Below are 461,373 nucleotides of genomic sequence, written 5' to 3' on the forward strand. Positions count from 1 at the left end.
GTTCACTTCGAACTGCGCCGGGGCACTTTCCTTGACGATCGCGTCGGCAGGGATGCCTTGCTCTTTCGCACCTTCCAGAATGTCCTGGAGGCAGTCGACGTATTCGTCGAGGTCGTCGATCAGGTAAACCTGTGTCGAATGCGGGCGTTTGCCGGAGATTGGCGAGCGAGGCGGTTGTGGGCGACCGTTCACGTTCTCCTGGTCGATCAGGTAGAACTCCAGTTCGAACGCGGCGCAGATGGTCAGACCCATCTCGTCGAACTTGGCAACAACTTGACGCAGTACTTCACGGGGATCCGCGAAGAAAGGTTCACCTTCGAGTTCGTGCATGGTCATTAACAGTTGCGCGGTAGGGCGCTTCTGCCAAGGCTCGTTGCACAGGGTGTCAGGGATTGGATAGCAGATTCGGTCAGCATCGCCGATGTCCAGGCCCAGGCCGGTGCTTTCCACCGTCGAGCCATTGATATCCAGAGCAAATAGAGAGGCCGGCAGGTTGATGCCTTTCTCGTAAACCTTGTGGAGGCTGGTGCGTTCAATGCGCTTGCCGCGCACCACACCATTCATATCCGCAATCAGAAGGTCAACGTACAGAACCTCAGGATGTTCCTTAAGGAACGCGTTCGCTTCGTTAAGCTGAACGGCACGCGGGGGTACCGACATGATGCAACACCTTTGTTGTTAAAAATATCAATCATTGATCTCTTCGGATTCCAGTCAACCCGAACGGCATGCCGAAGTCAAGCGAGGCCTTTTTTGCCCTAAAAAAGCACCCATGGGGCTTTTTTGAGGCACTTTGGGGCGTTTTTATGCCTTTGAGCGATTTAGCGCCTGCGGGCTTGAGCGGGCCGTGTTGTATTTTTTACGGGGGTGTTGTGTAAAAAAATGAACAAGGCTAAGCTCGATTCAAACCCATAACACCAATAATACCGGGGTGCTTCATGTCTCGCCTGCCGTTAATCGGCGTCACCGCCTGCTCTAAGCAGATCGGTCTGCATGCTTATCACATCAGTGGCGACAAGTACGTCCGCGCCGTGGCTTCGGCGGCCAAGGGCCTGCCAGTGATTCTTCCGTCCCTGGCCGATTTGCTGGCACCGTCCGATATTCTGGACGGTCTGGATGGCATTCTCTTTACGGGCTCTCCTTCCAATATAGAACCGTTTCACTATAACGGCCCAGCCAGCGCGCCGGGCACTGCTCATGATTCTGCACGCGATGCCACCACCCTCCCGTTGATCCGCGCCGCTGTCGAGGCCGGTATTCCCGTGCTCGGTATTTGCCGCGGCTTCCAGGAAATGAATGTGGCGTTCGGCGGTAGCCTGCATCAAAAAGTCCACGAAGCCGGTCCATTCATGGATCACCGTGAAGACGATAGCCTACCGCTTGAAGGACAGTATGCGCCAAGTCACCCGGTGCACATCCAACCGGGTGGTGTACTCGCAGGTCTGGGCCTGGCGAGCGAGATACACGTCAATTCGATTCATGGTCAGGGCGTTGAACGTCTGGCGCCGGGCCTTTGCGTTGAGGCCCTGGCTCCCGATGGGTTGATCGAGGCCGTCTCGGTCCCGCAGGGCAAGGGTTTTGCTTTGGGGGTGCAATGGCATCCCGAATGGCAGGTATGCTCAAACCCGGATTACCTTGCGATCTTCCAGGCATTTGGCGATGCCTGCCGTAAGCACGCATTACAACGCGACGCCGATGCGTCAAACAACGCCTGACTTATAAGAGTCAGGAAACCAAGCCTAAGAGGCATTTATGAGTAACAACCTCGACCAGCTCACCGATTGGTTGAAAGACCACAAGATCACAGAAGTCGAATGCATGGTTGGCGACTTGACGGGTATCACCCGGGGCAAGATCTCGCCGACCAACAAGTTCATTGCCGAAAAAGGCATGCGCCTGCCCGAGAGCGTTCTGTTGCAGACCGTGACCGGCGACTATGTCGAAGACGACATCTATTACGAACTGCTCGACCCGGCTGATATCGACATGATCTGCCGCCCGGACTCGAATGCTGTGTTTCTGGTGCCGTGGGCCATCGAGCCCACCGCTCAGGTGATTCACGACACCTACGACAAGCAAGGCAACCCGATCGAGCTGTCGCCGCGCAACGTGCTCAAGAAGGTACTGAAACTCTATTCCGACAAGGGCTGGCAGCCGATCGTGGCGCCAGAAATGGAGTTCTACCTGACCAAGCGCTGCGAAGACCCGGACTTCCCGCTGCAACCGCCGGTTGGCCGTTCCGGTCGCCCGGAAACCGGTCGTCAGTCTTTCTCGATCGAAGCGGCGAACGAATTCGATCCGCTGTTCGAAGACGTCTACGACTGGTGCGAATTGCAGGAGCTGGACCTCGACACGCTGATCCACGAGGACGGCACGGCGCAGATGGAAATCAACTTCCGTCACGGCGACGCCCTGTCCCTGGCCGACCAGATCCTGGTGTTCAAGCGCACCATGCGCGAAGCCGCGCTCAAGCACAACGTGGCAGCCACCTTCATGGCCAAACCCATGACCGGCGAGCCGGGCAGTGCGATGCACTTGCACCAGAGCATCATCGACATCGAGACCGGCAAGAACGTCTTCTCCAATGAAGACGGGTCCATGAGCCAGTTGTTCCTGAATCACATCGGTGGTTTGCAGAAATTGATCCCCGAGCTGTTGCCGCTGTTCGCGCCGAACGTCAACTCGTTCCGCCGCTTCCTGCCGGACACCTCGGCACCGGTGAACGTGGAGTGGGGCGAAGAGAACCGCACCGTGGGCCTGCGGGTTCCGGATGCCGGGCCGCAAAACCGTCGGGTGGAAAACCGCCTGCCGGGCGCCGACGCCAACCCGTACCTGGCGATTGCCGCGAGCCTGCTCTGCGGTTACATCGGCATGGTCGAAGGCATCAACCCGAGTGCGCCGGTGGTGGGCCGTGGCTATGAACGCCGCAACCTGCGCCTGCCACTGACCATCGAAGACGCGCTGGAACGCATGGAACACAGCGCGACGATCGAGAAATACCTGGGCAAGAAATTCATCACTGGCTACGTCGCGGTCAAGCGGGCCGAGCATGAAAACTTCAAGCGCGTGATCAGTTCGTGGGAGCGGGAGTTCCTGCTCTTCGCCGTCTGATGCGCCGGGCGCCGCCGTTGTCGGGCGGCGCTTTCACCTGATTTTTTTAAGGAGATTCGTATGACCAGCAACAATCCGCAAACCCGTGAGTGGCAAACCCTGAGCAACGATCACCACCTGGCCCCGTTCAGCGATTTCAAGCAGCTGAAAGAGAAAGGCCCGCGGATCATCACCAACGCCAAGGGCGTTTACCTCTGGGACAGCGAAGGCAACAAGATCCTCGACGGTATGGCCGGCCTGTGGTGCGTGGCGATCGGCTACGGTCGCGATGAGCTGGCCGATGCCGCCAGTAAACAAATGCGTGAACTGCCTTACTACAACCTGTTTTTCCAGACGGCTCACCCGCCGGTGCTGGAGCTGGCCAAGGCCATCTCCGACATCGCGCCAGAAGGCATGAACCACGTGTTCTTCACCGGTTCCGGTTCAGAAGGCAACGACACCATGCTGCGTATGGTTCGTCACTACTGGGCGATCAAGGGCCAGCCGAAGAAGAAAGTCATCATCAGCCGCAAGAACGGCTATCACGGTTCCACCGTGGCCGGCGCTAGCCTGGGTGGCATGACGTACATGCACGAACAAGGCGACTTGCCGATCCCGGGCATCGTCCACATCGCGCAGCCGTACTGGTTTGCTGAAGGCGGCAAGATGACGCCGGAAGAGTTCGGTATCTGGGCGGCCAATCAGCTCGAAGAGAAAATTCTGGAAGTCGGCGTGGACAACGTCGGTGCCTTTATTGCCGAGCCGATCCAGGGTGCCGGCGGCGTGATCATTCCGCCAGACACCTACTGGCCGCGCATCAAGGAAATCCTCGCCAAGTACGACATCCTGTTCGTGGCTGACGAAGTGATCTGTGGTTTCGGCCGTACCGGTGAGTGGTTCGGTACCGATTTCTACGACCTCAAACCCGACATGATGACCATCGCCAAAGGCCTGACGTCCGGCTACATCCCTATGGGTGGCTTGATCGTGCGTGACGAAGTGGTTGCGGTGCTCAACGAAGGTGGCGATTTCAACCACGGTTTCACCTATTCCGGGCACCCGGTGGCTGCTGCGGTGGCACTGGAGAACATCCGCATCCTGCGCGAAGAAAAAATTATCGAGCGCGTTCATGCAGAAACGGCACCCTATTTGCAAAAGCGTCTACGGGAACTGAGCGATCACCCGTTGGTAGGGGAAGTGCGTGGGGTGGGTCTGCTGGGGGCGATCGAGCTGGTGCAGGACAAAGCCACTCGCAAGCGTTACGAAGGCAAGGGCGCTGGCATGATTTGCCGCACCTTCTGCTTCGAGAACGGCCTGATCATGCGCGCCGTGGGCGACACCATGATCATTGCTCCGCCACTGGTGATTACACCGGCTGAAATCGATGAGTTGGTGACAAAGGCTCGCAAGTGCCTGGACCTGACCCTGAGTGCATTACAGGGCTAAGTGCTAGGCTCTGAGCGGGGCTCATGAAACTTTCGCTCAGAGCAGTCCTGAAGGGCGGCCTTTCCTTGAAAGACCGCCTCGGATCTTGCCAGACTAGCCGCGGTTCCAGTTGTCCGGGTTCGGCCGCTGAACAAAGTGGTTCAAAAAAGAAAAATTTGGAGCATTACGCATGAAGGCATTAGGAAAAAAGTTTGCTGGCAAGACTCTCCTCGCCATGTCCCTGATGGGAATGATGGCGGGTGCGGTACAGGCGGACGACAAGGTGTTGCACGTCTATAACTGGTCCGATTACATCGCGCCGGACACCATCGCGAACTTCGAGAAAGAGTCCGGGATCAAGGTGGTGTACGACGTTTTTGACAGCAACGAAACGCTGGAAGCCAAGTTGCTGGCAGGCAAGTCCGGTTACGACATCGTCGTGCCGTCGAACAACTTCCTGGCCAAGCAAATCAAGGCCGGTGTTTACCAGAAGCTGGACAAGTCCAAGCTGCCGAACTGGAAAAACCTGAACCCCGACCTGCTCAAAGCGGTATCGGTGAGCGACCCGGGCAACGAGCACGCTTTCCCGTACATGTGGGGTTCGATCGGTATCGGTTTCAACGCCGAGAAGGTCAAGGCTGCACTGGGCGCCGATGCACCTACCGATTCCTGGGACCTGATCTTCAAGCCTGAAAACGCCGCCAAGCTGAAGTCGTGCGGTATCAGCCTGCTCGATTCGCCAACCGAAATGATCCCGGTGGCACTGCATTACCTGGGCCTGCCGACCGACAGCCAGAAGAAAGAAGACATCGACAAGGCTGAAGCCTTGATCATGAAAGTTCGTCCTTCGATCGCCTACTTCCACTCGTCCAAGTACATCTCCGACCTGGCCAACGGCAACATCTGCGTGGCCGTCGGTTACTCGGGCGACATCTACCAGGCCAAGTCCCGTGCGGCTGAAGCCGGTGACAAGGTGAAAGTCAGCTACAACATTCCGAAAGAAGGTGCGGGCAGCTTCTACGACATGGTCGCCATCCCTAAAGATGCCGAAAACGTCGAAGGCGCCTATAAGTTCATGACCTACCTGCAAAAGCCGGAAGTCATGGCCGCCATCACCAACGCTGTGCGTTTCCCGAACGGTAACGCGGCCGCTACTGCACTGGTTGATAAAGACATCACCGCCGACCCAGGCATCTACCCGCCGGCTGACGTGCTGGCCAAGCTGTACGCGATTGCCGACTTGCCGGCCGCGACCCAGCGGATCCTGACTCGCAGCTGGACCAAGATCAAATCCGGTAAGTAAGTAAAACCCTGTAGCAGCTGCCGCAGGCTGCGTCCAACTGCGAAGCAGTTGTGCTGTTGAAAACGCGGGAAGGTCCTTCGGACCTTAACGCAGCCTTCGGCAGCTGCTACAGGGATCTTCATAAAGTTTGCTGGAACGGTTTTTCGAGGGTAAGTTGCGCGCCGGTTTTGTTGCCAGGCAGCCATGGCTGTCATGTAACGCTGGGCAACTTGGGCCCAACTAATTTTAGAGGACCTCCACGTGCCTGTTTTTTCTTTGTTGCGCAATGCACTGCTGGTCGGCGCCGGACTGACGCTTGCCGTTAGTGTCCAGGCCGCTGGCACTGTGCATATTTATAACTGGTCAGATTACATCGGCGAGAGCACCTTGGCCGACTTCCAGAAAGAGACCGGCATCAAACCGGTTTATGACGTCTTCGACTCCAACGAAACCCTGGAAGGCAAGTTGCTGGCCGGGCGTACCGGTTATGACGTGGTCGTGCCGTCCAACCACTTCCTTGGCAAGCAGATCAAGGCCGGAGCTTTCCAGAAACTCGACAAGTCGAAGTTGCCGAACTACTCGAACCTCGACCCCGTATTGCTCAAGCGTCTGGAACAGAACGATCCCGGTAATCTGTACGCGGTACCGTACCTGTGGGGCACCAACGGCATCGGTTACAACGTCGACAAGATCAAGGCTGTGCTGGGTGTCGACAAGATCGATTCCTGGGCTGCGGTATTCGAGCCGGAGAACATCAAGAAGCTGCACAGTTGCGGCGTGGCGTTCCTCGACTCCGCCGATGAAATGATGCCGACGGTCCTCAACTACATGGGCCTGAACGCCAACAGCACCAACCCCGAAGACTACAAAAAGGCCGAAGCCAAGTTGCTGGCGGTGCGGCCTTATGTGACGTACTTCCACTCGTCCAAATACATCGCCGATCTGGCTAACGGCGATATCTGTGTCGCGATCGGTTTCTCCGGCGACATGTTCCAGGCCAGAAACCGTGCGGCTGAAGCGAAGAAAGGCGTCAACATCGCTTACTCGATTCCAAAGGAAGGCGGTGCGCTGTGGTTCGACATGCTGGCGATTCCGAAGGATTCGGCCAACGTCAAAGAAGCCCACGCCTTCATCAACTATTTGCTGAAACCTGAGGTGATCGCCCAGGTCAGTGATTACGTCGGCTATGCCAACCCTAACCCCGGGTCGGACAAACTGATGGAACAGTCCATTCGCACCGACGAAGCGGTTTACCCACCGCAAGCAGTCCTCGACAAGACTTACGTGTCGATCGAGTTACCGCCAAACATTCAACGTTTGATGACCCGCAGCTGGACCAAGGTCAAGTCGGGTAAATAGCTTCAAGGCTCAAACTATCCAAGGTTGGCTCACCTTGAGCGAACTGCACTCTTTTTTCTGGGAGTTTCGTAAATGGCAGTTGCCTCCGGCGCCTATAAGAAAGCCCTCGAGGGCGACCAATCACCTAAACAGGTGTTGGTCAAAATCGACCGGGTCACGAAGAAGTTCGACGAGACGATTGCCGTGGACGATGTGTCCCTGGAAATCAAGAAAGGCGAGATTTTCGCCCTGCTCGGCGGTTCGGGATCGGGCAAATCCACGTTGCTGCGCATGCTCGCAGGCTTCGAACGGCCCACGGAGGGGCGCATTTTCCTCGATGGCGTAGACATCACCGACATGCCGCCGTACGAGCGGCCGATCAACATGATGTTCCAGTCCTACGCCCTGTTCCCGCACATGACCGTGGCGCAGAACATCGCCTTCGGCCTCAAGCAGGACAAGATCCCCGCCGCTGAAGTCGATGCCCGTGTCGCGGACATGCTCAAGCTGGTTCAGATGACCCAATACGCCAAGCGCAAGCCGCATCAGTTGTCCGGCGGCCAGCGTCAGCGTGTGGCCCTGGCGCGTTCCCTGGCCAAGCGACCGAAGCTGTTGCTGCTCGACGAACCGATGGGTGCTCTGGACAAGAAGCTGCGTTCGCAAATGCAGCTTGAGCTTGTCGAGATCATCGAGCGGGTCGGCGTAACCTGCGTCATGGTGACCCACGATCAGGAAGAGGCCATGACCATGGCCGAACGCATCGCGATCATGCACCTGGGCTGGATCGCCCAGATCGGCAGCCCGATCGACATCTACGAAACCCCGACCAGTCGCCTGGTCTGCGAGTTCATCGGCAACGTCAACATCTTCGACGGTGAAGTGATCGACGACGCCGAAGGCCACGCGACCATCACCTGCAAGGACCTGGACCGCCAGATTTACGTGGGCCACGGCATCAGCACCTCAGTGCAGGACAAATCCGTGACCTACGCGATCCGTCCGGAAAAACTGCTGGTGACGCCGATCATGCCGACCTGCGAATACAACTGGTCCAGCGGCAAGGTGCACGACATCGCCTACCTCGGTGGTCACTCGGTGTTCTACGTCGAACTGCCAAGCGGCAAAATCGTCCAGTCTTTCGTCGCCAACGCCGAGCGCCGTGGCCAGCGCCCAACCTGGGGTGACCAGGTTTACGTGTATTGGGAAGACGACAGCGGCGTGGTACTTCGCTCATGAACATGCGCAAATTCAAACGCCGCCTCAATCGAATAATTCCCGGTGGCCGTCAGCTGGTCATCGGGGTTCCGTTCATCTGGCTGTTCCTGTTCTTCATGTTGCCGTTCTTCATCGTCCTGAAGATCAGCTTCGCCGAAGCCGACGTGGCCATTCCGCCGTACACCGAGATCTACAGCTACCTCGACCAAAAAGTGCAGTTGCTGCTTAACCTGAGCAACTACGCGATGCTGGCCGGCGACGAGTTGTACATTGCCGCCTACCTCGGCTCGTTGAAGATGGCGCTGATCAGCACCGTCCTCTGTTTGCTGATCGGCTACCCGATGGCCTACGCCATTGCCAGTGCCCGCAAAGAGATGCAAACGGTACTCGTGCTGCTGATCATGATGCCGACCTGGACCGCGATCCTGATCCGCGTTTACGCGTGGATGGGCATCCTCAGCAACAACGGTCTGCTCAATGGTTTCCTGATGAGCATGGGCTGGATCGACGAACCGCTGCAGATCCTCAACACCAACCTCGCGGTGTACATCGGCGTTGTTTATTCGTACCTGCCGTTCATGATCCTGCCGCTCTACGCCAACCTGGTGAAACACGACAACAGCCTGCTGGAAGCCGCGTCCGACCTGGGTTCGAGCACGTTCAACAGCTTCTGGAAGATCACCATTCCACTGTCCAAGAACGGCATCGTCGCCGGTTGCATGCTGGTGTTCATTCCGGTGGTGGGCGAGTTCGTGATCCCGGAACTGCTCGGCGGTCCGGAAACCCTGATGATCGGTAAAGTGTTGTGGCAAGAGTTCTTCAACAACCGTGACTGGCCGGTGGCGTCTGCCCTGGCGGTGGTGATGCTGGCGATCCTGATTGTGCCGATCATCCTGTTCAACCGTAGCCAGGCCAAAGAAATGGAGGGCAAAGAATGAAACGCTTCCGTTTCTCAAGCTTCATGCTGATAGCAGGTTTGCTGTTCATCTACGCGCCGATGCTGATCCTGGTGATCTACTCGTTCAACGCCTCGAAACTGGTGACGGTGTGGGGCGGCTGGTCGATCAAGTGGTACGTCGGTCTGATGGACAACACCCAACTGATGGGCTCGGTGGTGCGCTCGCTGGAAATCGCCTGCTACACGGCGGTAGCGGCGGTGGTGCTGGGTACGTTGGCGGCGTTTGTGCTGACCCGTATCACCCACTTCAAGGGTCGTACGCTGTTCGGTGGCCTGGTCACCGCGCCGCTGGTGATGCCCGAAGTGATCACTGGTCTGTCGCTGTTGCTGCTGTTCGTGGCGATGGCGCAGATGATCGGCTGGCCACAGGAACGCGGCATCTTCACCATCTGGATCGCCCACACCACGTTCTGTGCGGCGTATGTGGCGGTGGTGGTCTCGGCGCGTTTGCGTGAGCTGGACCTGTCCATCGAAGAAGCGGCCATGGACCTTGGTGCGCGGCCGTGGAAGGTGTTCTTCCTGATCACCATTCCGATGATCGCGCCATCGTTGGGGGCCGGCGGCATGATGTCGTTTGCCCTGTCGCTGGATGACCTGGTGCTGGCGAGCTTCGTGTCCGGTCCGGGTTCCACGACCCTGCCGATGGAAGTGTTCTCGGCGGTGCGCCTGGGCGTGAAACCCGAGATCAACGCCGTGGCCAGTCTGATTTTGCTGGCGGTATCGCTGATGACGTTCCTGGTCTGGTTCTTCAGCCGTCGTGCCGAAGAAAGTCGCAAGCGTGCGATTCAGCAGGCGATCGAAGAAGGCGCTGCCGACTCCTGGAAACAACCGGACGTGCGTCGCGCGCAGCAGGCGCCGGAAGCGGCTTGATCCTGATGCCGGGTTGACCACAAATCCGTGGCCAACCCGAATCTAATGTGGGAGCGGGCAAGCTCGCTTGTATGTTTAGACTTGAAGGGGTGGGCGTGACTAAAAGCTCGATTCCGACTCTAGCCAGTACGGACCGTGGGAGACTTCTCGTCCCGCCCTTTCTACCCAAAGCGCCGATAAGGAATTCATCGGTAAAACCGACGATAGAGGCAAGCCAGCGCAACGGTAGACCCCGACAAGCTCTTAAACCCTAGCTCCGAGGATTCGTCATGACAATCCTTACTTCGCAGACGGTTGTTGGCATCGATATCGCCAAGGCTGAAATAGTTGTCTATCGCTCCGACCTGCAATCCACTGACGCCATCAAGAACGATCGAACAGCCCTTAAACGCTGGCTTAAAACATTGCCCGCCCAAAGCGCTATCGCCGTTGAAGCCACCAACATCTACCACCTGGACACTGTCGAGCTGGCCCATGCGATGGGTCACCAGGTCTATGTCGTGGATGCTTATCGGGTAAGCAACTATCGCCGCGGCATCGGCCAGCGCGCCAAGAACGATCCCTGCGATGCCCGTCTGCTGGCGCGCTATTTGACGAACGAACAAGACGGACTACGGATCTGGAGCCCGCCACCCAAGGCCTACACCTCGCTGAAAAGCCTGCTCCACAGACGTGCAACGCTGATCCAGAACCATGCTGGCCTGATGCTGAGCTGGGCCAATGAACCCTTGTTGAAGAAAGTGCAGGCCGCCCAGCAAAAGGCCTTCAAGCAAGCGGATCAGGCCATTCAGAAACTGCTGCGCAAGGTCAGCAAAGAGGCGGGAATTGAAGAGAATATCGACCGCTGCAAAGCCATCGAAGGTGTTGGCGAACTGACTGCAACCGGGTTGGCGACGACCTTTATGCGCGGTGATTTTGCCAATAGTGATGCGTTCATCGCGTTTCTAGGGATGGACCTTACGGTCGATGACTCCGGGAAGAAGAACGGCCCCCGGCACCTGAGCAAAAAAGGGGATCCGGAAGTACGCCGGTTGGCTTACAACGCCGCAATGGCAGCCTGTCGCTCAGCTAAATGGAAACCGTTTTACGAGTCGTATTTGGCAAGAGGCTTCTCGAAAACCCAGGCATTGGTGGCCCTTGCCCGGAAACTCTGTCGGGTGGCATTTGCCCTGATGAAAAATCAGAGCGAATACCAGCCGGCCTGAAGTTGCAGGGTTGCCCTGCAACATAGAATCTCCCACATTTTGCTTATGCCACCCAAGGCGACTTGCGGATAATCTCGACGAAGTTCATCGGTTTGAAGCCTGGCTCGCTATCCACCAGTACATCCGCGTTTACGGTGCCAAAAGTGGTGTCCGGTTTGTGCTTGAAGCCATTGGCAAACGCACACAGGATGCACTCCTTGAACCCTTCGCCACGCGGGTGGGCATGCACCACTTCTTCGCGTTGCGCGCGGGGGAACGCGGCGTAGTCGATGCCCAGCACATCCATTTCAACGCCAGCAGTCACCAGCGCCACGTTAGGCCGTAGGTGTTGCGGCACGCCCGGTGTGGTGTGCAGAGCAATCGACAGCCACACTTGCTCGATATCATCCTCGGACAAGCCGTAAGGCTTGAGGAACGCTTTGGCAGCGTTGGCGCTATCGACTTCGAAGCGCTCGTCATCAGTGCGATGACCTTCCACCAGACCCAAGTCATGGAACATCGCGCCGACGTACAACAGCTCGGGGTTGTAGGCCAGTTGCTTGCGTTCACCGCTCAAGGCGCCGAACAGAAACACCCGACGCGAGTGGTGATACAGCAGGTCTGATTCGACGTCGCGAATGTATTCCGTGGTGGCCTTGGCCAACGCGCTGTCGGGGATTTTGATACCGGCGATGGTGCTGCTCATGGTGCTGTCCTCATGGGGAACGCCGTGGCGGCGCTGATGGGATCAGTCTGTCCGCGCACCCGAAACCGGACAATCGATCCATGGCTGCGATCCTTGCCAATGAGCATGCATATCGCGCCAACCTCGCTTGTTGCGCGCGGATTGGCTAGGGTGAATAAGCTTTTGTGGCGAGGGAGCTTGCTCCCGCTGGGCTGCGCAGCGGCCCCAAAACCTGCCACACAATTACACCGGGCAAACAGTGGCGACAGGAATGGGAGTGCTGCGCACTCCAACGGGAGCAAGCTCCCTCGCCACAGGAAAGTGTGATCCATAGAGGCAATCGAGCCATGAGTAAAACCGTTGCCATCGTGGTGTTCTCAGGCGTCCAGTCCCTGGACGTCACCGGTCCCATGGATGTGTTTTGCGAAGCCAATCGTTTCCTTGAGCCGCCAGATCACTATCGACTGGAGGTGATCGGCGTCGAGCGCGGGGCGATGGCGTGTTCCAACGGTTTGTCACTCAATGCCCATCGGCATTTCAGCGAAGCGCTGGAAGCTTTCGACTTGCTGCTGGTGGCCGGTGGGCCGCAGTTGCCGTTCATGGATTTTGGTGCGGCATTCGATGCCTGGTTGCGCGATGCCTGCGCGCAGGCGCAACGCTTTGGCTCGATCTGCAACGGCGCGTTCATGCTCGCCCGGGCCGGATTGCTGGAAGGGCGAACGGTCACCACCCACTGGGGCGACGCCGCGGCGCTGGCGCAGTTGTGCCCGTCGACTCAGGTCGAGGCCGATCGCCTTTACGTGGAGGACGGCGAGCTCTACACCTCGGCGGGTGTCACAGCGGGGATTGATCTGTCGCTGTACTTGCTGGCCAGGGATCACGGGCCGGAAGTAGCGCTGAGTGTGGCAAAACGGCTGGTGGTGTTCACTCAACGCTCGGGCGGGCAGTCACAGTTCAGCCCATTCCTCACGCCACACGCCGAACCCACTTCTGCCGTGGCGTTGGTGCAGCTCTACGTGTTGGCCAACCTGACAGGCGACCTGACGATTGCCGACCTGGCCAACGCCGCCAACATGAGCGCCCGCAACTTTTCCCGAGTGTTTGCCAAAGAGGCGAAAGTCACCCCGGCGGAGTTCGTCGAACGGGCCAGGGTGGATGCGGCGCGGGTGCTGCTTGAAAGCACCCAATCGCCGCTGAAGACCGTGGCTTATCAGTGCGGATTTCGCGATGCCCAGCACATGCGCAGTGTGTTCAACCGCAGGCTGGGGGTGACGCCGCAGCAGTTCAGGCTGAACTTTGCAGCGATGGTTTAGAGGCTGATCGATCGTTCCCACGCAGAGTGGGAATGATCATTTATTGCGCAGCCCGCGCCGGCAATAGCTTCAACGTACTGCGCGTGTTGGCCGTGACTTCTTCGTCGTTGAGATGCGCCTGGTAGTAGATCCCTTCGATATACGCCTCAGCCTGATCGTCATAGTGGCTGTCGAACGGTACGCCACTCTGGCCGACCGGGTTGACGGTCAGGCTGTGGGTCGGGTCGGCGAAGTCGATCAGGCGGCGGGTCGAGGGGCCATAAGTGACTGGCCACGGTGCCGGGCCGATTTTGGCCGAGAGGTTGTTCGGCACTTCGTGTGTGCCGGGTGCCGCGAACGGGCCGACATTGAAAATCCGGTCCAGCGGCTTTTGCTGCCCCAGCGGATGGCCATGGGTCAGCGTGTGCGCCTTGCCCCACTGCCATTGCGCGAAATCGGCGCCGAGGGTGGTCTTGAGATGAGCAATGCTCGCCTGCCATGCAACCTTGACCGTATCGGCGCGGGTTTCCTTGCCGAGGGTGTTGCGGTTGTCCCACCACGGTGAATCGGCAGTCGCAGCCAGGCGAGGCAGTGCGGAATCAATCACCCGGGTCGACAGCAACGTCTCGAAGAAATCATTGCCCAGCTCATCGTGCATCGTCGCGTCAGCCAGGTTGAACAGGAACTGGTTGAACAGCGTGGCGCTGGTGGAGTCGAGCGGGTAGTCGCCTTTCCACTGGGCCAATTGCTCAACCAGTTTGAGTTCAGCGGGATCGCTCACCACTTCACGCAGTACGGGCAACAACGGCGCCAACAGGCGCGGCCCGTAAGCGGTGATGGTGCCCAGTTGCAGCTGCTGGCTGGCGTCCAGATCCCACTTGATGGTTTTGTCGCTGAGCTGGCGATTGAGCTGCTGACCTCGGTCGGCCAGGTTGTAGTAACCGGGAATCTCCATGCCGGTCGGTGACACCGGCTGGAAGTTGGCCGAGACGATATAGCCGCGAGCCGGGTTCTCTTCCTGTGGGTTGGCGCTGAACGGGTAAAAACCTTCCTTGTCCGCGTCGGCGGTGCTGCCATCGAGGATGAATCCCGGACGCACACCCGCCGGACGTTTTGGCAGTTGCGCCGCTGCCCACCAGCCGATGTCGCCCTTGGCGTTGGCCCAGACGATGTTCAGGCCCGGTGCCTGGACCTTTGCGGAGGCACTGCGCGCCTTGGCCAGGGTGTCGGCGCGGTTGAGCTGATAGAAGCCTTCAAGGATCGGATTCTGGCTTTCGAGAAAACCCCACCACATGGCGATCGGGGTTTTACCGACGCCGCTGCCCAGCGCATCGTTGACGATCGGGCCGTGCGGCGACTGGCGCAGCACCAGTGTCACCGGTGCCTGCCCCTTGACCGTGATCTGCTGTTCGCTGGTCACCATGTCCACCCACTTGCCGCGATACCAGACCTGATTGGGGTTGTCCGGGTTGACCTTCTCGGCGATCAGGTCCAGGTCGTCGTTCTGGAACATGGTGATGCTCCAGCCGAAGTCGCGGTTCATCCCGAGGGAGGCAAACGGCATCAATGCCTGATAGTGGCCGTAGAGTTCGAAACCCGGCGCCGAGAGCTGCGCTTCATACCACACCGACGGCGCGGAAAAGCGGATATGCGGGTCGCCGGCCAACAGCGGTTTGCCGCTTTTGGTCCGACTGCCGGAGACAGCCCAGGCGTTACTGCCCTCGAACTGCGGCAAGCCGTTGTCGGCCAGTGCCTGCTCGCTGAGGCGGGCGAGGGCGTTGAGGTCTTTCCAGTCGGTACTGGCGAGGGGTGGCATGGCACCGCTGCGGTTTTTCGCCAGCACGCCCTTGGGCTGCCAGTCGAGATCGAAGACGTTCAGGTAGTTGGCGCCCAACTGATCGCGCACGTAGGTCAGCAACGGTTCGGTGCGAAACGCTGCAGCAAAACTGTAGGCCATGTAACCGGCGATGCTGATGGTGTCCTGGGCGGTGAATGGGCGCTTGGGAATGCCCAGTACATCAAACTCCGCAGGTTTTGAATGACTGTCCTGATACTGGTTGATGCCATCCAGATAGGCTTGCATGGCGATAAAGGCCGGCGACTGTTTATCCATGTTCGCCAGGTAGGTGTCGGCGCGTTCGCGAATGCGCAGGCTGCGCATCAGCTTGTCGGTGTCGAGCAGTTTCGGGCCCAGTACCTCGGCCAGTTCACCACGGGCGAGGCGGCGCAGGACTTCCATCTGAAACAGCCGATCCTGGGCGTGCACGTACCCGAGGGCGCGGTACAGGTCGGTTTCGTTCTCGGCGCGGATGTGCGGGATACCGCGCTCGTCGTAGCGCACGGTGACCGAACCTTGCAGGTGTTGCAGCTCCACCATGCCCTCGCGTGTCGGCTGTTTGCTGTAGACGTACCCGCCTGCACCTGCGGCGAGCGCAACAATCAGCAGGGCGAGAACAGTCAGGCTACGTTTCATGGTGATTCCTTGTTGTTATCAGTGGCTGCAGTTCCCTGGCGCCCCTGTTTAACATGGCTTGCCGCCATGGCCATCGCACTTAGGAGGGATTCGCGTCTCCTGTCAGCCTTGCTTCACTGCGTCGACGGGCCACGGACAGTAACAACCCACGGCCAGTGTGTGCGTGGCATTCACCGTGCGGCCTTCGTTCAACGCTTGCAGAATCGGTTCGATAAAGCTGTTACTCGAATTGCAGGTCAGGCCTTCGCTGTACGGGCCGAAATACGCCAGTTTGCCGCTGCGATCCCAGATCGCCACGGCCGGGCTGGCGGGGATCTGTTCGGAGCCTGGCAGGACGGCGATGCTTTTCAGGCTGCTTAAGGTGCTCGGTAATTGGCCGTGGCTGCCAGGCTTTTGTACCGCATAAAACTCCACGCCTTGCGGTGCATAGTGCTCAACCAGTTCGCTCAGGTGTTGTTGGTTGCCGACGTTGCACGGGCAGGCCGGGTCCCAGAAGTGCACGAGGCGGATGGCACCGGGGCCGGCGAGGTTGTCGGGCAGGCGCAGCGGGTCGCCGGAGAACACCGCGGTGTGTTCGCTGAACGCTCGCAGGTAGCGCCCCTGAAACCAGTCGTAGGCAGCCCACAGCACGCCAGCGCACACGAGGGCGAGGAGGCTGGCAAGCAGAGTGGCGCGGTAGGGCGAGCGCATGGATTTCAGTCCTCGAAGGTGCGCTAGCTTGCCATGCTTGCCTCAACAGATGAATATCGCAGGCCCATAAAGTCCGTTTCGCGTTCTGGAATTGCTCATGTCTGCCACTTTCGACTCCGATCATCTGCGTGCCAGCCTGCGACCGCTGGCCGACTGGCAGCCGCTGTCGGTGGAAGCGCTGGCTTACCAGCGTTTCTACGGGCTGGATTTTGCGGGGCGTAATGTGCGCAGTGGCCTTGGACGTTTCGCGGTCGATGGTTATGACGTGGTCAGCCAGGTCTGGTGGCCGGAGCAGGCGAAGGCGACGCTGTTTTTGTTCCACGGTTTTTACGATCACACCGGGCTTTACCGGCATGTGATCGAATGGGCGCTGGATCAGGATTTTGCGGTGATTGCCTGCGACCTGCCGGGGCACGGGTTGTCCAGTGGCGAGCGGGCCAGCATCAAGGATTTCACCGAGTATCAGGACACGCTGCAAGGGTTGTTCAGCGAAGCGCAATCCCTCGATCTGCCGCAGCCGTGGCACCTGTGCGGGCAAAGCACGGGCGGCGCGATCGTGATTGATCATGTACTCAATCAGGGCGCCAGCAGTCCGGCCCAGGGCCAGGTCATCTTGCTGTCGCCGTTGGTAAGGCCGCGGGCCTGGGGCTGGTCCCAGCTCAGCTATTACCTGCTCAAGCCTTTCGTCAAAGCGATTGCCCGGCGCTTCAGCGAGAACTCCAACGACCCGGATTTTCTGCCCTTCCTGCAAGCGGACCCGTTGCAGCCGCTCCGTTTACCGACCGCCTGGGTCGGTGCGCTGGCGCGCTGGATCAAACGTATCGAAGCCGCACCGTACAGCATGCGGCGACCGCTGATTGTGCAGGGGCAGGCGGACATGACTGTGGATTGGGAGCATAACCTTGAAGTGTTGCGGGGCAAGTTCGATCGGCCACAGGTGCTGATGTTGCCTGAGGCGCGGCATCACCTGGCGAATGAGACGCTGGCGTTGCGGCGGGAGTATTTCGGGTTTTTGACCAAGCGGATCAAGGGCAGGAATCTTTAGCGACCGTTAGGGCCTCTTCGCGGGCAAGCCTCGCTCCTACAAATTTAAGGTGGATCACCCTTTTGTGAACGACTCAAATCCGTAGGAGCGAGGCTTGCCCGCGAAAGCAATTTTCCAGGCGCCGAATATCACTGGCGAAGCGTTGAAGTATCCTGCCCCACCGCCAGCCCCGCGCGAATCGCCGCCAGTGCTGCCTGGTAATAAGCCTTGCCCTCGGTGGACTCGGCAAAGGTCGCGAACTCTTCCAGTTCTTCATCCGACAGGTCGCGATAGACATACAGCAGCGTGTTGTTCAGGTCGTTGCCGATCTGGTCCATCAAGCGCTGACGCTGACCGTTCAACATGCCTTGAGCCTGACCACCACCAAGCAGGCCGGGGATCATCGAACTAAGGCTGTCGGCCGCGACGCCGGCAATCGCGAGGCTGACTTCCGCGCCAGCCTCGCGAGCGGGCAGGGCCTGGGCCAGATGGCCGATGATCAGCATGCGGCTGTCGCTGGCCTGGATCTTCGGCAAGCCCTTGGCGTTTTTTGCCAACTGATCGCGACGGGTCGCCAGCAACTCGGCGGCTACGATTTTCTTGCCCAAGGGTGATTGAAAGAACGTCAGCGCGGGTTTCGGGTCGGCGAGGGTCTTGCGCAATTGCGCTTCGGCGCGCTGGTCCACGGCCTGGGGGGCAAATCGCTGATTGCTGTTATTCACCAGTGCCTGGAACACGGCCGGCGGCAGGCTGTTCTGGTACCGCTGCTGAGCGGCCGAGAGAGCGTCGTTGAAATGCGCGCGTTGTTCTGGCCAACCGGCGACCTTGTACAACTGGTCGTGGCCGTCTGCCCAAGCGGGCAATACACAGAACATCAACAGTGAAAAAAGCAAACGGCGCATAGGGACTCCTGTCAGCAGGCGACTATTCTCCGTGTGGCATTCGTCCTTGTCGAGAATTCGTATCAACCCGCTGCGCGGCTCTGTCGGATTTTCAGGCACAGGAATACTATGCGCGGCATGCCAATACCCTCTGATCACCCGCTGCTGTTACGTATCGTCGATGACCTGGCCGAACACGGTTGGTCGCAGCAGAATATTTTCCTTCCTCTGGGTCTGACCCGGGAACTGGCGGCTGAGTGCCGTAAACGTGCTGCCGAGGGCGAATTGGCCCCGGCCGCCGTGGGTCGAGGGGCAACCTCCGAGATTCGCGAGGGGATTCGCGGCGACCATATCCAGTGGATCGAGCCCGGCCAGGCGCTGGCGTGCGACGGTTATCTGGATTTGATGGACAGCCTGCGCGAGGCGATGAATCGCGGTTTGTTTCTGGGCCTGGAAGATTTCGAAAGCCATTTCGCGCTGTACCCGCCCGGCGCGTTCTACCTTAAACATGTTGACCGTTTCCGCGACGACGACCGGCGTATGGTGTCGGCGGTGGTCTATCTCAATGACGCCTGGCTGCCTGAGCACGGCGGGCAGTTGCGCATGTACCTGGATGAAAGCGTCGAACATGATGTGGTGCCCACCGGTGGATGCCTGGTGGTGTTCCTGTCCGGTGAAGTGCCCCACGAAGTCCTGCCCGCGACCCGCGATCGCCTGTCGTTGACCGGCTGGTTCCGGCGCCGTGGTAACGAGCCGTTCTGATCATGCAAAAAATTCTGGTAAGCCGCTGTCTGCTGGGGCACCGCGTACGTTACGACGGCGGGGCGAGCGGGCCGTTCGATCAGCTTCAGCAGTGGCTTGATGAAGGTCGAGTGGTGCCGTTGTGTCCGGAGGTTGCCGGTGGCTTGCCAACGCCAAGGGCGGCGGCGGAAATTCCGGGTGGGCAGGGTGGTGAAGTGCTTGATGGACACGCCTCAGTGATCACCACCGAGGGCGAGGACGTCAGCGCCGAGTTTCTCTCGGGGGCTTATCAAGCGTTGGAACTGGTGCAAAAGCACGGCATCCGCATTGCCGTACTCAAGGCCAACAGCCCGTCTTGCGGGAATCTGTTGACCTACGACGGGACGTTCAGGGGTGTGAAGGTGAGTGGTGAAGGGGTTACTGCGGCGTTGCTCAGGCGCCATGGCGTTCAAGTCTTCAGTGAACTGGAGTTGGTTGAGGCAGCGGTGGTTTTGGGGGCTTTGGGCTGATCCAGAATCCTTCCCCTCACCCTAACCCTCTCCCCAGGGGGGCGAGGGGACTGATCGTGGGGATCTGTAGAAATTTTGCGACTTGAAAGTCTTTGTGTTGAATCCATAGTCGGCTCCATCTTTCAGGTCGATGGATAGCGTCTGACACCTCGGTCAGTCCCCTCGCCCCCCTGGGGAGAGGGTTAGGGTGAGGGGCGGGATCTAAAGAGCGACAAAATTCTTAAGGCTTGGGCGCCACACTCGCATCCGCCCCGAACCATTTCTGCTCCAGTGCCTGGAGTCGCCCATCCGACTTGATCCGCTGCAGCGCGTTTTCCAGGCTGGCATGAAACGCCGGGTTACCTTTCTGAAACGGAATCGCCAGATTCACTGCCGGGGCAGCCTTCGGCTTCTCTTCCGTCAGTGACTGCACCAGTAGCATCGAGCGTGGTTGCTCTTCCTTCTGCGCGATCAATTGCGCATCGGTGTGAATGTAAGGTTCGCTGAAGTCGAAACGATCCTTGAGGTCCGGGGTCACTGCTATGTGGTTGATGGCGACGTCGTACTTGCCGGTTTCAACGCCTTGCATCAGATCGCTGGAATCGGTAACGACGAAGTCGGCCCGTACGTCTAGTTCGTTGGCCAGCAGTTGCCCCAGTTCGACTTCAAAGCCGGTGAGTTTGCCGTCTTCCTTGAAATTGAAGGGCGGTGTATTAGCCTCAAGGGCAATACGCAATTCGCCTCGGTCGTTCACATCGTCAATCAGTTCGGCATGAGCCAACGGGCTAAGAAGGGGTAGCAGGCAGATCAGGCCAGGCAAAAAGCGCATGGTCACTCCTTTGAATTCATTTTTGCGATGCTCTGATTCAGGCTCGCTTTGCTATGGTTGTCGAGTGCCTTCGACAACGAATGGCCGTGAAGTTGTCATGGCCACACGGATTTTACGAAAAAACTGGAGAAGAGAATGAAAACCTTTATGTCACGAGCAGCATTGGCTGGCCTGTTGATGGGAGCTTCGATGCTGGCAACGGCGGCTACACCGGCTCCCAAAGGTGCAGAAGTGTCCATCGTTTCTCCTGCGGACGGTGCCACGATTCCGCAAACCGTCGTCGTCAAGTTCGCTGTCGAGAACATTTCGCTGGCGCCAGCGGGTGACGCCACCAAGAACACCGGCCATCACCACTTGCTGATCGATGTCGATCAACTGCCGGCCGCCGGTGCGCCAATCCCCAACGATGCCAACCACGTGCATTTCGGCAAGGCGCAGACCCAGGCTGAAATAAAGCTGACGCCAGGCAAACACACCTTGCAACTCGAACTGGGCGATAGCGGCCACATGCCGTTTGATCCGCCGATCGTGTCGGAGAAGATCACCGTCAACGTTAAGTAACCTGCTCGGAATAAAGAACCGCGCCCATGAAAAAGGAGCCCCTAAGGGCTCCTTTTTTTGTCGCTCAAATCGCTATCAGAACAACACGCGGCAACGAATGGTGCCGTTGATGTGCTGCAGCTTCTCTTGCGCCATTTCCGAGTAATCGGCGTCGACGTCGATCACGACGTAGCCGACTTTCTCGTTGGTCTGCAGGAACTGACCGGAAATGTTGATACCGTTTTCGGCGAAGACCTTGTTGATCTCGCTCATCACACCCGGAATGTTCTCGTGGATGTGCAGCAAACGGTGCTTGCCAGGGTGAGCCGGCAGGGCCACTTCCGGGAAGTTGACCGAGGACACCGACGTACCGTTGTCGCTGTACTTGACCAGCTTCTCAGCTACTTCCAGACCGATGTTGGCTTGCGCTTCAGCGGTAGAGCCGCCGATGTGCGGGGTCAGGATCACGTTGTCCAGGCCACGCAGCGGGCTTTCGAACTCTTCTTCGTTGGAGCGCGGCTCCACCGGGAAGACGTCGATGGCCGCGCCGATCAGGTGCTTGTCCTTGATCGCGTCCGCCAGAGCGTCCAGTTCGACCACGGTGCCGCGAGCCGCGTTGATCAGGATGCCGCCCTTCTTGATCGCACGGATTTCTTTCTCGCCGATCATCCACTGGGTCGCAGCGGTTTCCGGAACGTGCAGGGTGACGATGTCGGACATGCCCAGCAGCTCGGTAAGGTTACCGACCTGAGTCGCGTTGCCCAATGGCAGCTTGGTCACGGTGTCGTAGAAGTACACCTGCATGCCCAGGCCTTCAGCCAGGACGGACAGTTGAGTACCGATCGAGCCGTAACCGACGATGCCGAGCTTCTTGCCACGGATTTCGAAGGAGTTGGCTGCGCTCTTGATCCAGCCGCCACGGTGGCAGGAAGCGTTCTTCTCAGGGATGCCGCGCAGCAACAGGATCGCTTCGGCCAGCACCAGTTCGGCTACGGAGCGAGTGTTGGAGTACGGAGCGTTGAACACTGCGATGCCGCGTTCGCGGGCAGCATTGAGGTCAACTTGGTTGGTGCCGATGCAGAAACAGCCGACAGCGACCAGTTTCTTCGCGTGATCGAAGATCTCTTCGGTCAGTTGAGTGCGCGAGCGAATGCCGATGAAGTGCGCATCAGCGATCTTTTCCTTCAGCTGGGCTTCCGGCAGAGAACCTGTGAGGTACTCGATGCTGGTGTAGCCCGCCGACTTGAGGACGTCGACAGCCGATTGGTGGACGCCTTCGAGAAGAAGGAACTTGATCTTGCTCTTATCGAGAGAAGTCTTGCTCATCTGCGTAAACCTGTATCCCGGAGAAAAATGGCAGGAAATAGCCAGCAGACGCTGACCCGGACGGCAGGAAAGCCGTCGCCACAGAATAGCCGTTGGGCACTATCCTGCGGGGTCGGTATGCTAGCATATGCACCCCGCTAAACACTCATTCCTGCGACGTGAAGCGTTCTCAGGATGACCATGAATTGTTCGAGAGTTCTGTCGATGACCAATCCTGCCCTGATTGAAGAGCTGAAGACCCTGGTTGAGCCTGGCAAGGTGCTGACCGATGCCGACTCCCTGAATGCTTACGGTAAGGATTGGACCAAGCATTTCGCCCCGGCCCCGACCGCCATCGTGTTCCCCAAGACCACCGAGCAGGTCCAGGCCATTGTTCGTTGGGCCAATGAGCACAACATTGCGCTGGTACCGTCCGGCGGTCGCACCGGGCTGTCCGCCGCTGCCGTGGCCGCCAATGGCGAAGTCGTCGTGTCCTTCGACTACATGAACCAGATCCTCGACGTGAACATGACCGACCGCACTGCGGTCTGCCAGCCGGGCGTGGTCACCGAACACCTGCAGAACGTCGCCGAAGAAAAAGGCCTGTACTACCCGGTGGACTTCGCTTCGGCAGGTTCCAGCCAGATTGGCGGCAATATCGGCACCAATGCCGGCGGGATCAAGGTGATTCGCTACGGCATGACCCGTAACTGGGTGGCCGGCATGAAAGTCGTCACCGGCAAGGGCGACCTGCTGGAACTGAACAAAGACCTGATCAAGAACGCCACCGGCTACGATTTGCGTCAGCTGTTCATCGGCGCTGAAGGCACCCTCGGTTTTGTGGTCGAAGCCACCATGCGTCTGGACCGTGCCCCGAAAAACCTCACCGCCATGGTCCTCGGCACTGCCGATTTTGACTCGATCATGCCGGTGCTGCACGCGTTCCAGAGCAAGCTTGACCTGACCGCGTTCGAATTTTTCTCCGACAAAGCCTTGGCCAAGGTCATGGGCCGGGGCGACGTACCCGCGCCATTCGAAACCGATTGCCCGTTCTACGCGCTGCTGGAATTCGAAGCGACCACCGAAGAAGTGGCCAACCACGCCCTGGAAACCTTTGAACACTGCGTTGAGCAGGGCTGGGTGCTGGACGGCGTGATGAGCCAGAGCGAAACCCAGTTGCAGAACCTGTGGAAGCTGCGCGAATACATCTCCGAAACCATTTCCCACTGGACGCCGTACAAGAACGACATTTCGGTCACTGTGTCGAAAGTCCCGGCGTTCCTGAAGGAAATCGACGCGATCGTCGGCGAACACTACCCGGATTTCGAAATCGTCTGGTTCGGCCACATCGGCGACGGCAACTTGCACTTGAACATCCTCAAGCCGGAAAACCTGAGCAAGGATGAGTTCTTCGCCAAGTGCGCGACCGTCAACAAGTGGGTGTTCGAAACCGTTGAGAAGTACAACGGCTCGATTTCTGCCGAACATGGCGTGGGCATGACCAAGCGTGATTACTTGACCTACAGCCGTTCGCCGGTCGAGATCGAGTACATGAAAGCCGTCAAAGCGGTGTTCGATCCGAACGGCATCATGAACCCGGGCAAAATTTTCGCTGTTTGACTTTTGAATTTAAGAGCTACGAAACAGGAGTCGGTAATGAGCTATCAGCACCAGTATGTCGACGGTACGCGTATTCACTTCCCGCTGGGAAAAGTGGTGTGCATTGGCCGTAACTACGCCGAACACGCCAAGGAGCTGGACAACCCGGTGCCGACCGAGCCGCTGCTGTTCATCAAGCCGGGCAGTTGCGTGGTGCCGCTGGAAGGCAGTTTCAGCATTCCGACTGAACGTGGCTCGGTGCATTACGAAGCGGAAATCGCGGTGTTGATCGGCAAGCCTTTGTCGACCAAACCGAGCCGTGAAGAAGTGCTCGATGCTATCTCCGGTTTCGCCCCGGCCCTGGACCTGACCCTGCGCGACAAGCAGGCCGAGCTGAAAGCCAAGGGCCTGCCGTGGGAAATCGCCAAGTCCTTCGACGGAGCGGCGGTGATTGCACCATTCGTGTCCGGCAGCACGTTCGCTGATCTGACCGACATCGGCATCCGCCTGACCATCAACGGCGAAGTGCGCCAGGACGGTAACAGCAGCGCAATGCTCAACCCGATCGTGCCGATGATCCAGCACATGGCCGGGTGCTTCTCGCTGCAGGCCGGTGACGTGATCCTGACAGGGACGCCGGTGGGTGTTGGTCCGCTGAATGTCGGCGATGAACTGGTGATTGAATTGCCAGGCGCCAGCAGCTTCACCAGCAGCGTCCGCTAACCGAAACACCGCAAAACCCTTGTAGGAGCGAGCCTGCTCGCGATAGCGGTGTGTCAGCCGACATCTTTATTGGCTGACACAGCCTCATCGCGAGCAGGCTCACTCCTACATTTTTTTGTGGGTGCCGAAAGGGCTTTCCCGCCATTTCCCGTTTTTTTCACATCCTGTCTGGATAATTCCGGGGTTCCTGGCGTCTGAGCCTGCCCGTTTGTGCTATTACCCTTAGCCTGAATTTCTGGAACGCATCCCCTGATGGCAACGCAACCGCTCCCGACTCTGCAAACTTCTCGTCGTCCACGTTTTCTCCTGCGCTGGTACTACTGGCTGTTGCTGGTTGTTGTGGCGGGCTATGGCCTCGCGTTCGCGATGCATTGGGATGATCGTGGCGTGCTCTGGTTGCGTGAGCGTTTCGAAAGCCCGGCCGAGCGTCAGGCCAGTGTCTGGTTGCCGGATTACCGGGCAGTGATCGACGCCAAGCTGCTGCCGGGCATGGAGAAGGATGAAGCGTCCGACCTGGCCTACAACCCTCAAACCAAAACCCTGTTCTCGGTCATGGGCAAGAACCCGTTCCTGGTCGAGCTGACCCTGCAGGGCGACGTGCTGCGCAAGATGCCGCTGGTGGGCTGGAGCAACCCGGAAGGGGTGACGGTGATGGGCAACGGTCTGCTGGCCATCGTCGATGAGCGCGAACACATGCTCTCCATCGTCAAGGTCGATGCCGATACCCGCGAGCTGAACATCGCCAACTTCCCGAAATACGACCTCGGCCCTTCGAAAGACCAGAACAAGGCGTTCGAAGCCGTCGTCTGGGACTCGCGCCATCAGCAAATCCTGCTGGGCGAAGAGCGTCCGCCAGCACTGTTTAGCTGGAAAAGCGATGGCAGCCAGATCCTGAAGGGCGACAAGCAAAAACTCACCAGTAATGCACTGGACATGCGCAACCTCTCGGCCCTGGCCATCGACCCGCGCACTGGCCACACCCTGGTGTTGTCTGCCGACTCCCACTTGTTGCTGGAGCTGGACGAGAAGGGCGAGCAGGTCAGCTTCATGACCTTGCTGGGCGGCTTCAATGGTTTGAAGAAAACCATTCCTCGCGCCGAAGGCGTGACCATGGACGAGGCGGGCACGCTGTACATGGTGAGCGAGCCGAACCTGTTCTACCGCTTCGAAAAGCAGAAATAAGGCCTGAATGCATCGACTTGTCCGCCCCAAGCCTCTGCTTTTGATCCTGTCGGTCATTGCGTTGATCGCCCTGGTCGCGGTTGGCCAGTACCAGCGCCTGTTCGAGCGTGCCAGGTTCAACCTGCACACCTTTTGGCAGCCCGTGAACGGTCAGTCCATCGCTCTGGATCAGTACCAGGTAGCGGTTGAGGCGCAAGTCATCGAAGGGCTGGACGACGATGTTTCGGCGCTGACCTTCGATCCGGTGCGCAAAAGCCTGTTCACCGTCACCAACAAAAACTCAGAGCTGATCGAACTGTCGCTGGACGGCCAGATTGTTCGACGCGTTTCGCTGGTAGGGTTTGGCGATCCAGAAGCCGTGGAATTCATCACTACCGACACTTACGTGATCACTGACGAGCGTCAGCAGCGGCTGATCAAGATTCATCTGGAGAGCGACACAACGTTCCTCGACGCAGCGGATGCCGAGCAGATGACCCTTGGCGTGCACATGAGCGGCAACAAGGGCTTCGAAGGCCTGGCTTACGACTCGGTGGGCAAGCGATTGTTTGTCGCCAAGGAACGCGACCCGATGCTGATCTACGAAGTGCACGGCTTTCCGCATTACAACCCGGAAAAATCCTACGCGGTGCACGTAGTGAACAACCCCAAGCGCGATGCCGGGATGTTCGTGACGGACCTGTCGAGCCTGCAATACGACGAGCGCAGCGGCCATTTGCTGGCGTTGTCGGATGAGTCGCGGCTGATTCTGGAACTCGATGTGGATGGGCGGCCGCTGAGCACCCTGTCACTGAGCAAGGGGCGTCAGGGGTTGCAGAAGACAGTGCCACAAGCGGAAGGGATCGCCATGGATGACGACGGTACGATGTACCTGGTGAGCGAGCCGAATCTGTACTACGTCTTCAAAAAACCTGCACAGAACTAACAAACGCCCCAAAACCCTGTAGGAGCGAAGCTTGCTCGCGAAGAGGCCGTAACATTCAACATCTCTGTCGACTGTTACGGCCTCTTCGCGAGCAAGCTTCGCTCCTACGGGGGAGTGCGGGGTGTCAGGCCTTGAGGGTTTTCACGCCTTCGCTGGTGCCCAGCAGCAGCAAATCCGCCGGACGTGCCGCGAACAACCCATTGGTGACCACGCCGACGATGGCGTTGATCTGGGTCTCCAGCTCCACCGGGTTGGTGATCTGCATGTTGAACACGTCGAGGATGATGTTGCCGTTGTCGGTCAACACGCCTTCACGGTAGACCGGGTCGCCGCCCAGCTTCACCAGCTCGCGGGCCACGTGGCTGCGGGCCATCGGGATCACTTCCACCGGCAGTGGGAACTCACCGAGCACCGGCACCAGTTTGCTGGCGTCGGCGATGCAGATGAAGGTTTTGGCTACGGCCGCCACGATCTTCTCGCGGGTCAGGGCTGCGCCGCCGCCCTTGATCAGGTTCAGGTGCTCGTCGCTTTCATCGGCGCCGTCGACGTAGAACTCCAGGTCGCTGACCGTATTCAACTCATACACCGGAATGCCGTGGCCCTTGAGGCGGGCAGCGGTGGCTTCGGAACTGGCGACCGCGCCGTCGAACGCGCCTTTGTGCTTGGCCAGCGCATCGATGAAGCAGTTGGCGGTGGAGCCGGTGCCGACCCCGACGATGCTCTTGTCGTCGAGTTTCGGGAGGATGAAGTCGACGGCGGCCTGAGCCACTGCCTGTTTGAGTTGATCCTGGGTCATGCGGGCTCCGAGGTGCCGAAGGAGGGAACGAAAGGGCGGCATTATAGGCTTCGGGGCAGGGAAGGTCATTGCCCGATTGGCGGGTTGCTTTTGTGGCGAGGGAGCTTGCTCCCGCTGGAGCGCGAAGCGGTCCCCCGCAATTCCAGTCACGAAGCCAATCTGGAGAATTCCGCGCGCCGGTTTACGACTGCTTCGCAGCCGAGCGGGAGCAAGCTCCCTCGCCACAATGGTTCTGTGGTGTCTAAAACCATCTGTTTAGTGTGGTCGCCCGCCCGAAAGCCGGGTTAGACTCCTTGGCCCTGCCCAACCCGCTCAGTGATGCTTTCCGATGCTCGAACAGTACGTCAAAAAGATCCTCACCTCGCGCGTTTATGACGTTGCCGTAGAAACCCCATTGCAGACTGCCCGCCAGCTCTCCGAGCGGCTGGGCAACAGTATTTGGCTCAAGCGCGAAGACTTGCAGCCGGTGTTCTCGTTCAAGATTCGGGGCGCCTACAACAAGCTCACGCAGCTTTCCGATGAAGAGCGCGCTCGCGGCGTGGTCACCGCTTCGGCGGGTAACCACGCGCAAGGCCTGGCCCTGGCGGCGAAAGTGTTGGGCGTGAAAGCGACCATCGTGATGCCCAAGACCACCCCGGAAATTAAAGTCGAAGGCGTGCGTTCGCGTGGCGGCAAAGTGGTGCTGCACGGGGATTCGTTCCCGGAAGCCCTGGCCTACTCGCTGAAACTGGTCGACGAAAAAGGCTACGTCTACATTCACCCTTACGACGATCCCCACACCATTGCCGGGCAGGGCACGGTGGCGATGGAGATTCTGCGTCAGCACCCTGGCCGTCTGGATGCGATTTTTGTCCCGGTGGGCGGTGGCGGGTTGATCGCCGGGATCGCGGCGTACGTGAAGTACTTGCGACCTGAAATCAAAATCATCGGCGTCGAGCCGGACGACTCCAACTGCCTGCAAGCCGCCATGGCCGCTGGCGAACGCGTGATCCTGCCGACCGTGGGCCTCTTCGCCGACGGCGTCGCAGTGGCGCAGATCGGTCAGCACACCTTTGATATCTGCAAAGACTATGTCGATGAAGTGATCACCGTCAGCACCGATGAAATCTGCGCGGCGATCAAGGACATCTACGACGATACCCGCTCGATCACCGAACCTGCTGGCGCATTGGGCGTCGCCGGGATCAAGAAATACGTCGAGCAACGCGGCGTCACCGGTCACACCTTTGTGGCCATCGATTCTGGCGCCAACGTCAACTTCGACCGCCTGCGCCACGTCGCCGAGCGCGCTGAGCTGGGCGAGGGTCGAGAAGCGATTATCGCCGTGACGATTCCCGAGAAGCCGGGCAGCTTCAAGGCGTTCTGTGAAGCCATCGGCAAGCGCCAGATCACCGAATTCAACTACCGCTACAACACCGGCAGCGAGGCGCACATCTTTGTTGGCGTGCAGACGCACCCGGAAAACGATCCGCGCAGTGCGCTGCTTGCCAGTCTGACCGAGCAGGGTTTCCCGGTGCTGGACCTGACCGACAACGAATTGGCCAAGTTGCACATCCGCCACATGGTCGGCGGCCGTGCGGCTCATGTGGTTGATGAAGTGATTCTGCGCTTCGAATTCCCGGAGCGTCCGGGTGCGCTGTTCAACTTCCTCAACAAGCTCGGTGGGCGCTGGAACATCTCGATGTTCCACTACCGCAACCATGGCGCGGCGGATGGTCGTGTGGTCGCGGGCCTGCAAGTGCCTCACGATGAACGCCACCTGGTGCCCGCAGCGCTGGAAGAAATCGGCTACCCGTACTGGGACGAAAGCGACAACCCGGCCTATCAGCTGTTTCTCGGCTGAGCGGCTACGCTGATGGCCAGGCCATAAGGAAATCGAACAATGGAAACGTTAACCGCCCTGAAAGTCGCTCATATGGTGGCGACGGTGTTGCTGCTGGTCAGCGCACTGGGTCTGGCGATCTGGGTCTGGCGTACGCGCCGTAGCGGTGACGCAACGGCTCACGCGCGGACGTTGCAGCGACCACGGGTGTTTATCTGGCTGGTGATGGGGCTGGCGCTGCTGAGCATGCCGTTTACCGGCTGGTGGATGGTGCATCTGGTGGGCTGGCCGCTGGGGCAGATCTGGTTGTTGGCTTCCAGTGTGCTTTACACCGTCGCGGCGTTGGGCTGGTTCTGGTTGCTGGTGCGGCTGAATCGGCTGCGTAAGGCACCGGCAGCGGGCAATGGGAAATTTACCTTTACCTTGGCGTTGTTCAGTTTTGTCTGCTTTATCGCCATTGCCGGGTTGATGGGTGCCAAGCCTGTTTAAGGCTTGAGACCGGGTTGACCCCATCGCGAGCAGGCTCACTCCTACAGGGGACCGCATTCTTCTGTAGGAGTGAGCCTGCTCGCGATGGCGGTATTAGTCGCGCAGACTAATCACCGGCCAGCCACGCTTCTCGGCTTCAGCGCGCAGGTTTGGATCAGGATCGACCGCAACCGGATTGGCCACTTGCTCAAGCAGCGCCAAATCATTCATCGAGTCGCTGTAGAAATAGCTGTCCTCCAGCGAATACCCGGTTTCTTCCAGCCAACGATTCAACCGCGTCACCTTGCCTTCACGGAAGCACGGCACGTCGGTGCTGCGCCCGGTGTAGCGACCATCAACCATTTCACATTCCGTGGCGATCAGGGTTTCGACGCCCAGACGCTGGGCAATCGGCCCGGTAACAAAACGGTTGGTGGCGGTGATGATCACCAGTTTGTCACCTGCCTCGCGGTGCTTGGCCAGCAGTTCGAGACCCTTGGGCAACACAATCGGCTCAATGCAATCGCGCATGTAATCCAGGTGCCATTGATCCAGTGTGGCCATCTCGGTGCGGCCGAGGACTTCCAGGCAGAAGTTTAGATAAGCGTCGTTATCCAGCTTGCCGGCCAGGTAATCCTGATAGAACTCATCGTTGCGCGCCTTGTAGGCAACGGCGTCGAGGAAGCCGCGTTCGCACAGGTAATCGCCCCAGGCGTGGTCACTGTCACCGCCCAAGAGCGTGTTGTCCAAGTCGAATAAAGCCAGCCGCATTGCAGTTACTCGCTGAAAAGTCTGTAGAAAGGCGTCCAGAATACGGACTTTTCACAAGAGTGCACATAAGGTAGGCCGGCTCGTTGCTGCTATCACAACCTTTGTGGAACAATGCGGCGACATGCGTTTGCGAGGTTGTTGCCGTGATCGACCCCGATGGTTTCCGCCCCAATGTCGGGATCATTCTCACGAATGATGCCGGACAGGTGCTATGGGCTCGCCGTATCAATCAAGATGCCTGGCAGTTTCCACAGGGCGGGATCAACCCCCAGGAGACGCCGGAAGACGCCTTGTACCGCGAGTTGAACGAAGAAGTGGGGCTTGAGCGCGAAGATGTTGAAATTCTCGCCTGCACCCGGGGCTGGTTGCGCTATCGTTTGCCGCAACGTCTGGTCAGGACGCACAGCCAACCGCTGTGCATCGGCCAGAAACAGAAATGGTTTCTCCTGCGCCTGGTCTCCAACGAGCAACGGGTGCGGATGGATTTGACCGGTAAACCGGAATTCGATGGCTGGCGCTGGGTCAGTTATTGGTATCCGTTGGGCCAGGTGGTGACATTCAAGCGCGAGGTGTATCGACGCGCTCTCAAAGAGCTTGCCCCGCGCCTTTTATCGCGCGACTGACGACGGAGTTCGACCCCGAGCCATGCTCAATACGCTGCGCAAGATCGTCCAGGAAGTTAACTCCGCCAAGGATCTCAAGGCGGCGTTGGGCATTATTGTATTGCGCGTCAAAGAGGCCATGGGCAGCCAGGTCTGCTCGGTCTACCTGCTTGACCCTGAAACCAACCGCTTCGTGCTGATGGCCACCGAGGGCTTGAACAAGCGCTCGATCGGCAAAGTCAGCATGGCACCCAACGAAGGTCTGGTTGGCCTGGTCGGCACGCGTGAAGAACCCCTGAACCTCGAAAACGCCGCGGATCACCCGCGCTACCGCTACTTCGCCGAGACCGGTGAAGAGCGCTACGCTTCATTCCTCGGGGCGCCGATCATTCACCACCGCCGCGTCGTCGGCGTGTTGGTCATTCAGCAAAAAGAACGTCGCCAGTTCGACGAAGGTGAAGAAGCCTTCCTCGTGACCATGAGCGCGCAGCTCGCCGGCGTTATCGCCCACGCCGAAGCCACCGGTTCGATCCGGGGGCTGGGTCGTCAGGGCAAGGGCATCCAGGAAGCCAAGTTCATCGGCGTACCGGGTTCGCCGGGTGCGGCGGTCGGTACCGCGGTAGTCATGCTGCCGCCGGCCGATCTGGACGTGGTGCCGGACAAGACCATCACCGACATCGCCGCCGAACTCGGGCTGTTCAAGACCGCCATCGAAGGCGTGCGGGCCGACATGCGCGCCTTGTCCGCCAAGCTGGCGAACCAGTTGCGCCCGGAAGAGCGCGCGCTGTTCGATGTCTACCTGATGATGCTCGACGATGCCTCTCTGGGCAGCGAAATCACCACCGTGATCAAGACCGGTCAGTGGGCCCAGGGCGCGTTGCGTCAGGTGGTCACTGAACACGTCAACCGTTTTGAATTGATGGACGACGCCTACCTGCGTGAGCGCGCGTCGGACGTCAAAGACCTCGGCCGGCGCTTGCTGGCTTATCTGCAGGAAGAGCGTCAGCAGACCCTGGTCTACCCCGACAACACCATCCTGATCAGCGAAGAATTGACGCCGGCAATGCTCGGCGAGGTACCGGAAGGCAAGCTGGTCGGTCTGGTCTCGGTACTCGGTTCCGGCAACTCCCACGTGGCGATCCTGGCGCGCGCCATGGGTATCCCGACGGTGATGGGCCTGGTCGACTTGCCGTATTCCAAGGTCGACGGCATCCAGATGATCGTCGACGGCTACCACGGCGAGGTCTACACCAACCCCAGCGAAGTGCTGCGCAAGCAGTTCGCCGAAGTGGTCGAGGAAGAGAAGCAACTGGCCCTCGGGCTGGATGCACTGCGGGATTTGCCGTGCGTGACCCTCGATGGTCACCGGATGCCGTTGTGGGTCAATACCGGCCTGCTGGCGGACGTGGCGCGGGCGCAGAAGCGTGGCGCTGAAGGCGTCGGTCTGTACCGCACCGAAGTGCCGTTCATGATCAACCAGCGCTTCCCGAGCGAAAAAGAGCAACTGGCGATTTATCGCGAGCAACTCGCCGCGTTCCATCCGCAACCAGTGACCATGCGCAGCCTGGACATCGGTGGCGACAAATCGCTGTCGTACTTCCCGATCAAGGAAGACAACCCGTTCCTCGGCTGGCGCGGCATTCGCGTTACGCTCGACCACCCGGAAATTTTCCTGGTCCAGACCCGCGCCATGCTCAAGGCCAGCGAAGGCTTGAACAACCTGCGGATTCTGCTGCCGATGATCTCCGGCACCCACGAGCTGGAAGAAGCCCTGCACCTGATTCACCGGGCCTGGGGCGAAGTCCGCGACGAAGGTTGCGACGTGCCTATGCCGCCGATCGGCGTGATGATCGAAATTCCGGCAGCGGTTTATCAGACCAAGGAACTGGCGCGGCAAGTGGACTTCCTGTCGGTCGGCTCCAACGACCTGACCCAGTACCTGCTGGCCGTGGATCGAAACAACCCGCGGGTAGCCGACCTCTACGACTACCTGCACCCTGCGGTGCTGCAAGCCCTTCAGAGCGTGGTGCGGGACGCCCATGCCGAAGGCAAGCCAGTAAGTATCTGCGGTGAGATGGCTGGCGATCCGGCGGCGGCGGTGCTGTTGATGGCGATGGGCTTCGACAGCCTGTCGATGAACGCCACCAACTTGCCGAAAGTGAAGTGGATGCTGCGTCAGATCAACCTGAGCAAGGCCAAGGAATTGCTCGCCGAGCTGATGACCATCGACAACCCGCAAGTTATCCACAGCTCGCTGCAATTGGCGCTGAAGAACCTTGGGTTGGCGCGGATGATTAATCCGGCTTCGGCCAAGACCCTCTAAGCCTGCGGCGACTCTAAAATCGACCCCTCACCCCAACCCTCCCGAAACGTCGGACCGCCCCAAGGGGGAGAGGGGGAAAGGGAGCAGATATTCAAGCTTTTCAAAACCTGAGTTCGACTCGATATCTCAGGTCGATGTAGCTCGAAAAAACACCTCGGTCAGTTCCCTCGCCCCCTTGGGGAGAGGGTTAGGGTGAGGGGTGGTTCCATCTGACACCCCGCATAGTTAAACCCGCACCTCAACCTCCCCCAAATGCCCGCCATACGGCCCAAAACTCCGCTCCACCATCCACCGCGTCCCATCCGCCTGAACAATCAACGCCGTACTCGCTCGCGTTCCATAAGTCGGACTGGCAATAAACACACTCGACAGCAACGTCTCGGTGGCCAACCCGACCCCGGTATCCGGCAATTCGGCAAAAGGCGCCGTCTGCGGATCATTCAGCAACGCCAATAAAGCCTGGGGTTGCGGATCGTCCAGCACTTCCTCCAGCGCCGCCCGCGCCTTGAGCAGTTTCGGCCACGGCGTATCCAGCCCGGCGTTCGACAACCCATAAACCCCCGGAGGCAGCATCACTGCCTCAGTCTCCCGGGCATTGAAGTGCCACAACTCGTTGGTATTGCCGACCAGCAGGTTAAATCCGGCATATTCCAGCGAACGTCCGACAACGTCGCTTAAGTAATCATCAATCGACATGTTGCCTAAAAGAAAACCTGCCACCAGTTCACCTCGCGATTTGCGCGATGGAGGCTGATGCGGATCGCGGATATTGGTCAGTGCGGCGAAGCGTCCATTGGCGCCAACACCGAGCCAGGTGCCCCCGGCCTCCAGATCGCGACCGGCATGCACGTGCGGTGCTTCGGGCCATTGCGCCAGGGGCAGGCTGGGCCGGGCATAGAATTCGTCGCGGTTGGCCGCCACGATCAGCGGCTGGGCATGACCCGGTCGCCAAGCGAAAACAATCAGGCACATAAGGCAGTCCTTGTGTGTTTTCTGCCCACTCTACTCAGTCATCGAGTGGGTATCCATCGCCATCCAGTGGAGCTTGAGGCCATGCATCCGTTACCATGCCGCTCTCATTTGGGGATGCGCATGGAATTTCTGCTCTATCTGGCGCTCGGCGCCTGTGCAGGTGTGCTGGCCGGGCTGTTCGGGGTCGGCGGCGGGATCATTATCGTTCCGGTGCTGGTTTACAGTTTCAAGCTGCAAGGGTTCGATCCGTCGATCCTCACGCACCTGGCGGTCGGCACGTCCCTGGCGACGATCATATTTACCTCGGTCAATGCGATCCGCGAACATCACCGTCGCGGTGCCGTGCGTTGGCCGATTTTTGTCTGGATGACCCTCGGCATTCTCATCGGCGCCGGTTTCGGCGCGCTGACGGCGGAAGCGATCTCCGGGCCCAACTTGCAGAAAATCATTGGCGTCTTCGCGCTGGTCATCGCTGCGCAATTGGCGCTGGATTTCAAACCCAAGGCCAGCCGAACGGTGCCGGGTAAAGTCGGTCTGACCGTGGCCGGCAGTGTGATTGGCTGGGCCTCGGCGATTTTCGGGATTGGTGGCGGCTCGCTGACGGTGCCGTTCCTGACCTGGCGCAGCGTACCGATGCAGCAAGCGGTGGCGACTTCATCCGCCTGCGGTCTGCCGATTGCCTTGTCCAGTGCATTATTTTTCATGATTCTGGGCTGGCACGATCCATTGCTGCCGGCCCATAGTCTCGGTTTTGTTTATTTACCGGCGCTGCTGGGGATCGCCCTGACCAGCATGTTCTTCGCTCGCCTCGGCGCACGACTGGCCCACAGCCTGTCGCCGAAGTTGCTGAAAAGACTGTTCGCCGCTTTGCTGTTCTGCGTGGGCCTGAATTTCCTGCTCTGACGCAGCGCAATCCTGACTTAATCCTGGCGTGACAGCGTCGCCCGGGAATTTTGAAAGTTTCAACTCTAACGAGGAGTCGCAATGCTGCCTTACCCGCAGATCGACCCGGTGGCATTGGCCATCGGTCCGCTGAAAATCCACTGGTACGGCTTGATGTACCTGATCGGCATCGGCGGCGCCTGGCTGCTGGCGTCGCGTCGGTTGAACCGCTTCGACCCCACCTGGAGTAAAGAGAAACTCTCCGACATGGTGTTCTGGATGTCGATGGGGGTCATTGTCGGCGGCCGGTTAGGCTATGTGCTGTTCTACGATCTGAGCGCTTACCTCGCCAACCCGCTGTTGATCTTTGAAGTGTGGAAGGGCGGCATGTCGTTCCACGGCGGGTTCATCGGCGTGATGCTGGCCGCGTTGTGGTTCGGTAAAAAGAACGGCAAGTCGTTCTTCCAGCTGATGGATTTCGTCGCGCCGATGGTACCGATCGGTCTGGGCGCCGGACGTATCGGTAACTTCATCAACGCCGAGTTGTGGGGCAAGGCCACCGATGTGCCGTGGGCGATGGTCTTCCCGACCGATCCCGCGCAACTGGCGCGTCACCCGTCGCAGCTGTATCAGTTCGCCCTCGAAGGCGTCGCGCTGTTCGCCATTCTCTGGTTGTTCTCGCGCAAGACGCGGCCGACCATGGCGGTGTCCGGGATGTTCGCGCTGTTCTATGGCATCTTCCGTTTCATCGTCGAATTCGTCCGCGTACCGGACGCGCAACTGGGCTATCTGGCCTGGAACTGGCTGACCATGGGTCAGGTACTGTGCGTACCGATGATCGTCGGCGGTCTGTACCTGATCTGGCTGGCGTATCACCGTGCACCGGCGGCTCCAGCGGCGGCCGTATAAATTCGAACCCCGGGGCTTTGGTCCCGGGTTCAAGGACACAGGTAACTCATGAAGCAATATCTCGAACTGGTCGCCCACGTCATCAAGAACGGCACCAAGCAAGCCAACCGCACTGGCGTGAACACCATCAGCTTCCCTGGCGCGATGCTGCGTTATGACCTGAAGGAAGGTTTCCCGGCGATCACCACGCGCAAGATGGCCTTCAAATCGGCCATCGGCGAGATGTGTGGTTTTCTGCGCGGAGTGAACAACGCCGCCGAATTCCGTGCACTGGGCTGCAAAGTCTGGGATCAGAACGCCAACGAAAACGCCCAGTGGCTGGCCAACCCGTTCCGTCAGGGCGAAGACGACCTCGGCGAGATCTACGGCGTGCAATGGCGCAAATGGCCAGCGTACAAGCAGATCCCGGTCAGCAACCAGGCCGCCATCGAGCAGACCCTGAGTCAAGGTTATCGCCAGATCGCCGAAGGCGAAGAAGACGGTCAGGCTTACGTGGTGCTGTACAAGGCGATCGACCAGATCCGCCAGTGCGTCGACACCATCATCAAAGACCCGGGCAGCCGCCGCATCCTGTTCCACGGCTGGAACGTCGCCCAGCTCGATGAAATGGCTTTGCCGCCGTGCCATCTGCTGTACCAGTTCCACCCGAACGTCGAGACGAAGGAAATCTCCCTGACCCTCTACATCCGTTCGAATGACCTAGGCCTGGGCACGCCGTTCAACCTCACCGAAGGCGCCGCGCTGCTGAGCCTGATCGGTCGCCTGACCGGTTACACGCCGCGCTGGTTCACCTATTTCATCGGTGATGCCCACGTCTACGAAAACCACTTGGACATGCTGAACGAACAGCTCAAGCGCGAGCCGTTCCCGATGCCGAAACTGGTGATTAGTGATCGTGTGCCGGAGTTTGCCAAGACGGGTGTGTATCAGCCGGAGTGGCTGGAGTTGATTGAGCCGAGCGATTTTTCGCTTGAGGGTTATGAACACCACGCCCCAATGACCGCGCCAATGGCGGTCTGAAGGCTTGCCACTAAACCTGTGGGAGCGGGCTTGCCCGCGATAGCGGTTTGTCAGTCACATCAATGTTGGATGTGCCGCCGTCATCGCGGGCAAGCCCGCTCCCACAGGTTTTATGGTGGCCTTAGTGGCCGTGACTACGGCCAACATGGGAATGCTCAACCTCCGTCGCCACAACCCCGCCACTCACCTCCAACCGCTGCAAAATCCCGCACTGATCAATCTCCGGCCCTTCGCCACAACGTTGGCGCAGGTCGAGCAGTTGTGTCTGCAACGCCAGTAACCCATCGATCCGCGCTTTGACGTGATGAATGTGTTCGTCGATCAACGCATTCACGCTTTCACATTGATCCTGCGGACTGTCGCGCAGGGCCAGCAGGCTGCGGATTTCTTCCAGGGTCATGTCGAGGGTGCGGCAATTACGGATGAAGGTCAGGCGCTCAGCATGAGCCTGGGTGTAGACGCGGTAGTTGCCGTCGCTGCGGGCCGGCTCCGGCAGCAGGTTTTCGCGCTCGTAGTAGCGGATGGTTTCCACGGCGCAGTCGGTGAGTTTGGCCAGTTCTCCGATTTTCATGACGGCAATCTCCAAATGGGTGCTTGACCCTATAGTGGCTACAGGGTCTTTACTTGGCAACAGGCACCTTTCCGGACGCGACCCAATGAGCGATTCCCTTCACACGCACAAACCCGAGGATGAGCACGAGCACAGCCACAAGCTGCAGCCTGTGCAGAAGCATGACCATGGTGGTCACGGGGATTCCTGCTGTTCGTCCAAAGTGGCGGCACCGTCGCTGATCAAATTCAGCGAAACGCCGACTGCTGGCGCGCGACTGAGCATTTTCCGCATCGACGCCATGGACTGTCCGACCGAGCAGACGCTGATCGAGAACAAACTCGGCAAGCTCGTGGGCGTGCAGCAACTGGAATTCAACCTGATCAACCGCGTGCTGGGCGTCACCCATGACTTGCCGAGCACTGCACCGATCATCGACGCGATCAAATCTCTCGGCATGCAGGCCGAGCCGCTGGAGCAGGGCGTCGAGCCGCCAGCGCCGGCCCCCGAGAAAAAGCCCTGGTGGCCCTTGGCGCTGTCGGGTGTTGGTGCATTGACCGCCGAAGTGATCCACTTCACCAACGCTGCGCCGAACTGGGTGGTGGCGGTCATTGCGTTGATCTCGATCCTCAGCGGCGGCCTCGGCACCTATAAAAAGGGCTGGATCGCACTTAAAAACCTCAACCTGAACATCAACGCGCTGATGAGCATCGCGGTGACTGGCGCGATCCTGATCGGTCAGTGGCCGGAAGCGGCGATGGTGATGTTCCTGTTCACCGTGGCCGAGTTGATCGAAGCCAAATCCCTCGACCGGGCGCGCAATGCCATTGGCGGCTTGATGCAGATGACCCCGGAACAGGCCACGGTGCAGCAGGCCGACGGCAGTTGGGTCTTGCAGCCTGTCAAATCCATTGAGTTGGGTGCGCGAGTGCGGGTGCGTCCCGGTGAGCGGATTGGTCTGGACGGTGAAGTGGTGGCGGGCAGTTCGACCATCGATCAGGCGCCGATCACCGGTGAAAGCCTGCCGGTGGAGAAGACCCTCGGCGATAAAGTCTTCGCCGGCACCATCAACCAGGCCGGTTCCCTGGAGTACTCGGTAACCGCAGCGGCCAACAACTCGACCCTGGCGCGAATCATCCACGCCGTGGAACAAGCCCAGGGCGCACGGGCACCGACCCAGCGTTTCGTCGACAGCTTCTCGAAAATCTACACCCCGGCGGTGTTCATTCTGGCGCTCGCCGTTGCTGTGATTCCGCCACTGTTCATGGGCGCCGTATGGTTCGACTGGATCTACCGGGCGTTGGTGTTGCTGGTGGTTGCGTGCCCATGTGCGCTGGTGATTTCTACGCCAGTGACCATCGTCAGCGGCCTCGCGGCGGCGGCGCGCAAAGGCATTCTGGTGAAGGGCGGCGTCTATCTGGAGGGCGGTTACAAGCTCGATTACCTGGCGCTAGACAAGACCGGCACGATCACGCACGGCAAACCGGTGCAGACCGATTACCTGTCGCTTGATCCAACCGCTGACGCATCAACTCTGGCGATTGCGGCGGCGTTGGCCGGTCGTTCGGATCACCCGGTGTCCTTGGCCATCGCCAACGCGGCTGTGGATAAACAACTCGCACCGCTGATTGTGGATAACTTCGAGGCGCTGGCCGGTCGTGGTGTACGCGGCGAAATCAATGGTCAGGTTTACCACTTGGGTAATCACCGTTTGGTGGAAGACCTGAACCTGTGCTCGCCCGAACTGGAAGAAAAGCTGTTCGCGTTGGAGAAACAGGGCAAGTCCGTGGTGCTGCTGCTCGACAAATCCGGCCCATTGGCGCTGTTCGCAGTGGCCGACACCGTGAAAGAGTCCAGCCGCGAAGCAATCCAGCAACTGCACGACCTGGGCATCAAAACCCTGATGCTGACCGGCGATAACGTCCACACCGCTCAGGCGATTGCCGCGCAAGTCGGCATCGACGAGGCCAAGGGCGATCTGCTGCCGACCGACAAGCTGCAAGCCATCGAAGCCCTTTATGCACAGGGCCATAACGTCGGCATGGTCGGCGACGGCATCAACGACGCTCCGGCGCTGGCGCGGGCCGAGATCGGTTTTGCCATGGCGGCGGCGGGCACCGATACCGCCATCGAAACCGCCGATGTCGCCCTGATGGACGACGATCTGCGCAAGATCCCGACCTTCATCCGGCTGTCACGGCAAACCTCAAACATCCTCAAACAGAACATCGCCTTGGCATTGGTCATCAAAGCGATCTTTCTTGGGGTAACCTTCGCCGGGATCGCCACCATGTGGATGGCGGTGTTCGCCGACATGGGCGTGAGCCTGTTGGTGGTGTTCAACGGTTTGCGCCTGTTGCGCAAATAAGCGATGAGGGAAGGGTGTGCTGAGTGCCGAGCTGAAGGCGTTTTACATGGTTGCCCGCCTGGGCAGCATTACCCTGGCGGCGAAAAAGCTCGGTCTGAGCCAACCCACGGTGACCACGCAGATTCGCAATCTGGAAAGCCAGTACTCGGTTGAGCTGTTCTACCGTGGCGGCCGCCGCCTCAGCGTCAGCGATGAAGGCGCGCGGTTGCTGCCGATGGTCAAGGCGCTGTTGCAGCAGGAAGCCGACATCGAGTTTTTCCTGCGCAACAGCGGTCAGGTCCAGGGCACGTTGCGCATCGCTGCGACCGCGCCGTATTACATCCTCGATCTAGTGAAGACCTTTCGCGAGCGCTTGCCGCAGGTGGAGGTGTCGGTGGAGATCGGCAACTCCCAGCAGGTGCTTGAAGCGCTGGAGGATTACCGGGTGGATGTCGCGGCGTCGTCGCAATTACTCGACGATGCACGGCTGATTCGCCGGGTGCTCGGCAGCGATCCGCTGGTGCTGGCGGTGCATCGCAATCATCCGCTGGCGGTCCACGACCATGTGCCGCTCAGTGCGTTGGCCGGGCATACGTTATTGATGCGCGAATCGGGTTCGACCACTCGACGCCTGACCGAGGAATTGCTGGCCAGCGCCGGGGTGAGTTTCGGGCCGCTGCTGGAGATTGGCAGCCGTGAGTCGATCCGTGAGGCGGTGTTGCGCAACATCGGCATCAGCATCATTGCCCGGCAGGAAGTGCCGCATGATCCGCAACTGCGCGTACTGACCATCGAGAATTCGCCGCAGATTCCTGAGTATTTGTATTGCCTCAAGGAACGCAAAGGCGCGCGGCTGCCGGCGGCGTTTCTCGGCCTGGCGCAGGAAATGGCCCCCGCGTAGATCCCTGTGGCGAGGGAGCTTGCTCCCGCTGGACTGCGCAGCAGGCTCATTTTTTGGGGCCGCTTCGCAGCCCAGCGGGAGCAAGCTCCCTCGCCACAGGTTACTCATCGCTCGTTCTACCCAACCCAAATCCTCGAATACCACTATCAGCCGTTTTTGCCTCACTGCCACATGACGGACGCATTACAAACCTAGGATGGCCTTCATCTGCTTGATGAGGCCTGTCCATGAACCACTCGATCGCAACTGCCCTGACCAACCCCGGCGCCCCGATGAAAGTGCGCGGCGTGCAGAAACGCTTTGGCGCCTTCACCGCGCTGGATAACGTTTCCCTCGACGTGGCGGCTGGTGAGCTGGTGTGTCTGCTCGGTCCGTCGGGCTGTGGCAAAACCACCTTGCTGCGCTGCATCGCCGGTCTTGAGAAGCAGGACAGCGGCGAGTTGTACCTCGGCGATCGCGACGTTTCCCACCTTGCGCCCCAGGCTCGGGACTACGGCATTCTGTTTCAGTCCTACGCGCTGTTCCCCAATCTCACCGTCGAAGCGAACATCGCCTACGGCCTCGCCGGCAGTGGTCGCGATGAAGTGCGCAAGCGTGTCGGTCAGATGCTGGAGCTGGTCGGCCTGATCGGCAGTGAGAAAAAGTACCCCGGCCAATTGTCCGGCGGCCAACAGCAACGTGTCGCACTGGCTCGGGCCCTGGCGCCGGCGCCTTCCTTGTTGTTGCTGGACGAACCGATGTCGGCCCTCGACGCCCGAGTCCGCGAGCATCTGTGCACCGAACTGCGCCAACTGCAGCGCAACCTCGGCGTCACCACCCTGATGGTCACCCACAATCAGGACGAGGCCATGCTGATGGCCGACCGCATCGCCGTGATGAACAACGGCAAGGTCGAGCAGTACGCCACACCGCAGGAAATCTACAACCGCCCGGCCACACCGTTTGTGGCGGAGTTCGTCGGCCAGGGTAACTGGCTGCCATTCCAGCGCAGCAGCGACAGCCATGCGCAAGTTGGCGGGATGAACATGCGCCTTGCCGAAGGCAGCGCCAAAACCGCGTCGGGCCGTTTGTTCTGCCGCCCGGAAGCCATCAACGTCAACCCGCCGGTGCATGAAGAAAACCTGTTCCCGGCCAAGGTTCGCGAAATCACCTTCCTCGGCAACCGCTGCCGCATGAGTTTCGAACTCGATCAACTGCCGGGCCACGCATTGCTCGCGGAACTGGCGCCGGAAGCCATGCCACGCCTCGGCGCGCAGCAAATCATGGTCGCCTTGCCGCCGCGCAGCCTGCAGGTGTTTGCCTGATGAGCGCGAACCTCGCGCTGCCGATACCGCACAAGCAGGTTCGGCAGACCTCCCGTGCCGAGATCGGCGACCGGGTATTCGTGGTCGGCGGCAAAGTCCTTTTGCTGGTGTTGCTCGGCGTTGCGGTACTGATGCCGTTGCTGGCGATCTTCTGGCGCGGTTTCAGTTCGGAAGCCGGGCAGGGCGGCGGTCTGGTGGCTGCCCGTGAATTGGTGACCAGTGCCAATTTCCACTGGTTGCTCGGCAATAGCCTGAAAGTGTCCCTCAGCGTGGCGGCGATTGTCGTACCGCTGGCGTACCTGTTTGCTTACGCCCTGCAACGCACGTTGATACCGGGCAAAGGCATCTGGCGCGGCATGTCGTTGTTGCCGCTGATGGCGCCGTCGATGTTGCCAGGCATTGCGCTGGTCTATCTGTTCGGCAACCAAGGCATGCTGCGCGGTTTGCTCTCGGACAACATCTACGGCTTCTGGGGCATTGTTCTGGGCGAGGTCATCTACACCTTCCCACACGCGCTGATGATTCTGCTGTCGGCGCTGTCCCTGGCGGATGCGCGATTGTTCGATGCTGCGTCGAGCATGGGCGCCAGTCCGGCGAAAGCCTTTCGCAGCATCACTTGGCCGGCAACCCGTCAGGCTGTGTTCGCGGCGTTCTGTCTGGTGTTCACCCTGACCATCACCGACTTCGGCGTGCCCGTGGTGGTCGGTGGCGATTATCAGGTGCTGGCGCTGGAAGCCTATAAAGCCGTGGTCGGCCAACAACAGTTCGGTCGCGGCGCGTTGATCGGCATGGTCCTGCTGTTGCCGGCGCTGTTCAGCTTCGGTGTCGACGCCTGGCTGCGTCGGCGACACGGCGATTCCATGAGCGGTCGGGCGCAGGTCTTTCAACCGGCGCCGTCGAAACTGCGGGACGGCTGCTACCTAGCGATCGTGCTACTGATCTGCGCGGTGTTGCTGCTGGTGTTCGGCATGGCGGTGTACTCGTCGCTGGTGAAGTTCTGGCCGTACAACCTGTCGCTGTCGCTCAATCATTACCAGTTCAACGACACCGCGGGCGGTGGCTGGCTGGCCTATGGCAACAGCGTGAAGATGGCGCTGTGTACGGCATTGATCGGCAGCGTGCTGATCTTCACCGGCGCCTACCTGATGGAAAAAACCAAGGGCCAGCGCGGACTGAATCTGATCCTGCGCATGCTCAGTTTCGTACCGATGGCGGTGCCGGGTCTGGTGCTGGGCCTGGGTTATGTCTTCTTCTTCAACCTCACCGGCAACCCGTTGCATGTGCTCTACGGGACCATGACCCTGCTGGTGGTCTGCACCATTGCTCACTATTTGACCACCGCGCAAATGACCGCGACCACGGCGCTGCGCCAACTCGACGCCGAGTTCGAAGCCGCCGCGCTCTCGCTCAAGGCGCCGCTCTATCGGCATTACCTGCGCGTCACCGTGCCGATCTGCCTGCCGGCGCTGCTGGACATCGTGCGCTACCTGTTCGTCTCGGCCATGACCACGGTCTCGGCGGCGATCTTCCTCTACAGCCCCGACACCATCCTCGCGGCGGTGGCGGTGCTGAATATGGATGACGCCGGCAATGTCGGCGGCGCGGCGGCGATGTCGACTTTGATTCTGTTCACCTCGGCGGGCGTGTCCCTGCTGCTGGCCTGGGCTTCGCGCGGTTTGCTGCGCCGCTCCCAGGCCTGGCGGCAGACCGCGCCCGGCAACTGACTCACACCCTCAACTCAAACAGGAAAAGATCATGTTCAAGCCCCTGGCCCTGGCCGCTGCTGTCCTCACCGCTTTCAGCCTGAACGCCTTCGCGGCGAAAACCGAGTTGACGGTGTATACCGCCCTCGAAGCCGAACAACTGAAGACCTATAAAGAGGCCTTCGAAAAGGCCAATCCGGACGTCGAGATCAAGTGGGTGCGCGACTCCACCGGCATCATCACCGCCAAGCTGCTGGCCGAAAAAGCCCGCCCGCAGGCTGATGCGGTGTGGGGCCTGGCCGCTTCGAGCCTGGCGATCCTCGATCAGCAAGGCATGCTGCAAAGCTACGCGCCGAAGGACCTGGGCAAGATCGGCGGCAACTACCGCGACGCTGCCAACCCACCGGCCTGGGTCGGCATGGACGTGTGGGCGGCGACCATTTGCTTCAACACTGTCGAAGCCGAAAAGCAGGGTTTGAGCAAACCCGTGAGCTGGCAGGACCTGACCAAGCCTGAGTACAAAGGCAAGATCGTCATGCCCAACCCGGCCTCGTCCGGCACCGGTTTCCTCGACGTCAGCGCCTGGCTGCAAACCTTCGGCGAGAAGCAGGGCTGGGCGTACATGGACGGTCTGCACCAGAACATCGGCCAGTACGTTCACTCCGGTTCCAAGCCTTGCAAACTGGCGGCGGCGGGTGAATTCCCGATCGGTATTTCCTTTGAATACCCGGCCGTTCAGTTGAAGCGCCAAGGCGCGCCGCTGGACATCATCCTGCCGAAAGAAGGCCTGGGCTGGGAGATCGAAGCCACCGCCGTGATCAAGGGCACACCGCATGAAGACGCGGCGAAGAAACTGGCCGACTTCTCGGCAAGCCCGGCAGCGATGGAGCTTTATAAAGAGAACTTTGCGGTGCTCGCGCAGCCAGGTATTGCCAAGCCGCAGACCGAGTTGCCGGCGGATTATGAGCAGCGTTTGATCAAGAACGACTTCGCCTGGGCCTCGAAGAATCGCGACGAAATCCTGACCGAGTGGCGCAAGCGCTATGACGGCAAGTCCGAGAAAGTGGTTGCCAAGTAAACAATGCACAACCTTTGGTGAGGGGATAAATCCCCTCGCCACAGAGCTCAGGACAAAACCCCATGACACAACACAACGACATGCTGATCGTCGGCGCCGGCATCCTCGGTCTGTCCCACGCCTACGCCGCCGCCAAGCGCGGTCTGAAAGTCACCGTTTTCGAACGCAGCGAAACGCCCTTAGGCGCCTCGGTACGCAATTTCGGCCAGGCACTGGTCACCGGCCAACCACCGGGCCCGATGCTCGAACTGGCCAAGGCAAGCCGCGAAATATGGGGCCAATGGGCGCAACTCGCCGGCCTGCAACTCAAGCGCAACGGCTCGTACCTGTTTGCCCGCACCGAAGCCGAAGAACATCTACTGGAAGCCTTCTGCGCCGGTCGCGCCGTGGAGCACGGTTACCGCGTAGACCTGTTGCGCGGCGCTGCATTGCACGATTTGTACGGCGGTCAGTTCAGCCATCATCGCGCGGCGTTACACGGGATGGACGATCAGCAACTGTATTCCCGTGAAGCGATTCCAGCGCTGATCGACTACCTGCACCGCGAACTCGGCGTCGAGTTTCACTTCTCCACCCTGGTGCGCGACATCGAGCCCGGCCGCTTGCACAGCACCGCCGGATCCTTCAGCGCCGAGCAGATCATCGTTTGTTCCGGCCACGATTATCAGACGTTGCTGGCCGAGCCAATCGCCGAGCTCAACCCGCAAATCTGCCGCCTGCAAATGCTCCGCGCTCGACCGCAAATCAACCTCAACCTGCAACACGCGTTGCTCACCGGTTTGAGTTGCGTGCACTACGGCGCCTTCGCCGATCTGCCGGAAGCGGCGGCGGTGCAGGCGCAAATCCTGCGAGAGGAACCGCACCTGCATGAAAACGGCATTCACCTGCTGATCAGTCCGACGCCTTATGGTGAGTTGATCATCGGCGACTCCCACCATTACGGCAGCGACCCGTCGCCGTTCAATGCCGAGCAAGTGGACAACTGGATGATTGAGCTGGCCGAGCAGACGTTGGGTTGCAAGGTGCAAGTGGTCGAACGCTGGCAGGGTGTCTATGGTTCACGGGGACCGCGGCCGTTCTCGTTTCTGCGTCCGATGCCGGGCGTGAGCGTGGCACTGATGCACACGGGTGTCGGCATGAGCGTCGGGCCGGCGATGGCTGAACGTAACGTAGCGACGTTGTTGGGAGAGCGTTGATGGGCCGCAATGAGCAAGTGATCGCCGAGGTGTTCGGTCTGTACGAGCGCTTTGGCGACAGCGATTACATCGGCGAACCGGTGTCGCAGATCGAGCACATGTCACAGGCGGCGGAACTGGCCATGGCCGAGGGCTTCGATGACGAAGTGGTGCTGGCCGCGTTCTTCCACGACATCGGGCATATCTGCGCCGAGAGCGCCGAGAACATGGGCGGTTTCGGCGTGGTCAGTCACGAGCGGTTGGGCGCGGATTATTTACGCCGCGCAGGTTTCAGCGAGCGCATGGCGCGGCTTGTGGAATACCACGTTCAGGCCAAGCGTTATCTGACACTCAAAGAGCCTGGGTACTACGAACGCTTGAGTGAAGCCAGTCGCCGCACTCTGGAATACCAGGGCGGAGTGATGACCACTGAAGAGGCTGAAGCTTTCGAACAGGACCCATTGTGTGCGGTGAGTTTGCGAATGCGGCAGTGGGATGAGCAGGCCAAGGAAATGGCGGTGCCGCTGATTGATCTTGAGGTGTTGAAGCGCAAGGCCGCGAAGGTCTTGTCCGGCGAGGCGCGTTGAGTTGTCTCACAGGCAATAGGGAAACGGTGGATGGATTGCCTTGCGGTATTGGGCCAGTCTGGGCTTTTCCCAAGGAAGCGCACGGATGCGTTATTTGAAAGTGATTGCACAGGATCGAAGCGGTCAGGGTGTGGCAGATACCGTTCATTTTGAGTTCTATGAAGATGATCAGTTGCAGCGCAAGGCGACGGAGGCGGATCGACAGCGGCTCAAGTCTTTCAGCAAAACGTATTTGAAATGCGCCTGGTACAACAGCGGGGAGGGTGAGGACCGTCACTTGCGAATCTTCTCGCAGAATCCATCCACTGACGGCACGCCTGAAACGGTAGGCCTGCATTTTCATGAAGGGCCGATGATTGCCTACAAGGCAGCGGCTCGCGATCTTGATAACGATGGGGTTTTCGAGCTGATATTGAGTTCGGATGTGGACAACGACGGGCGGGCGAATCGCACGGATCGCAATCGTGTCCGGTCGTTGACGCAGAGCTTTTTGAAGATCGACCGGGACCTGTAATTGGATGGACTCGCCCAAGCCGAGGCGTCAATGCGCCACGGTGGCAGTCTAAGCAGCCAACGACAGCGAGGGCGAGTCCATGAAAAATCATAGTTCGATTGATCAATCCCTGTCTTCTTCCGATTTGTCGGTCTGCACAACCTTGGCGGTCGATCTGGCCAAGCAGGTCTTTCAGGTCGCCGGTGAAGATGTCCTCGGCCAAGTGCGCTACGAGCAGCGGATCAAGTCGCGTGAGGCGTTTTATGAGTTTCTCCAACAGTTGCCACCTCATGTCGTGGTTTTGATGGAGACCGGTCCGGGTGCTCAAGCCTGGGCCCGGCAGCTGCAAGACCAAGGCAATCCGGTGCGGATTCTTCCAGCCGGTTTGGTGGCTACACATCGCAGCGGACCTAAAAATGATCGTAACGATGCGCTGGCGATTCTGCGGGCTGATCGCGATGAAAAAATCTGCGCAGTACCGGTCAAAAGCGTTGCAGCGCTGGCAATGCAGGCGTTGCATCGCACCCGTCAGGGCTATGTGCGTCGACGCACGGCAGTCAGTAATCAGATGCGCGGCCTGCTGCTCGAACACGGCGTGGCCCTGGCGCAGGGCGATGTTGCAATCAGCCAGAAAATTCCGCGGGTACTGGAAGATGCTACCCAGCCGGTGCCGGGGCTGCTGCGTGAACTGATCGACGAACTGTTGGCCGAGTGGCGCCATTTGGGCGAGCGCATCAGCGTGCTGACGGGACGCCTGGAAGTGGCCGCCAACGCCGACATGACGGCGAAGCGACTGATGACGGTGCGCGGCATCGGCCCAGTCACTGCCACTGCACTGGTGGCCAAGGAAACCAAGCCTGAACGATTTCCCAATGCCCGCAAGTTTGCCGCGTACTTTGGCATGGTGCCTGACCAGCACAGCAGCGGGAACACGGTCCGGCTGGGGGACATGACCAAGCGAGGTGATGTTTATTTACGCAGCCTGATGATCCAGGGAGCCCATGCGGTGCTGCAACAACTACGACCTGATTCCCAGCAACCCGATGACCGTCGCTTGTTGCGCTGGATGAGCCGGCTGGGCCGTAAGGAGGCGGCGATCAGGCTAGCCAACCGCAACCTGCGAATCGTCTGGGTGCTTTTACAGAATGACCAGACTTATCGTCGCCACGCGGGTGATGGCCAGCAAGCGACGATGAGCCACTGAGCGACAGAGTTCTGCCACCGAGGTACTAACTGTCCGACCCTTTGCTGAAAAAAAATTGACCCCAGGTAAGACCGGCGTGGATTGATGCCTAAGCTGCTACTGGCCTTCGAGGCCTGACTGTAATCGGCATACCACGAGCTTTTCCAATTTTGGCCAGAGGCCGAAGACGGCTTCCACGAATAGGCCTGATACATAGATGCAACGGGGCGACGGTTTTTCAGAAGCGGGTAGACAGTGGGGGCGAGTCCATACATAGCAGCTGCCGAGCCTGCGAGGCTGCGTTCGAGCCGGGGGCGCGTTCGACCGAAGTCCTCGCAAATCCTGTGTATGCGGTTTGCCTGACCGAATGAGTTGGCTGATTTTACGACTGCTGCGCAGCCGAACGCAGCCTCGCAGGCTCGGCAGCTGCTACAAGTCAGCGCAGTATGCTGCCGGATTAAAGCTCCCCCACCTTGCCGGCCAACACCTCAACTTGCTCTTGCCTTTCCGCCTGGCTCAACTTCGGATGCGGATTAAGCGACGACCACTGCGGATGCGCCCGAGCCTTGTTCAGTGCTTCGGGCAGTTTGCCTTCGCGCCAGGTTTTGTCCTGGGGCGTGGCCACTTGAATGCTGTCCATCGCTGCATGCCCACGCGCATTGAGCGCGTGCAGCAGTTGCCGCTGACGCAACGCCAAGAGCCGGAGCACGCCGTCATCGACGGTCAGCTCTCGCTGGCCTTTGATCTTGCCCAGCAGGCGGCTGCCATAACTGCGGGCCGTTTGCAGCGCGCCACCGGCAATCGCCCCGGCCAAAGCCGCTGCGCCAAGGGTCAGCCCGCCCACCAGCAGATCGACCCCGGCCCCGGCTGCCGCGCCGGCCGCGATGCCACCACCGACCCGAACGCCCAGTTGCTTCAGTGTTTCCGGGTTGAACAGGTCGTCACCCCAGCGGCCATCGAGCAGTGGCAGATCACTGGCCGCCGCATCCTGTGGACGAAAGGCGTACAGCTTGAGCAACGCTTCGACGCAGCGTTGTTCCCGTTGTCGAACCGCTTTGCGCAACTCGCTGATGGCCTGCTGTTCTTGCTCGGCTTCGCTGACCACGCTGCGTCGGCACGCGGCGCAGTCGATCAATAATTCAGCAATCAGCCGTGCCGCACTCTGTTGCCGGGCCTGGCGTTGGGCTTGCTGATCGGCGATCAAGCGTTCCAGTTGCGGGCGGGCGTTTTCCAGCAGCAGCGCGAGGCTTTCATACAGTCGACGTTCGCCGTCCTCCGGTGGTGCGACGCTGTCGAAACGCACCAAGGCGTGCAAGCCCAGACGTGCCAACGCTTCGCGCCAATCCGGCTCGCGGTGGTTGGCGCTGCTGACAAAGTTCAGCACCGGCAGCAGCGGTTTTCCGCAGCTGGCCAACACTTCCAGTTCGTCACGGTATTTGGCCAGCACCGGTTCCCGGGCGTCGATCACGTAGAGACCGGCGTCGCAGGTCAGCAGTTGCCGCAGCACCTTGGCTTCCTGTTCAAACCGTTGTCGCGCTTCGCTGCCGTCAAGAAATCGCGCTAACCGTGCCGGGCCGTCGAGGCGTTCACCCGGTCGTTCCAGACGTTCGAGGTAGTCGAGCAGGGCGATGGCGTCTTCCAGGCCCGGCGTGTCGAAGAGATCGAGCAACGGCTCGCCGTCTACCGACAACCGCGCGCCCTCGACGTGTCGAGTGGTGCTGGGGCGATGAGAGACTTCACCAAAGCCGACATCCCGGGTCAGCGTTCGCAGTAATGAGGTTTTGCCGACGTTGGTGTGGCCGACTACCGCGAGCTTCAAGGGCGCTTTCCAGGGGTTAGTCATGACCGCTCTCCAGCCAGTTCAACGGCGCGCAATCGGCGAACGGCAGGTCCAGCTGTTGCAGCGCCACGTGCCAGTCACCCAGCCTTTCGGCATCCAGCGCTTCGCCCGGTGGAGCTTGCAGCAACCAGACGCGGGTGGCGCTGGCGTTGCGCGCCAGTTCGGCGATCAGTGCCAGACTGCCGCGGTCCGGCGAACGTCGCGGATCGCAAGCGATGGCCAGACGGGCCGGGGGAAAGCGGCTCAGCTGTTCGAGGAGTTTGTGCCGCGATTCGCGACTGTCGAGGATGCCGGCGTTGCCCACGGTTTTCGGCAGTGGCGGCGGCCAGGGGCGTTGATCGTCCAGCTCGATGGCCACCAACAGCGCGCCATCACTTGGCAGATCGCTGACACCGTTTTCGATTCGGTGCAGTTGCTCTGGCGCCGCGTCGCTGATGCCAAGGCGTTCACTGGTGGGCATCAGCCGTTCACGCAGTTGGGCGTAACCGGGCAGGTTCAAATCCAGACGCAATGCCGCTTGCCCGGTTTTCCAGCGCCACAGGCAGAACAGCGCCAGCAACAGTCGCGGCAACACACCGTAGACCACCAGCACGCCGACCAGCCATGTTGCCCAGGCCTGACGGGCGCTTTCGATGTTCAGCGCGGCATCGCCGCTGGCGCGGATCATTTCCACGGTCGGAACGTTGAAACCCAGCAGGGCCGGCAGGGCGCCGAGGGCCTGGGTCATGGCGACGAAAGTGTCGCCACCCAGGAGCGTGGTTTCCCAGACGAAGCCGTAACGCCGGGTCGCCATCAGCATCAACAGCATCACCAGCGCGCTGAGCATCGCCAGCAACCACAAACCGTTGACCAGTACGCCGACCGCCCAGCGATTGAGTTTGTGTCGTTGCAGCAAGAGCAGCAGGGCCGGGGCCAGTTGCGCGGCTTTGGCATCGCGGGCGAGTTTTTCGCTGAGCCATAACCATAAGCGACCAAGGGTGGCGCCGTGATCGCCAGCGAAGACCAGGCCCAACGCCCAGCTCAGCAATAGAATCAGGTTCAGTCCGAGTAGGCTGCCCAAGGCCCAGAACACATTGACCGGCGTCTGTCCGTCGCCCATTGCGGCAAACGCCAGGCCGGCGCCGCTGACAACGGCCAGCACCGCCATCACGATCAGCGCCAGACGCGCGCCTAGAAGCCAATGCTGGAGGGCGTCGGTCAGTCCGTCGCGCTCGGCGAGCCACAACGCGCGGCGTTGAATCCGTGTCGGCAGGTCACCACCGGCGCTGCGGGCCAGTCGGTTGGCTTCCAGATCATCCAGGGGGCCTGCGTGCTCTTCACGCAGGCGAATGGTTTCCGTCAACCAGAGGTTTTTCAGTTCAGTCACGCGCCATCCCGTCGCTCAATTGAGCTGTGAGCATAACCGCTGTGGCGCTTATCGGGTTACGGATGGCTCTGGTATCCTCGCGGCATGACTAAATCACTCCCCCTCAGCCTGATTGCAGCCCTCGGTGAAAACCGTGTGATCGGCGTCGACAACAGCATGCCCTGGCACTTGCCGGGGGACTTCAAATACTTCAAGGCCACCACCCTCGGCAAGCCGATCATCATGGGTCGCAAGACCTGGGATTCCCTCGGTCGTCCGTTGCCGGGCCGGTTGAACATCGTGGTCAGCCGCCAGACGGATCTGGTGTTGGAGGGCGCGGAGGTTTATCCGTCGCTGGAGGCCGCCGTTGTTCGGGCCGAAGCATGGGCGAAAGAACAGGGCGTCGATGAGCTGATGCTGATTGGCGGCGCGCAGTTGTATGCGCAAGGGTTGGCGCAGGCTGATCGGCTGTATTTGACGCGTGTAGCGCTGAGCCCGGAAGGGGATGCGTGGTTTCCGGAGTTTGATTTGAACCAGTGGAAGCTGGTATCGAACGTGCCGAATCCGGCGGAAGGCGACAAGCCAGCGTACAACTTCGAGGTTTGGGAGAAGGCTTAAAAACTGTGGCGAGGGAGCTTGCTCCCGCTGGGCTGCGCAGCAGCCCTGAAACCCGGCGCTGCGTTCTTCCCGAAAGACCGCGTTAGCCTTATTGGGGCCGCTTCGCGACCCAGCGGGAGCAAGCTCCCTCGCCACAAGGTTGTTCTAGGGTTAAGCCTGAGCCAACTCCGCATGCTCATCCGCATCCAGCAACTCTTTATCCGTCTGCTGCATGATCTGGCTGGTGATCGCACCGGCGGTAATCGAACCACTCACGTTCAACGCCGTACGACCCATGTCGATCAGCGGCTCAACCGAAATCAGCAACGCCACCAGTGACACCGGCAAGCCCATCGCCGGCAACACGATCAACGCGGCAAACGTCGCGCCACCGCCCACGCCAGCCACACCGGCCGAACTCAGCGTCACAATCGCCACCAGCGTCGCGATCCACAGCGGGTCCAGCGGGTTGATGCCCACGGTCGGCGCAACCATCACCGCCAGCATCGCCGGGTACAGACCGGCACAACCGTTCTGGCCAATGGTCGCGCCGAACGACGCGGCGAAACTGGCGATGGATTGTGGAATACCCAAACGGCTGGTCTGCGCTTCGATACTCAGCGGGATAGTCGCAGCACTGGAGCGGCTGGTGAAGGCAAACGTCAGCACCGGCCAGATCTTGCGGAAAAAGCGCAGCGGGTTGATCCCGGCGGCCGACACCAGCAAGCCATGGACCACGAACATCAGGCCCAGCCCGATGTAGGAAACCACCACGAAGCTGCCGAGCTTGATGATGTCCTGCAGATTGGAGCCGGCGACCACTTTGGTCATCAGCGCCAATACGCCGTACGGGGTCAGCTTCATCACCAGACGCACCAGACGCATCACCCAGGCTTGCAGGGTGTCGATGGCGTTGATCACTTTCTGACCTTTCTCGACGTCATCTTTCAGCAGTTGCAGCGCCGCGACCCCAAGGAATGCAGCAAAAATCACTACGCTGATGATCGAGGTCGGCTTCGCGCGAGCGAGGTCGGCGAACGGGTTTTGCGGAATGAACGACAGCAACAGCTGCGGCACATTCAGGTCGGCGACCTTGCCCGCGTAATCGGTCTGGATGGTTTGCAGACGGGCCATTTCCTGAGTGCCGGCCACCAGGCCTTCGGCGGTCAGACCAAACAGGTTGGTCAAACCGATACCGATCAGTGCCGCGATGGCTGTGGTGAACAACAGCGTGCCGATGGTCAGGAAGCTGATCTTGCCCAGCGACGAGGCGTTGTGCAGACGGGCCACGGCGCTGAGGATCGAGGCAAACACCAGCGGGATCACGATCATTTGCAGCAACTGCACGTAACCGTTGCCCACCAGATCGAACCAGCCGATCGAGGCTTTCAGTACCGGGTTGCCGGCACCGTAAACGGTATGCAAAGCCACACCGAACACCACGCCCAGCACCAATGCGAGCAGGACTTTTTTAGCTAAGCTCCACGTCGTGTTTCGGGTTTGCGCCAAGCCGAAGAGCAGGGCGAGGAACACCAGCAGATTGAGGATCAGCGGCAGATTCATGTGAACTCCGAGAGAGACTTGTGCCAGCCACCTTCCGGGGCAGCTGCGAACCGGCAAGCCTAACAGCTTGAAAACTAATGATTTAATATCAAAAAGGTCTGTTAACTGTCGTTTTTGGAATAAGAGGGTGTCGTTGTTGGAGATGCAGCTGACGCGAAAGGGACGCGGGCGGTCGCAGGCAGACGAGGACTGTCACACTAATTTGTTAGCGTCGATATCTTTGACTCAGGGAGAAATGTTGATGAAGCTCGCACCGAAATTTCTGGCCGCAGCACTCTGCCTAGGCCTTGCCGGCCAGGTATTCGCCACGGATTTGAAGCATTGGCCAGCCGATCAGGCCAAGGCGCTGGACGCAATGATTGCCGCCAACGCCAACAAAGGTAACTACGCGGTGTTCGACATGGACAACACCAGTTACCGCTACGACCTCGAAGAGTCGTTGCTGCCGTTCATGGAAAACAAGGGCCTGATCACCCGCGAGAAACTCGACCCCTCCCTGAAACTGATGCCGTTCAAAGACACTGCCGACCACAAGGAAAGCCTGTTCAGCTACTACTATCGCCTCTGCGAAGTCGACGACATGGTCTGCTATCCATGGGTCGCCCAAGTGTTCTCCGGCTTCACCCTCCAGGAACTCAAAGGCTACGTCGATGAGTTGATGGCGTCCGGTAAACCGGTGCCGGCGACGTATTACGAAGGCGACGTGGTCAAGAACCTCGACGTCAATCCGCCGAAAATCTTCACTGGCCAGAAAGAGCTCTACAACAAGCTGATGGAGAACGGTATCGAGGTCTACGTGATGACCGCTGCCTCCGAAGAACTGGTGCGCATGGTCGCTGCCGATCCGAAGTACGGCTACAACGTCAAACCGCAGAACGTGATCGGGGTGAGCTTGTTGCTCAAGGACCCGAAGACCGGCGAGCTGACCACGGCGCGCAAGCAGATCACCGCGGGCAAGTATGACGAGAACGCTAACCTCGGCCTCGAACTGACCCCGTACCTGTGGACCCCGGCGACCTGGATGGCGGGTAAGCAAGCGGCAATTCTGACCTACATCGATGAGTGGAAAAAACCGGTGCTGGTCGGCGGCGACACCCCAAGCAGCGACGGTTACATGCTGTTCCACAGCGTCGACGTGGCCAAGGGCGGCATCCACTTGTGGGTCAACCGCAAAGACAAATACATGACCCAGATTAACGGCATGATGGCCAAGCACGCCGCCGCTCAGGCCAAGGAAGGGTTGCAGGTTACGGCTGACAAGAACTGGGTGGTGGTGACGCCGGCAGAAATCCAGTAAGCACCGAAAATCCAGTGTAGGAGTGAGCCTGCTCGCGATAGCGGAGTGCCTGTCACCCTAGATTTTGCCTGGTAGTCCGCTATCGCGAGCAGGCTCGCTCCTACAGTTGATCTCCAGTGTTTGGAGGATTTTGGTCAAAAAAATGCCCCGCACTTGGCGGGGCATTTTTTTGTTCAACGGTTAAGCATCACAGCCCGTCGAGCATCGCCTTGTTACGCACCGCACCCTTGTCGGCGCTGGTCGCCAACAGGGCATAGGCCTTCAGAGCGGTGGTCACCTTGCGTGGACGTTTTTCCACAGGCTTCCAGCCTTTCTGATCCTGCTCGGCACGACGGCCGGCCATTTCTTCGTCGCTGATCAACAGGTTGATCGAGCGGTTCGGAATGTCGATCAGCACTTTGTCGCCATCCTGCACCAGACCAATCGCGCCACCCGCAGCAGCTTCTGGCGAAGCGTGGCCGATGGACAGGCCCGAGGTGCCGCCGGAGAAGCGACCATCGGTGAGCAGGGCGCAAGCTTTGCCCAGGCCTTTGGATTTCAGGTAGGACGTCGGGTACAGCATTTCCTGCATGCCCGGGCCGCCTTTCGGGCCTTCGTAACGAATGATCACGATGTCGCCGGCTTTCACTTCGTCAGCGAGGATGCCGCGTACGGCGCTGTCCTGGCTTTCGAAGATCTTCGCGTTGCCTTCGAACACGTGAATCGACTCGTCGACGCCGGCGGTTTTCACCACGCAGCCGTCCAGCGCGATGTTGCCGTACAGAACGGCCAGGCCGCCTTCTTTCGAGTAGGCGTGTTCGACGCTACGGATGCAGCCGTTTTCACGGTCGTCGTCCAGGGTTTCCCAACGGGTCGACTGGCTGAACGCGGTTTGCGTCGGGATGCCCGCAGGGCCGGCCTTGAAGAAGTGATGCACCGCTTCGTCGTCGGTCTGGGTGATGTCCCACTTGGCGATGCCTTCGGCCAGGGTTTTGCTGTGCACGGTCGGCAGGTCGGTGTGCAGCAGGCCGCCACGGGCCAGCGAGCCGAGGATGCTGAAGATCCCGCCGGCACGGTGCACGTCTTCCATGTGGTACTTCTGGATGTTCGGCGCAACTTTGCACAGTTGCGGCACGTGACGGGAGAGACGGTCGATGTCGCGCAGGTCGAAATCGATCTCGGCTTCCTGGGCCGCGGCCAGCAAGTGCAGGATGGTGTTGGTGGAACCGCCCATGGCGATGTCCAGGGTCATGGCGTTTTCGAACGCCTTGAAGTTGGCGATGTTGCGCGGCAAGACCGACTCATCGTTGTCGTTGTAGTAACGCTTGCACAGCTCGACGATGGTGCGGCCGGCCTGCAGGAACAGCTGTTCGCGGTCGCTGTGGGTGGCGAGGGTCGAACCGTTGCCCGGCAATGCCAGGCCCAGTGCTTCAACCAGGCAGTTCATCGAGTTGGCGGTGAACATGCCGGAGCACGAACCGCAGGTCGGACAGGCACTGCGCTCGTACTCAGCGACTTTCTCGTCAGAAGCGCTGGAGTCGGCGGCGATCACCATGGCGTCGACGAGGTCGAGACCGTGGCTGGCCAGTTTGGTCTTGCCGGCTTCCATCGGGCCGCCGGAAACGAAGATCACCGGGATGTTCAGGCGCAGGGCAGCCATCAGCATGCCTGGGGTGATCTTGTCGCAGTTGGAGATGCAGACGATGGCGTCGGCGCAGTGGGCGTTGACCATGTATTCGACGGAGTCGGCGATGATCTCGCGGCTCGGCAGCGAATACAGCATGCCGTCGTGGCCCATGGCGATGCCGTCATCCACGGCAATGGTGTTGAATTCTTTGGCGACACCGCCGGCGCGTTCGATTTCGCGGGCGACCAGTTGGCCCAGGTCCTTGAGGTGGACGTGGCCCGGTACGAACTGGGTGAAGGAGTTGGAAATGGCGATGATCGGCTTTTTGAAGTCGTCATCTTTCATCCCCGTTGCGCGCCACAGTGCGCGGGCGCCGGCCATGTTGCGGCCATGGGTGGATGTTTTCGAGCGGTAATCAGGCATGAAGCACTCCGGGCGGCTAATCAGGTATCAAAAGGGAAGTGAGCTTCTATTGACGTCTGGAACACTCAGAAATGGCCGTGTGTCCGGAAGTTGCCGATAACTTTGCGGGATCGCCGCGCGCTTCAGCTTGAGCTCATAAACCCGCCGGGGGATGACTGGCGATGAATGTCGCGATTCTACACGGCTGGCGTCAGGAGGGAATGCTGGAAGAGGGTGATCCAGCGTTGACGGGGCGTGTGGGATGACGATCGGCAGGAATCACCCGCTATTCAGCGCGAGCTGCCGACGTGTGATCAGTGCATTGAAGGAAACGCCGACGGTGCTCAAGGCGAGGAAACTCAGTGCGAGAGTCGTTTGCAGATGAGCTCCACTCAGATTGATCAGGGCGCTGATCAGCCCGCCGAAGATGAAGACCAACGTGTTCCCGGCCGACGCCGAGGTCCCCGCATTGTCCGGGAACACTTCCATGGCTTTGGAGGTGGCGACAGGGCGGGTGATGGTCGTGCCAGCGGTGCAGATGATCATCGGGATCAGCACGGTCAGGGCTGAAAGCCCCAGCAGGTTTGAGAGCAAGAGCATCACCAGTCCAGAAATGAAGATCAGGCCCAGGCCGACGACTATCTGTGTATTGGCCGCGACCCGCCCAGCGAGGACTCGAGCGACAATGCCGCCGATGATGTAGGCCACGCCATACAGCAGCAGTGTCAGGGAAAACTCGTAGGCCGACAGCTGCAACTGCTCCATGAAGATCAGGGGCGAGATGACAATGAAGGAAAAGTGGCAGGTGAAGGCGATTGCAGCGATCAGCCAATAGCCGAGGAAACCCGCATCGCGACAGACGCGCCGGTAGGACTGAAGAATGCTTCGGCGCGGGGTTGTGGCGGTGTGCCGGTTTTCAAGAAAGAAGCAGGCCTTGAGGAACACGGCAGCGGCAAGGGCAATAAACACAATGAAGCTTGCGGGCCAGTCGAGTGCCTGTTGCAACAGGGTGCCCGCCAGTGGCGAGACGGAAATGAAGATCCCGCTGGCGGTGACCATCAGAATCCGCAGCTGATCCCGTTCCTTGCCGTCGAACAGGTCCTGGACCAGCGCCTGTGAAAGTACGAAGCAACCGCAGCCGATGGCCTGCACCACCCGGAACATCAGGAACCAGGCGTAGTCGGTGGACAGCACGCAACCCGTCGCACCGACAATCGAGACCGCCATTCCCGCCAGCAGCAGACTTTTGCGCCCGATGACATCCGAGAGCGGCCCGACCAGTAGTTGGGAAAGGGCGATGCCGATGGCAAACAGGCTGATGGAAAAAGCGATGTCGGCCGGCGTGGTCCGAAAGTGTTCGGCCAGCGCCGGGAACGATGGCAGCAGAACATCCAGTGGGAAGACCCCAAGCATCACCATGGTCATTAACAGGGTGATCGCAGAGCGGCGGTGTTTGGCACTGACCGCAGATTTTCTTTCATTCATCGACAAGTCCTGCCTGTGCGAAGAGCTGCTGGTTAAAAGGCAGGTCGAAAAAACCTGCCTTTTCCATTGCCTGTAGCGTCGCGCCTGCACCTGATCGGGCGCGCTGAAGGCAGGCTTGCGGGCCGGTCAGGGCACTGAGGATTTCTGCGATGCAATTCTCCCTGAAGCCCACGCTGTTCAGGCTTTCCTTCAGCCATCGCTCATCGACCTCAAAGAAAATCAGGAGGATGTCCACCAGCAGCTTCGCGGCGAACGTGCGTTGGCTGCTGTTCAGGGTCAGCCACAGATAATGGAACACTTCGCAAAAGTAACGACTGTGTCGGGCCTCGTCGGTGAGGTGGTCCCTGAGCATTTCCTGGACGCTGGACACCAGCTCGTTGCGGCAAACCTCGAGCAGTTCCCTGGCGATGATGGTTTCGGACACGAAGCCAACGAGAAACCAGGCCAATGCCTTATGCCTGTCAGGTGCGTGGTCAAGCAGGGCGTTCAGTCGGGTAATGCGGTGCGGCATCACCGGGCGTTGGGTCATGCCGTAGAGGTCGGCTATTTGCTCGGCGAGACTATTGGAGAACAGCGCGTGAAAACCCTCATCGGTATAGAGCTGGAGGGCGGCCGCTTTCATCCGTCGGGGGATAGATGCACCGAGCTCATCGTGGACAATGGTTTCCACGGAGCGGTTGACGATCCGATGTTCGAGCCGGGTGGTGTAGTCGAGGAAATACACCAGATGGTTGGCTGATAATCGATGGGTGATCGCACTGCCGGCTGCTTTGATTTTCGGGTGATTCAGATAGGGCAGGAAGGCCGGCGGGAACCAGTGTCGTGTTTCCAGTTGCCGTTCCAGATCTGATGGCAATTGATAGGTGTGCTCGCTGGTTCGTACCGAGGCTCGGGTGTTCCAGTCACCGAGGGTGAAGCGCTGGGCCCAGGCGTCGGGCAGTGACAGCTCGTCTGTGCGGGGCCCGGTCATTGTTGGGAGTCTCGGCTGCTTAGCAGCGCTTTCAATTCCTTGCACATCACTTGCCCGTCACTCTGGCCGCAGCCCACAAAAAACAACGCTTGTTCGGCGCTGTCCTCGATCCCCAGCAACGTTTCGACCTGATCGTCCGCCAACGCACCGGTCAGCCAGGTGCTTAACCCAAGTGCGGTGGCCACCAGTTGAAAGGTCTGGGAAATATGGCCTGCCTCGACGTACGCCATTCGGTAGGCCCGCGAGTGTTCATATTTCCACCACAGTTTGTCGAAGCGAGCGGTGATGAACAGGCCGACTGGCAGGTTGTTGATGAAATGCTGTCCACACAACAACTGGCCCAAGGGCGAGTCGGGCAGCGGATTGACGAAGCTCAACGCATGTTCATTGGGGTGGTAGGCGTAGAGCCCGGGATTCAGGCCGCTGACGTTCTGAACATGAAGAAAACCTTCGCAGGCATTCAGCCCGCCACCGGATGGACTGCTGCGCCGGGCGCCGAGACCTTCGGCGATGGTTTCGTCGATGTCGTTGTCGCGCTCTCGCAGATAGCCAAGGGACAAATACAAAAGAGTGCCCACATCGTCGAGAGAAACCCCTTCACCCGTGTAGGAGCGACAGGTCTTTCGGTCGATCAAGGTCTTTGCAAGTGCGCTTTGCGGCAGACCGGAAGGTTGGGGCAGGGCAATCCGCTCGCTTGTCGGGCGTTCTGTGAGTCTGGCCTCCGGGGCAGGAGTGGCCAGTACTTCGGTGCAATGGTCCAGATAGTGTCTCGACCATTCATTAATATCTTGGGGGATATAGTCACAAGGAATGTTCTTGGTGCCGATATGAAATATCTTCGACAGTTCATCCCAACCCCATTCAAGGGTGTCGTGTATTGAAGTTGTGAGTATTCCCGCGCTCAGGAGTTGCGTGTCTATTATGTTGTTGTCATCAAACTTTTCAGGGTTGTCGATTAGGTGGGCGAGACGGGTTGAGTATTCAAGGTTCAATTCGAACTGTTTATGGTTCTTGTAATCCCAGACTATTTGGTCGGGCGAGCGAGGAAGTATGAATATATAGGGGTTTATCTGCATGGTTGGCGATTCACTCTGGTCTTTGCCATAGAAAACGCTGGGTAGCCGGCACTCCCCAGCGTTTCATTTACTTAGCGGACTTTTGGTGCAACCAGAAAAGCCAGGTTAGCGATTTTGTTGGTTTCCAGAGTAATTGCTTTCATGTTTTGAACTCCTTGTAATAGATAGTGAGTGTCACTCCTTTGTGACGACTTAATCATAGTTTGTAATGAGTTCTTATCAAGGGGAGATCGGGTAGGAATGTTCCAGTAATTTTGTCGGATCGATCTGAGGGTTGGATGAATTTTGTAAGTTCTGTCCGATAAAATAAAAGACATAGCGAAACGTCCTGCAAGTCATTAAGACTGCTGGAGTAGGAAGTTGGAGAGTTCAATAACAGAAAACAGAACGGGGAGCCGACTGGCTCCCCGTCAAACCGGCGAAATCAGCTGTTTGGCAGCAGACGGCAGGTGATGCTCTTGATGTAGCGGGTTTCGGCGATGGCCGGGTGAACCGGGTGATCCGGGCCCTGACCGCCGCGCTCCAGCATCTGGATGTTGCGGTCCAGGTGACGGGCGCTGGTCAGCAGGATGTTCTGCAGATCGTCTTCCGGCAGGTGCATCGAGCACGAAGCGCTGACCAGGATGCCGTCCTTGCTGAGCAGGCGCATGGCTTGCTCGTTCAGGCGACGGTAGGCGCCTTCACCGTTTTTCATGTCTTTCTTGCGTTTGATGAACGCCGGAGGATCGGCAACGATCACGTCGAAGCGCTCTTCGCTGGCTTTCAGCTCTTTCAGGGCTTCGAACACGTCACCTTCAATGCAGGTCATCTTGTCGGCGAAACCGTTCAGCGCGGCGTTGCGCTCGACGCCGTCGAGGGCGAAGGCCGATGCGTCGACGCAGAACACTTCACTGGCGCCGAACGCAGCCGCTTGCACGCCCCAGCCACCGATGTAGCTGTACAGGTCCAGCACGCGTTTGCCTTTGGCATAAGGTGCCAGGCGTGCGCGGTTCATGCGGTGGTCGTAGAACCACCCGGTTTTCTGGCCCTGGATGACCGGTGCTTCGAATTTCACGCCGTTCTCTTCCAGCGCAACCCACTCCGGCACCAGGCCGAACACGGTTTCGACGTAGCGGTTGAGGCCTTCGGCATCACGGGCGGCGGAGTCGTTCTTGAACAGAATGCCGCTAGGCTTGATCACTTGGGTCAGCGCGGCGATCACGTCTTCTTTATGGGCTTCCATGGTGGCCGAAGCGATCTGTACCACCAGGATGTCGCCGAAACGGTCGACTACCAGACCTGGCAGCAGGTCGGAATCGCCGTAGACCAGCCGATAGAACGGCTTGTCGAACAGGCGATCGCGCAGGGACAGCGCGACGTTCAGGCGATGCACCAGCAGCGACTTGTCCAGCGGCAACTTGATGTCGCGCGACAAGAGGCGGGCGCAGATCAGGTTGTTCGGGCTCATGGCAACGATGCCCAGCGGCTTGCCGCTGGCTGCTTCGAGGATCGCCTGGTCGCCGGCCTTGAAACCGTGCAAAGGAGTAGCGGCTACATCGATTTCGTTGCTGTAGACCCACAAATGGCCGTTCCGCAGGCGACGGTCGGCGTTGGCTTTGAGGCGCAGGCTAGGCAGGGACATGACGTCGCTCCGGAAAAAAGAGCGGGAGTATAGCGTGTTGCGCAAGGCCACGGTTTGGCGGATGGACATGCGGTGTGGCAGGCCCAGGCATTTGATGAAACATCAGGCGATGGATTGGCCAGGGTGTCGGATCCAACTTTATAAGGGTTAGAATCGCCGCCTGTCCCAGAGTGTGTACTTATGTCCCCAGAGCTGACTACCGAACAGATTCAACAGTCCCTGCAAGGCATCAGCGTGCCGGCCCAGCCGCAGATCATGGTGGATTTGCAGATGGAACAGTACATGCCCGATCCGGATCTGGAGGTGATCGCGAAGCTGATCTCCCAGGACCCGGGCCTCTCTGGCGCCTTGTTGAAAATCGTCAACTCGCCGTATTACGGCTTGAGCAACAAGATCGCCTCGATTCAGCGTGCGGTGAATCTGCTGGGCAGCCGCTCGGTCATCAACCTGATCAACGCGCAGTCGATCAAAGGCCAGATGAATGACGACACCATCGTTACCTTGAATCGTTTCTGGGATACCGCTCAGGACGTGGCGATGACCTGCCTGACCCTGGCCAAGCGCATTGGCGTCCAGGCCGGCGATGAAGCGTACGCGTTGGGCCTGTTCCATGACTGCGGCGTGCCGTTGATGCTCCAGCGCTTCCCCAACTACATGACCGTTCTGGAAGAGGCCTACGCCAGTGCCAGCGCCGAATGTCGGGTGGTGGACACCGAGAATCGGGTGTTCAATACCAACCACGCGGTGGTGGGTTATTACACCGCCAAATCCTGGCGCCTGCCGGAGCATGTGACTGCCGCCATCGCCAATCACCACAATGCGTTGGCGATCTTCAGCGATGAGTCGTCGCGCAACAGCCAGCTGAAAAACCTGCTGGCGATCCTGAAGATGGCCGAGCACATTTGTGCGTCTTTCCGGGTGCTGGGCAACCAGCGTGATGACCACGAGTGGGACAGCATTGCACCGCTGGTTCTCGATTATGTCGGTGTCTCGGACTATGACTTCGAGACCCTCAAACAAACGATTCGTGACCTTGGCGCTCATCGCTGAGCGTTGCACCGCCTGATTCGAGAGCACCATGCCGGAACTGCCTGAAGTCGAAACCACCCGCCGCGGGATTGCGCCGCACCTGGAAGGCCAGCGCGTCAGCCGGGTGATCGTGCGTGAGCGGCGCTTGCGCTGGCCCATTCCCGAAGACCTGGATGTGCGGCTGTCTGGCCAGCGCATCGTGTTGGTGGAACGACGCGCGAAGTACCTGCTGATCAATGCCGAAGTCGGCACGCTGATCAGCCATTTGGGGATGTCGGGAAATCTGCGCCTGGTGGAAATCGGCACGCCGGTGGCCAAGCATGAGCATGTGGACATCGAGCTGGAATCCGGCCTGGCCCTGCGTTACACCGACCCGCGACGGTTTGGTGCGATGCTCTGGAGCCTTGACCCACTTAACCATGAATTGTTGATTCGCCTGGGGCCGGAGCCGTTGACCGACCTGTTTGACGGCGAGCGCTTGTTCCAGCAGTCCCGCGGGCGATCCATGGCGGTCAAACCGTTCATCATGGACAACGCGGTGGTGGTCGGCGTGGGCAATATCTACGCCACCGAAGCGTTGTTCGCCGCCGGTATCGACCCGCGTCGTGAGGCCAAAAGCATCTCTCGGGCGCGTTATCTGAAACTGGCGATCGAGATCAAACGCATCCTGGCGGCCGCTATCGAGCGCGGCGGTACCACATTGCGCGACTTTATCGGCGGTGACGGTCAGCCGGGTTATTTCCAGCAGGAACTGTTCGTGTACGGCCGTGGCGGTGCGCCCTGCAAGGTCTGCGGCACGGAGTTGCGAGAAGTGAAGCTCGGGCAGCGCGCCAGCGTCTTTTGCCCGCGTTGTCAGAGCTGAAACGCCCAGGGTCTATAGTCAGTGTTCTGACTGCCTAACCCAAGGACCGTGCCATGAACCTGTTTCGAACCGTTGTCGTCGTTTTGCTGCTGACCGTCGGTGCGCCAGCGCTGGCAGCAAACACGGCCAGCGGTGACCCGCGCTACACCATCCAGAACCCCCCGGCCTACGCCATGCTCGGCGATTTGCTGATTGCCCGACCTTTGCTGGTCGTGGCGACCGTGCTCGGTGCAGGGGCGTTTGTGGTGTCGCTGCCGTTTACCGCGTTGGGGGGCGGCGTCGGCGATGCGGGGCAGGCGTTGGTGGTCGACCCGGCGAAAGCAGCGTTCGTGCGGTGCCTGGGGTGTATCGGAGAAGGGTTTGAGCAGCGGGAGTGACCTTCGCCCGCGAAGGCGCCCTCACGGGCGCCAACCGAATCAAGCCTTGCCGGTAAGCTTCCGGTACTTCTCCATCAACTGCTCTTCAGTCTCCGGATGCGCCTCGTCCAGCGGAATGCAATCCACCGGGCACACTTGCTGGCACTGAGGTTCGTCGTAGTGGCCGACGCACTGGGTGCACAGGTTCGGGTCGATCACGTAGATCTCTTCGCCCTGGGAGATGGCGGCGTTCGGGCACTCGGGTTCGCAGACGTCGCAGTTGATGCAATCGTCGGTGATGATCAGGGACATGCTAACTCCAGCCAGGGCGGAAGGCCCGGGCGCAATAAACCAATGCGCACAATTGTGCCGCATTGGCGCCCGCAGTGCACGCGGGCGCCGCTTGAGCGGTTGTTACTTCTTGAAGCGCTCGTTCAGGGCGTCCGCCACCACAGGGTGGACGAACTTGGTGATATCGCCGCCCAGGGCTGCGATTTCACGGACCAGCGTCGAGGAAATGTACGAATAACGCTCGGACGGGGTAAGAAACAGACTTTCCACATCCGGTGCCAGCTGACGGTTCATGTTGGCCAGTTGGAATTCGTATTCGAAGTCCGACACCGCACGCAAACCACGCAGGAACACGTTGGCGTTCTTCTCTTTGGCGAAATGCGCCAGCAACGTCGAGAAGCCGACGACTTCAACGTTGGGCAGATGTTTAGTGACCTCGCGGGCCAGCGCCACACGCTGTTCCAGGGGAAACAACGGGTTTTTCTTCGGGCTGGCGGCGACGGCGATGATCACATGATCGAACAGGCGCGAGGCGCGTTCGACCAGATCGCCATGGCCCTTGGTAATAGGGTCGAAGGTACCTGGGTACAACACTCGGTTCATCGCGTCGTCCTGGCGGGAGTCCGTTGGGGAGTCGGATGGTATCGCAGCCTTCCCGGTCGGCCAAGTCGCCTTTTGGGTAAGAAAGCACTATAGGCCATTGGAATATTCTCCATTTTCATGGGTTTTTCAAACGTTCGGCCAAAGAAGTTGCCAGCTGCGCCGTCAGCCCATAGACCGACAATTGCGGGTTTGCGCCAATACTGGTGGGGAACAGCGAGCCGTCATGAATCGACAGATTGCCTAACTGATGATGCCTGCCGAGGCTGTCGGTCACGGCGTTTTTCGGCTCTTCACCCATGGCACAACCGCCCATCACATGGGCGCTGCCCAGACGTGTGCGATACAGCTCAAGGCTCAGGCCGTCGATCAGCGTGCGCGCTTCGGTGAGGGTTTTCACGTAGCGAGCGTCGGCGTGCATTGGCATCACCGCGTGGGCACCGCCCGCGAACTGGATCTCGGCCATGCTGTGGAACGCTCGACGCAACCCGTCCCACGCATAAGGTGAAACCTGATAGTCGAGCACCGGCGTGCCGTCACCGCGCAACTCGACGCTACCGCCGGGGCTGTCCGGGTGGAAACCGTCCCGCAGCAACGCCAGCATTGCGTGGGTGTGGGGCAGGTTTTCCATGTGTTGGGCGTTTTCCTTGCCGAAACCGCCGAGCAAAGTCGTGGCCAGTGCCGGGTGCAGCGGCGGCACTTCGAGTTTGTAAGACATTTTTCCGGTGGTGCCGTCCTGCCATTGGAAATGGTCGGAATAGATCGACTGTGGCGCACCATAAAACGGGTTGATCACTTCGTCGAACAGCCCTGCAGACATGTTCACCAAGTGTAGAAAAGTCCGTTTACCCAGCCGTTTGTGCGGGTCCGGTGCCTCGGAGCGCATGAGCAGCGCCGGGCTGTTGATCCCGCCACCGGCCAGCACGTAATGCCGCGCCTTGACCGTGATCGTGTGTCCGGTAGGCGCGACGCAGCGGTCGTCCATCGCTACACAATGCAAGCCCGTGACCTTGTCGCCGCTGATCAAGAGCTTTTCGGCGCGAGCCAGATAGAGCAACTCCCCACCTTTTTCCAGGGTCGCCGGGATGGTCGTGACCAGCATCGATTGCTTGGCGTTGGTCGGGCAGCCCATGCCGCAGTAGCCAAGGTTCCAGCAGCCACGCACGTTGCGCGGGATCACATGCCAGGCGTAGCCGAGTTTTTCGCAGCCTTTGCGGATCACGTCGTTGTTGGCGTTGGGCGGGATCATCCAGGGGGCGACGCCCAGGCGTTGCTCCATTTTCTCGAACCACGGCGCCATCTCGGCCGGCGCGTGGCCTTTGACGTCGTGTTCCTTGGCCCAGTGATCGAGGGTCGGGTCCGGCGTGCGAAAGCTTGAGGTCCAATTGATCAGTGTGGTCCCGCCCACCGCCCGGCCCTGAAGGATGGTGATCGCGCCGTCCTTGCTCATGCGGCCGATACCCTCCTGATAGAGGCTGGTGTAGGCCTGGTCTTCGAGCATCTTGAAGTCGCTGCTGGTCTTGAGCGGGCCTTCCTCGATCAGCAATACCTTGTAGCCCGCGGCGCTGAGGATTTCGGCGGTGGTGCCGCCGCCTGCGCCGCTGCCGATAATCGCCACGTCCACTTCGAGGGTCAGGTCCTGGGTCAGTTGTGAACCGTTATAGGTTTTCCAGCCACGGGCCAGGCCTTCGCGGAACGGATCGGGTACGGGCATCTTCAGGTTCTCTTTTTATTATTGGAGGTGTGGGCGGGCCGATCTCAAACGGTAGGCGGCCCGGGATACCCGCAATGCGCCCACGATTCCGCCCGGCTGTACCACGCCATCATCACCAGTTGCAGCAGCGAGCTATGGCCCATGCGCAGCAGGCTTAACGAGCTGTTTTCCCAGCGATCGAGAAAGTGCCGGATCTCGTCGGCACTGGCGTTTTCCCAGCTGCCCCAGATCCCGGTCAGTGGCCCGCGAGTCACGGCCATTCCCAGCACATCGAATAACTGCCGGGTCAGCTTGAGCATTTCCGGCGACAGGTGATTCAGGCCGTTATCCAGGCAGTGCAGGGTTTCACTGACAGCCGCCGGTGTTTTTTGGACGGCCACAGCGCCGTCGAGCATCACCGGAATCAGTGCCCGCAAAAACAGCAAGTCACCGCTGCGCAGAATCGCGAAACCGCTGGCCGGCACGCTCGATGAGCAGCCGCTGAGAGTCGCTCCCAAACCGGCGGTGGCGAGAAAAGCGCTGGCCCCCAGGCTGAATTTAAGCAAGCCGCGCCGTGACAGCGCGGGTGTATCGGACAGGCTTGGGCTCATTATTGTTATTACCCGAAGGGGATGATCGTTAGCGGATAAACAGCTTCTGAATCAGCTTCTGAATGGATTTGCCGTACGGCGGGTAGATCAATTTCGCCGCATTGAACCGCTGTTTGATCAGCACGCCTTTGGCTTTGCTGAAGGTCAGGAAACCTTCGTGGCCGTGGTAATGGCCCATGCCCGACGCGCCGATCCCGCCGAATGGCATGTCGTCCTGAGCGACGTGCAGCAGGGTGTCGTTCAGGCACACGCCACCGGAATGGGTTTCGTGAAGTACGCGGTGTTGCTCACGCTTGTCGTAGCCGAAGTAATACAGGGCCAGCGGGCGGGGTCGTTCATTGATGTAGGCAAAGGCCTGATCCAGATCCTTGTAGGGAACAATCGGCAACAGCGGGCCGAAGATTTCGTCCTGCATCACCATCATGTCGTTGCTGACGTTGAGCAGCAGGCTGTGACTCATGCGGCGCCCCTGGCCCTTGTCGAACAGTGGAATTAGCAGCGCGCCCTTGCTGGTGGCGTCGCTGATGTAGCCATTGAGGCGCGCCAATTGCCGGTCATTGATGATCGCGGTGTAGTCCGGGTTGTCGGTCAAGGTCGGATAAAACCCGCGAACTGCCTGACGATAGGCTTCGACGAAAGCGCCTACGCGATCTTCCGGCACCAGCACATAGTCCGGGGCCACGCAGGTCTGTCCGGCGTTGAGCGTCTTGCCGAAGGCGATGCGTTCGGCAGCGTCCTTGAGCGGCACGTCGCGGGACACGATGGCCGGGGATTTGCCGCCGAGTTCGAGGGTCACCGGGGTCAGGTTTTCGGCCGCCGCACGCATCACGTGTTTGCCGATGCTGGTGGCGCCAGTGAACAGCAGGTGATCGAACCGCAATCTGGAGAACGCCACACCGATATCGGCTTCGCCCAGCACCACGCAGACCAGGTCTTGCGGGAAAATTCGGCCCAGCAGCTCCTTGAGCAACAAACCGGTGGCGGGAGTCGATTCGCTGAGCTTGAGCATCACCCGATTGCCTGCCGACAACGCGCCTACCAATGGCCCGATGGCCAGATACAGCGGGTAGTTCCACGGCACGATCACCCCGACCACACCCAACGGTTGATAAACGACTTTGGCCGCTGCGGGTTGAAAGGCGATCCCGACCTTGCGCTTCGACGGCTTCATCCAGCCTTTGAGGTGCTGACTGGCGTAGTGAATGCCGTGCAGGCTGGGCATCAGTTCGGCGAGCAGGGTTTCATCGGCGCTGCGATGGCTGAAATCCTGGCTGATGGCATCGATCAATGCCTGACGCTCATTGCTCAACAGATCGCGCAGGGCTTTTAGCCATTGCTGGCGCTGGCCGGTGGGTGGCATCGGGTTGGCTGCATACGCCGCGCGTTGGGCGTCGAACAGGGTCTGGAGCTCTTCCAGAGGCTGCTGCAGGTTCTGCAAGTAGGCGATGTCAGCAGTCATGGTCGGCTCCGGATTTATTGTAATGAGTGACTTTTTAGAGTCCATGCTCTAGAAAGTCAAATGACATCCTGGCGCAGCTTTGTTTTATCCACTCGCAGTTAGGTCGTAAGATGCCGGTCAACGCACTTTGAATTAAAGCCCAAGCCATGGCCCCTCGGATCAAAACCAGCGAGCGCATCGTGCAGAACAGCCTGGAGCTGTTCAATCAGCAGGGTGAGCGCAGCATCAGCACCAACCACATTGCTGCCCATATGGAAATTTCCCCGGGCAATCTGTACTACCACTTCCCCAACAAGCAGGCGATCATCGCCGTGCTGTTCAGTGAGTACGAAAGCCTGGTGGACAGCTTCCTGCGCCCGCCCCAGGGGCGTGCCGCCACGGTCGAAGACAAGCGCTTCTACCTTCAGGAGTTGCTGGCCGCCATGTGGCGCTACCGGTTTTTGCACCGCGATCTGGAGCACCTGCTCGACAGTGATCCGGAGCTGGCCGCCCGTTATCGGCGCTTTTCCCAACGCTGTCTGATCCATGGTACGCACATCTACGCGGGCTTCGTCGAGGCCGGCATCCTGCAAATGGACAAGGTTCAGATCGAATCCCTGACGCTCAATGCCTGGATCATCCTGACGTCCTGGGTGCGTTTTCTCTGCACCACGCGTGAAAATTCCAATCACCTGAGCGAACAGGCCATTAAACGTGGGGTGTATCAGGTGCTGGTGCTGGAGGCCGGTTTTGTCACGGATCAGTCTCGCGATGAAGTGAATGCGCTGTTCGAGGAGTTTTACGTGCCGCTGGCCCAAGCGCTGGAGGAAGTGGGATAAAAAGTGCAGTAGGATCAAACATCGCCTAATCACAGGAGCCCGTTATGCCCATTGCGCAATTGATCAGCCCGCAAGCGTTGGACCTGAAAAAGGAGCTGCCGGGGCTGGTGATTCTGGATTGTCGTTTTGCCCTCGAAGACCCGGATTACGGTCAGCGCAGCTATGCCGAAGGGCATATTGCCGAGTCGAGCTTCGCCGATCTTGAGCGTGATTTGAGCGGGACAGTGATCAAGGGTGTGACCGGGCGTCATCCGTTGCCTGAACCTGAAGACTTGATCGAACGTCTGCAAGCCTGGGGCATTAACGCCGACAGCGATGTGGTTTTGTATGACGACGGTCCGGGTGCTTACGCGGCGCGGGCCTGGTGGTTGCTGGCCTGGCTGGGCAAACGTGACGGCGTATTCATCCTGGATGGCGGACTCAAGGCCTGGCACGCGGCCGGTTTGCCCCTGAGTCTGGATGCGCCGCAGATTGAGCGTGGCACCTTCACGGGGTCGCCGGACAACGCGCTGATCTTGAGCGCCGAACAGCTCCAGCAACGTCTCGGCCAGCCCGCGCTGACCCTGCTCGATGCCCGCGGCTTGCCGCGTTTCAAGGGCGAAGTAGAGCCGATCGACCCGATTGCCGGGCACATCCCCGGCGCGCAATGTGCGGCGTTCACCGACAACCTGGGCAGCGACGGGCGTTTTCTGCCGGCCGATCAGCTCAAACAGCGTTTTGCCGAGAAGCTCGGTGATCGTTCGCCGACCGATCTGGTGGCGTACTGCGGTTCTGGCGTGACGGCCTGTCACAACCTGTTCGCACTGTGCCTGGCGGGTTATCCGTTGGGCTCGTTGTATGCCGGTTCATGGAGCGAGTGGATCAACGATCCTGCGCATGGCATCGCCATCGGCGAATAACCCCAACCCCCCCTGTAGGAGTGAGCCTGCTCGCGATAGCGGAGTGTCTGTCAGTATCGATGTCGACTGACCCACCGCTATCGCGAGCAGGCTCACTCCTACAGTAATGTTCATTTTCTGAACGATTGCCGCGCACTTCGATACGCGCTCGGCCCAACGCCGTAAACCTGCTTGAACTGTCGACTCAGATGACTCTGATCAGCAAACCCCAGCTGCGTCGCCACTTCCAGCGGCAAACAACCGTTCTGTAACAGCGCTCGCGCCCGGGCGATGCGCTGCTGCATCAGCCAGGTGTGCGGCGGCATGCCCGTGGCGCGGCGGAACACCCGGGCGAAGTGGAAGGGCGAAAGGTTGACCGCCGCTGCCAGTTCTTCCAGCGAAGGCGGCGTCGCCAATTGTGCCTGCAGCAGATCCTTGGCCAGTGTCACCGCCCGATGTTCCTTGCCCGGCTTGCCGGCAACCGGCACGGCCGCGTGCCGTTGCAGCAGCGACAGCATCATTTCCCGCCAGACCGTTTGTTGTTGCAGGGCAGTGGACGGACTTTCCAGTAGACGGTGCAGTTGGCAGAAACCCTTTACCAGGTCCGGATCGCGATACAGCGTCGCGCCAAACGCCGGCAAGTTGTTGGTCGGCAGTTCCAGTTCATCGAGTAGCGACAGAATCTGCCCGCTGTCCGGATAAAACGCCCGATACAACCAACCATCCTCCGTGCCTTTATGGCCGGTGTGCAGTTCGTCTGGATTGATCAGCACCAGCGTGCCGCTCCCGGCCAGGTGTTCGGCACCGCGATAGCGATAACGCTGGGCGCCGGCCATGATCATGCCGATCACGTAACCGTCATGCACATGGGGCGCGAAACGGTGTTCGATGTAGCGTGCGGACAATAACTCGACGCCGGCCAACGGCGCTGTTTGCCAGAATCGGATCGACTCGCCCTGATCGACGTCCATGGCCTTACTGACGGCCCATGGAGGTCAGCCATTGCGGGATACGGCGTTCCAGGTAGTAACCCGGTTGTTTGAACGAACCATCGACGAAGCCGACATGCCCCCCCTTGGCCTGTAACTCGAATTGAGTGCAGGCAGACAATTCGTCGGCTTGCGGCAGGCTGTGAGGAAAGACAAACGGGTCATCGGCCGCTTGAATGATCAGGGTTGGCGTACGAATCTCGCCAAGGAAATAGCGACTCGAGGCGCGGCGATAGTAATCCTCGGCATCGGCAAAACCGTTCAGCGGGGCGGTGACCCGGCCATCGAAATCCCAGAACGTGCGCATGTTCTCCAGCGAGCCCAGTGCGGCCAATGCCGCCAGTCCATCCTCGTGGCCGTCATGCTGGAACTTGCGTTGTTTGTTCTTGATGTAGGCCACCATCTCCCGCATGAAATGCGCCTGATAGACCTTCGAGAAACCCTGGCCGATACGGTCGGCGCATTGATCGAGGCGAAACGGCACCGACACCGCCACCGCACCGACCACGCCACTGTTGCTGCCGGATTCGCCCAAATGTTTGAGCAGCACATTGCCGCCCATGGAATAGCCGACGGCATACAACGGCGCGAGCGGTCGTTGGGCCTTCAGGTGCTTGATGGTTTCGGCCAGGTCTTCACTGGCGCCGGAATGGTAACTGCGCGGCAACAGATTCGGCTCGCCCGAACAGCCGCGCCAGTTCAGTGCGACGCTGGCCCAGCCTTGGGCGCCCAGTGCTTTCTGCACCCCGGCCACGTAAGGCGAGTTTGAAGAACCGGTCAGGCCGTGCAATACCAGCACCAGTGGCGCATCGGCGCTGTGGGGGCCGTGCCAGTCGAGATCGAGAAAATCGCCATCCTCAAGCCACAAGCGTTCGCGCTGGCGTTCGATGTGCGTGGTTTTGCGCCACAGCGGCCCCCACAAGGTTTGCAAGTGCGGGTTGCCGAGGCCGAAGGCGGGGGTGAAACGTTCTGTCGGATGGGACACGATGGTTCTCGATGCAGCGGTGCGAGCCTCGCTTGAGGCGCGCACCTTTTTCAGGCCGGTTGATTAACCGGCAATCTCTGCCATACGTTGCCACAACGCGTAATACACCCGCCCGGATTTCTGCTCCCGGTGCAGGCGCCAGTTGCCTGGTAAGCCAAGGCTCGATGGCGCATTCTCGCTTTCAGTGTAGATCCAGGCTTCGTCGGCCAGCCACTGACGCTCTTCAAGCAATGCGCAAACGCCCGGCAACAGGTTTTGGTTGAAGGGAGGGTCGAGGAACACCAGGTCGTAAGCGGTCGCTGTCTGGGTTTCCAGGTAGCGCAGGGCATCGGCGGTCTGAATCTGGCCGGTGGTGCAGCGCAGCGTGCCCAGATGTTCCTTGATGCTGGCGACCGCGATGTTGCTGGCGTCCAGCGCCTGACCCATGGCCGCGCCACGGGACAAGGCTTCGAGGAACAACGCGCCGCTGCCGGCGAACGGGTCCAGAACCTTGGCGCCAGCGACATAAGGCGCGAGCCAGTTGAACAGGGTTTCACGCACTCGGTCCGGGGTCGGACGCAGGCCCGGTGCATCCGGGAAGCTCAGTTTTCGGCTGCCCCATTCACCGCCGATGATGCGCAGTTGGTTCACACCGTTGTGTACGTTGTGAACGGGTTTTTTAGGACGAGTGGCCATTAATGCTCCGGAACCCCGAGCGGTTGCTCGGCAGGTTTATCAGTTGGGGCCGGTAACGGCTTTTGCGGCACGGTCGGGCCAGCGCTGACGATGACCATTTTATCCGTGCTCAAGTGTTTGTTCAGTGCGGTTTTGACCTGCTCGACCGTCAGGCTCTGGGACTCGCGCATGAAGTCATCCAGATAGCTCAGCGGCAGGTTGTAGAAACCCATGGCGCCGAGTTGGCCGACGATATCGGCGTTGCTGGCGGTGGACAGCGGGAAGCTGCCGGCCAGTTCACGCTTGGCGTCGTCGAGTTCTTTCTGGGTCGGGCCGGTTTTAAGGTAGTCGGCGAGTACGTCCTGCACCAGTTTCAGCGTGCCTTCGCTCATCTCGGCGCGGGTTTGCAGGTTGATCATGAACGGGCCGCGCGCCTGCATCGGGGTGAAACCCGAATACACGCCATACGTCAGGCCGCGCTTCTCGCGCACTTCGCTCATCAATCGCGTGCCGAAGCCACCGCCGCCAAGAATCTGGTTACCCAAGGACAGGGCCGCGTAGTCCGGGTCGTCACGGTCGATGCCCAATTGCGCGAGCATCAGGTTGGTCTGCTTGGACGGAAACTCGATGTGACCGATACTGGCTTTCGGCTCTTCCGGTTGCGGGATTTTCGCCAGCTCCGGGCCTTTTGGCAGCGCACTGGAGACTTGCGCAGCAATCGCCTCCGCCTCGGCACGAGACAGGTCGCCCACCAGCGCAATCACCACGTTGCCAGCCGCGTAGGCCTTCTCATGGAACGCCTTCAGCTGAGCCAGTGTGATCGCTGGAACGGTTTTCGCCGTGCCGTCGCTGGAGTGCGCGTACGGGTGATCGCCGTACAGACGGTTCATCAGCTCCAGGCTCGCGAGTTTGCCGGGGTTCTGCTTCTGGTACTCGAAACCGGCGAGCATCTGGTTCTTGATGCGCGCAAAGGAATCGGCCGGGAAGGTCGGTTTGCCGACGACTTCGGAGAACAATTTCAGGGCCGGTTCGCGTTTGTCCGCGGCGCTGAGGCTGCGCAGGGATGCAAGGGCCATGTCCTTGAACGCGCCGTTGCTAAAGTCTGCGCCCAGGCCTTCGAAGCCCTGAGCGATGGCGCCGACATCTTTGCCGGCCACACCTTCATTGAGCATGGCGTTGGTCAGTACGGAGAGGCCAGGTGCGTCGCCGTCCTGGCTGCTGCCGGCGGCGAAGATCAGGCGCATGTCGAACATCGGCAGCTCCCGGGCTTCAACGAACAGCACCTTGGCGCCCTCGGCGGTTTTCCAGGTCTGCACGTCCAGCGCGCGGTGGCTTGGCGCCTTGCCGTCGAGTTCAGCCAGCGATTGAAGCTTCTGGCTGGACTTGGCCTTGTCGAGGGCTTCGCTGGCCTTGGAATCGTCGGTCTTTGAAAAGTAAAACGCGGCAGACCCGATCAATGCGACAGCGATCAGGCCCATCAGGGCCAGGCGCGGTTTTTTACGCTCACTCATGAGTCGTCTCCTCCGGCAATACATGGGCGACGCTGAGACGTTCGCGGGTGAAATACAGCTTGGCGGCTTTCTGGATGTCTTCCGGGGTCACGCTTTCCAGTTCGGCGAGTTCGGTGTCCATCAGCTTCCACGACAGGCCGACAGTTTCCAGTTGGCCTATGGCAGTGGCCTGGCTGGTGATCGAGTCACGCTCGTAGACCAGGCCAGCGATGACCTGTGCCCGCACTCGTTCCAGTTCTTCAGCGGACGGCGCGGTGGTTTTCAGCTGCTCGAGCAGCCTCCACAGGCCGGCTTCGGCCTGGGCCATGGTTTTGTTTTTCTGGGTATTGGGTGTTGCGGACAAGGTGAACAGGCTGTCGCCACGGGTATAGGCGTCGTAACTCGACGAACCGCCGGACACCAGCTCTTCGCCGCGCTCCAGTTGTGTCGGGATACGTCCGCTGTAGCCGCCGTCGAGCAGGGCGGAGATCAGGCGCAAGGCGTTGACCGAGCGTTTGTCTTCAGCGGTGGCGATGCTTGGCACGTTGAAACCCAGCATCAGGCTCGGCAATTGAGTCTTCACATGCAGGGTGATCTGCCGTTCGCCGGGTTCGGCCAGTTCCAGCGGGATTTTCGCCGATGGCACATCACGTTTGGCGATCGGGCCGAAATAGCGCTGGGCCAGGGTTTTGACCTCATCCGGGGTCACGTCGCCCACCACCACCAACGTGGCGTTGTTCGGCACGTACCAGGATTCGTACCAGTGGCGCAGCTCTTCGACTTTCATCCGGTCCAGGTCCGCCATCCAGCCGATGGTCGGCGTGTGGTAACCGCTGCCCGGGTAAGCCATGGCCTTGAAGCGTTCGTAGGCCTTGGACATTGGCTTGTCGTCAGTGCGCAGGCGACGTTCTTCTTTTATGACTTCGATCTCGCGGGCGAACTCGTCGGCCGGCAGACGCAGGCTGGCCATGCGATCGGCTTCCAGCTCGAAGGCCACGCCCAGACGGTCGCGGGCCAGTACCTGGTAATACGCCGTGAAGTCATCGCTGGTGAACGCGTTCTCTTCGGCGCCGAGGTCGCGCAGGATCAGCGAGGCTTCGCCAGGGCCGACTTTCTCGCTGCCCTTGAACATCATGTGTTCCAGAGCGTGGGACAAACCGGTCTGACCCGGGGTCTCATAACTGGAGCCGACCTTGTACCAGACTTGGGAAACCACCACCGGCGCGCGATGGTCTTCGCGCACGACGACCTTCAGGCCGTTATCGAGGGTGAATTCGTGAGTGGGTTGTGGATCGGCGGCCAGGGCCGAGAGGGGCAGACAAACTGTGCTGAGCAGCAGGCCTGCAGCGCGGCGGGCTAGAGCATTCATTCGTTTTTAAACCTTTGGGGCTGCCCGCTTGGTCTTAGCGTCGGCGGGCGAGAGGGTGCTAGGATACTGATCCGTTTTGCTGGCGGCCACGCCTATCAGGCCTTCGGGTTTGATCAGGTTGTATGGGTTTGCGGCAGAAGGCTGTGGTTTATCAACTAAACTCTGCTTTTTCGCCGATTTTGCCGCTCCAGTCCTTCGTGAAATCGTTTTTGTAAGGTGCCGTTTGCACCTCGACAAAATGTTGCGCGTGAACAAGCTGGGTCAATCGCAGTCTGTTCTGCATCGAATATTTATTTGCCGAGGCGCCCTTTGGCGCGTCGCTACTGTGAGATAGCCGTCCTCCATGTTTGGTTCCAACGACGACAAGAAAGCCCCAGCTGCGGCTGGTGAGAAGAAAAGCCTGTTCGGATGGCTGCGCAAAAAGCCGCAGGAACCCGTCGTCGAACAGCCACAACCACTGCCTGAGCCCACGCCTGCGCCGGTAATAGATGAAGAGCCCGCGCCGATTGTCCCGCCAATCGCCGAGCCGGTGCTGCAACCGGTCGCCGAGCCTGAGCCTGATGTCGTCGCCGAAGTTGTGGCCCAGGTGCCGCTCACGCCCGTTGCCGAGCCATGGCTGACGTTGCCAGTGGCGGAAGAGCCGGTGGCATTGGTTGTAGATGATCGGGCGCCGCACGTTACACCCCCCATTCCAGCCCCGACTGCCTTTGCTCCTGAGCCCGTTCAAGCACCAGTGGTTGAGCCGGTTGTCGCACCAGTGCTGGTGGCCGAGCCTGAACCGGTTGTTCCAGAACCTGTGGTGCCCGCATTCGTTGCTCCGGTTGCTCCGGTTGCTCCAGTTGTTCAAGCGCCGACACCGGTCGTCGCTCCCGTTGCCGCCGCACCTGTCATTCCCGTCGAAGCGCCTGCCGAGCCCGCGCGTACCGAAGAAACCAAAGCCGGGTTCTTCGCTCGCCTGAAACAAGGCCTGTCCAAGACCAGCGCCAGCATTGGCGAAGGCATGGCCAGCCTGTTCCTGGGCAAGAAGATCATTGATGACGAGCTGCTCGAAGACATCGAAACCCGCCTGCTGACCGCCGACGTTGGCGTCGAAGCGACTTCGGTGATCATCCAGCGCCTGACCCAGAAGGTCGCTCGCAAAGAACTGGCCGATGCCGATGCGCTGTACAAATCCCTGCAAGCGGAACTGGCGGCGATGCTCAAACCCGTCGAGCAACCGCTGAAAATCACTTCGCAGAACAAGCCGTTCGTGATTCTGGTCGTCGGCGTCAACGGTGCCGGCAAGACCACCACCATCGGCAAACTGGCGAAGAAGCTGCAGCTTGAAGGCAAGAAAGTCATGCTCGCGGCCGGCGATACCTTCCGCGCCGCCGCCGTCGAACAATTGCAGGTCTGGGGCGAGCGCAACAAGATCCCGGTCATCGCCCAGCACACCGGCGCTGACTCGGCTTCGGTTATCTTCGACGCCGTGCAAGCCGCCAAGGCCCGTGGCATCGACGTGCTGATCGCCGACACCGCCGGTCGCCTGCACACCAAAGACAATTTGATGGAAGAGCTGAAAAAGGTTCGCCGGGTTATCAGCAAACTCGATGCCGATGCACCGCACGAAGTGCTGCTGGTGCTCGATGCCGGCACCGGTCAGAACGCCATCAATCAGGCCAAACAATTCAACCAGACCGTCGAACTGACCGGCCTGGCGCTGACCAAGCTCGATGGCACCGCCAAAGGCGGGGTGATTTTCGCTCTCGCCAAGCAGTTTGGCTTGCCGATTCGCTACATCGGCGTCGGTGAAGGCATCGATGATTTGCGTACTTTTGAAGCAGAACCCTTTGTCCAGGCATTGTTTGCCGAGCGGGAGCGTTCATGATTCGTTTCGAACAGGTCGGTAAGCGCTACCCGAACGGTCACGTCGGCTTGCATGAGCTGAGCTTTCGAGTCCGTCGGGGCGAGTTTTTGTTTGTGACCGGCCACTCTGGTGCCGGTAAAAGCACCTTGTTGCGCCTGCTGCTGGCGATGGAGCGTCCGACCACTGGCAAATTGCTGCTGGCCGGGCAAGACCTCAGCACCATCAGCAACGCACAGATTCCGTACCTGCGGCGCCAGATCGGCGTGGTGTTCCAGAATCACCAGCTGCTGTTCGATCGCACGGTGTTCAACAACATCGCGCTGCCGTTGCAGATCCTTGGGCTGTCCAAGGCCGAGATCGCCAAGCGCGTGGATTCGGCGCTGGAGCGCGTGGCGCTGTCGGACAAGACCGATTTGTACCCCGGCGACCTGTCCACCGGTCAGCAACAGCGCGTAGGCATCGCCCGCGCCATCGTTCACCGTCCGGCCTTGCTGCTGGCAGATGAGCCGACCGGTAACCTCGATCCACGTCTGGCGGCAGAAATCATGGGCGTGTTCGAAGACATCAACCGTCTGGGCACCAGCGTGCTGATTGCCAGTCACGACCTGGCACTGATCGCCCGCATGCGCCACCGCATGCTGACCCTGCAACGCGGCCGATTGATCGGTGACGGGGAGGCCGGCGTATGAGTGCGACCCGCAGCCCCAAGGTTTCCGAGCGCGTGGCCCCGAAGGCCGCCGACCAGCAACCGCAGAAGAAAAAACGCGACGATGATGACGGCCCGGATTTCGCCACACTGTTCCGTGCCTGGGTCGAGAGTCATCGCGCCAGCCTGCTCGATAGCTTGCGTCGTTTGGGCAAGCAGCCCATCGGTAGCTTCTTCACCTGCATGGTGATGGCGGTTGCCCTGAGTTTGCCGATGGGCCTGTCACTTTTGCTAAGTAACGTCGAGCGTCTCGGCGGATCCTGGCAGCGTGCGGCGCAGATTTCCCTGTATTTGCAAATCGAGGCCAGCCCCGCTGAAGGCGAGTCGTTACGCGAGCAGATCAAGGGGATGCCTGGCGTATCTGATGCTGAATATGTCGGTCGCGATCAGGCGCTGGAAGAGTTCCAGCAGCAGTCCGGTCTGGGCGAGGCGCTCAAGGAGCTGCCCGAAAACCCGCTGCCGGGCGTGGTTCTGGTGACGCCGAACGAAGTCGACAAACCGGCCCTTGAAGCATTACGACAAAAACTTTCCGAGTTGCCCAAGGTACAACAGGCGCAACTTGATCTAGTCTGGGTCGAGCGTCTGGCAGCCATCCTCAAGCTGGGTGACCGTTTTGTCTTCGGTCTGACCGTGCTTCTGGTTTCTGCATTACTTTTGGTGATAGGCAATACCATTCGTCTTCATATTGAAAACCGCCGCACAGAGATAGAAGTGATTAAACTCGTCGGCGGCACTGACAGCTATGTGCGCAGGCCCTTTCTGTATATGGGTGCGCTTTATGGCTTTGGTGCGGGGCTTCTTTCCTGGGGCGTATTGGCGTTCGGCCTTGATTGGCTGAACGACGCGGTGGTGGGGCTGGCCGGTTTGTACGGCAGTGATTTCGCGCTGGCCGGAGTGCCAGTTGCCGATGGTCTGTCTCTCTTGCTTGGCGCGGTGCTGTTGGGGTATATCGGTGCATGGATTGCAGTCGCACGCCACCTGAGGGAGCTTGCGCCTAAGTAGTATCATTTTGCTCGTATTGACCTTTCAGCGTTTATGGGAACTTGTCTTTTGGTTTCCGGTCAATTTTCGCAGTGCTGAACTGCACGAGTTATGTAAGTCGGAGGTTTTTTCGTATGACCAATTCTTTGCAACCTGCATATGCTCTGGTCCCGGGTGCGAACCTGGAGGCCTATGTGCACACCGTGAACAGCATTCCATTGCTGACGCCGGAGCAGGAGCGTGAACTGGCCGAGAGTCTCTATTATGAGCAGGATTTGGGGGCGGCTCGGCAGATGGTGCTCGCCCACCTGCGTTTTGTCGTACATATCGCCCGTAGCTATTCCGGCTACGGTCTGGCTCAGGCTGACCTGATCCAGGAAGGCAACGTCGGCCTGATGAAGGCCGTGAAGCGCTTCAACCCGGAAATGGGTGTGCGCCTGGTTTCGTTCGCTGTGCACTGGATCAAGGCGGAAATCCACGAGTTCATCCTGCGCAACTGGCGCATTGTGAAAGTCGCGACCACCAAGGCCCAGCGCAAGCTGTTCTTCAACCTGCGCAGCCAGAAAAAACGTCTGGCGTGGCTGAACAACGAGGAAGTCCATCGTGTGGCGGAAAGCCTCGGTGTAGAGCCTCGGGAAGTGCGTGAGATGGAAAGTCGCCTGACCGGCCATGACATGGCCTTCGACCCGGCCGCGGAAGCGGACGACGACAGCGCTTTCCAATCGCCGGCCAACTATCTGGAAGACCACCGGTACGACCCGGCCCGTCAACTGGAAGATGCTGACTGGAGTGACAACTCGAACCACAACCTGCACGAAGCGCTTGAAGTGCTGGACGACCGCAGCCGTGACATCCTCTACCAGCGCTGGCTGGCAGAAGAAAAAGCCACGCTGCACGACCTGGCGCAGAAGTACAACGTGTCGGCCGAGCGTATTCGTCAGCTCGAGAAGAGCGCGATGAACAAGCTCAAGTTGTCGATTGCCGCATAACCTGCGCGCAGGCATAAAAAAACGCCCCGATCATTGATCGGGGCGTTTTTGTTTGTGCATCAAAAGGTCACTCGGCCCAAGGTGCGCGGCGTGAATCATTGATCCCTACAAGGTAGCTATCACCGCCGAGCTGACTCATTTGCTGTCGAATCCATCCCGCTCGCCGTGCGACGTAGTTAGTCGGATGACTGGCACTCCACACTCGCGGGTTAGGCAGCACCGCCGCCAGCAAACTGGCCTGCTGCCGGGACAGCGAACGAGCGCCGACGCCAAAGTGATGCCTGGCGGCTGCTTCAGCGCCAAACACACCGTCATCCCACTCGACACTGTTGAGGTACACCTCAAGAATTCGCTGCTTGGGCCAAAACACCTCGATCAGCCCGGTAAACCACGCTTCCAGGCCTTTGCGCAGCCAGCTGCGGCCGGACCACAGAAACAGATTCTTCGAGACCTGCTGGCTCAGGGTGCTGGCGCCGCGAATCGTTCCACCGAGTTCGTTGTGAGCCAGTGCGGCCTGGATCGCGCCAAAGTCAAAACCCCAATGCTCCGGGAATTTCTGATCCTCGCCGGCAATCACCGCGACTTTCAGGTCGTCGGAGATTTCATCCCAGGGTTTCCAGGTGCGTTGCAGATCGATGGGCTCGCCGTCGAACCAGGATTCGACCTTGCGCTCGACCATCAACGCCGTTCCAGGTGGTGGTACCACGCGAAAGATCAGCACCAGCAATACGCTGCCACCCGCGAACCAGAGCAGGGACTTCGTCAATCGTCGCAAAAATATACGCAGCATAGAGATGGCTTGGCCGAACCCGTTGAGCGGGCCATTATACAGACCCTGTGGATCGAGTCTGACTGGAGTTCTTCATGCTGCGTGGCTTTCTGATGCTGGCTGCTTTTTTCGGCTTCACCGGCGTTGCCCTTGGCGCGTTCGCCGCCCATGGCTTGAAAAGCCGTCTGACGCCCGAGTACCTGGCGATTTTCCACACCGGCGTGACCTACCAATTGGTGCACACCTTGGCGTTGCTGGGCGTTGCGCTGCTGGCCACGCAGATTCCCGGTCGTCTGATCACGTGGGCGGGTGCATCGTTTGTCGTCGGCATCCTGCTGTTTTCCGGCAGTCTGTACCTGTTGACCATGACCGGCGTGAGCAAGCTCGGGATCATCACCCCCTTCGGCGGCCTGGCATTTCTGGTCGGCTGGTTCTGCCTGGGGCTTGCCGCCTGGCGGTTGAGCTGACCGGGTGGTCCATTTCATGACGAATGGCTTGGGTCGCCAAGACTGATCGGGCTAGAATGCCAGCCCCTAAAAATGATGGCGGCATTCGGCATGCGCATTCAGTTGAACGGCGAATCCCTTGAACTGCCCGACGGTGAAACCGTTGCGGCCCTGCTGACCCGTCTGGAACTGACCGGACGCCGGGTGGCGGTCGAACTCAATCTGGATATCGTCCCGCGCAGCCAGCACGCAGAAACCACGCTGAACGACGGCGACAGTGTCGAAGTCGTGCACGCCATCGGCGGCGGCTAGTCGCCCGGCCCGCAAGGGCACAGAATTCTGCAAGAACCTCACCCCTACAGAGGATTTCCCATGAGCATCGTTCGTAGCGACAAGCCCTTCGTCCTGGCCGGTCGTACTTACCAGTCGCGTTTGCTGGTAGGTACTGGCAAGTACCGCGACATGGAAGAAACCCGCCTGGCCATCGAAGCCTCGGGTGCCGAGATCGTCACCTTCGCGGTGCGCCGCACCAACCTCGGCCAGAACCCGGGCGAACCGAACCTGCTCGAAGTCCTGTCGCCGGATCGCTACACCTTCCTGCCTAACACCGCCGGTTGCTTCGACGCTACCGAGGCTGTGCGCACCTGCCGTCTGGCCCGTGAGCTGCTCGGTGGCCACAACCTGGTGAAGCTGGAAGTGCTGGCGGATCAGAAAACCCTGTTCCCCAATGTGATCGAAACCCTCAAGGCCGCCGAAGTGCTGGTCAAGGAAGGTTTCGACGTGATGGTCTACACCAGTGATGACCCGATCATTGCCCGTCAACTGGCGGAAATCGGCGTTATTGCGGTGATGCCGCTGGCCGGCCTGATCGGCACGGGCCTGGGGATCTGCAACCCGTACAACCTGCAGATCATCCTTGAAGAAGCCAAGATCCCGGTGTTGGTGGATGCCGGTGTCGGTACTGCCTCCGACGCCACCATCGCCATGGAACTGGGTTGCGAAGCGGTGCTGATGAACTCGGCCATCGCCCATGCCCAGCAGCCGATCATGATGGCTGAAGCCATGAAACACGCCATCGTGGCAGGTCGCTTGGCCTACCTCGCCGGTCGCATGCCGAAAAAACTCTATGCCAGCGCCTCCTCGCCGCTGGATGGTCTGATCAAGTAAGAGCCATTGATGACTGAATCAAACGAAACGCCTATCCAGCCGGAAGAAGGCGAAGAGCGCCAACACCGCCGCATCAAGAGTTTTGTGATGCGCGCCGGGCGCATGACCGAAGGCCAGCAAAAAGGTCTGGAGCAGGGCACGCCGCTGTTCGTGTTGCCTCTGGCCGATGCGCCGGTGGACTTCGATCAGGTGTTCGGTCGTTCGGCGCCGCGCTCGCTGGAAATCGGTTTCGGCATGGGCCATTCGCTGCTGGAAATGGCCGCGGCCTCGCCGGAGCAGGACTTCATCGGCGTGGAAGTGCACCGTCCGGGTGTTGGCGCGCTGCTCAATGGCGTGCTGACTCAGGGCCTGACCAACCTGCGGGTCTACGATTGCGACGCGATCGAAGTGCTCAACCGTTGCATTGCTGACAACAGCCTCGATCGCCTGATGCTGTTTTTCCCGGACCCATGGCACAAGAGCCGTCACCACAAGCGCCGTATCGTTCAGGCGTCGTTTGCTGAACTGGTGCGCAGTAAGTTGAAGGTCGGCGGTGTGCTGCACATGGCCACCGACTGGGAACCGTACGTCGAGTACATGCTGGAAGTGATGAACGTCGCGCCGGGTTATCGCAACCTGGCCGAAGACGGCAAATGCGTCCCGCGCCCGACCGAGCGCCCGATCACCAAGTTCGAACGCCGCGGCGAACGTCTTGGGCATGGCGTGTGGGACCTGAAGTTCGAAAAACAGTCCTGAGCATCACGCGGTAAAAAATGTAGGAGTGAGCCTGCTCGCGATAACGGTCTGACAGTCACCTAAGAGGTTGAATGTCATGACGCTATCGCGAGCAGGCTCACTCCTACAGTTATTTTTGGGTGTGTTCGAAAGTCAGCGGCGGTCTGCTACGACGCCAATCAACACCAGCACCACCAACAACACCGGCGCCAGGCTGTAGTTGTTGAACTGGCTCAGGCCTTTGATGATCCACGGCGTGGCGTAGATCAGCGCGACGCCGCTGCCGACCATGCACAGCAGGGCCATCAGCGGGACGCGCAAGGCGCCGGCGATGCTGCCCAGGCGTGCATCGACCCAGCCTTTGATATCGGCACCAAACAACACCAGCAGGCAGCCCACCAGTGCCAGCGCGATTTCAGACAAGTTGCTACGGCTCCAGCGGGACGCGGTGGCGAGCAGGTCGAGTATCAAATCCATTCGTTTTCCCTTAAGGCTGAAATCAGCTCAGAAATGTCTGCAGCAAGTCATTGAGGAAGAGTTGTCCGCGCTCGGTGGCCGCCAGACGTGACGGTTCGACCTGCAACAAGCCACTTTGTTCTGCGACCCGGCGGCCTTCGGCGAGGCTTTCCAGGCTCATCCCGGTGCGTTCCGGGTACAGTCGCGATTCCACGCCCTCGGTCAGGCGCAAGGCGTTCATCAGGAACTCGAACGGCATTTCTTCATTGGTCAGGGCTTTCTCCCCAGCCTTGAAGCTTTTCGCCGGGTTGAGGTAGTCCTTCGGCAGACGGGTCTTCCAGGTACGGACGATGCGCCCGTCCGGGTGACTGAGTTTGCCGTGAGCCCCGGCACCGATGCCGATGAAGTCGCCGAAACTCCAGTAATTGAGGTTATGCCGCGCCGGACGACCGGGCTGGGCATACGCCGAGACTTCGTATTGAGCGTAACCGTGCTCGGCCAACAGCGCCTGACCGGCCTCCTGAATGTCCCACAACGTGTCGTCTTCTGGCAGCGTCGGCGGCTGGTTCCAGAACACTGTGTTCGGCTCCAGGGTCAGCTGATACCAGGACAAGTGGGTCGGTTTCAGGGCGATGGCCTGGCGCAGGTCGTTCAGGGCGTCGTCCAGGGACTGATCGGGCAAACCGTGCATCAGGTCCAGATTGAAGTTGTCGAACCCTGCCTGACGGGCCATGCCGGCGGCACGTACCGCTTCGTCACCGTTGTGAATCCGCCCCAGCGCTTTGAGTTTCTCTTCCTGAAAGCTCTGGATGCCGATCGACAGGCGATTGATGCCCAGCGCCCGGTAGGCGACGAACTTCTCTTGTTCGAACGTCCCGGGATTCGCTTCCAGGGTAATTTCGATGTCGCTGGCGAACGGAATGCGTTGCTCGACGCCTTTGAGCAAGCGGCCCAAAGCCTCGGCGCTGAACAGGCTTGGCGTGCCACCACCAAAGAAGATCGAACTCAGCTCACGGCCGTAAACCGCATGCAGGTCCTGATCGAGGTCGGCCAGCAGCGCGTCCACATATTCTTCTTCCGGCAACACCGGGCTGGCGGTGTGGGAATTGAAGTCGCAATAAGGGCATTTGCGCACACACCACGGAATGTGGATGTACAACGCCAGCGGCGGCAGCACAGGCAGGGCGGCGCGAGGCGATTGGGCGGCGCCGCCGAAGATCAGCGGCGACGCGGATGAGTCAGGGGTCATATCAGGCCCAGACGCTGGCGCAGCAGATCCATTGCACGGGCGCGGTGGCTGATGAGGTTCTTTTCGTTCGGGCTCAGCTCGGCGCTGGAGCAATCGCGCGACGGCACCCAGAACAGCGGGTCGTAGCCAAACCCATGTTCGCCACTGGCTTGGGTCAGGATGCGGCCGTGCCACAGACCTTCGCAAAGGATCGGCAACGGATCATCGGCGTGACGCACCAGCGCCAGCACGCAAACGAATTGCGCACCGCGTTCGGCTTCCGGCACGTCTTTCAAGGCATCGAGCAGTTTGGCGTTGTTCGCCGCATCGTCCTGACCATCGGCGTAACGAGCCGAGTAGATACCCGGCGCACCGCCGAGGAAATCCACGGCCAACCCCGAATCGTCCGCCAGTGCAGGCAGGCCGGAGATGCGCGCGGCATTGCGGGCCTTGAGGATGGCGTTTTCGACGAACGACAGGCCGGTTTCTTCAGGTTCGACGCTGCTGAACTCGCCGATCGAGCGCAGTTGCACCGATTCGCCGAGCATGGCCTGAAGTTCCTTGAGTTTGCCGGCGTTGTGGCTGGCCAGTACGAGTTGCGTGAAATTGATCATTCGCCGGGGAAGAGCTCTTGGTTGAAATTGATGGTGTTGATTTTATCGCCGTTCTGCACCTTGATGTCGAAGGTACGGACTTCCTGCTGATCGACCGGGAACTGGGCGATGTAGTAGATCGCGCCTTGTTCAGTGATCTGTTTGAACTTCAACGGCACGGTCTGGCTGGTCAAGTCCTTCACCGATCCACTGACATCAGCGGTCAATGGCTTGCCATCCTTGATCACGGCGACGTTTATCACGCCCTGGTTCTTGCTTCGAGTCAGCCCGGCTGCTTTGGCGATATCCGGTGTCAGGAAGGTGGAGTTGAAGGTGTTGTAGTGCACCGTGACATCGCCAAAGGTTTCTTTGCGCTCGCCTTTGATGACGTCGGCGGCCATGGCGGTGACGCTCAGGCAGGCAGTAAGTACAAACAGCGCTAGACGACCCATGATCGTTCTCCTCGAAATGTCGTGACTCAGACCGCGACCTTGTGGTCTTGCAGCCCGGGGCTGCTGACGCGGTAAATACCGATCTCACCTAACAGATTAGGCCATAGCTTACTGGCCCACCCGTGTCGGTGTTGTTGATCCACGGCAAGCCGATCAATGACCCTGGCTTCACGTTCGCGACACAACGCTTCAAAGTCTTCGAAGGTGCAAAAGTGGATGTTCGGCGTGTTGTACCAGGTGTACGGCAGAAAATCGGACACCGGCATCCGGCCCTTGCTCGCCAGGTACCAGCGGCAGCGCCAGTGACCGAAGTTGGGGAAGGTGATGATGCACTGGCGACCGACGCGCAGCATTTCGTCGAGGATCTTGTCCGGGTAGTGCACGGCTTGCAGCGCCTGGGTCATGACCACGACGTCGAAGCTGTTGCTGGCAAAGTTGCCCAGGCCCTTGTCCAGGTCCTGTTCAATGACGTTGATGCCCTTGGCCACGCACTCGGCGATGTTCTCCGGGTCGTTTTCCAGGCCATAGCCGGTCACTTGCTTGTTATCGCGCAGCCAGGTCAGCAATTCGCCATCGCCGCAACCGAGGTCGAGTACGCGGCTGCCGGCGGGGATCCATTCCTGGATGATTTCCAGATCAGCTCTCATGGCTTTCTCACAACGTAATGCGGTTCATGTAATTGCTGAATGCCTGCAAGTAGCGCGGGATCGGAATCAGGAAGGCGTCGTGGCCTTGCGGAGCGTCGATCTCGAGGTAGCAGACGTCTTTCTTGGCCGCCATCAGCGCGTCCACCAGTTCCCGCGAGCGGGCAGGGGAGAAGCGCCAGTCTGTGGTGAAAGACATCACGCAGAACTTGGCTTGGGCGTTGGCGAAGGTTTTCGCCAGGTCATCGTCGAAGTTCGCCGCCGGATCGAAGTAGTCCAGCGCCTTGGTCATCAGCAAGTACGTGTTGGCATCGAAGCGCCCGGAAAACTCTTCGCCTTGATAGCGCAGGTAGCTTTCGACCTGGAATTCGACGCTGTGGAAGTCGTAGTTGAGCTTTTCGCTCTTCAGGCCACGACCGAATTTCTCGCCCATCGAGTCGTCGGACAGGTACGTGATGTGCCCGACCATCCGCGCCAGCATCAGGCCACGCTTGGGGATCACGCCCGCTTCCTGGAACGAACCGCCGTGGAACTCGGGGTCGGTGAGGATTGCCTGGCGCGCCACTTCGTTGAAGGCAATGTTCTGCGCCGACAGCTTGGGCGCCGAGGCGATGGCCAGGCAGTGGCGAATGCGATCCGGGTAAGTGATGCTCCACTGCATCGCCTGCATGCCACCGAGACTGCCGCCAATCACGGCGGCCCATTGGCCGATGCCGAGCAGGTCTGCCAGGCGCGCCTGGCTATGAACCCAGTCTTCCACGGTCAGCACCGGGAAGTCGGCGCCGAATGGCTTGCCGGTTTCCGGGTTGGTGCTGCTCGGGCCGGTAGAGCCGTTGCAACCGCCGAGGTTGTTCAGGCTGACCACGAAGAATTTGTTGGTGTCGATCGGCTTGCCGGGGCCGATGCAGCTGTCCCACCAACCGGGTTTGCGGTCGTCGGGGCTGTGGAAGCCGGCAGCGTGATGGTGACCGGACAAGGCGTGGCAGATCAGCACGGCGTTGCTCGCCGCGGCGTTCAACGTGCCGTAGGTTTCGTAGATCAGGTCATAAGCTGGGAGCGAACGGCCGCAGGCCAAGGCCAGGGGTTCACTGAAGTGCGCCACTTGCGGCGTCACCAGACCAACAGAATCGGGGGGGAAGGCAGCTGGCATCGACCCTGCTCTCGTTGAAATGAGGCGTAAGTCTAAAGACCGCTGCCTTTAGCAGCAAGCTAAGGCCGAGGTGTTTGGGAAATGGGTGCTCGGCGTTGGATCGACCCCTCACCCTAACCCTCTCCCCAGAGGGTAGAGGGGACTGACTGAGGTGTTTGGCCAAGCTACATCGACCTGAAAGTCTGAGTCGAACTCAGGTTCTGAAAAGTCCCCGATCTGCTCCCTTTCCCCCTCTCCCCACTGGGGCGGTCCGACGTTTCGGGAGGGCTGGGGTGGCTTTATGCCGCAACCCACAATCAAAGCGAACGCTGCACCAACCCCGGCAAATCCGGTAGCTTCTTCGGCGAACAAATCCGCACCCGCTTCTGCCGGTTCAGCTCGCCGCTAATCAAACTGACCTGACTCTTGGAAACCCCAAACGCCTTGGCCAGAAACGCCATCAGATACGCGTTGGCCTTGCCTTCAACCGGCGGCGCCGTCAGGCGAATCTTCAATCGATCACCATGCAGCCCGCAGAAATCATCGCTGCGGGCTGCCGGTTGCAGGTGACATTCCAGAATCAGGTCGTCACCGTCCCAGCGAAAGTAGCTCACCGGGTCAGATCAGCAGACGCAGGATTTCCGGCATCATCGTCATGGCGGCGAGGTTGTTGATCACCAGCATGTCGATCAGCTTGAGCACCATGAACGCCAGGATCGGCGAGATATCCAGGCCGCCGAGACTCGGCAGGATCTTGCGGAACGGCGCCAGGGCTGGCTCGCAAATCTGGTTCACCAGCTCGGCGCCAGGGTTATGGCTGCCCGGTGCGACCCAGGACAGGATCACGCTGATGATCAGGGCAAAGAAGAAAATCTTCAGGAACAGCGCGGTCACGCCAATCAGCGACCAGATCAGCAATTGCAGCGGGTTGCCGGTGGTGCCGTAAGTCAGCAGCAGGGTCAGGGCCATCAGCGCCAGTTGTACCAGGATCGCCAGCACCAGCGAGGACATGTCCAGGCCGAACATGCTCGGGATGATCCGGCGCAATGGCTTGAGCAGCGGCTGAGTGGCTTTCACGGCGAACTGGCAGAGCGGGTTGTAGAAGTTTGCGCGTACCAGTTGCAGCACGAAGCGCAGCAGCACGATCAGCAGGTACAGGCTGCCGAGGGTTTGCAGCACGTAGACCGCTGCAGTGTTCAATCCAATCATGTAAGGCTCCTTATTGACCCAATTGTTCGGCCATCTCGGCCGAGCGGTGCGCCGCGGCGCCGAGTGCTTTTTCTACCAGGGCTTCGAAGCCACCGGCCTGGAACGACTTGATCGCCGCTTCCGTCGTGCCCGCAGGAGACGTCACGCGGCGACGCAGTTCCGCAGCGTCGACGTCACTGGCCACGGCCATGTGAGCAGCGCCCAAAGCGGTTTGCAGGGTCAGTTGTGCAGCGATGTCTGCTGGCAGGCCGAGCTTCACGCCAGCGGCGGTCATGGCTTCGATCAGCAGGAAGAAGTACGCAGGGCCCGAGCCGGAAACGGCGGTGACCGCGTCCAGTTGCTGCTCTTCATCCAGCCACAATGCGATGCCGACGGCGGACAGCAGTTCCTGCGCCTGTTGGCGTTGCTCGGTGCTCACTTCAGCCGTGGCGAACAAGCCGCTGACGCCCTGACGCAGCAGCGCCGGGGTGTTGGGCATGCAACGCACGATCGGTTGGGCACCGAGCCAGTTGTTCATGCTGGCGCAGGTGATGCCGGCCGCAATCGAAACCACCAGTTGATTCGGCTTGAGGCTTGGGCGAAGCGCTTCGCAGACGGCTTTCATCGCTTGAGGTTTGACCGCCAGTACGACGACTTCGGCGCCCTGGATGGCGTCGGCGTTGTCGGCGAACACTTCGATACCGTGTTCAGCGTTCACGCGAGCGCGGGTTTCAGCACCCGGATCGCTGGCGCGGATCTGCGCGGCGTCCAGACCTTTGGCGCGCAGGCCGCCGATCAGGCTGGCCGCCATGTTGCCGGCACCGATAAAGGCAATACGAGTCTTGCTCATGTCAGGTCCTTATAGAGAGAGGAGTCAGCCATTGTTCACGGTTGACTGTAATCACGGGCGCCAAACAGGGCCGTACCGATGCGGACCCAGGTGGCGCCTTGGGCGATGGCCGACTCGAGGTCGTGGCTCATGCCCATGGAAAGTGTGTCGAGCGGCAGGTTCAGGCTGGCTTGCAGGCTTTGTACGGCAGCAAAAGCGGCATCCTGGGCGGCGCGATCTTCAGTCGGCTCGGGGATTGCCATCAATCCGCGCAGCTTGATGCGCGGCAGTTCGCTGATGGCATTGGCCAAGGCCGGCAGGTCGGCCGGGGTGCAGCCGGACTTGCTGGCTTCACCGCTGACGTTGACCTGGATGCAGATGTTCAGTGGCGGCAGATCGGCGGGACGTTGTTCGGACAGGCGTTGTGCGATTTTCAAACGATCCACGGAATGCACCCAGGCGAAGTGCTCGGCGATAGCGCGAGTCTTGTTCGATTGAATGGGGCCGATGAAGTGCCAGATCAAGGGCAGGTCGGCCAATTCGAGCTGTTTGCTCAGGGCTTCCTGCAGGTAGTTCTCGCCAAAGTCGCGCAACCCCGCGGCATATGCTTCGCGCAGGGCGTCGGCGGGCTTGGTCTTGCTCACGGCCAGCAGCTGGACGCTGTCTTCGTCGCGCTTTGCGGCAAGGGCGGCTGCGTGGATGCGTGAACTAACCTGAGCAATGTTGTCTGCTATCGTGGACATCAAATCCTGCCTGAAAAGTGCCTGCACTCGATCATGCGGCGTTAAAAGTCGACTCAAAATGCTCATTGACTGACGTCAACTCCGCTTTTTCGCCGACTTTTGCCTTGCCTGATCATCGCTCGGCGACTTTATCAGGCGAGGATTAGGCGCCGGCGGCTGAAGGTTCGCGGCATTCTACTGGAATTGAGGAACGCTATGGATATCACTGAGCTGCTGGCTTTCAGCGCGAAACAGGGCGCGTCCGACTTGCACCTGTCTGCCGGCCTGCCACCGATGATTCGTGTCGACGGCGATGTGCGGCGCATTAACCTGCCGGCCCTGGACCACAAACAGGTGCAGGCGCTGATCTACGACATCATGAACGACACCCAGCGGGTGGACTTCGAGAAGCACCTGGAAACCGACTTCTCCTTTGATGTGCCCGGCGTGGCGCGTTTTCGGGTTAACGCGTTCAACCACAATCGTGGTGCTGGCGCGGTGTTCCGGACCATTCCGTCCAAGGTCCTGAGCATGGACGACCTTGGTATGGGGGAAGTGTTTCGCAAGATTACCGAAGCGCCGCGGGGGCTGGTGCTGGTGACCGGTCCGACCGGTTCCGGCAAATCCACCACCCTGGCGGCGATGATCGATCACCTGAACAGCCATCGTCATCAGCACATCCTCACGATCGAAGACCCGATCGAGTTCGTCCACGAGTCACGCAAATGCTTGATCAATCAGCGTGAAGTCCACCGTGATACGCGCAGCTTCGCCACGGCTCTACGCTCGGCCCTGCGGGAGGACCCGGACGTGATTCTGGTGGGGGAGATGCGGGATCTCGAGACCATTCGCCTGGCATTGACCGCTGCCGAAACCGGTCACCTGGTGTTTGGCACGCTGCACACGACATCGGCGGCGAAAACCATCGATCGGGTGGTGGACGTGTTTCCGGGGGACGAGAAGTCGATGGTTCGTTCGATGCTGTCCGAGTCGTTACTGGCGGTGGTGTCGCAGACGTTGGTCAAGAAGATCGGCGGCGGGCGGATCGCGGCCCACGAAATCATGCTTGGCACGTCAGCAATCCGTAACCTGATTCGCGAAGACAAGGTGGCGCAGATGTACTCGTCGATTCAGACCGGGGGGAACCTGGGGATGCAAACGCTGGATATGTGCTTGAAGGAACTGGTGAGCAAGGGCTTGATCAGCCGCGAGCATGCACGGGAGAAGGCGCGCACGCCGGATGGTTTTTGAGGGATCCAGAAACGCCTTCGCGGGCAAGCCTCGCTCCTACAGGGAATTACATAGATCCTGTAGGAGCGAGGCTTGCCCGCGAAGGGGGCTGCATGATCAAAGTAAGTCCCGGGTCAGCCTCAGGATTTCATATCAGCGCTGAACAACCTGCAGGGTGTTCTTCTCTTTCGGCATAACCCGCTTGGCAACCACGTAGTGGCTTTCCCAGTAGGGTTTCTTCAGCGTGTCGATGGTCACCGACTTGCCACGACGTGGTGCGTGGATGAAGCGGTCGTTGCCCAGGTAGATGGCAACGTGATTGACCCGACGGCTCTTGATGTTGAAGAAAATCAGGTCGCCAGGTTTCAGATCCTTGCGATCGACTTTCTCCCCATGACCACTGGCCATGGCGTTGGAGGTGCGCGGCAGGTCAAACGTGGCGTCGTTGAACGCGTATTTCACCAGGCCACTGCAGTCGAAGCCTTTACTTGGGCTGCTGCCGCCCCAACGGTAGGGTGTACCGAGGACGTTGACGGCGCGGCTCAGCACGTTGCTGCTTTCCTTGCTCGCCATTGGCGGAACCAGGCCACTTTTGCTGCTCAGTTGGGGAGCGCGATTTACGGTCTGTTTGTTTTTGCTCGAAGGAGCAGAAACGTGGGATTTTGGGGTGTAACCATTAACGTTAGGAAGACGTTGCTCACGATTGGTGGCGTGGGCGGCCAGTGGCATCAAAAGGCAAATGGTTAGCCATGTCTTGAAAAATGGACGCATTAGGCAGGGCTCATATAAGTTAGCGCGCAACTTTATAACAGCTTTTTTGCCCCTTCCGAGGCCGTTGGTCGATTCAACCTTGGGGTTAACGGAACCAAATAAGCGGAAAATGGACGCGATTGTCGGACAGACGTCAGGTGGTATAAGGCTTTGACGGGAGAGACAGTACCATTTGCCATACGTCGGCAACTCGTAAAAAAGTCACAAAGATTTAAAGAATATTTATCTATCGTGTGAATCGAGGTCCTTCATGAACACCTATCAACAGCCCGTTCCGCATCAAGACACGCACAGCAAAGTGATCGGTTACCTGCTGTGGATTTTCGGTTTTACCGGCGCTCACCGCTTTTATTACGGCAAGCCGGTGACGGGGACGATCTGGTTCTTAACCTTCGGTTTGTTGGGTATCGGCTGGCTGATCGACCTGTTTCTGATCCCGGCAATGGACCGTGAAGCAGACCTGCGGTTCACCGCGGGGCCTATCGAATACAACGTTGCATGGATTCTGCTGACGTTTCTTGGGGTGTTCGGCGTACACCGGATGTATCAGGGGAAGTGGATCAGCGGATTGCTGTATCTGTTAACGGGCGGGTTGTTCTTTCTGGGGGTGTTGTATGACTTCTGGACGCTGAATGACCAGGTGTCGATTCGCAATGCCCAGAATAGGGGCGCCTTCCAGTAAGCCATCGCGGGCAAGCCCGCTCCCACAGGTTCGGCGTATAGCCATCGATTTGTGAATTAACACAAACCCCCTGTGGGAGCGGGCTTGCCCGCGATTGGGGGCGGCGCGGGCTTACGCCTGGTGGCTGATGCGTCCATCCACCAGGGTGTAACGCACCACGCCCGGCAGGCTGTGGCCAATGAACGGGCAGTTTTCGCCTTTGGACAGCCAGGTCTCGCCGGCCACGGTCGAAGCCGCCGGATCGAACAGCACGATGTCCGCCGGTCCACCTACCGCCAGTTTGCCCGCCGGCAGGCGCAACGCCTCAGCCGGGCCGGTGCTCAAACGCGCCAACAGCGTTGGCAAGTCCAGCAAACCGTCTTCCACCAATGTCATCGCCAACGGCAGCAGCAGTTCAACACTGCTGATGCCCGGCTCGGTGGCCCCGAACGGCGCCAGTTTGGCGTCCCGCTCGTGGGGTTGGTGATGGCTGGAGATGGCTGAGACCACACCTGATTTCACCGCTTCGCGCAGGCCATCGCGGTCAGCGCGGGTGCGCAGCGGCGGCTGGACGTGATAGAGGCTGCTGAAGTCGATCAGCGCTTCGTCGGTCAGGATCAGCTGATACAGGGCGACATCGGCCGTCACCGGCAGGCCGCGAGCCTGGGCCTGAGCGATCAGGGCCACACCACGGGCGCTGGTGAGCTGGCTGAAGTGTGCGCGCACGCCACTTTGCTCGACCAGCAGCAGATCCCTGGCCAGAGCCACGGTTTCCGCGGTTTCCGGAATGCCCGGTAAACCGAGGAAACTGGCGGTCGGGCCTTCGTGGGCCAAGCCACCTTCGGCCAGGTCATGGTCCTGAGAGTTGAAAATCACCGTCAGATCGAATGTTGCGGCGTATTCCAGCGCCCGGCACAGCGTGCGGGTGTTGCGGAAGCTGTCCAGGCCGTTGCCGAAGGCCACGCAACCGGCATCGCGCAGGGCAACCAGTTCGGCCAGCTGTTCGCCGTCCAGGCCTTTGCTCAGGGCGCCGATCGGGAAGACCTTGGTGTTGCCGGCCTCGCGGGCGCGGTCGAGGATCAGTTCGGCCACGGCCGAGGTGTCCAGCACCGGTTTGGTTTTCGGCGGGCAGCACAGGCTGGTGACGCCACCGGCCGCGGCGGCGCGGGTTTCACTGACGATTGAACCTTTACGGCTGTAGCCCGGTTCGCGCAGGGCGACGTTCAGGTCAACCAGCCCGGGGGCGGCGACCAGGCCTTTGGCGTCGAGCGTGTCGACGGCGACAAAACCGGCTGGCGCGGCGCCAAGGGCAATGATCTTGCAGGCTTCAATATGGATATCGGTAACTTGATCCAGGCCGCTGGCTGGATCGATGACGCGGGCGCCGAGAATGCTGAGCTTCACTGGGCGTTCTCCTGCTCGAATTGGCGCTGGGCAGTCTGCCCGCTCATGGCCATGGACAACACAGCCATACGAATCGCAATACCGTAGGTGACCTGGTTGAGGATCACCGAGTGCGGGCCGTCGGCCACTGCCGACTCAATCTCCACGCCACGGTTGATCGGCCCCGGGTGCATGACGATGCAATCCGGTTTGGCTCCGGCCAGGCGCGCGGTGGTCAGGCCGAACAGGCGGTAGAACTCGCCTTCGCTCGGCAGCAGGCCGCCGGTCATGCGTTCACGCTGCAGGCGCAGCATGATCACCACGTCGACGTCTTTCAGGCCTTCGGTCATGTCGGTGTAGACCTTCACGCCATATTGCTCGACGCCGATAGGCAGCAGGGTTTTCGGCGCGATCACGCGGATGTCCGGGCAGCCGAGGGTTTTCAGCGCGAGCATGTTCGAGCGCGCCACCCGCGAGTGCAGGATGTCGCCGACGATGGCTACGGAAAGGTTTTCGAAACCGCCCTTGTGCCGACGGATGGTGAGCATGTCGAGCATGCCCTGGGTCGGGTGGGCGTGACGGCCGTCGCCGCCGTTGATGATTGCCACTTGCGGGCAGACATGTTCGGCGATGAAGTGCGCCGCGCCGGAATCACCGTGGCGCACGACGAACATGTCGGCGGCCATGGCTTCCAGGTTGCGCAGGGTGTCGAGCAGGGTTTCGCCCTTGCTCGCCGACGACGTGGACACGTTCAGGGTGATCACGTCCGCCGACAGCCGCTGGGCCGCCAGCTCGAAGGTGGTGCGGGTGCGGGTGGAGTTCTCGAAGAACACGTTGCACACGGTCTTGCCGCGCAGCAACGGGACTTTCTTCACTGCCCGGGCGCCGACTTCGAGGAACGAGTCGGCGGTGTCGAGGATTTCCGTCAGCAGCTCGCGGCGCAAACCGTCGAGCGAGAGGAAGTGGCGCAGCTGGCCCTGATCATTGAGCTGCAGCGGGCGCTTGGTTTCTAGAGGCGTCATCGCGAGGGGGACTCTCAATAGGGCGAATTAAAGGGCGAGGTCTTGCAGTTCGAGCTTGAGTTCCGGGCCGGACAGTTTCACCCGTTCGTGGGCGGCCAGCGACAGGGTCGCGCCGACCACATTCGGGCGGATCGGCAGCTCGCCGGCGTCCAGGTCCAGCAGGCATACCAATGTCACGCTGGCCGGGCGGCCGTAGTCGAACAGCTCATTGAGGGCGGCGCGGATGGTCCGGCCGCTCATCAGTACGTCATCGATCAGCACCAGGTGTTGGCCTTCGATTTCGAACGGCAGGGCAGACGGGCGCACTTGCGGGTGCAGGCCGTTCTGGCTGAAGTCGTCGCGGTAAAAGGAAACGTCCAGGGTGCCGAGGGGCGAGTCGCTGCCCAGTTCATCGAGCAACGCCTGGGCGACCCAGACACCACCGGTACGAATGCCGATGTAGCGCGGTTCGCTGATGCCACGTTTGGCCAGATAGGCGTCAAGCCGGGTCGCCATCTGGCTGATCAGTTCAACGGGATTGGGCAGGCTCATGGTTGCTCCTTCTTGGGCCCGAGCCGGGTTCTGCTGGAGAGGTGGCTCGGGTTGTCGCTAAGTAGAGACGCTTGTTGCGGCTCTTCAGGATTCGAACAGTGCGGTGTTTTCGTCGAGCCAGCCTTGCAGCAGCAGGGCGGCAGCGATGGCGTCCACCGGGTTGTCGCGGTAGCTGCCCTTTTGTCCGCCACGATCACGCCGCTCGCCCTTGGCTTCGAAGGTGGTCAGGCGTTCATCGTGGGTATAGAAGGGCAGGTTGTAGCGGCCATTCAGGCGGCGGGCGAATTTCTCGGCGCGCAGGCACATGTCGCTCGGCGTGCCGTCCATGTTCAAGGGCAGGCCCACCACCACGGCATCGGGTTTCCACTCTTTAATCAGGGCTTCGACCTGATTCCAGTCGGGAATACCGTTTTGTGCTTTCAAGGTGCACAGCTCGCGGGCCTGGCCGGTAATCACCTGGCCGACCGCCACGCCGATCTGTTTGGTGCCGTAGTCGAAACCCAAAATCAGGCGCAGGGCCATCAGGCGTGTCCCGCCTGGCTGGTCAGCAGGCTGAGATTGACGCCCAGGTGCTTGGCCGCTGCTTCCAGGCGCAGCTCGCTGCTGGTGTTGAACAAGATTTCGGCATCGAACGGGCAGGTCAGCCAGGCGTTCTGGGCCAGTTCGGCTTCCAGCTGCCCGGCTTCCCAGCCAGCGTATCCGAGGGCGATCAGGCTTTTCGCCGGACCGACGCCGTCGGCGATGGCGAACAGCACATCCTGGGAGGTCGACAGGGCCAGTTTCTCATCAAGCTCAACGGTGGCCTGATAACTCTGCCCCGAGGGGTGCAGGACAAAACCGCGATCAGTCTGCACCGGGCCGCCGATGAAGATCGGCACATGCTGGCAGAGCATCGGCGGTTCGATGTCGGGGCGCAGTTGCTCGAGGATATCGGCCAGGTTGAGGTCTTGCGGACGATTGACCACCAGGCCCATGGCACCATTGGCCGTGTGCTCGACGATGTAGGTCAAGGTGTGCGCAAAGTTCGGGTCGACCATGTGAGGCATGGCGATCAGGAATTGATGCTTGAGGTAGCTGGGGCTGACGTTCTTCATGAGCGCTAGTGTGGCGTTGGAGGGGCGAACTGACAAGCTGAGGATGCGCAGGAAATGGTGATTGAAGCCACCGCAGAACCCTGTGGCGAGGGAGCTTGCTCCCGTTCGGCTGCGCAGCAGTCGTATTCCGATCGTTGCGGTGTGTCAGGAAATACAAGGCCTGCAGGTTTTGGGGCTGCTTCGCTGCCCAGCGGGAGCAAGCTCCCTCGCCACAGGGGTAACATTTGGCAGGAAATCTCCAATCAATTACTGGACAACCGATCCCCGCGGGCAAACTTCCAGGTCCGGATGATTTCCAGACGATCGATATCCGACAAGTCCCCGGTAAACGGTGAAAACGGCGCCGCCAGCCGCACGATGCGCTGCGCTGCCTGATCCAGCAGCGGTTGCCCGGACGACTCCAGCACCAGCACTTCAAAGAGCGAACCGTCACGGTTGATCGAAACCATCAGGCGCAAATTGCCGTAGATCTGCTTGCGTCGCGCTTCGTCGGGGTAATTCAGGTTGCCGATGCGCTCGACCTTCTTGCGCCACTCGTCCTTATACCAGGCACCCTTGTCGCGCATGGTCGACGCGGCGCTCAGGCGGTGGATACGCGGGCGCTTGGCATACAACTGTTGTTCGTTGGCCAGTTCCGCTTCCAGGCTGGCAATGTCGGTGGACAGCTGTTCACTGTCAAACGTCGGCGCGGCGACGGCGGGTTTGGTGACGGGCTTGGGTTCTTCGGTTTTGGTGGGAGCCTTTTTCGGCTTGGGCGCGACGGTCGTCACGGCTGCCTTCGGTGCGGCTTCCGGCACTTGAGGCTTGGCCGCCGGCGGTGGCGTGACTTTCTGCACCTTGTTGTCCTGGAAAGGCGCGACCTCGGTGGTCTTGGGAATTGCCTTTTTATCCAGGGTGCCGCTGCCTTGCTGATTCTCTTGAGCGAGGAAATCGGCTTTCTCTGGCTTCTTTTCGCTTTTGAAGGTGGCGAGGGTGATTTCCAGGGTTTTGCTGATTTGCTTGGGTTCGACCATCGTAAAGCCGACGCCCAACAGCACGGCCAGGTGAATCAGCGCCGCGAGAAACAGGGTAAAACCGAGGCGATCAGCCGGGCGCACGCCACGATGGGCGAGTTCAGCGGGCAGATCGGACGGGAGCGTCATGACAAAAAAACCAACATCGCGTTTTTCACAGGCCGCGGATGATAACGCAATGTTGGTCGTTTCTTGGCTGTTCTATATCAACGGGCCTTGAGCTTCTGATCGATGGCATCCATCAGCAGGCCACCGATGTCGGTGCCGAACGCGTTATCAATCTCGCGAATGCAGGTCGGGCTGGTGACGTTGATTTCCGTCAGATGCTCGCCGATCACGTCCAGACCGACGAACAACAGGCCTTTTTCACGCAGGGTCGGGCCGACTTGTGCGGCGATCCAGCGATCTTTCTCGGTCAGCGGTCGGGCTTCGCCACGGCCACCGGCGGCGAGGTTGCCACGGGTTTCGCCAGCGGCCGGAATTCGTGCCAGGCAGTAATCCACTGGTTCGCCGTCGATCATCAGGATGCGCTTGTCACCGTCTTTGATTGCCGGCAGGTAACCCTGAATCATGATTTGCTGCTTGCCGTGCAAGGTCAGGGTTTCGAGGATCACCGACAGGTTCGGGTGGCCAGCGGTGTGACGGAAGATCGACGAACCGCCCATGCCGTCCAGCGGCTTGAGGATCACATCGCCGTGATGATCGGCGAATTCACGCAGTACGTCCGGGCGACGGCTGACGATGGTCGGCGGCGTGCACTGCGGGAACAGCGTGGCGAACAGTTTCTCGTTGCAGTCACGCAGGCTTTGCGGCTTGTTGACCACCAGCACGCCTGCGCGTTCGGCTTGCTCCAGCAGGTAGGTGGAGTAGACGAATTCCATGTCGAACGGCGGATCCTTGCGCATCAGGATCACGTCCAGATCGCTCAGCAGCGCGTCGGTCTCAGCCTCGAGCTCGAACCATTTTTCCGGGTTGGCGAAGACTTTCAACGGACGCATCCGCGCCCGCGCTTCGCCTTCGGCCTGGTACAAATCGGCCTGTTCCATATAGAACAGTTCCCAGCCGCGCTTCTGTGCGGCCAGCAGCATGGCCAGCGAGCTATCCTTTTTATAGGAGATGCTGGCAATAGGATCCATGACAATCCCGACGCGAACGCTCATGGGTTTTTCCTCGAAATTTGGGTGGCCGGTGCGGCACGAAAAAGTGGCGTCAGATTGGCGCTCACAGTGTTCCCGGTCAAGGAAAAACCACTGTGCCAGTCCCCCGATAGATTGCACTTGGAGACTGTGCTAAAAAGGCTGCCATATCGTTCTGGCCCTTGAACATCAAGGGTTTCGAGCCTCCGGTTATCGGAAATGGACAATTTGATTCGCAAAGGCGACGGCAGAGCATTTATGGAACAGCATTCCAGCGCCTTGAAGGTCATGGTGATCGACGATTCGAAAACGATTCGCCGCACCGCCGAAACGCTTTTGAAAAACGTGGGTTGTGAAGTGATCACGGCCATCGATGGTTTCGATGCCCTGGCCAAGATTGCCGACAATCACCCCGGCATCATCTTTGTCGACATCATGATGCCGCGTCTGGATGGTTATCAGACCTGCGCTTTAATCAAGAACAACAGTGCGTTCAAGTCCACGCCAGTGATTATGCTGTCGTCCAAGGACGGGCTGTTCGACAAGGCCAAGGGGCGCATCGTCGGCTCCGACCAGTTTTTGACCAAGCCTTTCAGCAAGGAAGAACTGCTGAACGCGATCCAGGCCCATGTACCGGGCTTCGCCGCCGTTTTGCCGCAGTAGGACACGCACAGTGACGCTCGGCCAGCGGGCCCGGCGTCGACAAGAATGGGGAAGACCATGGCACGTATTCTGATCGTCGATGATTCGCCGACCGAAATGTACAAACTGACCGGCATGCTGGAAAAGAACGGTCATGAAGTGTTGAAAGCCGAAAACGGCGCCGACGGCGTGGCCCTGGCCCGTCAGGAAAAACCCGACGCCGTGCTGATGGACATCGTCATGCCTGGCCTCAATGGTTTCCAGGCGACCCGTCAGCTGACCAAAGACCCGGAAACCGGGCACATCCCGGTGATCATCATCACCACCAAGGATCAGGAAACCGACAAGGTCTGGGGCACGCGCCAGGGCGCCAAGGACTACCTGACCAAACCGGTCGACGAAGAGACCCTGATCAAGACCCTGAACAACGTGCTGGCCGGTTGATCGTCCGGCCATGACCGAGTCGCTGACGGCTTTCGAACTGCTGCTGCAGATCGACCAGCGTTGTCGTCTGCTGGCGGCGGACTTGCCGTCCCAGCCGACCCGACAAGACAGTTGGAGCGGCATCGGCTTCCGTCTGGGCGAGCACTGGTACGTCGCGCCGATGGGCGAGGTCAGCGAAGTGTTGCACGAACCTCGGTTCACCCAGCTGCCGGGGGTCAGACCCTGGGTCAAAGGCGTGGCCAACCTGCGCGGGCGTCTGTTGCCGATCATCGACTTGTGCGGCTTCTTCGGGCATGAGCTGTCGACCGTGCGCAAGCAGCGCCGGGTACTGGTGATCGAGCATAACGAGGTGTTTGCCGGGTTGATGGTCGATGAAGTCTTTGGCCTCCAGCACTTTGCCCAGGACAGTCTTGAGCCGGTAGATACCTTGAGCGGCGCGATTGCACCCTTCATCCAGGGCCAGTTTCAGCGCGAGCAGACCTGGCAGGTGTTCAGCCCGTTTGCGTTGGTGCAGTCTCAAAGCTTCATGCACGTCGCGCTGTAAACGCGGCGACGCCGATCCTGTAGGAGCGAGGCTTGCCCGCGAAGAACGAAAACGCGGTGTTTCTGTAAGACCGCAGCGCCTGCTTCGCGGGCAAGCCTCGCTCCTACAAGGGCATAGAGTGAATTGGGCAGGACAGGCGAGGACCGATGATAAAAGCAAAAACAGGCAAGCCAGAAGGGTCGCGCAGCCGGTCACAGATCATCGCGCTATTCATGGCGCTGATCGTCTTCATCATGCTGCTGTTCGCCAACTTCGCGTACCTCAACACCCAGGCCACGTACGACAAACAGTACATCGGCCACGCCGGTGAGCTGCGCGTGCTGTCCCAGCGCATTGCCAAGAACGCCACCGAAGCCGCTGCCGGCAAGGCTGCGGCGTTCAAACTGCTGAGCGATGCGCGCAACGACTTTGCCCAACGCTGGGGCTATCTGAAGAAAGGCGATCCTTCCACCGGCCTGCCGCCGGCACCGTCCACCGTGCGCCCGGAAATGCGTGCCGTGCAACTGGACTGGGAACGCCTGCTGAAAAACACCGACGCGATCCTCTCCAGCGAACAGACCGTGCTGTCGCTGCACCAAGTCGCCGCGACCCTGGCCGAAACCGTGCCGCAGTTGCAGGTCGAGTACGAAAAAGTCGTCGAAACGCTTCTCCAGCGCGGCGCCCCGGCCGCGCAGGTGGCCATGGCGCAGCGCCAGTCGCTATTGGCTGAGCGGATTCTCGGTGCGGTGAACACCGTGTTGTCCGGTGATGAAAATTCGCAGCAGGCCGCCGACGCCTTCGGTCGCGATGCGGCGCGATTCGGCCAGGTGCTCAATGGCATGCTTCAGGGCAATCCGTCACTGAAAGTCAGCCAGGTTGAAGACCGCGACGCGCGCGCGCGGTTGATCGAGATTTCCGAGCTGTTCGAATTCGTCTCGGGTTCGGTGGATGAAATCCTCGAAACTTCCCCGGAGCTGTTCAAGGTCCGTGAATCGGCGACCAATATTTTCACCCTGTCGCAGACCCTGCTCGAAGAAGCCTCGCACCTGGCCGGCGGTTTCGAAAACCTGGCCGGCGGGCGCAACACCGACACCATTGGCGGCTACGTGCTGGGGCTGTTGGCGCTGATGTCGATCATCCTCATTGGTCTGGTGATGGTCCGTGAAACCAACCGTCAGCTGCGCGAAACGGCCGAGAAGAACGAGCGTAACCAGAACGCGATCATGCGCCTGCTCGACGAGATCGAAGACCTGGCGGACGGCGACCTGACCGTGACCGCGTCGGTGACCGAAGACTTCACCGGGACCATCGCCGACTCGATCAACTATTCCGTGGACCAACTGCGCGATCTGGTGGCGACCATCAACCTCACCGCTGGCCAGGTCGCTGCCGCCGTGCAGGAAACCCAGGCCACCGCCATGCACCTGGCCCAGGCGTCGGAGCATCAGGCGCAGCAGATTGCCGAAGCCTCCACGGCGATCAACGACATGGCCGAGTCTATCGATCAGGTCTCGGCCAACGCTGCGGAATCCTCAGCGGTGGCCGAACGCTCGGTGGAAATCGCCAACAAGGGCAACGAGGTGGTGCACAACACCATCCACGGCATGGACAATATTCGCGAGCAGATTCAGGACACCGCCAAGCGCATCAAACGCCTCGGCGAGTCTTCTCAGGAAATCGGCGACATTGTCAGCCTGATCGATGACATTGCCGACCAGACCAACATCCTTGCGCTCAACGCGGCGATTCAGGCTTCCATGGCCGGTGATGCCGGGCGCGGTTTTGCGGTGGTCGCCGATGAAGTGCAGCGGCTGGCCGAGCGCTCGTCCGCCGCCACCCGCCAGATCGAAACCCTGGTGCGGGCGATTCAGACCGACACCAACGAAGCGGTGATTTCCATGGAGCAGACCACCACCGAAGTGGTGCGTGGCGCTCGTCTGGCGCAGGATGCCGGGGTGGCCCTGGAAGAAATCGAAGGCGTGTCGAAGACCCTCGCTGCATTGATCCAGAGTATTTCCAACGCAGCCCAGCAACAGACGTCTTCGGCCGGTCAGATTTCCCTGACGATGAACGTGATCCAGCAGATCACCACGCAGACCTCGTCCGGCTCCACCGCCACCGCCGAGAGCATTGGCAACCTGGCGAAAATGGCCAGCCAACTGCGGCGTTCGGTGTCCGGTTTCACCTTGCCGGCCGCAAAGGCTGCGGCTGCGGATAAAGTGTGATGCGCCTTGAGGCGCGCGAATGATGAGTGGAGTGGTTATGGGTGATCGGCACGACTATGTGGCCCTCGAGTGGGTCAAAGGCGAGATTGCCGAAACGCTGAAAGTGGCTCACCAGGCGATTGAAACGTTGCTTGATGACCCGCAGGCGACGCATGCGCTCAGTGAATGCCTGGCGTGCATCCATCAGGTTCACGGCAGTTTGCAGATGGTCGAGTTCTACGGCGCGGCGCTGCTCGCCGAAGAGATGGAGCATCTGACCAGCGCCTTGCAACAGAACCGCGTCAGTCATCGCGATGAGACGCTCCACCTGTTGCTGCAAGCCATTGGGCGGCTGCCGACTTACCTCGACCGGGTGCAAGGTGCGCGCCGTGACCTGCCGCTGGTGGTGTTGCCACTGATCAACGATCTGCGCAGCGCCCGTGGCGAAAGCCTGTTGTCGGAAACCAGCCTGTTCAGCCCGCAATTGCCGGACCTGCCGCCGCTGGACGATGAGTCGCTGGCACTGCTGGAGCCGGCAGATTTACCAAATGTGCTGCGCAAGTTGCGGCAGATGTTGCAGATGGCCCTGGTCGGATTGCTGCGTGAACAGGACGGCGAAACCAACCTCGGTTACCTGACCAAGGTTTTTGCGCGCCTCGAAGGGCTGTGCGGCAACGCCCCCCTGAGCCCGTTGTGGCAAGTCGCCTCGGCGCTGGTCGAAGGCATGCGCGGCGGCTCGATTGCTAACAGTCCGGCGTTGCGCAGCCTGTTCAAGGAGGCTGACAAAGAACTGAAGCGCCTGCTCGAACAGGGCATGCCTGGAATCAATCAGCCAGCGCCGCTGGAGTTGCTCAAGAGTTTGCTGTTCTACATTGCCAAGGCCGAACATCCCACCGGGCAGATGCTGACCATGAAAGATCGCTACGGACTGGACGACGCGCTGCCTGACAGCGCAATGGTCGACGAAGAACGAGCACGGCTGGCCGGTCCCGACCGCGATGCCATGCGCTCGGTGTTGGCCGCATTGTGTGAAGAGCTGGTGCGGGTCAAGGAACGCCTGGACCTGTTCGTGCGCAGTGACCGCCAACACACCTCGGACCTCGAAAGCCTGCTGGCGCCCCTGCGGCAAATCGCCGACACCCTGGCGGTGCTCGGTTTCGGCCAGCCACGCAAGGTCATCATCGATCAACTGGCGGTGGTATTAAGCCTCGCCCAGGGCCAGCGTGAGCCCAACGACGCGATCCTGATGGACGTCGCCGGTGCCTTGCTCTACGTCGAAGCGACGCTGGCCGGCATGGTCGGCACCGTCGAGCCGGAAAGCCAGGAAGACAGCCGCCTGCCGACCACCGACCTGACCCAGATCCATCAGATTGTGATCAAGGAAGCGCGCATCTGCCTGCAACAGGCCAAGGACATGATCGTCGACTACATCGACGCCGACTGGGACCGCCAGCACTTGCAGCCACTGCCGGCCTTGCTGACCCAGGTGCGCGGTGCGCTGGCGATGATTCCGTTGAGCCGTGCGGCGAGCCTGATCGAAACCTGCAACCACTTCATCCGCGAGCACCTGCTGCTGGACCCGGATCATCCTGGCTGGCAGGAACTGGACAGCCTGGCCGACGTCATCACCAGCATCGAGTATTACCTGGAGCGCCTCAGCGACGACCCCGAAGCGCCGGGTGAACAGTTGCTCGACGTCGCGGAAAAAAGCCTGGCCGCACTCGGCTTTTTCCCCAGCGAGCAGCAGGTGCCGGTGCTTGAAGATGTGCTCAGCCCGAGTGAAGCGCAGGTCATGCAGGATCTGCAGGAACTGGATGACCCTGAGACCGTCAAGTCACTGGCCGATGTCTTGGCCAGCCCCGTGTCTTCCGTCAACCCGCCCGCCCTGACGACCCCGGGAAGCTTGTTGCCGCCGCCCGCTGGTGAAGAGCCGGTGGACGATGAGCTGCGGGAAGTGTTCCTCGAAGAGACCGATGAAGTCCTCGAAATCCTCCGGGAGTACCTGCCGCGCTGGTCGGCCGATCCCGAGAGCGAGTCGGCCCTGAGCGAACTGCGCCGGGCCTTCCATACGCTCAAGGGCAGTGGCCGGATGGTCCGCGCTTTGGTCCTGGGCGAACTGGCCTGGGCGATGGAAAACCTGCTCAACCGCGTACTGGAACGCAGCGTTCCGCCGGGGCCGGCGGTGCAGCAACTGCTGGGCGAAGCGCTGAATCTGCTGCCGGAACTGGTGGCCGAGTTTGCGGCCAATGCCCAGCGCCAGCGCAACGACGTTGACCAATTGGCCGCACGCGCCCACGCCTTGGCCAAGGGCAATGAGCCGATCCCCGACGAGGATGCGCAGGACGTCGCAGCCCTCGATCCGCTGCTGCTCGAGATCTTCCGCAACGAAGCCGAAACCCATTTGGGCAGCCTCAACCGTTTCCTCGATAAAGCCGCCGAGCATCTGCCATTGCAGGCCAGCGACGAGTTGCAGCGGGCGCTGCACACGCTCAAGGGCAGCGCCTCCATGGCTGGCGTATTGCCGATCGCCGAACTGGCAACACCGCTGGATCATCTGGCCCGGGAGTACAAGGCGCACCTGCTCGCCCTCGACCTGGACGAAGTCGAACTGTTACTCGAAGCCGAAGGCTTGTTCCGTCTCGGGTTGCGACAGCTCAAGACTGATCCGCTGGCAGAAATTCCTGGCGCCCGCTCGTTGATCGAGCGAACCCAGGCGTTGCTGGCCGAGCGTCTGGAAACACTCCTGAGTGCACCGAATACCGGGTTGCGCATCAAGCGTGATCCGCAACTGATCAACAACTTCCTCGCACAAGGCATGGACATCCTGCTCGACGCCGAAAGCCTGTTGCAGCGCTGGCAGCAACATCCCGGCGAGCGTCAGGAACTCAGCGCACTGCTGGATGAATTGACCACCCTAGGCGAAGGCGCACACCTGGCGGATCTGCATCCGGTGGATGAACTCTGCGAAGCCTTGCTCGATCTCTACGGCGCGGTGGAAGAAAGCAGCCTGGCGGTCAGCGAGGCGTTTTTCCACGAGGCGCAAAGTGCCCACGAAGCGCTGATCAACATGCTCGACGAACTGGCCGCCGGCCAGGAAGTCAGCCCGCAACCGGAACGCATCCGGGCCTTGCGCGGTTTGCTCGATGAGAGCCTGGATCCGTCGGCGATGGGGCTGATTCGCAGCGACGGCAGCCGCACGTTGAGCATTCGCGAACTGGGCAGCGCCACGGCTGAGCTGGAACAGACCGCGACCCAGGTTGAGCTGGACGATGAAATCGTTTCGATCTTCCTCGAAGAGGCGGTGGATATCCTCGAGAGCGCCGGCCAGGCCTTGCAGCGCTGGCTGAGCGACCCGGACAACGCCGCGCCGTTGCTGTCGTTGCAGCGAGATTTGCACACCCTCAAGGGGGGCGCGCGGATGGCCGAGGTCGAGCCGGTCGGCGATCTGGCCCATGAACTGGAAAGTCTTTACGAAGGGCTGGTGGACCGCCGTTACGCCTACAGCGAAGCCTTGGCGCACTTGCTGCAACACAGTCACGACCGGCTCGCGCAGTTGCTTGATCAGTTGCAGAACCAGCGGCCATTGGGCGATCCGGGTGAGCTGATCGAGGCCATTCGCGAGTTTCGCCAGGGCAACGCCAGTGCTGTTGAAACGGTCGAACCGGCACGGGCCGAGGATTCGCCGGGCCATGATCCGGAGCTTCTGGAGATCTTCCTCGAGGAAGGTTTCGACATCATCGAAAACTCCGGCGCGGCGCTGGTGCGCTGGCAGGCCGAGCCGTCGAATCGCCAGGAAGTGGAAACCCTGCTGCGTGATTTGCACACCCTCAAGGGTAGCGCGCGGATGGTGGAAATCGCGCCGATTGGCGACCTCGCCCATGAGCTGGAATTCCTCTACGAAGGCCTGTCGGCTGGCGTGCTGCAACCCACCGCCGCGTTGTTCGGCCTGTTGCAAAGCAGCCACGACCGACTGGCGCAGATGCTTGACGCGGCCCGTGCCGGTCAGCCATTGCCGCCCGCCGATCAACTGATCGACGCGATCAAGAATTTCAGTCATCCGGCCGTGCCAGAAGCACCGGCACCGGTCGTGGTGTCCGCTACGCCGAAAGTCGAGACGCCGGCACTGCAACCCGATGCCGGCGCGGACATGGTCAAGGTCTCGGCGGAACTGCTCGACGATCTGGTGAACCTGGCCGGCGAAACGTCGATCTTCCGTGGCCGGATCGAACAACAGGTCAACGATGCGCGCGTGACCCTGAGCGAGATGGAAACCACCATCGAGCGCATGCGCGACCAGTTGCGTCGTCTCGACACGGAAACCCAAGGGCGGATTCTCAGCCGCCAGCAAGTCGATGCCGAACGCTTGGGCTACGAAGAATTCGATCCGCTGGAAATGGACCGCCACTCACAGTTGCAGCAACTGTCGCGCGCGCTGTTCGAATCCGCCTCGGACTTGCTCGACCTCAAGGAAACCCTCGACCGACGCAATCAGGACGCAGAAAACCTGCTGCAACAGCAGGGCCGCATCAACACCGAATTGCAGGAAGGCCTGATGCGTACGCGCATGGTGCCGTTCGAACGGATGTTGCCGCGCTTGAAGCGGATCGTTCGTCAGGTGTCCGGCGAGTTGGGGAAAGATGTGGAATTCATCGTCGGCAATGCCGAAGGCGAGATGGACCGCAACGTTCTCGAACGCATGGCCGCGCCGTTGGAACACATGCTGCGCAACGCCGTGGATCATGGGCTGGAATCCGCCGAGGTGCGTATCGCGGCGGGTAAACCGGCGCAGGGTCGTATCACGCTCGACCTGTCGCGAGAGGGCGGCGACATCATTTTCGACATCCGCGACGATGGGGCCGGCGTGCCGCTGGACGCGGTGCGGCGCAAGGCGATCAAACGCGGGTTGCTGGCCCCGGACAGCGACATCAGCGACCGCGATGTACTGCAATTCATCCTGCAACCGGGGTTCTCCACCGCCGAGAAAATCACCCAGATTTCCGGGCGCGGCGTCGGCATGGACGTGGTGCACGAAGAGGTCCGGCAGCTCGGCGGCAGCATGAGCATCGACTCTGTGGCCGGGCAGGGCGTGCACTTCCGGATTCGCCTGCCGTTCACCGTGTCGGTCAACCGGGCGCTGATGGTGCAGTGTTTTGATGATCAGTACGCGATCCCGCTGAACACCATCGATGGCATCGTTCGCGTGCTGCCCAACGAGCTTGAAGGGCATTACCGGCTCGATCCGCCGACCTACAAATACGCCGGGCAACACTATGAACTGTGTTACCTGGGCGAACTGCTGAAAACCAGCCATCGCCCCAAACTACTCGGCCAGAGCCTGCCGCTGCCGGTGTTGCTGGTGCAGTGCAACGAGCGGCACATCGCGGTGCAAGTCGACTCCATGGCTGGCACTCGCGAGATCGTGGTCAAAAGCCTCGGCCCGCAATTTGCGGCGGTGCAGGGTCTGTCCGGGGCCACGATTCTCGGCGATGGGCGGGTGGTGCTGATTCTCGATTTGCTGGCACCAATCCGCGCGATGCAGGCCCGCGTGCCGCAACAGCCAGTGGCTCAGGAGGCGGAGGTCGAGCCGCACAAGCCATTGCTGGTGTTGGTGGTCGACGATTCGGTGACGGTGCGCAAGGTCACCAGCCGTCTGCTGGAACGCCACGGCATGAACGTGCTGACCGCCAAGGACGGTGTTGACGCCATGCTGCTGCTGGAAGAACACCTGCCTGACCTGATGCTGCTCGACATCGAAATGCCACGCATGGACGGCTTCGAAGTCGCGACCCAGGTACGCGCCGACGCACGTCTGCAGCACCTGCCGATCATCATGATCACCTCCCGCACCGGCCAGAAACACCGCGACCGCGCCATGGCCATCGGCGTCAACGACTACCTTGGCAAGCCGTACCAGGAATCGGTGCTGCTCGAAAGCATCGCGTTGTGGAGCAAAACCCATGCTTGATGACCATTTTTACCAGCGCACCAACAACCTGACGGGGCTGTTGTTGCCCTTGGCCGACCGCAACCTGATCCTGCCCAACGTCGCTGTTGCGGAGCTTATTGATTACCAACCCAGCGCCTTCGACCTCGACACGCCGCCGTGGTACCTCGGGCGGGTCATGTGGCGGAACCGGCAGATTCCGTTGTTGAGTTTTGAGTCGGCGTGTGGACAGAAAATCGTGATCGGTGAGCGGGCGCGGATTGTCATCCTCAATGCCCTCGGTGGGCGGCCTGATTTGAAATTCATCGCCCTGCTGGTGCAGGGGATTCCGCGGTCTTACAAGCTTGATAGCCAGTTGAGCTATGTGGATGTGCCGTTGTGTTCGCTGGAAAAGGCGGCGGTGCAGGTGGGGGAGCAGGTGGCGAAGGTGCCGGATTTGTTGGCACTGGAAGAACTGCTAGTGAGTGCGGGTCTGGTCTAACCGGATCCCTGTGGCGAGGGAGCTTGCTCCCGCTGGGTCGCGAAGCGGCCCCAAAACCTGTAACCGAGGTGTATCAGGTACACCGCATGCAATGGTTTTACGACTGCTTCGCAGCCGAACGGGAGCAAGCTCCCTCGCCACAAGGTTTCTGCGCTAAACCCCGGTCCGAGTCTTCATCTGCGCCGACTCGTGATGATCCAGAGCCCGCTCCACCAACAACTGCACCCCATCCGCCATGCGGCTGAGCGCCAAGGCTACAGAGCGGCGTGAGCCTTCCACATCGTCCGCCAGATCGGCAGCAATGGCGCTGATGGACAGCAGGTCTTCGGATGCATTGGCCAGCAGGGCTTCGGTGTCGATATCAGGGGAGACGCTGAAGAGATGATGCTTGCGGCGCTTGCCCGGTTTTTCATGGGGGGGGAAGTAGTAGGAAAAGACGCGGTCGGCGGCTTCCTTGAGTTTTTCAGCTTCGAGGGATGCTTCGGAACCGGTGTCGGTTTCCGGCGGGTTGGGAGTGGGTTTGAACATGGCAAAGATCCTTGTAGTGATGGAGCTGCCATTTTTCGTTTTCCAGACGAAAAGGGTGGCAGCTGTACGCGGACTGGAAAAACCGAGATAGGATCAAACCCGGCAGACCCGAAGGTCTCCCACGCACAGCCGCCATAACTTAGAGCTACGGAGCAAAAAAGCGCCGCATTATGTCATGTGCATTGATCCTGTCCTTCGGGTTTTCCAGACCCGGTCGCTGAATTGGCAGCGACCCGGAAACGATAAAGATCAACGCAAAACCGCACCAGTCGGCGGGTTCCGGCATTGCTGTAGGCAGCGACGCCAGACTGCGTAGCCTCTCACCCGTCCTGCGAAGAAACTTTTAAACACAAATCCCCATTCGGCTCGCGACAGGTTGAAGATTCCCAAAAAGGGACCTATCGTTCCCTTTTTGGGACTTATCGGTTGCCACTGTGAAAAACCTTTCCCTCAGCGAAGCCCTGTTCACGACTACTCAGCAAAAAGTGCTGGGCTTGTTGTTCGGCAAACCCGACCGCAGTTTTTACGCCAACGAGATCGCTCGCTGGGCTCAAGTGGGTAAAGGCAGCCTCATGCGCGAGCTGGATCGGTTGCAGCGGGCAGGCGTGCTGACCATGGCTCGTCAGGGCAACCAGACCCACTATCAAGCCAATCCCGACTGCCCGATCTATGCCGAACTGCTGGGCATCGCCCGCAAAACCTTTGGTATTGCCGAGCCTCTGCGCCAAGCGCTCCAACCCTTTGCCGAACAGATCATCTGGGCATTTGTGTACGGCTCTATCGCCAAGGATCAGGCAAACGCATCCAGTGACATTGATCTCATGCTGATCGGCGAGGGCCTGCACTACAGTGAAGTGATGGAGCGGCTTATACCGACGGAGGAGCAGTTGGGTCGCGTCCTCAACCCGACGCTCTACACCCCCGACGACTGGGCCGAAAAACTGGCGGCTGAAAATAGCTTCGTCGTGCGGGTAGCGCAGCAGGACAAGATCAACCTGATGGGGGGAAACCCTTTGGAGTCCAAGGATGGGCAGCAACGAGAACCTGGAAAACCTGTTACGTAGCGGTGGACTGAAAGCTGAACCGCCGGATCGCAAGGAATGCGAAGGGCTGATGCGTTCGGCGGTAGACCGATTGAAAGACGCGCAAACGTCTTCGCTTTCCTTCGCGAGTCGTTTCGACCTGGCTTACAACGCTGCCCATGCCCTTGCACTGACGGCTCTTCGCTTGTGCGGCTACCGTTCAGACAAGCGATATCTGGTGTTTCAGTGCCTGGTACATACCGCTGATATTGGCAAAGTACAGGTTCGGCTATTCGCCCTGTGTCATGAGCGACGAAATCTGGCGGAGTACGAAGGCTATATGGATGAAGATCCGGCGTTGTTGGCGCAGTTGTTGAAAAGTGCTGAACAGCTTCTGATTCGAGTGCAGGAGCAGATGGCGTCCTTCAGTTCATCGTGGACCTGATCGCTCCCACGCAGAGTGTCCCAAAAAAGGGACTGATTGGTCCTTTTTTGGGACTTGTCGATGATTGCTGTGGAGCTTTCTCAGGACATATGTTTCAACACAAAAACCAGGTGTGTTCGAAATCCACCCCTCACCCCAACCCTCTCCCCAGAGGGGCGGGGGGGAAAAGGGAGCAGATCTTCATGCTTTTCAGGTCCTGAATTCGACTCAGGAATTTCAGGTCGCAGCATTCAGCACAAACACCTCGGTCAGTCCCCTCTACCCTCTGGGGAGAGGGTTAGGGTGAGGGGTGAATCTAACTGACACAAAAGAAAACCAGACCAACCATTACCCTGACCGTAACGATCCGTCTCTCTGCTTGATTGATGCCCCCCACCCAACACTCCTAAGGTGACTCCCACGACAGCGAACCCGTGGAGTGGTCATGACAACAACAATATCCCCCGACTCGCGATGGACGCGGCGGCGCAGCGAAAAGCAGCGGCGTCTCGAGCTGGTACGGGGTTTCGCCGACGGTGTGGTCCTGCCCACCGACAAAATCGTTGCGGCGCTGGAGGCCTTGATCCTGCCTGGCGACCGTGTGGTGCTGGAGGGCAATAACCAGAAGCAGGCGGATTTCCTGTCCCGCTCCCTGGCCAAGGCTGATCCGGCGAAGCTGCATGACCTGCACATGATCATGCCCAGCGTCGGTCGCTCCGAGCACCTGGACCTGTTTGAACGTGGCATCGCCCGTAAGCTCGACTTCTCTTTCGCCGGCACCCAGAGCCTGCGCATCAGCCAGTTGCTGGAAGACGGCCTGCTGGAAATCGGCGCGATCCACACCTACATCGAGCTCTATGCGCGACTGGTGGTCGACCTGATTCCCAACGTCGTGCTCTCGGCCGGTTTCATGGCTGACCGCGCCGGCAACATCTACACCGGCCCGAGCACCGAAGACACACCCGCCTTGATCGAACCGGCCGCCTTCAGCGACGGCATCGTCATCGTTCAGGTCAATCAACTGGTGGACGACGTCAGCGAGTTGCCTCGCGTCGACATCCCGGCCTCCTGGGTCGATTTCGTGGTGGTGGCCGACAAGCCGTTCTACATCGAGCCACTGTTCACCCGCGACCCGCGCCACATCAAGCCTGTGCATGTGCTGATGGCAATGATGGCGATCCGCGGGATCTACGAAAAACACAACGTCCAGTCCCTGAACCACGGCATCGGATTCAACACCGCCGCCATCGAACTGATCCTGCCAACCTACGGCGAATCCCTCGGCCTGAAGGGCAAAATCTGCCGCAACTGGACGCTCAATCCGCATCCAACTTTGATTCCGGCCATCGAAAGCGGTTGGGTCGAAAGCGTGCATTGCTTCGGCACCGAACTGGGCATGGAAAACTACATCGCCGCTCGGCCCGACGTGTTCTTCACCGGCCGCGATGGCTCTCTGCGTTCCAATCGAATGTTCTGCCAACTGGCCGGGCAATACGCGGTGGACCTGTTCATCGGTGCGACGCTGCAAGTCGACGGCGACGGCCATTCCTCCACTGTGACGCGCGGACGCCTGGCCGGTTTCGGTGGTGCGCCGAACATGGGCCATGACCCGCGCGGTCGCCGCCACGGCACACCGGCCTGGCTCGACATGCGTCACGACGATGCGCCCGAAGCGTTGCTGGAGCGAGGCAAGAAACTCGTGGTGCAAATGGTCGAGACCTTCCAGGAGGGCGGCAAACCGACCTTTGTCGAAACCCTCGACGCGGTGGAAGTGGCGAAGAAAAGTGGCATGCCGCTGGCACCGATCATGATCTACGGCGATGACGTCACTCACTTGCTGACCGAAGAAGGCATCGCCTATCTCTACAAGGCGCGTTCGCTGGAAGAACGTCAGGCGATGATCGCGGCCGTGGCCGGAGTCACCGTGATCGGCCTGCGCCACAACCCGAAAGACACCGCGCGCATGCGCCGCGAAGGTCTGATCGCCTTGCCCGAAGACCTCGGCATCCGCCGCACCGACGCCACCCGCGAATTGCTCGCCGCCAAAAGCGTGGCTGATCTGGTGGAGTGGTCCGGTGGCCTCTACAACCCGCCCGCCAAGTTCAGGAGCTGGTAATGCACGCATTTAACCTGCAACCGAAAACCCTGTCGTTGGCCGAGCGCCTGGCGGATCTGGCCGTGGACGCGCTGATCGACGAAGCGGACCTGTCGCCGAAACCGGCGCTGGTTGACCGTCGCGGCAATGGCGCGCACATTGATTTGCACCTCGGGCTGATGCACGCCTCGGCACTGTCCCTGTGGCCGGCGTTCAAGGAAATGGCGGAGGCCGCCATTGAATTCGGCGAGGTCTGTTTGCCGCTGCGCGAAGCCATTGGCCTGATCGGTCGTGAAGGCGAGGAAGTGATGCTCGCCACCACGGGTGGGGTGAATGCCCATCGCGGCGCCATCTGGGCCTTGGGTTTGTTGGTCGCGGCGGCTGCATTGGAACCTGAATCCACTGGCGCAGGCTCCATCACTTTGCGCGCTGCACGTCTGGCTTTGCTCGACGACCGTTACGCGCCGCGTCCTCTGAGCCACGGCGCGCAAGTCGCCCAGCGTTACGGCGCTCGTGGTGCCCGTGAAGAAGCCCAGCTTGGTTTCCCGGCAGTGATTCAACGGGCGTTGCCGCAACTCAAACGCAGCCGCGCTGCCGGCGATGGCGAGCAGAACGCCCGGCTCGATGCCTTGCTGGCGATCATGACGGATCTGGCCGACACCTGCGTGCTGTACCGCGCAGGCGAACAAGGCCTGCAGACCATGCAGCTCGGCGCCCAAGCCGTGCTCGATGCGGGCGGCAGCGCCAGCCTCGCCGGTCGCCGCCGTTTGCACGAATTGGACGAACAATTAATCGCATTGAATGCGTCGCCCGGTGGTGCAGCGGATTTGCTCGCCGCCTGCCTGTTTATCGACCGCATCGAGTCCGGAGCTTTCTGATGGAAACCTTATCTTTTGAATTCCCCGCCGGGCAGCCACCACGCGGCCGAACGCTGGTGGGTTGTGTCGGCTCGGGCGACCTGGAAGTGCTGATCGAACCGGGTCAGGCCGGCAAACTGACGATCAAGGTGCAGACCTCGGTCAACGGCGCCGAACAACGCTGGCAGCATCTGTTCGCGCGGATGTTCGACGGTCAGACACCGCCGGCGATGGCGATCGATATCCACGATTTCGGCGCGACGCCGGGCGTGGTGCGCTTGCGTCTGGAACAAGGCTTTGAGGAGATCGGCCATGACTGATCTCCTCCAGAAGCACAGCTTCGTCGAACTCGGCGCCCGGCAACGGGCAAAAGCCTTGCTCGACGCCGGCACCTTCCGCGAATTGCTCGACCCGTTTCAACGCGTCATGTCGCCGTGGCTGTCGCGCCAGGGTGTGGTGCCGCAAGCGGATGACGGCGTGGTGATCGCCAAGGGCAGCATCGACGGTTTGCCGGTGGTGATCGCCGCCATCGAAGGTGCATTTCAGGGCGGCAGCCTCGGTGAGGTCGGCGGGGCGAAAATTGCCGGTGCGCTGGAGCTGGCCGCCGAAGACAACCGCAAGGGCATTCCCACTCGCGCCGTATTGCTGCTGGAAACTGGTGGCGTGCGCTTGCAGGAAGCCAACCTCGGGCTGGCGGCGATTGCCGATATTCATGCGGCGATTGTCGATCTGCGCCAATACCAGCCAGTGGTTGGCGTGGTGGCGGGCAGCGTGGGTTGCTTTGGCGGGATGTCGATTGCTGCCGGGTTGTGCAGTTATTTGCTGGTGACTCAGGAAGCGCGGCTTGGCCTCAACGGTCCGCAAGTGATCGAACAGGAAGCCGGGCTTGAGGAATATGACTCCCGTGATCGTCCCTTCATCTGGAGCCTGACCGGTGGAGAGCAACGTTTCGCCAGCGGTTTGGTGGATCGTTTTGTCGCTGACGACGTGGCGCAGGTTCAGCAGCAGGTCAGCGAATTGCTTAAGCAAGGTTTGCCGGAACAGCAACGCAGCCGTCAGGCCGAATTGTTCCTGCAACGCTTGGCCCGTCTGGACGCCGAGCCGCAAATCGAGCCGTCAACGGTTCGCGATCTGTATCAAGGAGAGCGCTCATGAGTTCGTATTCCCTGAGAGGTTTGAACTGGTTCAACGCCTTGAGTGCGGGCGCGAAACCGGTGGATGGTTTGCCCGCTTCATTGAAGGTTGCCGACGGTGTATTGGGTGACCGACCCGTTCGCTTTATCGCGGTGGTGGCTGATCCTGACAACCGTTTCGTCCGCGCCCGCAATGGCGAGGTCGGTTTGCTGGAAGGTTGGGGCTTGGCGAAGGCTGTGGATGAAGTCATCGCAGCCGATCTGGATAAACCGCAGAAACGCGCCTTGATCGCCATCGTCGATGTGCCGAGCCAGGCCTACGGTCGGCGCGAAGAAGCGCTCGGCATTCATCAGGCCTTGGCCGGTGCCGCCGACAGTTATGCCCGTGCCCGACTGGCCGGCCATGCAGTGATTGGTTTGCTGGTGGGTAAGGCGATGTCCGGGGCGTTTCTGGCTCATGGGTACCAGGCCAATCGGCTGATTGCGCTGCGCGATCCTGGCGTGATGGTGCATGCGATGGGCAAGGCGTCGGCGGCGCGGGTGACCTTGCGCAGTGTTGAAGAACTCGAAGCCTTGGCCGCCAGCGTGCCGCCGATGGCGTATGACATCGACAGCTACGCGAGCCTTGGGTTGCTCTGGGAAACTTTGTCGGTGGAACAGATCGAGCAGCCGACGGCGGCGGATCTCACGCGGGTGACTGAATGCCTGAGCCAGGCGATTGGCGATGTCGCCACCAGTGGCCGAGACCTGAGCAGCCGCTTGGGCGCGAGCAACCGTGCGGCGTCGAGCCAGGTTCGCCAATTGCTGAGAGCGCAGTGGTGAACACGCTTCTGGCCCACGACCTGCTCTGGGGGATGACCCCGGAGCAGTTGCCTGCGGATGCACCTTCGTGGGTGATCGAGTCGATCAGTGCGGGTCAACCGGTTGTGGTTCGGCGTGCGTTGAGCGCGGCGGATCACATCGCGGTCGGCGTGCGTGGGCGTTTGCGTGAACAGCGGTACGCAACGGTGATGTCGGTCGATGCAATCCAGCGTCACGTACGGCCGGAAGCGCTTTGTCATGTCTCGATTGATCGGGATTTGCCGGCAGTGCGCGCCCTCAAACAACTGCGGCCGATGCTCGATTCCTGTGAGTGGGTGTGGGGTGTCAGCGGCAGCGCCGGGTTTGAATTGGCCAGCGGTTTTCAGGCGTTGCATGAGGGCAGTGATCTCGACTTGATTCTGCGTACACCGCAGCCGTTGGGTCGTGTACAGGCGCAGGAACTGGTGAAGATTCTTGATGCTGCTGTCTGCCAGGTGGACATGCAGTTGCAGACTCCATTCGGCGCCGTCGCCTTGCGCGAATGGGCCAGCTCTGCACGTCGGGTTTTGCTGAAAAATGCGAGCCAAGCTGTTCTGGTGATTGATCCGTGGAATCCACAGGAGCAAGCAGCGTGAGCAGTTTGCTGGTGTTCCCCGGCCAGGGCGCGCAGCAGCCGGGCATGCTCCATCGTTTGCCTCGGGAAACAGTGAGCGAGGCGAGTGACGTGCTTGGCGAAGATACATTGCTGCTGGATTCTGCCGAGTCGTTGAAGTCGACAAGGGCTGTTCAGCTCTGCCTGTTGATCGCCGGCGTTGCGGCTTCACGCCAGTTGTTAATGACGGCGGATTACGTGGCCGGGCTTTCCATCGGCGCCTACCCGGCAGCGGTGGTCGCGGGCGCCTTGAACTTCAGCGATGCGCTGCATCTGGTCAGCCTGCGCGGTGAGTTGATGCAACAGGCTTATCCACAAGGCTATGGAATGACGGCAATCATCGGTCTGGACCTGGCCACGGTGGAAGGTTTGCTGACGCAGGTTCACAGCGACGAAACGCCGGTTTACCTGGCCAACATCAACGCCGATAACCAGGTGGTGATTGCCGGCAGCGATGGCGCGATGAAAGCCGTCGCCGAGTTGGCGAAAGGTCGCGGTGCAGGCCTGGCCAAACGTCTGGCCGTCAGCGTGCCGTCCCACTGCCCGCTGCTGGAAACACCTGCGAAAACCCTGGCCGAAGCCTTCGCCAAGGTGCAGCTGAAAACACCGACGCTGGGCTACCTGAGCGGCAGTCGCGCCCGGCCCGTTATCAACACTGAAGCCTTGCGCGACGACCTGGCGTTCAACATGTGCCGCGTGGTGGATTGGCGCGGCACGGTACAAAGCGCCTACGAGCGCGGCGTACGTCTACAGATCGAACTGCCGCCCGGTGCGGTGCTGACCGGGCTGGCGCGCCGGGTGTTCGAGCAGGGCACCGTGATTGCCTTCGACGGTGCGCGGCTCGATACCTTGCAGGCGCTGTTGCGTGAGGAGGGAAGCCGCCAACCCTAGACCACTCAGGCCTTCGAACAACAAAAACAACATTCGACGATGCACTTTGAGGACAACAACAATGATTATTTACGGTGTGGCGCTGTTGGCGATTTGTACGCTGGCAGGGGTGATCGTGGGCGACATGCTCGGCGTGTTGCTGGGCGTGAAATCCAACGTTGGCGGTGTCGGGATCGCGATGATCCTGCTGATCTGCGCACGTTTGTGGATGCATAAACACGGCGGCATGACCAAGGATTGCGAGATGGGCGTCGGCTTCTGGGGCGCCATGTACATTCCCGTCGTGGTCGCGATGGCTGCGCAACAAAACGTCGTCACCGCCCTGCACGGTGGCCCGGTGGCGGTGCTGGCGGCGATCGGTTCGGTGGTGATCTGCGGTTGCACCATTGCGCTGATCAGCCGGACTCACAAAGGCGAACCGTTGCCCGATGAACCGGCGGACATAACGCCGGTCGGCACACCAGTAGGAGGCCGCTGATATGTGGGATCTCATCGAGAAAGGCCTGGAACATAACGGTCTGGTCACGGCGTTCGCATTCGTTGGCGTGATCATGTGGGTGTCGGTGGTGCTGTCCAAGCGCCTGACGTACGGACGGATTCACGGCTCGGCGATTGCCATCGTCATCGGGCTTGTTCTGGCCTGGGTTGGCGGCACCATGACCGGCGGGCAAAAAGGCCTGGCGGACTTGTCGTTGTTCTCCGGCATCGGGTTGATGGGCGGCGCCATGCTGCGGGATTTTGCGATCGTCGCCACGGCGTTTGAAGTGCAAGCCACCGAAGCGAAGAAGGCCGGTTTGATCGGTGTGATTGCGCTGCTGCTGGGCACCATCCTGCCGTTCATTGTCGGCGCGAGCATGGCCTGGGTGTTCGGTTATCGCGATGCGATCAGCATGACCACCATCGGCGCGGGCGCGGTGACTTATATCGTCGGGCCGGTGACCGGTGCGGCGATTGGCGCGAGTTCGGATGTGGTGGCGTTGTCGATTGCCACCGGGTTGATCAAGGCAATTTTCGTAATGGTCGGCACGCCGATGGCCGCGAAATGGATGGGGCTGGATAACCCGCGCTCGGCGATGGTGTTTGGTGGGTTGGCCGGGACGGTGAGCGGTGTGACGGCCGGGTTGGCGGCGACGGATCGGCGGTTGGTGCCTTATGGCGCATTGACCGCGACGTTCCACACTGGGCTTGGGTGCTTGCTGGGGCCTTCGCTGTTGTACTTCATTGTTCGCGGGATTGTGGGCTAGGACTCGAAAACCACCCCTCACTGTAGCCCTCTCCCCACGGGGGAGAGGGGGAAAGGGAGCAGATTGGGGGCCTTTCAAAACCTGAGTTCGACTCGATATTTCAGGTCGATGTAGCTTGAAAGAACAACTCGGTCGGCTCCCTCTCCCCTCTGGGGAGAGGGCTGGGGTGGTTCTTCGTCACACCACAGCATTGCGATTGGCATACATCCGACACTCAGCCAGCAACGCCAGCAGATTCGGATCCCGCTCCTTGGCCTTCAAGAACACCACCCCAATGTGCTGCTGCAACCGATACTTTTCCTGCAACGGAATCAGCTTCACCCGGTTCTCATACACCGCCGCAATCCGTCCCGGCAGCAACGCATAACCCACCCCTGAGCTGACCATGCTCAGCAGGGTGAAGATGTCGTTGACCTGCATCGCCACCTTCGGTTCGAACCCCGCCTGCTTGAACACCCGATTACCGTCCTGGTGCGTGGCAAAGCCCTGGGTCAGCGTAATGAATGTCTCGTCGCGCACTTCGGCAAGGTCGACTTCGGTCCGTTGGGCAAACTTTGAATCCGCCGGTGTGGCGAGAAAGATGTCGTCGGAAAACAGCGGAATCTGCTCGCAGTCCGGGTCGTTGACGCTCTCGTCCAGCGACACCAGGATCGCGTCGACTTCCATGTTCTTGAGCTTGTAGAGCAAGTCGAAGTTCGAGCCGAGGATCAGGTCGATGTTGAGTTCGCTGCGGCGGATCTTCAGGCCCATGATCAGTTGCGGCACCGTTTTCACCGTCAGCGAATACAGCGAGCCGAGCTTGAAACGCTCGGCGGAGAACCCGGCCGCTTCGCGGGTCAGGCGCACGGTTTCGACCACGTCCTGAATCAGCTTCTGCGCGCGTTCTTCCAGCACATAAGCGCTTTCCAGCGGCGTGAGATTGCGGCCTTCGTGCTTGAACAGCGGGCAGCGCAGGGCGCTTTCCAGGGAATGGATTGCCCGGTGCACGCTGACATTGCTGGTCTGCAATTCGGCGGCGGCCCGGGCCAGGTTGCCGGTGCGCATGAAGGCCAGGAACACCTCGAGTTTTTTCAGGGTCAACTCTTCATCGATCAGCATGGTGCAGACTCTTATTCGAATGGATCGATTGTGCACTCATGCGATCTTTTGTAGCAGCTGTCGAGTGAAACGAGGCTGCGATCTTTTGATCTTTTTACAAGCAAGATCAAAAGATCGCAGCCTCGTTTCACTCGACAGCGCCTACAGTTTGCGCAATGTTGCAGTGAATTTTGAGGTGAGCAACACATGTATCACGGGGAAAGATTGAACGCCTGGACGCATCTGGTCGGGGCAGTGGCAGCGGTGGTCGGGGTGGTGTGGATGCTGGTAATCGCCAGCATGGACGGCAGTCCGTGGAAGATCGTCAGTGTGGCGATTTACGGGTTCACCTTGCTGGTGCTTTACAGCGCGTCGACCGTTTACCACAGCGTGCGCGGGCGCAAGAAAGCGATCATGCAGAAGGTCGATCACTTTTCGATCTATCTGCTGATTGCCGGCAGCTACACGCCGTTCTGTCTTGTGACGCTACGTGGGCCGTGGGGCTGGACGCTGTTCGGGATTGTCTGGGGGCTGGCGCTGATCGGCATCCTGCAAGAGATCAAACCGCGTTCCGAAGCGCGGATTTTGTCGATCGTCATCTATGCGGTGATGGGCTGGATCGTGCTGGTGGCGGTCAAGCCGTTGCTGGCGGCGTTGGGCAGCACAGGTTTCGCCTGGCTGGCGTCGGGCGGCGTGTTGTACACCGTGGGCATTATCTTTTTTGCGCTGGACAGTCGTTTGCGCCATGCCCACGGGATCTGGCACCTGTTCGTGATCGCCGGGAGTTTGCTGCACTTCGTGGCGATTCTGTTTTATGTCCTTTGAAGCCTCTAAGGGATCAAGCGATCCAGTTGCGCCTGCGCCCGTCGGCTGAACACCTGCAACAAGTCGCTCAAGGTGTGGGGCGGCGGTTCGTCGGCGCGGGTGACCGCGTACAGGGTAATCGGTAGTGCTGGCGCCAGAGGTCGAATCACCGTGGCAGCGGGGGACGCGCCGAGTGCGGTAAACGGATCGATCACCGCCAGCCCGGCACCGGATTCAACCATCGCCCGCGCCAGCGAATAGGTCTGCACGGCGATGCGAACCCGTGGCGGCGGATCGACCGCCTCAAGGTAGCTGTCGAGCCGGGCTGCCAGCGGGTCGGCGCTGGACAGGCCGATCAGCGGCGCGCCCGCCAGTTCACTCAACGGCAACGGTTGGCCCAAGGCGTCGTCGGCCCAATAACCCAGCGGCGCCAGCGCCACCAAAACCCCGCAGGCCAGGGCTTGCGCCTTCAGGCCCGGATGATCCGGCGGCTGCAAGGTCAGGGCGACATCCACTTCGCGCATCAACAAATTCTGCATCAGCTCACGGCTGTGGGCGCTGGACAGTTCGCAGACGATGTCCGGGTAACGTTGCGTCCACTCGTTGATGGCCGGCGGCAGCAGCGACAGGGCCAGCGCCGGGATCGCGCCGATCCGTACGCTGCGACCGGGTTCGCGACGCAGGCTCTGGGCCAGACGTCGCACGCCTTGCAGGCTTTCGGTGACCTTGTCGACTTCGCGCTCAAGCTCCAGCGCTTCAGGCGTGGCCTGCAATTTACCGCGCACCCGCAGGAACAACGGAAAGCCCAGCTGCTGTTCGGCGTGTTGCAGCACTTTGCTCACCGCCGGCTGCGACACGTGCAGTAACTGTGCGGCGCCACTGACCGAACCGGTCTGGCGAATGGCCTGGAAAATCTCGATGTGTCGCAGTCGCATGGCAAGTCCATAACCTTTGTTTATGGGTCAATCATCTTTAAGCATTGTTCAACGCCTGTCACCTGGTCCTAACCTGAAGCCTGTTTCAACAACGGTTAAGGACAGACATGGCTCAGCGGGTTTGCATTATCGGTGGCGGCGTCATCGGGCTGACGACGGCATACGCTTTGGTTCGCGACGGCATCGACGTAACGTTGATCGAGGCCCGGGACTCGCTGGGCAGCGAGACCAGTTTCGCCAACGGCGGCCAGTTGTCCTACCGATACGTCGCGCCGCTGGCCGATGCCGGCGTACCGTTGCAGGCGCTTGGCTGGATGCTGCGCGGTGACTCGCCGTTGAAGCTGCGCCCGCGTCTGGACCCGGCGCAATGGCGCTGGATGGCGTCCTTCCTGGCGGCCTGCCGCCGTTCGGTGAATCAGCGCAACGGCTCGCACCTGCTGCGTCTGGCGCTGCTGAGCCAGACCACGCTGCAAGGCTGGCGCGACGAAGACCGCCTCGACGGTTTCGACTGGCGGCGCAACGGCAAACTGGTGACGTTTCGTGAAGCCGCGAGTTTCGAACATGCTCGCCATGGTCTCGCCGATCCGCAACAGCAGCACGTGTTGTCGCGGGCCGAATGCGCGCAGCTGGAGCCTGCACTCGCCGAGGCGCCGTTTGTGGGCGCGATTTATACCCCTGACGAAGAAGTCGCCGATTGCCATGCTTTCTGCCAGCTACTGCTGGCTCGGCTCCAGGCGTCGGGGCGTTGCGAGTTTTTGCTCGGTCGCAAGGTCACCGGCATTCGCCACGCGGACGGCGCGGTGCAGGCCGTCGAAATGGGTTCGCAGGTGCTGCCGGTCGAACAACTGGTGATTGCCGCCGGACATCGCAGTCCGGCGCTGGCGCTGCCGGGCATGAACCTGCCGCTGTATCCGCTCAAGGGCTATAGCCTGACTTTGCCGATCCGCGCCGAACATCGTGCGCCGGAGCTGAGCATCACCGATTACAACCGCAAGATCGTTTACGCCCGCATCGGTGAACAACTGCGCGTGGCGGCGATGGTCGACATTGTCGGCTTCGACCCGGCGATCGACCCCAAACGCCTGGCGCTGATCAAGCGCCAGGCGCAGGAAACCTTGCCCAATGCCGGCGATTACGACGCCGCCATCGAATGGGCCGGCATGCGCCCGGCCACCCCCAGCGGCGTGCCGTTGATCGGGGCCACGGCGTACCGCAATCTCTGGCTCAACCTCGGCCATGGCGCCCTGGGTTTTACCTTGGCCTGTGGCAGCGCCCGGTTGCTCAGCGAATTGATCGCCCGGCGCGCACCTTCAATCGAAATGCAGGGCCTCGCCCCCCGCGTCGCCTGACTTGAAAAGGAAAAACCGATGAACATCAACCGAATCAACAGCAACAGCCGCCTCTCTGGCGCGGTGACCTTTGGCGATCTGGTGTTTCTCTCGGGACAGGTTCCGGGTAACAGCACCGACGTCACCGGCCAGACCGCCGAAGTGCTGGCGAAGATCGATGCGTTGTTGGCTGAAGCTGGCAGCGACAAGGATCATCTGCTCAACGCAACCATTTACCTGAACGACATTGGCCGCGACTTCGCCGCCATGAACGAGGTTTGGTCGCAGTGGCTGTCACCGGGCAAAGCGCCGACCCGCACTACGTTGCAGGCGCAACTGGCCCGTCCAGAGGTGCTGGTGGAAATCACCGTAATCGCCGCGCGACGCTAATTAACTGACCCACAACGGAGAATAACAATGCAAAAAATCACGTTGATCGGCTGCACCCTCGGCCTGCTGCTCGCCAGTCAGGTCCAGGCCAACGAAGCGCCACTGACCGGCACGCTGAACAAGGTCGCCAATGCCAAAAGCATCACCCTGGGCTATCGAGACGCGTCGGTGCCGTTCTCCTACGTGGGTGATCACACGGGGCAGCCGATGGGCTATTCGGTGGACCTGGCGAGCAAGATTGTCGAGCGCATCAAGCAAAAGCTCGAGCTGCCGGATCTGCAGGTGAAGTACAACCTGGTGACCTCGCAAACGCGCATTCCGCTGGTGCAGAACGGCACGGTCGACCTTGAATGCGGCTCCACCGGCGTGACCGCCGAGCGCATGCAGCAAGTGGCGTTTTCTTATGGGTTCATCTACGTGAAGGGGCAGTTGCTCACGGCGAAGGACAGTGGCATCAAAAGCTTCGCCGACCTGCGCGGCAAGAACGTCGTGACCACCGCGGGCACCACCAACGAACGGTTTCTGAAGAGCTACAACATCGATCACAAGATCGATATGTTCGTGATCAGCGCCAAGGACCACGGCGAAGCCTTCCAGATGCTGCAGTCAGGTCGGGCAGCGGCGTTCTATATGGATGACGCGCTGCTTTACGGCGAACGCGCCAAGGCCCGTGATCCACATAACTGGGTTGTGGTGGGGGAGGAGCAGTCGCGGGAAATCTACAGCTGCATGGTGCGCAAGGATGATCCGCAGTTTCTTCAGTTGGTGAACTCGACCCTTGCCGATCTGTACAGTTCGGGCGAGATCAACGGCATCTATCAGCGCTGGTTCCAGCAACCGATTCCGCCTAAAGGCTTGAACCTGGAATTCCCGATGACCAGCGAGCTGAAAGCAATCATCGCCAAACCGGTGAGTGATCCGGTGCAGTAATCACCTCTTGATCCTTGCACGCTCCCACTTTGGAATGCATACCCCTGTGGGAGCGAGCTTGCTCCGGGCGGCGTTCCGACGATAGGGTCCTAGAAGTCCCCCCACAACTGTTGGGCAACCGAAAGCGCAACCACCGGCGCGGTCTCTGTCCGCAATACCCGAGGCCCAAGGCGAGCAGCATGGAACCCGGTACTCTTGGCCTGATCAACCTCAGCGTCGGACAACCCGCCTTCCGGGCCGATCAAAAACGCCAGCGTCGCTGGTTTTGCATGACTTACCAGCGGCTCGGCCACCGGATGCAGCACCAACTTCAATTCTGCTTGAGTCTGCTTCAACCAATCCGCCAACAGCAGCGGCGGATGAATCACCGGCACCCGTGAACGCCCGCATTGCTCGCACGCGCTGATCGCCACCTGGCGCCAGTGCATCAGGCGTTTGTCGGCGCGTTCGTCCTTGAGTCGGACTTCACAGCGGTCGCTGAAGATCGGGGTGATTTCAGTAACGCCTAATTCAGTGGCTTTCTGAATCGCCCAATCCATCCGCTCGCCACGGGACAAGCCCTGGCCGAGATGGATCGACAAGGACGACTCGACCTGCCCGGCGAAGCTTTCATCGATCTGCACGACGACGCGCTTCTTGCCGACCTCCACCAGCGTGGCGCGAAACTCATGACCCGAACCGTCGAACAGTTGCAGCGCATCACCTTCGTCCATGCGCAACACGCGGCTGATGTAATGGGCCTGGGCCTCGGGCAACTCGTGTTCGCCAGTGCTCAAGGGGGCGTCGATAAAGAAGCGGGACAGTCTCATGCTGGGTCTCTGAAAAATTGGATCGGAACCGCTTTTGTGGCGAGGGAGCTTGCTCCCGCTGGGTCGCGGAGCGGCCCCGTTTATACCTGGAAAGAAGGGGACTGCTGCGCAGTCTCCAGCGGGAGCAAGCTCCCTCGCCACAGGGGATTTAGTGACTTTTAGCCCGGATCGCGGAAGCCCGGGTGGAAGTCCTTCGGCACCGAAACACTGACGCTATCGCGAGTAGCGATGTCGATGCCTTCGCTGGCCACTTCGGCCAGAAAGTCGATCTGCTCAGGCGTGATCACGTACGGCGGCAGGAAGTACACCACGCTGCCCAACGGACGAAGTAAAGCACCACGCTCCAACGCATGCTGGAACACTTTCAAACCGCGGCGTTCCTGCCACGGATAAGCTTCCTTGGTGGCCTTGTCCTTGACCATCTCGATGGCCAGCACCATGCCGGTCTGGCGCACTTCCGAAACGTTCGGGTGATCGGCCAGATGCGCGGTGGCGCTGGCCATGCGCTGGGCCAAGGCCTTGTTGTTCTCGATGACGTTGTCTTCTTCGAAGATATCCAACGTCGCCAATGCCGCCGCGCACGCCAGCGGATTGCCGGTATAGCTGTGGGAATGCAGGAAGGCGCGCAGGGTCGGGTAGTCGTCGTAGAACGCGCTGTAGACATCTTCGGTGGTGACGCAGGCCGCCAACGGCAGGTAGCCGCCAGTCAGGGCTTTGGACAGGCAGAGGAAGTCCGGGCGGATGCCGGCCTGTTCGCAGGCGAACATCGTCCCGGTGCGGCCGAAGCCGACGGCGATTTCGTCGTGGATCAGGTGCACGCCATAGCGGTCGCAGGCTTCGCGCAGCAATTTCAGATAAACCGGGTGGTACATGCGCATGCCGCCGGCGCCCTGGATCAGCGGCTCGACGATCACTGCGGCGACGGTGTCGTGGTTCTCGGCCAGGGTTTGTTCCATGGCAGCAAACATGTTGCGCGAATGTTCTTCCCAGCTCATGCCTTCCGGGCGCAGGTAGCAATCGGGGCTCGGCACCTTGATGGTGTCCAGCAGCAGGGCCTTGTAGGTTTCGGTGAACAGCGGCACGTCGCCCACCGACATCGCCGCCATGGTTTCGCCGTGGTAGCTGTTGGTCAGGGTGACAAAGCGCTTCTTGTTCGGCTGGCCGCGGTTGAGCCAGTAGTGAAAGCTCATTTTCAGCGCGACTTCGATGCAGGACGAACCGTTATCGGCGTAGAAGCACCGTGTCAGGCCTTCTGGCGTCATCTTCACCAGACGCTCGGACAACTCGATCACTGGCTGATGGCTGAAACCAGCGAGGATCACGTGTTCCAGCTGATCGACCTGATCCTTGATGCGCTGGTTGATCCGCGGGTTGGCGTGGCCGAACACGTTGACCCACCAGGAACTGACGGCGTCGAGGTAGCGTTTGCCTTCGAAGTCTTCCAGCCAGACGCCTTCACCGCGTTTGATCGGGATCAGCGGCAGCTGTTCGTGGTCTTTCATCTGGGTGCAGGGATGCCACAACACCGCGAGATCGCGTTGCATCCACTGATTATTCAGGCCCATTTTCAGTCTCCTCGAGGCGGCTCGCGACGTGCGCGGGCAAACAATCGCGCAAGCCTATGCAATGCGTGACGTGGGGACAACCTATTGTGTGGATTGAGCTACTTTGTATAGGTGGATAGACGTCGCTGGCGGCCTTTTGATGGCTGACGTATTCTTCGCGGTTCTTTGAGCCGTCTGGCTCGTAAAACCGTTATTTCCTACGTGTATTTCCGGAGTTCTCTGAATGTCTGCTGGTTGGCTGCGCGCCTGTGCGCTGGTGATGTTGGGGCTGTTCAGCGTGTCTGCGCTGGCCAAGGATAAAACGGCGATCGTGATCGGCGGAGGGCTGTCTGGCCTCACGGCGGCTTACGAACTGCAAAACAAAGGCTGGCAGGTCACCCTGCTGGAAGCCAAACCGAGCCTGGGCGGTCGCTCCGGCATGGCCACCAGTGAGTGGATCGGCAACGACAAGACTCAACCGGTTCTGAACAAGTACGTATCGACCTTCAAGCTGAGCACCACACCGGCCCCTGAATTCGTGCGGACCCCGGGTTACCTGATTGACGGTGAGTATTTCACCGCTGCCGATCTGGCCACCAAGCAACCGGCCACCAGCGACGCGCTCAAGCGCTACGAAAAGACCCTGGACAATCTGGCGCGCTCGATCGAAGACCCGCAGAACCCGGCAGCCAACAGCACACTGTTCGCCCTGGACCAGATCAACGTGGCCAACTGGCTCGACCGTCTGAATCTACCGGCCACGGCACGTCAGTTGGTGAATCAGCAGATTCGTACCCGTTATGACGAACCGTCGCGCCTGTCGTTGCTGTACTTCGCACAGCAAAACCGCGTTTACCTTGGCGTTGCCGACCGTGACCTGCGCGCTTCGCGTCTGCTCGGTGGCAGCCCGGTGTTGGCTCAGGCTTTCGTCAAGCAACTGAAAACCATCAAGACCAGCTCCCCGGTCTCGGCGATCACCCAGGAAAAGGACGGTGTGACCGTCAAAGTCGGCAGCGTTAGCTATCAGGCTGACTACGTCGTCGTGGCCGTGCCATTGCGTGCACTGAACAAGATCCAGATGACTCCATCGCTGGATACCCAGCACATGGGCGCGATCAAGGGCACCAACTACGGTTGGCGCGACCAGATCATGCTGAAGTTCAAGACGCCAGTGTGGGAAAGCAAGGCGCGGATGACCGGCGAGATCTACAGCAACGCCGGTCTGGGCATGTTGTGGGTTGAGCCGGCACTGAAGGGCGGCGCCAACGTGGTGATCAACCTGTCCGGCGACAACGCGCGTGTGATGCAGGCCTTCGGCGACAAGCAGATGGTCGATCAGGTGCTGATCCGTCTGCACGCCTTTTATCCAGAGGCGCGCGGTTCGTTCACCGGTTATGAAATCCGTCGCTACAGCACCGACCCTTCCATGGGTGGCGCTTACCTGGCATTCGGCCCTGGCCAGATCAGCAAGTACTGGCGCCTGTGGGAGCGTCCGCTGCAACGCGTAGCGTTCGCTGGCGAACACACCGACACCTTGTACCCGGGGACGCTGGAAGGCGCGTTGCGCACCGGTCAGCGTGCAGCCGGTCAGGTAGAAGACTTGGCAGCCGGCAAGTCGTTTGAACCGGCGAAAGTTGTACCGGCAGCGACCGCTGCGGCGGCCGGCGCAGTGGCGGCGAAGAAAGGTAACTTCTTCACCAACCTGTTCGGTGGTTCGGACGACAAACCCGAACTGGCCAAGGCGGCAGAGCCAGTGGCTCCGGTTGCTCCGGCACCGGCAGTGGCTCCAACACCTGCGCCGGCCCCAGCGGCCGCGCCGGTCGAAGCACCGAAACCAGCGACACCGGTGAAAGCCGAACCGGCCAAAAAAGCCCCGGCCAAAGCTGCAGCGAAAAAACCTGCGGCCAAAACCCAGGCCAAAGCCGAGGCCAAAAAAGCCGCGGCGAAGAAGGTTGAACCAGCGAAGAAAGTAGCGGCCAAGCCCGCTGCGACTCCGGTGGCGGATGCCAAAGCGCAATAAGCTTTGGGACTAAAAGAACGCGGCAGAAATGCCGCGTTTTTTTATGCCCGAAGAGAACCAATATCAAGAATCGAATAAACCTAATGGCGCAGGTGTTCTTTAGTTGGACTTCATTTTTTATTACACATTGGTCTTTAATCTTTCCTTAACTCACCCATTTCAGACTCTTGATCGTATTTCTCGATATTTCAAAGCGAAATTTTCCGCTTTAACTCGATAGATAACTCGATAGTCTTGGTCGCAGTTCTCACAGGATTTGGGCAATGCAGCTACGTAATTCTTCTTCGCGCTACGGTTGGGTCAGCATTTTCATGCACTGGGGCGTGGCGTTGGCGGTCTTCGGTCTGTTTGCGTTGGGCTTGTGGATGGTCGGTCTCGACTACTACAGCGTCTGGCGCAAAGACGCGCCCGACTTGCACAAGAGCATTGGCCTGGTGTTGTTAGCCGTCATGGTTCTGCGGGTGCTGTGGCGTTTCATCAGCCCGCCACCACCCGCACTTGAAAGCTATAGCCGCATGACGCGCCTTGGCGCCAAGTTCGGCCATTCGTTCCTGTATCTCAGTCTGTTTGCTGTGATGATTGCCGGTTACCTGATTTCCACCGCAGAAGGTGTCGGGATTCCGGTGTTTGGCCTGTTTGAAGTCCCTGCATTGATTTCCGGACTACCGGATCAGGCAGACACCGCCGGTGTGATTCATCTGTATCTGGCGTGGGTGCTGGTCATTTTTTCCGGTCTCCATGCGTTGGCAGCACTGAAGCACCATTTTATCGATCGTGATGCGACCCTCACTCGAATGCTGGGGCGCAAAGCTTGACGTTCAACCTCGACTCCAAAGGAATAGAAAGCATGTTGAAAAAGACTCTCGCCGCTCTGGCAATCGGTTCTGCTCTGCTGTCCGCCAACGTGATGGCGGCCGACTACGTCGTCGACAAGGAAGGCCAGCACGCCTTCGTTGACTTCAAGATCAGCCACCTGGGCTACAGCTTCATCACCGGTACCTTCAAGGATATCGACGGCAAGTTCAGCTTCGATGCTGCCAAGCCAGAAGACAGCAAGATCGAGTTCAATGTGAACACCGCCAGCGTGTTCACCAACAACGCCGAGCGCGACAAGCACATCGCCAGCGGTGATTTCCTGAACGCTAGCAAATTCGCTAAAGCGACGTTTGTTTCCACCAGCGTCAAATCCACCGGCAAAAACGCCGCTGGCAAAGACACTGCTGACGTGAGCGGTAACCTGACTATCGCGGGCGTGACCAAGCCGATCGTGGTCAAGGCCACTTTCCTGGGTGAAGGCAAGGATCCATGGGGCGGCTACCGTGCTGGCTTCGAAGGCACCACCAACCTCAAGCGCTCCGATTTCGGCAAGCAGAAAGACCTGGGCCCACAGTCCGATGCGGTCGAGCTGTACGTGACGTTTGAAGGTGTGAAAGCGAAGTAACTTTCGCCGCGGATAAAAAAATGCCCCTGATCTCGCGATCAGGGGCATTTTTTATGGCTGCGTTAAATCAGCGATTGCGGGTCAGCAAGGCTGGTTTCTCGCCGCGTGGACGACCTGGCAGTTGATCAAGTTGCTCAGGAGTCGGGAAACGATCGGTTTTCGACTCCTTGTGAATGATCTTCGGTGCCGGGCCGCGCGGGTTTTGCACGGCCGGTTCCGAACGTGGCTGATCGTCACGAGCCGGGCGGCGGTTGCGGGACTCTTCGCGACGGGCCTGGCCGTCACGTGGAGCACCATTGCGTGGACCGCTGCGCTTGGCCGGCGGAGTACCGGTGGTGGCGCCATCGCTGCTGCGTGGGCCGCTTTGACGACCCTGAGGCTTGCCGCCGCCAGTGCGCGGAGCACCTGCGCCAGCTGTCGTGCCTTGTGCCGGAGCACCTGGACGGCGACCACGGCCCTGAGCCGGTTTGGCTTGAGGAACGTAGTCGACGCGGTTACCGAAGTTATCGATATCGTCGTCCAGGAACTCGTCCGGAGCACGGTCTGCAGCAGCAGCGCGTGGCGCTGGACGCTGTTGCTCGCGAGCCGGAGTGCCTTCGCGTGGCTTGTGTTCACGCGCCGGGCGATCACCACGGCCAGTGGCAGCAGGTGCTTTTTCCTTGCCGCCCTTGTCCTTGCCCTTGTCTTTACGACCGCCGCCACCGCCAGTGCCGTTCGGACCGTCGCCGCGCGGGCCACGTGGGTTGCGCGGGTTACGCACATCCGGACGCTCGCGGACTTCTGGTTTTTCGGCTTCTACAGCGCTGGAATCGAAGCCCATCAGGTTGCCGTCGGCAATCTTCTGCTTGGTCATGCGCTCGATGCTTTTCAGCAGCTTTTCTTCGTCCGGAGCGACCAGCGAGATCGCCTCGCCCGAACGACCGGCACGGCCGGTACGACCGATACGGTGAACGTAATCTTCGTCGACGTTTGGCAGTTCGAAGTTGACCACGTGTGGCAACTGATCGATGTCCAGGCCGCGAGCGGCGATGTCGGTGGCGACCAGGATGCGCACTTCGCCAGCCTTGAAGTCGGCCAGGGCTTTGGTGCGAGCGTTCTGGCTCTTGTTACCGTGGATCGCAACGGCGCTGAGGCCGTGTTTGTCCAGGTACTCGGCCAGACGGTTGGCGCCGTGCTTGGTGCGGGTGAACACCAGCACCTGTTCCCAGGCGCCAGCGGTGATCAGGTGCGCCAGCAACGAGCGCTTGTGGCTGGCAGCCAGACGGAATACGCGCTGTTCGATACGCTCGACCGTGGTGTTCGGCGGCGTGACTTCGATGCGTTCCGGGTTGTGCAGCAGCTTGCCGGCGAGGTCGGTGATGTCTTTGGAGAACGTCGCCGAGAACAGCAGGTTCTGGCGTTTGCTCGGCAGACGGGCGAGGACCTTTTTCACGTCATGGACGAAGCCCATGTCGAGCATGCGGTCGGCTTCGTCCAGCACGAGGATTTCCACGTGGGACAAATCGACGCTGCCTTGACCGGCGAGGTCGAGCAGGCGGCCGGGGCAGGCCACCAGCACGTCAACACCGCGGGACATGGCCTGAACCTGTGGGTTCATGCCGACGCCGCCGAAGATGCAGGCGCTGACGAACTTCAGGTCACGAGCATAGACCTTGAAGCTCTCGTGTACTTGAGCCGCGAGTTCGCGGGTAGGGGTCAGGACCAGTACGCGCGGTTGGCGCGGGCCGTGACGCTGGGATTTGTCCGGGTGACCGTTGGGGAACAACCGCTCCAGAATCGGAAGGGCGAAGCCGCCGGTTTTACCAGTACCTGTCTGAGCCGCGACCATCAGGTCGCGACCTTGCAACACGGCGGGAATGGCCCGCTGTTGCACCGGAGTAGGCTCGGTATAGCCCGCTGCCTCGATGGCGCGGACTAAAGCCTCGGAGAGACCGAGGGAAGCAAAGGACATGAGTAATCCTGTTTTAGTTAGGGCTTGGCCCAATGGGAGTCTTGCCTGGCGCGAATGGCGTTTAAGAGGAACGCAATCCCGTCCGGTCCTGCTGGGCCTTGAAAGCTCGTCTGGAGTGCTCGCGCGGGCTGAAAAGCTGCGCTGTAGCGGGGTCGAGATGCCTTGAACAAGTCCGAGCGTCCGGGCGTGAGCCTGGCGGGAAGGCCGGAGTATAACAGAGCAATCACTGCGCGCCGCTTTCCTGCTGCTCAACGGTTTTTCCGCTGGCGGCGGTGGCTCTGGTGGCTTTGACCTCGGCCGCCCGATCGGCGCCATATCGGGCGCTCAATTCAGCGTACGCAGGCTCGCGCTTGAAGCGTTTGAGTTCGGCGCCGAAGCGCTGCACCAACAAGTCCATGCCGGCGTTGCGGCGTACTGCCAGGTACTGGCTCTGGTGACTGATGACGGTCGGGTTCTCGGTAATCTTGTCGCGGATGCCCAATTCGTCGAGCAAGTGCTGACCCACCCTGCGATCAGTGATCAGCAGATCGATCCGCCCGCGCACCAGTTTGCCGAAGTTGGCTTCATGGGTCGGCGCCGGTTCGTGAGTGAACAGGGTCGATTCACGAAAGTCCTGGCTGTACAGATAGCCCGGGGAAGTGCCGATGGTCAGCCCTTTCAGGTCGTCCAGGGTGCGAAAAGGGTGGGGCCGCTCATTGGCGTAGAACATCACGAACTCCACTTCCGAGAGCGGCTCGCCGGGGTAGAGCAGGGTGGCGTCGCGCTCATCGCTGTGAAAGATGTCCAGCGCCCCGTCTGCCTGACCCGTTTCGAGCATCGACAGGCAGCGTTTCCACGGCAGGAACTGCCATTCCACTTCGATGCCCAGGCGCTTGAAGACGATGGCGGTGGTTTCGTAGTCCAGTCCCAGGGATTTGCCGTTTTCCTCATACACATACGGCGCCCAGGGTTCGGTGACAATGCGCAGCTTCTCGCCCCGAGCGGCGAAGCTCAGGCAAGTAAAAAGAAACACGGTCAGTAACTGCGCGATCAAAGGCATGGCTTGAGATTACGACGAGAAACCGGAAAGAGCCAGAAACGGGATCCAGAAGCTCTAACTCAGTGTGTGCTGCACAATAAAAGGGCGTTGAATGTAAAAGATCGCAGCCTCGTTTCACTCGACAGCTCCTACAGGGGATTGCGTACTCTGTAGGAGCTGTCGAGTGAAACGAGGCTGCGATCTTTTGATCGTGCTTTTAGCGCGGCAACTTCAGATTGTTCCACACCGCCAGGCTCGGTTCGGCCTGGTTCAGCGTGTAGAAGTGCAGCCCTGGAGCGCCACCTTGCAGCAGGCGTTCGCACATCTCGGTGATGACTTGCTCACCAAAGCCTTGAATGCTCTGGGTGTCGTCGCCGTAGGCTTCCAGCTGCTTGCGGATCCAGCGCGGAATTTCCGCACCGCAGGCATCGGAGAAGCGCGCCAGCTTGCTGTAGTTGGTGATCGGCATGATCCCCGGAACGATCGGGATGTTCACGCCCTTTGCCCGTACACGCTCGACGAAGTAGAAGTAGCTGTCGGCGTTGAAGAAGTACTGGGTGATCGCACTGTTGGCGCCAGCGTTGGCCTTGCGTACGAAGTTGTTCAGATCGTCTTCGAAATTACGCGCTTGCGGATGCATTTCCGGGTAAGCGGCGACTTCGATGTGGAAATGATCACCGGTTTCTTCACGAATGAATTCAACCAGGTCGTTCGCGTGGCGCATTTCACCACTGGCCATGCCCATGCCGGAAGGCAGGTCACCGCGCAGGGCAACAATACGGGTGATGCCGGCCGCCTTGTATTGGGCCAACAGGCCGCGCAAGTCGTTTTTGCTGTCGCCAACGCAGGACAAATGCGGTGCGGCAGGGACTTTGACTTCGCTTTCGAGCTGCAACACGGTGTTGAGGGTGCGATCACGAGTCGAACCACCAGCGCCGTAGGTGCAGGAGAAGAAGTCAGGATTGTAGGTCGCCAGATGACGGGCCGTAGCAATCAGTTTTTCATGCCCAGCATCGGTCTTCGTAGGGAAGAACTCGAAGCTGTAGCGACGTTCTTGGGACATGGTCATATCCTTGAAAACATGTAAGCCGGACGCTGGCCCACTGTAGGAGCGAGCCTGCTCGCGAAGAACGAGAGAGCAATGCGTTTATCCAGCCAGTACGCATTATCGTTAACGTCCATCGCGAGCAGGCTCGCTCCTACAGGGGAGCAGGCGACGCGGTGTATCAGAACACCGCGCAGCCGGTCAGCAGATCAGTAGCGGTAAGCGTGCGGCTTGAACGGACCTTCAACGGTCACGCCGATGTAGTCGGCCTGAGTCTTGGTCAGTTGAGTCACAACGCCGCCGAAACCGCGAACCATTTCCAGGGCGACTTCTTCGTCGAGTTTCTTCGGCAGTACTTCAACGGTCAGGCGCTCGGCTTTCTGGGCTGGCGACAGGTCGGCGTACTTCTGGCCGAACAGGAAGATCTGCGCCAGAACCTGGTTGGCGAACGAACCGTCCATGATGCGGCTTGGGTGACCGGTAGCGTTACCCAGGTTAACCAGACGGCCTTCGGCCAGCAGGATCAGGTAGTCGTCGTTCTGAGCGTCGAACGCGCCAGGGCCGGTACGGTGGATTTTGTGAACCTGTGGCTTCACTTCTTCCCATGCCCAGTTCTTGCGCATGAAAGCGGTGTCGATTTCGTTGTCGAAGTGGCCGATGTTGCAGACAACAGCGCGCTTCTTCAGGGCTTTGAGCATGTTTGCGTCGCAAACGTTGACGTTACCGGTGGTGGTCACGATCAGGTCGATCTTGCCCAGCAGCGCTTTGTCGATGCTTGCTTCAGTGCCGTTGTTGATACCGTCGATGAACGGCGAAACCAGCTCGTAACCGTCCATGCAGGCTTGCATGGCGCAGATCGGGTCGACTTCGGAGACTTTAACGATCATGCCTTCCTGACGCAGGGACTGGGCCGAGCCCTTGCCCACGTCACCGTAACCGATGACCAGTGCTTGCTTGCCGGACAACAGGTGGTCGGTACCGCGCTTGATCGCATCGTTCAGGCTGTGACGGCAGCCGTACTTGTTGTCGTTCTTGCTCTTGGTGACCGAGTCGTTGACGTTGATCGCCGGGATTTTCAGCTCGCCCTTGGCCAGCATGTCCAGCAGGCGGTGAACGCCCGTGGTGGTTTCTTCGGTAACGCCGTGGACGCGGTCCAGGATCGCAGGGTATTTCTTGTGCAGCAGCTCGGTCAGGTCGCCGCCGTCGTCGAGGATCATGTTGGCATCCCAAGGCGCGCCATCTTTGAGGATGGTTTGCTCCAGGCACCACTCGTACTCTGCTTCGGTTTCGCCTTTCCAGGCGAAAACCGGGATACCGGCAGCGGCGATAGCGGCAGCGGCCTGGTCCTGAGTCGAGAAAATGTTGCAGGACGACCAGCGTACTTCGGCACCCAGGGCAACCAGGGTTTCGATCAGCACGGCAGTCTGAATGGTCATGTGGATGCAGCCGAGGATCTTCGCGCCTTTGAGCGGCTGCTCACCGGCATACTTGCGGCGCAGACCCATCAGGGCTGGCATTTCGGATTCGGCGATGATGGTTTCGCGACGGCCCCAGGCAGCCAGGGACATGTCGGCAACTTTGTAATCGTTAAAATCTGCAGGCGTGATAACAGCGCTCATGATGAGCCTCCATTCGTAATGTATGCGAATGGGCGCCGTTGTGCGTTTAGTGTCTGACCGATAACGGTCAAGCAACGCCCCATCCGAGCCTGACAGGTCGAACCTGCTGCAGCGCCCCTCGGACAGGTGGCGGGAAAACGGTATCAACCGAAGATGACCGTTTTGAAACGGTGGCGATTATAGCCGTGTGAGCGATACTTCCAAAGCGTTTCTGTTGGTCAATCTCTGAACGGTAATCGAGACCATAGTCGATGCTTGATAGAGCTCTAGGTCGGGCTCTGCCATGATGCCCACCATCATTCGGCAAGACGCTCAGGAGTGAATATGAATTTCCACACCCGCAAATGGGTAAAACCCGAAGACCTCAACCCCAACGGCACGCTGTTCGGCGGCAGCCTGTTGCGCTGGCTCGACGAAGAAGCAGCGATCTACGCCATCGTCCAATTGGGCAATCAGCGGGTGGTTACCAAGTACATTTCCGAAATCAACTTCGTCAGCGCCTCGCGCCAGGGCGACATCATCGAGCTGGGCATCACCGCCACCGAGTTCGGTCGCACCTCCATCACCCTGAAGTGCGAAGTGCGTAACAAGATCACCCGCAAAAGCATCCTGACGGTGGAGAAGATTGTTTTCGTCAATCTGGGCGAAGACGGCTTGCCTGCACCGCACGGCCGGACCGAGATCACGTACGTCAAGGACCAGTTCAAGGATGACGTAGCCAGCGAATAAACGAGTCATCTGTGGCGAGGGAGCTTGCTCCCGCTGGGGCGCGAAGCGGCCCTAAAACCTGCCGGGAGCAAGCTCCCTCGCCACAAGGTTTTGATTCGTTTTCGTGGTCAGTGAACAGCTCCGAACCCTGCGTGTCGTACCTACATGACACACCACTGGTTCCGGAGCTCTATGGACACGCAAAAAGACGGCAAGACCCCGAACCTCTCCCCTGAAGAACAGCACGACGTCGACAAGAGCCAGCCGCCGCGGGCGGCGGTGCTGCACGAAATCATCCGCACCCAGGGCGATCAGGAACTCGAGCGCAGTGTCGCCGCCTTGTGGTGGTCGGCGCTGGCCGCCGGCCTGACCATGGGCCTGTCGCTGATGGCCATGGGGCTGCTCAATTCCCGTCTGGCGGACGGCGAAGGCTTCAAGGTGATCGCCAGTTTCGGTTACTGCGCAGGCTTTCTCGCGGTGATTCTCGCCCGTCAGCAGCTGTTCACCGAGAACACCCTGACGGCGGTGCTGCCGATCATGACCAAACCCACACTGAACAATTTCGGTCGGTTGCTACGCCTGTGGTCGGTGGTGCTGGTGGGCAACCTCTGCGGCACGTTGCTGGTGGCGTATGTGATGCTGAATCTGCCGATTTTCGACAGTAAGACCGACCTGGCCTTCCTCGATATCGGGCGCAAGATCATGGAGAACGACGCCAGCCAGATGTTCGCCAAAGGCATTGTGTCGGGCTGGATGATCGCCACCATGGTCTGGATGATTCCGTCCATGGAGAGCGCGAAGATGTGGATCATCATCCTCATCACCTACCTCATGGCGCTGGGGGATTTCACCCACATCGTGGTCGGGTCCGCCGAGGTCTCGTATCTGGTGTTTGCCGGCGAGTTGCCGTGGAAGGATTTCTGGCTGGTGTTCGCCGGGCCGACGCTGGCGGGGAACATCATCGGCGGCAGCTTCATTTTCGCGCTGATCAGTCATGCGCAGATCCGTAGCGAAAGCGGCCCGCCGAAGAAGTCTACGGGTCAAGGCCTGAAGCCTGACCCGCAGAAGACCAAAAAGTAATCAGTGATGATCGGCCTGTGCCGCTGGCGCAGGCTCATCCTTGGTCACGTGCTTGACCAGTTTGCCAATGCTCAAACCCTGCAACAGGATCGACGACAGCACCACGATGTAGGTGATGCTCAGCAACAAGTCGCGCTCCGGACCTAGCGGCAAGGCCAGGGCCAGGGCCACCGAAACACCCCCGCGCAAACCACCCCAGGTCAGAATCCGGATCGTCCCGCGAGGGACCGTACGCCAGCGCCGCAACAGCACGATGGCCGGCGCCACCGTCAGCAGGCGCGAAAGCAGAATCGCCAGCGCCAGCAAACTCGCCGCCAGCACGTGCAACCAGTTGAACGGCAGCAGCAACAACTCCATGCCGATCAGCGCGAATAGCAGCGCGTTGAGCATGTCATCGAGCAATTCCCAGAAACCGTCCAGGTACTTGCGGGTCATGTCGTTCATCGCCAGATTGCGGCCCAGATTGCCGATGATCAGGCCGGCGACCACCATCGCGATCGGAGCGGAGACGTGCAATTCCGACGCCATGGCCGAGCCGCCGATCACCAGTGCCAGAGTCAGCATCACCTCGATCTGATGCTGTTCGATGCTCTTGATCATCAGGTACACCAGGTAACCGATCAGCCCACCAAACAGCACGCCGCCAATCGCCTCGTGGGCGAACAGCATGGCCGTGGCGCCAAGGGTCGGGGTTTCGCCGAGCTGCACGATGCCCAACAGCACGGTGAACACCACTACAGCGGTGCCATCGTTGAACAGCGATTCGCCGACGATGGTGGTTTTCAGTGGCTTGGACGCGTTGGCGGTCCGCAGCACACCGAGCACCGCGATCGGGTCTGTCGGGGAGATCAGTGCGCCGAACAGCAGGCAATACAAGAAGCTCACGTGCCAGCCGAACAGGGCAAAAATGTAATAGGCGAGGCTGCCGATCACGGCGGTGGCGATCAACACGCCGAAGGTCGCCAACAACCCGATGGGCCAGCGATAGTTGCGCAGGTCATTCAGGTTGACGTGCAGGGCGCCGGCGAACAGCAGGAAGGACAGCATCCAGTTCATTAGCAAGTCGCCGAAGTCGATCTGGCCGATCAGCTGTTGCACACGTTCTTCGAGACCGGGATAGCCGATGAAACTCAAGCCTTGCAGCAGCAGGGAAAACATCAGCGCGGTGACCATGACGCCGATGGTCGGGGGCAGGCCGATGAAGCGAAAGTTCACGTAGGTGAGGAGCGTGGTGAGGCAGATAAACGCAGCGACAAGTTCAAGCATCCGGGGTCCTTTGGATGGGGAAGGTAGAAAGAATGCGCGACGTTGACCGCGCAAGGGAATCAGGGTTGTTTAGCCGGACACATTGACCGCAGCAACACCGCGACGTTGCAGATAGATGTAGAAAAGCGCCGTCAGCACCGTCAAGCCACTGACCAGCGCGCCGGTCCACGGCAAGTCCGCCAGATCCGCACCACTGGCGACGACCAGGCCACCAATCCACGCACCGGCTGCGTTCCCGAGGTTGAACGCGCTCTGGTTCAACGTTGAACCCAGATTCGGAGCCTCATGCGCCTGGTCAATGATCAGCAGTTGCAAAATCGGGCACAGGGCAAAGGCGAAGATGCCCCACAACACCAGCGTAATTGCTGCCGGGATCACCGAGTGACTGGTCTGTGAGAACGCGGCCAGCACCACCAGCACCGCCAGCGCCATGCCCACCAGCGACGGCAGCAATCGACTGTCAGCCAGGCGACCGCCGAGCATGCTGCCCGCAGTCAATCCAACCCCGAATAGCAGCAACATGATGGTCACGCCATGCGGGCTGACACCGGTGATGTCTTGCAGGATGGGGGCAATGTAAGTGAAGACACTGAACAGGCTGGTCGACGCCAGCGCGCTCATGCCCAGCGCCAACAACACGTTGACCTTGCCCAGCACTTTGAACTCGCTGGCGAGGTTGGCCTTGTCCATGGCGATGTCCTTCGGTAACCAGACCCACTGCGCAATCGCGGCAATCACGCCGATTACCGACACCGCCCAGAACGTCGAGCGCCAGCCGGCGTATTGCCCGAGCGCAGTGCCCAATGGCACGCCCAGCACATTGGCCAGGGTCAGGCCGGTGAACATCATGGCAATCGCCTGGGCGCGTTTGTTCGGGGCCACCAAACCGGCGGCGACCACTGAACCGATGCCGAAGAACGCACCATGGCAGAGCGCGGTGACCACGCGTGCGGCCATCAGCGTGGCGTAGTTCGGCGCCAATGCGCAGAGGATGTTGCCGAGGATGAACATCAGCGTCATGCCCAGCAGCGTGGCTTTGCGCGGCATGTTAGCGGTGCCGATCGCAAGGATCGGCGCACCGAACACCACGCCCAGGGCGTAGCCGGTGATCAGCAAGCCCGCGTGGGGGATGCTCACCGCGAGGTCGCGGGCGACATCGGGCAGCAAGCCCATGATGACGAATTCAGTGGTGCCGATGCCGAACGCGGCAACAGCGAGGGCAAGCAAGGCGAGTGGCATGCGCAAGGTCTCTGTCGGTAGTCTTGACGCTCTGATCAGGCATACGCATGCCGACGCCCGTTCTCGACGAGAGCGGGCGGTGGCAGAAATTATTGGAATTAGTCTGTGCGCAACTGAGTGCGGCGTGGTCGCTTGCAGTATAAACAGCTGCTGACATATGGCGAATCAATTCTCCGCCCCGCTTCATGTGGGGGGCGGTCAACAAAAGGAGTGTGCCGTGCTTGCAACAGCACTGGTGTTAGTGGCAGCGCTGTTGCACGCGGCGTGGAATACCCTGATCAAATTCAGTGCGGAGCGGCTGCTGGTGGTGGCCTGCATGGACAGCGTTGCAATGCTGTTTGTCGCACTGATGTTGCCGTTCGTGGCATTGCCACCCCTGGACATCTGGCCGTGGATTCTGGCGTCGGCGGCGTTTGAATTGCTCTATCGCTATTTGCTGATCCAGGCCTATCGGGTTGGTGATCTCGGGCTGGTCTATCCGCTGATGCGTGGCTTGTCGCCGCTGGTAGTGCTGGCACTGACGCTGATTTTTGCCGGCGAAGTGCTGACGAACCAGCAGATCTTCGGGATTCTGCTGATCCCGTTCGGCATGTTGTGCCTGCTCTGGCAGGGCGGTGGCGGTGCGCGATTGCCGTGGTCGATGCTGCCAGTGGTGGCGTTGATCGGCCTGTGCATCGGCTGCTACACCTTCATCGATGGCCAGGCGTTGCGGCGCTGGTCGCATCCGCTGGATTACCTGGTGTGGGTCACGTTGCTCAGCGCCTGGCCGTTCCCGTTACTGGCGCTGGTGCGTAAGCGACCGGCCTTCATGCTGTTCTGGCGGGAACAGTGGCGACTGGGGTTGGCGGTCGGGTTTTGCGTGTTGTTCAGCTACGCTCTGGTGCTGTGGGCCATGCAACTGGGCTCGATTGCCGAGGCGGCAGCCTTGCGCGAGATCAGCGTGATTCTGGTGGTGCTGTTCGGCATGCGTTACCTGAAAGAACCTTTCGGCAGGCCGCGGCTCTTAGCCTGCGGGCTGGTGCTGATCGGCATGCTGGTGATGAAGTTTTGACTGGAACTCGACTCTTGAAACTTGAAGAAGGGATTGCGTTATGACGGTTGCTCTGTGGTGCATTTTGATCGCGATTTTCCTGCCCTATGTCTGCACGACCATCGCCAGGGTCAGTGGCGGGTTCAGGCCGAAAGACAACCATGACCCCCGTGACTTTCTCGAGTCACTGAATGGTTTTGGCCGACGCGCGTATGCGGCACATCTGAACGGTCTTGAAGTGACGCCCGCGTTCGCGGCGGCGGTGATCGTTGCGCACCTGGCCGGCAATGCCGAACTGGTGACGATCAATGTGCTGGCGGTGTTGTTCATCACCAGTCGGCTGCTGTACATCATTTGCTACTTGGCGGATTGGGCGATTTTGCGGTCGCTGATGTGGTTGGTAGGGCTTGGGTTGATCGTCAGTTTCTTTGTGGTTTCTGTTTAAGAGCAAGATCAAGAGATCGCAGGCTCATCCGCGATTTGCGGCGAGCCTGCGGTCTTTTGACTTTAAAGCTTGTCGGCCACCTGCGGCACTTGAGGCAGGGCTGCGCCTTTAGGCCAGAGCATCCAGATCTGCCCCTGCTGTTTCATGTCGCCGGCCAATTGCCCGGCCGCCTCACCTGTGCCCCAGAACAGGTCTGCACGGACTTCGCCGGCAATTGCGCCGCCGGTGTCCTGAGCGGCAACCGGGCGTACCAGTGCGGTACCGTCAGGTTTAGTGGTCGATAACCACAGCAGACTGCCCAGCGGAATCACTTTGCGATCCACCGCCGCGCTGTAGCCGGTGGTCAGCGGTACGTTCAGTGAGCCGCGAGGTCCTTCGTTGCTGTCCGGATTGCGAGTGAAGAATACGTAGCTGGGGTTGCTGCCCAGCAGTTCCGGAATGCGCGTCGGATTGGCCTTGGCCCAAGTGCTGATGGCGCCCATGGTCACTTCTTCTTTTTTCAGCTCGCCCTGGTCCACCAGCCAGCGGCCGATCGGTCGATACGGGTGACCGTTCTGGTCGGCATACGCAATGCGCAGCTGGCGGCCATCATCGAGCTGGATACGACCCGAGCCCTGGATTTGCAGGAATTGCAGGTTCATCGGGTCGGTCAGCCAGGCAACTACCGGTGCCTTGACCCCTTTGGTTTCAATCGTGGCCGCATCGTCGTAAGGCTTGAGCACACGACCTTCGAGTCGTCCGCGCAGGCGTTTGCCTTTGAGTTCCGGGTAGATGCTGTCCAGAGAGACGATGATCATGTCCTCGGGCACGCCGTACACCGGGATGTTCGCCACTTCGGTCTGGGTCAGGCTGCCGGGGTAGACCGGCTCGTAATAGCCGGTGATCAAGCCGTTGGGATTGTCATTGGCGGCGCGCAGGCCGTAGACGTCGAGGTTCTGCTTGAGGAACCCACGAATATCGTTGGCGGTTTGTGGCACGTTGGCGGCAGCCGCGCAGGTCGAGCCCCACACCGGGTCGGCTTTGAGTCGGGTGCAGGCGCTGCGCCACGAGCCGAAGCCGGCGACCAGGTCGTTGTCGGACACCGTCGGAAGTGCTTCCCATGTGGCGCTGGAGTAGGTCGCCAGGGCGTGGGTTTGCGGTTTGTTGTTGTCGCCACCGGTGCAGCCCGCAAGCACGGCCACCATCGGAAGGGTCCAGGCGATGTTGTGACGCCATGCCTTGAAACGGCTGTTCATGGAGTAATTCCTTTGTCGGTTGCATGAGTGCTCCCTGCGCTCAAACAACCCGTATTGATAATAGGGCTATTGGTCTTTGCCGATGACGCGAGGATACTGGCCGCCGTTTCCCGTGACCTGAAGCCACCATGACTCTTAAAAGACTTTCTGTTGTATTGCTGGCCTGCCTGGCGTTGTCCGCCTGCGGTGGTGTCGATCCCAACTCGCCGCTGGGCCAGCGCAAGGCAATCTTCAAGCAAATGCTCAAGACCGGCGAAGACCTGGGCGGCATGTTGCGTGGTCGCATCCCGTTTGACGGCCCGAAATTCGCTGACGGTGCGGTGAAGCTCGATGCGTTGTCCCGTGAGCCCTGGAAACATTTTCCGCAAGTGCGCGAAGAAGATCACACCAGCGCCAAGAGCGATGTCTGGCAGAAACAGGAACACTTCCAGGACATGGCCCGCACCCTTGAAGCCGCCACCGGTGAATTGGTGACGGCCAGCAAGGTTCAGCCTTACAAGGCCAGTAACCTGGGGCCGGCGGTGCAGAAAGTCGAAGATGCCTGCAGTGCTTGCCATAAAGAGTTTCGGGATCATTGAGTCCTGAACTGATCCTTATTTGTCCAGCTCATCAAGTGCGTCCTGCAGTTCCTTGCGCGACTCGGCGAGTTTGTCTTTGCGCTTGTTGATCTTCTCGGCGTCGCCTTTCTTCATGGCCTTGTCCAGATCAGCCTGACGCTTGCTGACTTCGTGCTTGGCGTCGAGCACCTTGTTTTCCCGCTCTTTCTTCAGGGAAGCATCGGTGCAATGAGCAGTGACTTCACTCAGGGCCGTTTCAAGGCCTGCCTGTTGATCGGCGTTGCCGTGAGACTTGGCCAGTTCAATCTGATTGATGATGCCCTGCTTCTTTGCGGCGCAGCCGGTCAGGCCCGGAGCTTCTTCGGCGGCCATCAGCGGAGCGGCCAGCACGCCGCAAAGGGTCAGCAGGGCGAGTGGTGAAAGAAGTTTCATAAAAGCTCCATGTGGAAAAGCGGTCGGGTCGATGTGGCGACGGGGTGTTTGAGCCCGGCGGCACCATTGGGTTCCCGGGTTGGCGGGCATCGCCGGCCGCTAAAAACCGTCAATCCCCGCAACACGTAATGTTTCACTCAAGGCCAGGACCTGCGGGTCGCGGAAAAATGCGCTCAATTGCGCTGCGCGTCCCGGGCCGATGCCGGCTTCTGCCTGCCATTGTTCGGTGTTTCGTTGTGCCAGTTCCTGCCATGAATCGGCAAGCCGTGCGTGGCCGGTCGGCGGTAAACCCAGGGCTTTGAGCCAGCGAGCGAAAGGGCGTTGTCGGGCACTGTTGAAACTGTTTAAAAGACGAGCGCTGCTGCGTTCGCCGAAGCCGTTAATGTTAGCAAGCTCTTGAGCATCGAGGGTCAACCAATCCAGCAGGCTATTCAGACGGCCTGTTTCGAAAAGTTTCTCCCAAGTGCCTGGACCGACATGCGGCAACGCCAGTCCCTGCTTGCCGCTGAGCCAGGTCAGTCGAGCGAGGAATTGGCTTTCGCACCCCGGAGTCGGCTGCCAACAACTCAAATGATGAAAGTCCTCCGCCAGCGGTACGCTCAATTCAGCGCGTTGGGTGCTGCGCAGCATGACACCGTCAAGCCTGGGAATGGTCAGACCTGCCAGGCTGATGGCGACCTGATCTCCGGGCCGGATATCCAGTGCTTCCCAGCGTTGCAGTGAGCTCACACTGACTCGCTTGATCTGCCGGTCATCGAGCATCACTGGTGTCAATTCCAGTACAGGGGTGATCCGTCCGGTCCGTCCAATCTTGAAGTGGACCTTGCGCACCTCGGCCAAGGCCTGGGCAAAAGGGTATTTCCAGGCGACGCTCCAATAAGGCGGTTTAGCCTGCCAGCGCTTGGCGGCTGGGCGCTGATCCTGGCGCAGGACGATGCCATCACTGGTGAAGGGCAGGGGCGAGCGATACCAGTGATCGCGCCAGCGTTCAGCGTCGGCAAATACCTTGATCGAATGACTGTATGGTGCGGTGCTCGGGAAGCCCAGCTCATCCAGGGCCGCAACGCGGGCGGGCAAACTTGCCGGGCCCAGAGGCCAGTCCCAGACAAACAGGCCAACCCCGGCGGCTTGCTCAGTGCTCAGCTTTTTGCGGGCCATCAAACCGGCCACTGTGGCGCGTGCATTGAGGCTGCCGGCACGGGCCTGTACGTGATCGGTCAGGCGCCAATAGAGTTCACCTTGCAGCAGCAGGTCCAGTGGCTGCGGTAATTGTTGGGGGATGGCGGTGATCTGCCGCGCCGAAGCCGTCCAGTCCTGGCCATTTATTCCGTCGCCGCGGCTGATTGCCTGAGTCAGCAGGCCTTTGCGGTAGATCAGCGTCACCGCCACGCCGTCGATCTTGGGCTGAATCCAGACATCGCTCCGTCCTTTTAGCCAGGCTTCGACGGCGCGACTATCGCGGAGTTTTTCCAGGCCCGTGTGGGCAATGGGATGAGGCATCGTGCCGCCCGCGGTACGTAGCGGTTCCGCGGATTGGGCCAGGTCGAAACACGTGCGCCATTCGGTCAGTCGTGCACGAGACTGATCATAGAGCTCATCGGCGACCAATGAGCGGCCGCCCCTGTGATAGCTGTCGTCCCAGAGGTCGATTTGTTTCTGCAGTGACGTGATTTCGTCCAGGGCGCGTGTGGGCGGCCAGTCGGGGCACTCCCCAGCCTTAGTGGTCAGACAGAAAATGATCAGTAGAAAACCGAAAAACACGCGCAGGTGGAGCGGCATTGTGAGCGTCCTTGCTCAAGTGGAATGCTTGAAGGCTAGGACGGATTTTCAGGATCAGAAGGCCGGCTGTTTTTCAGCGTGTGTCGACCTCTGGAAAGCAGGCAATAAAAAGCCCCGCACGGCGAACCGTGCAGGGCTTTTGGTACCGCCGGGGAAGTCTTACAGGCCGGCAGCAGCGCGCAAGGAATCGGCGCGGTCGGTCTTTTCCCAGGTGAAAGTGGTGAAAGTGTCATCGCCCACAGTCTTGGTTGCCGGGGTACGACCGAAGTGGCCGTACGCAGCGGTTTCCTGGTACATCGGGTGCAGCAGGTCGAGCATGGTGGTGATTGCGTATGGACGCAGGTCGAACACTTCGCGAACCAGTTTGACGATTTTGTCGTCGCTGATCTTGCCGGTGCCGAAGGTGTTCAGCGAGATGGATGTAGGCTGAGCAACACCGATCGCGTAGGAAACCTGAATCTCGCAACGCTCGGCCAGGCCGGCCGCCACGATGTTTTTAGCCACGTAACGACCCGCGTAGGCGGCCGAGCGGTCAACCTTCGATGGATCTTTACCGGAGAATGCGCCGCCGCCGTGACGTGCCATGCCGCCGTAGCTGTCAACGATGATCTTGCGGCCGGTCAGACCGCAGTCGCCAACGGGACCGCCGATGATGAACTGGCCAGTCGGGTTGATGTGGAACTGGGTGTCTTTGGAGAGCAGTTCGGCAGGCAGTACGTGCTTGACGATCAGCTCCATCACGCCTTCGCGCAAGTCTTTGTAGGACACGTCAGGGTTGTGCTGAGTCGACAGTACAACGGCGTCGATACCGACAACCTTGCCGCCTTCGTAACGGCAAGTCACTTGCGACTTGGCGTCCGGGCGCAGCCAAGGCAGCAGGCCGGATTTACGGGCTTCGGCCTGACGCTGAACCAGCTGGTGCGAGAAGGTGATCGGTGCTGGCATCAGCACGTCGGTTTCGTTGCTGGCATAGCCGAACATCAGGCCCTGATCGCCGGCGCCTTGATCTTCAGGCTTGGCACGGTCGACACCCTGGTTGATGTCAGGGGACTGCTTGCCAATGATGTTCATCACGCCGCACGTGGCGCCGTCGAAGCCGACATCGGAGCTGTTGTAGCCGATGTCCAGAATCACGTTACGCACGATCTCTTCCAGGTCGACCCAGGCCGACGTGGTGACTTCACCTGCGATGATTGCAACGCCGGTTTTTACCAGGGTCTCGACCGCTACACGGGCGAACTTGTCTTCAGCAATGATGGCGTCCAGCACAGCATCGGAAATCTGGTCGGCGATTTTGTCCGGATGCCCTTCGGACACGGACTCGGAGGTGAAGAGGGAGTATTCGCTCATCTCGATTTTTTCCTGAATTTACCGATGGTGAGTGTCGCCAGCCGGTCGCTGAAAATGGCGGACCTGGATCTGGAAACCATTACGTAAGCCTACATAGAGGCTTTCCCCGGGAGCGAGTCCCGCAGCGGTGGCCCAACGGGCCAAATCGTCCTGTTCAAACCCCAACCATAGATCACCGCAGGCCTCCCTGGCCCAACTCTGGTTGTGGCTACATAACTCTGTCACGAGCAGGCTACCGCCCGGTTGCAGCAAATTGGCCATGTGCTTGAGTGCTTCGGCCGGCGCGGCGAAATGGTGCAGCACCATGTTCAGTACAACGCAGTCAGCCTTGAGGCGGACGCCGTTCAATGCATCGGCCAATTGCAGGCTGACGTTAGCCAGCGTTTCGCGTTCGCAAACCTGGCGCGCCAGTTCGAGCATCGCCGGGCTGTTGTCCAGCGCCGTGACCTGTGTAAAGCGGCGCGCCAGTTCTGGCAGAAATGCGCCATCTCCGGGGCCGACTTCGATGGCCGTGGCGCCTTCGCTGAAACTCAGCTTGTCGAGCAATGCCACCACGCTTTCGCGGTATTGCGGCAGGCCCGCGATCAAGTCTTGCTGGGCGCGAAACTTCTCTGCGACCCGTGAGAAAAAGTCCTGGCTGGCCGCCGCTCGTTGCCCATGGACCTGACCGATCCGCGACTGCACATCGGCAGGCAGGGTCAGGTTGTCCACTTCTTCCAGTAGCGCGGCATGCAGCTTGCCACCCGGCAGGTCGGTGTGGGGCAGGGCGCGACGGTAGAAAATCGCGTTGCCTTCACGGCGCGTCGCCACCAGGTCGGCCTGGGCCAATACCTTGAGGTGATGACTCATGCCGGACTGGCCGATGCCAAAGATCTGCGCCAGCTCCAGTACGCCAAACGAATCGTTGGCCAACGCGCGCAATACATTCAGCCGCAGAGGATCGCCGCCGGCCTTGCACAGGGCCGCCAGCTCATCGCAATCGTCATGTCGAATGGAAGGTGCGCGTAAGTTCATAAGGCCAGCAGTCTAGTGACGGTCCGAAAACACCGCAAGAGCAATATCAAAAAGTTTTGATATTGCTCGATAGATGGCACTTCTCGGGGAAAGGGTCACTCTACAAATCGTCAGCGGAAAGGTTTCATCAGTTAAATGCGACTTTATCCGCCGGAAAAACGCCTTCAGATGACTATCTGTCATTGCCCCGAGGCGGGTGGGTGAGGGAAAATGCTCGCCTTTTTTCCGTTTCGTTTTATTCACTCTCGATTCAATATCCGCAGGAGAACAGCGATGCCCAGCCGTCGTGAGCGTGCCAACGCCATTCGTGCCCTCAGCATGGATGCCGTGCAAAAAGCCAACAGCGGCCATCCCGGTGCCCCTATGGGTATGGCGGATATCGCCGAAGTACTTTGGCGTGACTACCTGAAGCACAACCCGAGCAATCCATCGTTCGCCGACCGTGACCGCTTCGTGCTGTCCAACGGTCACGGCTCGATGTTGATCTACTCGCTGCTGCACCTGACCGGCTATGACCTGTCGATCGATGACCTGAAGAACTTCCGCCAGCTGCACAGCCGCACCCCGGGTCACCCGGAATTGGGCTACACCCCAGGCGTTGAAACCACCACCGGTCCACTGGGCCAAGGCCTGGCCAACGCCGTTGGTTTTGCCCTGGCAGAGAAAGTCCTGGCGGCGCAGTTCAACCGTCCGGGCCACAACATTGTCGACCACCACACCTACGTGTTCCTGGGTGATGGCTGCATGATGGAAGGCATTTCCCACGAAGTCGGCTCCCTGGCCGGTACTTTGGGCCTGAGCAAACTGATCGCCTTCTACGACGACAACGGCATCTCCATCGACGGCGAAGTCGAAGGCTGGTTCACCGACGACACCCCTAAGCGTTTCGAAGCCTACAACTGGCTGGTGATCCGCAACGTCGACGGTCACGACCCTGAAGAGATCAAGATTGCGATCGAAACCGCGCGCAAAAGCGAGCAACCGACGCTGATCTGCTGCAAGACCACCATCGGTTTCGGTTCGCCGAACAAGCAAGGTAAAGAAGACTGCCACGGCGCCCCATTGGGTGACGCGGAAATCGCTCTGACCCGCGCTGCGCTTAAATGGAACCACGGTCCGTTCGAAATCCCGGCCAACATTTACGCCGAGTGGGACGCCAAGGAAGCCGGTCGCGCGGCCGAAGCCGAATGGGATCAGCGTTTCGCTGCCTACTCCGCTGCCTTCCCTGAGTTGGCCAACGAACTGATTCGTCGTCTGAGCGGCGACCTGCCGGAAGACTTCGCTGAAAACGCCTCTGCTTATATTGCTGAAGTCGCTGCCAAAGGCGAAACCATCGCCAGCCGTAAAGCCAGCCAGAACGCATTGAATGCCTACGGCCCGCTGCTGCCTGAACTGCTGGGCGGCTCCGCTGACCTGGCCGGTTCCAACCTGACCCTGTGGAAAGGTTGCAAAGGTGTGACGGCTGAAGACGCCAGCGGCAACTACATGTACTACGGCGTTCGCGAGTTCGGCATGAGTGCGATCATGAACGGCGTGGCCTTGCATGGCGGTCTGGTGCCTTACGGCGCGACCTTCCTGATGTTCATGGAATATGCCCGCAACGCCGTGCGCATGGCCTCGCTGATGAAGCAGCGGGTCGTGTTCGTCTACACCCACGACTCCATCGGTCTGGGCGAAGACGGTCCGACTCACCAGCCGATCGAGCAACTGACCAGCTTGCGCAGCACGCCGAACCTCGACACCTGGCGCCCAGCCGATGCCGTTGAATCGGCGGTGTGCTGGAAACTGGCTCTGGAACGCAAGGACGGCCCTTCGGCGCTGATCTTCTCGCGTCAGAACCTGCAGCACCAAACCCGCAATGCGTTCCAGATCGCCGACATCGCTCGTGGCGGTTACGTGTTGAAGGACTGCGACGGCGAGCCTGAGCTGATCCTGATCTCCACCGGTTCTGAAGTTGGCCTGGCGGTTCAGGCTTACGACAAGCTGACCGAACAAGGTCGCAAGGTGCGTGTTGTTTCGATGCCTTGCACCAGCGTGTTCGATGCTCAGGACGCTGGTTACAAGCAAGCGGTTCTGCCGTTGCAGGTCAGCGCCCGTATCGCCATCGAAGCCGCGCACGCAGACTATTGGTACAAGTACGTGGGCCTGGAAGGCCGCGTGATCGGCATGACCACCTATGGCGAGTCGGCGCCTGCGCCTGCCTTGTTCGAAGAGTTCGGCTTCACCCTGGAAAACATCCTGGGTCAGGCTGAAGAGCTGCTGGAAGACTAAATCCGACAGTTGCGTTGTCCGTGCTGACGTCTTCGCGAGCAAGCCCGCTCCCACAGGGAAATGCATTCCAATGTGGGAGCGGGCTTGCTCGCGAAAGCGATAGCCCGGGCAACACTGCAATAACGGATTCACCACGGTAATCGAGAACCCCATGCCTCAACCGCGTCCTTACAAAGTTGCACTCAACGGCTACGGCCGGATTGGTCGTTGCGTCTTGCGTGCGTTGTTTGAGCGAGGCGATAAGGCCGGGTTTGAAATTGTTGCGATCAACGATCTGGCGGACATGGCCAGCATCGAATACCTGACACGCTTCGACTCCACTCACGGGCGTTTTCCCGGGGAAGTGAAGGTCGACGGCGATTGTCTGCATATTAATGGCGACTGCGTGAAGGTCCTGCGCAGTGCCACCCCCGAAGGCATCGATTGGGCGTCGCTGGGCGTCGATCTGGTGCTGGAGTGCTCCGGCGCTTACCACACCCGTGAAGATGGCCAGCGTTTCCTCGATGCTGGCGCGCCGCGCGTGCTGTTTTCCCAGCCGATGGCCAGCGAAGCGGATGTCGACGCCACTATCGTCTACGGCGTGAACCAGGATTGCCTGACCGGTGATGAGTTGCTGGTGTCCAACGCGTCCTGCACCACCAATTGCGGCGTGCCGCTGTTGCGCCTGCTGGATCAGGCCATTGGTCTGGAATACGTATCGATCACCACCATTCACTCGGCGATGAACGATCAGCCGGTGATCGATGCCTATCATCACGAAGACTTGCGGCGCACCCGTTCGGCGTTTCAGTCGGTGATTCCGGTGTCCACTGGTCTGGCGCGCGGCATCGAACGTCTGTTACCGGAACTTGCCGGGAGAATTCAGGCCAAAGCCGTGCGGGTGCCGACGGTTAACGTGTCTTGCCTCGACATTACGATGCAGACCGTGAGCGACACCGACGCCACCGAGGTCAACCGGATTTTGCGCGAGGCTGCCACTGCTGGCCCGCTCAAGGGCCTTCTGGCTTACACCGAGTTGCCTCACGCCAGTTGTGATTTCAACCATGACCCACATTCGGCCATCGTCGATGCCAGTCAGACCCGAGTTTCCGGCCCACGGCTGGTGAACATCCTGGCCTGGTTCGACAACGAATGGGGGTTTGCCAACCGAATGCTGGACGTTGCAGAACATTATCTGCAAGCAGCTGCCTCTCCAAAACAGTAGGAAATGCGACCCATGACCGTGTTGAAGATGACCGACCTCGATCTGCAAGGTAAGCGCGTACTGATCCGCGAAGACCTCAACGTCCCAGTCAAGGACGGTGTTGTCACCAGCGATGCGCGAATCCTGGCCTCGCTGCCGACCATCAAGCTGGCCCTGGAAAAAGGCGCGGCCGTGATGGTCTGCTCGCACCTTGGCCGTCCGACCGAAGGCGAGTTCTCGGCCGAGAACAGCCTCAAGCCAGTTGCTGATTACCTGAGCAAGGCTCTGGGTCGCGAAGTGCCGCTGGTGGCCGATTACCTGGGCGGCGTTGACGTGAAGGCCGGCGACATCGTGCTGTTCGAAAACGTGCGCTTCAACAAAGGCGAGAAAAAGAACGCTGACGAACTGGCCCAGCAATACGCCGCCCTGTGCGACGTGTTTGTGATGGACGCCTTCGGCACCGCTCACCGCGCCGAGGGTTCGACCCATGGCGTGGCCAAGTTCGCCAAAGTCGCCGCCGCTGGCCCGTTGCTGGCTGCCGAACTGGACGCTCTGGGCAAAGCCCTCGGTGCCCCGGCCCAGCCAATGGCTGCGATTGTTGCCGGCTCCAAGGTGTCGACCAAACTCGACGTGCTGAACAGCCTGAGCCAGATCTGCAATCAGCTGATCGTCGGCGGCGGCATTGCCAACACCTTCCTGGCTGCTGCCGGTCACCCGGTCGGCAAGTCCCTGTACGAGCCGGACCTGCTGGACACCGCTCGCGCCATCGCCGCCAAGGTCAGCGTGCCGCTGCCGGTCGACGTCGTGGTTGCCAAGGAGTTCGCTGAAAGCGCGACCGCTACCGTCAAGCTGATCGCTGACGTGGCCGCAGACGACATGATCCTGGACATCGGCCCACAGACCGCGGCGAATTTCGCCGAACTGCTGAAGTCGTCCAAGACCATCTTGTGGAACGGCCCGGTAGGCGTGTTCGAATTCGACCAGTTCGGTAACGGCACCAAAGTCCTGGCCCAGGCCATCGCAGAAAGCTCGGCATTCTCCATCGCTGGCGGCGGCGACACCCTGGCCGCCATCGATAAATATGGCGTTGCCGATCAGATCTCCTACATTTCTACCGGTGGCGGCGCGTTCCTCGAATTCGTCGAAGGCAAGGTTCTGCCAGCCGTTGAGGTCCTGGAAAGCCGGGCCAAGGCCTGAGGCCGCCCATTTGGCCAGGCAAAGGAGTGTTCCGATGGTCAAAACATTAGCGCTGTTGATTATCGCGGGGTCGCTGGCAGCTTGCGGGAGTAACCCCAAAGCCACGCCGGTCCCCGAGACGCCTGAACAGGACAAAGGCTGCTACCAGGCCGACTGGCAGGCCGAAACCAACCCGGTGATCAACAAGCGTTCCGGGCCTGATGGCCTGGATAAATATGAGACACAGACCCCGGCCAAGGAACATGGTTGCCCTTGACGGGTCTGACACTTTACTCAGGGCTGGCGGCGTGCGTCGTCAGTCGAGGAACATGGATGAAAGGTTTTATCGCCGTTGCGGCGCTGGCTCTGCTGGCAGGTTGCGCTAATTTGAACCTGTTCAAACCGGCCGAATCGACGGACAACTGGACCACCTGGACCTGCGACAGTCAGGCCAGAGTGCTCTGGCGCTACATCGACGAAAGCCGCAAGGAAGTCGACGTTCGCCTGGGCGGTGCCGATCAGGTCTACCGCTTGAAGCATGAGCCGGGCGCCGAAGGTTCGCTGTACAGCAACGACATGCTGGCGTTTCACATAAAAGGTGAGGAAGGCCTGGTGTACTGGGTCGCCACCAATGATTTGATCGGCCGCGGTTGTAAAGCGCAGTAATTGACACACCACGGACCCAATGTGGGAGCGGGCTTGCTCGCGAAGGCGGTGGGTCAGCTTGCATAAACGTTGAATGTTAATCCGCATTCGCGAGCAAGCCCGCTCCCACAGTGGATCTGTGTAGGTTCTCAAGATTTAGGCAACACCGAATTCGCAGGCCGGGGCTGACCCCCGATCTGCAATAACTTGAATAGCCGCCGCCGCTACGGCAGGCTGGCACGATTAACGACCCAAACCGGGAGAGACATACACAATGGCACTTATCAGCATGCGCCAGATGCTGGACCACGCAGCCGAGTTCGGCTACGGCGTTCCAGCCTTCAACGTCAACAACCTTGAGCAGATGCGCGCCATCATGGAAGCCGCTGACAAGACTGACTCCCCGGTGATCGTCCAGGCTTCGGCCGGTGCTCGCAAATACGCCGGCGCCCCGTTCCTGCGTCACCTGATCCTGGCGGCAATCGAAGAGTTCCCGCACATCCCGGTGTGCATGCACCAGGACCACGGCACCAGCCCTGACGTCTGCCAGCGCTCCATCCAACTGGGCTTCAGCTCGGTGATGATGGACGGTTCCCTGGGCGAAGACGGCAAGACCCCGACCGACTACGACTACAACATCCGCGTCACCCAACAAACTGTAGCCCTGGCTCACGCCTGCGGCGTATCGGTAGAAGGCGAGCTGGGCTGCCTGGGTTCGCTGGAAACCGGCATGGCCGGTGAAGAAGACGGCATCGGCGCCGAAGGCGTTCTGGATCACAGCCAAATGCTGACCGACCCGGAAGAAGCCGCTGACTTCGTCAAGCGCACTCAGGTCGACGCCCTGGCCATCGCCATCGGCACCAGTCACGGCGCGTACAAGTTCACCAAGCCGCCTACCGGCGACGTGCTGGCCATCGACCGCATCAAGGAAATCCACAAACGCATCCCGAACACCCACCTGGTGATGCACGGCTCGTCTTCGGTTCCGCAAGACTGGCTGGCGATCATCAACCAGTACGGCGGCGACATCAAAGAAACCTACGGCGTACCGGTTGAAGAAATCGTCGAAGGCATCAAGCACGGCGTGCGCAAGGTCAACATCGACACCGACCTGCGCCTGGCGTCCACCGGTGCGATGCGTCGCCTGATGGCTACCAACCCGAGCGAGTTTGATCCACGTAAATTCTTTGGCGCGACCGTGACGGCGATGCGTGATGTGTGTATCGCACGTTATGAAGCGTTTGGTACGGCGGGTAATGCTTCGAAGATCAAACCGATCTCTCTGGAAGCGATGTACCAGCGTTACCTGAAAGGTGAGTTGAACGCCAAGGTCAACTAAGCCTTCAGCGTTATTACCGGCATTAAAAAACCCGCAGCGATGCGGGTTTTTTAATGCCTGAAAATTGACTACTGACTCTTGGCTATAAGCGGTGACTTTGGTGGCTGCAACCGCGGTGTAGGAGCGCGCACGGTCATTGTGGCGAGGGGGCTACTTATCATGATCAATATCCAGCTTGCTGAACGTCACTTGCCCGCCTTCGCTGGTGTACCCGGTGTGGTCCTGCACATAAACACCGGCCTTGAAGTACAGCGGCTTGACGCTCCAGGTCTTACTGATGTCGGTGTCCCATTGGTAGCCTGCAGCGCTAATGCCCAATGCCCCCCTGGGGCTCAGGTGGATGAGGTAGGAAAACTCTCGATCCAGTTTCACCCCGGTGGCGATAGTGATGATCCGCGCTTCACTGTCATCCGGGCGCATACGCACCTTGGCGACGAGGATGCCTGACTTCGTACTGGTCGAGTACTGATACTCGAGCTTCACCAGGGGCTTCTGGCTTTCATAGGCGTGGATCTGGCCGATGACGATCTTCCCCGAACTCGGTACCTGGTTCACCGCCAGGGTAGCGCGCAGGGTGTTGTCGGCGTCCGGGTAGAGCCAGTTTTTCAGGGTGCCATTGCTGTAGGTTTCGCGAAGTTCGGTGCGGGGATACTTTGCGTTTTCAGTTGTGGAGCCGGTGACCGGGGTCCAGAAAAACAAGGTGCCGGTGTTGGAGTGGAAGTATTGATCCTTGAAGCCATCCACCAGTTTTGACGTTTCAACGGTGTACGGCGGATTGCCGACGGGAACGCTGAGGTTCCAGGTTGCGAGATCAATCATAGACAAAAGCTTCCACGGTTTTTTTATTGCACGCACGTTCCAGAAGCTCTGGCGCGCGCCTTGGGGGTAGTCCTTATAATCGTAGAAGTTCAATTTGTTAATGCGTAAATGACAAACGGGTGACGTCAAAATCCTGTTAAAAGGCCATCTTTCCCGGTTTTAGGGGGCTGTGGCGCTGACCGTTAGTCGGCAAATGAACGCTTTGGTTAAATGATGGCGTACTGATAGCTTCTGCTTTTGCGGAACCCGGTCTAGAGTGAAGGCTTAGTATTTGTCCGGTTTTCACGAGAAACCGGCCTGACGTCCCGCATAAGAGAAGCAGCATGGAATGCGCGCAACCCACGCCAGCTGAAGGCAACTCAATCCTTTTAATCGTCGATGATTATCCTGAAAACCTGATCAGCATGCGGGCGTTGTTGCAGCGCGAGGACTGGCAGGTCATGACCGCCGCCTCGGGCTTCGAGGCGCTCAGTCTGTTACTCGAACACGATATCGACCTGGTGCTGCTGGATGTGCAGATGCCGGGCATGGACGGTTTTGAAGTGGCACGCCTGATGCGCGGCAGCCAACGAACCCGCCTCACGCCGATCATTTTCCTTACCGCCAACGAACAATCCCAGGACGCCGTCATCAAGGGCTATGCCAGTGGTGCGGTGGATTACCTGTTCAAACCGTTCGACCCGCAAATTCTCAAGCCCAAAGTCCAGGCGCTGCTCGAGCATCAGCGCAATCGCCGTGCGTTGCAGCGCCTGAGCCACGATCTGGAGGTCGCACGCGCGTTTAATGCCTCGGTGCTCGACAATGCCGCCGAAGGCATCCTGGTGGTCGGTGAGGACGGTCTGATCCGCTTTGCCAATCCGGCGATGTCGCGGCTGCTCAATGCCACGCTGCAAGACCTGCAAGGCAAAGAGTTCCTGGATTTCCTGCAAAAGCCGCACATCCCGGTCTGGGCCGACTCTGAGTTGTTCGCCGGTTACAAACGCGGCGAAATCCTGCGTCTGCACGATGCATTGCTGCGTACGGCGCCCGGCCAGCAGGTGCCCGTGGCACTGTCCTGCGCACCGTTGCCCAGCGAACAACATGCGATGGTGGTGACGGTGCTGGACATGTCGGTGGTGCGCCATCTGCATCAGCAACTGGAGTTCCAGGCGGTCACTGACCCCTTGACCGGTCTGCTCAATCGTCGCGGTTTTTACCAGACGGCGGAAAACCTGCTGTTGCGTGGCGACCGCTCCGACAGCGCCTGGGTGCTGCTGTATCTGGATCTCGACGGCTTCAAACGGGTCAACGATTCCCTCGGTCACGATGCCGGCGATCGGGCGCTGCGTTGGGTGTCCGAGCAGTTGAAGGCCTGTCTGCGGCCCTTCGACATTCTGGCGCGCATGGGCGGTGATGAATTCACCGCGTTGCTGGACCTGGAATTCCCCGAGCAAGCGGCGAAGATTGCCGAGAAGCTGATTGAGCGGGTGTCGATCTGTCAGCAGATCGATGGTCTGGATATCGCGCTGGGCGCCAGCATTGGCATTGCGACGTACCCGGATTGCGGTTCCAATCTTGACGGTTTGCTGCGCGCATCTGACATCGCCATGTACGAAGCCAAGCGCGCCGGCCGTCAGCAATATCGTTTCTACGATCACGAAATGAACGGCCGGGCGCGCTCGCGACTGATGCTCGAAGAAAGTGTGCGCGCGGCGATCGAGAACCGTGATTTCAATTTGGTGTATCAACCTCAGGTGGCCATTGCCAGCGGGCAGATTCGCGGGTTCGAAGCGCTGATCCGCTGGCAGCACCCGAGCGTCGGCGATGTACCGCCGGGGCTGTTTTTGCCATTGCTGGAAGAGGCGCGGTTGATCAGTCACCTGGGCAGCTGGATCTATCAACAAGGGGCGAGCCAGCGAAAAGCCTGGGAAACCTTGTTTGCCGACGACCTGGTGTTGGGCGTCAGTTTGAGCAGCACGCAGTTCGGCATGCCCAATCTGGTCACCGAGTTGCGCCAGGTGCTGGAGCGCCATGGTTTGCAGGCGGGCCATCTGGAAGTCGAGGTCACCGAAGAGGCCTTGATGCAAAACGCCGAGGAAACCCGCAAACAGCTGCGCCTGCTGCGTAACCTGGGGGTGCGGGTGGCCCTGGATGACTTTGGTTCCGGGCTGTGTTCGCTGTCTCATCTGCGTGATCTGGAGTTGGATACGCTCAAATTCGACCGGCATTTGATTGCCCGACTTCCGGAGTCCTCACGCGATGCGGCGCTGGTGCGCAATGTGATCGAGCTGTGCAAGGAGTACGGGATGCTGGTGATTGCCGAAGGGGTTGAAACTGTTGCGCAATATCGGTGGCTGAAAGCCAATGGTTGCGAGTACGTGCAAGGGTTTCTGGTCGCACGGCCGATGATGGCCGAGGACGTCGGCGACTTTGTGCGGCCATTCGACTGGAACACGCTGACCGCCTGAATTCGCTACACTGGCGACCTTTTCGTGAATCGTGTTGCCGCCCCAATGACCGCGTTGAAATACCTCCAGGCCTATCCTGCAGCACTGCAGGACCAAGTGCGCCAGCTGATCGCCGACGGTCGGCTGGGCGACTACCTGAGCCAGCGTTACCCGGAAAAACACCGGGTACAGAGCGACAAGGCGTTGTACACCTATACGCTGGACCTCAAGCAGGAATACCTGCGTAACGCCCCGGCCATCGACAAGGTGTTGTTCGACAACCGTTTGGACCTGACCCACCGCGCCCTCGGATTGCACACCGCGATATCCCGGGTGCAGGGCGGCAAGCTCAAGGCCAAGAAAGAAATTCGTGTGGCTTCATTGTTCAAGGAGGCGCCGGCCGAGTTTCTGAAAATGATCGTGGTGCATGAACTGGCGCACTTCAAAGAGTCGGATCACAACAAGGCGTTCTACAAGCTGTGCGAACACATGTTGCCGGGGTATCACCAGGTGGAGTTCGATGTGCGGGTTTACCTGACGTGGCGGGACATGCAATAGCGATCAAAATATCGCAGCCGGGAGTGTTTAGATGGATGTAAGCAAGACCAAGAGCAGCTTCTATCGCCGGTTGTACGTGGCGTACCTGATTGATAGCGGGCTGGCCAGTAGCGTTCCGGCGTTGACCGAAGTCACCGGCATGCCCCGGCGCACGGCGCAGGACACCATCGCAGCGTTGGCGGATCTGGATATTGTTTGCGAGTTCGAGCAGGAAGAAGGGGCGCGCAATCATGCCGGGCGTTATCGGATTCGCGAGTGGGGGGCGATTGATCGGGGGTGGATCGAGCGCAATCTTCGGCAGATCAAAGCGGTGCTGGAGTATCCCTAGTTCCTGCGCTGACTGAGCTGACGCCATCGTCGGATCGCCGCCCGGAGCAAGCTCGCTCCCACAGGATTGAGGTGATCCCTGTGGGAGCGAGCTTGCTCGCGATAGGGCCTTCAGGGACGACGCATCCCGATATGCGGAATGTCATCCTCGAGAAATTCCTCACCCGCCACCACAAACCCATACCGCCCGTAATACCCCTGCAAATGCGCCTGGGCCGAGAGATAGATCGGTACTTCGGGCCAGCGCTTTTCAGCCTGTTTCAACGCCTGCGCCATCAGCTCATGCCCAAGCCCTGCACCGCGCGCTTGAGGGGCAATGATCACCCGCCCGATGACCACGTCGCCACCCTGTAACTCCGGGTCGAGCAACCGCAGGTACGCCACCAGCCGATCCCCGTCCCAAGCCATCAAATGGCAGGTGTCACCTTCCAGGTCCTGGCCATCGACGTCCTGATAGGCACATTTCTGCTCAACGATAAACACCTCTACGCGCAGCTGCAGAATGGCGTACAGCTGCTCTTTGCCCAGATCGCTGTGGTGTTTGCAGACCCAATCGATTGTCATCTTCACGCTCCTTGAACATCGTCGCTCCGATACTAAGCGCCCAAGCGAAAGATGTCTTTATTGCATAGAAATCTGTGACAAAGGCCAAAATGCCATCATTCATTTCGCGCGGCCTTGTCTTGTTTGTGTAATCTGAGATGAAGCGCTGTGCGTTGGCTTCGATGAGCTAGTGTTAGTACTTGGGTTTGGCAGTACGGGGGCCTTGGAGTTTTGGCTGAAAACACGTCGGGCGTCCCGCCCGCTAAGGATTTTCTAGCATGCCGCGATTGCATCGAGCCTTTGCTTTGATTGGGTTGCTGTTGCTGACTCAAAGTGCGGCAGCGGAAAAGCTGCGATTGGTAGCCGATGCCTGGCCGCCCTTTACCGATGCCACGCTGGTCAACGGTGGGTTGGCCACGGACATCGTCAGCACAGCACTGGCCCGGGCCGGTTATGCCAGTGACTTTGAACAAGTGCCTTGGGCGCGGGCCTTGCTGGGGGTTGGCGAGGGTCGATACGACGTGTTGGTCAACGCCTGGTACACCGATGATCGTACGAAACTTGGCCAGTTTTCCGGCGAATACCTGCTCAACCGGGTGCGCTTTCTCAAGCGCAAAGACACACCGATCGAATACAACAACCTGCAACAACTGCATACCTACCCGATAGCGGTGGTGCGCGGTTACGCCTATTCGTCGGAGTTCGATGACGACGTGTCACTGCAGAAAGTCCCGGTGCACAGCTTCTCCATGGCGGTGCGCATGGTCGCCGCCGACCGGGTCAAATTGACGCTGGAAGACGAATACGTCGCGCGTTACTTCCTGGCCCGGGAATCAACCAAAGTGCGCAATGCCGTGGAGTTTTTGCCCAAGCCATTGAGCGAGAACAGCCTGCACATCCTGGTCAGCCTGAAGAACCCCGGGCATGAACAGATCGTCGCCGGTTTTGACCGCGAGATCGCGGCAATGAAAGTGGATGGGAGTTATCAGCGGTTGATAAAACAACACGGGATGTGAGCGCCGGTCCCACGCTCAATCCTCACTCGTTTCCTTGATGAGGTGCGCTGCCAACGTGCGCAATGGCCCAAGCTGACGGCAGATCAACCCCAACTGCGTCTGCACCAGCCGTTGGCCTTCATCGATTTCGTCCGGCATCTGTTCAAGCGTATTGGCCAGCGCCTCTTCCTCATCGCTTTGAATCGCAATCGGCTGTTTGCTCGCCAACCCCTGGGCAATCTCATCGATGCTGGCGGCCAGTTTCACCCCGGCACCGTCGATCAAATGCTCGCGCACGTCGGGCGGTAGCTGGGTTTCCCGGTGTGCGCCCAGTCCGGACAAATAACTGAGCAAGGTGTGCGACAGCACCAGGAAGCGGAACCCGACATCTGCTTCCTTACGGAAATGCCCCGGTTCCATCAGCATGTTGGCGAGCGTCGTCGACAGTGCGGCGTCAGCGTTGTGCGCATTGCGTCGGGCCAGGCGATACGCGAGGTCGTCGCTTTTGCCGGCGGCGTATTGCTGCATGATCTGGCGCAGGTAAATGCTGTTGCACGTCAGGGTGTTGGCCAGCACTTTATTCAGGCGACGGCCCTGCCAGTCCGGCAGGAACAGGAACACCGCCAGCCCGGCGATCAGGCTGCCCAGCAAGGTATCGAACAACCGCGGCAGGAACAGCCCGTAACCATCCCCGACCTGGTTGAAGCAGAACAGCACCATCAAGGTGATCGCGGCCGTCGCCAAGGTGTAGCGGGTGGTGCGGTAGATAAAGAACACCACCCCGGCGGCGATCGCGAAGCACGACTGGACCAAGGGATTCGGAAACAGATCGAACAGCGCCCAGGCCACGGTCAGGCCGATGGCGGTGCCGATGATCCGCTGGCCGAGTTTGCGGCGGGTGGCGCCGTAGTTTGGCTGGCAGACAAACAGCGTGGTGAGGATGATCCAGTAACCCTGGGACGGGTGGATCAAATGCACCATCCCGTAGCCGATGCTCAAGGCCAGGGGCAAACGCAGTGCGTGACGGAACAATAACGAGGTTGGCGTCAGCTGCGTGCGTAACCGAATCCACACATCCTTGAGGCTACGGGGCGAACGGTCGAGCAGGCTGCTGTCGGTAGCGTCGGCCAGGGCGTCGGGGTTGCTGGCGTCGCTGAGCAAACGATCGAGGGTGCCAAGGTTGGCCGCCAGTGCCCGCAACGACCGCAACAATCCGCGCCACGCCGGGTTGCTCTGAATGCGCAGGTGTTCGAGGGAGGCGTGCAGGTCGCTCAGGGCTTCGGCGAAGCTGGCGTCATAGATGAACGGCTGGCGCATCTGGATCGACTCGGCCAGCGCCCGGCAGGCTTTGCCTTGCTGACGCAGCAGGCGCTGACAGCGGAACATCACGTCGCTGTGAAAGAAGGCATCGGCCAGGGCGTTGTAAGGGTAGTGCGAGGAACTGGCCCGCTCGTGGATGTCCTGAGCGAGGAAGTACAGCTTCAGGTAACGGCTGAGTTTCGAGCCCGGCCGACCGTTGCCGACCCGGTGCAGGATGATTTCCTTGGCGGCGTTCAGTGCGGCCACGACACGGCCGTTTTGCTGCGCCAGTTCCAGTCGACGCGCTTCCACGTCCATCTGCCGGATCGGCTCGAACAGCGACGATTTCAGCTTCAGGTAAAAACCCAGTTCACGGAACAACCGCGCCAGGCTTTGCTGCACCGGCTGATTGGAAAACATCGCCTGCCACAGCACCGAGAGCAAACCGTACCAGGCCGCACCGGCCACCAGCAGCACCGGCTCGTGCCAGAAGTCGGTGACTGCACCGCCGCGCTGGTCCACGCCGATCATGGTGTAGACCGAGAGAATCAACGTTGCCGAGGCAATCGCGCCATAGCGTTCACCCAAGGCGCCGAGCATGGTCAGGCCGAAACTGGCCAGGGCCAGGGCGATGACAAAAACGACGGGATAGGGGAAGAGCAGTTCGACGGAGAGGGCGGCGACGCTGAAACACACCAGCGTCACAGCCAGTGCGTTAAGGCGGCCCTGCCAACTGTCGTCGGTCTCGGCCAGGGCGCTGGCGATGATCCCGAGGAACAGCGGGATCAGCAGCCCCATTTCATCCTTGTACCAACACAGCGCCATGCTGCCGGTCAGGGCGATGAACACCCGCACGCTGTAGCTGAATTTATCCAGCGCCCAGAGGCGACGCAGAGACTGACTTAAGGGGGTCGATGACATGAAGTGCGAGGGCCTTCCGAGGCAATGACGCTAAATTGAGCCAGTAATGACGTCGACGCAATGGCGCCGATCACATCTGACAGCAAAATCTGTTCCTTCTTGGAGGAGATGTCAGGTCTGCATTGAACCTGTGGCGAGGGAGCTTGCTCCCGCTCGGCGGCGCAGCCGTCGTAAATCCTGTGCATGGGATGTGTCAGACAAACGGTGATGGCAGGTTTTGGGCCTGCTGCGCAGGCCAGCGGGAGCAAGCTCCCTCGCCACAAAAGCGCCATCCCATTTTGATGCGGGTCAGACGTACTGCGCGGCGGCGTAACCCGAGGCCCAGGCCCACTGGAAGTTGAAGCCGCCCAAATGCCCGGTCACGTCGAGCACTTCGCCGATGAAATACAGCCCTGGGCTTTTCAGCGATTCCATGGTCTTGGACGACACCTCGTTGGTATCGACGCCGCCCAATGTCACTTCAGCGGTGCGATAGCCTTCAGTGCCGGCCGGAACCACTTTCCAGCTCGCCAGTTTTTCGGCGATGTCGGCAATTTCCGCGTGGGTGTATTGCTTCATCGGTTTGGAGACGAACCAGTTGTCTGCCAGCAGGTTGGCCATCTTCTTGGTGAAGATTTCCCCCAACAGGGTTTTCAGCTCGCTGTTAGGACGTTCGGCTTGCTGCTGTTGCAGCCAGGTCGGCACGTCATGGTCGGGCATGAGGTTGATCTCTACCGTGTCGCCGGATTCCCAGAACGATGAAATCTGCAAAATCGCCGGACCACTGAGGCCGCGGTGGGTGAACAGGATGTTCTCGCGGAAACTCTGCTCATTGCAGCTCACCAGGCAATCCACCGACGTGCCGGACAGTTCGGTGCAAAGCTCCTTTAGCTGATCGGTGATGGTGAACGGCACCAGCCCGGCGCGGGTCGGCAGCAAGTCGTGACCGAATTGCTTGGCCACCTGATAACCGAAACCGGTCGCACCCAGTGTCGGGATCGACAAGCCGCCAGTGGCGATTACTAACGATTCGCAGGTGATCTGATCGAGGGTGGTTTGCAGCAGGTAGCCGCTTTCCATTTTCTCGATGTGCTGGATCGAGGTGTCCAGGTGCAGGCTGACGCCGACCTGATCGCACTCGTTGAGCAGCATTTCAAGGATGTCGCTGGATTTGTTATCGCAGAACAGCTGGCCGAGTTTCTTCTCGTGGTACGGCACGCCGTGTTTGGCGACCATGCCGATGAAATCCCACTGGGTGTAGCGCGCCAGGGCGGATTTGCAGAAGTGCTCGTTCTGCGAGAGGAAATTGCCCGGTTCGGTGTACATGTTGGTGAAATTACAGCGTCCACCGCCCGACATCAGGATTTTCTTGCCGGCCTTGTTCGCATGGTCGAGCAACATCACCTTGCGCCCGCGCCCGGCGGCGGTCAGCGCACACATCAAACCTGCGGCGCCAGCGCCAATGATCACGACTTCGGTAGAGCGCAAAACGGTGTCCTCACAAATCTCAAAGCTGACCCGCCACCTGTAGGAGCGAGGCTTGCCCGCGAAGAACGATAACTTGGTCTATCTGATTCACCGTGTAATCGTTTTTCGCGGGCAAGCCTCGCTCCTACAGGGGCGGTGGCGGTTTTACAGGATACGCACGCGCAGCGAACGGCCTTTGATCTTGCCGTCATTCAGACGCTGCAAGGCTTGCTTGGCGATCCCGCGTTCCACAGCCACATAGGCCTGGAAGTCGAAAATCGCGATCTTGCCGACCTGAGCGCCTGGAATACCGGCATCGCCCGTCAGTGCGCCAAGAATGTCGCCCGGACGCACCTTGTCTTTACGGCCAGCGCCGATGACCAGCGTGCTCATCACCGGCAGCAGCGGTGTGCCGCCCTGGGATTTGAGGTTATCCAGCTGGTCCCAGCTCAACGGCGACTTCTGCAGTAGCTCGATGGCTTGGGCGCGGTGCGCTTCGGACGGTGCGACCAGGCTGATCGCAATCCCTTTCTCACCAGCACGACCGGTACGGCCAACACGGTGGATGTGGATTTCCGAATCACGGGCCAGTTCGACGTTGATCACCATGTCCAGCGCATCGATGTCCAGACCGCGAGCGGCGACGTCGGTGGCGACCAGTACCGAAGTACTGCGGTTGGCGAACATGGCCAATACCTGGTCACGGTCACGCTGTTCCAGATCGCCATGCAGGCCGACGGCGGAGATGCCTTTGGAGGTCAGGTGATCAACGGTTTCCTGAACCTGCTGCTTGGTGAAGCAGAACGCGACACAGGAGGCCGGACGGTGATGCGCGAGGACTTTGACCACGGCGTCCATGCGCTCTTCCGGGGAAATCTCGTAGAAACGCTGCTCGATCTGCGTGTCGTCGTGGAACGCCTCGGCCTTCACGATCTGCGGGTTGCGCATGAACTTCGCAGCCAGTTGCTTGATGCCCGTCGGATAGGTGGCGGAGAACAGCAGGGTCTGGCGGCGCTCCGGGGTCTGGGCAATGATTTCTTCGATGGAGTCGTAGAAACCCATGTCGAGCATGCGGTCGGCTTCGTCGAGGATCAGCGTGTTCAGGCCATGAAGGACCAGCGAACCTTTGCGCAAATGCTGCTGGATGCGGCCCGGGGTACCGACGATGATGTGCGCGCCGTGCTCCAGCGAGCCGATCTGCGGGCCGAAGGAAACGCCGCCACACAGGGTCAGGACCTTGATGTTGTCTTCGGAACGGGCCAGGCGACGGATTTCCTTGGCAACCTGGTCAGCCAGTTCGCGAGTCGGGCAAATGACCAGCGCCTGACAACCGAAGAAGCGCGGATTGATCGGGTTCAGCAGGCCGATACCGAAGGCGGCGGTCTTGCCGCTGCCGGTCTTGGCCTGGGCGATCAGGTCCATCCCCTTGAGGATCACCGGCAAGCTTTGCGCCTGGATCGGCGTCATCTGGGCATAACCGAGGGAGTCGAGGTTAGCCAGCATGGCGGCGGACAGCGGCAAAGTATTAAAAGCGGTGGCGATGGTGGTCACGGGACTGGCCTGCAAAACAAAATGTCGCGCAGTGTACCAGCCCGGTGGCCATTCGCCCTAAGGCTCTATGTGTTCTTCCGGACGCTTGACGCGCCGTCCGTCTTCCTTTGAGAGCTGGGAGAAGATGGTTGCAGCGAGCATCGCCATGATCCCGACCGTCACAAAAGTCAGCTGGAACGCGCCCAGAACGGTGTCCACGCCGTCGTTGCCGATCTCCGCCGTGAAGCCGCCGAGCAGCGCACCGGCACAGGCAACACCCAGGCTCAGGGACAATTGCGCGACCACCGACAGCAGGCTGTTGCCGCTGCTGGCGCTGGCATCGTCGAGGTCGATCAGGGTTACGGTGTTCATGGCGGTGAACTGCAGCGAATTGATCGCCCCCAGAATCGATAGCATCACCAACAGCAACCAATACGGCGTTTGCTCGCTGACCAGGCCCATGCTCGCCAGCATGAGTCCCAGTGCCAACGTGTTACCGGTGAGGACGATGCGATAGCCCAAACGCTCGATCAGCGGTCGCGCCACCGACTTGGCAACCATCGCTGCCGCCGCCAGCGGCAACATGCTCATCCCGGCCTGGGACGGCGAATAACCCAGCGCCACTTGCAGCAGCAACGGTACGAGAAACGGCAGGGCGCCGCTGCCCAGTCGGGCGAACAGGTTGCCAAGGATGCCCACGGCAAACGTCCGGGTCTTGAACAACGACGGTGCGAACAGCGGATTTTCGATGTGCCCGGCCCGCAACCAGTACGCCGCCAGACACGCCATGCCGGCGAACAGCAGCAACATCACGCGCAAGTGCGGCAGGTGCAATTCGCCGAGGCCTTCCATGGCGATGGTGATCAGCACCATCGCCGCGCCGAACAGTAAAAAGCCCAGGCTATCGAAGCGGGTGCGTTCGGTGCCGCGCAGGTCGGGGATGAATTTCCACACCGCGTAACAACCGACAGCGCCCACCGGCAGGTTGATCAGGAAGATCCAGTGCCACGTCAGGTATTCCACCATCCAACCGCCCATGGTCGGGCCGATCAACGGGCCGAGCAGGCCGGGAATGGTGATGAAACCCATGATCCGCACCAGATCCGAGCGCGGGTAGGCACGCAGTACCACCAACCGTCCGACCGGCAACATCAGCGCACCGCCCAGGCCCTGAATCACCCGCGCGCCATTCAACATGCTCAGGGTGCTCGACAGTGCGCAGAGCAATGAGCCGAGGCTGAATAGCAGGATCGCGCTGAAGAAGATTTTCTTGGTGCCGAAACGGTCGGCAATCCAGCCCGAGGCGGGGATCAGCAAGGCGACGGTGAGCATGTAGGCGATGATCACGCCCTGCATGCGCAACGGGTCTTCGGCGAGGTCGCGGGCCATGGCGGGCAGGGCGGTGTTGAGGATGGTCCCGTCGAGGGATTGCATGAAAAACGCGATGGCGACGACCCACGGCACCCAACGGGCGGTGACAGCGTCGAGAGGCGGGCGGTTGGGCATGGGACCTCTTGTGGGTTGAAATTAATGCAAGGTCAAGGCTGGCACTGACTCTGTGGCGAGGGAGCTTGCTCCCGCTCGGCTGCGAAGCAGTCGTAAATCCTGAGAATGCGGTTTAACTGGTAAACCGCATATACCGGTTTGGGGCTGCGTCGCAGCCCAGCGGGAGCAAGCTCCCTCGCCACAGGGTTTTGTGTTTACAACGTAAGGGTTAGTCGGCTGACTAACGCACCTGGCAACAATGCCGACGCCGTAGCCCGCTGGCTGTAGGTACTGGCCGACAGCAACAATTCGCGCTCTTCGGTCAACGCTTCCAGCTGCGAGCCCAGCAAACTGTAGGCACTGTCATCAAACCGCATGGTACTGACCGGCGCCTGAATCTCGCCGTTCTCGACCCAGAAGGTCGCAAACCGCGTCATGCCGGTCAGGCGTGCCGCCGGTTGGTCCGAATAGTTCAGGTACCAGAGGTTGCTGATGTACAAGCCCGTGCCCAGTTGCTTGAGAATCTCTGCATCTGGCAACGTGCCGGCGGCCATGTTCACTGCGCTCGGCATTTCACCGCCGCTGGCGCCGTTGGCGGTCAGGCCGTACTCGGCGGCACTGCGTGAACTGACCATCTGCGCGCCGGCCTTGCCGTCGACGATCAACCCAAGATCGCTGCGCGGATAACCTTCGCCGGAGAATGCCGGGCTCAACGAACCGCTGACCTTTTCATCGACCGACACCAATGGGCTGAACGTACTGTCGCCCGCGTAAAGTTTCTGCAGCGGACTGTTTTTGCTGGCAATCGACTGCGCCGAGAAACCGCCCCAGCCCAGCATGTCCATGATTTCTCCCAAGGCTGCCGGCGCCAGATAGGCGCGGTACTGACCGGGCGCCAGGGTATGTTGCGGTCTGCCGAGAAACGCCAACTGCTCGCGCGCCTGCGCAAAGCGCTTGGCAAACCCTTCGCTGTTCCAGTCGTGCCCGGCGTAACTGGCTTTCACCGCCTGACCGTTGTCATGGAACAGGCTGAAATCGAAGTTGAAGCTGTTGGCCTGATGCCAGCCGAACGCGCCCGAAGAACTGGCAAAGCCGCGACTGATCGGGCCGGCGGCGTAGAAACCGACCAGGTCCAGCCCTTCGGCCGCCTGGGTTATTTCAGCGACCACCTGCTCGGTCTCCGGTAGCGGATGCGCCTGAACGTTCTTGCTCTGCCAGCCGTTGTGGTTGAGCAGCAGGTACGGATCCTGCGGCAGCAGCGGCAAGGTTTCGCGCAACTGTTGCAGACCTTCGGCCAGACGCTGAACGTCGACTTGCGCATCACCGGAAAGGGTGATGTTCAGGTCGGCATGCCGACCGTCGTTGATCAGTTTGAAACCGACGCTCGCCTGCTGCACCTGACCGGCCTGACGAACCTTGGCGTGGTTGAAACGCACGAAGGCCGAGGATTCGGCGGCGTAACTGAGGGTGAACTGTTCCGGCTCGCGAATCGCATCGCGCAGCCAATTGACCAAGGCCTTGAACGCATCGGCCTGACTTTTTGAAGTACTCATCAGGCATCCCCCCCAAACACATCAACGTTGCTGAACACACAGGCCGGCGAGGCATGGCCGACGCGGATCACCTGATTCGGTTCGCCCTTGCCACAGTTCGGCGTGCCCAGGACCTTGAAGGTGCTGGCGTCGCCGACGGCGCTGAGGCTTTTCCAGAACTGAGCGGAAATCGCCCGGTAGTTGGGGTTTTTCACCACGCTTTTGAGTTCGCCGTTTTCGATCAACTGAGCCCACTCGCAACCGAACTGGAATTTGTTGCGCGCATCGTCGATGGACCACGAGCGATTGGTCGACATCATGATCCCGTGTTCGATGTTGCCGATCAGTTGCTCCAGCGGTTGATCGCCGGGCTCGATGTTCAGGTTGGCCATGCGGTCGATAGGCGGACGGTTCCAGCCGCAGGCGCGGCTGTTGGCGACGCCTTCCATACCGGCACGGAATTGCGACAGCGCGCCGCCCAATGGGCGCAGCAGCAAACCTTCTTTGATCAGAAACTGTTTGCTCGCCGCAGTGCCGTCGTCGTCATGCCCGTAGCTGGCAAGTTGTTCGGGAATGTCCGGGTCGAAGGTTACGTTCAGCAGTTTGGAACCGTATTGCAGGCTGCCGAAGTCTTCTGCCTTGACGAAACTGGTGCCGGCGTAATTGCGCTCGTCACCGAGGATGCGATCCAGCTCCAACGGGTGACCGATGGATTCGTGGATCTGCAGCATCATTTGGTCCGGCATCAACAGCAGGTCGCGCGGACCTTCCGGGGTGTTCGGCGCCAGCAGCAATTGCAGCGCCTGATCGGCGACTTTCGGGCCTGCACCGACCAGGCCGCAGCGACTGATCACATCAAAGCCGCCTTGTTGGCCGAAATTTTCGCGACCCAGGGTACGGGTCTGGCTGTCATTGCCGTCGTAGGCGGTGACGTCCACGCTCGGGTAGACGAAACGCTGGGCCTGGCGCAGTTCGGCGCCGGCGCTGTTGAGGTAGATCTGCTCGACGTTGGTGATGCCGATGCTCACCTGCCAGTTCACCAGTCGCTCGTCCTTGGGCACGGACGCGGATTCGGCGCCGAGCAGTTGGTAGCAATCGCTCAGGGACGGGAAGGGCTGGTCCAGGTTCGGCGAAAAGTAATCGGCGCGATCGCTGGAGACGGCTTGCTCGCGCAGGTCGAGCAGGGCGTGGGGCTTGAGTCGGCGGGCTTGCTGCTCGGCTCGCTCCAGCGCGGCTTGCAGGCCGGATTGCGACAGGTCGTTGGTCGCGGCATAGGCTTCGACGCCGTTGACCCGAACGGTCAGCATCGCGCCTTCGTCACGGCTCAGGCTGGGAGGTTCAGCGACGTTTTTGCGCACCGACAGGTACTGGCCGGACTCGCGCACGTAACGCAGCGAAAAGAATTCAGCGCCCGTGCGCAAGGCAGCGAAGCGCTGCTTGAGCTGGGGGTGGAAATCGAACATTCGGGAACCTCCTTGGTATGGAGTGGCGGTGTATCGATGTTGCGAAGGGGGGGGTGAAACGTTTGCGTGGCGCTAGATTAGGCCTGTGCGGGGGGTAGGATCAAGCTTGGATCGGTGTAGGAAAGGATTACTTCGGGAGGTGTGGTGCTTGGTCGGGCGTCTTCGCGGGCAAGCCTCGCTCCTACAGGGAATCGCGTTCTCCTGTAGGAGCGAGGCTTGCCCGCGAAGGGCGCGCCTCGTTGTGATGACTTACTGCGCAGTCAGGCTCACATCCCGCAACGGCTTGCCACGCACCGGCGCATCGCCGGCCACGAAGTAGGCGGCCTTGCTACGCGGCAATGGCTTGCGACCACGGATCTTGTCGGCGATTTTCTCGGCGATCATGATCGTTGGCGCGTTCAGGTTGCCGGTGGTGATGATCGGCATGATCGAGGCATCGACCACACGCAGGCTCTGCATGCCGTGCACACGACCTTCAGCGTCAACCACCGCCATTTCGTCGGTGCCCATCTTGCACGAGCAGGATGGGTGGAACGCGGTTTCGGCGTGTTCGCGGATGAACTTGTCGAGCTGCTCATCGGTTTGCACCTCGATGCCCGGGCTGATTTCGCGGCCACGGAAAGCATCCAGTGCAGGCTGTTGCATGATTTCACGGGTCAGGCGGATGCCGTCGCGGAATTCCTGCCAGTCCTGCTCGGTGGCCATGTAGTTGAACAGGATGCTCGGGTACTCGCGCGGATCCTTGGACTTGGCCTGGACGCGACCGCGGCTCGGCGAACGCATGGAACCCATGTGCGCCTGGAAACCGTGCTCTTTCACACCGTTGCTGCCGTTGTAGTTAATCGCGACCGGCAGGAAGTGGTACTGGATGTTCGGCCAATCGAATTCCGGACGGGTACGGATGAAACCGCCGGCTTCGAACTGGTTGCTGGCGCCGATACCGGTGCCTTTGAACAGCCACTCGGCACCGATGGCCGGCTGGTTGTGCAGCAGCAGCGACGGGTACAACGAGACCGGTTGGGTGCACGCGTATTGCAGGTACAACTCGAGGTGATCCTGCAGGTTTTCACCCACGCCTGGCAGGTCGTGGACCACCGGGATGTCGAGTTTTTTCAGCAGTTCGGCCGGGCCGACGCCGGAGCGCTGCAGAATCTGCGGCGAAGCGATGGCGCCGGAGCACAGCAGCACTTCTTTGCGGGCGCGGGCTTCAACGCGCTCTTCAGCGGCGCCGATCAGGTAACGCACGCCGACTGCACGCTTGCCTTCGAACAGGATCTTGTCGGTCAGGGCGTGGGTGACGATGGTCAGGGTCGAGCGCTTCTTGGCGATGTCCAGGTAACCGCGAGCGGTGCTGGCGCGTCGGCCGTTCGGCGTCACGGTGCGGTCCATCGGACCGAAACCTTCCTGCTGGTAACCGTTGAGGTCTTCGGTACGCGGGTAACCGGCTTGCACGCCGGCTTCAACCATTGCGTTGAACAGCGGGTTATTGCCGGCTTTCGGCGTGGTCACGCTGACCGGACCGTCACCACCGTGGTAGTCGTTCGGGCCGATGTCACGGGTTTCAGCCTTGCGGAAATACGGCAGGCAGTTCAGGTAGTCCCAGTCTTCCAGGCCTGGCAGTTTTGCCCAGTTGTCGTAGTCCATCGCGTTGCCACGGATGTAGCACATGCCGTTGATCAGCGAAGAACCACCCAGGCCCTTGCCGCGACCGCATTCCATCCGGCGACCGTCCATGTGTGGCTCTGGATCGGTTTCGTAGGCCCAGTTGTAGCGACGACCTTGCAGCGGGAACGCCAGGGCGGCCGGCATTTGCGTGCGGAAATCCATCCGGTAGTCCGGGCCGCCTGCTTCGAGCAGCAGGACGGTGACGCCTTCGTCTTCAGTCAGACGGGTCGCCAGGGTGTTACCGGCCGAGCCGGCACCGATGATGATGTAATCGAATTCTTGGGACATTGAATGCACCCTCTTTGAAGTTGGTTCAGGTCGCCTGTAGCAGCTGCCGAGGTACGAGGCTGCGTTGGGTCGCGCAGCGGCCCTGAGGGCGGTCCTGCGGACGCGCAACGCAGCCTCGTGCCTCGGCAGCTGCTACAGGGTTTTCAGCCGGGGCTTAGAACACCGAGGCGTAATCGCCCAGTTCGACCTGTACCGATTTGATGCGTGTGAAGTTGTTCAGCGAGCTGATACCGTTCTCACGGCCCACGCCCGACTGCTTGTAGCCGCCGACCGGCATCTTCGCGTCGGATTCGCCCCAGGCGTTGATCCAGCAGATACCGGCTTCCAGTTGATGAATCACGCGGTGGGCGCGGTTCAGGTCCTTGGTGACGACACCGGCGGCCAGGCCGAACTCGGTGTCGTTGGCGCGACGGATCACTTCTTCTTCGGTTTCGTAAGTCAGGATGCTCATCACCGGGCCGAAGATTTCTTCGCGGACGATGGTCATCTCGTCGGTGCAGTCGGTGAACACGGTCGGTGCTACGAATGCGCCTTTGGCGAATTCGCCTTCGGTCAGACGGCTGCCGCCGCACAGAACGCGAGCGCCTTCTTCCTTACCTTTGGCGATGTAACCCAGCACGCTTTCCATGTGGGCGAAGCTGACCAGAGGGCCGAAGTTGGTGTTCTCGTCTTCCGGGTTGCCGACGCGAATGCGCGCAACGCGCTCAACGATCTTGGCTTCGAACGCAGCCTTCAGGTGGCTCGGCACGAACACGCGAGTGCCGTTGGTGCAGACCTGACCGGAGCTGTAGAAGTTGGCCATCATCGCGGTATCAGCAGCGCGATCGAGGTCGGCGTCGTCGAAAATGATCAGCGGGGATTTGCCGCCCAGTTCCATGGTCACGTCTTTCAACGACGAGGCAGAAGCGCTGGCCATGACCTTTTTACCGGTGTCGGTGCCACCGGTGAAGGAGATTTTTTCGATGCGTGGGTGTTCGGTCAGCCAGGTGCCGACTTCACGGCCGCTGCCGGTCAGCACGTTGAACACGCCAGCCGGAACGCCTGCTTCGGTGTAGATCTCGGCCAGTTTCAGCGTGGTCAGGGAAGTGACTTCGCTTGGCTTGAAGATCATCGCGTTACCGGCCGCCAGGGCAGGTGCGGATTTCCACAGGGCGATCTGGATCGGGTAGTTCCACGCGCCGATACCGGCCACGACGCCCAGCGGCTCGCGACGGGTGTAGACGAACGAAGTGGTGCGCAGCGGGATTTGCTCGCCTTCGATGGCCGGAACCAGGCCTGCGTAGTACTCCAGCACGTCAGCACCGGTGACGATGTCGACGTACTTGGTTTCGGAGAACGACTTGCCGGTGTCCAGTGTTTCCAGGGCGGCGAGTTCATCGTTGCGCTCGCGCAGGATGTCGACGGCACGACGCAGGATGCGCGAACGCTCCATGGCGGTCATTGCAGCCCAGATTTTCTGGCCCTTTTCGGCGCTGACTACAGCGCGCTCAACGTCTTCTTTGGTCGCACGTTGTACGGTTGCGAGGACTTCACCGTTAGCCGGGTTGATGGCTTCGAAGGTGGCGTCGCTGCTGGCGTCGGAGTAGCCGCCATCGATGTAGAGTTTTTGCAGTTCGAAACGGGCCATATAGTCCTCGCAAGAGCATAAGTGGGTTGGCGGTAACCACTGGGCGTGCCTTATAGCTTGGGCAACGCTGGTCAGTGGCGGTTCAGGTGCTGAGCGGTTCTGTGTGCTCTAACTCACCTGCTTGGCCAGTTGGAAATCCATGTATTCGTAAGCGATCTGGTGCGCTTGCCCGGTGTCGAAAGCATCTCCCGACAGCGCGCCGCGCAACCACAAACCGTCAATGAGGGCTGCCAGGCCGCGGGCTGCACTGCGCGCGTCATCGAGCGGCAATACACGGCGGAACTGGCAGCACAGGTTGGAATACAGACGGTGATCGTTGATCCGCTGCAACCTGTGCAAAGACGGGTGGTGCATGCTGGTGGCCCAGAAGGCCAGCCAGGTTTTCATTGCCGGGCCATTGACCTGGCTGGCGTCGAAGTTGCCTTCGATAATCACCTGGAGGTGCGCCCGCGGGCTGCTGTCCTCCAGCGCCTGACGGCGCGCGGTGACGTTCTCGCTGAGGACACTCATCAGGTACTGCGCCGTGGCAGCAATCAGGCCGTTCTTGTCCTGAAAATAGTGACTGATGATGCCATTCGAGACACCGGCCAAGCGGGCGATCAGCGCAATGCTGGCGTCCCCCATGCCGACCTGATCGACCGCCTGCAATGTGGCTTCGATCAATTGCTGGCGGCGGATGGGTTGCATACCGACCTTGGGCATCTTGCACATCTCCTTAGGCCTTCCGGTGGACGTGAAACGTCTATCGGATTGAAGGCCAGTCTATTTTGTTTTGATTGAACGTTCAATCAACAAAGAATAAGATCTGCGACAATTCGTCGCTGCCTACAGGTTTTTCCTACATGTAGTGGGCGGAAAAACGACATCCCAAAACGCTCGAAACCCATGCGCACTGGCGCTCCCGGGCTTCGGGCTTTTTTCGGGCTGTCTTTATATCACCCGCTGGTCGGCTGCCAACTAAGCGATTGGTCGGGTAACGCGTTGCCTTGTGTTTTTCTCTCGCACTGCCTGGAGCATCTGTGCCATGAGTTCTGCCTCTCTTATAAAGACCCCACCCGAGAAGGTGACGGTCAACGGTTGGGTGTTCTACACCTCTACCGCGTTGATCCTGTTGTTGACCGCCATTCTGATCATCGCCCCGCAAGAGGCCGGCAGATTGCTCGGTATTGCCCAGGCCTGGTTGTCCCGCAGCTTCGGCTGGTATTACATGGTGGTGATCGCCGCTTACCTGGTCTTCGTGGTCGGCCTGGCGTTTTCGTCGTACGGCAAGCTCAAGCTGGGCAGCAAGGACGATACTCCGGACTTCAGCTACGGCGCCTGGGCGGGGATGCTGTTCTCGTCGGGTATCGGCATCTCGCTGCTGTACTTCGGTGCATCCGAGCCGCTGGACCACTATTTCAATCCGCCGGAAGGCGTGGCTGCCAGCAACATGGCCGCCCGTCAGGCCGTTCAGCTGACGTTCCTGCACTGGGGCCTGCATGGCTGGGCGATCTATGCATTGGTCGGCCTGGCCGTGGCGTACTTTGCTTACCGTCATAACCAGCCGCTGGCGTTGCGTTCGGCGCTGTATCCGCTGGTGGGCGAGCGTTGGGTCAAAGGCGCGGCCGGTCATGCGGTGGACGGCTTTGGCATGTTCGTGACCCTGCTGGGTCTGGTGACGAACCTGGGGATTGGTTCGCTGCAAGTGTCGTCGGGCCTTGAAAACCTGTTCGGCATGGAACACAGCAACACCAACCTGCTGATCGTGATCATCGTAATGAGCACCGTGGCGACCATCGCGGCTGTGTCGGGTGTGGAAAACGGCATCCGCCGTCTGTCCAACCTGAACATCGTGCTGTTCAGCGGCCTGCTCATTTTTGTGTTGCTGTTCGGCCCAACCTTGCACCTGCTGAACGGCTTCGTGCAAAACATCGGCGACTACCTGAACGGCGTGGTGCTGAAGACCTTCGACCTCTATGTGTACGAAGGCGACACTGAGAAGTCTGATCGCTGGTTGGGCCTGTGGACCCTGTTCTACTGGGCCTGGTGGATTTCCTGGGCCCCATTCGTGGGTATGTTCATCGCGCGTATCTCCCGTGGTCGCACGGTGCGTGAACTGGTGGCCGGCGTGCTGCTGATTCCACTGGGTTTCACCCTGGCGTGGTTGTCGATCTTCGGTAACTCGGCCCTGGACCTGGTGATGAACCATGGGGCGGTGGAACTCGGCAAGACGGCGCTGGAACAGCCGTCCATGGCGATCTACCAACTGCTTGAGCATTACCCAGCGTCGAAAATCGTGATCGGCGTGTCGATCTTTGTCGGTTTCGTGCTGTTCCTGACCCCGGCGGATTCCGGCGCGGTGATGATGGCCAACCTTTCCTGCAAGGGCGGTAACGTCGACGAAGACGCCCCGCACTGGCTGCGGATCTTCTGGTCGGCGGTGATCACGCTGGTGACCATCGGCCTGCTGTTCGCCGGTAACTTCGAAGCCATGCAAACCATGGTGGTGCTGGCCGGTCTGCCGTTCTCGGTGGTGCTGGTGTTCTTCATGTTTGGCCTGCACAAGGCGATGCGCCAGGACGTGCAGATCGAACAGGAACAAGCGGAGCTCGCAGCCCGCGGTCGTCGTGGTTTCAGCGAGCGTTTGACGCAACTGGACTTGCAGCCGAATCAGTCGATTGTTCAGCGTTTCATGGACAAGCAAGTCAGCCCGGCGCTGGAAGATGCGGCGGTGCAATTGCGTGGTCAGGGTCTGGATGTACAGACGTTGCTGGGCAAGTCGAAACGCTGCATGGGCCTGCGGATCGAGATGGAAGAGGGCAACCCTTTTGTCTACGAAGTCAGCCTGGACGGCTATCTGGCGGCGGCGAGCGACACGGTGTCGGCTGAAAGTGCTGATGAACCGCGCGCACGTTACTACCGCGCCGAGGTGTACCTGCACAACGGTAGCCAGGACTACGACTTGATGGGCTTCACTCAGGATCAGATCACCCGTGACGTGCTCGACCAGTTTGAAAGCCATCGGCAGCTCCTTGGCCGGGTTTATAGCTGAGAACAGAAGTGATGCGGTAAAGCTGTTGTGGCGAGGGAGCTTGCTCCCGCTGGGTTGCGAAGCGACCCCAAGAAATTGCGAGTGCTGCGCACTCAAGCGGGAGCAAGCTCCCTCGCCACAGTTGTAAGCATTCCAAGCTGAATATCTGCACAAACAAAAACGCCGCGATCCTCTCGCGGCGTTTTTGTGTGTGTTGCCTTACCCCAGGTTCTTGCCGAGCAGTGCGTGATACAGCTCGCTATCACCCAGAATCCCGACAACTTTGTTGTTGTCGTGCAGCACCAGCTTATTACCCGTCTGATAGCGAATCTGCAGCGCGTCGCGCATGCCGATGTTCGAATCCACCAGCGTTGGACGACGACCCAGGCCTTCAACCGCTTGCCCTGGAATCCAGTTCTGCAGGTCCAGGATCGCGCCGTTCTGGCGGGCGCCTTTAATGGTGTTGCCTTCGGCCAGGTCCAGCCACGAATCGCCGCCCGGATCGAGGCAGACGGAGCCGTTGATGCGTTTGCAATTGTCCAGGGTGCGCATCAGGCTGCGACCGCAGAGAACGTTCAGCGGGTTGGTGTGGGCCACGAAGGTCCGTACGTAGTCGTCCGCCGGGTTCAGCACGATCTCTTCAGGTTTGCTGTACTGAATGATCCGACCGTCTTTCATGATCGCAATACGGCTGCCGAGCTTCAGGGCTTCATCGAGGTCGTGGCTCACGAAAACGATGGTCTTGCTCAGCTTGCGTTGCAGTTCCAGCAGTTCGTCTTGCAGGCCTTGGCGGATCAGCGGGTCGAGTGCCGAGAACGGTTCGTCCATCAGCAGGATGTCGGCGTCCATCGCCAAAGCACGGGCCAGGCCCACGCGTTGTTGCATACCACCGGACAGCTCGTTGGGTTTCTTGTTGCGCCATTGGGTCAGGCCCACCAGCTCAAGCTTCTCATCCACCAGTTTGCGGCGTTCTTTCTCAGGGCGACCCTGCATTTCCAGACCGAAACTGATGTTCTCGCGCACCGTCAACCAAGGCATCAGGGCGAACTTCTGGAACACCATCGCAATGCGCTTGGTGCGCATCATTTTCAGTTCTGCCGGGGTGCAGGAGGCGATGTCGATCTGCTTGCCTTCGTGCTCGACGAACAGCTTGCCGCGGCTGACAGTGTTGAGGCCGTTGATGCAGCGCAGCAGACTGGACTTGCCGGAGCCGGACAGGCCCATCAGTACGCAGATTTCACCTTTTTCGACGTCCAGGCTGGCCTTTTCAACGCCAACGATCTGCCCGGTCTTTTTCAGGATCTCGTTACGGGTCATGCCTTGATCCAGCAGCTTGAGTGCCTCGCGTGGATCCTTGGAGAAGATTACGTCGACGTTTTCGAAGCGAATAATGCTCATGCGTCACCCCCTACTTTAGCTTCGGGTTGTTTGCAGATACGGTCGAGCATGATCGCCAGCAGTACGATCGCCAGGCCTGCTTCGAAGCCCAGGGCGATATCAGCAGTGTTCAGTGCGTTGACCACGGGTTTGCCCAGGCCATCGGCGCCCACCAGTGCCGCGATCACCACCATCGACAACGACAGCATGATGCACTGGGTGATACCGGCCGCGATGCTTGGCATGGCGTGGGGCAGTTCGATTCGCGAGAGCAGCTGACGTCGCGAGCAGCCAAAGGCCTTGCCAGCGTCCATCAATTCTTCCGGGACATCGCGAATACCCAGGTAGGTCAGGCGGATAGGCGCGGCAATCGCGAACACCACCGTCGAGATCAAGCCCGGGACCACACCGAGACCGAAGAGGGTCAGGGTAGGAATGAGGTACACGAAGGTCGGTACGGTCTGCATCAGATCGAGCACCGGACGCATCAGTGTGTAGAACATCGGTTTGTGCGCGGCGACGATACCCAACGGCACGCCGATGACCACGCAGACCAGGGTTGCGAACAGCACCTGGGCGAGGGTTTCCATGGTTTCCTGCCAGTACCCCAGGTTGAGGATCAGCAGGAAGGAGGCGATGACAAAAACGGTCAGCCCCCACTTTCGTTGAATGAAGTGAGCCAGTAGCGCGATGAGGCCGATCAATGCCAGCGGGTTGAACCAGGTCAGCGCAAAAGTCACGCCGTGGATCATCGTTTCCAGTGACACGGCGATTGCGTCGAAGGTGCTGGCGCCGTGTTGCGTCAACCATTCAACGAAGCCCGCGATGTACTGGCCTAAAGGTATTTTCTGATCAATCAGCATGGTAGTGAACGTCCGCATGCAAGGAAATAAACAGCCCGGGCGAGCGAACTCGCCCGGCGTAAGCGATTACTGCGCGAGCTTGGCTTTCACGGCCTCCAGGCCTGGTTTACCGTCAATGGTGGTCACGCCAGCGAGCCAGGTATCGAGGACCTGTGGATTCTTTTTCAGCCAGGCCTTGGCGGCCGCGTCAGGCTTCATTTTGTCGTCCAGGACGTTGCCCATCAGGGTGCTTTCCATGTTCAGCGTGAACTGCAGGTTTTTCAGCAACTGGCCGACGTTGCTGCATTCCTGCGCATAGCCCTTGCGGGTGTTCGTGTAGATGGTTGCCTGGCCGAAGTTCGGGCCGAAATACTCGTCGCCGCCGGTCAGGTACTTCATCTTGAAACGTGTGTTCATCGGGTGTGGTTCCCAGCCCAGGAACACCACGGCGGTGTTGCGGCGCTGGGCGCGATCGACTTGCGAGAGCATGCCTGCCTCGCTGGACTCGACCACCTTGAAGCCGGCGTCTTTCAAGCCGAAGGCGTTCTTGTCGATCATGCTCTGGATCAGGCGGTTGCCGTCGTTGCCTGGTTCGATACCGTAGATCTTGCCGTCGAGTTCTTTCTTGAACTTGGCGATGTCGGCGAAATCTTTCAGACCTTTGTTATACAACTCTTCGGGGACGGCGAGTGTGTATTTTGCGTTTTCCAGGTTGGCGCGCAGGGTGTCCACGGTGCCGGCATCTCGGTAGGCCTTGATGTCGTTTTCCATGGTTGGCATCCAGTTACCCAGGAATACGTCCATGTTCTTGCCGTCGGCCAGGGACTTGTAGGTCACCGGTACGGAAATCATCGTGGTTTTGGTCTTGTAGCCGAGGGCATCGAGGACGACGCTGGTGGTGGCGGTGGTGACGGTAATGTCAGTCCAGCCGACATCGGAGAAGTTTACGGTGCTGCATTGAGCCGGTTCGGCGGCTTGAGCCAGAAACGGCAGACTCAGCATGGCGGCCAACAACAACGACGGGGAACCTTTCATGGATGGACTCCTTGGTGTTTTTTTTGGCAGTGTTCCGACTGGACCACCGCACTTATAGGTTGCGGTTGGATGGCGTTTTGGAGACATCTCTACCACGGCGCCTTGCAATCGAGTCGATACGATCATGTACCAGTGAAAATCTGACGCCTACAGGGTGCGTCGTAACCAGTACAGGGATGGTCGCATCCAGTGTCGGTGACGTCGTTTACAGCTTTTTTCAGCCCCCTTTGCCCCTCTGATCCGCAAAAAAACGGCGAAAACGCAGCGTCAAAGCCTCGCGGCGTTGGTGAGCATGAGTGCGTCGGTGTGAGACGTCGAACGACATGACAAAAGCCTGATGATGCGGCCATCTCGGCGGATTGCAGCTTGAGCGTAGCAGCTCCGTCACTGGGCGCTTTTGCGTCTGGAGTTGGCACATCCAGGAGTTCGGCAGTAATGGCTATCAGTGTTTTCGACCTGTTCAAAATCGGCATCGGCCCTTCCAGTTCGCACACCGTGGGGCCTATGCGGGCCGCGGCGTTGTTCGTGCAAGGTTTGCGTGAGCAGGGGCTTTTGGAACAAGTACGGCGCGTCGAAGTTCAGCTTTATGGGTCGTTGTCGGCCACCGGCATCGGTCACGGCAGCGACAACGCGGTGATCATGGGCCTGATGGGTGAATGGCCGGACGCGATCGATCCGTCGCAAATCGGCATCCGCATCGAAACCCTGCGCGAAACCCACACGTTGCTGCTCGACGGCCGCTTGTCGGTCCCGTTCATCTGGGCCCGGGACATGCGCCTGATCGACGAGAACCTGCCGTTCCACCCCAACGCCATGACGCTGATCGTCGAAGGCGATGACGGTGAGCTGCATCGCGACACCTACTATTCCATCGGCGGCGGTTTTGTCGTTGATGAGGCACAGGCTTCAAGTGGCGTGGTCGATCTGGACGGCACCGTGCTGCCGTACGATTTCTCCAGCGCTGCCGAACTGCTCAGCCTCTGCAAGCAGCACAACTTGCGCGTTGCAGAGTTGATGATGGCCAACGAGAAAGTCTGGCGCAGCGAAGAGGAAATTCGCGCTGGCCTGATGACACTCTGGCGCGCCATGCAGGATTGCGTCGAGCAAGGCCTCAAGCACGAAGGCATCTTGCCCGGCGGCCTGAATGTGCGCCGTCGCGCGGCCAAGTTGCACCGCAGCCTGCAAGAACTGAACAAGCCCAACGTGATCGGCTCGACCTTGAGCGCCATGGAGTGGGTCAACCTGTTCGCCCTGGCGGTCAACGAAGAAAACGCCGCTGGCGGGCGCATGGTGACGGCGCCGACCAATGGCGCGGCAGGGATCATTCCGGCGGTGTTGCACTACTTTATGAAGTTCAGTGAGGTGGTGACCGACGCCAACGTGGTCGACTATTTCCTCAGTGCGGCGGCGGTAGGGATTCTGTGCAAGAAGAACGCTTCGATTTCCGGTGCCGAAGTCGGTTGCCAGGGCGAAGTCGGTTCGGCCTGCGCCATGGCGGCGGCCGGGCTGGCGGAGATTCTGGGGGCGACGCCGGAGCAGCTGTGTAACGCGGCGGAAATCGGTCTGGAACACAACCTCGGCCTGACCTGCGACCCGGTGGGCGGGTTGGTGCAAGTGCCGTGTATCGAGCGCAATGCGATTGCCGCGGTGAAAGCCATCAACGCGGCGCAGATGGCGCTACGTGGCGACGGTCAGCACTTTATCTCGCTGGATCGGGTGATCCGCACGATGCGTGATACCGGCGCTGATATGCATGACAAATACAAAGAGACATCGCGGGGTGGGTTGGCGGTTAGCGCGGTGGAATGCTGACCTGTGGCGAGGGAGCTTGCTCCCGTTCGGCTGCGCAGCAGTCGTAAAGATTTTAGGGCCGCTTCGCGCCCCAGCGGGAGCAAGCTCCCTCGCCACAACAGGTCACACAGCTGCACACCAGACCAGTCAAAACTGCGCGCTAAGTGAACACCGGAATCTAAACGCGCCACGTTTTGGAGCGTCGCTTACAGATAAGCGACGTGTCCGTGATCCAGGATCCAGGTTGGCCATTACCGCCTGTCACCTGTGCCTTCGGTGACACTCTCCCTCAAGTCGCTGTAGCCCTGTTCCCACAAGTGCTACCGATTTGCTCACGCCCAACGGGGCAGAGCGCCTCCCGCCGATAATGGCACTTATAACCCCTACTCCCCGCGCGTCACATTTAGACACATCGCGACGTCGTTTTCAGGAGTTATTGAACGGGTATTCAACTTTAGGCATGGCATTTGCTCTGTCATTACAAAGCCCGTCTCCCACGCGAGAACGATGGCAATAACAAGAGCCTCCGCCTGAGGCCATCACCCGCTTTGTGTGAGGAGATACCGCGATGACGACGTTCAACTCCGGGGCCCAACCCCAGAACCGTGCGCCTCAATCCATCGGCTTTCTGCTGCTGGACAATTTCACGCTTATTTCTTTGGCCTCCGCAGTAGAGCCCCTGCGTATGGCCAACCAGTTGTCCGGTCGCGAGCTGTATCGTTGGAGCACGCTTACCGTCGACGGCGGTCAGGTCTGGGCCAGTGACGGTCTGCAGATCACTCCCGATTGCTCCATGCACAAAGCGCCACCCCTGGACACCGTGATTGTCTGTGGCGGTATCGGCATCCAGCGTACTGTTACCCGGGAACACGTTTCGTGGCTGCAAAGCCAGGCGCGTCAGTCCCGTCGTCTCGGTGCGGTCTGCACCGGCAGCTGGGCCCTGGCGTGCGCCGGCCTGCTGGATGGTTTCGATTGCAGCGTGCACTGGGAATGCCTGGCCTCGATGCAGGAAGCTTTCCCGCGTGTGGCCATGAGTACCCGTCTGTTCACCCTCGACCGTAACCGTTTCACCAGCTCCGGTGGCACCGCGCCGCTGGACATGATGCTGCACCTGATCAGCCGCGATCACGGCCGTGAACTGTCCGCTGCGATTTCGGAGATGTTTGTCTACGAGCGTATCCGCAACGAGCAGGATCACCAGCGTGTGCCGCTCAAGCACATGCTCGGCACCAACCAGCCGAAGTTGCAGGAAATTGTCGCGCTGATGGAGGCCAACCTCGAAGAGCCGATCGACCTCGACGAACTGGCGGTGTACGTCGCCGTGTCGCGTCGTCAGCTGGAGCGGCTGTTCCAGAAATACCTGCACTGCTCGCCGTCGCGTTACTACCTGAAACTGCGCTTGATCCGCGCCCGGCAGCTGCTCAAGCAAACGCCGATGTCGATCATCGAAGTGGCGTCTGTTTGTGGTTTCGTGTCTACGCCGCACTTCTCCAAGTGCTACCGCGAATACTTCGGCATTCCGCCGCGTGACGAACGCGTAGGTTCCAACACCACGCAACAAGTGGCGATGATGCCGCTGCCGCAAGCATTGGTGCTGTCGCCGTTGTCCGGGCCGTTGTCGGCGTTGAGTCAGGCGCGTAACGAGTCGACGTTCGCCAGCGTAAGGCTTTAAACCGAGGCGCCTTCATCGCGAGCAAGCTCGCTCCCACATTGACCGAGTTCTCTCAGAAGAATGCGGTCAACTGTGGGAGCGAGCTTGCTCCGGGCGGCGATCCGACGATTGGATCTATCAGGCGCTACGGCTCTGCTGATACTCCGCCAACGCTGGCAGCAGTTGCTTGTCGATGGCCTGGCGCACGGCCGGCTGGATGGACGCGCTGCTGGTGTACATCTGCTTGACCATGGTTCGCAGTTCCATTGCCCGGTCGTTGTTCAAGCCCCGTACTGCGCATTCGCAGGCCTGCTCGGCGGTTGCGCCAGGGGGCACTGAAAATCCCAACGCCTTCAGCTGGCTCAACAGGTCTTCCTGGTCTATCAAATCGGCGTACATCATGACGCAATCCTTCTTCAGGGAACGGTGTCGTGGATCGATTCTCGTAGGGGTGCGGGGTGGCGGCAAGGACGATTTGTCGCAATGGCCGCAATACCTATGAACAGGTCGTTTTCGACTAACTTACGCAGGATGAGAGTGGGCACACTGAGGTCAGCTGGCTTCACGAAGGTTTGGTCACCCTCGCGCAACGGCTCCTCAACAGTACCCACCTCTGCCCCGATCCTGTCACGGCTTGATCGGGGTTTTTTTTGCCTGAGGTTTAACGCTGCAGGACTAGGATGCGCGACAACAACTCATCACGGTCGACATAGCAACCCTGAAAATGCCGGGCACCGGTGGCGGGGTCGAAGGCGTTGCGGGCGTGGAGGGTGCGGCGGTTGTCGAAGCACCACATTTCGCCGGGATTCAGCCGCGACATCACCCGGAATCGCGTTTCCCTGGTCATCGCAATAAAGCGGCGGTAGGCGTGATAGAGCGCGGGCATCTGCTCGGCCGACGCATCGAACGGCCCGCGCAGAAAATTTGCCATGCGGATTTCCGACACCTGCCCAAAGGCATCCAGCGCGATGATCGGTGCGAGACGGCGGTAGTCGCTGTGGCGGTCTTTGTTGCGGAACTCCACAGGGATTTCGCAAAGGCTTTTGAACGCCTCGGGATCTTCATGGCGCAAGGCGTCGGCAATGGCAAAACCGTCGACGAAAATACTCTCGCCACCCTCGGCGTCATTCACCAGGCAATGCAGGAATTGCAGCCCCGGTTGCAACTCCCGGGTCGGCAAATCGCTGTGCAGCGGCAGGTTGAAAGCGGTGTAGGCATTGCTGTCGGCATCGGCCTTGGATTGCACGTTGAACAGCACGCCAAAATTGCTCTCGCGGATGAAGGAAATCCGCTGGGCGATCAGTTTCAACGAGCCCGATTCGGTGGGCACACCGCGGACCTGAGTCAGGCCAGTATCGCGCACGGCCAGCAGCCATTGCAGCAAGGCGTCGTTGTCGTTCATCAACGCCTGGTATTCGAACACCGGCAGCGTCAGGTCGCTGTTCCAGAGCTGGCTTTTTGGCTTGGCGGCCCGACGTTCAGCGCGGGACTCATCGTCGTAGGCGTGGGCCCGTAACCAGCCAGGATCGAAGCGGCTGAGATGGCCGTCTTGCCAGTCGACACGCAGGCAGCCTTCGGCATCAATGCTGACGTGCGAGGGCTTCAGGTTTTCGGCGACGTCGACGATTTCCAGCACTTGCTCACGGGTCACGGTGTAGACGCACAGCGGGCACGGACAGTTGTCGCGCAACCACTGATGATGAAAAGGGCTGACCCTGTTGTCGGCCCATGTCACTTGAATACGGTCCGCCTGGGTTTGCACGGCGGTCAACGCGCTGATCAACGGGTAGGTACGGAAGTCGGCAAAAGCGGCGGCGGTGTTCAATGGCGATCTCCTTGTTATTTTTTAGGGGGTAACGCGATCACTCGGCCCATGTAGGCCGGGGCGGGCAGGTCGGCTTGCTCGGCGACGATGGCTTGCAGCTTGCGCAAGGTGTCTTCGCTGAACGGTGCGGAGCGCGGCCCGGCGAGGTCGACGTGCAGCAGCATTTGCTCGTTGCCCGCCAGCTCCTTGTCATCTCCGACCAGATGCAGGCTGTGGTAGAGGTGCAGGCGTTTGCTGTCGTGGCCGATGATTTGGGTGTGCACTTCGACGTCGGCGTCGAGCTTCACTTCGTGCAGGTAATTGAGGTGCAGTTCGAGGGTGAACAGTGAGTTGCCGCTGGCTTCGCGGTTGTTGCTGTCCATGCCCAGGCGATCCATCAGCGCGTCGGTGGCGTAGCTGAAGATGAGCAGGTAGAAGGCGTCGCGCAGGTGGCCGTTGTAATCGACCCAGTCGGGGATGATTTTGGTTTGGTAGGTGGTGAGGGTGGGCATGATGGGTGTCCGCTTGAGGATTTGGTTGTAATTCAAGATCCACCCCTCACCCCAGCCCTCTCCCCATAGGGGCGAGGGGGAAAGGGGGCCGATCGGGGGCTTTTCAGAACCTGAGTTCGACTCGGACTTTCAGGTCGATGGAGCTCCAAGAACACCTCGGTCAGTCCCCTCTACCCCTTGGGGAGAGGGTTAGGGTGAGGGGTGGATCTCAAACCAAGTGCAATCATTCGCTGAAGGCCATCCCATGCTTCTCTTTGGTGGTCTTCACCGCCTCCAGCACCGCCAGCAAGCAATCATCACGATAGCGCTCCAGCGCCGAAATGCTGTGTTTGCCCAACTGATCACTGGTGCCATCCACCACATCATCAATCAACTTGTCCGTCAGTTCCGGCGCCGGCAGATACGTCCACGGCAGCTGCAATGCTGGCCCGAATTGCGCCATGAAGTGCCGCATGCCCGCATCGCCACCCGCCAGGGTGTAGGTCAAGAATGTGCCCATGAACGACCAGCGCAGGCCCGCGCCAAAGCGAATCGCATCGTCGATTTCACCGGTGGTCGCCACACCGTCGTTGACCAGGTGCAGCGCTTCACGCCACAACGCTTCGAGCAAGCGGTCGGCGATAAAACCGGGTACTTCCTTGCGCACATGCAGCGGACGCATGCCCAAGGATTCGTAGACTTTCATTGCCGCTTGAACAGCTTCCGGGGCGGTGTTTTTGCCGCCAACCACTTCCACCAGCGGCAGCAGGTAAACCGGGTTGAACGGGTGCCCGACCACGCAGCGTTCCGGGTGCGTCGAACTCTCGTAGAACTCGCTCGGCAACAGGCCGGAAGTACTGGAGCCGATCAAGGCATTGGGCTTGGCCGCCGCGCTGATTTTGCTGTGCAGTTCCAGTTTCAGGTCCAGACGCTCAGGGGCGCTTTCCTGAATGAAATCCGCGTCGCGAACGCATTCTTCAATGGTTGCGACAAAGCGCAGCCGATCCTGCGATGCGCCTGGCGCAAGGCCCTGTTTCTCCAACGCGCCCCAGGCATTGGCGACGCGTTTGCGCAGCGCGGCTTCGGCACCGGGCGCCGGGTCCCAGGCTACAACGTCGAGGCCGTGGGCGAGGGCGCGGGACACCCAACCGCTGCCGATGACACCGCTGCCCAAGGCTGCGAAGGTTTTGATTTCGGTGATAAAGCTCATGGCGACGTCCTAAAGAGTTCGGTGATCCCTGTGGGAGCTGGCTTGCCTGCGATGACGGTATTCCTGCCGAAGAATATGTATCGGTAGTACCGGCACTATCGCGGGCAAGCCCGCTCCCACAGGGTTAGGTGTAGGTGCGGGTCAACCGCGCTTGGTCAGGCCCATTTTTGCCCGGCCTTCTCCGCCGGCGTCAGAACACGGGCGCCGAGACGGCTGAGGATTTCCGTGGCGCGTTCGACCAGTTGGCCGTTGGTCGCCAGTACGCCCTTGTCCAGCCAGATGTTGTCTTCCAGACCGACCCGCACGTTGCCGCCGAGCAGTACCGCTTGCGCGGCCATCGGCATTTGCATGCGACCGATGCCGAAGCCGGCCCAGACCGCATTGGCAGGCAGGTTGTCGACCATGGCTTTCATGGTGGTGGTGTCGGCCGGCGCGCCCCACGGGATGCCCAGGCACAGTTGGAACAGCGGGTCGTCGAGCAGGCCTTCCTTGATCATCTGCTTGGCGAACCACAGGTGACCGGTGTCGAAAATTTCCAGCTCGGCCTTCACGCCCAGCTCTTGAATGCGTTTGGCGCCAGCGCGCAGCTGGGCCGGGGTGGACACGTAAATGGTGTCGCCGTCGCCGAAGTTCAGGGTGCCGCAATCGAGGGTGCAGATTTCTGGCAGCAGCTCTTCAACGTGGGCCAGACGGGTCAGCGGGCCGACCAGGTCGGTGTTCGGGCCGAACTCCATCGGGTTCTCGCCAGCGCCGATTTCCAGGTCGCCGCCCATGCCGGCGGTGAGGTTGACGATGATGTCGACGTCCGCCTCGCGGATGCGCTCCATCACTTCGCGATACAGGGCTACATCACGGCTGAATTTGCCGGTTTCGGGGTTACGCACGTGGCAGTGGACCACGGTGGCGCCGGCCTTGGCGGCTTCCACGGCGGCCGCGGCGATTTGTTTCGGGGTGACCGGCACGTGTGGGCTCTTGCTGGTCGTGTCGCCAGCACCGGTGAGTGCGCAGGTGATGATGACGTCGTGGTTCATGAGGCGGTTCCTTACAGACGTGATTAGTCGATTCGCAGCCCTGTCGGGCTGCGAGTCGGTGGTTCAATCGGGTTTATTTGGTGGTCAGTTGCAGGTTTTCAGCGGCGGGCTTGCCATCGAAAGTGGTCACGCCTTCGAGCCAGCGTTGCTTGTCTTGCGGGTGATCTTTCAGCCATTGCTTAGCCGATTCGAAGGCGTCCTTGTGATCCAGCAGAGGCTGCATCATCCGGCTCTCGTCTTCGGCGGTGTAGGTCAGGTTGCTCAGCAAACGACCGATGTTCGGGCATTGCTCTGCGTATTTAGGCGCGGTGACGGTCCAGACCGTGGCCATGCCTTCGTCCGGGCCCAGAGCGTCTTCACTGCCAGTGAGATAGGTCATCTGCACGTTGACGTTCATCGGGTGCGGCGCCCAGCCGAAGAACACCACGGCCTCTTTGCGGCGCACGGCGCGATCCACCGCCGCGAGCATGCCGGCCTCACTGGACTCGACCAACTGGAACTTGCCGAGGCCAAACTGGTTCTTGGCGATCATCGCCTTGATCTGGGTGTTGGCGCCGGAACCTGGCTCGATGCCGTAGATCTTGCCGCCCAGTTCTTTCTCGAACTTGGCGATGTCGGCGAAGGTTTTCAGGCCCTTGTCGGCGAGATACGTCGGTACGGCGAGGGTGGCGCGGGCGTCCTTGAGGCTTGGCGCTTCAAGCACTTTGACCTGCTTGCCATCGACGAACGGCGTGATGGTCTGGGTCATCAGCGGGTTCCAGTAGCCCAGGAACAAGTCCAGGCGCTGGTCGCGGATCCCGGCGAAGATGATTTGCTGGGAAGCGCTGGTTTGTTTGGTGTTGTAGCCGAGGCCATCGAGCAGGACTTGGGTCATGGCACTGGTGGCGATCACATCGGTCCAGTTCACGACGCCCATGCGTACGTTCTGGCATGAAGCAGGTTCGGCCGCCATGACGCTGGCGCTCAGGAAAGCGGTACCGCTGAGTGCAAGAACACAGCTGCTGATCAGTCGTTTCATCTCAGGTTCCTCGGCAGTTCGTTATTGTGGGTCCGGTCGTCTTTGTGCGCCGGTGATGCCAAGTTACGCAGCTAAGGCCCGGTGAAAGCGCACTGCGGCGACCAGCTCTTGCACTGCAGCGACCTGCGCTCTTGAATGCCATCGACAAGTGGCGTATCAACGTCCACACGCTACCCGCCCTCTCGTTACCTGCCAGTCGAGTGCGCTCCATGTCCCAGGATTTCTACTTCTTGTTGATGCCGGGTTTCTCGGCGATTGGATTTATCTCGGCCATCGAGCCGTTGCGGGTCGCCAATCGCTTTCGTGGCGAGCTCTACCGCTGGCACGTGCTCAGCGCGGACGGCGGGGCGGTATTGGCCAGCAACGGCATGTCGGTCAACGCCGATGCGGCGCTGGAACCACTGAAGAAAGGCGCAACGCTATTGGTGGTCGCCGGCTTCGAACCGCTGAAATTCGCTACTCCGGCGCTGGAACACTGGCTGCGCCGCCTGGACAACGAAGGCGTGACCCTCGGCGCCATCGATACCGGCAGCTTCATCCTCGCCGAGGCCGGCCTGCTCGACGGCCATCGCTTGACCCTACACTGGGAAGCCATCGACGCGTTCAAGGAATCTTATCCACAGCTCAGCGTTACCCAGGAGCTGTTCGAGATCGACCGTCGCCGCATTACCTCCGCCGGCGGCACTGCGTCCATCGACCTGATGCTCGACCTCATCAGCCAGGCCCACGGCCCGCAGCTGGCGATCCAGGTCAGCGAGCAATTCGTGCTCGGCCGCATCCGCCCGCGCAAAGACCACCAGCGCATGGAAGTCGCCACGCGTTATGGCATCAGCAACAAGAAACTGGTGCAGGTGATTGGCGAGATGGAGCAGCACAGCGAACCGCCGCTGAGCACGCTTGAGTTGGCTGAGTCGATCAAGGTGACGCGGCGGCAACTGGAGCGATTGTTTCGCCTGCATTTGAACGACACGCCGAGCAATTTCTACCTGCGCCTGCGGCTGGAAAAAGCCCGGCAGTTGTTGCGGCAGACGGACATGAGCGTGTTGGAAGTGAGTATCGCGTGCGGGTTTGAATCGCCGTCGTATTTCACCCGAAGCTATCGGGCGAAGTTTGCGCGGTGTCCGCGGGAAGATCGGCGGCGGTTGGGAGATGGCCGGGAACTGGTCTAAGCGCCGATTTCGACAGCAACAGAAAACCCTGTGGGAGCGAGCTTGCTCGCGATGGCGGTGGATCAGTAGACATCAACTTGTATGACAGACCGCCATCGCGAGCAGGCTCGCTCCCACAGTTTTGATCTGCTTTGGGCGTTACTTCTTCATTAAGGCCGAACAGGCCGCCTTGTAGGCTTCATGCTGATACTTGTTCAACGTACCCGGCAGTTCAAAGTCAAACTTCTTGTTCTGCGCATTAATCGTCTGTGGCGATAGCAGCGTGACCTCGCAATTTTCCAGCAACTGGAAAACGCCTTCGATCTTGAACGTGGTCGGCCCGCCGGCGAATTCGCCTTTCTTACTGCGCTTCTTGATCACGATCCGGTCGATGGAGTTCTCGCGCACGAACGAGGCGACTTGAGCGGCAAAGACTTTGACGTTGGCGGCTTCGTCGTCATCGTCGAGGGCGATTTTCTTGGTGACCAGGGCGACGTGGTTCAGCGCATGACCGTCGAGAGAGGCCACGGCGATGATGGCTTCGCTGCCTTTGATTTCGATGCCGCAGATTTTCATGTAAATCCCTTTCCTTGTTGGTGGAGTGCAGCTTACAGCTCGAGTTGATTGGGCTTGATGCCAAAAGCTGCGGCGATTTTTTCGCGAGTGGCCTTGCGGGGCTTGGCAACAGTCTCCTGCTGGGCGAAGGCCGGTTGGGAGATGCCCATGCGTTTGGCCACTTCATCCTGAGTAAGGTTCAGATGTTCGCGCCAGGCCCTGATGGGTAGGGCACCGTTAACGATGCGGCTGACTACTTCGTGTGGGATCAAGTAATTCTCCATGTTTATGTTTTTACTCCTGCCCAATCGACTCCAAAAACTCCGACCGCTCATCACTCATCCGCGCCACGCAATCATTCTGCGCAATGGTGAATGCCTTGCTACCGCTCGTCGCCGGGAACGCTTCAACCGCGCAGTCCGCATCCCGGGTCTTCAGCCATTGCTGCTGAGAGGCCTTGAGTTTGGCGGTGATGTCGGTCAGTTGCGCCGGGTTCTTGCCGTAGAGCGTTTGCATGCGCTCGGTCAGGCTTTTGAGGTTTTCGCTCAGCAGGTCTTCGGCGGTGGTTCTGCTGTAGGTCGAGCATTCCAGGGTCTGGACTTCGTTTTCGACTTTGTCGCAGGGGTTATCGTCGGCTTCTTCAGCCGCGTGTACGCCGGTCGCTATCAGTGCCAATGCCAGGAAGATCGATTTCATTGCGCCGCCGCCCCTTATTCCAGTAAAGCATCCAGTGAAACATCCAGTAGTGGCGCGAATTCTGGCCCATGCGCAGGCCCTTGAACAGGTGGCTCATGACGTCCGACGACGACCCTTTGTCGCGGATTGACGCTTTCGGCAAACCCCCTGTCGTTTTTGCACCCGGCTGCCCCCTCCCTCAGGCATATGCTGGCCCCAAAGCGCCGGCACACGATTCGGCGCATGAATCGCTAATAGGGGACAGCCTGATGAGCCCAGCCGAATTACACGCCGACAGCATCGTTATCGACGGCCTGATTATTGCCAAGTGGAACCGTGAGCTGTTCGAAGACATGCGCAAGGGCGGTCTGACCGCGGCCAACTGCACCGTGTCGGTGTGGGAGGGCTTTCAGGCCACTGTGAACAATATCGCCGCCAGCCAGAAGCTGATCCGCGAAAACAGCGACCTGGTGATTCCAGTGCGCACCACCGCTGATATCCGCAAAGCCAAAGAGCAGGGCAAGACCGGCATCCTGTTCGGCTTCCAGAATGCTCACGCCTTTGAAGACCAGATCGGTTACGTCGAGGTGTTCAAGCAGCTGGGCGTCGGTATCGTGCAGATGTGCTACAACACCCAGAACCTGGTCGGTACCGGTTGCTACGAGCGCGATGGCGGCCTGTCGGGCTTCGGTCGTGAAATCGTCGCCGAAATGAACCGCGTCGGCATCATGTGCGACCTGTCCCACGTCGGTTCGAAGACTTCCGAAGAAGTCATCCTCGAATCCAAGAAGCCGGTCTGCTACTCCCATTGCCTGCCGTCGGGTCTGAAAGTCCACCCGCGCAACAAATCCGATGAAGAACTGAAGTTCATCGCCGATCACGGCGGTTTCGTCGGCGTAACCATGTTCGCGCCATTCCTGGCCAAGGGTATCGATTCGACCATCGACGATTACGCCGAAGCCATTGAATACACCATGAATATCGTCGGTGAAGACGCCATCGGTATCGGCACCGACTTCACCCAGGGCCATGGCCAGGACTTTTTCGAATACCTGACCCATGACAAGGGCTACGCCCGCCGCCTGACCAGCTTCGGCAAGATCATCAACCCGCTGGGCATCCGCACCGTCGGCGAGTTCCCGAACCTGACCGAAACCCTGCTCAAGCGCGGTCATTCCGAGCGCGTGGTTCGCAAGATCATGGGCGAGAACTGGGTCAACGTCCTCAAGGACGTCTGGGGCGAGTAAGCCACAGCACCTCTGAATCCTTTCCCCCGGCCATTCGTGCCGGGGGCAACACCAAAATTTTTCTGGAGTTAAGTTTCCATGGCCAAGATCGCCCCGCAATTGCCAATCGAAGTCGACAGCGAAACCGGTGTCTGGACCTCCGACGCCCTGCCAATGCTGTACGTACCGCGTCATTTCTTCGTCAACAACCACATGGGCATCGAGGAAGTGCTGGGCGCCGACGCCTACGCCGAAATCCTCTACAAGGCCGGCTACAAATCCGCCTGGCACTGGTGTGAAAAAGAAGCTGAGTGCCACGGTCTGGAAGGCGTCGCGGTGTTCGAGCACTACATGAAGCGCCTGTCGCAGCGCGGCTGGGGCTTGTTCAAGATCCAGGACATCGACCTCGACAAAGGCACTGCCAGCGTCAAGCTCGAACACTCTGCGTTTGTTTATGTGTACGGCAAGGTCGGCCGCAAAGTCGACTACATGTTCACGGGCTGGTTTGCCGGCGCGATGGATCAGATTCTGCAAGCTCGCGGCAGCAAGATCCGCACGGTTGCCGAACAAGTTTACGGTGGCTCCGAAGAAGGCCACGACGACGGTTTGTTCACCGTCAAGCCGTTGTAAGTCGAGGAACCCGCCATGGCTTTCGAAGCAATGTTTCAGCCGATCCAGATCGGCAAACTGACCATCCGTAACCGCGTGCTCAGCACCGCGCACGCTGAGGTCTATGCCACCGACGGCGGCATGACCACCGACCGGTACGTCAAGTATTACGAAGAGAAAGCCAAGGGCGGGATCGGCCTGGCGATTTGCGGCGGTTCCTCCAGTGTGGCCATCGACAGCCCGCAAGGCTGGTGGAAGTCGGTCAACCTGGCCGACGACCGGATCATTCCGCACTTCCAGAACCTGGCCGATGCCATGCACAAGCATGGCGCCAAGATCATGATCCAGATTACTCACATGGGTCGTCGTTCCCGTTGGGACGGCGAGCATTGGCCAACCCTGCTGTCGCCGTCGGGTATCCGTGAGCCGGTGCACCGTGCGACCTGCAAAACCATCGAGCCGGAAGAAATCTGGCGGGTGATCGGCAACTACGCCAGCGCCGCCGCGCGGGCCAAGGCCGGTGGCCTGGACGGCGTCGAGCTGTCCGCCGTGCACCAGCACATGATCGACCAGTTCTGGAGCCCGCGCGTCAACAAGCGTACCGACGAATGGGGCGGCAGTTTCGAGAACCGCATGCGTTTCGGCCTGGAAGTGATCAAGGCTGTGCGCAAGGAAGTGGGTCCGGATTTCTGCGTCGGCATCCGTCTGTGCGGTGATGAATTCCACCCGGATGGCTTGTCCCACGAGGACATGAAGCAGATCGCCAAGTATTACGACGACACCGGCATGATCGACTTCATCGGCGTGGTCGGATCGGGTTGTGACACCCACAACACCCTGGCCAACGTTATTCCGAACATGAGTTATCCACCGGAGCCATTCCTGCACTTGGCCGCCGGTATCAAGGAAGTGGTGAAGGCCCCGGTACTGCACGCGCAGAACATCAAGGACCCGAACCAGGCGACCCGTATCCTGGAAGGTGGCTATGTGGACATGGTCGGCATGACCCGCGCCCACATCGCCGACCCGCACCTGATCGCCAAGATCAAAATGGGTCAGGTCGACCAGATCAAACAATGCGTCGGTGCCAACTACTGCATCGACCGTCAATATCAGGGTCTGGACGTGTTGTGCATCCAGAACGCTGCGACCTCCCGTGAATACATGGGCGTGCCGCACATCATCGAGAAATCGGCTGGTGTGAAGCGCAAAGTTGTGGTGGTCGGTGCCGGCCCTGCCGGGATGGAAGCTGCACGTGTGTCCGCCGAACGTGGCCACGACGTGACCCTGTTCGAGAAGAAAGAATTCATCGGCGGCCAGATCACGACCGCCTCGAAAGCCCCGCAACGGGACCAGATCGCCGGTATCACTCGCTGGTTCCAACTGGAATTGGCGCGTTTGAAAGTCGACCTGCGCCTGGGCGTGGCGGCCGATGCGGCAACCATTCTCGACCTGCGTCCGGACGTGGTGGTACTCGCCGTCGGCGGCCATCCATTCCTGGAGCAGAACGAACACTGGGGCGCGGCTGAAGGCCTGGTCGTCAGCAGCTGGGACATCCTCGACGGCAAGGTTGCACCGGGCAAAAACGTGCTGGTCTACGACACCATTTGCGAGTTCACCGGGATGTCGACCGCCGACTTCCTCGCCGACAAGGGCAGCCAGGTCGAGATCGTCACTGACGACATCAAGCCGGGCGTAGCGATTGGCGGCACTTCGTTCCCGACGTACTACCGCAGCATGTACCCCAAAGAAGTGATCATGACCGGGGACATGATGCTGGAGAAGGTCTACCGCGAAGGCGACAAGCTGGTGGCGGTGCTGGAAAACGAATACACCGGCGCCAAAGAGGAGCGGGTGGTGGACCAGGTCGTCGTCGAAAACGGCGTGCGTCCGGACGAAGAAATCTACTACGCCCTGAAGGAAGGCTCGCGCAACAAAGGCCAGATGGACATCGAAGCCTTGTTCGCGATCAAGCCGCAACCTTCGCTGAGCCAGGCGGGCGACGGCTACTTGCTGTTCCGCATCGGCGACTGCGTGGCGCAGCGCAACACCCACGCGGCGATCTACGACGCGCTGCGGTTGTGCAAGGATTTCTAAGAGCTTGTGGATAACCCTGTAGGAGCGAGGCTTGCCCGCGAAGGCGTCCTGACATTCAACATTGATGTCGGCTGATCCATCGCCTTCGCGGGCAAGCCTCGCTCCTACAGGAATCGGGCAAGGCATCCAGGTAGTTTGGCCTGCAAGACCCTGCGGTCTTTGGGAGCTCCACCATGTTGAACACCCTTCTTCCAATCCTGTTGTTCGCCGCCCTGGGCCTTGCGGTTCTGGGCGCGTTGCGGCGGGTGGCTATGTGGCGCCGAGGCCGGGCTTCGAAAGTCGACCTGATCGGCGGCCTGTTCGCCATGCCCAAGCGCTACATGGTCGATTTGCACCATGTGGTCGCGCGGGACAAATACATCGCCAACACCCACGTTGCCACGGCCGGTGGTGCGGTGGCGTCTATCGTGCTGGCGATTCTGGTGCACGGTTTTGGCCTGCATAACCGCATCCTCGGCTATGCCCTGTTGTTGATGACGGCGGTGATGTTCGTCGGTGCGATCTTTGTGTACCTGCGTCGTCGCAACCCGCCGGCCCGTTTGTCCAAAGGCCCATGGATGCGCCTGCCGAAAAGCCTGTTGGCGTTCTCGGTAAGCTTTTTCCTGTTGACCCTGCCGGTCGCCGGCATCCTCCCGGAAAACTTCGGTGGTTGGGTGGTCGCGGTAATCCTCGGTGTAGGTGTGCTGTGGGGCGTATCGGAATTGTTCTTCGGCATGACCTGGGGCGGGCCGATGAAGCACGCCTTCGCCGGTGCTTTGCACCTGGCCTGGCACCGTCGCGCCGAACGCTTTGGTGGCGGCCGCTCCACCGGTTTGAAACCGCTGGACCTGAACGATCCAAACGCACCACTGGGTGTGGAAAAACCCAAGGATTTCACCTGGAACCAACTGCTCGGCTTCGATGCCTGCGTGCAGTGCGGTAAGTGCGAAGCCGCGTGCCCGGCGTTCGCCGCCGGCCAGCCGCTGAACCCGAAAAAACTGATTCAAGACATGGTCGTTGGCCTGGCCGGTGGCACCGACGCCAAATTCGCCGGCAGCCCGTATCCGGGCAAGGCCATCGGCGAGCACGCCGGTAATCCGCATCAACCGATCGTCAACGGTCTGGTGGATGCTGAAACATTGTGGTCCTGCACTACCTGCCGTGCCTGCGTCGAGGAGTGCCCGATGATGATCGAGCACGTCGATGCCATCGTCGACATGCGCCGTCACCTGACCCTGGAAAAAGGTGCGACCCCGAACAAGGGCGCCGAAGTCCTGGAAAACCTGATCGCCACCGACAACCCTGGCGGTTTCGCCCCGGGCGGGCGGATGAACTGGGCGGCGGACTTGAACCTCAATCTGATGAGCGAGAAGAAGTCGGTCGACGTGCTGTTCTGGGTCGGCGACGGTGCCTTCGACATGCGCAACCAGCGCACCCTGCGCGCCTTCGTCAAAGTGCTGAAAGCGGCCAAGGTCGACTTCGCCGTGCTGGGCCTTGAAGAACGCGACAGCGGTGACGTGGCTCGACGTCTGGGCGACGAAGCCACCTTCCAGTTGCTGGCCAAACGCAACATCCAGACCCTGGCCAAGTACAGCTTCAATCGCATCGTCACCTGCGACCCGCACAGCTTCCACGTGCTGAAAAACGAGTACGGCGCCTTCGACGGTAACTACGTCGTGCAGCACCACAGCACTTACATGGCAGAAATCATCGGCGCTGGCGCCCTGAACCTCGGTCAGCACAAAGGCAGCAGCGTGACTTATCACGATCCGTGCTACCTCGGCCGCTACAACGGCGAGTACGAGGCACCGCGTGAAGTGCTGCGCGCCCTGGGTATCGAGATCAAGGAAATGCAACGCTCCGGTTTCCGCTCGCGCTGCTGCGGTGGTGGTGGCGGTGCGCCGATCACTGACATCCCGGGCAAGCAACGGATCCCCGACATGCGCATGGAAGACATCCGCGAAACCGGCGCCGAACTGGTGGCCGTGGGTTGTCCACAGTGCACCGCGATGCTCGAAGGCGTGGTCGAACCCCGGCCGCTGATCAAGGACATCGCCGAACTGGTGGCGGACGCGTTGCTCGAAGACGCTGCCCCGAGCAAGCCGACCAAACCGGCCCAACGTGAACCTGCGGAGGCCCACTGATGAGCGACATTATCCGCCGCGACCCACGCGCCGAATGGATCGCCCGTAACCGCTTGCACCCGCTGCACGCGGCCATGCAACCGGCGCAACACAGCTGGATGGGGCCTAACGGCGTCATCCGCAAGAATCCCCATGGCATCGGTTTTATCGGTCCCAACGGGATCAAGCGGATCGACCGCAGCGGCGCTCAACAGGGCGGGGCGACTAAACGCTCGGCCGCGGTTGAAGTCCAGTTGCCACTGCATCAAGTGCCTGCACCTGCGTTTTACATCAGCGTGGTGCCGGACATGGTCGGCGGCCGCTTGAGCAGCCACGACCGCGACTTGCTGGGTCTGGCTCATCAGTTGGCCGGTAATGATGGCGCGGTGTTGGCCGTGGTCTTCGGTGAACATAAAGAAAATGCCTTCGCCACCGCTGGCGTCGATCGCTTGCTGGTGCTGGATGGCGACGAATTCAGCGGTTATGCACCGGAACAGCGGGTCCAGGGCCTGCGGGCTGTGGATAACCAGTTCAGCCCGCGTCACTGGTTGCTGCCGGACAGCCGCAGCGGTGGTGGTGAATTGGGTCGACGCTTTGCCGCCGCACTGGGCGAACGCCCGGCCACGCGGGTCTGGCAGGTCAAGGATCAGGAGTGTATCGGTCGCGCCGGTGCCGGTTTGCAAGACCTTGCGCGCCCGGTGGCACGCTTGATTCTGGCTGCCGTCGAATGCGCCGAACCGGTCAGCGAAACCCGTCACGAAGCCTTGCCGGTGGAGTTATCCACAGACGTGGCGCGCAGCTTGTCGCGGATTGAGGATTTGGGTGCGGTGGCGGTCGATCCGGCGGCGATTCCGATGGCCGAAGCCGAGTTCATCTTCTCCGGTGGTAACGGGGTCAAGGACTGGGGACTTTTCCACAGGACCGCCGAAGCGCTGGGCGCTACCGAAGGCGCGTCCCGTGTGGCAGTGGACGATGGCTTCATGGCGCGCGACCGTCAGGTCGGTGCGTCCGGCACCTGGGTCACCGCGCGGGTTTACGTGGCGGTGGGGATTTCCGGGGCGATCCAGCACCTGCAAGGCATCGGTGCCTGCGACAAGGTGGTGGCGATCAACCTCGATCCTGGCTGCGACATGATCAAACGGGCCGACCTGTCGGTGATCGGCGAAAGTGCAGAGATTCTTCAAGCCTTGATTGATGCGGTAGAGGCTTACCGCAATGAAGCCAAGCGCGATGCGGCTTAAGGAAAGGAAAGGGTTATGAGCACGAAAATCATCAGCCTGGTGTCCATCGGCGCCCACCCGACCTCCGGCCGGCCACGTCGTGCGGAGCAAGATGCGCGGGCGGTGGAGCTGGGCCTGCAACTGGCTGGGGATAACCTGCAAGTGCTGCATGCCGGCGACGTCGCGGAACCTGCACTACGCGCCTATCTGGGCATGGGCCTGGAACAGCTGCATGTGCTTGAGCAACCGGAAGGCGCCGATGCATTGCCGGCATTGACCGCGTATTTGCGTGACGCCGGGGCTCAGGTCGTGCTGACCGGCAGCCAGGCAGAAACCGGTGAAGGTTCGGGCATGTTGCCGTTCCTGCTGGCGGAAAATCTGGGCTGGCCGCTGGTGGTAGGGCTGGCTCAAGTTGAATCCATCGACGGTCATTCAGCGTTGGTGCTGCAAGCCTTGCCGCGCGGTCAGCGCCGTCGCCTGAAAGTACGGCTGCCGTTTCTCGCGACTGTGGATAACGCCGCGCCGAAGCCTCGGCAGAGCGCTTATGGCCCGGCCCGACGCGGTGTGCTGCAGGCGGATGAAGTCGAAGTGATCGACGATGAACTGCTGGCGGTTGCCACCCTGCAACCGGCCAAGCCACGGCCTAAACGCTTGAAGGTGATCAAGGCCAAGAGCGGCGCAGACCGGATGAAAGCCGCGACGGCCAAGGCCAGCGGTGGCGGCGGGCAAGTGCTTAAAGGGTTGAGTGCCGAGGCGGGGGCCGAGGCGATTCTCAAGTTACTGATCGAAGAAGGCGTGGTCCGCTAGCGGTCCTGTGGGGGGCGGTAAATGGCAGTAGAGTTTCGTTCGGCTCTGCGCAGTGATGCGCGGGAGATTGCTCGCTTGTTCCAGATTTCGTCAGAGGGTGCTGCGGATTACATCTGGAGCCAACTGGCGCAACCCGGTCAGGATTTACTGGACGTGGGCGCCAGTCGATATGCCCGTGACGACGTGGATTTTTCGTATCAGAACTGCCTCATCGCCGAGGCACAGGGAAACGTCATTGGCATGATGCACAGCTACGTGATGCGTCACGATCCACTGGCGCCTCCAGTGACCGATCCTGTCCTGGCTCCGTACGCCAAGATGGAAATTCCCGACACCCTCTATATTTCCAGCCTGGCGCTCCATGAAGGCTGGCGAAACCAGGGCCTGGGCAAGCAATTCCTCGCCTACGCTTACGACCGTGCCAACCAGCTGGGGCTCAATGGCTTGAGTCTGATCGACTACGCCGTGAACACCGGCGCCCGTCGGTTTTACGAGCGGCATGGGTTTCGTGTCGTCGATACCTGCCTGATTACTCCCCATCCGATGATTCGGGTCACGGGTGAGGCCTATCTGATGTATCGGCCCTAGTGAGCTACATTCCTCTATGAGCTGCTCAGGGGGCCGCAGCGCTAGTTCATAAAACTCGTTTTCAGAATGGGTTGAACATGAAAGCGGTCAGTCGGCGTGAGACATGTCTGATCGGCGGGGTGTATTCAAAGTCGTCTCTGGTGCTGCTTGCATTTTTTATCTGTGCAGCCACCAGTGCGATAGCTGATACCCGGCCGGCAGCTCCGGATTTCTACACATGGTTAGAGACCGAACAGGGACAAAAGGCGTCCTTGGCGCAGCTGAAACAGCAATGCGCCAAGGTGTTGGATGCTGAAAAAAACCTGAATTGTTCAGTGTCTGTTCTCGCCCGAATGTTCGAGGCCAAAACCGCAAACCAGATTCCCGAATACTATCTGGCGATCAAGCGACGTCACGCTCAGGCAATCGCGAATGATCCTGAACTCAACGCAATGTTTTCCATGTTCGGCAACGAATCCCTCGCGACCCTCAGATCGCTCGCCGATTTCTCGGTGAAAAGAACGACGCGGCACGAAGTGCTCGAGATCCATCCCTATGCCAGTGACGGTCACGTGACAGACGAGGTGCTGCCCTACCTCGATGTCAAAGCGGCCAATGGTGTCTCGTCACGCTTCATTCTGGACACCGGCGCGCCACAAACCCGGGTCAACCACGACACCGCGAAGCTGATGGGAATCAGGTTATTAACCGACTCTCACTATGGCTACAGCACGTTTTATGGTGAACGTGACCTGTCTGCCAAACTCGGGATCTTTGAGTCTTTAAAGATAGGCTCAAGCGAGTTCAGAAACGTCCTGGTGTTTGTCAGCGACCGGGAAAACTTATTGGGGCTCGATTTACTCGGTAAGTTGGGGCGTTTGAAGGTCACCAAAAAGACCCTGGCGCTTAACGCCGAACCTCCCGCGCGATGTGATTCGCGAATCACCTATGCGCGCATCGACATCAATCAACGGCTGACTATTGCCGCACGCCTGGATCGTCGGGCCACGCCGGCGATAATCGACACCGGCAATGTTGATTACCTAACGTCTTCCGCGCCGGGCAACTCACCCATTCATGTCACCGATAAGCCGCGTTCCCAAACCTTCAAGGGTGAATTGAGCCTGGCGGGCCATATCCAATCGATCACCTACAACTACTACCCGGACTTTACGATTCCTCCGTCGTTGTTGCTGGGTCAGTACGTGCCTTCGCTTTTGCTTGGGTGGGGGGCATTCAATGACTATGAGTTGAATCTGGATATCGACTCAGGCTGGTCGTGTTTCAACAGGAACTGAGCGTGGTTACCCACAATCCCTGTTAGCGCTTCTGTGGATAACATGTTCGCCCTTCGCTACACCCCATACAGATCAAGCCCTGCAACCCTTCGTACAAAAAACAACCAGCCTAACTTGCGGTTTTTTCAGGCTTTTTCCAGAGGATAACTTTGTGCGCGAGCCAATACTTGCCCCCAATCTCTGTTAGCGCATCTGTGGATAAGATGTTCGCTGTCCTCTACAGGCCATATAAACCGGGCTTATCAGGCTTGTGATCAAAAAACGATCAAATCGTCGTTTTAGACCGGGAAACCTCGCGCAAACCCAGATTTATCGCGGCTTCCAACGGTTTTCCACAGATCAGGCCAAGTTGCCCCCAAAGTCTGTTGGCGCTTCTGTGGATAAGGTGTTCGCCATCCTCTGCAAGCCACGTATGACGTGGCTTTCAAGCTTTCGATCAAAAAACAACCAATCACTGCTCAAAACCCTGCTTCTGGATAAGTCACGGATTTTCTTCAGTTTCTGTGGAGAAATTTTGCGCGGTAAACCGAGTTGTCCCCATTTGCTGTGGGCGAAGGTGTGGATAACTTGTTCGCGAACCTCTACAGCCCCATGCCAGCGGCAGCTCTAAAGCGATTGAACGAAATTTGAACAATAAAAAACCGCGAAACAGGTTCGCGGTTTTTTGTCTCAGCGGATCGGTCAGCCTTGAACCGGAACCCCTTTGAGGTAAGGCGCAGGTTCCGCGCCCAGGTTGTTCAGCAAACGCTCGCTGTACCAGTCCACGAAGTTCACCACGCCAAACTCATAGGTCTTGGAGTAAGGGCCTGGCTGGTACGCGGTGGAGTTGATGCCGCGCTGGTTCTCTTCGGCCAGGCGACGGTCCTGGTTGTTGGTCTCATCCCAGACCTTGCGCATGCGCTCCACGTCGTAGTCCACGCCTTCGACTGCGTCCTTGTGCACGATCCACTTGGTGGTGACCATGGTTTCCTGAGCGCTGATTGGCCACACGGTGAACACAATGATGTGGTCGCCCATGCAGTGGTTCCACGAGTGCGGCAGGTGCAGGATGCGCATCGAGCCCAGGTCCGGGTTCTTGATGCGGCCCATGAGCTTGGCGCAGCCTTGTTTGCCGTCCATGGTCATCGACACGGTGCCCTTGAGCAGTGGCATGCGCACGATGCGGTTACGCAGGCCGAAACTGGCGTGGGCGTAAGGAATCTTTTCGGCTTCCCACGCTGCGGCGGAGGCGGCAACGTGATCCTTGAAGGCCTGGTCGGCACGCGGATCGGTCACGTCGTCCCATTCCAGCAGGGTTTTCAACAGTTCCGGGTGCGACGCGTTGCAGTGGTAGCACTCGCGGTTGTTTTCCAGCACCAGTTTCCAGTTGGCTTTTTCGAACAAGGTGGTCTGGATCGCCACCTTGGTGTTCTCCATGTCGTACGGTTCCATGTAATGGTTCAGCGTCGACAGGAAGTCATCGATGGCCGGCGGGTTCTCCGACAGGCTGATGAAGATGTAGCCACCAGCGGTCTTCACGTTCACCGGCTTGAGGCCGTACTGCTTCATGTCGAAGTCGTCGCCCATTTCGGTACCGGCGAACAACAGGCGACCGTCCAGCTCGTAGGTCCACTGGTGGTAGTGGCAAACCAGTTTGGCGACTTTGCCTTTTTCACTGGTGCACAGCCGCGAACCACGGTGACGGCAGACGTTATGGAACGCGTGAACCACGCCTTCAGCGCCGCGAATCACGATGATCGGGTTCTTGCCGATTTGCAGGGTCAGGAAGTTGCCCTTGGTAGGGATTTCGCAGGTCATGCCGGCGATCAACCACTCTTTCTGAAAGATTTCCTGCATGTCGATATCAAACAGCCGCTCGTCAGAGTAAAACGGCTGCGGCAGCGAGAAAGTACGCTCGCGCTCTTGCAGCATCTGCGCGGTGGCCTTGCGTGCGGGTTCCAGTGGATCGCCCAGGCTCAGGGTAGTGGTGACGTCCATCATTTAATCCTCAAGGCCATTCTGTGTGGCCGGCGAAAGTGGCTTGGCAGCCGGTGTGGCGGGTTTGGATGGGCAAGTTCGGCGCCTGAAGTCCTGATCCTGCGTTGCCGCTCCTCCCCATAGCGAGCTATGAGTCGTCGCGGCGCCTTGGCTCAGAACTTCATGCATCCGAACCTGCTCCACCCAAGCCCGCCACACCGGCTACGGTTTGCTACGCAAGGGTGTATAGGTTGTGTCTTGGTATGGAGCGAGTGTGGGGCCGCCGCTGGGCAGAACCTTATCCATGGGCGACATGGCCCAATCTGTTCCCGACGCGCAACCCCCGGTAGATGCAGGCTGGTCGCGATAAGTATGTGAATGTCGCAGATAGGTAAATGGGTGGTTCGCACGTTACGCAGAATCGCCAACATAAGGCCGACCATCGGCGGTGGAGAACAGCATGTCCAACAGCTTCCTGAATCCGGTAACCACCCAGACCTGGGCCAATGGTCGACACATCGTCCGTTGCGTCAAAGTCATCCAGGAAACCTGGGATGTGCGCACCTTCTGCTTTATGGCTGACCAGCCAATCCTGTTCTTCTTTAAGCCGGGGCAGTTTGTCACCCTGGAGCTGGAAATCGAAGGCGTGCCGATCATGCGCTCCTACACCATTTCCAGCTCGCCATCGGTGCCGTACAGCTTTTCGGTGACCATCAAGCGTGTGCCGGGCGGCAAAGTCTCCAACTGGCTGCACGACACCCTGCACGAAGGCCAGGAGCTGGCGGTGCACGGGCCGGTCGGGCTGTTCAACGCCATGGATTTCACCGCGCCGAAGGTGCTGTACCTCAGCGGCGGTGTCGGTATCACGCCAGTCATGTCGATGGCTCGCTGGTTCTACGACACCAACGGCAACGTCGACATGGTGTTTATCCACAGCGCCCGTTCGCCCAAAGACATCATTTATCACCGCGAGCTGGAACATATGGCGTCGCGGATCGATAACTTCAGCCTGCACCTGATCTGCGAGAAGCATGGTCTGGGTGAGCCGTGGGCCGGTTATCGCGGTTACCTGAACCACAAGATGCTCGAACTGATGGCGCCGGACTTCATGGAGCGCGAAGTGTTCTGCTGCGGCCCGACGCCGTACATGACCGCGGTCAAGCGCATGCTCGAAACCGCCGGTTTCGACATGTCGCGTTACCATGAAGAATCCTTCGGGGCCACGCCAGCGGAAGCCCGCGCCGATGCGGTGGAGCAAGCCGAACAAGCGGCGGATGCGCCGGAAGTCGACGCGGCGGATCTGCATCAGGTGGAATTCACTGCGTCCGGCAAGAGCATTCGTGTTGCACCGGGTGAAACCGTGCATGCGGCGGCGGCCAAGCTTGGCCTGCTGATTCCGAAAGCCTGCGGGATGGGGATCTGCGGGACGTGCAAGGTGATGAAGCTGGGTGGCGAGGTCGAAATGGACCACAACGGCGGGATCACCGAGGAAGACGAAGCGGAAGGGTTCATTCTTTCGTGCTGCAGCGTGCCGAAAGGGGATGTGCGCATCGAGTTTTGATTTGAGGTTGGAAGGTTAATTAACTTCAAGATCCACCCCTCATCGGAACGCCGCCCGCCCATCCCTCTCCCCACAGGGGAGAGGGGGAAAGGGGGCGGATCTCCATCGCATCTAAAATCTAAGTTCGACTCGATATTTCAGGTCGCAGCATTTCGACTAAACACCTCGGTCAGTCCCCTCTACCCTCTGGGGAGAGGGTTAGGGTGAGGGGTGGATCTAGCTGACACCCTAAACCACTCAGTCGACAAACAGGTCCGGCATCAGCGGGTCGGTGGTGTCGGGCGCAAACCGATATTGTTCAAAATCCGTCATCCCGTTTTCACCCAGAATCTCCTCATCAATCAACAAGCGACCAGTAATGCTGCGACCGCTGCTGCTCAGAATTACGTGGGCGGCGTCGGCCATGATCGCGGGCGTACGCGCATGTTTGAACGACTCGCGTGACCCCAGCTGAAATTCAATGGCGGCAGTGGCGATCATGGTTTGCGGCCACAACGAATTGACGCTGATGCCGTAGTTCTTGAATTCCTCGCTCATGCCCATGGTCAGCATGCTCATGCCGTATTTGGTCACGGTGTAAGGGCTGTATTGAGCAAACCACTTGGTCGCCAGATTCAGTGGCGGGGAAAGGCTGAGGATGTGTCCGGCGCTTTTCTTCAGATAGGGCAGGGCGGCCTGGCTGCACAGGAGCACGGCGCGGGTGTTGATCTGGTGCATCAGGTCGAAGCGCTTGAGTTCGATGTGCTGAACCCCGGTCAGCTTGATCGCGCCGGCATTGTTGATCAGCGCATCAATGCCGCCGAAATGCTCGTTGGCCTGGGCCAATGCCTCACGCACCGCGACTTCATCACGCACATCCACCTGCAAGGCCAACGCCTTGCCGCCCGCGGCTTCAACTTCCTTCGCCACACTGAAAATCGTGCCCGGCAACTTGGGGTGCGGCTCGGCGCTTTTAGCGGCAATCACAATATTGGCGCCATCCCGCGCGGCGCGCAGCGCGATCTCACGACCAATCCCACGGCTGGCGCCGGTAATGAACAGGGTTTTGCCTTGTAAGGACATGCGTGCGCTCCTGATTGTTTTTATGTGAGCGGAGGCTCGCCAAACAATGTAGACCAAGAGTATGAGAGTCGAAATCAGGAGGCAGCGTCAGGAGATTTTTGTGGCGAGGGAGCTTGCTCCCGCTGGGCAGCGAAGCAGCCCCAGACTCTGAAAATGCGGTCTGCCTGACAGACCGCATTGTTTGATCTCACGACTGCTGCGCAGTCGAACGGGAGCAAGCTCCCTCGCCACAGGAGTTGTGCGCGTTAGCGGGACATGACTTCGCGGATGTCGGCGGCCAATTCCCGTACGCGCTCTTCTTCGGTGTCCCACGAGCACATGAAGCGTGCGCCGCCGTTGCCGATGAAGGTGTAGAAGCGCCAGCCCTTGGCCGTCAGTGCGGCGATGGCCGGTTCCGACAGTTGCAGGAACACGCCGTTGGCCTGTACCGGGAACATCAGTTCCACGCCTGGAATGTCGCTGACCAGTTCAGCCAACAGCTGCGCGCAGTGGTTGGCGTGGCGGGCGTATTTGAGCCAGGCGTCGTTTTCCAGAATCCCGACCCACGGCGCCGAGAGGAAACGCATCTTCGAGGCCAGTTGCCCGGCCTGTTTGCAGCGGTAGTCGAAGTCTTCGGCCAGTTTGTGGTTGAAGAACAGAATCGCTTCCCCTACCGCCATGCCGTTTTTCGTGCCGCCGAAGCACAACACGTCGACACCGGCCTTCCAGGTCAGGTCGGCCGGCGTGCAGCCAAGGAAAGCGCAGGCGTTGGAGAATCGCGCGCCGTCCATGTGCAAGTTCAGGCCCAGCTCTTTGCAGGTGGCGCTGATGGCGCGGATTTCTTCCGGGGTGTAGACGCTGCCGACTTCGGTCGCCTGGGTCAGGGTCACGACGCGCGGTTTCGGGTAGTGGATGTCCTGGCGCTTGAGCGCGATTTCGCGGATCGATTCCGGGGTCAGCTTGCCGTTTTCAGTGCGGGCGATGAGCAGCTTGGAACCGTTGGAAAAGAATTCCGGTGCGCCGCATTCGTCGGTTTCGACGTGGGCGGTTTCCGAGCAGATCACGCTGTGGTAACTCTGGCACAGCGACGACAGGGCCAGGGAGTTGGCCGCGGTGCCGTTGAAGGCGAAGAATACTTCGCAGTCGGTTTCGAACAGTTTGCGGAAATCGTCGGACGCGCGTGCGGTCCATTCGTCGTCGCCATAGGCGCGTTGGTGGCCGTGGTTGGCCTGTTCCATGGCCGCCCAGGCTTCAGGGCAGATACCGGAATAGTTGTCGCTGGCGAATTGTTGGCTCTTATCGGTCATGGCCGGCTTCCGTGGTCGAGGCTCTTATGGTGAAGGGCCTCGTGGTCAATGATGGTGCGCACTTTACCGAAGATCGTCCGGGGAGCACACGCGATGATGCTGTCAGAAAAATACAAAGACGCCGGGCAATTATGCACATGACGCAAAGGGATGGGGCACTGGATCTGCTCAAGTGGCTGGCGCTGTTGAGCATGGTGCTCGATCACCTGCGATATGTCGGTTATTCCGTCGATCTGCTGTATGTGCCGGGACGGTTGGCGTTCCCGTGGTTCTGTCTGGCAATGGCCGCAAACCTGGCGCGGGCCCGCTCGGTGACGACGGACGGCCAGTGGCGTTATCTGGGGTGGTTGCTGTTGTTTAGCGCCATCAGCGAAATTCCCTACCGGATGTACATTCCTGATCCCGACACCTTCAACGTGCTGCCCACGTTGACGTTGGGATTGCTGGTGGCCCGTGGCTGGCAGGACCGAGCGCTGCAAGCGCGGCTATTAGCGGCAAGCGCCTTGCTGCTGGCGGCGCTGTTCCCGGAGCGACTGATGTTCGGCTTCTTCGGCGTGCTGTTGCCGCTGGCGATGTTGCTGGTGATCAAGCGGCCCTGGTACTTCAGCCTGTTACCGGGAGTGGTGTGCCTGGCAGCCAATCAGTGGCCAGTGCTGTATTCCTCCGCGCAGTTTCACAATGTTGAAGCCATCCTCGGCATCGCCGCTTGTCTGATCGCGCCACTGGCCGGCCTGCTTTTGCTACGCCATGCCGGCCGGCTCAAACCTCCACCGCCGATGCGTCGCTGGGCTTACGCGCTCTATCCCGCGCATTTCCTGTTATTGCTGGCTCTACGCGAAGGGTTGGCGAAGCTGTCCGGTTGAGTTCATTTATCCCTGTGCGCCTGCCTATGTCGTAAACGCACCTTTGCGTGGCGTCCGTAGGCATTTGGCCTGTCTGCGCCGGTCATACCATCGCATTCAAAGGGCACTGTCGAAACACCAGTGCCTTACCGAGACGAATGGCGCATAGATGCCGCTGGGAGAGACGCGATGTTCAGCAAGCAAGACCAGATCCAGGGTTACGACGATGCACTGCTGGCGGCGATGAATGCCGAGGAGCAACGCCAGGAAGATCACATCGAGCTGATCGCGTCAGAGAACTACACCAGCAAACGCGTCATGGAAGCGCAAGGCAGTGGCCTGACCAACAAATACGCCGAAGGCTATCCGGGCAAGCGCTACTACGGTGGCTGCGAGCACGTCGATAAAGTTGAAGCGCTGGCCATCGAACGCGCCAAGCAACTGTTCGGCGCCGATTACGCCAACGTTCAGCCGCACTCCGGCTCCTCGGCCAACAGCGCCGTTTACCTGGCTCTGCTGCAGGCCGGCGACACCATCCTCGGCATGAGCCTGGCCCACGGTGGTCACCTGACCCACGGCGCCAAAGTGTCGTCTTCGGGCAAGCTGTACAACGCCGTGCAGTACGGCATCGACACCAAAACCGGGCTGATCGATTACGACGAAGTCGAGCGCCTGGCCGTCGAGTGCAAGCCTAAGATGATCGTTGCTGGCTTCTCGGCCTATTCCAAGACCCTCGACTTCCCACGCTTCCGTCAGATTGCCGACAAAGTCGGTGCCCTGCTGTTCGTCGACATGGCGCACGTCGCCGGTCTGGTCGCTGCCGGCCTGTACCCGAACCCGCTGCCTTACGCCGACGTTGTGACCACCACCACCCACAAGACCCTGCGCGGTCCACGTGGCGGCCTGATCCTGTGCAAGTCCAACGAAGAAATCGAGAAGAAGCTCAACGCGGCAGTCTTCCCCGGTGCCCAGGGCGGCCCGCTGATGCACGTGATCGCTGGTAAAGCGGTGTGCTTCAAGGAAGCGCTGGAGCCTGGCTTCAAGGCTTACCAGCAACAAGTGATCGACAACGCCCAGGCCATGGCAGGCGTATTTATCAAACGCGGCTACGATGTAGTGTCCGGCGGTACCGATAACCACCTGTTCCTGGTCAGCCTGATCCGTCAGGGCCTCACCGGCAAAGAGGCGGACGCAGCACTCGGTCGCGCCCACATCACCGTGAACAAGAACGCTGTCCCGAACGATCCACAGTCGCCGTTCGTGACCTCCGGCCTGCGCATCGGCACCCCGGCGGTGACCACTCGCGGCTTCAAGGTTACCCAGTGCGTCACGCTTGCCGGCTGGATCTGCGACATCCTCGACAACCTCGGCGACGCCGACGTAGAGGCCAATGTTGCGCAGCAAGTTTCGGCCCTGTGCGCGGACTTCCCGGTTTATCGCTGAGCGCGGTTTTGGAGTAAATGACTATGCAACGCTACTCGGGCTTCGGCCTCTTCAAACACTCCCTCAGCCATCACGAAAACTGGCAGAAAATGTGGCGCACGCCGACCCCTAAAAAGGTCTATGACGTGGTCATCGTCGGCGGTGGCGGGCATGGTCTGGCGACCGCTTACTACCTGGCCAAGGAACACGGCATCACTAACGTGGCCGTGGTCGAGAAAGGCTGGCTGGGCGGCGGTAACACCGCGCGCAACACCACCATCGTTCGCTCCAACTACCTGTGGGACGAGTCGGCGCACCTGTATGAGCACGCGATGAAATTGTGGGAAGGCCTGTCCCAGGACCTGAACTACAACGTGATGTTCTCCCAGCGCGGCGTCTACAACTTGTGCCACACCCTGCAGGACATTCGTGATTCCGAGCGTCGGGTCAGCGCCAACCGCCTCAACGGCGTGGACGGCGAACTGCTCGATGCCAAGCAAGTGGCCGACGAGATTCCGTACCTCGACTGCTCCAAGAACACCCGCTACCCGGTGATGGGCGCCACCGTCCAGCGTCGCGGCGGCGTGGCCCGTCACGATGCCGTGGCCTGGGGTTTTGCCCGTGCCGCCGACGCACTCGGCGTGGACCTGATCCAGCAGACCGAAGTGATCGGTTTCCGCAAGGAAAACGGCGTGTGTATCGGCGTTGAAACCAACAAGGGCTTCATCGGCGCCAAGCGCGTCGGTGTGGTCACTGCGGGTAACTCCGGGCACATGGCCAAACTCGCCGGTTTCCGCCTGCCGATCGAATCCCACCCGCTGCAAGCGCTGGTGTCCGAGCCGATCAAGCCGATTATCGACAGCGTGATCATGTCCAACGCCGTGCACGGTTACATCAGCCAGTCCGACAAGGGCGACCTGGTGATCGGCGCCGGTATCGACGGCTACAACGGCTACGGCCAGCGCGGTTCGTACCCGGTGATCGAACACACCATCCAGGCCATCGTCGAGATGTTCCCGGTGCTGTCCCGCGTACGCATGAACCGTCAGTGGGGCGGCATCGTCGACACCACCCCGGATGCGTGCCCGATCATTTCGAAAACCCCGGTCCCGAACATGTTCTTCAACTGCGGTTGGGGCACCGGTGGCTTCAAGGCCACACCTGGCTCGGGCAACGTGTTTGCTGCGAGTCTGGCCAAGGGTGAAATGCACCCATTGGCTGCACCTTTCTCCATCGACCGTTTCCACAACGGTGCGTTGATCGACGAACACGGCGCTGCTGCGGTTGCCCACTAACAGGAGAAATCCCCATGTTGCATATCTTCTGTCCTCACTGCGGCGAGCTGCGCTCTGAAGAGGAATTCCACGCATCCGGCCAGGCGCATATCCCGCGTCCACTGGATCCGAACAGCTGCACCGACGAGGAGTGGGGCGACTACATGTTCTTCCGCGATAACCCTCGCGGTCTGCACCACGAGCTGTGGGATCACGTCGCCGGTTGCCGTCAGTATTTCAACGCCACCCGTGACACCGTGACCTACGAGATTCTCGAAACCTACAAGATCGGCGCCAAGCCACAATTCACCGACAAGACCGATAGCCCGAAAGCGGCCGCCACGGCTCTGGGAGAGAAGGTATGAGCCAGATCAATCGCCTGTCCAACGGCGGACGGATCGACCGCAACAAAGTGCTGAGCTTCACCTTCAACGGCCAGACCTACAAAGGCTTTGAAGGCGATTCCCTGGCCGCGGCCTTGCTGGCCAACGGCGTCGACATCATCGGTCGCAGCTTCAAGTACTCCCGTCCGCGCGGCATTTTCGCTGCGGGCGCCGAAGAGCCGAACGCCGTGCTGCAAATCGGCGCGACCGAAGCCACGCAGATCCCGAACGTACGCGCCACGCAACAAGCGCTGTACCAAGGTCTGGTCGCCACCAGCACCAACGGCTGGCCGAGCGTGAACAACGACATGATGGGGATTCTCGGCAAGGTCGGCGGCAAGCTGATGCCGCCGGGCTTCTACTACAAAACCTTCATGTACCCGCAATCGTTCTGGATGACTTACGAGAAATACATTCGTAAGGCCGCCGGTCTTGGCCGCTCGCCGACCGAGAACGATCCGGACACCTACGACTACATGAACCAGCACTGCGACGTGCTGATCGTCGGCGCTGGCCCTGCTGGCCTGGCCGCTGCACTGGCGGCTGCCCGCAGCGGTGCCCGTGTGATCCTCGCCGATGAACAGGAAGAGTTCGGCGGCAGCCTGCTCGACTCCCGCGAAAGCCTCGACGGCAAACCGGCCACCGAATGGGTTGCCAGTGTCATCGCCGAGCTCAAGGACACCCCGGACGTGCTGCTGTTGCCGCGCGCCACGGTCAACGGCTACCACGACCATAACTTCCTGACCATTCACGAACGCCTGACCGATCACCTCGGCGATCGCGCCCCGATTGGCCAGGTGCGTCAGCGCATTCACCGTGTTCGCGCCAAGCGTGTAGTGCTGGCGACCGGCGCTCACGAGCGTCCGCTGGTTTACGGCAACAACGACGTGCCGGGCAACATGCTCGCCGGCGCTGTGTCGACTTACGTTCGTCGTTACGGCGTGGCACCGGGCAAAAAACTGGTGCTGTCGACCAACAACGATCACGCCTACCGCGTGGCACTGGACTGGCTCGACGCCAGCCTGCAAGTCGTCGCTATCGCCGATGCCCGCAGCAATCCGCGCGGTGCGCTGGTTGAAGAAGCACGCGCCAAAGGCATCCGCATCCTGACCGGCAGCGCCGTGATCGAGGCGCGTGGCAGCAAGCACGTGACCGCCGCTCGCGTTGCCGCGATCGATGTCAAAGCGCACACCGTGACCAGCCCGGGTGAGTGGCTTGAATGCGACCTGGTTGCCAGCTCCGGCGGTTACAGCCCGGTGGTTCACCTGGCGTCGCACTTGGGTGGCAAGCCGATCTGGCGTGAAGACATCCTCGGTTTCGTACCGGGCGAAGCACCGCAGAAACGCGTGTGCGTTGGTGGCATCAACGGCGTCTATGGCCTCGGCGATTCCCTGGCCGATGGTTTTGAAGGCGGCGCTCGCGCAGCCAGCGAAGCCGGTTTCAGCGTGGTCGAAGGCACCTTGCCGAAAGCCCTGAGCCGTCTGGAAGAACCCACTCTGGCGCTGTTCCAGGTGCCGCACGAAAAGAACACCGCACGTGCGCCGAAGCAATTCGTCGACCTGCAAAACGACGTCACCGCTGCCGCCATCGAACTGGCGACCCGCGAAGGCTTCGAGTCGGTCGAGCACGTCAAACGCTACACCGCACTGGGCTTCGGCACTGACCAGGGCAAGCTTGGCAACGTCAACGGCCTGGCCATCGCTGCCCGTTCGCTGAACGTGACCATCCCGCAGATGGGCACCACCATGTTCCGCCCGAACTACACGCCGGTAACCTTCGGCGCCGTGGCCGGCCGTCACTGTGGGCACATCTTCGAGCCAGTTCGTTTCACCGCGCTGCATCACTGGCACGTGAAGAACGGCGCCGAGTTCGAAGACGTCGGTCAGTGGAAACGTCCGTGGTACTTCCCGAAAAACGGTGAAGACCTGCATACCGCCGTGAAGCGCGAATGCAAAGCCGTGCGCGACAGCGTTGGCCTGCTGGACGCTTCGACCCTGGGCAAAATCGACATCCAGGGCCCGGATTGCCGTGAGTTCCTCAACCGCATCTACACCAACGCCTGGACCAAGCTCGACGTGGGCAAGGCCCGCTATGGCCTGATGTGCAAAGAAGACGGCATGGTCTTCGACGACGGCGTAACCGCCTGTCTCGCCGACAACCACTTCGTGATGACCACCACCACCGGCGGCGCTGCACGCGTGCTGCAATGGCTGGAAATCTACCACCAGACCGAATGGCCAGACCTGAAGGTGTACTTCACTTCCGTGACGGATCACTGGGCAACCATGACCCTGTCCGGGCCGAACAGCCGCAAGCTGCTCAGCGAAGTCACTGACATCGACCTGACCAACGAAGCCTTCCCGTTCATGACCTGGAAAGAAGGCCTGGTCGGCGGTGTGCCGGCGCGGGTGTTCCGGATTTCGTTTACCGGTGAGCTGTCGTACGAAGTCAACGTGCAAGCCGACTACGCCATGGGCGTGCTCGAGAAAATCGTCGAGGCCGGCAAGAAGTACAACCTGACCCCGTACGGCACGGAAACCATGCACGTACTGCGGGCCGAGAAGGGCTTCATCATCGTCGGTCAGGACACTGACAGCTCGATGACCCCGGACGACCTGAACATGGGCTGGTGTGTCGGTCGCACCAAACCGTTCTCGTGGATCGGCTGGCGTGGCATGAACCGTGAAGACTGCGTGCGTGATCAGCGCAAACAGCTGGTTGGCCTGAAGCCGATCGATCCGACCAAATGGCTGCCGGAAGGTGCGCAACTGGTGTTCAACACCAAGCAAACCATCCCGATGACCATGGTCGGTCACGTGACTTCCAGTTACCTGCACAACTCCCTGGGCTATTCGTTTGCCATGGGCGTGGTCAAGGGCGGCTTGAAGCGCATGGGTGAGCGGGTGTTCGCACCGCTGGCCGATGGCAGCGTGATCGAAGCGGAAATCGTTTCTTCGGTGTTCTTCGATCCGAAAGGCGATCGCCAGAACATTTGATGGTTCGGATCCTGTGGAGTGCAGTTGCACCGTGGTGACTTCATCGCGAGCAGGCTCACTCCTACAGGTAATCGCGTACCCCTTGTAGGAGTGAGCCTGCTCGCGATAGCGGTAGATCTGCTTGCACAGGGCTCAAGTCAGAATTCAGGAAAGGTGCTTTATGACCGCAGCCAATGTTTACCAACAACGCCCAACCACTGGGGCCAAGGCCGAGTCGTCGCTGCATCACGCCGACCTCGCCAGCCTGGTGGGCAAAGGTCGCAAAAGCGCCGGCGTGATCGTGCGTGAGAAAAAACTCCTCGGCCACCTGACCATTCGTGGCGATGGTCATGATGCTGCGTTTGCTGCCGGCGTGCACAAAGCCCTCGGTATCGAATTGCCGGGCGCGCTGACCGTCATCGTCAAAGGCGAAACCAGCCTGCAATGGATGGGGCCGGATGAATGGCTGCTGATCGTGCCGACCGGTGAAGAATTCGCCGCCGAGAAGAAACTGCGTGAAGCGCTGGGCGGCCTGCACATCGCGATCACCAACGTCAGCGGCGGCCAGCAGCTCCTCGAACTGAGCGGCCCGAACGTGCGCCAGGTGCTGATGAAGTCCACCAGCTATGACGTGCACCCCAACAGCTTCCCGGTAGGCAAGGCTGTGGGCACCGTGTTTGCCAAGTCGCAACTGGTGATCCGCCACACCGCCGAAGACACCTGGGAACTGCTGATTCGTCGCAGCTTCTCGGATTACTGGTGGTTGTGGTTGCAGGATGCTGCGGCTGAGTACGGGCTTAGTGTTCAGGCTTGAGATCGACCCCTCACCCCAACCCTCTCCCCACGGGGGAGAGGGGGAAAGGGGGCAGATCTCCGCTGTTTTCAGGACCTGAGTTCGACTCGGAACTTCAGGTCGATGTAGCTCCAAGAACAACTCGGTCAGTCCCCTCGCCCCTTTGGGGAGAGGGTTAGGGTGAGGGGGCGATCCTCCTGACACCCCGCAACCAAGGAGTCACCGCACTATGAGCCGCGCCCCAGACACATGGATTCTGACCGCCGACTGCCCAAGCGTTCTCGGCACCGTGGACGCGGTGACCCGCTTTCTGTTCGAGCAGGGCTGCTACGTCACCGAACACCATTCCTTTGATGATCGGCTCTCGGGCCGTTTCTTCATTCGTGTGGAATTCCGTCAGCCTGACGGCTTTGACGAACAAGCCTTCCGCGCAGGGCTCGAAGAGCGTGGCCAAGCCTTTGGCATGATCTTCGAACTGACCGCGCCGAACTACCGCCCGAAAGTGGTGATCATGGTTTCCAAGGCCGATCACTGCCTCAACGATTTGCTCTACCGCCAGCGCATCGGTCAATTGTCGATGGACGTGGCCGCCGTGGTTTCCAACCACCCGGACCTCAAGCCGTTGGCGGACTGGCATCAGATTCCGTACTACCACTTCCCGCTGGACCCGAACGACAAGCCGTCGCAGGAGCGTCAGGTCTGGCAGGTGATCGAAGAGTCCGGCGCCGAACTGGTGATTCTTGCCCGCTACATGCAAGTTCTGTCGCCCGAGCTGTGCCGCAAACTCGACGGCAAGGCGATCAATATCCATCACTCCTTGCTGCCCGGTTTCAAAGGCGCCAAGCCTTATCACCAGGCTTACAACAAGGGCGTAAAGCTGGTCGGCGCCACGGCGCACTACATCAACAACGACCTGGACGAAGGCCCGATCATCGCCCAAGGCGTAGAGGCCGTGGACCACAGCCACTACCCGGAAGATTTGATCGCCAAGGGGCGGGATATCGAAGGGCTGACCCTGGCCCGGGCGGTGGGTTATCACATTGAAAGACGCGTGTTTTTGAACGCCAATCGCACGGTCGTTCTCTAGATCGCTTTCGCGGGCAAGCCTCGCTCCTACAGGATTGAGGTCGATCGCGGAGATGGAGACAACCTCAATCCTGTAGGAGCGAGGCTTGCCCGCGAAGAGGCCCTGACAAACAACGCAAAAAGACACAAGCAACAACCCGAGCAATCAACGCGCCGCCGCTTCATGGCGACGCGACCGCTACATAAAAACAACAGCGAGGTGAAAGCATGTCTGGCAATCGTGGTGTGGTATATCTCGGCGATGGCAAAGTCGAAATACAGAAAATCGACTATCCGAAAATGCAGGACCCGCGCGGCAGGAAGATTAACCATGCTGTCATCCTGCGCGTGGTTTCCACCAATATCTGTGGTTCGGACCAGCACATGGTGCGCGGTCGTACCACCGCTCAAACCGGCCTGGTACTGGGCCACGAAATCACCGGTGAAGTGATCGAGAAGGGCAGCGACGTCGAGAACCTGCAGATCGGCGACCTGGTTTCCGTACCGTTCAACGTCGCTTGCGGGCGCTGCCGTTCCTGCAAAGAGATGCACACCGGTGTTTGCCTCAGCGTTAACCCGGCACGTCCGGGCGGTGCTTACGGTTATGTCGACATGGGCGACTGGACCGGTGGCCAGGCTGAATACGCGATGGTGCCGTATGCCGACTTCAACCTGCTGAAACTCCCGGATCGCGATCGCGCGATGGAAAAAATCCGCGACCTGACCTGCCTCTCCGACATCCTGCCGACCGGTTACCACGGCGCAGTGACGGCTGGCGTTGGCCCAGGCAGCACCGTGTACATCGCAGGTGCCGGCCCGGTCGGTCTGGCCGCCGCCGCTTCCGCTCGCCTGTTGGGCGCGGCCGTGGTGATCATCGGTGACGTCAACACCGTCCGCCTGGCGCACGCCAAGGCGCAGGGTTTCGAAATCGCCGACCTGTCCCTGGACACCCCGCTGCACGAACAAATCGCTGCACTGCTGGGCGAGCCAGAAGTGGATTGCGCCGTCGACGCCGTGGGCTTCGAAGCGCGTGGTCACGGCCATGACGGCGTGAAACACGAGGCTCCGGCCACCGTGCTGAACTCGTTGATGGGCGTGGTACGGGTGGCCGGCAAAATCGGTATCCCAGGCCTGTACGTAACTGAAGATCCGGGTGCTGTGGACGCTGCTGCAAAAATGGGCAGCCTGAGCATTCGCTTCGGTCTGGGCTGGGCTAAATCCCACAGCTTCCACACCGGCCAGACGCCAGTGATGAAGTACAACCGCCAGCTGATGCAGGCGATCATGTGGGACCGTATCCACATTGCCGACATCGTTGGCGTGGAAGTCATCAGCCTCGATGATGCGCCGCGTGGTTATGGCGAGTTCGATGCGGGCGTGCCGAAGAAGTTTGTGATCGATCCGCACAAACTGTTTAGTGCGGCGTAAGGCTTCACGCAACACAAAACGGCGACCCTCGGGTCGCCGTTTTTTTTTGGCTGGAATCGTTGTTGGGTCTGAGAGCCACCCCTCACCCCAGCCCTCTCCCCAGCGGGGAGAGGGGGAAAGGGGGCCGATCTCCAGGCCTTTCAAATCCTGAGTTCGACTCGGACTTTCAGGTCGATGTACATCGAAAGAACAACTCGGTCAGTCCCCTCTACCTCCGGGAGAGGGCTAGGGTGAGGGGGGGGTTACAATGCCGCCAACGCCCCTTGATACAACACCGGCCCCGTCGGTTGCCCCGTCGGCGAACCGCCCTTCGGTTCAAGACTGACCGCCAACGCAATCGGCTTGCCGATCAACGTCTTCTGCGCATCGCTCAGCTCTACGCGCCCCTTGCCGCCCGCTGGAATCACCCCAAGCGAAATCGGCTTGCCATCCGCCGGAATCGCCCACAACTCCAGACTGCGCCCCGGATCAACCGCTGCCAGCGTCAGCGGCTCGACTTTCAGATACTCCTCATGCGCTTCAACCTTCAGCGCAGGCTTCGCGTCCGCGGTCAGCAGCGTGGCGCTGTAACGCGCACTGTCGCGGTTATAAATCACACCCAATGTCACGGCGATCACCAGCGAGCAAACCGCCGCCGTCACTCGCAACCAGTTCCAGAACCGACGTTTTTCCGGCATGTGCAGCACTTGCGGCTCAATCCGCGCCGTAATGCCCTGCCACACCCGCTCCGGCACCGGCTGCTCGGGCAGTGCGTCGGTCAAACTGGTCAGGTTTTCCTGCCACTGCGCCAGTTCCGCGCGCAGTGCTGCGTCCTCCAACAACAACTGTTCGAAACGCCGACGAGCAGCAGAAGGCATCAAACCAATGGCGTAATCGGCGGCGAGGGCGCGGCGCAGGGACGGGGTTTGATAGTTCATGATTCAAGGCACCTGCGCAGTCGCTCCATACCGCGGCGGATCCAGGATTTCACCGAGCCCAGCGGCGCGGCTAGGTGTTCGGCGAGTTCAGAGCAGGACAACCCCTGAAAGTAGGCCACGGTGATCGATTGACGCTGCATGCCCTCGAGGCTTTCCAGGCAGCGGTTCAAGGCCTTGGCCTCACGGGCACTGCTGAGTTGTTCGTGGGCCGATGGGCTTTCATCCACCAGCGCCTGTTCTTCAAGGTCGCTCAACGGCCGGTCGCGGTGTTTGCGCAATTGATCGATGGCCTGATGACGGGTGATGTTGATCATCCAGGTCAGCGGTGCCGACAGATGCGCCTCGTAGCGCGAGGCGTTGTTCCAGATGCGCACGAAGCTTTCCTGCAGCACTTCTTCAGCCAGATCCGGCCGCCCCATGAAACGTAGCGCTACGCCATGCAGTCGTGGGCCGACGCTGCGGTAAAGCGTCTCGAAAGCGCGGCGGTCGCCCAGTGAACACTGAGCCAGAAGCTGCCTGAGCTGATCGGCGTCGGCGATGGGAATGGCAGTTCTCCAGGTAATGAAGGTGGGCTGCGTGAGGTGACGTTTGCAGGCAGAGGTTAGTTCACGGTGCGTCGTTGTTCCATTCACGGGCGGCCACCTCGGAAACCGCCGACCCCGATGGGCGGGGTCGGCGGCACCCTTCAGCTTTTCGGCATCAGCACTTTGTCGATGACCTGTATCACGCCGTTGGACTGGTACACGTCATAGGTGGTGATGTCGGCGACGTCACCTTTTTCATCCTTGATGGTGATGTTGTGCGGGCCGTTCATCATCGCCCACAGCTTGCCGCCTGCGACGGTGGTCAGTTCGGCTTTGCCGCCACCGGCCTTGATCTTCTCGGCCAGGGTTGTCATGTCGAGTTTCCCGGCGACCACGTGGTAGGTGAGGACGTGAGTCAGGGTCGCCTTGTTGGCGGGTTTGAGCAGGGTATCGACCGTGCCGGCCGGCAGGGCGGCGAAGGCCGAGTTGACCGGGGCGAACACGGTGAACGGGCCTTTGCCCTTGAGGGTGTCCACCAGGCCAGCGGCTTTCACGGCGGCGACCAGGGTGGTGTGGTCGGCGGAGTTCACCGCGTTATCGATGATGTCCTTGCTCGGCATCATGCTTTGGCCGCCGACGATGACCGAGTGGCTGGTGTCTGCCGCTTGCACAGTGTTCAGGGCGAATCCGCCACCAAGGGCCAGGGTCAGCAGGCTGGCAATCAACGGCGTTTTGATCGAAGTGCGTTTCATGGTGATGATCCTCGTGATGGGAATCGGCCAGGAATGTCTGTCCGTGCTTGATATACGTGGGCGGGGCCAGACTGGATGCAGCGCCGGACAATTGTTTTTCTGCTGTTCGTCGGGGGCTCGCCAAGACTCGGAACAATCCCCCGGGATGCCAGTCCAACACACGATTTTCCGCCGTCCATTGCCGGGCGGTTTTCATGGCACATGAGGATGTCTGAATGAAGATTTCACGCGGTTTTGCACTGGCTTCGCTGATGTGTCTGGCGGCCGGTCCGGTCTTTGCTCAGTACAGCCTGTTCGATGCGGCCAATGCCATCTCCGGCACGCAGGACGATGACGCCGCCGCGGCCGCGCCAACCGCGCAGACGGCCGATCTGCTGAGTGCGCTCAGCCAATTGAACGTGACGTCACAACAAGCCATTGGCGGTGCCGGGGCGATGCTCGGTCTGGCGAAGAATCAATTGAGTTCGACCGACTACTCGGAATTGGCCAAAAGCGTGCCCGGAATCGACTTGCTTTCCGGTGGCGGTGGACTGGGTGTCCTCAGCGGCTTGCTTGGCTCGTCCGGTACAGCGGCAGGTCTGAACAACGTCCTGGGCAACGTGAAGAACGCCAACGACCTGAACAGTGCCTTCAGCGCATTGGGCATGGACACGAGTATGGTCGGCCTGTTTGCCCCCGTGCTTCTGCAATTTTTCGGTCAGCAGGGCGTTGGCAGTTCGCTGCTGACAAACCTGGGCGGGATCTGGGGCGCAGGCACCGGTACCTGATTCAGCGGCGCTCGGCGCGCAACGCGTCGATGCGCTGGTCCTTCTCGATCCAGAGCTGGTTGACCCAGTTCTGGATGGTTTCGCGAAACTGCGGATCATTTTCGTAATCGCCCTGCCACAGCGCCGGGTCGAGTTCGCGGGTCTTGATGTCGATGATGACCCTCGGCACGTTGCCGCTGAGCAAATCCCAGAACCCCGGAATCGACTGCTGCGGATACACCACCGTCACATCGAGAACGGCGTCGAGCTGTTCACCCATTGCCGCCAGAACAAACGCCACGCCACCCGCCTTGGGCCGGAGCAGGTGGGTGAAGGGTGATTGCTGCTGGGCACGTTTCGCGGCGGTAAAGCGTGTGCCTTCCAGGTAATTGACCACCGTCACCGGTTGACGCTTGTACAACTCGCACGCCGCCTGGGTGATCTCCAGGTCCTTGCCGGCCAGCTCAGGGTGCTTCGCCAGGAATGCCTTGGTGTAGCGTTTCATGAACGGGTAATCCAGCGCCCACCACGCCAGCCCCAGGAACGGCACCCAGATCAGCTCTTTCTTGAGGAAGAACTTGAAGAACGGTGTGCGCCGGTTCAGCGTTTGAATCAGTGCCGGGATATCCACCCAGGATTGATGGTTGCTGATCACCAGATACGACGTGTCGACCCGCAGGTCATTGCCGCCACGGATGTCCCATTGCGTGGGGATGCACAGGCGGAAAATCAGCTTGTCGATTTCGGCCCAGGTCTCGGCGATCCCCATCACTGTCCATGAGGCGTAATCACGCAAGCGCCCGGGCAGGACCAGTTTGAGCAAGGCGAACACCATCAGCGGCCCGAACAGGACCAGGGTGTTGAGCAACAGCAGCAGGGTAACGAAACAGCCGGTGAGCAGGCGGCGCATAAATAACTCTTGAACGCATTTGGGCGCGCAATGATAAGCAGCTTCGGACGGCAGGCCAAATCGGCTACGACGAATGTTTCACCTTTAAACCGCTAACCTCTCTACACCGATCGTTCCCACGCAGAGCGTGGGAACGATCATGCGTACAACGGTCTAAAATTCCGCTGCCCACTCCTCAAGGAATCCCATTACGTGAAATCCCTCCTTGCACTGCTTTCCCTCGTGGCCCTGCCGGTCCTGGCTGCTGAGCCGACCCTGTACGGGCGCTACGAATACATCGCGCTGCCGGAAATCGGTGGCGAAGTCCTCAAGGCCAAGATGGACACCGGCGCCCTGACCGCGTCGCTGTCGGCCAAAGACATCGAAACCTTCACTCGCGATGGCGATGAGTGGGTGCGCTTCCGCCTCGCCACCAAAGGCGCGAGCAACAAGGTCTACGAACACAAGGTCTCGCGGATCAGCAAGATCAAGACCCGCTCCGAAGAAGACGACGACAGCGAAGCGGTCGCACCTACCAAGCGTCCGGTGGTCGATCTGGAACTGTGCCTGGGCAACGTCAAACGCACCGTCGAGGTCAATCTCACCGACCGCAGCAGCTTCAACTACCCTTTGTTGATCGGTGCCAAAGCCTTGCGTGAGTTCGGCGCGGCGGTGAACCCGGCACGGCGCTTTACCGCGGACAAACCCGACTGCTGATTTCAAGTGGTCTCATTGACGTGACGTGAGCCTTGGGGCACCGTTCGCCCACTTAACTCCCGGGCTCGGACGCCATGCCTCATATCCTGATTGTCGAAGACGAAGCGGCGATTGCCGACACCCTGATTTTCGCCTTGCAGGGCGAGGGCTTCACCACCACCTGGCTGAGCCTTGGCGCCGTTGCGCTTGAGCATCAGCGCCAGACGCCGGCCGACCTGATCATTCTCGACATTGGTCTGCCGGACATCAGCGGCTTCGAGACCTGCAAGCAATTGCGCCGTTTCAGCGAAGTGCCGGTGATCTTCCTCAGCGCCCGGGACGCTGAAATCGATCGCGTCGTGGGTCTGGAAATCGGTGCCGACGATTACGTGGTCAAGCCGTTCAGCCCACGGGAAGTGGCGGCGCGGGTCCGGGCGATTCTCAAGCGCATGGCGCCGCGAGCGACCGCCGAGGTGTCATCGGCGCTGTTTCGCATTGACAGCGAACGGGTGCAGATCAGTTATCGCGGTCAGCTGCTAACCCTGACCCGCCATGAATTCCGTCTGCTGCAATGCCTGCTGGAGCAACCCGAACGCGTCTTCAGCCGCGAGCAGTTGCTCGATGCGCTGGGCGTCGCTGCCGATGCCGGTTACGAGCGCAGCATCGACAGCCACATCAAAAGCGTGCGCGCCAAATTACGCCAGGTGAAAGCCGACGCGGAACCGATCCAGACCCATCGCGGCCTCGGTTACAGCTACAGCCCGGGGCGTAGCTGATGCCGCTGGGGATCCGGATATTCCTGGTCTACGTGCTGTTCATCGGCCTGACCGGCTACTTCGTGCTGAACACCGTGATGGAAGAAATCCGTCCCGGCGTGCGCCAGTCCACCGAAGAAACGCTGGTCGACACCGCCAATCTCATGGCCGAAATCCTGCGCGATGACTTCAAGGCCGGCACCCTGAATCAGAACCGCTGGCCCGAGCTGCTCAAGGCTTATGGCGAACGGCAACCGAAGGCGAGCATCTGGGGATTGCCAAAGAACCAGGTCAACCACCGGATCTACGTCACCGATGCCAAGGGCGTTGTGGTGCTGGACTCCAGCGGTGTGGCAGTGGGGCAGGATTACTCGCGCTGGAACGATGTTTTGCTGACCCTGCGTGGCGAATACGGCGCTCGTTCCAGCCGCAGCAATCCGGACGATCCGAACTCCTCAGTGATGCACGTCGGCGCTCCTATTCGCGACAACGGCCAAATCATCGGCGTGGTGACCGTGGCCAAACCCAACAGCTCGTTGCAGCCATACGTTGATCGCACTGAGCGGCGATTGCTTGCCTGGGGGGCCGGGTTGATCGGCCTCGGTCTGCTGTTCGGCGCGTTGTTGTCGTGGTGGTTGAGCGCGGCGCTGCGGCGATTGACGGCTTATGCACAGGCAGTCAGTGAAGGCCTGCGGGTCGAGGTTCCGCATTACCGTGGCGGCGAACTGGAGCAACTGGCGACTGCGGTGGAGCAGATGCGCACGCAGCTCGAAGGCAAAGCCTACGTCGAGCGTTACGTGCACACATTGACCCACGAACTGAAAAGCCCGTTGGCGGCGATTCGCGGCGCGGCGGAGTTGCTGCAAGGCGAGATGCCGCTGGCCCAGCAGCAGCGTTTTGTCAGCAACATCGACAGCGAAAGCGCGCGGATGCAGCTGTTGATCGAACGCCTGTTGAATCTGGCCCTGGTCGAGCAACGCCAAGGGCTGGAGGAACGGGTGGCGGTGCCGCTGGCGAAGTTGGTAGATGAATTGCTGAGCGCTCAGGCGGCTCGCATCGAAGGCAAGCAGTTGCGCGTGGAACAAACCATTGCAGCGGATCTGGTGCTGACCGGTGAACCGTTCCTGTTGCGTCAGGCGCTGGGCAATCTGCTGGAGAACGCTTTGGATTTCACCCCGGCTCAGGGCTTGCTGCGATTCAGTGCCGAGCGCGTTGGGGAGCAGATCGAGTTCAGGCTGTTCAATCAGGCTGAGGCGATTCCTGGCTATGCGTTGCCTAGGTTGAGTGAACGGTTTTACTCATTGCCGCGACCGGACAGCGGGCGCAAGAGCACGGGGTTGGGGCTGAATTTTGTTGAAGAGGTGGTGAAGTTGCATGGTGGGTCATTGAACATCGGCAATGTTGACGGCGGTGTTGAAGTCAAATTGTGTATGCCTGCTTAGAACCACCCCTCACCCTAACCCTCTCCCCAAGGGGTAGAGGGGACTGACCGAGGTGTTTTTTAGATAGTTTGCGACCGGGGAAGTTTGAGTCGAACTCAGGATTTGAAAACCATGGAGATCAGCTCCCTTTCCCCCTCTCCCCTGTGGGGAGAGGGCTGGGGCGAGGGGTGGTTCTTGAACTTCTCACACACTCTCCACATTCCCCCCACAAAACCCCCACACACCCATCCCAGACTCTCCCCATCCAAACAGGGAGAGTCCCATGAACCGCAGCCTGACCATAAAACTCGGGGCAATTGCCCTTCTGATTCTGTTGTTGCTGATCCCGCTCCTGATGATTAACGGCGTGATTCAGGAGCGTCAGCAACTGCGCGACGGTGTCCTCGAAGACATCGCCCGCAGTTCCAGTTACAGCCAGCAACTGAGCGGGCCGCTGATGGTGGTGCCGTATCGCAAAGTGGTGCGCACCTGGAAACTCAACGAAAAAACCAATGCGCGTTACCAGGAAGTGGGCGAAGAACGCGGCCGTTTGTATTTCCTCCCGGAGCACTTTGAACTCGACGGCCAGGTTCAGACCGAACTACGTTCCCGGGGCATTTATGAGGCGCGTCTGTTTCATGCGGACAACCGCATCAGCGGGCATTTCTCGCTCCCGGCTCAATTGGGTATCAAGGAAGATTTCGCCGATTACCAGTTCGACCAGCCGTTTCTGGCGGTCGGGATCAGCGACATTCGCGGCATCGAAAACGCTCTGAAACTCGAGCTCAATGGCCAGAAACTCGACTTCGTCCCCGGTAGCCAGGTGGGCTGGTTGGGGGAGGGCGTGCATGTGACGTTGCCGGCGCTCGATGCCAAGCAAGCCACAGAACTGGCCTTCGGTTTCGACCTGCGTTTACAAGGCACTGGCCAGTTGCAGATTCTTCCGGTGGGTAAAACCAGCAAAGTATCGCTGGCCGCCAATTGGCCGCATCCGAGTTTCATCGGCAACTACCTGCCGGCCCAGCGTGAAGTCAGCGATCAGGGTTTCACCGCCAATTGGCAGACCTCGTTTTTCTCCACCAATTTGCAAGAAGCCTTGAGCAGCTGCGTGTCCGGCGGCGGTTGCGAAGCCTACACCGGCCGCAGTTTTGGAGTGAGCTTCATCGATCCGGTGGATCAGTACCTGAAGAGCGATCGGGCGATCAAATATGCGTTGCTGTTTATCGTCCTGACCTTCGCCGGTTTCTTCCTCTTCGAAGTGCTGAAAAGCCTGGCGGTACACCCGGTGCAATACGCGCTGGTCGGCGTGGCCCTGGCGTTTTTCTACCTGCTGTTGTTGTCGCTGTCCGAGCACATCGGTTTTGCCCTGGCGTACCTGCTATCGGCGAGCGGCTGTGTGTTGTTGATCGGTTTTTATGTCTGCCATGTGCTGCGCAGCGTGCGCCACGGCTTGAGTTTTTCGGCGGGATTGGCGGCGTTGTATGGCTTGCTATATGGCTTGTTGAGTGCCGAGGATTACGCGTTGTTGATGGGGTCGCTGCTGTTGTTCGGATTGCTGGGCGTGTTTATGGTGCTGACCCGCAAGCTGGACTGGTATGGGATCGGGCAGAAGTCGGCCAAGCCGCTGGCGTTTGAAATCGGGGCCGTGGAATGAGCCGGTCGTTGGGGTTGCGTGAGGATCAGCGGGAGGGCGAATTACTGGCGACGCTGATAGTCGAGTTGTTTCCGTTAGATCCGCTGTGGTGCCATCGCGAGCAAGCTTGCTCCCACAAGGGATCTCCAGTGAACACAAAATTTGTGCCCACAACCGATCAACTGTGGGAGCGAGCTTGCTCGCGATGAGGCCCGTAGAGTCAGCGAAAATCTAAACCTTCGGCATAGTCGCCAGCATCGAAGGCCGCTGACTCACCTCAAAATACCAGTCCGCCAGCTTCGGATTCGTCGTGCGCCATTCCAGATCCGGATGGCGCAAATCCAGATAACCCAAAGCACACGCGACACTGATCGCCGCCACATCGAAATGACTGGTCAGCTCGGCAATCGCGTCCGCTTCCAGCAATGCCAGGCCGCGACGAATCTTCTCGCGCTGACCATCAAGCCACTCGTCCCAGTGTTTTTCCGGGGCACGCAGGGCGACTTCATAACGAATCAGCACCGCAGCGTCCATGATCCCGTCGGCCAGGGAGGCCAGGGTCAGGCGCCGCCAACGGGCTGAGCCGTCGCGCGGTATCAGCGGGTTGCCGACGTGCTGGTGGTCGAGGTAATCGAGGATCACCCGGCTGTCATGGATGACGTTGCCATCGGCCAGGCGCAAGGCCGGAATTTTACCCAGCGGGTTGTCTTCGTTGAGTATCAGGTCCGGGCTGACGGGTGTGAGCACGCAGTCTTGCAGCGCCACGCGGTCCTGTTGACCGGTTTCGTGCAGGAGCACCATGACTTTGCGAACGAAGGGCGACAACGGGTTGTGGAACAAGGTCATGCTGGGGGCGGACATGGCAGCGTCTCGGAGTGGGCAGTGCTGGGCAGCATAGCGCGTGGATCACGCAACTTGTAGGAGCGAAGCTTGCTCGCGAAGGCGGTGTATCAGTCAACATTGATGCTGGCTGACACACCGCCTTCGCGAGCAAGCCCGCTCCCACAGGTTGTTAGCGGCGTTGCAGCAGACCGCGCAAGGCGAGGATTGCGGGAATGCCCAGGCCCAACCAGCTCAGCGCGTCCCACACGCCATCCCCCAGCAACGCGGAAAACAACCCCGCCGCGCTGAGCAGGGCGATGACTGTAGGGGTGGAGAACACCTTCCAGAAATTCGACTGCCTTGGCCTCATGCGGGGCTCTCCGCATTTTCGAACACAGGTTTGGCAGCCTTGCGCCGCACCACCCACAGGTAAACCCCGCTACCGAGGACGATGATGGTCAGACCATCCAGCGTCGCCCAGAGGATCTTCATTGGCAAGCCGCCGTAATCGCCGAAGTGCAACGGTTGTGACATGCCCATGGCGTCCATGTACCACGGACGTTCGGCCACGGCGGTGACTTGCAGGGTACTGGCGTCGATCAGCACCGGTGTCAGCAGGTGCGAGGTCAGGTGGGTGCTGCCTTTCATGAACACCGCGTAATGGTGTTCGCTGGAGAAGCGTGTGCCGGGGAAGGCGATGAAGTCCGGCTGCATGCCCGGTGCGACTTCCTTGGCGATGTCGAGCAAGCGGGTTGCGGGCGCCAGTTGTGTCAGTGGCGGTGCGTCGCGATACGGCGCGACCATCGCGCTCAGGCTGTCGTTGCGCCACGCAGCGATCAACAGGTCGGCGCAGGCGCTGATGACACCGGTGACGCCGACCACCAAGGCCCAGGTCAAGGTCACCACGCCGATCAGGTTATGCAGATCGAGCCAGCGCAGACGGGTGGATTTGTCCTGGCGCACGGTGGCGAATTTCAACCGCCGCATGAACGGCAGGTACAGCACCGTCCCGGAGACAATCGCCACCACGAACAGAATGCCCATGAACGCCAGCAGCAACTTGCCCGGCAGACCGGCGAACATGTCCACGTGCAGGCGCAACATGATCATCATGAAGCCGCCATTGGCCGACGGCATTTCCAGCGCTTCACCGGTGCGGGCGTCGAGCATGAAGGTGTGAGACGAGTTCGGTTCAGTGCCGGCGGTGGCCGCCATGATCGTAATCGCGGCGTTGGGCTCTTCTTCGTCAAAGCCGAAATACTGCATGACCTCGCCGGGACGATGCTTTTCAGCCGCCTGCACCAACTGCTGCAAATTCAGCAGCGGGGTGTCTGCCGGCATCGTCTTCAATTCAGCGGCATCGCCCAGCAAGTGGTCGATTTCGTGATGAAAAATCAACGGCAGGCCGGTCAGCGCGAGCATCAGCAGGAACACGGTGCAGATCAGGCTGGTCCAGGTGTGGACGAAGGACCAGCGGCGGATTGTTTTGCTTTTCATTTCATAGCCTTCAGAAATACCAAAGCCGTCCATGTCGGACGGCTCGGGATTTGGGCGTGTCAGATCAGGCCATTACCACTTGTAAGTGGCACTGGCGACGACGCTGCGTTGGTCGCCGTAGTAGCAGTAGAAGCTGTCGCACGTGGAGATGTAGTCCTTGTCGAACAGGTTGGTGGCATTCAGTGCCAGGGAGGCACCTTTGAGGCTGTTGTCCAGACGGCCCAGATCGAAATGAACCGCCGCGTCGAACACGGTGTAGGCGTCAGCCTTGCCGAGCGAGGTATTGCCCTGGTCGCCGTAAGTATTGCCGGTGTAGCGAGCGCCGGCGCCGATACCGAAACCGTCCAGCACGCCGTTGTGCCAGGTGTAATCGGCCCACAGCGAAGCCTGCTGGTTGGGCATCAGTTGCAGGCGATTGCCTTTGAAATCGCCTTTCTGCACTTCGGATTTGGCCAGGGTGTAAGCGGCGATGACCTTGAGGTTCTCGTTCACGTCGGAGACGGCTTCCAGCTCCAGGCCTTTGACTTTCACTTCACCGGTCTGGCTGGTGATCGAAACGTTCTCCGAGTTGGTCGTGGTGACGGAGACGTTTTTCTGGGTCAGGTCGTAGACCGCAGCGGTCAGCAGGGTGCTGCTGCCGGGCGGTTGGTACTTGATGCCCAGTTCCCACTGCTTGCCTTCAGTCGGCTTGAACGAATCGGTCGGCGATGCCGTGGCGTTGCTGGTCGGCTGGAACGACTCGGCGTAAGACAGGTAGGGCACGAAGCCCGAGTCGAACACGTAGCTGATCGCCGCATTACCGCTGAAGTTCTTGTCGCGCTCGGTGTTGGTGGCGTCGCCCTTGTTGAAGAACCTGGTGCCGGTGTGGACCCAGTCTTCACGACCACCCAGCGTCAGACGCCATTGATCGAGGGCCATCTGGTCCTGGACGTACAGGCCGGTCTGGTAAGTCTTCTGGTCGTAGTCATAAAACGCCGCCGAACGTGGCGGACGAACGATGGGCTGGCCATAGATCGGGTTGATGACGTTGGTGGTCAGACCGTCGCCGAAGATCGAGGTGTAGTTGGTGTTGGTGCGCTGGTGATCAAGGCCGATCAACAGGGTATGACGGAGGTCGCCGGTGGCGAAGTCGGCCTGGAAATTGTTGTCCACGGCGAACTGGCTGATGTCCTCGTCGACACTGGTGCTCGTGCGGCCAACGTTGCCTTCGGCATCGACCTGGGTGAACGGATAGGCGCCGGGGGTGAGGGTCTGGAAGGACAGGTCCGATTTGGTGTAGCGCAGGTTCTGCTTGAACTGCCAGACATCGTTCAAGCGATGTTCAAAGGCGTAGCCCAGTGCGTAGTAGGTGCGGTCGTAGAATTCCCAGTCCGGGTCGCCCAGGTTTTTGTGATGGGAAATCTTGCCGAGCGGCGAATGGATCTTGGTGCCTTGTACCGGCAGGAACTGGCTGGTGATGCCAGTATCGTCACGGGTGAACTGGGTGAGCAGGGTGAATCTGGTGTCTTCGTCGATGTTCCAGGTCAGGCTCGGCGCGATGTTATAGCGCTTGTTGTCGACGTGGTCGATCTGCGTACCGCTGTCGCGAACTACACCGCTCAAACCGTAGAGGAACTGGCCTTCTTCATCGATCTTGCCGGTGCTGGCGAAGTTGATCTGACGATGATTGTCGCTGCCGTATTGCACCTGGATTTCGCTGCTCGACTCGGCGCTGGGGCGACGGCTGACCATGTCCAGCAAGCCGCCTGGCGGGGTCTGGCCGTAAACCGATGAAGCCGGGCCGCGCAGCAGGGCGAGGCGCTCGAGGTTCCAGGTTTCCTGTTTCGGGTTGGCGTACACGCCTTTTGGCAGTGGCAGGCCGTCGAGGAATTGCGTCGGTTCGAAACCCCGCACGCGCAACCAGTCGGCGCGGGTGTCGCTGCCGTAGCTGCTGGCGGTAATGCCGGGCATGTAGCGCACAGCGTCATCGAGGCTGTGCACATTGCGATCGTCCATTTGCTCGCGAGTAGCGATCGAAATCGAGCGCGGTGCTTCGACCAGCGCGGTATCGGTCTTGGTGCCGGCGGCGGTGCGGGTCGCCAGGTAACCTTGCACCGGTCCCCAAGCACTTTCGGTGTTTTCCACACCAATGACGGCGGTTTCTGGCAGAGCCATCACACCTTCGGGCACGGCCACCAGGCTATAAGTGCCAGCGCTGCTTTGTTCCAGTTGCAGACCGGTGCCGTGCAAGGCTTCGCGCAGGGCGCCGGCTGCGTCGAACTGGCCTTTGACCGGCGCCGAGGTCTTGCCTGCCGCCAGTGAAGGATTCAACGACAACGCCAGGCCAGCCTGGCTGGCGATCTGGTTCAGGGTGCTGGCCAATGGCGCGGCCGGCAGGTTGTAGGCGCGAACGCTGGATGCCTGTTCAGCGGCGATCAGCTGACTGCTGGCCAGAGGGGCGCAAAGGGCAATGGCAATCGCCAGCAAACCGGGGCGCAACAAGGTGTCTAGCGAACGGGACATACAGCGGCTCCTGAATGGAAATATTTCTCAATTGCCTAGGTGCCGGACGAGAATTCAAAAGTGATAGGCCTGATTGAAAATAATTTCGATTCAGCCATTCGCGTTGTGGCGAGGGAGCTTGCTCCCTCGCTACAGGGTTTTGTATATGCCTCAGGGTTTGGCTTCAGCCTTTGCCACGGACACCCACCACGGCGTGTGCTGTTCGATCTGCACCGGCAGGGTCGGCAGCAGGGCGCTCAGGGCCAAATCAGTGTCGTGCAGCGGGAAGCTGCCGGTGATTCGCAGGTCAGCGATTTCCGGCGCAACGCCAAGATGCCCGCGGCGATAGCGGCCGAGTTCATGAACCAGGTCCTCCAGCCGCGCGTTGTCCACCACCAGCATGCCGCGCGTCCAGGCATCGGCACCGAGGCTGAGCGCGAGGATCGGCCCGAGGCCATTGCTGCGCATCATGACTTGCTGGCCTTCACGCAGAATCTGTTCTTCAGGGCTCGACTCGGGATGGGCGGCTACCGCCGATTTCAGCACGCTCAGGCGCGTACCTTCTTCTTCGCGCTTGACCAGGAACCTTGTCCCCAGCGCACGCATGCTGCCTTCGCGGGTTTCGACGATAAACGGCCGGGCGTCGCCATGACCGGTTTCGACGAGGATTTCCCCTTCCTGGAGGATGATCAGCCGTTGTTTTTCATCAAAACGCACATCCACGGCACTGTGGGTGTTGAGGTTGATCAGCGTGCCGTCGGTCAGGCGCAGGGTGCGTTGCTCACCGGTGGCGGTGCGCTGGTCGGCCAGCCAATAGTCGATCGGCAGATAACGATCACCGGCGAACAGCGCCAACCCGATCACCGCGACGATGCTGGCCACGCCGCTGCCGAGTTTGCGCACACGCCGGCGAATGCTTTCGCGCGATTGCAGTAAAGCAGTACGAGCCGGGCCGCTGGCAACGCTGAAGCGCTGGTCGAGCATGCCCAATTGGCGCCAGGCCCGCGCATGTTCTTCGTGGGCAGCGTGCCATTTGGCGAACTCTTCGCGCTCCACCGGGTTGCCGGAGTCCAGGGACAATTGCCAGGCAATCGCGGCATCCAGCACCTGCGCCGAGACGGGTTTGGAACTGACCGGAGTCATACCGGCTCACCGTACAACGCGATGTAGCACTGACGAATGCCTTGGGCCAGATACTGACGCACCCTCGGTACTGACACGCCCAGGCGCTCGGCGATTTCGGCGTGGCCGAGGCCGTCGAGACGGTTATAGAGAAACGCTGCCCGGGCCTTGCTTGAGAGCTTGCCGAGCAGGCGGTCGATGGCTTTTAGGTCTTCGAGGATCAGCTGCTGTTCCTCCACCGACGGTTGTTCACCTGCGGGGATCAGCATCAGTTCGGTGAGGTAGGCCTGTTCCAGCGCGGCGCGGCGGAAATAGTCGAACAGCAGACCCTTGGCAATCGCCACCAGAAACGCGCGCGGTTCACGCGGCTCCTTCAGTTCTTCACGACCCAGCAAACGCACGAACGTGTCCTGGCTCAGGTCTTCGGCTCGTTGCGGACAGGCCACATTGCGCCGCAGCCAGGCCAATAGCCAACCGCGATGGTCGCGATACAACGCACCAACGAGCTCACTTTGAGGGCTTTGGACTGACGACACGTAGCATCACCGATTGGGAAGTATTAACTAACGAGAATTGTTCGCGATTGTGTCAGAGGCGGGGGAGGTAAGCAATTGGCGCTGGTCGGGTCAAAATCGATCCCCCTCACCCTAACCCTCTCCCCGAGGGGCGAGGGGACTGACCGAGGAGTTCTTGGAGGTACATCGACCTGAGTTATCGAGTCGAACTCAGGTTTGAAGCGCATAGAGATCGGCTCCCTTTCCCCCTCTCCCCTCTGGGGCGGTCCGACGTTTCGGGAGGGCTGGGGTGAGGGGTGGCTCTTGAATTTTCCACTATTTCAAAACGAAGGCGCTCGCTGCCTGCGCTTCCACTGACTCAACCGCTGCTGCAAATTCAACGGGCTATGAATCTGCATCTGTCGCGCCCGGCTGAACAGAATCAACGCCAGTTCAGCGGTGGCCAACGCATCGGCACTGGCATTGTGGCGCTCGAACACTTCCAGTTTGAACCAGTCGATCCACTGATCCAGCCCGGCGTCGCGAATGTGCGCCTGAGGGCAAAGCAACGGCGCGATATCAGCCACATCCAGAAATGGATGCTGCAACTTGTAGCCCAGATGGTCTTTCAGCGCGCGCCCGAGCATGTGCTGATCGAACGGCGAGTGAAATGCCAGCACCGGGCTGTCGCCGACGAACTCCATGAATTCGACCAGGGCCTGAGCCGGATCACTGCCCGCGGCAATCGCACTCGGCCCCAGGCCATGGATCAACACACTGGGAGCCAACTTCATATCGGCGCATTGCAACGTGCGTTCGAACTGCTGGCTGAAGTCGATGGCCCCGTCCTCGATCACCACCGCGCCGATGGACAACACCCGATCCTTGTTCAGGTTCAGCCCGGTGGTTTCCAGGTCGAGCACCACCCAGCGTTGTTCGCGCAGGCTGCATTCGCCGAGCTCTGCTGCCGGGGGCAAGCGTTGCAGACGTTGTTGGAGTTCGCCGGATAGGCTCGGACCTGCCGGGCGCAGCCATGAAAACAGGCTCATAGCTGATACCGCAGGGCCAGGCTGCTTTGCAGGCGTTGTGCCTGGCGCAGGGATTCACGCAGGATCCGTCGATCCAGATGATTGAGGCTGTCCGGATCGACGCGGTTGGAGTAGGGCAAGTTCTCCCGGGTCTGTAGCTGATGTTGCTGCATGCGGGCTTGCTGGATGAAGTGATAGGCCTCTTCGTACGCCGCACCGTCCAGCCGTTCGATGACTTCTTTCTCCACCAGCTGGCGAAAGCGCTCCAGCGTGTTGTTCGCCTCGATCCCATGGGCCAATGCGAGTAGTCGGGCACCGTCGACAAACGGTGTCAGCCCCTGGACTTTCAAGTCCAGAGTGGCTTTCTCGCCATTCTTGCGAGCCAGTACGAACTCACGGAAACGTCCCACGGGCGGACGGTTGCGCAAGGCGTTCTCGGCCATCATCCGCTGGAACAGTCGGTTGTCATTCACCTGATCGAGAATGCCCTGACGCAGCTGCTCGCAGCCTTGCTCGTCGCCCCAGACCACGCGCAAGTCGAAATAGATGCTCGAACCCAACAGGTTCTCCGGCGTTGCCTCGCGGATAAACGCCGCAAAACGTCGCGACCATTCGGCCCGGGACAGGCACAGCTCCGGGTTGCCGGCCATGATGTTGCCCTTGCACAGGGTGAAACCGCAGAGCGCCAGGCTCTGGTTGATCTGCTGGGCGATGGGCAGCAATTTGCCGCGAATCTCGGCGGCGTGGGCCGCGTCCCTGGCTTCGAACAGAATGCCGTTGTCCTGATCGGTGTGCAGCGTCTGCTCGCGGCGGCCTTCGCTACCGAAGCACAGCCAGCTGAACGCAATGCCGGGGTCACCTTTCTCGGCGAGGGTCAGTTCGATCACCCGGCACACGGTGTGGTCGTTGAGCAGGGTGATGATGTGCGTGATCTGGGTTGAAGAGGCGCCGTGGGCCAGCATGCGCTCCACCAGTTGGCCGATTTCGCCGCGCATCGCCACCAGGTTTTCCACGCGCTGGGCGCTGCGGATAGTCCGCGCCAGATGAACCAGATCGACCCGTTGCAGGGAAAACAGATCACGTTCCGAGACCACGCCGCACAGGCGATGATCCTTGACCAGGCAGACGTGGGCGATATGCCGCTCGGTCATGGCAATTGCCGCATCGAAGGCGCTGTGGTCCGGCGACAGGTAAAACGGCGCCTGGGTCATGTGCCGTTCGATGGCTTCGTTGAAGTCGTTAGTGCCGTCGGCCACTACATGGCGCAGGTCGCGCAGAGTGAAAATCCCCAGCGGTGCTTTATGTTCGTCGACCACCACGATGCTGCCGACCTGCTGCTCATGCATCAGGGTCACGGCTTCACGCAGTGGCGTGGCCGGGCTGCAGGTCACCGGATGACGCATGGCCAATTCACCCAGGCGAGTATTGAGCGAGTACTGGGTGCCGAGGGTTTCCACGGCTTTTTGCTGGACTTGCTGGTTGACCTGATCCAGCAGGCTGCTGACGCCGCGTAGGGCAAAGTCGCGAAACGCGTTGGAAAGCGCGAACAGTTTGATGAACGCCAGCTTGTTCAGCTGTAGGCAAAAGGTGTCTTCGGCGGCCAGGTGCTCGGTGCGGGTCGCACGCTCACCCAGCAGCGCGGCAAGGGGGAAACACTCGCCGGTGGTGATTTCGAAGGTGGTTTCGGTGCCGCCCTTGGCCGTATGGGGGCGCTCACCCACGACCCGGCCTTGTTTGACGATGTAGAAATGCTCAACCGGGCCGTCGGCGGGCTTGATGATGCTCTCGCCGGGTGCATAAAAACGCAGCTGACACTGCTCGACCAGGTACGCCAGGTGGGCGTGTTCCATTTGATTGAAGGGCGGGAAGCGCTGAAGGAATTGCAAAGTGCCCTGGATGTTCTGCAACACCGCGGTTTTCCCTGCCTGTGTGAAGGCGTCCGCTTTACTCATAACCATTACCGCAGTCTTTTTTGAATTGTTGTTGTCGGATGACTCAGCCATGGTCGGCCCCTGCGCGGAGGGTGCCCATTGGACGTAAGTCTAGGTAGGCAGTACGCATGTCGGTATTTGGGAAATGTCTGACGCAACTGTGAGAAAAACCTCCTACATTGGCTATAGGAAACTTTTCCGACGAAGTGCACATTGAAGGTCTGCTTAGCGATGTCTGACGGATGTGCTAGGGAATAGAAAATGAAAATGTAGAGTAAGCCATGTCCGACCACGATATTTTGAGTGACGCCGAGCGCAAGGCGCTGAGTGACGTCATGCTGGAACCTGACCTGCCGCCACAGCGGGTGCTGATCGTCGACGACGATAAAGACTCGCGTGAGTTGCTGTCGGAGATTATGGCGCTGGACGGGGTGCGCTGCATGACTGCCGCCAGTGGCGAAACGGCACTCAAGATGTTGGAGACGATGCCATCGATTGGCCTGGTGATTACCGATCTGCGGATGGGAACTGTCGATGGCCTGGATCTGATTCGGCAGGTTCGTGAGTCGGTTCGAGCGGCAATGCCCATCATCATCGTTTCCGGTGACGCCGACGTGAAAGATGCGATCGCTGCGATGCACTTGAGCGTGGTCGACTTCCTGCTCAAGCCTGTCGATACCGGCAAGCTGTTGACGCTGGTCAAACATGAGTTGGGAATGGATGTGTAGGAATCGATTTGAAACAAAAAAGCCCTGATCTTTCGATCAGGGCTTTTTTTTGTCCGGCGTCAGCGCTTAGTTACAGGCCATTGGCAGCCTTGAACTCGCGGCGGCGACGGTGCAGAACCGGCTCGGTGTAGCCGTTCGGCTGTTTGGTGCCTTCGACCACCAGTTCGACCGCCGCCTGGAAGGCGATGTTGCTGTCGAAGTGTGGTGCCAGCGGACGGTACAGCGCGTCATTGGCATTCTGACGGTCAACCACTGGCGCCATGCGCTTGAGGCTTTCCATCACTTGCTCTTCGGTGACGATGCCGTGACGCAGCCAGTTGGCGATGTGCTGGCTGGAAATCCGCAGCGTCGCACGGTCTTCCATCAGGCCGACGTCGTTGATGTCCGGCACTTTCGAACAGCCCACGCCCTGGTCAATCCAGCGCACCACATAACCGAGAATGCCCTGGGCGTTGTTGTCCAGTTCGTTCTTGATCTGTTCTGCAGTCCACTGCGGGTTCACCGCCAATGGAATGGTCAGGATGTCGTCCACCGAAGCGCGCGCACGTTTGGCCAGTTCGGCCTGACGGGCGAACACATCGACCTTGTGGTAGTGCAGCGCATGCAGCGCGGCAGCGGTCGGCGATGGAACCCATGCGGTGTTGGCGCCGGCCATCGGGTGAGCGATTTTCTGTTCGAGCATCGCTGCCATCAGGTCCGGCATGGCCCACATGCCTTTACCGATCTGCGCGCGACCTTGCAGGCCGGTGCTCAAACCAATATCGACGTTCCAGTTCTCGTAGGCGCCGATCCACTTCTCAGCCTTCATGTCCGCCTTGCGCACCATCGGGCCGGCTTCCATGGAGGTGTGGATTTCATCGCCAGTGCGGTCGAGGAAACCGGTGTTGATGAACACTACACGCTCGCTGGCAGCCTTGATGCAGGCCTTGAGGTTGACCGTGGTACGGCGCTCCTCGTCCATGATCCCGACTTTCAACGTGTTGCGCGGCAGACCGAGTACTTCTTCGATGCGACCGAACAGCTCGTTGGTGAACGCCGCTTCTTCCGGGCCATGCATCTTCGGTTTCACGATGTAGACCGAGCCGGTACGGCTGTTCTTGCGCGAGTTGTTGCCGTTGAGGCTGTGGATTGCCGCGAGGCTGGTGACCAGACCGTCGAGAATGCCTTCCGGCACTTCGTTGCCATCCTTGTCGAGGATCGCGTCGATGGTCATCAGGTGACCGACGTTGCGCACGAACAACAGCGAACGACCGTGCAGGCTCAGTTCTTTACCATCGAGACCGGTATAAGAGCGGTCGGCGTTCATAGTGCGGGTAAAGGTCTGACCGCCCTTGGAGACTTCTTCCGACAGATCGCCCTTCATCAGGCCGAGCCAGTTGCGGTAGATCACCACTTTGTCATCGGCATCGACGGCGGCGACGGAGTCTTCGCAGTCCATGATGGTGGTCAGCGCGGCTTCCATCAGGATGTCTTTGAGGCCGGCAGCGTCGGTCTGGCCGACCGGGGTGCTGGCGTCGACCTGGATTTCGAAGTGCAGGCCGTTGTTTTTCAGCAGGATCGCGGTCGGTGCGGCTGTATCGCCGTAGAAACCGATCAGCTGTGCATCGTTGCGCAGGCCGGTGTTGCTGCCGCCTTTAAGGGCGACCACCAGTTTGCCATCAACGATCTTGTAGCCGGTGGAATCGACATGAGTGCCGGCAGCCAATGGCGCGGCTTCGTCGAGGAAGGCACGGGCGAAGGCGATAACCTTGTCGCCGCGAACCTTGTTGTAGCCTTTGCCTTTTTCCGCGCCGTCAGCTTCGCTGATGGCATCGGTGCCGTAGAGCGCGTCATACAGCGAACCCCAACGGGCGTTCGAGGCATTGAGCGCGAAACGGGCGTTCATCACCGGAACCACAAGTTGTGGACCGGCCATGCGGGCGATTTCGTCATCGACGTTTTGCGTCGTTGCCTGGAAATCGGCCGCTTCTGGCAGCAGATAACCGATGTCTTGCAAGAAGGCTTTATAAGCCACAGCGTCGTGCGCCTGACCGGCACGGGATTGGTGCCAGCCATCGATACGAGCCTGGAAATCATCGCGTTTGGCGAGTAGGGCTTTGTTCTTCGGCGCCAGGTCATGAATGACCTTATCGGCACCGGCCCAGAACTTATCGGCGGTGAGGCCGGTACCGGGAATGGCTTCGTTGTTCACGAAGTCGAACAGGACTTTGGCGACCTGCAGGCCACCGACTTGAACGTGTTCAGTCATTGCTTGCCTCACTCTGCTCAGCTATTTCGCTTTTCAGCTCTTCAATTTAACAATGAAGCCTCTGGCTTTTAAACCACAAACCTTTTGACCAGTACATGCCATTGCGGGCGGCTGGGTTATGACCAATCAACGGCGTTGAGGCCTTGCTGACGGGGCTTTCAGGGTTGTGGCTGCACCTGCGGCAGACATCGATCCAGCGTTATGTAGTGCGCGCTGCGGCATACTACATGATGAATTGCGCTTGTGAAAATTAGACTAATTACGTCGTTCTGCGACGCTATGACGCATTGCGGTCACGTCGGGGTACGGGATGTTCTCAAAAAACTATTGGATTGTTCCAGTTAAATATCAAAACTTGTACACATAATCTTCCGTGCCCTGCTATGGGGCTTTGCTTTTCCGAGACACCGAGCCGATTCTCGCCCCTTGCCTATACTTGCTTTTCTATAACAAAAGTCATGACAAGAGGGCTGCGCCATGGACCACCTCGTACTCACTGTATTCGCTCCGGACAAGCCAGGGCAGGTCGAGCGCATTGCCCAATGCATCGCCGAGCACGGTGGCAATTGGCTGGAGAGCCGCATGTCGCGCATGGCCGGGCAGTTCGCCGGGATTCTGCGTGTGGGTGTGCCGGCCGAGGCCTACGATGAATTGGTGGATGCCCTACAGGCATTGTCCGCCCATGGCATTCGCGTGCTGATTGCCGAAAGCGGCATCGAGCAATCCTGCACCTGGAAACCGATTGCCATGGAATTGGTGGGCAATGATCGTCCGGGGATCGTACGTGACATCACGCGTCTGTTGAGTGAACAGGGGGTGAACCTGGAGCGTCTGGTCACCGAAGTACGTCCGGCGCCGATGAGCAGCGAGCCTTTGTTTCACGCTGAAGCGATTCTGGCCGTGCCGCTGACGTTGTCCCTGGACGTGCTGCAATCGCGCCTGGAAACCTTGGCGGATGATTTGATGGTCGAATTGGTGCTGCGCAGTGAACCCTGAAAAGGTTATCCAAGTTATACGTGCACCTGCCTGTGGATAACCTGTAGAGACAGCCCGCCAGGCCACGTCGACCGGGGTTCTTCAGGATTTGATCAAAAAACCAGCAGTTTCAGGGACTTGCGCACAAACGCCGGGGATCACGTTGTGGATAACCTTGGGAAGGATCGATGCAGGCCACGGTAACCGTGGCTTGCAGAGGTTTGTGCGTTTTTTGATCAGCTGCGGCGGCGCAGACTTATCCACGCGTCGACGCTGTAAACCGCCAGACCCGCCCAGATAAAGATGAACGCTACCAGTGTGCTCGACGACAAATGCTCACCAAACAGCAGAACGGCCTGCAACAGCACCAGCGTTGGTGCCAGGTACTGGAGAAAGCCCAACGTTGTGTAGGGCAAATGCCGTGCTGCGGCGTTGAAACACACCAGCGGCACCAGCGTCACCGGACCAGCGGCCACCAGCCACCAGGCTTCGGACGTGGTCCAGAACTCGGGCTGAGCGCTTGTGGCCGTCTGATTGAAAAGCAGCCAGGCAATAGCAATCGGCACCAGCATCCAGGTTTCGACCACCAGTCCCGGCAACGCCTTGACCGGTGCCTGCTTGCGGATCAGTCCGTAGAAACCGAAGGTCAATGCCAGCACCAGGGACACCCACGGCAGGCTGCCAACTTGCCAGACCTGCTGCGCGACGCCGACCGCCGCCAGGCCAACCGCCAGCCATTGCATGCGCCGCAGCCGTTCGCCAAGGATCAGCATGCCCAACAGCACGTTCACCAGTGGGTTGATGTAGTAACCGAGACTGGCTTCGAGCATGCGCCCGTTGTTCACCGACCAGACGTAGGTCAGCCAGTTGGCCGCGATCAGCGTGCCGCTCAGGGCAAGGACCGCCAGGCGTTTCGGGTTATCACGCAACTCGCGCCACCAGCCCGGATGTTTCCACACCATCAGCAGCAAGGTGCCGAACAGCGCGGACCAGAGCACTCGGTGGATGATGATCTCCACGGCGGGCACGCTGGCGATGGCTTTGAAGTAAAGCGGGAAAAGTCCCCAGATGATGTAGGCACTCAGACCCAGGATGTACCCGCGACGCGGGTTGGCGGCTTGCATGCAGAATCCTTGCTTAGGCAGCTAACAAAGAGGGGATTGTAGGGCGGTTGTATAGATGTGTCGCTTCTGAAAGCAAAAGATCGCAGCCTTCGGCAGCTCCTACAGAGTGATTGCGTACACCGTGTAGGAGCTGCCGAAGGCTGCGATCTTTTGATCTTTAAATTAAAAAAGCTTCAATGGCTCTTCGTTGAGCGCAGCCAATTGTTCGCGCAACGCCAACACTTGATCGCCCCAATACCGTTCACTGCCGAACCACGGAAAACTGTGCGGGAACGCCGGGTCGTCCCAGCGGCGGGCGAGCCAGGCGCTGTAGTGCATCAGGCGCAAGGCGCGCAGCGGTTCGATCAACGCCAGTTCCCGCGGATCGAAGTCGTGGAACTCACTGTAGCCGTCCATCAATTCCGACAACTGACCGAGACATTCCTGACGATCACCCGCCAGCATCATCCAGATGTCCTGCACCGCCGGGCCCATGCGGCAGTCGTCGAGGTCGACGATGTGGAACATATCGTCGCGGCACATCATGTTGCCGGGGTGGCAGTCGCCGTGCATGCGGATGTTCTTGTGCGGCGTAGCGTTGTAGACCTCTTCCACTCGTTTGAGCAGGTCGCGAGCCACGGACTCGTAGGCCGGCAGCAGGCTTTTAGGTACGAAATTACCTTCGAGCAATGTCGTCAGCGAGTCATGACCGAAGTTTTTCACGCCCAGCGCTTCGCGGTGTTCGAACGGTTTAGTAGTGCCGACGGCGTGCAGACGACCGAGCAGTTGCCCCAGGCGATACAGCTGATCGAGATTACCGGGCTCCGGCGCACGGCCACCACGGCGGGGGAACAGGGTGAAACGGAAACCGTTGTGTTCGTGCAGGCTGGCACCGTTGTGAATCATCGGTGCGACCACCGGTACGTCGCATTCGGCGAGTTCGAAGGTGAATTGGTGCTCTTCGAGAATGGCTTCGTTGGTCCAGCGCTGCGGACGGTAGAACTTGGCGATCAGCGGCTCGGAGTCTTCGATACCGACCTGATAGACACGGTTCTCGTAGCTGTTGAGCGCCAGAATGCGCGCGTCGCTGAGAAAGCCGATGCTTTCGACGGCATCGAGCACGAGGTCTGGGGTGAGGGTTGCAAACGGGTGGGCCATGCTGACTCCTGCGCGCAGCAGGCTGCCGCGTCCGGCCAAGCATGGTAGCGCAGACGGGGCTTCTTTAGTGTTTGGGCTTTTGTTGTGTGTCGTTTCGGCTGACGCCATCGCGAGCAGGCTCACTCCTACAGAGATCTTGAGTGTGCACACTATCTGTGTCACCCAGACGATCTACTGTGGGAGTGAGCCTGCTCGCGATAGGGCCTTATCAGGCGCCGACCACCCCGCCATCTTCACGGGTAATCGCCATCACCGAAGACCGCGGCTTGCCATTCGGCAGATGCTCAGGGAACGTCGACCCGCCGTTTTCCCCCGGATGCTGAATCCCGACAAACAGTGTTTTCTGATCTGGCGAGAAGCTGATCCCTGTCACCTCGCAGCCCACCGGCCCGACCATGAAGCGACGAATCTCCCCGGTCACCGGATCAGCGCAGAGCATCTGGTTGTTGCCCATGCCCGCGAAATCACCGGCATTGCTCGAATCGCCATCGGTGAGAATCCACAACCGCCCAGCCTTGTCGAAACCCAAGCCGTCCGGGCTGTTGAACATGTTCTGCGGGGTGATGTTCGACGAACCGCCCTTCGGCGTGCCGGTGTGAACACCCGGGTTGCCGGCGACCACAAACAGATCCCAGGAAAAGCTTTTCGAACCGTGATCGTCACGGTCAGTGCGCCAGCGCAAAATCTGCCCGTAGACGTTCTTCTCGCGCGGGTTCGGCCCGCCCACCGGCTGACCATCCTCGCCACGCTTGGCGTTGTTGGTCAGCGTGCAATAGACCTGGCCATCCTTGGGGCTGACGACGATCCATTCCGGGCGGTCCATGCGCGTGGCCTTCACTACGCTGGCCGCGAGGCGCGCGTGAATCAGCACTTCGGCCTGATCGGCAAAACCGCTGCTGGCGTCGATGCCGTTTTTGCCGTGGGTCAGTTCGATCCACTCGCCCTGGCCTTTCGGGTGATCGGCATTGCCATCGCCCGCGTCGAAGCGCGCCACGTACAAGGTGCCGTGGTCCAGCAGGTCGCGGTTGGCCTTGGGGTTTTTGTGGTTGATCTTGTCGCGGCTGACGAATTTGTAGATGAACTCACCGCGCTCATCGTCGCCCATGTACACCACGGCGTGACCGTCACTGGTTTCGGCCAGGGCGGCATTTTCATGTTTGAAACGGCCCAGCGCAGTGCGTTTGACTGGCGTCGACTGCGGGTCGAACGGGTCGATTTCCACGACCCAGCCGTGACGGTTGAGTTCGTTGGGGTTTTTCGCCAGGTCGAAACGCTCGTCGTGTGGGTGCCAGTTGATCTCTTTGCTGGTCGCCACCGCGCCGTAGCGTTTCTGTGCGGCGTCGAATTTTTGCTCGGCATTGCTGCTGCCGAAGCAGTCAGTGAAGTTTTCTTCGCAGGTCAGGTACGTGCCCCACGGCGTCTTGCCGTTGGCGCAGTTCTGGAAGGTGCCGAGAACATTTTTGCCGTGCGGGTCGGCGCTGGTTTTCACCAAGGCGTGGCCGGCGGCAGGGCCGCTCAAATTGATCGGCGCGTTGCCGTGAATGCGCCGGTTGTAGCGCGAGCCCTGGACGAAATGCCACTGGTCGTTTTTGCGCTGTACTTCAATCACCGACACGCCTTCGCAGGCCAGTGCCTTGCGTACCTCTTCGGCCGACTGCGGCATGCCGCCGTGGGGATAGAGGTAGCGATAGTTGGTGTACTCGTTGTTGATCGCCATCAGCGCCCGGTTTTTGTCACCGGGGAATTCAAACAGGCTCATGCCGTCATTGTTGTCGCCGAACTGGACTTCCTGATGTTCGGCCGTGCCGTTGCCGCTCGGGTCGAATGCCGGGCCGTTCTTCTGCAGGGGTTGGCCCCAACTGATCAATACCGAAGATTTGTAACCTGGCGGCAGGGTGATGGCGTCGCTGGTGGCGGCGGGAATACTGTCAAAACCCAACAGTTTGCTGGAACCGGCGCTGACGCTGGCGGCGAGCACGCTGCGGCTCAGCAGGTTGCCGCCCAGGAACATTGCTGCACCGCATAGGGCACCGGCGCTGATGAAACCTCGACGGCTGAGGCCGACCATGTTCTCGAGGTCGGTGGATTGGTTGTCTTCTAATAGGCTCACATCAGGCTCCCTGCGGGTTTTTGCAGTCACCTTAATGAGCGTTAATGACACTTGTGTTTCAAAGCGGTGTACCGAGCAACACGTTGGATGGCGCGAACTGCACCAGCACCGGTTTATCGGCAGCCAGACCGAGGGTTCTCAAGTGCAGCGGTTCGGCCAGCGCGCAGAGTGTCTGGCCATTGGGCAGGCTAATGCGGACTTCGCTGGGGCCGTCCTCGGCGTCGAGAATTTCTTCGATGATGCCCTTCAGGCAATTATTGCCGGGTGTTGCTCCTTGATCGATGCCCAGCAACTCCAGCCAGCCGGCCTTGATCAGTGCGACCACTTCGGTGCCGGTTTCCAGGTCTAGACGCAGGGTGCTGTCGTGAGTGATCTGCGCATCGATGCTCAAGCCTTCGGCCAGTTCAAGGCGAATCCGGTCGTTGTGCCCTTGGGTATCAATCGCCACGACCTTGCCATGCAGTTGATTGCGCGCGCTGGTTCTGAGCATCAGTCGGCCGAGCAGGTCGAGATCGCTGGCATCTTCGGCGGCTTCCAGCACCTGAGCCTGCAAGGCTTGCAGCTTTTGATACAGGCGCAATACGCGCTCGCCTTCGCTGGAGAGTTTGGCGCCACCGCCGCCCTTGCCGCCGACACTGCGCTCCACCAACGGTTTTTGCGCGAGGTTGTTCAGCTCGTCGATAGCGTCCCAGGCCGCTTTGTAGCTCAGCCCCGCGCTTTTCGCGGCGCGGGTGATCGAGCCCTGTTCGGCGATGTGTTGCAGCAACGCGATGCGCTGCGGACGACGGACAATGTGCTGGGACAACAACGTAGGCAAGGACATGGCAAGACGCTTTGGGCTGTGGCGATGGGAAGGACGTTGGCGGCTTGGGCCCCGGGAGTCAAGTCAGGGCGCATCGCCGGGTTTGGGTGTGCGGGCCAGACAATAGACGTCCACCCGCGCGGCACCGGCGTCCATCAACAGGCGAGCCAAGGCTTGCGCCGTGGCGCCGGTGGTCAACACATCGTCTACCAATGCTAAATGACGGCCCTTGATGCACGCATCGGGCGTCAGAGCGAAGGCGTTGCGCAGGTTCTTTTTGCGGGCCTCGGCATTCAGGTCCTGTTGGGCGCTGGTGTCCTGAACCCTCAGCAGCAGCGTTTCATCGCACGGAATGTCGAGTCTGGTGCTGAGCCAGCGAGCGAGCATCGCGGCCTGGTTGAAACCCCGTTTGCGCAGTCGTTTGGAGGCCAGCGGAACCGGGATGAGCGCGTCGGGTCGATTCAGGTCTTCATCGAAGCGATGTTGCAGGAACTGCGCGAGAAGTTCGGCGAGCAGGCGACCCAACGGCCACTTCGCAGAGTGTTTGAAGCGTGTGATCAACGTGTCCACCGGAAAGCTGTAAGTCCAGGGCGTGGCGACCCGTTCAAAGGCTGGCGGTTGTTTCAGGCATTGGCCGCAGGTCAGGCCAGCAGTGGGCAATGGCAGAGCGCAGGTTTGGCATTGATCGCCCAGCCAGGGCAGCTCCGTTTCACAGGCCATGCAGATGGGTGTGCATTCATCGGCAGGTTCTGAACAGAGCAAACAGTGTTGTTCGTTTTTTAACCAGATGTAAACCGGTCCTTCGTATCGTGGTTGACAGCGCATGAGTCTTCCTTAAATATGCCGAACATCCGTGTCGCGTCTGTGGGTATTCCATTCCCCAGCCGCTTGCCAAGCATAAAACAAAGGAAGCACCCATGAGCGCCAGCACCACTGCAACCCTGCGTCATGACTGGTCTTTGGCCGAAGTCAAAGCACTCTTCGTTCAGCCATTCAATGACCTGTTGTTCCAGGCGCAGACGGTGCACCGCGCGCATTTCGACGCCAATCGGGTCCAGGTGTCGACGCTGCTGTCGATCAAAACCGGAGCCTGCCCGGAAGATTGCAAATATTGTCCGCAGTCCGGTCACTACAACACCGGCCTGGAAAAAGAAAAGCTGATGGAAGTGCAGAAGGTCCTCGAAGAGGCCGCTCGCGCCAAGGCCATCGGTTCGACCCGTTTCTGCATGGGCGCGGCGTGGAAACATCCGTCGGCCAAAGACATGCCTTACGTGCTGGAAATGGTCAAAGGCGTGAAAGCCATGGGCCTGGAAACCTGCATGACCCTCGGTCGCCTGGATCAGGACCAGACCGTCGCTCTGGCTGACGCCGGCCTCGACTACTACAACCACAACCTCGATACCTCGCCTGAGTTCTACGGCAGCATTATCACCACCCGTACTTACAGCGAGCGCCTGCAAACCCTGGCCTACGTGCGTGAATCGGGGATGAAGATCTGCTCCGGCGGCATCCTCGGCATGGGCGAATCGCTCGATGACCGCGCCAATCTGCTGATCCAGCTGGCCAACCTGCCGGAGCACCCGGAGTCGGTGCCAATCAACATGTTGGTGAAAGTCGCCGGTACGCCGCTGGAAAATGCTGACGATATCGACCCGTTCGACTTCATCCGCATGCTCGCTGTCGCACGTATCCTGATGCCGCAATCCCACGTGCGCCTGTCCGCCGGCCGCGAAGCGATGAACGAGCAGATGCAAGCCCTGGCGTTCTTCGCCGGCGCGAACTCGATTTTCTACGGCGAAAAACTGCTGACCACCGCCAACCCGCAGGCCGACAAGGACATGCAACTGTTCTCGCGTCTGGGCATCCTGCCGGAAGCGCGTGAAGAGCACGCTGACGAAGTCCATCAGGCCGCGATCGAACAAGCGCTGGTTGAGCAGAAGAGCAGCGAGCAGTTCTATAACGCGGCTGTTTAACGCTCCACTGATCCTTATGAAGGAATGCAAAACCCTGTAGGAGTGAGCCTGCTCGCGATAGCGATCTAACAGTCAGCATTTTTGTTGAATGTGCCGCCGCAATCGCGAGCAGGCTCACTCCCACAGGGATCGCATTCACATTGATTTATGTGAGTTGACCTTCGAGGCCTGCATGTCTTTTGATCTCAGCGCGCGCCTTGCTGCCCGTCGTGCCGAAAATCTCTACCGCCAACGCCCATTGCTCGAAAGCCCCCAAGGCCCGGAAGTAGTGGTCGATGGCCAGCCGTTGCTGGCGTTCTGTAACAACGACTACCTGGGCCTGGCCAATCACCCGCAAGTGATCGAAGCCTGGCGTGCCGGTGCGACCCGTTGGGGCGTCGGCGGCGGGGCGTCGCATTTGGTGATAGGTCACAGCAGCCCGCATCACGCGCTGGAAGAGGCCTTGGCCGATTTCACCGGTCGCCCGCGCGCGCTGTTGTTCACCACCGGTTACATGGCTAACCTCGGCGCAGTCACCGCGCTGGTCGGGCAGGGCGATACGGTGCTGGAAGACCGGCTCAATCACGCGTCCCTGCTGGATGCGGGTCTGTTGTCCGGAGCGCGTTTCAATCGCTATCTGCACAACGACGCGGCGAGTCTGGCCAAGCGTCTTGAGAAGGCGACCGGCAATACCCTGGTGGTCACCGACGGTGTGTTCAGCATGGACGGCGACATCGCCGACCTGCCAGCGTTGGCTCGGGCGGCGAAAGCCCAAGGTGCATGGTTGATGGTCGATGATGCTCACGGCTTTGGCCCGCTGGGCGCCAATGGCGGCGGGATCGTCGAGCATTTCGGTCTGAGTCAGGAAGATGTGCCGGTTTTGGTCGGCACGCTCGGCAAGGCATTCGGTACGGCCGGGGCTTTTGTTGCCGGCAGCGAAGAGTTGATCGAGAGCCTGATCCAGTTCGCCCGTCCCTACATTTACACCACCAGCCAGCCGCCGGCGCTGGCCTGCGCAACGCTGAAAAGCCTCGAATTGCTGCGCACTGAACACTGGCGTCGTGAGCATCTGAAGACGCTCATTGCCCAATTCCGCCATGGCGCCGAACAAATCGGCCTGGAGCTGATGGACAGCTTCACGCCGATCCAGCCGATCATGATCGGCGATGCCGGGCGTGCGGTTCGACTGTCGCAGATGCTGCGCGAACGCGGTCTGATGGTCACAGCGATCCGTCCACCGACCGTGCCCGCCGGCAGCGCCCGACTGCGGGTGACCCTGACCGCCGCGCACAGCGAGGCGCAGGTGCAGCTATTGTTAAATGGACTGGCCGATTGTTTTCAACAACTGGGACCGGAGCCAAGCCATGCGTGATCGTCTGATTCTGCTGCCCGGCTGGGGCCTCGGTATTTCTCCTCTGGAGCCTTTGGCGGCAGCGTTACAAGGGCTGGACGAACACTTGCGGGTCGAGATCGAGCCGTTGCCGGAACTGGAATCGAGCGATCTTGATGAGTGGCTCGATGAGTTGGATTCGACGTTACCTCAGGATGCCTGGCTCGGTGGCTGGTCGCTCGGCGGCATGCTCGCTTCAGAGTTGGCGGCCCGGCGTGGCGATCGCTGCTGCGGCTTGCTGACACTGGCGAGCAATCCTTCTTTTGTCGCCCATGAGCAATGGCCAAGCGCGATGCCTGCCGAAACTTTCGATGCGTTTCTGGCCGGCTGCAAGGCTGATCCACGCATGACGTTGAAACGTTTCTCGCTGCTCTGCGCTCAGGGTGCCGAAGACCCGCGCGGGCTGTCTCGGCTGTTGCTCGGTGGCGCGCCACACACTTCGGCAGAGGTGCTGATGAGCGGCCTGGAGTTGCTCGCACAACTGGATACCCGCCAGGCTTTGCAGGTGTTTCGTGGCCCGCAACTGCACTTGTTCGCCGGCCTCGATGGACTGGTTCCAGCCGAAGCGGCGAGCGACCTGCTGACGTTGCTGCCGGATGTTGAAATCGGTCTGATCGAGCAGGCCAGTCACGCGTTTCTTCTGGAAGACCCTCACGGTGTGGCGGGGGCGATTCAGGTCTTTTTGCATGAGTCCGGTGATGACTGATTTATCCCTTCCCAACCTGCCCGGCGGTTTGCCCGACAAACGCCAGGTGGCGGCATCTTTTTCCCGTGCGGCGGCAAGCTACGACAGCGTGGCCGAATTTCAGCGCGACGTTGGCAGTGAATTGTCGAGTCGTTTGCCTGAGGACTTCGTGCCGGGTGTGTGGCTGGATCTGGGCTGCGGCACCGGGCATTTCAGTCGTGCATTGGGCGAGCGATTTCCTGCCAGTCACGGACTGGCACTGGACATCGCCGAAGGCATGCTCAATCACGCCCGGCCATTGGGCGGTGCAACGCATTTCATCGCCGGCGATGCCGAGCGGTTGCCGTTGCAGGATTCGACCTGCGATCTGATCTTCTCCAGCCTGGCGGTGCAGTGGTGCGCGGACTTCGCTTCGGTGCTCAGTGAAGCCAATCGTGTATTAAAACCTGGCGGAATTTTCGCGTTTGCTAGTCTGTGCGTGGGCACATTGTTCGAGTTACGTGACAGCTGGCGTCAGGTGGATGGCATGGTGCACGTCAACCGCTTCCGCGAGTTCGGGGTTTATCAACAGCTTTGCGCGAACAGTGGGTTGAGCGTCGCGAGTCTGGAAACCCGACCGCACGTGTTGCACTACCCGGATGTGCGCAGCCTGACCCATGAGCTGAAGGCGCTGGGTGCACACAACCTGAACCCCGGTCGGCCGGGTGGTTTGACCGGCAGGGCGCGGATCCTCGGACTGATCGAGGCTTATGAGCAGTTTCGTCAGGCCGAAGGATTGCCGGCGACTTATCAAGTGGTCTACGCCGTTTTGGAGAAACCTTTATGAGCGCAGCCTATTTCATCACTGGCACTGACACCGATGTCGGCAAGACCACTATTGCAGCGGGTTTGTTGCACGCTGCGCGGTCAGCCGGTTTGAGCACGGCGGCAGGCAAACCGGTCGCCTCCGGTTGCGATGTGACGCCCAAGGGCTTGCGCAACGCTGATGCATTGGCGCTGTTGGCGCAGTGCTCGTTGCCTTTGACTTACGCGCAGGTCAACCCCGTGGCATTCGAACTACCGATCGCACCGCATCTGGCAGCGCGGGAGGCCGGCGTGGCATTGACGGTGCAATCACTGTTGACGCCCATGCAGGACATTCTCGATATGCAAGCAGACTTCACCTTGATCGAAGGTGCTGGAGGCTGGCGAGTGCCTTTGGCGGATCAGGACAATCTGTCGGACCTTGCGATGGCGCTGGATCTGCCGGTGATCCTGGTGGTGGGTGTGCGCCTGGGTTGCATCAACCATGCGCTGCTGACAGCTGAGGCGATTGCTCAGGACGGTTTGCAGTTGGCGGGGTGGGTGGCCAATATCATCGATCCGAAGACTGCGCGACTGGAAGAAAACCTTGCAACACTTGCTGAGCGGATCCCGGCTCCGTGCCTGGGGCGAGTGCCGAAACTCAAGGTGGTGACGGCTGAAGCGGTGGCGGAGCATCTGCAACTGGACTTACTGGACTGAGTTTTCTGGCAGGGGTTTTAACTATGACAAGGCACTGTGCTATTAGTGTTTTTGTCGGGTCTTTTGTCAGTGGGTCTGTTTCAATGGCCGCTGTTGATCCTTTGTAGGACGAGTTCTCCCATGGAAATCTCAGGAAACACCGCTTTTTATGCCGGTCTGAGCACTATTCAGACAGGGCAGAACCGTGTCGATCAGGCCTCTGGCCAGATCGCCAGCACGACGATCGAGCGTTCGGTGACGAGCCAGTCTTCCGAGGCTCAGGTTGATCGTCTGCGCTCGGTAGATCGCAGTCAGCAGTCGGACCTGGCCAGCAATATGGTCGAAATGTCCCAAGGCAAATTTCAGGTGGAACTGGGCGTCAAAGTCGCCAAGGCATCCGACGAAATGCTCGGTACGCTGATTGATACCTACGCTTGAACCCTCGCTGAACCCGCTCCCTCAACGCCGCGACTATTCGCGGCGTTTTTCTGCGTAAATCCTTCTCCCTCAACTAATCTTTCCTCCACCGCGTATTGCTCAGGCGGCGGTGCTGCGTTGCTGTGGGTGTGGTATTTGCCTCATGTGATGACGAACGGCAAAAGATCGGCGCTTGACAAGATTTGGGCGTAAACGTATGTTTCAAACAACTGTTTGACCGTCACAACAAATCAACACGGTCGTTCATTCCCGGTTACATCAGCAGAGGTTTATCGCTATGCCTGACTACAAGGCCCCCTTGCGTGATATTCGCTTCGTTCGTGACGAACTGCTCGGCTACGAAGCGCACTATCAGAGCCTTCCGGCTTGTGCAGACGCAACTCCAGACATGGTTGACGCCATTCTCGAAGAAGGCGCCAAGTTTTGTGAGCAGGTGCTGGCTCCGCTGAACCGCGTGGGTGACACCGAAGGCTGCACCTGGAGCGAGTCCGGCGTTAAAACCCCGACGGGCTTCAAAGAAGCCTACAAACAATTCGTCGAAGGCGGCTGGCCAAGCCTGGCCCACGACGTAGAGCACGGCGGCCAAGGCCTGCCAGAGTCTCTGGGTCTGGCTGTCAGCGAAATGGTTGGCGAAGCCAACTGGTCGTGGGGCATGTACCCAGGCCTGTCCCATGGCGCGATGAACACCATTTCCGAGCACGGCACGCCTGAGCAACAAGAGGCTTACCTGACCAAGCTGGTTTCCGGCGAATGGACCGGCACCATGTGCCTGACCGAACCGCACTGCGGCACCGACCTGGGCATGCTGCGCACCAAGGCTGAACCTCAGGCCGACGGTTCCTACAAAGTCTCCGGCACCAAGATCTTCATCTCGGCCGGCGAACACGACATGGCCGACAACATCGTCCACATCGTGCTGGCACGCCTACCGGATGCACCGGCTGGCACCAAAGGCATCTCGCTGTTCATCGTGCCCAAGTTCATGCCGAACGAAGACGGTTCGGTCGGCGCACGCAACGCTGTGACTTGTGGTTCCCTGGAACACAAGATGGGCATCCACGGTAACGCGACCTGCGTGATGAACTTCGACGCGGCCACCGGTTACCTGATCGGCCCGGCGAACAAAGGCCTGAACTGCATGTTCACCTTCATGAACACCGCTCGTCTGGGCACCGCGTTGCAAGGTCTGGCTCACGCCGAGATCGGCTTCCAGGGCGGTCTGAAATACGCTCGTGACCGTCTGCAAATGCGCTCGCTGACTGGCCCGAAAGCGCCGGAAAAAGCCGCTGACCCGATCATCGTTCACCCTGATGTACGTCGCATGCTGTTGACCATGAAGGCCTTCGCCGAAGGCAACCGTGCGATGGTTTACTTCACTGCCAAGCAAGTCGACATCGTCAAGTACGGCGTGGACGAAGAAGAGAAGAAGAAAGCCGACGCACTGCTGGCGTTCATGACGCCAATCGCCAAAGCCTTCATGACTGAAGTCGGCTTCGAATCCGCCAACCACGGCGTGCAAATCTACGGCGGCCACGGCTTCATCGCTGAGTGGGGCATGGAGCAGAACGTTCGCGACAGCCGCATTTCGATGCTGTACGAAGGCACCACCGGTATCCAGGCACTCGATTTGCTGGGCCGGAAAGTGCTGATGACTCAAGGCGAGGCCCTGAAAGGCTTCACCAAGATCGTCCACAAGTTCTGCCAGACCAACGAAGGTAACGAAGCGGTCAAAGAGTTCGTTGAGCCATTGGCTGCGCTGAACAAAGAGTGGGGCGAGCTGACCATGAAGGTCGGTATGGCTGCCATGAAAGACCGCGAAGAAGTCGGCGCGGCATCGGTGGATTACCTGATGTACTCCGGTTACGCCTGCCTGGCATACTTCTGGGCTGACATGGCGCGTCTGGCTGCCGAGAAACTGGCTGCCGGCACCACCGAAACGGCGTTCTACACCGCCAAGCTGCAGACTGCGCGCTTCTACTTCCAGCGCATCCTGCCGCGTACCCGCACTCACGTTGTCACCATGCTGTCGGGTGCTAACAACCTGATGGAGATGAAAGAAGAAGACTTCGCGCTGGGCTACTAAGCCTTAACGCAGTGCTTCAAAAAAACCGCCGCTTCCTCCCGGAGCGGCGGTTTTTTTTGCGCTGAGATCAGGCCTTGATCACCATGGCGTCGGATCCAGGGGGCCGACGCCAGTCGGGGTGCTCACGCCTTCGCCATTACGTATGAACGGCAGATGCCAGAAGTCGTTAGGCACCACAGGATCGCCAGGCTTGACGCCTTCCGGAAAGATGAACTCAAACACCGGTGCCACATACTGGCCGGCAATCAGTCCATTGGCGACGGTCAGCCTGCCCGCATTTTGGAGGCAACTGTCCACGGCGGTCTGGGACAAGCTCTGCTGTGGAACGCAAAGTGACCGCGCAACGACGCGCAAGGTGCGTGTCGGCTGGCTAAGAAGCCCAGCGGGCGCTTTGGTCGCACGTAATCTGGCGCGTTGTGGCTGAGGACCTGTGTTCTGTGTGGTAATACCACCCGAGGCTCCCAGGCAACTGGTCGCAAGGCCCAGCGCAGGGTTGCATTCACCCGTCATTTCATAGGGTGTAACCCAGCGATTGGTTTGCACACCTGTCGATGGATTGACATCTATCAGATAGATGTCGACCGGGGTCTTGATGTCGGTGGTCGAGGCTTCAAGGAAAATCCGGTCCTGCGTCTCCTGGGCTACTCCGTTGATGGCCGTTGCAGCCGGGTCGGCCGTGCCGACGCCAAATTCCCCGATAGACAGGTAGCTGGGCTGCGAACCAGGCTGAGTGTAGATCCCGACATTCGCCTCGATCGTGTGTGCAGAGATGAAATCCGGGAGGCCCGTTGTTGTTGACTTGAATAGGGTGCCGGACCAACTGATGAAGTCGCCGACTTCGAAGGGGGCCTGTTGCGTCGGGTCGGGGTCCGTCGCGGTGCGGCTAGCATCGCTGAATCTCTTCATGACGTACTGGCTGCAATAGACCTGCCCCACCGCTGGACCCGAGAGCTCCCCACTGGTCGGAGGCGTGACGCCTGCCTGACTGAAATTGCGGCAGTTGTTGGTCGTGGTCGGGGTGACCACTTTTGGGCGGTTTTTCTGTGGGCAGAGTGCATCGTCTCCGGAAATCGTGCGGGGCACGCACATCGGGTAGCCGGTGGCGGCATGGATGGTCGGGTTGGCATCATCGACGGAGAAGCGTGGGTCGGGGCTTTGAGGTCGGCCAAAACGTCCGTTCGGGTCGTTGATCTGAATAATCGTGGGTTGCGTCGGATTCCCGCTGTCAACTTCGAGGTTGCCGTTGGTGTAGTCGATCCGGGAGATGAAACCGCTCCCCGCGTTGGTTGATTGCTGGGAGACAAAGATCAGCCCGGCAATCTGCTTGTTGGAGACACTATTGCCTACCACATGAATCTCGAACGAGGGGTAGGCCGCCGCTGATTTTCCGAGCGCCAGGGTTCCACCTCTGACGAAGTCGGCCCAGGTCAGGGTGTTGGCCGGCATCTGCATAACGGTGTTGCAAGGAACAGTAATCGTGACGCCGTTTAATTGGACGGTCCCCCCAAAGCGGCCAGGGTCGCTGGTGTTGGGGCAATTCGCATTGGTGGAGTCCAGCGTCATGCTCTGGATAAAGCCTGTAACGTCAAACCCATGTATCGCAGTCGGGTTTGTAAAAACCGGGTCGGGCAGTGTGGGTGTCGTGAACGGCGAGGGCACACCCGGGGGCTTGGCAGTCCCGCCACCACCGCCACCACCAGCTCCGTTTTTGGCAAATGCAAATCCGCCACCCCCAATGGTCAGTGCGACAGCGACGGCACTGGCGAGCAGTGCTTGGCGACTGAAGATGCCGTTGAATCGTTTGTTAGGCAGCAGCGGTATGCCGAGCTTTTTTTCGTACAAAGATAAGGTCATGGCGCACTCCAGTATCTTGCAAGACCAATTGCCGGCCAATCGAGCCCGTAGATTTGCTGATGCGCTGAATCCTGCGCAGGAAAAACGCAAAGCCGTGAGTGTCGAATGTTGGCCCGATCCAGCGGTGTAAGTGCCTGTGTACGGTCGACACTTGCCGTTCGGATGCTTTCGCCTGCGTTGCGTCGGCCGGTTACGGACGCAAACGCGAGAGACATTTCCTTGAGCCTGAGGCGTACAAAGCAGTTGTTGTGCCGGTTTGAAACAATTAGATACAAACAATCGCCGGCGCACTAAGAATGCGGGCTGCGCGGCCAAGGATGGTATTGCGGAGAACACTATTGAATAAATACCCCCAGCATAGGGGGGGATATATGCCCAAGTTTGGGAGTGTATGAAATGACGTGCAGTTACTCACTGGTTGAGTTTGATCCTAAGTGCTGAATGAGAAATATTGTCTATACCTACTCCGGGCGGAATAACATTGCAAGAGAAATGTATTTAGGTGTTAGTCATAAGACTTTTTTGTATTGATGTTAAATAAAATACATAGCTCACGCAGTGTAACTTGTACACGCGTGAAGTGGGGGTTAATCATGTAGGTACTGAGTAAGTGGATCTGGCGTGCCGGGAGATTAAATAGCGGGCGCCCTTTGCTACTGAGTTAGCAATTACTTTGCCAGGGTTTAAATAGATGATTGTTATGCATAAGTGATTGTAAATATTGATATTAATTTGTTTTGTTGATTGTATTTAGATAACCGTTGGGGGATATAACCCGGAAGTGGGGGTGGAGGTACACCAAAGTTGAGGGGGGTTAGTCGCACTTGAGAGGGGCTGCTATTAACACAAAATAACTAACACCTGACAGAAAAAAATATTCGTTTCCGCTTTTGAAATTTTTTGTTACAGCTAGAGTGAAGTTAAGCGCTCTCGCCGGCGCGACAAAAAAGCGTTTCTATCAAACCTGAGCCAAGAGAGTACTTTGCCAGTTCGGCTTCGCCGCGTCGTACCCAACTTCGAGTTGGTGTAATGGCTCGTGCGAGCAGCACGATTCATGGCCGTGAGTTCATCTCGTAACAGGAAAATCCCGGAGCCCGGCTACTCCGTACTGAATCGAGAATGTCATCATGGTAAAACCCTTGAGCATCCTTCGTACTCCCCGCTTGACCTGCGTGATCGCGGGTAACCTGATCGCAGTCAGTCTGGCTTGTAACAGCGCTTTTGCCGCTACAGCGCCAGAGGTTGTCACGCCCGCGCCGGATGTGCCCAGCCTGCAGTCGCTGCATGGGATGACACCGCCTGACCCCTCGGGAACAGAGGGCGGGCGCAAAGTCGACCTGATGACCGACTATGTACTCAATCGTTCGGCAGCGATTATGTTGGGCAAGGCGCTTTTCTGGGACATGGAGATCGGTAGCGATGGCTCGACGGCATGTGCGTCCTGCCACTTTCACGCAGGGGTCGATCACCGGATCACCAACCAGATCAACCCGGGCCAGGCCAGCACCCATGCAAACGTTGCGTCGATCTTCAACAAGCCGTTCGTAGCCGCCGATATTCCAGGCGACGTCTCTTCTTACGCGACCCTGTCCGCAGGCAAGGGCGGGCCGAACTACACGCTCAAGAAAACCGACTTCCCTACCCATGTGCTGGCCGATCCGCTGGATCGCAATTCGCCGATTGTCTACTCGACCGACGATGTGATTGGCTCGCAAGGGGTGTTCGACGCCAACTTCGTCAAACCCAAGCAACGGCGTTTCGACAAGTGCACGCAGCAACCGGACGGTATCTTCCAGGTGGATGGCATCAACGTGCGGCGCAGCACGGGACGCAACGCTCCGACAGTGATCAATGCCGCGTTCAACGTTCGCAACTTCTGGGACGGTCGGGCCAATAACGTGTTCAACGGCTTCTCGCCGTTCGGTAATCGCGACCCTGACGCCGGGATTTTCGTCACCAGCGACCGCAGCGGGGTGGCGACCAAGGTTCGGTTGGCGCTCAACGATGCGTCTGCCGCCTCTCAGGCTGTGGGCCCACCCGGCAGCCCGGTTGAAATGTCCTGCGGCGGTCGCACCTTCGCAGACATTGGACGGCGCATGCTCGATACGCTGATGCTTAAACAGCAGAGGATTTCACCCACCGATTCGGTGCTCGGCCCCGTTTCCGATGCCCGCCGGCCCACCTACAGGGAATTGATCAAGGCGGCTTTTTATCCTCGACTTTGGAACGCCACAAAGCAGGTTTCACTCGGCGATGCTCCTTATACCCAGATGGAAGCTAACTTCTCGCTGTTCTTTGGGCTGGCGATTCAGATGTACGAATCCACCCTGATTTCCGACCAGGCACCGCTGGATGCCTACCTGCAAGGCAATCAACAGGCAATGAATGCCCAGCAAGTCCAGGGGATGAATCTGTTCCTTGGCAAAGGCAAGTGCATCAGTTGTCACGGCGGCGCGGAACTGACCAATGCCGCCAGCCGCTTGCTGTTCCATCCCCGTGAGCGGATCGAACGTATGGTGATGGCTGACAACCTGATCGCGCTGTACGACAACGGCTTCTACAACACCGGTGTGCGCCCGACGTCAGAGGACCTGGCACTCGGCGGATCGGACGCGTGGGGCAACCCGCTGTCGTTCACTCGTGAATACAACACCCAACTGCAAGGCAAAAGTGTGCCGGATCCGCTGGACGTTGATGTGTGCACCTTTGAAGCGCTGCTGAGTGCGGGAATACCCTGCGACCCGACGCTCAAGCCCAATGTGGGCTTCCACGATGCGGTTGATGGTGCATTCAAGACCCCGACCCTGCGCAACATCGCGTTGACCGGGCCTTATTTCCACAATGGCAGCCGCGCGACGCTCAAACAGGTCATGGAGTTCTACAACCGGGGCGGCGACCGGCGCGGCTCGGAGGCGAACAACACCAGCGGATTCGATCATCCGAGTGTGAATCAGCACAACACATCGAACCTCGATCCAGACATGACAGCGCTGAACCTGACTCCCGATGAAGTGGATGCTCTGGTCAAGTTCATGGAGGTCGGGTTGACCGATCCGCGGGTCGCCTGGGAGCAGGCGCCATTCGATCATCCATCGCTGGTCATTCCACAAGGCGAGGTGGGTGACGAAAACTCCGTGACGATACGGCCAGTCAATCCGAAGATAACCACCCGACAGGCGATGGATGCGCTAATGACGCTCAAACCCGTAGGTGCAGAAGGTCGCAAAGTTAAAGAGGGACCGTTGCTGCCGTTCTACAACGATCTTTGATTGAACGACCGTGACTGGCCGCGCTGTTTTTGCGGCCAGACACGCACCTGCTAAAAAAACCTGGCAAATCGCTCAGTAAGCCGGCGTTTCTGCCGTTACAGTAGGTGGGCACAATGCCATCTATTGATATGACGGGTCGGAGCTTTACCCTTGCCGCGTTCTTCCGCTGTACGTTTCAGCCATTTCCTGCCGTCATTGCTGCTGTTGCTCGCGGGGCTGGCGGCTGCGTACGTGAAGGACCTGAACGTCTTTTTCACCTCCCTGTTCAACGTACTGCCAACCCTGGTGTTGTTGCTCGGCGGTGCTTACTGCGCGGTTTACCGACGTCAGCGTGAACTGTTTCTGATGGTCACGGTGTACATCGCCTACTTCCTGCTCGACACCCAGACCGACTATTACCGTGACAATGGCAAGGTTCGCGAAGACGCCGCTGTGGTGTTCCATCTGTGCTGCCTGTTGCTCCCGCTGCTATTTGGTGTGTTCGCCGCCTGGCAGGAGCGCACCCACCTGTTCCAGGACATGGTGGCGCGTTTCGCTGTGTTGCTGGCCTTCGGTAGCGTGGCGTTGGGGCTGGAACAAAGTTACCCGCAGGCGCTATTGATGTGGCTGTCGGAAATCCGCTGGCCGGCACTGCATGGCGCGTGGATGAGCCTGATCCAGTTGTCGTATCCGGTGTTCATCGCCTCGTTTGTATTGCTGGCCTGGCAATACTGGCGCAACCCGCGACCCTTGCATGCTGCCCAATTGGTGGGCCTGCTCGGGTTGTTCTGGATGTTGCCGAAAACCTTCATCCTGCCGTTCACCCTGAACATCATGTGCAGTCAGGTGATGTTGATGATTGCCGCAGCGGTCGCCCATGAGGCCTATCAAATGGCCTTCCGCGACGAGCTTACCGGTCTGCCGGGCCGCCGCGCCTTGAACGAGCGGATGCAGCGGCTGGGGCGCAATTACGTGCTGGCGATGAGCGACGTCGATCACTTCAAGAAATTCAACGACACCCACGGTCACGATGTCGGCGACCAGGTACTACGACTGGTTGCCAGCAAGCTGTCGAAAATCGGCGGAGGCGGTAGGGCGTATCGCTACGGCGGAGAAGAATTTGCGTTGGTGTTCGCAGGCAAGACCCTCGAAGAGTGCATGCCGCACCTGGAAGTCATCCGCGAGTCCATCGCCACCTACAATATTCAACTGCGCAATCAGGACAGCCGTCCTCAGGATGACCAGCAAGGTCGTCAACGTCGCGCGGGCGCGGGCGCCTCAAGTGTGTCGGTCACCGTCAGCATCGGCGTGGCCGAACGACTGGAGCAGCGTACCCCCGAAAAAGTGCTCAAGTCCGCGGACGAGGCGCTCTACAGTGCCAAGGGCGCGGGGCGCAACTGTGTGGTGGCGTTCGGTCAAAACCGTCGTGGCGCGGTGCGCATGGACGCCGCTACTGATTGAGTGATGATGGCGCATTCAGCGTCTGGACTGTGATTGTGAGGCCGGGGGCGCGGCAGTAGGTTTGGGGAATCTGCTGCCGGAGAAATGACCATGCCTGAGTACAAAGCTCCCCTGCGCGACATGCGCTTTCTGATCGACCACGTCTTCGATTTTCACAGCAACTACGCCGCGCTGGGCGCCACCGATGCCAGCCCGGACATGGTCAATGCGATCCTCGAAGAAGGTGCAAAATTCTGTGAGAACGTTCTCGCACCGCTAAACCGCAGCGGCGACGAAGAAGGCTGCCATTTCGACAATGGCGTGGTGACTACGCCTACAGGCTTCAAGCAGGCCTTCGCACAATACGTTGAAGGCGGCTGGCACGGTCTGGCGGCTGATCCGGTTTACGGTGGCCAGGGTTTGCCGAGTTCACTGGGGCTGGTGATCAGCGAAATGGTCGGCTCCAGCAACACCTCCTGGGGCATGTACCCCGGCCTGACTCACGGTGCAATGTCGGCAATCCACGCCCATGGCACCGAAGAACAGAAACAGACTTACCTGAGCAAACTCACCGCCGGCCAATGGACCGGCACCATGTGCCTGACCGAAGCCCATTGCGGCACCGACCTGGGCATCATCAAAACCCGCGCCGTGCCTGCGGCCGACGGCAGCTACGCGATCTCCGGCAGCAAGATCTTCATCTCTGCCGGCGAGCACGACATGAGTGACAACATCATTCACCTGGTGCTGGCCAAACTGCCGGACGCTCCGGCAGGCACCAAGGGCATTTCGCTGTTTATCGTTCCTAAATTCCTACCCAATGACGAGGGTGAGGCGGGCGAACGTAATGGCGTTTCCTGTGGCTCGATCGAACACAAAATGGGCATCAAGGCCTCGGCCACCTGCGTGCTGAACTTCGATGAGGCCAAGGGTTTCTTGATCGGTGAGCCGAACAAGGGCCTGAACTGCATGTTCACCATGATGAACCACGCGCGGCTCGGCACCGGCATGCAGGGTTTGTGTCTGGGGGAGGCGAGTTTTCAGGGGGCGATCAAGTACGCCAACGACCGTCTGCAGATGCGTGCGCTGACCGGTCCGAAAGCACCGGATAAACCTGCCGATCCGATCATTGTTCATCCTGACGTGCGCAGGATGTTGCTGACGATGAAAGCCTTCAACGAAGGCAACCGGGCGCTGACCTATTTCACTGCGCAGTTGCTGGACGTGGCACATCTGAGTACGGATGAGACGGCGCGTCAGGATGCCGAAGACCTGCTGGCGTTCCTCACGCCGATCTGCAAAGCCTTCATGACCGATACCGGGCTGGAAGTGACCAACCACGGCATGCAGGTGTTCGGTGGGCACGGATTTATTCGCGAGTGGGGCATGGAGCAGTTGGTTCGTGACTGCCGGATCGCACCGATCTACGAAGGCACCAACGGCATTCAGGCGCTGGACTTGCTTGGAAGAAAAGTCCTCGGCAGCCAAGGAAAATTGCTGCGCGGCTTTACCAAAATCGTTCACAAATTCTGTGCGACGAACGCTGAACATCCGCAACTCGCCAGCTACGTGGCGCAGCTCAACCACCTGAATCAGCAGTGGGGAGAGGTGACCACCAAGGTCGGCATGGCGGCGATGAAAAATCCGGATGAAGTCGGCGGGGCTTCGGTGGATTACCTGATGTACAGCGGTTACATCATCCTTGGCTATCTGTGGTTGCGCATGGCGCTGGTCGCTCAGGCACAGCTCGATTCGGGCAGTGGCGATGCCGATTACTGCCAGGCAAAACTGGCGACCAACGAGTTTTACTTCAAGCGTTTGCTGCCTCGCACGGCGGCTCATCGGGCGGGCATCGAGGCGGGCAGCGATTGTCTGATGAACCTGCCTGCGGAGTTATTCGCACTATAGTGTTTCAAATCGACATAAAAGAGCCCGCCTAGTTGCGGGCTTCTTTAATGCTTCGCTCTCCAGTGACTAAAAATAACAAAACGGTCATGAGCTGACCCTATGTGTCGTAAAAGTTGTTGGGTTACACTCAAACTCAACGAAAGCACCACTCCTACGAATCACCTGTTTAGATCTTGCGAGGTTTGCCATGGCTGACTACAAAGCGCCCCTGCGCGATATGCGCTTCGTCCTCAATGAAGTTTTCGAGGTCGCCAAACTCTGGGCCGAGCTGCCAGCGCTGGCCGAGACTGTCGATGCTGAAACGGTCGAAGCCATTCTTGAAGAGGCCGGCAAGGTCACCAGCAAAAGCATCGCGCCCCTGAGTCGTGCGGCTGACGAAGAAGGTTGCCATTGGGCGGACGGTGCCGTCACCACGCCGGCAGGTTTCCCACAGGCTTATCAGACTTACGCTGAAGGTGGTTGGGTCGGTGTCGGCGGCGATCCGACCTACGGCGGCATGGGCATGCCCAAGGCTGTTTCGGCTCAGGTCGAAGAAATGGTCAACTCCGCCAGCCTGTCGTTCGGCCTGTACCCGATGCTGACCGCAGGCGCCTGCCTGTCGATCAACGCCCACGCCAGCGAAGAGCTGAAAGCCGCGTACCTGCCGAACATGTACGCCGGCGTCTGGGCCGGCTCCATGTGCCTGACCGAGCCACACGCCGGCACGGACCTGGGGATCATCCGCACCAAGGCCGAGCCTCAGGCCGACGGTTCCTACAAAGTCAGTGGCACCAAGATCTTCATCACCGGAGGTGAGCACGACCTGACCGAGAACATCATTCATTTGGTACTGGCCAAACTGCCAGACGCACCGGCGGGCCCGAAAGGTATTTCGTTGTTCCTGGTGCCCAAGTTCATGGTCAATGCCGATGGCAGCCTGGGCGCACGCAACCCGGCGACCTGCGGTTCGATCGAACACAAGATGGGCATCCAGGCGTCCGCGACCTGTGTGATGAATTTCGATGAGGCCGTGGGTTATCTGGTCGGCGAGCCGAACAAAGGCCTGGCGGCGATGTTCACCATGATGAACTACGAACGTCTGGGTGTTGGTATTCAGGGCCTGGCCAGCGGCGAGCGCTCGTACCAGAACGCCGTCGAATACGCCCGCGACCGTCTGCAAAGCCGTTCGCCGACTGGCGCGCAGAACAAGGACAAGGTCGCTGACCCGATCATCGTCCACCCGGACGTGCGTCGTATGTTGCTGACCATGAAAGCCTCGAACGAAGGCGGCCGTGCCTTCTCGACGTACGTGGCCATGCAACTCGACACCGCCAAGTTCAGCGAAGACGCCACGACCCGCAAACGCGCAGAAGATTTGGTGGCCTTGCTGACCCCGGTGGCCAAGGCGTTCCTGACCGACCTGGGCCTGGAAACCACGATTCACGGCCAGCAGGTTTTCGGCGGCCACGGTTACATTCGTGAGTGGGGCCAGGAGCAATTGGTGCGCGACGTGCGCATCACCCAGATCTACGAAGGCACCAACGGCATTCAGGCGCTGGACCTGGTAGGGCGCAAGATCGTCGGCACGGGCGGGGCGTTCTACAACCTGTTTGCCGACGAGATCCGTCATTTCACCGCGACTGCCAGTGCTGATCTGGCCGAGTTCACCAAACCGCTGAACGATGCCGTGACCACCCTCGACGAACTGACCGCCTGGTTGCTGGATCGGGCGAAAAGTAACCCGAACGAAATCGGCGCTGCCTCGGTCGAGTACCTGCAAGTATTCGGTTACGTGTCGTATGCGTACATGTGGGCACTGATGGCCAAGGCCGCTTTTGGCAAAGAGGCCCAGGACGATTTCTATGCGAGCAAGTTGGGCACGGCGCGCTTCTATTTCGCACGTCTGCTGCCGCGTATTCACTCGTTGAGCGCGTCGGTGAAGGCCGGCAGCGAGTCCTTGTTCCTGCTGGACGCAGGGCAGTTCTGACACTGTAACGTCATGTAAGCAATCTCTTACATGACGTGCTGCTTTTCTCCCATAGATGCAGATTGGATCCACAGCTAATCTACTTCACATGGACGTCGCGCAGGAAGCGCAAAGCAACAACACGGACACGTAGGATTCTGCCAGGACGGCGGAGTGAAATGGATGTCAGGGAAACAGTCTGCAAAGCCCCGCTTCGGCGGGGTTTTCTTTTGCCTGCAAAAAAGTGCTCAGCTCATTTCATCCAGGGTTGCCGGGCTGCTCAAACGACCCTCCGAGCCATTCATCACTTCCTCCAGCAACGTACGCAATAAGGCCAGCGAAGCCTGTTGCCGCTGCACATCCCGACACACCAAACCAACTTTCAGCGGCACCCTCGGCTCGCTCAATGGTTTCCACAACAGTTCCTTATTGCCGTGTGCCTGTTGCGAGCGTCCGGGCAGCACCGTCGCCAGTCGCGTGTGCGGCAGGCTGTCGAGAATCCCCGCCATGTTGTTCAGTTCTGCCTGTACCTGCGGACGTCGTCCCAGATTGGCCAGTTGCGCCTGCCAGATCTGCCGCACTTGAAACTCTTCACCCAGCAACAACATTGGCAATTCGGCGGCCTGACTCATCGAGACTTTCTTGAATTCCCGCAACGGGTGATCCGCCGGGATGACCAGGGTCAGCTCGTCTTCGTACAGCATCACGCCGTGCAACCCCGGCTGACGAGGCGGCAGATAGCTGATGCCAATGTCCAGAGAGCCGTTGAGCAAGCGCCGCTCGATTTCCAGCCCTGTCAGTTCATAGATCTGCACCACTAAATGCGGCTGTGCCTTGCGCACGCGTTCGAGCATCTGCGGCACCAGGCTGGTATGGACGGTCTGCAATACACCGATGGCCAACGTGCGCAGCGCCTGGCCCTTGAAGTTGCCCAACGCTTCCCGTGCCCGCTGCAATCCATCCAGCAAGGGCAGGGCATGGTTGTACAAAGTATGAGCAGCCAGGGTGGGCAGCAGACGTTTGCTGCTGCGTTCGAACAGGCTCACATCGAGGTTTTGTTCGAGGTGGCGGATCTGCTGGGACAGTGCCGGCTGGGAGATTGAAAGCCGCTCGGCAGCCCGGCCCACATGACCTTCTTCGTAGACCGCGACGAAATAACGCAGTTGCTTGAAATCCATAAGGTGTGCTTATCGAAAATGCTGGGAAATCGAAATGGCCCAAGGCCTCGCCTGAGCCTAGTCTAACCGCATTCACAAGGCTTACAGGGCCACAGAGCGCGATGAATACCGTTTGCTTCGAGGGTGTTTACATAGGTAAGGCAAAAAACCTCACACGAGGTTTGATCAGATGAACCTGTTTAATCTGCGGCGTACTCCTCCGAGTCTTGATGACCTGGCGGTAGGCGCCTTCTTGCCGTCCCAAGGCGACAATCTTTCCAGCGAGTGCCTGATGCCCAGTGTCGAGAGACCGAAACAGATATTCGTGCGCGGCCAGGGCTCATGGTTGTGGGACAGCGATGACCGCGCTTATCTGGATTTCTCACAAGGTGGCGGGGCCAATAGCCTCGGACACAGCCCTTCGGTGCTGGTCAACGCCATCGCGACGCAGGCTCAGTCGTTGATCAACCCCGGTTTCGGCCTGCATAACCGCGGCATGCTCAATCTTGCTGAGCGACTGTGTTCCAGCACCGGCAGTGATCAGGCGTACCTGCTCAACAGTGGCAGCGAAGCCTGTGAAGCGGCGATCAAACTGGCGCGTAAATGGGGCCAACGGCATCGTGGCGGGGCTTCGCGGATTATCGTTGCCAGCAACGGTTGCCATGGTCGTAGTCTGGGGACGATTTCGGCGTCGGACAGTTCGAATCTGACTAACCGATTCGAGCCGCTACTTCCGGGCTTCAGTCACGTGCCGTTCAATGACCTTCCGGCCTTGCATGCGGCTGTCGACGCCCAGACCGTGGCGATCATGCTCGAACCGATCCAGAGCGAAGCCGGGGTGATACCGGCCACCGAGCATTACCTCAAAGGGGTCGAGCGCCTGTGCCGTGAGCTGGGCATTCTGCTGATCTTCGACGAAGTGCAAACCGGCATCGGTCGTTGCGGCACTTTACTCGCCGAACAATCCTACGGCGTGCGGGCAGATATCGTTGTTCTCGGCAAAGGGCTGGGCGGTGGCGTGCCATTGGCGGCGTTGCTGGCGCGGGGCAAGGCCTGCTGTTTCGAGGTCGGCGAAGTGACAGGTACTCATCATGGCAATGCGCTGATGACGGCTGCCGGGCTTGCCGTGCTCGACAGCGTGCAGGACAAGGGGTTTCTCGATCATGTCAGGGAAACCGGTCAGCACTTGAGCGAAGGTCTGCAGCGTTTATCCCATCGCTATGGTCACGGTGAGCTGCGCGGGCAAGGACTGTTCTGGGGTCTTACCTTGTCCGACGAATCGGCTGACGCCGTCGTCAAGGCGGCGTTGTACGAAGGCCTGCTACTCAACGCTCCGCAGCCCGATTGCCTGCGCTTTACCCCGGCCCTGACCGTCAGCAAAGCCAACATCGACGAAATGCTCCTGCGCCTGGCCCGCGCCTTCTCCCGCGTGCGCACTGCGCAACTGCAGTGCCGCAAAGGGATTGCCGTCTGATCAGACCCGCCCTACACGAATTCCCGAACCGTCTCGCGGTATAACGCATCGCCCCACGCCTGACTCTTTTGGCGTGGGGCGTTTTTTTGTCTGCGAAATTCACCGCGATGGTTGGGTGCTCGGAAGTCACAGAACTGAACCCTGACAAACGGCAAAGGTCGATTAGCTGTATGGCTCACACGAGCCAACTTTAATCAGGAGCTGACCCCATGGACTTTATTCGCATCATCATCGCCATTCTGTTGCCGCCACTGGGTGTGTTTCTGCAAGTCGGTTTCGCCGGGGCGTTCTGGCTGAATATTCTGCTGACGCTGTGCGGTTACATCCCCGGGATCGTGCATGCGGTGTACATCATCGCCAAGCGCTGAGTTTCGCGGCGTCAGATAGATGGCTTTCGCGGGCAAGCCTTGCCCGCGAATGGAACGTTGCGATCTCAGTCCGCCAACGCCATCACCCTTCGATAAAACAACCACTCCTGCTCCAGCGCATGGGCCTGATTGCCGGCCTTGCGAAAGCCATGGCGTTCGTCAGCGTAGTAATGCGCTTCAACCAGAATGCCGTTGTCCTCTAGCGCCGTGACCATGTCGCGGGTCTGTTGCGGCACCACCACTGCGTCCAGTTCACCCTGAAAGAAAATCATCGGAACACTGATGTTGCCCGCGTGCAGCAACGGCGTTCGAGCGGCGTAGCGTTCGGCATCCTGCACCGGATCACCAATCAGCCAATCCAGATAATCGCCTTCGAACTTGTGAGTCGTCCGGCCCAGTGCCGCAGGATCACTGACGCCATACAGGCTGGCGCCGGCGCGAAAGACGTTGTGGAACGCCAATGCGCAAAGAGTGGTGTAACCACCGGCACTGCCACCGCGAATAAACGCCTTGTCGCCGTCGATCAGTCCGCGTTCGGCAAGATGAGCGACGACGGCGCAGGCGTCTTCCACATCCACTTCGCCCCAGCTCAAATGCAGCGCTTGCCGATAAGCCCGGCCATAGCCACTGCTGCCGCGGTAGTTGAGGTCGGCCACGGCGAAACCACGTTGCGCCCAGTACTGGATACGCGGATCGAGCATGGGGTAGCAGGCCGAAGTCGGGCCTCCGTGGATGAACACCACCAGAGGCGGTTTCACATCACCGGTCATTGCTGGGTAGAAGAAACCGTGCGCCTCGCCCGAACCGCTTGGGTAACGCAGGGTTTGCGGAACGCTGATCTGCTCGGCAGGCAACGGTGCAATACCGCCAGCCAGTGTTTTGACCTGCCGGGTCTGGCGGTCGATGGCAATGACTGACGATGAACTGACTGGCGAAGCGGCGATGCAGTAAATGAACTGCTCATCCAGTGCGAGAGACCGGAAGCGGCTGTAATCGCCCGTGAAATCTTCACCAGCGTCAGCACAAATACCCAGTCTGCCAAACCCGTCTTCGGTCCAGCTCGCCAGATAGCGGCCTTCGTTCAGCGGCAACCAGGTGCAGCCACCCAGCTGCCACGGCGCTGGTCCATGATCAGCGGCGGCACTCGGCAGCGGACTCAAACCGTCTGCCGATTCCACCCAAGGCTGCCAGTAGCCGCCCCGATCTGTCAGGCAAAACAGACGGCCGCGGGTATCGAACCTCGGTTGTTGCAGCGATTCCTCGGCGTCTCCGCCAGCCACGCAACGCGGTGGAGCAAAACTGCCATCGCTCTGGCGTTCTGCAATCATCAGACGAGTCGCGGTCCATGGCTGATCCGGGCGGCTCCACTCGATCCACGCCAGTCGTTGCGCGTCGGGACTTAATGTCGGCGCGGCATAGAAATCGGCGCCTTCGGCCAGCGGATGACGTACACCGTCAGCCACATCGATAGCCACCAGACGATGCCGGTCGCGGTTTTCTTCAACCGCCAAGACCTGCCCGTTAGCGAACTGCAGATCACCGTATCGGCATTCGCCTGAGCTCAGCAACTCAGGCGTCTCGCCGGCCAGTGACTGCCGATACAGCTGTTGGTCCGCCTCGTTGACGAACACGATCCCGTCATCGGTCAGACAGAACGCTCCACCGCCATATTCGTACACCCGACTGCGCACGCTAAAGCCCACAGGCGTCAGGCAGTGCGCCTGGCCGTCACGCCAATGCCAGATTCGGCAGGCGGCGTCCTCGGGGCGGTATTCGTTCCAGAACAAGCCATTTTGGCTGACTTGCAACTCGGCGAAGTCGATGCCGGCCGCAACAGCCTTGGCAGCGCTGAAGGGTTCAGCTTTTAGCGATGAGTCGTGAATTTCGTTCATTGCGAAAGGCCAATTGTTCGATGGTATGGGTCGCGTGCTCGGCTTCTTCGCGGGCCTTGAGGATCACGCCGTGATGTTCCGATTTGCTGCACACCGGGTCGGCGTTGCTCGCGTCACCCGTGAGCATGAACGCCTGGCAGCGACAGCCGCCGAAGTCTTTTTCTTTCTCGTCACAGGAGCGACACGGCTCGGGCATCCAGTCGTAACCGCGAAAGCGGTTGAAGCCGAACGAGTCGTACCAGATGTGCTGCATGCTGTGGTCGCGCACGTTGGGAAACTGTACCGGCATCTGTCGGGCACCGTGACAGGGCAGAGCAGTTCCGTCCGGCGTGACCGTCAGAAAAATACTGCCCCAGCCATTCATGCAGGCTTTCGGGCGTTCTTCGTAATAGTCAGGGGTGACGAAAATCAGCTTGCACGGATGCCCTTCGGCTTCGAGTTTGGCGCGGTATTCATTGGTGATGCGTTCAGCGCGAACCAGTTGTTCCTTGGTCGGCAACAGACCGACCCGGTTGAGCTGCGCCCAACCGTAGAACTGGCACGTGGCGAGTTCCACAAAGTCCGCCTCAAGGGCGATGCACAGCTCGATGATCCGGTCGATCTTGTCGATGTTGTGCCGATGGGTCACGAAGTTCAGCACCATCGGATAACCGTGGGCTTTCACCGCGCGAGCCATTTCCAGCTTCTGGGCGAAGGCCTTTTTTGAGCCGGCCAGCAAGTTGTTCACTTGCTCGTCGCTGGCCTGAAAGCTGATCTGAATGTGGTCCAGGCCGGCCTTCTTGAAGTCGCTGATTTTCTGCTCGGTCAGGCCGATGCCGGAGGTGATCAGGTTGGTGTAGAAACCCAGCTTGCGCGCCTCGGCAATCAGCTCGGCGAGGTCCTGGCGCACCAGCGGTTCACCGCCGGAGAAGCCCAGCTGCGCCGCGCCCATCTCCCGCGCTTCGCGGAACACTTTGATCCACTGCTCGGTACTCAACTCTTTGCCTTGCTCGGCGAAGTCCAGCGGATTGGAGCAGTAGGGGCATTGCAGCGGGCAGCGATAGGTCAGCTCGGCCAGCAGCCACAGCGGCAGGCCGATTTCCGGTTTGGGCGGTAACGTGTCTGACGCGGAATCAGGCAAGTTCGATCCAGTGCTGAGCACGGGCGACCTCCATGAATTGCTCGATGTCGTCACCGAGCTCGGGCACGCCGGGAAACTGCGCGTCCAGTTCGGCGATGATCGCCGCGACGTCACGCTCGCCGTCGATCAAACCGCCGATCAACGCGGCGCTTTCGTTGAGTTTGATCATGCCTTCCGGGTAGAGCAGCACATGACCTTTCTGCGCCGGTTCGTACTGGAAGCGGTAGCCGGGACGCCAGGTCGGGGTCTTGCTGCGATCAAAACTCATAAGGTGATTCCTTTATGCCAGACCCGTTGCTCGGTCACGCTGTGATACGGCGGGCGTTTCAGTTCGTAGGCCATGCTCATGGCGTCGAGCATGCTCCAAAGAATGTCCAGTTTGAACTGGAGAATTTCCAGCATGCGCTCCTGGCCGGCCCGCGTCGTGTAGTGCTGCAATGTGATCGCCAAGCCGTGTTCCACGTCGCGACGTGCCTGACCCAGGCGGGTGCGGAAATACTCGTAACCAGCCGGGTCGATCCACGGGTAATGCTGCGGCCAGCTGTCCAGGCGCGATTGGTGGATCTGCGGCGCAAACAGTTCGGTCAGCGAGCTGCTGGCGGCTTCCTGCCAACTGGCACGGCGGGCGAAGTTGACGTAGGCATCGACGGCAAATCGCACGCCGGGCAGTACCAATTCCTGCGAACGTAGCTGATCCGGGTCGAGGCCGACGGCCTGGCCCAGACGCAACCAAGCTTCGATGCCACCGTCTTCGCCGGGGGCGCCGTCATGGTCGAGCAGGCGCTGAATCCACTCACGACGGATCTCGCGGTCGGGGCAGTTGGCGAGGATCGCGGCGTCCTTGAGCGGGATGTTCACCTGATAATAGAAACGGTTGGCCACCCAGCCCTGGATCTGCTCGCGCGTTGCCCGGCCTTCATACATCGCCATGTGGTACGGGTGATAGATGTGGTAATAGGCGCCCTTGGCGCGCAGGGCCGCTTCGAACTCGGCGGGGGACATTGCTGTGTCAGTCATTTCGGTTCTCCGGGAACTGTGGGAGCAAATCCCTACAGCACAATACTCATGCCGTCGTAAGCCACTTCAACATTGCGCCGAGCCAGTTCTGCTCGCTCCGGCGAATCCTCATCGAGAATCGGGTTGGTGTTGTTGATGTGGATAAGCACTTTGCGCTGTTTGGGTAGCTGCTCCAGCACTTCCAGCATGCCGCCGGGGCCGTTCTGTGCCAGGTGACCCATTTCCCGGCCGGTGCGGGTGCCGACGCCACGGCGCTGCATTTCGTCGTCATCCCACATCGTGCCGTCCACCAGCAGGCAATCGCTGCCGGCCATGATCTCCAGCAGCGGTGCGTCAACCTTGCCCAGGCCCGGGGCGTAGAACAGTTTGCCGCCGGTGTTGAGGTCTTCAACGATCAGGCCGATGTTGTCGCCGGGGTGCGGGTCGAAGCGGTGCGGCGAGTACGGCGGTGCGGCGCTGCGCAGCGGCAGCGGGGTGAAGCGCAGACTCGGGCAGGCCGGAATGGTGAAGCTGCGGTCGAGCTCGATCTGGTTCCAGGTCAGCCCGCCGTTCCAGTGGGTCAGCATGGTGAACAGTGGGAAACCGGTGCTCAGGTCTTCGTGGACCATGTCGGTGCACCAGACATGGTGCGGGCAACCTTCGCGCAGGCTGAGCAGGCCGGTGGTGTGGTCGATCTGGCTGTCCATCAGGATGATCGCGTTGATGCCGGTATCGCGCAGGGCGCGGCCCGGTTGCATGGGGGCGAAGCTCTGGAGTTGGGCGCGGATGTCCGGCGATGCGTTGCACAACACCCAGTCCACGCCGTTATCGGAAATCGCGATGGACGACTGGGTCCGCGCCTTGGCGTTCAGGCTGCCATCGCGAAAACCGGCGCAGTTCACGCAGTTGCAGTTCCACTGGGGGAAACCACCGCCGGCGGCGGAACCTAGAATCTGGACAAACATGGCCGCTCCGTCATTCGAAAACTGAAAATAAAAACGCCTCGGCGAGCCGAGGCGTTGCACTGCGCTACAAAAAGATTAGCGGCTTGCGAAGTACATGGTGACTTCAAAGCCGATACGCAGGTCGGTGTAAGCAGGTTTGGACCAGGACATAGAAGCGCTCCTTCAGGTGATGGGACAGTTGAGATCTATACATATAGTCCACCTCCAGCCGGAGATGTTCAGATAGTTAGGTGGCTATGTTACTCAAAATTACACGGCGATTGGCCTGGAATCTTTGAGAAAGCTAATTGCAGCACCGGTAATGATCACTTTGCCGCTTGCCAAGGCGAGCCAGGGCACGGTCCGCTGGCCAGACAGCGCCAACCGCCTTCGGCCTGATTCAGTCGTTGTACTGCGGCCAGTAACGTTTCGCGGTCGATCATCAGAATCGTCTGAGGTAGAAGCTCCAGATAATCCGACCAGCGGCCGGCCAGTTTGCCCTGCCAGAGCAGTTCGGCAGCCTGCGCAGTGGGCAGTGCCGCGCTATCGAATTGATCGGCCAGTGCTTGGCGCTGGTCGATGAAAGTCTCGTCATTGATGTCTTCGATCATCCCGGCCAATCCGCTCAGGAAATGTTCGATGTGTTCCAGCAGATCCAGAGGGGCAACGCTGGGTGATTGCACGCCAAACAACAATCCGGTCTGCCCATGAATCTGCCGCAGGGCGCTGAACACCGCATAACCGAGCTGCAGTTCTACCCGCAGGCGTTGGTAAAACGGCGTCTGGCAGACGTGAGCCAGCAAGCGCCAGGCGGCTTCGTTAGCGATGTTTGCGGTTGCCGTCGGGCAGAAGAGCAACAACGCGTGTTCGCTGGACCCGGTGTCGACAGCGCTCCAGAGATGCTGCGCGTTTATCAGCGAGGGCGGCGTGAGTTGATTGTCCGCAGTACCGGGCACACGACTCAAGGCAAGGCCCATCGCCGCTTGTGTCTGGGCGGACAGGCCGGTCGCCAGACCATCCCAGCGTGCGCTCGACCAAAGTCGAGCCAAGTCGTCCGAGTCAGCGGTGCGCTCAAGGCAATGATCGGGCAGCGCTTTAAGCAACTGTCGAATCGGCATCAATGCAGCGCTCGGCGGCTCTTCTTGCGAGAAACCGGCATCAGGTGTTGTCAGTTCTTTCAGCGCATGTTCGAGGACGGTCGGCATCGGCTCCTGTAGCCCGGTCATTTTCAGCAGCCATTCATTGCCCGATGCGCTGAAGGAAAAATCGACACCTGCCTGACAAGCGTCTTCACGCAACGGCTGAAGGCGGTTTTCCAGGTTCGCCTGAAGGTTGCTGCGAGGTGCCGAGTCCAGACGCCAGCGCAGGTAAACGGCACCTTCGGCACTGTTATCCGGCAACGCCTGACTGAACTGCATGGGTGACCGTTCACGACGACCGCGTGAGCGATCCTGGGCAAAGGTCCGCAAGCCTCGGTGTTTGCTGGTCTGGCCGCGGATCAGTCCGGCACTCGGGGCCGGAGCCTCGGCGCGTAAAAACGGATTAGGTGTAGGCAGTTGCCATTGGGTGGTGAAGTTATCCACAGCGCCGATTTGTTCCAGGACTTCCTTGAGGGCTGCAAGGCCCGATTCGGATAACTCTGTTTCACGCTGTTCGCTGTCCAGTCGAGCCAGTTGCAGGGCGCCGCTGACTTGCTGTTGGCGTTGGAGCAGGGCGGCGTACTCTTCGCGCAAACCGGTCCAGGGTTGCTGTGAGGCAAAGAATCCAAGCCAATCCAGTAGCTGCTCGCGGATCCCGTTGGGCGCCGCGTCGGCAGGCAACGTGAACTCGATGTGCAACAAAGCCTGGCCGGCGAATTGATACAGTGGCGCAGCTTTCAGGCTGTCAGCCAGCCCGCGCTCGCGCAATTGCGCCAGCAGACCGCCAGGTTTCGCGGCGTTCAGCCAATGACACAGGAATGCCAGCGCCTCGGGCGATGAATCGGGCAACGCTTCGAAGGCAAACAGCAGATCCAGTCGACGCGCTCCAGCCTGTTGATAACTTTTGTCCGAAGAGTCCATCAGCGATGGAGGCGCTTGTTGCGGGACCTTTTCCCCTATGGGAATAGCAGCGCCAAAGCGCTGAGCCATCGCCCTCAACTCATCGAGACTCTGCGGCCCGGTCAGGCTCAAGGTCATTTGCCCGGTCTGATAAAAACGCTGATAGAAACTCTGCAAGGCTTGCTGAAACTCAGGTTGCGGCACCGGCAGGCTGTAGCGGTTGCCGGCATGAAACGCCCGCAGTGGATGCGCCGCTGAAAGGCCGTCGAACAGCGCGAATTGCTGCTGAGCGGTCGTATCTCGAGACCATGCAACAAATTCTGCGTGCAGCACTTCCCGTTCCCGCCGCTGATCGTCCGGATTCATACGCGGATGAGCGAGCATGTCCGACAGACGCTCCAGTCCCCCGGTAAACGACTGCGGCGGTAACTCGAAAAAGTAATCCGTGGTGCGTTCGCTGGTCCGCGCATTCACCTGACCGCCATGACTCTGGACGTAGGCCATCAATGCTTGGTCTGCGGGAAAGCGTTCTGTACCGAGAAACAGCAGGTGTTCAAGAAAGTGCGCCAGCCCGGGCCAGGCCAGCGACACGTCATGGCTGCCCGCCGCGACGCGCAACGCCGCAGCACTGCGCTTTAAATCGGGAGCATGACGCAGCGTCACCCGCAGGCCGTTGGCCAGGGTTTCAGTGTGAGGGCGAGGGTGATTCAGCGCAGGCATGAGCACTTCCAGAGCAGAGAAGCGCTAATGCTAGCGGATAACGAGGGCTCAGCGCTTGTTCAGCTCGCCATAAAGCTCGGGGCGGCGATCGAGGAAGTAGCGATTGGCGGCGCGGGAATTGACCATCAACTGACGATCCAGCTCGCCGACAATCAGTGCTTCATCGAGGCCCGCCTGGGCGATGCGATTGCCATCCGGTGCGGCGATGCTGCTCTGGCCGCAATACTGGATCTCGCCTTCGTTGCCGCAATAGTTGGCGTAAGCCACATAGCACTGGTTTTCGAAGGCCCGGGCGCGGACGGTGACGTCGGCAATGAAGTCGTAAGGAATCATATTCGCCGTCGGCACCAAAATCAGCTCGGCGCCGGCGAGGGCCAGGCGTCGGGCGTTTTCCGGGAACTCCAGGTCGTAGCAGATCAGGAAACCGAGCTTCCAGCCATTGAGTTCAACCAGCGGAAACTCATCCGGTCCGGCGCTGAACATCGAGTGATCGAGGTCGCCGAACAGGTGAGTCTTGCGGTAGTTGCACAGGCGTGCGCCATTGGCGTCGATCAACTGCACGGCGTTGTAGATCTGACCGTCTTCGGTGCGCTCGGGATAGCCATATAAAATGGCGATCCCGGCCGTCTTGGCGATGCGCGCGATCTGCTGCGCCGACTCACCGTTGTGCACTTCCGCCAGCACGCTGACGGCATCGAGGCCGATGTTGTAGCCGGTCAAAAACATCTCCGGCAGCACCAGCAAATCCGCGCCCTTGGCCTCCAGCGCCAATTGGTGCAGACGTTGTAGATTACCTGCGACATCCAGGGGCAGCGGTGGACATTGGTAAAGGGCTACGCGCATTTCGGATTCCTCTTACTCGGGCAAGGCGATCGGACCGATCTCGTTGAACACATCTCCTGGACCCGGGTTCTCGGCGTGAGTTTCACCGCCGAAGTGTTTCATGATGCCCCACACCGCATTGAGCGAGGTCTGCACCGCGCCTTCGACCCACGCAGGCGTCCACGAAACATCGTCGCCGGCGATGAAAATCCCGCGTTGCTCGGCGGGCATGTCAGCCTGCATGAAGTGCGCGTACATGCGCTGGTTGTAGCGGTAATGGCCGGGCAGGGCGCCTTTGAAAGCACCGAGGAAATGCGGGTCGGCTTCCCAGGACACGGTGATCGGATCGCCAATGATCCGCGCCGCGATGTCGACTTTCGGGTAGATCTTCTTCAACGCATCCAGCGCCAGTTTCACGCGTTTTTCCACAGGCTGCGGGAGCATTTTCAGCGCGTCGCTCATCCATGAGTACGACAGGCAAATCACGCCCGGCTTGTCGTCGCCGTTGTCGAACAGATAGGTGCCGCGGGTCAGGCGATCGGTGAGGGTCATGCTCATCAAGTCGCGGCCGGTTTCCGGATCCTTGTCTTTCCAGAATGGCCGATCGACCATCACGAAAGTTTTCGACGATTGCATGTAGCGGGTGCGGTCGAGGGCCATCCACATCTTTTGCGAGAACAGGGTTTCGTCGCATTCGATCTGGGTGGTCAGCAACCAGCTCTGGCAGGTGGTCAGCACCGCTGCGTATTCGCGGGTGTCGCCCCAGTTGTCGGTGACGGCAAAGCGTCCGTCTGCCGCGTGGGCAATTTTTTTCACGCCGGTACGCGGAGCGCCGTTGTGCAGGGAGCTGAGGCTGGTTCCTTCCGGCCAGTGCACGCAACGTTCCGGCACATGACGCCAGATCCCCAATGGCACTTGCTCCACGCCGCCGACCACCAAATGCTGGTGATCGTCGCAGTTGGTCATGACGACGCGGAAGATTTCCAGCATCGAGTTCGGGAAGTCCGAGTCCCAACCGCCGGTACCGAAACCGACCTGACCAAACACTTCGCGGTGATGGAACGAGAGTTTGGCGAAAGCTTTGGAAGTGGCAACGAAGTCGTAGAAGGTGCGGTCGTCCCACAGCGGAACGAGGGTGTTCCACAGCTCTTTGAGGCGCGGCACATCCCGGTCGCGGATCGCTTGCTGGATGTCAGAGAACTGCGAACCGGCCTCCAGCGCGTCGGCCCAGGCGTCGGCGACTTCCTGGAACAGTGCAGGAAGATCCGCCAGTTTCTGTGCGTAATGAGTCTGGCCTTCGAGGTCGATCACCGTGCTGCCCGAGGCAGGGGTCAGCGGGTTCGGGAAAGGTTTGGTTTCAAGGCCGAGCTTGTCGACGTAGTGATAAAACGCAGTGGACGACACCGGGAAGCGCATGCCGCCGAGTTCGGCGATGATGCCTTCAGCGCCGTTGAATGCCTGGGAGCGCAGACGGCCGCCCATTTTCGAGGCTTCGTAGACGACAGGTTTTAGGCCCAGTTTCATTAATTCGTACGCGGCCACCAGACCTGCGATACCCGCACCGACGATCGCGACCTCAGCGCCATGGTTGTCCGCAGGGATGCTGCCCAGACCGGCCGGGTGCTCGATCCAGTCGTCGAAGGCGAAGGGAAAGTCCGGGCCGAAAATGGTGACTGGTTTTTTACCGTCTGCAGGATGGCGATTGTTCTTGTTCATGGCTGACCTTGCTGGCGACCGGACGCGGAGTGCGCGTCTGAGTATAGGAAAAGATGGCAGCCATTCTAGAGAGCGTAGAACACGTTAATAAGACGCAATGTGTCGTCGTTTTGCTAGTTAATGCTGCAATTTGACGAGTGTGTTGATCAGATTGGATTAAACCGGTTGGCCGCGGTCAATCTTGCTGCTGAGAATGATCGAGGTCGTAGTCTTCTCAACACCATCCACACTGCCGATCTGATCCAGCAACTGATCCAGCTGCTCAGGTGAGTCTGTGCGCAACCACGCCACGTAATCAAATTCGCCACTGACCGCACACAACTGCTGCACCTGAGCCATCGCGCTGAGACGTCGCAACACTTCTTTTCCCGAGCGCGGCTGCACCGTAATCCCGACGTACGCCTGCAAGCCACCATCCACGACACGTTGGCCCAGACGCACGCCGTAACCGGTGATTACCCTGGCCTTTTCAAGTCGAGCCAATCGCGAAGTCACGGTGGTGCGGGCGATGCCCAATTGTCGCGCGAGCATGGCCACGCTTTCGCGGGCATTGATCTGCAGGGCTGCAATCAATTGGCGATCGATTTCGTCAAGAACGGGCGGGCGAGTGTCAGGCAAGGGGCGTCTCCAGCGGCACAGATCAATGGGTTGGCATGTTACAGCACGGCTCGCGCAGCGGATGTTTGATCTGGCCTTCAGTACCGTTCAGGACATTTTTACCTGCGACAAATTGCCATAAGTAACTAGGTAGTACATTATTCCGCGCTTGTCACAAATGGGGAAAATTTCCGACATGAATAATTCTGGGGCTGCCGGCGGCGGCAAATGGTTGCTGTCGGGGCTGGGTGTCCTGATTGCGTTGATCGGGCTCGGCCTGGCCGGTGGCGGCGGCTATCTGGTCTCGCTCGGCGGTAGCTGGTATTTCCTGCTGATGGGCCTGGCGATGCTGGTGTCCGGGTTGATGATCGCCCGCCGTAAACCGCACGGTGCGTGGCTGTATGCCTTGGCGTTGATCCTCACCGCGATCTGGGCAGTGTGGGACACCGGTTTGGAATACTGGCCGTTGGTCTCGCGAGTGCTGACGTTTGCCGTGATCGGTCTGGTTGTCGCGCTGATCTATCCGACGCTGGTACGTGCTTCGGGCGCGACCGCGGGCCGTGGCGCTTACGGCCTGGCCGGTATTCTGGGCGTTGGTGTCGTCGTAACGCTGGCCTACATGTTTGTGCCGACCCATGTGGTCAAGGCCAGCAGCGAGCCTGCGGTGATACCGGTCGCGCCTGGCACCGAGCAGAAAGACTGGGCCCATTGGGGCAATACCACCGCTGGCAACCGCTTTGCCGCGCTGGACCAGATCAACAAAGGCAATATCGACAAGCTGCAAGTGGCCTGGACCTTCCGCACCGGCGACATCCCGCAAAGTACTGGCGCCGGTGCCGAGGACCAGAACACGCCGCTGCAAATCGGCGACACGGTCTACACCTGCACCGCCTACGGTAAAGTCTTCGCCCTCGATGCCGACACCGGCGCCCAGCGCTGGAAGTTCGACCCGCAAGGCACTGCGCCAAACTGGCAGCGTTGCCGGGGTCTGGGTTATACCGAAACCCCTGTGTCCTCGGACAACCAGCCAACGGCTTGTACGAAACGTCTGTTTCTGCCGACCGGCGATGCGCGTCTGATCGCGATCAATGCTGAAACCGGCAAACCCTGCGAGGAGTTTGGCAACAAAGGCACCGTCGATCTGACAACCGATATGGGCGAAGTAAAGCCCGGCTACTACCAACAAACCTCGACCCCATTGGTCGCAGGTGACGTGGTAATCGTCGGTGGTCGCGTGGCCGATAACTATTCCACCGGCGAACCGCCCGGTGTGGTCCGGGCCTACGATGTGCGCAGTGGTGAACTGGTCTGGGCGTGGGATCCGGGCAACCCGAACACCGCCAAACGTCCGCCAGCGGGTGAGACTTACACCCGTGGCACCCCCAACGTCTGGTCGGCCATGTCCTACGACGCAAAACTCGGTCTGGTTTACCTGCCAACCGGCAATGCCACCCCGGACTTCTTTGGCGGCCAACGTACGGAATTTGACGACAAGTGGAACTCGTCGATCGTCGCCATCGACGTGAAGACCGGTCAGGTGCGCTGGCATTTCCAGACCACTCACCATGATCTGTGGGACTTTGACCTGCCTGCGCAACCGCTGCTGTACGACTTCCCTGACGAGAAGGGCGCAATGCAGCCGGCCTTGGCGCAAGTCACCAAGCAGGGCGAGATCTTTCTGCTCAACCGTGAAACCGGTGTGCCGATCGCGCGCGTCGAAGAGCGCCCGGTGCCTCAGGGCAATGTGCCCGGCGAACGCTACTCGCCGACCCAGCCGTTCTCGGTGGACATGCCGTCAATCGGCAACAAGACACTGACCGAGTCCGACATGTGGGGCGCGACACCGTTCGACCAGTTGATGTGCCGCATCCAGTTCAAAGGCATGCGCCACGAAGGCGTCTACACACCACCGGGCATGGACCGCGCCTTGCAATTCCCGGGTTCATTGGGCGGTATGAACTGGGGCAGCGTCTCGGTTGATCCGAACACCAATTACATGTTCGTCAACGACATGCGCCTGGGCCTGGCCAACTACATGATCCCGCGCAACAAGATCGCCGCCGGGGCCAGTGGTATTGAAATGGGCGTCGTGCCACAGGAAGGCACGCCGTTCGGTGCGATGCGGGAACGCTTCCTTTCGGCGGCGGGCATTCCGTGCCAGAAACCACCGTTCGGCACGATGTCCGCCATCGACCTCAAGACCCACAAACTGATGTGGCAAGTCCCGGTCGGCACCGTGCAAGACACCGGCCCGCTGGGCATCCGCATGCACCTGCCGATCCCGATCGGCATGCCGACCCTCGGCGCTTCCCTGGCCACCCAGTCGGGCCTGCTGTTCTTCGCTGGCACTCAGGACTTCTACTTGCGCGCCTTCGATACGGGTAATGGTAATGAGATCTGGAAAGCTCGTTTGCCCGTCGGTAGTCAGTCCGGCCCGATGACTTACGTTTCTCCCAAGACCGGCAAGCAGTACATCCTGCTCACCGTTGGCGGTGCGCGTCAGTCGACGGACCGTGGGGATTACGTGATTGCGTACGCGTTACCCAAGTAAAGGCTGAATCGCAGGTACGAAAAAGCCGCGCAATTGCGCGGCTTTTTTAGTTGTGCGGATTAAGCGCTCAAAAGCTCTGCCACCCCCGTCCGACCCTGACCAGGTCGCCAGGATGGACATCAACAGTAACTCATAGTCGAATGCGCAACAGGGCTTTGACACGAGGCGATGGAAATGACGAGGAAGATGCCTTCCGCTGTGCGGGAACATGCATTGCAGATTGCCAATCACGAAATGGCGCACTACGTCATTGCCCGAGCCTTGGGATTTGAAACAGGCGGCGTGACCCTGACAGTGACCATGGACTTAAGGCATCAAGGCGGGGCGGCCATTAGCTTGGTGCGGTCAATTTCGTCAATGGAAGCCATAAAGGAACATCTGGAAGCTCGGATGATGGTCCTGTTTGCTGGCGCTATGGGGCAGACATTAGCTTCAAAGCCTTCGCCCGAGAAACGCGTTGATAAGTCGAAGGCGACAGCCATCCTCAAAGGAGAGTTTGGTGCGGAACAGGATTACGCAAAAATAAGGGAGCTGCGGCACTTGCTGCGCAATATCGCCTGCCCCGATACGGATCCCGCGTCGTCTGATCGCATAACGGCTGAGCTGAAAGAGATAACTGACCGCGTGTGGTTTCGGACTCAAGAAATCGTAGAGGCATTGGCCGATACGATTACCGGATTGGGAAGCGTGCTGGTCGACGGCATGGTCATGGTGGAGCAGTGGGGTAGGGCGGCGGATACGTATGAGGTCGTGTTGACGGGTGCAATGCTTGAGCGGCTGCGGCCCGTGCAGGCTATTCCGGCGTTAAGTGTTTGGGCGTAAGCATGTAGGTCGCCGCCGGACGCTGTAGAGGGCGTGTAATTGCAGCAGCTACCCGATTACGCTTTGGAAGCCCCGAAAAGTCGAGGCGTATTTTAAAGCGTGAGCGTTTCGCGTGAGACTACTGCGCGTAGTTCTGCGCGAAGGCGGCGATTGCCTGGGTGGCCTGAAAGTCGACCAACTGCAATCCGCGTTCCTGGATGCTAGCCTTGGCGATCTGCACCGCTTTGAGGTGGCGAGGCGACTGATTTTCAGCTGGGGTGGTTACGGGGATCAGGACGTTTTTCAATTGAATAATCCCTTCTTGTTCGGCGCGTACAAACTTCATCAGCCACTGATCGCAGTGGTCGAGTATTGCGCTTGGTTCGGCCTGATCAAAAGCTAAGGGTTTGATAGCGGCTACTACCTCATTTCGGTGAACCAAGGGCAGGTGCAGTTTGGTCAGATCACCGGTCAGGGTATCGTCGCGGAAATTGCGGATTGATGCTTCCGAGAACATTGTTCGAATTTCTCGAACCATAATCTCTTCACGACGATCACGCCCTATGCCTTGGCGCTCGATATAGCGGCTAAACAGCATTGCAAGGGTCGTGTCGAAGTTTTCCACTAAGATCGATCGCATGGGGCTGAAGCGAATCAATGACTCCTTCGGCTCGGTCAGGAAACGAAAGTGGTTAACGATCTGCGACTCTTGGGCTTCTGTTGTCATGAGGCGAACGCTATCCAATTCGTCCTGGGCTATTTCCATAGCCTTGGCGAAGAGATTGCTGCACTCGAAGAAATGATTGACCCGTTTCAGGTTTTTACGGGCGAGCCTGTACTCCATGCGCCCGATAGCTGGTGCCGAGAGAACAATGCCGACATTGGCAAATTCTTCGGTTTCGGCGAAAGGCGCGAAGCGCACGATGCTGTAAAGGCAGGCGTATTTCATTGTAGGACGCTCCAGAACTCGTCCGATTGACAGAGCATCAGGTTACTTTCGATTTCTTCGAGCAGAATGTCGAGCCCCGGTTTGCCAATGGATTCACACCATTCATCGGGTATGTCCAAGCATAGGCCACGAAACTGCCTAGCAGTGTCGTGCATCCGTTGGCTGTATTCAACTTTGTCGACCAGATCTAGGTGCCATGTCCGATTGCTCGGGCCAAATACGTGGCTTTCCGAGAACTTTTCAGCATCCAGCGGCCATTGAAACGCCTGGTTGTGATCGATCAGCTGCAGCTGATTATCGAGGCCACACATCAGCAAATTGGGGCGACCGCCCAATGGCCCTAACTGACGATCACCGTTGCCTACCCAGTAATCAAAGACGAAAACGGCTTTTTGCAGGTCGCTCGGAACCTGCAGTGCTTGTGAGTACAACAGGTCAGCAGCGTCCGCGACATAGGCCAGGGCATAGCTATCCCCAGGCCCAAGATCGCTGCGTGCTTCTGAATTGTAGCGCAGCAGGGCAGGGTCAATGTAGATATAGCCATGCTCGGGGATTGGTAAGCCGAATTGAGCGGCGAGGCGGGCGCATAGCAGTTCGGCAATACGCTCGGAGGGAGGCAATTCCAATCCCTTGGCCACATAGTGTTTGTCATTGCTGGCGCGGCACAGGAAGGGGCGCGTGATTCCACCCTCCAGTCGCCGGATGATCTCAACCGCTTCTATGTAGTTAACCGCGGCCATTCCCGGCTCCGTTATAAATTATCTTGCCAGACCATACTGGTCTGCATCCTGCTGCACCATGCCCTGTAGTGATTTTTTAGGGGCGTTGCGTAGATAAGATCTATACGTGAGATTGATAGCGCATTTGGGACACTCTGCTGCGCCAAAATAATCGATTAGTGCGCGCTTGCTCTTGTTTGATGCGAAGGTATAAGAGGCCGATATTTAGATTTACAGAAAGCCCCGATCCGAAAGCACCGGGGCTTTTTGCTGTCTATCAAACGGATTTGCCAGTGTTACGCGTTTCTAGATTTTAGGGCGGTCCGACATGCCTTGGGGAATCCCACGGCTTGTTTGCCGCTATTTTTCGGACTTCGCCGCAGTCCGAGCAGGTCACCGTGTCAGCACCTTCACCACATCATCAATCACCGCTTTGCTCATTGCCGTCAGATAGTGCGCGGCCCAGGCGTGGCGGTCGGTATCTTTTGCGTAGGCGGCATCCACAGCAAGCGCTTTGGCTAAGAATAGAAAATCAGAAGCCTGTGCCAGCGCGTCGCTGATAGGGACGCCGGCGCGGACATTGAACAACGCTTGATTCGAGCAAAAAATCAACGGGGTGAAGCCGATGGTTTTCAGTTCTGAAGGTTGGGACGAGTCTGTTTTGCTCATGGTATATCTCCTAAGCTTGAGGAGCTGCCACGTTCGTTTCCAAGCGAATGGGTGGCAGCTGTGCGCAGGTTGGAAACCGGGAGCCTAGGAAACCGGCACGTCCGAAGACGTCCCACGCACAGCCACCATGACACAGGGATTGCAGGCGTAAAACGTCTGCGGTTATGTTGGGCGCGTTGTTGCGATTCGCTCGACGGGTTTCCAAGCCCGATCGCTGAATGGTCAGCGACGTCCGGAGAGTATCCCGTCGAAGAAAAGCGCAACATGGCAGCAAAGCGCCCAAATGCAATTTTCGGAGTTTGCCTACAAGGTCTTCGGGCGTCATCCGACTTTGCGACACACGAGGCAAACTGAATTAAACATCAGGTACGAAAAAGCCGCGCATTGCGCGGCTTTCTTGTTTGGTGGGCCCACACGGACTTGAACCGTGGACCAAAGGATTATGAGTCCTCTGCTCTAACCAACTGAGCTATAGGCCCTCAGTAGGCCGCGGATTATAGCGACGGTTTCTCGGCTGTGCTATCCGAAAAGTCTGAAATGGCTATACGAAGAAACGTCGCGGCAAACTCTTCCGGTGACAAGGGCAGGCTGACGATGTAGCCCTGGATCTGTTCACAGCCTTCGGCAGCGAGGAAATGCTGCTGCGCGAGGGTTTCGACACCCTCGGCGATGATGGTGAATTGCATGCTGCGGCCCAAGGCGATGATGGCGCGAACGATGGCTGCATCGTGGGGATCATCCGGCAGGCCGCGGACGAAAGACTGGTCGATCTTGAGAATGTCCAGTGGCAGGCGTTTGAGGTAACTCAGGGACGAGTAACCGGTGCCGAAGTCGTCGATCGCCAGTTGCACACCCAAGTGTTTGAGTTGATGCAGCACTGCCAGCGCCTCTTCAGCCTGGCTCATGATGAAGTTTTCAGTAATTTCCAGTTGCAGGAAACCGGGTTTGAGGCGGTTGTCCTTGAGCAATTGTTCGATCCGACCGAGCAGGTTCGGCTGGCGCAATTGAGCGCCCGCGAGGTTGACCGACAGCGGGCCGACGGGTTCGTAAACCTGATTCCACTCGAACATCTGCCGGCAGGCGGTTTCGAGAACCCAATCGCCGATTTGCAGGATCATGCCGTTTTCTTCGGCCAGCGGGATGAAGTGCTCCGGCGGCACATCGCCGAAGGTCGGGTGGCGCCAGCGAATGAGCGCTTCTGCGCCGACCAGGCGATGGTCGACCAGGCTGATCTTCGGCTGGTAATGGAGGTGCAGCTCGTTGCGCTCGATAGCGCGTCGCAGTTCATGTTCCAGTGCCACTCGCTCGCTGGCTTGAGCGGTGAGGTCGCGGGTGTAGCTTTCGACCCGGTTGCGACCCTTGGCCTTGGAGCGGTACATCGCCGCATCGGCGTTCTTGACCAGCGTGGCGACGTCGCAGCCATCCTTGGGATACAGGCTGGTGCCGATACTGGCGCTGATAAAAAACTCATGTTCGCCAGCCTGGAACGGTGCGCTAAAGCAATTGAGCAATTTGGTCGCGATGTTGTCGGCGTCACTGGATTGCTGCAACCCGGGCAGCAGGATGATGAATTCGTCGCCGCCGAGGCGCGCCACGGTGTCGATGTCGCGCAACTGCTCCTTGAGGCGCACGGCAATGCCCTTGAGCAGCAGGTCGCCGACCGGGTGACCCAGGCTGTCGTTGATGTGTTTGAAACGGTCCAGGTCCAGGAACAGCACCGCGCCCTGGCCGCCGTTTTCCTGTTGGTTGTTGAGCGCAGTCAGCAATCGGCTCTCGAACAACGTGCGATTTGGCAGCCCGGTCAGCGGGTCGTGGTGTGCCTGGTAATCGAGCTTGGCCTGGGCGTGTTTGAGGCTGGAAATGTCCGCGAACACTGCGACAAAATGGGTGACGAATTTGTCCCGGTTGCGCACCGCACTGATGGTCAGCCAGCTCGGATAGAGCTCGCCATTCTTGCGCCGGTTGGAAATTTCGCCCTGCCAATGACCTTCGGCGGTCAGTTGATGCCACATGGCGGCATAAAACGCGCTGTCGTGCAGGCCCGAGGCGAGCAGGCGAGGGGTGTGTCCCAATGCTTCGCTCTCGCTGTAGCCGGTGATTTCGGTAAACGCACGGTTGACCGCGCTGATGTGCTGTTGAGTGTCGGTGATCAATACACCTTCGGCAGTGCTCTCGAACACCGTGGCCGCCTGTTGCAGTTTCTCCTGCATCAGGTGTCGCTCGGTAATGTCCCGGGCGATGGTCAGCATGCAATCTTCATCGCCGATCGGTAGCGGACGGCTGGACACCTCGCAGAGGCGGATCTGTCCGTCGTTGCGGCGTATATGGCAACTGAAGTCGCGGACGAAACCGTCCCGGTGCAGTAGATCGAGCATCTGTTTGCGTTCGTTGAGATTGACCCAGATCCCCAGCTCGAGGGCGGAGCGATCCACGGACATCGCGCTGTTGAAACCGGTAATGCGACTGAAACCCTCATTGACCTCAATCAGTAAACCGTCGCTTTGCCGTGACAAAAGCAAGCCGTCGGGTGAGGCATGGAAGGCCTTGGCGAATTTCTCTTCGGAGGTTTGCAGCTGTTTCTGGGTTTCCTTGAGCTGGCTGATGTCCCGCACGACCACTACCAGCGCAGGGGTTGTATCGAGGTCGAACGGTTCAGCGGAGATCAGGCCGGTAAACACTTGGCCATTGTTGCGGCGAAAGGGCATCTCCAGGTTACGGATGCTGCCGGCCTGCAACCGTTGCAACAAGCCCGGCCCGACGCCGGGGATGCCCCAGATGTTTAGGTCGGTTGCCGTCTGGCCGATGACGTCTTCGGCCTTGAGGCCGATCTGTTCTTCGAAGGCTTCGTTGACCTCCAGCAGGCAGCCGTCGGAGAGTCGCGCGATGACGAGTATGTCCGGGCATTGCTGGAACACCGAGGCGAACTTCTGTTCCGACAGGCGTAACGCCTCTTCGGTGCGCTTGGCTTCGCTGATGTCGATCATCAGTCCGCGCATCACCGGTTCATGGCCGTGCTCGATCAGGCTGACGATATCGCGCACCCAAATGCAGCGGCCATCAGCGGTGATGACCCGGTAATCGAGGCTGTGATCGCGCCCGGCCAACACTTCGTGATCGCAGAAGGTCTGGGCGCGGGTCAGGTCGGCCGGGTGGATAATGTTGCGCCAGAAGCCCGGAATCAGCCAATGAGACAAGGGGTAACCGAGCAAATCCTCGGCATGGGGGGACACATAGCTGTAGGTGAAATCGCTGATCCGCGCTTCCCAGGCGATGGCCGAAAGGCTCTCCACCAGCCCGCGGTAATGGTATTCGCTGCTGCGCAGTTCTTGCTCCAGGTCGACCCGGCGGGAAATTTCTGAACTCAGCCGGCGGTTGATCCGGATTACCATCGCCAGCACGATGATCAGCAGCAGCAATCCCGGCAGACCGTAAACCAGCAGATCGTTCCAGAATGTTCGATGATCGAGGACGTTGCCGACCCAATGCTCCTGAATCTCATTGATTTCGCTTGGGGTCATGTCCGCCAGGACTTTATCCAGAATACCGACCAGTATCTTGTTGTCCCGGGGCACGCCCATCGCCAATTGATAGCGATAGGGGGTTTCACCGCTGACATAGAGCCCGTCGAGCTTGAGCTGGCGCAGGCTCCAGACGCTGGAGGCGAGATCGCCGACCACCGCATCCACTTCATCGGTAGCCAGCGCCTGCAGCGCTGAGCTGACGTTAGGCAGCGCCACCAGGTTGAGGTCGGGATTGTGGGTGCGTAACAGCTCGTGGGGGGCGTAGTTTTCCACCACGGCGACTTTCAGCCCGTACAGGTCTTCGAGTTTACGTGGCTGGGGACCTCCGACATGGGCAAGGATGACAATCGGAAAGTCCAGATAGGGGCGGGTGAAAGAGAGGTAAGTCTGGCGCTCCGGGGTCGACATGATGCCGGGCAACAGGTCCAGCTTGGCTTGTTTGGCCTGCTCCAGAACGACGGTCCAGCTGACGGGCTCGATGGGCGTGAGCTTGATGGCCAGGCGTTGACGGATCCGGTCGATATAGTCCGCCGCAAGGCCCTGGTAGCGGCCGTGATCGTCGCGAAACTCGAAGGGTGGCCATGACGCATCGACACCCAGGCGCAAGTCCGGGTGAGACGCCAGCCAGCCACGTTCTTCGTCGGTCAGAGTCAGCGCGCCAGCCGTTGCGGTCCAGGTCAATAGCGACAGCAAAAAAAGCACGGTCGGCAGTCTGGGCATAACGGTCTCGTTATGGCTCGGGGAATGTTTCGAGTGTAGACGGGCAATTCGGAGGGGGGGAGGAGCGGGGGATTTAATCTGTATAAAAACAAAACCCCCGGCCTGGGCCGGGGGTTTGTTGTTACTCGTCGAGGAAGGAGCGCAAATGCTCGCTTCTCGTCGGGTGGCGCAGCTTGCGCAGCGCCTTGGCTTCGATCTGACGAATCCGTTCACGGGTCACGTCGAACTGCTTACCAACCTCCTCGAGGGTGTGGTCGGTATTCATGTCGATACCGAAGCGCATGCGCAGAACCTTGGCTTCACGGGCAGTGAGGCCGGACAGAACTTCGCGAGTCGCTTCTTTAAGGCTCTCAACAGTGGCGACATCGATTGGCGACTGCATGGTCGAGTCTTCGATGAAGTCACCCAAATGGGAGTCTTCGTCATCACCGATCGGGGTTTCCATGGAGATCGGCTCTTTAGCGATCTTCAATACCTTGCGGATCTTGTCCTCAGGCATTTCCATGCGTTCGCCCAGCTCTTCCGGGGTCGGTTCGCGACCCATTTCCTGCAACATCTGGCGGGAAATGCGGTTGAGCTTGTTGATCGTCTCGATCATGTGCACCGGAATACGGATGGTGCGGGCCTGGTCGGCGATCGAGCGAGTGATCGCCTGACGGATCCACCAGGTGGCATAAGTCGAGAATTTGTAGCCGCGGCGGTATTCGAACTTGTCTACCGCTTTCATCAAACCGATGTTGCCTTCCTGGATCAGATCGAGGAATTGCAGGCCACGGTTGGTGTACTTCTTGGCGATGGAGATCACCAGACGCAAGTTCGCTTCTACCATCTCTTTCTTCGCGCGGCGGGCCTTGGCCTCACCGATCGACATGCGACGGTTGATGTCCTTGATCTCGGCGATCGTCAAACCGGTTTCGGTTTGCAGCGCCGTCAGCTTCTGCTGGCAACGAATGATGTCCGGTTGCAGGCGACCAATGGCTTCAGCGTATTTGCTTTTGCCTTTGGCCAGTGCGTCGGACCAGCTTTCGTCGACTTCGTTGCCCGGGAACTGGCGCAGGAAGTCGGCACGCGGCATGCGGGCATCACGAACGCAAAGTTGCATGATCGCGCGCTCTTGCTGACGCAGACGATCCAGGGCACTGCGAACACGCTCGACCAGGCCTTCGAATTGCTTCGGAACCAGTTTGATCGGCATGAACAGCTCAGCCAGAAGCACCAGCTCGGCAATTGCCAGCTTGTTGCCACGACCGTGCTTTTTCAGCGCCTTGCGGGTGATTTCCATCTGATCGGAGACAGCGCCAAAGCGCTGAGCTGCGATGACCGGATCCGGACCGCTTTCGGCTTCTTCTTCGTCGTCGGTGCTGGCTTCAGCGTCGTCGTCGTCGGTGTCGTCGTCCGCTTTCACGGCTTTCGGGTCGACAGGCGGCGGCACTTCTGCAGCAGGCGGCGCAATGCCGTCGTCCGGGTCGATATAACCGCTCAGGACGTCGGACAGGCGGCCACCTTCGGTGGTGACGCGAGTGTATTCGGACAGAATGTGGTCAACCGTGCCAGGGAAGTGCGCAATTGCGCCCATCACTTCGCGGATGCCCTCTTCAATACGCTTGGCGATTTCAATTTCGCCTTCACGTGTGAGGAGCTCTACCGTGCCCATTTCACGCATGTACATGCGCACTGGGTCGGTGGTGCGACCAATGTCGGTCTCGACCGCTGCCAACGCTGCTGCTGCCTCTTCGGCCGCGGCTTCGTCGGTATCGGCGTCGGCCAGCATAAGGGAATCCTTATCTGGCGCAACCTCGAATACGTTGATCCCCATGTCATTGATCATGCGGATGATGTCTTCCACCTGTTCCGGATCTGAAATATCCTCCGGCAGGTGGTCGTTGACCTCCGCGTAAGTCAGGTAACCCTGCTCACGACCAAGTGTGATCAACTCTTTGATACGAGACTGCTGTTGCGCTTTTCCGGACATAACACCCTATCCACTGAAGGTCTTGGCGGGCAAAAAACAAGCCGAGGATTATACCTGAGCTATGACCTCACGCGCCAGTTGAGGTCGGGCTTGTTGCGGAAACATTGCGACTTAATAGGTCGCGCAGTTGATTTTTCTCTTCGGCACTCAGTTCGCTTTGACGTGCTTTCCTGAGAAGTTGTTCCAGGTTTCGCTCGCGTTGGCGAGCTGACAAGCTAGTAATGGTGTCGAAAAACTGTTGTTCAAGGTTATCTCCGTCAATCAGCCATTCCTTTTCCGCCAGCGCCTTGAGCAAACGTCCTTGCTCCGTACCGTGCCAGCGTGCAATCAACTGAAATGAGTTTAGCTTGGGATTCTTCTGTACGGCTTCGAGAAGGGCCACCAGTAATTGCGTGTTGGTGTGATCCTCGGCAGCAAAGTGCCCGGCATCCTCGACTTTCTCGGCCAATTGCGGGTGATGCAATAGCGTGCGCAAGGCGGCCAGGGTCGGTGGCTCTACAGCGGCCGGCACACGTGGCGCGCGGGGTTGATCGTGATCACCACCGCGTTTGCCGTTTTTGTCCCACGGTTTTTTGTCCCATTTCTTGCCGCCGGCGCCGGGTTTTTTCGGCGTCCATTCCTGCTGCGGCGCATACATCTCTTGTGCCTGCGGCTGATGGTAGTCGCTGTAATCCGGCATGGCGTCGTAATCGATGCCCGGGTCGTACGCCGGCGGCGCTTCCTGGGGGGCGCTTTGTACCAGTTGGCTCACGGCTTCACCGCTAAGTCCGGTGATTTCGGTCAGGCGCTGACGCATCAGGATGCGCAGGTTCGCCCCGGGGACCTTGTCGATCAGCGGTGCTGCGAGGGTGGCCATGTGGGCCTTGCCTTCGAGCGAGCGCGGGTCTGATTCTTCGGTCAGTTGCTGGAAAAAATAATCGGCCAGTGGCTGCGCATGCTGATTGATTCGTGCGCGGAACGCATCGGTTCCTTCAGAGCGAACCAGCGTGTCAGGGTCTTCGCCTTCGGGGAGGAACAGAAAGCGTGCACGCCGCCCGTCCTGCAGGCTCGGCAGCGCTGCCTCCAATGCCCGCCAGGCAGCATTTCGACCTGCCTGGTCGCCGTCGAAACAGAACAGCACGTTGGGCACGACGCGAAACAGGCGCTTCAAGTGCTCTTCGCTGGTGGCGGTGCCCAGGGTCGCGACAGCATTGCGCAGGCCTTGCTGGGCGAGGGCGATAACATCCATGTAGCCTTCGACGACGATGATTTCGTCGAGGTTGCGGTTGTTCTTGCGTGCTTCATAAAGGCCATAGAGTTCCTGGCCCTTATGGAATACCGGGGTTTCCGGGGAGTTCAGGTATTTCGGCTTGTCGTCGCCCAATACCCGGCCGCCGAAGGCGATGATTCGCCCGCGGCTGTCGCGGATCGGGAACATCACGCGATCGCGGAAGCGGTCATAGCGTTTGCCGGTTTCGGCGTTCTCGATCAGCAGGCCGGCATCGATCATGGCTTTCTGTTGCAGGGTGTCGCTGCTCAAGTGCTTGAACAGATTGTCCCAGCCAGGCGGGGCAAAGCCGAGGCCGAAGTCTCGGGCGATTTCGCCGGTCAGTCCGCGACCTTTCAAGTAATCCACCGCTGCTTTTCGCGATGGATGGCTTTTCAGTGCCTGGCGGTAAAAGTCGGCGGCGGCGGTGAGCAGCGGGTAGAGCGGCGAATCGGTCGGCTGTCGCGGCTTGTGCGGCCGTCCGCTTTCTTCGCGGGGGATTTCCATGCCGGCGGCTTTGGCTAGTTCTTCGACAGCCTGGACGAAATCCAGGTTGTCGTGGTCCATCATGAAGCCGAGGGCATTGCCGCCAGCGCCGCAGCCAAAGCAATAATAGAACTGCTTGTCGGGGCTGACGCTGAAGGAGGGGGTTTTCTCTTTGTGGAACGGGCAGCAAGCGGTGTAATTCTTGCCGGCCTTTTTCATTTGCAGGCGCGAGCTGACCACATCGACGATGTCGGTGCGGTTCAGAAGGTCGTCAATGAAGCTCTGGGGAATTAGCCCGGCCATGGCGTTCTCGTCATCTGCGCTGCAATGAATCCGAAACGAAGAGCGGCTGAGCACGAGTCGTTGTTTGAGGCGCGCAAAATGTGCGGCTCGACCGGTGTCGTCTGCATAATCGCTGTCGGGAAGTGTATCTGCCGAAAATCCACTGACGTTAGTACCAATCAGTATTCGACTATTTGAAAGTGTTGCGCTGAAATCCGCTGCGGCCAGTCGGTGGCCTCGGATCGCTCATAAGCGGGCACGCAAGAAGGTGCCTTGGGCTGATCGTCGTGAGAGGAATCAGTGGGTGTGCTCGTCAGTAGCCTTGGAAGGCTCGTCAGAAAAGACGTGCACCGCTGGCAAAAAAGCCAGGTCTGACGCTGTGAAGCAGATTTGTCTCGGTCGCGTGTGCGGCTTTGACGGTGAAGCATCAAGCGTTATCCGCAAATGCCATTAGCCCGGCTGAGGGCCGGGCTTGGCAGAAGCTTGCTACGAACGTCTGTGTATTAGTACAGACGAACGGCGCGGCGCTGTTCGCGCTGAACTTTCTTGGCGTGACGCTTAACAGCGGCTGCTGCTTTACGCTTACGCTCAGAAGTAGGCTTCTCGTAGAATTCGCGGCTACGAACTTCAGCCAGTACACCGGCTTTTTCGCAGGAGCGCTTGAAACGACGCAGAGCTACGTCGAAGGGTTCGTTCTCTTTTACTTTGACGGCTGGCATCCAGAGCTACCTTCATTCATTACCGGGGTCAACATCCTCGTGGCAAAAGAGCACTTGAAGACGTCGGTTTTTAAGGGTTGCGGATGTTAACCCCTCATCGCTCGGAATGCAAAGCCTCTGATCGAAAACCGCTAGTCGGGGCATCCCATGGCGACTATTATGCGCGCCTTCGAATTCAGCCTAAACAAGGCGCAAACCCATGCTAGTACTGGGATTAGAAACCTCCTGCGACGAAACCGGTGTCGCATTATATGACAGTGAACGCGGCCTGCTGGCCGACGCGCTGTTCAGTCAGATCGACCTGCACCGCGCCTATGGCGGGGTCGTGCCGGAGCTGGCCTCGCGTGACCACGTCAAACGCATGCTGCCCTTGATTCGTCAGGTGTTGGCTGAAGCTGACTGTGTGCCGACCGAGATCGACGCCATCGCTTATACCGCGGGTCCTGGCCTGGTCGGTGCCTTGCTGGTGGGCGCCTCTTGCGCTCAGGCGCTGGCCTTCGCCTGGGGTATTCCGGCGCTGGGCGTGCACCACATGGAAGGTCACCTGCTGGCGCCCATGCTGGAGACGCAACCACCGGAATTCCCGTTCGTCGCTTTGTTGGTGTCGGGCGGTCATACGCAGCTGGTTCAGGTCGACGGGATTGGTCAATACACGCTCTTGGGCGAGACCCTCGACGATGCCGCTGGTGAAGCTTTTGACAAGACCGCGAAGATGATGGGCCTCAATTATCCGGGTGGCCCGGAAATCGCTCGACTGGCGGAGCAAGGGGTTGCAGGACGTTTCACTTTCCCGCGCCCGATGTGCGACCGTCCAGGACTGGCTTTCAGTTTCAGTGGCTTGAAAACCTTCGCCCTGAACACCTGGCAGCAGAGCGTCAGCGCCGGGGACGACAGCGAGCAAGCCCGTTGCGACATCTCGCTGGCGTTCCAGCAGGCCGTGGTGGAGACTTTGACCATCAAGTGCAAGCGTGCCCTGAAACAGGCCGGTATGAAGCGTCTGGTGATCGCTGGCGGCGTCAGCGCCAACAAGGCACTGCGTACCTCCCTGGAGAAGATGCTCGGCGACATGAAGGGCGATGTTTTTTATGCTCGTCCGGAATTCTGCACCGACAACGGCGCGATGATTGCCTTTGCCGGCTGCCAGCGTTTGCAGGCCGGTCAGCATGAAAGCCTGGCGATCAGCGTGCAGGCGCGTTGGCCGATGGAGCAACTGTCGGCGCTGTGATGGTGTGCGGGATGAGCCGCGCTCACGTCCGGTATTTAAAAATGCCGTTCGCGCCCGGCAAACAGGTCGCGTAGATTGCCCCGATGGCGCCAGACGATCAGTCCCGTGAGTGCGCTCATGGGCAGCAATGCCGCCGGTTCTTGCCAGGCCAGCAGCGGCAGGGTCAGCGGTGTGGCGATCAAAGCCGCCAGTGAGCTGGTGCGAGTCAGGTAGAACGTCAGCAGCCAGGCGCAGACCGCCAGTAGTGCGGCGGGCGGGTAGAGCCCCAGCAGCATGCCGGCCGAGGTGGCGACACCCTTGCCGCCGCGGAAGCGAAAGTACAACGGGAACAGGTGGCCGATGACGGCACAGACGCCGATCCAGGCCTGTTCCTGAAGCGAAAGGCCCGCAACACCGGCGATCAGTACGGGTAGCAGACCTTTGAAGAGGTCTCCGATCAAGGTCAGGACGGCGAGTTTTTTGCCGGCCAGGCGCAACATGTTGGTGGCGCCGGCATTGCCCGAGCCACTCATTCGCGGATCGGGGTTACCGGTCAGGCGGCTGAGCAAAATGGCGAAGGACAGAGAGCCGAGCAGGTAGGCGAGGGTCGCCAGTAACCAAAACATGCTAACTATTCCGGGCGAGGACGCCCTGATTCTAACGGCGCATTGCGCCCTTGTCGTGCAGCGGAGAAAAGTGCTTGGACAGAGTGTTTATCGAGGGCCTGGAAGTCGACACCGTGATTGGTGCCTACGACTGGGAGCGAGGCATCCGACAGTGCTTGCGTCTTGATCTGAGCTTCGCCTGGGATAATCGCCCGGCCGCAGCCGGTGATGACCTGACGCTGGCGCTCGATTACGCCAGTGTGTCGTCGCGGATCCAGGCCTTTGCCGAGCAGGCGCAGTTCCAGCTGGTCGAGACCTTCGCCGAGCGTCTGGCTGAAGTCCTGATGAGCGAATTCAACATCACCTGGATGCGCCTCAAGCTGACCAAGCCAGGCGCCATCCCGGCTGCCACGGGCGGTGTGGGCGTGGAGATCGAGCGCGGATGTCGCTGACTCAGGTGTATCTCGGGCTCGGTAGCAATATCGAGCGCGAATCCCATTTGCAGGCTGGCCTGGAATCCTTGGCAGGTTTTCTGGTGGATATACGCTGCTCGGCGGTGTTCGAAAGCCAGCCGGTGGGGATCAAGAGCGGGCCATTCTTCAATTTTGTGGTGTCGGCTTATACCGATTTGCCGTTGATGGAGCTGGATCGCCGGCTGAAATTCATCGAGGCGGACAATGGTCGTTATGCACCGGATCGCAAGGGTTTGCCGCTGGATATCGACGTGCTGCTGTTCGGCGATCTGGTCGGCAACTTCGATGGCTTGATCCTGCCGCGGACAGAAATTCTGAAAAATGCCTTCGTGCTGTGGCCGTTGTCGCTGATTGCGCCGGATCGCGTGCATCCGGGTGTAGGCAAGAGCTTTGCGGCGTTGTGGCGTGAGGCGCAGATTGATCAGGTGTTGGCGCCGGTGGCGTTTGAGTGGCGTGGGCAGCAGCTGACGCCCTCAGATTTTCTGTAAAGCAAAAGATCGCAGCCTTCGACAGCTCCTACAGGGCGCACATCAATCCTTGTAGGAGCTGCCGAAGGCTGCGATCTTTTGATCTTGCTTAGGCTTTTTCTTTGTAGGCCTTCAACGCCTTGAGCCTTTCGCGCTTGATCGCCTCACCCAGCTCCGGTCCTTTGAATCCCTTCTCCAGCAACGGCTGAACCGCAACGCTGCGAGCCGCATTCGCCGCCCCCCGCAAATAATCCGCCTGTGGATAACTTCGCAGCTCCAGCCCTTTACGTCCGCGCGCGTCCATTTCGCACGCCGCGATAAATTCCTCGAACCGCTGCGGCCGACGGTAAACGTCAAAACGCTGCAGCAACTCCAGCAACGTCGACGGCTTCAGCTCCAGGGCGCGATGGCCGTGGGTGTGATATTCGCCCACCAGCAAAGCCAGCTCCTGGCAGTCCTTCGGCGCCTTGAAGCGTTCGTTGACTGCTTTGATCAGCTTCAAGCCCTTGTGCTCATGGGCAATGTGTCGCGGCCATTCTTCCTCGGGCGTTAGTCCCTTGCCGAGGTCGTGCAGAAGGCAGGCCCAGCGTACGGTGAGTGGTTGTTTATGCTTCGCCGCTTGCTCCAGCACGCTCAGGGTGTGCACGCCCGTGTCGATTTCCGGGTGGTGGGCTTCCGGTTGCGGTACGCCGAACAGGGCATCGACTTCCGGCATCAATACCTTGAGAGCGCCACACTCGCGCAGCACTTCGATGAACACCTGTGGCTGATCTTCCATCAGAGCGCGGGAGATTTCCTTCCAGCTGCGTTCGGCGGTCAAGGCTTCCAGTTCGCCTGATTCGCCAAGTTGGCGCATCAGTTCCAGTGTCTCTGGCGCGACGGTGAAACCAAGCCCCGCATAACGAGCAGCGAAGCGGGCAACGCGCAGAACCCTGAGCGGATCTTCGGCGAACGCGGGGGAAACGTGACGCAGCAGGCGCGCTTCGAGATCGCGCTGGCCGTGGTAAGGATCGGTCAGGTTCTGCTGATCGTCTTCGGCCATGGCATTGATGGTCAGGTCGCGACGGATCAGGTCTTCTTCGAGGGTGACTTCGGGGCTGGCGTGAAAGGTAAAACCGCCGTAACCGCGTCCGCTTTTGCGCTCGGTGCGGGCTAGGGCGTATTCCTCACCGCTTTTCGGGTGAAGAAATACCGGGAAATCCGCGCCTACCGGCCGAAAACCCTTGGCGAGCATTTCTTCAGTGGTGGCGCCAACCACAACCCAGTCGATGTCGGTGACAGGCTTGCCCAGCAGGCGATCGCGTACCGCACCGCCGACTTTATAAATCTGCATAAAAAACCTCCGTTAGCCCGACAGAATAACCTTTGCGTCGAACCTCCGGAGGCAGAAACAGGATCAAAGATGGATGACAGCCAGGTCCAGCCGGCCGTAATCCCCCTCGCTGTGTTCACCTCTGGGTGGGACATGATGGACTTTCATCACCTGATCCCCTTGCAGGGTTTCCAGATGAATATCGAAGCCCCAGAGGCGGTGCAGGTGTTTGAGCACTTCCTCAGTGGACTCGCCCAGCGGTTTACGGTCGTGTTGCTGGTGACGCAAGGTCAACGAGCGGTCACCACGCCGGTCGATGCTGTAAATCTGCACGTTGGGTTCACGATTGCCGAGGTTGTACTGCGCCGCCAGGGTTTCACGGATGATGCGGTAGCCACCTTCGTCATGAATGGCCGGGACCAGCAGATCGTCCTTCTGGTCATCATCAAGAATGCTGAACAACTTCAGGTCACGGATCACCTGGGGTGACAGGTACTGCAGGATAAAGCTTTCATCCTTGAAGCTGCTCATGGCGAATTTGATGCTCGACAGCCAGTCGGTACCGGCAATCTCAGGGAACCAGCGGTAGTCCTCTTCGGTAGGGTGTTCGCACATGCGGCGGATGTCCCGGTACATGGCAAAACCCAGGGTGTAGGGGTTGATGCCGTTGTAGTAGGGGCTGTCGAAGCCGGGTTGGTAGACCACGCTGGTGTGGGACGTCAAAAACTCCATCATGAAGCCGTCGGTCACCAGGCCTTCGTCATACAGGTCGTTCATCAGGGTGTAATGCCAGAACGTGGCCCAGCCTTCGTTCATCACCTGAGTCTGGCGTTGCGGGTAGAAATACTGAGCGATCTTGCGCACGATCCGCACGATTTCCCGCTGCCATGGCTCCAGCAGCGGTGCGTGTTTTTCGATGAAGTAGAGGATGTTTTCCTGAGGTTCGGCGGGGAAGCGCGCGTTGTCCTTGTCGCTGTACTTGTCTGCACCTTTTGGAATGGTCCTCCACAGATCGTTGATCTGCTTCTGCAGATGCTCTTCCCGATCCTTTTGCCGGCGACGTTCTTCTTCGGCGGAAATCGGATACGGACGTTTGTAGCGATCGACCCCGTAGTTCATCAGGGCGTGGCAGGAATCCAGCAGGTCCTCGACCGCGTCGATACCGTGGCGCTCTTCGCACTGCATGATGTATTGCTTGGCGAAAACCAGGTAATCAATGATTGAACTGGCGTCAGTCCAGGTGCGGAACAGGTAGTTGCCTTTGAAAAAGCTGTTATGCCCGTAGCAGGCATGGGCGACGACCAACGCCTGCATGCAGATGGTGTTTTCTTCCATCAAATAGGCGATGCACGGGTCCGAGTTGATCACGATTTCGTAGGCGAGCCCCATCTGGCCACGAGTGTAGGATTTCTCGGTGCTGAGGAAGTGTTTGCCGTAGGACCAATGGTGATAACCCAGCGGCATGCCGACGGAGGCGTAGGCGTCCATCATCTGCTCGGCGGTGATCACTTCGATCTGGTTGGGGTAAGTATCGAGTGCGTAACGAGCCGCCAGGCGGCTGATTTCCTTGTCGTAGGCCTGGATCAGCTCGAACGTCCATTCGGAGCCGGTGGAAATGGGTTGGCGCTTCTGCTCTTTGGCGGTCATGTCACTAACCTGCGCTGGAAGAGTTCACGGAAGACCGGATAGATATCCCCGGCCGAGACCAGTTGTTGCTGGGCAAAAGTGTCAGAGAAGGCTTCAGCGATGCGTTCGTACTCGAACCACAGGGCCTGATGTTCGCGGGGGGTGATCTCAACGTAAGTGTAGTACTGCACGAACGGCATGATCTGATTGATCAGAATGTCGCGGCAGATTGGCGAGTCGTCGTTCCAGTTATCGCCGTCGGAGGCCTGGGCGGCGTAGATGTTCCACTCATTGCTCGGATAGCGTTCGGCCATGATCTCCTGCATCAGTTTCAAGGCGCTGGAAACGATGGTGCCGCCGGTTTCGCGGGAGTAGAAAAACTCTTCCTCATCCACTTCCCGGGCACTGGTGTGGTGGCGGATGAACACGACGTCGATCTTGTCGTAGTTACGCTTGAGAAACAGGTACAGCAGGATAAAGAAGCGCTTGGCGATGTCCTTGGTCGCTTGGGTCATGGAGCCGGACACGTCCATCAGGCAGAACATCACCGCCTTGGAACTGGGGTTGGGTTGCTTGATGAGCAGGTTGTACTTGAGGTCGAAGGTATCGAGGAACGGTACGCGATGAATGCGCGCACTGAGTTTTTCGATTTCTGCTTCGACTTCTTGAATATCACCGAAGTTGTCTGGCTCATCACGTTTGAGTCGCAGCAGTTCTTCTTTGGCTTCGCGTAATTTTGCCCGGCTGCTCCCAGACAGGGCGATTCGCCGGGCATGGGCCGAGCGCAAGGTGCGGATGATGTTGATCCGCGACGGATTGCCCTCGTTACTGATCCCGGCACGAACGGTCTTGAAGGTGTCGGTGCCGGTCAGGTTGCGCTTGACCAGGTTCGGCAGCTCAAGGTCCTCGAACATGAATTCGAGGAATTCCTCCTGGGTGATCTGGAAGACGAATTCGTCCATCCCTTCGCCCGAGTTGCCGGCCTTGCCGGGGCCTCTGCCACCGCCACCTCCGGGCGGGCGGGCAATGTGCTCGCCGCTGGTGAATTCCTTGTTGCCCGGGTGCACGACGGTCTGCTTGCCACCGCGACCGTGGTGAAGCACCGGCTCGTCAATGTCGCGACCGGGGATGCTGATCTGTTCGCCGTGTTCCATATCGGTAATGGAGCGCCGGCTGACCGCCTCTTCGACAGCCTTTTTGATGTGATCACGGTAACGCCGCAGAAACCGCTGACGGTTCACCGTGCTCTTGTTCTTGCCATTGAGACGTCGGTCGATCACATAGCTCATGACTGCTCCTTAGAAGCTGTCCTGAAAGGGGCGAGCGGTTATGCAGCATCGACGGTGCCAAGGGATGTTCACGCTCCCCCAAGCGCTTTTGGACGCTGCCTGAACCTCGCTACCGACTTTCGAACACCTTCCAGAGGTCTGTGTAACAGAAAATGCGCACACAGGCCTCTGGCTGACGACAACCGGTCTGACCGGCAGCGGGTTATTGTGATTTTCTGACCCGCAGGTACCACTCGGACAGCAGTCGTACCTGTTTGTCGGTGTAGCCCCGCTCGACCATCCGTGTGACGAAGTCGTTGTGTTTCTGCTGGTCCTCTTTGCTGGCCTTGGCATTGAAGCTGATGACTGGCAGGAGGTCCTCGGTGTTGGAGAACATTTTTTTCTCGATGACCACCCGCAGTTTTTCGTAGCTGAGCCAGGTCGGGTTTTTGCCGTTGTTGTTGGCCCGGGCGCGCAGCACGAAGTTGACGATTTCGTTGCGGAAATCCTTCGGATTGCTGATGCCGGCCGGTTTTTCGATTTTCTCCAGTTCTTCGTTCAGCGCTACGCGGTTGAGGATCTCGCCGGTTTCCGGGTCGCGGTATTCCTGGTCCTGGATCCAGAAGTCGGCGTACAGCACATAACGATCGAAGATGTTCTGGCCGTACTCGCTGTAAGACTCGAGGTAGGCGGTCTGGATTTCCTTGCCGATGAACTCGATATAGCGCGGTGCCAGGTACTCCTTGAGGAAGCGCAGATAGCGTTCGCGGGTTTCCGCCTGGAATTGTTCCTGTTCGATCTGTTGTTCCAGCACGTAAAGCAAATGCACCGGGTTGGCGGCGATTTCGTGCGGATCAAAGTTGAACACTTTCGACAGGATCTTGAACGCGAACCGGGTCGACAGGCCGTTCATGCCTTCATCGACACCCGCGTTGTCACGGTATTCCTGGATCGACTTGGCCTTCGGATCGGTATCCTTGAGGTTTTCGCCGTCATACACGCGCATTTTGGAGTAGATGTTGGAGTTTTCCGGCTCTTTCAGGCGCGAGAGTACGGTGAACTGGGCAAGCATCTTCAGGGTGTCAGGCGCACAGTGAGCCTTGGCCAGGGAGCTGTTGAACAGAAGCTTGTCGTAGATCTTCACTTCGTCGCTGACCCGCAGGCAGTACGGCACTTTGACGATGTAGATCCGGTCGATGAAGGCTTCGTTGTTCTTGTTGTTACGGAAGGTGTGCCATTCCGATTCGTTGGAGTGGGCCAGCAGGATCCCGGTAAACGGAATCGCCCCCAGACCTTCGGTACTGTTGTAGTTGCCTTCCTGGGTGGCAGTCAGCAGTGGGTGCAGCACCTTGATCGGTGCCTTGAACATTTCGACGAATTCCATCAGGCCCTGGTTGGCCCGGCACAGTGCGCCCGAGTAGCTGTAGGCGTCGGCGTCGTTCTGCGGGAATTCTTCGAGTTTGCGGATATCGACCTTACCCACCAGCGCCGAGATGTCCTGGTTGTTTTCATCTCCCGGTTCGGTTTTGGCCACGGCGATCTGGTTGAGGATCGACGGATAGAGCTTCACCACGCGGAACTGGCTGATGTCGCCGCCGAATTCGGCCAGGCGTTTGGTAGCCCATGGCGACATGATGGTGTTGAGGTAGCGCCGTGGAATGCCGAAGTCTTCCTCGAGGATCGCGCCATCTTCGGTGGCGTTGAACAGACCCAGAGGCGATTCGAATACCGGCGAGCCCTTGATCGCGTAGAAGGGCACTTTTTCGATCAGCTGTTTCAGCTTCTCGGCCAGGGACGATTTACCGCCACCCACAGGGCCGAGCAAATAGAGAATCTGTTTCTTCTCTTCCAGGCCCTGAGCGGCATGGCGGAAATACGACACGATCTGGTCAATGCATTCTTCCATCCCATGGAAGTCTTCAAAGGCCGGATAGCGGCGGATCACCTTGTTGGAGAAGATCCGCGACAGCCTCGAGTTGGCCGAGGTGTCGAGAAGTTCCGGCTCGCCGATGGCCAGTAACAGACGCTCGGCGGCGGAGGCGTAGGCGCTGCGGTCGCTTTTGCACAGTTCAAGATACTCTTGCAGCGAGAGTTCTTCCTGGCGTGTGGACTCGAAGCGTTGTTGGAAGTGGCTAAAGATACTCATGACGTCACCTCGCTCGATACGTGGAGCCGACGCCGGATCATTCAGTCGATGCTGGCAGCGACCGAATATGCAGTCGCTGTTTACCCCCCAGAAATCTTTCGAAGCTGACTACCCCGAAAGCTACTCCCGATGACCCGCGCGCCGGTGTACCGGCTCTCCCCTGTTTTGGATGGCCTGCGCTTAAGGATAGTTGGGAATTCGGCAGGTAAAGGCGAGATACGTAATTAGTTGTGGCAGACCGTTCGTCTGCCACCGCGCGAGCCCGCGGGGGCCGGGGCTTGCGCGTTACAAAAAAATTATTCGGAAGTGCCTTGCGCCGTTTCCGAAGGATAAGTCGTACGCCACAGCTCAAAACCGCCATCCATGCTGTAGACGTCGGAGAAGCCCTGACTAATGAGGTACGCAGCGGCGCTCTGGCTGGAATTGCCGTGGTAGCAGACCACCACTGTCGGTGCGTCGAGGTCGGCAGCGCGGATGAAATCCGAGATGGAGTGGTTATCCAGATGCTTCGAGCCGGCGATGTGCAGTGCTGCGAAGGTCGCTGGGTCGCGAACATCGACCACCACCGCGCCTTGTTCGCGCAGGGCTTGGGCCTGTTCCGGGGGGATACGTTTGAATTCGCTCATGGCGGGCTCCTGTGGCTCGGCTGAAAGCGCAGTCTAGCGCGGGGCGCTTGCTGACGATGGTTCGGGGATAAGTGCGGCGACTGGCGGCAGGGCAAGGCCATGCTCGTCGCATTTGCAAGACAGGCGTTCACCGCTGTCGACATTCATGAGGGTCAGGGCGCCACCCCAGACACAACCGGTGTCGAGGGCAGAGATGCCCGGCTCATTGCATTGGCCTTCCAGAGCGGCCCAGTGGCCGAAGATGATCTTCAGGCCCTTGGTCTTGCGCTCTTTGTGCTGAAACCAGGGTTTGTAGCCCGGTGGCGCATTGTCGAGGCCTTCCTTGCTTTTGAGGTCAAGCTTGCCCTCGGCGGTACAAAACCGCATGCGGGTGAAATAGTTGGTGATCACCCGCAGGCGTGTCACGCCTTTGAGGTCGCTGTCCCATTTCGCCGGATCGTTGCCGTACATGCCATCGAGGTAGGGCGGCAACAGGTTGTCATCGCGCAATGCCGTCTCGACTTCGGCGGCATGCTTCAAGGCCTTGCGCAGTGACCATTGGGGTGGAATGCCCGCATGTACCAGCGCGACATCGCGCTGTTCGTCGTAGTGCAGGAGCTTTTGCTGACGCAGCCACTCCAGCAGTTCCGCACAATCGGGCGCTGCGAGAATCTCGAGCAGGGTGTCGGACTTCTTCAAGCGTTCGATGTTTTTCCCGGCCGCCAGCAAGTGCAGGTCATGGTTACCGAGCACGCACACCAGCGATTCGCGGATGCTATAGAGGAAGCGCAAGGTGTCCAGCGACTGTGGGCCACGGTTGACCAGATCGCCGACCAGCCACAGACGATCCCGTGTCGGGTCGAAGGCGACTTGCTTGAGCAGGCATTGCAGTGCTTGAAGGCAGCCCTGCAGATCGCCGACGGCGTACGTTGCCATCAGTGCAGGGCTCCGGGCACCGCCAGACGGAATGGGGCGATGATGGCGTCGAAGTGTTTGCCGTCATCGGCAACCATTTCATAAGTGCCCTGCATCGTGCCGACCTTGGAGGTCATGACGGTGCCGCTGCTGTAGGTGTGGCTTTCGCCCACGTCGATCAACGGTTGCTGGCCAACAACGCCCGCACCACGAACCTCTTCGACATGCCCGTCACCGTCGGTGATCACCCAGTGCCGCGACAACAGTTTGGCCGGTAGCTCGCCATTGTTGTGCACGGTAATGGTGTAGGCGAAGGCAAAGCGGTTTTGCTCGGGTTGCGATTGTTCTGCCAGATAGCGGGTGACGACGCTGACGTCGACCTGGTAACGAGGATCGGACATGCAAGAGGCCTTAAACGAAGCGGAACGCGGGGCGTAGCTGATAGAACTCAGTCTAGGCCAAGTATCGGGTAGTAAACCAGACATGAAGGCTGGTGTCCTACCCGATAACGCTCATTGCCTGTCAGTCGGCGGCGGGCGCCTGTAAGACTTGTTCGCTGAGCTTGTCGGCCAGGCGCACGAAGGCGGCCAGATCGAGCTGTTCGGGGCGCAGGCTGCCATCAACGCCAGCGGCTTCGATTTCAGCGTTGCTCAGCAGCAGCTTGAGGGTGTTGCGCAGGGTCTTGCGGCGCTGGTTAAAGGCTTCGCGCACGACACGCTCCAACAGCTTGTGATCCTTGGCCGGGTGCGGCAGCACCGCGTGGGGCACCAGACGCACGATAGCCGAATCGACTTTGGGCGGCGGATTGAACGCGCCCGGGCCAACGTTGAACAGGTGCTCAACCCGGCAGTGATACTGAACCATGATCGACAAGCGACCCCAGTCACCACCGCCAGGGCCTGCTGCCAGGCGCTCGACCACTTCTTTTTGCAACATGAAATGCATGTCGCGAATCAGGCTGGCGTTATGCAGCAGGTGAAATATCAGCGGCGTAGAGATGTTGTATGGCAGGTTGCCGACCACCCGCAGGCTGTTCGGCGCAGCGTTCAGGCTGGTGAAGTCGAACTTCAGCGCGTCGCCCTGATGCAGGTTGAAATTGCTCTTGCTGGCAAATTGCTGGTTGAGGATCGGGATCAGATCCTTGTCCAGTTCCACCACGTCCAGCTGGGCGCCGCTGTTTAGCAGGCCTTGAGTCAGCGCACCCTGGCCAGGGCCGATTTCCAGCAGACGGTCTTCGGGCTTGGCGTGGATGGCGCGCAGGATGCGGTCGATAACGCCGGCATCGTGCAGGAAGTTCTGGCCGAAGCGCTTGCGCGCCCGGTGTTGGTAATGCTCGGTCATAAACGGGTCTCGGCCATCTGGTAGGCGGTTTCCAGGGCGACTTGCAGGCTGCCGGTATCGATTTTGCCGCTGCCGGCCAGGTCCAGGGCAGTGCCGTGGTCGACCGATGTGCGGATGATCGGCAAGCCGAGGGTCACGTTGACTGCCGCGCCGAAGCCTTTGTACTTCAGCACAGGCAGGCCCTGGTCGTGGTACATCGCCAGCACTGCATCGCAGTGCTCCAGATACTTGGGGGTAAACAGAGTGTCGGCGGGCAGGGGGCCACGAAGGTCCATTCCTTCGCCGCGCAGGCGCTCTAATGTAGGTTCGATAATGTCGATTTCTTCATGGCCCAGGTGTCCGCCTTCGCCGGCATGGGGGTTGAGCCCACACACGAGGATGCGTGGCCGGGCAATGCCGAATTTTTCTTGTAGATCGGCGTGCAGGATTCGCGTGACCCGTTCCAGACGCTCCGGCGTGATCGCATCGGCAATCTCGCGAAGAGGCAGGTGAGTGGTGACCAGTGCCACGCGCAATCCGCGAGTGGCGAGCATCATCACCACTTGGGCGGTATGGGTCAGGTCGGCGAGAAATTCTGTGTGCCCGGAAAAGGCGATCCCGGATTCATTGATCACGCCCTTGTGCACAGGCGCCGTGATCATGCCGGCAAAATGCCCGTCCAGGCAGCCTTGACCCGCTCGGGTCAGGGTTTCCAGAACGAAAGCCGCGTTGGCCTTGTCCAGTTGCCCGGCGGTGACCTTGGCGTTGAGCGGTGTATCCCAGACATACAGGCTGTTGGCTGGCGCGGGTACATCCGGCCAGCTGTCCGGAGTGACCGGCAGCAAATCGACAACCACACCCAGCTGCACGGCCCGCTCAAGGAGCAGGTCGTGGCTGGTAATGGCAATCAGGGGATGTGGCTGGGCTTGCGAGGCGAGCAGCAGGCACAGGTCAGGACCTATGCCGGCCGGTTCACCGGGTGTCAGCGCGAAACGTTTGGGTTTCACTGCGCTGCCTGGTCTGCACCAGGGAGTTTGATCTCTACGTACGCTTCGTCACGGATCTGACGCAGCCAGGTTTGCAGCTCTTCATCATATTTGCGGTTACGCAATACGGTCATTGCTTGCTGCTCGCGGGCCTGGGTGGTGCTGTCCGTGGCGCGGCGGCCAAGGACTTCCAGAACGTGCCAGCCATATTGGGTCTGGAACGGCTTGGACAGCTGACCTTGTGGGGTCTTGGCCATCACTTCGCGGAATTCAGGCACCAATGCATTTGGGTCGACCCAGTTCAGGTCGCCACCGTTGAGGGCGGAACCCGGATCTTCCGAGAAGCTTTTCGCCAGCTCGCCGAAATCTTCGCCCGCTTCGATACGGGTGTAGAGCGACTCAGCCAGCGCCTTGGTTTTTGCTTCGTCGCGGATCGGGCTCGGCTTGACCAGGATATGACGCACGTGCACTTCATCGCGTGTCTGGGTTTCGCCGCCACGCTTGTCGAGGATCTTCAGGATGATGAAGCCACCGGGTGTGCGCATTGGCTGGGTAATGTCGCCGACAGCCATGGTGCTCAGCATGCGATCGAACGGAGGTGGCAGTTGACCGGCTTTACGCCAGCCCATGTCGCCACCTTCCAGTGCGGTTTCGCTGGCGGATTTGGCGATTGCCAACTGACCGAAGTCAGCGCCTTGCTTGAGCTGCTGGTAGACCGCGTCCGCTTGTTTGGCCGCACTCTGAATCGCGTCGGAGTTGGCGCTTTCCGGCGTAGGAATCAGGATGTTGGCCAGACGGAATTCTTCGGACAGCTGCATTTTGCCAAGGTCGGAAGCGAGGAAGTTCTTCACTTCCTGTTCGGAAACCTGGATACGCTCGGCCACGCGACGCTGACGCACACGGCTGATGACCATCTCGCGGCGAATCTGGTCGCGGGCGTCTTCATAAGACAGACCGTCGCGAGTCAGGGCGGTGCGAAATTGCTCGATCGACATGTTATTGCGCTGGGCAATGGTGCCGACAGCCTGGTTCAACTCTTCATCGGTAATGCGGATGCCGGAACGCTCGCCGATCTGCAGTTGCAGGTTTTCGACGATCAGACGTTCAAGTACCTGCTGATTCAGCACGTTGGCCGGCGGTACGGCGGAACCACGCTTGGCGATGGTTTGCTGAACCTCATGAACGCGTTGGTCCAGTTGGCTCTGCATGACCACGTCGTTGTCGACAATGGCCACCACTTTATCGATGGACTGCACCGCGGCGTTCGCCGCGGTACCCAGGAACAGCGCGCCCAGCACTAGCGGGCGCAGACAATCAGAAAGCTTGGTCTTCACGTTCACGATAACCTTGGATGCCTTTGTCGAGGAAGCTCTCTACTTTGGCGCCGGTGAGGCCGCCGAGACCTTTCAGAACGATTTGTAGGAAGACGCCGTGGTCGCCTTTTTCGTTTTGCGGGGCTTCCTGACTGAATTCGTCATAAGAAACCCAGTAACGGTTGATCAGGCGCAGTTTCCAGCAGCAGTTGTCGTACTCGAAACCACCGAAAGCTTCCAGGGTACGGTTACGGTTGTAGTCATACTGCCAGCGGCTGATGGCGTTCCATTGCGGCACGATCGGCCAGATCACCGAGAAATCGTGCTGTTCGATTTTGTAGTAGTCCTTCACGTAGCCAGGTTGGCCTGGGGTGCCATAGTCACCGCCGCCGACGGACCATTTACCGGTGGTCTGGTCGTAACGGACCTGGTCATTGCGATAGCGATAGCCGGCGTTGATGACCTTGTTCGGGTTGTCTTCAGGCTGGTAGTGGAACATCGCGCTGCCCGAGCGAGGGCTGCGGCTGTCAGGGTCCCAGTTGTAATCGGCCGTGGTGCGCCAATCGCGGTTCCAGCGATATTCGTATTCCAGCGCATAGGGCGAAACGTTGGCGTGTGCGTCGTCGCGGGTTTTCGCGTCGATCCCCGGCAACTGGACTTCACGGTCCTTGAAGTACAAGGCCTGGCCGACGCTGATGCGTTGACGTTCGAAGCCGTTGTCTTCGATCCAGCGGTTGGTAATGCCCAGGGACAATTTGTTCTCGTCGCCAACACGGTCGGAGCCAGAGAAGCGGTTGTCACGGAACAGCGACGCGTAGTTGAAGGTGTATTCGCCGGTGTCGAAGACTGGAATGTCGGACTGGTCTTTCTCAGGTACATAGAGATAGTACAGGCGCGGTTCCAGGGTCTGGCGATAGTTTTTTCCGAACCAGTTGGTGTTGCGATCGAAATACAGGCCGCTATCGATGCTGGCGATTGGCACGCCACGGCTTTGGTTGCTGCCGAAGGTGCCATTGAGTCGATCGGCTTCAGCGCTTTGGCTGGCGATGTCAGCTTTGCCTTTGCTATCGAGATCCAGATCGTATTGCGTGTATTGATATTTGAGCGATGGTTTGATGAAACCATAAGACGCATTCATCGGGTAGCTGACAACCGGAGCTACGTTGAGACGATTGCCGTTGGCCCGGGCCAGGCCGAAAACGTTGGTATCAAGACGTGGACTACCGATGGTGCCATCCGCATTAAGCGGCCCGCCATCTTCATCTATGTAATTGCCGGTTTTCAAATCCCGATCAAACCGCACGATTTCCGTGTTGTATGCGAAATTCAGGCCGCCCGGATGTACCGGCAGCGCACCGTCAAAGGTGATCTGCGGCAAGCGGTCATACGGCGTGATGTTTGAAACGGTCGCCAGCTGATATGCCTGAGCGTTAATGCGAGCGACATAGCTGTCGCCACGATAGCTGACAGAACCCTGCTGATTCACGTAATCCGTGCTTTTCACGCCAATCTGGTCAGTCTGCAGATCCTGGAAGTAATACGGATCGCTGATCTTGGTGTAGTCGACTTGCGTGAAGACGCGCGAGTCGAGGCCACCTTTGTGCTGCCAGTTGTACATGTAGCGGGTTTTTTCGGCGTCGGTCTGTTTGTCGCGATCGTTGGATTCGTCGTTGAGGTACGCAGCACCGAACTGACCTTCGCTGGACGGGGTCAGGTAACGGAATTCGCCTTCCATCAACAGCCCGTGCTTGGCCATGTAGCGCGGGTACAACGTGGCATCGTAGTTCGGTGCCAGGTTGAAGTAATACGGTGTGACCAGCATGAAGCCGGTATCGCTGCCGGTGCCGATGGTCGGCGGCAGGAAGCCGGACTGGCGACGGTCGTCGATCGGGAAATAGATGTATGGCGTGTACAGAACCGGAATGTCCTTGACCCGCAGCGTCACGTTGGTCGCGGTACCGAAGCCGGTGGCCGGGTTCAAGGTGATGTTGTTGCCCTTGAGCTGCCAGGCGTTGCTGTTCGGTTCGCACGTGGTGTACGTACCATCCTTGAGGCGGATGATCGCGTTCTCGGCACGTTTGGCGTACAGCGCATTACCGCGGATACGGGATTTGTGCATCACGTATTCAGCGTTGTCGACCTTGGCTTCGCCGGTGTCGAGCTGCACGTCGGCGTGGTCGCCCACGATCAGCGCGCCGTTGTCGCGAACACGGACGTTGCCGCTCAGTTCGCCACGGCTCTCGGCCTGGTAAAGATTCGCTTCGTCGGCTTCGACCTGCATGCTGCCCTGACGCATGACCACGTCACCGGCCAGGGTCGCGACCTGCTCATCCTGCTTATAGCGAGAGGCTTTGGCGCCGAGAAAGGTCGGAGCGTCACTTTTATTCGTCTTGTCATTCATGCCAGGACGAATCGGTTCGATATAGGAACCAGAGCAGTAAGGACCGGTTTCGGCCAATTGCGCTGCAGTGAGCTTCTCGCGTGGAACCCAATCGAGGTGACTGTAGTCTTCGCTACGCGACTTCAGGCCACGGCCCTTGGATTCGGTCACCAGCACAGGCTTGGCGCCGGTGTCTTGACTTGAACCGCTGTCAGCCGGAGTCTCGCCGCTCGTGCTGACCGCCGCGCTGCCGTCATGGACGGGGCGAGGTGGCAGCGCAGCTGCTGGAGATTTTGGCGCACAGTTCCAGGCCCCCGAAGCAGAGACTGAGCAGTCATACTGTTCCGCGGCGACCACGAACGAAGTGGCTAGAGGTTGCAGGGCCAGCAGACTGCCGGTAACCAACAACGGAAATTTTTTACGAAACGCGGGGGATTTCAATGCCATCTTATTAGTCCGGGCTTCCTGCGTGCCATCTGCCCGCGGTGTGGGCCGCACGCCTCTCGATGGTCTGAAAAAGATGCTGGATAATAAAGCATGACCCGCTTGACGGCTAGCGCCGTCGGAGACCCTTGCAATGCCTGACCAAGATGTACGTTTGCAACACCTGAAAGTTTGGCTCGATGAGCAATTGGCTGCCCTCTTTGCAGAACAGGGTTGGGGTGCCGTACCCCCGGCCACGTTGACCGCGGCCAGTAGCGATGCGAGTTTTCGACGCTATTTCCGCTGGGAAGGCGAGGGCAGAAGCTTCGTCGTGATGGACGCGCCACCTCCCCAGGAAAACTGTAAACCCTTCGTGGATATCGCTTTTTTGCTGGCGAAATCCGGAATAAATGTTCCGAAAATTTATGCCGAAGACCTCGAACGTGGTTTTCTTTTGCTCAATGACCTGGGCAACAAGACTTATCTGGACGTGATCGACAGCGAAAATGCCGACGATTTGTTCAACGATGCCCTGCAAGCGCTGCTGGCTTTTCAGCAGTTGCCGATGGTTGCACCGCTGCCAAGTTATGACGTGGCGCTGCTGCGTCGCGAGCTGGAATTGTTCCCCGAATGGTACGTGAAGCGCGAATTGGGCATCGAGTTCGACTCGGCGCAGCAAATGCTCTGGCAGAACGTGACTGAGCTATTGATCGACAGCGCACTGGCCCAGCCTAAAGTGTTGGTGCACCGCGATTACATGCCGCGCAACCTGATGCTTAGCGAGCCCAATCCCGGTGTGCTGGATTTCCAGGACGCCGTCTATGGTCCCGTGACCTACGACGTGACCTGCCTGTTCAAGGACGCGTTCCTCAGCTGGCCCGAGGAGCGTGTGCATGGTTGGCTGGAAGCTTACTGGCAGCAAGCGGGCGATCTCGGGATCCCGGTTCAGCCCGACTTCGAAGATTTCCTGCGTGCCAGTGACCTGATGGGCGTGCAGCGGCACCTGAAAGTGATCGGCATCTTTGCCCGCATCTGCCACCGCGACGGCAAGCCGCGCTATCTTGGCGATGTACCGCGCTTCTTTGCTTATATAGACGCTGTGATCGCCCGCCGTCCTGAACTGGCCGAGCTGGATGTGTTGCTGCTGAGTCTGCGTGCTGGAGTGAATGCATGAAGGCAATGATTCTGGCGGCAGGGAAGGGCGAGCGCATGCGCCCGCTGACCCTGACCACGCCGAAACCGCTGGTTCGCGCGGGCGGTATTCCGTTGATCGAGTATCACTTGAAAGCCTTGGCGGTGGCGGGGTTTACCGAGGTGGTGATCAACCATGCCTGGCTCGGCCAGCTGATCGAAAACTACCTGGGCGATGGCTCGCAATACGGCGTACGTATTCAGTACTCACCGGAAGGTGAGCCGCTGGAAACCGGAGGCGGGATTTTCCGCGCGCTGCCGTTGCTGGGTGACGAGGCCTTTGTGGTGGTCAACGGTGACATCTGGACCGACTACGACTTCAGCGTATTGCACCACCCCATCACCGGGCTGGCGCATTTGGTGTTGGCGGATAACCCTGCGCATCACCCGACTGGCGATTTCAGCCTGATCGACGGGCAAGTCCGTGACGGTCAACCGGACACTGCAACCCTGACCTACAGCGGCATCGCGGTCCTGCACCCGCAGCTGTTCGACGGTTGCTCCGACGGCGCCTTCAAGCTTGCACCGCTGCTGCGCAAGGCCATGGCCGATGGACGCGTCACCGGTGAGCACTTGAATGGACATTGGGTGGATGTTGGCACTCACGAACGTCTGGCTGAAGTCGAAACCCTGTTAGAAGCGAGACGCTGACATGCTGTGGCCAGGGACTCTGATTGGAGCCGGAGCGGGCTTTTACATCGCCAGCATTCCGGGGGCCATGCTGGGCGCCTTGTTGGGGCAGGTGCTGGATCGGCACTTGCACATACAGACCTGGGCGCACTTGCGAGAAAGGCTCGGTGGCCGCTCCGTGCTGCGCAACGATGAACTGCTGTTTGTGTTGTTGGGGCGGCTGGCCAAGAGCGATGGGCGGGTGGTGGAGGGCCACATCCAGCAGGCCCGTCAGGAAATGCGTTCACTGGACATGACCGAGTCGGCCCAGCGTCGGGCCATTGCCGCGTTCAATCGCGGCAAGTCGGGAAATGACCGGTTGCGCGGTTATTTGCGCCGCTTGAGCGCTCAGCCCCATGCGGCCGAAGGCGTCTTGCGCGCCTGTTGGCGGATGATCTGGGCGGATGGCCGCGCCGGTAGCGCCGAGCGAGAGTTGATCAGGCAGTGGGGTAAATGGCTGGGCTGGACGACGCGGCAGGTGCAGGCGCTGTCGGCCGATTACGAACAGCACAAGTTTGCACAGAGCAGCACTGCGCTGACCTATCAGGATGCCCTGCGGCTTTTGGGTGTTTCGGCGACCAGCGAGCCGGCGCAGATCAAGCGTGCGTATCGACGCCTGCTGAGTCGCCATCATCCGGACAAGATCGCCGGCAGCGGTGCGACGGCGCTGCAGGTGCGCGAAGCCACTGACAAGACTCGCGAACTGCATAGCGCCTACACATTGATTCGCGAGCGGCGGGATTTTCGGTAGCGGTCTGTAAGGCCGCGATCCGACGATGGCGCTGCGCGGTCTATCAGTTCACCGCGTTCTGCGGATTCAACCAGCCCCGCACCCGACGGAACAGCTGCTCTTGCTCAGCCTTGGAATTACCCGGCAATGCCTTGAGCGAAACCTGGCTGAATCCCGAAGTCTTCAAGCGTTTGCTGGCCTGCAAGCGTTCCAGTGCCAGGTTGCGATCCTGCGGCTTGTCCATATAGAAGATGTCTGCGGTGGGCAGTTTCAGGGTCGGTGTCAGTTCGACCAGTTCTGGTTTGGCTTTCGCCGGCATTTGAGCGGCGACCATCACAAACTTCTCCACTTGCGAAGGCTGCTTCTCGCTCAGGTAGCGCGCGGCCCAGTAAGCGCCAGTACCGTGCCCTAGCACGACAATGCGGCGAGCGCTTTGCTGTTCGGCGTAGGCAATCGCGGCGTCGATGCGGGCGAAGATTCGTTCGGCGTCGGCTTTGGCCTGTTCCTCGGTGGTTTCGGCGATCACCTTGTCCGCCACCTCTGCTTCACCGCCCGCCGCTTGTTCGATGGGCGCTGCGGTGGTCGAGTCTTTGCTGCCGGTGTCAGCGGCTTTTGGTGTGGGGGCGACTTCTACGATACGCGGCGCAATGGCATCGCTTTGCAGGTCCGGCAAGGTGATACTCAGGCTGCTCCATTCGGCGTCCGGCAATTTACGTCGCAATGGACCGATTGCTTGCGGCCAGTCAACGGTTTCGCCGGCGCCCGGGATGATAATCACCGCGCCTTTGGGTTCGGCGGTATTGGCCGGTTTCCACAAGGCCAGAAACGTGTCGCTGCCCGCTTGCAGTTGCTGCTGTTCCTGAGCCGGGATCTGTCGCTCAAGTGCGTTCGCTTCTTCCTGACTACGCTCAAGCAGCGGCTGGCGCTCGACCGGTTTTTCTTCGGCGGGTGTTTCCGTTGCGGCAGGTACCGGGTCGGCGGCCTCGACAGAAAAGGCGCAAGGCAGGATCAGCGACAGGCACAATGCTGGCAGTGCCAGGCGGTAGACAGGGGGCATCGGATATTCCAGGCCAGAAGTTATTCCGGCAGCCTAATGGGTTGGTCAGTATTTGTCAGTGTGTGAGATTTCGATGATGCGTTTTCGCTGCCTGTGGGTTATCGGCTGTTTGTGGTTTCCCTTGATGGGCTGGGCGGCTCCCTCGCCGCCGGTGCACGTCGCGCAATTGTCCGCGGGCCAGCAGCAATGGCTGGCGCAACATGGCGAATTGCGCGTGGGGCTGGTGCTGCAAGTGCCCTACGCCCAATACGATCGCCGTTTGCAGCGTTTGTCCGGGGTCAATGTCGAGTTGATGAAGTGGCTGGCCAAGGCGCTTAAAGTCGAGCTGAGCTGGCGCAACTTTCCCGATCTGGCGCAGCTGGAAGACGCCGCGCGCGAGGGTGAAATCGACATCGCTCCGGGGCTGACCCAAACCCCCGGTGGCCTGCGGCTCTGGCAGTTTTCCGACCCGTATATGCGGGTGCCGCAACTGGTGGTCAGCGACCAGAAAAGCACCGGCGTGGTCGAGCTGGAAAAACTCGACAGCCAGACCCGCGTTGCCGTGCGCATGCCCGGCGCCACCGCCGATTACCTGCGCAGTAATTACCCGCACCTGAACCTTCAAGGCGTACCGATCGAGCGCCAGGCACTGCAACTGTTACTGAGTCAGCAGGCCAGTTACGCCGTGGTCGACGAAGCGCAACTGGGGCGTTTGTCCGCCGAACCGGAATTCGCCGGGCTGGTGGTGGTCGGCGATATCGGCTTGCCGCAACTGTTGCGGGTGGCCACGCGCCGGGATTGGCCGGAACTGGCCGGCATCGTCGAAAGCGCCTTGCGGGCGATCCCGGCCAAGGACCTGGAGCAACTGCACAACCAATGGCTGCAACCTAAATACCCGCGGCTGACCGAGTCCCCGGGGTTCTGGCAAAACCTCTGTCTGCTGTTGGCGGTGATGATGCTGAGCAGCATGGCCATCGTGTTCTGGCAGCGTCGGCAGCAGCACAGTCTTGAGCATCGTTTGCGGGCCGCGCGCGAAGACATTGCCCTGCGTGCCGCCAGCGAAGAAGCGTTGCGCCTCACCCAGTTTTCCATCGACCAGAGCACCGTTGGTATCCTTTGGGTCAACTGGGACAGCCATGTGCGCTACGCCAATCGCGCGGCCGAAACCATGCTGGGTTATCCGGCAGGCGGGATCATTGATCGGCCGCTGATCGACTTCGAGCCCGGCTTACACATGGATCGCTGGCTGAACCTGTGGAAACGCGCCCGGGCCAGCGAGGAAGGCCCACAAAGTTTCGAAACCAACTGCGTACGGGCAGATGGCAGCAACCTGCCGGTGGATGTTTCGCTGAGCTTTTTGCGGTTTCGCGACAGCGAATACCTGGTGGTCTACCTCAATGACGTCACCGAGCGCCGTCGTGCATTGGCTGCGCTGCAAGAAAGCGAGGCGCGTCTGCAAGGGATTGCCGCCAACGTTCCAGGGCTGGTCTTTCGTCTGGAACGGGCGCCGGTGACGGGGCAGATCGACTTTGCCTACATCAGTGAAGGCAGCGAGAGCCTGGTGGGTTACTCACCGGCCACCCTGGCCCATCGCGATAAAGGCCTGCGCAGCCTGGTGCACCCGGACGACAAGGCCAGTTATCACCAAACCCAGGACCATGCGCTGGATACCGACAGTGACTGGTCGTGGCAGGGACGGATTCTCACCCGTTCGGGTGAACAACGTTGGGCCGAAATCAAGGCCATCACCCGCCGGCTCGAAGACGGCGCCTATGTCTGGGACGGGATCGTCTGGGACATCAGCGAGAGCAAGCGTATTGAACTGGAGCTGGCCAGCTCTCGCGAGCAGTTGCGTGAGTTGTCCGCGCACCTGGAGAGCGTGCGGGAAGAGGAAAAGGCCCGAATCGCCCGGGAAGTTCACGACGAACTGGGTCAGATGCTCACCGTGCTGAAGCTGGAAACCTCCATGTGCGAACTGGCCTACGCGCAGCTCGACCCTGGTCTGAACGAACGTTTGAACAGCATGAAGCGTTTGATCGCTCAGCTGTTCCAACTGGTTCGCGATGTCGCCACGGCACTGCGGCCACCGATTCTCGACGCCGGGATCGCCTCGGCCATCGAGTGGCAGGCCCGCCGATTCGAGGCGCGCACGCAGATTCCGTGTCTGGTGCAGGTGCCGGAGAACCTGCCGGTGCTCAGTGATGCCAAGGCGATTGGCCTGTTCCGGATCCTCCAGGAAGCGCTGACCAATGTCATGCGCCATGCCCAGGCGCATACTGTCGAACTGACATTGGCGGTGGAAGGCGACGAGTTGTGTCTGACCGTCAGCGATGATGGCGTAGGATTTGTCCCTGCCACCGGTAGGTCAACATCCTTCGGGGTGGTCGGCATGCGCGAGCGAGTGTTGATCATGGGCGGACAGTTGTCGCTTGAGAGTGAACCGGGTGAAGGCACGACCCTGAGCGTACGAGTGCCGCTGGATGAGGAGAAGTAAGTGATCCGTGTACTGGTAGCCGAAGACCACACCATCGTCCGCGAAGGCATCAAGCAATTGATCGGCCTGGCCAAGGATTTGCTGGTGGTAGGGGAGGCGAGCAATGGCGAGCAGTTGCTCGAGACCTTGCGTCATGTTCCCTGCGAAGTGGTCTTGCTGGACATCTCCATGCCCGGGGTTAACGGTCTGGAGGCGATTCCGCGGATTCGCGCGCTGAACAATCCGCCAGCGATTCTGGTGTTGTCGATGCACGACGAAGCGCAAATGGCCGCCCGTGCGTTGAAGGTCGGCGCCGCGGGTTATGCGACCAAGGATAGCGATCCGGCGCTGCTGCTGACGGCAATCCGCAAGGTCGCGGCGGGCGGGCGCTACATTGACCCGGACCTGGCCGACCGCATGGTCTTCGAAGTCGGCCTGACCGATTCGCGACCGTTGCACTCGTTGCTCTCCGAGCGCGAATTCTCAGTGTTCGAACGCCTGGCCCAAGGCGCCAACGTCAACGAGATCGCCCAGCAACTGGCCTTGAGCAGTAAAACCATCAGCACCCACAAGGCGCGGCTGATGCAGAAACTCAACATCACCTCCCTGGCGGAACTGGTGAAGTACGCGATGGAGCACAAACTGCTCTAAGACACGCCACCGAACATTGTAGGAGTGAGCCTGCTCGCGATGGCGGTGGTTCAGTGCAAATTATGTCGACTGACACACCGCTATCGCGAGCAGGCTCACTCCTACACGGAATGTGGTGGCTTGTCTGTTTGCGACATTCAATGATATCGCTATTGCCGGTTCCTGCGGCTTGCAGCCCACCGCCTGTTGTAATACCCAATCCACATATCCATCCCCGCCATCCTTGTAGGGCAATCCCTACCCCCAACCTTCCATCCTGCTGAGGCCATTCTCTCCTGCGCCCCGATTTGCGTGGTCAGCAGCGTCCACTAGGCTTAGTCCACAGCAGTCATCAACAACAAAGGTGTGGGTATGAGCCAGGTCGATTCAAGCGCAGGGGCCAGCGATATTCTGGTCAGCTTTCGTGGAGTACAAAAAAGCTACGACGGCGAGAACCTGATCGTCAAAGACCTCAACCTGGAGATTCGCAAAGGCGAATTCCTCACCTTGCTCGGGCCGTCCGGCTCCGGCAAAACCACCAGCCTGATGATGCTCGCCGGTTTCGAAACGCCGACCGCAGGCGAAATCCAGCTGGCCGGGCGTTCCATCAACAACGTGCCGCCGCACAAGCGCGACATCGGCATGGTGTTCCAGAACTACGCACTGTTCCCGCACATGACGGTCGCCGAGAACCTGGCGTTCCCGCTGACCGTACGCGGTTTGAACAAGAGCGATGTCAGCGACAAGGTCAAAAAAGTCCTGAGCATGGTTCAGCTCGACACCTTCGCCCAGCGTTATCCGGGGCAACTGTCCGGCGGTCAGCAGCAGCGTGTGGCCCTGGCCCGTGCCTTGGTGTTCGAACCGCAACTGGTGCTGATGGACGAACCCCTCGGCGCACTCGACAAACAACTGCGTGAACACATGCAGATGGAAATCAAGCATCTGCACCAGCGCCTCGGCGTGACCGTGGTCTACGTGACCCACGACCAGGGTGAAGCCCTGACCATGTCCGACCGCGTCGCCGTGTTCCACCAGGGCGAGATCCAGCAGATCGCGCCGCCGCGCACCCTGTACGAAGAGCCGAAAAACACCTTCGTCGCCAACTTCATCGGCGAGAACAACCGCCTCAATGGCCGCTTGCACAGCCACACCGGCGACCGCTGCGTGGTTGAGTTGGGGCGTGGTGAAAAGGTTGAAGCCCTGGCGGTCAACGTCGGCAAGACCGGCGAACCGGTCACGCTGTCGATTCGCCCCGAGCGCATCAGCCTCAACGGCGCAAGCGATCAATGTGCCAACCGCTTCTCAGGGAGGGTGGAGGAATTCATCTATCTGGGCGACCACGTCCGGGTTCGCCTGGAAGTCTGCGGCAAGACCGATTTTTTTGTGAAACAACCGATTGCCGAGCTCGATCCCGCGCTGGCCGTCGGCGACGTGGTACCGCTTGGCTGGCAGGTCGAACACGTTCGCGCGCTCGACCCACTTCTAGAGGCGCATTGATCGCCCCCCCTGCTTCAACAACACAACCCTGCACGTGGAGAGAACAATAAATGTTGAGATCCCTGAAATTCACCGCTTTGGTCATGGGCATGATCGGCGCGGCACACGCAATGGCGGCGGGCCCGGACCTGACCGTGGTGTCCTTTGGCGGGGCGAACAAGGCAGCGCAGGTCAAAGCCTTCTACGCACCGTGGGAAGCGGCGGGTAACGGCAAGATCGTGGCGGGCGAGTACAACGGCGAAATGGCCAAGGTCAAAGCCATGGTCGACACCAAGAGCGTGTCCTGGGACCTGGTAGAAGTTGAATCGCCAGAACTGTCCCGTGGTTGCGACGAAGACATGTTCGAGCAGCTTGATCCGAAGTTGTTCGGCAAGTCCGAAGACTACGTCAAAGGCGCCATCCAGCCATGCGGCGTGGGCTTCTTCGTGTGGTCGACCGTGCTGGCCTACAACGCCGACAAACTGGCTTCCGCACCGACCAGTTGGGTGGATTTCTGGGACACCAAGAAATTCCCGGGCAAACGTGGCCTGCGCAAAGGCGCCAAGTACACCCTGGAATTCGCTCTGATGGCCGACGGCGTTGCGCCGAAAGACGTCTACAAAGTACTGGCCGGCAAGGATGGTCAGGACCGCGCGTTCAAGAAGCTTGATGAGCTCAAGCCAAGCATCCAGTGGTGGGAAGCCGGCGCACAGCCGCCGCAATACCTCGCTTCCGGTGACGTGGTCATGAGCTCGGCCTACAACGGCCGGATCGCTGCCGTGCAGAAAGAAAGCAACCTGAAAGTGGTGTGGAACGGCGGTATCTACGACTTCGACGCATGGGCTATCCCGAAAGGTCTGGATAAAGCACGCGCTGAAGCGGCGAAGAAATTCATCGCGTTCTCGGTGATGCCGCAGCAGCAAAAGACCTACTCGGAAAACATCGCCTACGGCCCGGCCAACACCCAAGCCGTACCGTTGCTGGCCAAGGATGTCCTGAAAGACATGCCGACCACCCCGGAAAACATCGCCAACCAGGTGCAGATCGACGTCAGCTTCTGGGCTGACAACGGTGAGCAACTGGAACAGCGCTTCAATTCCTGGGCTGCGAAGTAAGCAGAGGGCTCGCCCTCCTGTGAGGGCGAGCTTTTGTGGCGAGGGAGCTTGCTCCCGCTTGAGTGCGCAGCACTCACAAAATTGGCAGTGTTAACAGGATTTTGGGGCCGCTTCGCTGCCCAGCGCGAGCAAGCTCGCTCGCCACAAAAGCCCGCTCCCACATAACGATCGAGATGGCGTTCCCATCTCTGCAACGATCAAAGATTTCCGGAGTACGCCATGGCCACCGCCATTCCCCTGAACGCGGGCACCGACCCCACCTTGAAGCAGCGGCTCAAGCACGCCGAGCGGATCAACCGCTGGAAAGCACAAGCCTTGATCGCGCCGTTGGTGCTGTTTCTGTTGCTGGTGTTCCTGGTGCCCATCGTGGCGCTGCTCTACAAAAGCGTTGGTAACCCGGAAGTGGTCGGCGGCATGCCGCGCACCGTGGCGGCCATCGCCAGTTGGGATGGCCGAGGCCTGCCCGCTGAAGCGGTCTACAAGGCGACCAGCGAAGACCTCGCTGAAGCCCGCAAGAATCAGACCTTGGGCGACCTGTCCAAGCGCTTGAACATGGAGTTGGCCGGCTACCGCAGCCTGCTGACCAAAACTGCTCGTGCCTTACCGTTCGCCACCGAACCGGCCTCCTATAAAGAAGCGCTGGAAGGTCTCGACGAGCGCTGGGGCGACCCGGCCTACTGGCAAGCCGTGCGCCGCAACACCAGCAGCATCACGCCTTATTACTTGCTGGCGGCGGTCGATCACCGTATCGACGACCTCGGCGAAATCGCCCCGGCCACGCCCGATCAGGCGATTTACCTCGACATCTTCGCCCGGACCTTCTGGATGGGGCTGATCATCACCGTGATCTGCCTGCTGCTGGCTTATCCGTTGGCCTATCTGTTGGCGAACCTGCCGTCACGGCAAAGCAACTTGCTGATGATCCTGGTGCTGCTGCCGTTCTGGACCTCGATCCTGGTGCGAGTCGCCGCGTGGATCGTGTTGCTGCAATCGGGTGGCTTGATCAACAGCGGCCTCATGGCCATGGGCATCATCGATAAACCGCTGGAGCTGGTGTTCAACCGCACCGGGGTTTACATCTCCATGGTGCACATCCTGCTGCCGTTCATGATTCTGCCGATCTACAGCGTGATGAAAGGCATTTCGCCGACCTACATGCGTGCCGCGATTTCCCTCGGCTGCCACCCGTTCGCCAGCTTCTGGCGGGTGTACTTCCCGCAGACCTATGCCGGTGTCGGCGCCGGTTGCCTGTTGGTGTTCATCCTCGCCATCGGCTACTACATCACCCCGGCGTTGCTGGGCAGTCCGAACGATCAGATGGTCAGTTACTTCGTCGCCTTCTACACCAACACCAGCATCAACTGGGGCATGGCGACCGCACTCGGTGGGCTGCTGCTGTTGGCGACCGTGGTGCTTTATCTGATTTACAGCTGGCTGGTGGGCGCCAGTCGCCTGCGCCTGAGCTAAGGGGAGAACGAAATGCTGAGTCCTTATATGTCGCCCATTGAGCGGGTGTGGTTCTACAGCTTGCGCATTCTCTGCGGGCTGGTCCTGTTGTTCCTGATCCTGCCGGTGCTGGTGATCATCCCGCTGTCGTTCAACTCCGGGAGTTTTCTGGTGTACCCGTTGCAAGGTTTTTCGCTGCACTGGTACCAGGATTTCTTCGCTTCGGCCGAGTGGATGCGTTCGCTGAAGAACAGCATCATCGTGGCTCCGGCGGCGACGGTACTGGCGATGATCTTCGGTACGCTGGCGGCCATCGGCCTGACACGGGGCGACTTCCCCGGCAAGCCGCTGGTGATGGCGCTGGTGATTTCGCCGATGGTGGTTCCGGTGGTGATCATCGGTGTGGCGAGCTATCTGTTCTTCGCGCCACTGGGCCTGGGTAACAGCTTCTTCTCGCTGATCGTGGTGCATGCGGTGTTGGGCGTGCCGTTTGTGATCATTACCGTGTCGGCGACCTTGCAGGGCTTTAACCAGAACCTGGTGCGCGCCGCTGCGAGCCTTGGGGCTTCACCGCTGACGGCGTTCCGTCGAGTGACACTGCCGCTGATTGCGCCCGGCGTGATCTCCGGTGCACTGTTTGCCTTTGCGACTTCGTTCGATGAAGTGGTGGTGACGCTGTTCCTCGCCGGTCCGGAACAAGCGACATTGCCACGGCAGATGTTCAGCGGTATCCGCGAAAACCTCAGCCCGACCATCGCGGCGGCGGCGACGTTGCTGATTGCCTTCTCGGTGATCCTGTTGCTGACCCTCGAGTGGCTGCGCGGCCGCAGCGAGAAACTGCGTACCGCCCAGGTTTAGCTGCGAGTTGGAGAGCCACCCCTCACCCCAACCCTCTCCCCAGGGGGGAGAGGGGGAAGGGCGCTGATCTTCACGCTTTTCAAAACCTGAGTTCGACTCAGAATTTTCAGGTCGATGTAACTCGAAAGAACACCTCGGTCAGTCCCCTCTACCCCTTGGGGCGATTCAACTGACCACAAACCAACCGATCATTCTCCCCCCGAATAGCAGACAAACCCCAAACCCCAGCTACTCTTGTGCCCAGCTCCCCTATCTATAAGAGGCTGCGCACATGAGTCTTTCCTCTTTCAAAATCGCTCACAAACTGATCACCGGCGCCGGTGCCATCGAGCAACTGGCGGCTGAACTGACACGCCTGGACATCGACAACCCGCTGATCGTCACCGATGCCGCACTGGTCAAGTCCGGCACGGTCGAGCTGGCGCTGGCGCAGTTGGGCGACCGAACCTACGAAATTTTCGACCGTGTGTTGCCAGACCCGGAAATCGCCATCGTCGAAGACTGCATGCGGGCCTACCGCGAGGGTGGGCACGACGGACTGATCGGCCTGGGCGGCGGCAGTGCCATCGACATCGCTAAAAGTGTCGCGGCCTACGCCGGTTATCACGGGGCGCTGGAGGATCTGTTCGGCATCGATCAGGTGCCGCGCAAAGGCCCACCGCTGATCGCCATACCGACCACCGCGGGCACCGGCTCGGAAGTCACTAACGTGGCGATCCTCTCCGACAAGGTCGCGCAGCTCAAGAAAGGCATCGTCAGCGACTATCTATTACCGGACGTGGCGCTGGTCAGCCCGCAAATGACCCTGACCTGTCCGCGCAGCGTTACCGCCGCCAGTGGCGTCGATGCGCTGGTGCACGCCATCGAATCCTATCTGTCGTTGAACGCCTCACCGATTACCGACGCGCTGGCCATCGGCGCCATCAAGCTCATCGCCAAGGCGCTGCCCAAGGCTTACGCCAATCCGTCCAATCTCCAGGCCCGCGAAGACATGGCCACCGCCAGCCTGATGGCCGGTATGGCGTTCGGTAATGCCGGGGTCGGCGCGGTGCATGCGCTGGCGTATCCGCTGGGCGGCCGTTTCAACATTGCCCATGGGGTCAGCAACGCCTTGCTGCTGCCGTATGTCATGACCTGGAACAAAATGGCCTGCGTGGAGCGCATGCAAGATATCGCCGAGGCCATGGGGGTGAAGACCGCTCATCTGAGCGCCAACGACGCGGCGGACAAGGCCGTAGAGGCGATGACCGAGTTGTGCGCTGCGGTGGAAATCCCGCCGGGCCTGCGCAGCTTCGGCGTTCCCGAAGACGCCATCCCGGCCATGGCCGTGGAAGCGGCGGGAATTGAGCGCCTGATGCGCAACAATCCGCGCAAATTGAGTGCGGTTGATATCGAGAAGATCTACCGAGCGGCTTACTGATCATCGCGGCCACGTCGCGCGGGTCAAAGCATGAGGTATACAATGCGCGCCATCGTGATTCTGCTCAAAAAAGGTGCGTCATGCAGCCCTTCGTAATTGCTCCGTCGATTCTCTCCGCCGACTTCGCCCGCCTGGGTGAAGAAGTGGACAACGTCCTGGCCGCTGGCGCCGACTTCGTGCACTTCGACGTCATGGACAACCACTACGTGCCGAACCTGACCATCGGCCCAATGGTGTGTGCCGCGCTGCGCAAGTACGGCGTGACTGCGCCGATCGACGCACACCTGATGGTTAGCCCGGTGGACCGCATCGTCGGTGACTTCATCGAAGCCGGCGCGACCTACATCACTTTTCACCCGGAAGCCTCGCAGCACGTCGACCGCTCCCTGCAACTGATCCGCGAAGGTGGCTGCAAGTCGGGCCTGGTGTTCAACCCGGCGACCCCGCTGGACGTGCTCAAGTACGTAATGGACAAGGTCGACATGATCCTGCTGATGAGCGTCAACCCGGGCTTCGGCGGGCAGAAGTTCATCCCTGGCACCCTCGACAAGCTGCGGGAAGCGCGGGCGCTGATCGATGCATCCGGCCGTGACATTCGCCTGGAGATCGACGGCGGCGTGAACGTGAACAACATTCGTGAAATCGCCGCTGCTGGCGCCGACACCTTCGTCGCCGGCTCGGCGATCTTCAATGCACCGAACTACCAAGAGGTGATTGAAAAGATGCGTTCCGAACTGGCGCTGGCCCGCCCATGAGTGGCTTTGAGCAGTTGTTCCCGGGGTCTCTGCCGCGGCTGGTGATGTTCGATCTGGATGGCACGCTGGTCGATTCGGTCCCTGACCTCGCAGCGGCTGTGGACAACATGCTGCTCAAACTCGGGCGTCAACCTGCCGGCATCGAATCGGTGCGTGATTGGGTGGGCAACGGCGTGCACACGCTGGTACGCCGGGCCTTGGCCAACCACATCGACGCCGAGGGTGTCGATGAGGTCGAGGCCGAGCATGCCCTGGAGCTGTTCAACGGTTTTTACGAGGACGGTCACGAGCTGACGGTGGTTTACCCCGGCGTGCGCGACACCCTGAAATGGCTGCACAAGCAGGGTGTCGAGATGGCGCTGATCACCAACAAGCCGGAGCGCTTCGTCGCGCCGCTGCTGGATCAGATGAAAATCGGTCGTTACTTCCGCTTGATCATCGGCGGCGACACCCTGCCACAGAAAAAGCCGGACCCGGCAGCGCTGTTCTTCGTGATGAAGATGACCAACATCCCGGCGTCGCAATCCTTGTTCGTCGGCGATTCGCGCAGCGATGTGCTGGCGGCGAAAGCGGCGGGGGTCAAGTGTGTGGCGCTCAGCTACGGCTATAACCACGGCCGGCCGATTGCCGAAGAGTCGCCGGCGCTGGTGATCGACGATCTGCGCAAGTTAATTCCCGGTTGCCTGGATCCAGCCGCTGAGATAACGTTGCCCGACGCTGCTCAACCCCCTTCTGGAAACGCCATCGTGGTGGTCACTCGCAAACTCTGGATGAAAGTCATCAAGGCCCTGGCCCGCTGGCGTTGGCGCGCCTGACTTGTTCCTGGCCGGCATACCGGCGCGTTTGCATACCTGACTGTTAGACCCTCAAGCCACGAGGCTACCCCATGATCCGCGAAGAATTCCTGCGTTTGGCCGCTGCCGGCTATAACCGCATCCCGCTTGCCTGCGAAACCCTGGCCGACTTCGACACGCCGCTTTCGATCTACCTGAAGCTCGCCGACGAGCCCAACTCCTACCTGCTGGAATCGGTGCAGGGCGGGGAGAAATGGGGCCGTTACTCGATCATCGGCCTGCCGTGCCGCACCGTGCTGCGGGTTCATGATCATCACATCAGCGTGACCCACGACGGCATCGAGATTGAAAGCCACGAAGCCGAAGATCCACTGGCCTTCGTCGAAGCATTCAAAGCTCGCTACAACGTGCCGACTATTCCTGGCCTGCCGCGCTTCAATGGCGGCCTGGTGGGTTACTTCGGTTACGACTGCGTGCGCTATGTGGAGAAGCGTCTGGGTAAGTGCCCGAACCCGGATCCGTTGGGCGTGCCGGACATTCTGCTGATGGTGTCCGACGCGGTAGTGGTTTTCGACAACCTCGCCGGCAAGATGCACGCGATTGTCCTGGCCGATCCCTCGCAGGACGATGCTTTCGAGCAAGGCCAGGCGCGCCTGGAAGAGTTGCTGGAAAAACTCCGTCAGCCGATCACCCCGCGCCGTGGTCTGGATTTCAGCAAGCAACAATCTGCTGATCCGGTATTCCGTTCGAGTTTCACCCAGGGCGATTACGAAAAAGCCGTCGACACCATCAAGGAATACATCCTGGCCGGTGACTGCATGCAGGTCGTGCCGTCCCAGCGCATGTCGATCGACTTCAAGGCTGCACCGATCGATCTGTACCGGGCGCTGCGTTGTTTCAACCCGACGCCTTATATGTACTTCTTCAACTTCGGCGACTTCCACGTCGTCGGCAGTTCACCGGAAGTGCTGGTGCGGGTCGAAGACAACCTGATCACCGTGCGCCCGATCGCCGGCACCCGTCCTCGCGGCGCCAACGAAGAGGCCGACCTGGCGCTGGAAAAAGACCTTCTGTCCGACGACAAGGAAATCGCCGAGCACTTGATGCTGATCGACCTGGGCCGTAACGACACCGGTCGGGTTTCGGAAATCGGTTCGGTGAAACTCACCGAAAAAATGGTGATCGAACGTTATTCCAACGTGATGCACATCGTTTCCAACGTCACCGGTCAATTGAAGGCCGGGCTGACGGCGATGGATGCATTGCGGGCGATTCTGCCGGCGGGCACCTTGTCTGGCGCACCGAAGATTCGCGCGATGGAAATCATCGACGAACTGGAACCGGTCAAGCGTGGTGTCTATGGCGGCGCCGTCGGCTACTTCGCCTGGAACGGCAACATGGACACCGCGATCGCGATCCGTACCGCAGTGATCAAGAATGGCGAACTGCACGTGCAGGCCGGTGGCGGCATCGTTGCCGACTCGGTACCGGCGCTGGAATGGGAAGAAACCCTGAACAAGCGCCGCGCGATGTTCCGTGCCGTGGCCCTTGCCGAGCAAACCCCGGACGCCTGAGCTCCCACAGGGAACTCACTAGCATAAAAAAACGCGGCACCTGTGAGGGCGCCGCGTTTTTTGTGCCTGCTGTTTGCCGGATCAGAAGTCCAGCGCAACGCCAACGGTAAGCCCTTGCTGGGTAAAGTCATCATCCTTGCGGAACGTGTATCCGCCACGCAGCGCCAGATCAGCCGTCAACTTGTGGCTGACCCCCAGGCTCACGCGATTCAAGTGGCTTTGCGGTGTATAGCCGTCCAGTTTGAAGTCCAGGGACGGCAGGCTGTTGAGCGCGATGTTTACTTTCTGAGTGTCATCCTCGTATTCACGCTCATACGCGTATTCGCCGAACACTTGAGTCTGCGCGGTGATCTGATACTTACCCTGCAGACCGGCGCCCAGACGTTTTGAATCGCGGGTCTGATCATCAAAGTTCAGCGCCGTGGAACGAGTGCTGTTTTCCGAATAGCCTTCAACTTCCACTTTTGCGTAATCGGCACTGATGAATGGCGACAGGTGCCACTCGCTGCCCGGTTGCGCAATGTCGTAGCCAACCCGTGTGCTGAAGGCCCACAGATATCCATCGGTATCGCCTTTCTCCGCACCTTCGCTGGCACCCAGGTCGAATTTGCGTTTGAGGTTGTCGTAATCCAGCTTGCCACCGGTCAACGCGGCATCGGCCCACCAGCGATTCTGCTGGAACTGGGCGAAGGCGGTGGCCAGGTAGCTGTTGAGTTTGTAGTCCGAATCGTTATTGCCTGCTTCCAGGTTCTGCCGATAGAAACCCGCTGCCACACCGACGCGCCAGGCGTCATTGAGACGATAGCTGCCACCGATGTTCAGGTTGTAACCGTCGCCGTCGGCGCTGGCTCCGCTGCTTTGGCTGTCGACATCCAGATGCTGGCCGCCACCGGCGACAATGGCTCGCCATTGGCCTACCGCCTGCCAGTTCTCCCAGTCCGATTGCCATTGGCTGCGCAGTTCATCCTGGTGCGCACGCAAGGTGGCGTGGGCCATTTCCGGCAACAACGTCAGCTCCCAAGGCGCTGCCAGTAAGGAATAGGCGTAGTCGGAAATCAGTTTTTGCCCGGCTTCGGTCGGATGAACCCCATCGTTATAAATCAGCTTGCTGGGGTCCGGGGTGGCACTGTTGATGCCATACGTAGGGTTTTCGGTGCAGCTGTTACCGCTGAAACAGGTCGCCGTCAGGTTCTGGCCGGTAGCAAAACCGAATCGAGCCGGATCGGCGAAGGTTTCCTGCAACAGCAGCGGAATGTTCAGCGGGATGATTTCGGCATCGATCCCTGCCAGTCGAGTGACCAGTTGCCGGTTGAAGGCAGAGCTCAGAAGTGAGGTGGGTGCCTGCTGGGGCGTGCCATTGATGGCGGGCGTCAAACCCAGGTCGGGCAGGAGCCAGACCATAATGTATCGGGCGCCGGCGGTTTGCAGAACCTGGACGCTGTTGGCCAGTCGATCCGCAGCGGCATTCGCCTGAGCGCCACTTTGTACTCGTCCCTGAAGAAAATCGTTACCACCCCCGGAAATGTAATACAGCGCATTCGGATCGGCGCTGAAGTTGTTTGTCGGCAGATAGCCCGGGCGCGTGCGTTCACCCGTGGCGGATGCGCTGGTGATCGAGGTGAGGATCTGGTCGGTGCGGTAACCGCCAACGGCCCAGTTATTACCGTCCGGCAGACCCTGGCTCGCGCGTGCCGCTGAGGTTGAAGCGGCCGTCTGGTCCGGTGAAAACCCGAGCTTGCCACCCAGCAGTTGGGTCGAGTTGGCAGAATAGACTTCGCCGCTGCCGTCCAGGTAAATCGGTCCGGTCCGGTTGGTGAAGCGCACCGTCGAGCCGGGAGGGCCGCCCGTGTCGGTAAACTGCCCGGCATCGTTGAGGCTATCGCCGAAGACGATGAAATTCGAATAGGGGTTGGGCGCCGCGATCGCCTGGGTGCAGGCCATAGTGAGCAAGCAGCCGGCAAGCGGTACAGCCAACGTCTGTCTGATCATGAGCAAGTCCGTTTGTTATTGTTGTAGTGAGTGAAACGATAGTGCCAAAAACTATAGGGCCTGTTGCCGTTCGGCGCGAACCCGTCAATTGTTTCAAGAGCTTCCATCGCCCCATATTGCACGCTCTGCCCAGCTAAGTTACTGTGCCGAGACGTATAAATGAGACCTTCCCCGTGTTGATCGTCAGCAAACTTCTGGATCAAGTCATCAAGGCACACGCCCGTTGGCGTTGGCGCGCCTGAATCCTTCTGCCGGCCCGGCCGGATCTTTACCGCTTTGCCTTCTTTACCCGCAAGACAAACCGCTTTGCAGCGCGACTCCAGCGACTGACAAAGTGCAGGACGCTGCGGGTAAATCATTCGAAGGCTGTATTCAAAGTCAGTAAATTCAAGAGGTTCTTAACGCCATGTTGCTGATGATCGATAACTACGACTCTTTTACTTACAACGTTGTGCAATACCTCGGCGAGCTTGGCTCCCAGGTCAAAGTCGTGCGCAACGATGAGCTCACCATTGCCGAAATCGAAGCCCTCAACCCTGAGCGGATCGTCGTTTCCCCCGGCCCTTGCACGCCGAACGAAGCCGGCGTGTCGATTGATGTGATCAAACATTTTGGCGGCAAATTGCCGATTCTGGGCGTCTGCCTGGGGCATCAGTCCATCGGCCAGGCCTTTGGTGGCGATGTGGTGCGCGCCCGTCAGGTCATGCACGGCAAAACCAGCCCGGTGTTCCACGAGGACAAAGGCGTTTTCAAAGGCCTGAACCATCCGCTGACAGTCACCCGCTATCATTCACTGATCGTCAAGCGCGAAACCCTGCCCGATTGCCTGGAGCTGACCGCCTGGACCCAGCTTGAAGACGGCTCGGTCGACGAGATCATGGGCCTGCGCCACAAGACACTGAACATCGAGGGCGTCCAGTTTCACCCTGAGTCGATCCTCACCGAACAGGGCCACGAGCTGTTCGCTAATTTCCTCAAACAAACCGGCGGCACGCGCTAAGGACTTTTCATGAATATCAAGACAGCCCTGAGCCGTATCGTCGACCAGCTCGACCTCAGTACCGATGAGATGCGCGATGTGATGCGCGAAATCATGACCGGTCAATGCACGGATGCGCAGATCGGCGCGTTCATGATGGCCATGCGCATGAAGAGCGAAAGCATCGACGAGATCGTCGGCGCCGTGTCGGTCATGCGCGAGCTGGCGGACAAGGTCGAACTCAAGACCCTCGACGGCGTTGTCGATGTGGTGGGTACCGGTGGCGATGGCGCGAACATTTTCAACGTCTCGACCGCTTCCTCATTCGTAGTCGCTGCGGCCGGTTGCACGGTGGCCAAACACGGTAACCGTGCAGTCTCGGGCAAAAGCGGCAGCGCCGATTTGCTGGAGGCGGCGGGTATCTACTTGAACCTGACGCCGGTTCAGGTCGCACGCTGCATCGACAACGTCGGCATCGGTTTCATGTTCGCCCAGACCCATCACAGCGCCATGAAGCACGCCGCCGGCCCGCGTCGGGAGCTGGGCTTGCGCACGCTGTTCAACATGCTCGGCCCGCTTACGAATCCGGCCGGCGTGAAGCATCAGGTGGTGGGCGTGTTCAGTCAGGCGTTGTGCCGGCCGCTGGCCGAAGTCTTGCAGCGTATGGGCAGCAAGCACGTGCTGGTGGTGCACTCGAAGGATGGTCTGGACGAGTTCAGTCTGGCGGCACCGACCTTCGTGGCGGAATTGAAGGATGACCAGGTCACCGAGTATTGGGTCGAGCCAGAAGACCTGGGCATGAAAAGCCAGAGCCTGCACGGTCTGGCAGTGGATAGCCCGGCGGCCTCGCTGGAGCTGATTCGCGATGCCCTGGGCAAGCGCAAGACCGAGAACGGTCAGAAAGCCGCGGAAATGATTATGCTCAATGCCGGTGCCGCGCTGTACGCCGCCGACCATGCCAGCAGTTTGAAAGAAGGCGTTGCCCTGGCGCACGATGCGCTGCACACAGGCCTCGCTCGGGAAAAACTGGAGGAGTTGGGTGCATTTACCGCGGTATTCAGAGTGGAGAATGAGGGATGAGTGTACCGACGGTTCTGGAAAACATTCTGGCCCGTAAAGTCCAGGAAGTCGCCGAGCGTAGCGCTCGCGTAAGCCTGGCGGAGCTGGAAAGTCTGGCCAAGGCGGCCGATGCACCCCGTGGTTTTGCCAAGGCATTGTTGGCTCAGGCCAAGCTCAAGCAGCCAGCGGTCATTGCAGAAATCAAGAAAGCTTCACCGAGCAAAGGCGTTATCCGCGAGAACTTTGTTCCCGCCGACATCGCCAGGAGTTACGAGAAGGGCGGCGCAACCTGTCTGTCGGTGCTTACCGATATCGATTACTTCATGGGCGCCGATGCGTATCTGCAACAGGCGCGGGCGGCGTGCAAACTGCCGGTGATCCGCAAGGACTTCATGATCGATCCGTACCAGATCGTCGAAGCCCGAGCGTTGGGCGCCGACTGCGTGCTGTTGATCGTCTCCGCACTGGATGACGTGAAAATGGCCGAGCTGGCTGCCGTCGCCAAAAGCGTCGGCCTCGATGTACTGGTAGAAGTTCACGATGGCGACGAGCTGGAGCGGGCCTTGAAAACCCTCGACACTCCGTTGGTCGGCGTGAACAACCGCAACCTGCACACCTTCGAAGTCAATCTGGAAACCACCCTCGATCTGTTGCCGCGTATCCCGCGTGATCGCTTGGTGATCACCGAAAGTGGCATTCTCAACCGGGCCGATGTCGAACTGATGGAAATCAGCGATGTGTACGCGTTCCTGGTGGGCGAAGCGTTCATGCGCGCCGAAAGCCCGGGCACCGAACTGCAGCGTCTGTTCTTTCCTGAGCGTGGTATCGCGGTGAGCGGTTCTACACTCGACTGAACGTGACTTAATGAAGAAGCCGGCGATGCCGGCTTTTTTATACCCCAAACAAAGGATGCCTACTGCCATGACCCAGCCCATCGCCTTGACCGTCGAAGCCGGCCTGCTCGCCGAACAGGATCTGTTGGCCCATGTGTGCACCGGCGATTCGGAGTTTGGCCTGCTGTTCTGGCAACCCAGTGATAAGGCGCTGGTCATGCCGCGAAGGTTGAATCGTCTGACAGGGTTCGAGGCCGCGTGCGAGGTGTCGGCTGCGGCAGGTTGGCCGGTGTTGTTGCGTGAGACCGGCGGTGAACCGGTGCCGCAATCGGCCTCGACGATCAACATCGCACTGGTCTACGCGCCACCGCGTAGCGAGGGTGACCAGAACCGCATCGAAACCGGTTATCGCCGGCTTTGCGATCCGATTTGTCAGTTACTCGATGAGTTGGGCGGCGTTTCGTCTTTGGGTGAAATAGAGGGGGCGTTCTGTGATGGGCGTTTCAACGTCAACCTGGATGGGCGCAAGATGGTCGGCACGGCTCAACGCTGGCGCCAGAGCAAGGGCGGTACGCGTCCGGTAGGGTTGGTGCACGGTGCTTTGTTGCTCGATAACGAGCGTGAGTCGATGGTTGCGGCGGTTAACCGTTTCAATGAAGCCTGTGGCCTGGAGCAGCGAGTTCGCGCCGAGAGCCACATTGCTCTTCATGAAAAATATGCAGCACCTGATGCATTAGGGCGACTCGACACGTTGTACCGTCACTTGCTGGCAGACATGTTCAGGGTTTAGCGCGTACCGAAGACCACCATGGTCTTGCCTTTGACGTCCACCAGGTTGCGTTCTTCCAGGTCCTTGAGAACGCGACCAACCATCTCACGTGAACAACCGACAATCCGCCCGATCTCCTGACGGGTCACTTTGATCTGCATGCCGTCGGGATGGGTCATTGCATCTGGCTGTTTGCACAGTTCCAGCAGGCAGCGTGCGACTCGGCCGGTAACGTCGAAGAAGGCAAGGTCACCCACTTTGCGGGTGGTGTTGCGCAGGCGCTGTGCGATTTGTCCGCTGAGCACGTAAAGAATGTCTGGATCCTGTTGGGACAGCTCGCGGAATTTCGCGTAGCTGATCTCCGCGACTTCGCATTCGATCTTGGCGCGCACCCAGGCGCTGCGTTCCTGTTCCAGGCCGGCCTGTTCGAACAGGCCCAACTCGCCGAAAAAGTCTCCGGAGTTCAGGTAGGCAATGATCATTTCGCGACCGTCGTCATCCTCAATCAGGATGGTGACCGAACCCTTGATGATGAAGAACAGTGTGTCCGAGCGGTCGCCGGCACAAATGATGTTGCTTTTGGCCGCATAACGACGGCGCTGGCAGTGCATCAGCAGCTTGTCGAGGTTCTTGATTTTGGGTGTTGGGGTAATAGCAACCATGGTTGTATCCCGAAAAGACTTCACGGTGTGTTTGGTTTTCTTATGAGTCGTTGAGGTTGCTACAAAGCTGGCCATGCGCCAGTGAATTGGCGCCAGCTTAACAGACACTTCCTGCAATATTCGAGAATTTACCTACAGCGCAGTGGCTTGCGTCGTAGGAAGGCGAGACGCCGTCAATCAAGGCCCCTGTGCTAAGCTGGCGACCCTTTTTTATACAGTGGAGTCTTGGCGATGAAGGCACGCATCCAATGGGCTGGTGAAGCCATGTTCCTCGGCGAATCCGGCAGCGGTCATGTCGTGGTCATGGACGGTCCGCCCGATGCCGGCGGTCGCAACCTGGGTGTCCGGCCGATGGAAATGCTCCTGCTGGGTGTTGGCGGTTGCAGCAATTTCGATGTGGTCAGCATCCTCAAGAAGTCCCGTCAGGCCGTTGAAAGCTGCGAAGCCTTCCTCGAAGCCGAGCGTGCTACCGAAGATCCGAAGGTTTTCACCAAGATCCACATGCACTTCGTGGTCAAGGGCCGTGGCTTGAAAGAAGCCCAGGTCAAACGCGCCATCGAGCTGTCTGCCGAGAAGTATTGCTCGGCGTCGATCATGCTGGGCGCGGCGGGCGTAGAGATCACACACGACTACGAGATCATCGAACTCGGTTGAATCGACATTCAACTATCATAAAGGCAGTGCAGACTGTGACGATCCCAAGCTCGCGTCTGCACCCGAACAGATAACTAAAATCGCCATCGCGAAGAGGTGTTGATCCGTCCTGCGCAGGTGCGTCGTTCGCATCTGACGGGCATGCTTGATCACGCGGCCGGTCCGCAACACACAGAGAGCGTCTAACGGTGAAAAGCAAACTCAAGCTCCACGGGTTCAATAACCTGACAAAGACCTTGAGCTTCAACATCTATGACATCTGCTATGCGCAAACCCCGCAGGACCAGCAGGCTTACGTCGAGTACATCAATAAAGAGTACAACGCGAAGCGCCTGACGCAGATCCTCACAGAAGTTGTCGATATCATTGGTGCCAACATCCTGAACATCGCCAGTCAGGACTATGAACCCCAGGGCGCCAGTGTCACGATTCTGATCTCCGAAGAGCCGGTGACCCCGACCGACAGTCAGATCGAAGAGTCCCCGGGCCCGCTGCCTGAAATTATCCTGGCCCACCTCGACAAGAGCCACATCACGGTGCACACCTACCCGGAAATCCATCCGGACGATGGCATTGCGACATTCCGTGTGGACATTGATGTGTCGACCTGTGGCGTCATTTCACCGCTCAAGGCGCTCAACTTCCTGATCCACCAGTTCGATTCGGACATAGTGACCGTGGACTATCGTGTGCGTGGCTTCACCCGTGACGTGGAAGGCAACAAACACTTCATCGACCACGAGATCAACTCGATTCAGAACTACCTTTCCGAAGACACTCGCGGCGCGTACCAGATGACCGACGTGAACGTTTATCAGGAAAACCTGTTCCACACCAAAATGCTGCTGAAGAACTTCGAACTGGATAACTACCTGTTCGGCGACGCCACCAGCAACCTGTCTTCTGAGCAGCGTGCTCAGGTGACCGAGCGTGTGAAACACGAAATGCTGGAAATCTTCTACGCGCGCAACATGTCGAGCTGATTTTCTGCGAGCAAAAAGAAAGGGCGCTGAAAAGCGCCCTTTCGTTGTGCCCAGTGTTTTGGATCAGATCCGGTAAGTACTCTTGGTCATGACCTTGGCCATCAGGCTCATGCCGAACTTCACCGGTGCCGGGAAGCGAAAACCCCCAGCCTCCAGCGCGCTTTCGGCGTGGTGTTCTTCATCGATGCGCATCTGCTCGAGGATCGCCCGGGACTTTTCGTCCTCGGCTGGCAGTTGCTCAAGGTGTTCGTTGAGGTGTTTGCACACCTGATGCTCGGTCGCAGCAACGAAACCCAGGCTGACTTTATCGCTGATCAATCCGGCCACCGCACCAATCCCGAACGACATGCCGTAGAACAGCGGATTGAGAATGCTGGTATGGCTACCCAACTGTTTTATGCGTTGTTCGCACCAGACCAGGTGGTCGATTTCCTCTTCGGCGGCATGTTCCATGGCAGCACGCACTTGCGGCAGCTTGGCGGTCAGGGCCTGACCCTGATACAGCGCCTGGGCACAGACTTCGCCGGTATGGTTGATGCGCATCAGACCGGCAACGTGCCGGGTGTCTTCGTCGCTCATTTGCGCATCCGGCTGAACGATAGCGGGCGAAGGACGGTACGGCTGACCACTGAAGGGCAACAAAGTACGCATCGCGGCATCGGCTTGCAGCAGAAGGCGGTCAATCGGCGAGTAGTGACGTTGGGTAGTCATGCTGACCTCCGGGAAGAATCTCGGCGGCCAGTTTAACCCAATCGGCCGGGGAAGGTTTGCGCTGGGTCATTGCGTCGCAGGTGCTTGTGGGAGCGGGGTTGCCCACCCCCACAGGGTTTATCGCAATCAGCCCGGCGGCCAATGCATCTGGCGCTGACCCAGCACGTGCATATGAATGTGATAGACGGTCTGCCCACCCAGTGGATTGCAGTTCATCACCACGCGGAAGCCCTCTTCGCAGCCCAGTTCAAGGGCCAGACGCTGGGCGGTGAACAGAATATGTCCAGCCAGTGCCTTGTCGTCCTCGGTCAGGTCGTTAAGCGTGCGCACCGCTTTTTTCGGGATCACCAGAAAATGTACCGGTGCCTGTGGGGCGATGTCGTGGAAGGCCAGTACCTGGTCGTCCTCGTAAATGATCTTGGCCGGGATTTCCCGGTTGATGATCTTGGTGAACAGAGTATCCACAGCTGTTTTCTCCGTTGTTTTGGCTGGCCTGAGTGTAACCATGGGTTATGCCCGAGCCCAGCCTTTTACCTTGAGGGTACGATCAGCGCGGGCAGTAAGCCTTGTTGACCATGCCGGCAATTGTCCGGGTCAGCCAGCGCGAGCCGAGTCGCGGCAGGAAGGCGCGCCAGCGGTTGCGTCGACCCGGAATAATGATGGCGCGATTTTTCTCCAGAGCCCGCACGGTGTAGAGCGCGACTTCCTCGGGGCTCATCAGCATTTTGCTGTCGATCAGTTTGCCAGTGTCCAATTGCGCGGTGCGGAAAAACGCCGTGCGGGTAGGGCCGGGGCAGAGCACCGACACTTTGACCGCACATTTTTTCAGTTCGACGCGCAACCCTTCGGAAAAGTGCAGCACATAAGCTTTGCTGGCGTAGTAAGTACTCATCCACGGGCCGGGATGGAACGCCGCTACCGAGGCGACATTCAAGATTTGCCCGCCGCCTTGTAGCGCCATGCTGTTGCCGATCGCGTGACACAGGCGAGTGAGCGCGAGGATGTTCACTTCGATCAGGTCCTGCTCGGTCATCCAGTCCTGAGCCAGAAAAGGGCCGCAGGTGCCGATGCCGGCGCAGTTGACCAGCAAATCGATCTGTCGATCACCTTCCTCCAGCTCCAGCAGAAAACCGGACAGCCGTAGCGGTTCGCCGAGGTCACAGGCTCGGAACAGCACTTCCACGCCAAAACGTTGAGTCAGTTCAATCGCAATACTTTCCAGCTGATCACGCTGACGGGCCACCAGAATCAGGCTGCGGCCGCGCCGGGCCAGCGCTTCGGCCATCGCCAGGCCGATGCCGCTGGAAGCGCCGGTGATCAGAGCGTAACGGGTCATGCATTTCTCCATCGCAACAGCTCCGCGCCGGCGACGCAGGTGTCACGGGCGGGGAGCGCTGTTCATTCTTTCGCAGAGTCTACAGGGGGCTGGGCTTCTTCGGCTGCATCGTCGGCTGAATTTGGCGCTGGCTCTGCTTCCACGGCGCTTTGATCTTCGATCTCTTCGGTGGTCACGGAGTCACTTTCATAGCTGCTCTGGGTGGCGCTTTCGTATTCGCTCTGAAGGGTAGTAAGGCCACCGGTCAGTCCGCCGATGAACAGGATCGCGATTAACACCAGCCACAATGAAGACAGGACCTTGACCGCGGTGCTGTTGGGCGGTGGTGGCGCACCGTATCGATTGGCGGTGTTATTACCCGGCACAATCACCATCACGAACGGAAAGAGGCTGCCCACGAAAGGCACGAGGGTCAGCAGCCAGAGCCAGCCAGACCAGCCGATATCATGCAGGCGCTGGACACTGAACTGGATGCTGACGAACGCGAGCACCACGAAGAGAATAAAGGCCAGCAAGCCACCGAGAATCAGGCCAGCGGTCGAGTCCGTAGTGATGAGGGCCAAGGCGAAAACGGCAAGCAAAGAGCCTGCGCCAAGGGTCACCAGTGTCAGGGACATCGTCCAGGCCAGATAACGCAAGCGGCCGATCCGACCCGCGAAGCTGAACGGCTTGAGTGTGGAAAACGCGGGCAAGGCTTCGCCAACGGTAGCCTGGGGTGGTGCGTAAGGGGATTCGGGATCTGCCGCAACGGCAGGGGCGTGTTCATGAACGTCGGACAGGTTCAGCTCGATCGAGGGTTCGGATTCAATCCGGGCATCGATACCGGTTTTGGTCAGCGCCTGGAGATAAATCTGCGCATCGACCTGTGACAGGTCGCGTTTGAGCGCAACCGGCTTGCCGCTGAACAGTCGCTCGATGGCAGCCACATCGCTTTTGAACAACCCGGCGAGATTGAGCTTGGCGGTGGTGGCGTCAACACCTGGCAGTAGAGCGCCGTCGAATACGATCTTGAAACGGTTTTCGCTCATTGCGAGGCATCCTTGTCGCGAGAGTGTCAGGGAGTATTGCAGGTGGAGTGTAAGGCGAGCCGGAATGGGCTGGCCAAGCTTTACTTGTCAGCGAGGCCAGCGCTTGGGCAGCACTGCCGCCAGCTCCAATGCTTTGCGGTACTCGGCATCGAGGCGAGCGACCAATTGATCGACACTCGGCAGGTCATCGATCTCGCCGACACCCTGGCCTGCGGACCAGACGGTTTTCCAGGCTTTGGCTTCATCGCTGACGGGCTTAAGTTTGGAGCCGAAGTCCACCTCGCCCTTGCCTTGCAGCGCTTTCATGTCGAAACCTGCAGCCTCAAGGCTCTGACGCATAAAGCTCGCCGGTACTCCCGACACTGCTGGAGTATGGACGATGTCCGCGGCTCTGGCAGTCAGTAGCATCTCTTTATAGGCGTCAGGCGCATGACTTTCGGTGGTACCGATAAATCGCGTGCCGAAGTAGGCCAGATCCGCACCGAGCAATTGTGCCGCGAGAATCTCGTGGCCGTGGTTCAGGCAACCGGCCAGGAGCAGGGTCTTGTCGAAGAATTGGCGGATCTCGGCAATCAGCGAGAACGGACTCCAGGTTCCGGCGTGACCACCGGCACCTGCGGCCACGGCAATCAAACCGTCGACCCCGGCCTCAGCGGCTTTCTCTGCATGGCGACGAGTCGTCACGTCGTGGAACACCAGACCGCCGTAGCTGTGCACGGCGTCGACCAGTTCTTTCACGGCGCCGAGGCTGGTGATCACAATCGGCACTTTGTGCTCGATGCAGATTGCAAGGTCTGCCTGCAGTCGTGGATTGGTGTTGTGGACGATCAGGTTCACCGCATAAGGCGCCGGGTTCTCCAATGTCGCCAATCCTGCTTCGATCTCTTCCAGCCAGGCCTTGAAGCCGCTGCTCTCGCGCTGGTTCAACGCGGGGAAGCTGCCCACCACGCCATTACGGCAGCAGGCGAGCACCAATTGCGGATTGGAAATCAGGAACATCGGCGCCGCCACCACGGGCAGGCGCAAACGTTGTTCGAGCAGAGCGGGCAGCGACATTGGTAGTACCCCGGTGAGTTGTGCGTATTGAAGTTAGAACGGTCGAACCACAACCAGAATTACGATAGCCAGCAATATCAGAACCGGCACTTCATTGAACCAGCGATAAAAGACATGGCTGCGGGTGTTCTCGCCACGGGCAAAGCGTTTTACCTGAGCGCCACACATGTGGTGGTAGCCGATCAGGATCACCACCAGGGTCAACTTGGCGTGAATCCACGCACCTTGACTGAATATGCTTGGGTTGAGGGCGATCAGCGCGATGCCGAAAATCAAGGTGGCGATCATCGCCGGCCCCATGATGCCGCGGTACAGCTTGCGCTCCATGATGCTGAAGCGTTCTTTACTGACGGTGTCTTCGCTTTGGGCGTGATAAACGAACAGGCGCGGCAGGTAGAACAGGCCGGCAAACCAGCAGACCATGCTGACGATGTGAAGCGCTTTGAGCCACAGATAAAGCATTTTTAGTTATTCCCAGGTTCACGGTAGCGAAGATAGTAGGTGGTAGAGCGTCCGCACGTCACCTTGCCGGTTGTCGCAGAACGATACGGGCCCTATTATCGACGGCTTTCCAGTGGGTTCGTTGAGGGCAGGTTTATGGTCAAGGTCGGTATCGTCGGCGGCACGGGTTACACCGGTGTCGAACTGCTGCGTCTGTTGGCGCAACATCCGCAAGCTGAAGTGGTGGTCATCACTTCCCGATCCGAGGCCGGTCTGGCCGTGGCTGATATGTATCCGAACCTGCGCGGTCATTACGATGGCCTGGCGTTCAGCGTTCCGGACATCAAGACGCTGGGCGCTTGCGACGTGGTGTTCTTCGCAACGCCTCACGGTGTTGCTCATGCCCTGGCCGGCGAATTGCTGGCTGCCGGGACCAAAGTCATCGACCTGTCAGCGGACTTCCGTCTGCAAGACGCTGATGAGTGGGCCAAGTGGTACGGTCAGCCACACGGCGCGCCGGAACTGCTGGAAGAGGCGGTTTACGGCTTGCCGGAAGTCAATCGCGAGCAGATCAAGCAGGCTCGTCTGATCGCTGTGCCGGGTTGCTACCCGACCGCTACGCAATTGGGTTTCCTGCCATTGCTTGAAGCAGGTCTTGCCGATACCACCCGCTTGATTGCTGACTGCAAATCCGGTGTCAGTGGTGCCGGTCGTGGCGCATCTGTAGGTTCGCTGTACTCCGAGACGTCGGAAAGCATGAAGGCTTACGCCGTCAAAGGTCACCGTCACTTGCCGGAAATCCGCCAGGGCCTGCGTCGCGCAGCGGGCAAGGACGTCGGTCTGACGTTCGTTCCGCACCTGACGCCAATGATTCGAGGCATCCACTCGACGCTCTACGCGACTGTCGTGGATCGCTCCGTGGATCTGCAGGCGCTGTTTGAAAAGCGTTATGCCAACGAACCGTTCGTCGATGTCATGCCCGCTGGCAGCCATCCGGAAACCCGCAGCGTGCGCGGTGCCAACGTTTGCCGTATTGCGGTGCATCGTCCACAGGATGGTGACCTGGTGGTGGTGTTGTCGGTGATCGACAACCTGGTCAAAGGCGCGTCGGGGCAGGCGGTGCAGAACATGAACATCCTGTTTGGCCTGGATGAGCGTTTGGGTCTGTCCCATGCAGGCATGCTGCCGTAAGGCTTTATCCTGCTCAGCAAAAAGGCCCGTCTGACGGGCCTTTTTGCATTCAGGGCTTACGATTGGGTTGATTGATATACCGTAACAATAGTTGACCGATTTTCTAGGAGAAGCGGATAATGCGCGTCATCACGCATTATGGCGGCGTAACGCCGGGAGATAGTTAGCATGAGCGTCGAATCCTTCACCCCCACGGCTTTGCAATTCACCCACGGTGCCGCGCACAAGGTGAAGAGCCTGGTCGATGAAGAGGGGAATGATCGCTTGAAACTGCGCGTATTCGTTACGGGCGGCGGTTGTTCAGGTTTTCAGTACGGCTTCACCTTCGATGAAGAAGTGGCCGATGACGACACCATTGTCGAGCGCGAAGGGGTGAGTCTGGTCGTTGACCCGATGAGCTTCCAGTACCTGGCAGGTGCCGAGGTGGATTATCAGGAAGGCCTGGAAGGGTCGCGCTTCGTGATCAAGAATCCGAACGCCAGCACCACGTGTGGCTGCGGCTCTTCGTTCTCGATCTGATCGCAATCACCGCATCACCAAGCGCCGCATGGCTTCAGGGCTCTGCGGCGTTTTGCTGTGTGCAGATTAAGCGGGGTAGATGGCGCCGAGTACGCGCAGGCCGCGGGCGCCAGTGACGCTGGGGCGATTGGCAGCGATGCCTTCAAGGCAGCAATGGGCCAGCCAGGCGAAGGCCATGGCTTCGACCCAGTCGGGGTCTACACCGTAAGCCGCGGTGCTGCTGACCTTGGCGTTAGGCAGCAAGCTGGCCAATCGATTCATCAGTGTGATGTTGTGCGCGCCGCCGCCGCAAACCAACAGTTCCTGAGTATCTGTTTGAGCGCCTTGCAGTGACTCGACGATGGTCAGGGCGGTCAGTTCGAGCAGGGTTGCCTGTACATCTTCGGCGGCGAAGGTCGGCAGCTTCGATAGATGCTGTGTCAGCCATGGCAGGTTGAACACTTCGCGGCCGGTGCTCTTGGGGCCTTTGGTCACGAAAAATGGATCACTCAGCAGTTCGTTCAGCAGGGCCGGTTCGACCTTGCCGCTGGCAGCCCATTGGCCATCGCGATCAAAGTTGTCGCCGCGTTGCTGGTGAATCCAGGCATCCAGCAGCACATTGCCCGGGCCGCAGTCGAAACCGGCTACCGGTTTGTCGGGCTCGATCAGGCTGAGGTTGCTGAATCCGCCAACGTTCAATACCGCGCGATTGCCTGCGCGTTCTTCAAACAACGCTTCGTGAAAGGCTGGGACCAGTGGGGCGCCTTGTCCGCCAGCCGCAACATCGCGACTGCGGAAGTCGCTGACCACGGTGATGCCGGTCAACTCGGTCAGAAGGGCAGGGTTGCCGATCTGCACGGTGAAGCCTCGCGCCGGTTCGTGGCGAATGGTCTGGCCGTGGCTGCCAATCGCGCGAATGTCTTCGGGTTTCAGGTTTTGTTGGTCGAGGAGGGTATGGATGCCCTGTGCTGCCAATGTCACCCAGTTTTGCTGAGCGATCGCGGAGCGGGCAATCTCGTCCGGGCCGCTGGCGCACAAGCCAAGCAGCTCGGCGCGCAGGGATTCAGGCATTGGGGTGTAGTGCGTGGCGATCAGGTTGATCGCCGGAGTCAGCTCGATCAGCGCTATGTCCAGGCCGTCGAGGCTGGTCCCGGACATCACACCTATATAGAGAGCCATGGCTTAGCGCTTGCTCGAAGCCAGCTGCGTGGATTTCTCTTGATCCATGCGCGCCATCAGCGGTTGGCTCTGTGCGAGGAAACGTGCGCGCTCGGCTTTGGAGATCGGATCGGCCATCGCCACCTTCTGGCCTAGTGGGTCGACGTGCACGCCATTGACCTGGAACTCGTAATGCAAATGCGGTCCGGTGGAAAGTCCGGTGGTGCCGATGTAGCCGATCACCTGGCCCTGTTTGACGCTACTGCCGGTCTGCACGCCTTTGGCAAAGCCCTGCATGTGGCCGTACAGCGTACGGTAGGTGTTGCCGTGCTGGATGATCACGGTATTGCCGTAGCCGCCACGGCGACCGGCCAACAACACTTTGCCGTCACCGGCTGCTTTGATTGGAGTACCGCGCGGCGCTGCATAGTCGACGCCTTTGTGAGCGCGGATCTTGTTCAGGATCGGGTGTTTGCGGCCCATCGAGAATTTTGAGCTGATACGGGCGAAGTCCACCGGGGTACGGATAAACGCCTTGCGCATGCTGTTGCCGTCAGCAGTGTAGTAGCTGCTGTTGCCTTGTTTATTGGTGTAACGCACAGCGGTGTAGGTCTTGCCGCGGTTGGTGAAGCGAGCGGAAAGGATCGGGCCATTGCCGACAGCCTTGCCATTGACGACTTTCTGTTCGTAGATGACATCGAACTCGTCACCCTGGCGAATATCCTGGGCGAAGTCGACGTCATAGCCAAACACGCTGGCCATGTCCATGGTCAGGCTGTGGGACAAGCCGGCGCGTGCAGCGGACTGTGACAGGGAGCTGTTGATCACGCCATGAACGTAGGCGGAGCGCACGGTCGGCTTGGCGGTAATGCGGTTGAATGCATAACCCTTGTCATTCTTGGTCAGGGTGATGCTTTCGACGTCGCTGACCTTGCTGTGCAGGTTGGTCAGCTGGCCATTGGGGCCTAGTTCGAATTCGAGTTTCTGGCCATGTTTGAGCTGACTGAACTGCTTGGCTTGTTTGTCACTGGCCAGCACTTCATGCACCAAAGCTGCTGGAAGGCCGACTTTTGCAAACAGTGTGGAGAGCGTATCGCCTTTAGAAACGATCACTTCCCTGTGGTTTGGAGACTTTTTTTCTTCGATCACAGGCGCCGGCGCGGGCGCGGCCTGAGCGGTTTCCTGGGGTTCTTCGGCGCTGTTTTCGATCTGCGCGAAAGGGGAAGCTGCTGGCTCATTTGTGGCCTGGACGGCCTCGGCAGCGTCTTGATCTTGTGTCAGTTGTTCAGCAGGGCTTTCCAGTTCAAGACTCAGGGTCGTCTTTTTGGCTTCAACATCACTGGAAGGAAATACCAGAAGCGCCAGGCTCAGAAGGGCGGCGATGCCACTTGCTGCGAGCAGGTGAGTCTTCGGGTAAAGCGGCGGCGCTTTAGACGATTCTTTGGTCATAGGTAATTTTTGACTTTGAAAAAGATGAATTGGAAAAGATGAATGACATGATGAAGATGAAATAACTGTATAAAATATAACCAAATCATCTCTGAAGCAAGTCCGCGAACGCTGTGTCCGTGGATTGGCGTCCGTGCGCCGGGCAGAACTTGTATTTGACGCGCGATCTTGTATGGTTGGTTCCCTTTGAATTCGAGCCTTGCGGGTCTGTTATGAAGTCGGTTGAAGAGCAGCTAGCGCTGATTAAACGTGGTGCGGAAGAACTGTTGGTCGAGTCCGAGCTGATCGAAAAGCTCAAGCGTGGCCAGCCGCTACGTATTAAGGCAGGCTTCGATCCGACCGCGCCGGATTTGCACCTGGGTCATACCGTGCTTATTAACAAGCTGCGCCAGTTCCAGGAGCTGGGGCATCAGGTGATCTTCCTTATAGGTGACTTCACCGGGATGATCGGCGATCCGAGCGGTAAGAGTGCGACGCGTCCTCCTCTTACCCGCGAGCAGGTTCTCGAGAATGCCGAGACCTACAAGACCCAGGTTTTCAAGATTCTTGATCCGGCGAAAACCGAAGTTGCGTTCAACTCCACCTGGATGGATCAGATGGGGCCGGCCGATTTCATTCGCCTGACTTCTCAGTACACCGTGGCTCGTATGCTTGAGCGCGACGACTTCTATAAGCGCTACACCACCAATCAGCCGATCGCCATTCATGAGTTTCTCTATCCGCTGGTTCAGGGGTACGACTCGGTAGCCTTGCGCGCGGATGTCGAGCTGGGTGGTACTGATCAGAAGTTCAACCTGTTGATGGGGCGTGAACTGCAGCGTGGGTATGGTCAAGAGGCTCAGTGCATTCTGACCATGCCGCTGCTCGAAGGTCTGGATGGCGTGAAGAAGATGTCCAAATCTTTGGGCAACTACGTGGGTATTCAGGAAGCGCCGGGTGTGATGTACGGCAAACTGGTTTCCATTCCGGATGCGCTGATGTGGCGCTACTTCGAGTTGCTCAGTTTCCGTTCCATGGATGAGATCAATGCATTCCGTGCTGATGTCGAGGCGGGGGCCAATCCGCGTGATATCAAGATCAAGCTGGCTGAAGAGATCGTTGCGCGCTTCCATGGTGAAGAGGCTGCGGCCAATGCTCACCGTGCAGCGGGTAACCGTATGAAGGATGGCGAACTGCCGGACGATCTGCCGGAGATCGAATTGACTGCTACTGAAGACATGCCGATCGCTGCTGTCCTTAATAAGGCGGGCCTGGTCAAGAATTCGGCTGTTGCGCGAGACCTTCTGGGGTCTGGTGGTGTGCGTATAGATGGTGAGGTTGTCGATCGCACCTTTATATACGTACTGGGCGCGACCCATGTGTGCCAGGCAGGGAAGAAGGCATTTGCGCGTATTACGCTCAAATCCGAATAAAGCTCAAATTAGGGGTTGACGGTAGATTCTGGAAGTCTATAATTTGCCCCACTTCCGGCGCAGTCGAAACGGAAAACTCCTTGGCAAACAACGAGTTACGCAGTTTTCGGCAGCGAGTGGCTTCAGCTCATCGAAGCCCAGAAGGAGTTGAAAGAGCAGGGTGGTTTGGCTCTTTTAACGAATCGATCTTCTCGGTCGAAAGCGGAACAAAAGAGGTGTTGACAGCAGCGAGTAACGCTGTAGAATTCGCCTCCCGCTAACGAGAGATCGAAGGCGCAAGTGGTTGAAGTTGCAAAGGAAACTTTGAAAACTTCGGAAAATAACCGCTTGACAGCAACAGAGGCTGCTGTAGAATGCGCGCCTCGGTTGAGACGAAAGCTCTTAACCAACCGCTCTTTAACAACTGAATCAAGCAATTCGTGTGGGTGCTTGTGGAGTCAGACTGATAGTCAACAAGATTATCAGCATCACAAGTTACTCCGCGAGAAATCAAAGATGTAACCAACGATTGCTGAGCCAAGTTTAGGGTTTCTTAAAAACCCAAAGATGTTTGAACTGAAGAGTTTGATCATGGCTCAGATTGAACGCTGGCGGCAGGCCTAACACATGCAAGTCGAGCGGCAGCACGGGTACTTGTACCTGGTGGCGAGCGGCGGACGGGTGAGTAATGCCTAGGAATCTGCCTGGTAGTGGGGGATAACGCTCGGAAACGGACGCTAATACCGCATACGTCCTACGGGAGAAAGCAGGGGACCTTCGGGCCTTGCGCTATCAGATGAGCCTAGGTCGGATTAGCTAGTTGGTGAGGTAATGGCTCACCAAGGCGACGATCCGTAACTGGTCTGAGAGGATGATCAGTCACACTGGAACTGAGACACGGTCCAGACTCCTACGGGAGGCAGCAGTGGGGAATATTGGACAATGGGCGAAAGCCTGATCCAGCCATGCCGCGTGTGTGAAGAAGGTCTTCGGATTGTAAAGCACTTTAAGTTGGGAGGAAGGGCATTAACCTAATACGTTAGTGTTTTGACGTTACCGACAGAATAAGCACCGGCTAACTCTGTGCCAGCAGCCGCGGTAATACAGAGGGTGCAAGCGTTAATCGGAATTACTGGGCGTAAAGCGCGCGTAGGTGGTTTGTTAAGTTGGATGTGAAATCCCCGGGCTCAACCTGGGAACTGCATTCAAAACTGACAAGCTAGAGTATGGTAGAGGGTGGTGGAATTTCCTGTGTAGCGGTGAAATGCGTAGATATAGGAAGGAACACCAGTGGCGAAGGCGACCACCTGGACTGATACTGACACTGAGGTGCGAAAGCGTGGGGAGCAAACAGGATTAGATACCCTGGTAGTCCACGCCGTAAACGATGTCAACTAGCCGTTGGGAGCCTTGAGCTCTTAGTGGCGCAGCTAACGCATTAAGTTGACCGCCTGGGGAGTACGGCCGCAAGGTTAAAACTCAAATGAATTGACGGGGGCCCGCACAAGCGGTGGAGCATGTGGTTTAATTCGAAGCAACGCGAAGAACCTTACCAGGCCTTGACATCCAATGAACTTTCCAGAGATGGATTGGTGCCTTCGGGAACATTGAGACAGGTGCTGCATGGCTGTCGTCAGCTCGTGTCGTGAGATGTTGGGTTAAGTCCCGTAACGAGCGCAACCCTTGTCCTTAGTTACCAGCACGTTAAGGTGGGCACTCTAAAGAGACTGCCGGTGACAAACCGGAGGAAGGTGGGGATGACGTCAAGTCATCATGGCCCTTACGGCCTGGGCTACACACGTGCTACAATGGTCGGTACAGAGGGTTGCCAAGCCGCGAGGTGGAGCTAATCCCAGAAAACCGATCGTAGTCCGGATCGCAGTCTGCAACTCGACTGCGTGAAGTCGGAATCGCTAGTAATCGCGAATCAGAATGTCGCGGTGAATACGTTCCCGGGCCTTGTACACACCGCCCGTCACACCATGGGAGTGGGTTGCACCAGAAGTAGCTAGTCTAACCTTCGGGAGGACGGTTACCACGGTGTGATTCATGACTGGGGTGAAGTCGTAACAAGGTAGCCGTAGGGGAACCTGCGGCTGGATCACCTCCTTAATCGACGACATCAGCTGCTCCATAAGCTCCCACACGAATTGCTTGATTCATTGAAGAAGACGATAGAAGCAGCTTTAAGCTCCAAGCTGATAGCTCACGCTAACAGTTACGCGCTCGAAATTGGGTCTGTAGCTCAGTTGGTTAGAGCGCACCCCTGATAAGGGTGAGGTCGGCAGTTCGAATCTGCCCAGACCCACCAATTTTGTATGGGGCCATAGCTCAGCTGGGAGAGCGCCTGCCTTGCACGCAGGAGGTCAACGGTTCGATCCCGTTTGGCTCCACCATTAACTGCTTCTGCTGTTAGAGTTTAGAAATGAATATTCTCAAGCGAATATTGATTTCTAGTCTTTGATTAGATCGTTCTTTAAAAATTTGGGTATGTGATAGAAAGATAGACTGAACGTTACTTTCACTGGTAACGGCTCAGGCTAAGGTAAAATTTGTGAGTTGCTCTTAATTGAGTATTATCGAATTTTCGGCGAATGTCGTCTTCACAGTATAACCAGATTGCTTGGGGTTATATGGTCAAGTGAAGAAGCGCATACGGTGGATGCCTTGGCAGTCAGAGGCGATGAAAGACGTGGTAGCCTGCGAAAAGCTTCGGGGAGTCGGCAAACAGACTTTGATCCGGAGATGTCTGAATGGGGGAACCCAGCCATCATAAGATGGTTATCTTAAGCTGAATACATAGGCTTAAGAGGCGAACCAGGGGAACTGAAACATCTAAGTACCCTGAGGAAAAGAAATCAACCGAGATTCCCTTAGTAGTGGCGAGCGAACGGGGACTAGCCCTTAAGTGGCTTTGAGATTAGCGGAACGTTCTGGAAAGTACGGCCATAGTGGGTGATAGCCCTGTACGCGAAAATCTCTTAGTCATGAAATCGAGTAGGACGGAGCACGAGAAACTTTGTCTGAATATGGGGGGACCATCCTCCAAGGCTAAATACTACTGACTGACCGATAGTGAACTAGTACCGTGAGGGAAAGGCGAAAAGAACCCCGGAGAGGGGAGTGAAATAGATCCTGAAACCGTATGCGTACAAGCAGTGGGAGCCCACTTTGTTGGGTGACTGCGTACCTTTTGTATAATGGGTCAGCGACTTATTTTCAGTGGCGAGCTTAACCGAATAGGGGAGGCGTAGCGAAAGCGAGTCTTAATAGGGCGTCTAGTCGCTGGGAATAGACCCGAAACCGGGCGATCTATCCATGGGCAGGTTGAAGGTTGGGTAACACTAACTGGAGGACCGAACCGACTACCGTTGAAAAGTTAGCGGATGACCTGTGGATCGGAGTGAAAGGCTAATCAAGCTCGGAGATAGCTGGTTCTCCTCGAAAGCTATTTAGGTAGCGCCTCATGTATCACTGTAGGGGGTAGAGCACTGTTTCGGCTAGGGGGTCATCCCGACTTACCAAACCGATGCAAACTCCGAATACCTACAAGTGCCGAGCATGGGAGACACACGGCGGGTGCTAACGTCCGTCGTGAAAAGGGAAACAACCCAGACCGTCAGCTAAGGTCCCAAAGTTATGGTTAAGTGGGAAACGATGTGGGAAGGCTTAGACAGCTAGGAGGTTGGCTTAGAAGCAGCCACCCTTTAAAGAAAGCGTAATAGCTCACTAGTCGAGTCGGCCTGCGCGGAAGATGTAACGGGGCTCAAACCATACACCGAAGCTACGGGTATCACTTAGGTGATGCGGTAGAGGAGCGTTCTGTAAGCCTGTGAAGGTGAGTTGAGAAGCTTGCTGGAGGTATCAGAAGTGCGAATGCTGACATGAGTAACGACAATGGGTGTGAAAAACACCCACGCCGAAAGACCAAGGTTTCCTGCGCAACGTTAATCGACGCAGGGTTAGTCGGTTCCTAAGGCGAGGCTGAAAAGCGTAGTCGATGGAAAACAGGTTAATATTCCTGTACTTCTGGTTATTGCGATGGAGGGACGGAGAAGGCTAGGCCAGCTTGGCGTTGGTTGTCCAAGTTTAAGGTGGTAGGCTGGAATCTTAGGTAAATCCGGGATTCTAAGGCCGAGAGCTGATGACGAGTTGCCCTTTGGGTGACGAAGTGGTTGATGCCATGCTTCCAAGAAAAGCTTCTAAGCTTCAGGTAACCAGGAACCGTACCCCAAACCGACACAGGTGGTTGGGTAGAGAATACCAAGGCGCTTGAGAGAACTCGGGTGAAGGAACTAGGCAAAATGGCACCGTAACTTCGGGAGAAGGTGCGCCGGTGAGGGTGAAGCATTTACTGCGTAAGCCCATGCCGGTCGAAGATACCAGGCCGCTGCGACTGTTTATTAAAAACACAGCACTCTGCAAACACGAAAGTGGACGTATAGGGTGTGACGCCTGCCCGGTGCCGGAAGGTTAATTGATGGGGTTAGCTAACGCGAAGCTCTTGATCGAAGCCCCGGTAAACGGCGGCCGTAACTATAACGGTCCTAAGGTAGCGAAATTCCTTGTCGGGTAAGTTCCGACCTGCACGAATGGCGTAACGATGGCGGCGCTGTCTCCACCCGAGACTCAGTGAAATTGAAATCGCTGTGAAGATGCAGTGTATCCGCGGCTAGACGGAAAGACCCCGTGAACCTTTACTATAGCTTTGCACTGGACTTTGAATTTGCTTGTGTAGGATAGGTGGGAGGCTTTGAAGCGTGGACGCCAGTTCGCGTGGAGCCAACCTTGAAATACCACCCTGGCAACTTTGAGGTTCTAACTCAGGTCCGTTATCCGGATCGAGGACAGTGTATGGTGGGTAGTTTGACTGGGGCGGTCTCCTCCTAAAGAGTAACGGAGGAGTACGAAGGTGCGCTCAGACCGGTCGGAAATCGGTCGTAGAGTATAAAGGCAAAAGCGCGCTTGACTGCGAGACAGACACGTCGAGCAGGTACGAAAGTAGGTCTTAGTGATCCGGTGGTTCTGTATGGAAGGGCCATCGCTCAACGGATAAAAGGTACTCCGGGGATAACAGGCTGATACCGCCCAAGAGTTCATATCGACGGCGGTGTTTGGCACCTCGATGTCGGCTCATCACATCCTGGGGCTGAAGCCGGTCCCAAGGGTATGGCTGTTCGCCATTTAAAGTGGTACGCGAGCTGGGTTTAGAACGTCGTGAGACAGTTCGGTCCCTATCTGCCGTGGACGTTTGAGATTTGAGAGGGGCTGCTCCTAGTACGAGAGGACCGGAGTGGACGAACCTCTGGTGTTCCGGTTGTCACGCCAGTGGCATTGCCGGGTAGCTATGTTCGGAATAGATAACCGCTGAAAGCATCTAAGCGGGAAACTAGCCTCAAGATGAGATCTCACTGGGACCTTGAGTCCCCTGAAGGGCCGTCGAAGACTACGACGTTGATAGGTTGGGTGTGTAAGCGCTGTGAGGCGTTGAGCTAACCAATACTAATTGCCCGTGAGGCTTGACCATATAACACCCAAGCAATTTGTGAACTCGAAAGAGACCAGATTGCGGTGTGTGAAGACGAAACGAACCGAAAGTTCGAGATACTCACAAAACACCAGACTATCGCATACCCATTCGCTGGAGCGTGCGCCGCAAGGCAAACGACCTGGCTACCGAATTTCTTGACGACCATAGAGCATTGGAACCACCTGATCCCATCCCGAACTCAGCAGTGAAACGATGCATCGCCGATGGTAGTGTGGGGTTTCCCCATGTGAGAGTAGGTCATCGTCAAGATTAAATTCCGAAACCCCTATCTGCGTATGCAGGTAGGGGTTTTGTTTTGCCCGCAGAAAACTGCCCTGTAGGGTTTCTATGCAATGGCGCGAGGCATGGCTATCATGCGGGCCTCATTGTGAGGCGAGACTTGCATGCTGACATTGTTAAAGCTTCTTAAAGATGGCCGATTCCATTCGGGTCAGGCCTTGGGCGTCGCCTTGGGTGTCAGTCGTAGTGCCGTTTGGAAGCAGCTTCAGCATTTAGAAGCTGAGCTGGGATTATCCATTCATAAGGTGCGGGGGCGCGGCTATCAACTGGCTGCGCCATTGACGCTGCTTGATCCTGTCGAGATAAGAGAGCAGGCGCCTTCTTGTGATTGGCCTATCCTGGTTTTCGATTCAATTGACTCCACTAATGCCGAGGCTTTGCGCGCCGTAGAGCGAGGGCAGGCGGCACCCTTTCTGGTGCTTGCTGAGCGGCAAACTGCAGGTCGCGGCCGGCGTGGACGTAAGTGGGCAAGTCCATTCGCGGAAAACATTTATTACAGCCTCGTGCTGCGTATTGACGGTGGAATGCGTCAGCTGGAAGGCTTGAGCCTAGTTGTCGGGCTCGCCGTCATGCAGGCCCTGCGCGAGCTTGGTATTTCGGGGGCTGGGTTGAAGTGGCCCAACGATGTTCTGGTCGGTCAGAAGAAGATCGCCGGGATATTGCTCGAGCTGGTGGGAGATCCTGCTGATGTGTGTCACGTTGTGCTGGGTGTAGGAATTAATGTGAACATGCAGATTACCGATGAGGTAGATCAGCAGTGGACGTCCATGCGGCTAGAGTCGGGCAAGGTGTTTGATCGAAATCACCTGGTCGGGGAGTTGGGTGCGACGCTCCAGGCATATCTGTCTCGTCATCAAGTCGACGGATTTTCAGCTATCCAGGCAGAGTGGGAGCAAAATCATCTCTGGCAGGGGCGGGCTGTGTCGTTGATCGCAGGTGTTAACCATATAGATGGCGAAGTGCTGGGTATTGATAGTCAAGGTGCTCTGCGCTTGAAGGTGGATGGTGTGGAAAAAGTCTTTAGTGGTGGTGAGCTCAGTCTGAGGTTGCGTGATGATTCTTGAGCTCGACTGCGGGAACAGTTTTATCAAGTGGCGTGTGCTCGACGCGGATGTTCGGCGGGTGGTTGGCGAGGGCGTCGTTGATTCGGATCTCGCTTTGTTGGAGGGCTTGAAAGCGCTGAAGGGACTCGCTCTCAAGTTTTGTCGGTTGGTCAGTGTCAGGACCGCCGAAGAAACCAGTGCACTGATTTCTCTGCTGACAGAAGCTTTTGGTGTGTCGGTGGTGTGTGCAGCGCCGTCCCGCGAAATGTCGGGGGTTCGTAATGGCTATGAGGAGTTTGAGCGGTTAGGGCTCGACCGTTGGCTGGCGATGCTTGGAGGATTCCATCTGGCTTCGGGTGCGTGCCTTGTGCTTGATTTTGGTACGGCTGTTACTGCGGACTTCATCTCTAAGGATGGAGAGCATCTCGGAGGATTTATATGCCCAGGTATGCCTCTGATGCGAAACCAATTGCGTACCCACACCCGTAGAATTCGTTATGGCGATCTAGCAGCCGAGCGCGCTCTGGAAAGTCTCGTTCCTGGTCGGACAACTGTCGAAGCGGTCGAGCGGGGTTGCTCGTTGATGCTGAGAGGCTTTGTCCTGACGCAGTTAGAGTTGGCGCGTAGCTATTGGGGGGGGGATTTTGCTGTGTTCCTCACTGGAGGAGATGCAGACCTGGTTTCCGAGATAGTGCCTGAGGCCAGGGTGATTCCTGATCTGGTGTTTGTAGGTTTGGCTATGGCGTGTCCCTTGTCCTGAGGTTTTTATGCGTTGGTTGTTTCTGCTGTTGCTTGTTCTCAATGTGTTCTATTACATCTGGCACCAGCAGGAGGCTCCTCTGCGCGCGAAGGATGTAACCCCTTTGAGCTTGTATAAGGGGGCACAGCAGGATATTCGCTTGTTGAGTGAGACGGCTGATGCGGCCCGTGATAAAGGAAAGTCTGCGCAGGCAGATGATGGTTGCCTCTATCTGGGCGGTTTTACTCGTCAGGAAGCGGCTCAGGCTGTTGAGCGGCGATTGAGTGGTATGGAAATCAAGTTCGAGTCCTTGCTGAGGCCCCCTGCTGGGTCTGATGGTTACTGGGTGCGTGTGGCACCAGAAAGCCGGCGTTGGCTGGATGATTCGCAGCTGAAAAACCTTTCTAGAGAATTCAATGAGTTAAAACATAAAATAATGCCGTGCGAGGGGGTTGCACCCGCCGAATAGTTTGCATAGAATGGCGCCCGCTTCGCAGTGAAGACCTTTAATGGTTAACACCGCAAAGTGACGTCAACGCAGCTAACCTCAGGTTTTTAATGAGAAAATGCTTGACAGAAGGCTGGCATGATATAGAATGCCGGCTCGCTTAGGAGGGGTTCCCGAGCGGCCAAAGGGATCAGACTGTAAATCTGACGTCTACGACTTCGAAGGTTCGAATCCTTCCCCCTCCACCATTTTTAGCGAGAGCTGCAAGCTCGCGGGTATAGTTTAGTGGTAGAACCTCAGCCTTCCAAGCTGATGATGCGGGTTCGATTCCCGCTACCCGCTCCAAGTTTGCAGATCCTGCATAGCGTTACGCTCTTGTAGCTCAGTTGGTAGAGCACACCCTTGGTAAGGGTGAGGTCAGCGGTTCAAATCCGCTCAAGAGCTCCATATAACAAGGCAGATATGAAAATATCTGCCTTTGTTTTAATGGCTTGTTTGACCTGCTCAATTCTTCTCCTAGGGGGTGATTTTGATGGCTAAGGAAAAGTTCGAACGTAATAAGCCTCACGTCAACGTAGGTACCATTGGTCACGTCGATCACGGTAAAACTACTCTGACTGCTGCTTTGACCCGCGTCTGCTCCGAAGTTTTCGGTTCGGCAAAGGTTGACTTCGACAAGATCGATAGCGCCCCTGAAGAAAAAGCTCGTGGTATTACCATCAACACCGCTCACGTTGAGTACGATTCGGCCGTGCGTCACTACGCACACGTTGACTGTCCAGGTCACGCTGACTACGTAAAAAACATGATTACCGGTGCTGCCCAGATGGATGGTGCGATTCTGGTTTGCTCGGCCGCTGATGGTCCGATGCCGCAAACCCGTGAGCACATCCTTCTGTCCCGCCAGGTTGGCGTTCCGTACATCGTTGTCTTCCTGAACAAGGCTGACATGGTTGATGATGCTGAGCTGCTGGAGCTGGTTGAGATGGAAGTGCGCGACCTGCTGAGCACTTATGATTTCCCAGGTGATGACACTCCGATCATCATTGGTTCGGCGTTGATGGCGCTGAATGGTCAAGATGACAACGAGATGGGCACTACTGCCGTCAAGAAGTTGGTCGAGACGCTGGATAGCTACATTCCGCAGCCTGAGCGTGCTATCGATAAGCCGTTCCTGATGCCGATCGAGGATGTTTTCTCGATCTCCGGTCGCGGTACTGTTGTGACTGGTCGTGTTGAGCGTGGCATTGTCCGCATTCAGGAAGAAGTTGAGATTGTTGGTCTTCGTGACACTGTCAAAACTACTTGCACTGGTGTTGAAATGTTCCGCAAGCTGCTCGACGAAGGTCGTGCTGGCGAGAACTGCGGCGTATTGCTGCGTGGTACCAAGCGTGATGATGTTGAGCGTGGCCAGGTTCTGGTCAAGCCGGGCACTGTCAAGCCGCATACCAAGTTCACCGCTGAGGTTTACGTTCTGAGCAAGGAAGAGGGTGGTCGTCATACACCATTCTTCAAAGGCTACCGTCCACAGTTCTACTTCCGGACCACCGACGTGACCGGTAACTGCGAGCTGCCGGAAGGCGTTGAAATGGTGATGCCGGGTGATAACGTCCAAATGACGGTCACTCTGATCAAAACCATCGCAATGGAAGATGGTCTGCGTTTCGCTATCCGTGAAGGCGGTCGTACCGTCGGCGCTGGTGTCGTAGCTAAAGTCATCGAGTAAGTTGTTGTAATGTCTTTTTCGGGCCGGCATAATGGTCGGCCTGATTTTGTTTTAGGTCAGTAGCTCAATTGGCAGAGCGACGGTCTCCAAAACCGTAGGTTGGGGGTTCGATTCCCTCCTGACCTGCCAGATTCACTTGGTGTGTCTGGCTTTCTTTTCACAGGATCTTCATAGATGACTCCTAAAGCTGAAGCTCAAGGCTCTCGCTTCGATCTGCTCAAGTGGCTAGTAGTAGTCGCTTTGGTGGTTGTTGGCGTTGTTGGCAATCAGTATTACTCTGCTTCGCCGATCCTGTACCGCGTACTAGCTTTGCTCGTCATTGCTGCTGTAGCTGCCTTTGTAGGCCTGCAAACAGTCAAGGGCAAGTCTTTCTTTGTACTGGTTAAGGAAGCTCGCACCGAGATTCGTAAAGTCGTATGGCCAACTCGCCAAGAAACCACGCAGACCACGTTGATCGTAGTGGCTGTTGTACTGGTTATGGCGTTGCTGTTGTGGGGGCTTGATTCCCTGCTCGGCTGGCTTGTTTCCTTGATTGTCGGCTAAGGGTGTCCCGTGGCTAAGCGTTGGTACGTTGTGCATGCTTACTCCGGTTACGAGAAGCATGTCATGCGCTCGTTGGTAGAGCGCGTAAAGCTGGCTGGCATGGAAGATGGCTTTGGCGAAATTCTGGTTCCCACTGAAGAAGTGGTTGAAATGCGTAATGGCCAGAAACGCAAAAGCGAGCGCAAGTTCTTCCCAGGTTATGTGCTGGTTCAGATGGATATGAATGAGGGTACTTGGCACTTGGTCAAGGATACTCCTCGGGTAATGGGTTTTATCGGCGGTACTGCTGATAAGCCTGCGCCTATCACAGATAAAGAGGCAGAAGCGATTCTGCGTCGCGTTGCTGATGGTAGCGACAAGCCGAAACCGAAGACGTTGTTCGAGCCAGGTGAGTCGGTACGTGTCAATGACGGTCCGTTTGCCGACTTTACTGGCACGGTCGAAGAAGTTAACTACGAGAAGAGCCGGATCCAAGTGGCAGTGCTCATTTTCGGTCGCTCTACTCCGGTAGAGCTAGAGTTCAGCCAGGTCGAAAAAGTCTAGCTGAACAAGCATCCCAACCCCGCAGCCCTAGGCTGTGGGGTTTTGTCGTCACTGGGATAAACGCGCAAGTAACCGGGGAGCCTTTCGAGGCGTTCGAACCCGTAATTGGAGTGCCTCATGGCCAAGAAGATTACCGCTTACATCAAGCTGCAAGTGAAGGCCGCTCAGGCTAACCCAAGCCCACCTGTTGGTCCTGCTCTGGGTCAGCACGGCGTGAACATCATGGAATTCTGCAAGGCTTTCAACGCCCGTACTCAGGGTATTGAGCCAGGTCTGCCGACTCCAGTGATCATCACTGTCTACAGCGACCGTAGCTTCACTTTCGAAACCAAATCCACACCTGCTTCGGTTCTGCTGAAGAAAGCTGCTGGTCTGACTAGCGGTTCCGCTCGTCCGAACACCGTTAAGGTTGGCACCGTTACCCGTGCTCAGCTGGAAGAAATCGCGAAAACCAAAAACGCGGATCTGACTGCAGCTGATATGGACGCGGCCGTGCGTACTATCGCCGGTTCTGCTCGTAGCATGGGCCTTAACGTGGAGGGTGTGTAATGGCTAAGTTGACCAAGCGTCAAAAGGCTATCGCCGGCAAAATCGAAGCAGGCAAGTCTTACAACTTTGTAGACGCTGCTGCTCTGCTGGCTGAGCTGTCGACCGTCAAGTTCAGCGAGTCGTTTGACGTTGCTGTAAACTTGGGTGTTGACCCGCGTAAATCCGACCAGGTCGTTCGTAGCGCTACTGTGCTGCCACACGGCACTGGCAAGACTGTTCGCGTTGCAGTGTTCACCCAGGGTCCAGCTGCTGAGGCCGCTTTGGCTGCCGGCGCTGACCGTGTAGGTATGGACGATCTGGCTGCCGAAATGAAAGGCGGCGACCTGAACTATGACGTAGTTATCGCATCCCCGGATGCAATGCGCGTTGTTGGTCAGTTGGGTCAGATCCTGGGCCCACGCGGCCTGATGCCTAACCCTAAAGTTGGCACCGTAACGCCAGACGTAGCTACCGCGGTTAAGAACGCCAAGGCTGGTCAGGTTCGTTATCGCACCGACAAAAACGGCATCATCCACACCTCCGTTGGCAAGGTTGGCTTCGACGCCGTCAAGCTGAAGGAAAACGTTGAAGCCCTGATCGCTGATCTGAAGCGTATCAAGCCAGCTTCCTCGAAAGGTATTTACGTCAAGCGCGTTACCCTGAGCACCACCATGGGTCCAGGCCTGGTCATCGACCAAGGTTCGCTCGACGCGTAAGACACAGGTTGGCGCAAGCGATTGCGCCAATTGAAAGATTGGGGTCCCTGCCTGGCGGGGGCTATCCAAGACCGTAGGCGACGCAAGTCTTAAACCTCAAGCCTACGCAGATGGTGCTCCCGGTTCCTTACCGAATCAGACACCAAAACGACATCTGGCCTCGGTTGGATGAAACGGTAACAAGCAGGAGTTTTTCCCGTGGCAATTAAACTTGAAGACAAGAAGGCCATCGTCGCTGAAGTCAACAAGGCTGCCCAAGTTGCTCTGTCCGCTGTCGTGGCTGATGCCCGTGGCGTAACAGTAGGCGCTATGACCGGACTCCGTAAAGAGGCTCGTGAAGCTGGCGTTTACGTACGTGTTGTACGTAACACCCTGCTCAAGCGCGCCGTTGCTGGCACTCAATATGACGTGCTCAACGACGTGTTCACCGGCCCGACCTTGATTGCATTCTCCAAAGATCATCCGGGCGCTGCTGCTCGTATCTTCAAAGAGTTCGCAAAAGGTCAGGATAAGTTCGAGATCAAGGCAGCTGCGTTCGAGGGCAAGTTCCTCGCAGCTAATCAGATCGACGTACTGGCAAGCCTGCCGACCCGTGACGAAGCAATTTCTCAGCTGATGAGCGTGATTCAAGGCGCAACCAGCAAATTGGCTCGTACTCTGGCGGCTCTTCGCGACCAGAAAGAAGCTGCCGCAGCCTAAGGCTGAGCGACTCCTTTCAGCGTTTATTGTTTATTTCGACGGCCGCGTAGGCTGTCACCCCAATACAGGAATTTATAGTCATGTCTCTGACTAACGACCAAATCATCGAAGCAATCGGCGAAAAATCCGTTCTGGAAATCGTTGAGCTGATCAAGGCCATGGAAGAGAAGTTCGGCGTTTCCGCTGCCGCTGCTTCCGCTGGTCCAGCTGCTGTCGCTGCCGTTGTTGAAGAACAAACTGAATTCAACGTCATGCTGCTGGAAGCTGGCGAGAAGAAAGTTAACGTGATCAAGGCAGTACGTGAACTGACCGGTCTGGGCCTGAAAGAAGCCAAGGCTGTAGTTGACGGCGCTCCTGGCGTTGTTCTGGAAGCTGTTTCGAAAGACGCAGCTGACAAAGCAAAAGCCACTCTGGAAGAAGCAGGCGCTAAAGTCGAGCTGAAATAAGCATCGACTTTGCGTCTCCAGCCCGAGCGTTAAGCGAAAGGCTGATGGCTGGTGGCTCTTGCCACCGGCCTTTTTCCGTTATTGGCAGCCGACTGGGTTGGTGCTGATAACGGGCTGTAACCACCCGATGCGGTGGCGCAAACCATGGGGTTTGCACGATTTTCTGGCTGCTCCCGTCGGGAGGGGCCAAACAAGCAGGTGACCAAGCTGGGGAACGCTGATGGCTTACTCATATACTGAGAAAAAACGTATCCGCAAGGACTTTAGCAAGTTGCCGGACGTCATGGATGTGCCGTACCTCCTGGCCATCCAGCTGGATTCGTATCGTGAATTCTTGCAAGCGGGAGCGACTAAAGATCAGTTCCGCGACGTGGGCCTGCATGCGGCCTTCAAATCCGTTTTCCCGATCATCAGCTACTCCGGCAATGCTGCGCTGGAGTACGTCGGTTATCGCCTGGGCGAGCCGGCATTTGATGTCAAAGAATGCGTATTGCGCGGTGTAACTTACGCCGTACCTTTGCGGGTAAAAGTGCGCCTGATCATTTTCGACAAAGAATCGTCGAACAAAGCGATCAAGGACATCAAAGAGCAAGAAGTCTACATGGGTGAAATTCCCCTGATGACTGAGAACGGTACCTTCGTAATCAACGGTACCGAGCGTGTAATCGTTTCCCAGCTGCACCGTTCCCCGGGCGTGTTCTTCGACCACGACCGTGGCAAGACGCACAGCTCCGGCAAACTGTTGTACTCGGCGCGCATCATTCCTTACCGCGGCTCGTGGCTGGACTTCGAGTTCGACCCGAAAGACTGCGTATTCGTGCGTATCGACCGTCGTCGCAAGCTGCCTGCATCGGTACTGCTGCGCGCGCTCGGCTATACCACTGAAGAAGTGCTCGACGCGTTCTACACCACCAACGTTTTCCATCTGAGCGGCGAAACTCTCAGTCTGGAACTGATTGCTTCGCGTCTGCGTGGTGAAATTGCTGTTCTGGATATTCAGGACGAGAAGGGCAAGGTCATCGTTGAGGCTGGTCGTCGTATTACTGCGCGCCACATCAACCAGATCGAAAAAGCCGGTCTCAAGACTCTGGAAGTGCCTCTGGACTACGTCCTTGGTCGCACTACCGCCAAGGCCATCGTGCATCCGGCAACCGGCGAAATCCTGGCAGAGTGCAACACCGAGCTGAACACCGAGATCCTGGCAAAAATCGCCAAGTCCCAGGTTGTTCGCATCGAAACTCTGTACACCAACGATATCGACTGCGGTCCGTTCGTCTCCGACACTCTGAAGATCGACTCCACCAGCAACCAATTGGAAGCGCTGGTCGAGATCTATCGCATGATGCGTCCAGGCGAGCCGCCAACCAAAGACGCTGCCGAGACTCTGTTCAACAACCTGTTCTTCAGCCCTGAGCGCTATGACCTGTCTGCGGTCGGCCGGATGAAGTTCAACCGTCGTATCGGTCGTACCGAGATCGAAGGTTCGGGCGTGTTGTGCAAAGAAGACATCGTTGCGGTGCTGAAGACTCTGGTCGACATCCGTAACGGTAAAGGCATCGTCGATGACATCGACCACCTGGGTAACCGTCGTGTTCGCTGCGTAGGCGAAATGGCCGAGAACCAGTTCCGCGTTGGCCTGGTACGTGTTGAGCGTGCGGTCAAAGAGCGTCTGTCGATGGCTGAAAGCGAAGGCCTGATGCCGCAAGACCTGATCAACGCCAAGCCAGTGGCTGCGGCGGTGAAAGAGTTCTTCGGTTCCAGCCAGCTTTCCCAGTTCATGGACCAGAACAACCCGTTGTCCGAGATCACCCACAAGCGTCGTGTTTCTGCACTCGGCCCTGGCGGTTTGACTCGTGAGCGTGCTGGCTTTGAAGTTCGTGACGTACACCCGACTCACTACGGTCGTGTATGCCCGATTGAAACGCCGGAAGGTCCGAACATCGGCCTGATCAACTCCCTGGCCGCTTATGCGCGCACCAACCAGTACGGCTTCCTCGAAAGCCCGTACCGCGTGGTGAAAGACGCTCTGGTCACCGACGAGATCGTGTTCCTGTCCGCCATCGAAGAAGCTGATCACGTGATCGCCCAGGCTTCGGCCACGATGAACGACAAGAAAATGCTGATCGACGAGCTGGTAGCTGTTCGTCACTTGAACGAATTCACCGTCAAGGCGCCGGAAGACGTCACCTTGATGGACGTTTCTCCGAAGCAGGTAGTTTCGGTTGCAGCGTCGCTGATTCCGTTCCTCGAGCACGATGACGCCAACCGTGCGTTGATGGGTTCGAACATGCAGCGTCAAGCTGTACCAACCCTGCGCGCTGACAAGCCGCTGGTCGGTACTGGCATGGAGCGTAACGTAGCTCGTGACTCCGGCGTTTGCGTCGTGGCTCGTCGTGGTGGCGTTATCGATTCCGTCGACGCCAGCCGTATCGTGGTTCGTGTTGCAGATGATGAAGTTGAAACCGGTGAAGCTGGTGTCGACATCTACAACCTGACCAAATACACCCGCTCCAACCAGAACACTTGCATCAACCAGCGTCCGCTGGTGCGTAAAGGTGATCGGGTTCAGCGTAGCGACATCATGGCTGACGGCCCGTCCACCGACATGGGTGAACTGGCGCTGGGTCAGAACATGCGCATCGCGTTCATGGCCTGGAACGGTTACAACTTCGAAGACTCCATCTGCCTGTCGGAACGAGTTGTTCAAGAAGACCGCTTTACCACGATCCACATTCAGGAACTGACCTGTGTGGCACGTGACACCAAGCTTGGGCCAGAGGAAATCACTGCAGACATCCCGAACGTGGGTGAGGCTGCACTGAACAAGCTGGACGAAGCCGGTATCGTTTACGTAGGTGCTGAAGTTGGCGCAGGCGACATCCTGGTTGGTAAGGTCACTCCGAAAGGCGAGACCCAGCTGACTCCGGAAGAAAAACTGCTGCGTGCCATCTTCGGTGAAAAAGCCAGCGACGTTAAAGACACCTCCCTGCGCGTGCCTACCGGCACCAAGGGTACCGTCATCGACGTACAGGTCTTCACTCGCGACGGCGTTGAGCGTGATGCTCGTGCACTGTCGATCGAGAAGACTCAACTCGACGAGATCCGCAAGGACCTGAACGAAGAGTTCCGTATCGTTGAAGGCGCGACCTTCGAACGTCTGCGTTCCGCTCTGGTAGGCCACAAGGCTGAAGGCGGCGCAGGTCTGAAGAAAGGTCAGGACATCACCGACGAAATCCTCGACGGTCTTGAGCACGGCCAGTGGTTCAAACTGCGCATGGCTGAAGATGCTCTGAACGAGCAGCTCGAGAAGGCTCAGGCCTACATCGTTGATCGTCGCCGTCTGCTGGACGACAAGTTTGAAGACAAGAAGCGCAAACTGCAGCAGGGCGATGACCTGGCTCCGGGCGTGCTGAAAATCGTCAAGGTTTACCTGGCAATCCGTCGCCGCATCCAGCCGGGCGACAAGATGGCCGGTCGTCACGGTAACAAAGGTGTGGTCTCTGTGATCATGCCGGTTGAAGACATGCCGCACGATGCCAATGGCACCCCGGTCGACGTCGTCCTCAACCCGTTGGGCGTACCTTCGCGTATGAACGTTGGTCAGATCCTTGAAACCCACCTCGGCCTCGCGGCTAAAGGCTTGGGCGAGAAGATCAACCGGATGATCGAAGAGCAGCGCAAAGTCGCTGAGCTTCGTAAATTCCTCGACGAGATCTACAACCAGATCGGCGGTCGTAACGAAGATCTGGATAGCTTCTCCGACCAGGAAATCCTGGATCTGGCGAAGAACCTGCGTGGCGGCGTTCCAATGGCCACTCCAGTGTTCGACGGCGCCAAGGAAAGCGAAATCAAGGCCATGCTGAAACTGGCAGACCTGCCAGAAAGCGGCCAGATGCAGCTGACCGACGGCCGTACCGGCAACAAGTTCGAGCGCCCGGTTACTGTTGGCTACATGTACATGCTGAAGCTGAACCACTTGGTAGACGACAAGATGCACGCTCGTTCTACCGGTTCGTACAGCCTGGTTACTCAGCAGCCGCTGGGTGGTAAGGCGCAGTTCGGTGGTCAGCGTTTCGGGGAGATGGAGGTCTGGGCACTGGAAGCATACGGTGCTGCTTACACTCTGCAAGAAATGCTCACAGTGAAGTCGGACGATGTGAACGGCCGTACCAAGATGTACAAAAACATCGTGGATGGCGATCACCGTATGGAGCCGGGCATGCCCGAGTCTTTCAACGTGTTGATCAAGGAAATTCGTTCCCTCGGCATCGATATCGATCTGGAAACCGAATAACACGTGACGCGAATCGAGAGCGGGGCAGGATTGCCCGCTCTCTGCTCCGCCAGGAGGAAAGGCCTTGAAAGACCTACTGAATTTGCTGAAAAACCAGGGTCAAGTCGAAGAGTTCGACGCCATCCGTATTGGATTGGCATCGCCTGAGATGATCCGTTCGTGGTCGTTCGGTGAAGTTAAAAAGCCGGAAACCATCAACTACCGTACGTTCAAACCTGAGCGTGACGGCCTGTTCTGCGCCAAGATCTTTGGCCCGGTAAAGGATTACGAGTGCCTGTGCGGTAAGTACAAGCGCTTGAAGCACCGTGGTGTGATCTGCGAGAAGTGCGGCGTTGAAGTTGCGCTGGCTAAAGTTCGTCGTGAGCGCATGGCGCACATCGAGCTGGCTTCCCCGGTTGCCCACATCTGGTTCCTGAAATCGCTGCCGTCCCGTATCGGCTTGCTGATGGACATGACCCTGCGTGATATCGAACGCGTTCTCTACTTCGAGAGCTATGTCGTTATCGATCCAGGCATGACCACCCTTGAAAAAGGTCAGCTGCTCAACGATGAGCAGTACTTCGAAGCGCTGGAAGAGTTTGGCGACGATTTCGATGCCCGTATGGGTGCCGAGGCTGTGCGTGAACTGCTGCACGCTATCGATCTGGAGCACGAGATTGGTCGTCTGCGTGAAGAAATTCCGCAAACCAACTCCGAAACCAAAATCAAGAAGCTGTCCAAGCGTCTGAAGTTGATGGAAGCCTTCCAGGGTTCCGGCAACCTTCCAGAATGGATGGTGCTGACCGTTCTGCCGGTTCTGCCGCCAGATCTGCGTCCACTGGTCCCGCTGGATGGCGGTCGCTTCGCGACTTCCGACCTCAACGATCTGTATCGTCGAGTGATCAACCGTAACAACCGCTTGAAGCGCCTGCTTGATCTGTCCGCTCCGGACATCATCGTGCGCAACGAAAAGCGTATGTTGCAGGAAGCTGTCGATGCATTGCTCGATAACGGTCGTCGTGGTCGCGCTATCACTGGTTCCAACAAGCGTCCTCTGAAATCCCTGGCTGACATGATCAAGGGTAAACAGGGTCGTTTCCGTCAGAACTTGCTCGGTAAGCGTGTTGACTACTCCGGTCGTTCGGTAATTACCGTAGGTCCGACCCTGCGTCTGCACCAGTGCGGTCTGCCGAAGAAGATGGCTCTCGAGCTGTTCAAGCCGTTCATTTTCGGCAAGCTGGAAATGCGTGGTCTCGCTACCACCATCAAAGCTGCCAAGAAGATGGTCGAGCGCGAGCTGCCTGAGGTTTGGGACGTTCTCGCTGAAGTGATCCGTGAACACCCGGTTCTCCTCAACCGTGCACCGACCCTTCACCGTCTGGGTATCCAGGCGTTTGAACCGGTACTGATCGAAGGTAAGGCTATCCAGCTGCACCCGTTGGTTTGTGCTGCGTACAACGCCGACTTCGACGGCGACCAAATGGCCGTGCACGTACCGCTGACACTGGAAGCCCAGTTGGAAGCGCGTGCGTTGATGATGTCGACCAACAACATTCTGTCGCCAGCCAACGGTGAGCCAATCATCGTTCCGTCGCAGGACGTTGTATTGGGTCTGTACTACATGACTCGTGAAGCGATCAACGCCAAGGGCGAAGGTCGTGTGTTCGCGGATCTGCAAGAAGTTGACCGTGTGTTCCGTGCCGGCGAAGCCGCACTGCACGCTAAAGTCAAAGTGCGGATCAACGAAACCGTCAACGATCGTGATGGCGGCAGCGTCAAGAACACTCGTATCGTCGACACCACTGTCGGCCGTGCGCTGTTGTTCCAGGTTGTTCCACCTGGCCTGTCGTACGACGTCGTCAACCAGCCGATGAAGAAAAAGGCGATCTCCAAGCTGATCAACCAGTGCTACCGCGTGGTTGGTTTGAAAGAGACCGTGATCTTCGCTGACCAGTTGATGTACACCGGTTTTGCCTATTCGACCATTTCCGGCGTTTCCATCGGTGTTAACGACTTCGTTATCCCGGATGAAAAAGCCCGCATCATCGGTGCTGCTACCGACGAAGTGAAAGAGATCGAAAGTCAGTACGCCTCCGGCCTGGTAACCCAGGGCGAGAAGTACAACAAAGTGATCGACCTTTGGTCCAAGGCGAACGACGAAGTTTCCAAGGCGATGATGGCCAACCTCTCGAAAGAGAAAGTCATCGACCGTCATGGTGTCGAAGTCGACCAGGAATCCTTCAACTCGATGTACATGATGGCCGACTCGGGCGCACGGGGTTCTGCTGCGCAGATCCGTCAGCTCGCCGGTATGCGTGGCCTGATGGCCAAGCCGGATGGTTCCATCATCGAAACGCCGATTACTGCGAACTTCCGTGAAGGTTTGAGCGTACTTCAGTACTTCATCTCCACTCACGGTGCTCGTAAAGGTTTGGCGGATACCGCGTTGAAAACTGCGAACTCCGGTTACCTGACTCGTCGTCTGGTAGACGTGGCGCAGGATCTGGTAGTAACCGAGATCGATTGCGGCACCGAACATGGCCTGGTAATGACTCCGCACATTGAAGGCGGTGACGTTGTTGAGCCGCTGGGTGAGCGCGTATTGGGTCGTGTTATTGCCCGTGACGTGTTCAAGCCAGGTACCGAAGAAATCATCGTTCCTGCCGGCACGCTGGTAGACGAGAAGTGGGTCGAGTTCATCGAGCTGAACAGCATCGACGAAGTGATCGTGCGTTCGCCGATCAGCTGCGAAACCCGCTACGGCATTTGCGCCAAGTGCTACGGCCGTGACTTGGCTCGTGGTCACCAGGTGAACATCGGTGAAGCGGTCGGCGTTATCGCTGCCCAGTCCATCGGTGAGCCGGGTACCCAGCTGACCATGCGTACGTTCCACATCGGTGGTGCGGCAAGCCGGACCTCCGCAGCCGACAGCGTTCAGGTGAAGAATGGCGGTACCGTCCGTCTGCACAACCTGAAACACGTTGAGCGAGTGGATGGTTGCCTGGTTGCTGTGTCCCGCTCCGGTGAGCTGGCAATCGCTGATGACTTCGGTCGTGAGCGCGAGCGTTACAAGCTGCCGTACGGTGCTGTGATTTCGGTTAAAGAGGGTGACAAGGTCGACGCTGGCGCAATCGTGGCCAAGTGGGATCCGCACACTCACCCAATCGTTACCGAAATGAAAGGTACCGTGACCTACGTGGGCATGGAAGAAGGCATCACGATCAAGCGTCAGACTGACGAATTGACCGGTATGACCAACATTGAAGTACTCGACGCCAAAGACCGTCCAGCTGCCGGTAAAGATATCCGTCCTGCTGTGAAGATGGTTGATGACAACGGCAAGGATCTCTTGCTGCCGGGTACCGACGTAATTGCTCAGTACTTCCTGCCTGCTAACGCCCTGGTCGGTGTAGCGGACGGTGCGAAAATCGCGATCGGTGATGTTATCGCTCGTATTCCGCAAGAGACTTCGAAAACCCGTGACATCACCGGTGGTCTGCCGCGTGTTGCCGACTTGTTCGAAGCCCGTCGTCCGAAAGAAGCCTCGATTCTGGCTGAAGTCAGCGGCACCATCGCGTTCGGTAAAGAGACCAAAGGCAAGCGCCGTCTGGTCATTACCCCGAACGACGGTAGCGATCCGTACGAAGAGCTGATTCCGAAGTGGCGTCACCTTAACGTCTTCGAAGGCGAACAGGTAAACCGCGGCGAAGTTATCTCCGACGGCCCGAGCGATCCACACGACATCCTGCGTCTGCTGGGTGTGAGTGCGCTGGCCAAGTACATCGTGAACGAGATCCAGGACGTTTATCGTCTGCAAGGCGTGAAGATCAACGACAAGCACATCGAGACCATTCTGCGTCAGATGCTGCGTAAAGTTGAGATCGCTGAATCCGGCGATTCCAGTTTCATCAAGGGCGACCAGATGGAATTGACTCACGTTCTGGTAGAGAACGAGCGTCTGGCTGGCGACGAGAAATTCGTTTCCAAGTTCACTCGCGTGCTGTTGGGTATCACCAAGGCGTCGTTGTCCACCGAATCGTTCATCTCGGCGGCTTCCTTCCAGGAAACCACTCGCGTACTGACCGAAGCGGCGGTAACCGGCAAGCGCGATTACCTGCGCGGCCTGAAAGAAAACGTGGTCGTGGGTCGTCTGATCCCGGCTGGTACCGGTCTGGCTTATCACAGCGAGCGCAAGCGCCGCCGTGATGCTGACAAACCGTTGCGCGTAAGCGCCAGTGAAGTGGAAGCTGCACTGACCGAAGCGCTGAACTCGAGCGGTAACTGAGTTCTGCGGTAAATAAGCGTAAGGCCCTGGCCATTCCGTTCATCGAATCGAGACAATTTGTCGAGGTTGGATGAGAGGGGAGGTCGGGGCCTTGCCTTGACTGGGGGCAAGATCCTCTTTAGACTCTTGTACCCCTAAATTTGGCGGGAATTCGTTCCTGCCATTTTGCTTTTCTTGCAAGACAATAGCGTCGCAAGACAACAGTGGAGCTAGTAGATGGCAACTATCAACCAGCTGGTACGTCAGCCGCGTAAGCGTATCGTCGAGAAATCCGACGTGCCTGCGCTGCAGAACTGCCCGCAACGTCGTGGCGTATGCACCCGTGTGTATACCACCACGCCGAAAAAACCTAACTCGGCACTGCGTAAAGTATGCCGTGTGCGTCTGACCAACGGTTTCGAGGTTTCCTCGTACATCGGCGGTGAAGGCCACAACCTGCAAGAGCACAGCGTGGTACTGATCCGCGGCGGTCGTGTAAAAGACTTGCCAGGTGTTCGTTACCACACCGTACGCGGTTCTTTGGATACTTCCGGCGTTAAAGGTCGTAACCAGGGTCGTTCGAAGTACGGTACCAAGAAGCCTAAGTAGTAGCGGCTTTTTGTAAAAACTGATTTTCTATTTTTCTGAGTCGATAAGAGTAAGGTCGGAGGCGTCCCGAAAGGGCACCGATTCCGAGCGAACCTGAAGACCGTTTGAGGGCTTATCCATGCCAAGAAGACGCGTAGCAGCCAAGCGCGAAGTGCTTGACGATCCAAAATACGGAAGCCAAATCCTGGCCAAGTTCATGAACCACGTGATGGAAAGCGGCAAGAAAGCCGTTGCCGAGCGTATCGTTTATGGCGCGCTGGAGAAGGTTAAAGAACGCAAGAACAGCGACCCCCTGGAAATCTTCGAGAAAGCTCTCGACGCCATCGCTCCGCTGGTCGAAGTAAAGTCGCGCCGTGTAGGCGGTGCTACTTACCAGGTTCCGGTTGAAGTTCGTCCGTCCCGTCGTAACGCCCTGGCAATGCGCTGGTTGGTAGACTTCGCCCGCAAGCGTGGCGAGAAGTCTATGGCTCTGCGTTTGGCTGGCGAACTGTTGGACGCTGCCGAAGGTAAAGGTGCTGCAGTTAAGAAGCGTGAAGACGTGCACCGTATGGCTGAAGCCAACAAGGCTTTCTCGCACTACCGCTTCTAATTTTAGCGTCACTAATTTTGCGAGGGCTTTATGGCTCGTACAACACCGATTAATCGCTACCGTAACATCGGTATCGTTGCTCACGTGGATGCTGGTAAAACCACCACCACCGAGCGCGTCCTTTTTTACACCGGCAAAAGTCACAAAATGGGCGAGGTGCATGACGGCGCCGCGACCACAGACTGGATGGTGCAGGAGCAGGAGCGTGGTATTACCATTACTTCTGCTGCTATTACCGCCTTCTGGCAGGGTTCCGAGAAGCAGCACAAAGACCAATACCGCTTCAACGTCATCGACACCCCGGGCCACGTTGACTTCACTATTGAAGTTGAGCGTTCCCTGCGTGTTCTCGACGGCGCGGTCGTTGTGTTCTGCGGCACCTCGGGTGTTGAGCCTCAGTCGGAAACCGTATGGCGTCAAGCCAACAAGTACGGCGTTCCACGTCTTGTTTACGTAAACAAGATGGACCGTGCTGGTGCGAACTTCCTGCGCGTGATCGGTCAGATCAAGCAGCGTCTGGGTCACACTCCGGTACCAATCCAGTTGGCTATCGGTTCCGAAGACAACTTCCAGGGGCAGATCGATTTGATCGCTATGGAAGCTGTTTACTGGAATGACGCTGACAAAGGCATGGTTCCAGTTCGCAAGCCTATCCCTGCTGAACTGCAGGAATTGGCTGACGAATGGCGCGGCAACATGGTTGAAGCTGCGGCTGAAGCCAGCGAAGAGCTGATGAACAAGTACCTCGAAGGTGAAGAACTCACCAACGCGGAAATCAAGGCCGCTCTGCGTCAGCGTACTATCGCTGGTGAGATCGTTCTGGCTGTTTGCGGTTCTTCCTTCAAGAACAAGGGTGTTCCCCTGGTTCTCGACGCCGTTATCGACTACCTGCCTGCTCCTACCGACATTCCTGCCATCAAGGGTACTGACCCGGATGACGAGACCAAGGAAATGGAGCGTCACGCAGACGACAGCGAGCCGTTCTCGGCTCTGGCGTTCAAGATCGCTACCGACCCATTCGTGGGTACCTTGACCTTTGTTCGAGTTTACTCGGGCGTGTTGGCCTCCGGCGACGGCGTGATCAACTCGGTTAAAGGCAAGAAAGAGCGCGTGGGTCGTATGGTGCAAATGCACGCAAACGCCCGCGAAGAAATCAAGGAAGTACGCGCTGGTGACATCGCGGCCTTGATCGGCATGAAGGACGTCACCACTGGTGAAACTTTGTGCAACGCTGACAAGCCAATCATCCTGGTTCGCATGGACTTCCCGGAGCCGGTTATTTCGGTTGCCGTAGAGCCTAAGACCAAGGACGACCAGGAAAAAATGGGTATCGCGCTGGGCAAACTTGCTCAGGAAGACCCGTCTTTCCGCGTCAAGACTGATGAAGAGACTGGTCAAACGATCATCTCTGGCATGGGCGAGTTGCACCTGGACATCCTGGTTGACCGGATGCGCCGTGAGTTCAACGTCGAAGCCAACATCGGTAAGCCTCAAGTTTCGTACCGTGAGCGCATCACGAAGAGCTGCGAAATTGAAGGCAAGTTCGTTCGTCAATCCGGCGGTCGTGGCCAGTTCGGTCACTGCTGGATTCGTTTTGCTCCTGCTGACGAAGGTCAGGAAGGTCTGCAATTCCTGAACGAAGTAGTGGGTGGTGTGGTTCCTAAGGAATACATCCCGGCTATCCAAAAGGGTATCGAAGAGCAGATGAAGAACGGCGTTGTTGCCGGCTATCCGCTGATCGGCCTGAAGGCTACCGTGTTTGATGGTTCCTACCACGACGTCGACTCCAACGAGATGGCGTTTAAGGTGGCTGCTTCCATGGCGACCAAGCAACTGGCCCAGAAGGGCGGTGGTGAGTTGCTTGAGCCGATCATGGCGGTAGAGGTTGTTACGCCTGAAGACTATATGGGTGACGTGATGGGCGACCTTAACCGTCGTCGCGGCATGATCCTGGGTATGGAAGACACGGTTTCCGGCAAAGTGATTCGCGCCGAGGTTCCGTTGGGTGAGATGTTCGGTTACGCAACCGACGTTCGTTCCATGTCCCAAGGTCGCGCAAGCTACTCTATGGAATTCAAAAAATACAATACAGCTCCGTCGCATATCGTCGAAACTGTTACCAAAAAACAAGGCTGATTCAGCCCCTTTAGGCTAGGAGTTAATTGTCGTGGCTAAAGAAAAATTTGACCGTACCCTCCCGCACGTCAACGTTGGCACCATCGGTCACGTCGACCACGGTAAAACCACGCTGACCGCTGCTCTGACTCGCGTCTGCTCCGAAGTTTTCGGTTCGGCTGTTGTTGCTTTCGATAAAATCGACAGCGCTCCAGAAGAAAAGGCTCGTGGTATCACCATCAACACCGCGCACGTTGAATACAACTCGCTGATCCGTCACTACGCTCACGTTGACTGCCCAGGTCACGCTGACTATGTGAAGAACATGATCACCGGTGCTGCTCAAATGGACGGCGCTATCCTGGTTTGCTCGGCCGCTGATGGTCCGATGCCACAAACCCGTGAGCACATCCTGCTGTCCCGTCAGGTTGGCGTTCCGTACATCGTTGTCTTCCTGAACAAGGCTGACATGGTTGACGACGCTGAGCTGCTGGAACTGGTTGAGATGGAAGTGCGCGATCTGCTGAGCACTTACGACTTCCCAGGTGACGACACTCCGATCATCATCGGTTCGGCTCTGATGGCTCTGAACGGCCAAGACGACAACGAAATGGGCACCACTGCCGTTCGTAAACTGGTTGAGACTCTGGATAGCTACATCCCAGATCCAGTTCGTGTTATCGACAAGCCGTTCCTGATGCCAATCGAAGACGTATTCTCGATCTCCGGTCGCGGTACTGTTGTAACTGGCCGTATCGAGCGCGGTATCGTCAAGGTTCAGGATCCACTGGAAATCGTTGGTCTGCGTGACACTACCGTCACCACCTGCACCGGTGTTGAAATGTTCCGTAAGCTGCTCGACGAAGGTCGTGCTGGCGAGAACTGCGGCGTGCTGCTGCGCGGCACCAAGCGTGACGACGTTGAGCGTGGCCAGGTTCTGGTCAAGCCAGGTTCGGTTAAGCCGCACACTACCTTCGAAGCTGAAGTGTACGTGTTGAGCAAAGAAGAAGGCGGTCGCCACACTCCGTTCTTCAAAGGCTACCGTCCACAGTTCTACTTCCGGACCACTGACGTGACCGGTAACTGCGAACTGCCGGAAGGCGTTGAAATGGTAATGCCAGGCGACAACATCAAAATGGTTGTCACCCTGATCAAAACCATCGCAATGGAAGATGGTCTGCGTTTCGCTATTCGTGAAGGCGGTCGTACCGTCGGCGCTGGCGTCGTAGCCAAAATCATCGCTTAATAAGTGATGACTTGAAAAAGCCCCCGCCTAGCGGGGGCTTTTTTATTGGGTTGACACTGTAGTAGCCCGTCTATAGAATTGCGCCTCCTTTTAACGGGCGTATTGCGCTCGCTGGGAATAGCAGCCGGAGTCTGAAATCCAATGCAAAATCAGCAAATCCGTATCAGGTTGAAGGCTTTTGACCATCGCCTGATCGACCAATCCACCCAGGAAATCGTGGAAACCGCGAAACGTACTGGTGCTCAAGTGCGTGGTCCAATTCCACTGCCTACCCGTAAAGAGCGGTTCACCGTTCTGGTCTCCCCGCACGTCAACAAAGACGCGCGTGACCAGTATGAGATCCGTACTCATAAGCGTGTTCTGGACATCGTCCAGCCAACGGATAAAACCGTTGATGCTCTTATGAAGCTTGATCTTGCGGCCGGTGTGGAAGTGCAGATCAGCCTCGGCTAAGACTCGGTCTTAGTCGTGTAACGCTCTGAAATGGGCGGCCATAGCGGGTGAAAGCCCCGTACACTCATGAGGTTTACAACATGACTATTGGTGTAGTCGGTCGTAAATGCGGTATGACCCGTATTTTCACCGAAGAAGGTGTCTCCATTCCGGTCACGGTCATTGAGATCGAACCGAATCGCGTCACCCAGTTCAAAACTGAAGAGACCGATGGCTATCGTGCAGTGCAAGTCACTGTAGGCGAGCGTCGTGCTTCGCGTGTTACAGCTGCTCAAGCTGGCCACTTCGCTAAAGCGAACGTTGCCGCTGGTCGTACCGTAATGGAATTCCGTCTTGAAGAAGGCGAGTACCAGGCCGGCGATCTGATCAACGCTGAAATCTTCGCCGCTGGTCAACTGGTTGATGTAACCGGTCAGTCCAAAGGTAAAGGCTTCCAGGGTACGATCAAGCGTTGGAATTTCCGCGGGCAAGATAATACCCACGGTAACTCCGTATCCCACCGCGTTCCAGGCTCTATCGGCCAGTGCCAGACTCCTGGTCGTGTATTCAAGGGCAAAAAAATGTCCGGTCATATGGGCGCTGAGCGCGTGACCGTGCAGTCCCTCGAAGTAGTGCGCGTGGACGCTGAACGCAATCTGTTGTTGGTCAAGGGCGCTGTTCCTGGCGCTACTGGCGGCAACTTGGTTGTACGTCCAGCAGCCAAGGCTCGCGGTTAAGGGGAAGCTGACATGCAATTAAATGTAAATGACGCTCAAGCGATCGAAGTTTCCGAACTGACATTTGGCGGCGAATTCAACGAGACGCTCGTTCACCAAGCAGTCGTGGCCTACATGGCCGGCGGCCGTCAAGGTAGCAAGCAGCAAAAGACCCGTTCCGACGTTCGTGGTGGCGGTAAGCGCCCATGGCGTCAGAAAGGTACTGGCCGTGCTCGTGCCGGTACTATCCGTAGCCCAATCTGGCGTGGCGGCGGTACCACTTTCGCAGCTCGTCCTCAGGATCACACCCAGAAGCTGAACAAGAAGATGTATCGCGCAGCAATGCGTTCCATCCTTGCTGAGCTGGTGCGTACTGATCGTCTGGTTGTGGTTCAGGACTTCGCTGTTGATGCACCGAAGACCAAAGATCTGCTGAACAAACTGACCGGCATGGGTCTGACTGACGTCTTGATCGTGTCTGAAGTAGTTGATCAGAACCTGTACCTGGCTGCTCGTAACCTGCCACACGTTGATGTACGTGACGTGCAAGGTTCCGATCCAGTTAGTCTGATCGCATACGACAAGGTGTTGATCACCGTGTCGGCCGTGAAGAAATTCGAGGAGCTGCTGGGATGAACCAGGAACGCGTATTTAAAGTTCTGCTTGGCCCGCACGTTTCCGAGAAGGCTACGGTTCTGGCTGACAAGAAAGGCCAGTTCGTTTTCAAGGTTGCAACTGATGCAACCAAGCTGGAAATCAAGAAGGCCGTCGAAAGCCTGTTCAGCGTGAAAGTAGAGCGTGTTACTACCCTGAATGTTCTGGGTAAGAGCAAGCGCACTGCTCGCGGTCTGGGCAAGCGTAATGACTGGAAGAAGGCAGTTATCTCCCTTCAGCCAGGCCAAGATCTCGATTTCAGCAGCAGTGCTGAGTAAGGAAGGGGTGCATCATGGCAATCGTTAAATGCAAACCGACTTCCCCTGGCCGCCGTTTTGTGGTCAAGGTGGTCAACCAGGAGCTGCATAAAGGCGCTCCTCACGCACCGCTGCTCGAGAAAAAATCGAAGACTGGTGGTCGTAACAACAATGGTCGCATTACCACTCGTCACATCGGTGGTGGCCATAAGCAGCATTATCGTCTGGTCGATTTCCGTCGCAACGACAAAGATGGCATCTCTGCCACTGTCGAGCGTATTGAATACGATCCAAACCGTACTGCTCACATCGCTCTGCTGCTGTACGCAGATGGCGAGCGTCGCTACATCATCGCCCCTAAAGGCGTGAGTGCTGGCGACCAGCTGATCGCAGGTGCTCTGGCACCGATCAAGCCGGGCAACGCTCTGCAACTGCGTAACATTCCAGTTGGTAGCACCGTACACGGCATCGAATTGAAGCCAGGTAAAGGCGCGCAAATCGCTCGTTCCGCTGGTGCTTCGGCTCAGCTGATCGCTCGTGAAGGTGTCTACGTGACCCTGCGTCTGCGTTCTGGTGAGATGCGTAAAGTGCTGGCTGAATGCCGCGCGACCCTGGGTGAAGTCTCGAACTCCGAGCACAGCCTGCGTTCGCTGGGTAAAGCTGGTGCCAAACGCTGGCGTGGCGTTCGCCCAACCGTTCGTGGTGTTGCCATGAACCCGGTTGACCACCCACATGGTGGTGGTGAAGGTCGTACCTCTGGTGGTCGTCATCCGGTATCGCCATGGGGCTTCCCGACTAAGGGCGCGAAGACTCGTGGTAATAAGCGTACCGACAAAATGATCGTCCGTCGTCGCAAGTAAATAGAGGGATACGACAGTGCCACGTTCTCTGAAAAAAGGTCCTTTTATTGATCTTCACCTACTGAAGAAGATCGAAGTGGCGGCGGAAAAGAACGATCGCAAACCAGTGAAAACCTGGTCGCGTCGTTCGATGATCCTGCCACAAATGGTCGGTTTGACCATTGCAGTGCATAACGGTCGTCAACATGTTCCAGTTCTCGTGAACGAAGACATGGTCGGCCACAAACTGGGCGAGTTTGCCGGTACCCGCACATATCGTGGGCACGTGGCAGACAAGAAAGCCAAGCGTTAAGGGGTAAGGAACGATGGAAGTAGCCGCTAAGTTGTCGGGCGCTCGAATCTCCGCCCAGAAAGCCCGCTTGGTCGCCGACCAGATCCGCGGGAAGAAGGTGGGCGAAGCGCTCAACCTGTTGGCTTTCAGCAGTAAGAAAGCCGCCGAGATCATGAAGAAAGTGCTGGAGTCGGCCGTAGCCAACGCCGAGCATAACGAAGGCGCAGACGTTGATGACCTTAAAGTCAGCACCGTTTTCGTCAACGAAGGGCGTTCGCTGAAGCGAATCATGCCACGTGCCAAAGGCCGTGCTGATCGCATCGTCAAGCGGTCTTGCCATATCACTGTCAAGGTTGCTGACAAGTAACGGAGTCGAAGAGATGGGTCAGAAAGTACATCCCATTGGCATTCGCCTGGGAATCGTCAAGGAGCACACCTCCGTCTGGTACGCAGACGGTCGGACTTATGCGGACTATTTGTTCGCTGATCTGAAGGTGCGCGAGTATCTCCAAGACAAACTAAAAAGCGCGTCCGTAAGCCGTATCGATATCCATCGTCCGGCTCAGACTGCACGTATCACCATCCACACCGCTCGTCCAGGTATCGTTATCGGGAAGAAAGGTGAAGATGTTGAGAAACTGCGTCAGGACCTGACCAAGCAAATGGGTGTGCCTGTGCACATCAATATCGAAGAGATCCGCAAGCCGGAGCTCGACGGTATGCTGGTTGCGCAGAGCGTAGCTCAGCAGCTGGAGCGTCGCGTAATGTTCCGTCGCGCTATGAAGCGCGCTGTTCAGAACGCCATGCGCATTGGTGCCAAAGGCATCAAAATCCAAGTGAGCGGTCGTCTCGGCGGTGCTGAAATTGCACGTACTGAATGGTATCGCGAAGGTCGTGTGCCACTGCACACCCTGCGTGCCGACATCGACTATGCCAACTACGAAGCTCACACCACTTACGGTGTGATCGGTGTAAAGGTTTGGATCTTCAAAGGCGAAGTAATTGGTGGTCGCCAAGAAGAACTGAAACCACAAGCACCAGCGCCTCGTAAAAAAGCTGCTAAGTAAGGGGTACGCCAAATGTTGCAACCAAAGCGTACGAAGTTCCGCAAGCAGATGACAGGCCACAACCGTGGTCTGGCACAGCGCGGTAGCAAAGTCAGCTTCGGCGAGTTCGCGCTGAAGTCTGTAGCTCGTGGTCGTCTCACCGCTCGTCAGATCGAGTCAGCGCGTCGTGCTCTGACCCGTCACGTTAAACGTGGCGGCAAGATCTGGATCCGTGTATTCCCGGACAAGCCTATTTCCAAAAAGCCACTCGAAGTTCGGATGGGTAAAGGTAAGGGTAGTGTGGAGTACTGGGTTGCCCAGATTCAGCCAGGCAAAGTCCTGTATGAAATCGAGGGTGTTACTGAAGAGCTGGCGCGTGAGGCTTTTGCCTTGGCTGCTGCAAAGCTGCCGCTCGCCACTGCCTTCGTTAAACGGACGGTGATGTGATGAAAGCGAACGAACTTCGTGAAAAAGACGCGCCGCAGCTTAACGAGCAACTGCTCGGCCTGCTGCGCGACCAGTTCAATCTGCGTATGCAGAAAGCAACTGGCCAGTTGGGGCAGTCTCACCTGCTCCGGCAAGTTAAGCGTGACATCGCTCGCGTGAAGACTGTGCTCAAACAGCAGGCAGGTAAGTAATCATGGCTGAAGCCGAAAAAACCGTCCGTACGCTGACTGGCCGTGTTGTCAGCGACAAAATGGACAAGACCATCACCGTTCTGATCGAGCGTCGCGTTAAGCACCCGATCTACGGTAAATACGTTAAGCGTTCGACTAAGCTGCACGCGCACGACGAAACCAATCAGTGCCACATCGGCGACAAAGTCACTATTCGTGAAACTCGTCCTTTGGCCAAGACTAAGTCTTGGGCGCTGGTTGATGTTCTCGAACGCGCTGTGGAAGTCTAAGGACTAGGGGTCGGAGAAATTATATGATTCAGACTCAATCCATGCTCGATGTGGCCGATAACAGCGGCGCTCGCCGTGTTATGTGCATCAAGGTGCTGGGTGGCTCCCATCGTCGTTACGCTGGTATCGGTGACATCATCAAAGTTACCGTGAAGGAAGCAATTCCTCGCGGTAAAGTGAAAAAAGGCCAAGTGATGACTGCTGTTGTAGTCCGCACTCGTCACGGCGTACGTCGTGCTGATGGCTCCATTATCCGCTTTGATGGCAACGCTGCTGTTCTTCTGAACAACAAGCAAGAGCCGATCGGCACCCGTATCTTTGGGCCAGTGACCCGTGAACTTCGTACTGAGAAGTTCATGAAGATCGTCTCGCTCGCCCCAGAAGTGCTGTAAGGAGATCCGACATGCAAAAGATTCGTCGTGACGACGAGATCATCGTGATCGCCGGCAAAGACAAAGGTAAGCGCGGTAAGGTGCTTAAGGTTCTCGCTGACGACCGTCTGGTCGTTGGTGGTCTGAACCTGGTCAAGCGTCATACCAAGCCTAACCCGGCGTCGGGCGTACAAGGCGGTATCGTCGAGAAAGAAGCGCCACTGCACGCTTCCAACGTTGCCATTTTCAACGGCGAAACCAACAAGGCTGATCGCGTTGGTTTCAAAGTAGAAGACGGTAAGAAAATTCGTGTCTTCAAGTCGACCCAAAAAGCGGTTGATGCTTGAACACTGCTAGGTAGAAGACCATGGCACGACTAAAAGAGATTTACTGGAAGGAAATCGCACCGAAGCTTAAGGAAGAACTTAAGCTTTCGAACGTGATGGAAGTTCCACGCGTTACCAAAATCACCCTGAACATGGGTCTGGGCGAAGCGGTCGGTGACAAAAAAGTCATCGAGCACGCTGTTGCCGATCTGGAAAAGATCACCGGTCAGAAAGTCGTTGTGACTTACGCTCGGAAATCCATCGCTGGCTTTAAAGTCCGTGAAGGTTGGCCGATCGGCGTCAAAGTGACTCTGCGCCGTGAGCGTATGTACGAATTCCTGGATCGTCTGCTGTCGATCTCCCTGCCTCGGGTCCGCGACTTCCGCGGCCTGAATGCCAAGTCCTTCGATGGTCGTGGTAACTACAGCATGGGCGTTAAAGAGCAGATCATCTTCCCGGAAATCGACTACGACAAGATCGATGCTCTCCGCGGTCTGGACATTACCCTGACCACCACTGCCAAGAACGATGATGAAGGTCGCGCGCTGCTGCGTGCTTTCAAATTCCCGTTCCGCAACTGATTGGAGTAGGAAAATGGCCAAGATGAGCATGAAAAACCGCGAGCTGAAGCGTCAGCTCACGGTTGCCAAGTACGCCAAAAAGCGTGCAGCACTGAAAGCAATCATCGTTGATCTGAACGCAAGTCCAGAAGCACGTTGGGAAGCTACAGTAGCTCTGCAGAAGCAGCCACGTGACGCAAGCGCCTCGCGCATGCGTAACCGCTGCCGCCTGACCGGTCGTCCACACGGCGTTTACCGCAAGTTCGGCCTTGGCCGTAACAAACTGCGTGAAGCTGCAATGCGTGGTGACGTACCTGGTCTGGTTAAAGCCAGCTGGTAAGCACTATCAAAGTCTCGGTGGTCCGGATCGCAAGATCCTGACCACCGGTGACCTTGAACTTGAATCAAGCCCCTATTGGGGCTTGATTCATTTGTGGGGTGTGTCTAGAATACCCGGCTCGCCTGAGCCCGTGCTTTTTTCGCATGGATGAGCTCGGCGACAAGTAGTAGCCGCAAGGCTAATTTTTTTGTATTAGGAGCGTCTAGCCCATGAGTATGCAGGACCCGTTAGCGGACATGCTAACTCGAATCCGTAATGCCCAGATGGCTGAAAAGTCCGTCGTAAGCATGCCATCTTCTACTTTGAAGGTAGCTGTTGCCAAAGTCCTGAAGGACGAAGGTTACATTGCGGGTTATCAGATCAGCAGCGAAATCAAACCACTGCTGTCCATCGAGCTGAAGTACTTCGAAGGCCGTCCGGTTATCGAAGAAGTGAAGCGCGTTAGCCGTCCAGGCCTGCGTCAGTACAAGTCCGTCGATGATCTGCCAAAAGTTCGTGGCGGTCTCGGTGTGTCTATCGTCTCCACCAACAAAGGTGTGATGACGGATCGTGCTGCGCGCGCTGCCGGTGTCGGCGGCGAAGTTCTTTGCACTGTGTTCTAAGGGGGGATAAGCATGTCACGCGTCGCTAAGAACCCCGTTAAGCTGCCAGCCGGTGTCGAAGTAAAATTCGCAGGCCAACAGCTTTCGGTGAAGGGTGCCAAGGGCACTCTCGAACTGAACATCCATTCGTCCGTTGAGATCGTTGAAGAAGCTGGTGAGCTGCGTTTCGCTGCTCGCAATGGCGATCAACAAACTCGCGCAATGGCTGGTACCACTCGTGCGTTGGTAAACAACATGGTCCAAGGCGTAAGCCAAGGCTTCGAGCGCAAGCTCCAGCTGGTCGGTGTTGGTTACAAAGCGCAAGCAAAAGGCACAGTGCTGAACCTGGCTCTTGGCTTCTCGCACCCAGTGGATTATGAACTGCCGGAAGGCATCACCGCTGAGACTCCTAGCCAAACCGACATCCTGATCCGGGGTATCGATAAGCAGCTGGTAGGTCAAGTGGCCGCCGAGATCCGCGACTTCCGTCCACCAGAGCCGTACAAAGGCAAAGGTGTGCGCTACGCGGACGAAGTCGTCCGTCGTAAAGAAGCCAAGAAGAAGTAGGGCATAGCAAATGACCGACAAAAAAGTTACTCGACTGCGTCGCGCTCGCAAAGCACGCCTGAAAATGCACGAACTCGAAGTCGTGCGTCTCTGCGTGTTCCGCTCGTCGCAGCACATCTACGCCCAGGTCATTTCGGCCGACGGCAACAAAGTCCTGGCATCTGCCTCGACTTTGGATAAAGAACTGCGTGATGGCGCCACTGGCAACATCGACGCGGCCACTAAGGTTGGCCAGCTGGTCGCTACGCGTGCTAAAGCCGCTGGCGTCTCGCAGGTGGCTTTCGACCGCTCTGGCTTCAAGTACCATGGCCGCGTCAAGGCGCTGGCTGATGCTGCTCGTGAAGCTGGGCTGGAGTTCTAAGTTATGTCAAATAACGACCAAAAGCGCGACGAAGGCTACATTGAGAAGCTGGTTCAAGTTAACCGCGTAGCCAAAACCGTTAAAGGCGGCCGTATCTTCACTTTCACCGCGTTGACCGTGGTGGGTGATGGTAAAGGGCGTGTTGGCTTCGGCCGTGGCAAGTCGCGTGAAGTGCCTGCTGCGATCCAGAAGGCAATGGAAGCTGCTCGCCGCAACATGATCCAAGTTGATCTGAACGGCACCACTCTGCAGTACGCAATGAAGTCCGGTCACGGCGCTTCGAAGGTGTACATGCAGCCTGCTTCTGAAGGTACCGGTATCATCGCTGGCGGCGCTATGCGTGCTGTCCTCGAAGTTGCTGGCGTTCAGAACGTTCTGGCCAAGTGCTACGGCTCGACTAACCCGGTAAACGTGGTTCACGCCACTTTCAAAGGTTTGAAAGCTATGCAGTCTCCTGAATCCATTGCCGCCAAGCGTGGCAAAAGCGTCAAGGAGATCTTCTGATCATGGCTACCGTTAAAGTTACGCTGATCAAAAGCATGACCGGCCGCATCCCTAACCACAAACTGTGCGTTAAGGGTCTGGGTCTGCGTCGCATCGGTCACACTGTAGAAGTACTTGATACTCCCGAGAATCGCGGGATGATCAACAAGGCTTACTACATGCTGCGTGTCGAGGGTTAATCGATGAAACTCAATGATCTGAGTCCAGCGCCGGGTTCCCGTCGCGAAAAGCATCGTCCGGGCCGTGGTATCGGTAGTGGTTTGGGCAAAACCGGTGGCCGTGGCCACAAAGGTCAGTCCTCCCGCTCCGGTGGCACCATTGCTCCAGGCTTTGAAGGCGGTCAACAGCCGCTGCATCGTCGCCTGCCGAAGTTCGGTTTCGTTTCCCTGAAAGCAATGGATCGCGCAGAAGTGCGTTTGTCCGAGCTGGCTAAAGTGGAAGGCGACATCGTCACCGTGCAGTCCCTGAAAGATGCCAACGTGATCAACGTCAACGTACAGCGTGTGAAAATCATGCTGTCCGGCGAAGTTACTCGCGCTGTCACCATCGGAAAGGGAATCGGCGCCACCAAAGGTGCGCGTGCGGCTATCGAAGCAGCTGGCGGCAAGTTCGAGGAATAAATGGCTAAGCAAGGTGCTCTCTCTGCGCTCGGCAAAGGCGGTATGTCTGAACTCTGGGCTCGTCTGCGTTTTCTGTTCCTGGCGATTATCGTCTACCGAATAGGCGCACACATCCCGGTTCCAGGTATCAACCCGGACCGACTCGCGGACCTGTTTCGACAGAATGAGGGGACCATTCTTAGCTTGTTCAACATGTTTTCCGGCGGCGCGCTGGAACGGATGAGCATCTTTGCACTGGGGATCATGCCGTACATTTCGGCATCGATCATCATGCAACTGATGACCGCCGTCAGCCCGCAGCTGGAACAGTTGAAGAAGGAAGGTGAAGCTGGCCGTCGCAAGATCAGCCAGTACACCCGCTACGGCACTGTCGTCCTCGCTCTTGTCCAGGCAATTGGCATGTCCATTGGTCTGGCAGGGCAGGGCGTTGCGTTCACTGGTGACTTTGGCTTCCATTTCGTCGCGGTATCCACTTTTGTGGCTGGTGCGATGTTCATGATGTGGCTGGGTGAGCAGATTACTGAGCGTGGTGTTGGCAACGGTATCTCGATGTTGATTTTTTCGGGTATCGTCGCCGGTCTTCCGAGAGCGATCGGGCAGTCTTTCGAGTCTGCGCGTCAGGGTGATATCAACATCTTCGCCCTGGTTGCCATCGGTTTGCTGGCAGTAGCGATTATCGGTTTCGTGGTGTTCATTGAGCGTGGTCAGCGTCGTATTGCTGTTCACTACGCCAAGCGTCAGCAGGGCCGCAAGGTCTTCGCTGCGCAGACTAGCCACTTGCCGCTGAAGGTGAACATGGCCGGCGTTATTCCGGCCATTTTCGCGAGCAGCATTTTGCTGTTCCCGGCTTCGTTGGGTGCCTGGTTCGGCCAGTCTGAAGGTATGGGCTGGTTGCAGGACATCTCGCAGTCGATCGCTCCTGGTCAGCCGTTGAATATTCTGCTGTTTAGTGCAGGGATTATTTTCTTCTGCTTCTTCTATACGGCGTTGATGTTCAATCCGAAAGACGTAGCGGAAAACCTGAAGAAGTCCGGTGCCTTTATTCCGGGCATCCGTCCAGGTGAGCAGTCTGCGCGCTACATTGATGGCGTTCTGACTCGCTTGACCATGTTCGGTGCTCTTTACATGACGGCCGTGTGCCTGTTGCCCCAGTTCCTGGTGGTTGCAGCAAACGTACCGTTCTACCTTGGCGGGACCTCGTTGCTGATCGTCGTCGTGGTTGTGATGGACTTCATGTCCCAAGTACAATCGCACCTCGTTTCGCACCAGTACGAATCCCTGATGAAGAAAGCCAACCTGAAGGGTTACGGCAGCGGCATGTTGCGCTGAGTACCCATAAGGTTCGAGGAGTTGGTGATGAAAGTTCGTGCATCGGTGAAAAAGCTGTGCCGTAACTGCAAGATTATTCGCCGCGAAGGTGTTGTTCGAGTAATTTGCAGCGCGGAACCGCGTCACAAACAGCGCCAAGGCTGAGTGTGATTGTGCTTCAAGCCCGGCAGCTAGTGCGCTGCCGGGTTGATTATTTGTTATTACAGCGATATTATCTCGCGCCCTATTTCTTGGCTTCCGGGGCGTAGGTAGCTGTCAATTGGAGTCCCACTGAATGGCCCGTATTGCAGGCGTTAACATTCCAGATAACAAGCATACTGTTATCTCGCTGACCTACATCTATGGTGTTGGTCGCACTACTGCACAGAAGATCTGTGCAGTGACTGGGGTAAACCCAGCCGCAAAGATCAAAGATCTGAGCGACGAGCAGATTGAACAGCTGCGTGGCGAAGTGGCGAAGTTCACCACTGAAGGTGACCTGCGTCGCGAAATCAACATGAAAATCAAGCGTTTGATGGACCTCGGTTGCTATCGCGGTCTGCGTCATCGTCGTGGTCTTCCAGTGCGCGGTCAGCGTACCAAGACTAACGCGCGTACCCGTAAAGGTCCGCGTAAGCCGATCCGCAAGTAATCGCCCCAGCGAATCGACAGGAAATTAATCATGGCTAAACCTGCTGCTCGTCCTCGTAAAAAAGTTAAAAAGACAGTGGTTGATGGCATCGCCCACATCCATGCATCTTTTAACAACACAATCGTGACCATCACCGACCGTCAAGGCAACGCTCTTTCCTGGGCTACCTCCGGTGGTTCGGGTTTCCGCGGTTCCCGCAAGTCCACCCCGTTTGCTGCTCAAGTAGCTGCTGAACGTGCTGGTCAAGCTGCGCTGGAATACGGTCTGAAAAACCTCGACGTTAACGTCAAAGGTCCAGGCCCAGGTCGTGAATCTGCAGTCCGCGCTTTGAACGGCTGTGGCTACAAGATCGCCAGCATCACCGACGTGACGCCAATCCCGCACAACGGGTGCCGTCCGCCGAAGAAGCGCCGCGTGTAATCCAGGAGATTGTAAAGAATGGCTCGTTACATTGGTCCAAAATGCAAACTCGCTCGTCGCGAAGGCACCGATCTCTTCTTGAAGAGCGGCGTGCGCGCGATCGAATCGAAGTGCAACATTGAAGCAGCACCTGGTATCCACGGCCAACGCCGCGGTCGCCAGTCCGATTACGGCACCCAACTGCGTGAAAAGCAGAAGGTCCGTCGTATCTACGGCGTTCTCGAGCGTCAATTCAGCGGCTACTACAAAGAAGCTGCTGGCAAGAAAGGCGCAACTGGCGAAAACCTGTTGCAACTGCTCGAATGCCGTCTGGACAACGTTGTATACCGTATGGGTTTTGGCTCTACTCGTGCCGAATCCCGTCAGCTGGTATCGCACAAATCCGTAAGCGTTAACGGTCAGACCGTAAACGTGCCGTCGTACCAGGTTCGTGCTGGTGACGTGGTCGCGATTCGCGAGAAAGCAAAGAACCAACTTCGCATTGTCCAAGCTCTCGATCTGTGTGCCCAACGTGGCCGCGTAGAATGGGTAGAAGTAGACACTGAGAAGAAGTCGGGCGTTTTCAAGAACGTTCCTGCTCGCAGTGATCTGTCCGCCGACATCAACGAAAGCCTGATTGTCGAGCTCTACTCCAAGTAAGGGCTAGAAAATAGGTGCATCCATGCAGATTTCGGTAAATGAGTTCCTGACACCCCGCCATATTGATGTGCAGGTTGTCAGTCCAACCCGCGCCAAGATCACTCTCGAGCCTCTCGAGCGTGGTTTCGGCCACACCCTGGGCAACGCGCTGCGCCGCATCCTGTTGTCCTCAATGCCCGGCTGCGCAGTAGTCGAGGCCGAGATTGACGGTGTGCTCCATGAGTACAGCGCCATCGAAGGTGTACAGGAAGACGTAATTGAAATCCTGTTGAACCTTAAAGGTCTGGCTATCAAGCTGCACGGCCGTGACGAAGTTACGCTGACCTTGTCGAAGAAGGGTTCGGGGGTGGTTACCGCTGCCGATATTCAGCTGGATCATGATGTCGAGATCGTTAACCCCGATCACGTAATCGCTAACCTGGCGTCTAACGGCGCCCTGAACATGAAGCTCACCGTAGCTCGTGGTCGTGGTTATGAACCGGCAGACTCGCGTCAGAGCGATGAAGACGAAAGCCGCAGCATCGGTCGCTTGCAGCTTGACTCTTCGTTCAGCCCGGTTCGCCGTATCGCATACGTGGTGGAAAACGCCCGTGTCGAACAGCGTACTAACCTGGACAAGCTGGTTATTGATCTGGAAACCAACGGTACTCTGGATCCTGAAGAGGCAATTCGCCGCGCTGCAACCATTCTGCAACAGCAGTTGGCTGCGTTCGTCGACCTCAAAGGTGACAGTGAGCCAGTGGTTGTCGAGCAGGAAGACGAGATCGATCCGATCCTGCTTCGCCCGGTTGACGATCTGGAACTGACTGTACGTTCGGCTAACTGCCTTAAGGCGGAAAACATCTACTACATCGGTGACCTGATTCAGCGTACCGAAGTAGAGCTGTTGAAGACTCCGAACCTTGGCAAGAAATCCTTGACTGAAATCAAGGACGTTCTGGCCTCCCGCGGTCTGTCCCTCGGCATGCGCCTCGACAACTGGCCGCCTGCAAGTCTTAAGAAGGACGACAAGGCGACTGCCTGATCGTCGTAATCACCGAACGTTGTGTTTGGTAAGGAATGAACCATGCGTCATCGTAAAAGTGGTCGTCACCTGAGCCGCACTAGCTCGCACCGCAAGGCCATGTTTCAAAACATGGCAGTGTCGCTGTTCGAGCACGAGCTGATCAAAACTACACTGCCGAAAGCTAAAGAACTGCGTCGCGTTGCTGAGCCGCTGATCACTTTGGCCAAGACAGACAGCCTGGCTAACCGCCGTCTGGCTTTCGACCGTACTCGTTCGAAAGCTATCGTTGGTAAGCTCTTCAACGACCTGGGCAAGCGTTACGCTACCCGTGAGGGTGGCTACCTGCGCATCCTCAAGTGCGGTTTCCGCACTGGCGACAACGCGCCTATGGCGTACGTCGAGTTGGTTGATCGTCCTGCCGGTGGTGAAGCTGTATCCGCTGAGTAAGACGTCAGTCTGAAACGAAGAACCGGGCCTAGTGCCCGGTTTTTTGTGTCTGTAAGAAACGCGCTGTTTATACAAGCTTTCCTGCGATCCATGCCGTCATGCTGCGAACGGGATTCGTTGGTAGTATTTTTCTATTGATCTCTGCAAATTAATGAATTTGTAGCCTTCCTGATCAATGGTCAATACTCCGTCCCAAGCCGATTAGCCGGCAGTTCAAAATACTGACAAAGGAAGAGATCGCATGAGCCAAAATAAAACACTTACCACTGCCAGTGGCGCTCCTGTCGCTGATAACCAGAATTCCCGTTCCGCCGGCCCTCGTGGCCCGCTGCTGCTCGACGACTTTCACCTGATCGAGAAGCTTGCCCACTTCAACCGTGAAAACATCCCTGAGCGCCGTGTACATGCCAAAGGTTCCGGTGCTTACGGTACGTTCACCGTAACTCGGGACATCACCGAGTACACCAGCGCCAAACTGTTTGAGTCTGTCGGCAAGCAAACCCCAACCTTCCTGCGGTTTTCCACCGTGGGCGGCGAGCGCGGTTCTGCTGATACCGAGCGCGATCCACGTGGTTTCGCCCTGAAGTTCTACACCGAAGAAGGCAACTGGGACATCGTCGGCAACAACACGCCCGTGTTCTTCATCCGTGATCCTTTGAAGTTCCCGGACTTTATTCACACTCAAAAACGTCTTCCACAAAGCAACCTGAAAAGTGCGCAAATGATGTGGGACTTCTGGTCGCACTCACCTGAGGCGTTGCACCAGGTCACCATTCTGTTCTCGGACCGCGGCATCCCCGATGGCTACCGTCACATGCACGGCTTCGGCAGCCACACCTACAGCCTGATCAGCGCCAATGGCGAGCGTCACTGGGTGAAGTGGCACTACAAGACCAAGCAAGGGATTAAAAACCTGGCGCCAGCAGAAGCGGCACGCCTGGCCGGTACCGATCCGGATTACGCACAGCGTGATCTGTTCGGCGCGATCGAGCGCGGTGATTTTCCGAAATGGCGCGTATGCATCCAGATCATGACTGAGGCTCAGGCCGCAGCGCACTACGAGAACCCGTTCGACGTGACCAAGACCTGGTCGCAGAAAGAGTTTCCGCTGATCGAAGTGGGCGAGCTGGAGCTTAACCGCAACCCGCAGAACTATTTTGCTGAAGTCGAGCAAGCGGCGTTCGGTCCGAGCAACATGGTTCCGGGTGTCGGTTTGTCGCCTGACCGCATGCTGCAAGGGCGAGTGTTCGCTTACGCCGATGCCCACCGCTACCGTATTGGCACCAACCACCAGCAATTGCCGGTGAACGCGCCTCGCAGTCCGGTGAACAGCTATCAGCGCGACGGTTCGATGGCATTTGGCAGCAATGGCGGTGCGACACCTAACTACGAGCCGAACAGCTACGTCGAATCACCGAAACAAGCACCTCGCTACGCAGAGCCAGCGCTTGCGCTGAGTGGTGCAGCTGATCGCTACGATCATCGCGAAGATACTGACTACTACAGCCATGCGGGTGCGCTGTTCCGTCTGATGAGTGATGAGCAGAAAGCCCTGCTGGTTAACAACATCGCCGGTGCCATGGCCGGGGTTTCCAGCGACGTGATTGATCGTCAATTGCAGCATTTCTTCAGGGCCGACCCGGCGTACGGAGAAGCAATCGCAACGGCGTTGGGCGTACAGCTTAACGAAGTCTAAACGAGAAGCAGAACCGCCCTCATTAGGGCGGTTTTTGCGTTATTTAAACCACTTTTCTCAGAATATCTTCGCTTTTATAGCGCGAGTAGAGTGACCAAACAGTCTGCTTGGTTCAAACTACAGACTTTCAAGCAGGGAGATGTAGGGCGATGCAAGGCCACCCAGACGTAATCGATTACCTCAACACGTTGCTGACCGGCGAACTGGCGGCGCGTGATCAATATTTCGTCCATTCGCGGATGTATGAGGACTGGGGTTTCACTAAGCTCTACGAACGTATCAACCACGAGATGGAAGAAGAGGCCGGGCACGCTGATGCCCTGATGCGCCGAATTCTGATGCTCGAAGGTACGCCACGCATGCGTCCGGACGACCTTGATGTCGGCACTTCTGTGCCGGACATGCTCGCCGCTGACCTGCGGCTGGAATACAAGGTCCGCGCCGCGCTCTGCAAAGGCATCAAGCTCTGCGAGCAGCACAAGGACTATGTCAGCCGCGAGATGTTGCGGGTTCAGTTGCATGACACCGAAGAAGACCACACCTACTGGCTCGAAAAGCAGTTGGGTCTGATCAAGCTGATCGGTCTGGAAAATTACCTGCAATCGCACGCCTGATTGCACCGGGTACAAAAAAGCCCCTGTCACCGATGAGGTGACAGGGGCTTTTTCATGGGCCTGATTCAGGCTTTGTCGCGAGCCAGCAGCGGCTTGAGGTAGAAGCCCGTGTGAGACTGCTTCATCTCGGACACTTCTTCCGGCGTACCGACGGCAATGATCTGGCCGCCCTTGGAACCGCCTTCCGGCCCCAGGTCCACCAACCAGTCGGCCGTCTTGATCACATCCAGATTGTGCTCGATCACCACCACGGTGTTGCCGTGGTCGCGCAATCGATGCAATACGTCGAGCAGCTGCTGAATATCCGCGAAGTGCAGGCCAGTTGTCGGCTCATCGAGGATATACAGCGTCTTGCCGGTGTCGCGCTTGGACAATTCGCGGGACAGCTTCACCCGTTGGGCTTCACCACCCGACAGCGTGGTCGCTGACTGCCCGAGCTTGATGTACGACAGGCCGACATCCATCAGCGTCTGGAGCTTGCGCGCCAGGGCCGGAACCGCGTCGAAGAACACCCGCGCTTCCTCGATCGTCATCTCGAGGGTTTCGTGGATGCTCTTGCCCTTGTACTTGATCTCGAGGGTTTCGCGGTTGTAGCGTTTGCTCTTGCAGACGTCGCACGGGACATAGATGTCCGGCAGGAAGTGCATTTCCACCTTGATCAGGCCATCGCCCTGACAGGCCTCGCAACGCCCGCCCTTCACGTTGAAGGAGAAGCGTCCAGGACCATAACCGCGGGAGCGGGACTCCGGCACACCAGCGAACAGTTCGCGAATCGGTGTGAACAACCCGGTGTAGGTCGCCGGGTTGGAACGTGGCGTTCGACCGATCGGGCTCTGGTCAATGTCGACAACCTTATCCAGATGCTCCAGACCTTTGATGCTGTCGTGAGCGGCCGCTTCGAGCGTTGTTGCACCGTTCAGTGCCGTAGCGCTAAGCGGGAACAGGGTGTTGTTGATCAGCGTCGACTTGCCCGAGCCAGATACGCCGGTTACGCAGGTCAGCAGGCCGATCGGGATGTCCAGATCGACATCGCGCAAGTTGTTGCCACGGGCGCCCTTGAGGGACAGCGACAACTTCTTGTTACGCGGCGTGCGTTTGGCCGGGACTGCAATTTTAACCCGGCCCGACAAGTACTTTCCGGTCAACGAATCAGGATGAGCCATGACTTCGGCTGGCGTGCCTTCGGCGACAATGTGTCCGCCGTGTACACCTGCGCCCGGACCGATATCCACCACGTAGTCAGCCAGGCGAATCGCATCTTCGTCGTGCTCGACCACGATCACCGTGTTGCCGATGTCCCGCAGGTGCTTGAGCGTACCGAGCAACCGATCGTTGTCCCGTTGGTGCAAACCAATCGACGGTTCGTCGAGGATGTACAGAACGCCCACCAGGCCTGCACCGATCTGGCTGGCCAGACGGATACGCTGCGCTTCACCACCGGACAGCGTGTCCGCACTGCGATCCAGCGACAAATAGTCCAGGCCAACGTTGACCAGGAACTGCAGTCGCTCGCGAATTTCCTTGAGAATCTTGTCAGCAATTTCGCCACGGCGGCCGGTGAGTTTCAGCACGCCGAAATATTCACAGGCATCGCCAATCGGCAGATTGGTCACCGCCGGCAGCGTCTTCTCGCCAACCCACACATGCCGCGCCTCACGACGCAGGCGAGTACCACGGCAATCCGGGCAAGGCTGGGTGCTGAGGAACTTGGCCAGCTCTTCACGCACCGAGGCGGACTCGGTTTCGCGGTAGCGACGGTCCAGATTCGGCACGATGCCTTCGAACGGGTGCGAGCGTTTGACGATGTCGCCGCGGTCGTTCAGGTATTTGAAGTCGACGTTCTGCGAACCGCTGCCGTGCAGGATGAACTTCTGCTGATCGGCCGTCAGTTCGTTGAACGGCACTTCCAGGCTGAACTTGTAGTGTGAAGCCAACGAGCCGAGCATCTGGAAGTAATAGACGTTGCGCCGGTCCCAGCCACGAATCGCGCCTTCCGCGAGCGTCAGTTCGCCATTGACCAATCGCTTGATGTCGAAGAACTGCTTAACACCCAGGCCATCACACGTCGGGCAAGCGCCGGCCGGGTTGTTGAAGGAGAACAGCTTGGGTTCCAGTTCGCTGATGGCATGCCCGCAGATCGGGCAGGCGAAGCGTGCGGAGAAGATGATTTCCTCGCCGGGCTCGTCGTCCATCGGCGCGACCAGGGCGATGCCGTCTGCCAGCTTCAGCGCAGTCTCGAACGACTCGGCCAAACGCTGTTGCAGGTCGGCGCGTACCTTGAAGCGGTCGACCACCACATCGATCGAGTGCTTCTTCTGCTTGTCCAGCTTCGGCAATTCGTCCAGCTCGCAGAGCCGTCCGTTGACCCGGGCCCGCACAAAGCCTTGGGCGCGCAGTTCTTCGAAGACCGAAAGGTGTTCGCCTTTACGCTCGCGGATAACCGGGGCCAGCAGCATCAGCTTGCTGCCCTCCGGCTGGGCGAGGACCAGGTCGACCATCTGGCTGACGGTCTGGGCTTCCAGCGGAATGTCGTGATCCGGGCAACGCGGAATACCCACGCGAGCGTAAAGCAGGCGCAGGTAATCGTAGATTTCGGTGATGGTGCCGACCGTCGAGCGCGGGTTGTGCGAGGTCGATTTCTGCTCGATGGAAATGGCTGGCGACAAACCTTCGATGGTGTCGACGTCAGGCTTTTCCATCATCGACAAAAATTGCCGCGCGTAGGCCGACAGCGATTCGACGTAGCGGCGCTGGCCTTCGGCGTACAGCGTGTCGAATGCCAGGGATGATTTTCCGGAGCCGGACAGGCCGGTGATGACGATCAGTTTGTCCCTGGGCAGGGTCAGGTCGATGTTCTTCAGGTTGTGGGTTCGGGCCCCACGAATCAGGATCTTGTCCAAAGTGGCCTCGCTCGGCGGGCGTCGAAAACGTAGGAGTATACGGCCAAATACTGGATGGATGCACACTATCGAATGAGCGGGTTACAGGCTTACATGAAGAGTCTGTCAGCAGAGCGCGTCAAAGCGTCGCGATATACCCCGTCAATCGATGGGACTGGTAGAATCGCCGCCGGTTCACATGAGGTTTTTCCATGCACGATCCCCACAGCGAACGCATGAGTGGCAGCGAGACCCGCGCAGCAAGCGGTCTGGCCCTGGTGTTCGCCTTCCGTATGCTTGGCATGTTCATGGTGTTGCCGGTACTGGCGACCTATGGGATGGATCTGGCAGGAGCGACCCCGGCCCTTATCGGGCTGGCGATTGGCGCTTACGGCCTGACCCAGGCGATCTTTCAAATTCCCTTCGGCTTTATTTCCGACCGCATCGGTCGTCGCCCGGTGATTTACCTGGGGCTGATCGTCTTCGCCCTCGGTAGCGTGCTGGCGGCCAATGCCGACTCGATCTGGGGCGTGATCGCCGGACGAATCCTGCAAGGCGCCGGGGCGATTTCCGCGGCAGTGATGGCGTTGCTGTCAGACCTGACCCGCGAACAGCATCGGACCAAGGCCATGGCCATGATCGGTATGACGATCGGTCTGTCGTTCGCTGTCGCGATGGTTGTAGGACCGTTGCTGACCCGCGCCTTTGGCCTGTCCGGGTTGTTCCTCGCCACGGGCGGCATGGCGCTGTTCGGCATCGTGATCGTGATGTTCATGGTGCCGCGCTCAACCGGGCCGTTGCAGCACCGCGAGTCCGGCGTTGCGCGCCAGGCGCTGATACCGACGCTCAAGCATCCAGACCTGCTGCGTCTGGACCTGGGCATTTTTGTGTTGCACGCGATGTTGATGTCGAGCTTCGTTGCATTGCCTTTGGCGCTGGTCGAAAAAGCCGGGTTGCCCAAAGAGCAGCACTGGTGGGTCTACCTCACTGCGCTGCTGATTTCCTTCTTCGCCATGATCCCGTTCATCATCTACGGCGAGAAGAAACGCAAAATGAAACGAGTTTTACTCGGCGCCGTCGCGACGCTGATGCTCACTGAGCTATTCTTCTGGCAGTTCGGCGATAGCTTGCGGGCTCTGGTGATCGGGACGGTGGTGTTCTTCACTGCGTTCAATCTGCTGGAAGCTTCGTTGCCATCGCTGATCAGCAAGGTTTCACCAGCAGGCGGCAAAGGCACGGCGATGGGGGTTTATTCCACCAGTCAGTTCCTCGGTTCGGCACTGGGCGGGATCCTCGGCGGCTGGTTGTTCCAGCATGGCGGTCTGTCGGTTGTATTCCTTGGATGCGCCGGCCTGGCTGCCCTCTGGCTGGCCTTTGCTGTTACCATGCGCGAACCACCTTATGTCACGAGCCTGCGCTTGCCGTTGTCGCCCGAGGCGATCCGCGAAGCGGGTCTGGTTGAGCGCCTGAAGGCCGTCGTAGGGGTAACAGATGCGGTGATCGTTGCTGATGAAGCGGCGATTTACATCAAATTGGACACAGAACTATTGGATCGCACGACCCTTGAGCGCCTGGTGAACAACCCGGCCGAGGCAGCGTGCGTAGCCTAGGAGAACGTTATGGCCCGTGGGGTTAACAAAGTCATATTGGTCGGCACTTGCGGCCAGGATCCCGAAGTTCGCTACTTGCCTAACGGTAACGCCGTGACCAACCTGAGTCTGGCGACCAGCGAACAGTGGACCGACAAGCAAACCGGTCAGAAAGTCGAGAAGACCGAATGGCACCGTGTGTCGATGTTCGGCAAAGTTGCCGAGATCGCCGGCGAGTACCTGCGTAAAGGTTCGCAGGTCTACATCGAAGGCAAGCTGCAGACCCGCGAGTGGGAAAAAGACGGTATCAAGCGTTACACCACTGAAATCGTGGTCGACATGCAAGGCACCATGCAGCTGCTGGGCGGCCGTCCACAGCAGGGCGACCAACAAGGCGGGGGCAATAACTACCAGCAGTCCGCCCCAGCCCCACGCCAGCAGGCTCCGCGTCCGCAGCAGTCGGCTCCGCAACAGTCGCGTCAGGCTCCGCCTCCACAGCAAGCCGCTCCACAGCCGGCTCCTGATTTCGACAGCTTTGATGACGATATCCCGTTCTAAAAAGCAGCGATCCAGTCAGTAAAAAAAAGCGAAGCCATCAGGCTTCGCTTTTTTTGTGGGCGCCGTTAACTGGATAGCGTCGTCACGTTGGTCCGCGCGGTATGCAGTTTTTTGTAGCTCTCGATCAAGCGCAAGTGCCTGTCGAGCCCTTCCAGTTTGATGCTGGTCGGCGTCAAACCATGGAAGCGCACACGGCCTTCAACCGAGCCGATCACTGCATCCATTCGTTCGTTGCCAAACATCCGGCGGAAATTGGCCTCGTAGTCTTCCAGTTCCAGGTCTTCGTCCAGCTTCATCTCCAGCACCGCGTTGACGGCTTGGTAGAACAAGCCGCGCTCAACCGTGTTGTCGTTGTACTGCAGGAACATCTCCACTGCCTCTTTCGCCTCTTCAAATTGCTGCAAGGCGAGATAAATCAGCAGCTTCAACTCCAGGATCGTCAGCTGACCCCAGGCCGTATTGTCGTCAAATTCGATGCCGATCAGGGAGGTGATGTCGGTGTAGTCATCCAGCTCACTTTCCACCAGGCGCTCAACCAGCGCTTGCAGTTCGTCGTCGTCCAGGCGATGCAGGTTCAGGATGTCGTCGCGGAAGAACAGTGCTTTGTTGGTGTTGTCCCAGATCAGATCGTCTACCGGATAGATTTCCGAATAGTCCGGCACCAGGATGCGGCAGGCCGTCGCGCCGATATGCTCGTAGACCGCCATGTACACTTCTTTGCCCATGCCTTTGAGAATGCCGAACAAGGTCGCAGCTTCGTCGGTATTCGAGTTTTCACCTTGGCCGGAGAAGTCCCACTCCACGAATTCGTAATCGGACTTGGAGCTGAAGAAGCGCCACGACACCACGCCGCTGGAATCGATGAAGTGCTCGACGAAATTATTCGGCTCGGTCACCGCATGGCCTTCAAACGTCGGCTGGGGCAAGTCGTTGAGGCCTTCGAAGCTGCGGCCCTGGAGCAGTTCGGTCAGGCTGCGCTCCAGCGCCACTTCCAGGCTCGGGTGCGCGCCGAACGAGGCGAACACACCGCCGGTACGCGGGTTCATCAATGTGACGCACATCACCGGGAATTCACCGCCCAGGGATGCATCCTTCACCAATACGGGGAACCCTTGCTCTTCCAGCGCCTGAATACCGGCCAGTATCCCGGGGTACTTCGCCAGCACATCGGCGGGCACATCCGGCAGTGCAAATTCACCTTCGATGATTTCGCGTTTTACCGCACGCTCGAAGATCTCCGACAGGCATTGCACCTGAGCTTCAGCCAGCGTGTTGCCGGCACTCATGCCGTTGCTCAGGAACAGGTTTTCAATCAGGTTGGACGGGAAATACACCACTTCGCCGTCCGACTGGCGCACGTATGGCAGCGAGCAGATGCCGCGCTCTTCATTGCCCGAGTTGGTGTCGATCAGGTGGGAGCCACGCAACTCGCCGTCGCGGTTGTAAATCTTCAGGCAGTACGCGTCGAGGATTTCGGTCGGCAGTTCATCTTTACGGCCAGGCTTGAACCAGCGTTCGTCCGGGTAATGCACAAACGGCGCGTTGGCGATCTCTTCGCCCCAGAACTGATCGTTGTAGAAGAAGTTGCAGTTGAGTCGCTCGATAAACTCGCCCAACGCCGACGCCAGCGCGCCTTCCTTGGTTGCGCCCTTGCCGTTGGTAAAACACATTGGCGAATGCGCATCGCGGATATGCAGCGACCACACGTTGGGAACGATATTGCGCCACGAGGCGATTTCAATCTTCATGCCCAGGTCCGCCAGAATGGCCGACATATTGGCGATGGTCTGCTCCAGCGGCAGATCCTTGCCCGCAATATAGGTGCTCGCCTCTGAGGCAGAAGCAGGCATCAGCAACGCTTGGGCATCGGCGTCGAGGTTTTCCACCTCTTCGATCACAAACTCAGGCCCGGCCTGGACCACTTTTTTCACGGTACAGCGGTCGATGGAACGCAGGATGCCCTGGCGGTCCTTATCGGAAATATCCGCCGGCAACTCGACCTGGATCTTGAAAATCTGGTTGTAGCGGTTTTCCGGATCAACAATGTTGTTCTGCGACAGGCGGATGTTTTCGGTGGGAATACTGCGAGTGTCGCAGTAGAGCTTCACGAAATACGCCGCACACAACGCCGACGAAGCCAGGAAGTAGTCGAACGGACCCGGTGCCGAGCCATCGCCCTTGTAGCGGATAGGTTGATCGGCCACCACCGTGAAGTCGTCGAACTTGGCTTCAAGTCGAAGGTTGTCGAGAAAGTTGACCTTGATTTCCATGGGGGATTACCAGAATAACGGCTAGACGATTTGGCCGCCATTATCCGGCTTTTCGGCCGTAAGTCTCAGAAAAAAGGCCAGTCACGTGCGCGCGTGACTGGCCTTCTTTGTTTCGGGCGCGTCGGATGCAAAAGCGTTGATCAGTGTTGCGCTGCCAGGAACTCGTCGGTGGACACTACGCTGGCATAGGCAAAACCCAGGGCCGACATGAAGGCGGCGTGAACGTGGGCGGCCGGAACGGTGAGGCCGTTGAACTCCAGGTCACGGGAGGCACAGGCGTCGTGAATGACAGTGACGGCGTAACCCATGTCGGCGGCTGCGCGGGTAATGCCGTCGATGCACATGTGGCTCATGCTGCCGACCACCACCAATTCCTTGATGCCTTGTTCGTCGAGGATCGATTTCAGTTGTGTTTCACGGAACGAGTTGACGAAGTGCTTGAGCACGACCGGCTCATCGGCGCGATTCAGGACTTTGGGGTGCAGCTTCGCGCCTTCCGAACCCGGGGTGAAGAAAGGGGCTTCGTCGGAGGTGAATTCGTGGCGGATGTGTACCACCGAATCCCCCGCATCGCGGAAGGCTTTGAGCAGACGAACGGCGTTGTCCGCGGCGGCATCGGCGCCGACCAGCGGCCACTTGCCTTGGGGGAAGTAGTCATTTTGGATATCGACTACGATGAGTGCTTGCTTGGCCATGACTGTTTCCTCGAAGTGCTTGTTGGTGTGGAATGAAGTATTGGGTCTGGCAGGCCTTCCGAGGATTGGCCGCACCGACAATAGAAGGGGGAAAACTGACAATGGACGCAGAAAGGCCAATCGCCGAGTTGGGCGTGCTGATCTATCCCGGTGCGCAGATGGCGGCGGTGCATGGATTGACCGACTTGTTCGGGGTGGCGAACCGGATTGCCGCCGAGCATCAGGCGGCGCAGTTGCCGTTGCTGCGGATCAGCCATTGGCAGGTTGATGGCGAACAGACGCCCGAGCGGGTCTACGACAGTCATCCCGCTGCAGACGGTGCGTTGGTGGCGGTGTTGATCCCGCCGTCGATTGCCGGTTTTTCCGAAGGCCAGGCACCGCAGGCGCTGTTTCGCTGGCTGCGTCAGCAACACGCCAATGGCGCGACACTCGGCGGGGTTTGTGTGGGGTCGATTCTGTTGGCCGAGAGTGGTCTGCTCGACGGTCGTAGCGCCACCACCCACTGGACCTCGGCCAAAGCCTTCGCCGAGCGTTACCCGGCGATCAAGCTCAAGGCCGACACACCCATCGTAGACGACGGTGATCTGATCACCACTGCGGGGCTGATGGCTTGGTCCGAACTGGGCTTGCGCCTGGTCAACCGCCTGCTGGGGCCAAGCATCGCCACCAGTACCGCGCGGTTTTTGGTGGTGGAGCACAGCGACAGCGCGAGCGAGTGCGGCAGCAATTTTTCACCGATTCTCAGCCATGGCGATGCCTCGATTCTCAAGGTCCAGCATTGGCTGCAAAGCACCGGAGCAACTGACGTGTCGCTGGCGACGATGGCCGAGCGGGCAGGGCTGGAAGAGCGCACGTTCCTGCGTCGGTTTCGCGCGGCAACCGGGCTCAAACCCACTGAGTATTGCCAGCACCTGCGGGTCGGCAAGGCCCGGGAAATGCTGGAGTTCACCAACGGCACCATCGATCACATTGCCTGGACGGTGGGTTATCAGGACCCGAGTGCCTTCCGGGCGACGTTCAAGAAGATTACCGGGTTGGCGCCAAGTGATTACCGGACACGGTTTGGGGTTGGAGCGAGTCAGGGATGAGCGTCAGTCGTGCAAAATGCCAGAGTTGAAGCCCTTGTCGTGCAGAATCAAACAGGCAGGGTGCCATCATGTTTTTCGTAACGGGCTGATTTGAAAAACGTTTGTCTTTTGGCCCCCTTGGCCTGATCTCTGCACCCCTTCTACTACATTCATCAAGCGCAGATTGAGGGGGACGCATGACCCCGGCAAATCGCAAGAAACTGGTGGTCGCCCACTCCGTGCGCCCCGAGGCTCCGTTGCACGAAGTGGAAACCAATCGTGCGCTGGCCCGTTGGCTGGCGCAGATCCTGGGGCTTAAATACGGCGGCAGTTACGACCCCGAATTGCACAACGGGCGAGACCTGTATCTGTTGCCGACCCAGACGCTTGTGGGCGTCGCTGCCGCCCGGCAATTAGGCGTTAAAGGGCCGGAGGATTTGTGGGGCGGTTATGTCGACCATGATTTCATCTGCACCAAAGCCATCAGCCACGGATTGCGCAACAAAGATGCTCATGCACCGGAAGGCTGGTCACCGTTGTTTTCCGAACGCGTGCGCAGCGTGGTGCTCGACGGCCTCAGTGTTTTTTCCATGGACGATGCGCGTCCTGCGGCGGAGCATCTGCTCTACAGCGGCCCGATCCGCATCAAGCCGATTCATGCCTGCGCCGGACGCGGTCAGGAAGTGATCAAAAGCCTCGACCAGTTCGATGCCATCCTCGCCAGACCAGAGGCCAAAGCGCTGTTCACCGAAGGTGTGGTGCTGGAGCAGGATCTGGACCACGTGATCACCCACAGCGTCGGTCAGAGTTTTATCGGCGACACGGTGCTGAGTTATTGCGGTGATCAGTACTTGACCGAAGACGGTCAGGGCGAGCAGGTTTATGGAGGGTCCAACCTGCTGGTAGTGCGGGGTCATTACGACGATTTGCTCGAACTGGAAATACCGGACGATGTGCAGCTGGCGATCCGTCAGGCGCAAGTGTTCGACCGTGCCGCGGATGAGGCTTATCCCGGTTTCTACGCCTCACGGCGCAACTACGACATCGCCCAAGGCGTGGACAGTAACGGCAAAAAGCGCAGCGGCGTGCTCGAGCAATCCTGGCGGATGGGCGGTGCCAGCAGCGCTGAAGTTGCCGCGTTGCAGAGCTTCGTCAACGACCCCGGGATGCGCGCGATTCGCGTGTCGTCGGTCGAGACCTACATCGACCAGCCCCTGCCGGCGGACGCCATCGAGGTGTATCGCGGGCCGGCGCAAAACAGTGACTTTCTCCTCAAGTACGTAACGGTTAAATCCTATGACGGCTAGAAGCGAAACCATTCAAATCGACATCGACGATGAACAGATGGTCGGGACTTTTCTCAGCCCCAAATCAAAAGTCCCCGGTGTGCTTTTTGTGCACGGTTGGGGCGGCAGTCAGGAGCGGGACCTGGAGCGGGCCAAAGGTATCGCCGGTTTGGGGTGCGTGTGCCTGACGTTCGACTTGCGCGGACATACCGGCGGGGCCGGAATTGCGCTGAGTCGAGTCACGCGCGAAGACAACCTGCGCGACCTGCTGGCGGCGTATGACCGCTTGCTCGCACACCCGGCGCTCGATACATCGGCGATTGCCGTGGTCGGCACCAGTTATGGCGGTTACCTGGCCTCGATCCTGACCTCGTTGCGCCCGGTGCGCTGGTTGGCGCTGCGGGTGCCGGCGCTGTATCGCGATGATCAATGGCACACGCCCAAACGTGACCTGGACAAGCTCGATTTACGCGATTACCGCAGCACGTTAGTCCGCGCCGACAGCAATCGTGCGCTGCATGCCTGTTCGCAGTTCACTGGGGATGTGCTGCTGGTCGAATCAGAGACCGACGACTATGTGCCCCACGCGACGATCATGAGTTACCGCGCGGCCTGTCAGCAGACTCACTCGCTGACCCACCGGATAATCGACGGCGCCGATCACGCCTTGAGTGACCCCGTTTCGCAACAGGCATACACCTCGATCCTGGTGAGCTGGATCACCGAGATGGTGGTGGGCGAGCGGTTGAGCATTATTCAGTCATCGTGAAAACGTCGCAGCCTTCTAATCTCGGGGATTTTTCGAGATCCGCAACGACTTGGCCTTGGCTTCCACGATCAGGTACATCACCAAGGTAATCAGTAGCGGCAAGATGAAATAAATCGCCCGATACGCCAGCAATCCGGCCACCAGGCTGCCTCGGGACACTTCATGTTGCAGCAGCGCCACGAATACGGCTTCCAGCACGCCAAGCCCTGCGGGAATGTGCGTGATGACCCCGGCAATCGCGCTGATCAGCAACACCCCGAGCACCAGCGGGTAATCCAGCTTGCTCGGCAGCAAGGTGAAAATCACCGCCGCCATCAGCGCCCAGTTCAGCGCCCCGAGGGCCAGTTGCAGCACCGCCATGCGCAGGGACGGCAGGTTGATTTCCACCCCACGTATCGCCCACTCCCGCCGCTTGGAAAACTGACACGCTGCCAGGTACCCCGCGCTCACCAGCAGCAGCAACACGCCCACGCCTTGCAGCGCATCGCTGCTCAGCTTCCAGCCTGGCGGCATTCGCACCAGGCCGCTGCTGAATACTGCACCGGCAATCACCATGTAACCGAACCAGTTTGTCGCGAGGCTCAGCCCGAGAATTTTCGCGATGTTGCCCTTGCTCACCCCGAGTCGCGAATACAGCCGATAACGCATGGCAATACCGCCGACCCAGGCACTCAGGTTGAGGTTGAAGGCATAGCTGATAATCCCCACCGGCAGGATCTGCTTCCACGTCAGGTCCTGGCGAATGTAGGTACGGCCGATCAGGTCGAAGCAGGCGTAGACCAGAAAGCTCACCACGGTCAGGCCGGACGCGATGATCAGCGTGCGCACCTTGAAATCGGCGAGGTTGTCGAACACTTCATCCCATTCGATGCGCTGGGCAAGCATCGTGAACAGCACGATCAGCGCCAGGAAAAACAGCATTGTCAGCGGCCGTTTCCAGCGGCTCCAGCGGGATTTGCCCGATGTTTCGGCGTGGGTCGCCGGTTGTGTCTCAGAGTGGCTCATCAGGTGTCACTCCCGGCGGAATGAGTAAACGGTTTCAGGCGAGGTTTATGCGCCGGCAACCAACCGGCCCAGGCCGGGAAGTGCCGCAGAAAGTGAAACACCAGAAAGCCGACGGTCATGTGCCAGACTCGACCGCGCGGGGCTTTGTCGGCGCACATGACCTTGCAATGGTTGTTACTCAGGTCTTCGAGGCGCTCGAACAGGTCGCGGTTGAAGGCGCGATCGCGGATCAACACATTGGCTTCCAGGTTCATGGACAGGCTCAACGGGTCGAGGTTGCTCGAGCCGACCGTGCTCCAATCCTCATCCACCAGCGCGACTTTACCGTGCAGTGGACGCTCGCAATATTCGTGAATCTGCACACCGGATTTGAGCAGGTAGTCATAGGTCATGCGCGCGGCGAGTTTGGCCACCAGCATGTCGGGCTGACCTTGCAGGATCAGTCGCACATCGACGCCACGGCGCGCCGCGTTACGGATCTCGCGCAGCAGGCGATAGCCCGGAAAGAAGTAGGCATTGGCGATCACCACCCGGCGCTGGGCACTGCGCAGCACCTGCCGGTAAACCTCTTCGATGTCAGTCGGATGCTCGCCGTTGTCGCGGTACACCAGGCGAACCTGGCCGTCATGATCGGTGAACGCCAGTTCCGAGCGCCGTTGCCTGCGTCGTTGCCACCAGTATTTGGCGTGAGCCGGGCGACCACATTGCAGCAAGGCGAAGTGATGGATGTCGGCCACCGCCGGGCCTTGCACTTCAACGGAATAATCCTGCTTGGCCTCAGGGCCGAAGTCAGCCAGATGGTCGGCAGAAAAGTTGATGCCGCCGATGAACGCGATCGTGCCGTCGACCACTACAATCTTGCGGTGCAGGCGGCGGAACCAGTTGGTGCGGATCCCCAGACGTTTGGGCGCCGGGTCGAAAATCTGAATGCGCACGCCGGCTTCGCTCAGGGCGGCGAGGTATCCCGTGCTCAGTTCACCGCAGCCAAAGCCATCGAGATTGGCGGTAATCCGCACGCCGCGTTGAGCGGCGGCGATCAGGACTTCTTGCAGCTCATCACCGACCTTGTCCTCAAACACAATGAAGGTTTCCAGCAGGATTTCAGTCTTCGCCTGACGCATGGCCTCGAACACCCGAGGGAAATACGCTTCGCCGTTTTCCAGCAGCTCTACGCGGTTGTTGCCTTGCCAGCCATATTCGACGTCGACCACGCCCGGTTCACGGATCGGCGGGGTTGTGGATAAGTGCTCCACGTTGGTTTTATCCATCGATGAGCTGCTCATAGCTCGATCTCCACCGACAGCGGTACGTGGTCGGAAAGGTGTGACCAGGGCCGCGCGGCCAGCACTTGTGGTTGGCTGGCCTTGAGGTTGCGCACGTAGATGCGGTCAAGGCGCAACGCTGGCAAACGCGCTGGAAAACTGCGCGCCGGTTTGCCGTGGAGTTCGGCGAAAACCTCCCGCAAACCGCAGGGGTTGAGCAGTGCATCGGCGCGCTGGCGCCAGTCGTTGAAGTCACCGGCAACGATCACCGGGGCATCGCTGGGCAGTTCTTCGAGGCGCTGGGCCAGCAACTTGAGTTGTTCGGTCCGGTGGGTTTCGTGAAGGCCTAGATGCACACAAATGGCATGCACTTCCTGGCCGTCACCGGGCAGGCGCAGCACGCAATGCAGGATGCCGCGGTTCTCGTGACCGCTGATGGAGACGTCGAGGTTGTCGTGGCGAATGATCTGGAATTTCGACAGCAACGCATTGCCGTGATCGCCCGCCGGATAAACCGCGTTACGCCCATAGGCGAACTGCGGCCACAGCGTGTCGGCGAGGAATTCGTATTGCGGCATCGCCGGCCAATTGCTGTAGCGCTGGGGGTGATGCTCGTGGGTGCCGTGGACTTCCTGCAAAAACACCACGTCGGCGGACACGCTGCGCACCGCTTCGCGCAGTTCCGGCAGGATGAAACGCCGGTTGAGCGCGGTGAACCCCTTGTGCGTGTTGACCGTCAGCACGGTGAAACGGTGCACGGAGGTGATGATGGGTTGCTGTTCGTCGGTGGTGCCGATCGGTTCGGAAATGCTCATGGCAGCACTCCTTCGGCGGCCAGTTCACCGGGACGGGTGGCGAGGTCTTTATCCAGATGAAAGCGCTCCAGCAAGCGACGGGCATCGAAGGGTGCGCGGACTTTGATGTCGTTGTCGAAGTAGCAAAACACCTCACGGGACTTGCGCGCCTTGGGCTTTTGCCGGGGGGCGATCAGGTGTGGGTCGGGCGGTTGCTGGCCGTGGTACCAGGCTTCGATCCGGTCACCCCAGCGTTTCAGTGCCTCGGGGGTGTAACCGCTGGCATAGAGCTCTTCGGCACCGTGCAGGCGCAGGTAAACGAAGTCGCTGGTGAGGTCTTCGCGGTACGGCCATTTACCGGCGGTGTCGGCGATAACCAGCGCGGCATTGTGGCGTTTGAGCAGGCGGATAAAGGCGGGGTCGACGAAACTCTCGTTTCTGATTTCTACGGCATGGCGCAAAGGCTTTTTTCCGTAGGCGTGCAGGCTGGCGTGACCGTTCACGTGCGAATCATGCTGGTGGGCGAGGGCGGCGGCCTCTTCGGTGTTGTGCGGCAACTGTTCCAGAAAAGTCTCGAACAGCTCGGCATCGAATTTGAAGTTGGGCGGAAATTGCCAGAGGATCGGGCCGAGTTTTTCTTTGAGTTCCAGCACCCCGGACGCGAAGAAATTCGCCAGGGGTTTATGGATGTCCCGCAGTCGCCTGATGTGGGTGATGAAACGCGGGGCTTTGACGCTGAAAACGAAGCCCCTCGGGGTTTCGGCGTACCACTGGGCATAACGTTCGGGCCGTTGCAGGGCGTAAAACGATCCATTGATTTCGATGCTGTTGACCGCCCGTGAGGCGAATTGCAATTCGCGCTTGTGGGTCAGCCCCTTTGGGTAGAAATCCCCCCGCCAGGGCGTGTAGCGCCAGCCTGAAATACCGATGTGGATCGCCGCCATGTCGCCTCCCGTCTAATGGTTCTCGGACTGCCCCTGTCTTTTGATGACTGCGGGGCGGGCGAGAAAGTTTCGACGGGACTACGGACGGTAAAGCAAAGGTCGCAGCCTATTTATCAGTGACCGGCGACGATGCGGGTCGAGCCTTCAGCAGGTTCGGCATACACCGGACCCAACCGGTCAAGACGACCGCTCCACGCGGTCAGCGCCAACGCGACAAGCACTACCAGGCCACCAATCCACGCGGTGTGAATCAGGCCCATATGGGCAACGATCAAGCCACCGCCCCACGCGCCACCGGCAATGCCGAGGTTGAACGCGGCGATGTTCAGGCCCGACGCCACGTCCACCGCATGCGGGGTGTGATGTTCGGCCTGACGCACCACGTAAACCTGTAGGCCCGGCACGTTGCCGAACGCAACCGCGCCCCAGACCAGCACGGTGGCCAGGGCCAGCCATGGGTTGCCGGCGGTAAAGGTCAGTACGAACAACACCGCAGCGAGCAAAGCGAAGATGATTTTCAGGGCGCTGATCGGGCCGCGTTTATCCGCCAGTTTGCCGCCCCAAATGTTACCGACGGCCACCGAGATGCCGTAGACCAGCAACACCAGGCTGACGGTGCTGGCGCTGAAGCCGGAAATGTCCTGGAGAATCGGTGCCAGAAAGGTGAACGCAATGAACGAGCCGCCGTAACCGACCGCGGTCATGGCGTACACCAGCAACAGACGGGGTTGCTTGAGCACCTGCAATTGCTGCAACAGTGAAGCCGGTTTGCTGTGGGCAATGTTTTTCGGCACGTAAAGCAGGCTGCCGATGAACGCGATCACGCCCAGTGCAGACACCGCGAGGAAGGTTTCACGCCAGCCGAAATGCTGACCAATGAACGTCCCCAGTGGCACGCCGGTAACCAGTGCCACCGTCAGGCCGGTGAACATGATGGCAATCGCGCTGGCGGCTTTTTCCTTCGGCACGAGGCTGGTGGCGATGGTCGAGCCAATCGAGAAAAACACCCCATGGGCCAGGCCGGTGACGATCCGCGCAATGACCAGCGACTCGTAACTCGGCGCTTTCCAGGCCAGCAGGTTGCCGAGGGTGAACAGCACCATCAGCGACAACAGCAGCATTTTGCGCGGGACTTTACCGGTGAGGGCGGTCAGCACCGGGGCGCCGATGGCAACGCCCAATGCGTAGAGGCTGACCAGCAGGCCGGCGGACGGGAGGCTGACGCCGAGGTCGGCGCCGATGGTGGGTAACAGGCCAACGATGACGAACTCGGTCGTCCCGATGGCGAAGGCGCTGAGGGTCAGCGCGAGCAAGGCAATGGGCATGACTGCAACTCCGGTGGATTGATTGATGGAGCGCAGTGTCGGGGTTTGGGTTATGTAGAAAAATACAGGGATGGGCATTTGATATTTGCTTTGTGCGCAAAGATCAAAAGCGCCCCCTCACCCCAGCCCTCTCCCCCCCAAGGGGGGCGAGGGGGAAAGGGAGCAGATTTGTGTTGTTTTCAAAACCTGAGTTCGACTCGATGTTTCAGGTCGACGTAGCTCCAAGAACACCTCGGTAGGCGCCCTCTCCCTTAGGGAGAGGGCTGGGGTGAGGGGTGGCCCTTGATTTCACCCAATAACCGAACTTGCCTACACTTTCCCGATCAGTTCCTTACAGACCCATTTGCAGGAGCGCCGCGTTTGTTCAAGTTCAAGACCGCGATACTACTGGGGGCGTTGCTGATTCTGGGCAGCAACGAGCTGGAGGCTGCCGCACTACCGGGTGTGCCGGCGGCGGCCACCGCCACGACACCGCTGGCCCACCCCGAACCGCTGGTACAGGGTGGTTTGCTGGGTGCCATCAGTTCGAGCATTGATGAAGTCCAGGGAAAACTCGATCTCAACGAGGACCTGCTGGACGCCTGGCGTCTGCGTGCAGACCGGGCAGCGGTTGAGGTGGATCAACTGGTCAATCATCGGTCGTCCCGCTCGAGCTGGAGCGTGGCGGGGGATTTCCTGCTGTTGTCCGGTGTGTGGATTGGCGTCTTTGCACTGCTCTGGCTGCTGGGAGGGTTGCTCACAAAACGTCTGTGTCAGAACCGCCTGCTGCTCACTCGCGAGCGCGGTCAGGCTTTACTGGGTTACGTGTTGCCCTACACGATTCCGGCGCTGATCAGCCTGCCACTGACGCTGTATGTCAGCCATTTCTTGCAAGTGTCCGCCGGCCGGGCGCTGGCATTGTGTTTCGCCTATGCCACCAGCAGCGGCATTTTTGCCGCGTCGTTGCTGTTGTCGCTGGTGGTGGTGTTCAACGCCGGCCATAAGCGCCGGGCGGTGCAGATTATTCGTCAGTGCAGCCCACGACCGCTCTTTGTCATCGGCTTCCTCGTGGCCCTGAGCGACGCCTTGACCAGTCCGCAGATCGCCCGCCTGCTCGGCGGTAATCTCACCAGCAGTATCGCGGTGTTCACCGGGATGGCGGCTTCGATCGCCTTTGGCCTTCTGGTGTTCAAAATGCGCCGTCCAGTCGCCCATCTGATCCGCATTTTGCCGTTGGCCCAGCGTCTCAGTCAGCCGGCCTTGCGTGAAATGCTGCGGATCTTTTCCGGGCTCTGGTACTGGCCGATTCTGTTGATGGTGCTGGTGTCGGTGATCAACCTGATCGGCATCGGCGATGACAACCAGAAAGTACTGCGCTGTGCGTTGTTTACTACGGTGTTGCTGATTGCGACGGTGTTTCTCAGCACGTCGCTGCATCACCTGTTCAAGTCGCGCAGTGAGTTGTCCGTGCGCCGCAGCAGTGCCTACAAAGAACGCTTTCTCAGCCTTTCGCACGCGTTGCTGCGCATCGCCCTGGCGATTGTGTTCATCGATGTCCTGGGGCGCATTTGGGGCGTGTCGTTGTTCGAGTTTGCAGTGAGCAATTCGGTCGGCCGGGCGATCAGCGATTCCCTGAGCCGTATCGGTTTGATTTTCCTGGTGACTTGGATGGTCTGGGTGGTGTTGGACACGGCGATTCAGGAAGCCCTGAAACCACCTGTCAGCAAACGCTCGGCGCGCCAGCCCAGTACCCGGATCAAAACCATCCTGCCGCTGCTGCGCAACGCGATCAAAATCATTCTGGTGGTGATCTGCGCCATCACCACCATGGCGAATCTGGGGATCAACGTTGCACCTTTTCTGGCCGGTGCCGGTGTCGTGGGGCTGGCCATCGGTTTCGGTTCCCAGCAACTGGTGCAGGACGTGATCACCGGGTTGTTCATCATCATCGAAGACACATTGTCGATTGGCGATTGGGTGGTGCTCGACTCTGGCCACGCCGGCACCGTCGAAGGCCTGACCATCCGCACCTTGCGCCTGCGCGACGGCAAGGGGTTTGTGCATTCGGTGCCGTTTGGTCAGATCAAGGCCGTGACCAATCAATCACGGCAATTCGCCTATGCATTTTTCTCGGTGCAGTTCACCTACGACACCGATGTCGACAAGGCTATCGAGTTGATCCGCGAGGCCGGAGATTCCATCCGCGACGATGCGTTCCTCAAGTACAACCTGCAAGGGCCGCTGGATGTCTTTGGTGTCGACAAGATGGACCTCAACGGTGTGGTGCTGACGGCACAGTTCCGCACTGTGTCGGGTGGGCAATATGCGGTGAGTCGCGCATTCAACCAGCGTTTGAAAAAGCTTGTGGATAACAGCCCGTGGGTGCATTTCGCGCAAACTTATCCACAGCAGGTGTTGATGCCCAGACAGGCTGTTGAGTCGCCGCAAAGCGATGGGCTTGCATCGGAGCATTCATCGGTGTTCCTGCCGGATCAGCCGAGAACTCAGTAAACACGCGGATACCTGTGGCGAGGGAGCAAGCTCCCTCGCCACAGGGTTGTGGTGTTTGGTTATCGGTGTTGAATCAGTTTGCTACGGACATCAGTACTGGCCTGCTGATCCAGCACCAGCCAGAAAATCTGCTTGCCGGCGATCTCGGCGGCGGCCGGAAGACCATCGCGATACACCAGCCGATTACTCGCTAGCGCCGGCACCTTCGCGCCCGGTAAAAGCGTCCCCGCGAGGTTCAGCGGATCAGCCCCGCACACGGCAATCAAACTCCCGTCATGCGGCCGTCGCCGCACCTCGCGCAGTAATGGAATGGCTTCAGGCAATGCAAACTGCTCACCGGCCAAGCCACTGACAAACCGCCCGCCGCGAATCTCGCCGCGCGCTTCCAGCCGATGGAAAGTGCGCAGCAATTCCCGCCAGCTCGGCAACCAATCCGCTTCACGTTCCAGCAAGCGCCAGAACACCACGCCGTAGCGCCGGAGCAAGGTCCTAGCGATATGTTCAAGGGTGTCGGTCGGCGTCGGTGCCGGACGTTTGTTATCCACAAGCGGAGCTTGCGCGCCGCGTCGCAGCAAGGCCCAGCGCCCGGCATCGTCCATCCCGCCGACAAACGCTCCGCGCCCGCGTCGGCTGCTGCGATTCTGGCGTTTGCTGGCCGGGGTGATTAGCGCTCGCAGGCCGGCGAAGCTGTCGGCATTCACCAACCCGGCGCCTACCAGCTCCTGCAAGGCGATCTCCAGTTCCGAGCGCAGCAGGTGGGCTTCGTGAGTCAGCTCATCGAAAAACAGCGCGCCGTGTTGGCTCAGGGCTTCGTAGACTTTTTGCGTCTTGGGCGACAGTTCGTTGACCGGCGTCTGCTCGGTCAACCCGCTCCACAACCCGACCTGACTGCGCGGCAGCAGCAGAATCGGTGTGCTGCGCAGCGCCGTGCTGGCGCTCTTGTTGCGCGCGGTCAGGCGAGTCCACACCAGTTTGCCGCTGCGACACAGGTCATCCAGCCAACTGGCCGAATAGTCTTTGACTCGCGCCGGCAGGATGTCACTGTCCCAGGCTGAAGCAGCAGCGGGGTAGCCTTCGAACTGACCGACTATCGCGGGCAACACTGCGCTGCCCTGACCCTGGGTCGCGGCGGACAGATGCTGCCAGTCGAATAGAAAACGCATGAAATCCTGCAACGCCACGGGCTCGATTTCCCGCCGCAGACGCTTGACGGTGTAGCGGTGAATCCGCGCCAGCAAATGCCGTTCGCACCATTCTTCCTCATCCGTGCCGGGCGTGAATTGGCCGCGCAGCACATAGCCTTCGCGCTCCAGTTGCGCCAACGCCTGGGTGACTTGAGTTGCCGGTAAACCGAGCGGTTCGGCAATCGCGTTCAGCGGCAACGGACCGAACGCGCTGAGCCGCGCACGAATCACTTCCAGCACCGCTTCGTCCGACGTCCAGACTTCATCGAATCCGGGCAACGCTTCCAACGGTGGCTGCAAAATCGCTTGTGGATAAATCGCGTTCAGGCAAGTCAGTCGCTCCAGTGCCAACCACAGCGCTTGCCTGGCATTGACTTGCAAGCGGCTGGCGCGACCGCTGTCGGCCAGGGCGTTCAGCCAGTCGAGCCAGTCGGGATGGGCCTGGGCTTCGGCGTCGGTGATGCACGCGAGGCTCATCAACGCTTCATGCATTTCATCGACGCCAGTCGGCGTTGGCCAGGCTTCCTCGCGCACGGCTTGAATCGCGTCCGCATCCAGCGCACCGAGGTCGTCGGTGGACTGCGGATCGCTCCAGCGGCGGTTGAGTACTGCTTGAGTGCGGCGCTCTTCCAGCGGCGCATCGTCGAGAAAGGTGTAGGGGCGGGCACTGAGAATTTCCGCTGCCAGCGGCGAGGGCGCTGGCAGGTCGCGGCTGATCAGGCGGATGTCGCCACGTTCCATGCGCCGCAACAACGCCAGCCAGCCTTCGCTGTCCATGGCCTCGTGCAGGCAATCGTCGAGGGTTTGTTCCACCAGTGGATGGTCGGGAATTTCCCGTTCGCCGGCGAGGTTTTCCACGCAGGCAATCTGATCGGGAAATACGCTGGCGATCAGGTCTTCGCTTTTCATCCGCTGGATCTGCGGCGGGACTTTGCGTCCGCCACTGTAGCGCGGCAGCGCCAGAGCGACCCCGGCATTCCAGCGCCAACGCACGCCGAACAGCGGCGCATCGAGCACGGCTTGAATCAGGGTGTGCTCGGCGCTGTTGCTGTGCAAATAGCGCCAGACATCATCGAGTTCGAAACTGTGGCTGGTGGACAGCGACAGGACGATGGCGTCTTCGCTGGCGGCGGCCTGCAATTCGAAGTTGAAGGTGCGGCAGAAACGCTTGCGCAAGGCCAGGCCCCAGGCGCGGTTGATGCGGCTGCCGAACGGCGTGTGGATGATCAGTTGCGTGCCGCCGGACTCGTCGAAAAACCGCTCCATCAGCAGTGTGTCTTGTGACGGCAGGGCGCCGAGGGTCAGGCGCGCACGGGCCAGGTAATCGACCAATTGTTCGGCACTGGCCAGGTTCAGGCCGAGGGTGTCGGTCAGCCAGTCGGTCGCGGGCTGCAAGTGACCGGGTGTAGCGCCGAGCAGCTCATCGAGTTGCGCTTGCAGGCGGGCCACGGCGAATGACAGTTCAGCGCTGCGCCCCGGCGCTTCGCCGAGCCAGAATGGAATGGTCGGCGGTTGGCCCTGGGCATCTTCGACCCGGACCTTGCCGGTTTCGACCCGCAGAATACGGTAGGAGGTGTTGCCCAATTGGAAGACATCCCCGGCGATGCTTTCCACCGCAAAGTCTTCGTTGACGCTGCCGATGTTCAGCCCTTGGGGCTCGAGTAAAACGCTGTAGTCGGCATTGTCCGGGATCGTCCCGCCGCTGGTCACGGCGGTCAGCTTGGCGCCCCGGCGACCTCGGAGGGTGCGGGTCACGGCGTCGCGGTGCAGGTAAGCGCTGCGGATGCCCAGGCGACCGTTGTAGCCTTCGGCGAGCATCTGCAGCAGCGCTTGATAGTGTTTTTCGTCGAGTTCGCCGTACGGCGAGGCGTTGCGGAACATCTCCAGCAACGCCTGCTCCTGCCATTCCTGGCAACTGACCTCGGCGATGATTTGTTGCGCGAGTACATCCAGCGGTGCCTTGGGGATCAGCAGCGTGTCGAGTTCGCCGCGACGCACACAGTCGAGCAGGGCGGCGCATTCGATCAGATCGTCGCGGGTGGTGGCGAACAAACGGCCCTTGGGCGTGCCACCCACCTGGTGCCCGGAGCGGCCGACCCGTTGCAGAAACCCGGCAATCGAACGCGGCGAGGCAATCTGGCAGACCAGGTCGACATCGCCGATATCGATCCCCAGCTCCAGGGACGCCGTGGCGATCAGCACTTGCAGGTCGCCGCGCTTGAGCCGCTGTTCGGCGTCGAGGCGAAACTCCTTGGCCAGACTGCCGTGGTGGGCGGCGACGGCTGCTTTGCCGAGACGCTCGCTCAAGTGACGGCTCAGGCGTTCGGCGAGGCGTCGGGTGTTGACGAAAATCAGGGTGGTGCGGTGTTCGCGGGCGAGGGCGGCGAGGCGGTCATAGACCAGTTCCCAGATGTCGTTGGCCATCACCGCCGACAAAGGCACGGGCGGTACTTCGATGTCCAGATCCCGCGGGCGGGCGTGGCCGATGTCGATGATTTCGCACGCGCGATCACGGCCAACCAGAAACTGCGAGACGGCTTCGATGGGTTTTTGCGTGGCAGACAGGCCAATCCGCATCAGCGGTTGCGGGCACAACGCTTGCAGCCGCTCGAGGCTCAAAGCCAGATGACTGCCGCGCTTGCTGGCGGCGATCGCGTGAATTTCGTCGACGATCACCGTGCGGGCAGTGCTGAGCATTTGTCGGCCGGAGTCGGAACCGAGCAGCACGTAAAGGGATTCCGGGGTGGTCACCAGAATGTGTGGTGCGGTCTTGCGCATCGCCGAGCGGTCTTTTTGCGGGGTATCACCGGTGCGCACGGCGGTGTTGATCTGCAATTGCGGCAGGCCCATCGCGCGTAACTGCTCGGTGATGCCGGCCAGCGGGTCTTGCAGGTTGATCTGGATGTCGTTGGACAGGGCCTTGAGCGGTGAAACGTAGACCACTAGGGTTTCGTCCGGCAGATGACCGCCGTTGGCCATTCCGCGGTGGACCAGGTCGTCGATGACCGCGAGGAACGCGGTGAGGGTCTTGCCGGAGCCCGTGGGTGCGGCGACCAGGGTCGAACGGTGCTGGCGGATCAACGGCCACGCCTGGGCCTGGGCGGCGGTGACCGTCGGGAAGGTGCTGCTGAACCAGGCGCTGACGGCGGGGTGGAAGCCTGCCAGGGCACTGTCCGTCGGGATTGGCAGATTCATGCAGCAATTTATGCGGGTGAGCCGGGGAAGTTGCAAGTACCGCTCAAGACCTTCGCTGGTCTCCAGGGCTCCATCGCGGGCAAGCCCGCTCCCACAGGGATCTTCTGTGAATACAAAATTTGTGGACAACATAGAACACTGTGGGAGCGGGCTTGCCCGCGATGAGGCCAGTAGCAGCACCGCAAATCCCCAGGATCTACACTTTACGGATGACGGTTGCGCACTAAACCCGCAAAATGCAACGATTCCGGCAACTATCGACGGCATCGCCCGCGAGCGGTGTCGATAAAGCCATTGTTTCAATCAGACTGGGCCTGCTGACTCTATGCGAATGCGCCTTATGTTACTGGGCGGCGGAAATGCCCTTGGGCAGGCGCTGATTCGCCTCGGTGCGGAGGAAGACATCGGCTTCCTCGCCCCCCGCCCACCGCAAGACGGCTGGGACGCCGCGAGCCTGACGCAACTGCTCGACGACACCCGTCCGGACGCGTTGATCAATCTCGCCTATTACTTTGACTGGTTTCAGGCAGAGACGGTCAGCGAACAGCGTCTGGCCGGGCAGGAGCGTGCGATCGAGCGTCTGGCCGAACTGTGCCAGCATCACAACATCGTGCTGCTGCAACCGTCGAGCTATCGTGTGTTCGATGGTTCCCGGGCGACGGCCTACAGCGAAAAAGACGAACCGCTGCCCTTGGGCCTGCGCGGTCAGGCCTTGTGGCGGATCGAACAAAGCGTGCGCGCCACCTGCCCGCAACACGTGTTGCTGCGATTCGGCTGGCTGCTGGATGACAGCCCCGACGGCACCCTCGGGCGTTTCCTCGGTCGCGCCGAACTGCCTGAAGAATTGCTGATGGCCGATGACCGTCGGGGCAATCCGACGCCGGTGGATGACGCCGCGCGGGTGATCATCTCGGTCCTCAAGCAACTCGATTGCTCGGCGCCGCTGTGGGGTACCTACCATTACGCCGGGCATGAGGCGACCACGCCGCTGGCGCTTGGTCAAGCGATCCTCAGCGAAGCACGCGCGCTGCATCCGCTGGCCATCGAAGCGCCGACCGCCCAGGCTCACGCCGCCCGGCCCGACGCTGCCGAAGAGCCGCAACATGCGGTGTTGGCCTGCAAGAAAATTCTGCACACTTTCGGGATCAAGCCCCGCGCCTGGCGTGCGGCACTCCCGGGCTTACTGGATAGGTTTTATCGCCATGGCTGACGGCCCTGTTTTAATCACCGGCGGCGCCGGTTTCATTGGTTCGCACCTCACCGATGCCTTACTCGCCAAGGGCCATTCGGTGCGCATTCTCGATGACCTCTCCACCGGCAAACGCACCAACTTGCCGCTGGACAATCCCGGCGTCGAACTGATCGTGGGCGATGTCGCCGATGCCGCGCTGGTAGCGCAGGCGATGGTCGGTTGCAGTGCTGTGGCGCACCTGGCCGCAGTGGCGTCGGTGCAAGCGTCGGTGGATGATCCGGTGAAGACGCACCAGAGCAATTTCATTGGCTCGCTGAATGTCTGCGAAGCCATGCGCCAGAGCGGCGTCAAACGCGTGCTGTACGCGTCCAGCGCAGCGGTCTACGGCAACAATGGCGAAGGCGAGTCAATCGACGAAGACACGCCCAAGGCGCCGTTGACGCCTTACGCTTCGGACAAATTGGCGAGCGAGCATTACTTCGATTTTTACCGTCGCCAGCATGGTCTGGAACCGGTGATTTTCCGCTTCTTCAACATCTTCGGCCCGCGCCAGGATCCGTCCTCGCCGTACTCCGGGGTGATCAGCATTTTCAGCGAGCGCGCGCAGAAGGGCCTGCCGATCACTGTGTTCGGTGACGGTGAGCAGACTCGCGATTTCGTCTACGTCGAAGACCTGGTCGACTTGCTGGTGCAAGCGATCGAGAAACCGCAGGTCGAAGTCGGCGCGGTGAACGTCGGCTGGAACCAGGCCACGACCCTCAAGCAAATGCTTGAAGCCCTTGAAGCGGTGGTCGGTCAATTGCCGCCGGTGAGCTATGGCCCGGCGCGCTCCGGTGACATCCGCCACTCGCGAGCGAACAATCAGCGTTTGCTGGAGCGCTTTACCTACCCTGAGCAGACACCGATGAGTGTCGGCCTGGCGCGGTTGTTGGGGCGCTGAGGTTTTTGCAGCCATGAAAAAGGCGCCTTTCGAGGCGCCTTTTTTTGTGCGGCACTTTTAGAACTTGTAACCCAGGCCAACCATGTAGATGAACGGGTCTACGTCCACATCGACCTTGGCGCGAGTGCCCTGCGCCACCGCGTTATTTTGCACCGTCGCGGTGGTGTCGATGTCGATGTAGCGCACCTGGGCGTTGATCATGATGCTGTCGGTCAGCATGTAGTCGGCGCCGACCTGGAACGCCATACCCCAGGAGTTATCCGCCTTGAAGTTGCTGAAGCCGTTGGCGCTGGCTTCGCTGCCAACGTGCTCGTCGTAGATCCAGGTGTAGTTGATACCGGCACCGACATACGGCTGGAATGCGGACTTGCCGTCCAGTGGGTAGTACACAATGCTCAGCGTCGGTGGCAGGTGTTTCAGCGAACCGAGTTTGCCATTGGCCGCGCCAAGGGCGGTGCCTTTGAGCTTCACGTCATGCTCGAACGGCGAGGCCGCCAGCAGCTCGATCCCCCAGTGGCTGTTGAGCATGTAGGCGAAGTTCAGACCCAGTTGCGTGTCGCTGCTCATGGTGGCCTTGCCACCCAGATCGGCACCCTTCAGCGGACCTTGATCAACCTTTACGCTGGAGCTGTCGGCTTTCGGGTTGACGGTGATTGCACCGGCACGAACGATGATATCGCCGGCTTCGTGGGCGTAGGCTAACGGTGCTGCGAGCGCGAGGGCAAACAGCGAAGCGCTGAGCAAAGACTTGTGCATGGAGGGCTCCAAAGGACGTTAAAAATGTTCGATGTCCAATGGTACGGAGGCGTCTGGTACGGTCTTTTGACTCAGCTCAATGAAACAGTGATGGGGGCGTCATTCACTCCGGCAGCTCATACACATAGATCTTGTCGGCCTCCATCTGATACCCCGCATCAGCTAATTCGCTGCTGGATGCCTTGACCTGCAACGCACCCTCGATCCAATACGGCTGATACAACTCGTCGAGCTTCACACCCACTTCGCTTTTAACGTGCACGATCTGGTTCGACGGCGGTGGCGGCACGTGGATGCAGGCGCCGAAATACGGCACCAGCAGAAACTCCGTGGTCCGACCTTCTTCACTCACTTCCAGCGGCACGATGTAGCCCGGCAGCCGAATGTGCTGACCGTTGAGGCTTTTCACCACCGGTGCATTGGGCATGTCTTGCTTGGCCGCTGGCGCCGATTCGGCGGCCAACGCGTTGCCCATCTGCGACAGGTCGTGCAGTGGCGTCATGTTCGGCACTTCCGGTGCAGCGTCCGGCGGGATCATTTCCGACCAGGTCAGGTCTTTCGGCTCGGCCGCCCACAGGGGCAAGGCGACCAGCATCAACAGCGCAAGCACGGCGCGGGGCATGTTCAACGTCCTCATAAACGGATCGACAGGCCATCGGCCAGGGATTGGCGATACGCGCGCCAGGCCGGCACGCTGCCCATCAGTAACGCGGCGATCAGGATGCCGCCGAGCAGCGTCCATTCATATTCGCTCGGCCAGGCCAGCGGCAGGTACAAGCCGTAATTGGCTTGCACATAACCTTGGGCCAAGGCGATGCCCACATACAAAAGCGCCACCCCGGCAATCACGCCCGACAGCGCCAGGGCAAACGCCTCCAGCACCAGCAAGGTTGCGATGTGCCACGGGCGGGCGCCCACCGAGCGCAGAATCGCCATCTCCCGACGGCGTTCGTTGAGGCTGGTGAGGATCGCCGTGAGCATGCCGATCAACCCGGTCAGCACCACGAACAGCGAGACCACGAACAAGGCTTTTTCCGCCGTACTCATCAAACTCCACAGCTCTTGCAGCGCCACGCCCGGCAGGATCGCCAGCATCGGTTCACCGCGAAATTCATTGATCTCACGCTGCAGCGCGAAGGTCGAAATCTTGCTGTTGAGGCCGAGCATGAACGCGGTGATCGCTTGCGGCGTCAGGTCCATGTTGCGTGCCTGATCGGCGCTGATACGACCGTTGCCGCGCGCCGGCACGCCGTTGTGCCAGTCGATGTGAATCGCTTCCATGCCGCCGAGGCTGATGTGCAACGTGCGGTCCACCGGGGTGCCGGTGCGTTTGAGAATACCGACCACGGTGAACGGTTTGTCGTCGTGCTTGACCAGGCTGATCGCCGCCACTCCGTGGGCCAGCACCAGTTTGTCACCGAGTTTGTAGTGCAGCGCATCGGCCACTTCGGCACCGAGTACCACTTCAAACGGATCGATGGCGAAGGCGCGGCCGTCGGCCAGTTCCAGGTGTTGCTGATGACCGTACTGATAGTGCTCGAAGTACGCCTCGGTGGTGCCCATCACGCGGTAACCGCGATGGGAGTCGCCGAGGGACATCGGGATCGCCCACTTTACTTTCGGGTTGTTGGCGAAGTGTTCGAAGCTGTCCCAACGAATGTTGTTGGTGGCGTTGCCAATGCGGAACACCGAGTACAGCAGCAGGTTCACCGAACCGGAACGTGCGCCGACGATCAGGTCGGTGCCGCTGATGGTGCTGGCGAAACTGGCTTTGGCTTCGGTGCGCACCCGTTCCACGGCCAACAGCAGGCAGACCGACAAGGCAATGGCGAACGCGGTGAGGATCGCGGTGAAGCGGCGGTTAGCCAGGCTGGCCATGGCTAGACGAAACAAATACATCTCAAACCTCGGACGGGGTGGCGGCGCGATTGAGATCGGCCAGCGACAGGTGGCGATCGAACAGCGGTGCCAGGCTCTGGTCATGGCTGACAAACAGCAGGCTCGACCCGGCTTCGCGGCATTCGGCGAACAGCAAGCGAAGGAAGTTCTCGCGGGCGTCGTAATCCAGGGCCGAGGTCGGTTCGTCGGCGATCACCAATTCAGGCTGACCGATCAACGCGCGCGCAGCGGCAACCCGTTGCTGCTGACCGATGGACAGCGAATCGGCGCGACGACTGAGGATGCTTTCATCCTTCAGACCCAAGTGGGCGAGGAGGGTGGCCGCCGCCTGATCGACGCTGCCGTGGCGCTGGATCGCCCGTTCCGCGCGCAGTTTGGAAAAGTGGCAGGGCAACTCGACGTTCTCGCGTACAGAGAGAAACGGCAGCAAGTTGAACTGCTGGAAGATGTAGCCGGTGTGATCGACCCGGAAGCGGTCGCGAGCGCCAGCACCGAGTTCGGTCAGTTCCTGGCCGAGCAATCGGATGCTGCCGCGATCAGGCTTCTGCACTCCGCCGAGCAGGCCGAGCAGAGTGGTCTTGCCACTGCCGCTGGGGCCTTTGAGGAACAGGGTTTCCCCGGGTTCCAGGCGAAACGCCGGGATATCCAGCAGCGGCGGATGACCGGGCCAACTGAAGCCCAGGTCGGACAGTTCGATGAGTGCTTGGGTCATGTGAAACCGGTCAGGTAATAGGTGAACCCTGTGGGAGCGGGCCTGCTCGCGAAAGCGGTTTGACAGTCAACATTTGTGTTGAATGTGACGGCCCCTTCGCGAGCAAGCCCGCTCCCACTTTGGCTCTGCGGTGGATTTAGAATTTCAGGGCGGCAGCCTTGGCCGTCACTTCAACCCCTTGCTGTCCGCTCGGGCTGATCAGTTGTACCTGAATCTTCTGGGTTGCCGGGAAGGTGTTGAAGATGTTCGCCAGGTCCAGGTTTTTCAGCGCGCCCGGTGCCGAGCAACTGAATTGGTAATGCGCGTGGATTTCGCTGTGGTCGTGGTGGTGCCCATCTTTGGCATCTTCATCGTGATCATCATCGGCATCCGGCTTGTCGCCGAACAACGGACTTTCCAGTTCCTGAGTCGCAACCACGCAACCAGCGGCTTTCGGCAGGTTGAACAGCACCAGCGGTTTCTCTAGCTGCGCACGAACGGCGGCGACTTTGGCTTTGTCGGCGTCGGTGGTGGCGGCGTGTTCGAAGCCCACCAGGTTCATCGCCGGGCTTTCCAGTTCCAGCTCCAGGGTCTGACCGTCCAGCGCTGCGTTCAGGCGACCGACACCATGTTCGTGGGCACCGAGGCTGCCGTGCTCATGATCATGTTCATCGGCAGCGTGGGCGACGCCCAGCGGCAACAGGGCAAACGGCAGAGCGAGAAGCAGACGGCGCATGGCGGGTCTCCGAAAAGTAAAATGAAGAATTTGTTATGTAATCTTATAACGTAAGTGGCGAGAGTTTGACCGCCTGCTTGGCGTTGCACAAGTCCCATGGGAGCATGCAAGTCAGAAATGTGCAGGAGCAGACTTATGTTGCGTATACGCGGAAGCATCGGCGACTGGCCGGTGGATTTGACGCTGGAGATGGATGACGACGACTGGGCACGGCTCGGTGCGCAGTTGCAGGTGGTGAAACCGGAGGCCAGTGCTGCACCGGCAAAACCGGTCAATCAGGATGATGCGCTGTGGCAGATCACCAAGGATTTGCTGCGCAAGGCCGGGCAATTGAGCGGACCGGATTTGCTGGATCAGTTGGAAGGGCTGACCGGCAGCGCGGCGTCGGGCAAACGCTTGCTCGTGCGTTTGCGCCACTGCTCTGATGTGAAAGTGACGAGCGGCGGGGATACGCCGCTCTACAGCTGGATCAACGCAGGTTAGTACAGCGCAGCAAACAACTTGCGGCGGTACGTGGTCACCAGTGGATGATCGTTGCCCAGCAGTTCGAACACCTGCAGCAAGGTCTTGTGCGGCAAGCCTTCGTTGTAGCTGCGATTGCGCACGAACAGCTTGAGCAACGCATCCAGCGCCGCGTCGTACTGCTGACGGGCCAGTTGCTGGATTGCCAGCTGATAAACCGCTTCATCGTCCTGCGGATTTTTCGCCAGGCGCGCTTTCAGGTCTGCCGCATCCGGCAAATCCTTGGCCTGGCCGAGGAACTGGATCTGCGCCTTGGCACCGGCGAGGGCCGCCTTGTGCTCATCGCTCTTGACGGCATCGAGCACGATTTGCGCTTCGCCCAGCTCGCCACGTTCGGTGAGGCAGCGGGCGTAGAGAATCAGCGCCTTGGCATTGGTGTTGTCTTCGCCCAGCAGCACTTTCAGTGTGGCTTCGGCGTCGGCAAAGCGGTTGTCATCAAACAGCGCCTGAGCCTGTTCGAACGGGTCGGAAGCAGCCGGCGGTGGCATTTGCACGTGAGGTTCAAGCATCGCGCGCACGGCGGATTCCGGCTGTGCTCCGGCGAAACCATCCACGGGTTGACCGTCCTTGAACAGCACCACCGTCGGCAGGCTGCGAATGCCGAAGCGCGAAACGATGTCCGGCTCGACGTCGCAGTTGACCTTGGCCAGCAGCAACTCACCCTGATAGCTCTCGGCGATGGTTTGCAGCATCGGCATCAAGGCCTTGCACGGCGCACACCATTCGGCCCAGAAATCCACCAGCACCGGTTTGTGGAAAGAGTTCTCGATCACCGACTGCTCGAAATCGGCAGTCGTGGCGTCGAAGATGTACGGCGTTTCCTGACTCATGGGGGATCTCGTAAAAGCGTGAATGGGGCAACTATAAGGCTAGCCGCGCCGCGCGTGGTAGAGGCTCACATGCCGAAACTCTTCGGGCTCGGCCAGATCGGGCAAGGTCATTGCCTCCAGCATCTTGATGCGTCGATACAACGGGTGGCGAAAATCCCTTACGCGTGAATCAGCCACCAGCGCTTCCTGGCCGCGACTCAGGAATTCATCGAGCAAAGGCAGATTCGCCCGGTCGTACAGCACGTCGGCCACCAGAATCAGATCAAACCGATCTGCTTCGGCGAAAAAGTCCGTGGAGTAGTTGAGGTGTACGTCATTGAGTTGGGCATTTGCCCGGCACGCCGCAATCGCCAGCGGATCGAGGTCACAGGCCACCACTTCCAGCGCTCCGGCCTTCACCGCCGCGATCCCCTCCACCCCGGAACCGGCACCGAAATCCAGTACCCGTTTGCCTTTGACCCACTCAGGGAATTCTGCGAGATAGCGGGCGACCGCCAGGCCACTGGCCCAGCAAAAACTCCAATAAGGCGGCTCATGCAGAATTCGCCGGGTTTCCTCCGGGCTGAAGGCGCGGTCCATGTTGTCGCCGTCGATCAGCCAAAGCTTCAGGTCGGTGTCCGGCAATTCACAGGCAACCAGTTGTGCATCACCGAGCAACTCACCCAACGCCTGTTGCAGGTCGAGCGGTGCAATCATGGCGCTTTGACGAATTGCAGCTGACCCAGCACTTGCGTCGTTGGCTGGCTGATGACTTGCGACGGCAGATGCAAAATCAGCTGGCCGGACTGGCTGGCCCGGCCACGCAGTTCCACGCGGGCGCCGACCGGGAAGGATTCCGGGTTGAAACGCAGGTGAAACGGCAGAATCTGATTGGTGCCGATCAGGCTGGAGCTGGCCAGCAATTGTTGCGGGCGGCCCTTGTCGTCGATCACCAGCAGCGCCAGTTCGACTTCGGCGTCGGCCGGCACGCCTTGCAGGGTGCCGCTCAATTCACGCTGATACGCGGGCAGCGGGCCGAGGTTGGCCGATTCCCTGGCTTTCTTCTGTGCCTGTTGTGGCGCGGGGCCTGGCGTCGGCGGCTGGGGCTTGGGCGCATCGCTGCCGCAGGCCACCAGCAGGCTGAAAAGACTGAGCAAAACGAGCGGTCTTAGGGGCATTTTCGGCTCCAGCAAGGTGAAATCCATGGATCTAGCTCTATAGCCCGTCTGTATACCGCAAACCCTATGGCTTGTCTTGCCACGGGGATGCGCTACCATGGCCCTCCCTTTTTTTGTTGCCTGCCACCATGCACTGTCCCTTCTGCGGTGCCAACGACACCAAGGTCATCGACTCGCGTCTGGTCGCCGAGGGCGAACAGGTGCGCCGCCGGCGCGAATGCCTGGCCTGCGGCGAGCGTTTCACGACATTCGAGACGGCCGAACTGGTGTTGCCGCGCCTGATCAAAACCGACGGCAGCCGCCAGCCGTTCGACGAAGAAAAACTCCGCGCCGGCATGCAGCGTGCGCTGGAGAAGCGCCCGGTGAGTGTCGAGCGCCTGGAATCGTCGTTGGTGCACATCAAACACAAACTGCGCGCCACCGGTGAGCGAGAGGTTAAATCCCTTGTCGTCGGTGAACTGGTGATGGCCGAGCTGCAAAAGCTCGACGAAGTCGCCTACATTCGTTTCGCCTCCGTGTATCGGCGCTTCCAGGACCTCAACGAGTTCCGCGAAGAGATCGATCGCCTGGCCCGTGAGCCGGTGAAAGAATGACCACGTCCCCAGAGCAAGCCATCCTCGACGCCCATTACATGGCCCGTGCCCTGGAACTGGCGCGCAAAGGTCATTACACGACACATCCAAACCCTCGGGTGGGCTGCGTGATCGTGCGTGACGGGCAAATTGTCGGCGAAGGCTGGCACGTGCGCACCGGCGAACCCCACGCCGAAGTCCACGCCCTGCACGCCGCCGGCGATAAGGCTCGAGGCGCCACCGCGTACGTGACCCTTGAGCCTTGCAGCCACCACGGACGTACGCCGCCTTGTGCGGATGCGCTGGTACATGCGGGTGTGGCTCGGGTCGTCGCGGCGATGCAAGACCCGAACCCGTCGGTTGCCGGTCGTGGCATGCAGCGCCTGGCCCAGGCCGGCATCGCTACCGAAAGCGGCGTGCTGGAAGGCGAAGCGCGCAAGCTCAATGAAGGTTTCCTCAAGCGCATGGAGCACGGCTTGCCGTTCGTGCGGGTCAAGTTGGCCATGAGCCTCGACGGTCGCACGGCGATGGAAAGCGGCGAAAGCCAATGGATCACCGGCCCTGCTGCGCGTTCTGCGGTACAGCGTCTGCGCGCCCAGGCCAGCGTTGTGTTGACCGGCGCCGACACGGTGCTGGCGGATAATGCACGTTTGACCGTGCGTGCCGATGAGCTGGGCCTGGACCCTGAGCAAACGGCCCTGGCCATGAGCCGTCCGCCGTTGCGTGTGTTGATCGACGGTCGTCTGCGGGTGCCGCTGGATGCACCATTCTTTAAGGCTGGCCCGGCGCTGGTCGCCACGTGCATGGCGATTGAAGAGCAATACGCCCATGGCCCGGAATGCCTGATCGTGGCGGGCGAGGATGGCTTGGTCGACCTGCGCAAACTGCTGGTCGAACTGGCCAACCGCGGGGTCAACGAAGTGTTGGTCGAAGCAGGGCCGCGTCTGGCCGGGGCTTTCGCTCAGCAAGGGTTGGTCGACGAATTCCAGATTTTCATCGCCGGCAAGTTTTTAGGTTCGTCTGCGCGTCCGTTGCTGGATTGGCCGCTCGCGCAAATGAAGGATGCGCCTGAACTCAAAATCACCGAAATTCGCGCGGTTGGCGATGACTGGCGAGTCATCGCCATTCCTTCGCCAGCGGCGAGCGTATAATTCCGGGCCTGCGCCACGCGACGGCCCTGTTCTCGAGGAGGACTCCATGTTTACCGGCATCATCGAATCCATCGGCAGTATTCGTGCATTGACCCCAAAAGGCGGAGATGTGCGGGTACACGTAGAAACCGGCAAGCTCGATCTGAGCGACGTCAAACTGGGCGACAGCATCGCGGTCAACGGCGTGTGCCTGACGGCGGTTGAGTTACCAGGCAACGGCTTTGCGGCGGATGTCAGCCGCGAAACCCTCGACTGCACCGCGATGAACGACCTCAAAAGCGGCAGCCCGGTGAACCTGGAAAAAGCCCTGACCCCGACCACTCGCCTCGGCGGGCATCTGGTCAGCGGCCATGTCGATGGCGTGGGTGAAGTGGTTGCCCGTACCGAGAATGCTCGCGCTGTGGAGTTTCGCATCCGCGCTCCCAAAGAGCTGGCCAAGTACATCGCCCATAAAGGCTCGATCACTGTCGATGGCACCAGCCTGACCGTGAACGCGGTCGATGGCGCCGAGTTCCTGCTGACGATCATTCCGCACACCCTGAGCGAAACCATCATGGCGTCTTACCAGCCAGGTCGCCGGGTGAATCTTGAAGTTGACTTGCTGGCACGTTATCTGGAACGCCTGTTGTTGGGCGACAAGGCCGCAGAGCCGACTTCCAGTAACATCACCGAAAGCTTTCTGGCCGCCAACGGCTACCTCAAATCCTGACCCAAGGGGGTGCCTTGTGGCGCTCAATAGCATCGAAGAACTGGTTGAAGACATCCGCCAAGGCAAGATGGTCATCCTCATGGATGACGAAGACCGCGAGAACGAAGGCGACCTGATCATGGCCGCCGAGTGCTGCCAGCCAGAACACATCAACTTCATGGCCAAGCACGCCCGTGGCCTGATCTGCATGCCGATGAGCCGCGAGCGCTGCGAACTGCTGAAGCTGCCTCTGATGGCGCCGCGTAACGGCTCCGGTTTCGGCACCAAGTTCACCGTGTCCATCGAAGCGGCCACCGGCGTGACCACCGGCATTTCCGCCGCTGACCGTGCGCGCACCGTGCAGGCCGCTGCCGCGAAAGACGCCAAGGCGGAAGACATCGTCAGCCCCGGCCACATCTTCCCGCTGATGGCTCAGGCTGGCGGAACGCTGGCTCGCGCCGGCCACACCGAAGCGGCGTGCGACCTGGCGCGCATGGCCGGTTTCGAGCCGAGCGGCGTGATCTGCGAAGTGATGAACGACGACGGCACCATGTCCCGCCGCGCGGAACTGGAAGCGTTTGCTGCCGAACACAACATCAAGATCGGCACCATCGCCGACCTGATTCACTATCGGATGATCCACGAACGTACCGTTCAGCGGATTGCCGAGCAGCCACTGGACAGCGAACTGGGCCAATTCAACCTGGTGACCTATCGTGATTCCGTGGAAGGCGACGTGCACATGGCCCTGACCCTGGGCACCGTATGCGCCGAAGAGCCGACCCTGGTTCGGGTGCACAACATGGACCCGCTGCGCGACCTGTTGATGGTCAAGCAGCCTGGCCGCTGGAGCCTGCGCGCCGCGATGGCCGCGGTTGCCGAGGCTGGCAGCGGTGTCGTGCTGTTGCTCGGTCACCCGCTCGATGGCGACGTGTTGCTGGCGCATATCCGCGAAACCGCGGAGCACGTACCGGCGAAAAAACCGACCACCTACAGCATCGTGGGTGCCGGTTCGCAGATCCTTCGGGACCTGGGCGTGCGCAAAATGCGCCTGATGAGTGCGCCAATGAAATTTAATGCGATATCCGGTTTCGATCTGGAAGTTGTAGAATACGTGCCCTCCGAATAAGACACCGGGTTTTGTCCTCGTTGTTCACTTAAGGCTTGTTTGATTTACTGTGGCGAGGGAGCTTGCTCCCGCTTGGGTGCGCAGCGCCCACAAGAGGGGCCGCTACGCAGCCCAGCGGGAGCAAGCTCCCTCGCCACAACGATTTGCAAGTGAACACCGTTGCGGAATTTCCGGCGCTGTATTCGCGGTTCAAATATCACTGAGGGACGCGTAGAAAACGCGTCCCGGCTCTTTAAGAGATCTAACGAATGACCCTGAAGACCATCGAAGGTACCTTCATCGCCCCTAAAGGCCGCTACGCTTTGGTAGTAGGCCGTTTCAACAGCTTCGTCGTTGAAAGTCTGGTCAGCGGTGCAGTTGATGCCCTGGTTCGCCACGGCGTGAGCGAAAGCGACATCACCATCATCCGCGCACCTGGCGCCTTCGAAATTCCGCTGGTTGCGCAGAAAGTCGCTCAGAAGGGCGAATACGCGGCAATCATCGCCTTGGGCGCGGTCATTCGTGGCGGTACTCCGCATTTCGAATACGTGGCGGGCGAATGCACCAAGGGCCTGGCCCAGGTGTCCATGGAGTTCGGCGTTCCAGTCGCATTTGGCGTGCTGACCGTTGATTCCATCGAGCAAGCCATCGAACGTTCCGGCACCAAGGCCGGTAACAAAGGTGCTGAAGCTGCCCTGTCCGCTCTGGAAATGGTCAGCCTGCTGGCGCAGTTGGAGGCCAAGTGATTAGCGACGAAAGCGATCGTTTCAACCCGCGCGATCCAAAGCCTGCGGATGCCGGCAAGCCATCGAAAAGCGTCAAGCGTCGCGAAGCCCGTCAGCTCGCGACTCAGGCGCTGTACCAGTGGCACATGGCCAAGCAATCTTTGAACGAGATCGAAGCGCAGTTTCGGGTCGATAACGATTTCAGCGATGTCGATGCCGCTTACTTTCACGACATCCTGCACGGCGTTCCGGCTCACAAGCCTGAGATCGACGCTGCACTGACGCCGTGCCTGGACATCACCATCGAAGAGCTGGACCCGGTTGAACTGGCCGTTCTGCGTCTGTCGACCTGGGAACTGCTCAAGCGCGTCGACGTGCCGTACCGCGTTGTGATCAACGAAGGTATCGAGCTGGCGAAAGTCTTCGGTTCCACCGACGGCCACAAGTTCGTCAACGGTGTACTCGACAAGCTGGCCCCGCGTCTGCGTGAAGCTGAAGTGAAGGCGTTCAAGCGCTGATTCGCGCTTGAACAGCTGCCATGGGCGAATTTGAGCTGATCCGTAACTTTTTCGCCGCCGCGCCATGTGCGCAGGGCGGCGAAGGCGTTGCCCTCGGGATCGGCGATGATTGCGCCTTGCTGGCTGTTCCCCCCGGGGAGCAGTTGGCGATTTCCACCGACACACTGGTTGCCGGTGTGCATTTCGCAGATCCTTGCGACCCGTTTCTGCTCGGTCAGCGCTCGCTGGCCGTGGCTGTTAGCGATCTGGCTGCCATGGGCGCCACTCCCGTTGCCTTTACCCTTGCCCTGACTTTGCCGACGGTGACCGCCGATTGGCTGGACGCCTTCGCCCGTGGTTTGAACCTCATGGCGCAAAGCTGCGGTGTGGCGCTGGTGGGCGGTGATACCACCCGCGGACCGTTGAGCCTGACCATGACCGTGTTCGGTCGTGTGCCGGCCGGCAAGGCGTTGACCCGCAGCGGTGCGCAGCCAGGCGACTTGCTTTGCGTTGGCGGTGACCTGGGAAACGCCGCTGGCGCCTTACCATTGGTGCTCGGTCAGCGGACGGTTGAAGCCGCCATCGCCGATCCGCTGCTGGCGCATTACTGGTCGCCGCAGCCGCAACTCGCGTTGGGCCAGGCGCTGCGCGGTAAAGCCACCTCGGCGCTGGACATCTCCGACGGCCTGCTCGCGGACTGCGGGCATATTGCCCTCGCATCGAAGGTCGGCATTCAGGTTGAACGGGACACGCTGCCATTGTCGAAGGCTTTAGTGGCCTTCCTCGGTCAATCGGATGCAGAAGTTGCGGCCCTGAGCGGCGGTGATGATTACGTACTGGCCTTTACCTTGCCGTCCGTCGAGTTGCCGAAATTGGTGGCCGATGGCTGGCCGATCCATGTGGTTGGGCGGGTTGTGACGGGGCAGGGTGTGGTGCTGCTGGACGCTGATGGACAAGACATCACCCCGCAAACCCGGGGCTATCAACATTTTCGGGAGACACCGTGACAGATCATCCCAAACAGGTCCCGGCGGAGTTCGTACCGCCCTCGGTCTGGCGCAATCCGTGGCATTTCCTGGCGTTCGGCTTCGGTTCGGGCACCTTGCCAAAAGCACCTGGCACCTGGGGCTCGTTAGTTGCGCTACCCTTTATCCCGTTGTGGCAGATGCTGCCCGATTGGGGTTACTGGCTGATGCTCGGCATCACCATGCTGTTTGGCTTCTGGCTGTGCGGCAAGGTCGCCGACGATTTGCGGGTACACGACCACGAAGGCATCGTCTGGGATGAAATGGTCGGGATGTGGATCACCTTGTGGCTGGTGCCGGAAGGTTGGTACTGGTTGCTGGCGGGGTTTTTGATGTTCCGCTTCTTCGACATTCTCAAGCCGTGGCCGATTCGCTGGATCGACCGGCATGTGCATGGCGGTGTCGGGATCATGCTCGATGACGTATTGGCCGGGGTGTTTGCGTGGTTGGCGATGCAGGGGCTGGTATGGATTTTTGCCTGATGGGCAAAACAGAGGACTAGGGATGGCTCGACGCTGGTTGGCTCTGATGATTTTCGCGATGTTTTGCTCGTTCGCCCAGGCGGGTGACGAGGCGACGACGCCGTCGGTGATTCTTCTGGCCAGCGAAGACTGGGAAGACTACACCGCCGCCGATGGCCACGGTCTGGGCTGGGACGTGTTGCGAGAAGTCTTCGAGCCGGCGGGGGTCAAACTGGACATCCGCAGCGAACCCTACGTGCGCTCCATGGGCCTGGCCCAGCGCGGTGAAGTGGATGCCTGTGTCGGCTCCTATCTTGATGAGTCCAGCGATCTGCTCTATCCGCGCTGGAACTTCGATACCGATCACATCTATGCCTTGGGCCTGGCCAGCAACCCCGAGCCGACCCCGGAAACCCTGGGTAACTATCGACTGGCCTGGGTCCGCGGCTACGACTTTCAGGACTACCTGCCCAATATACGTCGCTATAACGAAGTCATGCGGCGTACCGGGATTTTGTCGATGTTGACCCGCAACCGCGCCGACTTTTACATCGACGCGCTGACCGAGGTCGACTACGTCCTCAAGTGGGCCAAGGATTCGACGCAGTTCCGTCGCACCCACATCGCGGAATTGCCGCTGTATCTGTGCTTTGCCAAGACCCCCAAGGCTCGCACCCTGATGGCACTGTTTGATCAACGCATGGAGCAACTGGTGAAAAACGGCCAGCTGAAACCGATCTTCGAGCGCTGGAAACAACCCTATCCGTTTGACCCGAACTGAACACGACCCCTGTAATTGAATGGACTCGCCCAAGCCGAGGCGTCTGCGCGCCACGGTGGCATTCTTATAGAAGCCAACGACAGCGAGGGCGAGGCCATGAAAAAGCATACGACGATCAATCAGTCTTTGTCAGCCGATGTGGTGGCATGCACCACCGTTGCGGTGGATCTTGCCAAAAGGGTCTTTCAGCTGGCCGGGGAGGATGCCCTCGGCCGGGTGTTGTTCGAGGATCGAATCAAGTCACGCGAGGCCTTCCAGGCATTTCTTCATAAACTTCCCGCGAGCGTGACGGTGTTGATGGAAACCGGGCCAGGCGCTCAGGCCTGGGGACGATTGCTGCAAACGCAGGGCAATCCAGTCCGCATCCTCCCGGCCCAGCTGGTTGCCAATCATCGCAGCGGCCCGAAAAATGATCGCAACGATGCATTGGCGATCTTGCGCGCAGGCCGCGATATCAAGATTTCGGCCGTGCCGCTCAAGAGTGCGGCGGCGCTGGCGATGCAGGCTTTGCATCGGGCTCGGCAGGGCTATGTTCGGCGGCGCACGGCGGTCGGCAATCAGATGCGCGGGTTACTGCTGGAACATGGCGTGGCCCTGGCGCAGGGCGAAACAGCTGTCAGCCAGCTCGTGCCTCGGATACTGGAAGATGCCACCCAACCGTTGCCCGATTTGCTGCGCGAACTGATCGCCGAACTGTTGGGCGAATGGAGCCAGCTGGGCGAGCGCGTCAACGTGCTGACCGGTCGGCTGGAAACGGCCGCGAAGGAGGACGAGACGGCGAAGCGGCTGATGACGGTGCGCGGCGTTGGCCCGATCATCGCCACGGCGCTGTTGGCCAAGCAGACCCAGCCTGAACGCTTTGCCAACGCCCGATTGTTCGCCGCCTACTTCGGGTTGGTGCCCAGCCAGCACAGCACTGGCGAGAAGGTTCGACTGGGCAAGATGAGCAAGCATGGCGATGCTTACTTGCGCAGTCTGACGATCCAGGGTGCCCACGCCGTCTTGAAACAGCTACGACCCGATTCACAGCAGCCGGACGACCAACGTCTCCAGCGCTGGATCTCTCGTCTGGGTCGCAAGGAAGCGGCGGTGCGATTGGCCAACCGCAACCTGCGCATCCTCTGGGTGCTACTGCAAAACGACCAGACTTATCGTCGCCAGCCGGGCGCTGAGCCGGAGGCTGCGATGAGTCACTGATCACTGAGTTCTGCCACCGGGGCGTTAAGCGCTCCAACCCATGCTAAGAACATTGACCCCAGGTCAGACCGTCGCGGATTGATGCCTGAGCTGCTACTGGCCCTCGAGGCCTTACTGTAATCGGCATACCCCGAGCTTACCCAATGTTGGCCAGAAGCCGCTCAAGACTTCCTTGAACAGGCCTCATACATAGATGCAACCGGGTAGCAGTGTTCAAAAGCAGGTTGAATGTGGGGGCGAGTCCATACATAGCAGCTGGCGAAGCCTGCGTTCGGCGGCGAAGCCGTCGTAAATTCAGGCACCGCGGTATATCAGACTGACCGAGTCGGCAGGTTTCACGACGGCTTCGCCGCCGAACGCAGGCTTCGCCAGCTGCTACAAGGCGTGCGTAGACAGGGCCTTAGGCACCAGTGATCTAACTTTTTGATTGTTATGCCCCATAATTCAGCCTAAGCGTCTGTCGGAACGTGCTGTTACAATGCCGCGTCTGCGAATCTCCAGTACTTATTGATCAGGAGCACACCGGTGCCTGTCGTTTTTGTCGCCGCTTCCAAGCTGCCAACGCCTTTTGCGCAATTCACCATGCACGGCTTTCTCGATGAAGAAAACGGGCGCGAGCACGTTGTGCTGAGCCTGGGTGAGTTCGTCGACGGTGCCCCGGTACTCGGCCGGTTGCATTCCGAATGCCTGACCGGCGATGCCTTGTTCAGCCAGCGTTGCGACTGCGGCTCGCAACTCGAGGCCGCCTTGCAAGCCATCGCCCGTGAAGGCCGTGGCGTGTTGCTGTACTTGCGTCAAGAAGGCCGTGGCATTGGCCTGTTGAACAAGATCCGCGCCTATGAATTACAGGATGGCGGTGCCGATACCGTTGAAGCCAACGAGCGTCTGGGCTTTGCCGCCGACCAGCGCGACTACGCCATGTGCCTGCCGATGCTGGAGCACCTGGGCGTGAAATCCCTGCGTTTGATGACCAACAACCCACGCAAGGTCAAAGCCTTGACCGACATGGGCATCGTGGTCGCCGAGCGCGTGCCGCTGCACACCGGTCATAACCCACACAACAAACTCTACCTGGCCACCAAGGCCAGCAAGCTCGACCACATGATGGGCAACGAGCACCAGGGTGAGGCTGACCGGGCGTGACCCGCGGTCAGGTTCGGCGGCGACTGTCCGTCAATTGGTGGCAGTACCTGGCGCTGGCCTTGGTGCCGCTGTTCGTGATCAACGGCGTGTTTGGCCAGGGCGAGGCAATCCTGCCGGTGCTGGCGATGCCGTTGTTCATCGCGGGTGTGGCGTCGATGTTTGTCAGCCTGAAATTCTTTGGCGGCTACAAGCACGCGTTGATCGCCACTCAAAAAGCCCTCGACACCCCTGAAGAACCTGCTGCCTGGATCGCTCTGGCGGCCAAGCGTCGCACGGCATTCCTGGCTGCCGGCCTGCCGGCCTGGATCGGCGCGCTGGCGGTATTCGTCGGTCTCGAAGCCGTGCCGTTGATGCTGCTGGCGCTGTCGACCCTGGTGCTGTTCTACCTCTACCGTATTCCGCGTCAACTCGGCTGATGCGGCCCGTCTGGCTGACGGTTTTGCTGCTGGCCGTCTGTTTCCCGGCGGCTGCGGTCGAACGCGTTGTCAGCCTCGCGCCATCGCTCTCTGAAATCGTTGTTGAGCTGGGCTCAGCCGACCTGCTGGTGGGTGTGCTGGATGCCGGTGAGCGTCCTGCCGAGCTCAAAGACCTGCCTTCGGTTGGCCGCTATGGCCAGCTGGACATGGAACAGCTGCTCAGCCTCAAGCCCGATCTGCTGTTGCTCTGGCCCGGCAGCGTTGGCCCGGCCCAGCGTGAACAGCTCAAGCGGTTGAACATTCCGACCTACGTGGCCGAACCCCGCAACCTCGAACAACTCACTTCGCAGATTGAGGCGATTGCCGCACAGCTCGGCCGTCCGGAGCGTGGCATTTCATTGGCTGGAAAATTGCGTCAGCGGGTGGATTCGTTGCGCCAGCGGTATCGTCGGGATGTGCCATTACGGGTGTTTTATCAGGTCTGGGATCGGCCGCTGTACACCGTTGGCGGCGGGCAGATCATCAGCGATGCGCTTGAAGTGTGCGGAGCGCGCAATGTGTTTGCCGACCTGACCCTGCCAGCGCCGCAGGTCAGTATTGAAGCAGTATTACAGCGCAATCCGGAAGTGATTCTGGCCGGCGATCGGGCGCAACTCGATGCGTGGAAAGCCTGGCCGCAGGTTGCCGCAGTGGCGCAGGGGCAATTGCTGTTGGTGACGGATAAGGGGCTGGAGCGGCCGAGCGGGCAGATGATCGAAGCGACGGCCAAGTTGTGCCAAGTCATCGAGCCGGACCGCTGACCTGTGGCGAGGGGATAAATCCCCTCACCACAGGTGACTGCGCCAGTCTTTAGATTTCAGGCATCCACGTCACCCCAAACATCCACGCCCGACCTTCCTCACGATACCCATGCTGACTGCCGTCATGGCTGTACAGCGCCCGGCTATAACCCTTGTCCAGCAGGTTATCGACCTTCAGCTCAAGCTTGATCTCGCGATTCATTTCCCAGCTGCTGCGCAACCCCAGCAGCGCATAACCGCCCAATGGCTGCTGATTGTTCTCATCGTCGTAGCTGCTGCTCACGGCCTGCCAACTGGCGCCGAGCCCTAGTCGGTCGAACTGCCGATCCAGATCCAGGCTCAAGGTCCGCCGCGCGCGCCGAGCCAGGGTGTGACCGCTGTCGCGATCGCGCGGGTCGATGATCGCCACGCCGAGGTTGCTTTGCCAGCCGAACAGTTCCTGTTTCAATGCCGCTTCGAATCCGTTGATCCGTGCCGAGGCCACGTTCTGCGGGCGTGAGTTGCTACCGAAAATAATCGCGTCTTCCAGGTCCGTCCGGTACAGAGAAGCTTCCAGGCGAGCGGTGTCGGTCAGTTGACTGCGCCACTGCAGCTCATAGCTTTTCGACGTCTCGGGTTTCAGATCCGGATTACTGAAGTCGGGGTAATACAGATCATTGAACGTCGGCGCGCGGAAGCCTTCGCTGTAGGTCAGCAGTACATCGTTGTCCGGATTCAGCGGCAGGGTGAAGGTGCCGCTCCAGCTGTTCTGGCCGCCGAACTGCTGGTTCTGGTCGCGGCGCAGGCCCAGTTCGGTGGAGAAGCTATCCGTCTGGTAATGATGCTGAATGAACGCCGCACGGTTCCAGCGGCTGTCCTCGTCGAATGGCGTGCTGCTGTTGATCCGGTCTTCGTACCAGTCGCCGCCGAGGATCAGGCTGTTGCGCTCGTCGAGGGTCAGGTCGTTCTGCCAGTTCACCGAGTTGCGATACGTGTTGAACACGCTGCGTTCGTCACTGAGCTTGTCCAAAGACTTTTCGCGGTTTTCGCTGTGGCCGAACTCGACGCGGGTTTTCCACAGGTCATTGATATGCGCATCGACATAACTACTGACGCTGCTCACCGCGAAGTCGCTGTAGGGCTGCTGCTGGACTGACTCGAACGTGTCCATGTCGAAGCGGCCGAATGGATTGTCGAACTCACTTTTGCCACGGTTATCCAGCAGGTTGGCGCCGATTTCGAGGTCATCGGTGAGGGCGTGACTCAGGCTCAAACTTAGCGATTTGTTGCGGTATTCGTCATGATCGCCATCGCTGGGATAGGACTTGCGGGTGCGATTGATTCCGGCGGTTTCATCGAGGCTGGCGCCGAGATTGAATCGGGTCTGCTCGTCGCCGCCGGACAGTCCGAGGCTGCGTTCCCAGGTCTGGTTGCTGCCAAAGCCCACGTGCATTCGCGGTTGCAGGCCTTGCTCGTCGCCACGGCGGGTGAAGATCTGGATCACCCCGCCAATCGCATCGCTGCCATAAATCACCGAGCGGGAACCGCGCAGCACTTCCACGCGTTCGACCTGTTCGATGTTGATGTGTTGCAGGTTGCTGTCGCCCGAAGTGGAGTTGCCGATGCGCTGGCCGTCGACCAGCACCAGGCTTTGGGCCGACTTGGTGCCGCGAATGTAAATCCCCGGCAGGCTGCCGCGCCCGCCGGTTTGCCCGACCTGCACACCCGGCACACGACGCAGCAAGTCAGTCACACTGTTCGGTTGCAGACGATCGATGTCTTCTCGGGTGAACACGGTGTTGGCGGCGCTGCTGTCATTGCGCGCTTCGACCTGACGGTTGGCGCTGATCAGCACGTCGGGAAGCTTCAGGGCCTGGTCGCGTTCGAAGGTGTCGGCCAGCAGTTGGCCGGCCGGGAGCAGGGTCAGGGCGAGAGGGGAAAGTTTCATCGGGCAGTCCGTTGGCGCTTTAAAGCGAATACAAATTTTGAAGGGCACAGAAAACCAATGTGGGAGCGGGCTTGCTCGCGAATGCGGTGTGTCAGTCAACATTTATGCTGATTGAAACACCGCATTCGCGAGCAAGCCCACTCCCACAGGGTTTTGTATGTGTCTTTAGATGTTCAGCAGTTGCAGACGCTCACGAACCGAAGCTTCGATTCCGGCCTCATCCAGCCCGCATTCGGCCAACATTTGCGCAGGCTTGGCGTGCTCGACGTAACTGTCCGGCAAGCCCAGGTGCAGCATCGACTTGAGGATGTTTTCGCGGGCAAGAAACTCGCTGACGGCGCCACCGGCACCGCCCATGATCGCGTTCTCTTCGATGGTCACCAGCAGCTCGTGGCTGCCGGCGATGTCGCGAACCAGTGCTTCATCGAGCGGTTTGACGAAACGCATGTCGACCACGGTGGCATCCAGCGTCTCGGCGACTTTCAGCGCCTCGGCCAGTTGCACGCCGAACACCAGCAGGGCGACTTTGCTGCCCTGACGACGAACCACGCCTTTGCCGATTTCGATCGGTTCGAGGTTTTTCTCGATCGTCGCGTTCGGGCCAGAGCCGCGCGGATAACGCACCGCCGCCGGGCCGTTGAACAGGTGGCCGGTGGTGAGCATTTTGCGCAGTTCGTTTTCGTCGCTCGGGGTCATCACCAGCATGCCGGGGATGCAGCGCAGGAACGACAGGTCGAAGCTGCCTGCGTGAGTCGGGCCGTCTTCGCCCACCAGACCCGCGCGGTCGATGGCGAACAGCACGTCGAGGTTTTGCACCGCGACGTCATGAATCAATTGATCGTAGCCACGTTGCAGGAACGTCGAATAAATCGCCACCACCGGTTTCGCGCCTTCGCAGGCCATGCCGGCAGCGAGGGTCACGGCGTGCTGTTCGGCAATCGCCACATCGAAATAGCGCAGCGGGAAACGCTCGCTGAAAGCTACCAGATCGGAGCCTTCCTTCATTGCGGGAGTGATGCCCACCAAACGCGGATCAGACGCGGCCATGTCGCACAGCCATTCACCGAACACGCCGGAATACTTCGGTCCGCCAGCTTTCTTCGGCGCGGCGGCCGGAGCGTCCAGCGGTTCGAGTTTGGTGATCGCGTGGTAACCGATCGGGTCGACTTCCGCCGGAGCGAAGCCTTTGCCTTTCTTGGTGACGACGTGCAGGAACTGCGGGCCTTTCAGATCGCGCATGTTGCGCAGGGTGGCGATCAGGGTCGGCAGGTCGTGGCCATCGATCGGGCCGATGTAGTTCCAGCCCAGTTCTTCAAACAGCGTGCCGGGGACCAGCATGCCTTTTGCGTATTCTTCGGTGCGACGGGCGATTTCCCAGGCGCCGGGCAGGCGCGACAGAACCTTTTTGCTGCCTTCGCGCATGCTCGCGTAAGTGCGGCTGGAAAGGATCTTCGCCAGGTAGTTCGACAGCCCGCCGACGTTGCGCGAGATCGACATGTCGTTGTCGTTGAGGATCACCAGCATGTTGGCGTCCACTTCCGGCGCATGGTTCAGCGCCTCGAAGGCCATGCCGGCGGTCAGTGCACCATCGCCGATCACGGCGATCGCCTTGCGATCACTGTTTTGCAGGCGGGCGGCAATGGCCATGCCCAGCGCTGCGCTGATCGACGTGCTGGAGTGGCCGACACCAAAGGTGTCGTACTCGCTCTCGGAGCGACGCGGGAAGGCTGCGACGCCGTCCTTCTGGCGCAGGGTGCCCATGCGCTCGCGACGGCCGGTGAGGATTTTGTGCGGATAGGCCTGATGACCCACGTCCCACACCAGCCGGTCGTCCGGGGTGTCGAAGACGTAATGCAGCGCGATGGTCAGCTCGATGACGCCCAGGCCGGCACCGAAATGCCCGCCGGTCTGACCGACCGTGTAGAGCAATTCCAGGCGCAACTCATCGGCCAGGGTTTCCAGCTCGGCTTCGCCTAACCGGCGCAGGCCGTCCGGCGTGTTGGCACGGTCGAGCAGGGGCGTGGTCGGGCGCTTGCGGGGAATCTCATGAAACGTCGTGGGCATCAGGCGAATCGTTATAGGTATAAAAGATGCGGCAGTTTACCTGATGCGTCGCCCCCTGCCCACGCGTTGCTTTTAACTTGGCGGATACGCCGTCAGCTGCGCCGGTCAACGATGTACCGGGCCAGATCGCGCAACGGCTCGGCTGCCGCGTCAAACGGTCGCAGCGCATGCAGGGCTTGATCGCGCAGTTCCAGGGCGTAGGCCTTGGCAGCGTCGAGACCGAGCAGGGCCGGGTAAGTTGGCTTGTCGCGTGCTATGTCGGCGCCCTGGCGTTTGCCGAGGGTTTCGGTATCGCTTTCGACGTCGAGAATGTCGTCCTGCACCTGGAACGCCAGGCCGATGGCCTGTGCATAAGTCTGTAAGGACTTCAGTTCGTCCTTCTCGGCGCGTCCGCTGGCCAGGGCGCCGAGTTTGACGCTGACCTCGATCAGCGCGCCGGTCTTGTGCCGGTGCATGGTTTCGAGGGCTTTTTGATCGAGTTTCAAACCGACCGAACCGAGGTCGATGGCTTGACCGCCGACCATGCCTGCCGGGCCCGCGGCCAATGCGAGAGCACTGACCATTTGCAGGCGGAGGTGATCGGAGGTGAGAGCCGCGTCAGAGTTGCTCAGGCGCGGGTCCAGCAGGGCGCTGAAGGCCAGGCTCTGCAAACCGTCACCGGCCAGAATCGCGCAGGCTTCATCGAATTTTTTGTGAGTGGTCGGCTGGCCGCGACGCAGATCGTCGTCGTCCATGGCCGGCAAATCGTCATGCACCAGGGAATAAGCGTGAATCAGCTCCACTGCGCAAGCGGCGCCGTTGGCTTGCTCAGCCTTGCCGCCCAGCGCTTCGCACGCGGCGTAGGCCAGCAGCGGGCGAACCCGTTTGCCGCCATTCATCACGCTGTAGCGCATGGCCTCGTACAGACGCGCGAGCTCAGGGCTCGGCGCGTTGAACAGGGTTTCCAGTGCTGCGTTGACGCGGGCCTGGCTGGTCGCCGAATACGCTGCAATCATTCTGGTTGATCCGCGTCGAAGGGTTCCTCGGCCAACTCGCCATCGCGCTCGAGCAGCACCTGAACCTTTTGCTCGGCCTGGGCCAGCGCCGCCTGGCAATCGCGGGTCAGACCGATGCCTTGCTCGAAAGCCGTCAGCGAGTCTTCCAGCGACAATTCGCCGTTCTCCAGACGCTCTACCAGCGTTTGCAGGTCAGCGAGAGATTGTTCGAAATCCAGTGCAGCTTTTTTGCGGGCCATGGCGGCTATTTCCGGTTGACGTTAAACCGGCGCGACACTAGCAGACATGGGGTTTATGGGCAAATGAGGGTGGCATTTCAGCCACTGCTTTCGGGATAACTGATCTGGTATCGAGTGTTGCGCCCGCCACCCGGAAGCCGCTTCAAGTAGCCTTTCTCCAGCAATTCAGCCAGATGGCGAGTGGCAGTGGCCTTGGACACCTTCGCCACGGCTTGATACTGCGCCGCGCTGATACCTTCCTCGAAACCCCGTTCCCCGCCATCAAGCAATCGATTCAATACCTTGATCTGCTCCGCCGTCAAAGCGGACTCGCGATGTGCCTGCCAAAAACGCGCCTTGCCCAGCACGCTTTCGATCCGAGCCATAGCTTGTTGCAAGCTGCGCAGCAGGGTTTTCAGGAACCACTCCAGCCAATCAGTGATATCCACGGTAGCTTTCTGGCTGGTTTCAAGCACCCGGTAATAGCCGGACCGATCTTCGAGGATGCTCGCTGACATCGCATAGAAGCGGATGGCCTGCGCCTCGCCCTGAGCCAATGCCAGATCGGTGATCGTTCGCGTCAGACGACCGTTGCCGTCATCGAAGGGGTGCAGGGTGACAAACCAGAAGTGTGCGATGCCGGCCCGCAGCAGTGGATCGAGTCCGATCTGACTGCGGCTGGATTCAAACCAGGAGAGGAAGGTATCCAGTTGTTGCTCAAGACCTTGGCGAGGCGGTGCTTCGAAGTGAACGGTGGGTCTGTCGAGACGCCCGGAAACCACTTGCATCGGCTCATCGCCGCGCAATGCACCGACATGGATCGAGCGGGCGGCGAAGTCTGTTTCCTGAGCCGGGAACAGCCATTCATGCCATGCCAGCAAGCGCGTCAATGTCAGGGGCTGTGAGAAATGCTGGGTGGCATCGAGCATCAACTGCGCCAGCCCTTCGCTGCGTTGGCTGACTTGATCGCCATCGACCGCTTCCAGGCCCAGGCGCCGAGCCAGCGAAGAGCGCACCGAGCCAACATTCAGTTGTTCACCCTCGATAGCCGACGACGTCACGATGTTCTGCAACAACGCATCCAGTTCGTTCTGTGCGCTGAGTGAGCTGCCCACGGAACTGACCATGCCCATCAGCCGACCTTGGGCCTGCACGCACTCGCGCAAAAGCGGCGTCAGGCGCTCGGCTTGCCAGTTGAAGTTTGGCCAATCGGGCTTTTGCCAGATCCAGTGGGGTGCCATGGATTTGGGGTCTCCAAGGTGAATGAGCCGAATAATAGCCGTATTCGGCTCATTTGGTGAGCCGAATAACAGCGCTATTCGGCTCACGCCCCAAAATATGCGTGATTGCCACCGCAAATTAAGATGTATCCGATTGTTAAAAAACCGCCGAATGGCTAATCTTCGCGCCTTCAAGGGCCCGATAGTCACGGGTCTTTCTGACGAAACGCAGTTTTTGGATCTGTAACGCGCCGAGGATCGGGCGCAAGGTTTCGTTATGCATGGCAGGAGGCGTCACATGCGTTCATTTCTTCTATTGCTGATAGGGCTCGTCTGCGCTACCGCAGCGTTGGCCGAGCCTTCGGCCGAGGTGTCGGAACCCGTGGGTGGCTGGCGTTATTCCGGCCTGCTGGACCGCAGTGAAAATCCTCAAGTCGCCTATCCCACGCCACCCATCGATCGCGGTGTGCAGCGCAATCGCACCATGATCCAGGGCCAGCTCAAGGCTATCGGCACCCAACGAGGGCCGCACACGCTGGCGGTCAACGGCAATCCACTGAATCTGTATACCGACGACCAAGGGCGTTTCGCCCGGCCATATGCGTTTGGCGCTGGCTCCAACAGCGTCGAAGTGCGCAGCTCCGAAGGCCAGTCGCTCAAGCGCGTTCAATTCTATGAAGCCAACAACCTGCGCACTCCGGCGCGGATTCGTGTGGTGCTGGGTTGGGATGACCCGAAAGCCGAGCTCGATCTGCACATCATTACCCCCGACGGCCAGCACGCGTTCTGGGCTCACTCGGCGCTGACCAACGGCGGCGGTCTGGACCCTGACGGCGTCGATGGCCCTGGCCCGGAAATGTTCACCATGACCGCGCCGATGCATGGCACCTATCTGGTTTACGTGAACTATTGGGGCAACTTCGGCAGTGGCGGCTATAACTTCGATGAGACCAGCAACCAGAACGAGGTGATCACCTCGCAGATCAACCTGGTGCTCAACGAAAACACCGTCGACGAAAAACGCGAGACCTTCATCGTGCCCATGCGGGCCATCGGTGACCTGCTGCTGGTCAAGACTTTCAACTATTAAGCATCCCGCTCCACGGATGACATCGGGTTTTGTGAACATGAGCGATAACACTGTTTCTCCGGCCGCCGACACGCCTGCAGCCAAGCCTTCCCGTCGCTGGCCAGCCGTGCTGATCGGGCTGTGCCTGGTGGCCGGTGTTGCGGCCGGTTTGGGCTGGTTCATGCACAAACCCAAGGCGCCGCCGGCGGAATTGGCCAGCGACAAACTGGGCATGAGCCGGCCGGACGGTCTGCTCGAAACCCACTCCTTGAGCCAATTGCCCAAGGACTTGCTGGCGGTGCCGCTCCTCAAGGAAACCCTGACTGAAGATTTTGTCTTCTATTACGAAGCGCATGCGGATCGTCTCGGTTTGATCGGCAGTCTGCGGCGGATCATTTACGAGCATGACCTGAAGTTGCAGGACAGTTTGATCGAGCAGCTTTTTGATCAGCCAGCGGATGTGGCGCTGTGGCGTGGGGCGGATGGTCGCCTGAAAGACTTTTTGTTGGTGATGGATCGCGGTGGTCTGGCCAAGGTGCTGGAGCCGCTGGCGAAAGTGGCGCTGGATGATTCGCAGCTGACCAAACTCGGTGAGGTGAAAGTCGGCGCCGACGATGTGGCGCTTTATCAGCTCAACTACAACGCCAGCAAAGCGCTGGTGTTCGCCTCCCACGGCGACAAACTGGTGGTGCTGTCCAACCCGACCAAACTTTACGATCCGGAAGGCGGCTCGTCGCAAGAGTCAGGCAGCGTGTCGACCAAGGCCATCGCCGCCTTGCTCAACGGCGACAAACTGTTCCCCGAAGCCTTCGGCCTGCAACCGCGCACGCCTGAGGTGAAACAACGCCTCTCGGTCAATTCCAGCGTTCTGGCCATGGGGTATCAGCGCTTCATCCCGAACTTCGCCGGGCTGCGTTTCGACATGGACGACAAGGGCTGGCACAGCTTCCTGGCCATGGACGAACTGGAGAACCAGCCGGACTTCGATTTCAAACCGATCTGGCAAGCCATGCCGATGGGCGCCAGTGCCTGTGTCGCCTTGCCGCTCGCTGCGGAACAACAAAAACCGCTGCTGGTGAAACTCGGTGCCGAAGAGTCGGTGGCTCAGGCGCTGACCGAACACATGGCCGGTGCTGCTGGCCTGTGCTGGTACGCCGATTCGCGGTTGTACACGCCGCTGTTGGTGGCCAGCCTGAACGATGATGACAGCGCCAAACTCGACGGTGACTTGGGCAATCTGTTCGGCTCGATGGTCGGTGCTTACGAAGGCAACGTCGAAGAACACGCGTTTCCGGTCGTGGAAAAACAGGAAGGCCAATCCCATCAGTGGCAGCGTCAGGTCAGCTCCAACTTTGGTCCTTACAAAGCCAAGGATGCCGAGCAACCGGACGCGATCACCGGCAAGGCTTTCATGAAAGTCAGCCTGGCACGCCACGGTTCGACGCTGCTGTTCTCCCTCGACGACAAGCTGGTGGACAAGGCCCTCGGTACGCTCGACAAACGCTTCCCGCCGATGGCCGACGTGGTACCAAAAGACCTGCTGATGCCGGTCTACTTCGGCCCGGATTCGATGGCGCAGCTGATGCAGCAGGAAACCCTCGACAGCCTGCCGCAAGACATGGAGCCGGTGTTCTACAACGCCGCGCAAACCTATCTGATCCCGAAACTGCGCAAGCTTGGCGGTTACGGCAAGTACGCCCTGACCTTGCCCGAAGGCAGCGAACCCGACGGCCACTGGCAATGGCTGCCGCTGGAATGGAAAGCCCTGTGACAGCACTTATCCGAGGCCTCGGCCTGCTGGCGTTGCTGCTGGGCACCCGGGCATTTGCCACTGAGGCGCCGCCGCTGGACGTGCAGCAATCCCAGGTATTCCGTGCCTGGTTCGTGCGCATCGCCCAGGAACAACTGACCCAAGGCCCGAGCCCGCGCTGGTATCAGCAAGACTGCGCCGGCCTGGTCCGTTTCGCCGCCAACGAAGCGCTGAAAATCCATGACGATAAATGGCTGCGCAGCAATGGCCTGTCCAACCGTTACCTGCCGCCAGAGCTGCAACTGAGCGAGGCCCAACGCGGTCTCGCCCAGCAATGGCAGCAGGGCGGCGGCAAGGTCGGGCCGTACGTCAACGCGATCAAACTGATTCAGTTCAACAGCCATTTGATCGGCCGCGATCTGGCGCAAGCCCGGCCCGGCGACCTGATGTTTTTCGATCAGGGCGACGACCAGCACCTGATGATCTGGATGGGCCGCTACATCGCCTATCACACCGGCACCACCACCCCGACTGACAACGGCATGCGCTCCGCAAGCCTGCAGCAACTCATGACATGGAAGGACACCCGATGGATACCCGACGCAGCCAACCCCAACTTCATCGGCGTCTATCGACTGAACTTTCTCTCCCAATGATCGGTGCCCGCATGCTGCGTATCTGTTCAAAACTGCCTCTGTTGCTGGCGCTACTTCTACCTCTGTCGGCGGTGAATGCCGAAGACACCGTCGAGCCAAGCGGTTACACGCCGGTGGCCGGTGAAAGCTTTTTCCTGCTGGCCGACAGCAGTTTTGCCAGCGACGAACAGGCGATGGTTCGCCTCGAAGCGCCGGGCCGTGACTATCGTCGGTTCCGCATGGAGCCTTACGGCGGCGCCGACATTCGCGTGTACCGCATCGACAAGCCGCTGGACTTCCTCAAGCGCCAGAAGAACCTGCACCGTGTGGTCAGCGACGGCCAGTTCAAGGGCGAAGGCCTGTCGAACACCCTCGCGTACCTGTGGGACAACTGGTACCGCAAATCCCGCCGCGTGATGCAGCGGGCGTTCTCCTACGAATCGCGTAAACAAGTCACCGAGGAAGTGCCGGAACTGAAGATGGGCGCCGCCATTGCCGCGCCAACGCCTTACGACGCTCAGCCGCAATTTGCGCTGATTCCGGGTTTGCCGGTGGTCAGCCAATTCCGTTATCCGCTGTGGCAAGCCAAACCGATCCAGCCGCCTGAAGGCGTCAACCTCGCCGGTTCTTCCAGCGAGTTCGTCAGCGTTGCACCGGGCAATGTGTACATCCCGTTGGGCAACCTGAAGCCGGGCCTGTACCTGGTGGAAGCGCTGATCGGCAAGTACCGTGCGACCACCATGGTCTTCGTCTCCAACACCGTGGCCGTGAGCAAAATTGCCGGCGATGAATTGCTGGTGTGGGCCGCGCGCAAACACGAAGGCAGTTCGGTGCCGAAGGTGAATGTGCTGTGGACCGATGGGCTGGGCGTGATGAGCAGTGGCGCCACCGATGCCGATGGCTTGCTGCGCTTGAAACACGTCAGCCCGGAGCGTTCGTTCGTGATCGGCGAAGACGAAGAGGGCGGGGTGTTTGTCTCCGAAAACTTCTATTACGACAGCGAAATCTACGACACCAAACTCTACGCCTTCACCGACCGGCCGCTATATCGGCCGGGGGATTGGGTGTCGCTGAAAATCGTCGGTCGAGAGTTCAAGAATGCCCGTGACTCGGTCTTGCCGACCGCTGCCGACGTCAACGTGACCGTGCTCGATGCCACCGGCACTGCACTGCAATCGCTGGCGCTGAAACTCGATTCCAAGGCTGGCACTCAAGGCCGCTTCCAGTTGCCGGACAACGCTGTTGCGGGCGGTTACGAGCTGCGTTTCAGCTACAAGGATCAGGCCTACAGCAGCGCCTTCCGTGTCGCTGAATACATCAAGCCGCACTTCGAAATCTCGCTGAACCTGGCCAAGCAGGATTACCGCACCGGCGAACCGGTGAAAGGCAGCCTCGTGCTGCTGTACCCGGACGGCAAACCGGTGGCCAACGCGAAGTTGAGCCTGAGCCTGCGCGCCCAACAACTGTCGATGGTCGACAATGAACTGCAATACCTCGGGCAATTCCCGGTGGAGTTGACCAGCACCGAACTGACCACCGATTCCAAGGGCAACGCTACACTGGATCTGCCGGCCGCCGAGAAGCCGAGCCGCTACATGCTCACCGTGTTCGCCAGCGACGGCGCGGCGTATCGGGTCAAGACCACCAAGGAAATCCTCATCGACCGCGGCGCCGCGAGTTTCAGCCTGCGCGCGCCGCAGCGTTTTAGCGCGGTGGGCGACAAGGTTGCATTCAGTTATTTGAATGAAGGCGGCAGCGAGCAAAGCAAATCGGTTACGCCGAGCAGCTACAGCTGGGTGCGTCTGGAAGATCAGACGGTTGGCGAAGGCAAACTGGCCGCGAAAGACAAAGGCTTCACTTTGGCCTTCGACCGTCCGGGTACTTACAACCTGACGTTGAAGGATGACCATGGCCGCGTGGTGGGCGCGACCGGTCATTCGGTCACTGGCGACGGCGTCAAAGCCGTGCCGGGCACCGTGGAAATTGTCCTCGATAAACCCGAGTACAAGTCTGGCGACGAAGCCCTCGCATTGATCACGTTCCCTGAGCCGATCAGCGATGCGCTGCTGTCGCTGGAGCGCGACAAGGTCGAGGCCACAGCGCTGCTGTCCAAGGGCGGCGACTGGCTGAAGATGGAAAAACTCAGCGAGACCCAATACCGCGCGCGGATTCCGGTGAAGGACAATTTCGCACCTAACCTGACGTTCTCGGTGCTCTACACCAAGGGCGGTCAGTACAGCTTCCAGAACGCCGGTATCAAGGTGATCGCGCCGCAAATCGACGTGGTCATCGCCACCGATAAAGAGGCGTATCAGCCGGGCGATACGGTGTCGGTGGACTTGACCACGCAGTTCGCTGGCAAGCCTGTCCCGGCGCACCTGACGGTCAGCGTGGTGGACGAAATGGTCTACGCGCTGCAACCGGAAGTCGCGCCGACCATCGACCAGTTTTTCTACCACCCGCGCCGCAACAACGTGCGCACCAGCGCCAGTCTGTCGTTCATCAGCTACGACGTGGCATTGCCGGGCAGCCCTGGCGCGCCGGGCAAAGCTAACCGTAGCGAGCGGGGCGTGAAAGTGCTGGAGCGGCCGCGTCGTGAAGACGTCGACACGGCCGCGTGGCAACCGGAATTGATCACCGACGCCAACGGCAAAACCCGTTTCACCTTCAAGATGCCGGACTCGCTGACCCGCTGGCGCATCACCGCCCGGGCCATCGCCGATGACGGTCAGGTCGGGCAGAAGAAGCAATTCGTACGCTCGGAGAAACCGCTGTACCTGAAGTGGAGCGGCCCGACCAAATTCCGCAACGGCGACAAACCGGATCTCGGTGTGTTTGCTTTCAGCCAAGCGGAAAAACCGGCCAAGGCTGAGTTGGTGATTCATTTCGGCGGTACCGAACAACGCGTCCCCGTGACGCTGAATAACGGCATCAACTACATCGCGCTGCCGGCGTTTGCGTTGGCCAGTGGCGAGTGGACGGCTGAGCTGGTGCAGGACGGTAAAACGGCTGATGCCTTGGCTGTGCGACTGACCGCGACCGGCGAAGGCTGGCAGGTGACCCAGAGCCAAAGCCTGGACGTGGCCAGCGGTGATACGCCGCTGACCTTGCCAGCGGACGCGACGGATATTCGCCTGCGTCTGGATGACAGTCCACAAGCGCTGTTCCGCTCGGCACTCGACGATCTGTTGAGCTATCCGTACGGCGGCGTCGAACAAACGGCCAGTCGTTTGCTGCCGCTGAGCATTGCGTATCCGACCTTATCGTCGAACCCGCAGATCCGAGATCGCTTGCGCCTGATCATGCAGAACAGCCGCCTGCGGCTGGTGCAAATGGCCGGGCCTTCGGCAAGCTTCACCTGGTGGGGCATGGACGGTGAACCGGATGCGTTCCTCACCGCTTACGCGTATTACGCCGACTGGCACGCCAGCAAAGTGTTGGAACTAAGCCTGCCGCCGGAGCATTGGCAGCGAGTGCTGGAAGTCTATTCGAAGCAGGCCAAAAACACGCCGCTGTTGCAGAGAGCGCTGATTCTGTCGTTCGCCAAACAGATGCAATTGCCGGTGAACACCTTGCTCAGCGGTTTGATGGATGACCTGTCGAAAGCGGGCGAGGGCAATGCGGCGAGCCTGATGGACGATGGCGAAGACAGCATCGTCATGAGCGATCCGGATTCGGCGCTGGGTCTGGCAGCCGCTCGTGCGCTGACGGCCTCGTTGGCGAAGCAATCGAAGGTGAATCTGCCAGACGCATTCAATCGTCAATTGCCAGACGCGCAACAACGATTGGCGGTCAGTTCGCAGCCGTTTGCCGAAGCGTTAAACCTGTCGTTGCAAGCCTTCGATCAGGCTCACGCGCAAGCGTTGTTGCAACGACTGTTGCCACAGCAATCGACCCTGGAACGTGCGTTGGCATTGACCTGGTTGCAGCGCAGCATCGAGCAGGCATCGCCCACCATCGCACTGGCACCGGGTGAAGGCTGGAAGAAAAAATACGGTAATACCGGGGAGACTTATTGGACGTGGCAGGGGGCTGCGCCTGTGCCCGCAGTACTGTCGCTGACCGGTGCGCAAGAGCGTCCGTTGCGAGCAGCTTTGAGCTTCCAGACCAAACAACCGCTGGTTGATCCGATGGCCGTGACCATCACCCGTCGCCTGTCGCGTCTGGTGCCGGGCGACGAAGCCTTCACCTTCAAACTGGAAGCGGTCGGTACCAAGCCGCTGTCCAGCGACAGCCTGTATCTGGACGAAGTGATCATCACCAGCAAAGCCGCCAAACCGCTGCGCTACGGCATGCTCGAAGTGCCGCTGCCACCGGGTGCCGATGTCGAGCGCACCACGTGGGGCATCAAGCTCATGGGCAAGGCCGGCACCGAACCGTCCGCGTTGGAGAAGGCGCGTTTCGAGCCGGGGCAAATGGCTTACGCGATTCCAGTCGATGCCTTGAGCGGCGAATTGCGACTGCGTCATCTGGTGCGTTTCTCGCAGAAAGGTCAGTTCAACCTGCCGCCGGTGCGTTTCACTCAGGTTTACGCGCCGCAGCATCAGGCTCAGGAACAGAAACCGGCCCTCGGCCAGGTCACGGTCAACTGAGATGACCCGACCTTTGGTCTGGTGGCTGCTGTGCTTGATCCCTGCGCTGGCGACAGCGCAGGAGGAGCCGCTGCGGCTGGCTTTTAAAGGTGAGTTGCTGTCGTTGAGCCGGACTCAGGTGGTCGCGCGCGAGCCGTTGCCTGCTGATGTGCAGACTTCGCTGGGCAGTGTGTGGAAGTTGTTTGTCTACGGCTGGCTGGTGGATACCAACGCACATGAATCGCCTTACGAATGTCGCGGGCAGTCGAAAGAGGAAGTTTACTGCTGCACGGCGGGCGGCAAGATTGAGCGCGATCAGGCCTTGGTGAAGTCGTGCGGTTTGTATTTTGAACCACAGCGGCTGGGCATTGCTGGCGCTGACTGGCGCACGTATTGGCAGGCGCGGCAGGCACCGGAGTGGTTGCTGGATTTGGCTTCGTTGCAGCCTTCCACGCGCGTTTCAGTCACTGAGTTGCTGCGAATGCTGGCCGTAATGCCGGCGCAGGATCAAGCGCGGCGAGTGTTGCTGGATGTGGTGTTGAATGCGGCTGACGGCAATGTCGTGGGCGAACTCGGTGGCCGGTTGCGGGTGAAAACCTGGAGCTGGTTGGGGGATCAGGACCCTGCGTCGCGCCAGGGTGGTTTTGCGGGGTGGACGGTGGATGGCTCGCCGGTTTGGGCGGGTGGGCGTGGGACCAGTCAGATGGTTTTGCGCAATTATGGTGAGGCATTGGCTTCGGTGTTGCCGGTAGATTGGCCTTTGGATGCGGGACGCTGTGTCGAGGTGGGGCTGTTTTCACGCTATCCCATCGGGCGCGTTCTGGCGGGGGATCGTGTCGTTGAGTCCGGGCCCATGCTGGGAGACTATCGCGTCGAATTCACCAACGGCAACCAACTCGATATCCACAGCGACGGCGAACTGTTTTTGGTGAAAGACAAACTGATCGCCCGTCTGGACCGCGAAGAATACGTCGCCCGAGTCCTCCAGCGCGAAGCCAAACCCGAACCCGCCGAAGCCGCCAAAGCCCTGGCCATCGCCATCCGCACGTACCTGCTGCAAAACGCCACCCGCAACGGCGACTGCCTGAGCATCGACGACAGCAGCAGCCGGCAACGCGTCGCCCCACGCCCTGCCACCGCTGAATCACGCAACATCGCAGCGTGGACCAGCGACCTGGTCCTCGCCGGTAGCACCGTCACCTACCACTCCGACCAACCCGGCCCGGACAAACTTTCCTGGCAGCAAGCCGTTGAGCAAGCCAATGCCGGTCAACGCTACGACGCCATCCTGCTCCACGCCTACCCACGCGCCAGCCTCAGCCGCTGGGACAACCCCGTCGCCTCCTGCGAAGCACTCCCCGCCGCGCAAGACTGGCTGCTGAACCAACGACGCGGCTGGCGTCCGCGGTTGGAAAACGAGGTTGGCTACAACGAAGTCAGCACCTTCGCCGTCTGCCGCCTGGCCTTCGGCCGCCCCTACGTCGACCGCGAACGTCAACGCATCTACGTGCGCGGCGTGCTGTCGCTGCAAGACCGCCTCGACCTGACCCACGAATACCTGCACCTGGCCTTCGAAGCACACCCCAACGGCCAGGATGAAACCTACATCGAAGGGCTCGCCCGCCACCTCTTGCTGGAATAGGCCATGAAACTCCGTTATCCACAGGTCCTCCTGTTCCTTTGCTCCTTTTGCGCATGGCCGACGACATTCGCTGCTGAAAGCGCTGCCAAACTCGATACACCCGTTGGCGGCTGGCGCACTGGCGCGCCTGAAGGCGAAGGCGAAAACTTTCGCCAGATCGTCAACTACCCGGCCTCCTCGGTGAACACCCCGGTGGGCCAGGCCAACACTGCACGCATCACCGGGCAAATCAACGCGACGCCCAAGTCCGGTGAGCCGGGCCGGTTGATCGTCAACGGCGTCAGCATGCCACTGAAGATTGACCCCGCTGGCCGCTTTGATCGCCCGTTCTCATTCCCCAATGGCAGCAACAGCGTCGAAGTCCGCAGCCCCGATGGCCAGCAACGGCATCGCACGCAGTTCCTGAATGCCAGTGGCGGCGCCACTCCAGCCAAGTTGCGGGTGTTATTGGCCTGGGACAGCGATGGTACGGATCTGGATTTGCACCTCATCACCCCCGACGGCGCCCACATCTGGTACGGCGACCGCGTTGCTCCCAATGGTGCTGCGCTCGATGTCGACGTGACGACCGGCTACGGCCCGGAAATCTTCGCCATGCCGGCGCCGATCAAGGGGCAGTATTTGGTGTATGTGAATTACTTCGGAGGCGGGTATCGCAGTGATGATGAGGGGCAGGAGGAGGCGGTTCAGCCGCTGACCACGGCGCAGGTGACGGTGATTACGGAGGAAGGGACGCCGAACGAGAAAATGGAGACGTTCCTGGTGCCGATGCGGGCGGTGGGGGAGTTGACGTTGGTTAAGGGGTTTAGTTATCCGTGAAAGAGGAACGTCGCAGTGGTGCTGTGGCAAGTTAAATTGGGCAGCGGCTTGCTGCCCAATTGCCTGAATGAAAACAGACGGAATTGGTCAGCAGGCCGCTGACCGATATTTGGAATATTCAGGTTGTTCTGAAACCGAGGCTAAAAAATCGAGATCATTCAGACTTACTTTTACTCGCTGTGGGGCTTCAAGCCTTTCCGTAACCACCAATACAAGCGCGTCATCCTCTTTGATTAATATCTTTTGCTCCACAGGTGAGCATTGTCTTGAGCCTTCTTCGGCTGGGGATTTCGTGGGGGCGATGATGAACTACCTCCGATAATGACTTACTGTCAGGTGATAAAACGCTTGCTTGTCGCCAGATTTTTTTTAAATAACTTATTGAAAATAAATAGTATTGTCATGACTGTTCAATTGTTACGTCGCTTTTATTTACAATTTTTCCTTCATCACCTGCTGCGAAATTTTTTCAACGGATAGGATCTTAGAGGGGCTGAAGCCATCCACCTTCTACCATAAGGTTGGTGCGAATTTCGCGGTGGAGGTACTTCTCGAATAAAACCGGCTCAAAGTAGCCTACAACGTCCGATCTGCTCTGGTAGGGTATGTGCAGCATTGAGGGGCTTCTGCTATCCGATCGTTGCGAGCTAACGAACCGAGAGGAGCAATTAGGAGGTTGTCGTGGATGACTCGAACCTTACTCAGTTGATCAGCAATTACACAAGCGACGATAAATGGAGAGCAATACCATGGAATATAACGCTGCGCGTGCTTTGGAACTTCTGCGTTTAGGCTCAGGGCGACCCGATGCTACTTTTCGGGATGGCCAAGAAGAGGCAATACGCCATATCGTAGAGGGCAAGGAACGTTTATTAGTCGTTCAGAAAACCGGTTGGGGGAAAAGTTTCGTATATTTCATTGCTACGAAGCTGCTTAGGGAGGCTGGTGTTGGACCTGCGTTATTGATTTCGCCATTGCTGGCGTTGATGCGAAATCAGGTTGTAGCGGCAGAGCGAATGGGCGTCCGTGCGGCCACGATCAACTCAGACAACAGGGAGGATTGGGCTGCGATTGAACGCCAGCTTGTTGCTGGTGGCATTGATATCCTACTGATATCGCCCGAACGCCTCGCTAATGAACGTTTTCGTACCGAGGTTTTGGCGCTGATCGCTGCACAAATCTCCCTGCTAGTTATCGATGAGGCGCATTGCATCTCAGATTGGGGGCACGACTTCCGCCCACACTATCGATTGCTGGAGCGGATGGTCAAAATTATGCCTCCCAACCTTCGTTTGCTTGCTACCACCGCTACGGCGAACAATCGGGTTATGGAAGACTTGAAGGCAGTGCTTGGTCCCAACATTGAGGTTGTCTGTGGAGATCTCAATCGTGCATCGCTTTCGTTGCAAACCATCCGCCTTCCTCGCCAAGAAGAGCGTCTTGCATGGCTTGCTGAACGGTTGGCCGCGTTGGATGGGCACGGCATCATTTACACATTGACCGTGCGAGATGCCCTTCAGGTTGCGGGATGGTTGAAATCTCAAGGCTTTAACGTCGAAGCCTATACTGGGCAGACTGGCGATCGTCGTGAGGAATTTGAGCTAGCCCTGTCGAACAACGAGGTTAAGGCTCTTGTCGCTACGCAGGCGTTGGGCATGGGTTACGACAAGCCCGATCTGGCGTTCGTGATCCATTACCAGATGCCAGGTTCCGTCGTCGCTTACTATCAGCAAGTTGGTCGTGCGGGGCGTGCGTTGGATGCCGCCTACGGTGTGTTACTCAGCGGTGAGGAGGAGACTGAAATCACCGATTGGTTTATCCGTAGCGCTTTCCCGACGCAAGAGGAGGTCGCGGAGGTTCTAGGTGCGCTTGAAGATGCACCTGATGGCCTGTCTGTTCCGGAGTTGCTCAGCAAAGTCAATCTGAGTAAGGGGCGGGTCGAAAAAACGGTGGCTTTGCTTTCACTGGAGGCGCCAGCGCCTATCGCTAAACAAGGTGCTAAGTGGCAACTTACCGCCGCAAACCTGAATCAAAGCTTTTGGGATCGTGCAGAGCGGCTTACCTCGCTACGACAGGGCGAACACCAACAGATGAGGGACTATGTCGGGTTACCATTCGGCCAACATATGGCGTTTTTGATTAATGCACTGGACGGAGTCCCTGGTACGGTCAACAAGCCAGCTTTGCTTCCATTGCCTAGTGCCGTGAATCCTGCCCTAGTCAAAGCTGCGGTCGCTTTCCTGCGGCGTACGAGTCTTCCCATCGAGCCTCGCAAAAAGTGGCCTGATGGTGGGATGCCGCTGTATGGCGTAAGGGGGCTGATTCCGGCTAATCGTCAAGCCCAGCCCGGTAAGGCTCTTTGTGTATGGGGAGACGCCGGTTGGGGCAGCATTGTGCGAGATAATAGATATCTCGACGGCTATTTTTCCGATGAGCTTGTTCAGGCATGTGTCGAAATGATTAAAAACTGGGGGCCAAATCCAGCTCCAGAATGGGTTGCTGCGATTCCGTCTCTGAAGCATCCAGAGATCGTACCCAATTTTGCAAAAAGACTAGCCAGTGCGTTAGGCCTACCTTTTTACAATGTCCTTGCGAAGACGGAGGACAGGCCAGAGCAAAAAACTATGGCAAATGCTACTCAGCAGGCCCGGAACATTGATGGGTCGCTTAAAATTGATCAGATAATTCACGCGGGACCGGTGCTCTTGGTTGACGACATCGTTAATTCTCGATGGACTCTAACAGTCGCAGCTTGGCTGTTACGAGAAGCCGGTTGCGATGAAGTTTGGCCTATGGCCCTTTCACTAACTGGCCACGATGAATGATGTCACCTCTTTCACCCAATACGCAGGCGATACTGCTGCTCACAGCACCGTTAATTGTTGGTCGTGGCGTGCAATCACCAGACCTACTATCGCCTGCCGAATACAAGCGTTTAGCCAGTCATTTACATCAGATCCAGAAACAACCTGCCGATCTTCTTACCCCGGAATCCGCTGAGATACTACGATTATGTCGGCCAGTAGCTGATGAAAGTCGGCTACAACGGTTGCTGGGGCGGGGCTTCTTGTTGAGCCAGGTAGTCGAGCGATGGCAAGCGCGCGCTATTTGGGTCGTCAGTCGTGCTGACGCTGAATATCCACGGCGCCTTAAAGCTCGCCTTCGTGCTGATGCGCCAGCGGTACTCTACGGGTGTGGGGATATTTCCCTACTTGAAACTGGTGGGCTCGCTGTTGTCGGTTCGAGGAAAATCGACGATGCGTTGGTCGACTACACCATGTCCATCGGTGGGCTGGCTGCTTGTGCCAACAGAACGCTTATATCGGGAGGGGCCAAGGGGGCAGATCTGGCTGCAATGCGGGGTGCGTTGCAGTCGGGGGGCAAGGTTATTGGTGTTCTCGCGGAAAACCTAGAACGAACTGCCATGAATCGTGAGGAGAGGAACTCCTTGCGTGATGGAAACTTAGTTCTTGTTTCTGCTTATGATCCTAATGCCGGGTTCAACGTTGGTCATGCTATGCAGCGTAATAAACTCATTTATGCGTTGGCCGATGCGTCCTTGGTCGTTAACACCGACCTGAACAAAGGTGGGACATGGGCTGGTGCCGTCGAGCAGTTGGATAAGCTCCAGTATGTGCCTGTATTTGTCCGATCAACGGGTGCGCCATCTGTTGGCCTTGATGCTTTAAGTGATAGGGGAGCGATTCTTTGGCCGAACCCTCAGAATGTCGAAACATTTAACCAAATATTCGCGATCGAGGCTTCTAGCGCTGAAACGCCCCTGCAACCCGAGCTCTCATTATCGTCCTCTGATGAAATAGATGGCTCGTTGGTACGTGAGCTAATGAAGGAGTCACGATCGTCGCTGGAAGATTCTCGTGAACATCTAGTACCTATGAATACTAGTGCGGACAGATATGCTGTTGAATCGACATTGAAATTTTTTTCTGACGTAGTCGTCCCCGTCGTCGGGGGAGAAGTGAGTCATGCTGATTTACTATTTGCGACAGTAAGGGAACTGATTAAAAAGCTGCTGAAAGCCCCGACAAAGGATGCCGATATTGCCGCTGCTTTAAATGTCACAAGTGGGCAAGCGAAAGTATGGCTTCAGCGCCTCGTTGATGAGGGGGTTATCGAGAAACAAAAGAAGCCTGTAGGTTACGTCGTTAAACGATCGGAGTTGTTTAAGTAGTGCCAGGGTGGTTAATCGTCCCGAAGAGGCTGTTTGGTCAGTTTGATTGGTTGAAAGAGGGTCAAGGCCTGAAGCTACTGGATGTCAGACGCTTGAGTGCGATATCAAGCGCCGAGTCGTCGAAAAGCCGATTCTTGCGAGCGGCAGCATCAGATCCTCCACCCCAATGCTTTAATGCTTCGCGCACTGCAGGAATAGTTGGGGATACCGCCTCTTGGTTCAACAACCAATCGACCGTCGCCAACAATTCCATGCCGAAGGGCGACTCAAAGCCGTCAATCAACTCGGCAGTGCGCTCCAAGGCTTCGGAATACTCCTTGGTCTCCGTCTTCAAATAGGTCTGCAGATAGGCTTTGCGCGCCTGGTCAAACCAAATCACATCGCTGATACCTGCATCACTGATTCGCTTGTCGCAATGCAGGTAGCTGCCATCCAGGTTATTTAGCAGAAGCTCCAACCGATCGGCATGCGGCCCATATTTATGAGCAACAAACTTCAGGTTCAGCGGATTTTCGGTGTTCGGCTGCTTTTCAATAGAGCGCTCCAGGAACCAGGCCAGTTTCTGAATCTCAAGCTGGCTGCATTCCATACCTAGAACCCAGTAGCGCCGAACCAGTTCTGCGATGAGTGCGCGAGCAGGTGTAAGTTTCTCCACGCCACTACGTTTAGCGACATTCAAATACTGATTGGTAGGTTCGAACACCAACACATCGACATCCAGATCACTCAATACATCAACAATCTGTTCGCGAACCTCTGGCCACTTCAAGCCACCGTTACCAGCACCTAGCGGTGGAACCGCCACGGACTTCACATGGTTTTCAATCAAAAACCGACGTAGATCGTGTAAGCCTTCTGTTATCCATGCCATCTGCGACGGCGATTGCCAGTGACGTTTGGTAGGAAAATTAACGATCCAGCGTGGGCCTTCCAGTTCATTGACTGCGGTTACGTGAACCCTACCTGTCTCAACCTCGCCGGCCTTGCAGGCCACCGAATACAGACGGTAGTTCTCCACGAAGCGCTCTTTGAACATCAGCGCGATACCTTTGCCCATCACGCCCACGGTATTCACCGTGTTGACGAGGGCTTCGGTTTTGGCTTCCAAAAGGTTGCCTTGGGTAAATCTGATCATTGGAAATACCATCCCACGGAAAAATGGGCCATGTCGGCAATAGGTGCTATTCACTCCTCATCAAAATAATCACGATCCAGCGCCGGCAACCGCAACAGTCGCGATGTAACGCCCACCTCATGATCCATCATCAGATGCACCAGTCGCGTGCCATCCACTAACACAATCCCGTCCACCGATTTGGCAAAGTCGACAGCGTGTGCCGTGAAACCAGAGGTTGTGATGAACACCCCGCGCTTAGCCTTTTGCCCGGCGAGTGCGCCGTAGAAAGCCTGCAGCTCAGGACGGCCTACCGTGTTCTGCCAGCGCTTGGCTTGGACGTAAACCTTCTCAAGCCCCAGCTTATCGAGCGAAATGATGCCATCAATGCCGGCATCCCCAGACCCACCGACACGCTGCAGGTCATTGCGGCTAGCGCCATATCCCAGGCGATGAAGCACATCCAGTACGATCACTTCGAAGCGGTTGGGGCTGACCTGTAACAAGTTATCCAAAAGGTCAGCCGCTGTAGCGTCGCGCAATTCCTGGAGGGCTTGCTCGAGCCGGTCATCCGGGCTAGCGGTAGCGGAGGTGACGTCAGGTTCAACAGGTATTTCGTCGTCAAGCGGTGCTGCGTCAGGTGCAACCTTCAGCTTCACATTCATATAGCCAATGGCTAAATGCTCCACTTCATCGGCTGGCATGGGGGCTGGATGTTCCTTGGCGTAGGCCACACCGGCATCAGTCAATTTCCAATACCCGCGTTTGGCACTGCTGGAAAGGCCGGCACGCTTGAGCCGATCGTGTGCCCAGCCCGCTCTGTTCTTATAGGTCGTCTGCCCACTGGCGATCAGTTCTTCACGCTGCTCTAAAGTCAGTTGCAACATTTTTGCTGCAGCTTCATAGGCATCCCGAGCGGGTGCTCCATCGGTTTTCGTGGCGAGAAACCGCAGGATGGGCTCGATGAACTGATCGTAAGTTGGAACGGACATGGACGCTTCCCTGTGATGGCTACGGTTTTGTGCTGATTGGCGGGTGAGTATAAATTAACGGCCATTCAGATAGCCTTCATCGGTGAGGCACCGAGAAAGCGCAACGCGCCGTGTATCGTTCGGTGATGGGCCAATTTGGGTGTGGGCGGAGGGTTTTGTACTGCAAAACATCCCTGCGCAATATTTTCCGACATCAGGCGTACACATGCCTTTCCAGTCGCTTCATCGCCATTTTTTAGCGTCTGTTCGGCGGGCGGGTGAGTTATGAAGCACCATTTAAGTGACGGCGCCTGCAATTCGATTGAGATATACAATCTGAGTTGCTGGTTTTTAGGGGGAAGGTTTTCTTTCAGGCATTAAAAAGCCGGCTTGTGGCCGGCTTCTCGGGGACTGGCTTGGTTCATTTTTGGTAAACCGCGCCAGCCTTCAAAACGTACACCCGGATCTTGCGTCCGGCTGTGGGACTTGGCGAGAAAGTCATCTGCCTTGTCGGTGCGATCTGAGCCGCGAGGCGGGTCGATGCGCAAATGTGGGGCGCAGCATACTGATTTTTTTGGGAAATTCCCAGCGTGGTGTGCGGGGTAGAGCTATCCCGTGACTTGTAGCAGTCTGACGGAGCCTGCGGCTACAAAGTCATGTGTTTACAGAAAAGGTACGGGTGGCCTGCGTTTATTCAGGGTCGACCACCAGAACACCCATCCCAGAACCCTTATGTTTTGTTCTTCGATTTGCGGAGGTCTGAAGACTTCATCCGGGTATTCGGAGCTGTTGTGGCTGCGCATGCGTATCGCGTTGCCGGGTACCCGGCTCAGGTATTTGATGCGCAACATGCCGTCGTGCTCGATGGCGTAAATCTCTCCGTCGACAATTTGCGTGAGCCCGCGGTCGATGGCGACGATGGAGCCATCCTCAATTTTTTCGGCCATGCTGTTGCCAACCATGCGAGCGCAGATGGCATCGGCGTGGTTGATTTCCAGGGAGTCAAGATCGTTGCGCGGCAGGCGGATCGATTCGCTGGGGTCTTTGATCACATGGTTTTTGTCGGAGCCGGGGGCAGTGGCCGCTTCTTTGTAAAAGGGTAGTTCGATATCGACTGGGTCGATGACCCGGTAGGTGCCCCGGATTGACTGGGCGTCGAAGGTATTGCCGGATGCGTCGACCAGATGCAATTCCCTGGCGTCTTGCGGTCCTTCGCCGGTTTTCAGCCATTCAGTGTTCACGGACAGTCTTCTGGCGACATCTTCCATGCGGTAGTCAGGCACTCCGCGGGTATACCAGTTATGGACCGTTTGAGGGTCGGAAATACCCAGGAATTCGGCAAATCTCGTCGTCGTGATTTGTAGCTCTTTCAGGAGCATTCTGAATCGTGGGCCGCAGGTTTTGTTCTTTTTCATAAACACGAGTCTAGCCTTGCGGCATAAGGCTTTGATTCAACAAACCGTTCAAATCTGGCGTGAAATTTAAGTCCTGATGTAAGACGTCTTTTGTAAAAATTAAACAAGAAAAAACCGGTTTGCCCGCCCGTTAAATGTGCTGTTGAATGTGATATTCAAACGCCCACAAAAAACCCCGGATCAACCGGGGTTCTTCGTTATAGCCGTTCGTGAGAGACGGCTATCAGCCTTTATAGGCCGCAACCGACTTCATGATCTCGGTGCGAGCGGCTTCTGCGTCGCCCCAACCTTCGATCTTCACCCATTTGCCTTTTTCGAGGTCTTTGTAGTTCTCGAAGAAGTGCTTGATCTGTTCCAGCAGCAGAGGTGGCAGATCGGTGTATTCCTTCACGTCGACGTACAGCTGGGACAGCTTGTCGTGTGGGACTGCGATGACTTTGGCATCGCCGCCGCCGTCGTCGGTCATGTGCAGGATGCCGACCGGACGGGCGCGGATGACCGAACCTGGAGCAACCGGGTAAGGGGTCACGACCAGCACGTCGAGGGGGTCACCGTCGTCAGCCAGGGTGTTCGGGATGAAACCGTAGTTGGCCGGGTAGAACATCGGGGTGGCCATGAAACGGTCAACGAACAGGCAATCGCTGTCTTTGTCGATTTCGTATTTGATCGGCGCGTGGTTGGCCGGAATCTCGATCGCGACGTAGATGTCGTTCGGCAGGTCTTTGCCAGCCGGAATCTTGCTGTAGCTCATTGGGCGGTGCCCCCGTTAGTTGACCAAAATCACTTGGCCGGATTGACCAAAAAGTGGCGGCGATTATAGGCATATTCCGCCGCCGTTGCTATGTACCAGAGGTCGTAGAGACCTTAGTCGCGTGCCTGATAGACCGGGTCTTCGGCCAGAAGTTGCCGCAGCCGGGCCAGCGGGTCCTGACGATAAAACAGCTTCAGCTGCTCATACACCAGAGGATACGCCTCGTGCAGCAAATCCGGGGCGCTAAAGAAGTATTCGCTGGTGACCGCGAAGAATTCGGCCGGGTTTTCCGCAGCGTACGGGTCGATGGCGGTTTCTGCATCCGGGTTGCGGTCCAGTTGCCGATCAAGCTCGTCGTAGGCTTCTTGCATGACCTTGGCCCAGTCGCTGACCCGCATGTCGGTGTGCAGCGGTGGCAGGCCGTTGGCGTCGCCGTTGAGCATGTCGAGTTTATGCGCGAGTTCGTGGATCACCAGGTTGTAGCCTTCCCAGCCACCACTGGCCATCACGCCGGGCCACGCGAGGATGATCGGGCCTTGCTGCCAGGCTTCGCCGCTGTGTTCGCCGTCCCATTCGTGCTCGACGCCGCTGGCATCGCGATGGCGCTGGGGGCTGAGAAAGTCGTCGGGGTAGAGGACGATTTCGTGGAAACCCTGATACCAGTTCAGATCGCCCAGGTGCAGCAGTGGCAGTTGCGCTTGGGCGGCAAGCAGCAGTCGCTGCTCCTGGTGGAGTTCGACGCCGGGCAGGGCGGTCAGGTGTTTGTCCTGGAGGAACAGCACGCTGGCTTCGCGCAGCCACCGGTCTTCAGCGGCGCTGAGGCCATCGAGAAAACTCAAGTGATGGCGCACCCGCTGCCACATGTCGTCGGCAATCGGGTGTTTGGCCAAGATGCGCCGGCGACGCCAGGCGCTAAGGGACCACACGGTGAATCAGCGCGATTGGGCTTTGGACGCGGCGTTGCCGAAGCGGCTGCGGATGATGCTGATGATCATCGGTAACAGCGACAGCAGGATGATGCCCACTACCAGCAGTGACAGGTTCTTTTTGATGAACGGTACATTGCCGAAGAAGTAACCGAGGGTCACCAGGCCACCCACCCAGAGGATCGTGCCCAAAACACTGAAGGCGAAGAAACGCGGGTAGGGCATTTTGGCCACGCCGGCGACAAATGGTGCAAAGGTACGAATGATCGGCATGAAACGCGCCAACGTCACCGTTTTGCCACCGTGCTTGTCATAGAAGTCGTGAGTTTGCTGCAGGTAGTCGCGGCGGAAGATTTTCGAGTTCGGGTTGCTGAACAAACGCTCACCCGCCGTTCGTCCGATCACATAGTTGGTGCTGTCGCCAAGGATCGCCGCCAGCATCAGCAGGCCGCCCAGCAGCACCGGGTCCATGCCGCCGCCGGCTGCTACTGCTCCCGCGATGAACAGCAGGGAGTCGCCCGGCAGGAATGGCATCACCACCAGGCCGGTTTCGCAGAAGATCACCAGGAACAGAATGGCGTAAATCCATGGCCCGTAGTTGGTTACCAGCAAATCGAGGTAAACATCGAGATGCAGAATAAGGTCGAGCGGGTTGAAATCCATGGAAAGCACCTGAAGTGACGGCCCGACTCGGCAGGCCTGTGCGGATGACTTCGCGAAAGGCTACAGACGGGTGTAGTTTTTCTTACAAGCCGGGAAGGTCGGCATTATACGGGCTAAGAGGTGAAAATCGCGTTGAGTTTGTAGCGGGGGATTTCGGAGCGCAGTGAGAGAAGATCGCAGCCTCTGGCTGTACCCGCAAGGGCTGCGATTTTTTCGGCTTACAGCTCGTCGCTGATGGGCAACACGTAGTTCTTGAACTCGGTGTCTTCCTTGAATCCGATGGATTCGTAGGTTTTCCGTGCGACTTCGTTATTGCTGCTGGTGGAAACGCGCATGCGTACAGCGTTGGTTTCCTTGGCCATTTTCTTCGCGGTGCGGATGAGGTTGTCGGCCACCAATTGGCGGCGGGCCTCTTCGGCGACATAGATGTCGTTGAGGATCCACACGCGCTTCAGCGAAAGGGACGAAAAGCTCGGATACAACTGACAGAAACCCATCAGTTTGTTGCTGTCGTCATCGGCCAGGGCCAGGTAGATCACCGACTCCTTGCGACGCAGGCGCTTTTCAAGGAACGCCCGGGACGAGTCCGGATAAGCCAGGGAGCCATAAAACTCGCGATATTTGACGAACAACGGGGTCAATAGGTCCAGGTGTTCGAGGGTCGCTTGAATAATCCGCATGGTAGGTCTCGTCTTCAAGTGGCTGTCTTCACGTACTGTGACGGCGAACGGTTCTCACTCGAGCAGCCGTGTTTCGATCCTGCCTGAAACTGAATCAGAAACGCAATGCGGAAACGGTTCAGGCATCCGGCAGACTCAGTAGGAAATTACCTTTCATGTCCGCTCCTGCGTCCGACTCCAGTGTCAGAACTTGGGCTTCGTCCTTCAGATTGACCCCTGACAACTGCCGTCGGCAGGCTTCGCGCATCAAATACAGCAAACGGTGTGCCGCCATGCCGTAACTCAGGCCTTCGAGTCGGACGTTGGAGATGCAGTTGCGGTAGGCATCCGTCAGCCCGACCTTTGGATTGTAGGTGAAATACAGCCCCAGGCTGTCCGGGGAACTGAGGCCAGGGCGTTCGCCGATCAGGATTACCACCATTTTCGCACCCAGCAGCTCGCCGATCTCATCGGCTACGGCGACCCGCCCCTGTTCCACCAGAATGACCGGTGAGACGGACCAGCCGTCATTCACAATCTGCTCTTCCATCCGTTCCAGAAACGGCAGGGTATGGCGATGAACGGCCAACGCCGACAACCCATCGGCAACGACAATGGCCAGATCGACCCCGCCGGGATTGGCCAATGCGTAATCGCGCAGTGCCTGCGCCGATTCATCACTCAGCTTTCGCCCCAAATCGGGGCGTTGCAAATAACTGTTCCGGTCCGTAGCGGCGCTGTGCAGCAGCAAACTGGCACGCCCGCGTTCAGCCAGTTGTGAGCTGAGCCCCGCGTGGTCGAACGGCAAGTGCACCGCATCCCGCGCCTGAGCGTGGGCGTACTGGAAATCCAGCTGCGCGCTGGTTGGCATGCTGGTGCCGGTTCTTCCCAAGGCGATCCGTGCCGGCGTCAGGCGACGCAGTTCCAGCAACGGGTTCTGTGGATCAGCGGGTGGTTTATCCATTTCAACACTCATCCCAGTTGCGCCATCGCTTGGCGGAAGGCCGGCGGCAGGCTGTCGCCGAAGTGAATCTTGCCGTCTGCCTGGGTGAAGATGCCCATTTTGGCCAACCACTGTTCGAACTCCGGCGCCGGTTTCAGGCCCAGCGTCTGGCGGGCGTAAAGGGCGTCGTGGAACGAAGTGGTCTGGTAGTTAAGCATGATGTCGTCGGAGCCGGGGATGCCCATGATGAAGTTGATCCCGGCCACGCCCAGCAGGGTCAGCAGGGTGTCCATGTCGTCCTGGTCGGCTTCGGCGTGGTTGGTGTAACAGATGTCGCAACCCATGGGCACGCCCAGGAGCTTGCCGCAGAAGTGGTCTTCGAGGCCGGCGCGAATGATCTGTTTACCGTTGTAGAGGTATTCCGGGCCAATGAATCCTACGACGGTGTTCACCAGGAACGGTTTGAAATGTCGCGCAACGGCGTAGGCGCGGGTTTCGCAGGTCTGTTGATCGATGCCGTGGTGGGCGTTGGCTGACAGGGCGCTGCCTTGGCCGGTCTCGAAATACATCAGATTCTGGCCCAGGGTGCCGCGATTCAGGCTCAAACCGGCGTCATAGCCTTCTTGCAGTACATTCAGATTGATACCGAAACTGGCGTTGGCCGCCTCGGTGCCGGCGATCGACTGGAACACCAGATCCAGCGGAACACCGCGATTTATTGCCTCAATGGACGTGGTGACATGCGTCAGTACGCAGGCCTGGGTCGGAATCTCGTAGCGCTGAATGATCGCGTCGAGCATTTCCAGAATTGCGCAGATCGAGGAGATGCTATCGGTGGCCGGGTTGATGCCGATCATCGCGTCCCCGTTACCGTACAGCAGGCCGTCGAGAATGCTCGCGGCGATACCGGCCGGTTCGTCGGTCGGGTGGTTGGGTTGCAGGCGGGTGGATAGGCGACCGCGCAGGCCCATCGTGCCGCGGAATTTTGTAACAACACGGATTTTTTGCGCCACCAGCACCAGATCCTGCACGCGCATGATCTTCGACACGGCGGCGGCCATTTCCGGGGTCAGGCCTGGCGCGAGGGCGCGCAGGCTCTGTTCGTCGGCGGCATCACTGAGCAGCCAGTCGCGAAAACCGCCAACAGTGAGGTGGCTGACGGCGGCGAATGCTTGTTTGTCGTGAGTGTCGATGATCAGTCGGGTGACTTCATCGGCCTCGTAGGGAATGAGTACTTCTTGCAGGAAGTGGCTGAGCGGGATGTCAGCGAGGGCCATCTGCGCGGCCACGCGTTCGCCATCGTTGAGGGCGGCGACGCCGGCCAGAAAATCCCCGGAGCGCGCTGGACTGGCCTTGGCCATGACGTCCTTGAGACTCTCGAAACGATAGGTCTGGGCGCCGACGGAATGGGCAAATGCGGCCATGGGACGGGGTCCTCCTGGTTCAATAAATGACTCAAATACACCACCGAACCCCTGTGGGAGCGGGCTTGCTCCCACATTGAGAACTGCGTGCACTTCAATAAGGCAGGCGCCGGGAATCAGCTCGGCGCCGGTGCAACTCAGACGCCTTCGAGCATCGCGTCCGCCGGCGCATCGAAGCGCTGCTTGGCGGTCAATTGGAAATACAAGTAACCGGCAGCCATGAACCCGAGGAACACACACCCGATCAGCGTGTTGAACCAGGCCATCGCCACCAGGCACACCACCGCCAGAAACAGCGCAATCCCAGGCACGATCGGGTAGCCCGGCGCGCGGAAGGTGCGTTCAAGGTTCGGCTCGGTTTTACGCAGTTTGAACAGGCTCAGCATACTGATGATGTACATCACGATGGCACCGAATACCGACATAGTGATCATTGCTGCCGTCAGGGTCATGCCTTGCAGGTTGACCAGGCCGTCGCTATAGATCGCCGCGATGCCGATCACGCCGCCAGCCAGGATCGCCCGGTGCGGAGTCTGGAAGCGTGAAAGTTTGGCCAGGCCGCGAGGCAGGTAACCGGCCCGCGCCAGCGCAAAGAACTGCCGCGAGTAACCAAGAATGATCCCGTGGAAACTCGCCACCAGTCCGAACAGGCCGATCCACACCAGCATGTGCATCCAGCTCGAATTGTTGCCGACCACGGCTTTCATTGCCTGAGGCAACGGATCGTTGATGTTCGCCAGTTGACGCCAGTCGCCGACACCGCCCGCCATCACCATCACGCCGATGGCCAGGAACACCAGGGTCAGAATGCCACTGACATAAGCCCTGGGAATCGTGCGTTTCGGGTCCTTGGCTTCTTCGGCCGCCATCGCCGCGCCTTCAATCGCAAGGAAAAACCAGATCGCAAAGGGGATCGCCGCAAAGATGCCAGGGATCGAGCCCATGGTGAACTCGTTGGCGCCCGACCAACCGTTAAGCGCGAAATTACTGAAGCTGAAGCCCGGCGCAACGACGCCCATGAACACCAGCAATTCGGCGACCGCCAGCACGGTGACGACCAGTTCAAACGTCGCGGCGATGCTGACGCCGAGGATATTCAAGCCCATGAACACGAAATAGGCGCCAACGGCGGCGATCTTGGGGTCAAGTTCCGGGTATTGCACGTTGAGGTAGGCGCCGATGGCCATGGCAATCGCCGGGGGCGCAAAGACGAATTCGATCAGGGTGGCGATGCCGGCGATCAGTCCGCCTTTCTCACCGAAGGCCCGCCGGCTATAGGCAAACGGCCCGCCCGCGTGGGGAATCGCGGTAGTCAATTCGGTGAAGCTGAAGATGAAACAGGTGTACATCGTCGCCACCATCAACGCGGTGACGAGGAAACCCAGGGTGCCTGCGGTGCCCCAGCCGTAACTCCAGCCGAAATACTCGCCAGAAATCACCAGGCCGACGGCAATACCCCATAAATGCAGGGTGCCGAGTGTGGGTTTGAGCTGTGTAGTAGAAGTCATAAGTCCTCGCTGTCTTTTTTATTTTTTGATTTGTTGGACTTTCAGGTGCGACGTTTTCGTGTGGAGCGGGCACGCAAAGCCCGTGCCAGAGCGGCAGGGTGATGTTTGGTGTGTCATTGAGGGCGCCATCGCGGGCAAGCCCGCTCCCACAGGGTTCAGGGGTGAACTCACTGTTGGGGCTAACCACAAATCACTGTGGGAGCGAGCTTGCTCCGGGCGGCGATCCGACGATGACTATTGAAAGGACGACACAGGAATACCTGCATCGCCCCCGGTTTTTTAGAAGAAGCCCAACGGATTGATGTCGTAGCTCACCAGCAGGTTTTTGGTCTGCTGATAGTGATCGAGCATCATTTTGTGGGTTTCACGACCGACGCCGGACTTTTTGTAACCGCCGAACGCGGCGTGCGCCGGGTACAGGTGGTAGCAGTTGGTCCACACACGACCGGCCTTGATGGCGCGGCCCATGCGATAGGCACGGTTGATGTCGCGGGTCCAGAGGCCGGCACCGAGGCCGAACTCGGTGTCGTTGGCGATGGCCAGGGCTTCGGCTTCGTCCTTGAACGTGGTGATGCTCACCACCGGGCCAAAGATTTCTTCCTGGAACACACGCATTTTGTTGGTGCCCTTGAGCAGGGTCGGCTGGATGTAATACCCGGTCGCCAGGTTGCCCTCGAGTTTTTCCACCTTGCCGCCGGTCAGCAGCTCGGCGCCTTCGCCCTTGGCGATTTCCAGGTACGAAAGGATTTTGTCAAATTGCTGCTCGGACGCCTGGGCGCCGACCATGGTGTCGGTGTCCAGCGGGTCGCCACGTTTGATCGACAGTACTTTTTTCATCACGACTTTCATGAAGTCGTCGTAGATCGACTCTTGCACCAATGCGCGGGAAGGGCAGGTGCAAACTTCGCCCTGGTTGAAGAACGCCAGCACCAGGCCTTCGGCGGCTTTTTCGATGAAGGTTTCTTCGGCTTGCATGATGTCGGCGAAGAAGATGTTCGGCGACTTGCCACCCAGCTCCACGGTGGACGGAATGATGTTTTCGGCAGCGCATTTCATGATGTGCGAGCCGACCGGGGTCGAACCGGTGAAGGCGATCTTGGCGATGCGTTTGCTGGTAGCCAGCGCTTCGCCGGCTTCTTTGCCGAAGCCTTGCACCACGTTCAGTACGCCCGGCGGCAACAGGTCGCCGATCAGCTCCATCAGCACGGTAATGCCCAGCGGCGTTTGTTCGGCCGGCTTGAGCACCACGCAGTTACCGGCAGCCAGGGCCGGGGCGAGTTTCCAGGCGGCCATCAGGATCGGGAAGTTCCACGGAATGATCTGCCCGACCACGCCCAGTGGTTCATGGATGTGATAGGCCA

414 protein-coding genes, 7 tRNA genes, 3 rRNA genes, 3 pseudogenes and 1 riboswitch (2 of these 428 only partly in view) are annotated in these 461,373 nt (G+C 59.2%); of the genes and pseudogenes, 243 read left to right on the plus strand and 184 right to left on the minus strand.

From position 1 onward, the window contains the following. A protein-coding gene (locus tag ABH912_RS21945; protein WP_033060587.1) for a glutamine synthetase family protein crosses the window boundary here: on the minus strand, positions 1–660 show its 5' end (the start). 717 nt of this gene lie to the left of the window's left edge; 660 of the gene's 1,377 nt are visible here — the first part of the coding sequence; its start codon is at positions 658–660; its stop codon lies off the left edge, out of view. Between the two features lie 278 nt (positions 661–938). Between ABH912_RS21945 and ABH912_RS21950 the strand changes: the two genes are divergently transcribed. The 9 genes and pseudogenes from ABH912_RS21950 (at position 939) to ABH912_RS21990 (ending at position 11,409) form a co-directional block, all read left to right on the plus strand. Next, positions 939–1,715: a gamma-glutamyl-gamma-aminobutyrate hydrolase family protein gene (locus ABH912_RS21950; protein ID WP_429511640.1), complete on the plus strand. Its 777-nt coding sequence runs from the start codon at positions 939–941 to the stop codon at positions 1,713–1,715. Positions 1,716–1,752: 37 nt separating this feature from the next. Then, positions 1,753–3,111, plus strand: coding sequence for a glutamine synthetase family protein (locus tag ABH912_RS21955; RefSeq protein ID WP_033060583.1), 1,359 nt, complete (start codon positions 1,753–1,755; stop codon positions 3,109–3,111). 60 nt (positions 3,112–3,171) lie between these two features. Beyond that, positions 3,172–4,536 carry an aspartate aminotransferase family protein gene (locus ABH912_RS21960; RefSeq protein ID WP_429511641.1) on the plus strand — a complete coding sequence of 455 codons (1,365 nt, stop codon included), beginning with the start codon at positions 3,172–3,174 and terminating at the stop codon, positions 4,534–4,536. 169 nt (positions 4,537–4,705) lie between these two features. Then, positions 4,706–5,818: a polyamine ABC transporter substrate-binding protein gene (locus ABH912_RS21965; protein WP_033060580.1), complete on the plus strand. Its 1,113-nt coding sequence runs from the start codon at positions 4,706–4,708 to the stop codon at positions 5,816–5,818. A 240-nt stretch (positions 5,819–6,058) separates the two neighbouring features. Beyond that, positions 6,059–7,156, plus strand: coding sequence for a polyamine ABC transporter substrate-binding protein (locus ABH912_RS21970; RefSeq protein WP_033060579.1), 1,098 nt, complete (start codon positions 6,059–6,061; stop codon positions 7,154–7,156). Between the two features lie 72 nt (positions 7,157–7,228). Then, a complete protein-coding gene (locus tag ABH912_RS21975; protein ID WP_309674364.1) occupies positions 7,229–8,371 on the plus strand; it encodes an ABC transporter ATP-binding protein in 1,143 nt (380 codons plus the stop codon). Next, entirely contained in the window at positions 8,368–9,288 is a 921-nt protein-coding gene (locus ABH912_RS21980) for an ABC transporter permease subunit (protein ID WP_033060577.1), read from the plus strand. The genes ABH912_RS21975 and ABH912_RS21980 overlap by 4 nt, the downstream gene beginning before the upstream one ends. Then, positions 9,285–10,178 carry an ABC transporter permease subunit gene (locus ABH912_RS21985; RefSeq protein ID WP_033060575.1) on the plus strand — a complete coding sequence of 298 codons (894 nt, stop codon included), beginning with the start codon at positions 9,285–9,287 and terminating at the stop codon, positions 10,176–10,178. The genes ABH912_RS21980 and ABH912_RS21985 overlap by 4 nt, the downstream gene beginning before the upstream one ends. 269 nt (positions 10,179–10,447) lie before the next feature. Beyond that, positions 10,448–11,409, plus strand: a pseudogene (locus ABH912_RS21990) (IS110 family transposase). Positions 11,410–11,426: 17 nt separating this feature from the next. Here ABH912_RS21990 and ABH912_RS21995 read toward each other — a convergent pair. After that, complete coding sequence (locus ABH912_RS21995) at positions 11,427–12,068, minus strand: HD domain-containing protein (RefSeq protein ID WP_429511642.1); 642 nt, start codon at positions 12,066–12,068, stop codon at positions 11,427–11,429. Positions 12,069–12,394: 326 nt separating this feature from the next. Here ABH912_RS21995 and ABH912_RS22000 point away from each other — a divergent pair, with 326 nt between their 5' ends. After that, a complete protein-coding gene (locus ABH912_RS22000; RefSeq protein WP_429511643.1) occupies positions 12,395–13,360 on the plus strand; it encodes a GlxA family transcriptional regulator in 966 nt (321 codons plus the stop codon). A gap of 40 nt (positions 13,361–13,400) precedes the next feature. Here ABH912_RS22000 and ABH912_RS22005 read toward each other — a convergent pair whose 3' ends face one another. Both ABH912_RS22005 and ABH912_RS22010 read right to left on the minus strand, forming a co-directional pair. Then, complete coding sequence (locus ABH912_RS22005; RefSeq protein ID WP_429511644.1) at positions 13,401–15,812, minus strand: penicillin acylase family protein; 2,412 nt, start codon at positions 15,810–15,812, stop codon at positions 13,401–13,403. Between the two features lie 102 nt (positions 15,813–15,914). After that, positions 15,915–16,502: a DUF6436 domain-containing protein gene (locus ABH912_RS22010; RefSeq protein WP_429511645.1), complete on the minus strand. Its 588-nt coding sequence runs from the start codon at positions 16,500–16,502 to the stop codon at positions 15,915–15,917. Positions 16,503–16,599: 97 nt separating this feature from the next. Here ABH912_RS22010 and ABH912_RS22015 point away from each other — a divergent pair, with 97 nt between their 5' ends. Further along, entirely contained in the window at positions 16,600–17,547 is a 948-nt protein-coding gene (locus ABH912_RS22015) for an alpha/beta hydrolase (protein ID WP_429511646.1), read from the plus strand. 128 nt (positions 17,548–17,675) lie between these two features. On the opposite strand, the gene ABH912_RS22020 is transcribed toward ABH912_RS22015, so the two are convergent. Then, positions 17,676–18,428 (minus strand): DUF2059 domain-containing protein, encoded by a 753-nt coding sequence (locus ABH912_RS22020; RefSeq protein WP_033060564.1) that lies wholly within the window; start codon positions 18,426–18,428, stop codon positions 17,676–17,678. Between the two features lie 108 nt (positions 18,429–18,536). On the opposite strand from ABH912_RS22020, the gene ABH912_RS22025 reads away from it, so the two are divergent. Together ABH912_RS22025 and ABH912_RS22030 are read left to right on the plus strand one after the other, a co-directional pair. Next, positions 18,537–19,169: a 2OG-Fe(II) oxygenase gene (locus tag ABH912_RS22025; RefSeq protein ID WP_429511647.1), complete on the plus strand. Its 633-nt coding sequence runs from the start codon at positions 18,537–18,539 to the stop codon at positions 19,167–19,169. Positions 19,170–19,171: 2 nt separating this feature from the next. Next, complete coding sequence (locus ABH912_RS22030; protein WP_429511648.1) at positions 19,172–19,657, plus strand: DUF523 domain-containing protein; 486 nt, start codon at positions 19,172–19,174, stop codon at positions 19,655–19,657. Between the two features lie 220 nt (positions 19,658–19,877). Here ABH912_RS22030 and ABH912_RS22035 read toward each other — a convergent pair whose 3' ends face one another. Then, positions 19,878–20,465, minus strand: coding sequence for a transporter substrate-binding domain-containing protein (locus ABH912_RS22035; protein ID WP_033060560.1), 588 nt, complete (start codon positions 20,463–20,465; stop codon positions 19,878–19,880). A gap of 135 nt (positions 20,466–20,600) precedes the next feature. Between ABH912_RS22035 and ABH912_RS22040 the strand changes: the two genes are divergently transcribed. Then, on the plus strand, positions 20,601–21,026 hold the full coding sequence (locus ABH912_RS22040; RefSeq protein WP_033060559.1) for a DUF4399 domain-containing protein: 426 nt from the start codon (positions 20,601–20,603) through the stop codon (positions 21,024–21,026). A 75-nt stretch (positions 21,027–21,101) separates the two neighbouring features. Here the strand turns inward: ABH912_RS22040 and serA are convergent, their stop codons facing one another. Continuing rightward, complete coding sequence (gene serA / locus ABH912_RS22045; RefSeq protein ID WP_033060557.1) at positions 21,102–22,331, minus strand: phosphoglycerate dehydrogenase; 1,230 nt, start codon at positions 22,329–22,331, stop codon at positions 21,102–21,104. Positions 22,332–22,535: 204 nt separating this feature from the next. Here serA and ABH912_RS22050 point away from each other — a divergent pair, with 204 nt between their 5' ends. From ABH912_RS22050 to ABH912_RS22065, 4 genes are all read left to right on the plus strand, one after another. Continuing rightward, on the plus strand, positions 22,536–23,930 hold the full coding sequence (locus tag ABH912_RS22050) for an FAD-binding oxidoreductase (RefSeq protein WP_347802435.1): 1,395 nt from the start codon (positions 22,536–22,538) through the stop codon (positions 23,928–23,930). Positions 23,931–23,966: 36 nt separating this feature from the next. Then, positions 23,967–24,632: a fumarylacetoacetate hydrolase family protein gene (locus ABH912_RS22055; RefSeq protein ID WP_033060555.1), complete on the plus strand. Its 666-nt coding sequence runs from the start codon at positions 23,967–23,969 to the stop codon at positions 24,630–24,632. 252 nt (positions 24,633–24,884) lie between these two features. After that, a complete protein-coding gene (locus tag ABH912_RS22060) occupies positions 24,885–25,814 on the plus strand; it encodes an SdiA-regulated domain-containing protein (protein WP_429511649.1) in 930 nt (309 codons plus the stop codon). 7 nt (positions 25,815–25,821) lie between these two features. Next, a complete protein-coding gene (locus ABH912_RS22065) occupies positions 25,822–26,739 on the plus strand; it encodes an SdiA-regulated domain-containing protein (protein ID WP_429511650.1) in 918 nt (305 codons plus the stop codon). A 124-nt stretch (positions 26,740–26,863) separates the two neighbouring features. On the opposite strand, the gene rpiA is transcribed toward ABH912_RS22065, so the two are convergent. Then, positions 26,864–27,535 (minus strand): ribose-5-phosphate isomerase RpiA, encoded by a 672-nt coding sequence (rpiA, locus tag ABH912_RS22070; RefSeq protein WP_033060551.1) that lies wholly within the window; start codon positions 27,533–27,535, stop codon positions 26,864–26,866. Between the two features lie 328 nt (positions 27,536–27,863). Here rpiA and ilvA point away from each other — a divergent pair, with 328 nt between their 5' ends. After that, a complete protein-coding gene (gene ilvA / locus ABH912_RS22075; protein WP_008150508.1) occupies positions 27,864–29,378 on the plus strand; it encodes a threonine ammonia-lyase, biosynthetic in 1,515 nt (504 codons plus the stop codon). 39 nt (positions 29,379–29,417) lie between these two features. Then, positions 29,418–29,846: a DUF2269 domain-containing protein gene (locus ABH912_RS22080; protein WP_033060550.1), complete on the plus strand. Its 429-nt coding sequence runs from the start codon at positions 29,418–29,420 to the stop codon at positions 29,844–29,846. 93 nt (positions 29,847–29,939) lie between these two features. Here the strand turns inward: ABH912_RS22080 and ABH912_RS22085 are convergent, their stop codons facing one another. Beyond that, complete coding sequence (locus ABH912_RS22085; protein WP_429511651.1) at positions 29,940–30,596, minus strand: HAD family hydrolase; 657 nt, start codon at positions 30,594–30,596, stop codon at positions 29,940–29,942. Positions 30,597–30,739: 143 nt separating this feature from the next. Here ABH912_RS22085 and ABH912_RS22090 point away from each other — a divergent pair, with 143 nt between their 5' ends. Next, on the plus strand, positions 30,740–31,219 hold the full coding sequence (locus ABH912_RS22090) for an RNA pyrophosphohydrolase (protein WP_008150514.1): 480 nt from the start codon (positions 30,740–30,742) through the stop codon (positions 31,217–31,219). 22 nt (positions 31,220–31,241) lie between these two features. After that, complete coding sequence (gene ptsP, locus ABH912_RS22095; protein ID WP_033060547.1) at positions 31,242–33,521, plus strand: phosphoenolpyruvate--protein phosphotransferase; 2,280 nt, start codon at positions 31,242–31,244, stop codon at positions 33,519–33,521. A gap of 225 nt (positions 33,522–33,746) precedes the next feature. Here the strand turns inward: ptsP and ABH912_RS22100 are convergent, their stop codons facing one another. Continuing rightward, the gene (locus tag ABH912_RS22100; RefSeq protein ID WP_033060545.1) at positions 33,747–34,493 is read right to left on the minus strand and encodes an NRDE family protein; all 747 of its coding nucleotides are present in this window, start codon (positions 34,491–34,493) and stop codon (positions 33,747–33,749) included. A 120-nt stretch (positions 34,494–34,613) separates the two neighbouring features. On the opposite strand from ABH912_RS22100, the gene ABH912_RS22105 reads away from it, so the two are divergent. From ABH912_RS22105 to ABH912_RS22115, 3 genes are all read left to right on the plus strand, one after another. Next, on the plus strand, positions 34,614–35,396 hold the full coding sequence (locus tag ABH912_RS22105) for a sulfite exporter TauE/SafE family protein (protein WP_046053727.1): 783 nt from the start codon (positions 34,614–34,616) through the stop codon (positions 35,394–35,396). Positions 35,397–35,477: 81 nt separating this feature from the next. Continuing rightward, entirely contained in the window at positions 35,478–36,284 is an 807-nt protein-coding gene (gene lgt / locus ABH912_RS22110; protein WP_429511652.1) for a prolipoprotein diacylglyceryl transferase, read from the plus strand. A 48-nt stretch (positions 36,285–36,332) separates the two neighbouring features. Then, positions 36,333–37,304 (plus strand): thymidylate synthase, encoded by a 972-nt coding sequence (locus ABH912_RS22115; RefSeq protein ID WP_033060541.1) that lies wholly within the window; start codon positions 36,333–36,335, stop codon positions 37,302–37,304. A 121-nt stretch (positions 37,305–37,425) separates the two neighbouring features. On the opposite strand, the gene cadR is transcribed toward ABH912_RS22115, so the two are convergent. After that, complete coding sequence (gene cadR / locus ABH912_RS22120) at positions 37,426–37,875, minus strand: Cd(II)/Pb(II)-responsive transcriptional regulator (protein ID WP_027926516.1); 450 nt, start codon at positions 37,873–37,875, stop codon at positions 37,426–37,428. An 85-nt stretch (positions 37,876–37,960) separates the two neighbouring features. Between cadR and ABH912_RS22125 the strand changes: the two genes are divergently transcribed. The 9 genes from ABH912_RS22125 to ABH912_RS22165 all read left to right on the plus strand — a co-directional run bounded on the left by ABH912_RS22125 (position 37,961) and on the right by ABH912_RS22165 (position 48,646). After that, positions 37,961–40,222 (plus strand): heavy metal translocating P-type ATPase, encoded by a 2,262-nt coding sequence (locus tag ABH912_RS22125; RefSeq protein ID WP_429511653.1) that lies wholly within the window; start codon positions 37,961–37,963, stop codon positions 40,220–40,222. A 16-nt stretch (positions 40,223–40,238) separates the two neighbouring features. Continuing rightward, positions 40,239–41,102 carry a LysR family transcriptional regulator gene (locus ABH912_RS22130; RefSeq protein WP_429511654.1) on the plus strand — a complete coding sequence of 288 codons (864 nt, stop codon included), beginning with the start codon at positions 40,239–40,241 and terminating at the stop codon, positions 41,100–41,102. Positions 41,103–41,329: 227 nt separating this feature from the next. Beyond that, positions 41,330–42,406, plus strand: coding sequence for a putative 2-aminoethylphosphonate ABC transporter ATP-binding protein (locus tag ABH912_RS22135; protein WP_429511655.1), 1,077 nt, complete (start codon positions 41,330–41,332; stop codon positions 42,404–42,406). Next, complete coding sequence (locus tag ABH912_RS22140; RefSeq protein WP_429511656.1) at positions 42,406–44,130, plus strand: putative 2-aminoethylphosphonate ABC transporter permease subunit; 1,725 nt, start codon at positions 42,406–42,408, stop codon at positions 44,128–44,130. The genes ABH912_RS22135 and ABH912_RS22140 overlap by 1 nt, the downstream gene beginning before the upstream one ends. Before the next feature lie 31 nt (positions 44,131–44,161). Further along, the gene (locus ABH912_RS22145; protein ID WP_090178483.1) at positions 44,162–45,187 is read left to right on the plus strand and encodes a putative 2-aminoethylphosphonate ABC transporter substrate-binding protein; all 1,026 of its coding nucleotides are present in this window, start codon (positions 44,162–44,164) and stop codon (positions 45,185–45,187) included. A gap of 62 nt (positions 45,188–45,249) precedes the next feature. Continuing rightward, positions 45,250–46,383: a TIGR03364 family FAD-dependent oxidoreductase gene (locus ABH912_RS22150; RefSeq protein ID WP_429511657.1), complete on the plus strand. Its 1,134-nt coding sequence runs from the start codon at positions 45,250–45,252 to the stop codon at positions 46,381–46,383. Next, the gene (locus tag ABH912_RS22155; RefSeq protein ID WP_033060531.1) at positions 46,383–46,949 is read left to right on the plus strand and encodes a phosphonate degradation HD-domain oxygenase; all 567 of its coding nucleotides are present in this window, start codon (positions 46,383–46,385) and stop codon (positions 46,947–46,949) included. Before ABH912_RS22150 ends, ABH912_RS22155 begins: the two co-directional genes overlap by 1 nt. Before the next feature lie 85 nt (positions 46,950–47,034). Next, entirely contained in the window at positions 47,035–47,463 is a 429-nt protein-coding gene (locus ABH912_RS22160; protein WP_429511658.1) for a hypothetical protein, read from the plus strand. Between the two features lie 124 nt (positions 47,464–47,587). Beyond that, positions 47,588–48,646, plus strand: a complete 1,059-nt coding sequence (locus tag ABH912_RS22165; protein ID WP_080932109.1) for an IS110 family transposase — start codon at positions 47,588–47,590, stop codon at positions 48,644–48,646. A gap of 436 nt (positions 48,647–49,082) precedes the next feature. Here ABH912_RS22165 and ABH912_RS22170 read toward each other — a convergent pair whose 3' ends face one another. Next, positions 49,083–50,468: a GTPase/DUF3482 domain-containing protein gene (locus ABH912_RS22170; protein ID WP_429511659.1), complete on the minus strand. Its 1,386-nt coding sequence runs from the start codon at positions 50,466–50,468 to the stop codon at positions 49,083–49,085. Beyond that, the gene (locus tag ABH912_RS22175; RefSeq protein WP_429511660.1) at positions 50,461–51,831 is read right to left on the minus strand and encodes a DUF2868 domain-containing protein; all 1,371 of its coding nucleotides are present in this window, start codon (positions 51,829–51,831) and stop codon (positions 50,461–50,463) included. Before ABH912_RS22175 ends, ABH912_RS22170 begins: the two co-directional genes overlap by 8 nt. Positions 51,832–51,915: 84 nt before the next feature. On the opposite strand from ABH912_RS22175, the gene ABH912_RS22180 reads away from it, so the two are divergent. Continuing rightward, positions 51,916–52,428, plus strand: a complete 513-nt coding sequence (locus ABH912_RS22180; RefSeq protein WP_429511661.1) for a dihydrofolate reductase — start codon at positions 51,916–51,918, stop codon at positions 52,426–52,428. Between the two features lie 150 nt (positions 52,429–52,578). Here the strand turns inward: ABH912_RS22180 and ABH912_RS22185 are convergent, their stop codons facing one another. Further along, on the minus strand, positions 52,579–53,970 hold the full coding sequence (locus ABH912_RS22185; protein ID WP_429511662.1) for an L-cystine transporter: 1,392 nt from the start codon (positions 53,968–53,970) through the stop codon (positions 52,579–52,581). Between the two features lie 241 nt (positions 53,971–54,211). On the opposite strand from ABH912_RS22185, the gene ABH912_RS22190 reads away from it, so the two are divergent. Then, a complete protein-coding gene (locus tag ABH912_RS22190; protein ID WP_033060523.1) occupies positions 54,212–55,267 on the plus strand; it encodes a phosphorylcholine phosphatase in 1,056 nt (351 codons plus the stop codon). Positions 55,268–55,454: 187 nt separating this feature from the next. Here ABH912_RS22190 and ilvD read toward each other — a convergent pair whose 3' ends face one another. The 5 genes from ilvD to ABH912_RS22215 form a co-directional block, all read right to left on the minus strand. Then, entirely contained in the window at positions 55,455–57,296 is a 1,842-nt protein-coding gene (ilvD, locus tag ABH912_RS22195) for a dihydroxy-acid dehydratase (RefSeq protein WP_033060521.1), read from the minus strand. A 258-nt stretch (positions 57,297–57,554) separates the two neighbouring features. Then, positions 57,555–58,760: a multidrug effflux MFS transporter gene (locus ABH912_RS22200; RefSeq protein ID WP_429511663.1), complete on the minus strand. Its 1,206-nt coding sequence runs from the start codon at positions 58,758–58,760 to the stop codon at positions 57,555–57,557. Then, positions 58,753–59,730 (minus strand): diiron oxygenase, encoded by a 978-nt coding sequence (locus tag ABH912_RS22205; RefSeq protein ID WP_429513142.1) that lies wholly within the window; start codon positions 59,728–59,730, stop codon positions 58,753–58,755. The genes ABH912_RS22200 and ABH912_RS22205 overlap by 8 nt, the downstream gene beginning before the upstream one ends. Beyond that, the gene (locus ABH912_RS22210) at positions 59,727–60,806 is read right to left on the minus strand and encodes a SagB family peptide dehydrogenase (RefSeq protein WP_429511664.1); all 1,080 of its coding nucleotides are present in this window, start codon (positions 60,804–60,806) and stop codon (positions 59,727–59,729) included. The genes ABH912_RS22205 and ABH912_RS22210 overlap by 4 nt, the downstream gene beginning before the upstream one ends. 424 nt (positions 60,807–61,230) lie before the next feature. Further along, positions 61,231–62,427, minus strand: coding sequence for a class I SAM-dependent rRNA methyltransferase (locus ABH912_RS22215; protein WP_033060516.1), 1,197 nt, complete (start codon positions 62,425–62,427; stop codon positions 61,231–61,233). Between the two features lie 234 nt (positions 62,428–62,661). Here ABH912_RS22215 and ABH912_RS22220 point away from each other — a divergent pair, with 234 nt between their 5' ends. From ABH912_RS22220 to ABH912_RS22230, 3 genes are read left to right on the plus strand one after another with little or no spacing between them, the layout of a single operon-like run. After that, positions 62,662–63,477 (plus strand): HDOD domain-containing protein, encoded by an 816-nt coding sequence (locus ABH912_RS22220; RefSeq protein ID WP_197281772.1) that lies wholly within the window; start codon positions 62,662–62,664, stop codon positions 63,475–63,477. 28 nt (positions 63,478–63,505) lie between these two features. Continuing rightward, the gene (mutM, locus tag ABH912_RS22225; protein ID WP_033060513.1) at positions 63,506–64,318 is read left to right on the plus strand and encodes a bifunctional DNA-formamidopyrimidine glycosylase/DNA-(apurinic or apyrimidinic site) lyase; all 813 of its coding nucleotides are present in this window, start codon (positions 63,506–63,508) and stop codon (positions 64,316–64,318) included. Positions 64,319–64,371: 53 nt separating this feature from the next. Further along, a complete protein-coding gene (locus ABH912_RS22230; RefSeq protein ID WP_033060512.1) occupies positions 64,372–64,695 on the plus strand; it encodes a hypothetical protein in 324 nt (107 codons plus the stop codon). A 39-nt stretch (positions 64,696–64,734) separates the two neighbouring features. Here the strand turns inward: ABH912_RS22230 and ABH912_RS22235 are convergent, their stop codons facing one another. The 5 genes from ABH912_RS22235 to ABH912_RS22255 form a co-directional block, all read right to left on the minus strand. Further along, positions 64,735–64,986, minus strand: coding sequence for a YfhL family 4Fe-4S dicluster ferredoxin (locus tag ABH912_RS22235; RefSeq protein WP_008150569.1), 252 nt, complete (start codon positions 64,984–64,986; stop codon positions 64,735–64,737). Between the two features lie 102 nt (positions 64,987–65,088). Beyond that, positions 65,089–65,568: a pantetheine-phosphate adenylyltransferase gene (gene coaD, locus ABH912_RS22240; protein WP_033060511.1), complete on the minus strand. Its 480-nt coding sequence runs from the start codon at positions 65,566–65,568 to the stop codon at positions 65,089–65,091. 115 nt (positions 65,569–65,683) lie between these two features. Beyond that, a complete protein-coding gene (locus ABH912_RS22245; protein WP_429511665.1) occupies positions 65,684–67,279 on the minus strand; it encodes a GMC family oxidoreductase N-terminal domain-containing protein in 1,596 nt (531 codons plus the stop codon). Between the two features lie 44 nt (positions 67,280–67,323). After that, entirely contained in the window at positions 67,324–67,869 is a 546-nt protein-coding gene (locus ABH912_RS22250; protein WP_429511666.1) for a twin-arginine translocation pathway signal protein, read from the minus strand. A gap of 28 nt (positions 67,870–67,897) precedes the next feature. Further along, positions 67,898–69,328 (minus strand): coniferyl aldehyde dehydrogenase, encoded by a 1,431-nt coding sequence (locus ABH912_RS22255; protein WP_429511667.1) that lies wholly within the window; start codon positions 69,326–69,328, stop codon positions 67,898–67,900. Positions 69,329–69,474: 146 nt separating this feature from the next. Here ABH912_RS22255 and ABH912_RS22260 point away from each other — a divergent pair, with 146 nt between their 5' ends. Together ABH912_RS22260 and ABH912_RS22265 are read left to right on the plus strand one after the other, a co-directional pair. Beyond that, positions 69,475–70,146 (plus strand): TetR/AcrR family transcriptional regulator, encoded by a 672-nt coding sequence (locus ABH912_RS22260; RefSeq protein ID WP_033060505.1) that lies wholly within the window; start codon positions 69,475–69,477, stop codon positions 70,144–70,146. A gap of 44 nt (positions 70,147–70,190) precedes the next feature. After that, on the plus strand, positions 70,191–71,045 hold the full coding sequence (locus tag ABH912_RS22265) for a sulfurtransferase (protein WP_429511668.1): 855 nt from the start codon (positions 70,191–70,193) through the stop codon (positions 71,043–71,045). 110 nt (positions 71,046–71,155) lie between these two features. Here the strand turns inward: ABH912_RS22265 and ABH912_RS22270 are convergent, their stop codons facing one another. From ABH912_RS22270 to ABH912_RS22290, 5 genes are all read right to left on the minus strand, one after another. Next, entirely contained in the window at positions 71,156–71,995 is an 840-nt protein-coding gene (locus ABH912_RS22270) for an AraC family ligand binding domain-containing protein (RefSeq protein ID WP_429511669.1), read from the minus strand. 4 nt (positions 71,996–71,999) lie between these two features. After that, entirely contained in the window at positions 72,000–72,998 is a 999-nt protein-coding gene (locus ABH912_RS22275; RefSeq protein WP_033060500.1) for a hydrolase, read from the minus strand. A gap of 63 nt (positions 72,999–73,061) precedes the next feature. After that, complete coding sequence (gene rsmD, locus ABH912_RS22280) at positions 73,062–73,673, minus strand: 16S rRNA (guanine(966)-N(2))-methyltransferase RsmD (RefSeq protein ID WP_033060498.1); 612 nt, start codon at positions 73,671–73,673, stop codon at positions 73,062–73,064. Further along, positions 73,673–75,163: a M16 family metallopeptidase gene (locus ABH912_RS22285; protein ID WP_033060497.1), complete on the minus strand. Its 1,491-nt coding sequence runs from the start codon at positions 75,161–75,163 to the stop codon at positions 73,673–73,675. Before ABH912_RS22285 ends, rsmD begins: the two co-directional genes overlap by 1 nt. Next, positions 75,156–76,511, minus strand: coding sequence for a M16 family metallopeptidase (locus tag ABH912_RS22290; RefSeq protein WP_033060496.1), 1,356 nt, complete (start codon positions 76,509–76,511; stop codon positions 75,156–75,158). Before ABH912_RS22290 ends, ABH912_RS22285 begins: the two co-directional genes overlap by 8 nt. 343 nt (positions 76,512–76,854) lie before the next feature. Here ABH912_RS22290 and ftsY point away from each other — a divergent pair, with 343 nt between their 5' ends. The 4 genes from ftsY (at position 76,855) to rpoH (ending at position 81,033) form a co-directional block, all read left to right on the plus strand. Next, positions 76,855–78,378: a signal recognition particle-docking protein FtsY gene (gene ftsY / locus ABH912_RS22295; RefSeq protein ID WP_429511670.1), complete on the plus strand. Its 1,524-nt coding sequence runs from the start codon at positions 76,855–76,857 to the stop codon at positions 78,376–78,378. After that, positions 78,375–79,046, plus strand: coding sequence for a cell division ATP-binding protein FtsE (gene ftsE, locus ABH912_RS22300; protein ID WP_008152655.1), 672 nt, complete (start codon positions 78,375–78,377; stop codon positions 79,044–79,046). The genes ftsY and ftsE overlap by 4 nt, the downstream gene beginning before the upstream one ends. Continuing rightward, positions 79,043–80,065, plus strand: coding sequence for a permease-like cell division protein FtsX (ftsX, locus tag ABH912_RS22305; RefSeq protein ID WP_033060493.1), 1,023 nt, complete (start codon positions 79,043–79,045; stop codon positions 80,063–80,065). Before ftsE ends, ftsX begins: the two co-directional genes overlap by 4 nt. A gap of 113 nt (positions 80,066–80,178) precedes the next feature. Further along, positions 80,179–81,033, plus strand: coding sequence for an RNA polymerase sigma factor RpoH (gene rpoH / locus ABH912_RS22310; RefSeq protein WP_007897890.1), 855 nt, complete (start codon positions 80,179–80,181; stop codon positions 81,031–81,033). 67 nt (positions 81,034–81,100) lie between these two features. On the opposite strand, the gene mtgA is transcribed toward rpoH, so the two are convergent. Then, entirely contained in the window at positions 81,101–81,823 is a 723-nt protein-coding gene (gene mtgA, locus ABH912_RS22315) for a monofunctional biosynthetic peptidoglycan transglycosylase (RefSeq protein ID WP_429511671.1), read from the minus strand. Between the two features lie 74 nt (positions 81,824–81,897). Here mtgA and ABH912_RS22320 point away from each other — a divergent pair, with 74 nt between their 5' ends. From ABH912_RS22320 to trmB, 4 genes are all read left to right on the plus strand, one after another. Continuing rightward, positions 81,898–82,269: a DUF423 domain-containing protein gene (locus tag ABH912_RS22320; RefSeq protein ID WP_033060488.1), complete on the plus strand. Its 372-nt coding sequence runs from the start codon at positions 81,898–81,900 to the stop codon at positions 82,267–82,269. A 90-nt stretch (positions 82,270–82,359) separates the two neighbouring features. Beyond that, positions 82,360–82,560, plus strand: a complete 201-nt coding sequence (gene thiS / locus ABH912_RS22325; protein WP_007897898.1) for a sulfur carrier protein ThiS — start codon at positions 82,360–82,362, stop codon at positions 82,558–82,560. 60 nt (positions 82,561–82,620) lie between these two features. Continuing rightward, the gene (locus ABH912_RS22330; RefSeq protein WP_008068101.1) at positions 82,621–83,415 is read left to right on the plus strand and encodes a thiazole synthase; all 795 of its coding nucleotides are present in this window, start codon (positions 82,621–82,623) and stop codon (positions 83,413–83,415) included. A 9-nt stretch (positions 83,416–83,424) separates the two neighbouring features. After that, positions 83,425–84,150: a tRNA (guanosine(46)-N7)-methyltransferase TrmB gene (gene trmB / locus ABH912_RS22335; protein ID WP_429511672.1), complete on the plus strand. Its 726-nt coding sequence runs from the start codon at positions 83,425–83,427 to the stop codon at positions 84,148–84,150. Between the two features lie 132 nt (positions 84,151–84,282). Here trmB and ABH912_RS22340 read toward each other — a convergent pair whose 3' ends face one another. The 10 genes from ABH912_RS22340 to ABH912_RS22385 form a co-directional block, all read right to left on the minus strand. Continuing rightward, on the minus strand, positions 84,283–84,606 hold the full coding sequence (locus ABH912_RS22340) for a DUF3392 domain-containing protein (protein WP_033060485.1): 324 nt from the start codon (positions 84,604–84,606) through the stop codon (positions 84,283–84,285). A 22-nt stretch (positions 84,607–84,628) separates the two neighbouring features. Continuing rightward, positions 84,629–85,834 carry a radical SAM family heme chaperone HemW gene (gene hemW, locus ABH912_RS22345; RefSeq protein ID WP_429511673.1) on the minus strand — a complete coding sequence of 402 codons (1,206 nt, stop codon included), beginning with the start codon at positions 85,832–85,834 and terminating at the stop codon, positions 84,629–84,631. After that, positions 85,831–86,427, minus strand: coding sequence for an RdgB/HAM1 family non-canonical purine NTP pyrophosphatase (rdgB, locus tag ABH912_RS22350; protein ID WP_429511674.1), 597 nt, complete (start codon positions 86,425–86,427; stop codon positions 85,831–85,833). The genes hemW and rdgB overlap by 4 nt, the downstream gene beginning before the upstream one ends. Beyond that, positions 86,424–86,858 carry a DUF4426 domain-containing protein gene (locus tag ABH912_RS22355; protein WP_429511675.1) on the minus strand — a complete coding sequence of 145 codons (435 nt, stop codon included), beginning with the start codon at positions 86,856–86,858 and terminating at the stop codon, positions 86,424–86,426. Before ABH912_RS22355 ends, rdgB begins: the two co-directional genes overlap by 4 nt. A 26-nt stretch (positions 86,859–86,884) precedes the next feature. Further along, the gene (metW, locus tag ABH912_RS22360; RefSeq protein ID WP_046053673.1) at positions 86,885–87,505 is read right to left on the minus strand and encodes a methionine biosynthesis protein MetW; all 621 of its coding nucleotides are present in this window, start codon (positions 87,503–87,505) and stop codon (positions 86,885–86,887) included. Positions 87,506–87,512: 7 nt separating this feature from the next. Then, a complete protein-coding gene (metX, locus tag ABH912_RS22365) occupies positions 87,513–88,652 on the minus strand; it encodes a homoserine O-succinyltransferase MetX (RefSeq protein WP_415758752.1) in 1,140 nt (379 codons plus the stop codon). Between the two features lie 296 nt (positions 88,653–88,948). Next, positions 88,949–89,245, minus strand: coding sequence for a DUF167 domain-containing protein (locus ABH912_RS22370; protein ID WP_033060477.1), 297 nt, complete (start codon positions 89,243–89,245; stop codon positions 88,949–88,951). A gap of 4 nt (positions 89,246–89,249) precedes the next feature. Beyond that, the gene (locus tag ABH912_RS22375) at positions 89,250–89,840 is read right to left on the minus strand and encodes a YggT family protein (protein WP_008152625.1); all 591 of its coding nucleotides are present in this window, start codon (positions 89,838–89,840) and stop codon (positions 89,250–89,252) included. A gap of 10 nt (positions 89,841–89,850) precedes the next feature. Continuing rightward, positions 89,851–90,669, minus strand: coding sequence for a pyrroline-5-carboxylate reductase (gene proC / locus ABH912_RS22380; RefSeq protein WP_429511676.1), 819 nt, complete (start codon positions 90,667–90,669; stop codon positions 89,851–89,853). Between the two features lie 35 nt (positions 90,670–90,704). Next, a complete protein-coding gene (locus tag ABH912_RS22385) occupies positions 90,705–91,391 on the minus strand; it encodes a YggS family pyridoxal phosphate-dependent enzyme (protein ID WP_429511677.1) in 687 nt (228 codons plus the stop codon). A gap of 195 nt (positions 91,392–91,586) precedes the next feature. On the opposite strand from ABH912_RS22385, the gene ABH912_RS22390 reads away from it, so the two are divergent. After that, positions 91,587–92,621: a type IV pilus twitching motility protein PilT gene (locus ABH912_RS22390; protein WP_429511678.1), complete on the plus strand. Its 1,035-nt coding sequence runs from the start codon at positions 91,587–91,589 to the stop codon at positions 92,619–92,621. A gap of 132 nt (positions 92,622–92,753) precedes the next feature. Here ABH912_RS22390 and ABH912_RS22395 read toward each other — a convergent pair whose 3' ends face one another. Next, positions 92,754–93,371, minus strand: coding sequence for a C40 family peptidase (locus ABH912_RS22395; protein ID WP_033060471.1), 618 nt, complete (start codon positions 93,369–93,371; stop codon positions 92,754–92,756). Between the two features lie 250 nt (positions 93,372–93,621). Between ABH912_RS22395 and ABH912_RS22400 the strand changes: the two genes are divergently transcribed. Next, positions 93,622–94,053, plus strand: a complete 432-nt coding sequence (locus ABH912_RS22400; RefSeq protein WP_429511679.1) for an NINE protein — start codon at positions 93,622–93,624, stop codon at positions 94,051–94,053. A gap of 111 nt (positions 94,054–94,164) precedes the next feature. On the opposite strand, the gene ABH912_RS22405 is transcribed toward ABH912_RS22400, so the two are convergent. From ABH912_RS22405 to gshB, 7 genes are all read right to left on the minus strand, one after another. Beyond that, entirely contained in the window at positions 94,165–95,436 is a 1,272-nt protein-coding gene (locus ABH912_RS22405; RefSeq protein ID WP_008152614.1) for a dihydroorotase, read from the minus strand. Then, the gene (locus tag ABH912_RS22410; protein ID WP_074871640.1) at positions 95,433–96,437 is read right to left on the minus strand and encodes an aspartate carbamoyltransferase catalytic subunit; all 1,005 of its coding nucleotides are present in this window, start codon (positions 96,435–96,437) and stop codon (positions 95,433–95,435) included. Before ABH912_RS22410 ends, ABH912_RS22405 begins: the two co-directional genes overlap by 4 nt. A 27-nt stretch (positions 96,438–96,464) precedes the next feature. Next, the gene (gene pyrR / locus ABH912_RS22415) at positions 96,465–96,968 is read right to left on the minus strand and encodes a bifunctional pyr operon transcriptional regulator/uracil phosphoribosyltransferase PyrR (RefSeq protein ID WP_033060467.1); all 504 of its coding nucleotides are present in this window, start codon (positions 96,966–96,968) and stop codon (positions 96,465–96,467) included. A gap of 84 nt (positions 96,969–97,052) precedes the next feature. Next, on the minus strand, positions 97,053–97,490 hold the full coding sequence (gene ruvX / locus ABH912_RS22420; protein ID WP_005792259.1) for a Holliday junction resolvase RuvX: 438 nt from the start codon (positions 97,488–97,490) through the stop codon (positions 97,053–97,055). Then, positions 97,490–98,062, minus strand: coding sequence for a YqgE/AlgH family protein (locus ABH912_RS22425; protein WP_008152608.1), 573 nt, complete (start codon positions 98,060–98,062; stop codon positions 97,490–97,492). The genes ruvX and ABH912_RS22425 overlap by 1 nt, the downstream gene beginning before the upstream one ends. Positions 98,063–98,304: 242 nt before the next feature. Further along, positions 98,305–99,204, minus strand: coding sequence for an energy transducer TonB (locus ABH912_RS22430; RefSeq protein WP_033060463.1), 900 nt, complete (start codon positions 99,202–99,204; stop codon positions 98,305–98,307). A gap of 77 nt (positions 99,205–99,281) precedes the next feature. Further along, positions 99,282–100,235, minus strand: a complete 954-nt coding sequence (gene gshB / locus ABH912_RS22435) for a glutathione synthase (protein WP_429511680.1) — start codon at positions 100,233–100,235, stop codon at positions 99,282–99,284. Positions 100,236–100,469: 234 nt separating this feature from the next. Here gshB and pilG point away from each other — a divergent pair, with 234 nt between their 5' ends. The 6 genes from pilG to ABH912_RS22465 all read left to right on the plus strand — a co-directional run bounded on the left by pilG (position 100,470) and on the right by ABH912_RS22465 (position 110,449). After that, complete coding sequence (gene pilG, locus ABH912_RS22440) at positions 100,470–100,874, plus strand: twitching motility response regulator PilG (RefSeq protein ID WP_008152601.1); 405 nt, start codon at positions 100,470–100,472, stop codon at positions 100,872–100,874. A 57-nt stretch (positions 100,875–100,931) separates the two neighbouring features. Then, positions 100,932–101,297, plus strand: coding sequence for a twitching motility response regulator PilH (gene pilH / locus ABH912_RS22445; protein ID WP_033060460.1), 366 nt, complete (start codon positions 100,932–100,934; stop codon positions 101,295–101,297). Between the two features lie 10 nt (positions 101,298–101,307). Next, positions 101,308–101,841, plus strand: coding sequence for a chemotaxis protein CheW (locus ABH912_RS22450; RefSeq protein ID WP_429511681.1), 534 nt, complete (start codon positions 101,308–101,310; stop codon positions 101,839–101,841). A 146-nt stretch (positions 101,842–101,987) separates the two neighbouring features. After that, positions 101,988–104,045, plus strand: coding sequence for a methyl-accepting chemotaxis protein (locus ABH912_RS22455; protein WP_429511682.1), 2,058 nt, complete (start codon positions 101,988–101,990; stop codon positions 104,043–104,045). 37 nt (positions 104,046–104,082) lie between these two features. After that, complete coding sequence (locus tag ABH912_RS22460; protein WP_429511683.1) at positions 104,083–109,989, plus strand: Hpt domain-containing protein; 5,907 nt, start codon at positions 104,083–104,085, stop codon at positions 109,987–109,989. Further along, positions 109,982–110,449 (plus strand): chemotaxis protein CheW, encoded by a 468-nt coding sequence (locus tag ABH912_RS22465; RefSeq protein ID WP_033060455.1) that lies wholly within the window; start codon positions 109,982–109,984, stop codon positions 110,447–110,449. Before ABH912_RS22460 ends, ABH912_RS22465 begins: the two co-directional genes overlap by 8 nt. Before the next feature lie 153 nt (positions 110,450–110,602). Here ABH912_RS22465 and ABH912_RS22470 read toward each other — a convergent pair whose 3' ends face one another. After that, the gene (locus tag ABH912_RS22470) at positions 110,603–110,977 is read right to left on the minus strand and encodes a DUF6124 family protein (RefSeq protein WP_429511684.1); all 375 of its coding nucleotides are present in this window, start codon (positions 110,975–110,977) and stop codon (positions 110,603–110,605) included. Positions 110,978–111,411: 434 nt separating this feature from the next. Between ABH912_RS22470 and ABH912_RS22475 the strand changes: the two genes are divergently transcribed. The 11 genes from ABH912_RS22475 to madM all read left to right on the plus strand — a co-directional run bounded on the left by ABH912_RS22475 (position 111,412) and on the right by madM (position 120,096). Continuing rightward, positions 111,412–112,041: a nucleotidyltransferase domain-containing protein gene (locus ABH912_RS22475; protein ID WP_429511685.1), complete on the plus strand. Its 630-nt coding sequence runs from the start codon at positions 111,412–111,414 to the stop codon at positions 112,039–112,041. Beyond that, entirely contained in the window at positions 112,004–112,444 is a 441-nt protein-coding gene (locus ABH912_RS22480; protein ID WP_033060452.1) for a hypothetical protein, read from the plus strand. Before ABH912_RS22475 ends, ABH912_RS22480 begins: the two co-directional genes overlap by 38 nt. A 424-nt stretch (positions 112,445–112,868) precedes the next feature. After that, the gene (mdcA, locus tag ABH912_RS22485; RefSeq protein ID WP_033060450.1) at positions 112,869–114,539 is read left to right on the plus strand and encodes a malonate decarboxylase subunit alpha; all 1,671 of its coding nucleotides are present in this window, start codon (positions 112,869–112,871) and stop codon (positions 114,537–114,539) included. Beyond that, positions 114,539–115,396, plus strand: a complete 858-nt coding sequence (locus ABH912_RS22490) for a triphosphoribosyl-dephospho-CoA synthase (protein WP_429511686.1) — start codon at positions 114,539–114,541, stop codon at positions 115,394–115,396. Before mdcA ends, ABH912_RS22490 begins: the two co-directional genes overlap by 1 nt. Next, complete coding sequence (locus ABH912_RS22495; protein ID WP_008026217.1) at positions 115,396–115,695, plus strand: malonate decarboxylase subunit delta; 300 nt, start codon at positions 115,396–115,398, stop codon at positions 115,693–115,695. Before ABH912_RS22490 ends, ABH912_RS22495 begins: the two co-directional genes overlap by 1 nt. Next, entirely contained in the window at positions 115,688–116,530 is an 843-nt protein-coding gene (locus ABH912_RS22500) for a biotin-independent malonate decarboxylase subunit beta (RefSeq protein WP_429511687.1), read from the plus strand. Before ABH912_RS22495 ends, ABH912_RS22500 begins: the two co-directional genes overlap by 8 nt. Then, positions 116,527–117,330 (plus strand): biotin-independent malonate decarboxylase subunit gamma, encoded by an 804-nt coding sequence (gene mdcE / locus ABH912_RS22505; RefSeq protein ID WP_429511688.1) that lies wholly within the window; start codon positions 116,527–116,529, stop codon positions 117,328–117,330. Before ABH912_RS22500 ends, mdcE begins: the two co-directional genes overlap by 4 nt. Continuing rightward, positions 117,324–117,944, plus strand: coding sequence for a malonate decarboxylase holo-ACP synthase (locus ABH912_RS22510; protein WP_429511689.1), 621 nt, complete (start codon positions 117,324–117,326; stop codon positions 117,942–117,944). Before mdcE ends, ABH912_RS22510 begins: the two co-directional genes overlap by 7 nt. Next, complete coding sequence (gene mdcH, locus ABH912_RS22515; protein WP_429511690.1) at positions 117,941–118,852, plus strand: malonate decarboxylase subunit epsilon; 912 nt, start codon at positions 117,941–117,943, stop codon at positions 118,850–118,852. Before ABH912_RS22510 ends, mdcH begins: the two co-directional genes overlap by 4 nt. Before the next feature lie 61 nt (positions 118,853–118,913). After that, a complete protein-coding gene (gene madL / locus ABH912_RS22520; RefSeq protein WP_033060440.1) occupies positions 118,914–119,330 on the plus strand; it encodes a malonate transporter subunit MadL in 417 nt (138 codons plus the stop codon). A gap of 1 nt (position 119,331) precedes the next feature. Next, positions 119,332–120,096, plus strand: a complete 765-nt coding sequence (gene madM, locus ABH912_RS22525; protein ID WP_033060438.1) for a malonate transporter subunit MadM — start codon at positions 119,332–119,334, stop codon at positions 120,094–120,096. 177 nt (positions 120,097–120,273) lie between these two features. Here madM and ABH912_RS22530 read toward each other — a convergent pair whose 3' ends face one another. After that, on the minus strand, positions 120,274–121,194 hold the full coding sequence (locus ABH912_RS22530; RefSeq protein ID WP_150658390.1) for a LysR family transcriptional regulator: 921 nt from the start codon (positions 121,192–121,194) through the stop codon (positions 120,274–120,276). 186 nt (positions 121,195–121,380) lie between these two features. Here ABH912_RS22530 and trhA point away from each other — a divergent pair, with 186 nt between their 5' ends. Next, positions 121,381–121,998: a PAQR family membrane homeostasis protein TrhA gene (gene trhA, locus ABH912_RS22535; protein WP_033060434.1), complete on the plus strand. Its 618-nt coding sequence runs from the start codon at positions 121,381–121,383 to the stop codon at positions 121,996–121,998. A 5-nt stretch (positions 121,999–122,003) separates the two neighbouring features. Here the strand turns inward: trhA and ABH912_RS22540 are convergent, their stop codons facing one another. Next, positions 122,004–122,912, minus strand: coding sequence for a LysR family transcriptional regulator (locus ABH912_RS22540; protein WP_429511691.1), 909 nt, complete (start codon positions 122,910–122,912; stop codon positions 122,004–122,006). Between the two features lie 107 nt (positions 122,913–123,019). On the opposite strand from ABH912_RS22540, the gene ABH912_RS22545 reads away from it, so the two are divergent. The 3 genes from ABH912_RS22545 to ABH912_RS22555 are packed head-to-tail and all read left to right on the plus strand — an operon-like array spanning position 123,020 to position 125,560. Next, on the plus strand, positions 123,020–124,261 hold the full coding sequence (locus tag ABH912_RS22545; RefSeq protein WP_429511692.1) for a D-amino acid dehydrogenase: 1,242 nt from the start codon (positions 123,020–123,022) through the stop codon (positions 124,259–124,261). An 18-nt stretch (positions 124,262–124,279) separates the two neighbouring features. Then, the gene (locus ABH912_RS22550) at positions 124,280–124,630 is read left to right on the plus strand and encodes a RidA family protein (RefSeq protein ID WP_429511693.1); all 351 of its coding nucleotides are present in this window, start codon (positions 124,280–124,282) and stop codon (positions 124,628–124,630) included. 27 nt (positions 124,631–124,657) lie between these two features. Continuing rightward, positions 124,658–125,560: a transporter substrate-binding domain-containing protein gene (locus ABH912_RS22555; RefSeq protein WP_033060429.1), complete on the plus strand. Its 903-nt coding sequence runs from the start codon at positions 124,658–124,660 to the stop codon at positions 125,558–125,560. Between the two features lie 89 nt (positions 125,561–125,649). On the opposite strand, the gene ABH912_RS22560 is transcribed toward ABH912_RS22555, so the two are convergent. Both ABH912_RS22560 and ABH912_RS22565 read right to left on the minus strand, forming a co-directional pair. Beyond that, positions 125,650–126,369, minus strand: coding sequence for a 16S rRNA (uracil(1498)-N(3))-methyltransferase (locus tag ABH912_RS22560; RefSeq protein WP_429511694.1), 720 nt, complete (start codon positions 126,367–126,369; stop codon positions 125,650–125,652). Positions 126,370–126,527: 158 nt separating this feature from the next. Next, complete coding sequence (locus tag ABH912_RS22565) at positions 126,528–127,934, minus strand: adenosylmethionine--8-amino-7-oxononanoate transaminase (RefSeq protein WP_033060427.1); 1,407 nt, start codon at positions 127,932–127,934, stop codon at positions 126,528–126,530. Between the two features lie 223 nt (positions 127,935–128,157). On the opposite strand from ABH912_RS22565, the gene ABH912_RS22570 reads away from it, so the two are divergent. From ABH912_RS22570 to ABH912_RS22580, 3 genes are all read left to right on the plus strand, one after another. Further along, a complete protein-coding gene (locus ABH912_RS22570) occupies positions 128,158–129,933 on the plus strand; it encodes a flavin monoamine oxidase family protein (RefSeq protein WP_429511695.1) in 1,776 nt (591 codons plus the stop codon). A 263-nt stretch (positions 129,934–130,196) separates the two neighbouring features. Next, entirely contained in the window at positions 130,197–130,748 is a 552-nt protein-coding gene (locus ABH912_RS22575; protein WP_033060425.1) for a cytochrome b, read from the plus strand. A 32-nt stretch (positions 130,749–130,780) separates the two neighbouring features. Then, a complete protein-coding gene (locus ABH912_RS22580; protein WP_033060424.1) occupies positions 130,781–131,374 on the plus strand; it encodes a YceI family protein in 594 nt (197 codons plus the stop codon). A 67-nt stretch (positions 131,375–131,441) separates the two neighbouring features. Here ABH912_RS22580 and ABH912_RS22585 read toward each other — a convergent pair whose 3' ends face one another. The 4 genes from ABH912_RS22585 to ahcY all read right to left on the minus strand — a co-directional run bounded on the left by ABH912_RS22585 (position 131,442) and on the right by ahcY (position 137,007). Next, positions 131,442–133,325 carry a DEAD/DEAH box helicase gene (locus ABH912_RS22585; protein ID WP_429511696.1) on the minus strand — a complete coding sequence of 628 codons (1,884 nt, stop codon included), beginning with the start codon at positions 133,323–133,325 and terminating at the stop codon, positions 131,442–131,444. 223 nt (positions 133,326–133,548) lie between these two features. Next, positions 133,549–134,364, minus strand: coding sequence for a substrate-binding periplasmic protein (locus ABH912_RS22590; RefSeq protein WP_429511697.1), 816 nt, complete (start codon positions 134,362–134,364; stop codon positions 133,549–133,551). A gap of 196 nt (positions 134,365–134,560) precedes the next feature. Further along, entirely contained in the window at positions 134,561–135,406 is an 846-nt protein-coding gene (gene metF / locus ABH912_RS22595) for a methylenetetrahydrofolate reductase [NAD(P)H] (protein WP_429511698.1), read from the minus strand. A 191-nt stretch (positions 135,407–135,597) separates the two neighbouring features. Then, positions 135,598–137,007 (minus strand): adenosylhomocysteinase, encoded by a 1,410-nt coding sequence (gene ahcY / locus ABH912_RS22600; RefSeq protein WP_033060420.1) that lies wholly within the window; start codon positions 137,005–137,007, stop codon positions 135,598–135,600. 23 nt (positions 137,008–137,030) lie between these two features. Further along, positions 137,031–137,133, minus strand: a riboswitch (S-adenosyl-L-homocysteine riboswitch). 198 nt (positions 137,134–137,331) lie between these two features. Here ahcY and ABH912_RS22605 point away from each other — a divergent pair. Next, a complete protein-coding gene (locus tag ABH912_RS22605) occupies positions 137,332–137,736 on the plus strand; it encodes an acyl-CoA thioesterase (RefSeq protein WP_033060418.1) in 405 nt (134 codons plus the stop codon). A gap of 171 nt (positions 137,737–137,907) precedes the next feature. Beyond that, the gene (locus ABH912_RS22610) at positions 137,908–138,795 is read left to right on the plus strand and encodes a formate/nitrite transporter family protein (protein ID WP_429511699.1); all 888 of its coding nucleotides are present in this window, start codon (positions 137,908–137,910) and stop codon (positions 138,793–138,795) included. On the opposite strand, the gene ABH912_RS22615 is transcribed toward ABH912_RS22610, so the two are convergent. Both ABH912_RS22615 and ABH912_RS22620 read right to left on the minus strand, forming a co-directional pair. Beyond that, a complete protein-coding gene (locus ABH912_RS22615; RefSeq protein ID WP_429511700.1) occupies positions 138,796–140,061 on the minus strand; it encodes a cation:proton antiporter in 1,266 nt (421 codons plus the stop codon). It abuts the gene before it with no gap. 69 nt (positions 140,062–140,130) lie between these two features. After that, entirely contained in the window at positions 140,131–141,300 is a 1,170-nt protein-coding gene (locus ABH912_RS22620) for an MFS transporter (protein ID WP_429511701.1), read from the minus strand. A gap of 217 nt (positions 141,301–141,517) precedes the next feature. Between ABH912_RS22620 and ABH912_RS22625 the strand changes: the two genes are divergently transcribed. Further along, positions 141,518–142,351, plus strand: coding sequence for an EamA family transporter (locus ABH912_RS22625; protein ID WP_008152002.1), 834 nt, complete (start codon positions 141,518–141,520; stop codon positions 142,349–142,351). Positions 142,352–142,391: 40 nt separating this feature from the next. After that, on the plus strand, positions 142,392–142,775 hold the full coding sequence (locus ABH912_RS22630) for an MAPEG family protein (protein ID WP_429511702.1): 384 nt from the start codon (positions 142,392–142,394) through the stop codon (positions 142,773–142,775). Between the two features lie 62 nt (positions 142,776–142,837). Here the strand turns inward: ABH912_RS22630 and mltA are convergent, their stop codons facing one another. Further along, on the minus strand, positions 142,838–144,010 hold the full coding sequence (gene mltA / locus ABH912_RS22635) for a murein transglycosylase A (RefSeq protein ID WP_429511703.1): 1,173 nt from the start codon (positions 144,008–144,010) through the stop codon (positions 142,838–142,840). Positions 144,011–144,138: 128 nt separating this feature from the next. Between mltA and ABH912_RS22640 the strand changes: the two genes are divergently transcribed. Then, positions 144,139–144,588 carry a c-type cytochrome gene (locus ABH912_RS22640; protein WP_033060403.1) on the plus strand — a complete coding sequence of 150 codons (450 nt, stop codon included), beginning with the start codon at positions 144,139–144,141 and terminating at the stop codon, positions 144,586–144,588. Between the two features lie 15 nt (positions 144,589–144,603). On the opposite strand, the gene ABH912_RS22645 is transcribed toward ABH912_RS22640, so the two are convergent. The 4 genes from ABH912_RS22645 to ABH912_RS22660 all read right to left on the minus strand — a co-directional run bounded on the left by ABH912_RS22645 (position 144,604) and on the right by ABH912_RS22660 (position 149,142). After that, a complete protein-coding gene (locus ABH912_RS22645; protein WP_033060402.1) occupies positions 144,604–144,999 on the minus strand; it encodes a DUF1090 domain-containing protein in 396 nt (131 codons plus the stop codon). A gap of 99 nt (positions 145,000–145,098) precedes the next feature. Next, on the minus strand, positions 145,099–146,778 hold the full coding sequence (gene ligB / locus ABH912_RS22650) for an NAD-dependent DNA ligase LigB (protein WP_429511704.1): 1,680 nt from the start codon (positions 146,776–146,778) through the stop codon (positions 145,099–145,101). Positions 146,779–146,937: 159 nt separating this feature from the next. Further along, positions 146,938–148,128 (minus strand): methionine adenosyltransferase, encoded by a 1,191-nt coding sequence (gene metK, locus ABH912_RS22655; protein WP_033060397.1) that lies wholly within the window; start codon positions 148,126–148,128, stop codon positions 146,938–146,940. A gap of 18 nt (positions 148,129–148,146) precedes the next feature. Continuing rightward, on the minus strand, positions 148,147–149,142 hold the full coding sequence (locus tag ABH912_RS22660; RefSeq protein ID WP_033060396.1) for an ArsR/SmtB family transcription factor: 996 nt from the start codon (positions 149,140–149,142) through the stop codon (positions 148,147–148,149). Between the two features lie 273 nt (positions 149,143–149,415). Between ABH912_RS22660 and tkt the strand changes: the two genes are divergently transcribed. The 6 genes from tkt (at position 149,416) to fba (ending at position 155,756) form a co-directional block, all read left to right on the plus strand. After that, positions 149,416–151,413, plus strand: a complete 1,998-nt coding sequence (gene tkt, locus ABH912_RS22665; protein WP_033060394.1) for a transketolase — start codon at positions 149,416–149,418, stop codon at positions 151,411–151,413. Between the two features lie 151 nt (positions 151,414–151,564). Beyond that, a complete protein-coding gene (gene epd / locus ABH912_RS22670; protein WP_033060392.1) occupies positions 151,565–152,617 on the plus strand; it encodes an erythrose-4-phosphate dehydrogenase in 1,053 nt (350 codons plus the stop codon). 12 nt (positions 152,618–152,629) lie between these two features. Further along, positions 152,630–153,793: a phosphoglycerate kinase gene (locus ABH912_RS22675; protein WP_033060390.1), complete on the plus strand. Its 1,164-nt coding sequence runs from the start codon at positions 152,630–152,632 to the stop codon at positions 153,791–153,793. Positions 153,794–153,827: 34 nt separating this feature from the next. Then, a complete protein-coding gene (locus ABH912_RS22680) occupies positions 153,828–154,049 on the plus strand; it encodes a hypothetical protein (protein WP_033060389.1) in 222 nt (73 codons plus the stop codon). A gap of 56 nt (positions 154,050–154,105) precedes the next feature. Next, positions 154,106–154,438: an MliC family protein gene (locus tag ABH912_RS22685; protein ID WP_429511705.1), complete on the plus strand. Its 333-nt coding sequence runs from the start codon at positions 154,106–154,108 to the stop codon at positions 154,436–154,438. Between the two features lie 253 nt (positions 154,439–154,691). After that, a complete protein-coding gene (fba, locus tag ABH912_RS22690; protein ID WP_046045276.1) occupies positions 154,692–155,756 on the plus strand; it encodes a class II fructose-bisphosphate aldolase in 1,065 nt (354 codons plus the stop codon). Between the two features lie 150 nt (positions 155,757–155,906). Here the strand turns inward: fba and ABH912_RS22695 are convergent, their stop codons facing one another. Then, complete coding sequence (locus ABH912_RS22695) at positions 155,907–156,575, minus strand: polysaccharide lyase family 7 protein (RefSeq protein ID WP_033060384.1); 669 nt, start codon at positions 156,573–156,575, stop codon at positions 155,907–155,909. 323 nt (positions 156,576–156,898) lie between these two features. Between ABH912_RS22695 and ABH912_RS22700 the strand changes: the two genes are divergently transcribed. Genes ABH912_RS22700 through ABH912_RS22710 form a run of 3 tightly spaced genes read left to right on the plus strand, consistent with a single transcriptional unit; the run spans position 156,899 to position 159,887 of the window. Next, positions 156,899–159,022 (plus strand): putative bifunctional diguanylate cyclase/phosphodiesterase, encoded by a 2,124-nt coding sequence (locus tag ABH912_RS22700; protein ID WP_429511706.1) that lies wholly within the window; start codon positions 156,899–156,901, stop codon positions 159,020–159,022. A gap of 45 nt (positions 159,023–159,067) precedes the next feature. After that, a complete protein-coding gene (locus ABH912_RS22705; RefSeq protein ID WP_033060381.1) occupies positions 159,068–159,559 on the plus strand; it encodes a M48 metallopeptidase family protein in 492 nt (163 codons plus the stop codon). A 31-nt stretch (positions 159,560–159,590) separates the two neighbouring features. Next, positions 159,591–159,887, plus strand: coding sequence for a winged helix-turn-helix domain-containing protein (locus ABH912_RS22710; RefSeq protein ID WP_007894945.1), 297 nt, complete (start codon positions 159,591–159,593; stop codon positions 159,885–159,887). Positions 159,888–159,997: 110 nt separating this feature from the next. On the opposite strand, the gene ABH912_RS22715 is transcribed toward ABH912_RS22710, so the two are convergent. Further along, entirely contained in the window at positions 159,998–160,450 is a 453-nt protein-coding gene (locus ABH912_RS22715; protein ID WP_429511707.1) for a GNAT family N-acetyltransferase, read from the minus strand. Between the two features lie 257 nt (positions 160,451–160,707). Here ABH912_RS22715 and ABH912_RS22720 point away from each other — a divergent pair, with 257 nt between their 5' ends. Next, a complete protein-coding gene (locus ABH912_RS22720; RefSeq protein ID WP_429511708.1) occupies positions 160,708–161,445 on the plus strand; it encodes a substrate-binding periplasmic protein in 738 nt (245 codons plus the stop codon). A 15-nt stretch (positions 161,446–161,460) separates the two neighbouring features. Here ABH912_RS22720 and yccS read toward each other — a convergent pair whose 3' ends face one another. From yccS to betI, 9 genes are all read right to left on the minus strand, one after another. Continuing rightward, positions 161,461–163,644 (minus strand): YccS family putative transporter, encoded by a 2,184-nt coding sequence (gene yccS, locus ABH912_RS22725; RefSeq protein ID WP_429511709.1) that lies wholly within the window; start codon positions 163,642–163,644, stop codon positions 161,461–161,463. A gap of 288 nt (positions 163,645–163,932) precedes the next feature. Then, on the minus strand, positions 163,933–165,111 hold the full coding sequence (locus ABH912_RS22730) for an NAD(P)/FAD-dependent oxidoreductase (protein ID WP_429511710.1): 1,179 nt from the start codon (positions 165,109–165,111) through the stop codon (positions 163,933–163,935). Positions 165,112–165,255: 144 nt separating this feature from the next. After that, positions 165,256–166,593 carry an ATP-dependent RNA helicase DbpA gene (gene dbpA, locus ABH912_RS22735; protein WP_231670575.1) on the minus strand — a complete coding sequence of 446 codons (1,338 nt, stop codon included), beginning with the start codon at positions 166,591–166,593 and terminating at the stop codon, positions 165,256–165,258. A 105-nt stretch (positions 166,594–166,698) separates the two neighbouring features. Beyond that, positions 166,699–168,126, minus strand: coding sequence for a multidrug transporter subunit MdtD (gene mdtD / locus ABH912_RS22740; RefSeq protein WP_033060371.1), 1,428 nt, complete (start codon positions 168,124–168,126; stop codon positions 166,699–166,701). A 194-nt stretch (positions 168,127–168,320) separates the two neighbouring features. Further along, on the minus strand, positions 168,321–169,658 hold the full coding sequence (locus tag ABH912_RS22745) for a TldD/PmbA family protein (protein ID WP_429511711.1): 1,338 nt from the start codon (positions 169,656–169,658) through the stop codon (positions 168,321–168,323). Continuing rightward, the gene (locus ABH912_RS22750; protein ID WP_429511712.1) at positions 169,658–171,100 is read right to left on the minus strand and encodes a TldD/PmbA family protein; all 1,443 of its coding nucleotides are present in this window, start codon (positions 171,098–171,100) and stop codon (positions 169,658–169,660) included. Before ABH912_RS22750 ends, ABH912_RS22745 begins: the two co-directional genes overlap by 1 nt. Positions 171,101–171,349: 249 nt before the next feature. Beyond that, the gene (betA, locus tag ABH912_RS22755; RefSeq protein ID WP_429511713.1) at positions 171,350–173,053 is read right to left on the minus strand and encodes a choline dehydrogenase; all 1,704 of its coding nucleotides are present in this window, start codon (positions 173,051–173,053) and stop codon (positions 171,350–171,352) included. A 154-nt stretch (positions 173,054–173,207) separates the two neighbouring features. Next, entirely contained in the window at positions 173,208–174,680 is a 1,473-nt protein-coding gene (betB, locus tag ABH912_RS22760) for a betaine-aldehyde dehydrogenase (RefSeq protein ID WP_046045290.1), read from the minus strand. A gap of 108 nt (positions 174,681–174,788) precedes the next feature. Further along, positions 174,789–175,382: a transcriptional regulator BetI gene (betI, locus tag ABH912_RS22765; protein WP_033060362.1), complete on the minus strand. Its 594-nt coding sequence runs from the start codon at positions 175,380–175,382 to the stop codon at positions 174,789–174,791. 379 nt (positions 175,383–175,761) lie between these two features. Here betI and ABH912_RS22770 point away from each other — a divergent pair, with 379 nt between their 5' ends. Next, positions 175,762–177,711 carry a BCCT family transporter gene (locus ABH912_RS22770; protein WP_429513144.1) on the plus strand — a complete coding sequence of 650 codons (1,950 nt, stop codon included), beginning with the start codon at positions 175,762–175,764 and terminating at the stop codon, positions 177,709–177,711. Between the two features lie 198 nt (positions 177,712–177,909). On the opposite strand, the gene choV is transcribed toward ABH912_RS22770, so the two are convergent. From choV to ABH912_RS22785, 3 genes are all read right to left on the minus strand, one after another. Next, positions 177,910–179,088, minus strand: a complete 1,179-nt coding sequence (choV, locus tag ABH912_RS22775) for a choline ABC transporter ATP-binding protein (RefSeq protein ID WP_033060360.1) — start codon at positions 179,086–179,088, stop codon at positions 177,910–177,912. Next, positions 179,085–179,930, minus strand: coding sequence for a choline ABC transporter permease subunit (choW, locus tag ABH912_RS22780; protein WP_033060358.1), 846 nt, complete (start codon positions 179,928–179,930; stop codon positions 179,085–179,087). Before choW ends, choV begins: the two co-directional genes overlap by 4 nt. A 66-nt stretch (positions 179,931–179,996) precedes the next feature. Beyond that, entirely contained in the window at positions 179,997–180,944 is a 948-nt protein-coding gene (locus ABH912_RS22785) for a choline ABC transporter substrate-binding protein (protein ID WP_033060357.1), read from the minus strand. A gap of 435 nt (positions 180,945–181,379) precedes the next feature. On the opposite strand from ABH912_RS22785, the gene ABH912_RS22790 reads away from it, so the two are divergent. After that, the gene (locus ABH912_RS22790) at positions 181,380–182,756 is read left to right on the plus strand and encodes an L-serine ammonia-lyase (protein WP_033060355.1); all 1,377 of its coding nucleotides are present in this window, start codon (positions 181,380–181,382) and stop codon (positions 182,754–182,756) included. Positions 182,757–183,303: 547 nt separating this feature from the next. After that, entirely contained in the window at positions 183,304–184,407 is a 1,104-nt protein-coding gene (locus tag ABH912_RS22795) for a GlxA family transcriptional regulator (protein WP_033060353.1), read from the plus strand. A gap of 117 nt (positions 184,408–184,524) precedes the next feature. Here the strand turns inward: ABH912_RS22795 and ABH912_RS22800 are convergent, their stop codons facing one another. From ABH912_RS22800 to choX, 6 genes and pseudogenes are all read right to left on the minus strand, one after another. Further along, positions 184,525–184,788, minus strand: a complete 264-nt coding sequence (locus ABH912_RS22800; protein ID WP_033060352.1) for a hypothetical protein — start codon at positions 184,786–184,788, stop codon at positions 184,525–184,527. A 259-nt stretch (positions 184,789–185,047) separates the two neighbouring features. Further along, entirely contained in the window at positions 185,048–186,211 is a 1,164-nt protein-coding gene (locus tag ABH912_RS22805) for a gamma-butyrobetaine dioxygenase (RefSeq protein WP_429511714.1), read from the minus strand. 14 nt (positions 186,212–186,225) lie between these two features. Next, on the minus strand, positions 186,226–186,702 hold the full coding sequence (locus ABH912_RS22810) for a thioesterase family protein (protein WP_429511715.1): 477 nt from the start codon (positions 186,700–186,702) through the stop codon (positions 186,226–186,228). Positions 186,703–186,925: 223 nt separating this feature from the next. Then, positions 186,926–187,891 (minus strand): L-carnitine dehydrogenase, encoded by a 966-nt coding sequence (locus ABH912_RS22815; protein ID WP_429511716.1) that lies wholly within the window; start codon positions 187,889–187,891, stop codon positions 186,926–186,928. A gap of 141 nt (positions 187,892–188,032) precedes the next feature. Continuing rightward, positions 188,033–188,922, minus strand: a pseudogene (locus ABH912_RS22820) (3-keto-5-aminohexanoate cleavage protein). 73 nt (positions 188,923–188,995) lie between these two features. Further along, a complete protein-coding gene (gene choX, locus ABH912_RS22825) occupies positions 188,996–189,940 on the minus strand; it encodes a choline ABC transporter substrate-binding protein (RefSeq protein WP_429511717.1) in 945 nt (314 codons plus the stop codon). A gap of 209 nt (positions 189,941–190,149) precedes the next feature. Here choX and ABH912_RS22830 point away from each other — a divergent pair, with 209 nt between their 5' ends. Beyond that, positions 190,150–191,109: a GlxA family transcriptional regulator gene (locus ABH912_RS22830; protein ID WP_429511718.1), complete on the plus strand. Its 960-nt coding sequence runs from the start codon at positions 190,150–190,152 to the stop codon at positions 191,107–191,109. 138 nt (positions 191,110–191,247) lie between these two features. On the opposite strand, the gene ABH912_RS22835 is transcribed toward ABH912_RS22830, so the two are convergent. From ABH912_RS22835 to ABH912_RS22845, 3 genes and pseudogenes are all read right to left on the minus strand, one after another. Continuing rightward, positions 191,248–191,664 carry a DUF3010 family protein gene (locus tag ABH912_RS22835; RefSeq protein WP_033060736.1) on the minus strand — a complete coding sequence of 139 codons (417 nt, stop codon included), beginning with the start codon at positions 191,662–191,664 and terminating at the stop codon, positions 191,248–191,250. 32 nt (positions 191,665–191,696) lie between these two features. Then, positions 191,697–191,927: pseudogene (locus tag ABH912_RS22840) on the minus strand (helix-turn-helix domain-containing protein); the annotation flags it as partial. 10 nt (positions 191,928–191,937) lie between these two features. Next, positions 191,938–192,339 (minus strand): lysozyme inhibitor LprI family protein, encoded by a 402-nt coding sequence (locus tag ABH912_RS22845; protein WP_429511719.1) that lies wholly within the window; start codon positions 192,337–192,339, stop codon positions 191,938–191,940. Between the two features lie 248 nt (positions 192,340–192,587). Here ABH912_RS22845 and ABH912_RS22850 point away from each other — a divergent pair, with 248 nt between their 5' ends. The 8 genes from ABH912_RS22850 to ABH912_RS22885 all read left to right on the plus strand — a co-directional run bounded on the left by ABH912_RS22850 (position 192,588) and on the right by ABH912_RS22885 (position 202,244). Next, entirely contained in the window at positions 192,588–193,565 is a 978-nt protein-coding gene (locus ABH912_RS22850) for a dipeptidase (protein ID WP_429511720.1), read from the plus strand. 78 nt (positions 193,566–193,643) lie between these two features. Beyond that, positions 193,644–194,174 carry a DUF5943 domain-containing protein gene (locus tag ABH912_RS22855; protein WP_008033249.1) on the plus strand — a complete coding sequence of 177 codons (531 nt, stop codon included), beginning with the start codon at positions 193,644–193,646 and terminating at the stop codon, positions 194,172–194,174. A 15-nt stretch (positions 194,175–194,189) separates the two neighbouring features. Then, the gene (dgcA, locus tag ABH912_RS22860; RefSeq protein ID WP_033060742.1) at positions 194,190–196,250 is read left to right on the plus strand and encodes a dimethylglycine demethylation protein DgcA; all 2,061 of its coding nucleotides are present in this window, start codon (positions 194,190–194,192) and stop codon (positions 196,248–196,250) included. Positions 196,251–196,423: 173 nt separating this feature from the next. Beyond that, positions 196,424–198,373 (plus strand): dimethylglycine demethylation protein DgcB, encoded by a 1,950-nt coding sequence (gene dgcB, locus ABH912_RS22865; protein ID WP_429511721.1) that lies wholly within the window; start codon positions 196,424–196,426, stop codon positions 198,371–198,373. Beyond that, positions 198,373–199,593, plus strand: a complete 1,221-nt coding sequence (locus tag ABH912_RS22870; protein ID WP_429511722.1) for an electron transfer flavoprotein subunit alpha/FixB family protein — start codon at positions 198,373–198,375, stop codon at positions 199,591–199,593. Before dgcB ends, ABH912_RS22870 begins: the two co-directional genes overlap by 1 nt. Before the next feature lie 15 nt (positions 199,594–199,608). Next, positions 199,609–200,379, plus strand: coding sequence for an electron transfer flavoprotein subunit beta (locus tag ABH912_RS22875; RefSeq protein ID WP_429511723.1), 771 nt, complete (start codon positions 199,609–199,611; stop codon positions 200,377–200,379). A gap of 21 nt (positions 200,380–200,400) precedes the next feature. Then, positions 200,401–200,967, plus strand: coding sequence for an N-acetyltransferase family protein (locus ABH912_RS22880; protein WP_429511724.1), 567 nt, complete (start codon positions 200,401–200,403; stop codon positions 200,965–200,967). Positions 200,968–201,044: 77 nt separating this feature from the next. Further along, the gene (locus tag ABH912_RS22885; protein ID WP_429511725.1) at positions 201,045–202,244 is read left to right on the plus strand and encodes a retropepsin-like aspartic protease; all 1,200 of its coding nucleotides are present in this window, start codon (positions 201,045–201,047) and stop codon (positions 202,242–202,244) included. Positions 202,245–202,925: 681 nt separating this feature from the next. Here ABH912_RS22885 and gbcA read toward each other — a convergent pair. Next, positions 202,926–204,221, minus strand: coding sequence for a glycine-betaine demethylase subunit GbcA (gene gbcA, locus ABH912_RS22890; protein WP_429511726.1), 1,296 nt, complete (start codon positions 204,219–204,221; stop codon positions 202,926–202,928). Between the two features lie 439 nt (positions 204,222–204,660). Here gbcA and gbcB point away from each other — a divergent pair, with 439 nt between their 5' ends. Beyond that, a complete protein-coding gene (gene gbcB / locus ABH912_RS22895; protein WP_033060751.1) occupies positions 204,661–205,761 on the plus strand; it encodes a glycine-betaine demethylase subunit GbcB in 1,101 nt (366 codons plus the stop codon). A 237-nt stretch (positions 205,762–205,998) separates the two neighbouring features. Here gbcB and ABH912_RS22900 read toward each other — a convergent pair whose 3' ends face one another. Then, positions 205,999–206,823: an SDR family oxidoreductase gene (locus ABH912_RS22900; protein WP_429511727.1), complete on the minus strand. Its 825-nt coding sequence runs from the start codon at positions 206,821–206,823 to the stop codon at positions 205,999–206,001. Positions 206,824–207,068: 245 nt separating this feature from the next. Then, positions 207,069–208,109: a low specificity L-threonine aldolase gene (locus ABH912_RS22905; protein ID WP_033053959.1), complete on the minus strand. Its 1,041-nt coding sequence runs from the start codon at positions 208,107–208,109 to the stop codon at positions 207,069–207,071. A gap of 131 nt (positions 208,110–208,240) precedes the next feature. Here ABH912_RS22905 and ABH912_RS22910 point away from each other — a divergent pair, with 131 nt between their 5' ends. The 8 genes from ABH912_RS22910 to fdhA all read left to right on the plus strand — a co-directional run bounded on the left by ABH912_RS22910 (position 208,241) and on the right by fdhA (position 218,291). Beyond that, positions 208,241–208,972 (plus strand): TraX family protein, encoded by a 732-nt coding sequence (locus ABH912_RS22910; RefSeq protein WP_429511728.1) that lies wholly within the window; start codon positions 208,241–208,243, stop codon positions 208,970–208,972. Between the two features lie 168 nt (positions 208,973–209,140). Continuing rightward, entirely contained in the window at positions 209,141–210,394 is a 1,254-nt protein-coding gene (gene glyA / locus ABH912_RS22915; RefSeq protein WP_033053962.1) for a serine hydroxymethyltransferase, read from the plus strand. 23 nt (positions 210,395–210,417) lie between these two features. Further along, a complete protein-coding gene (locus tag ABH912_RS22920) occupies positions 210,418–211,668 on the plus strand; it encodes a sarcosine oxidase subunit beta (RefSeq protein WP_007947735.1) in 1,251 nt (416 codons plus the stop codon). A gap of 14 nt (positions 211,669–211,682) precedes the next feature. Then, positions 211,683–212,012: a sarcosine oxidase subunit delta gene (locus ABH912_RS22925; protein ID WP_033053963.1), complete on the plus strand. Its 330-nt coding sequence runs from the start codon at positions 211,683–211,685 to the stop codon at positions 212,010–212,012. Beyond that, positions 212,009–215,026 carry a sarcosine oxidase subunit alpha gene (locus tag ABH912_RS22930; RefSeq protein ID WP_429511729.1) on the plus strand — a complete coding sequence of 1,006 codons (3,018 nt, stop codon included), beginning with the start codon at positions 212,009–212,011 and terminating at the stop codon, positions 215,024–215,026. Before ABH912_RS22925 ends, ABH912_RS22930 begins: the two co-directional genes overlap by 4 nt. Before the next feature lie 160 nt (positions 215,027–215,186). After that, positions 215,187–215,819: a sarcosine oxidase subunit gamma gene (locus tag ABH912_RS22935; protein ID WP_033053965.1), complete on the plus strand. Its 633-nt coding sequence runs from the start codon at positions 215,187–215,189 to the stop codon at positions 215,817–215,819. 208 nt (positions 215,820–216,027) lie between these two features. Further along, entirely contained in the window at positions 216,028–216,885 is an 858-nt protein-coding gene (gene purU / locus ABH912_RS22940) for a formyltetrahydrofolate deformylase (RefSeq protein ID WP_008147101.1), read from the plus strand. 206 nt (positions 216,886–217,091) lie between these two features. After that, positions 217,092–218,291, plus strand: coding sequence for a formaldehyde dehydrogenase, glutathione-independent (fdhA, locus tag ABH912_RS22945; RefSeq protein WP_033053966.1), 1,200 nt, complete (start codon positions 217,092–217,094; stop codon positions 218,289–218,291). Positions 218,292–218,533: 242 nt separating this feature from the next. On the opposite strand, the gene ABH912_RS22950 is transcribed toward fdhA, so the two are convergent. From ABH912_RS22950 to ABH912_RS22960, 3 genes are read right to left on the minus strand one after another with little or no spacing between them, the layout of a single operon-like run. Next, a complete protein-coding gene (locus tag ABH912_RS22950) occupies positions 218,534–219,208 on the minus strand; it encodes an anti-sigma factor (RefSeq protein WP_429511730.1) in 675 nt (224 codons plus the stop codon). Further along, positions 219,205–219,840 (minus strand): sigma-70 family RNA polymerase sigma factor, encoded by a 636-nt coding sequence (locus tag ABH912_RS22955; protein ID WP_429511731.1) that lies wholly within the window; start codon positions 219,838–219,840, stop codon positions 219,205–219,207. Before ABH912_RS22955 ends, ABH912_RS22950 begins: the two co-directional genes overlap by 4 nt. A gap of 53 nt (positions 219,841–219,893) precedes the next feature. Further along, positions 219,894–220,484 (minus strand): fasciclin domain-containing protein, encoded by a 591-nt coding sequence (locus tag ABH912_RS22960; protein WP_033053969.1) that lies wholly within the window; start codon positions 220,482–220,484, stop codon positions 219,894–219,896. A gap of 215 nt (positions 220,485–220,699) precedes the next feature. Here ABH912_RS22960 and ABH912_RS22965 point away from each other — a divergent pair, with 215 nt between their 5' ends. Continuing rightward, complete coding sequence (locus ABH912_RS22965; RefSeq protein ID WP_429511732.1) at positions 220,700–221,251, plus strand: DUF2780 domain-containing protein; 552 nt, start codon at positions 220,700–220,702, stop codon at positions 221,249–221,251. Position 221,252: 1 nt separating this feature from the next. Here ABH912_RS22965 and ABH912_RS22970 read toward each other — a convergent pair whose 3' ends face one another. Next, positions 221,253–222,140 (minus strand): acyltransferase, encoded by an 888-nt coding sequence (locus ABH912_RS22970; RefSeq protein WP_033053972.1) that lies wholly within the window; start codon positions 222,138–222,140, stop codon positions 221,253–221,255. Between the two features lie 192 nt (positions 222,141–222,332). Between ABH912_RS22970 and ABH912_RS22975 the strand changes: the two genes are divergently transcribed. The 4 genes from ABH912_RS22975 to creD all read left to right on the plus strand — a co-directional run bounded on the left by ABH912_RS22975 (position 222,333) and on the right by creD (position 226,645). Further along, the gene (locus ABH912_RS22975; RefSeq protein ID WP_033053973.1) at positions 222,333–222,836 is read left to right on the plus strand and encodes an ATP-dependent zinc protease family protein; all 504 of its coding nucleotides are present in this window, start codon (positions 222,333–222,335) and stop codon (positions 222,834–222,836) included. Positions 222,837–222,910: 74 nt separating this feature from the next. After that, positions 222,911–223,591 (plus strand): two-component system response regulator CreB, encoded by a 681-nt coding sequence (gene creB / locus ABH912_RS22980; protein WP_033053974.1) that lies wholly within the window; start codon positions 222,911–222,913, stop codon positions 223,589–223,591. Next, entirely contained in the window at positions 223,591–225,012 is a 1,422-nt protein-coding gene (gene creC / locus ABH912_RS22985; RefSeq protein ID WP_429511733.1) for a two-component system sensor histidine kinase CreC, read from the plus strand. The genes creB and creC overlap by 1 nt, the downstream gene beginning before the upstream one ends. A 262-nt stretch (positions 225,013–225,274) precedes the next feature. Next, positions 225,275–226,645, plus strand: a complete 1,371-nt coding sequence (gene creD / locus ABH912_RS22990; protein ID WP_429511734.1) for a cell envelope integrity protein CreD — start codon at positions 225,275–225,277, stop codon at positions 226,643–226,645. 210 nt (positions 226,646–226,855) lie between these two features. Here creD and ABH912_RS22995 read toward each other — a convergent pair whose 3' ends face one another. The 8 genes from ABH912_RS22995 to ABH912_RS23030 form a co-directional block, all read right to left on the minus strand. Continuing rightward, positions 226,856–227,485: a glutathione S-transferase gene (locus ABH912_RS22995; protein WP_033056263.1), complete on the minus strand. Its 630-nt coding sequence runs from the start codon at positions 227,483–227,485 to the stop codon at positions 226,856–226,858. A 151-nt stretch (positions 227,486–227,636) separates the two neighbouring features. Beyond that, positions 227,637–227,816 (minus strand): hypothetical protein, encoded by a 180-nt coding sequence (locus ABH912_RS23000; protein WP_074871475.1) that lies wholly within the window; start codon positions 227,814–227,816, stop codon positions 227,637–227,639. After that, positions 227,813–228,943, minus strand: coding sequence for a PepSY-associated TM helix domain-containing protein (locus ABH912_RS23005; protein ID WP_429511735.1), 1,131 nt, complete (start codon positions 228,941–228,943; stop codon positions 227,813–227,815). Before ABH912_RS23005 ends, ABH912_RS23000 begins: the two co-directional genes overlap by 4 nt. A gap of 72 nt (positions 228,944–229,015) precedes the next feature. Then, positions 229,016–231,445 carry a TonB-dependent siderophore receptor gene (locus tag ABH912_RS23010; protein ID WP_033056259.1) on the minus strand — a complete coding sequence of 810 codons (2,430 nt, stop codon included), beginning with the start codon at positions 231,443–231,445 and terminating at the stop codon, positions 229,016–229,018. A 150-nt stretch (positions 231,446–231,595) separates the two neighbouring features. Further along, on the minus strand, positions 231,596–232,567 hold the full coding sequence (locus tag ABH912_RS23015) for a FecR domain-containing protein (RefSeq protein ID WP_033056258.1): 972 nt from the start codon (positions 232,565–232,567) through the stop codon (positions 231,596–231,598). Then, on the minus strand, positions 232,564–233,082 hold the full coding sequence (locus tag ABH912_RS23020) for an RNA polymerase sigma factor (protein ID WP_046052410.1): 519 nt from the start codon (positions 233,080–233,082) through the stop codon (positions 232,564–232,566). Before ABH912_RS23020 ends, ABH912_RS23015 begins: the two co-directional genes overlap by 4 nt. Positions 233,083–233,381: 299 nt before the next feature. Next, the gene (locus ABH912_RS23025) at positions 233,382–234,089 is read right to left on the minus strand and encodes a 3'-5' exonuclease (RefSeq protein ID WP_033056255.1); all 708 of its coding nucleotides are present in this window, start codon (positions 234,087–234,089) and stop codon (positions 233,382–233,384) included. Further along, a complete protein-coding gene (locus tag ABH912_RS23030) occupies positions 234,086–236,026 on the minus strand; it encodes a putative nucleotidyltransferase substrate binding domain-containing protein (RefSeq protein ID WP_429511736.1) in 1,941 nt (646 codons plus the stop codon). The genes ABH912_RS23025 and ABH912_RS23030 overlap by 4 nt, the downstream gene beginning before the upstream one ends. A gap of 254 nt (positions 236,027–236,280) precedes the next feature. Here ABH912_RS23030 and ABH912_RS23035 point away from each other — a divergent pair, with 254 nt between their 5' ends. Continuing rightward, complete coding sequence (locus ABH912_RS23035) at positions 236,281–236,727, plus strand: response regulator (protein ID WP_033056254.1); 447 nt, start codon at positions 236,281–236,283, stop codon at positions 236,725–236,727. A 70-nt stretch (positions 236,728–236,797) separates the two neighbouring features. Here the strand turns inward: ABH912_RS23035 and ABH912_RS23040 are convergent, their stop codons facing one another. Next, complete coding sequence (locus tag ABH912_RS23040; RefSeq protein WP_429511737.1) at positions 236,798–238,975, minus strand: malate synthase G; 2,178 nt, start codon at positions 238,973–238,975, stop codon at positions 236,798–236,800. A gap of 477 nt (positions 238,976–239,452) precedes the next feature. Between ABH912_RS23040 and ABH912_RS23045 the strand changes: the two genes are divergently transcribed. Continuing rightward, entirely contained in the window at positions 239,453–239,971 is a 519-nt protein-coding gene (locus tag ABH912_RS23045; RefSeq protein WP_007947710.1) for a glycine cleavage system protein R, read from the plus strand. A 215-nt stretch (positions 239,972–240,186) separates the two neighbouring features. On the opposite strand, the gene rarD is transcribed toward ABH912_RS23045, so the two are convergent. From rarD to ABH912_RS23070, 5 genes are all read right to left on the minus strand, one after another. Continuing rightward, positions 240,187–241,074, minus strand: coding sequence for an EamA family transporter RarD (gene rarD / locus ABH912_RS23050; protein ID WP_033056252.1), 888 nt, complete (start codon positions 241,072–241,074; stop codon positions 240,187–240,189). A gap of 162 nt (positions 241,075–241,236) precedes the next feature. Next, positions 241,237–242,211, minus strand: coding sequence for a serine/threonine protein kinase (locus tag ABH912_RS23055; protein ID WP_429511738.1), 975 nt, complete (start codon positions 242,209–242,211; stop codon positions 241,237–241,239). Between the two features lie 208 nt (positions 242,212–242,419). Then, a complete protein-coding gene (locus ABH912_RS23060; RefSeq protein ID WP_429511739.1) occupies positions 242,420–244,321 on the minus strand; it encodes a PhoX family protein in 1,902 nt (633 codons plus the stop codon). 58 nt (positions 244,322–244,379) lie between these two features. Then, positions 244,380–245,144, minus strand: a complete 765-nt coding sequence (locus tag ABH912_RS23065; protein WP_429511740.1) for a TOBE domain-containing protein — start codon at positions 245,142–245,144, stop codon at positions 244,380–244,382. Positions 245,145–245,207: 63 nt separating this feature from the next. Further along, a complete protein-coding gene (locus tag ABH912_RS23070) occupies positions 245,208–245,948 on the minus strand; it encodes a ComF family protein (RefSeq protein WP_429511741.1) in 741 nt (246 codons plus the stop codon). 92 nt (positions 245,949–246,040) lie between these two features. Between ABH912_RS23070 and bioB the strand changes: the two genes are divergently transcribed. The 7 genes from bioB to ABH912_RS23105 all read left to right on the plus strand — a co-directional run bounded on the left by bioB (position 246,041) and on the right by ABH912_RS23105 (position 253,153). Beyond that, entirely contained in the window at positions 246,041–247,096 is a 1,056-nt protein-coding gene (gene bioB, locus ABH912_RS23075) for a biotin synthase BioB (protein ID WP_008147151.1), read from the plus strand. A 172-nt stretch (positions 247,097–247,268) separates the two neighbouring features. After that, entirely contained in the window at positions 247,269–248,447 is a 1,179-nt protein-coding gene (gene bioF, locus ABH912_RS23080) for an 8-amino-7-oxononanoate synthase (RefSeq protein WP_429511742.1), read from the plus strand. Continuing rightward, positions 248,440–249,171, plus strand: coding sequence for an alpha/beta fold hydrolase (locus tag ABH912_RS23085; protein ID WP_429511743.1), 732 nt, complete (start codon positions 248,440–248,442; stop codon positions 249,169–249,171). Before bioF ends, ABH912_RS23085 begins: the two co-directional genes overlap by 8 nt. After that, positions 249,164–249,976, plus strand: coding sequence for a malonyl-ACP O-methyltransferase BioC (bioC, locus tag ABH912_RS23090; protein WP_033056245.1), 813 nt, complete (start codon positions 249,164–249,166; stop codon positions 249,974–249,976). Before ABH912_RS23085 ends, bioC begins: the two co-directional genes overlap by 8 nt. Further along, positions 249,973–250,653 (plus strand): dethiobiotin synthase, encoded by a 681-nt coding sequence (bioD, locus tag ABH912_RS23095; protein WP_429511744.1) that lies wholly within the window; start codon positions 249,973–249,975, stop codon positions 250,651–250,653. The genes bioC and bioD overlap by 4 nt, the downstream gene beginning before the upstream one ends. A gap of 120 nt (positions 250,654–250,773) precedes the next feature. After that, entirely contained in the window at positions 250,774–251,070 is a 297-nt protein-coding gene (locus ABH912_RS23100; protein ID WP_033056243.1) for a hypothetical protein, read from the plus strand. 277 nt (positions 251,071–251,347) lie between these two features. Continuing rightward, complete coding sequence (locus ABH912_RS23105) at positions 251,348–253,153, plus strand: phenylacyl-CoA dehydrogenase (RefSeq protein ID WP_429511745.1); 1,806 nt, start codon at positions 251,348–251,350, stop codon at positions 253,151–253,153. A gap of 78 nt (positions 253,154–253,231) precedes the next feature. Here the strand turns inward: ABH912_RS23105 and ABH912_RS23110 are convergent, their stop codons facing one another. Further along, on the minus strand, positions 253,232–255,007 hold the full coding sequence (locus ABH912_RS23110) for a hypothetical protein (RefSeq protein ID WP_429511746.1): 1,776 nt from the start codon (positions 255,005–255,007) through the stop codon (positions 253,232–253,234). A 1,127-nt stretch (positions 255,008–256,134) separates the two neighbouring features. Here ABH912_RS23110 and ABH912_RS23115 point away from each other — a divergent pair. The 4 genes from ABH912_RS23115 (at position 256,135) to ABH912_RS23130 (ending at position 263,569) form a co-directional block, all read left to right on the plus strand. Continuing rightward, the gene (locus ABH912_RS23115) at positions 256,135–258,276 is read left to right on the plus strand and encodes a cytochrome-c peroxidase (RefSeq protein WP_429511747.1); all 2,142 of its coding nucleotides are present in this window, start codon (positions 256,135–256,137) and stop codon (positions 258,274–258,276) included. 150 nt (positions 258,277–258,426) lie between these two features. Next, entirely contained in the window at positions 258,427–259,716 is a 1,290-nt protein-coding gene (locus tag ABH912_RS23120; protein WP_429511748.1) for a GGDEF domain-containing protein, read from the plus strand. A 90-nt stretch (positions 259,717–259,806) separates the two neighbouring features. Next, entirely contained in the window at positions 259,807–261,603 is a 1,797-nt protein-coding gene (locus ABH912_RS23125; protein ID WP_429511749.1) for an acyl-CoA dehydrogenase C-terminal domain-containing protein, read from the plus strand. A gap of 187 nt (positions 261,604–261,790) precedes the next feature. Continuing rightward, on the plus strand, positions 261,791–263,569 hold the full coding sequence (locus ABH912_RS23130) for an acyl-CoA dehydrogenase C-terminal domain-containing protein (protein WP_429511750.1): 1,779 nt from the start codon (positions 261,791–261,793) through the stop codon (positions 263,567–263,569). Positions 263,570–263,796: 227 nt separating this feature from the next. Here the strand turns inward: ABH912_RS23130 and ABH912_RS23135 are convergent, their stop codons facing one another. Next, positions 263,797–264,726: a LysR family transcriptional regulator gene (locus ABH912_RS23135; protein WP_056741283.1), complete on the minus strand. Its 930-nt coding sequence runs from the start codon at positions 264,724–264,726 to the stop codon at positions 263,797–263,799. Between the two features lie 169 nt (positions 264,727–264,895). Between ABH912_RS23135 and ABH912_RS23140 the strand changes: the two genes are divergently transcribed. Further along, a complete protein-coding gene (locus tag ABH912_RS23140; RefSeq protein ID WP_429511751.1) occupies positions 264,896–266,179 on the plus strand; it encodes an aspartate aminotransferase family protein in 1,284 nt (427 codons plus the stop codon). A 209-nt stretch (positions 266,180–266,388) separates the two neighbouring features. Then, a complete protein-coding gene (locus tag ABH912_RS23145; RefSeq protein WP_007904205.1) occupies positions 266,389–266,547 on the plus strand; it encodes a YqaE/Pmp3 family membrane protein in 159 nt (52 codons plus the stop codon). A gap of 65 nt (positions 266,548–266,612) precedes the next feature. Here ABH912_RS23145 and ABH912_RS23150 read toward each other — a convergent pair whose 3' ends face one another. The 10 genes from ABH912_RS23150 to ABH912_RS23195 form a co-directional block, all read right to left on the minus strand. Beyond that, entirely contained in the window at positions 266,613–268,439 is a 1,827-nt protein-coding gene (locus ABH912_RS23150) for a prolyl oligopeptidase family serine peptidase (protein WP_429511752.1), read from the minus strand. Further along, positions 268,405–269,559, minus strand: a complete 1,155-nt coding sequence (gene pqqE / locus ABH912_RS23155; protein WP_197281730.1) for a pyrroloquinoline quinone biosynthesis protein PqqE — start codon at positions 269,557–269,559, stop codon at positions 268,405–268,407. The genes ABH912_RS23150 and pqqE overlap by 35 nt, the downstream gene beginning before the upstream one ends. After that, on the minus strand, positions 269,552–269,827 hold the full coding sequence (gene pqqD / locus ABH912_RS23160) for a pyrroloquinoline quinone biosynthesis peptide chaperone PqqD (RefSeq protein WP_008024193.1): 276 nt from the start codon (positions 269,825–269,827) through the stop codon (positions 269,552–269,554). The genes pqqE and pqqD overlap by 8 nt, the downstream gene beginning before the upstream one ends. Beyond that, the gene (gene pqqC, locus ABH912_RS23165; protein ID WP_429511753.1) at positions 269,824–270,576 is read right to left on the minus strand and encodes a pyrroloquinoline-quinone synthase PqqC; all 753 of its coding nucleotides are present in this window, start codon (positions 270,574–270,576) and stop codon (positions 269,824–269,826) included. The genes pqqD and pqqC overlap by 4 nt, the downstream gene beginning before the upstream one ends. A 32-nt stretch (positions 270,577–270,608) precedes the next feature. Beyond that, entirely contained in the window at positions 270,609–271,520 is a 912-nt protein-coding gene (gene pqqB, locus ABH912_RS23170; RefSeq protein WP_429511754.1) for a pyrroloquinoline quinone biosynthesis protein PqqB, read from the minus strand. 75 nt (positions 271,521–271,595) lie between these two features. Next, entirely contained in the window at positions 271,596–271,670 is a 75-nt protein-coding gene (gene pqqA / locus ABH912_RS23175; RefSeq protein ID WP_009045898.1) for a pyrroloquinoline quinone precursor peptide PqqA, read from the minus strand. A gap of 155 nt (positions 271,671–271,825) precedes the next feature. Further along, positions 271,826–274,258 carry a pyrroloquinoline quinone biosynthesis protein PqqF gene (gene pqqF / locus ABH912_RS23180; protein WP_429511755.1) on the minus strand — a complete coding sequence of 811 codons (2,433 nt, stop codon included), beginning with the start codon at positions 274,256–274,258 and terminating at the stop codon, positions 271,826–271,828. A gap of 48 nt (positions 274,259–274,306) precedes the next feature. Next, complete coding sequence (locus ABH912_RS23185) at positions 274,307–275,101, minus strand: carbon-nitrogen hydrolase family protein (RefSeq protein WP_033056230.1); 795 nt, start codon at positions 275,099–275,101, stop codon at positions 274,307–274,309. A gap of 12 nt (positions 275,102–275,113) precedes the next feature. Beyond that, positions 275,114–276,796, minus strand: a complete 1,683-nt coding sequence (locus tag ABH912_RS23190) for a flavin monoamine oxidase family protein (RefSeq protein WP_429511756.1) — start codon at positions 276,794–276,796, stop codon at positions 275,114–275,116. A 156-nt stretch (positions 276,797–276,952) separates the two neighbouring features. After that, a complete protein-coding gene (locus ABH912_RS23195; protein WP_008067391.1) occupies positions 276,953–277,414 on the minus strand; it encodes an Lrp/AsnC family transcriptional regulator in 462 nt (153 codons plus the stop codon). Positions 277,415–277,589: 175 nt separating this feature from the next. On the opposite strand from ABH912_RS23195, the gene ABH912_RS23200 reads away from it, so the two are divergent. Both ABH912_RS23200 and ABH912_RS23205 read left to right on the plus strand, forming a co-directional pair. After that, positions 277,590–279,944, plus strand: coding sequence for a glucose/quinate/shikimate family membrane-bound PQQ-dependent dehydrogenase (locus tag ABH912_RS23200; protein WP_429511757.1), 2,355 nt, complete (start codon positions 277,590–277,592; stop codon positions 279,942–279,944). Positions 279,945–280,118: 174 nt separating this feature from the next. Beyond that, a complete protein-coding gene (locus tag ABH912_RS23205; RefSeq protein WP_429511758.1) occupies positions 280,119–280,766 on the plus strand; it encodes a peptidase M41 in 648 nt (215 codons plus the stop codon). Positions 280,767–280,884: 118 nt separating this feature from the next. Here the strand turns inward: ABH912_RS23205 and ABH912_RS23210 are convergent, their stop codons facing one another. The 8 genes from ABH912_RS23210 to rpsU all read right to left on the minus strand — a co-directional run bounded on the left by ABH912_RS23210 (position 280,885) and on the right by rpsU (position 292,028). Beyond that, entirely contained in the window at positions 280,885–281,694 is an 810-nt protein-coding gene (locus ABH912_RS23210; protein WP_429511759.1) for a DUF3037 domain-containing protein, read from the minus strand. Continuing rightward, positions 281,691–282,434 (minus strand): HipA family kinase, encoded by a 744-nt coding sequence (locus ABH912_RS23215; protein WP_429511760.1) that lies wholly within the window; start codon positions 282,432–282,434, stop codon positions 281,691–281,693. The genes ABH912_RS23210 and ABH912_RS23215 overlap by 4 nt, the downstream gene beginning before the upstream one ends. Before the next feature lie 372 nt (positions 282,435–282,806). Further along, complete coding sequence (locus tag ABH912_RS23220) at positions 282,807–283,082, minus strand: DUF3077 domain-containing protein (protein ID WP_429511761.1); 276 nt, start codon at positions 283,080–283,082, stop codon at positions 282,807–282,809. 402 nt (positions 283,083–283,484) lie between these two features. Further along, positions 283,485–283,561 (minus strand) — tRNA-Ile (locus tag ABH912_RS23225). Between the two features lie 15 nt (positions 283,562–283,576). Further along, positions 283,577–287,323, minus strand: coding sequence for an EAL domain-containing protein (locus tag ABH912_RS23230; protein WP_429511762.1), 3,747 nt, complete (start codon positions 287,321–287,323; stop codon positions 283,577–283,579). A gap of 121 nt (positions 287,324–287,444) precedes the next feature. Beyond that, positions 287,445–289,295 (minus strand): RNA polymerase sigma factor RpoD, encoded by a 1,851-nt coding sequence (gene rpoD / locus ABH912_RS23235; protein WP_033056224.1) that lies wholly within the window; start codon positions 289,293–289,295, stop codon positions 287,445–287,447. 67 nt (positions 289,296–289,362) lie between these two features. Beyond that, positions 289,363–291,330 carry a DNA primase gene (gene dnaG / locus ABH912_RS23240; protein WP_033056223.1) on the minus strand — a complete coding sequence of 656 codons (1,968 nt, stop codon included), beginning with the start codon at positions 291,328–291,330 and terminating at the stop codon, positions 289,363–289,365. Between the two features lie 482 nt (positions 291,331–291,812). Then, positions 291,813–292,028 (minus strand): 30S ribosomal protein S21, encoded by a 216-nt coding sequence (gene rpsU, locus ABH912_RS23245; protein WP_002551877.1) that lies wholly within the window; start codon positions 292,026–292,028, stop codon positions 291,813–291,815. A 199-nt stretch (positions 292,029–292,227) separates the two neighbouring features. On the opposite strand from rpsU, the gene tsaD reads away from it, so the two are divergent. Further along, entirely contained in the window at positions 292,228–293,253 is a 1,026-nt protein-coding gene (tsaD, locus tag ABH912_RS23250) for a tRNA (adenosine(37)-N6)-threonylcarbamoyltransferase complex transferase subunit TsaD (RefSeq protein WP_027926719.1), read from the plus strand. 35 nt (positions 293,254–293,288) lie between these two features. Here tsaD and plsY read toward each other — a convergent pair whose 3' ends face one another. Next, positions 293,289–293,858, minus strand: a complete 570-nt coding sequence (plsY, locus tag ABH912_RS23255; RefSeq protein ID WP_008147193.1) for a glycerol-3-phosphate 1-O-acyltransferase PlsY — start codon at positions 293,856–293,858, stop codon at positions 293,289–293,291. A 74-nt stretch (positions 293,859–293,932) separates the two neighbouring features. Between plsY and folB the strand changes: the two genes are divergently transcribed. Both folB and folK read left to right on the plus strand, forming a co-directional pair. Then, positions 293,933–294,289 carry a dihydroneopterin aldolase gene (gene folB, locus ABH912_RS23260; protein ID WP_008008297.1) on the plus strand — a complete coding sequence of 119 codons (357 nt, stop codon included), beginning with the start codon at positions 293,933–293,935 and terminating at the stop codon, positions 294,287–294,289. Continuing rightward, a complete protein-coding gene (gene folK / locus ABH912_RS23265; protein WP_429511763.1) occupies positions 294,280–294,798 on the plus strand; it encodes a 2-amino-4-hydroxy-6-hydroxymethyldihydropteridine diphosphokinase in 519 nt (172 codons plus the stop codon). The genes folB and folK overlap by 10 nt, the downstream gene beginning before the upstream one ends. 88 nt (positions 294,799–294,886) lie before the next feature. On the opposite strand, the gene ABH912_RS23270 is transcribed toward folK, so the two are convergent. The 11 genes from ABH912_RS23270 to ABH912_RS23320 all read right to left on the minus strand — a co-directional run bounded on the left by ABH912_RS23270 (position 294,887) and on the right by ABH912_RS23320 (position 309,095). Next, positions 294,887–296,110 (minus strand): multifunctional CCA addition/repair protein, encoded by a 1,224-nt coding sequence (locus tag ABH912_RS23270; RefSeq protein WP_429511764.1) that lies wholly within the window; start codon positions 296,108–296,110, stop codon positions 294,887–294,889. 63 nt (positions 296,111–296,173) lie between these two features. Next, a complete protein-coding gene (locus ABH912_RS23275; RefSeq protein ID WP_033056220.1) occupies positions 296,174–297,736 on the minus strand; it encodes a SpoVR family protein in 1,563 nt (520 codons plus the stop codon). Next, on the minus strand, positions 297,733–299,004 hold the full coding sequence (locus ABH912_RS23280; RefSeq protein ID WP_033056219.1) for a YeaH/YhbH family protein: 1,272 nt from the start codon (positions 299,002–299,004) through the stop codon (positions 297,733–297,735). The genes ABH912_RS23275 and ABH912_RS23280 overlap by 4 nt, the downstream gene beginning before the upstream one ends. A 202-nt stretch (positions 299,005–299,206) precedes the next feature. Further along, on the minus strand, positions 299,207–301,129 hold the full coding sequence (locus ABH912_RS23285; protein WP_033056218.1) for a PrkA family serine protein kinase: 1,923 nt from the start codon (positions 301,127–301,129) through the stop codon (positions 299,207–299,209). 296 nt (positions 301,130–301,425) lie between these two features. Beyond that, positions 301,426–301,755, minus strand: coding sequence for a thiosulfate sulfurtransferase GlpE (gene glpE / locus ABH912_RS23290; RefSeq protein WP_008147200.1), 330 nt, complete (start codon positions 301,753–301,755; stop codon positions 301,426–301,428). A 33-nt stretch (positions 301,756–301,788) separates the two neighbouring features. Then, a complete protein-coding gene (locus ABH912_RS23295) occupies positions 301,789–302,670 on the minus strand; it encodes a symmetrical bis(5'-nucleosyl)-tetraphosphatase (RefSeq protein WP_033056217.1) in 882 nt (293 codons plus the stop codon). Next, complete coding sequence (gene apaG / locus ABH912_RS23300) at positions 302,670–303,050, minus strand: Co2+/Mg2+ efflux protein ApaG (RefSeq protein ID WP_046052365.1); 381 nt, start codon at positions 303,048–303,050, stop codon at positions 302,670–302,672. Before apaG ends, ABH912_RS23295 begins: the two co-directional genes overlap by 1 nt. A 121-nt stretch (positions 303,051–303,171) precedes the next feature. Next, positions 303,172–303,990: a 16S rRNA (adenine(1518)-N(6)/adenine(1519)-N(6))-dimethyltransferase RsmA gene (gene rsmA / locus ABH912_RS23305; protein WP_046052364.1), complete on the minus strand. Its 819-nt coding sequence runs from the start codon at positions 303,988–303,990 to the stop codon at positions 303,172–303,174. Further along, positions 303,987–304,976 (minus strand): 4-hydroxythreonine-4-phosphate dehydrogenase PdxA, encoded by a 990-nt coding sequence (gene pdxA / locus ABH912_RS23310; protein WP_429511765.1) that lies wholly within the window; start codon positions 304,974–304,976, stop codon positions 303,987–303,989. Before pdxA ends, rsmA begins: the two co-directional genes overlap by 4 nt. Further along, the gene (gene surA / locus ABH912_RS23315) at positions 304,973–306,289 is read right to left on the minus strand and encodes a peptidylprolyl isomerase SurA (protein WP_429511766.1); all 1,317 of its coding nucleotides are present in this window, start codon (positions 306,287–306,289) and stop codon (positions 304,973–304,975) included. The genes pdxA and surA overlap by 4 nt, the downstream gene beginning before the upstream one ends. Continuing rightward, positions 306,270–309,095 carry an LPS-assembly protein LptD gene (locus tag ABH912_RS23320; RefSeq protein ID WP_429511767.1) on the minus strand — a complete coding sequence of 942 codons (2,826 nt, stop codon included), beginning with the start codon at positions 309,093–309,095 and terminating at the stop codon, positions 306,270–306,272. The genes surA and ABH912_RS23320 overlap by 20 nt, the downstream gene beginning before the upstream one ends. A gap of 130 nt (positions 309,096–309,225) precedes the next feature. Between ABH912_RS23320 and ABH912_RS23325 the strand changes: the two genes are divergently transcribed. Genes ABH912_RS23325 through ABH912_RS23335 form a run of 3 tightly spaced genes read left to right on the plus strand, consistent with a single transcriptional unit; the run spans position 309,226 to position 311,682 of the window. Next, positions 309,226–310,245: an aminoglycoside phosphotransferase family protein gene (locus ABH912_RS23325; protein WP_033056211.1), complete on the plus strand. Its 1,020-nt coding sequence runs from the start codon at positions 309,226–309,228 to the stop codon at positions 310,243–310,245. After that, on the plus strand, positions 310,242–310,913 hold the full coding sequence (murU, locus tag ABH912_RS23330; RefSeq protein WP_033056210.1) for an N-acetylmuramate alpha-1-phosphate uridylyltransferase MurU: 672 nt from the start codon (positions 310,242–310,244) through the stop codon (positions 310,911–310,913). Before ABH912_RS23325 ends, murU begins: the two co-directional genes overlap by 4 nt. Position 310,914: 1 nt before the next feature. Then, positions 310,915–311,682 (plus strand): TerB family tellurite resistance protein, encoded by a 768-nt coding sequence (locus ABH912_RS23335; protein ID WP_429511768.1) that lies wholly within the window; start codon positions 310,915–310,917, stop codon positions 311,680–311,682. Between the two features lie 43 nt (positions 311,683–311,725). On the opposite strand, the gene ABH912_RS23340 is transcribed toward ABH912_RS23335, so the two are convergent. Next, on the minus strand, positions 311,726–312,718 hold the full coding sequence (locus ABH912_RS23340) for an alpha/beta hydrolase family protein (protein WP_033056208.1): 993 nt from the start codon (positions 312,716–312,718) through the stop codon (positions 311,726–311,728). Positions 312,719–312,791: 73 nt separating this feature from the next. Here ABH912_RS23340 and ABH912_RS23345 point away from each other — a divergent pair, with 73 nt between their 5' ends. The 10 genes from ABH912_RS23345 (at position 312,792) to trpE (ending at position 325,238) form a co-directional block, all read left to right on the plus strand. Further along, positions 312,792–315,191, plus strand: coding sequence for a PAS domain-containing sensor histidine kinase (locus ABH912_RS23345; protein ID WP_429511769.1), 2,400 nt, complete (start codon positions 312,792–312,794; stop codon positions 315,189–315,191). After that, complete coding sequence (locus tag ABH912_RS23350; protein WP_429511770.1) at positions 315,192–315,821, plus strand: response regulator; 630 nt, start codon at positions 315,192–315,194, stop codon at positions 315,819–315,821. 351 nt (positions 315,822–316,172) lie between these two features. Continuing rightward, on the plus strand, positions 316,173–317,297 hold the full coding sequence (locus tag ABH912_RS23355) for an ABC transporter ATP-binding protein (RefSeq protein ID WP_033056206.1): 1,125 nt from the start codon (positions 316,173–316,175) through the stop codon (positions 317,295–317,297). A 50-nt stretch (positions 317,298–317,347) separates the two neighbouring features. Continuing rightward, entirely contained in the window at positions 317,348–318,391 is a 1,044-nt protein-coding gene (locus ABH912_RS23360; protein ID WP_033056205.1) for an ABC transporter substrate-binding protein, read from the plus strand. Positions 318,392–318,610: 219 nt separating this feature from the next. Beyond that, a complete protein-coding gene (locus ABH912_RS23365; protein ID WP_033056204.1) occupies positions 318,611–319,858 on the plus strand; it encodes an ABC transporter permease in 1,248 nt (415 codons plus the stop codon). Between the two features lie 12 nt (positions 319,859–319,870). After that, positions 319,871–320,695 (plus strand): ABC transporter permease, encoded by an 825-nt coding sequence (locus ABH912_RS23370; protein WP_046052352.1) that lies wholly within the window; start codon positions 319,871–319,873, stop codon positions 320,693–320,695. Positions 320,696–320,966: 271 nt separating this feature from the next. Further along, positions 320,967–322,115, plus strand: coding sequence for an iron-containing alcohol dehydrogenase (locus ABH912_RS23375; RefSeq protein WP_033056202.1), 1,149 nt, complete (start codon positions 320,967–320,969; stop codon positions 322,113–322,115). A gap of 80 nt (positions 322,116–322,195) precedes the next feature. Beyond that, the gene (rpe, locus tag ABH912_RS23380; protein ID WP_008027088.1) at positions 322,196–322,870 is read left to right on the plus strand and encodes a ribulose-phosphate 3-epimerase; all 675 of its coding nucleotides are present in this window, start codon (positions 322,196–322,198) and stop codon (positions 322,868–322,870) included. Further along, positions 322,867–323,685, plus strand: coding sequence for a phosphoglycolate phosphatase (locus tag ABH912_RS23385; RefSeq protein WP_033056201.1), 819 nt, complete (start codon positions 322,867–322,869; stop codon positions 323,683–323,685). Before rpe ends, ABH912_RS23385 begins: the two co-directional genes overlap by 4 nt. Before the next feature lie 71 nt (positions 323,686–323,756). Continuing rightward, positions 323,757–325,238, plus strand: a complete 1,482-nt coding sequence (gene trpE / locus ABH912_RS23390) for an anthranilate synthase component I (RefSeq protein ID WP_033056200.1) — start codon at positions 323,757–323,759, stop codon at positions 325,236–325,238. A gap of 81 nt (positions 325,239–325,319) precedes the next feature. Here the strand turns inward: trpE and estP are convergent, their stop codons facing one another. Continuing rightward, a complete protein-coding gene (gene estP / locus ABH912_RS23395; RefSeq protein ID WP_429511771.1) occupies positions 325,320–327,227 on the minus strand; it encodes an esterase EstP in 1,908 nt (635 codons plus the stop codon). Positions 327,228–327,633: 406 nt separating this feature from the next. Here estP and ABH912_RS23400 point away from each other — a divergent pair, with 406 nt between their 5' ends. The 4 genes from ABH912_RS23400 (at position 327,634) to ABH912_RS23415 (ending at position 330,888) form a co-directional block, all read left to right on the plus strand. Beyond that, on the plus strand, positions 327,634–328,227 hold the full coding sequence (locus ABH912_RS23400) for an aminodeoxychorismate/anthranilate synthase component II (protein WP_429511772.1): 594 nt from the start codon (positions 327,634–327,636) through the stop codon (positions 328,225–328,227). Positions 328,228–328,236: 9 nt separating this feature from the next. Beyond that, positions 328,237–329,286, plus strand: coding sequence for an anthranilate phosphoribosyltransferase (trpD, locus tag ABH912_RS23405; protein WP_033056197.1), 1,050 nt, complete (start codon positions 328,237–328,239; stop codon positions 329,284–329,286). Next, complete coding sequence (gene trpC / locus ABH912_RS23410; protein WP_429511773.1) at positions 329,283–330,119, plus strand: indole-3-glycerol phosphate synthase TrpC; 837 nt, start codon at positions 329,283–329,285, stop codon at positions 330,117–330,119. Before trpD ends, trpC begins: the two co-directional genes overlap by 4 nt. Positions 330,120–330,186: 67 nt before the next feature. Then, the gene (locus ABH912_RS23415; protein WP_429511774.1) at positions 330,187–330,888 is read left to right on the plus strand and encodes a lipoate--protein ligase family protein; all 702 of its coding nucleotides are present in this window, start codon (positions 330,187–330,189) and stop codon (positions 330,886–330,888) included. Here ABH912_RS23415 and crp read toward each other — a convergent pair. After that, positions 330,885–331,529, minus strand: a complete 645-nt coding sequence (crp, locus tag ABH912_RS23420) for a cAMP-activated global transcriptional regulator CRP (RefSeq protein ID WP_008147233.1) — start codon at positions 331,527–331,529, stop codon at positions 330,885–330,887. The two genes, ABH912_RS23415 and crp, sit on opposite strands and share 4 nt — an antisense overlap. A 231-nt stretch (positions 331,530–331,760) precedes the next feature. Between crp and ABH912_RS23425 the strand changes: the two genes are divergently transcribed. Together ABH912_RS23425 and speD are read left to right on the plus strand one after the other, a co-directional pair. Then, entirely contained in the window at positions 331,761–332,183 is a 423-nt protein-coding gene (locus ABH912_RS23425; RefSeq protein WP_008061600.1) for an OsmC family protein, read from the plus strand. 188 nt (positions 332,184–332,371) lie between these two features. Further along, positions 332,372–333,166 carry an adenosylmethionine decarboxylase gene (speD, locus tag ABH912_RS23430; protein ID WP_429511775.1) on the plus strand — a complete coding sequence of 265 codons (795 nt, stop codon included), beginning with the start codon at positions 332,372–332,374 and terminating at the stop codon, positions 333,164–333,166. Between the two features lie 63 nt (positions 333,167–333,229). Here speD and coq7 read toward each other — a convergent pair whose 3' ends face one another. The 6 genes from coq7 to hemJ all read right to left on the minus strand — a co-directional run bounded on the left by coq7 (position 333,230) and on the right by hemJ (position 337,759). Continuing rightward, the gene (coq7, locus tag ABH912_RS23435) at positions 333,230–333,877 is read right to left on the minus strand and encodes a 2-polyprenyl-3-methyl-6-methoxy-1,4-benzoquinone monooxygenase (RefSeq protein ID WP_008147238.1); all 648 of its coding nucleotides are present in this window, start codon (positions 333,875–333,877) and stop codon (positions 333,230–333,232) included. 126 nt (positions 333,878–334,003) lie between these two features. Beyond that, entirely contained in the window at positions 334,004–334,342 is a 339-nt protein-coding gene (locus ABH912_RS23440) for a histidine triad nucleotide-binding protein (protein ID WP_008147240.1), read from the minus strand. Between the two features lie 82 nt (positions 334,343–334,424). Next, on the minus strand, positions 334,425–335,213 hold the full coding sequence (locus ABH912_RS23445) for an SDR family NAD(P)-dependent oxidoreductase (RefSeq protein ID WP_033056193.1): 789 nt from the start codon (positions 335,211–335,213) through the stop codon (positions 334,425–334,427). A gap of 62 nt (positions 335,214–335,275) precedes the next feature. Next, complete coding sequence (locus ABH912_RS23450) at positions 335,276–336,241, minus strand: DUF805 domain-containing protein (protein WP_429511776.1); 966 nt, start codon at positions 336,239–336,241, stop codon at positions 335,276–335,278. Between the two features lie 87 nt (positions 336,242–336,328). Further along, entirely contained in the window at positions 336,329–337,297 is a 969-nt protein-coding gene (locus ABH912_RS23455) for an NAD(P)H-dependent flavin oxidoreductase (protein WP_429511777.1), read from the minus strand. A 33-nt stretch (positions 337,298–337,330) separates the two neighbouring features. Next, positions 337,331–337,759: a protoporphyrinogen oxidase HemJ gene (gene hemJ, locus ABH912_RS23460; protein ID WP_008147249.1), complete on the minus strand. Its 429-nt coding sequence runs from the start codon at positions 337,757–337,759 to the stop codon at positions 337,331–337,333. 135 nt (positions 337,760–337,894) lie between these two features. Here hemJ and argC point away from each other — a divergent pair, with 135 nt between their 5' ends. Both argC and erpA read left to right on the plus strand, forming a co-directional pair. After that, the gene (gene argC, locus ABH912_RS23465; RefSeq protein WP_008147251.1) at positions 337,895–338,929 is read left to right on the plus strand and encodes an N-acetyl-gamma-glutamyl-phosphate reductase; all 1,035 of its coding nucleotides are present in this window, start codon (positions 337,895–337,897) and stop codon (positions 338,927–338,929) included. Between the two features lie 168 nt (positions 338,930–339,097). Continuing rightward, positions 339,098–339,448, plus strand: a complete 351-nt coding sequence (erpA, locus tag ABH912_RS23470) for an iron-sulfur cluster insertion protein ErpA (RefSeq protein WP_007947969.1) — start codon at positions 339,098–339,100, stop codon at positions 339,446–339,448. 66 nt (positions 339,449–339,514) lie between these two features. Here the strand turns inward: erpA and ABH912_RS23475 are convergent, their stop codons facing one another. Further along, positions 339,515–340,606, minus strand: coding sequence for an anhydro-N-acetylmuramic acid kinase (locus tag ABH912_RS23475; protein ID WP_033056190.1), 1,092 nt, complete (start codon positions 340,604–340,606; stop codon positions 339,515–339,517). A 3-nt stretch (positions 340,607–340,609) separates the two neighbouring features. Continuing rightward, a complete protein-coding gene (locus ABH912_RS23480; protein WP_033056188.1) occupies positions 340,610–342,034 on the minus strand; it encodes a peptidoglycan DD-metalloendopeptidase family protein in 1,425 nt (474 codons plus the stop codon). A 212-nt stretch (positions 342,035–342,246) separates the two neighbouring features. On the opposite strand from ABH912_RS23480, the gene tyrS reads away from it, so the two are divergent. From tyrS to bfr, 56 genes are all read left to right on the plus strand, one after another. Then, complete coding sequence (gene tyrS, locus ABH912_RS23485) at positions 342,247–343,446, plus strand: tyrosine--tRNA ligase (RefSeq protein WP_033056187.1); 1,200 nt, start codon at positions 342,247–342,249, stop codon at positions 343,444–343,446. 552 nt (positions 343,447–343,998) lie between these two features. Next, positions 343,999–345,537: ribosomal RNA gene (locus tag ABH912_RS23490) — 16S ribosomal RNA — on the plus strand. Positions 345,538–345,659: 122 nt separating this feature from the next. Continuing rightward, a tRNA-Ile gene (locus tag ABH912_RS23495) sits at positions 345,660–345,736 on the plus strand. A gap of 9 nt (positions 345,737–345,745) precedes the next feature. Then, positions 345,746–345,821: transfer RNA gene (locus ABH912_RS23500), tRNA-Ala, on the plus strand. Positions 345,822–346,060: 239 nt separating this feature from the next. Beyond that, positions 346,061–348,952, plus strand: a 23S ribosomal RNA gene (locus ABH912_RS23505). Positions 348,953–349,109: 157 nt separating this feature from the next. Further along, positions 349,110–349,225: ribosomal RNA gene (gene rrf, locus ABH912_RS23510) — 5S ribosomal RNA — on the plus strand. The 16S, 23S and 5S rRNA genes sit together here with 2 tRNA genes alongside, the layout of an rRNA operon. A 134-nt stretch (positions 349,226–349,359) precedes the next feature. Further along, entirely contained in the window at positions 349,360–350,319 is a 960-nt protein-coding gene (gene birA, locus ABH912_RS23515) for a bifunctional biotin--[acetyl-CoA-carboxylase] ligase/biotin operon repressor BirA (RefSeq protein WP_429511778.1), read from the plus strand. Beyond that, the gene (locus tag ABH912_RS23520) at positions 350,309–351,058 is read left to right on the plus strand and encodes a pantothenate kinase (RefSeq protein WP_033059469.1); all 750 of its coding nucleotides are present in this window, start codon (positions 350,309–350,311) and stop codon (positions 351,056–351,058) included. The genes birA and ABH912_RS23520 overlap by 11 nt, the downstream gene beginning before the upstream one ends. A 7-nt stretch (positions 351,059–351,065) precedes the next feature. Continuing rightward, complete coding sequence (locus ABH912_RS23525) at positions 351,066–351,506, plus strand: hypothetical protein (RefSeq protein WP_429511779.1); 441 nt, start codon at positions 351,066–351,068, stop codon at positions 351,504–351,506. A 142-nt stretch (positions 351,507–351,648) separates the two neighbouring features. Then, positions 351,649–351,733 (plus strand) — tRNA-Tyr (locus tag ABH912_RS23530). Positions 351,734–351,756: 23 nt separating this feature from the next. Beyond that, positions 351,757–351,830: transfer RNA gene (locus ABH912_RS23535), tRNA-Gly, on the plus strand. Between the two features lie 26 nt (positions 351,831–351,856). After that, a tRNA-Thr gene (locus ABH912_RS23540) sits at positions 351,857–351,932 on the plus strand. Positions 351,933–352,017: 85 nt separating this feature from the next. After that, positions 352,018–353,211 (plus strand): elongation factor Tu, encoded by a 1,194-nt coding sequence (gene tuf / locus ABH912_RS23545; protein ID WP_007896619.1) that lies wholly within the window; start codon positions 352,018–352,020, stop codon positions 353,209–353,211. Positions 353,212–353,264: 53 nt separating this feature from the next. Next, positions 353,265–353,340: transfer RNA gene (locus tag ABH912_RS23550), tRNA-Trp, on the plus strand. A gap of 45 nt (positions 353,341–353,385) precedes the next feature. Beyond that, positions 353,386–353,754: a preprotein translocase subunit SecE gene (secE, locus tag ABH912_RS23555; RefSeq protein ID WP_007896620.1), complete on the plus strand. Its 369-nt coding sequence runs from the start codon at positions 353,386–353,388 to the stop codon at positions 353,752–353,754. Positions 353,755–353,763: 9 nt separating this feature from the next. Then, the gene (gene nusG, locus ABH912_RS23560; protein ID WP_007896622.1) at positions 353,764–354,297 is read left to right on the plus strand and encodes a transcription termination/antitermination protein NusG; all 534 of its coding nucleotides are present in this window, start codon (positions 353,764–353,766) and stop codon (positions 354,295–354,297) included. Between the two features lie 117 nt (positions 354,298–354,414). Further along, complete coding sequence (gene rplK, locus ABH912_RS23565) at positions 354,415–354,846, plus strand: 50S ribosomal protein L11 (protein ID WP_003210097.1); 432 nt, start codon at positions 354,415–354,417, stop codon at positions 354,844–354,846. Then, positions 354,846–355,541, plus strand: a complete 696-nt coding sequence (gene rplA, locus ABH912_RS23570) for a 50S ribosomal protein L1 (RefSeq protein ID WP_007896626.1) — start codon at positions 354,846–354,848, stop codon at positions 355,539–355,541. The genes rplK and rplA overlap by 1 nt, the downstream gene beginning before the upstream one ends. Before the next feature lie 198 nt (positions 355,542–355,739). Continuing rightward, entirely contained in the window at positions 355,740–356,240 is a 501-nt protein-coding gene (gene rplJ, locus ABH912_RS23575; RefSeq protein ID WP_008145489.1) for a 50S ribosomal protein L10, read from the plus strand. A gap of 80 nt (positions 356,241–356,320) precedes the next feature. Beyond that, a complete protein-coding gene (gene rplL, locus ABH912_RS23580; RefSeq protein ID WP_008145490.1) occupies positions 356,321–356,686 on the plus strand; it encodes a 50S ribosomal protein L7/L12 in 366 nt (121 codons plus the stop codon). A 220-nt stretch (positions 356,687–356,906) separates the two neighbouring features. After that, on the plus strand, positions 356,907–360,980 hold the full coding sequence (gene rpoB / locus ABH912_RS23585) for a DNA-directed RNA polymerase subunit beta (RefSeq protein WP_033059467.1): 4,074 nt from the start codon (positions 356,907–356,909) through the stop codon (positions 360,978–360,980). 64 nt (positions 360,981–361,044) lie between these two features. Further along, positions 361,045–365,244: a DNA-directed RNA polymerase subunit beta' gene (rpoC, locus tag ABH912_RS23590; protein ID WP_007896632.1), complete on the plus strand. Its 4,200-nt coding sequence runs from the start codon at positions 361,045–361,047 to the stop codon at positions 365,242–365,244. A 216-nt stretch (positions 365,245–365,460) separates the two neighbouring features. Further along, the gene (gene rpsL / locus ABH912_RS23595; protein ID WP_002555494.1) at positions 365,461–365,832 is read left to right on the plus strand and encodes a 30S ribosomal protein S12; all 372 of its coding nucleotides are present in this window, start codon (positions 365,461–365,463) and stop codon (positions 365,830–365,832) included. A gap of 118 nt (positions 365,833–365,950) precedes the next feature. Further along, a complete protein-coding gene (gene rpsG / locus ABH912_RS23600; protein WP_002555493.1) occupies positions 365,951–366,421 on the plus strand; it encodes a 30S ribosomal protein S7 in 471 nt (156 codons plus the stop codon). Between the two features lie 30 nt (positions 366,422–366,451). Further along, a complete protein-coding gene (fusA, locus tag ABH912_RS23605; protein WP_033059466.1) occupies positions 366,452–368,557 on the plus strand; it encodes an elongation factor G in 2,106 nt (701 codons plus the stop codon). 31 nt (positions 368,558–368,588) lie between these two features. Beyond that, entirely contained in the window at positions 368,589–369,782 is a 1,194-nt protein-coding gene (tuf, locus tag ABH912_RS23610; RefSeq protein WP_008145495.1) for an elongation factor Tu, read from the plus strand. Between the two features lie 141 nt (positions 369,783–369,923). Continuing rightward, positions 369,924–370,235: a 30S ribosomal protein S10 gene (rpsJ, locus tag ABH912_RS23615; protein WP_003186070.1), complete on the plus strand. Its 312-nt coding sequence runs from the start codon at positions 369,924–369,926 to the stop codon at positions 370,233–370,235. A gap of 80 nt (positions 370,236–370,315) precedes the next feature. Continuing rightward, a complete protein-coding gene (rplC, locus tag ABH912_RS23620) occupies positions 370,316–370,951 on the plus strand; it encodes a 50S ribosomal protein L3 (protein WP_003186059.1) in 636 nt (211 codons plus the stop codon). Positions 370,952–370,963: 12 nt separating this feature from the next. Then, positions 370,964–371,566: a 50S ribosomal protein L4 gene (gene rplD, locus ABH912_RS23625; protein ID WP_007896707.1), complete on the plus strand. Its 603-nt coding sequence runs from the start codon at positions 370,964–370,966 to the stop codon at positions 371,564–371,566. Then, a complete protein-coding gene (gene rplW / locus ABH912_RS23630) occupies positions 371,563–371,862 on the plus strand; it encodes a 50S ribosomal protein L23 (RefSeq protein ID WP_002555488.1) in 300 nt (99 codons plus the stop codon). Before rplD ends, rplW begins: the two co-directional genes overlap by 4 nt. A gap of 14 nt (positions 371,863–371,876) precedes the next feature. Beyond that, positions 371,877–372,701 (plus strand): 50S ribosomal protein L2, encoded by an 825-nt coding sequence (rplB, locus tag ABH912_RS23635; RefSeq protein ID WP_003176423.1) that lies wholly within the window; start codon positions 371,877–371,879, stop codon positions 372,699–372,701. Positions 372,702–372,717: 16 nt separating this feature from the next. Next, a complete protein-coding gene (rpsS, locus tag ABH912_RS23640; RefSeq protein ID WP_002555486.1) occupies positions 372,718–372,993 on the plus strand; it encodes a 30S ribosomal protein S19 in 276 nt (91 codons plus the stop codon). A gap of 13 nt (positions 372,994–373,006) precedes the next feature. Continuing rightward, complete coding sequence (rplV, locus tag ABH912_RS23645; protein ID WP_003103908.1) at positions 373,007–373,339, plus strand: 50S ribosomal protein L22; 333 nt, start codon at positions 373,007–373,009, stop codon at positions 373,337–373,339. 13 nt (positions 373,340–373,352) lie between these two features. Continuing rightward, the gene (gene rpsC, locus ABH912_RS23650; RefSeq protein WP_003176422.1) at positions 373,353–374,039 is read left to right on the plus strand and encodes a 30S ribosomal protein S3; all 687 of its coding nucleotides are present in this window, start codon (positions 373,353–373,355) and stop codon (positions 374,037–374,039) included. A 12-nt stretch (positions 374,040–374,051) separates the two neighbouring features. Beyond that, positions 374,052–374,465: a 50S ribosomal protein L16 gene (gene rplP, locus ABH912_RS23655; protein ID WP_008145497.1), complete on the plus strand. Its 414-nt coding sequence runs from the start codon at positions 374,052–374,054 to the stop codon at positions 374,463–374,465. Beyond that, a complete protein-coding gene (gene rpmC / locus ABH912_RS23660; RefSeq protein WP_008030901.1) occupies positions 374,465–374,656 on the plus strand; it encodes a 50S ribosomal protein L29 in 192 nt (63 codons plus the stop codon). The genes rplP and rpmC overlap by 1 nt, the downstream gene beginning before the upstream one ends. Before the next feature lie 2 nt (positions 374,657–374,658). Further along, positions 374,659–374,925, plus strand: a complete 267-nt coding sequence (gene rpsQ / locus ABH912_RS23665) for a 30S ribosomal protein S17 (protein WP_003176419.1) — start codon at positions 374,659–374,661, stop codon at positions 374,923–374,925. A gap of 23 nt (positions 374,926–374,948) precedes the next feature. Next, positions 374,949–375,317: a 50S ribosomal protein L14 gene (gene rplN / locus ABH912_RS23670; RefSeq protein ID WP_002555479.1), complete on the plus strand. Its 369-nt coding sequence runs from the start codon at positions 374,949–374,951 to the stop codon at positions 375,315–375,317. A gap of 11 nt (positions 375,318–375,328) precedes the next feature. Further along, the gene (gene rplX, locus ABH912_RS23675) at positions 375,329–375,643 is read left to right on the plus strand and encodes a 50S ribosomal protein L24 (protein WP_033059465.1); all 315 of its coding nucleotides are present in this window, start codon (positions 375,329–375,331) and stop codon (positions 375,641–375,643) included. 20 nt (positions 375,644–375,663) lie between these two features. Then, the gene (rplE, locus tag ABH912_RS23680; protein ID WP_003176415.1) at positions 375,664–376,203 is read left to right on the plus strand and encodes a 50S ribosomal protein L5; all 540 of its coding nucleotides are present in this window, start codon (positions 375,664–375,666) and stop codon (positions 376,201–376,203) included. Between the two features lie 13 nt (positions 376,204–376,216). Beyond that, positions 376,217–376,522, plus strand: a complete 306-nt coding sequence (gene rpsN, locus ABH912_RS23685; protein ID WP_003176414.1) for a 30S ribosomal protein S14 — start codon at positions 376,217–376,219, stop codon at positions 376,520–376,522. 209 nt (positions 376,523–376,731) lie between these two features. After that, a complete protein-coding gene (gene rpsH, locus ABH912_RS23690; RefSeq protein ID WP_003186040.1) occupies positions 376,732–377,124 on the plus strand; it encodes a 30S ribosomal protein S8 in 393 nt (130 codons plus the stop codon). Positions 377,125–377,136: 12 nt separating this feature from the next. Beyond that, the gene (gene rplF / locus ABH912_RS23695; protein WP_007896774.1) at positions 377,137–377,670 is read left to right on the plus strand and encodes a 50S ribosomal protein L6; all 534 of its coding nucleotides are present in this window, start codon (positions 377,137–377,139) and stop codon (positions 377,668–377,670) included. A 10-nt stretch (positions 377,671–377,680) separates the two neighbouring features. Then, positions 377,681–378,031, plus strand: coding sequence for a 50S ribosomal protein L18 (gene rplR, locus ABH912_RS23700; protein WP_003186037.1), 351 nt, complete (start codon positions 377,681–377,683; stop codon positions 378,029–378,031). Between the two features lie 3 nt (positions 378,032–378,034). Further along, the gene (gene rpsE / locus ABH912_RS23705) at positions 378,035–378,535 is read left to right on the plus strand and encodes a 30S ribosomal protein S5 (RefSeq protein WP_007943782.1); all 501 of its coding nucleotides are present in this window, start codon (positions 378,035–378,037) and stop codon (positions 378,533–378,535) included. A gap of 2 nt (positions 378,536–378,537) precedes the next feature. Beyond that, entirely contained in the window at positions 378,538–378,714 is a 177-nt protein-coding gene (rpmD, locus tag ABH912_RS23710; protein WP_003186033.1) for a 50S ribosomal protein L30, read from the plus strand. Positions 378,715–378,717: 3 nt separating this feature from the next. Further along, positions 378,718–379,155: a 50S ribosomal protein L15 gene (gene rplO, locus ABH912_RS23715; RefSeq protein ID WP_007896782.1), complete on the plus strand. Its 438-nt coding sequence runs from the start codon at positions 378,718–378,720 to the stop codon at positions 379,153–379,155. Beyond that, positions 379,156–380,484 (plus strand): preprotein translocase subunit SecY, encoded by a 1,329-nt coding sequence (gene secY, locus ABH912_RS23720; RefSeq protein WP_003228718.1) that lies wholly within the window; start codon positions 379,156–379,158, stop codon positions 380,482–380,484. It abuts the gene before it with no gap. Between the two features lie 27 nt (positions 380,485–380,511). Next, a complete protein-coding gene (rpmJ, locus tag ABH912_RS23725) occupies positions 380,512–380,628 on the plus strand; it encodes a 50S ribosomal protein L36 (RefSeq protein WP_002555468.1) in 117 nt (38 codons plus the stop codon). Positions 380,629–380,758: 130 nt separating this feature from the next. Then, positions 380,759–381,115, plus strand: a complete 357-nt coding sequence (gene rpsM, locus ABH912_RS23730) for a 30S ribosomal protein S13 (RefSeq protein ID WP_003186020.1) — start codon at positions 380,759–380,761, stop codon at positions 381,113–381,115. 30 nt (positions 381,116–381,145) lie between these two features. Beyond that, positions 381,146–381,535, plus strand: a complete 390-nt coding sequence (gene rpsK / locus ABH912_RS23735) for a 30S ribosomal protein S11 (protein WP_002555466.1) — start codon at positions 381,146–381,148, stop codon at positions 381,533–381,535. A gap of 18 nt (positions 381,536–381,553) precedes the next feature. After that, on the plus strand, positions 381,554–382,174 hold the full coding sequence (gene rpsD / locus ABH912_RS23740) for a 30S ribosomal protein S4 (protein ID WP_003210056.1): 621 nt from the start codon (positions 381,554–381,556) through the stop codon (positions 382,172–382,174). A gap of 22 nt (positions 382,175–382,196) precedes the next feature. Next, positions 382,197–383,198 (plus strand): DNA-directed RNA polymerase subunit alpha, encoded by a 1,002-nt coding sequence (locus ABH912_RS23745; protein WP_003186012.1) that lies wholly within the window; start codon positions 382,197–382,199, stop codon positions 383,196–383,198. A 42-nt stretch (positions 383,199–383,240) separates the two neighbouring features. Then, on the plus strand, positions 383,241–383,627 hold the full coding sequence (gene rplQ / locus ABH912_RS23750) for a 50S ribosomal protein L17 (RefSeq protein ID WP_008145500.1): 387 nt from the start codon (positions 383,241–383,243) through the stop codon (positions 383,625–383,627). 241 nt (positions 383,628–383,868) lie between these two features. Beyond that, entirely contained in the window at positions 383,869–385,323 is a 1,455-nt protein-coding gene (locus tag ABH912_RS23755; protein WP_429511780.1) for a catalase, read from the plus strand. A 149-nt stretch (positions 385,324–385,472) separates the two neighbouring features. Beyond that, complete coding sequence (gene bfr, locus ABH912_RS23760) at positions 385,473–385,937, plus strand: bacterioferritin (protein WP_429511781.1); 465 nt, start codon at positions 385,473–385,475, stop codon at positions 385,935–385,937. A gap of 65 nt (positions 385,938–386,002) precedes the next feature. On the opposite strand, the gene uvrA is transcribed toward bfr, so the two are convergent. Beyond that, positions 386,003–388,837, minus strand: a complete 2,835-nt coding sequence (gene uvrA / locus ABH912_RS23765; RefSeq protein ID WP_033059462.1) for an excinuclease ABC subunit UvrA — start codon at positions 388,835–388,837, stop codon at positions 386,003–386,005. Between the two features lie 191 nt (positions 388,838–389,028). On the opposite strand from uvrA, the gene ABH912_RS23770 reads away from it, so the two are divergent. Beyond that, positions 389,029–390,426 (plus strand): MFS transporter, encoded by a 1,398-nt coding sequence (locus tag ABH912_RS23770; protein WP_033059461.1) that lies wholly within the window; start codon positions 389,029–389,031, stop codon positions 390,424–390,426. A 9-nt stretch (positions 390,427–390,435) separates the two neighbouring features. Then, on the plus strand, positions 390,436–390,963 hold the full coding sequence (locus ABH912_RS23775) for a single-stranded DNA-binding protein (RefSeq protein WP_010467282.1): 528 nt from the start codon (positions 390,436–390,438) through the stop codon (positions 390,961–390,963). 65 nt (positions 390,964–391,028) lie between these two features. Here ABH912_RS23775 and ABH912_RS23780 read toward each other — a convergent pair whose 3' ends face one another. Together ABH912_RS23780 and ABH912_RS23785 are read right to left on the minus strand one after the other, a co-directional pair. After that, complete coding sequence (locus ABH912_RS23780; protein WP_033059460.1) at positions 391,029–393,233, minus strand: OsmC domain/YcaO domain-containing protein; 2,205 nt, start codon at positions 393,231–393,233, stop codon at positions 391,029–391,031. A gap of 140 nt (positions 393,234–393,373) precedes the next feature. Beyond that, the gene (locus tag ABH912_RS23785; protein WP_429511782.1) at positions 393,374–393,928 is read right to left on the minus strand and encodes a cysteine hydrolase family protein; all 555 of its coding nucleotides are present in this window, start codon (positions 393,926–393,928) and stop codon (positions 393,374–393,376) included. Between the two features lie 101 nt (positions 393,929–394,029). Here ABH912_RS23785 and ABH912_RS23790 point away from each other — a divergent pair, with 101 nt between their 5' ends. The 3 genes from ABH912_RS23790 (at position 394,030) to ABH912_RS23800 (ending at position 397,050) form a co-directional block, all read left to right on the plus strand. Next, entirely contained in the window at positions 394,030–395,016 is a 987-nt protein-coding gene (locus tag ABH912_RS23790) for a GlxA family transcriptional regulator (RefSeq protein WP_429511783.1), read from the plus strand. A 176-nt stretch (positions 395,017–395,192) separates the two neighbouring features. Then, a complete protein-coding gene (locus ABH912_RS23795) occupies positions 395,193–396,302 on the plus strand; it encodes a DUF3182 family protein (protein WP_429511784.1) in 1,110 nt (369 codons plus the stop codon). Beyond that, a complete protein-coding gene (locus ABH912_RS23800; RefSeq protein WP_033059456.1) occupies positions 396,292–397,050 on the plus strand; it encodes an alpha/beta hydrolase family protein in 759 nt (252 codons plus the stop codon). The genes ABH912_RS23795 and ABH912_RS23800 overlap by 11 nt, the downstream gene beginning before the upstream one ends. Positions 397,051–397,065: 15 nt before the next feature. Here ABH912_RS23800 and ABH912_RS23805 read toward each other — a convergent pair whose 3' ends face one another. The 5 genes from ABH912_RS23805 to ABH912_RS23825 all read right to left on the minus strand — a co-directional run bounded on the left by ABH912_RS23805 (position 397,066) and on the right by ABH912_RS23825 (position 402,380). Continuing rightward, complete coding sequence (locus ABH912_RS23805) at positions 397,066–398,055, minus strand: lysylphosphatidylglycerol synthase domain-containing protein (RefSeq protein ID WP_429511785.1); 990 nt, start codon at positions 398,053–398,055, stop codon at positions 397,066–397,068. Next, positions 398,055–399,338, minus strand: coding sequence for a cardiolipin synthase ClsB (gene clsB / locus ABH912_RS23810; protein ID WP_429511786.1), 1,284 nt, complete (start codon positions 399,336–399,338; stop codon positions 398,055–398,057). Before clsB ends, ABH912_RS23805 begins: the two co-directional genes overlap by 1 nt. Beyond that, entirely contained in the window at positions 399,335–400,132 is a 798-nt protein-coding gene (locus ABH912_RS23815) for an endonuclease/exonuclease/phosphatase family protein (RefSeq protein ID WP_429511787.1), read from the minus strand. The genes clsB and ABH912_RS23815 overlap by 4 nt, the downstream gene beginning before the upstream one ends. Then, on the minus strand, positions 400,129–401,055 hold the full coding sequence (locus ABH912_RS23820; RefSeq protein ID WP_429511788.1) for a DUF72 domain-containing protein: 927 nt from the start codon (positions 401,053–401,055) through the stop codon (positions 400,129–400,131). The genes ABH912_RS23815 and ABH912_RS23820 overlap by 4 nt, the downstream gene beginning before the upstream one ends. Before the next feature lie 113 nt (positions 401,056–401,168). Beyond that, complete coding sequence (locus tag ABH912_RS23825; RefSeq protein ID WP_429511789.1) at positions 401,169–402,380, minus strand: MFS transporter; 1,212 nt, start codon at positions 402,378–402,380, stop codon at positions 401,169–401,171. A gap of 360 nt (positions 402,381–402,740) precedes the next feature. Here ABH912_RS23825 and ABH912_RS23830 point away from each other — a divergent pair, with 360 nt between their 5' ends. After that, the gene (locus tag ABH912_RS23830) at positions 402,741–404,870 is read left to right on the plus strand and encodes a mechanosensitive ion channel family protein (RefSeq protein ID WP_429511790.1); all 2,130 of its coding nucleotides are present in this window, start codon (positions 402,741–402,743) and stop codon (positions 404,868–404,870) included. Between the two features lie 59 nt (positions 404,871–404,929). Here ABH912_RS23830 and ABH912_RS23835 read toward each other — a convergent pair whose 3' ends face one another. Continuing rightward, positions 404,930–409,249 (minus strand): DEAD/DEAH box helicase, encoded by a 4,320-nt coding sequence (locus tag ABH912_RS23835; RefSeq protein WP_429511791.1) that lies wholly within the window; start codon positions 409,247–409,249, stop codon positions 404,930–404,932. 325 nt (positions 409,250–409,574) lie between these two features. On the opposite strand from ABH912_RS23835, the gene ABH912_RS23840 reads away from it, so the two are divergent. Together ABH912_RS23840 and ABH912_RS23845 are read left to right on the plus strand one after the other, a co-directional pair. Next, positions 409,575–410,459: a sugar nucleotide-binding protein gene (locus tag ABH912_RS23840; RefSeq protein WP_033059446.1), complete on the plus strand. Its 885-nt coding sequence runs from the start codon at positions 409,575–409,577 to the stop codon at positions 410,457–410,459. Next, entirely contained in the window at positions 410,452–411,381 is a 930-nt protein-coding gene (locus ABH912_RS23845) for an NAD-dependent epimerase/dehydratase family protein (RefSeq protein ID WP_429511792.1), read from the plus strand. The genes ABH912_RS23840 and ABH912_RS23845 overlap by 8 nt, the downstream gene beginning before the upstream one ends. 57 nt (positions 411,382–411,438) lie before the next feature. Here the strand turns inward: ABH912_RS23845 and ABH912_RS23850 are convergent, their stop codons facing one another. From ABH912_RS23850 to ABH912_RS23870, 5 genes are all read right to left on the minus strand, one after another. Beyond that, positions 411,439–412,137, minus strand: a complete 699-nt coding sequence (locus ABH912_RS23850; protein WP_429511793.1) for an OmpW/AlkL family protein — start codon at positions 412,135–412,137, stop codon at positions 411,439–411,441. Positions 412,138–412,240: 103 nt separating this feature from the next. Then, positions 412,241–412,759 (minus strand): DUF3299 domain-containing protein, encoded by a 519-nt coding sequence (locus ABH912_RS23855; RefSeq protein WP_033059441.1) that lies wholly within the window; start codon positions 412,757–412,759, stop codon positions 412,241–412,243. Between the two features lie 11 nt (positions 412,760–412,770). Beyond that, on the minus strand, positions 412,771–414,036 hold the full coding sequence (locus ABH912_RS23860; RefSeq protein WP_429511794.1) for an ABC transporter permease: 1,266 nt from the start codon (positions 414,034–414,036) through the stop codon (positions 412,771–412,773). A 1-nt stretch (position 414,037) separates the two neighbouring features. Further along, positions 414,038–414,748: an ABC transporter ATP-binding protein gene (locus tag ABH912_RS23865; protein ID WP_033059437.1), complete on the minus strand. Its 711-nt coding sequence runs from the start codon at positions 414,746–414,748 to the stop codon at positions 414,038–414,040. A 136-nt stretch (positions 414,749–414,884) separates the two neighbouring features. Next, a complete protein-coding gene (locus ABH912_RS23870; protein WP_429511795.1) occupies positions 414,885–415,463 on the minus strand; it encodes a DUF2796 domain-containing protein in 579 nt (192 codons plus the stop codon). A 135-nt stretch (positions 415,464–415,598) separates the two neighbouring features. On the opposite strand from ABH912_RS23870, the gene ABH912_RS23875 reads away from it, so the two are divergent. Continuing rightward, positions 415,599–415,946, plus strand: coding sequence for a hypothetical protein (locus ABH912_RS23875; RefSeq protein ID WP_429511796.1), 348 nt, complete (start codon positions 415,599–415,601; stop codon positions 415,944–415,946). Here ABH912_RS23875 and trxA read toward each other — a convergent pair. From trxA to ABH912_RS23890, 3 genes are read right to left on the minus strand one after another with little or no spacing between them, the layout of a single operon-like run. Further along, positions 415,943–416,815, minus strand: a complete 873-nt coding sequence (gene trxA, locus ABH912_RS23880) for a thioredoxin (RefSeq protein WP_429511797.1) — start codon at positions 416,813–416,815, stop codon at positions 415,943–415,945. The genes ABH912_RS23875 and trxA overlap by 4 nt on opposite strands. A gap of 39 nt (positions 416,816–416,854) precedes the next feature. Continuing rightward, positions 416,855–417,511, minus strand: a complete 657-nt coding sequence (locus ABH912_RS23885) for a class I SAM-dependent methyltransferase (protein WP_429511798.1) — start codon at positions 417,509–417,511, stop codon at positions 416,855–416,857. Next, a complete protein-coding gene (locus tag ABH912_RS23890; RefSeq protein WP_429511799.1) occupies positions 417,508–417,972 on the minus strand; it encodes a hypothetical protein in 465 nt (154 codons plus the stop codon). Before ABH912_RS23890 ends, ABH912_RS23885 begins: the two co-directional genes overlap by 4 nt. Before the next feature lie 128 nt (positions 417,973–418,100). On the opposite strand from ABH912_RS23890, the gene nrdR reads away from it, so the two are divergent. From nrdR to ABH912_RS23955, 13 genes are all read left to right on the plus strand, one after another. Then, the gene (nrdR, locus tag ABH912_RS23895; protein WP_003228656.1) at positions 418,101–418,565 is read left to right on the plus strand and encodes a transcriptional regulator NrdR; all 465 of its coding nucleotides are present in this window, start codon (positions 418,101–418,103) and stop codon (positions 418,563–418,565) included. Further along, the gene (ribD, locus tag ABH912_RS23900) at positions 418,562–419,695 is read left to right on the plus strand and encodes a bifunctional diaminohydroxyphosphoribosylaminopyrimidine deaminase/5-amino-6-(5-phosphoribosylamino)uracil reductase RibD (RefSeq protein ID WP_033059430.1); all 1,134 of its coding nucleotides are present in this window, start codon (positions 418,562–418,564) and stop codon (positions 419,693–419,695) included. The genes nrdR and ribD overlap by 4 nt, the downstream gene beginning before the upstream one ends. 46 nt (positions 419,696–419,741) lie before the next feature. Beyond that, positions 419,742–420,404 (plus strand): riboflavin synthase, encoded by a 663-nt coding sequence (locus tag ABH912_RS23905; RefSeq protein ID WP_008033746.1) that lies wholly within the window; start codon positions 419,742–419,744, stop codon positions 420,402–420,404. Positions 420,405–420,420: 16 nt separating this feature from the next. Continuing rightward, positions 420,421–421,512, plus strand: coding sequence for a bifunctional 3,4-dihydroxy-2-butanone-4-phosphate synthase/GTP cyclohydrolase II (gene ribBA, locus ABH912_RS23910; RefSeq protein ID WP_033059428.1), 1,092 nt, complete (start codon positions 420,421–420,423; stop codon positions 421,510–421,512). Positions 421,513–421,760: 248 nt separating this feature from the next. Next, positions 421,761–422,237, plus strand: coding sequence for a 6,7-dimethyl-8-ribityllumazine synthase (gene ribH / locus ABH912_RS23915; RefSeq protein WP_003185938.1), 477 nt, complete (start codon positions 421,761–421,763; stop codon positions 422,235–422,237). Next, positions 422,234–422,734, plus strand: a complete 501-nt coding sequence (nusB, locus tag ABH912_RS23920; RefSeq protein ID WP_008153530.1) for a transcription antitermination factor NusB — start codon at positions 422,234–422,236, stop codon at positions 422,732–422,734. Before ribH ends, nusB begins: the two co-directional genes overlap by 4 nt. 20 nt (positions 422,735–422,754) lie before the next feature. Then, a complete protein-coding gene (gene thiL / locus ABH912_RS23925; protein ID WP_429511800.1) occupies positions 422,755–423,720 on the plus strand; it encodes a thiamine-phosphate kinase in 966 nt (321 codons plus the stop codon). Next, positions 423,717–424,220 (plus strand): phosphatidylglycerophosphatase A family protein, encoded by a 504-nt coding sequence (locus ABH912_RS23930; RefSeq protein ID WP_003228639.1) that lies wholly within the window; start codon positions 423,717–423,719, stop codon positions 424,218–424,220. Before thiL ends, ABH912_RS23930 begins: the two co-directional genes overlap by 4 nt. A gap of 22 nt (positions 424,221–424,242) precedes the next feature. Next, complete coding sequence (locus ABH912_RS23935; protein WP_429511801.1) at positions 424,243–424,980, plus strand: substrate-binding periplasmic protein; 738 nt, start codon at positions 424,243–424,245, stop codon at positions 424,978–424,980. Between the two features lie 96 nt (positions 424,981–425,076). Next, positions 425,077–426,177 (plus strand): IS110 family transposase, encoded by a 1,101-nt coding sequence (locus ABH912_RS23940; protein WP_429513146.1) that lies wholly within the window; start codon positions 425,077–425,079, stop codon positions 426,175–426,177. A 525-nt stretch (positions 426,178–426,702) separates the two neighbouring features. Beyond that, positions 426,703–427,320 carry a GTP cyclohydrolase II gene (gene ribA / locus ABH912_RS23945; RefSeq protein ID WP_033059420.1) on the plus strand — a complete coding sequence of 206 codons (618 nt, stop codon included), beginning with the start codon at positions 426,703–426,705 and terminating at the stop codon, positions 427,318–427,320. Next, positions 427,317–427,736, plus strand: coding sequence for an MFS transporter (locus ABH912_RS23950; protein WP_429511802.1), 420 nt, complete (start codon positions 427,317–427,319; stop codon positions 427,734–427,736). The genes ribA and ABH912_RS23950 overlap by 4 nt, the downstream gene beginning before the upstream one ends. Continuing rightward, complete coding sequence (locus ABH912_RS23955) at positions 427,736–428,536, plus strand: cobalamin-binding protein (RefSeq protein WP_429511803.1); 801 nt, start codon at positions 427,736–427,738, stop codon at positions 428,534–428,536. Before ABH912_RS23950 ends, ABH912_RS23955 begins: the two co-directional genes overlap by 1 nt. 49 nt (positions 428,537–428,585) lie before the next feature. Here the strand turns inward: ABH912_RS23955 and ABH912_RS23960 are convergent, their stop codons facing one another. The 5 genes from ABH912_RS23960 to ABH912_RS23980 all read right to left on the minus strand — a co-directional run bounded on the left by ABH912_RS23960 (position 428,586) and on the right by ABH912_RS23980 (position 434,981). Further along, a complete protein-coding gene (locus tag ABH912_RS23960) occupies positions 428,586–430,463 on the minus strand; it encodes a TonB-dependent receptor domain-containing protein (protein ID WP_429511804.1) in 1,878 nt (625 codons plus the stop codon). A gap of 165 nt (positions 430,464–430,628) precedes the next feature. Continuing rightward, positions 430,629–432,527, minus strand: coding sequence for a 1-deoxy-D-xylulose-5-phosphate synthase (gene dxs / locus ABH912_RS23965; RefSeq protein WP_429511805.1), 1,899 nt, complete (start codon positions 432,525–432,527; stop codon positions 430,629–430,631). A gap of 92 nt (positions 432,528–432,619) precedes the next feature. Continuing rightward, on the minus strand, positions 432,620–433,522 hold the full coding sequence (locus ABH912_RS23970) for a polyprenyl synthetase family protein (RefSeq protein ID WP_033054108.1): 903 nt from the start codon (positions 433,520–433,522) through the stop codon (positions 432,620–432,622). Next, positions 433,519–433,761 (minus strand): exodeoxyribonuclease VII small subunit, encoded by a 243-nt coding sequence (locus tag ABH912_RS23975; RefSeq protein ID WP_007894317.1) that lies wholly within the window; start codon positions 433,759–433,761, stop codon positions 433,519–433,521. The genes ABH912_RS23970 and ABH912_RS23975 overlap by 4 nt, the downstream gene beginning before the upstream one ends. 77 nt (positions 433,762–433,838) lie before the next feature. After that, positions 433,839–434,981, minus strand: coding sequence for a Fic family protein (locus tag ABH912_RS23980; protein WP_429511806.1), 1,143 nt, complete (start codon positions 434,979–434,981; stop codon positions 433,839–433,841). Between the two features lie 277 nt (positions 434,982–435,258). Between ABH912_RS23980 and ABH912_RS23985 the strand changes: the two genes are divergently transcribed. From ABH912_RS23985 to ABH912_RS24020, 8 genes are all read left to right on the plus strand, one after another. Next, a complete protein-coding gene (locus ABH912_RS23985) occupies positions 435,259–436,050 on the plus strand; it encodes a YfaP family protein (RefSeq protein ID WP_429511807.1) in 792 nt (263 codons plus the stop codon). Between the two features lie 37 nt (positions 436,051–436,087). Further along, complete coding sequence (locus tag ABH912_RS23990; protein ID WP_429511808.1) at positions 436,088–437,800, plus strand: DUF2138 domain-containing protein; 1,713 nt, start codon at positions 436,088–436,090, stop codon at positions 437,798–437,800. Continuing rightward, positions 437,785–438,435 (plus strand): DUF1175 domain-containing protein, encoded by a 651-nt coding sequence (locus ABH912_RS23995; protein WP_429511809.1) that lies wholly within the window; start codon positions 437,785–437,787, stop codon positions 438,433–438,435. Before ABH912_RS23990 ends, ABH912_RS23995 begins: the two co-directional genes overlap by 16 nt. Next, positions 438,432–443,006, plus strand: coding sequence for an alpha-2-macroglobulin family protein (locus tag ABH912_RS24000; RefSeq protein ID WP_429513147.1), 4,575 nt, complete (start codon positions 438,432–438,434; stop codon positions 443,004–443,006). Before ABH912_RS23995 ends, ABH912_RS24000 begins: the two co-directional genes overlap by 4 nt. Position 443,007: 1 nt before the next feature. Further along, positions 443,008–444,627, plus strand: coding sequence for a DUF2300 domain-containing protein (locus tag ABH912_RS24005; protein WP_429511810.1), 1,620 nt, complete (start codon positions 443,008–443,010; stop codon positions 444,625–444,627). Between the two features lie 3 nt (positions 444,628–444,630). After that, the gene (locus ABH912_RS24010) at positions 444,631–445,446 is read left to right on the plus strand and encodes a YfaP family protein (RefSeq protein ID WP_429511811.1); all 816 of its coding nucleotides are present in this window, start codon (positions 444,631–444,633) and stop codon (positions 445,444–445,446) included. A 749-nt stretch (positions 445,447–446,195) separates the two neighbouring features. Beyond that, complete coding sequence (locus tag ABH912_RS24015; RefSeq protein ID WP_429511812.1) at positions 446,196–448,271, plus strand: RecQ family ATP-dependent DNA helicase; 2,076 nt, start codon at positions 446,196–446,198, stop codon at positions 448,269–448,271. Further along, complete coding sequence (locus ABH912_RS24020; RefSeq protein ID WP_429513148.1) at positions 448,271–449,638, plus strand: DNA-processing protein DprA; 1,368 nt, start codon at positions 448,271–448,273, stop codon at positions 449,636–449,638. Before ABH912_RS24015 ends, ABH912_RS24020 begins: the two co-directional genes overlap by 1 nt. Positions 449,639–449,699: 61 nt before the next feature. On the opposite strand, the gene darG is transcribed toward ABH912_RS24020, so the two are convergent. The 11 genes from darG to exaC form a co-directional block, all read right to left on the minus strand. Further along, positions 449,700–450,773 carry a type II toxin-antitoxin system antitoxin DNA ADP-ribosyl glycohydrolase DarG gene (gene darG, locus ABH912_RS24025; protein WP_429511813.1) on the minus strand — a complete coding sequence of 358 codons (1,074 nt, stop codon included), beginning with the start codon at positions 450,771–450,773 and terminating at the stop codon, positions 449,700–449,702. A 50-nt stretch (positions 450,774–450,823) separates the two neighbouring features. Further along, a complete protein-coding gene (locus tag ABH912_RS24030) occupies positions 450,824–451,744 on the minus strand; it encodes a restriction endonuclease (protein WP_429511814.1) in 921 nt (306 codons plus the stop codon). A gap of 641 nt (positions 451,745–452,385) precedes the next feature. Then, positions 452,386–453,138 carry a S24 family peptidase gene (locus ABH912_RS24035; RefSeq protein ID WP_429511815.1) on the minus strand — a complete coding sequence of 251 codons (753 nt, stop codon included), beginning with the start codon at positions 453,136–453,138 and terminating at the stop codon, positions 452,386–452,388. 223 nt (positions 453,139–453,361) lie between these two features. Continuing rightward, positions 453,362–453,889 (minus strand): inorganic diphosphatase, encoded by a 528-nt coding sequence (gene ppa / locus ABH912_RS24040; RefSeq protein ID WP_028620880.1) that lies wholly within the window; start codon positions 453,887–453,889, stop codon positions 453,362–453,364. Positions 453,890–454,002: 113 nt separating this feature from the next. Next, complete coding sequence (locus ABH912_RS24045) at positions 454,003–454,815, minus strand: zinc-dependent peptidase (protein ID WP_429511816.1); 813 nt, start codon at positions 454,813–454,815, stop codon at positions 454,003–454,005. Positions 454,816–454,821: 6 nt separating this feature from the next. Then, positions 454,822–455,478: a DedA family protein gene (locus ABH912_RS24050; protein WP_033054121.1), complete on the minus strand. Its 657-nt coding sequence runs from the start codon at positions 455,476–455,478 to the stop codon at positions 454,822–454,824. Positions 455,479–455,696: 218 nt separating this feature from the next. Further along, a complete protein-coding gene (locus ABH912_RS24055; protein WP_008153569.1) occupies positions 455,697–456,158 on the minus strand; it encodes a GNAT family N-acetyltransferase in 462 nt (153 codons plus the stop codon). 118 nt (positions 456,159–456,276) lie between these two features. Next, on the minus strand, positions 456,277–457,101 hold the full coding sequence (gene eutC / locus ABH912_RS24060; protein WP_429511817.1) for an ethanolamine ammonia-lyase subunit EutC: 825 nt from the start codon (positions 457,099–457,101) through the stop codon (positions 456,277–456,279). An 8-nt stretch (positions 457,102–457,109) separates the two neighbouring features. Beyond that, on the minus strand, positions 457,110–458,504 hold the full coding sequence (locus ABH912_RS24065; RefSeq protein ID WP_033054124.1) for an ethanolamine ammonia-lyase subunit EutB: 1,395 nt from the start codon (positions 458,502–458,504) through the stop codon (positions 457,110–457,112). 137 nt (positions 458,505–458,641) lie between these two features. Further along, the gene (eat, locus tag ABH912_RS24070) at positions 458,642–460,012 is read right to left on the minus strand and encodes an ethanolamine permease (RefSeq protein WP_033054127.1); all 1,371 of its coding nucleotides are present in this window, start codon (positions 460,010–460,012) and stop codon (positions 458,642–458,644) included. A gap of 279 nt (positions 460,013–460,291) precedes the next feature. Further along, on the minus strand, positions 460,292–461,373 hold the 3' portion of the coding sequence (gene exaC, locus ABH912_RS24075; RefSeq protein WP_033054129.1) for an acetaldehyde dehydrogenase ExaC. The gene runs 439 nt beyond the window's last position; the window shows 1,082 of its 1,521 coding nt (coding positions 440–1,521); the start codon falls outside the window, past its right edge; it ends in the stop codon at positions 460,292–460,294.

The sequence above is a fragment of the Pseudomonas sp. BT76 TE3572 genome (assembly GCF_050435365.1).
Taxonomy (GTDB): Bacteria; Pseudomonadota; Gammaproteobacteria; order Pseudomonadales; family Pseudomonadaceae; genus Aquipseudomonas; species Aquipseudomonas fluorescens_W.

Excerpts from the sequence above, each read along its gene's own strand:
- ABH912_RS23015 (WP_033056258.1), bottom strand. The coding sequence starts at position 232,567 with ATGACTCCGGTCAGTTCCAAACCCGTCTCGGCGCAGGTGCTGGATGCC.
- ABH912_RS23445 (WP_033056193.1), bottom strand. The coding sequence starts at position 335,213 with ATGACCCGTTACGCTCTGATCACCGGCGCTTCCAGCGGCATCGGCCTG.
- epd (WP_033060392.1), top strand. The coding sequence starts at position 151,565 with ATGCCTCAACCGCGTCCTTACAAAGTTGCACTCAACGGCTACGGCCGG.
- ABH912_RS23425 (WP_008061600.1), top strand. The coding sequence starts at position 331,761 with ATGAAGGCACGCATCCAATGGGCTGGTGAAGCCATGTTCCTCGGCGAA.
- ABH912_RS22255 (WP_429511667.1), bottom strand. The coding sequence starts at position 69,328 with ATGACTGCTGACATCGCCTACTTGCAGAACCTGCAGCAGCCTCTGGAA.
- ABH912_RS23030 (WP_429511736.1), bottom strand. The coding sequence starts at position 236,026 with ATGGTTATGAGTAAAGCGGACGCCTTCACACAGGCAGGGAAAACCGCG.
- ABH912_RS23475 (WP_033056190.1), bottom strand. The coding sequence starts at position 340,606 with ATGGCTCTCTATATAGGTGTGATGTCCGGGACCAGCCTCGACGGCCTG.
- tkt (WP_033060394.1), top strand. The coding sequence starts at position 149,416 with ATGCCCAGCCGTCGTGAGCGTGCCAACGCCATTCGTGCCCTCAGCATG.
- rpsJ (WP_003186070.1), top strand. The coding sequence starts at position 369,924 with ATGCAAAATCAGCAAATCCGTATCAGGTTGAAGGCTTTTGACCATCGC.
- ABH912_RS22585 (WP_429511696.1), bottom strand. The coding sequence starts at position 133,325 with ATGTCCTTTGCTTCCCTCGGTCTCTCCGAGGCTTTAGTCCGCGCCATC.
- trmB (WP_429511672.1), top strand. The coding sequence starts at position 83,425 with ATGACTGAATCAAACGAAACGCCTATCCAGCCGGAAGAAGGCGAAGAG.
- rplP (WP_008145497.1), top strand. The coding sequence starts at position 374,052 with ATGTTGCAACCAAAGCGTACGAAGTTCCGCAAGCAGATGACAGGCCAC.
- bioC (WP_033056245.1), top strand. The coding sequence starts at position 249,164 with ATGACTGATTTATCCCTTCCCAACCTGCCCGGCGGTTTGCCCGACAAA.
- rarD (WP_033056252.1), bottom strand. The coding sequence starts at position 241,074 with ATGCAAGCCGCCAACCCGCGTCGCGGGTACATCCTGGGTCTGAGTGCC.
- ABH912_RS21965 (WP_033060580.1), top strand. The coding sequence starts at position 4,706 with ATGAAGGCATTAGGAAAAAAGTTTGCTGGCAAGACTCTCCTCGCCATG.
- rplX (WP_033059465.1), top strand. The coding sequence starts at position 375,329 with ATGCAAAAGATTCGTCGTGACGACGAGATCATCGTGATCGCCGGCAAA.
- ptsP (WP_033060547.1), top strand. The coding sequence starts at position 31,242 with ATGCTCAATACGCTGCGCAAGATCGTCCAGGAAGTTAACTCCGCCAAG.
- ilvA (WP_008150508.1), top strand. The coding sequence starts at position 27,864 with ATGCTCGAACAGTACGTCAAAAAGATCCTCACCTCGCGCGTTTATGAC.
- gbcA (WP_429511726.1), bottom strand. The coding sequence starts at position 204,221 with ATGGACGTCACCACTACCCTGAGCCTGGGCGATCCACTGGAACCCGCA.
- ABH912_RS23480 (WP_033056188.1), bottom strand. The coding sequence starts at position 342,034 with ATGACCAAAGAATCGTCTAAAGCGCCGCCGCTTTACCCGAAGACTCAC.
- ABH912_RS23805 (WP_429511785.1), bottom strand. The coding sequence starts at position 398,055 with ATGAGCCACTCTGAGACACAACCGGCGACCCACGCCGAAACATCGGGC.
- ABH912_RS23270 (WP_429511764.1), bottom strand. The coding sequence starts at position 296,110 with ATGCAGATTTATAAAGTCGGCGGTGCGGTACGCGATCGCCTGCTGGGC.
- rplR (WP_003186037.1), top strand. The coding sequence starts at position 377,681 with ATGACCGACAAAAAAGTTACTCGACTGCGTCGCGCTCGCAAAGCACGC.
- ABH912_RS22795 (WP_033060353.1), top strand. The coding sequence starts at position 183,304 with ATGACGACGTTCAACTCCGGGGCCCAACCCCAGAACCGTGCGCCTCAA.
- pqqF (WP_429511755.1), bottom strand. The coding sequence starts at position 274,258 with ATGCCTGCGCTGAATCACCCTCGCCCTCACACTGAAACCCTGGCCAAC.
- ABH912_RS22390 (WP_429511678.1), top strand. The coding sequence starts at position 91,587 with ATGGATATCACTGAGCTGCTGGCTTTCAGCGCGAAACAGGGCGCGTCC.
- ABH912_RS22410 (WP_074871640.1), bottom strand. The coding sequence starts at position 96,437 with ATGACGCCTCTAGAAACCAAGCGCCCGCTGCAGCTCAATGATCAGGGC.
- secE (WP_007896620.1), top strand. The coding sequence starts at position 353,386 with ATGACTCCTAAAGCTGAAGCTCAAGGCTCTCGCTTCGATCTGCTCAAG.
- ABH912_RS22040 (WP_033060559.1), top strand. The coding sequence starts at position 20,601 with ATGAAAACCTTTATGTCACGAGCAGCATTGGCTGGCCTGTTGATGGGA.
- rpsK (WP_002555466.1), top strand. The coding sequence starts at position 381,146 with ATGGCTAAACCTGCTGCTCGTCCTCGTAAAAAAGTTAAAAAGACAGTG.
- ABH912_RS23365 (WP_033056204.1), top strand. The coding sequence starts at position 318,611 with ATGGCCACCGCCATTCCCCTGAACGCGGGCACCGACCCCACCTTGAAG.
- ABH912_RS22965 (WP_429511732.1), top strand. The coding sequence starts at position 220,700 with ATGAAGATTTCACGCGGTTTTGCACTGGCTTCGCTGATGTGTCTGGCG.
- ABH912_RS23285 (WP_033056218.1), bottom strand. The coding sequence starts at position 301,129 with ATGAGTATCTTTAGCCACTTCCAACAACGCTTCGAGTCCACACGCCAG.
- ABH912_RS23345 (WP_429511769.1), top strand. The coding sequence starts at position 312,792 with ATGATGCGTTTTCGCTGCCTGTGGGTTATCGGCTGTTTGTGGTTTCCC.
- ABH912_RS22050 (WP_347802435.1), top strand. The coding sequence starts at position 22,536 with ATGACCAATCCTGCCCTGATTGAAGAGCTGAAGACCCTGGTTGAGCCT.
- ABH912_RS22355 (WP_429511675.1), bottom strand. The coding sequence starts at position 86,858 with ATGGGTCGTCTAGCGCTGTTTGTACTTACTGCCTGCCTGAGCGTCACC.
- ABH912_RS23980 (WP_429511806.1), bottom strand. The coding sequence starts at position 434,981 with ATGGCACCCCACTGGATCTGGCAAAAGCCCGATTGGCCAAACTTCAAC.
- ABH912_RS23815 (WP_429511787.1), bottom strand. The coding sequence starts at position 400,132 with ATGAGCATTTCCGAACCGATCGGCACCACCGACGAACAGCAACCCATC.
- rsmA (WP_046052364.1), bottom strand. The coding sequence starts at position 303,990 with ATGACCGAGCATTACCAACACCGGGCGCGCAAGCGCTTCGGCCAGAAC.
- ABH912_RS22245 (WP_429511665.1), bottom strand. The coding sequence starts at position 67,279 with ATGCCCGTACCCGATCCGTTCCGCGAAGGCCTGGCCCGTGGCTGGAAA.
- metK (WP_033060397.1), bottom strand. The coding sequence starts at position 148,128 with ATGAGCGAATACTCCCTCTTCACCTCCGAGTCCGTGTCCGAAGGGCAT.
- rplO (WP_007896782.1), top strand. The coding sequence starts at position 378,718 with ATGAAACTCAATGATCTGAGTCCAGCGCCGGGTTCCCGTCGCGAAAAG.
- ABH912_RS23770 (WP_033059461.1), top strand. The coding sequence starts at position 389,029 with ATGCACGATCCCCACAGCGAACGCATGAGTGGCAGCGAGACCCGCGCA.
- ABH912_RS22920 (WP_007947735.1), top strand. The coding sequence starts at position 210,418 with ATGCAACGCTACTCGGGCTTCGGCCTCTTCAAACACTCCCTCAGCCAT.
- ABH912_RS22025 (WP_429511647.1), top strand. The coding sequence starts at position 18,537 with ATGCGCGGCATGCCAATACCCTCTGATCACCCGCTGCTGTTACGTATC.
- hemJ (WP_008147249.1), bottom strand. The coding sequence starts at position 337,759 with ATGCTTTATCTGTGGCTCAAAGCGCTTCACATCGTCAGCATGGTCTGC.
- ABH912_RS22250 (WP_429511666.1), bottom strand. The coding sequence starts at position 67,869 with ATGAGCCCAAGCCTGTCCGATACACCCGCGCTGTCACGGCGCGGCTTG.
- ABH912_RS22910 (WP_429511728.1), top strand. The coding sequence starts at position 208,241 with ATGCACATGACGCAAAGGGATGGGGCACTGGATCTGCTCAAGTGGCTG.
- ABH912_RS23940 (WP_429513146.1), top strand. The coding sequence starts at position 425,077 with ATGAAAAAGCATACGACGATCAATCAGTCTTTGTCAGCCGATGTGGTG.
- ABH912_RS23130 (WP_429511750.1), top strand. The coding sequence starts at position 261,791 with ATGGCTGACTACAAAGCGCCCCTGCGCGATATGCGCTTCGTCCTCAAT.
- darG (WP_429511813.1), bottom strand. The coding sequence starts at position 450,773 with ATGATCAGATTTACCCAAGGCAACCTTTTGGAAGCCAAAACCGAAGCC.
- dnaG (WP_033056223.1), bottom strand. The coding sequence starts at position 291,330 with ATGGCCGGGCTAATTCCCCAGAGCTTCATTGACGACCTTCTGAACCGC.
- ABH912_RS23190 (WP_429511756.1), bottom strand. The coding sequence starts at position 276,796 with ATGAACAAGAACAATCGCCATCCTGCAGACGGTAAAAAACCAGTCACC.
- ABH912_RS23035 (WP_033056254.1), top strand. The coding sequence starts at position 236,281 with ATGTCCGACCACGATATTTTGAGTGACGCCGAGCGCAAGGCGCTGAGT.
- tuf (WP_007896619.1), top strand. The coding sequence starts at position 352,018 with ATGGCTAAGGAAAAGTTCGAACGTAATAAGCCTCACGTCAACGTAGGT.
- ABH912_RS22695 (WP_033060384.1), bottom strand. The coding sequence starts at position 156,575 with ATGATTGATCTCGCAACCTGGAACCTCAGCGTTCCCGTCGGCAATCCG.
- ABH912_RS23905 (WP_008033746.1), top strand. The coding sequence starts at position 419,742 with ATGTTTACCGGCATCATCGAATCCATCGGCAGTATTCGTGCATTGACC.
- ABH912_RS23990 (WP_429511808.1), top strand. The coding sequence starts at position 436,088 with ATGAGCGATAACACTGTTTCTCCGGCCGCCGACACGCCTGCAGCCAAG.
- ABH912_RS21955 (WP_033060583.1), top strand. The coding sequence starts at position 1,753 with ATGAGTAACAACCTCGACCAGCTCACCGATTGGTTGAAAGACCACAAG.
- ABH912_RS22835 (WP_033060736.1), bottom strand. The coding sequence starts at position 191,664 with ATGAAAATCTGCGGCATCGAAATCAAAGGCAGCGAAGCCATCATCGCC.
- ABH912_RS23995 (WP_429511809.1), top strand. The coding sequence starts at position 437,785 with ATGGAAAGCCCTGTGACAGCACTTATCCGAGGCCTCGGCCTGCTGGCG.
- ABH912_RS22630 (WP_429511702.1), top strand. The coding sequence starts at position 142,392 with ATGACGGTTGCTCTGTGGTGCATTTTGATCGCGATTTTCCTGCCCTAT.
- ABH912_RS22155 (WP_033060531.1), top strand. The coding sequence starts at position 46,383 with ATGGGCCGCAATGAGCAAGTGATCGCCGAGGTGTTCGGTCTGTACGAG.
- rpsC (WP_003176422.1), top strand. The coding sequence starts at position 373,353 with ATGGGTCAGAAAGTACATCCCATTGGCATTCGCCTGGGAATCGTCAAG.
- ABH912_RS23045 (WP_007947710.1), top strand. The coding sequence starts at position 239,453 with ATGGACCACCTCGTACTCACTGTATTCGCTCCGGACAAGCCAGGGCAG.
- rpoB (WP_033059467.1), top strand. The coding sequence starts at position 356,907 with ATGGCTTACTCATATACTGAGAAAAAACGTATCCGCAAGGACTTTAGC.
- ilvD (WP_033060521.1), bottom strand. The coding sequence starts at position 57,296 with ATGCCTGATTACCGCTCGAAAACATCCACCCATGGCCGCAACATGGCC.
- ABH912_RS22530 (WP_150658390.1), bottom strand. The coding sequence starts at position 121,194 with ATGCTGATCGATGAAGAGTTGACCCTGAAAAAACTCGAGGTGTTCCTG.
- ABH912_RS22170 (WP_429511659.1), bottom strand. The coding sequence starts at position 50,468 with ATGACTAACCCCTGGAAAGCGCCCTTGAAGCTCGCGGTAGTCGGCCAC.
- rpoH (WP_007897890.1), top strand. The coding sequence starts at position 80,179 with ATGACCAATTCTTTGCAACCTGCATATGCTCTGGTCCCGGGTGCGAAC.
- ABH912_RS22270 (WP_429511669.1), bottom strand. The coding sequence starts at position 71,995 with ATGGACGTCGATCAGGGCGAGTCGATCCGATTCTGGCAAACAGCGCCG.
- ABH912_RS22880 (WP_429511724.1), top strand. The coding sequence starts at position 200,401 with ATGGCAGTAGAGTTTCGTTCGGCTCTGCGCAGTGATGCGCGGGAGATT.
- ABH912_RS22790 (WP_033060355.1), top strand. The coding sequence starts at position 181,380 with ATGGCTATCAGTGTTTTCGACCTGTTCAAAATCGGCATCGGCCCTTCC.
- dxs (WP_429511805.1), bottom strand. The coding sequence starts at position 432,527 with ATGCCCACGACGTTTCATGAGATTCCCCGCAAGCGCCCGACCACGCCC.
- ABH912_RS23210 (WP_429511759.1), bottom strand. The coding sequence starts at position 281,694 with ATGAAATACGCCTGCCTTTACAGCATCGTGCGCTTCGCGCCTTTCGCC.
- rplW (WP_002555488.1), top strand. The coding sequence starts at position 371,563 with ATGAACCAGGAACGCGTATTTAAAGTTCTGCTTGGCCCGCACGTTTCC.
- ABH912_RS23185 (WP_033056230.1), bottom strand. The coding sequence starts at position 275,101 with ATGCGCGTAGCCCTTTACCAATGTCCACCGCTGCCCCTGGATGTCGCA.
- ABH912_RS21950 (WP_429511640.1), top strand. The coding sequence starts at position 939 with ATGTCTCGCCTGCCGTTAATCGGCGTCACCGCCTGCTCTAAGCAGATC.
- ABH912_RS21975 (WP_309674364.1), top strand. The coding sequence starts at position 7,229 with ATGGCAGTTGCCTCCGGCGCCTATAAGAAAGCCCTCGAGGGCGACCAA.
- ABH912_RS23335 (WP_429511768.1), top strand. The coding sequence starts at position 310,915 with ATGCTGTGGCCAGGGACTCTGATTGGAGCCGGAGCGGGCTTTTACATC.
- ABH912_RS23275 (WP_033056220.1), bottom strand. The coding sequence starts at position 297,736 with ATGACCGCCAAAGAGCAGAAGCGCCAACCCATTTCCACCGGCTCCGAA.
- ABH912_RS22185 (WP_429511662.1), bottom strand. The coding sequence starts at position 53,970 with ATGAATCTGCCGCTGATCCTCAATCTGCTGGTGTTCCTCGCCCTGCTC.
- ABH912_RS24030 (WP_429511814.1), bottom strand. The coding sequence starts at position 451,744 with ATGTCCGTTCCAACTTACGATCAGTTCATCGAGCCCATCCTGCGGTTT.
- ABH912_RS23145 (WP_007904205.1), top strand. The coding sequence starts at position 266,389 with ATGGACTTTATTCGCATCATCATCGCCATTCTGTTGCCGCCACTGGGT.
- betA (WP_429511713.1), bottom strand. The coding sequence starts at position 173,053 with ATGTCCCAAGAATTCGATTACATCATCATCGGTGCCGGCTCGGCCGGT.
- tyrS (WP_033056187.1), top strand. The coding sequence starts at position 342,247 with ATGAAGTCGGTTGAAGAGCAGCTAGCGCTGATTAAACGTGGTGCGGAA.
- argC (WP_008147251.1), top strand. The coding sequence starts at position 337,895 with ATGGTCAAGGTCGGTATCGTCGGCGGCACGGGTTACACCGGTGTCGAA.
- rplA (WP_007896626.1), top strand. The coding sequence starts at position 354,846 with ATGGCTAAGTTGACCAAGCGTCAAAAGGCTATCGCCGGCAAAATCGAA.
- ABH912_RS23110 (WP_429511746.1), bottom strand. The coding sequence starts at position 255,007 with ATGACCTTATCTTTGTACGAAAAAAAGCTCGGCATACCGCTGCTGCCT.
- ABH912_RS22260 (WP_033060505.1), top strand. The coding sequence starts at position 69,475 with ATGGCCCCTCGGATCAAAACCAGCGAGCGCATCGTGCAGAACAGCCTG.
- ABH912_RS24015 (WP_429511812.1), top strand. The coding sequence starts at position 446,196 with ATGGAATATAACGCTGCGCGTGCTTTGGAACTTCTGCGTTTAGGCTCA.
- dbpA (WP_231670575.1), bottom strand. The coding sequence starts at position 166,593 with ATGCTGGCTAACCTCGACTCCCTCGGTTATGCCCAGATGACGCCGATC.
- ABH912_RS23295 (WP_033056217.1), bottom strand. The coding sequence starts at position 302,670 with ATGGCAACGTACGCCGTCGGCGATCTGCAGGGCTGCCTTCAAGCACTG.
- ABH912_RS22745 (WP_429511711.1), bottom strand. The coding sequence starts at position 169,658 with ATGAGTACTTCAAAAAGTCAGGCCGATGCGTTCAAGGCCTTGGTCAAT.
- ABH912_RS22470 (WP_429511684.1), bottom strand. The coding sequence starts at position 110,977 with ATGTTCAAACCCACTCCCAACCCGCCGGAAACCGACACCGGTTCCGAA.
- rplB (WP_003176423.1), top strand. The coding sequence starts at position 371,877 with ATGGCAATCGTTAAATGCAAACCGACTTCCCCTGGCCGCCGTTTTGTG.
- ABH912_RS22145 (WP_090178483.1), top strand. The coding sequence starts at position 44,162 with ATGTTCAAGCCCCTGGCCCTGGCCGCTGCTGTCCTCACCGCTTTCAGC.
- ABH912_RS23845 (WP_429511792.1), top strand. The coding sequence starts at position 410,452 with ATGGCTGACGGCCCTGTTTTAATCACCGGCGGCGCCGGTTTCATTGGT.
- ABH912_RS22685 (WP_429511705.1), top strand. The coding sequence starts at position 154,106 with ATGAAAGGTTTTATCGCCGTTGCGGCGCTGGCTCTGCTGGCAGGTTGC.
- ABH912_RS22960 (WP_033053969.1), bottom strand. The coding sequence starts at position 220,484 with ATGAAACGCACTTCGATCAAAACGCCGTTGATTGCCAGCCTGCTGACC.
- ABH912_RS22215 (WP_033060516.1), bottom strand. The coding sequence starts at position 62,427 with ATGTCCCTGCCTAGCCTGCGCCTCAAAGCCAACGCCGACCGTCGCCTG.
- ABH912_RS23005 (WP_429511735.1), bottom strand. The coding sequence starts at position 228,943 with ATGAAAAGCAAAACAATCCGCCGCTGGTCCTTCGTCCACACCTGGACC.
- rpsH (WP_003186040.1), top strand. The coding sequence starts at position 376,732 with ATGAGTATGCAGGACCCGTTAGCGGACATGCTAACTCGAATCCGTAAT.
- ABH912_RS24005 (WP_429511810.1), top strand. The coding sequence starts at position 443,008 with ATGACCCGACCTTTGGTCTGGTGGCTGCTGTGCTTGATCCCTGCGCTG.
- ABH912_RS22135 (WP_429511655.1), top strand. The coding sequence starts at position 41,330 with ATGAACCACTCGATCGCAACTGCCCTGACCAACCCCGGCGCCCCGATG.
- ABH912_RS23010 (WP_033056259.1), bottom strand. The coding sequence starts at position 231,445 with ATGTCCCGTTCGCTAGACACCTTGTTGCGCCCCGGTTTGCTGGCGATT.
- betB (WP_046045290.1), bottom strand. The coding sequence starts at position 174,680 with ATGGCCCGTTTCGAACTGCAAAAACTCTACATCGATGGCGGCTACTCC.
- ABH912_RS22465 (WP_033060455.1), top strand. The coding sequence starts at position 109,982 with ATGCTTGATGACCATTTTTACCAGCGCACCAACAACCTGACGGGGCTG.
- pqqC (WP_429511753.1), bottom strand. The coding sequence starts at position 270,576 with ATGACTGACACAGCAATGTCCCCCGCCGAGTTCGAAGCGGCCCTGCGC.
- ABH912_RS23200 (WP_429511757.1), top strand. The coding sequence starts at position 277,590 with ATGAATAATTCTGGGGCTGCCGGCGGCGGCAAATGGTTGCTGTCGGGG.
- ABH912_RS22605 (WP_033060418.1), top strand. The coding sequence starts at position 137,332 with ATGAATTTCCACACCCGCAAATGGGTAAAACCCGAAGACCTCAACCCC.
- hemW (WP_429511673.1), bottom strand. The coding sequence starts at position 85,834 with ATGACCCCTGACTCATCCGCGTCGCCGCTGATCTTCGGCGGCGCCGCC.
- ABH912_RS23000 (WP_074871475.1), bottom strand. The coding sequence starts at position 227,816 with ATGAGGCCAAGGCAGTCGAATTTCTGGAAGGTGTTCTCCACCCCTACA.
- purU (WP_008147101.1), top strand. The coding sequence starts at position 216,028 with ATGAGCCGCGCCCCAGACACATGGATTCTGACCGCCGACTGCCCAAGC.
- rpmC (WP_008030901.1), top strand. The coding sequence starts at position 374,465 with ATGAAAGCGAACGAACTTCGTGAAAAAGACGCGCCGCAGCTTAACGAG.
- creB (WP_033053974.1), top strand. The coding sequence starts at position 222,911 with ATGCCTCATATCCTGATTGTCGAAGACGAAGCGGCGATTGCCGACACC.
- madL (WP_033060440.1), top strand. The coding sequence starts at position 118,914 with ATGATTATTTACGGTGTGGCGCTGTTGGCGATTTGTACGCTGGCAGGG.
- ABH912_RS23840 (WP_033059446.1), top strand. The coding sequence starts at position 409,575 with ATGCGAATGCGCCTTATGTTACTGGGCGGCGGAAATGCCCTTGGGCAG.
- ABH912_RS22800 (WP_033060352.1), bottom strand. The coding sequence starts at position 184,788 with ATGATGTACGCCGATTTGATAGACCAGGAAGACCTGTTGAGCCAGCTG.
- ABH912_RS23040 (WP_429511737.1), bottom strand. The coding sequence starts at position 238,975 with ATGACTGAACACGTTCAAGTCGGTGGCCTGCAGGTCGCCAAAGTCCTG.
- ABH912_RS23085 (WP_429511743.1), top strand. The coding sequence starts at position 248,440 with ATGCGTGATCGTCTGATTCTGCTGCCCGGCTGGGGCCTCGGTATTTCT.
- ABH912_RS22385 (WP_429511677.1), bottom strand. The coding sequence starts at position 91,391 with ATGTCCACGATAGCAGACAACATTGCTCAGGTTAGTTCACGCATCCAC.
- bioB (WP_008147151.1), top strand. The coding sequence starts at position 246,041 with ATGAGCGCCAGCACCACTGCAACCCTGCGTCATGACTGGTCTTTGGCC.
- pilH (WP_033060460.1), top strand. The coding sequence starts at position 100,932 with ATGGCACGTATTCTGATCGTCGATGATTCGCCGACCGAAATGTACAAA.
- ABH912_RS23870 (WP_429511795.1), bottom strand. The coding sequence starts at position 415,463 with ATGCGCCGTCTGCTTCTCGCTCTGCCGTTTGCCCTGTTGCCGCTGGGC.
- ABH912_RS22995 (WP_033056263.1), bottom strand. The coding sequence starts at position 227,485 with ATGTCCGCCCCCAGCATGACCTTGTTCCACAACCCGTTGTCGCCCTTC.
- ABH912_RS23865 (WP_033059437.1), bottom strand. The coding sequence starts at position 414,748 with ATGACCCAAGCACTCATCGAACTGTCCGACCTGGGCTTCAGTTGGCCC.
- ABH912_RS23970 (WP_033054108.1), bottom strand. The coding sequence starts at position 433,522 with ATGATTGCAGCGTATTCGGCGACCAGCCAGGCCCGCGTCAACGCAGCA.
- ABH912_RS21995 (WP_429511642.1), bottom strand. The coding sequence starts at position 12,068 with ATGAGCAGCACCATCGCCGGTATCAAAATCCCCGACAGCGCGTTGGCC.
- ABH912_RS22210 (WP_429511664.1), bottom strand. The coding sequence starts at position 60,806 with ATGCAGATAAACCCCTATATATTCATACTTCCTCGCTCGCCCGACCAA.
- estP (WP_429511771.1), bottom strand. The coding sequence starts at position 327,227 with ATGATCAGACAGACGTTGGCTGTACCGCTTGCCGGCTGCTTGCTCACT.
- ABH912_RS22885 (WP_429511725.1), top strand. The coding sequence starts at position 201,045 with ATGAAAGCGGTCAGTCGGCGTGAGACATGTCTGATCGGCGGGGTGTAT.
- ABH912_RS22005 (WP_429511644.1), bottom strand. The coding sequence starts at position 15,812 with ATGAAACGTAGCCTGACTGTTCTCGCCCTGCTGATTGTTGCGCTCGCC.
- ABH912_RS24035 (WP_429511815.1), bottom strand. The coding sequence starts at position 453,138 with ATGAAAAAGAACAAAACCTGCGGCCCACGATTCAGAATGCTCCTGAAA.
- gshB (WP_429511680.1), bottom strand. The coding sequence starts at position 100,235 with ATGAGCGTTCGCGTCGGGATTGTCATGGATCCTATTGCCAGCATCTCC.
- glpE (WP_008147200.1), bottom strand. The coding sequence starts at position 301,755 with ATGAGCGAATTCAAACGTATCCCCCCGGAACAGGCCCAAGCCCTGCGC.
- ABH912_RS22930 (WP_429511729.1), top strand. The coding sequence starts at position 212,009 with ATGAGCCAGATCAATCGCCTGTCCAACGGCGGACGGATCGACCGCAAC.
- bioF (WP_429511742.1), top strand. The coding sequence starts at position 247,269 with ATGTCTTTTGATCTCAGCGCGCGCCTTGCTGCCCGTCGTGCCGAAAAT.
- ABH912_RS22935 (WP_033053965.1), top strand. The coding sequence starts at position 215,187 with ATGACCGCAGCCAATGTTTACCAACAACGCCCAACCACTGGGGCCAAG.
- ABH912_RS22610 (WP_429511699.1), top strand. The coding sequence starts at position 137,908 with ATGGACACGCAAAAAGACGGCAAGACCCCGAACCTCTCCCCTGAAGAA.
- ABH912_RS23520 (WP_033059469.1), top strand. The coding sequence starts at position 350,309 with ATGATTCTTGAGCTCGACTGCGGGAACAGTTTTATCAAGTGGCGTGTG.
- ABH912_RS22590 (WP_429511697.1), bottom strand. The coding sequence starts at position 134,364 with ATGCCTTTGATCGCGCAGTTACTGACCGTGTTTCTTTTTACTTGCCTG.
- pqqD (WP_008024193.1), bottom strand. The coding sequence starts at position 269,827 with ATGAGTTTTGATCGCAGCAAGACCCCGACCTGGCGTCCCGGCTACCGC.
- ABH912_RS22720 (WP_429511708.1), top strand. The coding sequence starts at position 160,708 with ATGCCGCGATTGCATCGAGCCTTTGCTTTGATTGGGTTGCTGTTGCTG.
- ABH912_RS22330 (WP_008068101.1), top strand. The coding sequence starts at position 82,621 with ATGAGCATCGTTCGTAGCGACAAGCCCTTCGTCCTGGCCGGTCGTACT.
- metW (WP_046053673.1), bottom strand. The coding sequence starts at position 87,505 with ATGAGAGCTGATCTGGAAATCATCCAGGAATGGATCCCCGCCGGCAGC.
- fdhA (WP_033053966.1), top strand. The coding sequence starts at position 217,092 with ATGTCTGGCAATCGTGGTGTGGTATATCTCGGCGATGGCAAAGTCGAA.
- ABH912_RS22150 (WP_429511657.1), top strand. The coding sequence starts at position 45,250 with ATGACACAACACAACGACATGCTGATCGTCGGCGCCGGCATCCTCGGT.
- ABH912_RS22925 (WP_033053963.1), top strand. The coding sequence starts at position 211,683 with ATGTTGCATATCTTCTGTCCTCACTGCGGCGAGCTGCGCTCTGAAGAG.
- trpC (WP_429511773.1), top strand. The coding sequence starts at position 329,283 with ATGAGTGTACCGACGGTTCTGGAAAACATTCTGGCCCGTAAAGTCCAG.
- ABH912_RS23800 (WP_033059456.1), top strand. The coding sequence starts at position 396,292 with ATGACGGCTAGAAGCGAAACCATTCAAATCGACATCGACGATGAACAG.
- rpmD (WP_003186033.1), top strand. The coding sequence starts at position 378,538 with ATGGCTACCGTTAAAGTTACGCTGATCAAAAGCATGACCGGCCGCATC.
- ABH912_RS23860 (WP_429511794.1), bottom strand. The coding sequence starts at position 414,036 with ATGTATTTGTTTCGTCTAGCCATGGCCAGCCTGGCTAACCGCCGCTTC.
- ABH912_RS22105 (WP_046053727.1), top strand. The coding sequence starts at position 34,614 with ATGGAATTTCTGCTCTATCTGGCGCTCGGCGCCTGTGCAGGTGTGCTG.
- ABH912_RS23055 (WP_429511738.1), bottom strand. The coding sequence starts at position 242,211 with ATGGCCCACCCGTTTGCAACCCTCACCCCAGACCTCGTGCTCGATGCC.
- ABH912_RS23375 (WP_033056202.1), top strand. The coding sequence starts at position 320,967 with ATGAGTCTTTCCTCTTTCAAAATCGCTCACAAACTGATCACCGGCGCC.
- ABH912_RS22425 (WP_008152608.1), bottom strand. The coding sequence starts at position 98,062 with ATGAAGAACGTCAGCCCCAGCTACCTCAAGCATCAATTCCTGATCGCC.
- ABH912_RS22495 (WP_008026217.1), top strand. The coding sequence starts at position 115,396 with ATGGAAACCTTATCTTTTGAATTCCCCGCCGGGCAGCCACCACGCGGC.
- thiL (WP_429511800.1), top strand. The coding sequence starts at position 422,755 with ATGGGCGAATTTGAGCTGATCCGTAACTTTTTCGCCGCCGCGCCATGT.
- ABH912_RS22750 (WP_429511712.1), bottom strand. The coding sequence starts at position 171,100 with ATGTTCGATTTCCACCCCCAGCTCAAGCAGCGCTTCGCTGCCTTGCGC.
- ABH912_RS22575 (WP_033060425.1), top strand. The coding sequence starts at position 130,197 with ATGCAGCTACGTAATTCTTCTTCGCGCTACGGTTGGGTCAGCATTTTC.
- ABH912_RS22020 (WP_033060564.1), bottom strand. The coding sequence starts at position 18,428 with ATGCGCCGTTTGCTTTTTTCACTGTTGATGTTCTGTGTATTGCCCGCT.
- thiS (WP_007897898.1), top strand. The coding sequence starts at position 82,360 with ATGCGCATTCAGTTGAACGGCGAATCCCTTGAACTGCCCGACGGTGAA.
- mltA (WP_429511703.1), bottom strand. The coding sequence starts at position 144,010 with ATGAACAGCCGTTTCAAGGCATGGCGTCACAACATCGCCTGGACCCTT.
- ABH912_RS23400 (WP_429511772.1), top strand. The coding sequence starts at position 327,634 with ATGTTGCTGATGATCGATAACTACGACTCTTTTACTTACAACGTTGTG.
- rpsG (WP_002555493.1), top strand. The coding sequence starts at position 365,951 with ATGCCAAGAAGACGCGTAGCAGCCAAGCGCGAAGTGCTTGACGATCCA.
- mtgA (WP_429511671.1), bottom strand. The coding sequence starts at position 81,823 with ATGCTGCGTATATTTTTGCGACGATTGACGAAGTCCCTGCTCTGGTTC.
- ABH912_RS24000 (WP_429513147.1), top strand. The coding sequence starts at position 438,432 with ATGATCGGTGCCCGCATGCTGCGTATCTGTTCAAAACTGCCTCTGTTG.
- ABH912_RS22705 (WP_033060381.1), top strand. The coding sequence starts at position 159,068 with ATGACCGCGTTGAAATACCTCCAGGCCTATCCTGCAGCACTGCAGGAC.
- ABH912_RS24050 (WP_033054121.1), bottom strand. The coding sequence starts at position 455,478 with ATGGATTTCAACCCGCTCGACCTTATTCTGCATCTCGATGTTTACCTC.
- ABH912_RS23985 (WP_429511807.1), top strand. The coding sequence starts at position 435,259 with ATGCGTTCATTTCTTCTATTGCTGATAGGGCTCGTCTGCGCTACCGCA.
- ABH912_RS23070 (WP_429511741.1), bottom strand. The coding sequence starts at position 245,948 with ATGCGCTGTCAACCACGATACGAAGGACCGGTTTACATCTGGTTAAAA.
- ABH912_RS22700 (WP_429511706.1), top strand. The coding sequence starts at position 156,899 with ATGGAATGCGCGCAACCCACGCCAGCTGAAGGCAACTCAATCCTTTTA.
- ABH912_RS23755 (WP_429511780.1), top strand. The coding sequence starts at position 383,869 with ATGAGCCAAAATAAAACACTTACCACTGCCAGTGGCGCTCCTGTCGCT.
- murU (WP_033056210.1), top strand. The coding sequence starts at position 310,242 with ATGAAGGCAATGATTCTGGCGGCAGGGAAGGGCGAGCGCATGCGCCCG.
- ABH912_RS22680 (WP_033060389.1), top strand. The coding sequence starts at position 153,828 with ATGGTCAAAACATTAGCGCTGTTGATTATCGCGGGGTCGCTGGCAGCT.
- fba (WP_046045276.1), top strand. The coding sequence starts at position 154,692 with ATGGCACTTATCAGCATGCGCCAGATGCTGGACCACGCAGCCGAGTTC.
- ABH912_RS22550 (WP_429511693.1), top strand. The coding sequence starts at position 124,280 with ATGAACATCAACCGAATCAACAGCAACAGCCGCCTCTCTGGCGCGGTG.
- creC (WP_429511733.1), top strand. The coding sequence starts at position 223,591 with ATGCCGCTGGGGATCCGGATATTCCTGGTCTACGTGCTGTTCATCGGC.
- rpsL (WP_002555494.1), top strand. The coding sequence starts at position 365,461 with ATGGCAACTATCAACCAGCTGGTACGTCAGCCGCGTAAGCGTATCGTC.
- ABH912_RS22125 (WP_429511653.1), top strand. The coding sequence starts at position 37,961 with ATGAGCGATTCCCTTCACACGCACAAACCCGAGGATGAGCACGAGCAC.
- ABH912_RS24010 (WP_429511811.1), top strand. The coding sequence starts at position 444,631 with ATGAAACTCCGTTATCCACAGGTCCTCCTGTTCCTTTGCTCCTTTTGC.
- ABH912_RS22620 (WP_429511701.1), bottom strand. The coding sequence starts at position 141,300 with ATGCCACTCGCCTTGCTTGCCCTCGCTGTTGCCGCGTTCGGCATCGGC.
- ABH912_RS22190 (WP_033060523.1), top strand. The coding sequence starts at position 54,212 with ATGAAGCTCGCACCGAAATTTCTGGCCGCAGCACTCTGCCTAGGCCTT.
- ABH912_RS23855 (WP_033059441.1), bottom strand. The coding sequence starts at position 412,759 with ATGCCCCGCGCCGTGCTTGCGCTGTTGATGCTGGTCGCCTTGCCCCTG.
- ABH912_RS22480 (WP_033060452.1), top strand. The coding sequence starts at position 112,004 with ATGGGCAGCAACGAGAACCTGGAAAACCTGTTACGTAGCGGTGGACTG.
- ABH912_RS23280 (WP_033056219.1), bottom strand. The coding sequence starts at position 299,004 with ATGAGCTATGTGATCGACCGACGTCTCAATGGCAAGAACAAGAGCACG.
- plsY (WP_008147193.1), bottom strand. The coding sequence starts at position 293,858 with ATGTTTTGGTTACTGGCGACCCTCGCCTACCTGCTCGGCTCTCTGTCC.
- ABH912_RS23450 (WP_429511776.1), bottom strand. The coding sequence starts at position 336,241 with ATGAGCGAAAACCGTTTCAAGATCGTATTCGACGGCGCTCTACTGCCA.
- eat (WP_033054127.1), bottom strand. The coding sequence starts at position 460,012 with ATGACTTCTACTACACAGCTCAAACCCACACTCGGCACCCTGCATTTA.
- ABH912_RS23835 (WP_429511791.1), bottom strand. The coding sequence starts at position 409,249 with ATGAATCTGCCAATCCCGACGGACAGTGCCCTGGCAGGCTTCCACCCC.
- crp (WP_008147233.1), bottom strand. The coding sequence starts at position 331,529 with ATGGTTGCTATTACCCCAACACCCAAAATCAAGAACCTCGACAAGCTG.
- ABH912_RS23935 (WP_429511801.1), top strand. The coding sequence starts at position 424,243 with ATGGCTCGACGCTGGTTGGCTCTGATGATTTTCGCGATGTTTTGCTCG.
- nrdR (WP_003228656.1), top strand. The coding sequence starts at position 418,101 with ATGCACTGTCCCTTCTGCGGTGCCAACGACACCAAGGTCATCGACTCG.
- ABH912_RS23960 (WP_429511804.1), bottom strand. The coding sequence starts at position 430,463 with ATGAAACTTTCCCCTCTCGCCCTGACCCTGCTCCCGGCCGGCCAACTG.
- ABH912_RS22660 (WP_033060396.1), bottom strand. The coding sequence starts at position 149,142 with ATGAACTTACGCGCACCTTCCATTCGACATGACGATTGCGATGAGCTG.
- lgt (WP_429511652.1), top strand. The coding sequence starts at position 35,478 with ATGCTGCCTTACCCGCAGATCGACCCGGTGGCATTGGCCATCGGTCCG.
- ABH912_RS22905 (WP_033053959.1), bottom strand. The coding sequence starts at position 208,109 with ATGACCGATAAGAGCCAACAATTCGCCAGCGACAACTATTCCGGTATC.
- folK (WP_429511763.1), top strand. The coding sequence starts at position 294,280 with ATGTCGCTGACTCAGGTGTATCTCGGGCTCGGTAGCAATATCGAGCGC.
- ABH912_RS22375 (WP_008152625.1), bottom strand. The coding sequence starts at position 89,840 with ATGATTGGATTGAACACTGCAGCGGTCTACGTGCTGCAAACCCTCGGC.
- ABH912_RS22455 (WP_429511682.1), top strand. The coding sequence starts at position 101,988 with ATGATAAAAGCAAAAACAGGCAAGCCAGAAGGGTCGCGCAGCCGGTCA.
- ABH912_RS23875 (WP_429511796.1), top strand. The coding sequence starts at position 415,599 with ATGTTGCGTATACGCGGAAGCATCGGCGACTGGCCGGTGGATTTGACG.
- ABH912_RS23140 (WP_429511751.1), top strand. The coding sequence starts at position 264,896 with ATGAACCTGTTTAATCTGCGGCGTACTCCTCCGAGTCTTGATGACCTG.
- ABH912_RS22200 (WP_429511663.1), bottom strand. The coding sequence starts at position 58,760 with ATGAATGAAAGAAAATCTGCGGTCAGTGCCAAACACCGCCGCTCTGCG.
- ABH912_RS24055 (WP_008153569.1), bottom strand. The coding sequence starts at position 456,158 with ATGCGGATTATTCAAGCGACCCTCGAACACCTGGACCTATTGACCCCG.
- ftsX (WP_033060493.1), top strand. The coding sequence starts at position 79,043 with ATGAGTGCGACCCGCAGCCCCAAGGTTTCCGAGCGCGTGGCCCCGAAG.
- apaG (WP_046052365.1), bottom strand. The coding sequence starts at position 303,050 with ATGTCCGATCCTCGTTACCAGGTCGACGTCAGCGTCGTCACCCGCTAT.
- ABH912_RS23355 (WP_033056206.1), top strand. The coding sequence starts at position 316,173 with ATGAGCCAGGTCGATTCAAGCGCAGGGGCCAGCGATATTCTGGTCAGC.
- ABH912_RS23975 (WP_007894317.1), bottom strand. The coding sequence starts at position 433,761 with ATGGCCCGCAAAAAAGCTGCACTGGATTTCGAACAATCTCTCGCTGAC.
- trpD (WP_033056197.1), top strand. The coding sequence starts at position 328,237 with ATGAATATCAAGACAGCCCTGAGCCGTATCGTCGACCAGCTCGACCTC.
- ABH912_RS22490 (WP_429511686.1), top strand. The coding sequence starts at position 114,539 with ATGCACGCATTTAACCTGCAACCGAAAACCCTGTCGTTGGCCGAGCGC.
- ABH912_RS23115 (WP_429511747.1), top strand. The coding sequence starts at position 256,135 with ATGGTAAAACCCTTGAGCATCCTTCGTACTCCCCGCTTGACCTGCGTG.
- ABH912_RS23150 (WP_429511752.1), bottom strand. The coding sequence starts at position 268,439 with ATGAACGAAATTCACGACTCATCGCTAAAAGCTGAACCCTTCAGCGCT.
- ABH912_RS23215 (WP_429511760.1), bottom strand. The coding sequence starts at position 282,434 with ATGGCCGCGGTTAACTACATAGAAGCGGTTGAGATCATCCGGCGACTG.
- rplV (WP_003103908.1), top strand. The coding sequence starts at position 373,007 with ATGGAAGTAGCCGCTAAGTTGTCGGGCGCTCGAATCTCCGCCCAGAAA.
- ABH912_RS23125 (WP_429511749.1), top strand. The coding sequence starts at position 259,807 with ATGCCTGAGTACAAAGCTCCCCTGCGCGACATGCGCTTTCTGATCGAC.
- ABH912_RS23885 (WP_429511798.1), bottom strand. The coding sequence starts at position 417,511 with ATGATTGCACCGCTCGACCTGCAACAGGCGTTGGGTGAGTTGCTCGGT.
- rplD (WP_007896707.1), top strand. The coding sequence starts at position 370,964 with ATGCAATTAAATGTAAATGACGCTCAAGCGATCGAAGTTTCCGAACTG.
- ABH912_RS22290 (WP_033060496.1), bottom strand. The coding sequence starts at position 76,511 with ATGAATGCTCTAGCCCGCCGCGCTGCAGGCCTGCTGCTCAGCACAGTT.
- ABH912_RS22970 (WP_033053972.1), bottom strand. The coding sequence starts at position 222,140 with ATGCGCCGCCTGCTCACCGGCTGTTTCGTTACCCTGCTGCTGTTGCTC.
- ABH912_RS23785 (WP_429511782.1), bottom strand. The coding sequence starts at position 393,928 with ATGGCCAAGCAAGCACTCATCGTAGTCGATATCCAAAATGACTACTTC.
- mutM (WP_033060513.1), top strand. The coding sequence starts at position 63,506 with ATGCCGGAACTGCCTGAAGTCGAAACCACCCGCCGCGGGATTGCGCCG.
- dgcA (WP_033060742.1), top strand. The coding sequence starts at position 194,190 with ATGGCTTTCGAAGCAATGTTTCAGCCGATCCAGATCGGCAAACTGACC.
- ABH912_RS23230 (WP_429511762.1), bottom strand. The coding sequence starts at position 287,323 with ATGCCCAGACTGCCGACCGTGCTTTTTTTGCTGTCGCTATTGACCTGG.
- choV (WP_033060360.1), bottom strand. The coding sequence starts at position 179,088 with ATGAGCATTATTCGCTTCGAAAACGTCGACGTAATCTTCTCCAAGGAT.
- ABH912_RS22830 (WP_429511718.1), top strand. The coding sequence starts at position 190,150 with ATGTCCCAGGATTTCTACTTCTTGTTGATGCCGGGTTTCTCGGCGATT.
- rplK (WP_003210097.1), top strand. The coding sequence starts at position 354,415 with ATGGCCAAGAAGATTACCGCTTACATCAAGCTGCAAGTGAAGGCCGCT.
- pqqB (WP_429511754.1), bottom strand. The coding sequence starts at position 271,520 with ATGTTTGTCCAGATTCTAGGTTCCGCCGCCGGCGGTGGTTTCCCCCAG.
- ABH912_RS23385 (WP_033056201.1), top strand. The coding sequence starts at position 322,867 with ATGAGTGGCTTTGAGCAGTTGTTCCCGGGGTCTCTGCCGCGGCTGGTG.
- ABH912_RS22785 (WP_033060357.1), bottom strand. The coding sequence starts at position 180,944 with ATGAAAGGTTCCCCGTCGTTGTTGTTGGCCGCCATGCTGAGTCTGCCG.
- ABH912_RS23775 (WP_010467282.1), top strand. The coding sequence starts at position 390,436 with ATGGCCCGTGGGGTTAACAAAGTCATATTGGTCGGCACTTGCGGCCAG.
- ABH912_RS23820 (WP_429511788.1), bottom strand. The coding sequence starts at position 401,055 with ATGGCGGCGATCCACATCGGTATTTCAGGCTGGCGCTACACGCCCTGG.
- ribD (WP_033059430.1), top strand. The coding sequence starts at position 418,562 with ATGACCACGTCCCCAGAGCAAGCCATCCTCGACGCCCATTACATGGCC.
- rpe (WP_008027088.1), top strand. The coding sequence starts at position 322,196 with ATGCAGCCCTTCGTAATTGCTCCGTCGATTCTCTCCGCCGACTTCGCC.
- ABH912_RS22160 (WP_429511658.1), top strand. The coding sequence starts at position 47,035 with ATGCGTTATTTGAAAGTGATTGCACAGGATCGAAGCGGTCAGGGTGTG.
- ABH912_RS23370 (WP_046052352.1), top strand. The coding sequence starts at position 319,871 with ATGCTGAGTCCTTATATGTCGCCCATTGAGCGGGTGTGGTTCTACAGC.
- bioD (WP_429511744.1), top strand. The coding sequence starts at position 249,973 with ATGAGCGCAGCCTATTTCATCACTGGCACTGACACCGATGTCGGCAAG.
- ABH912_RS22265 (WP_429511668.1), top strand. The coding sequence starts at position 70,191 with ATGCCCATTGCGCAATTGATCAGCCCGCAAGCGTTGGACCTGAAAAAG.
- ABH912_RS22320 (WP_033060488.1), top strand. The coding sequence starts at position 81,898 with ATGCTGCGTGGCTTTCTGATGCTGGCTGCTTTTTTCGGCTTCACCGGC.
- ABH912_RS23955 (WP_429511803.1), top strand. The coding sequence starts at position 427,736 with ATGCGGCCCGTCTGGCTGACGGTTTTGCTGCTGGCCGTCTGTTTCCCG.
- ABH912_RS22030 (WP_429511648.1), top strand. The coding sequence starts at position 19,172 with ATGCAAAAAATTCTGGTAAGCCGCTGTCTGCTGGGGCACCGCGTACGT.
- ABH912_RS23745 (WP_003186012.1), top strand. The coding sequence starts at position 382,197 with ATGCAGATTTCGGTAAATGAGTTCCTGACACCCCGCCATATTGATGTG.
- ABH912_RS23525 (WP_429511779.1), top strand. The coding sequence starts at position 351,066 with ATGCGTTGGTTGTTTCTGCTGTTGCTTGTTCTCAATGTGTTCTATTAC.
- ruvX (WP_005792259.1), bottom strand. The coding sequence starts at position 97,490 with ATGGCCCTGCGCCTGATTTTGGGTTTCGACTACGGCACCAAACAGATC.
- ABH912_RS22000 (WP_429511643.1), top strand. The coding sequence starts at position 12,395 with ATGAGTAAAACCGTTGCCATCGTGGTGTTCTCAGGCGTCCAGTCCCTG.
- ABH912_RS22180 (WP_429511661.1), top strand. The coding sequence starts at position 51,916 with ATGACTAAATCACTCCCCCTCAGCCTGATTGCAGCCCTCGGTGAAAAC.
- ABH912_RS22010 (WP_429511645.1), bottom strand. The coding sequence starts at position 16,502 with ATGCGCTCGCCCTACCGCGCCACTCTGCTTGCCAGCCTCCTCGCCCTC.
- rplQ (WP_008145500.1), top strand. The coding sequence starts at position 383,241 with ATGCGTCATCGTAAAAGTGGTCGTCACCTGAGCCGCACTAGCTCGCAC.
- tsaD (WP_027926719.1), top strand. The coding sequence starts at position 292,228 with ATGCTAGTACTGGGATTAGAAACCTCCTGCGACGAAACCGGTGTCGCA.
- mdcE (WP_429511688.1), top strand. The coding sequence starts at position 116,527 with ATGAGTTCGTATTCCCTGAGAGGTTTGAACTGGTTCAACGCCTTGAGT.
- ABH912_RS21985 (WP_033060575.1), top strand. The coding sequence starts at position 9,285 with ATGAAACGCTTCCGTTTCTCAAGCTTCATGCTGATAGCAGGTTTGCTG.
- ABH912_RS22875 (WP_429511723.1), top strand. The coding sequence starts at position 199,609 with ATGAGCACGAAAATCATCAGCCTGGTGTCCATCGGCGCCCACCCGACC.
- ABH912_RS22230 (WP_033060512.1), top strand. The coding sequence starts at position 64,372 with ATGAACCTGTTTCGAACCGTTGTCGTCGTTTTGCTGCTGACCGTCGGT.
- ABH912_RS22810 (WP_429511715.1), bottom strand. The coding sequence starts at position 186,702 with ATGCCCACCCTCACCACCTACCAAACCAAAATCATCCCCGACTGGGTC.
- serA (WP_033060557.1), bottom strand. The coding sequence starts at position 22,331 with ATGAGCAAGACTTCTCTCGATAAGAGCAAGATCAAGTTCCTTCTTCTC.
- trpE (WP_033056200.1), top strand. The coding sequence starts at position 323,757 with ATGATCCGCGAAGAATTCCTGCGTTTGGCCGCTGCCGGCTATAACCGC.
- pilG (WP_008152601.1), top strand. The coding sequence starts at position 100,470 with ATGGAACAGCATTCCAGCGCCTTGAAGGTCATGGTGATCGACGATTCG.
- rpsE (WP_007943782.1), top strand. The coding sequence starts at position 378,035 with ATGTCAAATAACGACCAAAAGCGCGACGAAGGCTACATTGAGAAGCTG.
- ftsE (WP_008152655.1), top strand. The coding sequence starts at position 78,375 with ATGATTCGTTTCGAACAGGTCGGTAAGCGCTACCCGAACGGTCACGTC.
- ABH912_RS23205 (WP_429511758.1), top strand. The coding sequence starts at position 280,119 with ATGACGAGGAAGATGCCTTCCGCTGTGCGGGAACATGCATTGCAGATT.
- choX (WP_429511717.1), bottom strand. The coding sequence starts at position 189,940 with ATGAAACGACTGATCAGCAGCTGTGTTCTTGCACTCAGCGGTACCGCT.
- eutC (WP_429511817.1), bottom strand. The coding sequence starts at position 457,101 with ATGGATAAACCACCCGCTGATCCACAGAACCCGTTGCTGGAACTGCGT.
- ABH912_RS22500 (WP_429511687.1), top strand. The coding sequence starts at position 115,688 with ATGACTGATCTCCTCCAGAAGCACAGCTTCGTCGAACTCGGCGCCCGG.
- rpsQ (WP_003176419.1), top strand. The coding sequence starts at position 374,659 with ATGGCTGAAGCCGAAAAAACCGTCCGTACGCTGACTGGCCGTGTTGTC.
- ABH912_RS22015 (WP_429511646.1), top strand. The coding sequence starts at position 16,600 with ATGTCTGCCACTTTCGACTCCGATCATCTGCGTGCCAGCCTGCGACCG.
- ABH912_RS22115 (WP_033060541.1), top strand. The coding sequence starts at position 36,333 with ATGAAGCAATATCTCGAACTGGTCGCCCACGTCATCAAGAACGGCACC.
- ABH912_RS22340 (WP_033060485.1), bottom strand. The coding sequence starts at position 84,606 with ATGGATTTGATACTCGACCTGCTCGCCACCGCGTCCCGCTGGAGCCGT.
- ABH912_RS22640 (WP_033060403.1), top strand. The coding sequence starts at position 144,139 with ATGACTCTTAAAAGACTTTCTGTTGTATTGCTGGCCTGCCTGGCGTTG.
- pyrR (WP_033060467.1), bottom strand. The coding sequence starts at position 96,968 with ATGAGCCTGCCCAATCCCGTTGAACTGATCAGCCAGATGGCGACCCGG.
- gbcB (WP_033060751.1), top strand. The coding sequence starts at position 204,661 with ATGTCCAACAGCTTCCTGAATCCGGTAACCACCCAGACCTGGGCCAAT.
- ABH912_RS23790 (WP_429511783.1), top strand. The coding sequence starts at position 394,030 with ATGGACGCAGAAAGGCCAATCGCCGAGTTGGGCGTGCTGATCTATCCC.
- rpiA (WP_033060551.1), bottom strand. The coding sequence starts at position 27,535 with ATGACCCAGGATCAACTCAAACAGGCAGTGGCTCAGGCCGCCGTCGAC.
- metX (WP_415758752.1), bottom strand. The coding sequence starts at position 88,652 with ATGCCAGCTGCCTTCCCCCCCGATTCTGTTGGTCTGGTGACGCCGCAA.
- ribH (WP_003185938.1), top strand. The coding sequence starts at position 421,761 with ATGACCCTGAAGACCATCGAAGGTACCTTCATCGCCCCTAAAGGCCGC.
- ABH912_RS22205 (WP_429513142.1), bottom strand. The coding sequence starts at position 59,730 with ATGACCGGGCCCCGCACAGACGAGCTGTCACTGCCCGACGCCTGGGCC.
- coaD (WP_033060511.1), bottom strand. The coding sequence starts at position 65,568 with ATGAACCGAGTGTTGTACCCAGGTACCTTCGACCCTATTACCAAGGGC.
- rpsU (WP_002551877.1), bottom strand. The coding sequence starts at position 292,028 with ATGCCAGCCGTCAAAGTAAAAGAGAACGAACCCTTCGACGTAGCTCTG.
- metF (WP_429511698.1), bottom strand. The coding sequence starts at position 135,406 with ATGTCCCAAGAACGTCGCTACAGCTTCGAGTTCTTCCCTACGAAGACC.
- ABH912_RS22855 (WP_008033249.1), top strand. The coding sequence starts at position 193,644 with ATGGCCAAGATCGCCCCGCAATTGCCAATCGAAGTCGACAGCGAAACC.
- ABH912_RS24020 (WP_429513148.1), top strand. The coding sequence starts at position 448,271 with ATGTCACCTCTTTCACCCAATACGCAGGCGATACTGCTGCTCACAGCA.
- rdgB (WP_429511674.1), bottom strand. The coding sequence starts at position 86,427 with ATGATCAATTTCACGCAACTCGTACTGGCCAGCCACAACGCCGGCAAA.
- ABH912_RS22540 (WP_429511691.1), bottom strand. The coding sequence starts at position 122,912 with ATGCGACTGCGACACATCGAGATTTTCCAGGCCATTCGCCAGACCGGT.
- ABH912_RS22645 (WP_033060402.1), bottom strand. The coding sequence starts at position 144,999 with ATGAAACTTCTTTCACCACTCGCCCTGCTGACCCTTTGCGGCGTGCTG.
- ABH912_RS22035 (WP_033060560.1), bottom strand. The coding sequence starts at position 20,465 with ATGCGCTTTTTGCCTGGCCTGATCTGCCTGCTACCCCTTCTTAGCCCG.
- ABH912_RS21960 (WP_429511641.1), top strand. The coding sequence starts at position 3,172 with ATGACCAGCAACAATCCGCAAACCCGTGAGTGGCAAACCCTGAGCAAC.
- ABH912_RS22715 (WP_429511707.1), bottom strand. The coding sequence starts at position 160,450 with ATGACAATCGATTGGGTCTGCAAACACCACAGCGATCTGGGCAAAGAG.
- rpoD (WP_033056224.1), bottom strand. The coding sequence starts at position 289,295 with ATGTCCGGAAAAGCGCAACAGCAGTCTCGTATCAAAGAGTTGATCACA.
- ABH912_RS22870 (WP_429511722.1), top strand. The coding sequence starts at position 198,373 with ATGAGCGACATTATCCGCCGCGACCCACGCGCCGAATGGATCGCCCGT.
- ABH912_RS22085 (WP_429511651.1), bottom strand. The coding sequence starts at position 30,596 with ATGCGGCTGGCTTTATTCGACTTGGACAACACGCTCTTGGGCGGTGAC.
- ABH912_RS23825 (WP_429511789.1), bottom strand. The coding sequence starts at position 402,380 with ATGCCCATTGCCTTGCTCGCGCTGACCCTCAGCGCCTTCGCCATCGGG.
- ABH912_RS22055 (WP_033060555.1), top strand. The coding sequence starts at position 23,967 with ATGAGCTATCAGCACCAGTATGTCGACGGTACGCGTATTCACTTCCCG.
- ABH912_RS22285 (WP_033060497.1), bottom strand. The coding sequence starts at position 75,163 with ATGAGTGAGCGTAAAAAACCGCGCCTGGCCCTGATGGGCCTGATCGCT.
- ABH912_RS23850 (WP_429511793.1), bottom strand. The coding sequence starts at position 412,137 with ATGCACAAGTCTTTGCTCAGCGCTTCGCTGTTTGCCCTCGCGCTCGCA.
- ABH912_RS22450 (WP_429511681.1), top strand. The coding sequence starts at position 101,308 with ATGACCGAGTCGCTGACGGCTTTCGAACTGCTGCTGCAGATCGACCAG.
- ABH912_RS23065 (WP_429511740.1), bottom strand. The coding sequence starts at position 245,144 with ATGTCCTTGCCTACGTTGTTGTCCCAGCACATTGTCCGTCGTCCGCAG.
- erpA (WP_007947969.1), top strand. The coding sequence starts at position 339,098 with ATGAGCGTCGAATCCTTCACCCCCACGGCTTTGCAATTCACCCACGGT.
- ABH912_RS22580 (WP_033060424.1), top strand. The coding sequence starts at position 130,781 with ATGTTGAAAAAGACTCTCGCCGCTCTGGCAATCGGTTCTGCTCTGCTG.
- rplN (WP_002555479.1), top strand. The coding sequence starts at position 374,949 with ATGATTCAGACTCAATCCATGCTCGATGTGGCCGATAACAGCGGCGCT.
- ABH912_RS22615 (WP_429511700.1), bottom strand. The coding sequence starts at position 140,061 with ATGCTTGAACTTGTCGCTGCGTTTATCTGCCTCACCACGCTCCTCACC.
- rplL (WP_008145490.1), top strand. The coding sequence starts at position 356,321 with ATGTCTCTGACTAACGACCAAATCATCGAAGCAATCGGCGAAAAATCC.
- ABH912_RS23135 (WP_056741283.1), bottom strand. The coding sequence starts at position 264,726 with ATGGATTTCAAGCAACTGCGTTATTTCGTCGCGGTCTACGAAGAAGGT.
- ABH912_RS23360 (WP_033056205.1), top strand. The coding sequence starts at position 317,348 with ATGTTGAGATCCCTGAAATTCACCGCTTTGGTCATGGGCATGATCGGC.
- ABH912_RS22080 (WP_033060550.1), top strand. The coding sequence starts at position 29,418 with ATGGAAACGTTAACCGCCCTGAAAGTCGCTCATATGGTGGCGACGGTG.
- secY (WP_003228718.1), top strand. The coding sequence starts at position 379,156 with ATGGCTAAGCAAGGTGCTCTCTCTGCGCTCGGCAAAGGCGGTATGTCT.
- cadR (WP_027926516.1), bottom strand. The coding sequence starts at position 37,875 with ATGAAAATCGGAGAACTGGCCAAACTCACCGACTGCGCCGTGGAAACC.
- proC (WP_429511676.1), bottom strand. The coding sequence starts at position 90,669 with ATGAGCAAGACTCGTATTGCCTTTATCGGTGCCGGCAACATGGCGGCC.
- ABH912_RS22555 (WP_033060429.1), top strand. The coding sequence starts at position 124,658 with ATGCAAAAAATCACGTTGATCGGCTGCACCCTCGGCCTGCTGCTCGCC.
- ABH912_RS22545 (WP_429511692.1), top strand. The coding sequence starts at position 123,020 with ATGGCTCAGCGGGTTTGCATTATCGGTGGCGGCGTCATCGGGCTGACG.
- birA (WP_429511778.1), top strand. The coding sequence starts at position 349,360 with ATGCTGACATTGTTAAAGCTTCTTAAAGATGGCCGATTCCATTCGGGT.
- rpsM (WP_003186020.1), top strand. The coding sequence starts at position 380,759 with ATGGCCCGTATTGCAGGCGTTAACATTCCAGATAACAAGCATACTGTT.
- ABH912_RS23340 (WP_033056208.1), bottom strand. The coding sequence starts at position 312,718 with ATGCCCCCTGTCTACCGCCTGGCACTGCCAGCATTGTGCCTGTCGCTG.
- ABH912_RS24065 (WP_033054124.1), bottom strand. The coding sequence starts at position 458,504 with ATGGCCGCATTTGCCCATTCCGTCGGCGCCCAGACCTATCGTTTCGAG.
- mdcA (WP_033060450.1), top strand. The coding sequence starts at position 112,869 with ATGACAACAACAATATCCCCCGACTCGCGATGGACGCGGCGGCGCAGC.
- dgcB (WP_429511721.1), top strand. The coding sequence starts at position 196,424 with ATGTTGAACACCCTTCTTCCAATCCTGTTGTTCGCCGCCCTGGGCCTT.
- ABH912_RS22950 (WP_429511730.1), bottom strand. The coding sequence starts at position 219,208 with ATGAACTATCAAACCCCGTCCCTGCGCCGCGCCCTCGCCGCCGATTAC.
- madM (WP_033060438.1), top strand. The coding sequence starts at position 119,332 with ATGTGGGATCTCATCGAGAAAGGCCTGGAACATAACGGTCTGGTCACG.
- ABH912_RS22460 (WP_429511683.1), top strand. The coding sequence starts at position 104,083 with ATGGGTGATCGGCACGACTATGTGGCCCTCGAGTGGGTCAAAGGCGAG.
- rplF (WP_007896774.1), top strand. The coding sequence starts at position 377,137 with ATGTCACGCGTCGCTAAGAACCCCGTTAAGCTGCCAGCCGGTGTCGAA.
- ABH912_RS22560 (WP_429511694.1), bottom strand. The coding sequence starts at position 126,369 with ATGAGACTGTCCCGCTTCTTTATCGACGCCCCCTTGAGCACTGGCGAA.
- ABH912_RS23105 (WP_429511745.1), top strand. The coding sequence starts at position 251,348 with ATGCCTGACTACAAGGCCCCCTTGCGTGATATTCGCTTCGTTCGTGAC.
- ABH912_RS23890 (WP_429511799.1), bottom strand. The coding sequence starts at position 417,972 with ATGCCCCTAAGACCGCTCGTTTTGCTCAGTCTTTTCAGCCTGCTGGTG.
- ppa (WP_028620880.1), bottom strand. The coding sequence starts at position 453,889 with ATGAGCTACAGCAAGATTCCGGCTGGCAAAGACCTGCCGAACGACATC.
- ABH912_RS21980 (WP_033060577.1), top strand. The coding sequence starts at position 8,368 with ATGAACATGCGCAAATTCAAACGCCGCCTCAATCGAATAATTCCCGGT.
- rplE (WP_003176415.1), top strand. The coding sequence starts at position 375,664 with ATGGCACGACTAAAAGAGATTTACTGGAAGGAAATCGCACCGAAGCTT.
- ABH912_RS23415 (WP_429511774.1), top strand. The coding sequence starts at position 330,187 with ATGACCCAGCCCATCGCCTTGACCGTCGAAGCCGGCCTGCTCGCCGAA.
- ABH912_RS22900 (WP_429511727.1), bottom strand. The coding sequence starts at position 206,823 with ATGTCCTTACAAGGCAAAACCCTGTTCATTACCGGCGCCAGCCGTGGG.
- ABH912_RS22570 (WP_429511695.1), top strand. The coding sequence starts at position 128,158 with ATGTCTGCTGGTTGGCTGCGCGCCTGTGCGCTGGTGATGTTGGGGCTG.
- glyA (WP_033053962.1), top strand. The coding sequence starts at position 209,141 with ATGTTCAGCAAGCAAGACCAGATCCAGGGTTACGACGATGCACTGCTG.
- ABH912_RS22815 (WP_429511716.1), bottom strand. The coding sequence starts at position 187,891 with ATGAGCTTTATCACCGAAATCAAAACCTTCGCAGCCTTGGGCAGCGGT.
- coq7 (WP_008147238.1), bottom strand. The coding sequence starts at position 333,877 with ATGACTACCCAACGTCACTACTCGCCGATTGACCGCCTTCTGCTGCAA.
- ABH912_RS23780 (WP_033059460.1), bottom strand. The coding sequence starts at position 393,233 with ATGGAAATCAAGGTCAACTTTCTCGACAACCTTCGACTTGAAGCCAAG.
- ABH912_RS22845 (WP_429511719.1), bottom strand. The coding sequence starts at position 192,339 with ATGAAATCGATCTTCCTGGCATTGGCACTGATAGCGACCGGCGTACAC.
- creD (WP_429511734.1), top strand. The coding sequence starts at position 225,275 with ATGAACCGCAGCCTGACCATAAAACTCGGGGCAATTGCCCTTCTGATT.
- bfr (WP_429511781.1), top strand. The coding sequence starts at position 385,473 with ATGCAAGGCCACCCAGACGTAATCGATTACCTCAACACGTTGCTGACC.
- ABH912_RS23455 (WP_429511777.1), bottom strand. The coding sequence starts at position 337,297 with ATGTCGCTGCCCGCTCTGCTCGAACAACGTTTGCGCCTGCCCGTGGTG.
- ABH912_RS22430 (WP_033060463.1), bottom strand. The coding sequence starts at position 99,204 with ATGACGCTCCCGTCCGATCTGCCCGCTGAACTCGCCCATCGTGGCGTG.
- ABH912_RS23795 (WP_429511784.1), top strand. The coding sequence starts at position 395,193 with ATGACCCCGGCAAATCGCAAGAAACTGGTGGTCGCCCACTCCGTGCGC.
- choW (WP_033060358.1), bottom strand. The coding sequence starts at position 179,930 with ATGCTGATTGATCAGAAAATACCTTTAGGCCAGTACATCGCGGGCTTC.
- ABH912_RS23325 (WP_033056211.1), top strand. The coding sequence starts at position 309,226 with ATGCCTGACCAAGATGTACGTTTGCAACACCTGAAAGTTTGGCTCGAT.
- ABH912_RS22850 (WP_429511720.1), top strand. The coding sequence starts at position 192,588 with ATGAGCCCAGCCGAATTACACGCCGACAGCATCGTTATCGACGGCCTG.
- yccS (WP_429511709.1), bottom strand. The coding sequence starts at position 163,644 with ATGTCATCGACCCCCTTAAGTCAGTCTCTGCGTCGCCTCTGGGCGCTG.
- ABH912_RS23100 (WP_033056243.1), top strand. The coding sequence starts at position 250,774 with ATGGAAATCTCAGGAAACACCGCTTTTTATGCCGGTCTGAGCACTATT.
- ABH912_RS23320 (WP_429511767.1), bottom strand. The coding sequence starts at position 309,095 with ATGGCATTGAAATCCCCCGCGTTTCGTAAAAAATTTCCGTTGTTGGTT.
- ABH912_RS22395 (WP_033060471.1), bottom strand. The coding sequence starts at position 93,371 with ATGCGTCCATTTTTCAAGACATGGCTAACCATTTGCCTTTTGATGCCA.
- trxA (WP_429511797.1), bottom strand. The coding sequence starts at position 416,815 with ATGAGTCAGGAAACGCCGTACATCTTCGACGCCACGACTGCCGATTTC.
- rplC (WP_003186059.1), top strand. The coding sequence starts at position 370,316 with ATGACTATTGGTGTAGTCGGTCGTAAATGCGGTATGACCCGTATTTTC.
- ABH912_RS22100 (WP_033060545.1), bottom strand. The coding sequence starts at position 34,493 with ATGTGCCTGATTGTTTTCGCTTGGCGACCGGGTCATGCCCAGCCGCTG.
- ABH912_RS22235 (WP_008150569.1), bottom strand. The coding sequence starts at position 64,986 with ATGTCCCTGATCATCACCGACGATTGCATCAACTGCGACGTCTGCGAA.
- ABH912_RS22675 (WP_033060390.1), top strand. The coding sequence starts at position 152,630 with ATGACCGTGTTGAAGATGACCGACCTCGATCTGCAAGGTAAGCGCGTA.
- fusA (WP_033059466.1), top strand. The coding sequence starts at position 366,452 with ATGGCTCGTACAACACCGATTAATCGCTACCGTAACATCGGTATCGTT.
- mdtD (WP_033060371.1), bottom strand. The coding sequence starts at position 168,126 with ATGCCCAACCGCCCGCCTCTCGACGCTGTCACCGCCCGTTGGGTGCCG.
- ahcY (WP_033060420.1), bottom strand. The coding sequence starts at position 137,007 with ATGAGCGCTGTTATCACGCCTGCAGATTTTAACGATTACAAAGTTGCC.
- ABH912_RS22060 (WP_429511649.1), top strand. The coding sequence starts at position 24,885 with ATGGCAACGCAACCGCTCCCGACTCTGCAAACTTCTCGTCGTCCACGT.
- ABH912_RS22065 (WP_429511650.1), top strand. The coding sequence starts at position 25,822 with ATGCATCGACTTGTCCGCCCCAAGCCTCTGCTTTTGATCCTGTCGGTC.
- rpsD (WP_003210056.1), top strand. The coding sequence starts at position 381,554 with ATGGCTCGTTACATTGGTCCAAAATGCAAACTCGCTCGTCGCGAAGGC.
- clsB (WP_429511786.1), bottom strand. The coding sequence starts at position 399,338 with ATGAGCAGCTCATCGATGGATAAAACCAACGTGGAGCACTTATCCACA.
- rsmD (WP_033060498.1), bottom strand. The coding sequence starts at position 73,673 with ATGGCCACTCGTCCTAAAAAACCCGTTCACAACGTACACAACGGTGTG.
- rpsN (WP_003176414.1), top strand. The coding sequence starts at position 376,217 with ATGGCCAAGATGAGCATGAAAAACCGCGAGCTGAAGCGTCAGCTCACG.
- rpmJ (WP_002555468.1), top strand. The coding sequence starts at position 380,512 with ATGAAAGTTCGTGCATCGGTGAAAAAGCTGTGCCGTAACTGCAAGATT.
- trhA (WP_033060434.1), top strand. The coding sequence starts at position 121,381 with ATGTATCACGGGGAAAGATTGAACGCCTGGACGCATCTGGTCGGGGCA.
- ABH912_RS23025 (WP_033056255.1), bottom strand. The coding sequence starts at position 234,089 with ATGAGCCTGTTTTCATGGCTGCGCCCGGCAGGTCCGAGCCTATCCGGC.
- ligB (WP_429511704.1), bottom strand. The coding sequence starts at position 146,778 with ATGCCGCTCCACCTGCGCGTGTTTTTCGGTTTTCTACTGATCATTTTC.
- ABH912_RS22140 (WP_429511656.1), top strand. The coding sequence starts at position 42,406 with ATGAGCGCGAACCTCGCGCTGCCGATACCGCACAAGCAGGTTCGGCAG.
- ftsY (WP_429511670.1), top strand. The coding sequence starts at position 76,855 with ATGTTTGGTTCCAACGACGACAAGAAAGCCCCAGCTGCGGCTGGTGAG.
- ABH912_RS22565 (WP_033060427.1), bottom strand. The coding sequence starts at position 127,934 with ATGGGCCTGAATAATCAGTGGATGCAACGCGATCTCGCGGTGTTGTGG.
- betI (WP_033060362.1), bottom strand. The coding sequence starts at position 175,382 with ATGCCCAAGGTCGGTATGCAACCCATCCGCCGCCAGCAATTGATCGAA.
- ABH912_RS23220 (WP_429511761.1), bottom strand. The coding sequence starts at position 283,082 with ATGAGCAAAACAGACTCGTCCCAACCTTCAGAACTGAAAACCATCGGC.
- ABH912_RS22710 (WP_007894945.1), top strand. The coding sequence starts at position 159,591 with ATGGATGTAAGCAAGACCAAGAGCAGCTTCTATCGCCGGTTGTACGTG.
- ABH912_RS22400 (WP_429511679.1), top strand. The coding sequence starts at position 93,622 with ATGAACACCTATCAACAGCCCGTTCCGCATCAAGACACGCACAGCAAA.